At 58.6% G+C, this 456425-nt stretch carries 417 protein-coding genes, 6 tRNA genes, 1 pseudogene and 1 riboswitch (2 of these 425 running past the window's edge); of the genes and pseudogenes, 175 read left to right on the forward strand and 249 right to left on the reverse strand.

The genetic code is table 11. The annotated features are described in order from the left end of the window. The 3 genes from AC07U5_RS11405 to ribB form a co-directional block, all read left to right on the forward strand. A protein-coding gene (locus AC07U5_RS11405) for an EAL domain-containing protein (RefSeq protein WP_494723046.1) crosses the window boundary here: on the forward strand, positions 1–1286 show its 3' portion. The gene continues 1078 nt to the left of window position 1, outside the view; the window shows 1286 of its 2364 coding nt (coding positions 1079–2364); the start codon falls outside the window, past its left edge; it ends in the stop codon at positions 1284–1286. Between the two features lie 131 nt (positions 1287–1417). Further along, positions 1418–2515, forward strand: a complete 1098-nt coding sequence (aroC, locus tag AC07U5_RS11410; RefSeq protein WP_494723047.1) for a chorismate synthase — start codon at positions 1418–1420, stop codon at positions 2513–2515. 14 nt (positions 2516–2529) lie between these two features. Further along, positions 2530–3630 carry a 3,4-dihydroxy-2-butanone-4-phosphate synthase gene (ribB, locus tag AC07U5_RS11415; RefSeq protein ID WP_062425907.1) on the forward strand — a complete coding sequence of 367 codons (1101 nt, stop codon included), beginning with the start codon at positions 2530–2532 and terminating at the stop codon, positions 3628–3630. Here the strand turns inward: ribB and AC07U5_RS11420 are convergent. Continuing rightward, complete coding sequence (locus tag AC07U5_RS11420; protein ID WP_494723048.1) at positions 3602–4858, reverse strand: winged helix-turn-helix domain-containing protein; 1257 nt, start codon at positions 4856–4858, stop codon at positions 3602–3604. The two genes, ribB and AC07U5_RS11420, sit on opposite strands and share 29 nt — an antisense overlap. A gap of 112 nt (positions 4859–4970) precedes the next feature. Between AC07U5_RS11420 and AC07U5_RS11425 the strand changes: the two genes are divergently transcribed. From AC07U5_RS11425 to dxs, 7 genes are all read left to right on the forward strand, one after another. Continuing rightward, entirely contained in the window at positions 4971–5651 is a 681-nt protein-coding gene (locus AC07U5_RS11425; RefSeq protein WP_494723049.1) for an energy-coupling factor ABC transporter ATP-binding protein, read from the forward strand. After that, entirely contained in the window at positions 5648–6280 is a 633-nt protein-coding gene (locus AC07U5_RS11430; protein WP_494723050.1) for an energy-coupling factor transporter transmembrane component T family protein, read from the forward strand. The genes AC07U5_RS11425 and AC07U5_RS11430 overlap by 4 nt, the downstream gene beginning before the upstream one ends. After that, on the forward strand, positions 6277–6840 hold the full coding sequence (locus AC07U5_RS11435; protein WP_113271976.1) for a biotin transporter BioY: 564 nt from the start codon (positions 6277–6279) through the stop codon (positions 6838–6840). Before AC07U5_RS11430 ends, AC07U5_RS11435 begins: the two co-directional genes overlap by 4 nt. Before the next feature lie 35 nt (positions 6841–6875). Continuing rightward, complete coding sequence (locus AC07U5_RS11440; RefSeq protein ID WP_440598438.1) at positions 6876–7811, forward strand: histone deacetylase family protein; 936 nt, start codon at positions 6876–6878, stop codon at positions 7809–7811. 2 nt (positions 7812–7813) lie between these two features. Beyond that, the gene (locus AC07U5_RS11445) at positions 7814–8068 is read left to right on the forward strand and encodes an exodeoxyribonuclease VII small subunit (protein ID WP_037171757.1); all 255 of its coding nucleotides are present in this window, start codon (positions 7814–7816) and stop codon (positions 8066–8068) included. Positions 8069–8245: 177 nt separating this feature from the next. Further along, complete coding sequence (locus AC07U5_RS11450) at positions 8246–9169, forward strand: pirin family protein (RefSeq protein WP_494723051.1); 924 nt, start codon at positions 8246–8248, stop codon at positions 9167–9169. 192 nt (positions 9170–9361) lie between these two features. Then, positions 9362–11281, forward strand: coding sequence for a 1-deoxy-D-xylulose-5-phosphate synthase (gene dxs / locus AC07U5_RS11455; protein ID WP_494723052.1), 1920 nt, complete (start codon positions 9362–9364; stop codon positions 11279–11281). A gap of 73 nt (positions 11282–11354) precedes the next feature. On the opposite strand, the gene AC07U5_RS11460 is transcribed toward dxs, so the two are convergent. The 3 genes from AC07U5_RS11460 to AC07U5_RS11470 form a co-directional block, all read right to left on the reverse strand. Beyond that, on the reverse strand, positions 11355–13397 hold the full coding sequence (locus AC07U5_RS11460) for an O-linked N-acetylglucosamine transferase, SPINDLY family protein (protein ID WP_494723053.1): 2043 nt from the start codon (positions 13395–13397) through the stop codon (positions 11355–11357). 524 nt (positions 13398–13921) lie between these two features. Next, positions 13922–16891: a beta strand repeat-containing protein gene (locus AC07U5_RS11465; RefSeq protein WP_494723054.1), complete on the reverse strand. Its 2970-nt coding sequence runs from the start codon at positions 16889–16891 to the stop codon at positions 13922–13924. Positions 16892–18221: 1330 nt separating this feature from the next. Next, positions 18222–20255 (reverse strand): methyl-accepting chemotaxis protein, encoded by a 2034-nt coding sequence (locus tag AC07U5_RS11470; RefSeq protein ID WP_494723055.1) that lies wholly within the window; start codon positions 20253–20255, stop codon positions 18222–18224. Positions 20256–20509: 254 nt separating this feature from the next. Here AC07U5_RS11470 and AC07U5_RS11475 point away from each other — a divergent pair, with 254 nt between their 5' ends. Next, the gene (locus tag AC07U5_RS11475; RefSeq protein WP_494723056.1) at positions 20510–21262 is read left to right on the forward strand and encodes a TlyA family RNA methyltransferase; all 753 of its coding nucleotides are present in this window, start codon (positions 20510–20512) and stop codon (positions 21260–21262) included. Next, complete coding sequence (locus AC07U5_RS11480; protein ID WP_494723057.1) at positions 21259–22509, forward strand: class I SAM-dependent RNA methyltransferase; 1251 nt, start codon at positions 21259–21261, stop codon at positions 22507–22509. Before AC07U5_RS11475 ends, AC07U5_RS11480 begins: the two co-directional genes overlap by 4 nt. A 6-nt stretch (positions 22510–22515) precedes the next feature. Here AC07U5_RS11480 and AC07U5_RS11485 read toward each other — a convergent pair whose 3' ends face one another. From AC07U5_RS11485 to AC07U5_RS11495, 3 genes are all read right to left on the reverse strand, one after another. Then, positions 22516–22845 (reverse strand): hypothetical protein, encoded by a 330-nt coding sequence (locus AC07U5_RS11485; protein WP_246666406.1) that lies wholly within the window; start codon positions 22843–22845, stop codon positions 22516–22518. Positions 22846–22932: 87 nt separating this feature from the next. Then, complete coding sequence (locus AC07U5_RS11490) at positions 22933–23691, reverse strand: crotonase/enoyl-CoA hydratase family protein (RefSeq protein ID WP_494723058.1); 759 nt, start codon at positions 23689–23691, stop codon at positions 22933–22935. An 11-nt stretch (positions 23692–23702) separates the two neighbouring features. Next, positions 23703–25487, reverse strand: a complete 1785-nt coding sequence (locus tag AC07U5_RS11495) for an acyl-CoA dehydrogenase (protein WP_494723059.1) — start codon at positions 25485–25487, stop codon at positions 23703–23705. 395 nt (positions 25488–25882) lie between these two features. On the opposite strand from AC07U5_RS11495, the gene AC07U5_RS11500 reads away from it, so the two are divergent. Further along, complete coding sequence (locus tag AC07U5_RS11500; protein WP_112358885.1) at positions 25883–26878, forward strand: transporter; 996 nt, start codon at positions 25883–25885, stop codon at positions 26876–26878. A gap of 194 nt (positions 26879–27072) precedes the next feature. Here AC07U5_RS11500 and AC07U5_RS11505 read toward each other — a convergent pair whose 3' ends face one another. The 4 genes from AC07U5_RS11505 to AC07U5_RS11520 form a co-directional block, all read right to left on the reverse strand. Then, a complete protein-coding gene (locus AC07U5_RS11505) occupies positions 27073–27576 on the reverse strand; it encodes a BA14K family protein (protein WP_062425922.1) in 504 nt (167 codons plus the stop codon). Positions 27577–27797: 221 nt separating this feature from the next. Next, positions 27798–28268: a BA14K family protein gene (locus AC07U5_RS11510; protein WP_062425923.1), complete on the reverse strand. Its 471-nt coding sequence runs from the start codon at positions 28266–28268 to the stop codon at positions 27798–27800. A gap of 183 nt (positions 28269–28451) precedes the next feature. Then, positions 28452–29528 carry an FAD-binding oxidoreductase gene (locus AC07U5_RS11515; protein ID WP_494723060.1) on the reverse strand — a complete coding sequence of 359 codons (1077 nt, stop codon included), beginning with the start codon at positions 29526–29528 and terminating at the stop codon, positions 28452–28454. Positions 29529–29539: 11 nt separating this feature from the next. Then, positions 29540–30784 carry an aromatic ring-hydroxylating oxygenase subunit alpha gene (locus AC07U5_RS11520; RefSeq protein ID WP_494723061.1) on the reverse strand — a complete coding sequence of 415 codons (1245 nt, stop codon included), beginning with the start codon at positions 30782–30784 and terminating at the stop codon, positions 29540–29542. Between the two features lie 323 nt (positions 30785–31107). Here AC07U5_RS11520 and AC07U5_RS11525 point away from each other — a divergent pair, with 323 nt between their 5' ends. The 4 genes from AC07U5_RS11525 (at position 31108) to AC07U5_RS11540 (ending at position 35287) form a co-directional block, all read left to right on the forward strand. After that, a complete protein-coding gene (locus AC07U5_RS11525; protein WP_062426178.1) occupies positions 31108–31722 on the forward strand; it encodes a DUF6656 family protein in 615 nt (204 codons plus the stop codon). 135 nt (positions 31723–31857) lie between these two features. Further along, positions 31858–32835 carry an L-threonylcarbamoyladenylate synthase gene (locus AC07U5_RS11530; protein ID WP_494723062.1) on the forward strand — a complete coding sequence of 326 codons (978 nt, stop codon included), beginning with the start codon at positions 31858–31860 and terminating at the stop codon, positions 32833–32835. A gap of 31 nt (positions 32836–32866) precedes the next feature. Beyond that, complete coding sequence (locus AC07U5_RS11535) at positions 32867–34297, forward strand: FAD-binding oxidoreductase (RefSeq protein ID WP_494723063.1); 1431 nt, start codon at positions 32867–32869, stop codon at positions 34295–34297. A gap of 423 nt (positions 34298–34720) precedes the next feature. Further along, positions 34721–35287, forward strand: a complete 567-nt coding sequence (locus tag AC07U5_RS11540) for a DUF6101 family protein (protein ID WP_062425928.1) — start codon at positions 34721–34723, stop codon at positions 35285–35287. Between the two features lie 82 nt (positions 35288–35369). Here the strand turns inward: AC07U5_RS11540 and ubiA are convergent, their stop codons facing one another. From ubiA to AC07U5_RS11555, 3 genes are all read right to left on the reverse strand, one after another. Further along, complete coding sequence (ubiA, locus tag AC07U5_RS11545) at positions 35370–36323, reverse strand: 4-hydroxybenzoate octaprenyltransferase (RefSeq protein WP_494723064.1); 954 nt, start codon at positions 36321–36323, stop codon at positions 35370–35372. 95 nt (positions 36324–36418) lie between these two features. Next, positions 36419–37675, reverse strand: a complete 1257-nt coding sequence (locus AC07U5_RS11550; RefSeq protein ID WP_494723065.1) for a cyclopropane fatty acid synthase — start codon at positions 37673–37675, stop codon at positions 36419–36421. A 152-nt stretch (positions 37676–37827) separates the two neighbouring features. Further along, positions 37828–40140, reverse strand: a complete 2313-nt coding sequence (locus tag AC07U5_RS11555) for a Tex family protein (protein ID WP_494723066.1) — start codon at positions 40138–40140, stop codon at positions 37828–37830. A gap of 174 nt (positions 40141–40314) precedes the next feature. Here AC07U5_RS11555 and purD point away from each other — a divergent pair, with 174 nt between their 5' ends. From purD to AC07U5_RS11570, 3 genes are all read left to right on the forward strand, one after another. Then, positions 40315–41586 (forward strand): phosphoribosylamine--glycine ligase, encoded by a 1272-nt coding sequence (purD, locus tag AC07U5_RS11560; RefSeq protein ID WP_494723067.1) that lies wholly within the window; start codon positions 40315–40317, stop codon positions 41584–41586. 113 nt (positions 41587–41699) lie between these two features. Then, positions 41700–42161, forward strand: coding sequence for a plant virulence effector HPE1-like domain-containing protein (locus AC07U5_RS11565; protein ID WP_494723068.1), 462 nt, complete (start codon positions 41700–41702; stop codon positions 42159–42161). Between the two features lie 241 nt (positions 42162–42402). Beyond that, positions 42403–44232, forward strand: coding sequence for a methyl-accepting chemotaxis protein (locus tag AC07U5_RS11570; RefSeq protein WP_494723069.1), 1830 nt, complete (start codon positions 42403–42405; stop codon positions 44230–44232). Positions 44233–44286: 54 nt separating this feature from the next. On the opposite strand, the gene AC07U5_RS11575 is transcribed toward AC07U5_RS11570, so the two are convergent. Together AC07U5_RS11575 and glyS are read right to left on the reverse strand one after the other, a co-directional pair. Continuing rightward, complete coding sequence (locus AC07U5_RS11575; RefSeq protein WP_494723070.1) at positions 44287–44772, reverse strand: 2-thiouracil desulfurase family protein; 486 nt, start codon at positions 44770–44772, stop codon at positions 44287–44289. 15 nt (positions 44773–44787) lie between these two features. Beyond that, entirely contained in the window at positions 44788–46941 is a 2154-nt protein-coding gene (glyS, locus tag AC07U5_RS11580) for a glycine--tRNA ligase subunit beta (protein ID WP_494723071.1), read from the reverse strand. A 220-nt stretch (positions 46942–47161) separates the two neighbouring features. Between glyS and AC07U5_RS11585 the strand changes: the two genes are divergently transcribed. The 5 genes from AC07U5_RS11585 (at position 47162) to AC07U5_RS11605 (ending at position 54134) form a co-directional block, all read left to right on the forward strand. Next, complete coding sequence (locus tag AC07U5_RS11585; protein WP_494723072.1) at positions 47162–48124, forward strand: glycine--tRNA ligase subunit alpha; 963 nt, start codon at positions 47162–47164, stop codon at positions 48122–48124. Between the two features lie 126 nt (positions 48125–48250). Beyond that, on the forward strand, positions 48251–48802 hold the full coding sequence (locus AC07U5_RS11590; RefSeq protein ID WP_494723073.1) for a LemA family protein: 552 nt from the start codon (positions 48251–48253) through the stop codon (positions 48800–48802). A 40-nt stretch (positions 48803–48842) separates the two neighbouring features. Beyond that, a complete protein-coding gene (locus tag AC07U5_RS11595; RefSeq protein WP_494723074.1) occupies positions 48843–50108 on the forward strand; it encodes a 3-phosphoshikimate 1-carboxyvinyltransferase in 1266 nt (421 codons plus the stop codon). A 58-nt stretch (positions 50109–50166) separates the two neighbouring features. Next, entirely contained in the window at positions 50167–52089 is a 1923-nt protein-coding gene (locus AC07U5_RS11600) for a DUF2207 domain-containing protein (RefSeq protein WP_494723075.1), read from the forward strand. A gap of 137 nt (positions 52090–52226) precedes the next feature. Continuing rightward, positions 52227–54134: a DUF2207 domain-containing protein gene (locus AC07U5_RS11605; RefSeq protein ID WP_494723076.1), complete on the forward strand. Its 1908-nt coding sequence runs from the start codon at positions 52227–52229 to the stop codon at positions 54132–54134. A 96-nt stretch (positions 54135–54230) separates the two neighbouring features. Here the strand turns inward: AC07U5_RS11605 and AC07U5_RS11610 are convergent, their stop codons facing one another. The 4 genes from AC07U5_RS11610 to AC07U5_RS11625 all read right to left on the reverse strand — a co-directional run bounded on the left by AC07U5_RS11610 (position 54231) and on the right by AC07U5_RS11625 (position 56433). Beyond that, a complete protein-coding gene (locus AC07U5_RS11610) occupies positions 54231–54425 on the reverse strand; it encodes an NfeD family protein (RefSeq protein ID WP_062425942.1) in 195 nt (64 codons plus the stop codon). A 14-nt stretch (positions 54426–54439) separates the two neighbouring features. After that, positions 54440–55297, reverse strand: coding sequence for a S49 family peptidase (locus AC07U5_RS11615; protein ID WP_494723077.1), 858 nt, complete (start codon positions 55295–55297; stop codon positions 54440–54442). Positions 55298–55407: 110 nt separating this feature from the next. After that, positions 55408–56199, reverse strand: coding sequence for a tRNA1(Val) (adenine(37)-N6)-methyltransferase (locus AC07U5_RS11620; RefSeq protein WP_494723078.1), 792 nt, complete (start codon positions 56197–56199; stop codon positions 55408–55410). Positions 56200–56205: 6 nt separating this feature from the next. Then, a complete protein-coding gene (locus AC07U5_RS11625) occupies positions 56206–56433 on the reverse strand; it encodes a putative signal transducing protein (RefSeq protein ID WP_062425944.1) in 228 nt (75 codons plus the stop codon). Positions 56434–56544: 111 nt separating this feature from the next. Between AC07U5_RS11625 and AC07U5_RS11630 the strand changes: the two genes are divergently transcribed. From AC07U5_RS11630 to moaB, 4 genes are all read left to right on the forward strand, one after another. Next, positions 56545–57561 (forward strand): polyprenyl synthetase family protein, encoded by a 1017-nt coding sequence (locus AC07U5_RS11630; RefSeq protein WP_494723079.1) that lies wholly within the window; start codon positions 56545–56547, stop codon positions 57559–57561. Positions 57562–57810: 249 nt separating this feature from the next. Continuing rightward, complete coding sequence (locus tag AC07U5_RS11635; protein ID WP_494723080.1) at positions 57811–59646, forward strand: tetratricopeptide repeat protein; 1836 nt, start codon at positions 57811–57813, stop codon at positions 59644–59646. Between the two features lie 6 nt (positions 59647–59652). Further along, a complete protein-coding gene (locus AC07U5_RS11640) occupies positions 59653–60564 on the forward strand; it encodes a 4-(cytidine 5'-diphospho)-2-C-methyl-D-erythritol kinase (protein WP_494723081.1) in 912 nt (303 codons plus the stop codon). Then, positions 60557–61111: a molybdenum cofactor biosynthesis protein B gene (gene moaB / locus AC07U5_RS11645; protein ID WP_062599408.1), complete on the forward strand. Its 555-nt coding sequence runs from the start codon at positions 60557–60559 to the stop codon at positions 61109–61111. The genes AC07U5_RS11640 and moaB overlap by 8 nt, the downstream gene beginning before the upstream one ends. A gap of 3 nt (positions 61112–61114) precedes the next feature. Here the strand turns inward: moaB and AC07U5_RS11650 are convergent, their stop codons facing one another. Next, positions 61115–61633 (reverse strand): glycosyltransferase family A protein, encoded by a 519-nt coding sequence (locus AC07U5_RS11650; RefSeq protein ID WP_116493237.1) that lies wholly within the window; start codon positions 61631–61633, stop codon positions 61115–61117. 266 nt (positions 61634–61899) lie between these two features. Between AC07U5_RS11650 and AC07U5_RS11655 the strand changes: the two genes are divergently transcribed. Continuing rightward, the gene (locus tag AC07U5_RS11655; RefSeq protein ID WP_062425949.1) at positions 61900–63057 is read left to right on the forward strand and encodes a PA0069 family radical SAM protein; all 1158 of its coding nucleotides are present in this window, start codon (positions 61900–61902) and stop codon (positions 63055–63057) included. Between the two features lie 299 nt (positions 63058–63356). Continuing rightward, positions 63357–64031 carry a ribonuclease HII gene (rnhB, locus tag AC07U5_RS11660; protein WP_062425950.1) on the forward strand — a complete coding sequence of 225 codons (675 nt, stop codon included), beginning with the start codon at positions 63357–63359 and terminating at the stop codon, positions 64029–64031. Between the two features lie 46 nt (positions 64032–64077). Here rnhB and AC07U5_RS11665 read toward each other — a convergent pair whose 3' ends face one another. From AC07U5_RS11665 to AC07U5_RS11725, 13 genes are all read right to left on the reverse strand, one after another. Continuing rightward, positions 64078–65907 (reverse strand): methyl-accepting chemotaxis protein, encoded by a 1830-nt coding sequence (locus AC07U5_RS11665; protein WP_494723082.1) that lies wholly within the window; start codon positions 65905–65907, stop codon positions 64078–64080. Between the two features lie 508 nt (positions 65908–66415). Further along, positions 66416–66901 carry a F0F1 ATP synthase subunit B gene (locus AC07U5_RS11670; protein WP_062425952.1) on the reverse strand — a complete coding sequence of 162 codons (486 nt, stop codon included), beginning with the start codon at positions 66899–66901 and terminating at the stop codon, positions 66416–66418. Between the two features lies 1 nt (position 66902). Continuing rightward, positions 66903–67541, reverse strand: coding sequence for a F0F1 ATP synthase subunit B (locus AC07U5_RS11675; RefSeq protein ID WP_112358859.1), 639 nt, complete (start codon positions 67539–67541; stop codon positions 66903–66905). Between the two features lie 79 nt (positions 67542–67620). Further along, positions 67621–67848, reverse strand: coding sequence for a F0F1 ATP synthase subunit C (locus AC07U5_RS11680; RefSeq protein ID WP_027673924.1), 228 nt, complete (start codon positions 67846–67848; stop codon positions 67621–67623). A 70-nt stretch (positions 67849–67918) separates the two neighbouring features. Further along, positions 67919–68668 carry a F0F1 ATP synthase subunit A gene (locus AC07U5_RS11685; RefSeq protein ID WP_062438540.1) on the reverse strand — a complete coding sequence of 250 codons (750 nt, stop codon included), beginning with the start codon at positions 68666–68668 and terminating at the stop codon, positions 67919–67921. A 70-nt stretch (positions 68669–68738) separates the two neighbouring features. Beyond that, positions 68739–69104 (reverse strand): AtpZ/AtpI family protein, encoded by a 366-nt coding sequence (locus tag AC07U5_RS11690; protein ID WP_062425955.1) that lies wholly within the window; start codon positions 69102–69104, stop codon positions 68739–68741. Between the two features lie 302 nt (positions 69105–69406). Beyond that, positions 69407–70582 (reverse strand): cell wall hydrolase, encoded by a 1176-nt coding sequence (locus AC07U5_RS11695; RefSeq protein ID WP_062599404.1) that lies wholly within the window; start codon positions 70580–70582, stop codon positions 69407–69409. A 173-nt stretch (positions 70583–70755) separates the two neighbouring features. Next, entirely contained in the window at positions 70756–72648 is a 1893-nt protein-coding gene (locus AC07U5_RS11700; RefSeq protein WP_165807420.1) for a potassium transporter Kup, read from the reverse strand. 39 nt (positions 72649–72687) lie between these two features. Then, positions 72688–73665 carry a magnesium/cobalt transporter CorA gene (gene corA / locus AC07U5_RS11705; protein ID WP_062425958.1) on the reverse strand — a complete coding sequence of 326 codons (978 nt, stop codon included), beginning with the start codon at positions 73663–73665 and terminating at the stop codon, positions 72688–72690. A gap of 327 nt (positions 73666–73992) precedes the next feature. After that, the gene (apbC, locus tag AC07U5_RS11710; protein ID WP_494723083.1) at positions 73993–75123 is read right to left on the reverse strand and encodes an iron-sulfur cluster carrier protein ApbC; all 1131 of its coding nucleotides are present in this window, start codon (positions 75121–75123) and stop codon (positions 73993–73995) included. Between the two features lie 166 nt (positions 75124–75289). After that, a complete protein-coding gene (locus tag AC07U5_RS11715; RefSeq protein ID WP_494723084.1) occupies positions 75290–76513 on the reverse strand; it encodes an ABC transporter substrate-binding protein in 1224 nt (407 codons plus the stop codon). Positions 76514–76588: 75 nt separating this feature from the next. Continuing rightward, positions 76589–77329, reverse strand: a complete 741-nt coding sequence (locus AC07U5_RS11720; RefSeq protein ID WP_494723085.1) for a helix-turn-helix transcriptional regulator — start codon at positions 77327–77329, stop codon at positions 76589–76591. 162 nt (positions 77330–77491) lie between these two features. Beyond that, entirely contained in the window at positions 77492–78289 is a 798-nt protein-coding gene (locus AC07U5_RS11725; RefSeq protein WP_494723086.1) for an IclR family transcriptional regulator, read from the reverse strand. Between the two features lie 122 nt (positions 78290–78411). Here AC07U5_RS11725 and AC07U5_RS11730 point away from each other — a divergent pair, with 122 nt between their 5' ends. Genes AC07U5_RS11730 through AC07U5_RS11745 form a run of 4 tightly spaced genes read left to right on the forward strand, consistent with a single transcriptional unit; the run spans position 78412 to position 81636 of the window. After that, positions 78412–79182: an SDR family NAD(P)-dependent oxidoreductase gene (locus AC07U5_RS11730; RefSeq protein ID WP_494723087.1), complete on the forward strand. Its 771-nt coding sequence runs from the start codon at positions 78412–78414 to the stop codon at positions 79180–79182. Beyond that, complete coding sequence (locus AC07U5_RS11735) at positions 79182–80099, forward strand: 2-dehydro-3-deoxygalactonokinase (protein ID WP_494723088.1); 918 nt, start codon at positions 79182–79184, stop codon at positions 80097–80099. Before AC07U5_RS11730 ends, AC07U5_RS11735 begins: the two co-directional genes overlap by 1 nt. A gap of 35 nt (positions 80100–80134) precedes the next feature. Further along, positions 80135–80743, forward strand: a complete 609-nt coding sequence (locus tag AC07U5_RS11740; protein WP_494723294.1) for a 2-dehydro-3-deoxy-6-phosphogalactonate aldolase — start codon at positions 80135–80137, stop codon at positions 80741–80743. Between the two features lie 5 nt (positions 80744–80748). After that, positions 80749–81636: an SMP-30/gluconolactonase/LRE family protein gene (locus tag AC07U5_RS11745; RefSeq protein ID WP_494723089.1), complete on the forward strand. Its 888-nt coding sequence runs from the start codon at positions 80749–80751 to the stop codon at positions 81634–81636. A gap of 252 nt (positions 81637–81888) precedes the next feature. On the opposite strand, the gene AC07U5_RS11750 is transcribed toward AC07U5_RS11745, so the two are convergent. Together AC07U5_RS11750 and AC07U5_RS11755 are read right to left on the reverse strand one after the other, a co-directional pair. Next, the gene (locus tag AC07U5_RS11750; protein WP_062438565.1) at positions 81889–83241 is read right to left on the reverse strand and encodes a putative bifunctional diguanylate cyclase/phosphodiesterase; all 1353 of its coding nucleotides are present in this window, start codon (positions 83239–83241) and stop codon (positions 81889–81891) included. A 105-nt stretch (positions 83242–83346) separates the two neighbouring features. Beyond that, the gene (locus tag AC07U5_RS11755; protein WP_494723090.1) at positions 83347–85008 is read right to left on the reverse strand and encodes a response regulator; all 1662 of its coding nucleotides are present in this window, start codon (positions 85006–85008) and stop codon (positions 83347–83349) included. A gap of 339 nt (positions 85009–85347) precedes the next feature. On the opposite strand from AC07U5_RS11755, the gene mutL reads away from it, so the two are divergent. From mutL to AC07U5_RS11785, 6 genes are all read left to right on the forward strand, one after another. Then, positions 85348–87168: a DNA mismatch repair endonuclease MutL gene (mutL, locus tag AC07U5_RS11760; protein WP_130977866.1), complete on the forward strand. Its 1821-nt coding sequence runs from the start codon at positions 85348–85350 to the stop codon at positions 87166–87168. A 74-nt stretch (positions 87169–87242) separates the two neighbouring features. Next, a complete protein-coding gene (locus AC07U5_RS11765; protein ID WP_062425969.1) occupies positions 87243–87473 on the forward strand; it encodes a DUF2093 domain-containing protein in 231 nt (76 codons plus the stop codon). A gap of 52 nt (positions 87474–87525) precedes the next feature. Beyond that, entirely contained in the window at positions 87526–87927 is a 402-nt protein-coding gene (locus AC07U5_RS11770; RefSeq protein ID WP_113266183.1) for a DUF350 domain-containing protein, read from the forward strand. A gap of 11 nt (positions 87928–87938) precedes the next feature. Then, complete coding sequence (locus AC07U5_RS11775; RefSeq protein ID WP_494723091.1) at positions 87939–88568, forward strand: DUF1190 domain-containing protein; 630 nt, start codon at positions 87939–87941, stop codon at positions 88566–88568. Next, entirely contained in the window at positions 88569–89726 is a 1158-nt protein-coding gene (locus AC07U5_RS11780) for a glutathionylspermidine synthase family protein (RefSeq protein ID WP_494723092.1), read from the forward strand. It begins immediately after the preceding gene. 111 nt (positions 89727–89837) lie between these two features. Continuing rightward, positions 89838–90335 (forward strand): YciE/YciF ferroxidase family protein, encoded by a 498-nt coding sequence (locus AC07U5_RS11785; protein WP_062425973.1) that lies wholly within the window; start codon positions 89838–89840, stop codon positions 90333–90335. 114 nt (positions 90336–90449) lie between these two features. On the opposite strand, the gene AC07U5_RS11790 is transcribed toward AC07U5_RS11785, so the two are convergent. The 10 genes from AC07U5_RS11790 to AC07U5_RS11835 all read right to left on the reverse strand — a co-directional run bounded on the left by AC07U5_RS11790 (position 90450) and on the right by AC07U5_RS11835 (position 100576). Continuing rightward, entirely contained in the window at positions 90450–90764 is a 315-nt protein-coding gene (locus tag AC07U5_RS11790) for a hypothetical protein (RefSeq protein ID WP_062438581.1), read from the reverse strand. A 111-nt stretch (positions 90765–90875) separates the two neighbouring features. Then, positions 90876–91907 carry a tetraacyldisaccharide 4'-kinase gene (lpxK, locus tag AC07U5_RS11795; protein ID WP_494723093.1) on the reverse strand — a complete coding sequence of 344 codons (1032 nt, stop codon included), beginning with the start codon at positions 91905–91907 and terminating at the stop codon, positions 90876–90878. A 123-nt stretch (positions 91908–92030) separates the two neighbouring features. After that, the gene (locus tag AC07U5_RS11800; RefSeq protein ID WP_494723094.1) at positions 92031–92753 is read right to left on the reverse strand and encodes an HAD family hydrolase; all 723 of its coding nucleotides are present in this window, start codon (positions 92751–92753) and stop codon (positions 92031–92033) included. 22 nt (positions 92754–92775) lie between these two features. After that, a complete protein-coding gene (gene waaA / locus AC07U5_RS11805) occupies positions 92776–94092 on the reverse strand; it encodes a lipid IV(A) 3-deoxy-D-manno-octulosonic acid transferase (protein WP_062425977.1) in 1317 nt (438 codons plus the stop codon). A 209-nt stretch (positions 94093–94301) separates the two neighbouring features. After that, positions 94302–94538 carry a DUF4170 domain-containing protein gene (locus AC07U5_RS11810; RefSeq protein ID WP_340194387.1) on the reverse strand — a complete coding sequence of 79 codons (237 nt, stop codon included), beginning with the start codon at positions 94536–94538 and terminating at the stop codon, positions 94302–94304. A gap of 71 nt (positions 94539–94609) precedes the next feature. After that, on the reverse strand, positions 94610–95416 hold the full coding sequence (locus AC07U5_RS11815; RefSeq protein ID WP_494723295.1) for a 3'(2'),5'-bisphosphate nucleotidase CysQ: 807 nt from the start codon (positions 95414–95416) through the stop codon (positions 94610–94612). 90 nt (positions 95417–95506) lie between these two features. Further along, positions 95507–96853: a TldD/PmbA family protein gene (locus AC07U5_RS11820; protein WP_062438587.1), complete on the reverse strand. Its 1347-nt coding sequence runs from the start codon at positions 96851–96853 to the stop codon at positions 95507–95509. Positions 96854–96944: 91 nt separating this feature from the next. Beyond that, positions 96945–97883 carry a patatin-like phospholipase family protein gene (locus AC07U5_RS11825; protein WP_494723095.1) on the reverse strand — a complete coding sequence of 313 codons (939 nt, stop codon included), beginning with the start codon at positions 97881–97883 and terminating at the stop codon, positions 96945–96947. Between the two features lie 123 nt (positions 97884–98006). Further along, positions 98007–98564 carry a 16S rRNA (guanine(966)-N(2))-methyltransferase RsmD gene (rsmD, locus tag AC07U5_RS11830; protein ID WP_111848168.1) on the reverse strand — a complete coding sequence of 186 codons (558 nt, stop codon included), beginning with the start codon at positions 98562–98564 and terminating at the stop codon, positions 98007–98009. Then, positions 98564–100576 (reverse strand): pseudouridine synthase, encoded by a 2013-nt coding sequence (locus AC07U5_RS11835; protein WP_494723096.1) that lies wholly within the window; start codon positions 100574–100576, stop codon positions 98564–98566. Before AC07U5_RS11835 ends, rsmD begins: the two co-directional genes overlap by 1 nt. Positions 100577–100648: 72 nt before the next feature. Here AC07U5_RS11835 and AC07U5_RS11840 point away from each other — a divergent pair, with 72 nt between their 5' ends. After that, positions 100649–101101, forward strand: coding sequence for a nucleoside deaminase (locus AC07U5_RS11840; protein ID WP_062425982.1), 453 nt, complete (start codon positions 100649–100651; stop codon positions 101099–101101). Between the two features lie 12 nt (positions 101102–101113). On the opposite strand, the gene AC07U5_RS11845 is transcribed toward AC07U5_RS11840, so the two are convergent. From AC07U5_RS11845 to chrA, 6 genes are all read right to left on the reverse strand, one after another. Next, positions 101114–101596, reverse strand: a complete 483-nt coding sequence (locus tag AC07U5_RS11845; RefSeq protein WP_494723097.1) for a GNAT family N-acetyltransferase — start codon at positions 101594–101596, stop codon at positions 101114–101116. An 81-nt stretch (positions 101597–101677) separates the two neighbouring features. Further along, positions 101678–102310: a hypothetical protein gene (locus tag AC07U5_RS11850; RefSeq protein ID WP_062425984.1), complete on the reverse strand. Its 633-nt coding sequence runs from the start codon at positions 102308–102310 to the stop codon at positions 101678–101680. A 235-nt stretch (positions 102311–102545) separates the two neighbouring features. Further along, positions 102546–105449: an isoleucine--tRNA ligase gene (ileS, locus tag AC07U5_RS11855; RefSeq protein WP_112955955.1), complete on the reverse strand. Its 2904-nt coding sequence runs from the start codon at positions 105447–105449 to the stop codon at positions 102546–102548. A gap of 271 nt (positions 105450–105720) precedes the next feature. Continuing rightward, positions 105721–106701 (reverse strand): bifunctional riboflavin kinase/FAD synthetase, encoded by a 981-nt coding sequence (locus AC07U5_RS11860; RefSeq protein ID WP_112955953.1) that lies wholly within the window; start codon positions 106699–106701, stop codon positions 105721–105723. Between the two features lie 112 nt (positions 106702–106813). Next, on the reverse strand, positions 106814–107662 hold the full coding sequence (locus AC07U5_RS11865) for a TIGR01459 family HAD-type hydrolase (RefSeq protein ID WP_112955951.1): 849 nt from the start codon (positions 107660–107662) through the stop codon (positions 106814–106816). A gap of 103 nt (positions 107663–107765) precedes the next feature. After that, positions 107766–109085 carry a chromate efflux transporter gene (chrA, locus tag AC07U5_RS11870; RefSeq protein WP_112955949.1) on the reverse strand — a complete coding sequence of 440 codons (1320 nt, stop codon included), beginning with the start codon at positions 109083–109085 and terminating at the stop codon, positions 107766–107768. Positions 109086–109254: 169 nt separating this feature from the next. On the opposite strand from chrA, the gene groES reads away from it, so the two are divergent. The 3 genes from groES to AC07U5_RS11885 all read left to right on the forward strand — a co-directional run bounded on the left by groES (position 109255) and on the right by AC07U5_RS11885 (position 111842). Continuing rightward, a complete protein-coding gene (gene groES / locus AC07U5_RS11875; protein WP_062425989.1) occupies positions 109255–109551 on the forward strand; it encodes a co-chaperone GroES in 297 nt (98 codons plus the stop codon). Between the two features lie 75 nt (positions 109552–109626). Beyond that, positions 109627–111261, forward strand: coding sequence for a chaperonin GroEL (groL, locus tag AC07U5_RS11880; protein ID WP_494723098.1), 1635 nt, complete (start codon positions 109627–109629; stop codon positions 111259–111261). Between the two features lie 221 nt (positions 111262–111482). After that, complete coding sequence (locus AC07U5_RS11885; protein ID WP_494723099.1) at positions 111483–111842, forward strand: nuclear transport factor 2 family protein; 360 nt, start codon at positions 111483–111485, stop codon at positions 111840–111842. Positions 111843–111899: 57 nt separating this feature from the next. Here AC07U5_RS11885 and aac(6') read toward each other — a convergent pair whose 3' ends face one another. Next, positions 111900–112352 (reverse strand): aminoglycoside 6'-N-acetyltransferase, encoded by a 453-nt coding sequence (aac(6'), locus tag AC07U5_RS11890; RefSeq protein ID WP_494723100.1) that lies wholly within the window; start codon positions 112350–112352, stop codon positions 111900–111902. A gap of 210 nt (positions 112353–112562) precedes the next feature. On the opposite strand from aac(6'), the gene AC07U5_RS11895 reads away from it, so the two are divergent. Beyond that, the gene (locus AC07U5_RS11895) at positions 112563–113009 is read left to right on the forward strand and encodes a DoxX family protein (protein WP_111848183.1); all 447 of its coding nucleotides are present in this window, start codon (positions 112563–112565) and stop codon (positions 113007–113009) included. Positions 113010–113059: 50 nt separating this feature from the next. On the opposite strand, the gene AC07U5_RS11900 is transcribed toward AC07U5_RS11895, so the two are convergent. Genes AC07U5_RS11900 through hisS form a run of 5 tightly spaced genes read right to left on the reverse strand, consistent with a single transcriptional unit; the run spans position 113060 to position 117237 of the window. Next, positions 113060–113467: a GFA family protein gene (locus tag AC07U5_RS11900; RefSeq protein WP_112955942.1), complete on the reverse strand. Its 408-nt coding sequence runs from the start codon at positions 113465–113467 to the stop codon at positions 113060–113062. Positions 113468–113511: 44 nt separating this feature from the next. Then, positions 113512–114210: an ATP phosphoribosyltransferase gene (gene hisG, locus AC07U5_RS11905; RefSeq protein ID WP_062425995.1), complete on the reverse strand. Its 699-nt coding sequence runs from the start codon at positions 114208–114210 to the stop codon at positions 113512–113514. After that, a complete protein-coding gene (locus tag AC07U5_RS11910) occupies positions 114207–115328 on the reverse strand; it encodes an ATP phosphoribosyltransferase regulatory subunit (RefSeq protein WP_494723101.1) in 1122 nt (373 codons plus the stop codon). Before AC07U5_RS11910 ends, hisG begins: the two co-directional genes overlap by 4 nt. A gap of 16 nt (positions 115329–115344) precedes the next feature. Further along, positions 115345–115713, reverse strand: coding sequence for a VOC family protein (locus AC07U5_RS11915; protein WP_494723102.1), 369 nt, complete (start codon positions 115711–115713; stop codon positions 115345–115347). A 6-nt stretch (positions 115714–115719) separates the two neighbouring features. Then, positions 115720–117237 carry a histidine--tRNA ligase gene (gene hisS, locus AC07U5_RS11920; protein ID WP_494723103.1) on the reverse strand — a complete coding sequence of 506 codons (1518 nt, stop codon included), beginning with the start codon at positions 117235–117237 and terminating at the stop codon, positions 115720–115722. A 279-nt stretch (positions 117238–117516) separates the two neighbouring features. On the opposite strand from hisS, the gene AC07U5_RS11925 reads away from it, so the two are divergent. The 4 genes from AC07U5_RS11925 to copM all read left to right on the forward strand — a co-directional run bounded on the left by AC07U5_RS11925 (position 117517) and on the right by copM (position 119426). Beyond that, positions 117517–117762 carry a DUF2798 domain-containing protein gene (locus AC07U5_RS11925; protein WP_062438634.1) on the forward strand — a complete coding sequence of 82 codons (246 nt, stop codon included), beginning with the start codon at positions 117517–117519 and terminating at the stop codon, positions 117760–117762. 67 nt (positions 117763–117829) lie between these two features. Continuing rightward, the gene (locus AC07U5_RS11930) at positions 117830–118594 is read left to right on the forward strand and encodes a hypothetical protein (RefSeq protein WP_494723104.1); all 765 of its coding nucleotides are present in this window, start codon (positions 117830–117832) and stop codon (positions 118592–118594) included. Between the two features lie 39 nt (positions 118595–118633). Continuing rightward, entirely contained in the window at positions 118634–118996 is a 363-nt protein-coding gene (locus AC07U5_RS11935) for a hypothetical protein (protein ID WP_494723105.1), read from the forward strand. 55 nt (positions 118997–119051) lie between these two features. Next, a complete protein-coding gene (copM, locus tag AC07U5_RS11940; RefSeq protein ID WP_111848195.1) occupies positions 119052–119426 on the forward strand; it encodes a CopM family metallochaperone in 375 nt (124 codons plus the stop codon). Between the two features lie 52 nt (positions 119427–119478). Here the strand turns inward: copM and AC07U5_RS11945 are convergent, their stop codons facing one another. Continuing rightward, on the reverse strand, positions 119479–120393 hold the full coding sequence (locus AC07U5_RS11945; RefSeq protein ID WP_062426003.1) for a LysR family transcriptional regulator: 915 nt from the start codon (positions 120391–120393) through the stop codon (positions 119479–119481). 82 nt (positions 120394–120475) lie between these two features. Between AC07U5_RS11945 and AC07U5_RS11950 the strand changes: the two genes are divergently transcribed. Next, positions 120476–121513 (forward strand): YeiH family protein, encoded by a 1038-nt coding sequence (locus tag AC07U5_RS11950; protein ID WP_494723106.1) that lies wholly within the window; start codon positions 120476–120478, stop codon positions 121511–121513. Positions 121514–121518: 5 nt separating this feature from the next. Here AC07U5_RS11950 and AC07U5_RS11955 read toward each other — a convergent pair whose 3' ends face one another. Together AC07U5_RS11955 and AC07U5_RS11960 are read right to left on the reverse strand one after the other, a co-directional pair. Further along, positions 121519–121962: a hypothetical protein gene (locus AC07U5_RS11955; protein WP_062426004.1), complete on the reverse strand. Its 444-nt coding sequence runs from the start codon at positions 121960–121962 to the stop codon at positions 121519–121521. Further along, the gene (locus tag AC07U5_RS11960; RefSeq protein WP_116493200.1) at positions 121959–122588 is read right to left on the reverse strand and encodes a DNA-3-methyladenine glycosylase I; all 630 of its coding nucleotides are present in this window, start codon (positions 122586–122588) and stop codon (positions 121959–121961) included. The genes AC07U5_RS11955 and AC07U5_RS11960 overlap by 4 nt, the downstream gene beginning before the upstream one ends. A 182-nt stretch (positions 122589–122770) precedes the next feature. Here AC07U5_RS11960 and AC07U5_RS11965 point away from each other — a divergent pair, with 182 nt between their 5' ends. Further along, a complete protein-coding gene (locus AC07U5_RS11965; RefSeq protein ID WP_130977333.1) occupies positions 122771–123493 on the forward strand; it encodes a L,D-transpeptidase in 723 nt (240 codons plus the stop codon). Positions 123494–123762: 269 nt separating this feature from the next. Here AC07U5_RS11965 and glcF read toward each other — a convergent pair whose 3' ends face one another. The 3 genes from glcF to AC07U5_RS11980 are packed head-to-tail and all read right to left on the reverse strand — an operon-like array spanning position 123763 to position 127720. Continuing rightward, on the reverse strand, positions 123763–125070 hold the full coding sequence (gene glcF, locus AC07U5_RS11970; RefSeq protein WP_494723107.1) for a glycolate oxidase subunit GlcF: 1308 nt from the start codon (positions 125068–125070) through the stop codon (positions 123763–123765). Positions 125071–125072: 2 nt separating this feature from the next. Continuing rightward, entirely contained in the window at positions 125073–126287 is a 1215-nt protein-coding gene (gene glcE / locus AC07U5_RS11975; protein ID WP_494723108.1) for a glycolate oxidase subunit GlcE, read from the reverse strand. Beyond that, positions 126287–127720, reverse strand: a complete 1434-nt coding sequence (locus tag AC07U5_RS11980; protein ID WP_494723296.1) for an FAD-binding oxidoreductase — start codon at positions 127718–127720, stop codon at positions 126287–126289. The genes glcE and AC07U5_RS11980 overlap by 1 nt, the downstream gene beginning before the upstream one ends. A 111-nt stretch (positions 127721–127831) precedes the next feature. Here AC07U5_RS11980 and AC07U5_RS11985 point away from each other — a divergent pair, with 111 nt between their 5' ends. Continuing rightward, positions 127832–128737: a LysR family transcriptional regulator gene (locus tag AC07U5_RS11985; RefSeq protein ID WP_494723109.1), complete on the forward strand. Its 906-nt coding sequence runs from the start codon at positions 127832–127834 to the stop codon at positions 128735–128737. A gap of 4 nt (positions 128738–128741) precedes the next feature. On the opposite strand, the gene AC07U5_RS11990 is transcribed toward AC07U5_RS11985, so the two are convergent. Next, the gene (locus tag AC07U5_RS11990) at positions 128742–130016 is read right to left on the reverse strand and encodes a DUF3422 family protein (RefSeq protein ID WP_494723110.1); all 1275 of its coding nucleotides are present in this window, start codon (positions 130014–130016) and stop codon (positions 128742–128744) included. Positions 130017–130238: 222 nt separating this feature from the next. Here AC07U5_RS11990 and AC07U5_RS11995 point away from each other — a divergent pair, with 222 nt between their 5' ends. The 6 genes from AC07U5_RS11995 (at position 130239) to AC07U5_RS12020 (ending at position 136854) form a co-directional block, all read left to right on the forward strand. Continuing rightward, positions 130239–131576: a glycosyltransferase family 4 protein gene (locus AC07U5_RS11995; protein WP_494723111.1), complete on the forward strand. Its 1338-nt coding sequence runs from the start codon at positions 130239–130241 to the stop codon at positions 131574–131576. Further along, positions 131573–132328, forward strand: a complete 756-nt coding sequence (locus AC07U5_RS12000) for an HAD-IIB family hydrolase (RefSeq protein ID WP_494723112.1) — start codon at positions 131573–131575, stop codon at positions 132326–132328. The genes AC07U5_RS11995 and AC07U5_RS12000 overlap by 4 nt, the downstream gene beginning before the upstream one ends. A 168-nt stretch (positions 132329–132496) precedes the next feature. Next, a complete protein-coding gene (locus AC07U5_RS12005; RefSeq protein ID WP_113226103.1) occupies positions 132497–132967 on the forward strand; it encodes an NUDIX hydrolase in 471 nt (156 codons plus the stop codon). Positions 132968–133060: 93 nt separating this feature from the next. After that, positions 133061–134569 (forward strand): inorganic phosphate transporter, encoded by a 1509-nt coding sequence (locus AC07U5_RS12010; protein ID WP_494723113.1) that lies wholly within the window; start codon positions 133061–133063, stop codon positions 134567–134569. A gap of 33 nt (positions 134570–134602) precedes the next feature. Next, positions 134603–135340, forward strand: a complete 738-nt coding sequence (locus tag AC07U5_RS12015; RefSeq protein ID WP_494723114.1) for a 16S rRNA (uracil(1498)-N(3))-methyltransferase — start codon at positions 134603–134605, stop codon at positions 135338–135340. Between the two features lie 140 nt (positions 135341–135480). Further along, positions 135481–136854, forward strand: a complete 1374-nt coding sequence (locus AC07U5_RS12020; RefSeq protein ID WP_494723115.1) for a glutamate--cysteine ligase — start codon at positions 135481–135483, stop codon at positions 136852–136854. Between the two features lie 156 nt (positions 136855–137010). Here AC07U5_RS12020 and AC07U5_RS12025 read toward each other — a convergent pair whose 3' ends face one another. Continuing rightward, positions 137011–137286, reverse strand: coding sequence for a YjiS-like domain-containing protein (locus AC07U5_RS12025; RefSeq protein ID WP_494723116.1), 276 nt, complete (start codon positions 137284–137286; stop codon positions 137011–137013). A gap of 217 nt (positions 137287–137503) precedes the next feature. Here AC07U5_RS12025 and AC07U5_RS12030 point away from each other — a divergent pair, with 217 nt between their 5' ends. Together AC07U5_RS12030 and AC07U5_RS12035 are read left to right on the forward strand one after the other, a co-directional pair. Beyond that, positions 137504–138454, forward strand: a complete 951-nt coding sequence (locus AC07U5_RS12030) for a LysR substrate-binding domain-containing protein (protein ID WP_062426017.1) — start codon at positions 137504–137506, stop codon at positions 138452–138454. 73 nt (positions 138455–138527) lie between these two features. After that, the gene (locus AC07U5_RS12035) at positions 138528–139415 is read left to right on the forward strand and encodes a hydrogen peroxide-inducible genes activator (protein WP_113178504.1); all 888 of its coding nucleotides are present in this window, start codon (positions 138528–138530) and stop codon (positions 139413–139415) included. Between the two features lie 10 nt (positions 139416–139425). On the opposite strand, the gene AC07U5_RS12040 is transcribed toward AC07U5_RS12035, so the two are convergent. From AC07U5_RS12040 to AC07U5_RS12050, 3 genes are all read right to left on the reverse strand, one after another. Continuing rightward, positions 139426–139827, reverse strand: coding sequence for an MAPEG family protein (locus tag AC07U5_RS12040; protein WP_494723297.1), 402 nt, complete (start codon positions 139825–139827; stop codon positions 139426–139428). A gap of 111 nt (positions 139828–139938) precedes the next feature. After that, a complete protein-coding gene (gene guaB / locus AC07U5_RS12045) occupies positions 139939–141444 on the reverse strand; it encodes an IMP dehydrogenase (RefSeq protein ID WP_062426019.1) in 1506 nt (501 codons plus the stop codon). 217 nt (positions 141445–141661) lie between these two features. Next, on the reverse strand, positions 141662–142660 hold the full coding sequence (locus tag AC07U5_RS12050; protein WP_494723117.1) for an MBL fold metallo-hydrolase: 999 nt from the start codon (positions 142658–142660) through the stop codon (positions 141662–141664). A gap of 192 nt (positions 142661–142852) precedes the next feature. Between AC07U5_RS12050 and AC07U5_RS12055 the strand changes: the two genes are divergently transcribed. Continuing rightward, a complete protein-coding gene (locus AC07U5_RS12055; RefSeq protein ID WP_112955910.1) occupies positions 142853–144250 on the forward strand; it encodes an MDR family MFS transporter in 1398 nt (465 codons plus the stop codon). A 15-nt stretch (positions 144251–144265) separates the two neighbouring features. Here the strand turns inward: AC07U5_RS12055 and AC07U5_RS12060 are convergent, their stop codons facing one another. From AC07U5_RS12060 to AC07U5_RS12070, 3 genes are all read right to left on the reverse strand, one after another. Continuing rightward, positions 144266–144988, reverse strand: coding sequence for an RlmE family RNA methyltransferase (locus AC07U5_RS12060; protein ID WP_494723118.1), 723 nt, complete (start codon positions 144986–144988; stop codon positions 144266–144268). Between the two features lies 1 nt (position 144989). After that, positions 144990–146537 carry a Ppx/GppA phosphatase family protein gene (locus AC07U5_RS12065; RefSeq protein ID WP_494723119.1) on the reverse strand — a complete coding sequence of 516 codons (1548 nt, stop codon included), beginning with the start codon at positions 146535–146537 and terminating at the stop codon, positions 144990–144992. A 224-nt stretch (positions 146538–146761) separates the two neighbouring features. After that, positions 146762–146838, reverse strand: a tRNA-His gene (locus tag AC07U5_RS12070). A 313-nt stretch (positions 146839–147151) separates the two neighbouring features. Between AC07U5_RS12070 and AC07U5_RS12075 the strand changes: the two genes are divergently transcribed. Together AC07U5_RS12075 and AC07U5_RS12080 are read left to right on the forward strand one after the other, a co-directional pair. Continuing rightward, positions 147152–151009, forward strand: a complete 3858-nt coding sequence (locus AC07U5_RS12075; protein ID WP_494723120.1) for an ATP-binding protein — start codon at positions 147152–147154, stop codon at positions 151007–151009. A 94-nt stretch (positions 151010–151103) separates the two neighbouring features. After that, entirely contained in the window at positions 151104–152744 is a 1641-nt protein-coding gene (locus tag AC07U5_RS12080) for an ABC transporter permease (RefSeq protein ID WP_494723298.1), read from the forward strand. Between the two features lie 320 nt (positions 152745–153064). On the opposite strand, the gene AC07U5_RS12085 is transcribed toward AC07U5_RS12080, so the two are convergent. The 6 genes from AC07U5_RS12085 to AC07U5_RS12110 all read right to left on the reverse strand — a co-directional run bounded on the left by AC07U5_RS12085 (position 153065) and on the right by AC07U5_RS12110 (position 160720). Then, the gene (locus AC07U5_RS12085) at positions 153065–155017 is read right to left on the reverse strand and encodes an acetoacetate--CoA ligase (protein ID WP_494723121.1); all 1953 of its coding nucleotides are present in this window, start codon (positions 155015–155017) and stop codon (positions 153065–153067) included. A 28-nt stretch (positions 155018–155045) separates the two neighbouring features. After that, entirely contained in the window at positions 155046–155858 is an 813-nt protein-coding gene (locus tag AC07U5_RS12090) for an ABC transporter permease (protein ID WP_112955902.1), read from the reverse strand. A gap of 3 nt (positions 155859–155861) precedes the next feature. After that, positions 155862–156770: an ABC transporter permease gene (locus tag AC07U5_RS12095; RefSeq protein WP_494723122.1), complete on the reverse strand. Its 909-nt coding sequence runs from the start codon at positions 156768–156770 to the stop codon at positions 155862–155864. 11 nt (positions 156771–156781) lie between these two features. Then, the gene (locus tag AC07U5_RS12100) at positions 156782–157939 is read right to left on the reverse strand and encodes an ABC transporter ATP-binding protein (RefSeq protein ID WP_494723123.1); all 1158 of its coding nucleotides are present in this window, start codon (positions 157937–157939) and stop codon (positions 156782–156784) included. Positions 157940–158018: 79 nt separating this feature from the next. After that, entirely contained in the window at positions 158019–159116 is a 1098-nt protein-coding gene (locus AC07U5_RS12105; RefSeq protein ID WP_494723124.1) for a polyamine ABC transporter substrate-binding protein, read from the reverse strand. A gap of 185 nt (positions 159117–159301) precedes the next feature. Further along, complete coding sequence (locus tag AC07U5_RS12110) at positions 159302–160720, reverse strand: helix-turn-helix domain-containing protein (protein WP_494723125.1); 1419 nt, start codon at positions 160718–160720, stop codon at positions 159302–159304. A 239-nt stretch (positions 160721–160959) separates the two neighbouring features. Here AC07U5_RS12110 and aceA point away from each other — a divergent pair, with 239 nt between their 5' ends. Together aceA and AC07U5_RS12120 are read left to right on the forward strand one after the other, a co-directional pair. Continuing rightward, positions 160960–162249 carry an isocitrate lyase gene (gene aceA, locus AC07U5_RS12115; RefSeq protein WP_494723126.1) on the forward strand — a complete coding sequence of 430 codons (1290 nt, stop codon included), beginning with the start codon at positions 160960–160962 and terminating at the stop codon, positions 162247–162249. A gap of 99 nt (positions 162250–162348) precedes the next feature. Continuing rightward, positions 162349–162594 carry an SMc00767 family acetate metabolism repressor gene (locus tag AC07U5_RS12120; RefSeq protein ID WP_062426031.1) on the forward strand — a complete coding sequence of 82 codons (246 nt, stop codon included), beginning with the start codon at positions 162349–162351 and terminating at the stop codon, positions 162592–162594. Here the strand turns inward: AC07U5_RS12120 and AC07U5_RS12125 are convergent. Beyond that, on the reverse strand, positions 162591–163460 hold the full coding sequence (locus AC07U5_RS12125) for a LysR family transcriptional regulator (RefSeq protein ID WP_494723127.1): 870 nt from the start codon (positions 163458–163460) through the stop codon (positions 162591–162593). The two genes, AC07U5_RS12120 and AC07U5_RS12125, sit on opposite strands and share 4 nt — an antisense overlap. Between AC07U5_RS12125 and AC07U5_RS12130 the strand changes: the two genes are divergently transcribed. Then, a complete protein-coding gene (locus tag AC07U5_RS12130; RefSeq protein ID WP_494723128.1) occupies positions 163450–163947 on the forward strand; it encodes a hypothetical protein in 498 nt (165 codons plus the stop codon). The genes AC07U5_RS12125 and AC07U5_RS12130 overlap by 11 nt on opposite strands. Positions 163948–164071: 124 nt before the next feature. Here the strand turns inward: AC07U5_RS12130 and AC07U5_RS12135 are convergent, their stop codons facing one another. Next, entirely contained in the window at positions 164072–165256 is a 1185-nt protein-coding gene (locus tag AC07U5_RS12135) for a BaiN/RdsA family NAD(P)/FAD-dependent oxidoreductase (RefSeq protein WP_494723129.1), read from the reverse strand. Between the two features lie 127 nt (positions 165257–165383). Between AC07U5_RS12135 and AC07U5_RS12140 the strand changes: the two genes are divergently transcribed. The 6 genes from AC07U5_RS12140 (at position 165384) to AC07U5_RS12165 (ending at position 174043) form a co-directional block, all read left to right on the forward strand. Beyond that, positions 165384–166820 (forward strand): glutamine synthetase family protein, encoded by a 1437-nt coding sequence (locus tag AC07U5_RS12140; RefSeq protein WP_062426035.1) that lies wholly within the window; start codon positions 165384–165386, stop codon positions 166818–166820. 10 nt (positions 166821–166830) lie between these two features. Further along, positions 166831–168117, forward strand: coding sequence for an NAD(P)/FAD-dependent oxidoreductase (locus tag AC07U5_RS12145; protein WP_494723130.1), 1287 nt, complete (start codon positions 166831–166833; stop codon positions 168115–168117). Positions 168118–168273: 156 nt separating this feature from the next. Then, on the forward strand, positions 168274–169749 hold the full coding sequence (gene zwf / locus AC07U5_RS12150; protein WP_062438714.1) for a glucose-6-phosphate dehydrogenase: 1476 nt from the start codon (positions 168274–168276) through the stop codon (positions 169747–169749). A 12-nt stretch (positions 169750–169761) separates the two neighbouring features. Beyond that, complete coding sequence (gene pgl, locus AC07U5_RS12155) at positions 169762–170460, forward strand: 6-phosphogluconolactonase (RefSeq protein WP_494723131.1); 699 nt, start codon at positions 169762–169764, stop codon at positions 170458–170460. A gap of 109 nt (positions 170461–170569) precedes the next feature. Further along, entirely contained in the window at positions 170570–172387 is a 1818-nt protein-coding gene (gene edd, locus AC07U5_RS12160; RefSeq protein WP_494723132.1) for a phosphogluconate dehydratase, read from the forward strand. Positions 172388–172681: 294 nt separating this feature from the next. Next, complete coding sequence (locus AC07U5_RS12165) at positions 172682–174043, forward strand: metallophosphoesterase (RefSeq protein WP_494723133.1); 1362 nt, start codon at positions 172682–172684, stop codon at positions 174041–174043. Between the two features lie 216 nt (positions 174044–174259). Here the strand turns inward: AC07U5_RS12165 and AC07U5_RS12170 are convergent, their stop codons facing one another. From AC07U5_RS12170 to AC07U5_RS12190, 5 genes are all read right to left on the reverse strand, one after another. Further along, positions 174260–175348, reverse strand: a complete 1089-nt coding sequence (locus tag AC07U5_RS12170; protein ID WP_062599340.1) for an ABC transporter ATP-binding protein — start codon at positions 175346–175348, stop codon at positions 174260–174262. 21 nt (positions 175349–175369) lie between these two features. Next, complete coding sequence (gene bglA, locus AC07U5_RS12175) at positions 175370–177025, reverse strand: beta-galactosidase BglA (protein ID WP_443275416.1); 1656 nt, start codon at positions 177023–177025, stop codon at positions 175370–175372. 37 nt (positions 177026–177062) lie between these two features. Continuing rightward, the gene (locus AC07U5_RS12180) at positions 177063–178223 is read right to left on the reverse strand and encodes a carbohydrate ABC transporter permease (protein WP_111848263.1); all 1161 of its coding nucleotides are present in this window, start codon (positions 178221–178223) and stop codon (positions 177063–177065) included. A gap of 1 nt (position 178224) precedes the next feature. Then, positions 178225–179238, reverse strand: coding sequence for a carbohydrate ABC transporter permease (locus AC07U5_RS12185; RefSeq protein WP_494723134.1), 1014 nt, complete (start codon positions 179236–179238; stop codon positions 178225–178227). 96 nt (positions 179239–179334) lie between these two features. Then, complete coding sequence (locus tag AC07U5_RS12190; protein ID WP_062599338.1) at positions 179335–180696, reverse strand: ABC transporter substrate-binding protein; 1362 nt, start codon at positions 180694–180696, stop codon at positions 179335–179337. A 274-nt stretch (positions 180697–180970) separates the two neighbouring features. On the opposite strand from AC07U5_RS12190, the gene AC07U5_RS12195 reads away from it, so the two are divergent. Continuing rightward, the gene (locus tag AC07U5_RS12195) at positions 180971–181999 is read left to right on the forward strand and encodes a LacI family DNA-binding transcriptional regulator (RefSeq protein WP_494723299.1); all 1029 of its coding nucleotides are present in this window, start codon (positions 180971–180973) and stop codon (positions 181997–181999) included. Positions 182000–182004: 5 nt separating this feature from the next. Here AC07U5_RS12195 and folD read toward each other — a convergent pair whose 3' ends face one another. Next, positions 182005–182904: a bifunctional methylenetetrahydrofolate dehydrogenase/methenyltetrahydrofolate cyclohydrolase FolD gene (gene folD, locus AC07U5_RS12200; RefSeq protein ID WP_494723135.1), complete on the reverse strand. Its 900-nt coding sequence runs from the start codon at positions 182902–182904 to the stop codon at positions 182005–182007. A 92-nt stretch (positions 182905–182996) separates the two neighbouring features. Further along, positions 182997–184769: a GumC domain-containing protein gene (locus tag AC07U5_RS12205; protein ID WP_494723136.1), complete on the reverse strand. Its 1773-nt coding sequence runs from the start codon at positions 184767–184769 to the stop codon at positions 182997–182999. Between the two features lie 196 nt (positions 184770–184965). Between AC07U5_RS12205 and flgB the strand changes: the two genes are divergently transcribed. The 10 genes from flgB to fliP all read left to right on the forward strand — a co-directional run bounded on the left by flgB (position 184966) and on the right by fliP (position 191197). Continuing rightward, positions 184966–185355 (forward strand): flagellar basal body rod protein FlgB, encoded by a 390-nt coding sequence (gene flgB, locus AC07U5_RS12210; RefSeq protein WP_062426046.1) that lies wholly within the window; start codon positions 184966–184968, stop codon positions 185353–185355. A gap of 1 nt (position 185356) precedes the next feature. Further along, on the forward strand, positions 185357–185773 hold the full coding sequence (gene flgC, locus AC07U5_RS12215) for a flagellar basal body rod protein FlgC (RefSeq protein WP_062426047.1): 417 nt from the start codon (positions 185357–185359) through the stop codon (positions 185771–185773). Beyond that, positions 185773–186120 carry a flagellar hook-basal body complex protein FliE gene (gene fliE / locus AC07U5_RS12220; protein WP_062426048.1) on the forward strand — a complete coding sequence of 116 codons (348 nt, stop codon included), beginning with the start codon at positions 185773–185775 and terminating at the stop codon, positions 186118–186120. The genes flgC and fliE overlap by 1 nt, the downstream gene beginning before the upstream one ends. Positions 186121–186138: 18 nt before the next feature. After that, positions 186139–186927, forward strand: coding sequence for a flagellar basal-body rod protein FlgG (gene flgG / locus AC07U5_RS12225; protein ID WP_062426049.1), 789 nt, complete (start codon positions 186139–186141; stop codon positions 186925–186927). 17 nt (positions 186928–186944) lie between these two features. Beyond that, positions 186945–187433: a flagellar basal body P-ring formation chaperone FlgA gene (flgA, locus tag AC07U5_RS12230; RefSeq protein ID WP_082479160.1), complete on the forward strand. Its 489-nt coding sequence runs from the start codon at positions 186945–186947 to the stop codon at positions 187431–187433. Beyond that, on the forward strand, positions 187430–188554 hold the full coding sequence (locus AC07U5_RS12235) for a flagellar basal body P-ring protein FlgI (RefSeq protein ID WP_062599334.1): 1125 nt from the start codon (positions 187430–187432) through the stop codon (positions 188552–188554). Before flgA ends, AC07U5_RS12235 begins: the two co-directional genes overlap by 4 nt. Further along, positions 188551–189081 (forward strand): MotE family protein, encoded by a 531-nt coding sequence (locus AC07U5_RS12240; RefSeq protein ID WP_062426052.1) that lies wholly within the window; start codon positions 188551–188553, stop codon positions 189079–189081. Before AC07U5_RS12235 ends, AC07U5_RS12240 begins: the two co-directional genes overlap by 4 nt. Continuing rightward, positions 189078–189803, forward strand: coding sequence for a flagellar basal body L-ring protein FlgH (gene flgH, locus AC07U5_RS12245; RefSeq protein ID WP_062426053.1), 726 nt, complete (start codon positions 189078–189080; stop codon positions 189801–189803). Before AC07U5_RS12240 ends, flgH begins: the two co-directional genes overlap by 4 nt. Before the next feature lie 114 nt (positions 189804–189917). After that, entirely contained in the window at positions 189918–190463 is a 546-nt protein-coding gene (locus AC07U5_RS12250) for a flagellar basal body-associated FliL family protein (protein ID WP_062426054.1), read from the forward strand. Continuing rightward, positions 190460–191197, forward strand: coding sequence for a flagellar type III secretion system pore protein FliP (gene fliP, locus AC07U5_RS12255; protein WP_062426055.1), 738 nt, complete (start codon positions 190460–190462; stop codon positions 191195–191197). The genes AC07U5_RS12250 and fliP overlap by 4 nt, the downstream gene beginning before the upstream one ends. 283 nt (positions 191198–191480) lie before the next feature. On the opposite strand, the gene AC07U5_RS12260 is transcribed toward fliP, so the two are convergent. From AC07U5_RS12260 to flhA, 6 genes are all read right to left on the reverse strand, one after another. Continuing rightward, positions 191481–192014 (reverse strand): hypothetical protein, encoded by a 534-nt coding sequence (locus AC07U5_RS12260; RefSeq protein ID WP_112358806.1) that lies wholly within the window; start codon positions 192012–192014, stop codon positions 191481–191483. Next, entirely contained in the window at positions 192011–192376 is a 366-nt protein-coding gene (locus AC07U5_RS12265; RefSeq protein ID WP_062426057.1) for a hypothetical protein, read from the reverse strand. Before AC07U5_RS12265 ends, AC07U5_RS12260 begins: the two co-directional genes overlap by 4 nt. A gap of 23 nt (positions 192377–192399) precedes the next feature. After that, complete coding sequence (locus tag AC07U5_RS12270) at positions 192400–192927, reverse strand: rod-binding protein (protein ID WP_494723137.1); 528 nt, start codon at positions 192925–192927, stop codon at positions 192400–192402. 67 nt (positions 192928–192994) lie between these two features. Then, entirely contained in the window at positions 192995–193405 is a 411-nt protein-coding gene (locus AC07U5_RS12275) for a hypothetical protein (protein ID WP_082447257.1), read from the reverse strand. 5 nt (positions 193406–193410) lie between these two features. Continuing rightward, positions 193411–194163, reverse strand: a complete 753-nt coding sequence (fliR, locus tag AC07U5_RS12280) for a flagellar biosynthetic protein FliR (protein WP_062599331.1) — start codon at positions 194161–194163, stop codon at positions 193411–193413. Next, a complete protein-coding gene (flhA, locus tag AC07U5_RS12285) occupies positions 194160–196250 on the reverse strand; it encodes a flagellar biosynthesis protein FlhA (protein WP_062426061.1) in 2091 nt (696 codons plus the stop codon). Before flhA ends, fliR begins: the two co-directional genes overlap by 4 nt. A 315-nt stretch (positions 196251–196565) precedes the next feature. On the opposite strand from flhA, the gene AC07U5_RS12290 reads away from it, so the two are divergent. After that, complete coding sequence (locus AC07U5_RS12290) at positions 196566–198746, forward strand: DUF1217 domain-containing protein (RefSeq protein ID WP_494723138.1); 2181 nt, start codon at positions 196566–196568, stop codon at positions 198744–198746. A gap of 75 nt (positions 198747–198821) precedes the next feature. On the opposite strand, the gene yacG is transcribed toward AC07U5_RS12290, so the two are convergent. The 9 genes from yacG to AC07U5_RS12335 all read right to left on the reverse strand — a co-directional run bounded on the left by yacG (position 198822) and on the right by AC07U5_RS12335 (position 204730). Beyond that, positions 198822–199037, reverse strand: coding sequence for a DNA gyrase inhibitor YacG (gene yacG / locus AC07U5_RS12295; RefSeq protein ID WP_062426063.1), 216 nt, complete (start codon positions 199035–199037; stop codon positions 198822–198824). Between the two features lie 5 nt (positions 199038–199042). Next, the gene (locus AC07U5_RS12300) at positions 199043–199666 is read right to left on the reverse strand and encodes a Maf-like protein (RefSeq protein ID WP_062426064.1); all 624 of its coding nucleotides are present in this window, start codon (positions 199664–199666) and stop codon (positions 199043–199045) included. Between the two features lie 30 nt (positions 199667–199696). Then, complete coding sequence (gene infA, locus AC07U5_RS12305; protein ID WP_027673809.1) at positions 199697–199915, reverse strand: translation initiation factor IF-1; 219 nt, start codon at positions 199913–199915, stop codon at positions 199697–199699. Between the two features lie 107 nt (positions 199916–200022). Next, entirely contained in the window at positions 200023–200502 is a 480-nt protein-coding gene (locus AC07U5_RS12310; protein WP_062426065.1) for an arsenate-mycothiol transferase ArsC, read from the reverse strand. Positions 200503–200504: 2 nt separating this feature from the next. Next, positions 200505–200978 (reverse strand): UPF0262 family protein, encoded by a 474-nt coding sequence (locus AC07U5_RS12315; protein WP_062599327.1) that lies wholly within the window; start codon positions 200976–200978, stop codon positions 200505–200507. Positions 200979–200981: 3 nt separating this feature from the next. After that, positions 200982–202280 (reverse strand): histidinol dehydrogenase, encoded by a 1299-nt coding sequence (gene hisD / locus AC07U5_RS12320; RefSeq protein ID WP_494723139.1) that lies wholly within the window; start codon positions 202278–202280, stop codon positions 200982–200984. A gap of 144 nt (positions 202281–202424) precedes the next feature. Continuing rightward, positions 202425–202862 (reverse strand): DUF2948 family protein, encoded by a 438-nt coding sequence (locus tag AC07U5_RS12325; protein ID WP_494723140.1) that lies wholly within the window; start codon positions 202860–202862, stop codon positions 202425–202427. Between the two features lie 178 nt (positions 202863–203040). Further along, the gene (murA, locus tag AC07U5_RS12330; RefSeq protein ID WP_494723141.1) at positions 203041–204333 is read right to left on the reverse strand and encodes a UDP-N-acetylglucosamine 1-carboxyvinyltransferase; all 1293 of its coding nucleotides are present in this window, start codon (positions 204331–204333) and stop codon (positions 203041–203043) included. Between the two features lie 175 nt (positions 204334–204508). Next, entirely contained in the window at positions 204509–204730 is a 222-nt protein-coding gene (locus AC07U5_RS12335; protein ID WP_274100885.1) for a hypothetical protein, read from the reverse strand. Between the two features lie 153 nt (positions 204731–204883). On the opposite strand from AC07U5_RS12335, the gene AC07U5_RS12340 reads away from it, so the two are divergent. Next, positions 204884–204958, forward strand: a tRNA-Thr gene (locus AC07U5_RS12340). A gap of 61 nt (positions 204959–205019) precedes the next feature. On the opposite strand, the gene AC07U5_RS12345 is transcribed toward AC07U5_RS12340, so the two are convergent. Beyond that, entirely contained in the window at positions 205020–205280 is a 261-nt protein-coding gene (locus AC07U5_RS12345; protein ID WP_343106752.1) for a hypothetical protein, read from the reverse strand. A gap of 318 nt (positions 205281–205598) precedes the next feature. Here AC07U5_RS12345 and AC07U5_RS12350 point away from each other — a divergent pair, with 318 nt between their 5' ends. Continuing rightward, the gene (locus AC07U5_RS12350; protein WP_144621708.1) at positions 205599–205838 is read left to right on the forward strand and encodes a hypothetical protein; all 240 of its coding nucleotides are present in this window, start codon (positions 205599–205601) and stop codon (positions 205836–205838) included. Between the two features lie 142 nt (positions 205839–205980). Then, positions 205981–207144 carry an SH3 domain-containing protein gene (locus AC07U5_RS12355; protein WP_494723142.1) on the forward strand — a complete coding sequence of 388 codons (1164 nt, stop codon included), beginning with the start codon at positions 205981–205983 and terminating at the stop codon, positions 207142–207144. Between the two features lie 253 nt (positions 207145–207397). Here AC07U5_RS12355 and fliQ read toward each other — a convergent pair whose 3' ends face one another. The 18 genes from fliQ to AC07U5_RS12445 form a co-directional block, all read right to left on the reverse strand. Further along, positions 207398–207664 (reverse strand): flagellar biosynthesis protein FliQ, encoded by a 267-nt coding sequence (fliQ, locus tag AC07U5_RS12360; RefSeq protein ID WP_062426073.1) that lies wholly within the window; start codon positions 207662–207664, stop codon positions 207398–207400. A 104-nt stretch (positions 207665–207768) separates the two neighbouring features. Then, positions 207769–208182, reverse strand: coding sequence for a flagellar hook assembly protein FlgD (flgD, locus tag AC07U5_RS12365; RefSeq protein WP_062426074.1), 414 nt, complete (start codon positions 208180–208182; stop codon positions 207769–207771). After that, complete coding sequence (gene flbT / locus AC07U5_RS12370) at positions 208176–208622, reverse strand: flagellar biosynthesis repressor FlbT (RefSeq protein WP_062426075.1); 447 nt, start codon at positions 208620–208622, stop codon at positions 208176–208178. Before flbT ends, flgD begins: the two co-directional genes overlap by 7 nt. Next, positions 208619–208966 carry a flagellar biosynthesis regulator FlaF gene (gene flaF / locus AC07U5_RS12375; RefSeq protein ID WP_062426076.1) on the reverse strand — a complete coding sequence of 116 codons (348 nt, stop codon included), beginning with the start codon at positions 208964–208966 and terminating at the stop codon, positions 208619–208621. The genes flbT and flaF overlap by 4 nt, the downstream gene beginning before the upstream one ends. A 54-nt stretch (positions 208967–209020) precedes the next feature. After that, complete coding sequence (locus tag AC07U5_RS12380) at positions 209021–210034, reverse strand: flagellar hook-associated family protein (protein WP_111848296.1); 1014 nt, start codon at positions 210032–210034, stop codon at positions 209021–209023. Position 210035: 1 nt separating this feature from the next. After that, positions 210036–211478 carry a flagellar hook-associated protein FlgK gene (gene flgK / locus AC07U5_RS12385; RefSeq protein ID WP_494723143.1) on the reverse strand — a complete coding sequence of 481 codons (1443 nt, stop codon included), beginning with the start codon at positions 211476–211478 and terminating at the stop codon, positions 210036–210038. Between the two features lie 20 nt (positions 211479–211498). Then, entirely contained in the window at positions 211499–212776 is a 1278-nt protein-coding gene (locus AC07U5_RS12390) for a flagellar hook protein FlgE (RefSeq protein WP_335322892.1), read from the reverse strand. A 214-nt stretch (positions 212777–212990) separates the two neighbouring features. Continuing rightward, positions 212991–213662, reverse strand: a complete 672-nt coding sequence (locus tag AC07U5_RS12395) for a response regulator transcription factor (RefSeq protein ID WP_062426080.1) — start codon at positions 213660–213662, stop codon at positions 212991–212993. Positions 213663–213943: 281 nt separating this feature from the next. Continuing rightward, positions 213944–214531: a transglycosylase SLT domain-containing protein gene (locus AC07U5_RS12400; protein ID WP_494723144.1), complete on the reverse strand. Its 588-nt coding sequence runs from the start codon at positions 214529–214531 to the stop codon at positions 213944–213946. After that, entirely contained in the window at positions 214455–215924 is a 1470-nt protein-coding gene (locus AC07U5_RS12405; RefSeq protein ID WP_494723145.1) for a flagellar hook-length control protein FliK, read from the reverse strand. Before AC07U5_RS12405 ends, AC07U5_RS12400 begins: the two co-directional genes overlap by 77 nt. A gap of 1 nt (position 215925) precedes the next feature. Next, positions 215926–217161: a chemotaxis protein gene (locus tag AC07U5_RS12410; protein WP_494723146.1), complete on the reverse strand. Its 1236-nt coding sequence runs from the start codon at positions 217159–217161 to the stop codon at positions 215926–215928. Between the two features lie 9 nt (positions 217162–217170). After that, a complete protein-coding gene (locus AC07U5_RS12415) occupies positions 217171–218553 on the reverse strand; it encodes a MotB family protein (RefSeq protein WP_494723147.1) in 1383 nt (460 codons plus the stop codon). Further along, positions 218546–219190, reverse strand: a complete 645-nt coding sequence (locus AC07U5_RS12420; RefSeq protein ID WP_494723148.1) for a hypothetical protein — start codon at positions 219188–219190, stop codon at positions 218546–218548. Before AC07U5_RS12420 ends, AC07U5_RS12415 begins: the two co-directional genes overlap by 8 nt. A gap of 172 nt (positions 219191–219362) precedes the next feature. Next, positions 219363–219611 (reverse strand): hypothetical protein, encoded by a 249-nt coding sequence (locus tag AC07U5_RS12425; RefSeq protein WP_494723149.1) that lies wholly within the window; start codon positions 219609–219611, stop codon positions 219363–219365. A 22-nt stretch (positions 219612–219633) separates the two neighbouring features. Then, positions 219634–220590, reverse strand: a complete 957-nt coding sequence (locus AC07U5_RS12430; RefSeq protein ID WP_494723150.1) for a flagellin N-terminal helical domain-containing protein — start codon at positions 220588–220590, stop codon at positions 219634–219636. Positions 220591–220827: 237 nt separating this feature from the next. Beyond that, entirely contained in the window at positions 220828–221706 is an 879-nt protein-coding gene (locus tag AC07U5_RS12435) for a flagellin N-terminal helical domain-containing protein (RefSeq protein ID WP_111848304.1), read from the reverse strand. Between the two features lie 327 nt (positions 221707–222033). Continuing rightward, positions 222034–222906, reverse strand: a complete 873-nt coding sequence (locus tag AC07U5_RS12440; RefSeq protein WP_111848305.1) for a flagellin N-terminal helical domain-containing protein — start codon at positions 222904–222906, stop codon at positions 222034–222036. A 273-nt stretch (positions 222907–223179) separates the two neighbouring features. Beyond that, a complete protein-coding gene (locus AC07U5_RS12445) occupies positions 223180–224049 on the reverse strand; it encodes a flagellin N-terminal helical domain-containing protein (RefSeq protein ID WP_062438792.1) in 870 nt (289 codons plus the stop codon). Positions 224050–224396: 347 nt separating this feature from the next. On the opposite strand from AC07U5_RS12445, the gene AC07U5_RS12450 reads away from it, so the two are divergent. Continuing rightward, positions 224397–226319: an O-linked N-acetylglucosamine transferase, SPINDLY family protein gene (locus AC07U5_RS12450; RefSeq protein WP_494723151.1), complete on the forward strand. Its 1923-nt coding sequence runs from the start codon at positions 224397–224399 to the stop codon at positions 226317–226319. 201 nt (positions 226320–226520) lie between these two features. Here the strand turns inward: AC07U5_RS12450 and AC07U5_RS12455 are convergent, their stop codons facing one another. The 3 genes from AC07U5_RS12455 to flgF are packed head-to-tail and all read right to left on the reverse strand — an operon-like array spanning position 226521 to position 229195. Next, the gene (locus tag AC07U5_RS12455) at positions 226521–227051 is read right to left on the reverse strand and encodes a flagellar protein (protein ID WP_113178558.1); all 531 of its coding nucleotides are present in this window, start codon (positions 227049–227051) and stop codon (positions 226521–226523) included. Positions 227052–227053: 2 nt separating this feature from the next. Further along, positions 227054–228445, reverse strand: a complete 1392-nt coding sequence (fliI, locus tag AC07U5_RS12460) for a flagellar protein export ATPase FliI (RefSeq protein ID WP_082447260.1) — start codon at positions 228443–228445, stop codon at positions 227054–227056. A gap of 15 nt (positions 228446–228460) precedes the next feature. After that, positions 228461–229195: a flagellar basal-body rod protein FlgF gene (flgF, locus tag AC07U5_RS12465; RefSeq protein ID WP_113227163.1), complete on the reverse strand. Its 735-nt coding sequence runs from the start codon at positions 229193–229195 to the stop codon at positions 228461–228463. Between the two features lie 281 nt (positions 229196–229476). Here flgF and motA point away from each other — a divergent pair, with 281 nt between their 5' ends. The 6 genes from motA (at position 229477) to AC07U5_RS12495 (ending at position 234709) form a co-directional block, all read left to right on the forward strand. After that, the gene (gene motA / locus AC07U5_RS12470; RefSeq protein ID WP_062425113.1) at positions 229477–230349 is read left to right on the forward strand and encodes a flagellar motor stator protein MotA; all 873 of its coding nucleotides are present in this window, start codon (positions 229477–229479) and stop codon (positions 230347–230349) included. 1 nt (position 230350) lies between these two features. Further along, positions 230351–231307 (forward strand): FliM/FliN family flagellar motor switch protein, encoded by a 957-nt coding sequence (locus AC07U5_RS12475; protein WP_062425112.1) that lies wholly within the window; start codon positions 230351–230353, stop codon positions 231305–231307. 65 nt (positions 231308–231372) lie between these two features. Further along, positions 231373–231876: a flagellar motor switch protein FliN gene (fliN, locus tag AC07U5_RS12480; RefSeq protein ID WP_062438808.1), complete on the forward strand. Its 504-nt coding sequence runs from the start codon at positions 231373–231375 to the stop codon at positions 231874–231876. A gap of 27 nt (positions 231877–231903) precedes the next feature. Further along, positions 231904–232950, forward strand: coding sequence for a flagellar motor switch protein FliG (gene fliG, locus AC07U5_RS12485; protein ID WP_062425110.1), 1047 nt, complete (start codon positions 231904–231906; stop codon positions 232948–232950). A 224-nt stretch (positions 232951–233174) separates the two neighbouring features. After that, positions 233175–234254 (forward strand): flagellar biosynthesis protein FlhB, encoded by a 1080-nt coding sequence (gene flhB, locus AC07U5_RS12490; RefSeq protein WP_062425109.1) that lies wholly within the window; start codon positions 233175–233177, stop codon positions 234252–234254. Positions 234255–234259: 5 nt separating this feature from the next. Further along, on the forward strand, positions 234260–234709 hold the full coding sequence (locus AC07U5_RS12495) for a BspJ family T4SS effector nucleomodulin (RefSeq protein ID WP_062425108.1): 450 nt from the start codon (positions 234260–234262) through the stop codon (positions 234707–234709). 226 nt (positions 234710–234935) lie between these two features. Here the strand turns inward: AC07U5_RS12495 and AC07U5_RS12500 are convergent, their stop codons facing one another. Beyond that, positions 234936–236108 carry a pyridoxal phosphate-dependent aminotransferase gene (locus AC07U5_RS12500; RefSeq protein ID WP_494723152.1) on the reverse strand — a complete coding sequence of 391 codons (1173 nt, stop codon included), beginning with the start codon at positions 236106–236108 and terminating at the stop codon, positions 234936–234938. Between the two features lie 105 nt (positions 236109–236213). Then, positions 236214–236648: a large conductance mechanosensitive channel protein MscL gene (gene mscL / locus AC07U5_RS12505; RefSeq protein ID WP_062425106.1), complete on the reverse strand. Its 435-nt coding sequence runs from the start codon at positions 236646–236648 to the stop codon at positions 236214–236216. Positions 236649–236892: 244 nt separating this feature from the next. On the opposite strand from mscL, the gene AC07U5_RS12510 reads away from it, so the two are divergent. Further along, entirely contained in the window at positions 236893–240399 is a 3507-nt protein-coding gene (locus tag AC07U5_RS12510; protein WP_494723153.1) for a PAS domain-containing hybrid sensor histidine kinase/response regulator, read from the forward strand. A 101-nt stretch (positions 240400–240500) separates the two neighbouring features. Here AC07U5_RS12510 and AC07U5_RS12515 read toward each other — a convergent pair whose 3' ends face one another. The 23 genes from AC07U5_RS12515 to AC07U5_RS12625 form a co-directional block, all read right to left on the reverse strand. Then, entirely contained in the window at positions 240501–242354 is a 1854-nt protein-coding gene (locus AC07U5_RS12515) for a methyl-accepting chemotaxis protein (RefSeq protein ID WP_111848311.1), read from the reverse strand. Between the two features lie 327 nt (positions 242355–242681). After that, positions 242682–243428, reverse strand: a complete 747-nt coding sequence (gene visR, locus AC07U5_RS12520) for a transcriptional regulator VisR (protein WP_494723154.1) — start codon at positions 243426–243428, stop codon at positions 242682–242684. A gap of 10 nt (positions 243429–243438) precedes the next feature. After that, entirely contained in the window at positions 243439–244170 is a 732-nt protein-coding gene (visN, locus tag AC07U5_RS12525; protein ID WP_062425103.1) for a transcriptional regulator VisN, read from the reverse strand. A 345-nt stretch (positions 244171–244515) separates the two neighbouring features. Beyond that, a complete protein-coding gene (gene fliF / locus AC07U5_RS12530; RefSeq protein ID WP_062425102.1) occupies positions 244516–246204 on the reverse strand; it encodes a flagellar basal-body MS-ring/collar protein FliF in 1689 nt (562 codons plus the stop codon). A 243-nt stretch (positions 246205–246447) separates the two neighbouring features. Continuing rightward, a complete protein-coding gene (locus AC07U5_RS12535) occupies positions 246448–253578 on the reverse strand; it encodes a hypothetical protein (RefSeq protein WP_494723155.1) in 7131 nt (2376 codons plus the stop codon). Between the two features lie 145 nt (positions 253579–253723). Next, positions 253724–254878, reverse strand: coding sequence for a UDP-galactopyranose mutase (glf, locus tag AC07U5_RS12540; protein ID WP_494723156.1), 1155 nt, complete (start codon positions 254876–254878; stop codon positions 253724–253726). 17 nt (positions 254879–254895) lie between these two features. Beyond that, a complete protein-coding gene (locus AC07U5_RS12545) occupies positions 254896–256947 on the reverse strand; it encodes an O-linked N-acetylglucosamine transferase, SPINDLY family protein (protein WP_443269103.1) in 2052 nt (683 codons plus the stop codon). 146 nt (positions 256948–257093) lie between these two features. Next, on the reverse strand, positions 257094–257933 hold the full coding sequence (locus tag AC07U5_RS12550) for a MurR/RpiR family transcriptional regulator (protein WP_443269094.1): 840 nt from the start codon (positions 257931–257933) through the stop codon (positions 257094–257096). Between the two features lie 122 nt (positions 257934–258055). Next, a complete protein-coding gene (locus AC07U5_RS12555) occupies positions 258056–258700 on the reverse strand; it encodes an aspartate/glutamate racemase family protein (RefSeq protein ID WP_443269092.1) in 645 nt (214 codons plus the stop codon). 82 nt (positions 258701–258782) lie between these two features. Next, the gene (locus AC07U5_RS12560; RefSeq protein WP_443269090.1) at positions 258783–259748 is read right to left on the reverse strand and encodes an ABC transporter ATP-binding protein; all 966 of its coding nucleotides are present in this window, start codon (positions 259746–259748) and stop codon (positions 258783–258785) included. A gap of 2 nt (positions 259749–259750) precedes the next feature. After that, complete coding sequence (locus AC07U5_RS12565) at positions 259751–260812, reverse strand: ABC transporter ATP-binding protein (protein WP_130977259.1); 1062 nt, start codon at positions 260810–260812, stop codon at positions 259751–259753. Continuing rightward, positions 260809–261699 carry an ABC transporter permease gene (locus AC07U5_RS12570; protein ID WP_443269088.1) on the reverse strand — a complete coding sequence of 297 codons (891 nt, stop codon included), beginning with the start codon at positions 261697–261699 and terminating at the stop codon, positions 260809–260811. Before AC07U5_RS12570 ends, AC07U5_RS12565 begins: the two co-directional genes overlap by 4 nt. Before the next feature lie 2 nt (positions 261700–261701). Next, positions 261702–262655, reverse strand: coding sequence for an ABC transporter permease (locus AC07U5_RS12575; RefSeq protein WP_062425095.1), 954 nt, complete (start codon positions 262653–262655; stop codon positions 261702–261704). Positions 262656–262737: 82 nt separating this feature from the next. Beyond that, complete coding sequence (locus tag AC07U5_RS12580; RefSeq protein WP_274101078.1) at positions 262738–264324, reverse strand: ABC transporter substrate-binding protein; 1587 nt, start codon at positions 264322–264324, stop codon at positions 262738–262740. A gap of 530 nt (positions 264325–264854) precedes the next feature. Continuing rightward, on the reverse strand, positions 264855–265238 hold the full coding sequence (cheT, locus tag AC07U5_RS12585) for a chemotaxis protein CheT (protein ID WP_062425093.1): 384 nt from the start codon (positions 265236–265238) through the stop codon (positions 264855–264857). A 14-nt stretch (positions 265239–265252) separates the two neighbouring features. Beyond that, positions 265253–265798 carry a chemoreceptor glutamine deamidase CheD gene (gene cheD / locus AC07U5_RS12590; protein WP_062425092.1) on the reverse strand — a complete coding sequence of 182 codons (546 nt, stop codon included), beginning with the start codon at positions 265796–265798 and terminating at the stop codon, positions 265253–265255. Continuing rightward, positions 265795–266184, reverse strand: a complete 390-nt coding sequence (gene cheY2, locus AC07U5_RS12595) for a chemotaxis response regulator CheY2 (protein WP_062425091.1) — start codon at positions 266182–266184, stop codon at positions 265795–265797. The genes cheD and cheY2 overlap by 4 nt, the downstream gene beginning before the upstream one ends. Further along, positions 266185–267240, reverse strand: a complete 1056-nt coding sequence (gene cheB, locus AC07U5_RS12600) for a protein-glutamate O-methylesterase CheB (RefSeq protein ID WP_443269084.1) — start codon at positions 267238–267240, stop codon at positions 266185–266187. Then, positions 267237–268145, reverse strand: coding sequence for a protein-glutamate O-methyltransferase CheR (gene cheR, locus AC07U5_RS12605; protein ID WP_113178580.1), 909 nt, complete (start codon positions 268143–268145; stop codon positions 267237–267239). Before cheR ends, cheB begins: the two co-directional genes overlap by 4 nt. A gap of 14 nt (positions 268146–268159) precedes the next feature. Next, positions 268160–270436: a chemotaxis protein CheA gene (locus tag AC07U5_RS12610; RefSeq protein ID WP_113226547.1), complete on the reverse strand. Its 2277-nt coding sequence runs from the start codon at positions 270434–270436 to the stop codon at positions 268160–268162. A 16-nt stretch (positions 270437–270452) separates the two neighbouring features. Then, positions 270453–270818 carry a chemotaxis response regulator CheY1 gene (gene cheY1 / locus AC07U5_RS12615; protein WP_062425087.1) on the reverse strand — a complete coding sequence of 122 codons (366 nt, stop codon included), beginning with the start codon at positions 270816–270818 and terminating at the stop codon, positions 270453–270455. A 2-nt stretch (positions 270819–270820) separates the two neighbouring features. Beyond that, a complete protein-coding gene (locus AC07U5_RS12620) occupies positions 270821–271114 on the reverse strand; it encodes an STAS domain-containing protein (protein WP_062425086.1) in 294 nt (97 codons plus the stop codon). Next, positions 271114–272721 (reverse strand): globin-coupled sensor protein, encoded by a 1608-nt coding sequence (locus tag AC07U5_RS12625; protein ID WP_274100907.1) that lies wholly within the window; start codon positions 272719–272721, stop codon positions 271114–271116. The genes AC07U5_RS12620 and AC07U5_RS12625 overlap by 1 nt, the downstream gene beginning before the upstream one ends. A 1066-nt stretch (positions 272722–273787) precedes the next feature. Between AC07U5_RS12625 and AC07U5_RS12630 the strand changes: the two genes are divergently transcribed. The 6 genes from AC07U5_RS12630 to mnhG are packed head-to-tail and all read left to right on the forward strand — an operon-like array spanning position 273788 to position 279788. Then, positions 273788–276706 (forward strand): monovalent cation/H+ antiporter subunit A, encoded by a 2919-nt coding sequence (locus AC07U5_RS12630; protein ID WP_062445468.1) that lies wholly within the window; start codon positions 273788–273790, stop codon positions 276704–276706. Further along, entirely contained in the window at positions 276706–277041 is a 336-nt protein-coding gene (locus AC07U5_RS12635) for a Na+/H+ antiporter subunit C (protein ID WP_062425083.1), read from the forward strand. Before AC07U5_RS12630 ends, AC07U5_RS12635 begins: the two co-directional genes overlap by 1 nt. After that, a complete protein-coding gene (locus tag AC07U5_RS12640) occupies positions 277038–278684 on the forward strand; it encodes a monovalent cation/H+ antiporter subunit D (protein ID WP_494723157.1) in 1647 nt (548 codons plus the stop codon). Before AC07U5_RS12635 ends, AC07U5_RS12640 begins: the two co-directional genes overlap by 4 nt. Further along, a complete protein-coding gene (locus AC07U5_RS12645) occupies positions 278681–279169 on the forward strand; it encodes a Na+/H+ antiporter subunit E (RefSeq protein ID WP_062445473.1) in 489 nt (162 codons plus the stop codon). Before AC07U5_RS12640 ends, AC07U5_RS12645 begins: the two co-directional genes overlap by 4 nt. Beyond that, positions 279166–279447 (forward strand): K+/H+ antiporter subunit F, encoded by a 282-nt coding sequence (locus tag AC07U5_RS12650; RefSeq protein ID WP_062425080.1) that lies wholly within the window; start codon positions 279166–279168, stop codon positions 279445–279447. Before AC07U5_RS12645 ends, AC07U5_RS12650 begins: the two co-directional genes overlap by 4 nt. After that, a complete protein-coding gene (gene mnhG, locus AC07U5_RS12655; RefSeq protein WP_062425079.1) occupies positions 279444–279788 on the forward strand; it encodes a monovalent cation/H(+) antiporter subunit G in 345 nt (114 codons plus the stop codon). The genes AC07U5_RS12650 and mnhG overlap by 4 nt, the downstream gene beginning before the upstream one ends. Positions 279789–279839: 51 nt before the next feature. Here the strand turns inward: mnhG and hydA are convergent, their stop codons facing one another. The 3 genes from hydA to AC07U5_RS12670 all read right to left on the reverse strand — a co-directional run bounded on the left by hydA (position 279840) and on the right by AC07U5_RS12670 (position 283856). Continuing rightward, on the reverse strand, positions 279840–281297 hold the full coding sequence (hydA, locus tag AC07U5_RS12660; protein WP_494723158.1) for a dihydropyrimidinase: 1458 nt from the start codon (positions 281295–281297) through the stop codon (positions 279840–279842). A 125-nt stretch (positions 281298–281422) separates the two neighbouring features. Next, a complete protein-coding gene (locus AC07U5_RS12665) occupies positions 281423–282673 on the reverse strand; it encodes a Zn-dependent hydrolase (RefSeq protein ID WP_494723159.1) in 1251 nt (416 codons plus the stop codon). A 241-nt stretch (positions 282674–282914) separates the two neighbouring features. Continuing rightward, positions 282915–283856: an ornithine cyclodeaminase family protein gene (locus AC07U5_RS12670; protein WP_494723160.1), complete on the reverse strand. Its 942-nt coding sequence runs from the start codon at positions 283854–283856 to the stop codon at positions 282915–282917. 294 nt (positions 283857–284150) lie between these two features. Here AC07U5_RS12670 and kdpF point away from each other — a divergent pair, with 294 nt between their 5' ends. The 6 genes from kdpF to AC07U5_RS12700 are packed head-to-tail and all read left to right on the forward strand — an operon-like array spanning position 284151 to position 292067. Continuing rightward, positions 284151–284252: a K(+)-transporting ATPase subunit F gene (gene kdpF, locus AC07U5_RS12675; RefSeq protein WP_194286758.1), complete on the forward strand. Its 102-nt coding sequence runs from the start codon at positions 284151–284153 to the stop codon at positions 284250–284252. A gap of 18 nt (positions 284253–284270) precedes the next feature. Continuing rightward, entirely contained in the window at positions 284271–285980 is a 1710-nt protein-coding gene (kdpA, locus tag AC07U5_RS12680; RefSeq protein ID WP_494723161.1) for a potassium-transporting ATPase subunit KdpA, read from the forward strand. Between the two features lie 11 nt (positions 285981–285991). Then, complete coding sequence (kdpB, locus tag AC07U5_RS12685) at positions 285992–288043, forward strand: potassium-transporting ATPase subunit KdpB (protein WP_494723162.1); 2052 nt, start codon at positions 285992–285994, stop codon at positions 288041–288043. 2 nt (positions 288044–288045) lie between these two features. Beyond that, positions 288046–288615 carry a potassium-transporting ATPase subunit KdpC gene (kdpC, locus tag AC07U5_RS12690; protein ID WP_113259900.1) on the forward strand — a complete coding sequence of 190 codons (570 nt, stop codon included), beginning with the start codon at positions 288046–288048 and terminating at the stop codon, positions 288613–288615. 5 nt (positions 288616–288620) lie between these two features. After that, positions 288621–291335, forward strand: a complete 2715-nt coding sequence (locus AC07U5_RS12695; protein WP_494723163.1) for an ATP-binding protein — start codon at positions 288621–288623, stop codon at positions 291333–291335. Positions 291336–291380: 45 nt separating this feature from the next. After that, positions 291381–292067, forward strand: coding sequence for a response regulator (locus AC07U5_RS12700; protein ID WP_494723164.1), 687 nt, complete (start codon positions 291381–291383; stop codon positions 292065–292067). A 252-nt stretch (positions 292068–292319) separates the two neighbouring features. Here the strand turns inward: AC07U5_RS12700 and AC07U5_RS12705 are convergent, their stop codons facing one another. Both AC07U5_RS12705 and AC07U5_RS12710 read right to left on the reverse strand, forming a co-directional pair. Next, positions 292320–293468 carry a porin gene (locus tag AC07U5_RS12705; RefSeq protein ID WP_494723165.1) on the reverse strand — a complete coding sequence of 383 codons (1149 nt, stop codon included), beginning with the start codon at positions 293466–293468 and terminating at the stop codon, positions 292320–292322. Positions 293469–293955: 487 nt separating this feature from the next. Next, complete coding sequence (locus AC07U5_RS12710; RefSeq protein WP_494723166.1) at positions 293956–294852, reverse strand: LysR family transcriptional regulator; 897 nt, start codon at positions 294850–294852, stop codon at positions 293956–293958. A gap of 104 nt (positions 294853–294956) precedes the next feature. Between AC07U5_RS12710 and AC07U5_RS12715 the strand changes: the two genes are divergently transcribed. Genes AC07U5_RS12715 through AC07U5_RS12730 form a run of 4 tightly spaced genes read left to right on the forward strand, consistent with a single transcriptional unit; the run spans position 294957 to position 298683 of the window. Beyond that, positions 294957–296039 carry a 4-oxalomesaconate tautomerase gene (locus AC07U5_RS12715; protein ID WP_494723167.1) on the forward strand — a complete coding sequence of 361 codons (1083 nt, stop codon included), beginning with the start codon at positions 294957–294959 and terminating at the stop codon, positions 296037–296039. 47 nt (positions 296040–296086) lie between these two features. Then, on the forward strand, positions 296087–297088 hold the full coding sequence (locus AC07U5_RS12720) for an ABC transporter substrate-binding protein (RefSeq protein ID WP_494723168.1): 1002 nt from the start codon (positions 296087–296089) through the stop codon (positions 297086–297088). Between the two features lie 10 nt (positions 297089–297098). After that, positions 297099–297920: an ABC transporter ATP-binding protein gene (locus tag AC07U5_RS12725; protein WP_112358767.1), complete on the forward strand. Its 822-nt coding sequence runs from the start codon at positions 297099–297101 to the stop codon at positions 297918–297920. Then, positions 297907–298683: an ABC transporter permease gene (locus tag AC07U5_RS12730; protein ID WP_062445496.1), complete on the forward strand. Its 777-nt coding sequence runs from the start codon at positions 297907–297909 to the stop codon at positions 298681–298683. Before AC07U5_RS12725 ends, AC07U5_RS12730 begins: the two co-directional genes overlap by 14 nt. Positions 298684–298838: 155 nt before the next feature. Here AC07U5_RS12730 and AC07U5_RS12735 read toward each other — a convergent pair whose 3' ends face one another. After that, positions 298839–299939, reverse strand: a complete 1101-nt coding sequence (locus tag AC07U5_RS12735) for a diguanylate cyclase domain-containing protein (protein ID WP_494723169.1) — start codon at positions 299937–299939, stop codon at positions 298839–298841. A gap of 286 nt (positions 299940–300225) precedes the next feature. Here AC07U5_RS12735 and AC07U5_RS12740 point away from each other — a divergent pair, with 286 nt between their 5' ends. After that, positions 300226–300699, forward strand: a complete 474-nt coding sequence (locus AC07U5_RS12740) for a DUF3597 family protein (RefSeq protein ID WP_112358765.1) — start codon at positions 300226–300228, stop codon at positions 300697–300699. Positions 300700–301204: 505 nt separating this feature from the next. Here AC07U5_RS12740 and AC07U5_RS12745 read toward each other — a convergent pair. Then, entirely contained in the window at positions 301205–301399 is a 195-nt protein-coding gene (locus AC07U5_RS12745; RefSeq protein ID WP_494723170.1) for a hypothetical protein, read from the reverse strand. A 177-nt stretch (positions 301400–301576) separates the two neighbouring features. Between AC07U5_RS12745 and AC07U5_RS12750 the strand changes: the two genes are divergently transcribed. After that, positions 301577–302353 (forward strand): sce7726 family protein, encoded by a 777-nt coding sequence (locus tag AC07U5_RS12750; protein WP_494723171.1) that lies wholly within the window; start codon positions 301577–301579, stop codon positions 302351–302353. Here AC07U5_RS12750 and AC07U5_RS12755 read toward each other — a convergent pair. From AC07U5_RS12755 to AC07U5_RS12795, 9 genes are all read right to left on the reverse strand, one after another. Continuing rightward, entirely contained in the window at positions 302350–303408 is a 1059-nt protein-coding gene (locus AC07U5_RS12755) for a beta family protein (protein ID WP_062426998.1), read from the reverse strand. The two genes, AC07U5_RS12750 and AC07U5_RS12755, sit on opposite strands and share 4 nt — an antisense overlap. Continuing rightward, on the reverse strand, positions 303405–303815 hold the full coding sequence (locus AC07U5_RS12760; protein WP_156380079.1) for a hypothetical protein: 411 nt from the start codon (positions 303813–303815) through the stop codon (positions 303405–303407). The genes AC07U5_RS12755 and AC07U5_RS12760 overlap by 4 nt, the downstream gene beginning before the upstream one ends. Before the next feature lie 139 nt (positions 303816–303954). Continuing rightward, positions 303955–304419: a pyocin activator PrtN family protein gene (locus AC07U5_RS12765; protein ID WP_494723172.1), complete on the reverse strand. Its 465-nt coding sequence runs from the start codon at positions 304417–304419 to the stop codon at positions 303955–303957. 313 nt (positions 304420–304732) lie between these two features. Further along, positions 304733–304808, reverse strand: a tRNA-Phe gene (locus tag AC07U5_RS12770). Positions 304809–305045: 237 nt separating this feature from the next. Continuing rightward, positions 305046–305453, reverse strand: coding sequence for a hypothetical protein (locus tag AC07U5_RS12775; protein ID WP_494723173.1), 408 nt, complete (start codon positions 305451–305453; stop codon positions 305046–305048). A 173-nt stretch (positions 305454–305626) separates the two neighbouring features. Beyond that, complete coding sequence (locus AC07U5_RS12780) at positions 305627–307843, reverse strand: FAD-dependent oxidoreductase (protein WP_494723174.1); 2217 nt, start codon at positions 307841–307843, stop codon at positions 305627–305629. 34 nt (positions 307844–307877) lie between these two features. Then, complete coding sequence (locus tag AC07U5_RS12785) at positions 307878–308090, reverse strand: hypothetical protein (protein ID WP_494723175.1); 213 nt, start codon at positions 308088–308090, stop codon at positions 307878–307880. Positions 308091–308100: 10 nt separating this feature from the next. Further along, on the reverse strand, positions 308101–309309 hold the full coding sequence (locus AC07U5_RS12790) for an acetyl-CoA C-acetyltransferase (RefSeq protein WP_062427012.1): 1209 nt from the start codon (positions 309307–309309) through the stop codon (positions 308101–308103). A gap of 69 nt (positions 309310–309378) precedes the next feature. Beyond that, positions 309379–311172 carry an acyl-CoA dehydrogenase C-terminal domain-containing protein gene (locus AC07U5_RS12795; protein ID WP_494723176.1) on the reverse strand — a complete coding sequence of 598 codons (1794 nt, stop codon included), beginning with the start codon at positions 311170–311172 and terminating at the stop codon, positions 309379–309381. A 340-nt stretch (positions 311173–311512) separates the two neighbouring features. Here AC07U5_RS12795 and AC07U5_RS12800 point away from each other — a divergent pair, with 340 nt between their 5' ends. The 3 genes from AC07U5_RS12800 (at position 311513) to AC07U5_RS12810 (ending at position 317298) form a co-directional block, all read left to right on the forward strand. Then, positions 311513–315325 carry a peptidoglycan-binding protein gene (locus AC07U5_RS12800; RefSeq protein ID WP_494723177.1) on the forward strand — a complete coding sequence of 1271 codons (3813 nt, stop codon included), beginning with the start codon at positions 311513–311515 and terminating at the stop codon, positions 315323–315325. 228 nt (positions 315326–315553) lie between these two features. Next, the gene (locus tag AC07U5_RS12805) at positions 315554–316480 is read left to right on the forward strand and encodes a sulfite exporter TauE/SafE family protein (protein ID WP_438371155.1); all 927 of its coding nucleotides are present in this window, start codon (positions 315554–315556) and stop codon (positions 316478–316480) included. Beyond that, on the forward strand, positions 316480–317298 hold the full coding sequence (locus AC07U5_RS12810) for a TIGR02186 family protein (RefSeq protein WP_438371124.1): 819 nt from the start codon (positions 316480–316482) through the stop codon (positions 317296–317298). The genes AC07U5_RS12805 and AC07U5_RS12810 overlap by 1 nt, the downstream gene beginning before the upstream one ends. A 7-nt stretch (positions 317299–317305) precedes the next feature. Here AC07U5_RS12810 and pdeM read toward each other — a convergent pair whose 3' ends face one another. Both pdeM and AC07U5_RS12820 read right to left on the reverse strand, forming a co-directional pair. After that, complete coding sequence (gene pdeM, locus AC07U5_RS12815) at positions 317306–318040, reverse strand: ligase-associated DNA damage response endonuclease PdeM (protein ID WP_438371123.1); 735 nt, start codon at positions 318038–318040, stop codon at positions 317306–317308. 82 nt (positions 318041–318122) lie between these two features. After that, positions 318123–320714 (reverse strand): ligase-associated DNA damage response DEXH box helicase, encoded by a 2592-nt coding sequence (locus AC07U5_RS12820; RefSeq protein WP_494723178.1) that lies wholly within the window; start codon positions 320712–320714, stop codon positions 318123–318125. Between the two features lie 35 nt (positions 320715–320749). Between AC07U5_RS12820 and AC07U5_RS12825 the strand changes: the two genes are divergently transcribed. Both AC07U5_RS12825 and AC07U5_RS12830 read left to right on the forward strand, forming a co-directional pair. Next, on the forward strand, positions 320750–321250 hold the full coding sequence (locus AC07U5_RS12825) for an RrF2 family transcriptional regulator (protein ID WP_062427017.1): 501 nt from the start codon (positions 320750–320752) through the stop codon (positions 321248–321250). An 89-nt stretch (positions 321251–321339) separates the two neighbouring features. After that, positions 321340–321801 carry a carboxymuconolactone decarboxylase family protein gene (locus tag AC07U5_RS12830; RefSeq protein ID WP_062427018.1) on the forward strand — a complete coding sequence of 154 codons (462 nt, stop codon included), beginning with the start codon at positions 321340–321342 and terminating at the stop codon, positions 321799–321801. A 21-nt stretch (positions 321802–321822) separates the two neighbouring features. On the opposite strand, the gene AC07U5_RS12835 is transcribed toward AC07U5_RS12830, so the two are convergent. The 3 genes from AC07U5_RS12835 to AC07U5_RS12845 all read right to left on the reverse strand — a co-directional run bounded on the left by AC07U5_RS12835 (position 321823) and on the right by AC07U5_RS12845 (position 324270). Further along, positions 321823–322464 (reverse strand): YitT family protein, encoded by a 642-nt coding sequence (locus AC07U5_RS12835; protein WP_062427293.1) that lies wholly within the window; start codon positions 322462–322464, stop codon positions 321823–321825. A gap of 58 nt (positions 322465–322522) precedes the next feature. After that, positions 322523–323134, reverse strand: coding sequence for a YitT family protein (locus tag AC07U5_RS12840; protein ID WP_062427294.1), 612 nt, complete (start codon positions 323132–323134; stop codon positions 322523–322525). A gap of 191 nt (positions 323135–323325) precedes the next feature. Next, positions 323326–324270: a class I SAM-dependent methyltransferase gene (locus tag AC07U5_RS12845; RefSeq protein WP_494723179.1), complete on the reverse strand. Its 945-nt coding sequence runs from the start codon at positions 324268–324270 to the stop codon at positions 323326–323328. A gap of 214 nt (positions 324271–324484) precedes the next feature. Here AC07U5_RS12845 and AC07U5_RS12850 point away from each other — a divergent pair, with 214 nt between their 5' ends. Both AC07U5_RS12850 and AC07U5_RS12855 read left to right on the forward strand, forming a co-directional pair. Further along, the gene (locus AC07U5_RS12850) at positions 324485–324748 is read left to right on the forward strand and encodes a DUF6460 domain-containing protein (protein WP_062427020.1); all 264 of its coding nucleotides are present in this window, start codon (positions 324485–324487) and stop codon (positions 324746–324748) included. Between the two features lies 1 nt (position 324749). Continuing rightward, positions 324750–325247 (forward strand): CAP domain-containing protein, encoded by a 498-nt coding sequence (locus AC07U5_RS12855; RefSeq protein ID WP_062445520.1) that lies wholly within the window; start codon positions 324750–324752, stop codon positions 325245–325247. Between the two features lie 103 nt (positions 325248–325350). On the opposite strand, the gene AC07U5_RS12860 is transcribed toward AC07U5_RS12855, so the two are convergent. Both AC07U5_RS12860 and AC07U5_RS12865 read right to left on the reverse strand, forming a co-directional pair. Beyond that, positions 325351–326439 (reverse strand): quinone-dependent dihydroorotate dehydrogenase, encoded by a 1089-nt coding sequence (locus AC07U5_RS12860; protein ID WP_443277387.1) that lies wholly within the window; start codon positions 326437–326439, stop codon positions 325351–325353. A gap of 2 nt (positions 326440–326441) precedes the next feature. Then, positions 326442–326792 (reverse strand): DUF952 domain-containing protein, encoded by a 351-nt coding sequence (locus tag AC07U5_RS12865; RefSeq protein WP_062445524.1) that lies wholly within the window; start codon positions 326790–326792, stop codon positions 326442–326444. Positions 326793–327005: 213 nt separating this feature from the next. Between AC07U5_RS12865 and AC07U5_RS12870 the strand changes: the two genes are divergently transcribed. Next, the gene (locus tag AC07U5_RS12870; RefSeq protein WP_438371119.1) at positions 327006–327656 is read left to right on the forward strand and encodes a response regulator transcription factor; all 651 of its coding nucleotides are present in this window, start codon (positions 327006–327008) and stop codon (positions 327654–327656) included. Between the two features lie 32 nt (positions 327657–327688). Here AC07U5_RS12870 and AC07U5_RS12875 read toward each other — a convergent pair whose 3' ends face one another. Next, complete coding sequence (locus AC07U5_RS12875) at positions 327689–328453, reverse strand: transporter substrate-binding domain-containing protein (protein WP_494723300.1); 765 nt, start codon at positions 328451–328453, stop codon at positions 327689–327691. Positions 328454–328893: 440 nt separating this feature from the next. On the opposite strand from AC07U5_RS12875, the gene AC07U5_RS12880 reads away from it, so the two are divergent. The 9 genes from AC07U5_RS12880 to AC07U5_RS12920 all read left to right on the forward strand — a co-directional run bounded on the left by AC07U5_RS12880 (position 328894) and on the right by AC07U5_RS12920 (position 336482). Next, positions 328894–330237: an extracellular solute-binding protein gene (locus tag AC07U5_RS12880; RefSeq protein ID WP_343106710.1), complete on the forward strand. Its 1344-nt coding sequence runs from the start codon at positions 328894–328896 to the stop codon at positions 330235–330237. Positions 330238–330306: 69 nt separating this feature from the next. Further along, on the forward strand, positions 330307–331197 hold the full coding sequence (locus AC07U5_RS12885) for a carbohydrate ABC transporter permease (protein WP_062599265.1): 891 nt from the start codon (positions 330307–330309) through the stop codon (positions 331195–331197). A gap of 7 nt (positions 331198–331204) precedes the next feature. Further along, positions 331205–332092: an ABC transporter permease subunit gene (locus AC07U5_RS12890; RefSeq protein WP_494723180.1), complete on the forward strand. Its 888-nt coding sequence runs from the start codon at positions 331205–331207 to the stop codon at positions 332090–332092. 26 nt (positions 332093–332118) lie between these two features. Further along, entirely contained in the window at positions 332119–333249 is a 1131-nt protein-coding gene (gene ugpC / locus AC07U5_RS12895) for a sn-glycerol-3-phosphate ABC transporter ATP-binding protein UgpC (protein ID WP_494723181.1), read from the forward strand. A 39-nt stretch (positions 333250–333288) separates the two neighbouring features. Continuing rightward, on the forward strand, positions 333289–334194 hold the full coding sequence (locus AC07U5_RS12900) for a sugar phosphate isomerase/epimerase family protein (protein ID WP_494723182.1): 906 nt from the start codon (positions 333289–333291) through the stop codon (positions 334192–334194). A gap of 201 nt (positions 334195–334395) precedes the next feature. Further along, the gene (locus tag AC07U5_RS12905) at positions 334396–334959 is read left to right on the forward strand and encodes an NAD(P)H oxidoreductase (protein WP_494723183.1); all 564 of its coding nucleotides are present in this window, start codon (positions 334396–334398) and stop codon (positions 334957–334959) included. Positions 334960–335386: 427 nt separating this feature from the next. Beyond that, entirely contained in the window at positions 335387–335596 is a 210-nt protein-coding gene (locus tag AC07U5_RS12910) for a cold-shock protein (protein WP_034806062.1), read from the forward strand. A 121-nt stretch (positions 335597–335717) separates the two neighbouring features. Continuing rightward, positions 335718–335963, forward strand: a complete 246-nt coding sequence (locus AC07U5_RS12915) for a hypothetical protein (RefSeq protein ID WP_062445542.1) — start codon at positions 335718–335720, stop codon at positions 335961–335963. Between the two features lie 243 nt (positions 335964–336206). Next, a complete protein-coding gene (locus AC07U5_RS12920) occupies positions 336207–336482 on the forward strand; it encodes a hypothetical protein (RefSeq protein ID WP_062427033.1) in 276 nt (91 codons plus the stop codon). 90 nt (positions 336483–336572) lie between these two features. Here the strand turns inward: AC07U5_RS12920 and AC07U5_RS12925 are convergent. Together AC07U5_RS12925 and AC07U5_RS12930 are read right to left on the reverse strand one after the other, a co-directional pair. Further along, positions 336573–336646, reverse strand: a tRNA-Gly gene (locus tag AC07U5_RS12925). Between the two features lie 84 nt (positions 336647–336730). Continuing rightward, the gene (locus AC07U5_RS12930) at positions 336731–337828 is read right to left on the reverse strand and encodes a 2'-deoxycytidine 5'-triphosphate deaminase (protein WP_494723184.1); all 1098 of its coding nucleotides are present in this window, start codon (positions 337826–337828) and stop codon (positions 336731–336733) included. A 74-nt stretch (positions 337829–337902) separates the two neighbouring features. Then, positions 337903–337981: riboswitch (SAM riboswitch) on the forward strand. A gap of 42 nt (positions 337982–338023) precedes the next feature. On the opposite strand from AC07U5_RS12930, the gene AC07U5_RS12935 reads away from it, so the two are divergent. Together AC07U5_RS12935 and apaG are read left to right on the forward strand one after the other, a co-directional pair. Next, the gene (locus AC07U5_RS12935) at positions 338024–339208 is read left to right on the forward strand and encodes an O-succinylhomoserine sulfhydrylase (protein WP_494723185.1); all 1185 of its coding nucleotides are present in this window, start codon (positions 338024–338026) and stop codon (positions 339206–339208) included. Between the two features lie 287 nt (positions 339209–339495). Continuing rightward, a complete protein-coding gene (gene apaG / locus AC07U5_RS12940) occupies positions 339496–339888 on the forward strand; it encodes a Co2+/Mg2+ efflux facilitator ApaG/CorD (RefSeq protein WP_062427036.1) in 393 nt (130 codons plus the stop codon). 27 nt (positions 339889–339915) lie between these two features. Here apaG and AC07U5_RS12945 read toward each other — a convergent pair whose 3' ends face one another. From AC07U5_RS12945 to AC07U5_RS12955, 3 genes are all read right to left on the reverse strand, one after another. After that, the gene (locus AC07U5_RS12945; RefSeq protein WP_111849994.1) at positions 339916–340902 is read right to left on the reverse strand and encodes an Hsp33 family molecular chaperone; all 987 of its coding nucleotides are present in this window, start codon (positions 340900–340902) and stop codon (positions 339916–339918) included. A gap of 260 nt (positions 340903–341162) precedes the next feature. Further along, positions 341163–342074, reverse strand: a complete 912-nt coding sequence (gene argF, locus AC07U5_RS12950) for an ornithine carbamoyltransferase (protein ID WP_062427038.1) — start codon at positions 342072–342074, stop codon at positions 341163–341165. A gap of 56 nt (positions 342075–342130) precedes the next feature. Continuing rightward, on the reverse strand, positions 342131–343339 hold the full coding sequence (locus AC07U5_RS12955; RefSeq protein WP_153312162.1) for an aspartate aminotransferase family protein: 1209 nt from the start codon (positions 343337–343339) through the stop codon (positions 342131–342133). A gap of 452 nt (positions 343340–343791) precedes the next feature. Between AC07U5_RS12955 and AC07U5_RS12960 the strand changes: the two genes are divergently transcribed. Further along, entirely contained in the window at positions 343792–344328 is a 537-nt protein-coding gene (locus tag AC07U5_RS12960; RefSeq protein ID WP_062427040.1) for a GcrA family cell cycle regulator, read from the forward strand. A 119-nt stretch (positions 344329–344447) separates the two neighbouring features. After that, positions 344448–344915: an Imm63 family immunity protein gene (locus AC07U5_RS12965; RefSeq protein WP_113259877.1), complete on the forward strand. Its 468-nt coding sequence runs from the start codon at positions 344448–344450 to the stop codon at positions 344913–344915. 83 nt (positions 344916–344998) lie between these two features. On the opposite strand, the gene phoB is transcribed toward AC07U5_RS12965, so the two are convergent. From phoB to phoR, 7 genes are all read right to left on the reverse strand, one after another. Then, positions 344999–345682 carry a phosphate regulon transcriptional regulator PhoB gene (gene phoB / locus AC07U5_RS12970; RefSeq protein ID WP_027676016.1) on the reverse strand — a complete coding sequence of 228 codons (684 nt, stop codon included), beginning with the start codon at positions 345680–345682 and terminating at the stop codon, positions 344999–345001. Positions 345683–345704: 22 nt separating this feature from the next. Further along, positions 345705–346421, reverse strand: a complete 717-nt coding sequence (gene phoU / locus AC07U5_RS12975; RefSeq protein ID WP_062427042.1) for a phosphate signaling complex protein PhoU — start codon at positions 346419–346421, stop codon at positions 345705–345707. A 91-nt stretch (positions 346422–346512) separates the two neighbouring features. Beyond that, positions 346513–347328, reverse strand: a complete 816-nt coding sequence (gene pstB, locus AC07U5_RS12980) for a phosphate ABC transporter ATP-binding protein PstB (RefSeq protein WP_062427043.1) — start codon at positions 347326–347328, stop codon at positions 346513–346515. A gap of 71 nt (positions 347329–347399) precedes the next feature. Next, positions 347400–348722: a phosphate ABC transporter permease PstA gene (pstA, locus tag AC07U5_RS12985; RefSeq protein ID WP_062445555.1), complete on the reverse strand. Its 1323-nt coding sequence runs from the start codon at positions 348720–348722 to the stop codon at positions 347400–347402. After that, positions 348719–350203 (reverse strand): phosphate ABC transporter permease subunit PstC, encoded by a 1485-nt coding sequence (gene pstC / locus AC07U5_RS12990; RefSeq protein ID WP_113225626.1) that lies wholly within the window; start codon positions 350201–350203, stop codon positions 348719–348721. The genes pstA and pstC overlap by 4 nt, the downstream gene beginning before the upstream one ends. A gap of 265 nt (positions 350204–350468) precedes the next feature. Further along, entirely contained in the window at positions 350469–351503 is a 1035-nt protein-coding gene (locus tag AC07U5_RS12995) for a substrate-binding domain-containing protein (RefSeq protein WP_062445559.1), read from the reverse strand. Between the two features lie 216 nt (positions 351504–351719). Continuing rightward, on the reverse strand, positions 351720–352988 hold the full coding sequence (gene phoR, locus AC07U5_RS13000; protein ID WP_494723301.1) for a phosphate regulon sensor histidine kinase PhoR: 1269 nt from the start codon (positions 352986–352988) through the stop codon (positions 351720–351722). A 216-nt stretch (positions 352989–353204) separates the two neighbouring features. On the opposite strand from phoR, the gene ppk2 reads away from it, so the two are divergent. Next, entirely contained in the window at positions 353205–354086 is an 882-nt protein-coding gene (gene ppk2, locus AC07U5_RS13005; protein WP_111850006.1) for a polyphosphate kinase 2, read from the forward strand. Positions 354087–354189: 103 nt separating this feature from the next. Here ppk2 and AC07U5_RS13010 read toward each other — a convergent pair whose 3' ends face one another. Further along, positions 354190–355404 carry a hypothetical protein gene (locus AC07U5_RS13010; RefSeq protein ID WP_113266287.1) on the reverse strand — a complete coding sequence of 405 codons (1215 nt, stop codon included), beginning with the start codon at positions 355402–355404 and terminating at the stop codon, positions 354190–354192. 308 nt (positions 355405–355712) lie between these two features. Here AC07U5_RS13010 and AC07U5_RS13015 point away from each other — a divergent pair, with 308 nt between their 5' ends. From AC07U5_RS13015 to AC07U5_RS13035, 5 genes are all read left to right on the forward strand, one after another. Further along, a complete protein-coding gene (locus tag AC07U5_RS13015; protein ID WP_112955657.1) occupies positions 355713–356672 on the forward strand; it encodes an NAD(P)H-dependent flavin oxidoreductase in 960 nt (319 codons plus the stop codon). Positions 356673–356794: 122 nt separating this feature from the next. Next, positions 356795–356870, forward strand: a tRNA-Thr gene (locus AC07U5_RS13020). Between the two features lie 220 nt (positions 356871–357090). Then, positions 357091–357816, forward strand: a complete 726-nt coding sequence (locus AC07U5_RS13025; RefSeq protein ID WP_113266288.1) for a DUF433 domain-containing protein — start codon at positions 357091–357093, stop codon at positions 357814–357816. Beyond that, a complete protein-coding gene (locus tag AC07U5_RS13030) occupies positions 357813–358205 on the forward strand; it encodes a DUF5615 family PIN-like protein (protein WP_113266289.1) in 393 nt (130 codons plus the stop codon). Before AC07U5_RS13025 ends, AC07U5_RS13030 begins: the two co-directional genes overlap by 4 nt. A 292-nt stretch (positions 358206–358497) precedes the next feature. Continuing rightward, positions 358498–358806 carry a hypothetical protein gene (locus tag AC07U5_RS13035; RefSeq protein WP_062445647.1) on the forward strand — a complete coding sequence of 103 codons (309 nt, stop codon included), beginning with the start codon at positions 358498–358500 and terminating at the stop codon, positions 358804–358806. A 93-nt stretch (positions 358807–358899) separates the two neighbouring features. Here AC07U5_RS13035 and AC07U5_RS13040 read toward each other — a convergent pair whose 3' ends face one another. Next, the gene (locus AC07U5_RS13040; protein ID WP_062427051.1) at positions 358900–359082 is read right to left on the reverse strand and encodes a hypothetical protein; all 183 of its coding nucleotides are present in this window, start codon (positions 359080–359082) and stop codon (positions 358900–358902) included. A 275-nt stretch (positions 359083–359357) separates the two neighbouring features. Between AC07U5_RS13040 and AC07U5_RS13045 the strand changes: the two genes are divergently transcribed. Then, complete coding sequence (locus AC07U5_RS13045) at positions 359358–359516, forward strand: YqaE/Pmp3 family membrane protein (protein WP_082447281.1); 159 nt, start codon at positions 359358–359360, stop codon at positions 359514–359516. A 50-nt stretch (positions 359517–359566) separates the two neighbouring features. On the opposite strand, the gene AC07U5_RS13050 is transcribed toward AC07U5_RS13045, so the two are convergent. From AC07U5_RS13050 to AC07U5_RS13060, 3 genes are read right to left on the reverse strand one after another with little or no spacing between them, the layout of a single operon-like run. Then, positions 359567–359965, reverse strand: a complete 399-nt coding sequence (locus AC07U5_RS13050; protein ID WP_062427052.1) for a DUF2177 family protein — start codon at positions 359963–359965, stop codon at positions 359567–359569. Positions 359966–359992: 27 nt separating this feature from the next. Then, positions 359993–360655: a ChrR family anti-sigma-E factor gene (locus tag AC07U5_RS13055; protein ID WP_494723186.1), complete on the reverse strand. Its 663-nt coding sequence runs from the start codon at positions 360653–360655 to the stop codon at positions 359993–359995. Next, the gene (locus AC07U5_RS13060; RefSeq protein ID WP_494723187.1) at positions 360652–361221 is read right to left on the reverse strand and encodes a sigma-70 family RNA polymerase sigma factor; all 570 of its coding nucleotides are present in this window, start codon (positions 361219–361221) and stop codon (positions 360652–360654) included. The genes AC07U5_RS13055 and AC07U5_RS13060 overlap by 4 nt, the downstream gene beginning before the upstream one ends. Before the next feature lie 224 nt (positions 361222–361445). Between AC07U5_RS13060 and AC07U5_RS13065 the strand changes: the two genes are divergently transcribed. The 4 genes from AC07U5_RS13065 to AC07U5_RS13080 all read left to right on the forward strand — a co-directional run bounded on the left by AC07U5_RS13065 (position 361446) and on the right by AC07U5_RS13080 (position 365396). Continuing rightward, positions 361446–362819: an NAD(P)/FAD-dependent oxidoreductase gene (locus AC07U5_RS13065; RefSeq protein WP_494723302.1), complete on the forward strand. Its 1374-nt coding sequence runs from the start codon at positions 361446–361448 to the stop codon at positions 362817–362819. Beyond that, complete coding sequence (locus tag AC07U5_RS13070) at positions 362819–363628, forward strand: DUF1365 domain-containing protein (protein ID WP_494723188.1); 810 nt, start codon at positions 362819–362821, stop codon at positions 363626–363628. Before AC07U5_RS13065 ends, AC07U5_RS13070 begins: the two co-directional genes overlap by 1 nt. 3 nt (positions 363629–363631) lie before the next feature. Next, positions 363632–364846 carry a class I SAM-dependent methyltransferase gene (locus AC07U5_RS13075; protein ID WP_494723189.1) on the forward strand — a complete coding sequence of 405 codons (1215 nt, stop codon included), beginning with the start codon at positions 363632–363634 and terminating at the stop codon, positions 364844–364846. Positions 364847–365150: 304 nt separating this feature from the next. Beyond that, a complete protein-coding gene (locus tag AC07U5_RS13080; RefSeq protein ID WP_062427057.1) occupies positions 365151–365396 on the forward strand; it encodes a DUF982 domain-containing protein in 246 nt (81 codons plus the stop codon). A gap of 223 nt (positions 365397–365619) precedes the next feature. On the opposite strand, the gene AC07U5_RS13085 is transcribed toward AC07U5_RS13080, so the two are convergent. From AC07U5_RS13085 to AC07U5_RS13100, 4 genes are all read right to left on the reverse strand, one after another. Beyond that, entirely contained in the window at positions 365620–366012 is a 393-nt protein-coding gene (locus tag AC07U5_RS13085; protein WP_062445660.1) for a PRC-barrel domain-containing protein, read from the reverse strand. A gap of 109 nt (positions 366013–366121) precedes the next feature. After that, the gene (locus AC07U5_RS13090; protein ID WP_494723190.1) at positions 366122–367813 is read right to left on the reverse strand and encodes an ABC transporter permease; all 1692 of its coding nucleotides are present in this window, start codon (positions 367811–367813) and stop codon (positions 366122–366124) included. Positions 367814–367931: 118 nt separating this feature from the next. Beyond that, complete coding sequence (locus tag AC07U5_RS13095; RefSeq protein WP_113259868.1) at positions 367932–368957, reverse strand: Fe(3+) ABC transporter substrate-binding protein; 1026 nt, start codon at positions 368955–368957, stop codon at positions 367932–367934. A gap of 143 nt (positions 368958–369100) precedes the next feature. Beyond that, complete coding sequence (locus AC07U5_RS13100; protein ID WP_112956043.1) at positions 369101–370162, reverse strand: ABC transporter ATP-binding protein; 1062 nt, start codon at positions 370160–370162, stop codon at positions 369101–369103. A gap of 262 nt (positions 370163–370424) precedes the next feature. On the opposite strand from AC07U5_RS13100, the gene AC07U5_RS13105 reads away from it, so the two are divergent. Continuing rightward, the gene (locus AC07U5_RS13105; RefSeq protein WP_494723191.1) at positions 370425–372137 is read left to right on the forward strand and encodes a long-chain fatty acid--CoA ligase; all 1713 of its coding nucleotides are present in this window, start codon (positions 370425–370427) and stop codon (positions 372135–372137) included. 98 nt (positions 372138–372235) lie between these two features. Beyond that, the gene (gene pgi, locus AC07U5_RS13110; RefSeq protein WP_494723192.1) at positions 372236–373864 is read left to right on the forward strand and encodes a glucose-6-phosphate isomerase; all 1629 of its coding nucleotides are present in this window, start codon (positions 372236–372238) and stop codon (positions 373862–373864) included. A 73-nt stretch (positions 373865–373937) separates the two neighbouring features. On the opposite strand, the gene AC07U5_RS13115 is transcribed toward pgi, so the two are convergent. Beyond that, complete coding sequence (locus AC07U5_RS13115; RefSeq protein ID WP_494723193.1) at positions 373938–375323, reverse strand: MFS transporter; 1386 nt, start codon at positions 375321–375323, stop codon at positions 373938–373940. A gap of 170 nt (positions 375324–375493) precedes the next feature. Beyond that, a complete protein-coding gene (locus tag AC07U5_RS13120; RefSeq protein WP_494723194.1) occupies positions 375494–376441 on the reverse strand; it encodes a dihydrodipicolinate synthase family protein in 948 nt (315 codons plus the stop codon). 164 nt (positions 376442–376605) lie between these two features. On the opposite strand from AC07U5_RS13120, the gene AC07U5_RS13125 reads away from it, so the two are divergent. After that, positions 376606–377649: a LacI family DNA-binding transcriptional regulator gene (locus AC07U5_RS13125; protein ID WP_494723195.1), complete on the forward strand. Its 1044-nt coding sequence runs from the start codon at positions 376606–376608 to the stop codon at positions 377647–377649. 133 nt (positions 377650–377782) lie between these two features. Here AC07U5_RS13125 and AC07U5_RS13130 read toward each other — a convergent pair whose 3' ends face one another. Continuing rightward, complete coding sequence (locus AC07U5_RS13130; RefSeq protein WP_494723196.1) at positions 377783–378985, reverse strand: MFS transporter; 1203 nt, start codon at positions 378983–378985, stop codon at positions 377783–377785. Between the two features lie 77 nt (positions 378986–379062). Between AC07U5_RS13130 and AC07U5_RS13135 the strand changes: the two genes are divergently transcribed. After that, entirely contained in the window at positions 379063–380037 is a 975-nt protein-coding gene (locus AC07U5_RS13135; RefSeq protein ID WP_494723197.1) for a cupin domain-containing protein, read from the forward strand. Positions 380038–380103: 66 nt separating this feature from the next. Here the strand turns inward: AC07U5_RS13135 and AC07U5_RS13140 are convergent, their stop codons facing one another. Continuing rightward, positions 380104–381459 (reverse strand): dicarboxylate/amino acid:cation symporter, encoded by a 1356-nt coding sequence (locus AC07U5_RS13140; RefSeq protein ID WP_062427067.1) that lies wholly within the window; start codon positions 381457–381459, stop codon positions 380104–380106. 140 nt (positions 381460–381599) lie between these two features. Continuing rightward, a complete protein-coding gene (locus AC07U5_RS13145) occupies positions 381600–382568 on the reverse strand; it encodes a nucleoside recognition domain-containing protein (protein ID WP_494723198.1) in 969 nt (322 codons plus the stop codon). A gap of 116 nt (positions 382569–382684) precedes the next feature. On the opposite strand from AC07U5_RS13145, the gene AC07U5_RS13150 reads away from it, so the two are divergent. After that, a complete protein-coding gene (locus AC07U5_RS13150; RefSeq protein ID WP_343106590.1) occupies positions 382685–383137 on the forward strand; it encodes an Lrp/AsnC family transcriptional regulator in 453 nt (150 codons plus the stop codon). A 119-nt stretch (positions 383138–383256) separates the two neighbouring features. Next, positions 383257–383895: a CatB-related O-acetyltransferase gene (locus AC07U5_RS13155; protein ID WP_494723199.1), complete on the forward strand. Its 639-nt coding sequence runs from the start codon at positions 383257–383259 to the stop codon at positions 383893–383895. A 15-nt stretch (positions 383896–383910) separates the two neighbouring features. Here the strand turns inward: AC07U5_RS13155 and AC07U5_RS13160 are convergent, their stop codons facing one another. The 13 genes from AC07U5_RS13160 to AC07U5_RS13220 all read right to left on the reverse strand — a co-directional run bounded on the left by AC07U5_RS13160 (position 383911) and on the right by AC07U5_RS13220 (position 399825). Then, positions 383911–384837 (reverse strand): carbohydrate kinase family protein, encoded by a 927-nt coding sequence (locus AC07U5_RS13160; protein ID WP_112358731.1) that lies wholly within the window; start codon positions 384835–384837, stop codon positions 383911–383913. Between the two features lie 85 nt (positions 384838–384922). After that, positions 384923–385621, reverse strand: a complete 699-nt coding sequence (locus tag AC07U5_RS13165; protein WP_113178691.1) for an orotate phosphoribosyltransferase — start codon at positions 385619–385621, stop codon at positions 384923–384925. A 65-nt stretch (positions 385622–385686) separates the two neighbouring features. After that, positions 385687–386727: a dihydroorotase gene (gene pyrC / locus AC07U5_RS13170; RefSeq protein ID WP_440598397.1), complete on the reverse strand. Its 1041-nt coding sequence runs from the start codon at positions 386725–386727 to the stop codon at positions 385687–385689. Positions 386728–386862: 135 nt separating this feature from the next. After that, entirely contained in the window at positions 386863–387915 is a 1053-nt protein-coding gene (locus AC07U5_RS13175; RefSeq protein ID WP_494723200.1) for a 4-hydroxyproline epimerase, read from the reverse strand. A 67-nt stretch (positions 387916–387982) separates the two neighbouring features. After that, on the reverse strand, positions 387983–389314 hold the full coding sequence (locus AC07U5_RS13180; RefSeq protein WP_494723201.1) for an alpha/beta hydrolase: 1332 nt from the start codon (positions 389312–389314) through the stop codon (positions 387983–387985). Between the two features lie 255 nt (positions 389315–389569). Further along, positions 389570–390349: a class I SAM-dependent methyltransferase gene (locus tag AC07U5_RS13185; protein WP_062599229.1), complete on the reverse strand. Its 780-nt coding sequence runs from the start codon at positions 390347–390349 to the stop codon at positions 389570–389572. Positions 390350–390390: 41 nt separating this feature from the next. Next, positions 390391–391932, reverse strand: a complete 1542-nt coding sequence (locus AC07U5_RS13190) for a hypothetical protein (RefSeq protein ID WP_162686413.1) — start codon at positions 391930–391932, stop codon at positions 390391–390393. Positions 391933–392557: 625 nt separating this feature from the next. Next, positions 392558–393316: a hypothetical protein gene (locus AC07U5_RS13195; RefSeq protein ID WP_494723202.1), complete on the reverse strand. Its 759-nt coding sequence runs from the start codon at positions 393314–393316 to the stop codon at positions 392558–392560. 281 nt (positions 393317–393597) lie between these two features. Then, positions 393598–394347, reverse strand: a complete 750-nt coding sequence (locus AC07U5_RS13200; protein WP_494723203.1) for a hypothetical protein — start codon at positions 394345–394347, stop codon at positions 393598–393600. Continuing rightward, the gene (locus tag AC07U5_RS13205; RefSeq protein ID WP_113225651.1) at positions 394344–394958 is read right to left on the reverse strand and encodes a hypothetical protein; all 615 of its coding nucleotides are present in this window, start codon (positions 394956–394958) and stop codon (positions 394344–394346) included. The genes AC07U5_RS13200 and AC07U5_RS13205 overlap by 4 nt, the downstream gene beginning before the upstream one ends. A gap of 868 nt (positions 394959–395826) precedes the next feature. After that, positions 395827–395903: transfer RNA gene (locus tag AC07U5_RS13210), tRNA-Arg, on the reverse strand. 217 nt (positions 395904–396120) lie between these two features. Beyond that, positions 396121–397542, reverse strand: coding sequence for an ATP-binding protein (locus AC07U5_RS13215; protein ID WP_494723303.1), 1422 nt, complete (start codon positions 397540–397542; stop codon positions 396121–396123). Between the two features lie 273 nt (positions 397543–397815). Further along, complete coding sequence (locus AC07U5_RS13220) at positions 397816–399825, reverse strand: methyl-accepting chemotaxis protein (protein ID WP_494723204.1); 2010 nt, start codon at positions 399823–399825, stop codon at positions 397816–397818. Positions 399826–400190: 365 nt separating this feature from the next. Between AC07U5_RS13220 and rpmH the strand changes: the two genes are divergently transcribed. The 4 genes from rpmH to yihA are packed head-to-tail and all read left to right on the forward strand — an operon-like array spanning position 400191 to position 403201. After that, complete coding sequence (rpmH, locus tag AC07U5_RS13225) at positions 400191–400328, forward strand: 50S ribosomal protein L34 (RefSeq protein ID WP_010972613.1); 138 nt, start codon at positions 400191–400193, stop codon at positions 400326–400328. Between the two features lie 31 nt (positions 400329–400359). Further along, positions 400360–400743: a ribonuclease P protein component gene (rnpA, locus tag AC07U5_RS13230; protein WP_062427079.1), complete on the forward strand. Its 384-nt coding sequence runs from the start codon at positions 400360–400362 to the stop codon at positions 400741–400743. After that, positions 400743–402557, forward strand: a complete 1815-nt coding sequence (gene yidC, locus AC07U5_RS13235) for a membrane protein insertase YidC (RefSeq protein WP_443267331.1) — start codon at positions 400743–400745, stop codon at positions 402555–402557. Before rnpA ends, yidC begins: the two co-directional genes overlap by 1 nt. Further along, a complete protein-coding gene (yihA, locus tag AC07U5_RS13240) occupies positions 402554–403201 on the forward strand; it encodes a ribosome biogenesis GTP-binding protein YihA/YsxC (RefSeq protein WP_062427081.1) in 648 nt (215 codons plus the stop codon). The genes yidC and yihA overlap by 4 nt, the downstream gene beginning before the upstream one ends. A gap of 19 nt (positions 403202–403220) precedes the next feature. On the opposite strand, the gene AC07U5_RS13245 is transcribed toward yihA, so the two are convergent. After that, positions 403221–403598, reverse strand: a complete 378-nt coding sequence (locus AC07U5_RS13245; RefSeq protein WP_113178703.1) for a hypothetical protein — start codon at positions 403596–403598, stop codon at positions 403221–403223. Positions 403599–403838: 240 nt separating this feature from the next. Here AC07U5_RS13245 and argB point away from each other — a divergent pair, with 240 nt between their 5' ends. Next, a complete protein-coding gene (gene argB / locus AC07U5_RS13250) occupies positions 403839–404723 on the forward strand; it encodes an acetylglutamate kinase (RefSeq protein ID WP_062427083.1) in 885 nt (294 codons plus the stop codon). A gap of 21 nt (positions 404724–404744) precedes the next feature. On the opposite strand, the gene AC07U5_RS13255 is transcribed toward argB, so the two are convergent. Further along, positions 404745–405662: an EamA family transporter gene (locus tag AC07U5_RS13255; protein ID WP_494723304.1), complete on the reverse strand. Its 918-nt coding sequence runs from the start codon at positions 405660–405662 to the stop codon at positions 404745–404747. A 103-nt stretch (positions 405663–405765) separates the two neighbouring features. On the opposite strand from AC07U5_RS13255, the gene AC07U5_RS13260 reads away from it, so the two are divergent. Together AC07U5_RS13260 and AC07U5_RS13265 are read left to right on the forward strand one after the other, a co-directional pair. Then, positions 405766–406485, forward strand: coding sequence for a pyrimidine 5'-nucleotidase (locus AC07U5_RS13260; RefSeq protein WP_494723205.1), 720 nt, complete (start codon positions 405766–405768; stop codon positions 406483–406485). A 109-nt stretch (positions 406486–406594) separates the two neighbouring features. Then, positions 406595–407188: an EF-hand domain-containing protein gene (locus AC07U5_RS13265; protein ID WP_494723206.1), complete on the forward strand. Its 594-nt coding sequence runs from the start codon at positions 406595–406597 to the stop codon at positions 407186–407188. 198 nt (positions 407189–407386) lie between these two features. On the opposite strand, the gene AC07U5_RS13270 is transcribed toward AC07U5_RS13265, so the two are convergent. Together AC07U5_RS13270 and AC07U5_RS13275 are read right to left on the reverse strand one after the other, a co-directional pair. Continuing rightward, positions 407387–407644 carry a BQ00720 family protein gene (locus tag AC07U5_RS13270; RefSeq protein WP_062445714.1) on the reverse strand — a complete coding sequence of 86 codons (258 nt, stop codon included), beginning with the start codon at positions 407642–407644 and terminating at the stop codon, positions 407387–407389. Between the two features lie 167 nt (positions 407645–407811). Continuing rightward, complete coding sequence (locus AC07U5_RS13275; RefSeq protein WP_062427087.1) at positions 407812–408237, reverse strand: Hsp20 family protein; 426 nt, start codon at positions 408235–408237, stop codon at positions 407812–407814. A gap of 311 nt (positions 408238–408548) precedes the next feature. Here AC07U5_RS13275 and AC07U5_RS13280 point away from each other — a divergent pair, with 311 nt between their 5' ends. After that, complete coding sequence (locus AC07U5_RS13280) at positions 408549–409493, forward strand: nucleoside hydrolase (protein WP_112358712.1); 945 nt, start codon at positions 408549–408551, stop codon at positions 409491–409493. Between the two features lie 89 nt (positions 409494–409582). Here AC07U5_RS13280 and AC07U5_RS13285 read toward each other — a convergent pair whose 3' ends face one another. After that, a complete protein-coding gene (locus tag AC07U5_RS13285) occupies positions 409583–410443 on the reverse strand; it encodes an LOG family protein (RefSeq protein ID WP_494723207.1) in 861 nt (286 codons plus the stop codon). A 146-nt stretch (positions 410444–410589) separates the two neighbouring features. Between AC07U5_RS13285 and dapD the strand changes: the two genes are divergently transcribed. From dapD to AC07U5_RS13300, 3 genes are all read left to right on the forward strand, one after another. Further along, positions 410590–411444: a 2,3,4,5-tetrahydropyridine-2,6-dicarboxylate N-succinyltransferase gene (gene dapD / locus AC07U5_RS13290; protein ID WP_494723208.1), complete on the forward strand. Its 855-nt coding sequence runs from the start codon at positions 410590–410592 to the stop codon at positions 411442–411444. Positions 411445–411595: 151 nt separating this feature from the next. Beyond that, positions 411596–412792: a succinyl-diaminopimelate desuccinylase gene (gene dapE / locus AC07U5_RS13295; protein WP_494723209.1), complete on the forward strand. Its 1197-nt coding sequence runs from the start codon at positions 411596–411598 to the stop codon at positions 412790–412792. Next, the gene (locus AC07U5_RS13300) at positions 412776–413372 is read left to right on the forward strand and encodes a hypothetical protein (protein ID WP_062427091.1); all 597 of its coding nucleotides are present in this window, start codon (positions 412776–412778) and stop codon (positions 413370–413372) included. The genes dapE and AC07U5_RS13300 overlap by 17 nt, the downstream gene beginning before the upstream one ends. Before the next feature lie 17 nt (positions 413373–413389). Here AC07U5_RS13300 and truA read toward each other — a convergent pair whose 3' ends face one another. The 3 genes from truA to def are packed head-to-tail and all read right to left on the reverse strand — an operon-like array spanning position 413390 to position 415690. Beyond that, positions 413390–414190 (reverse strand): tRNA pseudouridine(38-40) synthase TruA, encoded by an 801-nt coding sequence (gene truA / locus AC07U5_RS13305; protein ID WP_113327495.1) that lies wholly within the window; start codon positions 414188–414190, stop codon positions 413390–413392. A gap of 3 nt (positions 414191–414193) precedes the next feature. Then, positions 414194–415126, reverse strand: coding sequence for a methionyl-tRNA formyltransferase (gene fmt, locus AC07U5_RS13310; RefSeq protein WP_062599215.1), 933 nt, complete (start codon positions 415124–415126; stop codon positions 414194–414196). A 51-nt stretch (positions 415127–415177) separates the two neighbouring features. Further along, positions 415178–415690 (reverse strand): peptide deformylase, encoded by a 513-nt coding sequence (def, locus tag AC07U5_RS13315; RefSeq protein ID WP_062427094.1) that lies wholly within the window; start codon positions 415688–415690, stop codon positions 415178–415180. Positions 415691–415830: 140 nt separating this feature from the next. Here def and AC07U5_RS13320 point away from each other — a divergent pair, with 140 nt between their 5' ends. Both AC07U5_RS13320 and AC07U5_RS13325 read left to right on the forward strand, forming a co-directional pair. Then, the gene (locus AC07U5_RS13320; protein ID WP_494723210.1) at positions 415831–417027 is read left to right on the forward strand and encodes a DNA recombination protein RmuC; all 1197 of its coding nucleotides are present in this window, start codon (positions 415831–415833) and stop codon (positions 417025–417027) included. A 220-nt stretch (positions 417028–417247) separates the two neighbouring features. Continuing rightward, positions 417248–418147 carry a ribokinase gene (locus AC07U5_RS13325; protein WP_494723211.1) on the forward strand — a complete coding sequence of 300 codons (900 nt, stop codon included), beginning with the start codon at positions 417248–417250 and terminating at the stop codon, positions 418145–418147. 33 nt (positions 418148–418180) lie between these two features. Here AC07U5_RS13325 and AC07U5_RS13330 read toward each other — a convergent pair whose 3' ends face one another. Further along, positions 418181–418768 (reverse strand): NUDIX domain-containing protein, encoded by a 588-nt coding sequence (locus AC07U5_RS13330; protein WP_494723212.1) that lies wholly within the window; start codon positions 418766–418768, stop codon positions 418181–418183. A 99-nt stretch (positions 418769–418867) separates the two neighbouring features. Between AC07U5_RS13330 and AC07U5_RS13335 the strand changes: the two genes are divergently transcribed. After that, positions 418868–419623 carry a DeoR/GlpR family DNA-binding transcription regulator gene (locus tag AC07U5_RS13335; RefSeq protein WP_494723213.1) on the forward strand — a complete coding sequence of 252 codons (756 nt, stop codon included), beginning with the start codon at positions 418868–418870 and terminating at the stop codon, positions 419621–419623. Positions 419624–419625: 2 nt separating this feature from the next. Here AC07U5_RS13335 and trmB read toward each other — a convergent pair whose 3' ends face one another. The 26 genes and pseudogenes from trmB to sppA form a co-directional block, all read right to left on the reverse strand. Then, entirely contained in the window at positions 419626–420324 is a 699-nt protein-coding gene (gene trmB / locus AC07U5_RS13340) for a tRNA (guanosine(46)-N7)-methyltransferase TrmB (RefSeq protein ID WP_494723214.1), read from the reverse strand. A 149-nt stretch (positions 420325–420473) separates the two neighbouring features. Beyond that, complete coding sequence (gene metK, locus AC07U5_RS13345) at positions 420474–421739, reverse strand: methionine adenosyltransferase (RefSeq protein WP_062427099.1); 1266 nt, start codon at positions 421737–421739, stop codon at positions 420474–420476. A gap of 173 nt (positions 421740–421912) precedes the next feature. Continuing rightward, positions 421913–422332, reverse strand: a complete 420-nt coding sequence (locus AC07U5_RS13350; RefSeq protein ID WP_062427100.1) for a helix-turn-helix domain-containing protein — start codon at positions 422330–422332, stop codon at positions 421913–421915. 140 nt (positions 422333–422472) lie between these two features. Continuing rightward, a complete protein-coding gene (lnt, locus tag AC07U5_RS13355) occupies positions 422473–424065 on the reverse strand; it encodes an apolipoprotein N-acyltransferase (RefSeq protein WP_494723215.1) in 1593 nt (530 codons plus the stop codon). Positions 424066–424354: 289 nt separating this feature from the next. After that, positions 424355–425491 (reverse strand): hemolysin family protein, encoded by a 1137-nt coding sequence (locus tag AC07U5_RS13360; protein ID WP_313057118.1) that lies wholly within the window; start codon positions 425489–425491, stop codon positions 424355–424357. Between the two features lie 17 nt (positions 425492–425508). After that, a complete protein-coding gene (ybeY, locus tag AC07U5_RS13365; RefSeq protein ID WP_062442992.1) occupies positions 425509–426015 on the reverse strand; it encodes an rRNA maturation RNase YbeY in 507 nt (168 codons plus the stop codon). Between the two features lie 10 nt (positions 426016–426025). After that, entirely contained in the window at positions 426026–427084 is a 1059-nt protein-coding gene (locus AC07U5_RS13370) for a PhoH family protein (protein ID WP_062427103.1), read from the reverse strand. Positions 427085–427131: 47 nt separating this feature from the next. Continuing rightward, positions 427132–428529, reverse strand: coding sequence for a tRNA (N6-isopentenyl adenosine(37)-C2)-methylthiotransferase MiaB (gene miaB, locus AC07U5_RS13375; protein ID WP_112955519.1), 1398 nt, complete (start codon positions 428527–428529; stop codon positions 427132–427134). Between the two features lie 57 nt (positions 428530–428586). Continuing rightward, positions 428587–429387, reverse strand: a complete 801-nt coding sequence (olsA, locus tag AC07U5_RS13380) for a lyso-ornithine lipid O-acyltransferase (RefSeq protein WP_112955517.1) — start codon at positions 429385–429387, stop codon at positions 428587–428589. 34 nt (positions 429388–429421) lie between these two features. Next, entirely contained in the window at positions 429422–429850 is a 429-nt protein-coding gene (locus AC07U5_RS13385; RefSeq protein WP_062443002.1) for a Fur family transcriptional regulator, read from the reverse strand. 68 nt (positions 429851–429918) lie between these two features. Beyond that, complete coding sequence (locus AC07U5_RS13390) at positions 429919–430413, reverse strand: GNAT family N-acetyltransferase (protein ID WP_113272889.1); 495 nt, start codon at positions 430411–430413, stop codon at positions 429919–429921. A gap of 89 nt (positions 430414–430502) precedes the next feature. Beyond that, the gene (gene tsaB / locus AC07U5_RS13395; protein WP_494723216.1) at positions 430503–431171 is read right to left on the reverse strand and encodes a tRNA (adenosine(37)-N6)-threonylcarbamoyltransferase complex dimerization subunit type 1 TsaB; all 669 of its coding nucleotides are present in this window, start codon (positions 431169–431171) and stop codon (positions 430503–430505) included. Positions 431172–431307: 136 nt separating this feature from the next. Next, positions 431308–431871, reverse strand: a complete 564-nt coding sequence (locus tag AC07U5_RS13400; RefSeq protein ID WP_113178731.1) for a NifU family protein — start codon at positions 431869–431871, stop codon at positions 431308–431310. A 200-nt stretch (positions 431872–432071) separates the two neighbouring features. Next, the gene (locus AC07U5_RS13405; RefSeq protein WP_062427110.1) at positions 432072–432563 is read right to left on the reverse strand and encodes a universal stress protein; all 492 of its coding nucleotides are present in this window, start codon (positions 432561–432563) and stop codon (positions 432072–432074) included. 179 nt (positions 432564–432742) lie between these two features. After that, on the reverse strand, positions 432743–433807 hold the full coding sequence (gene trpS / locus AC07U5_RS13410; protein ID WP_062427111.1) for a tryptophan--tRNA ligase: 1065 nt from the start codon (positions 433805–433807) through the stop codon (positions 432743–432745). Between the two features lie 80 nt (positions 433808–433887). Continuing rightward, the gene (locus tag AC07U5_RS13415) at positions 433888–434307 is read right to left on the reverse strand and encodes a VOC family protein (RefSeq protein WP_494723217.1); all 420 of its coding nucleotides are present in this window, start codon (positions 434305–434307) and stop codon (positions 433888–433890) included. Continuing rightward, positions 434304–435896, reverse strand: a complete 1593-nt coding sequence (murJ, locus tag AC07U5_RS13420) for a murein biosynthesis integral membrane protein MurJ (protein ID WP_113266330.1) — start codon at positions 435894–435896, stop codon at positions 434304–434306. The genes AC07U5_RS13415 and murJ overlap by 4 nt, the downstream gene beginning before the upstream one ends. A gap of 7 nt (positions 435897–435903) precedes the next feature. Further along, positions 435904–438732 carry a [protein-PII] uridylyltransferase gene (locus tag AC07U5_RS13425; RefSeq protein ID WP_494723218.1) on the reverse strand — a complete coding sequence of 943 codons (2829 nt, stop codon included), beginning with the start codon at positions 438730–438732 and terminating at the stop codon, positions 435904–435906. Positions 438733–438817: 85 nt separating this feature from the next. Next, entirely contained in the window at positions 438818–441469 is a 2652-nt protein-coding gene (gene mutS / locus AC07U5_RS13430; RefSeq protein WP_494723305.1) for a DNA mismatch repair protein MutS, read from the reverse strand. Between the two features lie 181 nt (positions 441470–441650). Next, positions 441651–442457 (reverse strand): annotated as a pseudogene (gene olsB / locus AC07U5_RS13435) (l-ornithine N(alpha)-acyltransferase); the annotation flags it as partial. Positions 442458–442662: 205 nt separating this feature from the next. Continuing rightward, a complete protein-coding gene (lspA, locus tag AC07U5_RS13440) occupies positions 442663–443157 on the reverse strand; it encodes a signal peptidase II (protein WP_062427114.1) in 495 nt (164 codons plus the stop codon). After that, positions 443157–444014, reverse strand: coding sequence for a TrmH family RNA methyltransferase (locus AC07U5_RS13445; protein ID WP_494723219.1), 858 nt, complete (start codon positions 444012–444014; stop codon positions 443157–443159). The genes lspA and AC07U5_RS13445 overlap by 1 nt, the downstream gene beginning before the upstream one ends. Then, a complete protein-coding gene (locus AC07U5_RS13450; RefSeq protein WP_494723220.1) occupies positions 444011–445144 on the reverse strand; it encodes an RsmD family RNA methyltransferase in 1134 nt (377 codons plus the stop codon). Before AC07U5_RS13450 ends, AC07U5_RS13445 begins: the two co-directional genes overlap by 4 nt. 192 nt (positions 445145–445336) lie before the next feature. After that, entirely contained in the window at positions 445337–445678 is a 342-nt protein-coding gene (locus AC07U5_RS13455) for a LapA family protein (protein WP_062443025.1), read from the reverse strand. Between the two features lie 84 nt (positions 445679–445762). Next, entirely contained in the window at positions 445763–446068 is a 306-nt protein-coding gene (locus AC07U5_RS13460) for an integration host factor subunit beta (protein WP_062427118.1), read from the reverse strand. A gap of 26 nt (positions 446069–446094) precedes the next feature. Beyond that, positions 446095–447051 (reverse strand): signal peptide peptidase SppA, encoded by a 957-nt coding sequence (gene sppA / locus AC07U5_RS13465; RefSeq protein WP_494723221.1) that lies wholly within the window; start codon positions 447049–447051, stop codon positions 446095–446097. A gap of 245 nt (positions 447052–447296) precedes the next feature. Here sppA and lptC point away from each other — a divergent pair, with 245 nt between their 5' ends. The 6 genes from lptC to ptsN all read left to right on the forward strand — a co-directional run bounded on the left by lptC (position 447297) and on the right by ptsN (position 452453). Next, a complete protein-coding gene (gene lptC / locus AC07U5_RS13470; protein ID WP_062599197.1) occupies positions 447297–447962 on the forward strand; it encodes an LPS export ABC transporter periplasmic protein LptC in 666 nt (221 codons plus the stop codon). A 12-nt stretch (positions 447963–447974) separates the two neighbouring features. Beyond that, positions 447975–448547 (forward strand): LptA/OstA family protein, encoded by a 573-nt coding sequence (locus AC07U5_RS13475; protein ID WP_062599196.1) that lies wholly within the window; start codon positions 447975–447977, stop codon positions 448545–448547. 16 nt (positions 448548–448563) lie between these two features. After that, a complete protein-coding gene (gene lptB, locus AC07U5_RS13480) occupies positions 448564–449370 on the forward strand; it encodes an LPS export ABC transporter ATP-binding protein (RefSeq protein WP_376782202.1) in 807 nt (268 codons plus the stop codon). A 211-nt stretch (positions 449371–449581) separates the two neighbouring features. After that, positions 449582–451123: an RNA polymerase factor sigma-54 gene (rpoN, locus tag AC07U5_RS13485; RefSeq protein WP_494723222.1), complete on the forward strand. Its 1542-nt coding sequence runs from the start codon at positions 449582–449584 to the stop codon at positions 451121–451123. 224 nt (positions 451124–451347) lie between these two features. Beyond that, entirely contained in the window at positions 451348–451923 is a 576-nt protein-coding gene (hpf, locus tag AC07U5_RS13490) for a ribosome hibernation-promoting factor, HPF/YfiA family (RefSeq protein WP_062427124.1), read from the forward strand. Positions 451924–451991: 68 nt separating this feature from the next. Next, positions 451992–452453: a PTS IIA-like nitrogen regulatory protein PtsN gene (ptsN, locus tag AC07U5_RS13495; protein ID WP_062427309.1), complete on the forward strand. Its 462-nt coding sequence runs from the start codon at positions 451992–451994 to the stop codon at positions 452451–452453. A gap of 211 nt (positions 452454–452664) precedes the next feature. Here the strand turns inward: ptsN and grpE are convergent, their stop codons facing one another. Together grpE and hrcA are read right to left on the reverse strand one after the other, a co-directional pair. Further along, complete coding sequence (gene grpE, locus AC07U5_RS13500) at positions 452665–453297, reverse strand: nucleotide exchange factor GrpE (protein ID WP_062599194.1); 633 nt, start codon at positions 453295–453297, stop codon at positions 452665–452667. 166 nt (positions 453298–453463) lie between these two features. Beyond that, complete coding sequence (gene hrcA, locus AC07U5_RS13505) at positions 453464–454555, reverse strand: heat-inducible transcriptional repressor HrcA (protein WP_062443036.1); 1092 nt, start codon at positions 454553–454555, stop codon at positions 453464–453466. Between the two features lie 166 nt (positions 454556–454721). Between hrcA and rph the strand changes: the two genes are divergently transcribed. The 3 genes in view from rph to hemW are tightly spaced (at most 13 nt apart) and all read left to right on the forward strand, a layout consistent with a single transcriptional unit that may run on beyond the window. Beyond that, on the forward strand, positions 454722–455438 hold the full coding sequence (rph, locus tag AC07U5_RS13510; protein ID WP_062427127.1) for a ribonuclease PH: 717 nt from the start codon (positions 454722–454724) through the stop codon (positions 455436–455438). A gap of 13 nt (positions 455439–455451) precedes the next feature. After that, a complete protein-coding gene (rdgB, locus tag AC07U5_RS13515; protein WP_494723223.1) occupies positions 455452–456096 on the forward strand; it encodes an RdgB/HAM1 family non-canonical purine NTP pyrophosphatase in 645 nt (214 codons plus the stop codon). 8 nt (positions 456097–456104) lie between these two features. Then, positions 456105–456425, forward strand: partial view of a radical SAM family heme chaperone HemW gene (gene hemW, locus AC07U5_RS13520; protein WP_112358717.1) — the 5' end (the start) only. The gene runs 894 nt beyond the window's last position; 321 of the gene's 1215 nt are visible here — the first part of the coding sequence; it begins with the start codon at positions 456105–456107; the stop codon falls past the right edge of the window.

Raw genomic sequence — 456425 nt, forward strand, 5'->3', positions numbered from 1 at the left:
ACGATCCACTGACCGGGCTCGCAAACCGGCGAAAGCTGGATCTGGAGTTGGACTATCTGACGTCTTCACCTGTCGCGGCTGGCCGGGCACGTTTTGCCATCCTCCACCTCGATCTCGACCGCTTCAAACAGATCAATGACACGCTGGGGCACGCTGCAGGCGACGCAACACTTGCCAGGGCAGCAGAACTCCTTCGCCTCAATGTCGGCGATGCCGGCGTCATCGCCCGTATTGGCGGGGACGAGTTCGTCATCCTCGTCTCCCAGGTGACGGACAAGTACATCGTCACGTCCATAGCGTCGAATATCATCGCGGCTTTCCAGCATCCCTTCGATTTTCAGGGGTTTACTTGCCGATGCGGCGTCTCGATCGGCATCGCCTTTGGCGACGCCCAGGACAATGATGCGCGCAAGATCCTCATCAACGCCGACCTTGCACTCTACCGTGCCAAAGCCATGGGCCGGAACCGCTACGAGTTCTTCACGCAAAATCTTCAAGCCGAGATCGTCAATCACAAGCGCACCGCCGATGAGATCCTGGCGGGGTTGGAAAAGGGTGAATTCGAAACCTGGTACCAACCGCAACTCTGCGCCAAAACCGGCGAGATCGCCGGCATGGAAGCGCTGGTCCGCTGGCGTCACCCGACACGCGGACTGCTGACGCCGGACAAGTTCCTGGGTATCGCAGAAGAGCTGGATGTCGTTCAGGCGCTCGACCGTCTGACGTTGCAGAGCGCCCTTCAAGACAGACGGCTATGGAGCCTGAAGGGGCTGGAAATCCCGCGCGTGTCTGTCAACGTTTCAATCCGTCGCCTGCACGACGCGCAGTTGCTCGAAAGCCTCCACCAGCTTTACATCATGCCTGGCGAAGTCGTCTTCGAACTGGTCGAATCCATCTTTCTCGACGATAGCGACGAGCAGGTGGTTCAAAATCTCGACCAGGTCAAAGAGCTCGGCATCGACATCGAGATCGATGATTTCGGCACCGGACATACCTCGCTCATCAGCCTGTTGCGCCTCAAGCCGAAGCGCCTCAAGATCGACCGTCAGCTCGTCATGCCAATCCTCGGTTCGCCGCAGGAACGGGCGCTGGTCCGCTCCATCATAGACATTGCCCGCTCGCTTGGTGTCGAGACCGTGGCTGAAGGCGTGGAAACGATGGAACATGCCGCTATGCTGAAAGACATGGGTTGCGATATCCTGCAAGGCTATGCCTTCGCCGCACCTCTACCGGCTCAAGAATTTTCAGCCTATGCCATGCAACAGGAACTGCGTCGCGTGTCCTGATGCAGGCGGCCCTATTCCGATCAAAGAAAGGCTTTTGCCTTCCAGGTATTTTCCACTAAGGAGATGACCGCGCATTTTTGTAAATTTCGCGTCTCTCTATAGGAAACGCTGCCTGGTCTGGTTTTATTGTCATGTCGCATAACACGTTCGGTCACCTCTTCCGCGTTTCAACCTGGGGCGAAAGCCACGGTCCGGCGCTGGGCTGCGTGGTGGATGGCTGCCCTCCCGGCATTCGCTTCACGCTAGCCGAAGTGCAAGCCTGGATGGACAAGCGCAAGCCTGGCCAGAGCCGCTTCGTCACGCAAAGACGCGAAGATGACATCGTCAAGGTCCTTTCCGGCGTGATGCTGGATGAGGATGGCCAGACCATGATCACCACCGGCACGCCGGTTTCCATGCTGATCGAAAACACCGACCAGCGTTCCAAGGATTACGGCGAGATCGCCAAGCGCTACCGTCCAGGCCACGCAGATTTCACCTATGATCTCAAATACGGCATTCGCGACTATCGCGGCGGCGGGCGCTCCTCTGCGCGCGAGACCGCGGCACGTGTCGCGGCCGGCGCCCTTGCCCGCAAAGTGGTGCCTGGAATGACCGTTCGTGCAGCACTCGTGCAAATCGGCAAGCACAAGATCAACCGCGACAACTGGGATTGGGCACAGGTTAACGAGAACCCGTTCTTCTGCCCGGACCCTGACATGGTGCCGATCTGGGAAGACTATCTCGATACAATCCGCAAAGCGGGCTCTTCCATCGGTGCTGTGGTGGAAGTGGTTGCCGAGGGCGTTCCGGCAGGCATCGGTGCGCCGATCTATGCCAAGCTCGATCAGGATATCGCCTCCAATCTGATGTCGATCAACGCCGTCAAGGGTGTCGAGATCGGCGAAGGTTTTGCGTCTGCGGAACTCAGCGGCGAGGAAAATGCCGACGAGATGCGCATGGGCAATGACGGCCAGCCGTTCTTCCTGTCGAACCACGCGGGCGGCATTCTGGGCGGCATTGCGACAGGTCAGCCGATCGTTGCACGCTTTGCCATCAAGCCCACCTCTTCGATCCTCACCGAACGCCAGTCCATCGATGCCGATGGCAATAATGTCGATGTCCGCACCAAGGGCCGTCACGATCCCTGCGTCGGCATTCGCGCCGTTCCGATCGGGGAAGCGATGGTTGCCTGCACTGTGGCCGACCATTACCTGCGCGACCGCGGCCAGACCGGCAGACTGAAATAAACAGGAGAAACAGCATGGCATACGATCAGAAACGCGTCGTTGAAGCGATCCGCGCCTTCGAGGCAGGCGAGATCGTTGTGGTCATGGATGATGACGGGCGCGAGAACGAAGGCGATCTCATCGTTGCCGCGGTGCATTGCACCGGTGAAAAGATGGCCTTCATCGTACGCCACACCTCCGGCATCGTCTGCGCCCCCATGCCGCGCGAGGAAGCCAAGAGGCTAAACCTCAACGCCATGGTTTCCGAAAACGACAGCGCCCATACGACTGCCTTTACGGTCTCGGTCGATTTCAAGCACGGGACCACGACAGGCATTTCGGCGGATGATCGCACCCTGACGGTGCGCAATCTTGCCAACCCCAATGTCGGCCCCGCGGACTTCACCCGTCCCGGCCACATCTTCCCGCTGGTGTCACGCGAAGGCGGGGTGCTGATGCGCTCCGGTCACACGGAAGCAGCTGTCGATCTCTGCAAGCTTGCCGGACTGCCGCCAATCGGCGTCATCTGCGAACTCGTCAATGACGATGGCAGCGTCATGCGCGGTCCGCAGGTTTCGAGCTTTGCCGAAACCCACGGTCTCAAGCAGGTCTCGGTTGCCGACCTGATCGCCTATCGCCAGCGCAAGGAAACGTTGGTGGAGATGGAAAGTCAGGTCACCATCGACACGCCTTTCGGTCCGGCCAAGGCGCAGACCTATTCTCTGCCCTGGGATCCGATGCAGCATATGGCGGTGATCTTCGGCGATATTCGCGATGGCGTCGATATTCCGGTCCGCCTGCATCCGGAGAATGTGGCCGACGATATTTTCGGCAGCAAGCAGCCGGTGCGCCATTACATGCAGAAGATTGCCGAAGAAGGCCGCGGCGTCATCGTTTACCTTCGCGAGGGCTCGGTCGGAGTTGGCAAGGTCGAGGGTCGGCGCAAGTCGCGTGATGCGGACGAATCGCACGAACAGGCCCGTTCTCGCGAAGAAGAATGGCTGGAAATCGGGCTTGGCGCGCAGATCCTGAAAGACCTCGGCATCAGCTCCATCAAGCTCTTGACCACGCGCGAACGCCACTATGTCGGCCTGGAAGGTTTCGGCATCAAGATTGCTTCGACGGAGCTTTGCTAATTGCAAAACCGGCAGGCGCGGTATCGTCCGGGCCTGCCAGCCAGCCATCGAGATACCGAACACTCTCCACGCCGGTGAATTTTGCCAGCCGATTCAACTCGGCATCCAGCTTTTCCAACCGACCGGATGACGGTCGCACGCCCTTTTCGAGCCAGAGCCGTCTGACGTCGAGCGAACCGTTCTTGCGCTCGGCCTTCATGTCGATGCGTCCGATCATGCGATCGCCTTCGAGAAGCGGGAAGACATAGTAGCCATATTGGCGCTTCGGCTCCGGCACGAAGACTTCGATACGATAGAAGAAGCCGAAAAGGCGTTCGGTACGGGCGCGGTTGCGCAACAGCGGATCGAAGGGGCTGAGAACCCGGACCCGCTGCGGCGGCTCGAGTGACGCCTCCGCCTCCATCTCGTCTGCGAAACTCGAAAAGGCATAGGACGCGCGCTCCTTCGCGCCATTGGCAGAGATCAGCGAAACCTCGACCAATTCGTCCCGGTGAGACATCACCCAGCCCTTCGCCTCATTCGGCGTTACCAGATCGAAGAAAGCGGAAATCTCTCCCGATGTCGCAAAGCCCAGACGGGATAGCGCCTCACGGCAGGCCCAATCGATGAACCCTTCATGACTGACGTCCCGATCGTAATGCTCCTTCAGAATGACGCGTTCTGAGAGATCGTAGACCTTCTGAAAGTTCACACGGCGGGCAATCGAAAGCCTGCCAGTGTGCCACATATATTCAAGCGCCGTCTTGGACGGATGCCAGTTCCACCAGCCACCGGATTGATGATCCTCTGCCTTCATGTCGCGCGACATGACGGCACCGTTTTCGGCAATGTGCCGGTAGGTTTCCTCGAAGGCGGAATCGAACCCCTCCCCGTGCCATTTGCGCCAGCGCTCCTGCATGATCGGCTCGCGGCGACGGAATCGGTGTTTCCAATAGGGATAAAAGGCTGTCGGAACGATCGACGCGTCATGCGTCCAGTGCTCGAAAAGCGTTCGGTCTTTTTCCAGGAGCGCGGTCAGATGCTCCCGCTTGTAGGTCTGGTTTCTGGAGAAGATGATCTGGTGATGGGCTCGCTCTACCGTGGCGATGCTATCCACCTGCACGAAGCCCAGCGTCGTAATAAGTTGGAGCAATCCATCCTTCGACAGCGCCCTGTTCGGTGGTGCCGAAAGCCCCTGTCTCGCCAGGAAAATACGCCGTGCTGCTTCGTTGGAAACCAGAATCGCCATGCCCTGAACTCTAGGAGTCTCCCGCCACGAAATCAATGTTCTTTTTTTGTTCTTGATTTCGCCGGGGCGTCTTTATGTTTATAGAAGCGCAACGGACGATAAGGGAAACGGCGTGGACATTCAGTTCCAGAATGCAGGTGTGACCTTCGAGGGGCGAACAGCGCTTGCGCCACTCGATCTTTCGCTATCGGAGCGACGCATTGGCGTGATCGGCCTGAATGGCTCGGGCAAGACCACCTTCGCCCGATTGATCAACGGCCTTACCAAGCCCAGCACCGGCAGGGTCATCGTCAATGGGCTTGATACGATCAAGGATGCCGATGCTGTCTTGAAACAGGTGGGCTTTGTCTTCCAGAACCCGCAAAACCAGATCATCCTGCCGATCATCCGCGACGATATTGCCTTCGGGCTGAAGAACCGCGGCGTCGGCAAAATCGCTGTCGATGCGGCTGTGGCGGCAACCTTGCAACGCTTCGGCATCGCCCATCTTTCAGATCGCCGTGCCCATGAATTATCGGGTGGCGAGTTGCAGCTTGCGGCGCTTGCGGCGCTGTCCATCACCGGCCCAAACATCCTGATCCTGGACGAGCCGACGAACCAGCTTGATCTGAAGAACCGCGCGGTGGTGGAGCGGACCATCCTCGACCTGGAGCAGGATGTGCTTGTTATTACCCATGACCTGCCCCTGCTTGAGACGTTCGACCGCGTTCTGCTCTTTCATCAGGCTACGCTTGTTCTGGATGGCGAACCGGAAGAGGTGATTGCCCGGTACCGGGAGATCGCGCTCTCATGAGAAGCCTTTACGCCGAGGGAACGGGCTGGCTCTACAGGCTTTCGCCCCGCGTGAAGCTGTTGACGCTCGCAGCCTTCAGCGCTGGCCTGTTCCTCACGCGTGATCCGTTGATCCTTTGCATAGCGGTCATTCTGGCAGGCTTCATTCTCTGGCAGGCGCAACTGGGGTTGCGCGAAACGCTCTCCCGCCTTCGCCCGGTCTTTCTGACGATCGCGATCATCGCCACGTTCAGCTTTCTGCTGATCCCTGCGATGGATGCCGCCGTCACGCTTTTGAGGTTGAGCGCTCTGACATTGCTGGCGACCGCCGTAACCGCAAGTGTGAGCATCTCGCAATTCATGGACGAGATCACACATGCCCTTCGCCCACTTGAGAAGCTCGGCCTGGCAAAGGCAGCCGATGTGGGCCTCGCGGTTGGCCTTGTGGTTCGCTTCGTCCCCGAGATCGTCAGCCGATATCACACGTTAAGCGATGCACACCGCGCACGCGGCAGCCGTGTGAAGCTCAAAAGCATACTCGTCCCACTCATCATAATGACGTTGAAGGATGCCGACGCGATTGCGGATGCCATTGACGCGCGCGGCTTCAGAGGTCAAACCTCACTCAGACAAAAGGGAGACGCCCAATGACCACCCGTGACCTGGTTTTGATATCGCTGTTTTCAGCCATCATCATTGCGCTTGGCCTGTTGCCGCCCATTACACTCGGCATCATTCCGGTTCCCATCACGGCCCAGTCGCTGGGCGTCATGCTGGCCGGCGTCGTCCTTGGCGCAAAGCGAGGCACGCTTGCCGTGCTGCTGACAATCCTGATTGCGGCGATCGGCCTTCCGGTGCTGTCCGGCGGCAGAGGTGGCCTTTCGATCTTCACCACCCCGACCACGGGCTATCTGATTGGTTGGATCGCCGCCGCTTTCGTGACCGGCACCCTTTCCGAGCGCTTCGTCAAAGCGGGCCAGCCCGCACTAACGCAAGGCATTGGCTTTTTCCTCGCCAGTGTCGCTGGTGGCGTCGTCGTTCTTTATGCCTTCGGCATCACTTATCTCGCTTTCGCAACCGGTATCGGTTTCAGCAAAGCGTTCATCGGCTCCATGGCCTTCATTCCGGGTGACCTGATCAAGGCCGTCTTGGCAGCCCTTGCCGGGCGCGCGGTCATGGCTGGCTATCCGTTGCTGCCGCAGCGGACATAATCCAAACCTTCACGCGTTTCAGGAGTAAGCGACCAATGGCCACACGGCTTTACGAGCATCCGATCTTCCTGGAACACATTACCCCGGAGGGGCATCCCGAGCGACCGGACCGGCTGCGCTCGCTGAACATCGCGCTTGAACATCCGAATTTCGAGCGACTGGTTCGGAAGCAAGCCCCGCAGGCCAACGAAGATGCGGTGCTTCTCGCCCATCCGGAAAGCCATCTTCTCTCCGTGATGCGCCAAATTCCGGAAGAGGAAGGTGAGATTAACCGCATCGAGGCGGATACCTATGCCTCGCCGAAAAGCCTGCAAGCGGCGCTGACCGGGATTGGTGCCGCAATGGCCGCCGTGGATGACGTGTTCAAGGGCGAGGCTGACAATGTCTTCGTTGCGAGCCGCCCACCCGGCCACCACGCGGAAACCGAAAAGGCGATGGGCTTTTGTCTTTTCAACAACGCGGCGATTGCGGCCCGTCACGCGCAAAAGGTTCATGGTGCGGAGCGCGTGGCCATCGTGGATTGGGACGTTCACCACGGCAACGGCACGCAGGATATCTTCTGGAACGACGCGTCGGTGCTCTTCTGTTCCACCCACCAGATGCCGCTTTATCCCTGGAGCGGCGACAAAAACGAAACCGGCGTGAAGAACAACGTGGTCAATGCGCCGCTCTCGCCCAACACGGGAAGCGACCATTTCCGCGAGGCGTTCAAATCCAGGGTTCTGCCTGCCATTGCCGATTTCTCGCCTGACCTCATTATTATCTCCGCCGGTTTCGATGCCCATCACCGCGATCCACTCGCCCAGATCAATCTGGTGGGCGAGGATTTCGATTGGGCAACGGGGCGAATTCTGGAGATGGCGGATAAATATGCCGGCAACCGGGTCGTCAGTCTGCTGGAAGGCGGTTATGATCTGGAAGGGCTGGCGGAATCGGCAGCCATGCATGTCTTGAGAATGATGAAGGGTTGAAGATGACGGAAAATGCCAACACAGCCGATGTCAGCGGTTATTCTTTCGAAAAGGCCGTCGCCGAGCTGGAAAGCATTGTTGCCCGCCTGGAACGCGGCGATGTCGCCCTGGACGAATCCATTGCCATTTACGAGCGCGGCGAAGCCCTGAAAAAGCACTGCGAAGCACTTCTGACAACCGCCGAAAAGCGCATCGAAAAGATCCGTCTGGATCGTGCGGGCAAACCCCAGGGCGTCGAGCCGCTGGACGGCGAATGATGCCCACGGTTTGAGGACCTCGCTGAAAACCTTCGCCATACGCTTTTAAGGCCGACTGACGGCTGTTGACGATAGCGGGTAAACACACACCACCACACGCAGCATTTATCAGACAACACTCACACACGGTACCAAATCGTGTTAGTCTGCGGATCGATCACCGTGGAGGAGCAATCCATGTCGTTTTTCCCAGGCAATGATCCCGCCGCCGGCGATGCCTTCGCGTGTGATGCCATCGAGAACCTGATCGTTCCCCGCGCAAGCGACATTGGCGGCTTTTCCGTGCGGCGCGCCTTGCCGACGCGCGACCGCCGTTTGGTAGGCCCCTTCATCTTCTTCGACAGGATGGGACCGGCGATCCTGAAGGCTGGAGAAGCACTCGACGTCAAGCCGCATCCGCATATCGGGCTTTCTACCGTCACGTATCTCTTTGATGGCGAAATCAAGCATCGCGATAGTCTGGGGACGGAAGTCGTCGTTCGACCAGGCGATATCAACCTGATGACGGCCGGTCGCGGCATCGTGCATTCGGAGCGCACACCGGAAAACCTGCGCGGGCATCCCCTGTCCATGTCGGGTTTGCAGACGTGGCTCGCGCTGCCGGACGACAAGGAGGAGATCGCTCCTGACTTCTCTCACACCGAACGCGAGGCCATGCCGCTGATCGACATTGCTGGTGCAACCGGACGTGTTGTCATTGGGGATTTTGCGGGCCTTCGCTCGCCGGTGAAAACATTCACCGACACGCTCTACGCCGATCTTTTGCTTACGCCTGGCGCAAAATTCCCATTCCCTGCCGATCACGAGGAACGGGCAATCTATATTCTCTCTGGTTCTCTTGAGGTTGCCGGCGATGTGTTTGCCGCGGATCAGTTGCTGGCTTTTCGCGCCGGCGACGACATCACGCTGAAGGGTGGCGTCGATGGTTGTCACATCATGCTCTTCGGAGGTGCCGCGTTGAATTCACGGCGTTATATCTGGTGGAATTTCGTTTCGTCATCAAAAGAACGCATAGAGCAGGCCAAGGAAGAGTGGAGAACAGGGCGTTTCGACATCGTCCCGGGGGACGAAGAGGAGTTTGTGCCTTTGCCCAAAGGTTGAAATCCGTTAGAGCGCCGTGTGTTCTTTCTGACGCACAAAGGATGCTCTAATCTTTTGAACCTACGCATCTTGCTTTTCCGAAAATCGATTTCGATTTTTGGGCCGATGCTGTAGAACGGGAACATGCTTGCCGAAGGCTGCGCCCTCCCCATTTTGAGGGTGCGTTTTAAAGAAAACACGAAGGCCGAACGATTGACCGGAATGCCAGACACACCATTGCTTGACCGGGTGAAATTCCCATCCGATCTGAAAGCAGTCGAGGACCGCGACCTGCCGCAACTGGCGAGGGAATTGCGCGACGAGATGATCGATGCGGTCTCCAAGACTGGTGGCCATCTTGGTGCTGGCCTTGGTGTCGTGGAACTGACGATCGCCATTCACAAGGTATTCAACACCCCGGACGACCGCTTGATCTTCGACGTCGGCCATCAGTGTTATCCGCACAAGATCCTGACCGGCCGTCGCGATCGCATTCGCACGCTGCGCCAGGAAGGCGGCCTTTCCGGCTTCACCCGCCGTGCCGAAAGCGAGTATGACGATTTTGGCGCTGGCCATTCCTCCACCTCGATTTCTGCCGGCCTTGGCATGGCGGTTGCGGCAGAACTTGACGGCAGCGACCGCAAGGTGATTGCGATTATCGGCGATGGCTCCATGTCAGCCGGCATGGCTTTCGAAGCCCTCAACAATGCCGGCGCGCTGGATGCACGGCTGATCGTGATCCTCAACGACAACGACATGTCGATCGCGCCGCCGACGGGGGCCATGAGTGCGTATCTGGCGCGCCTTGCATCCGGCCGCACCTATATGGGCTTCCGCGACTTCGGCAAGAAGCTGACGGCCTATCTCGGCAAGACCATCGATCGCGCCATCACCCGCGCCGTGACCCATGCGCGCGGCTACGTGACGGGCGGTACGCTCTTCGAGGAGCTGGGTTTCTACCATATCGGTCCGATCGACGGCCATTCCTTCGACCATCTTCTGCCTGTGCTGCGCAATGTCCGCGACAACCAGAAGGGTCCAGTGCTGATCCATGTCGTGACGCAGAAGGGCAAGGGCTATGCCCCGGCTGAAGCTGCTGCCGACAAGTATCATGGCGTCAACAAGTTCGATGTCATCACCGGCACGCAGGCCAAAGCAAAGCCGAACGCGCCAAGCTATACCAGCGTCTTCGCCGAAGCGCTGGTGCAGGAAGCAAAGCTCGACGACAAGATCGTCGGCGTGACAGCTGCCATGCCAAGCGGCACAGGGCTCGATAAGCTCGCAGAGCTGTTCCCAAAGCGCACCTTCGATGTCGGCATTGCCGAGCAACATGCCGTAACCTTTGCCGCAGGACTTGCCGCGGAAGGCTACAAGCCTTTCTGCGCGCTCTACTCCACCTTCCTGCAACGCGGTTACGACCAGTTGGTGCATGACGTGGCGTTGCAGGGTCTGCCGGTACGCTTTCCGATTGATCGCGCCGGCTTCGTAGGTGCCGATGGCCCAACCCATGCGGGTTCTTTCGATACCACGTTCCTTGCCACCCTCCCCGGCATGGTGGTCATGGCTGCTTCCGACGAAGCGGAGTTGAAGCACATGGTGCGCACCGCCGCCGCCTATGACGAGGGCCCAATCTCCTTCCGCTATCCGCGCGGAGAAGGTGTGGGCATCGACATGCCGGCCCGTGGCGAAATCCTCGAAATCGGCAAAGGCCGCGTCGTCAAGGAAGGCTCGAAGATCGCGCTGCTCTCCTTCGGCACGCGTCTCGCCGAATGCCTGGCGGCCGCCGAAGATCTGGATGCGGCAGGGCTTTCCACCACCGTGGCCGATGCACGCTTTGCCAAACCGCTCGATCTCGACCTCATCCGCCAGCTGACGAGCCACCATGAGGTTCTCGTGACCATCGAAGAAGGTTCTTCCGGTGGCTTCGGCGCGCAGGTGCTCCAGTTCATGGCAGGATCCGGTCTTCTGGATACTGGCATCAAGGTTCGCACGCTGACCCTGCCCGACCAGTGGGTCGAACAGGCAAAGCCTGAAACCATGTATGCGGAAGCTGGCCTCGACCGTGCCGGCATCATCAAGACTGTTTTTCAGGCTCTCGGCCAGAAACAGGTCGGCGTCGGTGTCGCAGGATAAGCTTCTGCTTCGAAAATGGAAAAGCCGCGGGAGCGATCCTGCGGCTTTTGTTTGTCTGGTTGGCTGATCGAGCTCAGTTCCCTGGCTTCTGCCACAGACGGCGATCATAGGGGATAGGCGCGTAGTCGTGGAGTTGGGCGAGCTTCTTGAGGTAGCGGTTACGATAGCTCTGCTCATCCTCGAACTCGATATTCTCGAGCACGGCTTCCGCACCCACTTCGTAGTAGAGATCGAGATTGGTGAGATCTGGAACCGGCGTCTCGCCGCGCTCGCACTCGCCCTGCATCTGCCAGAAGAGCTCCTCAAGACGCCGCGCCAAGGCGGGGATGTCGCGCAGGACACATGTGTCGCGCTGTCGCGCGATCGACTCTCGAACTGCCAAAAGGCTCTTGCGGTCTCGCTCGAAGGCTACAGCGCGCGCGACATAATCCTCCGGGGAAGAACAAATCATTTCCGGCACGCCGGCTGCTTTAACGATGCTAGCGCAGAAACGCGCAGCAAAGGTTTTGCCCGGCATGGTGAGGACCGGAAGACCGGATGTGATCGCGTCGGAAGCCGTGGAATGCGCACCGTAAGGGAACGTGTCGAGAAAGAGATCTGCCACGCCGATGCGAGCGATATGATGCGGGTTCGGAACCTTGGGGGCAAAGATGAGCCGATCAGCCGAGATCCCTCTTTGTTCAGCAAGCTCGCGCAGACGCTGGTTGGCCGTCTCATCCCCCGCCAGAAGCCACAGCAGGCTGCCGGGCGTCTCGGACAGGATCGTCATCCAACGCGCAAAGCAGGTCTCCGTGATCTTCTGCATTCCGTTGAAGCTCGCATAGACAAAGGCGTCCTCCGGCAAGCCGACGTCAGCACGGCTTGGCCGCGCGGCGATGGGACGTTTACGGTCGAGCGGCTGGTCGCAGGCGATGCGAAGCACCTTTTCCGAATAGTATATCTCGTTCTCCGGTGGGATCATGTAACCGTCGGAAATCAAATACTGGTGGAATGGGCTTCCCATCGATCCGGGATAGCCGCAGAAACTGACGATGACTGGCGCAGGGCGGTAGGAAAAGATCTTCGCGCGCGCGTCTTTGGTGTAGCCATTGACGTCGATCAGAATGTCAATCTCGTCGGAAATGATCAGCGACGCTGCCCCTGCATCGTCAAGATCTTGAATATCCCGCCACGTGTCAACCACAGCCTTCATCCGCGCTTGTGTGCTGTCGGTGGTACGGATTTGACCGCAGTAATAGGCAAAGACTTCGACGCTGCCCTTGTCGTGCAGTTCCAGAACCTCGCAGAGCGCGAAGCCAACGGCATGATCGCGCAGATCAGACGACAGGTAACCGATGCGCAACCGCTGACCGGTGCCGGATTTTTGTTTCGGTTTTCTGCGCGGGAAGCGCGTGAGGTCGGGGCGGCCGACCAATGTCTTGCTGTACCGATAGGCCTTCGCGAGCTGGAACATCGGATCGTCGGCATAACAGCTGAGTGTCAGCGAGGACATGGCGTCGAGCATCTTGCGGGCGGGCACGTATGTCGAGGGCTCGAGGACGGGCCATTTACACTGGCGCTGACGCAAGGATATCCAGTGCTGCCCTGATTCGAGCGCGTCCGGCCGAAGCTCAAATGCTTGACGCAATGTGCTTTCCGCCTCGTCCAGCCTGTCTGTGCCTTCCAGAACACGACCAATGTTCTGCAAGGCCATATGCCGATTGCCAACCGCTTCAGCATCGACGTTTTTTGCTGCCTGAGCGTAGCGCGACCACTGCTCTACCGCGTGGCCGATCATCCCTGCATCCTCCAGCACACGCCCGAGATTGATGTAGGCTGGAGCAAAGTCCGGATCGGCCTTGATGGACGCGCGGAAAGCCTGAACGGCACCTGCACGATCGCCGAGTTTGTTCAGCGTGACCGCGTAATTGAAATAGGCCATGTGAATGACAGGATTACCGTCGTTGAAGGCGACCCAGGTCTTATAGAGCTCTGCCGCCGCAGCCTGCTGGCCGGCCGCATTCAGGGCTTCCGCTATGCTCATCAAATCGAGCAGGCTCAAACGTTGATGCCGTGCCAGATCAAGAGCGGACGGGGCGACGAGATCGTTCGAAGATGTGACGGGACTGACGGTCATGGCATCCTGCGACAGAGCGGAAAGGGCTAGGAATAGCTGATCTTCAGCTACTCTAGATAACTTGCCTGTGGCTGGATGTATTTTTACCGCCTGTGTTGCTTGGGTTGCTTGCGACCAATGCTTCTAGTGGCACGGTTACTTGGTGTTTGTCCCCCATCGCAGCGACGGAGATATTCTTACACGTGCGGTCGGTATTGTCGGCTGTGAAGATCGTGGTGATTGGGAACTGATACGGACGTACTGACGTCGCGGGGTTGGTCTGCACGCGACGGACGAACATCTCTTGCCTTGTAAAGCAGGTCGTCCGAGAGCTCCTCTGCCTGCTGCAGAATCGCAAAATGCCGACGTCACGGCGGCGGCTCGTAGCATATGTTCATTCTGAGCTGGAGATCGACGACGCGGCTCTTGGCCGCGTCGTAAGCTATTGGGTCAGGGCGTCATCTGCACTTGCCGACGCCCCATATCGTCACGTCCTGGTTTCGAGATATCAAAGATTGATCTCGATTTGGGACAAGTGCCAGGTCTTAGACCCCGTTATAGGCCTTGATGACTGCTTCGACCTGAGCGTCGCTCATTGCCTGCAGTTGCTGTGCCGTGATGCCACGAGCCGTCGACGTGCTCAAGCCAGAGATGGCTGCCGTGGACAGACCGGAAACAGCCTTGGCACTGAGTGCGGTGATCTCACCCGTGGTGAACAGGCCGAGCTCCGTGCTATTCAGCGTACCAACCTGAGCGGCGGTGAGGCCAGCAACCTGCGTGGAGGTCAGCGCCTGGATCTGGTCGGTCGACATCGCTGCGAACTGCGTCGTGGTCAGGGCTGCTGCCTGTGTCGCGCTCAGGTTTGCGATGTTGCCCGTGGTCAACTTGCTGGCAGAGATACCGGCGAGTGCGTTAGCAGTAATTGCCTTGACCTCATCACTGGAGAACGTGTTGAGAGCATCGGACGTCAGGGCGTTCAGCTGCGTCGAAGACATTACTGCGATCTGCGCCTTTATCAGTGCCGCTGCATTCGTGCTGCTAAAGTTTGTCAGAGCTGCGGCGGTGAGGCCAGAGAGTGCCTGAGTGCTGATGGAAGCGATCTCACCGGTTGTGAAAAGACCCAGTTCTGCACTGTTGAGCGTGGCGACCTGCCCCGAGGTAAGACCTGCAATCTGATCAGACGTCAATGCTTGGATCTGATCAGTCGATAGAGCTGCAAACTGCGTGGTGGAAAGCGATCCAACCTGAGCCTTGGTGAGAGCCGCGACGTTGCCGGTGCTGAGCTTGGTGACATCAAGACCGGAAAGCCCCTTAGCGCTGATTGCCTTGATCTCATCGGAAGAGAAAGTGGCGAGAGCGCCGGACGACAGAGCGTTCAGCTGCGTCGAAGACAGGACTGCGACCTGCGCCTTGGTCAGTGCCGCAGCACTTCCTGTGCTAAGATTGGTCAGAGCTGCAGCGGAGAGGCCAGCAAGCCCCTGAGTGCCGATGGAAGCGATCTCACCGGTGCTGAAAAGAGCCAGTTCCGCGCTGTTCAGTGTCCCGACCTGTGCAGAGCTGAGACCCGCAATCTGATCGGAGGTCAGCGCCTGGATTTGATCGGTGGACAGAGCTGCAAACTGCGTGGTGGAAAGCGATCCAACCTGGGCTTTCGTCAGCGCCGCGACGTTGCCGGTGCTCAGCTTTGTGACATCAAGACCGGAAAGTCCCTTGGCGCTGATTGCCTTGACCTCATCGGAAGAGAAGGTAGCGAGGGCACCGGACGACAGAGCGTTCAGCTGCGTCGAAGACAGGACTGCCACCTGCGCCTTGGCCAACGCTGCGGCGCTTGCAGTTGTGAGATTGTCTAGAGCCGCCGAAGAAAGGCCGGAAAGTGCTTGCGTGGTAAGCGCTGCGATCTCACCGGTGGTGAAGAGGGCCAACTCTGCGCTGTTGAGCGTGGCGACCTGACCTGAGCTTAGACCAGTAATCTGATCGGAGGTTAGCGCCTGGATCTGGTTGGTCGACAGAGCAGCGAATTGTGTTGTGGAGAGCGATCCAACCTGAGCTTTGGTCAGAGCAGCAACGTTGCCGGTGCTCAGCTTGGTGGCATCGAGGCCGGACAATGCTTTAGCGCTGATTGCCTTGATTTCATCGGAGGAGAAGGTCGCGAGAGCGTCAGACGACAGAGCGTTCAGCTGCGTCGAGGAGAGTGTTGCAACCTGCGCCTTGGTTAGCGCTGCTGCGTTTGTGCTGCTGAAGTTTGTCAGAGCCGCAGCAGTGAGGCCGGACAGTGCCTGAGTGCTGATGGAAGCGATCTCACCGGTGGTGAAAAGACCCAGTTCCGCACTGTTGAGCGTCGCGACCTGGCCCGAGGTGAGACCTGCAATCTGATCGGACGTCAGCGCCTGGACCTGGTCGGTGGACAGAGCTGCAAACTGTGTGGTGGAAAGCGATCCAACCTGGGCTTTCGTCAGCGCCGCGACGTTGCCGGTGCTGAGCTTGGTGACATCAAGACCGGAAAGCCCATTAGCGCTGATTGCCTTGATCTCATCGGAAGAGAAAGTGGCGAGAGCGCCGGACGACAGAGCGTTCAGCTGCGTCGAAGACAGGACTGCGACCTGCGCCTTGGTCAGTGCCGCAGCACTTCCTGTGCTGAGGTTGGTCAGAGCTGTAGTGGAGAGGCCAGCAAGCCCCTGAGTGCCGATGGAAGAAATCTCACCGGTGGTGAAAAGAGCCAGTTCCGCGCTGTTGAGCGTCGCGACCTGTGCCGAGCTGAGGCCAGCAATCTGATCGGAGGTCAGCGCCTGGATCTGATCGGTGGACAGAGCTGCGAACTGTGTTGTGGAAAGCGATCCAACCTGAGCCTTGGTGAGAGCCGCGACGTTGCCGGTGCTGAGCTTGGTGGCATCAAGACCGGACAGTGCCTTAGCGTTGATTGCCTTGATCTCGTCGGAAGAGAAGGTCGCAAGAGCACCGGACGACAGAGCGTTCAGCTGCGTCGAAGACAGGACTGCCACCTGCGCCTTGGTCAGTGCAGCGGCGCTTGCTGTGCCGAGGTTGGTCAGAGCCGCTGCAGAAAGTCCTGCAATAGCCTGAGTGCTGATGGCCGCGATCTCATCGGTGCTGAAGAGAGCCAATTCTGCGCTGTTGAGTGTCGCGACCTGAGCCGAGCTCATGCTCGCGATCTGGGTGGCGTTCAGCGCCTGGATCTGGCTGGTCGACAATCCTTCGATCTGACTTGTGTTAAGTGCAACAACCTGGGCTGCGCTAAAGCCAGTGACTTGGGCGGTGCTCAGCGCTCCTAGCTGGCTCAGCGTAAGCCCCTTGACGGCGGGCGCAGAAATGGCGCGGACGTCATCGGAGCTGAGAAGGGCAACATTGGCAGTCGTGAGCGATCCGACTTGAGCGGAGCTCAGCGCCTTGATCTTGGTGGCGTCGAGCGCATTCACGTCTTCCGAGGTCAAGCTCGCGATCGTCGATGTGGAAAGCTTTGAGATCTGCGTAGCAGACAAGGATGAGATAATGGAGGTCATGAACGTGTCCCTTACCGAATGGCGACTGGTCGCGCCTATCTGCCGCCTGACACTGTCCCCACCGACAGCAATCCGACACGCGCAAATAAAGCGAAATTGTTGAGAACATGGCTCATGTGAACCTGCGTAGGAACCGCATCATGCAATTCGAGCTGGAGAAGCTCGGATTTTCCACGCTAGCTATTGCGAATGCCGCGAATAAATATTGCCGCTTGAATAACTGACTATAGATATTTCGTAGCAGGCAAATCTTTAAAACCGGGTTAACGCTCCGTGCCATCGTGGACACTTATTCTTCAATTTCATGTATTTTTTAGAGAAATTAGAGGGATATAATGTACCAAATTTTTTGAAGATTCGAATCAACTACAGGTTAAAAACATAGATTATGCGCTTTATCTAAAAAGTATTGGTCGCTTTCACCCACTATATTTCAGATCAAGAAGCGCAAAAATCCAGTAATATTCGCGTCACAAGAAAAGAAAGGCAATTTTTAATCTGATGTTTTTGATCAGGGCAGCGCCGACGTCTTGGCTGAATGGGATAGTGAATAGTGACAGAAACTGGTCATTTTTTTCTTCTTCCTCGAAGATAGCGAATGAATAGGTCCCGCCAGCGCGGCAAGTTGCAAGTTTAACCATGTGACAAAGCGCAAATTACGGGCCATCTTTATAGCGCTACTCTGCGTTTTCGGCGTGAAAGCATCATGCAGCCCGCGTTTCGAGCGTCGTGGAGAGTATCGTTTTTACCTGGCGGTCTAGTAATTGTTCGCGCATCGGCTCCATAGAGCAATTGCGCCACGGCAATGATGATACTCTTCACTCGGCAAGAGAGTACGGACACGCGCAGCGACCATTCGCTGTCACCGAGTGCGCAATTCTCCGACGTGCAAGCACTGCCAAGTGCAAGACGACGTCTGAAGGCTCGGACGCTATTTGCCTAAGAGGCGGAGGCACCCTTGCTCCGTCACAAAGACGCAAACAGGAGAGGCTTGGAAAGACATGCCGCAGAGACTGCGGATAGTATCGTCTTGAGCAGCATGGAAGACGGCTTTTGGGGAAACTGTTCTTTGAGACCTTGATCGGTCATTTCAGCAGGGCTTAGACGGACTTGTACCATTAAGCCTTGCGACAAGTGAGGGGGCGGAACCGTGTCCGCCCCGCAATAAGAGATGTGGACAGCCGGTTTCGGGTGCAAGAACCACCCGCCCTCACATCCAAGGGAGCCTACAGCATCGCCCCGAAAATCGATTCCGATTTTCGAAAAGCACGATGCATCGATCAAAGAAGACAGAGCGCCACTCATGACTTAGAAGCGGCGCGCCCTATTCTTAAAACTCTTCCCAGTTCTGTTCGCTTGCCTTCAAGACAGGTGTCTCAGCTGGCGCCCCGAATGCTTTTGCAAGCGTGTTACCAAGTGCGCGCGCGGGGGATGCGACCGGGCGGGCCGTTGTCTTGACTGCGGCCGGTGTAAAGCTTGGCTTCGTCGAATAGACGGGCTTTGCTGCAGCCGCAGGCGTTGCGCGTGGCGCAGTCGGAGCCGGACTTGATGTAAAGGACGCAACGCGTGTGGTCGCACCTGCGCCCAGATTGAACTGGCCGATCAGGCTTGTGAGCGCTTCGGCCTCGCGGGCGAGCGAGTGGCTTGCGGCCGTCTGCTGTTCGACCATGGCTGCGTTTTGCTGTGTCCCCTGATCCATCGTGTTGACGGCGGTGTTGATTTCCTGCAGGCCGGTCGACTGTTCGCGCGAGGCAGTGACGATCGCGCTCACATGGGTGTTGATCTCTTCCACCTCGGCGACAATCATCTGCAGCGCCTTGCCAGTTTCGCCAACAAGTCCAACGCCATTTTCGACATGCTTGCTGGAGTTGCTGATCAGCGACTTGATTTCCTTCGCCGCATTGGCGGAGCGCTGGGCCAATTCACGCACTTCCTGGGCGACGACGGCAAAGCCCTTGCCAGCTTCGCCCGCACGCGCCGCTTCCACACCCGCATTCAGTGCGAGCAGGTTTGTCTGAAAGGCGATGTCGTCGATGACGCCGATGATGTTGGTGATTTCGCCGGATGATTTTTCGATTTCCTGCATGGCGGCCACGGCGCGGCGCACGACTGCACCGGATTGTTCGGCACCGGAACGGGCGCGCTGCACGAGAGCACCTGCCTCCTCGGCACCCTTGGCGCTGTCGCGAACCGTCGTGGTCACTTCTTCCAGCGCCGCAGCGGTTTCTTCGACGGAAGCAGCCTGCTGTTCGGTGCGGCGCGACAGGTCGTCGGCTGCAGACAGCATTTCAGCGGCACCGGCATGGATCGCGGCAGCATTTTCACCGACCTTGCGCAACGTCTGCTGCAGGCTGTCGAGCGACGTGTTGAAGTTCAAACGAAGCGGCTCGATAAACGGTGTGAATGGCTTTTCGATACGATAGTCGAGATCACCGTCGGCCAGTGCCTGGAGACCCTTGGCAAGTTCCTCTCGAGCAAAAACCTGTTCCGCTTCGGTCCGCTCTTTTTCAGCCTCGTTGCGCAGACGATCGGCTTCTGTCGCGGAGCGCATGCGGTCGGTTTCACCCGCTAGGCGCTGCTTTTCGATAGCGGCATCCTTGAAGACCAGAACAGCCTTTGCCATTTTCCCGACTTCGTCACCGCGATCCAGGGCGGGAACATCGACATTGTTATCGCCATTGGCCAGACGGCCCATGGCATCCGTCATGCCGACGATGGGCGTGACGATGGCGCGTGATAGCGCCCAGATCAGCAGCACTGAAACGAGGGCCGCCCCAGCGCCACCGCCGAGCAGTGCATATTGCAGGTTGGCCTGGGCGCTCTGCTGAGCCGCGATCTCCGACTTGGTCAGCGCGTTGAGCTGTTCCTTGATCTTTTCGGCTGCAGCGCGGAAGCCATCGACCTGGCCCTTGGCCTGGTTGCGGCCGATCTCGATGATTTCAGAAACCGGTGCTTCCGTCGTCTTGCGGGCTGCCATCTGCGGCTCTGCCAGTTGCTTGTAAAAGACGGTGGCGGTCGCTTCCATCTCATCGATGGATTTCAGAATCTCGGGTTGGTCGGCCGCGTATCCGCGTGCCTCCTTCAATTTCGCGAGCATCACGTCGCGCTGGGCAAACACATCCTTGTATGTGCTGTCGCTACGGAACAGAAGAAAGCCGCGCTGATTGACGACCTGCTCCAGCATGGCTGCCTTCGCTTCGTCCACCGTCTGCATGAGTTGCGCCGTGCGGGTTTGCGTTTCGGACAGGCGCTGTGCGTCCAGCGTCTGAAGAAAAACAACTGCCGAGGCCACGAGGCACACACCCATCAAGGCGACGAAGGTCATGATCAGCTTGATATTGATAGGCAAATTTTTGAGAGACATCGACAACTCTTTTTCGACACGGGACCGCGCATCAGTCATCAGAGCGCGAACCAGAAATTTTCCGGCCTAACCTTCATGTCAGCGACGGGATTTTCAGCTTCGCAAATTGCTGTAAAGCGGTTGATTTTTACTTAAATACGATGGTTCTAAAAAAACAAAGGCAGGCAGTATTGCATAGGGTAAACGAAGTCTTCCTCAGAAGCGGGCCACAAACCGCTTGCGCTGCGCCCGATTGGCCGTCATTGACACTCTCCATGACCAAAACATCCGAAAATCAACGCCTGGACCAGCTTCTGGTCGCCAAGGGACTGTTTGCCAGTCGCTCCCGCGCGCGCGATGCCGTATCGCGCGGCACCGTCAGCGTGAATGGCAAGATCGTCACCAAGCCGAGCCTCTGCTTTGCCGAGAGCGCGGTTATCGCGATTGACGATCCGGCGCAGGATTATGTATCGCGCGCCGCCCTAAAGCTCGTCGCAGCACTCGATCACTTCACGTTGGATCCGAAAGGCCATGAGTGCCTGGATGTGGGCGCCTCTACCGGCGGCTTCACGGAGGTGCTACTGGAGCGCGGTGCGGACCATGTGACCGCAATCGATGTGGGTCATGGACAGATCCATCCGCGGGTGGAGAACAATCCGCGCGTGACCAGCATCGAAGGGCTGAATGCGCGGTTTTTGACACAAGACGATATAGACGGTCGCGAGATCAGCTTCATCGTTTCGGATGTCTCCTTCATTTCATTGAAACTTGCCCTTGCGCCGGCGCTCTATCTGGCGACGAGCGGCGCGTTCGCCGTCCTTCTCGTCAAGCCGCAGTTCGAAGCCGGCCGGGATGCGATCAGCAAGGCAGGCCTGTTGAAAGAGCCGGACACTGCTCCACAGGTTGCCGCGGAACTCGAGCGATGGCTCACCGAAGACATGGGCTGGGAAAGCCTTGGCCTCATCCCCTCCCCTATTGCAGGTGGAGATGGCAATGTAGAATTCCTTCTCGGAGGCAGAAAGCCATGAGCACGCAGACCGTCAATATCCAGAGCCTCGGCGCGCAGGGCGATGGCATCGCGCACTGTCCCGACGGCACGGTCTACGTGCCTTTTACGCTTCCAGGAGAAACGGTCGCGATTGCTAGGGTTAAGGACCAGGGCACCATCATGTCGATTACGGAAACATCGCCGGATCGGCGCGAGCCTGCCTGTCGCCATTTCGGACCGGATGGCAAGAACGGCACGTGCGGCGGCTGTTCGTTGCAGCATGTTCAAGACGAGCCTTACCACGACTTCAAACGGAATCTCGTCGTCGCTGCCCTCCGATCGAAGGGTCTGGATGTGGAGGTGGATCCGCTGGTGATCTGCCAGCCAGGTGAGCGACGTCGCGTTGTCTTCACCGCGCGCAAAACCGAAAAGGGACTTCTTCTCGGCTTCAGCCAGGCCAACAGTCACCATATCGTTGCGATTGAGGAATGTCCCATCGCCGCCCCGGCCATCGTGTCGAGGCTCGACGCGATCCGTGCGATCGGTTTGCCCCTGGCATCCAACGCGGAGCCTTTCCGCATCACAGTGATGGAGACGCTTTCAGGGCTCGATATAGCGGTGGACGGCATCAAGTCCGTCAATGACAAACAGCGCCGTGCGCTGACGGAAACGGTTCTTTCCATGCGCGGCATCGCCCGTGTATCGCTCTCCGGCGAAATTCTGATCGAACCGCAAAAGCCGGTGATCGAATTCGGCAGCGTCAAGGTCGCCCCTCCCGCCGGCAGCTTCGTCCAGGCCACGAAGGTGGCGGAAGAGGCCATGGCCGAGCGCGTCGTGGCGCATGTGGGCAAATCGAAGCGGATCGCCGATCTGTTCTGCGGGACCGGCACCTTCACGTTGAGACTGGCGCGTGTCGGCAAGGTGCATGGCGTGGAAGCGGAAGACAAGCCGTTGAAGTCGCTCGATTTTGCCGCGCGCAACACACCCGGCTTGAAGCCGGTCACCATCGAGCGGCGCGACCTGTTCCGTCATCCCCTGATCGCCAAGGAACTGAAGCTTTACGACGCCGTCGTCTTCGATCCGCCACGAGCGGGTGCGGAAGCGCAATGCAAGGAACTTGCCCGCAGCACGGTCAAGAAGATCGTTGCCGTCAGCTGCAATCCGCTGTCCTTCGCGCGCGATCTCTCCATCCTGGTCGAAGGCGGCTATCGCATCACAAGCGTGACGCCGATCGACCAGTTCCTATGGTCGCCGCATGTCGAGGCGGTCGCGACGCTGGAGAAGTAAGGCGCTTTACCACGCCGTATCGATACTGCCGCTGCCGACGACGCCGGAGCAGCGGCAACGGCCACCGACGCGGCCCTGCTGAACCGGGCAGACATAGGGGCGTGAACGCTCGGCGCTGTCCGGCGGCGTGATGACGCAGACGAAACGCGGCTGGCGGCGATCCCACCCGTTATTCTGGTTCTGATTGCTACGCGGCGAACTGCTATTGAAATCCTGCACCTGCACGACATTGCTCTCTCTTGGGGACGACATCATCGGCGAGGACAGCATCCCGGCATCCGCGACGCCGGACAGCGACAGTATAGCAATCATTGCAAGAGCGGTTTTGCGCATCATGGCGGCCTTCTCCCAAGTAAAGATGTCGATCGAATAACGGGAAACACTTCCCGTTCCGTAAAGACCGACACCTTCTTCTCGAGAGACTTAACGGCGCATGAATGCCTCAAAGGCAGCGCGTGCCTCACTACTCTGAAGCTGAGCGGCGAAGTGAACGATCTCCTGGTCGATCCGGGCTCGGATCGCATCGACATCGCCACGCACCAGATCACGCGCAATCTTCAGGGCCTGCGGTGGCTTCGACGCAAGGTTGGCGGCAATTTTCAAGGTTTCCGCCTCGACATCCGCCTCGGGAACGACCTTCCAGATCAGGCCCGCCGCCATAGCCTGCTCGGCAGAGAAGCCTTCACCTGCCGCCAAAAGCGCGAATGCCCGCTGGTGGCCGGCAATGCGCGGCACGAGAAGGCTGGAGGCGGCTTCCGGCACAAGTGCCAGATCGACGAAGGGCGTCTTGAACAGGCTCCGGCTGGAGGCGACCGTCAGATCGCAATGCAGGTTCAGCGTCGTGCCGATACCGATCGCCAGGCCATCGACGCCAGAGACGATGGGCTTTTCCACACTGACCAGCGTGTGCAGGAAGTCTGCAGCGGTCAGCCGCCCCTTGCCGCCCGACATGGCAAATCCAAGGAAATCAGCCATATCGTTACCGGCAGAAAAGCATCCCGGCGTGCCAAGAAAGACGATTGCGCGAATGTCCTCATCCGCATCGGCGGCTTTCAACGCCTCGATCATGCTGCGATACATCGCATCGGTGATGGCGTTCTTCTTGTCCGGCCGATTGAAGCGGATGACCTGTACGCCGGCTGCCACCTGAGGCCGCTCGAGAAGGATATGATCTTCGGACATCGATACTTCCTTCATCCAAGAACGACGCGTGCAGCTTCGAGGCTTGCGGCACCCGAGACGACGCGATCCTTTAAAGCAGCCGTTTCTGCCAAAAGATTTTCCGCAGCGAAACGGCAAAGCGAGGCACGCTTGGTACCCTGCCCGTCTTCAACGGCTGCAAGCGCGCCCTTGGCCAGATAGACGCCCGTCAATGCAAGGCCGAACAGCCTTTGGTAGGGTGTCGCACCTGCCAGCACGGCGGCTGCCCCTCCCTTGGCCTGGGCGTCCAGCAGCCAGTCGGTGGCAGCCTCGAGATCGGCGATGCTCTGGTCGAGGTAGCGCGCAGTTTCGCCCAGCTCCGGCTTGTTCGATGCACGTACGTCTTCGGCAATGGCCTTCAACTCTTCGATAAAGCCGCGAACGTGGTGGCCTTCGGAGAGTGGAAGCTTGCGCATGACGAGGTCGATGGCCTGAATGCCGTTGGTGCCCTCATAGATCGGAGCAATGCGGGCGTCACGCAGATAGCGGGCCGCGCCCGTTTCCTCAATGAAGCCCATGCCGCCATGGACCTGGATGCCGAGCGAGGCAACGTCCACACCGGCGTCGGTGGAGAAGGACTTTGCAATTGGCGTCAAAAGCGCCGCACGCTCCTGCCAGAACTTCTGCGTGCCCGCATCGCTTTCCGCATGGCTCATGTCGATCGCGTGGGCGCAGGCGAAGCTGATGGCGCGCGAGCCTTGCGTCAGTGCCTTCATGGTCAGCAGCGTTCTGGCAATATCCGGATGCTCGATAATCGGGCTCATACCCGTTGCCGTCGTTCCGGGCGCCTTACCCTGCGTCCGCTCTTTGGCGTATTGGATCGCCTTCTGGGTTGCGGCTTCGCAAATCGCCACGCCCTGCATGCCGACGGCCAGGCGGGCATTGTTCATCATGGTGAACATACAGGCGAGACCCTTGTTCTCTTCACCCACGAGCCAGCCGATCGCCCCTTTCTTCTGGCCGTAGCGGCCATCGCCAAAGATCATCGTGCAGGTCGGCGAGCCATGAATGCCAAGCTTATGCTCCAGCGCATGGCAGAACAAATCGTTGCGCTCACCCGGATTGCCGGCAGCGTCAGGCATGAACTTCGGCACGAGGAAGAGCGAAATGCCCCGCGTTCCAGCTGGTGCATCGGGTAGACGAGCCAACACAAGGTGAATGATGTTTTCGGCGGCGTCGTGTTCACCCCAGGTGATGTAAATCTTCTGGCCGAAAATGCGGTAGGTGCCGTCATCGACCCGTTCGGCCCTGGTCTTGAGTGCGGCGAGATCGGAGCCCGCCTGCGGCTCGGTCAGGTTCATGGTACCTGTCCATTTGCCGCTGACGAGATTTTCGAGATAGACGGCCTTCAGCGCGTCGCTGCCATGGGCGGTGATGGCTTCGATCGCACCCATCGTCAGCGTCGGGCAGAGCGCAAACGCCATGGAGCCGGAGTTCCACATTTCGAGCGCCGCAACGTTCAGCATATGCGGCAGACCTTGCCCGCCAAATTCCTCTGGCGCCGTCAGGCCGTTCCAGCCGCCTTCGGCCCAGCGATGATAGAGACCGGCCCATCCATCGGGTGTGCGAACCTCACCGTCCACCATACGCGAGCCCTGGCGGTCACCGATTTCGGCAAGCGGGGCAACCTCTTCAGTGGCGAAACGTCCTGCCTCATGGAGAATGGCATCGACGAGATCTTCATCGAGATCACCGAGCGCACCGCTCTGAAGAGCATCACCCAGCCCTGCAACGTGTTTCAACGTAAAAGCGATATCGTCTACCGGCGCGGTATACATCCTGCCTCCTCCCGAAGCGTCTGCCTACAATGCAATGTCCTTACGGGCTAATTGATTTTTACGTAAACGTCAATTTGAAATTTCCCTGGAACGGCGTGTCCTTTGGGCCGTGCGAAGGACGTTCCATCTTTTCGAGTGACAGCTATAGCACCTCGCGATCTTTCAGATTCGCTCACAAACTTCAGGTCCTTGTTATCGCATCTCGTCATCGCAAAACCGCTGCACACTTGTGCTTGAACCATGCCGTAGGTCGAAGAATCGATTGCGATTTTCAGGCCTATCGGTCGGCAAGATCACCCTTGTTATGAAACTGTCATAAAACTCTGTTCTGCATGTCCAACCCTTCGAGCAGCATGGCCTCTGGCGTAGACAGGCCCGCCTTTCAGGAACGAGACATGGATATACAGTACCCAGCCATTCCCGGCCTCGTCTGGGCCTATCGCTTCGAGCCGGGGAGCCAGCTCTGTACACGCCTCGCTCCAACCGCCCAGTGGAGCGACATGGAAAGCAGCGAAGGCTTCTTCTGGCTGCATCTCAACCTGGCGGACACGCGGGTCGTTGCGTTCTTGGACTCTATTCCCGGTTTCGACGAGAACATTCGCGCGATCCTGACGACACATGAGACGCACCCCTCCATCACCGTCGATGAAGGCGCGCTTTACGGTACGCTGGTGGATTTTCAGCGCGAGTTCGATCAGGAAACCCGCGACCTTGGCTGGCTGCATTTTGCCCTGACGGATCGCTTCGTCATCACCACACGGCTTCAGCCGCTACGGTCGGTGGATCGGCTGCGGGCTGCCATCGACAAGAACCCGAAGCGCTTCAGCACGCCGTCGCACATCTTCGAGGGACTGGTGGCGGAGTTTCAGCGCAGCCTGATCAACCTGGTGATGGAGACGACGGAAGAACTCAACGCCATCGAGGATTACGTCTACGCCGCTGCCCCGCGCGACGAGCGGAGAAGGCTGGCACCCGTCCGTCGCACCGTCGTGCGACTGCATCGTCATCTTCGAACCGTGCTGACATTGATGCGGCGCGCTTCAGCCGCGGATGAGGATGAAATGCCGGCTGGCTTCGAGGAGATTGCCGGGCGGCTGACGAGCCGACTGGAGTCCGTCGACTACGATGTCTATGCGCTTCAGGAGCGGGCCCGTCTGCTGCATGAAGAAATCGACTCCAAGCTTTCGTCGGAGACGAACCGGCATCTCTACATCCTGTCGATCATGACGGCGTTTCTGTTGCCGCCAACGCTCGTCACAGGCTTTTTCGGCATGAACACCAGCGCCCTCCCCTTCATCGATGGCGGAAACGGAACGCTCTATGCAGCGGGTTTTATCGTCGCCTCCAGTCTTCTTGCCTGGTTCCTGCTGCGACGGGTCGGCATCATCTAAAGCAGGGCTCAAGCAAAACTGTGCAGGGGTTTTGCGATGACGACGCGCGATAGAACAAAGAGCCGAAGCGCAGGGAGCAAATCCGAGAAAATCACGATGCGCTTTCGGCGTGGGCGCCTTGTGTCTCTTCGCACGTGTAAAGGGCCGCCCAGCAAGTGCGGGACGGCCCTCATAAATTATATATTTTCGTTCAATCAGCGGTACGGCGAGTAGCAGGTCTGACGTGGGCCATGATAGGGCTGGAACGTGTTGCTATACGCATCATAAGAGCGATAGCGGCCATAGCACCAGTTCACATGCGCCTGACTCATGCCACCGCGAACGACTGGACGATATTCACGATAGACCGGGCGCGGACGATACTCCGGAACGGGGCGGTAGACTTCGCGCGGCTGAGATAGCGCACCGCCGATGATGGCGCCCGTGGCGAAGGCCGCAAGCGGGAACCAGTAGCCATTGTGGCGACGATAACCAGGACGGTAATCGCGGTAGCCGCGATGGCCACGATAGTAGCCCGGGCCGTAGTCGCGATAATAGCCGCGGTCGCGCCAATACTGAACGTTGACGATATTGTTGTCCGCCTGTGGTGCAACCGGCGCAGCAGGCACGATGGGCATAGCCTGAGCTGGAACAATAGATCCAACAGCAACAATAGCAGAGAGGCCAGCGGCCAAAGCAGCTTTCATGTAAGTCTTCATCTTACCTTCTCCATTCACATCCGGATACACAAACGGACGGGGTGAACTACGACGATTATTCTCCTGTTTATCCAGTTTTTTACGGCGTGGACTCGCCTTATATTCAAATTAAGAAATTCAGCCTGAATGCAGCATTAACGAAACGATCACAGATACTTGAACGGGTAGCTGCCCCAAGCGACGGAAGGCCCGGCTTAGCCGGGCCATCCAAATCATGCATATTAGCTATAGGGCGACACGCACTGTCTGCGCGGGCCGTTATTCGGCTGATAGCTGTTGTCGTAGGCACGATAGGAACGCCAGCGGTTGGCGCACCACTGCTGGTGGTTGCTACCGTAGGACGGACGGGCCTGGTTGGTGGCACCACCGATGATCGCGCCAGCCGCGAAGGCTGCAAGCGGGAACCAGTAGCCATTGTGATAACGGTAACCCGGACGACGGTCGCGATAGCCGCGGTGGCCGTTATAGAAGCCCTGGCGGCGGTATTCGCGATGGTTGCGCCAGTCACGACCGTGACGCTGACGCCATTCACGACGGTCGCGCCAGTCGCGATACTGGATGTCTACGACCTGATTCTGAGCGGCAACGGGTGCCGGAATGGGTGTGGGAACTTGAAAGGCCTGCGATGGCGTAAAGCTCGTCAGGACCATGACAAAAGCGGTGGCGAGGCTCGTCTTCCGCAAATTCAGCATGAATTTCCTCCGTTTCTCTGCACATTTATGTTGTGCTGTTTTTATATCTTTCGGCAGAAATGCGGAAACGGCCCGCAGTGACACAGCCTCAGACATTTTAGAAACGGGAAAACTACAAACTCGTTCCATGGATCATGGCAATGACTGCCAACTGCAGGAACGAAAAGGTAGGAGGAGGAGGCTTTACGCCTCCACCTTGACGTCAGTCAGCGGCCTGGAGCAGCAGGCTAGAATATAGCCCTCCGCAATATCTTCATCGAGAATACCGCCATTGTGGTTCATCTCGACTTCGCCGGACAGTTTCAGCACGCGGCAGGTGCCGCAGATGCCTGATTCACAGGCCGCACCGATGCGAACACCGGCCGCTCTTGCAGTCATCAGAACGGTCTGTCCCGGCTGGCATGGCACATCCTTGCCGGACAGCGTGAATCCGACCGTCGTCAACGCCTCGCCATCAGCTTCGATCGCCGTTTCACCAACGGCCACTGGCGGCGCGGCAGGCGCGAAGCTTTCCTGGTGATAGCGTGTCATGTCGAAACCGGAGGCTTCGAGCATGGAACTGACCGCCGCCATGAACGGCTCAGGGCCACAGCAGAAAACCGTGCGATCCATGAAGTCGTGAGACAAAAGCGCAATTTTGGCTTTGTCGACGAAGCCCTTCAGGCCCGACCAAAGATCGGTGCGACCACACGACTCCACGATGAACCCTAGAGACAGGTTCGGCATGTAGCGTGCGAGATATTCGAGTTCATGGCGGAACACGATATCGGCGGGTGTGCGCGAGCAGTTAATGAACGAGACATCGCTGTGCGGCGCGCGATCGCACATGTCGCGCACCATCGACATCATCGGTGTGACGCCGGAGCCTGCGGAGATGAACAGATACTTATCGCCCGGATGCTTCACATAGGAAAAGTCACCCAGTGGACCAAGCGCGCGGATCTTCATCCCCGGCTTGAGGTTGTCGAACATCCAGCGGGTGCCGATCGAGTTCTTCTGTGCCTTGACCGTGACGGCCACCGCATAGGGACGAGACGGCGTGGAAGACAGCGTGTAGGTCCGAAACAGCGGCTCCGGCCCCACTGGCAGTTCCAGCGTCACAAACTGGCCCGGAATATAGCGAAACCAGTTGGTGTCAGTGGAGCGGAACAGGAACGTCATCACATCCGGTGTTTCGGGGGTTACCGAAATGCATTCCAGCATGTGAAGCTTGTCGCTCCAGGGCTTCATCTCATCGATATGCTTATAGGTCACGGCCATGGTCATCTGCATCAAGCCACTGCGGAAAGCTTCTTCTTGTCGCCGGACAGCCGGTCGATCATGAAGTCGGCATACCAGTTGACGAACTGCATGACGCCGCCTTCGTCCTCCATGGAGTAAGGACCTGGCTCATAGGCGGGCGAGCGAATGCCGAAGGCGTTTTCCTCGACGATCTGGCGATCCTGATCGTTGGTCTCGTTCCAGACATGCGTCAGGTCTTCGAGATTGTAGTCCACGCCTTCCACGGCATCCTTGTGAACGAGCCATTTGGTCGTGACCATGGTTTCCTGTGGGCCAAGCGGCAGTACGCGGAAGGAAATCATGTGGTCGCCGAGGAAGTGGTTCCAGGTCGTCGGGTAATGGAAGAGCAGCAGCGCGCCGATATGACTGATGGTCACATCGTCAGACAGCGGGCGACGGACTGCAGGCTTGCCGGACATGGTGTAGCTTTCCGCTTCACCGATCAGCGGCATGCGCGCCACGCGGAACTGGCCCTTGGGGTCGATCTTGAAACGGCTTGGCAGGCCTGCCGCTTCGCAGCGCGCCCAGTGGCCGCCGATTTCAGGGTCGCTCGCGCCGCCATCGGTGCCGGTGACGCTCGGGTTTTCCGGATAGGTGCGGCAAAGCTCGGGGTGGTTGGCCGCGCAGTGGTAGCATTCGCGGTTGTTTTCCCAGACGAGCTTCCAGTTGCCCTTTTCGATGATGGTGCTTTCATGCGCCACCTTGGCTTCCCAAGCCCGGTGCGGCTTCATATAGGCTTCGACTTCCGCACGAACCGGCGCGAAATCCATGGGCTGCTCTGCAAGGCAGATGAAGACATAACCAGCAACCGTTTCGCAGGCGACCGGCTTCAGTCCGAAGTTTTCCTTGTTGAAGTCTTCGCCCATGTGGCGGGCAAAAAGGAGCTTGCCATCCAGATCGTAGGTCCACTGGTGGTAAGGACAGACGAGACGGGCCGACTGGCCTTTCTGGCTGGTGCAGACGCGCGAACCGCGGTGGCGGCAGGAATTGTGGAATGCGCGGATCGTGCCATCCTTGCCGCGAACGATCACGACAGCATAATTGCCGACCTGAACGGTAAAATACATGCCGGACTTCGGCACTTCACAGTCGTGACCGATGAACAGCCAATCGCGATACCAGATGGTTTCCATGTCGAGCTGGAAGTAATCCTGATCGGTATAAAATGGCTGCTCAAGGCTGAAGCCTTCGCGGCGATTCTTCAATTGGCGCAATACGGTTTCACGCAGTTCCATGGCCATGTCCTCGAGTAATACTGCAGCCGCCCAACAATCCCGGCCGCATGGTGTGATTTGATCTAATCATTGACGCCTTTTTCCAGCACCACATTGCGCGACATTCTGTCCCGCATTGGCGACAAATTGCGACATCGTCCGCAAAAGTACTGCTTTATTTTTTTTGAATTTAAAACAGTGGCTTAGAGGGTAATTCAAACGATTGGTCGTCGCAATAAGACTTCGGCTTCCAGCGCGCTGCAACACACGCCACGGACAGACCGGAAACGCGATATTAACTCTAGTCGGCTAAAAAGCGTATATCTTTCAAAGAGGATATGGCTGTGGAGAAGGAAACTCGTATCCGCTACGTAGACACAAAGTCCGGCAAGGTCGCCCCCCCGACAAGGTCGAAAACCGCGCATTCCGATTTTTTGCGCACCGGGCGCATCGGTCGCTTTGAAGAGACGTTGCCGCAAGGCGGCAAGCGATATCTTAGCCACGAACAGGTCGCGGAGATCACCGCGCGCCGTTTGCAGGATGCCGGCTCCAAGACGCATTCACGGCTGAACGGCTTCCACCCCAGCATCCGTTTCCCCAATATGGTCTCTCACAAGCTGATCGAGAGCACTCCCCATCTCGGCTACTGCCATGTGACGGCCTCCACCACCCGTTTCGACAAAAGCAGACCGGTTCTTTGGTCTTTTTACCTCGCCAATTTCTTTGCGGAACTGTGCGGCGACGAGCATTTCTTCGAAAAGATCGACCAGACCCGGTCGAGGATGTATTTCGCCGTCGCGATGCAGCCGCAAAGCGGCGGCAAGTCCGTGGCGATCGACACATCCATTCATCGCGGCGGCCTGCTGTTCCAGACACAGGACCCGAAGGAAGCCTTGAAGAACGTGCTGATGTTGGGCACCCGTTCCGAGGAGCTGCGCAAAATCATCCGTGCGCTGTGAGGCTCCGGTCCGATCGTTCGAATTCGCCATTTGCGCTATAATCTTTATCGTTTTCGCCTGTCATTATCGCAAAACCGCTTCACACACTCGCGCGACATGCTTTAAGAGCCTTTCCCAAGGAAAGGGCCTTCAGAGATGGCGCGACAAATCCATATCGAGCAGCAGCCGGAAGAGGCATTGGATGAAGCGGTCCGTGTCATCGAGGCAGGCTTCCCCGTCGCCATACCGACGGAAACCGTCTATGGCCTTGCAGCAGACGCGACCAATCCCGCAGCCATCACCCGAATCTACGAGACCAAGGGGCGTCCGCAGTTCAACCCGCTGATCTGCCATATGGCGAACATGGCGATGGCGGAGCAACACGCGATCTTCGATCCGATCTCACGCAAGCTCGCAGACGCTTTCTGGCCGGGACCCCTCACGCTGATATTGACCCTGAGACAAGAGAGCCCGATCCATTCCCTGGCGACAGCCGGTCTCGACACCGTCGGCATTCGTATTCCCAAAGGCTTTGCCGGTGCGCTGATCGAGAGGCTCGGTCGGCCGCTTGCCGCCCCCAGCGCCAACAGCTCCGGCAAGATCAGCTCGACAAGTGCGGCCCATGTCGAAGCGGACCTGGGTCAAAAGATAGAGCTTATTCTGGATGGCGGCCCAGCACCCGTCGGCGTCGAATCCACCATCATCAAGGTCGAGAGCGATGGTTCCGTCCGCCTCCTGAGGCCCGGCGGATTGGTGGCGGACGAGATTGAACGCGTGGCGGGCGTTGAGATCGTCAGACCGGCAACCGCATCTGCGGCGATAGAAGCGCCTGGGATGCTGGCCTCACATTATGCCCCGGGTGCAGCGGTGCGCCTGAATGCGACTTCGGTCCAGAAGGGCGAAGCTCTGATCCGCTTCGGGAGCAATCCGCAAGAGGGAGAAGCCGATGCGGTTGCCGTGCTCGATCTCAGCCCAAGCGGTGATCTTGCGGAAGCCGCGGCCAATCTTTTCGACCATCTGAAACGTGCCGATGCGAGCGCTGCCACCACCATAGCGGTGGCGTCTATTCCCAATAGGGGCCTTGGCGAAGCCATCAATGACAGGTTGGAGCGCGCGGCTGCGCCGCGATCCTGACCTCGCCTGACACGATACCGGAGGAATTCTCATGACGCCAACTGCCCTGTCCGACGAACTGCTCTCGCGCTTTGCCGCCATCGTCGGCGAGAAAAACGCGCTACGTGACGCTTCCGATTTGGCACCGCATCTCGTCGAGAACCGCGGTCTTTACCATGGGAATTCGCCGCTTCTGTTACGTCCATCGACGACTGAGGAGGTTGCCGCGATCATGAAACTCGCAAGCGAAACGGGCACCGCGATTGTGCCGCAGACTGGTAACACCGGCCTTGTTGGCGGGCAGACGCCGCGCAGTGGCGGAAGTGACGTGATCCTGTCGCTGGAACGCATGAACAAGGTTCGCGATATCGACCCCATCGCCAATGTGATTGTCGTCGATGGAGGCTGCATTCTGGACGAGGTCCACAAGGCGGCAGAGAAGGTCGAGCGGATGTTCCCGCTTTCGCTCGGCTCGCAAGGTTCGTGCCGCATCGGCGGCAATCTCGCCACCAATGCCGGCGGTACGGCGGTGCTCGCCTATGGCAATATACGCCAGCTTTGCCTCGGCTTGGAAGTCGTTCTGCCCACCGGCGAGATCTGGAACGGCCTGCGCCGGTTGAAGAAGGACAATACGGGTTACGATCTGCGTGATCTCTTCATCGGCTCAGAGGGGACGCTCGGCATCATCACCGGCGCGGTCCTGAAGCTCTTCCCAAAACCGCTTGGCCATCAGGTGGCGTTCGCCGGTCTCAATTCTCCGGCGGATGCGCTGAAACTCTTCGAGCGCGCATCCACTCTTTGTGGCTCGGCGCTGACCGGCTTCGAACTCATGCCGCGGATCGGCGTCGAGTTTACCGCAAAACATATACCCGGCGTGCGCGACCCTCTCGAAACGCCGCATGCGTGGTATGCGCTGATCGATATCTCCAGCTCCGACTCGGCAGACACGGCGCAGACCATGGTGGAAACGCTGCTGGAACAGGGTTTTGAAGCGGGGATCGTCCAGGATGCCGTGATCGCGTCCTCAGAGGCCCAGCGTCAGGCGCTGTGGCACATGCGCGAAAGCATGTCGGATGCGCAGAAGCCGGAAGGAGGCTCCATCAAGCATGATGTGTCCGTTCCGGTTTCCCATGTTCCGGCCTTCATGGATGAAGCGGAAAGAGCCGTCATGAGTGTCATTCCCGGCGCCCGCATTTGCGCCTTCGGGCACCTGGGCGATGGCAACATCCATTACAATATCTCCCAGCCGGTCGGTACCGACAAGAACGCCTTTATTGCCCAGTGGAAAGAGATCAACGAGATCGTCCACGGTATCGTGCTGTCCTTCGGTGGCTCCATCTCCGCGGAACACGGCATTGGGCAGTTGAAGCGGGACGAGCTGGCAGCCATCCGCCCGGCAATCGAGATGGACCTGATGCGTCGTATCAAGACAGCCTTCGATCCGGCAGGCATCATGAACCCTGGCAAGGTCGTGGTCTCTTAAATCACAAAGCGTCTTTCCAGGCGCACGAGCACTCTACCCGGCTCCATCTCAGCATCGTGCTTCGATGCTGTAGAGCGGTCGTCCACGCTCATTTTTGGCTCTCGCCGCGTTGGCTATTGCCGCTTTCCCTCACACCTGTTGAAGTGCTTGTCAGGACATGCGCTCAGGCCGATCCCTGGCGTTTTTCTCCAGACTTCGTCGAGCCGTGCCACCTGTGGGCCGAACGACGCGCCACCGTCCCAATTCAGGAATCTGAAACCTTAAGCGGCTGGGTTTTGCTAACCATTTGGGAATGCAAAGTTTTCTTAACCTCGATTTTTAAGCTGTTTCGAAGATGCGCTGGCTATCTTCCACCTATCAGAGGACGAAAAGTCCCGGACGAGGCCATGAAACGGCTCTCAGGTAAAACAAGGATAGCATGATATGAACAACACCGTTCTGAAGCCCGAATGGGCAGGCGCAACTCTCCGGCTCGATCCGACGCGGTTCCCGCAGCAGCTGACCTATGGTAACAGCAATGGTTCGTCAGATGTCGATATCACGCTTGACGAGCGCGGTGCCGTTCTGCGCAAGGTTCTTCATTCCAGCGGTCTGCCGCTGTCCTTCGCCCTGCCTGCACGGGCATTCAAGGGTGTTGCAGCCCGCGCCATCGACCACGGCGATGGCGGCGTGACCGTGACGCTTGAACTTCATCACGACGATCCGGATCTTTGCATCCCGCTCTTGGTGGCGCATGACCTGTGCGACATCGCAGCCGATTGGCGCAGCTGGTCGGAAAAGTACAACATTCCCATGCTGATGGTGGAAGCTGACGGTGTCGCCCGCCCTCTCGAAGAGCATATCGGCCACGTGCGGACGAAGTCGACGCGCCCGCGTCGCCGCCATTCCTACTTCGCCGATCGCCGTCCGCGCTTCCTCGTGCGCCGCAGCACCGGTTCGCTCGGTCTGACAATGCGGATCGAAGGCAAGGAAATCATCGCCCGCAACTGATCAACGCAGCGCCGTCGTTCAGCGGCGTTTCGAATGCGGACGAAGTGAGCCCGGCACGCTTGCCCCGCGTCCGGGCTTTTCGTTATCCAAAAATGAGCGGCAACATCAAGCCTGCGAAAATCAACAGGCCGACGCGGTTGTTGGATTTGAAGAGTGCAAGGCACTTCTCAACATTGCCGATGTCCAGAGCCTTTATCTGATAAAAAAGCATCGCAGTGGCGACGATCAGACCTGCATATCCGAGCGGGTTAATATTCGCGATTGCGAATGCAAGGAAGAGAAACACCGCGGCTGTGCCATAAAGGGCCACCAGCCAGCCATGTGTCCTATCTCCGAACAAAAGGGCTGTGGAGCCGATGCCGACGGCCACGTCGTCATCCTTGTCCATGTGCGCATAAATCGTGTCATATCCGATCGTCCAGACAATGGCCGCACCATAAATCAGCACGGGAGCGACACTCAGAGATCCGAACTGAGCAGCCCAGCCCATCAATGCGCCCCAGGAAAAGGCAAGCCCCAAGAAAAACTGCGGCCAGTTGGTAAAGCGCTTGGCGAAGGGATAGATCGCCACGAAAACGAGTGACGACAGGCCGAGCAGGATGGCAAAACTGTTGAAGCACAGCAGCACCACCAAGCCCGCAAGCGCCTGCACCACGATGAAGATTTTCGCCTGCATGCGGGTGACACGGCCGGAGGGCAGCGGCCTCGACCGGGTGCGTGCCACCGCCATATCGATCTTGTGATCGACCAGATCGTTATAGGTGCAGCCGGCACCGCGCATGGCGACCGAGCCTGCAAAAAACAGGAAGAGGTGGAAGAGCAAGGTGGACCAGGAAAAGGTACCGATCTGCTGCGCCGCATTGGCGGCAACCGCCGCCGACCAGAAACACGGCCACATCAGAAGCTGCCAGCCGATGGGCCGATCCCACCGGGCAAGCTGCGCATAGGGCCAAAGGCCTCTCGGCAAGATCCGATAGACCCAATTGTTGGATGGCGCGTCCGAAACGCGGCCGGAAAGATCGCTGTTATGAACCATGCTGGACTTCTACCGCATCGGCTGGCGCGGCGGTAGCTGGATTCAGCTTTTGTTAGGGTCTGTCCTTATGTTCGTTGAGGCAGCAAAAGCGCCGCTCAAAAAACCACCTTTTCCAGGGATTCCCGCGTCTTCTCGAACTCCATCAACCTTGCCTCGTTGCTGGCGATGTAATCACGATTATCGGGCACCACCCCACCGCGCTTGGCAAGCTGAATCTGGAAGATGTGGAAGTTCTCATGGGTGAAGGCCATTTCGGAGCCAGCCAGATAGAATTCCCACATGCGGAAGAAGCGATCATCGTAAAGCGCCACGGCTTCCGCCTTCCTTGCCACGAAACGCTCGCGCCAGTGGCGCAGCGTATGCGCGTAATGCATGGGGAGGATTTCGATGTCCTTTACAAGCAGCCCCGTCTTTTCGATGGCTGGCAGAACCTCGGCCAATGAGGGAATATAACCGCCGGGGAAAATATATTTTTCGATGAACGGGTTCGTGGCAAGTGCCGGATAGGGTTGGCCAATAGAGTGCAACAGCATGACGCCGTCATCCTCCAACACCTCCGCTGCCTTCTGGAAGTACTCCCTGTAATGCGTCGGGCCGACATGTTCGAACATGCCTACGGAGACGATGCGATCATACTTCTTGTCCGGCGGTAGGTAGCGGTAATCCTGCAGCTCGAAGCGAACGATATCCGTCAGGCCCCGCTTCTGCGCCCGATCCCGCGAGACGCGGAGTTGCTCCTCGCTGAGCGTAACACCGGTGACATCCACGCCGGAACTTTCAGCCAGATACATGGCCATGCCGCCCCAGCCGGAGCCGATCTCAAGCACGCGATGCCCCGGCTCGGGCATCAGCTTGGCGACGATATGGCGCTTCTTCGCCACCTGCGCCTCATCCAGCGAAATGCCGGGAGGATTGAAATAGGCGCAGGAATATTGCCAGTCCTGATCGAGAAAAAGATCAAAGAGCTTGGCGCTCAAATCATAATGGTGCGCAACGTTCTGCTTGTTGTGATTGAAGGGCAGATGCATCTTGATGCGTGAGGCGATGATGCGCGCCATGCCGCGCCAGACCATGCCGAAGGTCAGTGCTTCAGAGAGCGTATTGCTTTTGACCAAGGCCAGGAAGTCGTAGATGTCGCCTTCGACGACCGACATTCGGCCCTCCATGTACATTTCGGCAAGCTTCAGTGCCGGGTCGGCGGCGATTTCGTCCATCGCCTGCTCATCACTGAAGCTCAGTGCGACGCGCTTGCCGCGTCCGTCTCCGAAGGACTGAAGACCGCTTGGACCCGTGACGATCAGGTTTCCGGTCTTGACGATTTTATCAAGCAGGGCATGCAGAGACGAGGCCATATTACCCCCAATAAGCTAAGTCTCACTTATCAAGTGCCTGTTACCGTATCTCTTTCCGCCAGAGTTGCAAGACGGGGTAGTTTCAAAAATACTGATTGATTTCGTGGAACAAAACGGCCCTTACTCAGTAGGTAAGAGCCATTTTATGTAAATCAGCGGCGCTTCATGGCCTCCGCCAAAGCCGCTGCCAGCGCGCCTCCGGATTGCGCAGGCTCCGCACGGTCTTTCGGCTTTGCGCTGGCGTGGCGCATGGCATTGGCATTGCCCTTTTCGCGCATCGGCTGAGGCGCTGCCTCGCCACCGTCCTTTCGCATCGTGAGACCGATCCGCTTGCGCTTCACATCGACTTCAACCACGCGAACTTTGACGACGTCTCCGGCCTTCACCACCTCATGCGGATCCTTGATGAAACGATCCGCCAACTGGCTGACATGCACCAGGCCATCCTGGTGAACGCCGATATCCACGAAGGCGCCAAAGGCAGCCACGTTGGTGACAGTGCCTTCCAGCAGCATGCCGGGCTTAAGGTCGGTGATTTTATCCACACCGTCCGCGAAGGTCGCGGTCTTGAAGCTCGGGCGTGGGTCGCGGCCAGGTTTTTCCAGCTCCGCGATGATGTCCTTGACGGTCGGCAGGCCGAAACGGTCATCGATAAAGAGCTTGGGGTCGAGCGCCTTCAAAGTGGCGCTGTCACCCATGACGGTTCTGAGATCGCGCCCACAGGCGGCGACGATCTTCTTTGCCACATCATAGGCTTCCGGGTGGACGGAGGATGAGTCGAGCGGCTCCTTGCCATTTGGGATCCGCAGGAAGCCGGCGCATTGCTCGAAGGTGCGCTGGCCAAGACGCGGCACCTTCAACAACTCCTTGCGGCTGGCGAATGGCCCGACCTGATCCCGATGCAGCACGATAGCATCGGCAATCGAGGTTCCAAGACCAGATACCCGCGCCAGAAGCGGCGCGGACGCCGTATTGAGATCAACACCGACGGCGTTCACCGCATCTTCTACCACCGCATCGAGAGAGCGGGACAGCTTGCCCTGATCGACGTCGTGCTGATACTGCCCGACGCCGATGGACTTCGGCTCGATCTTCACGAGTTCGGCGAGTGGATCCTGCAGACGACGGGCAATCGAAACGGCACCGCGTAGCGAAACATCGAGATTAGGAAATTCGGCCGCAGCGCGCTCAGACGCGGAGTAAACCGAAGCTCCAGCTTCCGAGACGATGACCTTCGTAGGCTTTGGCCCATTGATTTGGGTCAGCATGTCGGTGACCAGCTTTTCGGTCTCGCGGCTACCGGTACCGTTGCCGATGGCGATCAGTTCGACGCCGTACTTGCGGATGAGTGAGGCCAGCTCGGCCTGCGTGCCGCGGATATCGTTCTTCGGCGGGAACGGATAGACCGTCGTGGTTTCCAGCAGCTTGCCGGTGCCATCCACGATGGCAACCTTGACGCCGGTGCGAATGCCCGGATCGAGACCCATGGTCGGGCGCGAGCCAGCGGGTGCCGCGAGCAGCAGGTCTTTCAGATTGCGGGCAAAGACATGGATCGCCTCTTCTTCCGCCCGCTCGCGCAACTCGCGCATCAGGTCGAGCGACAGCGACATGGAGAGCTTGACGCGCCAGGTCCAGCCCGCCACCTCCATCAGCCACTGGTCGGAGGGACCGGCATTGCGGATGTCGAAAGCAGCGGCGATGGTGCGTTGTGCAGGCTTTACTGGCGACGGGTCGTCGGCATCCACATCGATCGTCAGGGTCAGAACTTCCTCGTTCCAGCCGCGCAACATGGCAAGCGCCCGGTGGCCCGGTACCGTTGCCCATTTTTCCGTGTGGTCGAAATAGTCGGAAAATTTCTCGCCTGCTGCCTGCTTGCCATCCACCACCTTGGCGCGAAGCATGGCGTTCTGGCGCATATAGTCGCGCAGACGCTTCAGGAGGTCGGCATTTTCCGTCATGGTTTCGGCGACGATATCGCGCGCACCCTCAAGTGCTGCCTTAACATCGGGGATTTCGCCCTTCACATAGGCTTCCGCAAGCTTTGACGGATCGGCTGCACGGTTGTCCCAGATCGCTTCTGCCAGAGGACCGAGGCCACGTTCTCGAGCGATTTCCGCTCTCGTGCGGCGCTTCGGCTTATAGGGGAGGTAAAGATCTTCCAGTTCCGCCTTGGTCACCGCCTGCATGATCTTCAGCATCAACTCGTCGGTCATCTTGCCTTGACCATTGATGGATTCGACAATCGATGTGCGGCGGGCATTCAGTTCCCGCAGATAGGACAGTCGCTCGGCGAGAGTACGCAGCTGCGTATCGTCCAGACCGCCGGTCACCTCCTTACGATAGCGCGCAATGAACGGAACGGTTGCCCCCTCATCCAGAAGCTGGATCGCCGCCTTCACCTGCTCGGCGCGGGCGTTGATTTCGGAGGCGATAAGGGACGGGAGGCGGGCATTGTCTGCGGACATAAGGGTGTCTGACCTGTTCTTGAAAACTGCCCGAACATAGAGGCTGATTGTGGCATGACAACACAGAGACAAAGCGATTCCACAGAAAAGCGGCGGCCTTCGACTGCCTTTTGCCTTGACCTTTCGCCCCCCTGCCCTTAACGCCGCAAGAAATTGGAAACAGGGGTGTCGAGCATGAAAGTTCTGTTGATCGGTTCCGGCGGACGCGAGCATGCGCTGGCATGGAAAATTGCCCAGTCCCCTCAACTGACCAAGCTCTTTGCCGCCCCCGGCAATCCAGGCATTGCCGAACATGCGGAACTGGTGTCGCTGAACGTCGAAGACCACGCTGCGGTCGTGGCGTTCTGCCGTGAACAGTCCATCGACTTCGTGGTCGTCGGCCCGGAAGCACCGCTGGTTGCCGGTCTGGCGGACGATCTTCGCGCTGCAGGTTTTGCCACCTTCGGTCCTTCCAAAGATGCGGCACAGTTGGAGGGCTCCAAGGGCTTCACCAAGGATCTCTGTGCCCGCTACGACATCCCGACCGGCGCCTATCAGCGCTTCAAATCCGCCGAGCCAGCAAAGGCCTATATTCGCGAGCAGGGCGCGCCGATCGTCATCAAGGCCGATGGGCTCGCTGCAGGCAAGGGCGTGACCGTCGCAATGACCGAAGCGGAAGCGCTCGCCGCCGTCGACGATTGCTTCGACGGTGCCTTCGGCGCTGCCGGTGCGGAAGTGGTGGTCGAAGCCTTCCTGGATGGCGAGGAGGCAAGCTTCTTCTGCCTGTCCGACGGCAAGACGGCGCTGGCACTCGCGACCGCACAGGACCACAAGCGCGTCGGAGACGGCGACACCGGACCCAACACGGGTGGAATGGGCGCTTACTCCCCCGCCCCGGTGATGACCGACAAGATGGTTCAGCGGACGATGCGCGAGATCATCCAGCCGACGATCGAGGGCATGGCAAAGGACGGCAACCCGTTCTCAGGCGTTTTCTTCGCAGGCTTGATGATCACCAAGAAGGGCCCGGAGCTCATCGAATACAATGTGCGCTTCGGCGACCCGGAATGCCAGGTGCTGATGATGCGCCTCAAGAGCGACCTTCTCCCAATCCTCTACGCCACCGCCACTGGTACACTTGATCAGGTCACGGCCGAATGGCGCGACGACCCCGCTTTGACCGTGGTTCTCGCCTCCAAAGGCTATCCTGCAGCATATGACAAGAACACGCCCATCGCCTTCATTCCTCAGGAGAGCGAGGACGCCAAGGTGTTTCATGCCGGCACCGCCCTCAAGGACGGACAACTCGTGGCCACAGGCGGGCGCGTGCTCAACGTCACGGCGTTTGGCAGCACGGTCAGCGAAGCACAGGCCCGCGCCTACGAGCTGGTCGATGCGGTCAAATGGGAAAACGGCTTCTGCCGCCGCGATATCGGTTGGCAGGCTGTGGCGCGTGAGAACGGGTAGAAATCGGCCTTTCGCTCAATTTTTACCAAATATCCTGACCGGATGGAAAGGAAGACTCCGTAGGATCGTGGTTGTTTAAAGCGGCGATCAGACCGCGGGCTACGGGGTTGCGTATGTTTAGAATTGTTTTGACGGCGGGTATGTTGTTCATCGGCGGCACGGCGATGGCATCCTCGATCGAGGTTCTGCATGGCGGCAAGACATCGAATGGAAGCGTGCTGATCATTACCTGCGACGCATGCTCTTCCGCCCCCGTGGCGGGCAAGGCGCTGACGAAGGCTGTTCTGAAGCGCGGAACGCAAAATATATCGACGCGTGACGTTGATGGCCGCAAGGAGACGGTTCGGACCGAAGCGTGGCTCGGCGGCTCGCCCGTGACCTTCGTCAGCAGCAATCCTCTATGGCTGCCTCAAGACCGTTCCCAACCAGTTGTTGCCGAGCACACGCCTGCCGTGGTGGAACACCAGATCACGCTTGAAGGCAATCCAGTGCTCACCCAGCACGACCAGCCTGTCTTGGCGGGTGCCGATGGACTGGACAACATCACTTTGATGTCGATACGTCCCTCTCACTGATCGTCCCAGGGCTTACCCTTGTGATCTTGGCTCACGGTTGCGGCGTCAAAAGATATAATTGACGCTTGAACTCCCGAGAACCTGTTTTTCCGACGCATATATTTGAACATTTATCAATTCTAAAGCTGTTTGTGAGACTTCTTTAATAGGCGAAGTCGCAACACGGATGGTGTGCTTCCCTGATGACAACCATTCAGTTTTAGGGCGCCTCGAAGGGCCGCCCGTCATTTCGAGAGCGCCGATGAAGAACCTCCCAATCTCACGCCAGTTGATCCTGCTTGTCATCGCACTCATGGCGGCGTTTACACTGGCGACCTATTTCCAGATCAAGTCCTCGGTCAACGCTATCTATGAAGAGCGTTACAATATGCTGAGGACCCAGGTTCAGTCCTCGATTTCGATCCTGCAATCCTACTATGACAAGGAAAAAGCAGGGACGCTAAGCCGAGAAGAAGCACAACGCCAGGCTTTCGCCATCGTGACATCGATGAAGTTTGTGCCGGACGGCTACATGTTCGGCTACGACTACGATGTGAAGATGCTTTTCCATCCGGATGCGAAGCGTGTCGGTCAAAGCTTCAAGGGCAAGCCGGATTCTCAAGGCTTCAACTATCGCGACGAACTGGTGCGACTTGGCCGTGCAGGTGGCGGTGAGACGAGCTTCTACGGTCCAAAACCCGGCCAGGAAGGCGATACCTTCCTGAAGAGTTCCTATGCCATGGCCTTCGAACCCTGGCAGGTTGTCGTGGTCACTGGCGTTTACGTCGACGATCTTCAGGCGCAGGTTCGTTCGACGGTCATCAAAGCTGTTTCGCTTGGGCTCGTCGTGTTCCTGCTTGGTATTGCTCTCGCCTTCTACGTCATCAAAGGCATTACCGGTCCGCTCGCGAAGATCCATCGCGCACTGGGAGACGTTGCCAATGAGAACGTGTCGATCGCCATTCCTCACACTGAAATGAAGAACGAAGTCGGCATGATGGCGAAGGCGATCGAGTCTCTTCAGCAGAAGATCCGCGAACGTCACGCGATGCAAAGGCGCCAGGACGAGCAGCAGTCGCAGCTCGATGCCGAACGCCAGACCAATATCGACATGCAGCGCGACGAAGCGGAGCTTCAGGCCCGCGTGGTCTCCACCATCGGCGAGGCCCTGGAAAAGCTGGCTGCGGGTGACTTGACGGTTCGCTGTGGCGATCTCGGCGCACGCTATGCCGATCTGCGTGCCAACTTCAACGAGGCGATCTCGCATCTCGACGCGGCAATGGCGAAGGTCAATGCCAAGAGCATCGATATTGGCGGCTCGAAGGAAGAAATTCGCAAGGCCTCCAACGAACTGTCGCAACGCACCGAACGCCAGGCCGCAAATCTCGAGGAAACATCCGCGGCTCTGGACGAATTGACGGTGGCCGTGCGCCAGACCTCCGATGGTGCCAGCGAGGCGGCAAAACGCGTCACCTCCATCAGCAGTGATGCAAGCCATAGCGACACCATTGTCGAGCAGGCGATCGGCGCGATGAGCGGCATCGAGCAGTCGGCGAACGAGATATCCAAGATCATCGGCGTGATTGACGATATCGCCTTCCAGACGAACCTCCTCGCGCTGAACGCAGGTGTGGAAGCGGCGCGTGCTGGCGAGGCAGGCAAGGGCTTTGCTGTGGTTGCGCAGGAGGTGCGCGAGCTGGCACAGAAATCCGCCGCCGCTGCCAAGGAGATCAAGGATCAGATCGCCCGTTCTTCAAACCAGGTGAAGAACGGCGTTCATCTGGTCGGCGAAGCTGGCAATGCGTTGAAGCGTATCTCCGATCAGATCAAGTCGGCGAGCGACATCGTCAGCAAGATTGCGCATTCTGCTGCCGAACAGGATACGACGCTACGCTCCATCTCCTCTTCGCTCAACCAGTTGGACGCTGCAACGCAGCACAACGCCGCCATGGCCGAAGAGACGACGGCGTCTGCCGAGGCACTGGCGCATGATACCGAGGAATTGCTGACACTGATCCGTACTTTCCGCGTATCCCAGCATCAGTCCGGTTCGCTCCACGGCTTGGCGCACCAGATGCGCATGGCAAGCTGATCGCGATAAACACGGTTGATTTGATTGACGCCGGGGAGACTTCTCCGGCGTTTTTTATTGGGTGATGCTGTCGAGACGGTCGATGTCCGTATGCGAGAATACCTTGATCCCCGCTCGTGACAGCAGGGCCGCCGTCACGCCATGTCCCGCATGTTTGACGCCTGAAAACGTCCCGTCATAGATGGCGATCGAGCCGCAGGACGGGCTTCCATCGATCAGCAGGGCATAGGCGCAGCCGTGCTGTTTCGCGAAGGCGAGAGCCTTGTTTGCCCCAGCAATAAACTCGTCCGTTACATCCGCACCGGTGATCTCCAGCACGCGCGCCCTGCCCTCCAGAACATCCAATCCGGACGCGCCGTTTTCGATTTCCGCAGGAGGGCGTGGAACAGGCATGCCGCCTGCCATTTCCGGACAGATCGTCACGAGACGGCCCTCACCCTGCCATCGCTCGATGGCGGGATGATGGAGCGGGTTGCCCTTGCCGTCATATCGGACGGCGTGGCCGAGAAGACAGGCGCTGATGAGGATGTTGGACGTCATCAGCGCTGAACCTTCTTATCCCGTGATCTTGGAGAAATCCGCGACTGTACCGGTGGCTTCGCGGATCGCTTTGAGCAGTGCCAGACGGTTGGCGCGGATGGCAGCGTCTTCGTCATTGACGAGAACATCGTTGAAGAAGGTGTCGACGGGCGCACGCAGCGTCGACAACGCCTGCATGGCAGAGCGGAAGTCTTCCGCCGCGACGGCCTTGGCCGCATCGGCAGAAGCCGTCTTGATCGCCGCATGAAGCGCCTTCTCGGCATCGAGCTTGAGGAGTTCGTCCGCTACGCCATCGGCAACAACGGTGCCCTTCTTTTCTTCGGCGGCCAGAAGTTGCGTCGCGCGCTTGGTCCCGGCCAGCAGGTTCTTGCCATCCTCACCGGTGATGAAGGCGGTCAGCGCCTCCACACGGCGGGCGACCATCAGCAGGTCATCGGAGTCCGGCGTCAGCACCGCTTCGATCAGATCGTAGCGGGCGCCAAGATCACGCAGATAGACCTTCAGACGATCATGGAAGAAGGAAAGCAAATCGGTGTCCTTGACGACCGTCAATAGCGGCAATCGAACGCTGCGCTCCAGTATAATGCGCACGACGCCGAGAGCGGCGCGACGTAGCGCAAACGGGTCCTTGGAGCCGGTTGGCTTTTCATCGATCGCCCAGAAGCCGGTCAGCGTATCCAGCTTGTCAGCGAGCGCCACGGTGATTGCCACCTTGTCGGACGGCACGCGATCGGACGGGCCTTGCGGCTTGTAATGGTCCTCGATCGCCGCAGCGACGCTTTCGTTTTCGCCCTGCAGGAGCGCATATTTGCGTCCCATCAGACCCTGCAGTTCCGGGAATTCGCCGACGGCTTCCGTGCGCAGATCGGCCTTCGCCAAAACCACGGCACGATCAACGAGAGCAGCATCGGCGCCGATGACGGGCGCGAGTTGCTTTGCCAGTTCGCGGATACGCGTGACGCGCTCGCCCTGCGTGCCGATCTTGGCATGGAAGGTGACATTCAGCGCGTCGAGCTTCGCGATGCGCTGGTCGAGCGGCTTGCTGAGATCGAGGTCGAATTTCTTCGCGGAGTCCGTCAAGGTTTCGAGGTCCGGTAGATCGCCCTGATCGCGCGTCCAGAAGTGCTTGGCGTCCGACAGGCGTGCACGCACGACCTTGCCGTTGCCGTGAACGATTTCCTTGCCGCCATCGCTCGCCTGGATGTTGGACACCAGAATGAAGCGGTTCGACAGACCTTCTTCGGCGCCTTGCGGACGGGTGACGAAGCATTTCTGGTTGGTCTTGATCGTCAGCCGGATGATCTCCGCCGGAATCTGCAGATAGTCTTCTTCGAAGCTACCGATCAATACCTGCGGCCATTCGACCAGACCGGAGACCTCTTCCAGCAGGCCTTCGTCTTCCACGAGGTCGAGACCATTGGCGAAAGCCAGGTCCTTTGCATCATGCAGGATGATATCCTTGCGGCGTTCCGCATCGAGAATGACCTTCGCCTTTTCAAGGCTCGCGACATAGTCATCGAAGCGGCGCACGGTGATGGCGTCTGGCGCGTGGAAGCGATGGCCATAGGTGACATTACCGGCGACGATGCCATCGATCTCGAAGGCAATGACCTGCGTCTCATCATGTTCGGGTCCGAACAGGCAGACGATGGATTGCAGCGGGCGCACCCAGCGAAGGCTTTCCGAACCCTTGCCCTCAATACCGCCATAGCGCGAACCCTTAGGCATGGACGCAGCACCGGAGCGCATGGATTTCGGCCAGGGGAAGGTGCGGATGATGCCGGGCATCACATCGGCGATGATCTCTTCGGCGGCGCGACCCGGCTTGTTGATGATGGCGACATAGAAGTCGCCCTTCTTCGGATCGGAGACGACCTGCGCCTCAGAAATATCGCTCAGGCCCGCGCCGCGCAGAAAGCCTTCGATGGCCTTTTCATTGGCATCGGTGCGCGGTCCCTTCTTCTCCTCGCGCACATCGGCAGAGCGTGCGGTCAGACCACGGATATCCAGCGTCAGGCGGCGCGGCGTCCAGTATTCGCGTGCACCCTCATAGCTCAGGCCCGCTTCCACCAGCGCATCGGTGACGAGCTTCTTCAGATCGCCAGCCGCTTTCCGCTGCATACGGGCAGGGATTTCCTCGGAGCGGAGTTCAAGCAGAAGATCGGGCATATTGGTTTTCCGGTGTCAGAGATATTCGGGTTCGGATTTTTCGGTTGGCCTCTGCTAGCAAAATTTGCCACAGATGCACAATGTAAATATCGGAACGAGCGTCGCGAGACGGTACTCTGCTCTCCCGCTACAGCGTGACGGAAGTTCTTGACCCGCAACCCTTGCCATGGCACCTGTCCGCAATCGAAGTAAGTCCTTACTTATCCTCTCTTAACCCAAGATGACCGCAATGACCCACGTTCCAGACCATATGAACCCCAAGCGTTCCTTTCAGGCGCTGATCCTGACGCTGCATAATTACTGGGCGGACAAGGGCTGCGCCGTGTTGCAGCCATATGATATGGAAGTGGGTGCGGGTACGTTTCATCCGGCAACGACATTGCGTGCGCTTGGTCCGAAGCCATGGAAAGCGGCTTATGTGCAGCCATCCCGCCGTCCGTCTGATGGACGCTATGGCGAGAACCCCAACCGCTTGCAGCATTACTATCAGTATCAGGTCATTCTGAAGCCGAACCCTTCCAACCTCCAGGAGCTTTACCTCGGCTCGCTGAAGGCGATCGGTCTCGATCCGCTGCTGCATGACGTGCGCTTCGTCGAGGACGACTGGGAAAGCCCGACACTGGGTGCCTGGGGTCTTGGCTGGGAATGCTGGTGCGACGGCATGGAAGTGTCGCAGTTCACTTACTTCCAGCAGGTCTGCGGCATTGAATGCTCGCCGGTTGCGGGTGAGTTGACCTATGGCCTCGAGCGCCTCGCCATGTATGTCCAGGGCGTCGACAATGTCTACGACCTGAACTTCAATGGCCGCGACGGCGAGGAAAAGATTTCCTACGGCGACGTCTTCCTGCAGGCTGAGCAGGAATATTCCCGCCACAATTTCGAATATGCCGACACCGCCATGCTGCATCGCCATTTCATCGATGCCGAGAAGGAGTGCCAGGCGCTTCTGGCTGCCGGTGCACCCGGCGACAACGCCAACCAGATGCTGCACAAATGTGTGTTTCCCGCCTATGATCAGTGCATCAAGGCATCGCACGTCTTCAACCTTTTGGATGCGCGCGGCGTAATCTCGGTGACCGAGCGTCAGAGCTATATTCTGAGGGTACGCACCTTGGCAAAGGCCTGCGGTGAAGCGTTTTTGATGACGGATGCTGGTGGCTTGAGCTGGAACAAGGCGGCCTGACGCCTTTAAGCGCGACGTGACGAAGATCGATCCAGGTCTTCTTGTTCTTGCGCTCAACAGTCAGGTGGTGAAGCGGGGCGCGTCTGATGGGTGCGGCTCGCCGGATTTCGTGAGGGGGAAGCTTGCATGTTCACCGCATTGGCCATCGTTGCGCTTGTCGCGCTCTATATCGTCTTTACCTATAACGGCCTCGTCAAAGCGCGGCAGATGAAGGAAGAGGCATGGTCGGGCATCGACGTGCAGTTGAAGCGCCGTGCCGACCTTATCCCCAATCTCATCGAAACGGTGAAGGGCTACGCGGCCCACGAGAAAAGCACCTTCGAAGAGGTCGTCTCCCTGCGCAACCAGGCGCAGGCGGTGCCCGCCGGGGATGTCGAGGGGCGCGCCAAAGCGGAAGGCCTGCTCGGTCAGGCTCTCGGAAAGCTCTTTGCTCTGGCAGAAGCCTATCCCGACCTCAAGGCTAACCAGAATTTCGTCGAATTGCAGCGCTCGCTCGAAACGCTGGAAAGCGAAATCCAGATGTCTCGCCGCTACTACAACGGTGCTGCGCGTGACCTGAACGTCAAGGTGGAAAGCTTTCCCTCCAACCTGATCGCCGGCCAATTCGGCTTTGCGAAAGCGCCCTATTTCGAAATCACCAACGAGGCGGATCGCGCCGTTCCCGCCGTGAAATTCTGAGACTTGAAAGCCAGTCTACTGGCGAGAAGACGATAAAGACATGATCGAACTGACCATCACCCCGCCCGGCCAACCGCTTTCCGGTAAGGTTGAGCCGCCCGGCTCCAAATCCATCACCAATCGTGTGCTGCTTCTGGCGGGCCTTGCTAAAGGCACGAGCCGACTGACGGGCGCGCTGAAGAGCGACGACACGCTCTATATGGCGGAAGCCTTGCGGGCGATGGGTGTGACGGTCACGGAGCCGGACGCGACCACCTTCGTCGTCGAGAGCTCGGGCATTCTCACCGCACCCGAAAAGCCGCTCTTCTTGGGCAATGCCGGCACGGCGACGCGCTTCCTGACAGCGGCGGTCGCATCGGTAAACGGCACGGTCGTCGTCGATGGCGACGAGCATATGCGCAAGCGTCCGATCAAGCCGCTGGTGGACGCACTGACAGCCTTGGGGATCGAGGCGGAAGCGCAGACCGGCTGCCCGCCTGTCACGGTCAAGGGCAATGGCCGAGGCTTCACCAGGGACAGCGTTACGATCGACGGCAATCTTTCCAGCCAATATGTTTCGGCGCTTCTGATGGCCGCTCCTTGCGGCACGCAGACGCTCGACATCATTCTGGCGGGAGAAGATATCGGCGCGAAAGGCTATATCGATCTGACGGTTGCCGCCATGGAAGCCTTCGGCGCCAAGGTTGAGCGCGTCAGCAATGCCATATGGCGCGTATACCCGACGGGCTACAAGGCGACGGATTTTCACATCGAGCCCGACGCATCCGCTGCGACCTATCTCTGGGGGGCGGAGTTGCTGACCGGCGGCAAGATCGATATCGGAACGCCAGCCGAAGCTTTCACCCAGCCGGATGCCAAGGCGCATGCGGTCATGGCGCAATTCCCCAACCTGCCCGCCGAAATCGACGGCAGCCAGATGCAGGACGCCATTCCCACCATTGCCGTGCTGGCCGCCTATAACAACACGCCGGTGCGCTTCGTCGGCATTGCCAATCTGCGCGTCAAGGAATGCGATCGCATTCGGGCGCTCTCTCTTGGTCTTAATCAGATCAGGGACGGCCTTGCGCATGAAGAGGGCGACGACTTGATCGTCCATGCCGATCCGGCGCTGGCGGGACAGGTGGTTCACGCTTCCATCGACACATTCCATGACCACCGCATCGCCATGAGCTTTGCGCTGGCGGGGTTGAAGACGGGCGGCATCGCCATTCAGAATCCCGCCTGCGTGGGCAAGACCTATCCGGGATATTGGAAGGCGCTGGCCGCCCTCGGCGTCACCTATCAGGAAGTGGAAAAGCCGGTTTAAAACGCGCTTGGCGCAACGGATCGGCTCGAGAAGCACACACCATCTGGAGAGATCGCACGTGAAGACCATGTTCGCCAGACTTCTCGGGCTTTGCCTCTTGCTCGCATGGGTGCTGCCCGCCTCCGCAGAAGAATTCATCAGCTCCTATCATTCCATCGTCGATGTCGCCAAAGACGGGACACTGACGGTGACGGAAGCCATCACGGCACGGGCTGAAGGTGACCGCATCAAGCGTGGCATTTTTCGCGACTTCCCGCTTTATGCGCTCGACAAGGACGGCAATCGGACGAAGGTCGGCTTCAAGGTGCTCTCGGTGGAGCGCGACGGCGCGCCGGAAGACTGGCACACGGAGAACATCGACGGCGGCATTCGCATCTACACAGGAAATGCCGACCGCATTCTTCCCACGGGCGAGCATATCTTCCAGATCACTTACACCACCGATCGACAAATCCGCTATTTCGATAGCTACGACGAACTGACCTGGAACGTCACCGGCAATGGCTGGCAGTTTCCGATGCGTGAAATCTCCGCCACAATCTCTTTGCCGGAGGGCGCGAGACCGAGCGATACGGCAGTCTTCACCGGCGAGTTGGGTGCAACGGGCATGGACGCGCGCATCCTGACCGAAGGCAATGATGTTTTCTTCGCCTCGACCCGCCCCTTCTATCCGGGCGAAGGCATGACGGTGGCCGTGAAGCTGCCGAAGGGTGTGCTGGATGCACCCTCCGCCTCGCAGCAGCGGGAATGGTGGCTGCGCGATCGCCTCGCCCTTATCATCGCCGGTCTCGGCCTGCTGATCGTGCTTGCTTATTACTACAGGGCTTGGTCAGCGGTTGGACGGGACCCGGCGGAAGGATTGATCGTGCCGCGCTGGCATCCGCCAGAGGGCCTGTCGCCTGCGCTTGTCAATTATGTCGATGGCCGCGGCTTTGCAGACGGTGGCTGGACTGCGCTGTCTGCGACGGCACTCGATCTGGCGGTCAAGGGCTTCGTCACGATCGAAGATCTCAAGAACGGCCTGATCATTCGCCGCACGGAGAAGAAGATCGAGGACAGTTTGCCGGTCGGTCAACGAACACTGCTGTCCTCCATCGGTGCTCCCGGCAATAGCCTGACGATCGACAAGGCGAATGGCGAGACGGTGCAGAAAGTCGGGTCGGATTTCCGCTCGTCCATCGAGAAAGAGCATCGCGGGAAATATTATAGGAGCAATAGCGGCTATATCGTCGGCGGACTTGTCCTCAGCTTCGGGGTCATCGTCGCCGCCTTGATCTTCGGCAGTTTCGATGAAGGCGATATCGGCACCATTATTTCGCTGTCCATGGCCGCGGTGTTCTTTGCCGTCAGCGCCACCATCTACGGCAAACAGCGCCGTCGTGGACGCGGCGTCCTCTCACGCCTTGGCGGCATCGTCTTCATGGCCATCTCCGGCTTTCTGACCTTTTCGCTGATCGCCGGCGTCGTTGGCCGCATCTTTTTCGATCACGTCCATGATGCCAACACATTGGCGGTCGTTGCGCTGGCGCTCATCGTACTTTTGAATGTGCTCTTCGTTCTCGTGATGGGCGCGCCGACACCGCTTGGTCGGCAGTTGATGGATGCGATCGAGGGCTTGCGGCTTTACCTCACCGTGGCTGAGAAAGACCGCATGAACATGCAAGGCGCGCCGCAGATGTCGCCGCAGCATTTCGAGACTTTGTTGCCCTATGCAGTGGCGCTTGGTGTGGAGAAGCCCTGGAGCAAAGCGTTCGAGACGTGGCTTGCCGCCGCTTCTGCCGGTGCTGCGGCCTATGCGCCGACCTGGTATAACGGCAACTACAACAGCTTTGGCGACCGGATCGGCGGATTTTCCTCCTCCATGGCCTCCACGATTGCCTCGACCATTCCGGCACCGCCCAGTTCCTCGTCATCGAGCTTTTCAGGCGGCGGCGGGTCTTCCGGCTCTGGCGGTGGCGGCGGCGGTGGCGGCGGCTGGTAAGACGCCAAGGCCTCGACGTGCGGCATCCGCAGCAGCATTCTCATGGGCGCGAACTGCCTTGGACGCTGAGAAAGCCTGGCGCCATCCACCTTTTCTATACGACTTGACGACAGCCAGACATCTGGAGACGACTTTACGTGACGACCACTTTTGCCAGATTTCTTGCGCTGTTTTTCTTTCTGGTCACAGTGCTGCCGGCCTCCGCCGAAGAGTTCATCGTCTCCTACGATTCGACGATCACCATCGCCAAAAATGGCGAACTGACCGTGACCGAAACCATCAAGGCTCGGGCGGAAGGGGATCGCATCAAGCATGGTATTTATCGGGATTTTCCGCTCTACACCTTGGATGCTGACGGCAAGCTCACCAAAGTCGGCTTCAATATCGTCTCGGTAAAGCGTGACGGTGCGGTGGAATACTGGGATACGAAATGGATTGATGGCGGTATTCGCATCTATGTCGGGGACGCCGATCGCCTGCTGACGAAGGGCGATCATGTCTTTCAAATCACCTACACGACGGACAGACAGATCCGCCACTTCGACACCTATGACGAGTTGACCTGGAACGTGACAGGCACTGGCTGGGAATTCCCGATGCGGGATGTTTCTGCCACCATCTTGTTGCCGGAAGGAGCAAGCCCGAGCGAGACCGCATTTTTCACCGGCCCACTCGGCGCGGTGGGCAAGGATGCAAACGTCCGCGTAGAGGGCAATAAAACGATCCTCACTTCAACCCGCCCGCTCAGCAAGGGCGAAGGGATGACGGTGGCGGTGAAGCTACCGAAGGGTGTGCTTGTTACGCCCTCGACTGCTCTACAAAGTCAATGGTGGATACGCGATCATAACACGGTGATCATAGGGTGCGTCGGTCTGCTGGTCGTACTGGCCTATTACTTCAAGGCGTGGCACGCGGTTGGCCGAGACCCTGCCGCGGGGATCGTCGTGCCGCGCTGGGACCCGCCTGAGGGTATCTCACCCGGGCTGATGAATTATATCGACCATCAGGGTTTTGAAGAAGATGGCTGGACGGCCGTTTCCGCCAGCGCGCTCGATCTTGCCGTCAAAGGCTATGTCGAGATCGAGAATCTGGACGACGCCATCATTATGCATCGCACGCACAAGCAAATGGACGACAGCCTGCCTGTCGGACAAAAAACACTGCTCACGACCATCGGGCCACCCGGACATGGCTTCACCATTAACGAGGACAATGGCGAGGCCGTTCAAAAAATTGGAGAGCGGTTTTTCACTGCTGTTGAAAAGGAACACCGCGACAGGTATTTCAGAAGCAACGACATCTATGTCCTAGTGGGGTTTCTTCTCAGCGCCGTCTTCGTGATCGGAACGATCTATTTTTCCAAACATCCAGACGATATTGGGGCGTTCCTAATCGTCGCATACGGATGTGTGAAGATCACATCATTGGTGATTTGGGTCCGGAAGCTCCTGCATACGAGAGCATCGCTTAAAAACAAGCTTGGCGGGATCGTGTTGTTATCTCTGCTCGCATACGGAATTATCGCATACGGCGGGTACATCATCGGCGCCGTCTGGTTCGAGATCACTCACGATCCAAACTCGATTGGCCTTGGCGCCGCCGGCCTTATCGTCCTGATCAACCTACTCTTCTTCTCATTGATGGGTGCTCCGACACCGCTCGGGCGCAAAATCATGGATGAGATTGAAGGCTTGCGTCTTTATCTGCGTGTCGCGGAGAAAGACCGGATGAACATGCAAGGGGCGCCGACAATGTCGCCGCAGCATTTTGAAACGCTGCTGCCCTATGCGGTGGCGCTTAATGTCGAGGAACCTTGGACCGAGGCATTCGAGAGGTGGTTTTCAAAAGCGACAGAGGATTCCGAAAACTATGTGCCGGGCTGGTACTACGGTCGCGTGAAAGGCCCCAGCGACTGGATCGGTGCGTTCTCGTCCTCCGTGGCGTCAACCATTTCGGCGACGATTCCACAGTCGTCATCATCGAGTTTCTCAGGAGGCGGCTTTTCCGGCTCTGGTGGCGGCGGCGGTGGTGGTGGCGGCTGGTAGCCGCCGTTGCGCCCTCACGCTCGTCGGTTCGTCGCGGAGTACTTCGGACGATGAGCAAGTATAGCAATCATCGCGGCCAGCGAACGACGCCTCCTCTTATACCTCGTCTTCTCTCTTGACGCGATATTCGCCCGTCGTCGGGTCCTTGACCAATGTGCCGGTTGCGCCCGTCTGGCGCTCCTTCTCCTGCCGCTTCGATTTGGCGGACAGCTTCTCGGCATCCGTCACAAATCGCCGGTAGAGGATGATCGCCCCGATCACGAGCAGGGCGAGCGTTATCAATTGGGCCATTTAAATCGCGTCCATCACAATCCGAATCTGGCCCACATTGCCTTTTCTTCGGCAACTTCTGCAAGTCCCGAAGCGGCGGAGGCAGCGATTGCCTGTGCGCAAAGATCAACACCCGGCATCTTTTTGCCAAACAGGTTTCTCGCGCCACTGATCAGTTGCAGTTTCACCTTCTCGCCATAGCGTCGGCGCAGCACGTCCTTCATGTCGCCGAGCCCATCGACGAGGCCGAGATCGACGCCGCGCATGCCCGTCCAGAACAGGCCCGAGAACAGAGCCGGATCGTCTTTCAATTTCGCGCCACGGCGAAGCTTGACCATGTCGATGAAGACGTTGTGGATTTCAGACTGGAGCGACTTCAGATACTCGATGTCGCCTTCCTTCTCCGGCTGGAAGGGATCGAGGATCGCCTTGTTCTCACCTGACGTATAGACGCGGCGTTCCACGCCGATCTTGCGCAGCATCTCGGGAAAGCCAAAGCCGCCGGAGACGACGCCGATGGAGCCGACGATGGATGTGGGATCGGCAATGATCTCGTCACCGGCGAGCGCGATCATGTAACCGCCGGAGGCTGCGACATCCTCGACGAAGATCAGAACCTTCTTGTCCTTCTCTTCGGCCAGCTGGCGAATGCGGTTGTAGATCATCCGCGACTGGACCGGCGAGCCGCCGGGAGAATTCAGCGAGATGGCGACGACCGGCGCATCCTTCATGCTGAAGGCTTTGTCGAGAAGCGGCGCATAGCCTGCAAGGTTGAGAGCCGGGCGAAGCTGGCTGCCACCTGCCATGATCGCGCCATGCATGCGCACCACCGGGACCACCAATTCCTGCTTGCGAAATCGCTTCGGAACAATGCGCTTCAAAAACCCGGCCATCTTCATCCTCTTCGTCGTTTATCTCGAAAAGGGATGTATGTATCGCGCTCGCAAACGCAATGGTGGCCCTGGAAATTCGTTTTGCCGGATAGCGTTTTTCGCCACCGGCTTCAGCCAGAAGAGCGCACAGTTTTGTGATTGCGGCGATAGACGGCTCGTCCGTTGTTCAGATCATCGACAACGGCTGAAAAGGCGTGGCCGTCCTCTTCATGCATGATCAACGGCGCGCGGAAGGTCAGCCGCGCGCGGGAGCCCTTGATCGCCGTCACGAGCATTCGCACGGCGTCTTCTCCTTGTCTTGGACAGATAAGGGTGATCTCCATCCCACCAAAGCGGCGCCCGCATGCGGAGATGATATCGGCCACCGATTGGGGGCGGGCGATCAGGGAGAGCTGCCCACCCGGCGTCAAGATGGCACCTGCCGTTCTGATCCAATGCTCGAAAAGATCATCCGTCATGGCATGGGCCTGCGCCTTCAAGGCATCGGGTGTCTTGCGATCTCCCGCATCATTGTAAGGCGGGTTCATGATGACGTGATCGAAATGATCATCGATAAGGCCGGCTTCGGCACGGGCACTGGCGCGCAGCGTCACATCCGCCTGACGGACGGTCAGGCGGTCTGCAAGGTGTGTGTTTTCGGGAAGCGCGATGCTGCGTCTGGCAAAATCGACCATCTCCGAGGCATATTCGAAAAGCGTGACTTCCGCCTTCTCCAGACGGGCTGCAACGGCAAATCCGGCTGCACCGGCGCCAGCACCAAGGTCGGCCACGCGGCACGGCTGGTCATCTGCCACCAGCGAGGCGAGCAGCATGGCATCCATGCCTGCCCTGTGTCCCCTGCCCTTCGGCTGGACCAGATGAAACCGACCCCGGTGGAATGCGTCGACAGTCTCCGACGTCATCGTTGATCAGGCCTCGTCTCGCAGTTCGTCGGCAAGGCCCGCATCGATGAGGATGCGGCGCGCCTGCTCGGACCTGTCATCCTCGACGAGGAAACGGCGGGGCAGAAGCCCAAGCGAACCTTCCAGAATGCTCATGCCCTGGTCGGCAATCATGCAATGAATGCCGGCATCCTTCATCAGGCTTTCTGCGAAAGAAAGCAGGACAGCATCGTTTGTTCTGATCAATTCACGCATCAATGAGTTTCCACATTCCCATATTTTTGAAGGTCATGAGGCGATTCCACACTTGCCGCCACCATCGTCGCTTTCTATTGTCAAACCGAAATCGAATAGGAGTCCGTTCCGTTGGGCGTCGTCATACCGCTTGAAGAAAGCAAAAACAAACTCGCATCCGTCAAGCCGCTTGTCGATCTGACCCGTCCGGACATGGAACGCGTCAACCAACTGATCCTCTCAAAGGCCGGATCGGATGTGCAGATGATCCCGGAAGTGGCGAACCACCTGATCTCTTCCGGTGGCAAGCGGCTGCGCCCGATGCTGACTCTCGCCTCCGCCTCGATGTTCGGTTACGATGGCGACCACCATATCAAGCTCGCCACCAGCGTCGAGTTCATGCACACCGCAACGCTGCTGCATGACGACGTGGTGGATGAAAGCGATCTGCGCCGCGGCAAGTCCACCGCGCGCACCATCTGGGGCAACCAGGCGAGCGTCCTGGTCGGCGACTTCCTGCTCGGCCAGGCCTTCCGCATGATGGTGGATGTCGGCTCGCTGGACGCGCTTGACGTGCTTTCCACCGCCGCTTCCGTGATTGCCGAAGGCGAAGTGCTGCAGCTTTCCGTCGCCAAGAACATGGAAACGACGGAAGACGACTATCTCCAGGTTATCCGCGCCAAGACCGCGGCGCTGTTCGCGGCCGCTGCCGAAGTCGGCCCGATCGTTGCCAAGACCGACAAGGCAACGCGCGGCGCACTGAAATCCTACGGCATGAATCTCGGCCTTGCGTTTCAGCTTGTCGACGACGTTCTGGACTATGGCGGTAAATCCGCCGATCTCGGCAAGAACACGGGTGATGATTTCCGCGAGGGCAAGATTACCCTCCCGGTCATCCTGTCGTATCGTCGTGGCACCACCGACGAGCGGTCCTTCTGGAAGCGCGCGATCGAAAACGGCGAAAGTACGGATGAAAATCTTGAGGTCGCGCTCGGTCTCATCAAGAAATATAACGGTCTGACGGACACGATCTCTCGCGCCAACCATTACGGCACGATCGCACGCGATGCGCTGGCACCGTTGCCAAAGAGCCCGTGGAAGGATGCGTTGATGGAAGTGATCGACTTCTGCATCGAGCGCGTCAACTGACGGCGCGGCAGAGTTTTCCTCGAAAGGGAAGCGGTCGGCGAAATGGAGAGCGGCAGCAGAATTTGTTGCAGGCCTGCTTCAAAAAAGCCATTCTATCGTGACGTGATGCACCGCTTTGTGAACCGATTCCGGTTTCCGATGGCGTGTCTATCTCAACCTTAACAGTCATCAAGGGCAGATGTGGTGCCCGGCGCTGTCAAGTTTGAAGCTGATTTTTCAGTGCGGAAGCACACAAGCAAGGGTTCCTTCATGCGGCGCAATCCAGCATTTCGTCTTTTCTGCAGCGCGGCCTTCATTGCCGCACTCACGCTTGGCGTAGGCTCTGCCGCGCTGGCAGAGACGAAGCCCGCCGATAAGGCGGAAGAGGCCGTCAAGTTCGATCCAAATCGGGTCACCACCTTTTCAGGCGCATTTCTGGCTGCCCGCACCGCGGATGTCGACCAGGATTATGCGACCGCCATCACCCTTTACCAGAAGGCTTTGGATTTCGATCCGGCCAATACCGAAATTCGCCAGCGCCTGATGATCGCGCAGCTGTTGAGCGGCGACTTCGAGGCCGGCGCAAAGATTGCCGACAGCCTGAAGGACGACAGCTCGGTGGAGCGCGTGACGACGATCGTGCGTGCACTTGCCGCCATCAAGCACAAGGAGTTCTCCTCCGCCGAGAAAATCCTGAAATATAGCGGCCCGAACGATCTGGACCGCATGGTGAATACGCTTCTTGCTGCTTGGGCGCGCGCTGGCGCCGGAAAGAGCAAGGAAGCGCTCGCCATGGTCAATGGCATGAAGGGGCCGGGCTGGTTCTCGATCTTCCAGAAATACAATGCGGGCGCCATAGCGCTTGTGACCGGCAACACGGAAGCGGCTCGCAAGAGCCTGAGCGAAGCGGTGGCCGACCGTGAAGGCGGCGCGACCGCAACCGACACCTATATGCGCGCCGTCATGGCACTGGCGCGGCTGGAGGCGAAAGCCGGTAACAAGCAAAAGGCGCTGGACACGATTGCCGTCGGCGACGGTTTTGCTCCGAATTACGCACCCTTGAAGGCGCTGCGACAGAGCATCGAAAAGGGTGAAAAGCCGGACCAGCAGGTTCAGACAGCCGTTGAAGGCGCTGCCTCCGTCATGTTTTCGATTGCCGGTGCACTGAACCGCGATGGCGCGGAAGAGATCGTGACGCTTTATCTCCAGGCGTCGCGCGCACTCGACCCGAAGAGCGCCGATACGCTCATCCTTCTTGGCGGCTTGGCCGAGGCGCAGAAGCAGGCCGAGCGCGCCATCGAATTCTATCGTGAGGTGCCGGCCGATTCGCCGATGCACCGCATTTCCGAATTGCAGCTTGGCCTGACACTGGCACAGACCGGCAAGGTCGATGAGGCGCGCCAGCATCTGAAAGCGCTGCTCGAATCCGATCCTGACGATATTCGCTCCTACCTCGCCTATGGCGCCGTCCTGTCGGACGCCAAGGATTATGCCGCGATGGCTGCCAATTACGACAAAGCCGTCGAGGTGATCGGCGCGGTTCCGAAGAAGTCCGACTGGACGATCTTCTTCCAGCGCGGCATTGCCTATGAGCGTCTGAAGCAGTGGGACAAGGCAGAGCCGAACTTCAAGCGTGCGCTTGAGCTCAACCCGGAACAGCCGCAGGTTCTGAACTATCTCGGCTATTCCTGGGTCGACAAGAACATGAACCTCGACCAAGGCATCGACATGATCCGCCGCGCGGTGGAGCTTCGCCCCAATGACGGATACATCGTCGATTCGCTCGGTTGGGCGCATTATCGTCTTGGCGCTTTCGATGAAGCCGTGACCGAACTGGAACGTGCGATCGAGCTTCGCGCCGGGGACCCCACCATCAACGACCACCTGGGTGACGCCTATTGGCGTGTCGGCCGCAAGCTGGAGGCCGTCTACCAGTGGAACCGTGCGCTGATCGGCGATAGCGACGATGTGGACAAGGCGAAGGTGAAGGAAAAGATCGCCAACGGCCTGCCACCATTGGAAAAGGACGCGGAGAACACCGCGAAGAAGGATCAGGCTCCACCGCCACCTGCACCTCCGGCCCCTGCCCCGGACAAAAAATCCTGACATCGGATGGGTCCGACTGATGGGAAGGGAGTGGTCGAGACTGTTGAGGCCGCTCCGGCAAAGATCAACCTTGCCCTGCATGTGACGGGGCAAAGGGAGGACGGCTACCACCTCCTCGACATGCTGGTGACCTTTACCGAAGCAGGCGATGTCGTCCGCATTCGCGGTGCCGACGAAGACAGCTTTTCGATCTCCGGGCGATTTGCCTCGGACCTTCTTCAGTCGGAAACGATCAACAATCTTGTGCTGAAGGCGCGCGATCTCCTTCGCGGCCATGCGCGGAAACGCGGGCTCACACCAACGCCTGTTGCCATTCACCTGGAGAAAAACCTGCCGGTCGCCTCGGGGATTGGCGGCGGTTCAGCCGATGCCGCGGCAGCCTTGCGTGGATTGATCCGCCACTGGCAACTGCATATTGACGACAAGACCTTGAACGACATGGCGTTGATACTCGGTGCGGACGTACCGATGTGTCTTGCCAGCCAGCCGTTGATCGCACAGGGGATTGGAGAAGAGATTACCCTTCTTCCGCAGTTTCCTCAATTGTCGCTGGTGCTGGTCAACCCGCTCAAGGGGGTTTCGACACCGCACATCTTCCGGCTACTGGAGGACAAGCAGAATGCACCCCTTCCCGCACCGCTTCTGGATCAAGGCCAGTCCTGGCTTTCGATGATGGACGCGCTTAGAAACGATCTGCAGCCTCCAGCCGTGAAGCTACTGCCGGAGATCGGCGATATGCTGGCAATGCTTCATTCACAGGGCGCGGATGTTGCGCGCATGTCCGGTTCGGGCGCCACATGCTTCGGCATTTTTTCCGACTGGGAGAAAGCGAAGGCTGCAGCAGCATCGCTTCGGGAACAGAAGCCCGGGTGGTATGTTCAAGAGACCAGAACGATTGCAGGAGAGCGTCATGAGTGAGAAGAACACGGGTGGAGAACGGCAATTCATTCCGGTCGGTATCGCCGTTCTGACCATCTCCGACACGCGCACCTTGGCGGACGACAAATCCGGCAACACGCTGGCGGCACGGATCGAGGAGGCAGGCCACCGTCTTGTGGATCGTGCCATCGTGCCCGATGACGTAGGGGCCATTCGCGAAAAGGTGCAAGGCTGGACGCTGTCGGACGAGATCGATGTGGTCATTACCACGGGTGGCACGGGCTTTACCGGGCGCGACGTGACGCCGGAAGCCCTGGAGCCTCTGTTCGACAAGCGCATGGACGGCTTCTCAGAGGTGTTCCACCGCATCTCCTATGACAAGATCGGCACATCCACCATCCAGTCACGCGCCACCGCCGGGCTTGCGAACACAACCTTCGTCTTCGTTCTGCCGGGTTCACCAGGCGCCTGCAAGGACGCGTGGGACGGTATTTTGAAAGCGCAGCTGGATTATCGCCACATGCCGTGCAACTTCGTGGAAATCATGCCACGGCTGGACGAGCATCTGCGCCGCACGAAGGGCTGATCCCTATCGCGTTGGACGAAGCGCCCAAGCTGGCACCAACTCCGCCGTCAGTCTGCGCGGCTTCTGGGATTTTGAAAATTCGGTCGGTGGGAGGCCGGATTTCGCGAGTTGGAGAGCGTCCTGCTTGCGCAGCAACAGGCCGAATTCCAATGGCGGACCGCGGCGGAGCAGTCGCTTCAGAAACGGCTTTTTATAATAGCGCGAGGGGGAGAATTGCGCGGGCCGCTCGTCCAGCGCCATATATTCGAGAATATCCTCGATCCAGCCACCTTGCGGACGGCTGCCCGGCTCGATCAGCAACACCCACTCGCCGCGGATCGATTGAATGACATCGCCGATCTCCCAGCGCTGATGGAAGCGGCAACCGGCAGCTTCGGCGACCCGCGCCGAGCCATCGTGTGAGGCGTGGTCGAGAATAATGACGTCACTGATCAAACCCTTCACGGCGCCCGTCACCAGCGCCGAAAGCGTATGCGCAAGCTCTGGCTCTTGGTTGCGGCATTCCATGATGACTGTCAGCATGTTCTCGTCACTTGTGGTGCGTTCCAGACGATAAAGTTCCTACAGCATCGCCATGGAAACCCAAATGGATTTTCTGTCGCGGCAGATGGCAAAATAATGCAATGCAGCGGGACAGTTCCATTGTTTCCTTACCCGCAGTCCTTCTTTTCGCGCCGCCCACCGAATGGTAAAGCGCCACCGGATTCTTTTGTTCTTGTATTGTTCTCATATTTGGCGTAGGAATCGTTTCATCCAATTCGCTGGCTGAGGCCGGTCAGGAGCATCAGATGAGACACCAAGTGCTTTCGGGGCAGGCTGCCTATCAGCCGGGCCATACGCCGGATATTGCCAACGCTCTGGCAGATGACTCTGGCCTGAGGATCGAGATCGATCGTCGTCGCGGCAGAGGTGCGGGCATCAATCCTGGCGGTCGTTTCGAGACGTTGCAGCATGAAGCCTTTAACGATGGCTGGGACATCATCGAAGAATTGCCGGAGTTCAAGACGGATGTGCAGGTGGAAAAGCCGCGCACCATCATTACCCGCAACGAATCGCCCGACATCCCATTTGACCGGTCGATCAATCCCTATCGCGGCTGCGAGCATGGCTGCATCTATTGCTTCGCCCGGCCGACACACAGCTATATGGGACTTTCGGCTGGCCTCGACTTTGAAGCGAAGCTTTTTGCCAAGCCGGACGCTGCCAAACTTCTGGAACGCGAGCTTTCCAAGCCCGGCTACAAGGCGCGGGTGATTGCGATCGGCACCAATACCGATCCTTACCAGCCGATCGAAAAGGAATGGCGGATCATGCGCCAGATCCTCGAGGTGCTAGCCAAGGCGGAACATCCGGTCGCCATCGTGACGAAATCGGCGCTGATCACGCGCGACATCGATATTCTGGCGCCCATGGCGAAGAAGGGTCTCGTCAAGGTCGGCATCTCAGTGACGACGCTCGATCGCAAACTTGCCCGCAGCATGGAGCCACGCGCCTCGACGCCATCGAAAAGGTTGGAGGCAGTCAAGACGCTCACGGAAGCTGGCATACCTGTGGCCGTGATGATGGCCCCGGTCATCCCAGCGCTGAACGATCATGAAATCGAGCGGGTGCTGGAAGCTGGTAAAGCCGCCGGTGCGACAGAGGCCTCGTACGTCCTGCTGCGTCTACCCCTTGAGGTCAGCCCGCTGTTTCGTGACTGGTTGCTGCGCAACTACCCGGATCGCTACCGCCATGTCATGTCGCTGGTGCGCTCCATGCGCGACGGTAAGGAATATGACTCGGAGTTTGGCAAGCGTATGAAGGGTGCTGGACCCTATGCGTGGCAGATCAGCCGCCGCTTCGAAATGGCAACTAAAAGGCTCGGTCTCATTCGCAGGGGCATCCAGCTGCGTGACGATCTCTTTGCCCCACCCAGCGGTGCCGGCGTGCAGCTCTCCTTGCTTTGAATGAAGGAGACGCTCGGTCCAGCTACCGCTTACGACATTGGTTCTTGGCGCGTCTCCACAGAGCTGCGCCGAAACCACGGCTGTGAAGCCCCTCTTCGAAGAAATGTTCGGTGCGCGTCCCTGACGTACCGGCATTGCCCCCGGTTCCGCCGCCTCGCGTGCGATTTCTCGTTTTCCGCCGCCCTATAGGAGAACGACCCTGGCCTCTTGAGCCATGGATGACAACCACGCCCTACGGGTTGTCTATCGCCGCACCGGGGGCTTGCGGGAGATCGGGTGTCTGTGCAAGTTTCCGCCGCATGAAGCGACGCACAGCATCCGATTCTCCTGCCCTGTTCGATCTTGCTCCGGCGAGCCCCGACTTCAGCATGGAGCTAGAAGCACGCCAGCGCGGCCTGTGGCCCGTGGCCGGGACCGATGAGGCTGGTCGAGGCCCTCTTGCCGGCCCCGTCGTTGCCGCAGCCGTCATTCTTGATCCCGACAATATTCCTGACGGCCTCGATGATTCCAAGAAGCTCACCAAGGCAAAACGGGAAGTGCTGTTTACGAAGATCGTGGAAACCTCGATCGTCTCCGTTGCGTCATCCGGTCCGGTGCTGATCGACCGGATCAATATACTGCGCGCGAGCCTCGATGCCATGCGCCGCGCCGTCCTTGGGCTTGAGCTTGCGCCTCGACTGGTGTTGGCCGATGGGCGCGACCAGCCGCCTGGCATGTCCTGCGAAGCAAAGGCCGTGATCAAGGGGGATGCGCGATCCCTGTCGATTGCGGCCGCGTCGATCATCGCCAAGGTTACACGAGACCGGATGATGGAGCGGGCCGGGACTGTGCACACCGCCTATGGCTTCGAGCTTCATGCGGGTTACGGAACGCCCGTGCACCTTCGCGCCATCGAAGCCCATGGGGCCTGCTCACTTCATCGAATGAGCTTTCGGCCGCTTCGACAGGATGCTGCCGAAGCCGACGTCGCCTGATAGGCTGGCACTCTCCCCGGTGGTTGGAGAGCACCGTTCCCGTTCTTCAACCGGCCATACGCATATAGCCGTCTCGGTTGCCACCTTGCTGCGCGTGATCGGCCAGCTTGAACTGCTCCAATAGCGCACGCAGCCTCTCGCTTTCTGTTGCCAGTGCAGAGGTTGCGGTGGTGGTTTCCTGCACGAGGGCCGCATTCTGCTGCGTCGTCTGGTCCATCTGGTTGACGGCTGTGTTCACTTCCGAAAGACCCGTCGCCTGTTCCTGGGATGACGTGGCAATCGCGCCCATGTGCTCATTGACGGCTTCGACGTGGTGGCTGATCGTCTTGAGCGCATCGCCGGTCTGCTGAACCAGCTTCACGCCGCTCTCCACCTCATGCGAAGACTTGCCGATCAGCTCCTTGATTTCCTTGGCGGCCTGGGCAGAACGCTGCGCCAGTTCGCGCACCTCCTGAGCAACGACTGCGAAGCCCTTGCCAGCTTCGCCAGCGCGTGCCGCCTCTACGCCTGCGTTCAGCGCCAGCAGGTTGGTCTGGAAGGCGATCTCGTCAATGACCACAATGATATTGGAAATCTGGCCAGAGGAATGTTCAATACGCTGCATCGCGTCGACTGCCGCTGCGACGACATTACCGGAGACCTTCGCCGCCTGATTGGCTTCGCTTGCAGCACCTGTCGCCTCCCGGGCGCGCTTGGTGGAGTTCGCCACGTTGACGGTGATCTCATCCAGTGCCGCAGCGGTTTGTTCGAGGGTCGCAGCCTGCTGCTCCGTACGCCGGGAGAGATCTGCCGAGCCTTCGGCAATCTCCCGAGTTCCGCTGTTCATCGTTTCGATCGCGCGCGAAATTTCCGTCAGCGTATTGCCGAGCTGCTGAATGGAGTGGTTGAAGTCGGTTCTGAGTGGCTCGAAATCAGGCGCAAAGGTCTCGTTCAGACGGAATGCCAGATCCCCGGAGGCAAGCCGGCGAAGCCCCGCGGCCAGACCCGATGTCGCCACGCGCAGTCGTTCCTCTGCATCAGCTTCAGCCTTTCGCTGCGCCTCCACCCGTTCTGCTTCGGCGCGTTTGCGGTTTTGCTCCGACTCGGCCTCAAGCCGCTTGTTTTCGATAGCGCCCTGACGGAAAACCTCGACGGCATCCGCCATCGAGCCGATTTCGTCCTTGCGGTGACGGCCCGGGATATCGATCCGTGTATCGCCGGATGACAGCCTGCGCATGACTGCCGTCATCTGCACGAGCGGCCTTGCGATGTAACGATTGCCAAAGATCGCGGCAGCGAGACCGATGGTCATCGCGACGGCAAGCGCGATGTAGTTGAGTGTGATCGCCGTACCGGCGGTGGCGACGGTCACATCACCCTCAGCGCGCACATCCATCTCGATGTCGTCAACTGCCTCCTGAAGGCTGGTCTTGGCTTGGTCGTAAGCATTCAACGCGCCACCGGAAAACAGCCATCTGGCCTCGTCCATCTTGTTGGCCTCGACAAGGGCCAGCACTTGCGCCCATTTGCTCTGGGCCGCGGCCCAGCGCGCGTTGAAGCTTTCGAAATGCTGCTTATCCGCATCGTCGACGAGATATTCCCGGTATTCCTTCAGCTTCGCAATGAGTGCACTATCTGCCTTTGATAATTCAGCCTGAAAATCGGCCCGTGCGTCCGGATCTGCAATAACGATGGCGCCCTGCGCGTTTCTAATGCTGCCAATATCGGCATTGATAGCGCCAATAACGATGAAACCTGGAACGCGTTGACGGACGATAACGTCGATCCCGTCCTCGATCTGCACCATGGATCTGATTGAGGAGACGCCCTGCACACCCGCCACAAGAATCATGACCCCGGACAGCGCCGCAAGAACCTTGCCAAGCGATAATTTCATAGTGTCTTCCTCAAATAACTATACGGTCATGATCTTGGACGCGTGTCCGGCTTAACGCCTCGCTACAAATCATTTGCAGTGAAGGGCGCGAGACTGGTCCAACTGGACTGCCCGCGACGCTTAAGACTAAATATTATCAAATAAGGTTTATATTTAATTAAGTTATATCTTATGTTAGTCTTATCTTAAACATTTCAAAATGTGAGCGATCGTTGCCTCCGACACTGACTATCAAGAGCAACAGTGCCTTGAGCAAAGGAATTTTCTACTATGCCACTCTGTTTCGCGTGACGTAGCAGAGACCAATACTTGGCGGCCGGGCGATATCTGGACGGTCCTGTTGGCGCGGATACTTTGCCGCGCGAAACCGCCGCACACTCTGTGCGACATTCTGTGAAAGGCGATGCTGCCTTCGGTTTTGGATCTTAGGAACAGAACAACAAAAAACCCCTTCGGGGGTGACCCGAAGGGGTTTTGAATATTCAATGCGTGCAGATCGCGCCTGGGCTTAGTTCAGCCGAGACTTCACTTCGCCGACGGCAGACTTGAACAGCTTGCCCTTGGCAGCAGCCGTCGTCTTTTCGGCGATCAGCTTTTCCGAGGCTGCGATTGCAATGTCGACTGCGGCGGAGCGAACAGCGCCGATCGCATCGGTTTCAGCCTGCTTGATCTTCTGCTCGGAAAGCGCGGTACGGCGAGCGACGAACTCTTCCGTCTTCGCCTTGGCTTCGGCGGTCAGAGCGGCGGCTTCGCGTTCGGCAGCGGCAACGATGGCTGCTGCATCCGCTTCCGCTTCCTTGCGCTTGCGCTGATATTCCGCCAGCAGGTGCTGGGCTTCTTCGCGCAGGCGCTTGGCTTCCGCCAGTTCCTCGGTGATGTTCTTTGCGCGCTCGTCGAGCGAGCTTGCCAACATGCCTGGAACCTTGAGGTAGGCAATCAGGACGAAGAAGAGAATAAGGCCTACGAGTGCGTAGAATGATGCATCAAACGCCATCTCAAGCTCCCTTCACATCGGATACCGCGGCAACAGCTGCCTTGGCATCGGTGTCCTTGACCTTCGTGCCGATCAGTTGATCGACAACAGCGGTCGCGGTTTCTTCAGCAATTGTGCCGACATCGGCCAATGCCTGCTGCTTGATGGACGCGATACGCGCTTCGGCAGCGGAAAGCTTCTCAGCCAGTTCCGCTTCGACTGCGGCGCGGTCCGCATCGGCCTTTGCCTTTGCAGCGTCGCGGGCAGCGGACGCGATGGATCCAGCCTTGGCGCGTGCTGCGGCAAGTTCTTTTTCATAGGTTTCGATCGCGGCATCAGCCTCGGACTTCAGCCGGGAGGCTTCATCGAGATCCTGTGCGATACGGCCATGACGATCCTCAAGGATGCCACCGACGCGCGGCACGATGAATTTCTTCATGAGCACGTAGAAAAGGCCGAACGAAATCGCCAGCCACAGAAGCTGGGATGCGTAGGTCGACGAATCGAATGGCGGAAATACGCCGGACCCGTGACCGGCGTCATGCGCCACTCCGGTTTCCGTATGCGTTGCTTCCGGGGCCGTCTGGCCGACAGCGGGTGTTTCCGTCGTCGTTCCGGTTGACGGCGCTGCTGACTGGGCAAGAGCCTCGGTCACGAACATGCTCACCTCCAGGGGTACTGCAAATGCGAAGGATCACGGCACGCCGTTTGCGAGCCGTGATCCAAACCTGATGCTGTTATTAGACAGCGAACAGGAGAAGGAGAGCAACGAGCAGCGAGAAGATGCCCAGAGCTTCCGTAACGGCGAAGCCGAATACCAGACGGCCGAACTGGCTGTCAGCGGCAGACGGGTTGCGCAGTGCGCCGGAGAGGAAATCGCCGAAGATACGGCCGAGAGCGAGGGACGTACCAGCCATGCCGAGGCATGCGAGACCTGCGCCGATGTACTTTGCTGCTTCCGCTTCCATATTAAGCTCCTTGAAATGGTTGTTGCGGCTGTTTTTTGACACCCGGTTCCGGGGCCAGCGACTTTACTTCTCAGTGACCACCATGCACGGCGTCGTTCAGGTACATGCACGTCAGTACCGCGAAGACATATGCCTGCAAGAAGGCGACGAGAAATTCGAGAGCGGTCATGGCGACCGTCATGAGGAGAGGCAGGATCGCTCCGCCGACACCGATCGCGCCAAGCGCGCTCATGGAAGCGACGAAACCTGCGAACACCTTCAGCGTGATGTGACCTGCCAGCATGTTCGCGAAAAGACGAACGGAAAGGCTGATCGGACGCGAAAGGAAGGAAATGACCTCAATGGAAGACACCAGAGGCAAAAGGACTGCCGGAACACCGGACGGTGCAAAGATACCGAGGAAGTGCAGACCGTGCTTATAGAAACCGTAAACGACAACCGTTCCGATGACGAGGCAGGACAGCGCGAAGGTGACAATGATCTGGCTGGTGACCGTGAAGAAGTACGGGAACATGCCGAGAAGATTGGCGGTCAGCACGAACATGAAGAGCGAGAAGACGAAGGGGAAGAAGACCATTCCCTTCTTGCCTGCACCTTCACGCAGCATCGATGCGATGAACTCGTAAGACATTTCAGCAACGGACTGCATGCGACCTGGGATCAGACCGCGGTTCGACGTTGCGAAATAAAGGAAGCCCGACGCCGCAGCGACCGTTGCGACCATGAAAAGCGACGCATTGGTGAACGAAAAATCGACACCACCGATGTTGATCGGGATAATCGGCTGCACCAAGAACTGATGAGTCGGATCGTTTGCCACCGGCTGCCCTCTTTACCTGTTGCCGCAAAACCGCGGCACCTCGCATCTATATTCCATGGAAAGAACGACTTTAGCCGTTTTTCTCCCCACCCTGATCTTTCCCCAGCCCGTCCTTGAGAAGCGGCGACTTGGCCACCACCCCTGCGGACCGCAGGACATTCAATACGCCCGCACAGAAACCGAGAAGAAGAAGAACGATCATCCCCCACGGCGACGTGCCGGCAAAATAGTCCAGAAGATAACCCAGCATCGCGCCGACAATAATTGCGGAAATGAACTCCGAAGAGAGCTTGATCGCCATCGCAAAGCCTTTCCGGCTTTCCTCCGCGCTCTGCTCCGTCCGCCTCTCCGCTTCGTCCTCCGCATGAACCTTGGCCAATCCCTCGGCAAGGCGCTTGCGGCGCTCGTCCAGACTATCGTTACGGTTGCCGGTCATTTTCAAATCCTGCCCTTTATCTCCGTTCCAGCGATGCCAGAAGCCTTTGGAGTTGTAAACGGCAGGGCTTTTAGCCTGTTCCAGCCCGCTCTGAAGTCGCGCGCAACATAGTTTTAGGGACTTCGCTAGTCAAGGCACCGTCGGCGCTTGTTTCAGCACAAATTTTCCAAGCAAAATCAGTCGCTTGAACGACAAGCACGGATTCTTGGCAAGGTTTGCCGATGGAATCGGCATTTTTGACACGAGTTTTGCAGGCAAATCCGCGTGATCGCGACAGCGCGCCCTCGTGAAATGGAAATGTTCTAGCTCCAGCCACCGCCATAGGTACGGTAGAAGACATGCAATCCGATCCTGCCGACCTTCTTCATGGATTTGCCCCAGGCGGGTCGGACATAAATGGCGTGATAATGGGTTGCAGAGCCCACTTCGCTCAGCCAGATCTTGCCGGCTGTCGTCGCCATGGCAACTTCACGCGCCATCTTCCAGTGCCGCTCGGAATTGACGCGGTCCTTGATGTTGTCGCAGGCGAAGGAGAACTGGCAGCGGTTACGCCAGTCCTTGTTCTGATACACTACGCCGCAGATGGTTTTCGGATAGGCGGGGTTGCGCACACGGTTGAGAATGACCTGGGCGACGGCCGCCTGACCTTTGATCGACTCGCCTCGAGCCTCGAAATAGATGCCGGAAGCCAGGCACTGCTGCTCTGCCGCGGAGAAGGCTTCCGCTGGCAGCGGTGTCGCAGCCCAGGCGTGATCGTCCGGCGTGATCGGCGGGATGAAGCGGCCGGTATCCGGCTTTTTCAGGATGGCGTCGAAGGGCGACTCGCGGGCGAAGTCTGGCTCCGGCGGCGCATAGGCTGTCGCCAATATATCCGGGGTGCGGTTGGTGACCAGATCCGCCAGCATAGGTGAGACCGTCCTGTCGGCCTTCTTCTCGTCGCGACGGAAATAGAAGGAGGCCAGCTCGATCTCCTTGCTCTTCTTCGGCTTGACGAAGGCGGTGCGATCCTTGCGCTTCAGCGGCTCTATGTCGATCATGCTGGTGCGTTGGAGAACGGAGCCGGCTGTAAAGGCTTTCGGCGGCTGCATGACTTCGGTGGCTATCACCCTGCCCTTCTTGGCGGCGCGATTGACGCGCTCGCTATCGGGCGTCGTCTCATGGCCACCCTTTTTGGTGACGAAGGCAACTTTGCGGCCATCGGGAAGCGTCATGCCTGCACCGGTGATGGCAGCGGTATCGCTCGCATCATTGAAAGCCAGTGAAGCATTGTGGACGGAACCCGCTGGGGAGTTGGTCAGCACCATGCGCCACTGTTCGCCGCCAGCATCAAGACCGGCAAGAAGCGAAGCCAGATCGGCGCGCGCTGCAAGGGAGGGAAAGGCAAGCCAGGCCACAAGGCCAAAGACAACAGGCGAGGTCCACTTCTCATAGGCAATGAGGGGCCCGCGACGCGATACTTTTCTTGAACGCAAAACCATGACTCCGGACACACGCAAACGACTTGCTACACAACCGGACAATCTCTCATTAACCTTGATGCTTGGTTAACGAGGCGCCTCTGAAAGTCCCCTCACATTAATGTGTGACCAGATACTAAAACGCGCCGCTCTCCATCGGAAAGCGACGCGTTGAATGCTTTTACAACGAGAGCTCAGATGACCACGTGGGAGCCCAGTTCGACGACGCGGTTTGTCGGCAGGCGGAAGTAATCGGACGGGTCAGCCGCATTCTCAGCCAAAGCGATGAACAATCGGTTCTGCCAGCCAGGCATGGCAGACTTCGAATCCGGCACCAGTTTTCGGCGTCCTAGATAGAAGGAGGTCGACATGATGTCGAACTTGTAGCCGGTGCGGCGTAGATAACCGAGTGCCTGGGTGACGTTCTGGGTTTCCATGAAGCCGAAATGCAATTCCACCACGACGAAGCGCTCGCTGACCTTGGTCATGGTGTAGCGTTTGTCCGGGTGAACGCGCGGCGTATCTTCCGTTCGGATCGTCAGGATGACGTTCTTGTCGTGCAGAACGTGGTTGTGCTTCAGGTTATGCAGCAAGGCGGCGGGTGCCGTCTCGGGATCGCCCGTCAGGAAGATTGCCGTGCCGGGGATGCGCACCGGCGCATGCGCACTTTCCTTCTCTACGGAGGCGACGAAGGCCTTCAGCGGCACGTCGGTTCTGCGGGTCTTGGCAAAGAGAATTTTGGAGCCGCGCTGCCACGTCATCATGATGACGGTAAAGGCGATCGCCAGCAGGACCGGCACGTAGCCACCGTCGTGGATCTTCAAGAGGTTCGCACCGAGGAAGATCAGTTCAAGCGTGATAAAGGGCAGAACCACCAGAAGCGTGAGCGGCAGCGACCATTTCCAGTGGCTGCGGGCAAACTGGAAGAACAACAGGCTGGTCACGACCATCGCGCCGGTAACCGAGATGCCATAGGCGGTAGCCAGCGCATCGGAACTCTTGAACGTGAGCACCAGGGCGACGACGCCAAAGAGCAGCACCGTGTTGACGGACGGCAGATAGATTTGCCCCGTGTTGGTCTCGGAGGTGAAGAGGATTTCCATGCGCGGCAGGTAGCCAAGGTTGATCGCTTGGCGCACCATCGAAAAGGCACCCGTGATGACCGCCTGGCTGGCGATGATCGTGGCAGCCGTCGCAAGGATAACCGCCGGCAGCAGCGCCCACTGCGGAAACATCAGATAGAAGGGGTTGGACATGGTCGACTGGTCCTTCAGAACCAGTGCGCCTTGGCCGAGATAATTCAGCGTGAGTGCGGGAAATACCAGCGCGAACCAGGCCCATTGAATGGGCTTGCGTCCAAAATGACCCAGATCGGCATAAAGCGCTTCCGCACCCGTAATCGTCAGGAAGACTGCGCCCAGCACGACGAGGCCGTAGAAGCCCTCATTCATCAAAAATTCGACAGCATGGACCGGATTGAACGAATAGAGGATCCTGTAGTCATCGGAGATATGCAGGAGCCCGACGAGGCCCATCACGATGAACCAGACGGCCGTGATCGGGCCGAAGAACTTGGCGACGATTTCTGTTCCATGGGACTGGATGGCAAAGAGACCGACCAGAATGACAAGCGAAATGGGAATGATGAATTCATCCATCTGCGGCGTCACGAGCTTCAAGCCTTCCACGGCGGAAAGGACCGAAAGCGCTGGCGTGATCATCGCGTCGCCCAAGAAGAGGGCCGCACCAATCAGGCCGAGCATGATGAGAAAATTGCGGCGCGCGCCCGCTCTCTTCATCAGCAGAGCCAGAAGCGAGAGCGTGCCGCCTTCGCCGTCGTTGTCCGCGCGCAGCAGAAAACAGATGTATTTGATCGTGACGATGATTGTCAGAGACCAGATCATCAGCGAGATAAGGCCGATGACTTCGGCCTCTGTTAGCCCGTCCTGGGAGATCGGCTTCAGCGCTTCTCTGAACGCATAGAGAGGGCTCGTGCCGATATCGCCATACACGACGCCGATGGAGCCGAGCATGGCCGCAAACAGGCCTTGCTGGTGGCGGTCCTCGACGTCAGGCTTATCGAGCATGTCTTTTTCAAACGCATTAGGCATATGAATCCTGGCCCTTTAAAGCCAGCCCTTCCAGCGAAAAACGATAAACGGGATGATCGCCGATATCAGCATAACGAAGATTGCAAGCGGATAGCCATAGGCCCACTGCAATTCCGGCATGCGCGCGAAGTTCATTCCGTAAATGGAGGCCACCAGCGTCGGCGGCAGAAAGACCACCGACGCGATGGAGAAAATCTTGATGATGGCGTTTTGCTCGACATTGATAATGCCAAGCGATGCATCCAGCAGAAAGGTCAGATTGCCGGAAATGTAGGACACGTGCTCGGACAGCGAATGGATGTCGCGTGCGATCGACGCTCCCATTTCCTTGGCATCCTTGTCCTCCTGAACGAGGGTCGTCGCGTGCAGAAAAGACTGGACGCGCGCAAGTGACGTCAGGCTGTCGCGCACTTTCGAGACCAGGCGATGGAAGGAAGCGATTTCAGCAATCTTGTCTTCCAGATAGCGAGGTTCCTTGCGCTTGCTGCGCGCCTCGCCGCCGAAAATCCCCTTCGCAACGTGATCGATACCGACCACAGTGTTCTCGATGATTTCGGCCGTCCGGTCGACGATCGTTTCGAGCAGCTTCAAAAGCAGAACCGCACCGCTGCGGATTTCATGCGGCGTGCGGGTGATGGCGGCGATGAAGAGATTGAACGACTTCGGCTCCGCATAGCGGATCGTCACCAGCCGGTTGCCGACGAGAATGAAAGCAACGTCGGTCAATTGAGGATCGGACGAATCTGCCTTCCAGACGAGCGATGCCGTCATGAAGACATTATTGTCTTCCGTATAGAGGCGGCTGGAGGGCTCGATGTCCTTCAAATCCTCACGCGTCGGAAGCTCGGCGCCGAGCAGGGCTTCGACACGCTTTTCTTCGTCACGGTGAGGGTTTATGAGATCGATCCAGACGATGTCGTCGGATAAATGCGCAAGATCCCCGTCAGCAGACAGGCTGATCGCCTCGCAATTCGAGCGATAGGCTTTTATCAATCAGTTTCTCCGGTCCGCGGCGCCGATTGTCATCGGCTGGTCGATCTAACACATCATCCGTAGCGTCCGCAAACGCATGAGCAAGACTGCGGTTCAAACGGCGCCGGGCTATGCTCCCAACAGGGTAAAGAATCAAGCGGTATTTTCGTCTAAGGCTTTAAGCTGCGCTGCGTCTGCACTCACAACGCATAAGAAAAAATCATTAAATACAAGCTACTAATAGGCTTTTTACTCAGCCTAAATCTTGCGGGCCTGCTTGTCGTGCTCGATAGATATGCAGTCAGTGCATCGATATCGGCCCATTTTCCGTAAGAGTTTCAAGGTGTTCTATTCAAATATGATCTTCGGCGCCGTGCGGGCGGAGCCTCTTCCGATCTCTGTCCACACCTTTTGTGCAATCTCCCTGTAGGATTGCGCCTGCGGGCCATCCGGTTCGGAGACGACGACCGGCGTCCCGGCATCCGACGTTTCGCGGATCGACATGGTCAGAGGCACAGCACCCAGGAATGGCACGCCGATACGCTTCGCCTCGGCCTGCGCACCGCCATGGCCAAAAATGTCGTAGCGCTTGCCGGTATCCGGCGCGATGAAGTAGCTCATATTCTCGATCACGCCGAGGAGCGGCACCTCGACCTTGCGGAACATGGTGATGCCTTTGCGCGCGTCGATGAGTGCCAGATCCTGAGGCGTTGAGACAATGACAGCACCTGCCAGAGGCACCTGCTGGGCGATCGTCAACTGCACGTCACCGGTTCCGGGCGGCATATCGAGAACCAAGACGTCCAGGTCTCCCCAGACGACTTCGCGCAGCATCTGCATCAGGGCTGATTGCACCATAGGCCCGCGCCAGATCATGGCCGCTTCCTCATCCACGAGGAAACCCATGGACATGACTTTCAGGCCGTAATTTTCCATCGGCATGATGGTGCGGCCTTCGCCCTGCTTTGGTCGGCCTGATATGCCAAGCAGCCGCGGGACGGAAGGGCCGTAAATATCGGCGTCGAGAACGCCGACGCGCAAACCCAGCGCCTGCAAACCCAAAGCGAGATTGACGGCAGAGGTGGATTTTCCAACCCCACCCTTACCGGAGGCCACCGCGATGATCGAGCCGATGCCCGGAACGCCAGCCTTTGCCTGCTGCTGTGGCGCAGGTCTCGGTGCGGCCGGTGGGGCCTTTGGCGCCGGGGTATGGGAGGCGTTGCTCGGCCTGCTATTGGCGGTCAAAGCCACCACCGCTGCCTTGACGCCTGGAACGCCAAGTGTCGCCTTTTCCGCCGCAAGCCGGAGAGGCTCCAGCTCCTTGGCGCGGTCCGCGGGCACGGTAAGGGAGAAGTAGGCTTTCGAATCGCTCAGGAAGATTTCCGAGACCATGCCGAGTGCGACGATGCTTTTGTCGCTCCCTGGATAGATGACCTGCTCCAGAGCCTGCTCGATCTGTTTTTTATCCGCCTGTGCCATGCCCAACCCCCATCCGCTTCAGCAAGGGTTAGATAAGGGAGCCCACGCTATTCGCCAATATCAGCGCATCGGGTTTAACAGAGAAACGCATCGCCGTGCAAATCGGCATGCGTCATGAGGCGCCGGGGGCCGGTCGCTACCAAGACGATCTCAAGCGAAAGCGCCATCAGCTTTCGTGATGGGTGGCAAAGCTCTCCGGATCGAAGATCTCGCCGTCGAAGAAGGTATCCGGCCCGAGAAGAAGCGGTGCGCGATCGGCGCCAACATAGACCCGCGTGTTGAGCGTTCCTTCCAGCTTCATATTCGCCGCCGGCACCGGCGCAAAGATCGGTCGCACGGCCCTGCGGAATATGTCCGGCCGGAAGACTTCGGCAGCGGCGTCTCGAACGCTCTCAGCGGCGGCGACTTGTGGCGGGCATTCGTTCCAGCGGATCATCTGGTTGAAGAACCAGAGAGCCTGGCTTTGCCATGGGAAATTCGCAGCATTCCCACTCACGCAGAAGAAGTCGTGGCATTCCAGCAATCGGGCGGGCGAGTGCGGGATGAAACCGGATAGCGAGGCAAGAACGTGCTCGATCTCGCAGGCAAGATAGGTGGGCGACGCTAAAAGATCGGCGAGTTCTTCCCTGTTTGCGGCGGAGGCACACCATTCGCCTGCGCGATAGAAGGCGCGAATGATCGCGTGCATCGTCTGCTCATTCGTGTCTGCCCACCGCCTCGAAACGGCGAGCCCCTTTTCGGGCCCATTTTGCCAGATATGCGATTTGGTGGTGACGATCCGCCCCTCCCCTTCCATCGTGACCGCGCTTCCATAGGGCTCACCCACGTAGAAGCCGTCGATGCTGCCGTCTCGCAGCAGGCTTGGCATGTTGGCGGGCGCCGCTTCCATGATCGTCACATCGTCTTTGCCGATCAGGCGGGTGCTGGCGATGAGATAAAGAAGCTCATAGGTCGATGTCGAGGAGAAGTGTTCCGTGGCAAAGATCAGGGGTGGCAGCTCGGCTTTTTGACGCGCCATGGCAACGCGAGAAAGCGCACGGGCAACCGATCCTGGGTCCGGGATCTTCATACCCTGCTCGACCAGATCATCGTATAGTAGAGAGCTGACCACGAGCGTAGAGCCGCCGGTCGCGAGAATGAAGGGAACGATGAGATCGGCTTCAACGTCAGCCGATGGTAGAGCGAGAGCAACCGGCAACGAGACGGATAGATGTGAGCCATCGAGTTCGGCTGAAGACCACGCGCCCAGAATACCGCGCGGTCCGTTCATTCTGATCAGTTCAAGGGCGACGCCTTCGTCGGCGGCAAAACCTTTTTCAAACGCTGCGACGAGAATAGCGCAGTCTACGGTAGGAGAAAACGCTGCCCTGAAGCGCCGTGTTCCTGCCAAATCAGTCTCCTCTTTGCCGAGAGATGCAGGATCACCCACACCGCCCCGGATAACAACAGGAAAAAGAAAAAATCCCTATTTTATCAAGCCTACACGCAGTGCCTTGGCGACAGCCTGGGTCCGATTGACGGTATCGAGCTTTTTTGTCGCGCGATTGAGGTAATGATTAACGGTATGCTCGGAAAGCGTGAGAATATCGGCGATCTCGGCACTTGTTTTTCCCGCCGCAGTCCAGTTGAGGCAATCGATTTCGCGGTCGGTTAATGTGTCGCTGATTCGTGAGTCCAGGCTTCGGACATGGGCGAGATGGCCATACACGTGTGCCGCCAGATAGAAGATTTCCGCCACCTCTGAGCGAGAGAAGGATGACTTGGCTCCCGAGAGCGACACCGCACCGCGCATGCCTGTCATATCCTGGACCGGGCACCAGACCGAATTCACCATATCGAAGCGGGCAAACAGGTCCTTGAACTTGTCTGCTATGACCGGGCGCACTCCATGCCCCCTGAAGTCCTGATTGACCACGAAAGGCGCGCTCGCCTTCTTCAGAGCACTGTAGACGTTACTGTCGACGAGAAGCCCGTCATTGTCATACTGCTGCAGCAGGTCCGCCGGCCAACTGGTGATGACGGTGCACTGTGACAGGGTCAGCGACATCTGCATGGGCAGGTTCATCACCATGAAGGCCTTCATGCCCCAGCTTTCCGTCACGCGCTTCATGAAACGGAACACATCGTACTGACTTTCCAGGCACGTCAGTTCGGAGACGCTGTCTGCCCCCATAGGAGAAAATTTTTCTGGTTCGGCGACCGGCATTCGCAAGTTCTTTATAATGGGCTACATTAAGAAAGGGCCAAGAAGAAAAAGATGACTGCTATCGTTAGCAAAATACAAGTCTAACGCAAATGAAAGTTGGTACAGGTTCGTACATCGCCCTTTCCTGGTTGTAAGCCGTGGCGGAGATGAGCAAATTCTACCTCAGGGGGTGGGTGCAAGCCGAAGTGCCGCGTCAGCGGAAATACGTCTCGCAATCTCTTTCACGAGCGGAGCCCAGCTTTCCAGTCGCTCCCTCGTCAACCGGTATGCCGGGCCGGTCACGGAGATCGCGGCATAGAGCCCCGGCCTGTTCGTCTCGATCGGGACCGCGATGCACTGGATGCCTTGCTCATGCTCTTCAAGATCGAAGCCATAGCCGTGCTCGCGTATCGTCTGGATCTCCTCCAGCAGGGTCGGTACGCTGATGATCGTGTTTGGCGTGAAAGACTTTAGCGACAGTGCCTCGACGGTTTTGAGCAACTCGTCCTGCGCAAAGAGTGACAGGGCCGCCTTGCCGACGCCGGTGCAATAGAGCGGAGAGGTGCGGCCGATCTGCGAGTACATCCGCACCGCGTGCTTGCCGTCGATCTTGTCGAGATAGATGATTTCGGAGCCGCGAATGACGCCAAGATGGACGGATTCGCCGGTCTCTTCATGCAGGGCACGCAAGTGAGGCGCTGCAACCGAGCGCAGATCGCTCCCGCTCCATGCTTTGGCCGCGAATTTCAGCAGCCTAAGACCTGCGCTATAGGATTGATCGCCGTTTTGCTCGAGAAGCCCCTCTTCCACCAGATGGGACAGTTGCCTGTGCAGTGTCCCGCGGGGCTGGCCGGTTTTTTTCAGGATCTCGGTAAAACGCGGCGGCTCTGGCGCCATCACCACCATCTCGAGAACGGAGATCACTTTGCCGAGCGTACCGGTCGAACTGTCTTTGTTTCCTTCGTCACGAGAGGTGGGCACCGAGATTTTCTCCGAAGACCGCACGCCTGCGCTTGACATAGCCAGCAACAGAGGGCGATTATTCCATTTAATAAAACTTAGTTCCGAATATTGGAACTTTCAACCTCTATGTTGATGTCGTCATGAACAGTCATTTCAACCCGTCGCCAGAATTTTCCAACAGAGGTGTTCTGATCACCGGAGGCGGATCCGGTATCGGTGCGTGCCTGGTGGAGGCATTTGTCCGCATTGGCGCCAAGGTCGCTTTCATCGATATCGATGTGCGCGCAAGTGAAGCGCTTGTCGACAAGCTTTCGCCGGGAGCCAGCACTGCACCACTCTTCCTCAAGGCAGATTTGAGGAACCAGGCTGAACTTTCAGAGGCCGTGAAAGCGGCAGGGGAAGCGCTCGGTGGGATCAGAGCTCTGATCAACAACGCCGCCTGGGACGACCGACACGATATCGACACCGTCACTAGCGACTACTGGGACGCGAACCAGGCCGTCAATCTGAAGCAGGTCTTCTTCGTCACGCAAGCCGCACTCCCCTATCTGAGAAAAGAACCGGGCGCCTCGATCATCAATTTCTCGTCGATTTCCTATCTGCTCAATATGGGCGAGCTACCTGCCTATACGTCGGCCAAGGCGGGCATTATCGGATTGACGAAGAGCCTTGCGGGCCGGCTTGGGCGTGAAAACATCCGCGTCAACGCCATCCTGCCCGGCATGATCGTGACCGAGCGGCAGAAGGATCTCTGGCTGACCGACGAGGCCATCACCCACACCGTCAACCGACAGTGCCTCAAGCGGACCTTGACCGGTGAGGACCTCGTCGGTCCCTGCCTCTTTCTGGCTTCGGATGCCTCCGCCGCCATGACCGCACAAACAATGATTATCGATGGAGGTCTTCTATAATGTCAGATGCTGCATTCGTTGCCGTAGACTGGGGTACGACGAGCTTTCGGCTGTGGCTTTTGAGCCGGTCGGGCGATGTTCTTGCCGAGCGCCGCAGTTCCGAAGGGATGACGACGGCGATGCACACGGGCTTTGCCGAGGTTCTGGCATCGCATCTTGCAGCCATCTCCGCCCCAGAAGGCCTGCCCGTGATTGTTTGCGGCATGGCAGGCGCACGGCAGGGCTGGATCGAGGCAGGCTATGTGGACGTTCCCGCCAATCTTTCCGAAGTCATGGATCGTGCGACCCGCGTTCCGGAGCAGAAGAGCGACATCCGCATTCTTCCCGGCCTCGCGCAAAGGGCAGAAGGTATGCCAGATGTGATGCGCGGCGAGGAAACGCAGCTTCTCGGAGCGCTATCGACCGATCATCGCACTGGCGCGCAACTCGTCTGCATGCCCGGCACCCATTCCAAGTGGGTTCGCGTCAGGGATCTCAACGTCACGCAATTTTCGACCTTCATGACCGGCGAGATTTTCGATGTCGTCTCGAAGCACACGATCCTGTCCCACGCCATGGCGGACGCAGAGCCCTTCAGCGGCGATCTTCCCGCGTTCAGCAATGCGGTGATCGACATTTATAACAATCCGCACATGGCGACGAACCGCTTCTTCACCTTGCGTTCCGGGCAATTGCTGCATGGTCTTTCTGCGACGGATGCGAAAGCCAAACTCTCCGGAACGCTGATCGGCCTGGAAATTGCCGGTGCGCATGCCAGTGCACCGCGTGATTCCTCCGTCATCCTAATCGCCTCAGGCGGCCTGGGTGAACTTTACAAGGCCGCGTTCCACGCTCTTTCCATCGACTTTATCACCATTGACGCCGATGATGCGGTTCGCCGGGGGCTGATTGCCGCTGCGACATCCATCTGGCACTGAGGAGTTTCAAACCCGTGTACGTTCCCTTTCCCGAAATGAAATACCCGCTCGTTGCCATTTTGCGCGGCATTCGTCCTGAAGAGACCGAGGGCGTCGTTGTCGCCCTGCTGGAAAGCGGCCTTCGCGCCATCGAAATTCCGTTGAACTCGCCGGATGCTTTCCGCTCCATTGAAATCGCAGCCAAGCTTGCGCCCGCCGATGCACTGATCGGTGCCGGGACTGTTCTGACCGTCGATGACGTAGCACGGCTGGATAGCGCCGGTGGAAAACTGATGGTCAGCCCGAATGTCGATACCGCCGTGATCACGGCGGCGCGCGACAAAGGCATGGTGACGATGCCGGGTGTTCTCACGCCGACCGAGGCCTTGCTCGCATTGAAAGCCGGTGCGACCGGCCTCAAATTCTTCCCCGCAAGTGTGCTAGGGCCGTCGGGCATCAATGCCATTCGCGCTATTTTGCCGAAGGATACGCTGGTCGCAGCGGTCGGCGGCGTATCGGACAAGAACTTCTCCGATTATACGAGTGTCGGTATCAAGGCGTTTGGCCTGGGAACAAGTCTCTACAAGCCTGGTATGAGTGCAAGCGAGGCCCGCGAGCGGGCAGAGATCACCATCAAGGCCTATGACGTGGCAGTGGGAGGATAAGATATATGGCGACCAATCATCCGTTTCAGGGGAAGGTTCTCGACAGCACGCAATTGATGCTGGGTGAAGGGCCAAGCTTTGATCCGATCTCCAAGCGGATCGGCTGGCTGAACATTATCGGCAAGGAGTTGCATGAACTCGACCCGGCATCGGGCGAGAAGACCGTTACGTCCCTGCCCTTCATGGCAAGCGTGGTCGCCGCCATCGATGCGGAGCAGCAGTTGCTGGGAACGGAAGATGGCCTCTTCATCCGCAACCGCTCCACGGGCGAACTTTCGCTGCATGTCGATTTCGAGCCCAACAAGCCCGGCAACCGGTCGAATGATGGCAGAGTGCATCAAAGCGGCGCGCTCTGGATCGGCACCATGGGCAAAAAGGCCGAGGATGGCGCAGGGGCGATCTATCACGTCGCCAAGGGCGTCGTAACGACGCTTTTCGACGCGATCAGCATTCCGAACGCCATCTGCTTTTCGCCGGATGGCGCGACGGCCTACTTTGTCGACACCAATGTGAACCGGTTGATGAAAGTGGCGCTCGACCCCGCAACCGGACTTCCGACCGGCACTCCGAGCATCTTCCTCGATCGATCCGAGGATGAAGGCGGCATCGACGGTGCGGTCTGCGATGCCGAGGGCAACATCTGGAACGCACGCTGGGGCGAAGGTGCTGTCGATCGCCATGATCCAACCGGCCGGCACACCGACCATTACGAGCTTCCGGCATCTAAAACGACCTGCCCGGCCTTCTTCGCCGCTTCGGCGGACCGCCTGCTGGTGACGTCCGCATGCGAAGGACTGGAAGACGACGAGATCAAGGCCAACCCAATGCACGGCGCCACCTTCGATCTCGGCATTACCGTCAAGGGCAGGCTCGACGGTATTTACAAGCTGTAAGGTTTGCGAGTTAAAGCATGTCGCGCAAAAGCGTGTCGCGGTTTTGCGGTGCCGACATGCGGCAAAACAGAAACTTAAAGTGTCTGGAGCGATCTGAAAGATTGCGACGCACTTTAAGAGGGCGCCAGGTGCATCAATGGCGTCCTCAGATTATAAGAAAGATGCCTTTAGAAATCGGCTTCGCGCGATAGGACAAAGACGAATTGGGTGCGAAGACGGTCGTCAAAGACCCCTCGCCCCTAGAACATCAGATCAGTTCAGATCTGCGCTGGCGACGCGGTAGCTGTCGTGCAGGTAGCGGCGGGTAGAGGCGGCATCTGCCGGGCGTCCATAGAAATAGCCCTGCCCCATGGCGCAACCAAGGCCGCGCAACTTTTCGGCCTCGCTGCCATCTTCGATCCCCTCGGCGACGACCTCGAGGTCGAGACCATCGCACATGGCGACGATCGCCTTGATGATGTGCTCCGAGGGGCGGTCGGTGCTGATACGGGAAACGAAGGCGCGGTCGATCTTGACCTTGTCGAAGGTGAAGTCGCGCAGGCGACCCAGGCTGGATTGTCCGGTTCCGAAATCATCCAGAGAGATGCGCACGCCCGCATGCTGAAGCTCCGAGATGATGCGTTGCGCGGTGTCCGCCGAACTCATGACCGCGGTCTCTGTTATTTCGAGTTCCAGGCGGCGGGGGTCGAGGCCGACGCGACGCAGACTGGAAAGAATATTGGCCGCTGTCGATGGGTCCATCAATTGAGCGGAGGAGAGATTGAAGGAGAGAAAGAGTTCGCGCGGCCAAGACAACGCGGTTTCGGCGGCCTTTCGCAGCAGGGTCTCAGACAGCGCGTCGATAAACCCACGCTCCTCCGCCAAAGGCACGAATACATCCGGCGGCACGAAACCGAGATCCGGATCATGCCATCGCGCCAAAGCTTCGAAGCCGATCACCGTGCTATCGGCTAATCTGACAATCGGCTGGAAGTGCACGTCGATGGTGTCGCTGATGATCGCGTTTCGAAGTGCCTGCTCCAGTTGCGTGGCGCGCTTCATCTCCTGAGCGATCTCGCGGGAGTAGACGGTGATCTGCCCGCGTCCGCGACGCTTCGAGCGATAGAGCGCGGTCTCCGCACTCTTCATCAAGTCCTCGAACTCCTCGCCCGCGAAGGGATGGATGGCAAAGCCGAAAGAGGAGGACAGGCGCACGTTGCGATCGCCAAGATCGTAGGGTGCCGACAACACATCCTTGATCATCTGCCCGATGCGCTCTGCACCGCTGCGCTCAAAAATAAGCGGTAGGATGAAGGCGAACTCGTCGCCATCGTGGCGCGTGACGATCGAGCCATCCATCATGCAAGCCTTCAAGCGATGCGCCACCTGGCAGAGAATTTCGTCTCCGGCATGCGCGCCGAACAGGTCGTTGATGGGCTTGAATCCGTCAATATTGACAATGCCGACAGCAAACGGTGCGGGATCGGCGGCCCGTTCAGCCGCCAGCAGCTTTATCTTGTCACGCAGGCGATACTTGTTGCCGAGCCCCGTGAGCGGATCGCTATACGCCATCGCCTGCAATTCATGCTGGCTGATGAGCGGAAGAGTCGGCGCGGGCGGGTTCATTCACATATCCTGTGGGCCTGTGGTGGTCGCTATTATCGGTGGCCCGCAATTAACAAAGAATATCGCCGCGAATACGAGATCCCACCACCACGAACATGTGTGCGGTCATCCATGAAGGCTGTGAGAGAAACGCGGCAGAAAACGCTTCAGCAACATATCGATTATATCCGGACTAATTGGTTTGAGCAACATTTCATCCATGCCGGCATTGAGGCAGGCACGCTGATCTCCCTCGAAAGCCAAAGGAACGACGCCGATCAAAGGTGTTCTTTCGCCCGTCGAGGATTCCAGCCTACGGATTTGTCGAGCAACCTCAAAGCCATCGATATCCGGTAGCGTGGTATCCAGGAGCACGACCGACGGCTTTTCCGACTGGAAGAGCGCCAGCGCTTCATTACCGGATTCCGCCAGCCTGTATTCGATCTGAAGACCTTCCAGTATTTGCGAAAAAACGATCTGGTTGATCTTGTTGTCCTCGACGACGAGAACATCGAGCCTTGGTCGGTTGAGCGATTCGTCGTCGCTGTTGATCACGACCCAATCGTCGTCCTTGCCCCTGCCCTGTTGCGTGTTTTCAAGCGAGCGAAAATGATGTGTCAGCATATTGACCAGCGAACTGCCGATCTCGAACTCATCCGCCATCATCACGCCGATGCCGAATGTCGTCGGCAGGTCCAGACATTCAAGCGGCAATTGCACGTCAACCACAACGAGGTCGATCTTGACACCCATGGATGCGGAGAGGCTCAAAAAGGCTTCCTGCTCCTGGAGGCCGACGGCAACCGCGCAATCCACGCCGATCGTCGACAATCGCTTGCAGGCCGCTTGGCCCGCCTCGGCATTCGGCATGACGAGAAGGACGCGACGGCCCTTCATCACCAGTGAAGCCTGATGGTTTTCGTCATCCATGTAGGAACTGCGCAGGAAGGACAGATGCTCCAGCCCCGGGATGATACGCCTGCCATCCGGCTGGGTCACGGCAAAGGCTGTGACGTCATCCATCGTCGTCACGAGAAAATATTGACCGGGCTTGCCGACCCTGTGCTTTCTGGTGATGACGAGGATCTCGTCACCCGTCAACAGCGTGACCATTTCCGGCAGGATGGCCGGCACGCCGGTCTCAAGCACTTGCCTGTCCATCGCGTCGATCCGTGTCGCAAGCTCATCCGAATGAATATCGAAGACATTGCGACCGAGGATCAGGTCCGGGGACGTTTCAATCAGAGAACAGCCAGCCTTGTTGACGGCCGAGTAGATGCGGTTTTTGTCCTTCACGAAGATGGACAGCGGCAGATTGTCGAGGATTTCCTCGGTGATTTGGACGCGTTCGATATCGGCGCGCCAATGTTCCTCGCGTCTTTTCTGCTCGGTGATATCGGCGATGGCGCAAATACAGAAACCGGAAGGAACGCGCCGCTTGGTAAAACGCAGCCATCTGTCGCCAGGGCGCTGCTCCACCGTTTCGGACCGTTCTGACCAATGGGCGGCAAGGCTCTTGGCGATCCACTCTTCGCGATCAACACGGTTGCCACGCGAAGACGCCTCGCCGAAGCCGGCGCGATCGTAGATTGCGCCTAAAACATCCTTCAGTCTCGCGCCTGGTGCCACCTCTGCCTTCTCGAGCGGCAGAAGCGTGAAAAGACGGTGGCTGGCAAACACAAGGTTGTCGTCACGATCATAGATGAGAATCGCTGCAGACATTGCATCGCTAATAGCGTCTAGCATCGCTGCTTGAATGGCCACGCCGTCTGGCGCTAAATCATTCATGACAATTCCCTACACACGTTTCGAGAACGCGCTCAATTCATCTTGAAAACCTGCAATAGCAATAGGCTTTGGATATAACGGGAACATGCGGGCAAAATGCTCGACAGTCCTTCGGGATCAAACAAGACGGCCCCTGCGCTTCCGTCCTGTCCTTATCAAGCATCCTGAAAAGACAAATAAATCACTCATTCAAGCAGGATCAGTGATATCGTTTCGGGATTAAAGACCTCTTAAATTTGAAAAAAGAACAATCCTAGATTGGCGAGACAGCGAGCGTGCTTTCCGTGGAGAGGTGCGATTTCTCTTTCGTTACGCCCTCGAATCCGCGAGAATGGCAGCATGTCCATCAAGCAGCTTTCAGAAACCCTAATCAACCAGATCGCCGCGGGTGAAGTGATCGAGCGCCCGTCGAGCGCCGCGAAAGAACTCATCGAAAACGCCATCGATGCCGGAGCGACCCGGATCGAGATCGCCACGGCGGGCGGTGGAAAAGGCCTGGTTCGCATCACGGACAATGGCTGCGGCATGTCCACGCCCGACCTCGAACTCGCGATCCGCAGGCATTGTACCTCGAAGATTTCTTCGACACTCGACGATATCCGCACACTTGGTTTTCGAGGCGAAGCCCTCCCCTCGATCGGTTCGGTCGCCAAGCTGACGATCACCAGTCGCGCGCAAGGCGCGACCGAAGGCGCGATCATATCCGTTACAGGCGGCAAGGTCTCGACGGTGCGACCGGCGGCAGCCAATACCGGTACCATCGTCGAAGTGCGCGACCTGTTCTTCGCCACCCCGGCCCGGTTGAAATTTCTCAAGACCGAGAAGGCGGAGGCTGCCGCCATCACAGAAATCGTCAAGCGCATGGCGATTGCCTTCCCGCATATCCGTTTTGTGCTTTCGGGCACGGATCGCTCGACGCTGGAATTGCCATCGACCGGGGACGACCATCTCGCCCGCATGGCGCAGATCCTTGGAGCCGAGTTCAAAGACAATGCCATTGAGATCGATGCCGTGCGCGAAGATGTCGAGCTTACCGGCTTTGCCGGCGTTCCCACCTTCAACCGGGGTAACTCCGCGCATCAATATATGTTCGTCAATGGTCGCCCGGTGCAGGACAAGCTGCTGCTCTCTGCCATCAGGGGCGCCTATGCCGAGACGGTGCCGCATGGTCGATACCCGGTTGCGGTGTTGTCGCTCCGGCTCGACCCGGCGCTGGTGGATGTCAACGTGCATCCGGCGAAGTCGGATGTGCGCTTTCGCGACCCCGGCCTCGTCCGAGGATTGATCGTCGGCGCAATCCGCCAGGCCCTTTCCCGCGAGGGCGACCGCGCCGCGACCACGGGTGCTTCGCAGATGATGAGCGCATTTCGGCCTGGCTACAGTCCATCGACAGTCAGACCCTATGCTTCACAGGCCTGGACACCCGCCAACTCCCCGTCCCGGCCGCTGGAAATGTCGGATGGGCTCGCTCTGCGCGAACCGGCGCAGTCGCAATTTATCGACATCACCATGCCGACGGCCCGGTCGGACGTCTTTCACACGGATGAAAAGCCGGTCGCTACTACCCTTGAGCCGTCGCGCTATCCCTTGGGGGCAGCGCGCGCACAAGTGCATGCCAATTACATCGTTGCTCAAACCGAGGACGGGTTGGTGATCGTCGATCAGCATGCCGCGCATGAGCGGCTCGTCTTCGAGGAGATGCGCAAGGCGCTGCACGCCAAACGGCCCGCTTCGCAGGTGCTGCTTATCCCTGAAATTGTCGATCTTCCCGAAGAGGATTGCGACCGGTTGATGGAGCATGCGGAGGGCTTCGACAAGATGGGGTTTGCCATCGAGCGTTTCGGACCGGGCGCGGTCGCGGTTCGCGAAACGCCAGCCATGCTGGGCGAGGTCAATGTTCAGGGGCTCGTTCGGCAACTGGCCGATGAGATCGCCGAATGGGATACGGCAAGCAGTCTGTCCGGCAAGTTGGAATATGTTGCCGCCACCATGGCCTGCCATGGCTCTGTCCGCTCCGGCCGGCGGATGCGGCCGGAGGAGATGAATGCGCTTTTGCGGCAGATGGAAAATACGCCAGGCTCCGGCCAATGTAACCATGGCCGTCCGACCTATATCGAACTGAAGCTTGCCGACATCGAAAAGCTCTTCGGCAGAAGCTGAGACTACTAGAATTACAGGCTGCGTAGGAATAGAGATCGCATCCAGACATGAGAAGACCGAGGAGACGCACGCGCATGAACAGATTTGACGGCGGACAGAGGGAAGCGAAGATCGAATATCTCGATGGCGACCTGCGTATCGTCCAGACCGGCTCCTATGTGGTTTGCGCCATGACGGGCGTTCAAATTCCCGTTGATGAATTGCGCTACTGGAGCGTTGTCCGCCAGGAGCCTTACGCGGATGCTGCGGCCTCCGTCGAGGCGGAAAAACGGGCGGGCGCTCTACCGAACCAGAAGCGCGCTTGAAGAAAAAAAACACAAGCCTTGATGTCCAACTCGTCATTGTGAGAGAGCCGATATGTTCGGATATGTTGCGGGGCTGCCTGCATTTCTTAGCTACTTCGTATTCGGACTGCTTGCCTATGCGGTGTTTGCCGGCATCTACACGCGGCTGACGCCGCATGACGAAATGAGGCTGATCCGCTCCGGCAATCTCTCCGCCACGATTGCATTTCTGGGCGCGCTTGCAGGCTTTGGCCTGCCGATGGCATCGGCTGCTGCCAACTCCGTCAACATTATCGACTTCATCATCTGGTCGATCATCGGCATCGTCGTGCAGATCCTGGCCTTCTATGTGGCGCGCGCCAGCCTGCCCGGCATTCATGAGAAGATCGGCAGAGGAGAGGTTTCCGCGGGCGTGTGGGGCGGCGGCATCGCGCTTATCATCGGCATCCTCAACGCTGCCTGCATGACCTACTGAGGAGACTTCGCATGAAAAGACGGATGCGAAGTCATGCAAGGCCTGTTCTTGCACTCGGAACGATCACGGTATCGGGGCTGGCGCTCGCAGGCTGCGGCGAGCAACCGCCCGATGCCTTCGTCTTCAAGTCGACGCAGCAATGCGTGATGAGCGGGATCGGTGCGGATGTCTGCGATGTGGCCTTTCGCGATGCGACGACCGACTACAAAGCGAACGCGCCGCGCTTTGCCGACCAGGCGAGTTGCGAAGACAGCTTCGGCAGCGGACTGTGTACTCGATCTCCACGGACAGCGCAGGATATCGCGCCCTTCATTCCGGCACTGACCGGATTTTATTTGGCGCGCAACGTTCGCTCGGTTTCAGATTACTATGCGGATCGCAAGCGACAGGAAGAAGAAGAGGAAGCCGCAGCCAGCTCCGGCGGTGGCAGCGGCGGTGGCGGCGGCGGTTCCTTTCGCTCCGGCAGCGGCTCGGCCGTTTATAAAGATCGGCAGGGCACCGCCATGGTCGCGCGAAGCCAAGGCGACCAGGCTGGTAGCAACTCCTATCGCTTCCTGAAAAATGTCAGCTACGGCGTCCCGGAAACAACCGCACGGAGCGGTTTCGGCCATTGGAGCTCGTCCAGCCATCATGGCAGTTAAATGAAACGCATTTCCCTTCCTGAAAGACCCGACTGGCGCGAACAGGCAAAGTCCGTCGGTTTCGGGTTTCATGAAATGTATGGAGAGCCCTACTGGGTCGACAATGCAGCTTACCTTTTCAATTACGAGCAGATCGAAGAGGACATCGAGGCGCCCTCGCAAGAACTCCATGAGATGTGCATGGACCTTGTGGCGGATGTCGTTACCAGCGAAGAGTCGCTTGAGAAACTTCAAATTCCAGACGAGATGCGAGACGCGGTAAGGCAGTCCTGGCTTCGGGGCGACCGGCATCTCTATGGCCGGTTCGATCTCGCCTATATAGGCAAGGGTCCGGCAAAGCTTCTCGAATATAATGCCGACACGCCGACCTCGATCTTCGAGAGCGCCTATTTCCAATATGACTGGCTGACCGACCAGATTGCTGCAGGCACGCTCCCCGAGGACGCCGATCAGTTCAATTCTCTTCAGGAATGCCTCGTGGAGGCTTTTCGCCAATTCCCGTCTGAGGGCGTCTTCCACTTTTCGACGCTCCTGGACAATGAAGAGGATCGCGGCACCACGACCTATCTGATGGACTGCGCTATACAGGCAGGTCATCAGGTGGAACTCATCGATATTCGCGATATCGGTGTGGATCGAACCGGACGCTTTACCGACCTTCAAGACCGTCTGATCGAACGCTGCTTCAAGCTCTATCCGTGGGAAGTGATGTTCAAGGAGCCTTTTTCGGTTCACCTTCCAACGGCAGGCGGCGTGTTCATCGAACCTTTATGGAAGTCCATTCTCTCCAACAAAGGCATCCTTCCGCTTCTGTGGGAGCGTCATCCAGGACATCCCAATCTTCTGCCGAGCTATTTTGCCGACGATCCCCAGGCACAAAACCTTGCAGATTACGTCAGGAAACCGCTTTTCTCGCGGGAGGGCGAGAGCGTCTCCCTGTTTGAAGACCAGCAGCTGGTTGTTGAAAACCCGGGTATCTATGGCGCTGAAGGTTACGTCGTGCAGGCGCTTGCGCCGCTTTTCGATGTCGACGATGTCCATGCCATTCTCGGAAGCTGGATCGTTGGGGACGTGGCATGCGGCCTGAGCATCCGCGAGGATGAAAGCCGCATTACCACCAACCTCTCGCGCTTCGTACCTCACCTTGTCGTCGATTGACGCAGAAGGTGTCACTCACCTTTAACTCTTCTGGCTATCTCCGGAACCATCAAGGGGCGCTGATGTTCGGTGTGCCGTGCGATCATCAGCACCAACCCTTGGGAGATACACATGGCAGAGAAACAGCTCGACGATCTTTTTTATGACACGCTGAAGGATATCTATTTTGCAGAACGCCAGATCTTGAAGGCGCTGCCCAAGATGGCGCGGGCGGCCAGTAGCGACAAGCTGAAGGCAGCATTCGAGAAGCACAAGGAAGAAACCCAGGGCCAGATCGAGCGGCTGCAGGAAATCTTCGAACTTCTCGGCAAGCGCGCTCAGGGAAAGACCTGCGAAGCAATCCAGGGCATTATCGCCGAAGGCGAAGAGATCATGGAAGACTTCAAGGGCAGCCCGGCTCTCGATGCCGGCCTCATCTCCTCGGCACAGGCTGTCGAACATTATGAGATGGCCCGCTATGGCACGCTGAAGGCATGGGCGGAGCAGCTTGGTCACAAGCAGGCAGTCCAGTTGCTGGACGCGACGTTGAAGGAAGAGACAAAGACCGACGCAGACCTGTCGTCGCTTGCAACAGCGTCTCTCAACGCATCTGGCAAGAAAGCCGCCTGACCACTGGTGCAGCCATGGAAAAAGCCGGGGCATCTGCTCCGGCTTTTTTGTTTGTTGAAGGATGTCCCTCAATCATTTACCGACCTCGACTCTCGTCAAGATTGGCTAGTAGCCTTAGGGAGCCTGTGTCGAAGGGTTACGATCAACACCTTCCGTCGGCGGCGTTGCGCCTGACGGCGGGTTGTTATCGAAGGTCTGGCTGCCTTGCGCGCCCGGATTGACCGTCTGGCTCGACGTTGCAGGACCCGGAGGCGGTGGCGTCTCCGTTGTCGCAGGGGCAGTGCTTTCACCCCAGATTTCTGCGGCCAGCCATACTGCCATTGCTAGAAACAGGCTGACGACAAGAATAACCAGGACCGGTTTGCCCTTGAAGCCCTGACGGGTTTCGCGCGGGGTGAATGTCTTCTTCTCCACATTCGTATGCTGCATAATCTCTCTCCTCCTCGGATCAGAGCCCAAATCGTTCTTCACTGAGGAGTAAAAGAGTTGCAACGGTCGATTGTTCCTTGCACTCGCTGATACGCGTGACAGGGAAGCGCTTTATTTCTGCAAAAGACGCCGCGTCCTGCAGTTTTCGACCGCCGCATCGATCATTGTCGACGCTGCCATTGGATCATCGAAGACCATATCGATCTCGACCACCTGGCCGCTCCAAAGAAGCTCTGCTGCTTGTCCGGGAAGGCCCGCAAGGCGCACGGCATCTTTCGCTGTCGTTACCGGCAGCAGATCAAGATCCGTCGCCTCCTTCACCATATCGGCAAGCTCGTCCTCGCTGAACTGATGATGATCGGGAAACGACCGTTCAATGACGATCTCGCCCCCCAAGGTTTCGACGGTCCGATAGAACTTTCTGGGATCGGCGATACCGGCGAAGGCCAGAACGCGTTTTCCGGCAAAACCTGGCAGCGGTCGAGGCTCGGTCGATGCGACGAAAACCGGCTTTGCCGCGCGGGCTGCCGTTCGGATAATCGCATCCGCGGCACTTCCATCCCCGACTTTCAAAATGGCGTTGGCCTGGCGCATCTGTTCGGCCAAAGGTGCTCGCACCGGCCCACCCGGCACGAGATGGCCGTTGCCGATTCCCCGTCGTGTGTCGATGACAAGCAAGGCGTAGTCGAGCGTCAACCTCGCGCTTTGAAAGCCGTCATCCATGATGATCAGATCGACGCCCTCCTTGACCAGACGCTCGGCGCCCTCGACGCGTTTGCGCGAAATCACCGTCGTCGCCTCGCGCGCAAGCAGGAGTGGTTCATCGCCCACGGCAGCAGAGCGATGATGATCCGGATCGACCAGCGTCGTTACGTCCAGCGTGCCGCCATAGCCTCGGCTGAGGAAGCCGGGCTTCAGTCCCTTGTCGAGCGCTGCGCGTGCAATGGCAATCGCCGTTGGCGTCTTGCCCGCACCGCCCACGGTGAAGTTGCCAATGCAGATGACCGGAACAGGAACCGAGGCTCGTTTTGCCGTCTTCATGCGATGGCCCGCCACCCGGCCATAGAGATAGGAAAAGGGGCTGAGAGCCCAGGCTTCCCAGCCAGCTTTTCTCCACCAGAAGGGCGGCGCTTCCGAAACCATTGGCCTATGAATCCCAGTTACATTTTATGGTAGCAAGAGCTAAAGCATGTCGCGTAAAAGTGTCCAGCCCTTTTGTGACAAAGACATGCGACACGGTGAGGATACCGGCACGGCCGTCCGAAATCAGACGAAAGCGCGGTTCGGCAGCAGGGCTTCGAGCCCCGTAATATCATCGAAACAATAATCGCCATCGGCAGCCAGGCTTTCGCGCGATCCGGTGCCCGTCAGCACACCGATGCGCAACCCCGCCCCCGCATTACGGCCCATATGCAGATCGTGATTATTGTCGCCGACGACCGCCACCTGCTCAGGCTTCAGGCCGGTCGCCTCACAGAAGCCCAGCACCATGCCCGGCTGCGGCTTGACGCCATGGCCGCTATCATAGCCCGCAACGAAATCGAGATAGACATCGAAGCCGAAACGTTTTGCCAGTTCCCGAATGGAGGCCTCGTTGTCGCTGGACGCGACACCAAGCTTGTAACCCCTGTCCTTCAGCCGTCCAAAGAAGGCTTGCAGATCCGTCACGGCAACGGACTTGCCCGCCGCATCGGTAAATAGCCGATCCAGCCGCTCTGTCAGAGGCTGCAGGGCGCAAGGCGATCCGGCTGCAATCAGGCCCGCTGCAATTTCCGCCGTATTGCCTGCTGCCAGCAAGCTGTCCGGTTTCACATGGCCGGAGACCGGGTCCATGCCGCAGGCGAGAAGAAGACGGTCCGCAAGCTCTGCGTCGCCTTCAGCGGCGATCGCTGCCAGCTCGCGATTGACCGGACCCCAACTGGCGTCATAGCCGATCAGGGTGCCGTCCTTATCGAAGAGAACGGCGGCAATGTCGGCGGCGGACTTCATCGAATTGTTCTGGTCCAAGGCGTCAGCCCACCGCACTGCGTGGCTGGAGCTTGGCAGACACCGTCAGTGGATTGATGTAGGGCTCGAGCGCCTTCAGCGTCAGCGATAGCGCACCGCGCATGTCCTGAATGACCCGGCCGCCGGCATCGATCATCTTGTAGCGCTCATTATCATTGGCCAACAGGTAGTGCACCGCCTTAGCCAACATCTCCACATCGCGGATGATACGGCCAGCGCCGGAGCGCAGAAGTTTCTGATAGGCTTCGCGGAAATTCTGAACATGGGCGCCGGACAGAACCGCACAGCCAAGCATGGCCGGCTCCAGTGGGTTCTGTCCGCCTTCCGCCATCAGCGATCGTCCAACAAATGCCAGCTCCGTCAAACGAAGATAGAGCCCCATTTCTCCGATGCTGTCCCCGAGGAAGATATCGGTTTCCGGCGTGATCACATCGTTGCGGCTTCTGCGCGCCACCTTGAGGTTCATACCCTTGAGCATGGCCTCGATCTCATCCGCCCGTTCCGGATGGCGGGGAACGATGATCGTCAACTGACCATTGCGGGATTTGATCGCGGCATGAACGGTGGCTGCCGCTTTCTCCTCACCGTCGAAGGTGGAGATCGCTGCCCAGGTCTTCCGGTTGCCGATCTGGCGCTTGTAGATGTCCAACTGCGCCTGATCGCAGGGGGGCGGATCGGTATCGCCCTTGAGATTGCCCGACGTGATCACCGGCCAGGATCCGAGGTCTCTGAAACGTTCCGCATCCACATCCGACTGCACGACGACCAGCGCCAGTTTGCTGAACAACGCTTCGGCAAAATCGGAATAGCGCTTCCACCGGTCGAAGGACCGGTCGGAAATTCGGGCATTGACGCGGATTTGCGGAATGTGCCGACGCTCCAGTTCCATCATCGTGACCGGCCAAATCTCAGATTCAGCGGTGATGGCGGCGTCGGGAGCCCAATAGGTGAGAAAGCGATTGATGCAGATCTTGATGTCGAGCGGCACATATTGGTGGATGACATCGTTGCCAAGCCGTGTGCGGCTGATATCGGCCGAGGTTACCGTGCCGGTCGTCAACAGCACATGGATGTCACGCTTGCGGATTTCGCGAATGAGCGGGATCAGCGCCAGGGTTTCGCCGACACTTGCCGCATGAAACCAGACCAGCGGACCGCGCGGGCGTTCGGCACTCGAATAGCCGAACCGCTCAAGACGCCGCTGCTTATCCTCTTTGCCTTTCGCTGCCCGATAGGACAGGTAAGGCCGGGCGAAAGGATAGGCGGCCATTCCCGCCATTCTGTAACCCGACAGGGCAAAACGTGCGATCCGGCTGTTCATACGATGCTGCCCTCGATCACTCTGCGCAATGCTTTTCCCCCGATTAACGTGGCCGGCTACTTCTGATGAAAATGCGTCTTTTTTGTTATGATTGGGTCCCGGCAAAAAAATTGTCGCTCAATACCCAATATATTGTGCATCCCCGACTGGGGGATGCACTACCAATATGCATGCCGGATTATAGTGGAGAACAAGTGGGTGGAAAGCCGTTATTTGCTCTCGGGGTCGAGAAGGCGGTGCATATGCACTATAAAATAGCGCATGTGGGCGTTATCGACAGTCTGCTGTGCCTTTGACTTCCAGGCGCCGAGTGCCGTCGCGTAGTCTGGGAAAATGCCGACGATATCGAGTGCGTTCAGATCGCGAAACTGCACTTCCTGGAGATTGTCGAGTTCGCCGCCAAATACGAGGTGAAGGAGCTGTTTCTTGTTATTCGCTTCGGTCATGTCCTGTCGTCTCTTCTTTCTTCTCATAGGCGTTCAAGGAAGCCTTCATCTGCTGGATTTTGACGTAAAAATCAACCTCTGGCCGATCGCCCAAGCTGCATCAACAGGGTCGGCAGGATGTGGTTCGCCGCGGCGCAAAGAGCGCCGTGTTTGACCTGCGCGCGATTGTAGATCAACGGCTTGCCCTCCAGATCGACGAGCTGGCCACCCGCCTGCTGCAGGATCAAATCGGCGGCGGCGAGATCCCAGTCATGCGAATTCGGCAGGACAAGCGTCCCATCGATCCGCCCATCGGCTACCATAGCGAGGCGATAAGCCAGTGAGGGTACGTGCGGGATGCGCCGAACCGAGGGTTTAAAGTCTGACGGAAGGCGCGCAATCACTTCCTCGGGAGCGGCAAGCTGGATCGGTCCACTGGCGGCTTGAGTGATCCGAAGCACCCCACCATTTTTTTCAGCACTCGCATCATGAAACGCCGTGAATTCCTCACCCAAGGCGGGCGCCACGAGGGCCGCGACCACAGGTCTGCCCTTGTGAACCACAGCGACACTGACGCACCATGTGTCCTTGCCGTTGATGAAGGCGCGGGTGCCGTCGATCGGATCGACCACGAAGAGGGTATCGCGCGACAGGCGCTTGTCATCATCGGTGGTTTCTTCCGACAGCCAGCCGTAATCCGGGCGAGCCGAGCGAAGCAGTCTTTCAAGGATGTCATTGGCGGCATAGTCGGCGGCACTCACCGGCGAGCGACCGCCATCTTTCCACCAGACCTTGGGGTCCTTACGGAAATGCCGTAGGGCCTCCTGTCCAGCCTCGCGGGAGGCGTTCAAAACAAGATTCAGATCGGAGCGCCAATCGGCTCCAGAAGTCTCAACTATCATACCGTCGTTCTGCGCGTGTCGCACATTTCCATTTGTGCTTTCACATGCGCATGAGCAAGACGCGAAAGCAACCGCCGAATGGCGATGTCAGCGTCCCGCAATCGTCATGCCTTCGATGGCAAGCGTGGGTGCTGCCACACCATATTTGCGGTCCACGTCGTTAGCGGGCGTGACGCGCATGAACATGTCCTTGAGGTTGGACGCGATCGTCACCTCGGAGACGGCGAAAGAGGTTTCCCCGTTTTCGATCCAGAAACCGCTTGCGCCGCAGCTATATTCACCGGTGATCATATTGGCGCCGTGGCCGATCAGTTCGGTGACGTAAAAACCCGTGCCGACCTGACGGATCAGATCTTGCGGCGAGATGTCGCCAGGTTCCAAGGCCAGATTGGTGGATGCGGGCGATACGGAGGTCCCGCCCCGCACGCCACGACCATTGGTTTCAAAGCCGATTTCCCGCGCGGTCGAGGTGGAGAGGAACCAGTGGTTCAAGACACCATCCTCGATCATCACCAGCTTTTCACCCCGCACGCCCTCGCCATCGAACGGACGCGAGGACGGGCCACGGATGATCTGCGGATCGTCAGTGATGGACAGGCCCTTTTTCAGGATCTGCTGGCCCATCTTGTCGCGCAGGAAACTGGTTTTACGCGCCACCGATGCGCCATTGATCGCGCCCGCAATCGAGCCGACAAAGCCGCGCGCAATGCGGGGATCGAACACGACCGTGATGTTGCTGCCGGTATCGACCTGTCTTGGATTAACACGCCTGACAACCCTTTCACCCGCCCGGCGTCCGATGTCTTCCGGCGCATCGAGATCGGCGAAATAAAGACGGCTGTCGTAATCGTAGTCGCGCTCCATCTTCGTGCCTTCACCAGCAATGACGCTGACGGAGCGGCCGAAACGGCTACCCATATAGCTGCCGGAAAAGCCGTGAGAGGTGACAAGCACAAGGCCACCCATGCCGCTCGAGGCACCGGCTCCGGAGGAGTTCGACACGCCCTTCACCGCAAGCGCTGCCTCTTCTGCTGCCAGCGCCGCATCGCGAAGCTGGTCGGTGGAGACCTCCGTCGGATCGAACAATTGAAGGTCGTCATAGGAGGTCGCAAGCCGCTCCTTGTCGGCAAGACACGCAAATGGATCTTCAGGCGAAACCTTGGCCATCGCAACGGCGCGCTCCGCAAGCGTCTTCAGGTCGAAGCCGGGATTGGCCGAAACGCTCGCAACCCGCTTGCCGACGAAGACGCGCAAGGAGAAATCGTCGCTCTCCGAGGATTCCGTGCTTTCGACCTTTCCGAGCCTGACGCCCACCGACTGCGAACGGGAGCGCACGATGACCGCATCCGCCTCATCGGCACCGGCGCGCTTGGCCAGAGTGACAAGTTCGCTTGCGCGGTCGAGAAGCTTGGAAGAATCGATTTCTGAGGACATGAGGCGGGCCTTTCGTTGACCTTCATTTATGGCCGAGCTTTTGCCGCATCAAGGTCAAAGCGCCATTTCACCTGCATTTGAGCAGAAGCGCTCAGATATCCAGGCCACGCCCCCGGTGAAACAGCTCGATCTGCATGTCGATCTGCCGCTTCAGGTCGTCCTTGATGCCATCCGATTCGGCCAGCACCTCATGGGCCTTGAGGAAATCCAGCACACGAAAACGGTTGACCGGCGGGCGCAGGAAGATATGCGGCGGGCGCATACGCAGCTTCAGGCCGATGGCCGATTGCATCATCAACTGGCTGGCGCCGAAAAGGCTTTCGATCCGGTTCGGCATGGTGGTGCCGTCCCCCTCCGGTCCGCCTACGACATCGACAGCGATGACGATGTCGGCATCGTCGAGGAGATGCTCGTAGGGAACGGGGTTGAATATCCCGCCATCGATCATGATGCGGTCATTCATGCGGATCGGCATGAAGAGAGCTGGAATGGCGGCGGAGGCCGCAAGCGCCTGGCGCAGATCGCCGTCCTGGCAGATGACTTCCATCTGTGCGTAGTAGTCGGTCGCGATCACCTTCAGCGGAACACCGAGTTCGGCAAAATCGCGCGGCAGTGCAGAGGGTAAAAGTGCATCGAGAATGAGTTCAAGATTGAACTGGCCTAAACGAAAGCCGAAGGCGGCATGGCGCATGGAAGCAGGGCCAAGGCTCCAGAGCTTGTTGGCCACGCTGCCCTTTTTACCCATCAGCGCCAGCGTGTAATCGCGGATGTCCTTGCCGCTCATCCCGGCGGCCATACCGGCGCCCATGATGCCGCCGATGGAGGCTCCAGCAATGGCGCTTGGGCGAATGCCGAGTTCATCCATCGCTTCGATAACATTGATGTGGCAGATGCCACGTGCACCGCCGCCACCGAAAGCCACCGCAAAGGTGGGATCGCTTCTTTCCGTTGACGTTTCTTTGCGCTTACGCTTTTTGTCGGAGAGTTTCTTTTTCTTCGCAGCCACGAGAACAGCCTCATTTCCTGTCATGCGGTCGCGCCTCAGCAATGCATCTGGGCAAAGCGACGCGACGGTCATCCTGAGACTGGCTCTATGACATAAAGACGACAGGACAGTGACGCGGAGGACTCCTCTCGCGTCCACTGAGGTGCTTCAGGGCTCGTAGCGGTAGAAATGCATTTTGGTATCGCCGAAGGTGCGGCTTTCCAGCGGCTTGAAGGCGGGATCGACCATCACGGCCACATCGCCTTGTTCTTCCAGAATCGCCAGCGCACCAGGTACGAGCCAACCGCCGAGATGGGCGGCCTGGAAGGCCTTCTCACCTAACGCCTGACCATAGGGCGGATCGGCGAAGAGAAGGTCGAAGGGCTCGATATTGTTGACCCCACCAAGCTTCGTCGCATCGCGGCGCAGGATCCGGGCGCGGCCGTGCAGCCCGAGCGCATCGATGTTCTCCCACAAAAGGCCCCTGCCCTCGACGCCATTTTCGACGAAAAGGGCAACACGACAGCCGCGCGAGAGCGCTTCCAGACCAACGGCACCGGTGCCTGCGAAAACATCGAGAATGCGGGTGCCGTCCAGGCTTTCGGGGTAAGCATGGCTCAGAATATTGAACAGGCTTTCCCGCGTCCGGTCGATCGTGGGTCTGATGGCATTCGACTTGGGCGCGGCCAGACTGCGGCCGCGAAACTCACCGCCAACGATCCGCATTACGCGCCGTTCCCTCGCGAGCCGCCTCTTGGGCCGGACGGTCTACCGCCCGATGGCTTGCCACCGGGACCACGACCGACGCCGCCCGACGGCTTGCCACCTGGACCTTTGCCGCCGGAACCTCTGCTGCCACCCTTACCGCCAAAGCCCTTCGGGCCGCTGCCACCTTCGGAACGTTCACCGCGCGGCTTGCCGAAGCCAGGTTTGCCGCCAGAGGGTCTTCCACCGGAGGGCTTGCCGCCGAAAGGCTTTGCGCCACGGGGCTTGTCACCAAAGGGACGTTCGCTGCGTGCTGGACGATCGCCGTCCTCACGCGGCTTGCGATCACCGAAAGAGCGGTCACTACGTGCAGGACGATCGTCGAACGAACGGGCTGGCCGATCCGGACGCTCGGTTCTGTCGCCAGAGGACTTTTCGCCGAAGGATCTTTCGCCACGGGGGCGGTCATTACGGGGGCGTTCGCTGCGCTCGCCATCTTCGCGCGGCTTGCGGTCGCCGAAGGGACGATCACCAAACTTGCGCTCGCCACGAGGCTTATCCCCGAACGAACCGCGTGCGGGACGATCGCCCGCTTCACGTGGCTTGCGGTCGCCGAAGGAGCGGTCACCACGGCCACGACCGCGACCTTCATCGCGCCCTGCCTCGTTGCTCGAATCGGAACGAATCCACTCGCCTTCATCATCGGCGTGGCGCACGACTGCGCGGCGGGCCTCGGCCTGTGCCGATGGCTGCTTGAAAGCGCTTTCGGCTTCGGCACGCGCGGAGAGCTTACGGGCCTTGCCATCACGGGTCGGCTTGGCGCCAGGCGCCATCCAGACATTGGCGGTGCGGTTGCTGCCAAGCGGCGGGCGTTTCGGACCGCGATCATCGGTCTCGGCTTCGTCCCTGCCCTTCCCAGCAAACTTGCCGCCGGGCTTGCCGCCTGCCTTGGGCGCGAACTTGCCAGCAGGCTTGTCGGAGCGCTTTCCATCAAACCGACCGGAAGAACGCTCGTCGCCATCGCGCGGGTTGCGGTCGCCGGCAGCCTGCTTGCCCCACTCGGCTTTGGCCGACTTGGCGGGCGCCTCTTCCTCGTCCTCTTCGGACTTGTGATCATAGATCGGCGCATCGAAATTGGCGCCGGCAGCCTCGATCAGCCGCGGTCCGAGCTGGTCGCGCAGCATGCGACCGCGAACCTCGATAACATGACCTTCCGGCAGATCGCCCAGCTGGAACGGACCGTAGGACACGCGGATCAGGCGGTTGACCTCAAGACCAAGGGCGCCGAGCACGTTCTTGATTTCGCGGTTCTTGCCTTCACGAAGGCCCATGCTGATCCAGACATTGTGACCTTGCGTGCGGTCGAGCGTCGCGTCGATCGCGCCATAGAGCACGCCGTCCACGGCAATGCCGTCCTTCAGCTTGTCGAGTGCTGCCTGATCGACCTCGCCATGGGCGCGCACGCGGTAGCGGCGCAGCCAGCCAGTGGTGGGCAGTTCAAGCACACGGGACAGGCCGCCATCATTGGTGAGCAGCAGCAGGCCTTCGGTGTTGATGTCGAGACGACCGATCGAGAGAACGCGCGGCAGTTCCTTCGGCAGGTTGTCGAATACGGTCGGACGGCCTTCCGGATCGGAGTTGGTGGTCACGAGACCAGCAGGCTTGTGATAGAGCCAGAGGCGCGTTCGCTCAGCGCCACGGATCGGAACGCCGTCGACTTCGATCTTGTCATCCAGCGTCGCATTGACGACCGGGCTATCCAGCTTGACGCCGTTCAAAGACACGCGGCCTTCCATGATCATGCGCTCGACATCGCGGCGCGAGGCCACGCCTGCGCGCGCCATGATCTTGGAAATGCGTTCCGGCTTGGAGGCGACCGTCTCTACCACGGCTGCGGCTTCCGGCTTTTCTTTAAAAGTCTTCTTGTCACGTCCCGCCGACGCGTCAGATGACGGCTTTGCCGATGATTTCGGCTTCCTGTCACGGTCGAACGTCTTGCCACCGGCGCGCTTCGGCTTGTCTTTGAATGTCATTTGTTGTTTGCCTGTTGTTTGCCGTGTCCTATCAGGTCACGCGGCGACGGTTAAGAGGAAATTGCAAGAAGCATGGCGGAAACGACGCATTTCATGGACATTGCGCTGGAAGAAGCGCAGGCAGCGGGTGCGCGTGGCGAAGTGCCGATCGGTGCCGTCCTCGTTTATGAAGGCCGCGTGCTTGCCCGTTCCGGCAATCGCACGCGTGAATTGAACGACGTTACCGCCCATGCCGAAATTGCCGTGATGCGAATGGCCTGCGAAGAGCTTGGCCAGGAGCGGCTGCCCGGTGCCGATCTTTACGTCACGCTGGAGCCCTGCACCATGTGCGCAGCGGCAATCTCGTTTGCCCGCATCCGCCGTCTCTATTACGGCGCGAACGACCCGAAGGGCGGCGGCGTTGAGAGCGGCGTTCGCTTCTACAATCAGTCGACCTGCCATCATGCACCGGAGGTCTATTCCGGCTTTGCCGAGGTGGAGAGTGCCGAAATTCTGCGGGCCTTCTTTCAAAACAAGCGCGACTGAAGGCGCTGAACATCAATCGCCTGAGGCAAAAGCCTTGAGCGCGTCACCGGAAAGACGGTACCGCACCCATTCGCCCTGCGCTTCGGCGCCAATAGCCTGATAGACGCGGATGGCCGGCTCGTTCCAATCCAGAACGCTCCACTCGAAGCGACCACAGCCTTTTTCCACTGCAATGGCAGCCAAACGCTTCAACAGCGCCTTTCCGGCGCCGGAGCCACGCGCATCCGGAGTGACATAGAGGTCTTCCAGATAAAGACCGTTCCTTGAAAGCCATGTGGAGTAGCTGAGAAACCAGACGGCGAAGCCGATCGGCTGGCCCTCGCGTTCGCAGATCAGCGCAGAGGTGACGGAGCCCTCACCGAAAATGGAGGCCGTGATGCTTTCGACAGTGGCTTTCACCTCGTGCTCAGCCTTCTCGTAGATCGCCAACTCACGGATGAAGCGCAAAATGGTGGGCGCATCGGCGGCAACCGCGTCCCTGATCAGCAGCGTCACGACAAACTCCGTAGACAAAGATACCGAAAACAAAAACGCGACGTCAGAGGCGTCGCGTTTGTAAGATGAACCTTGGGAGAATTACTGGAAGGGGTTCCACCAGCTTTTGCCGGTTCCGGCCAGAGCAGCGTTCTTCTTGCGCTCTTTTTCCTTCTTCAGCTCAGGCTCGCCGAGATCGGCCAGTTGATCCTGGGAAACATTGCGGTACTCGACCGGAGGATCGGTCAGGTACTTGCGCGTGTTGGTGTTGACCACCGTACCGCCTTGCGCATCGGCCTTGGCCTTGCGGAAAGCTTCCCACTTCTGAGTTTCCGTCATCTGGCCGTTGGTGCCATTGCCAGCCAAAAGCGGCGAACGATAGTTTGGGTTGTCCTTGTTGGCCTCGGCTTCCGCACGAAGACGCTCACGTGCCTCTTCCGGAGTTTCCGGCCACTGCGGATTGGTCTCGCGGTTGGCAAGGCTCTGTTGTGGCTGGGCCAATTGCTCGGCACGGGCCTGGGCCGGGACGACAAGACCCGGGCGCGGATTGTATTTCACATTCCGCTTGGTCTGATCACCGGTGATCGAGGTGGCGTTACCAAGATCGTCCAGGAGCTGTTCGCTTGCAGACTTGCCCGTACCATAGGTCGGGCTGGTGCACGCGCTCAGCGCCAGGCAGGCAAAGGAAATGCCTGCCACGGTGCGATACATGCGAAAACTCTGCGTCATGCTCATGAAACCCTTCCGCCCAAGAACGCCGCGCGACAAGAATGACGCAAAACAGACGCTCTACATATTAAAACCACGCGATATGCCTGAGGAAAATCACACTGATCTTCTTATGCGCGCGCGGCTGTCCCGACGACCGGATGCACCCCTTGATGCGTAATTCCGACCATTTTCAGGCAGGTTTACCGGATGAAGGGCAAAAGCGCAATTCATCCGGCAATTTTCTTGAGCAAACGACGTCTCAGACGCCGACGCCCAGTTCGCGCAGCGCTGCCGCGTCCCGGGCCGAAACGTCCGGGTATTGCGGGTCGGAACCAACATCGGTCGTGATCCGCCAGGAGCGAGCGCATTTCTGCCCTTCCGCCAGCTTCTGCTCAACCGCGACCTTCTGCACCTCGCCCAGACGGAATGCATCCGCCGGACCTTCGCCCGCAACCACGGAGATTGCCGAGGTGATGCAGATCTCTGCGAAGTCCTGGCCCTCCAGTGCCGCCATCAGCTCCGGATCGGCAATATGGACCACCGGTGCCGCTTCCAGCGAGGAACCAATGCGCTTTTCCCGTCGCTCGACTTCCAGCGCGCCGGTGACCACCGTGCGAACCTTGCGGATCTTCTCCCACTTGGTATCGACTGCCGGGCTGTGCCATTCCGCCGGTATGGTCGGGAACTGTTCAAGATGAACAGACTCGGCACCCGGATGGCGCGAAAGCCAGGCTTCTTCCGTGGTAAATGGAAGCATCGGTGCCAGCCATGTCACGAGGCAATCGAAAAGCTTGGCGATCACGTAAAGGGCCGAGCGGCGCTTCAATGAAGACGGCGCATCGCAGTAGAGCGCATCCTTGCGGATATCGAAGTAAAAGGCCGAGAGCTCGACGTTGGAGAAATCCACCAGCGCGCGGGCGATCTTCTTGAACTCGAAACTGTCGTAGCCTTCGCGTACCACCTTATCGAGTTCGCTCAAGCGGTGCAGAACGAGCTTTTCCAGTTCCGGCAGATCGGCATAGGCGATCTCCTCGCCCTTATCGTGCGCGAGCGTGCCGAGCATCCAGCGGATGGTGTTGCGCAGTTTGCGATAGGCATCGACATTGGTCTGGATGATCGCCTTGCCGAGACGCTGATCGTCCCAGTAATCGGTGGTCATGACCCACAGGCGCAAGATATCGGCGCCTGCATCCTTCATCACATCCTGGGGTGCCACGACGTTGCCCTTGGACTTCGACATCTTCTCGCCCTTCTCATCCATGGTGAAGCCATGGGTGACGACGGCGTTGTAGGGCGCGCGGCCACGCGTCGCGCAGCTTTCCAGCAGCGACGAATGGAACCAGCCGCGATGCTGGTCTGAGCCTTCCAGATAGACGTCCGCCGGCCATTTCAGGTCCGGGCGGTCTTCCAGCGTGAATGTATGGGTGGAGCCCGAGTCGAACCAGACATCGAGAATGTCCATGACCTGGTGCCACTTGGCGTGGTCATGGTCGTTGCCGAGAAACCGCTCCTTGGCGCCTTCGGCGAACCAGGCATCGGCACCTTCGGCTTCGAAAGCATCAAGGATGCGGGCGTTGACGGCTTCGTCCAAAAGCACCTCGCCCTTGTCATCGGCAAAGACGGCGATCGGAACGCCCCAGGCGCGCTGACGCGACAGGACCCAGTCCGGGCGGTTCTCGATCATGGCACGCAGGCGGTTCTGACCACCGGCTGGAACGAAGCGTGTGTCGTCGATTGCAGACAGGGCTCTCGAGCGCAGCGTGGTGCCATCGCCCAGTTCCTTGTCCATATAGACGAACCATTGCGGCGTGTTGCGGAAGATGACCGGCTTCTTGGAGCGCCAGCTATGCGGATAGCTGTGCTTCAGGCGTCCACGGGCAAACAGGTTGTTGGCAGCGATCAACGCCTTGATGACGCGCTCATTGGCATCGCCCTTCTTGCCGTTATCGTCCATCACCCGGGCAGCGCCGCCCTCTGCCGAGGGGCCGAAGCCTGGGGCATCTTCCGTGTAGAAGCCATCATCACCGACGGTGAAGGGGATCTTTGCCGAGATGCCACGGGCTTCCAGCTGGCGCGCCTGCGCCATCCAGGCGTCAAAGTCTTCGCGACCGTGACCGGGAGCGGTGTGCACGAAGCCCGTACCGGCATCGTCAGTGACGTGATCGCCATCGAGCAGCGGCACCTTGAAATCGTAGCCGAGACCAGCAAGCGGATGGGCGCTGACGAGATTGCCTAGCTCGTCGGAAGAAACGTCCCGGACGCGCTTGAATTCCAGCTTCGCCTTAGCAAAGCATTCGGCTGCCAGCTTGTCGGCAAAGACGAGCTTCTCGCCCGGCTGCGGACCAAAATCGTTGGCAGCAGCCGTAACTTCATAAAGGCCATACTGGATGCGCGACGAGAAGGAGATCGCGCGGTTGCCCGGGATCGTCCATGGCGTCGTGGTCCAGATGACGATCGAGGCGCCTTCAAGCTCAGCCGAACCCTCGACGACCGGGAATTTCACCCAGATCGTGTCGCTTTCGACATCGTGATACTCGACTTCCGCTTCTGCCAGCGCCGTGCGCTCGACGACCGACCACATGACAGGCTTGGAGCCGCGATAGAGCTGGCCGCTCTTGGCGATCTTCAAGAGCTCGCCGGCGATGCGCGCTTCAGCGTGGAAGTTCATCGTCGTATAGGGATTGTCGAAATCGCCTTCGATACCGAGACGCTTGAACTCTTCCGACTGAACCTTGATCCAGCCAGCGGCAAAGTCACGGCATTCCTTGCGGAATTCGTTGATCGGAACTTCGTCCTTGTTCTTGCCCTTGGCGCGGTAGGCTTCCTCGATCTTCCATTCGATCGGCAGGCCGTGGCAATCCCAACCGGGGACGTAGTTGGAGTCGTAACCACGCATCTGGAAGGAGCGGGTGATGACGTCCTTCAGGATCTTGTTCAGCGCGTGGCCGATGTGGATGTTGCCGTTTGCGTAAGGAGGGCCATCATGCAGCACGAACTTCTCGCGGCCGGCGGCGGAGGCGCGCAGCTTCTTGTAGAGGTCCATTTGCTGCCAGCGCTTGACCAGCTCCGGCTCTTTTTGCGGCAGACCGGCGCGCATCGGGAAGTCCGTCTGCGGCAGGTAAAGCGTTGCGGAGTAATCGATTTTTTCTGCGGTGTCGTTCATGATCGTACCATTATCGCGGCGCCGAATGAGGCTCGCGCCGTCTCATCAAAAAAAGAGGGCTTAGCGAAGGCGCCTGGATCGTCTGACGCATGCCTGGACGACATGCTTGAGACAAGCGCCAAAATCCCGGACCTTCCGGCTCTCAGAGCGGGCGGAAGGCCGGGCCAATAATTCGGGATATGAACGTCGACCGATATTGGTTCATGGCCGGTTGTTTAGGACGTTTCAGCCTGTTTGAAAAGGGAATTGATCGCAGGAGTGGCCCGCTTCGTCAAAAAGCGATCTTAGCATCCACTTCGCTGAGCGGCGTGACACCTGAAAGAAGCGCTCTTGCCTCCTCCTCGTCCTTCTTCATCTGAACGACGAGCGGCTCCAGCCCATCAAATTTCAGCTCATCGCGCAGGTGGCCGAAGAAGGAAACCGAGCAGACCTGGCCGTAAAGATCGCCGCTGAAATCGAAGACGAAGGTTTCAAGAAGTGCTGCGCCATTTTCCGTCACCGTCGGGCGATAGCCGAAACTTGCCACACCGTCATGCAGCGTTCCGTTGGCCTCTCTGAAGCGCACCGCATAAATCCCAGGCTTCAACTCCGTTTCGGGTGGCAGCGCCATGTTGGCTGTCGGGTAACCGAGCGTGCGGCCAAGCTGCTGTCCGCGAATAACCTCTGCCTCCACCGTGAAGCGATAGCCAAGCAAACCTGCGGCACCGACCACATCGCCCTTGGCCAGACAGTCCCGAATACGGCTTGATGAAATCACGTCCGAACCCTCATCACGAAACGAATCTACCAGCGTCACATCGAAGCCATGGCGCTTGCCAGCCTGCATCAGAAAGGCCGGACCGCCCTCGCGGCCCTTGCCGAAATGGAAGTCGACCCCGGTGACGACGCCACCAGCACCCAGCCAGTCGACTAGAATGGATTTGACGAAATCTTCTGCCGAACGCTGCGAGAATGTCTTGTCGAAGGGATATTCGATGACGGATTGAAAGCCCTCCGCCTCCAGAAGGCGCGCTTTCAGCGGCGCCGGCGTCAGACGAAAGACCGGCGTCTCCGGCCGGAAAACAGTGCGGGGATGCGGCTCGAATGTCAGGACAAGGGCTGCAACGCCGCGCGATCTTGCAAGCTCCAGGGCCTGATCCAGAACGGCGCGATGGCCGCGATGCACACCATCGAAATTACCGATCGCGACAACGCCACCCTTCAATGCGTCCGGAAGCGGCTCTTTCTTCTCATTGCGATGGAACACGGTCATCGGAAACTTTCTAAAGCGTGTCGCGCAAAAGTGGTCACCGGTTTTGCGATAACGACATGCGACAAACAAGAACTAAAGCGTAAAGCGCGGATCTGAAAGATCGCGACTCGCTTTAGGCCAGACGCGGCATCCACCAGCCGGGCGCCGCATTCTGGCTTTTCAGATAGCTATTAAGAAGCGCCTCATCGATCTCGCCATTCAACGTGTATTCCGCCGCATGAATGCCGCCGCTGATGTAGAGGAGATCGAGACCGGCGGAGATGGCGCCCTTGACGTCGGTCGGCATGCCATCGCCGATTGCCAGAACGCGGTCCTTGCTGAACGCGCCGCGCACTTCCTTTGCCGCGGCAAAGCAGGCCTCGTAGATCGGCGCATGCGGCTTGCCGGCAATGCGCACTTCGCCGCCCAGCTGCTCGAAGTAGGCCGCCATGGCGCCTGCGCAGGGGATGATGCGCTCGCCACGCTCGACCACCAGATCAGGGTTGGCGCAGATCATCGGCGCGGAGCGGGCGACGAAACCCTTTAGCATCTCGGTATAATCTTCAGGCGTTTCGGTTTCGTCGTCGAAGAAACCAGTGCAGACAACGGCTTCCGCATCGCTTTCACCCACCACCGTAACGTCGAGACCATCAAACAGCGGCATATCGCGCTCGGGACCCAGCAGGAAGACCTTCTTCGGTCCCTCGGCAATCAGCTCGCGGGTCACGTCACCAGAGGTTACGATGCGGTCATAGGCCTCATCGGGCACGCCAAGCGCACGCAGCTGCGGAATGACGCCGACTGCCGGACGCGGGGAATTGGTGATGAGGACGACAGTCTTGCCGTTCTTGCGCGCTTCGGCCAATGCGACACCGGCCGCGGGAAAAGCGGTCACGCCATTGTGCAGCACACCCCACACATCGGAGAGGATGACATCGAATTGGGAGGTGATGTCGCCAAGGGTGGCAATGCGGTGGGCCATGAATCTTCCAACTCTTTCCATCATTTTCGAGCTCGTGACATCGCAAAGGCTGGTTGCGATGGCAAGCGAAAAAGACAGCGGGTACCTGTGCGCAACTAAGACCTCAGCCGAGCCAAAGCCTGATGAAACCTGCCCCGATACACAGGCCGAGCACCGGCAGCATCCCGAATTTCAGGCGAAACAGCATGATGGCCGAGACGACGAAGAGCGCAAGCGATGCAAGGTCGAGCGAATGCCAGTCCGGCAAGGACATGCCGAAATTGATCTGAGGCAGAAGTTCAACCCTGTCGACTTTGCCAAAAAGCACATGCAGGCCAAACCAGACCGAAAGATTGAGAATGACGCCCACCACCGCACCGGTAATGGCGGACAAGGCGCCGGATAAAGCCGCATTGTCTCTCAGCCTTTCCACGTAAGGCGCACCGAGAAATATGAAGATGAAGCTTGGGACGAAAGTCGCCCAGGCGGCAACACTTGCCCCAGCAACACCCGCCAGCATCGGATCGAGCATGCCTGGATGCCGAAACGCTGCGAGAAAGCCGATATAGGAGAGAACCAGAACGAGCGGTCCGGGTGTAGCCTCGGCAAGCGCCAGGCCGTCCAGCATCTCGCTTGCCGTCATCCAGTGATGCGTCTCCACCGCAACCTGCGCCACATAGGCAAGAACCGCATAGGCGCCACCAAAGGTGACGACTGCAAGCCTTGAGAAAAACTCTTGCAGTTCGATGAGCGAGTTCGGCGCGGCCAGAAGCCAGAACAGCAGAAGCGGCATTTGCCAGATGAAAATGCCGACGAGAACCCCTCGGATCTGCCGCAGCAGGGGTGGTGCCTTGCTTTCGACATCAGGCTTTGTCGAGCGCCCTCCTCGGGCTTTCAGGAAACCCGAAATACCGGCAGCGAGAATGACAAGCGGAAAGGGAACGCCGAAAAAGAACAGAGCTATGAAGGCTGCGGCCGCAACGCCGATCAGGAAGCGGCTCTTCAGCGCGCGTTTTGCCACGCGCAGCAAGGCTTCGATGACGATGGCGAGCACGCCTGCCTTCAGACCGAAGAGAAGGGCGGGCAGCCAATGCGTATCCTGATAGAGCGCATAGGCTGCCGCAAGTGCGACGATGACGAGGAAGCCCGGCAGAACGAAGAGCATGCCGGCGATGATGCCGCCGCGTCTGCCATGCAGAAGCCATCCGGCATAGGTTGCCAGTTGCTGGGCCTCCGGTCCTGGGAGAAGCATGCAGTAATTCAGCGCGTGCAGGAATCGCTCTTCGGAAAGCCAGCGTTTCTCATCGACCAGCACGCGGTGCATCATGCCGATCTGGCCCGCTGGACCGCCGAAGCTCAACAGGCCAACACGGCCGAAGACAAAAAAGAGTTCCGACAGAGTCGGGTGGGTAGCGGAAGTTTCAGAGCGCAAAAAATCTGTCATGCAATCGCAGTAACCATTTTACATGAAATTTTTCCGACGGGCCGTTCTTGACAGCACCCGACACCCTGCTTATCTCCGTCTCGCTAGCACTCGGCAAATGAGAGTGCTAACATCAATCCAGGCGGGTCGTTTCCGATCCGCGAATGTCATTTGATCGAGGGAATAGACAATGGCAAGCACCAATTTCCGCCCGCTGCACGACCGCGTTGTGGTTCGTCGCGTTGAGTCTGAAGCTAAGACCAAGGGTGGCATCATCATTCCTGATACCGCCAAGGAAAAGCCGCAGGAAGGCGAAATCGTCGCAGTTGGCTCCGGCGCACGCGATGAGTCCGGCAAGATCGTCGCTCTCGACGTCAAGGTCGGCGACCGCATCCTGTTCGGCAAGTGGTCCGGCACGGAAGTAAAGCTCGACGGCGAAGACCTTCTCATCATGAAGGAAGCCGACATCATGGGCATCATCGGCTGATTTAGCCGCCTTCCCCATTTCCGTAATCTGAAGCCGGACACTGTTCCGGCCATTCGAAACCAGGAGTTTTGAAACATGGCAGCCAAAGAAGTAAAATTCGGCCGCTCGGCGCGCGAAAAGATGCTCAAGGGCGTCGACATTCTCGCTGACGCAGTGAAGGTCACGCTCGGCCCGAAGGGTCGTAACGTTGTTATCGACAAGTCCTTCGGCGCACCGCGCATCACCAAGGACGGCGTTTCCGTCGCCAAGGAAATCGAACTGGAAGACAAGTTCGAGAACATGGGCGCACAGATGGTCCGCGAAGTTGCTTCGAAGACCAACGACATCGCCGGTGACGGCACCACGACTGCAACCGTTCTTGCCCAGGCGATCGTTCGCGAAGGCCAGAAGGCTGTTGCAGCCGGCATGAACCCGATGGACCTGAAGCGCGGTATCGACCTCGCTGTTTCAGAAGTCGTCAAGGACCTGCAGGCGAAGGCAAAGAAGATCAACACCTCTGAGGAAGTTGCTCAGGTCGGTACGATCTCCGCTAACGGCGACACGCAGGTTGGCCGCGACATCGCGGAAGCCATGCAGAAGGTTGGCAACGAAGGCGTTATCACCGTCGAAGAAGCCAAGACCGCTGAGACCGAACTCGAAGTCGTCGAAGGCATGCAGTTCGACCGCGGCTACCTGTCGCCCTACTTCGTGACCAACCCTGAGAAGATGATTGCCGACCTGGAAGACGCTTACATTCTCCTTCACGAGAAGAAGCTGTCCAACCTTCAGGCCATGCTTCCAGTTCTCGAAGCCGTTGTTCAGACCGGCAAGCCGCTCGTCATCATCGCTGAAGACGTCGAAGGCGAAGCTCTTGCAACGCTCGTCGTCAACAAGCTGCGTGGCGGCCTCAAGATCGCTGCCGTCAAGGCTCCTGGCTTCGGCGACCGCCGCAAGGCCATGCTTGAAGACATCGCGATCCTGACCGGTGGTACCGTGATCTCCGAAGACCTCGGCATCAAGCTCGAAAATGTCACTCTCGACATGCTCGGCAAGGCCAAGAAGGTTTCCATCTCCAAGGAAAACACCACGATCGTTGACGGCTCCGGCCAGAAGACCGACATCGAAGGCCGCGTTGCCCAGATCAAGGCTCAGGTCGAAGAAACCTCTTCCGATTACGACCGCGAAAAGCTGCAGGAACGCCTTGCCAAGCTCGCTGGTGGCGTTGCCGTCATCCGCGTCGGCGGTGCAACGGAAGTTGAAGTGAAGGAGCGCAAGGACCGTATCGACGACGCTCTGAACGCAACCCGCGCTGCTGTTCAGGAAGGCATCGTTGCCGGCGGTGGTACCGCTCTGCTTCGTTCCGCTCAGAAGATCACCGTCAAGGGTGTGAACGACGACCAGGAAGCTGGTATCAACATCGTTCGCCGCGCTCTGCAGTCGCTGGTTCGCCAGATCGCAGACAACGCAGGTGACGAAGCTTCGATCGTTGTTGGCAAGCTTCTCGACAAGGATGACGATAACTTCGGTTACAACGCTCAGACCGGCGAATATGGCGACATGATTGCCATGGGTATCGTCGACCCGGTCAAGGTTGTCCGTACGGCTCTGCAGAACGCAGCTTCGGTTGCTTCGCTGCTGATCACCACGGAAGCCATGATTGCCGAGCTGCCGAAGAAGGACTCCGCAATGCCTGCAATGCCGGGCGGCGGCATGGGCGGCATGGACTTCTAATCAGTCCATTCCCTCTGGAATACGAAAGGGCGGTCTTCGGATCGCCCTTTTTGTTTGGCGCGTTCCGCCGTCGCGATCAAATTCCCCTCAGCTCAGTCCAGCATTGCGAGCCATCCATCAGCAGCAACACTCTAAGCCTGCTTGATCTTGGAACGTGCTTACCGCTACACAAACGTCGAATAATGCATCGCCCCGATGCAAGCATGTGGAACAGGTGTCTCTTGAACAGTGCCGTCGAACTTCCGGTGCAGAAACAGCTCGAGGCCTATAATGCCCGTGACATCGATGAATTCATGCGGTGGTGGGCTGACGACTGTCAGTACTTTGCTTTTCCCTCGACGCTCTTGGCGCGCAACGCTCTCGAAATTCGCGAGCGCCACATCGCGCGCTTCAAAGAACCAGACCTTTATGGGCGACTGCTATCGCGCATAATTCTCGAAGACATGGTCATCGACCACGAGACCGTGACGCGAAATTTTCCCGAAGGACGTGGCGAAGTCGATGTTGTCTGTATCTACGAGGTCGCTCGCGGCAAGATCGCAAAGGCGTGGTTCAAGATCGGAAAACCGAGAATCTTGTAGTCCTACCCATACGTCCAGCAATAAATGGCTATGATTGCTCGTTTAACTTCGGCTGCATCAGGCCTCGATATCCTTGCGGAAGAAGACGACGCGTTGTGTTTCCGTAAAACCGAGAGCGGCGTGAAACTTCCGGCTCACCTCATTCTCAAGCGGGGCGTCGGAGGCAAACTCCAGGCATCCTTGAGACTTACCCCAGTCCCCAACTGCATCACAAAGCAGCCGCGCGATTCCTTGCTTCCGATGCGACGGCAGAACATAGATACCTTCCAGGAAGGCCACGGGCGACGTCTTGCAGCCGTTGACATAATCGTTGCGCAAACTGCCTTCGGCAAAACCGACGATCTCACCCTCCTCGCTTTCGCTGAGAAAAGCGACGGCCCTATCGGCTCCCTGTAAAAAGGTCTCGATGACATCCTCGCGGTGTTGCTCGACGGAGCCGTCCGGCCAGAGCGCCGCGCGTAAACGCGACCATGAATCAACATTGTCGAAGGTGCCTCTAACGATTTTCATCCTCTCTCCCCTTGTCATCTGTCTCGCAGCGTCTCCATAAGCAGAGGTCTATCACCATGCTCGATCGGCACAACGCGTCCGGCTGATTGTTCACTTTTTGAAGACGAAGAGTCTCCGTGCGTTTATCTTTCGTCAATTCGAAAAATCCGTCAGAACTGTCTCCAGAGTTCACGCAACGGCTTGAACGAAAGCTCACAACGGAGACATCAAATGTCCAGCAGTCAGAACGCTCTCGTGCTCGTCGCACGCATCCTTCTTTCCTTCATTTTCGTCTATTCCGGCTTCGGCAAGCTGATGGACCCTGCCGGCACGGCCGGTATGATAACCGGCGCTGGCTTGCCTGCGGCAACCGCTCTTGCTTACCTTGCCGGTTTGTTTGAGCTCGTCACCGGCCTTGCCGTTCTGGTTGGCTTCCAGACCAAGATTGCCGCCTTCGCACTGGCTGCATTCTGCGTCTTCACCGGTCTTGTCTTCCACAGCGGCACCGTTGCCGTTCCCGGCTGGCCGGATGCGGCTCTCGGCTGGATCAACACGCTGAACGGCATCATGCTGATGAAAAACATCACGCTGGCTGGCGCCTATATCCTTCTCGGAGCCTTCGGTGCCGGTGCCTATTCGGTCGACGCGATGCGCGGCCCGAAGCTTGCCCACGCCTGAATTCCAAAGCGGATAAAATGAGCCGTCGGAGCAATCCGGCGGTTTTTTCTTTATGTTCGTTCCTTGGGAAAAGCGGGGATCGCGTCGAGATGGTCCACCCAAGCGGCCTTGGAGCGCGCCCAGATCTGCACACGCGGTTCCAACTCGGCCCGTTCATTGATCGAGCCCCACCGTATGCCCCAGGTGCCGTTGTCCTGTTCGGCGCTGCTGAACAGCGGCGCGCCGCAGTCGCCACAGAAATGCATCAGCCGGACATTGCCGTTTTCCGCCTTCTTCCTGTAGAGCTTCGGCTCCGCGCCGGTCAGGCTGATATCCTGGCGCTTCGCTCGCAAGGTCACGCGATAGGGCGAACCCGTCAGACGCTGGCAATCCGTGCAGTGACAGATGACCACATGCTCCGGATCGGCTTCCGCTTCATATTGAACGCTGCCGCAGTGGCACTGGCCTGTGATGCGCATGACATTCTCCTTCATAAGGAGAACAGCATAAACAAAATATGCCCTCAGCCAAGCGCCGTCTTGACGCGCGAGACGATCTCCTGAACGACAGCATCGCCTTCGTGCTCCGCCTTGCGGGCACGAACGAAGCAGGCTTCCGACCTCAAGATGATGCCGTCGGTCAGGATCTTCAGGTGGTTCGCCTTCAGCGTCGACCCGGTGGAGGTGATATCGACGATGATATCCGCCTGACCGGCTGCGGGCGCGCCTTCTGTGGCGCCTAAGCTTTCGACGATACGATAGAGTTGAATGCCGTGCTGGCGAGAGAAGAACTGCTGCGTCAGGCGCCAATATTTGGTGGCGATCGCCAGGCGGCGACCGTGACGGGCACGAAACTCCGAGGCGACGTCGCCGAGATCGGCCATGCTATCCACGTCGAGCCAGATTTCCGGAACCGCAACCACCACATCCGCATGGCCGAAACCGAGCCGGGCGCAGAACTCGACGCGTGTGTCCACGTTGCTCAAGTCTTCGCGCACGAGATCTTCACCCGTCACGCCGAAATCGACAGTGCCGTTGCCGATCTCACGGGCGATCTCGGATGCCGAAAGATAGGCGATCTCGATATCGTCTCGTCCTTCGACACGGCCGCGATAGGAGCGGTCACTGCCGATTGCGGTGATCTTCAGCCCTGCGCGTTCGAGAATGGCCGAGGAGTCGTCCTTCATGCGTCCCTTGGAGGGCAGCGCTATGGTGATGGTCATGCGGAAGTCCTCGCAGCTTCGATGCGGTCCAGCCAGAGCGAGAAACCAACGGCGGGAATCGTGTCCTTGGCGCCAAGCAGCGTCATCAGCCGGTCGAAACGTCCGCCCCCTGCGAGCACGGCCGTTTGACCCTCTTGCGTGATTTCGAAGACGAGGCCGGTATAGTAATCCAGTGGACGACCGAAGGCTGCGCCATAGGTGACTGAACCAAGATCGACGCCGCCATTGGCAAGGGCCGCCACGCGGGCATCGAAATCGGCAAGGGCCGCCCCGAGCTTCAGTTTCGCCTTCTCAGCAAAGTCCGAGAGCGTTTTCGACGCCTCAGACAGAGGTGCCTGGAGGCTGAGGAACTGCTTCAGCAACTGGAAGCTGTCATCCGGCAGACGGGTGGCGGCAAGCGCCAGCTTCTCGCGAAGGCGTCTCGCAATCTCCTGCGGTGCGCGACTTGCATTGGTGGAGTAGCCAGTCTCCTGCATGACGCTGTCGATATACTCGACAAGAACCTTTTCCTCGCCAGTCGCGAGCAGCCCCGCCACGCGGGCATCGAGCCCGGTCATCGGCTTGGGGCTGACAAGGCTTTCGAGCAGCGCATCGAGTTGGGCGGTGTCGCCAAAGGCTTGCACCAGACGCTTCTGCCAGCCAAGCGGCAGACCGAGTGCGGCAATCACGGCTTCGAAGACCTTCTGATCCCCCAAACGAGCAGAAAGCGTCTGCCCTGGAAGAAGCCGGTTCAGAATGCCGAAAGCGTCGCCAATGGCGCGCGCATCGGCGGCGGCGACATCGCCATCGCCCAGATCTTCGATCCCGGCCTGATAGAACTCGTTTCCACCTTCGCGGCGCTGACGAAACACTTGGCCCAGATAGGCGTAACGCTTCGGCGTGCCGGTTGCCGTTTCGATATGGCGAAGGCAGACGGGGATCGTAAACTCCGGCCGCAGACACAGGCTTTCGCCGGTCTCGCTTTCGGTCAGGAAAATACGACGGCGCAAATCCTCGCCAGCCATATCTAGGAACGGCGCAGCAGGCTGAATCACGGGTGTATTGACCCGCATCGTCTTGCGCGCCGCAAACTCGTCCAGCAGCTCTCCGGAAAATTCCGGCATGTCGATCAGGGGCATGAAGCAGTACTTTTCGTCACGGTTCGAGCGGTTGCATCATTTCGATGCGGTTTCCGAAGGGATCATACACATAGAAGCGGTCATACCCTTCCAGTGGCTCATCCTCAACCACAGGGCAGCCTGCGGTTTCAAGTCTTTTTCGAAGCTCTGACAGATCATCGACCACAAAGGCAGGATGCGCTTTGCTGGCCGCGACGAAGTCTCCGGCGACGCCGAGATGCACCCGAACATCGCCAGCCACAAACCAGCATCCTCCGCGCCCTGCCAGGTTGGCAGGCTTCTCGACCTCTTCGAGACCGAGAAGGCCAGCATAAAACGCCCGCCCCTTGTCTTCACCCCCTGTCGGGATCGCCAGTTGGATGTGATCCAGACGGAGAATGGTCACGGCTGATCAGCCTTCTGCCCGGCGTCGATCTTCCGCCTGCGCTTCGAGGATTTCCTTCACCTTCGCGACGAGATCAGCCTCGGCTACGACGTCCTGCGCCACACGCGCTTCGCGCCATGTCGCATTGTCTTCGATCTCGTCGGACAGGCGCTTGCCCTCGATCAGGTCCTTGATCTGCACCACGCCTTCAGCCCGCTCATCACCGCCCTGGATGATGGCAATCGGGGCGCCCATGCGATCGGCATATTTCAGCTGATTGCCGAACTTCTTCCAGTTGCCCTGATACATTTCGGCACGAATGCCTTCGGTCCGCAGCGCCTGAGTGAAGCGTTGGTAGCGGCCCATGCTTTCCACATCGCCATCCATGACGGTGATGAGAACAGGCGCGAGTGGCTTTGCCTGACCAAGCTTGCCGAGGTTCTTCAACGCCGTCATCAGGCGCGAGACACCGATGGAGAAACCGGTTGCGGGAACAGGCTGGCCCATGAAGCGCGACACGAGACCATCGTAACGGCCACCGCCACCGACCGAGCCGAAGACAACCTTCTCGCCCTTTTCGTTGGTGACATCGAAACTCAATTCGGCTTCGTAAACGGGACCGGTGTAATATTCGAGGCCGCGCACGACCGATGGATCGATCTTGATGCGATCCGCCTCGTAACCGGCACTCGCGACGAGCGCACCGATGACATTGAGTTCCTCGACGCCTTCCTCGCCCTTCGAGGTGCCGGCGACGAGCTTTGCAAGATCGGCAGCACTTGCAGCATAATCTTTGATGCCAACGAAAAAGAGAACCTTTTCGATCTGCGCCTCGTCAAGCCCTGCACCCTTGGTAAAGTCGCCGGATTCATCCTTGCGACCGGGGCCGAGCAGGAGCTTCACGCCTTCGGGGCCGAACTTGTCGAGCTTGTCGATGGCGCGCAGAACGTTCAAACGCCGACCGGCATTGTCTTCGCCGCCGAGACCGATGGCTTCCATCACGCCATCCAGAACCTTTCGGTTGTTGACGCGAATGACATAGTCGCCACGCTTGATGCCGAGTGCTTCCAGCGTGTCGGCCATCATCATGCACATTTCGGCATCCGCCTGGACGCCAGCGGCACCGACGGTATCGGCGTCGAACTGCATGAATTGACGGAAGCGGCCGGGGCCGGGCTTCTCATTGCGGAAGACATAGCCCGCGCGATAGGTGCGGTACGGAAGCTGGATCTCGTTAAAGTTTTCCGCGACGTGACGGGCAAGCGGCGCTGTGAGATCGTAGCGCAGGCTCATCCACTGTTCGTCATCGTCTTGAAGCGAAAACACGCCCTCATTCGGCCGGTCGCTGTCGGGCAGGAACTTGCCCAGCGCATCGGTATATTCAAACAATGGCGTTTCGACGGGATCGAAACCGTAAAGCTCGTAGACCTTGCGGATCTTATCGATCATCTCATTGGTGGCATGGATATCGGCAGCCGAACGGTCCACGAAGCCGCGCGGCAGGCGGGCTTTCAGTTTCTGAGGCTTTTTTGCTTTTTCGCTCATGATGCCAGTCCAATTGTCTCTTGAAATCAAGTGGGTGTCTTAGTGTATGAGCCCCTATGCGGCAAGGGCGGGCGCTTGCGGATTTGCCACAACTCTCTCACTTGAAGCGGCGACCAAGCCTGTCGAGTGCTTGCAAGGCAAGAGCGGCAATGTTAGCGTTGGGTCGTCGTCGATTTCGACCGTAAGCGTCTAACGTCAAGCAACGCGCCTTAACCCCCTCGTTCTTTGGGGGCGCGAACAAGGTGCGCTTTTGAAGACGACGTTTAGAAAGACATGTTCATGACATTCTCACGCTTACCCGCGCGCTACGGCGCCATTCTCATGCCTATGGTGCTCTCCATCCTTATGACGTTCGTCGTGTCTCTCATCGCGACGATCCGCGCCATCGGCCTTACCGAGGATTTCCTGGCGCGCTGGCTGCCAGCCTGGGGTCTTTCCTGGCTCGTGGCCTTCCCGACGCTGCTTCTGGTGCTACCCCTGGTACGCCGCATCGTCAACGCTCTGGTCGAACCGCAGCGCAGTTGATACTGCGATAGGCTGTGCAGGCGCATTGAGCCTGCACAGAGACCGTGCACTCCAGAGTGAAGCCTACATGATCCTCGAAGCCTTGAACTACGCCGGGACCTACTGGAAGACCGAGCCGGCATTTCGTCCGCATATTCGCTACTCGGTCAATCTATGGGCGCGCGCCAATCGATGCGCGACGGCTTGGAGAGAGCACGAAGAAAATAGCAAGCGCTTCATTCTTTCGACAGCCTCGAGATTGAAGCAGCGACGCACGGCGGTCATCCTTGGCTCTGGCCTTTTGCGGGATGTGCCCTGGCGGCAGCTTTCTGCAGCGTTCGACACAGTCGTCCTCGTCGATCTGGTGCATCTTTCCAGTGTACGAGCGACACTCTATCGGCGGAAGTATCGCAATGTCGTGCTGAATAGCCGCGATCTCTCCGGCTATGACATGTTGAAGGCGGGCATAGACATCGAACCGTTGAGCTTTCTCCGCCAGGTGCCTTATCTGGACCTCGTCGTGTCAGCCAATCTGCTGTCTCAGATCGGCACCGGCGCGCGCCATCGGATGGAACAGGATGGGACGAATGGCATGCCAAAGGATACGCTCCATCGGCTCATCCAGGCCCATGTCGATGGTCTTTCCGGTCTACCTTGCAAAGTCTGCCTCCTAACCGATACCGGCTTCGACATCGTCGACAAGACCGGCAAGTTGCATCAACACGAGGACCTGCTGCATGGCGTGCAGGTTCCGACCATCGCGCAACAATGGGATTGGCCGGTGGCCCCGTTCGGCGAAGAGAGTAAGGACTACCAGATCATTCACAGAGTCGTTGCCAGCAACCTCCGATAACCCATTTCCTGGCGTGGCTTGATAGGCTAGAGTGTGAGCATGCGCCTTGTCGTTCGCACATTGATGTTTCTCGCCTGCCTGCTTTATGGCGCCATGCCCGGCACGGCTGCGATGGATATGTCCATGCCGGCGGCCAAGGCGCTTGCTTCCGGCCTTGCTTTGGACGAGCACGCCGGTCACGGCATAGTCAAAACCGCTGGCCATCCGGAAAACCAAGGCAGCCCTTGTCCTCACGAAAAGAGCATGACGCACGCGCCATTCTGCGCGGCCTGTCTTGTTCTACTTCCAGACCTCGTCTTTGCCGAAAAAGGGCGATCGCCTCACGCAGCACCCTTGCCAGCATTGCAGGCAAGCTTGCTCGGCAACATGCCCGCACCCCCTCTGCCGCCTCCCCGTTCCTGACCGGATTTCGACATTCAGATGCAATCGAAATTTTCCGACAGAGGAAGGATATCCCATGTCTATCAAGACCATTTCCATCGCCGCTGCCATCAGCGTCCTTTTTGCCGTACCGACGCTGGCACAGGACGCTTCCGGCCATTCGGGGCACAGCATGCCCAAACAGGCGGCCGCGGAGAACGCCTCGACGCAGGCCTTCATGGATGTTTCCAAGAAGATGCATGCTGCGATGGAGCAGGACTATACCGGCAACGCCGATGTCGATTTCGTCCGCGGCATGATCCCGCACCATGAGGGCGCGATCGATATGGCGAAGGTCCAGTTGCAATATGGCAAGGATCCGGAAATCCGCAAACTGGCCGAAGAGGTGATCAAGGCTCAGGAAGCGGAAATCGCCATGATGAAAGAGTGGCTGAAGTCAAAGGGCTACTAAACAGACTATGGGGAAGTGCCTTCGGGCGCTTCCTCTTCACTTCAACAAGCGATCAAAGCCCGGTCAGGCCCGCCTTGTAGCTACCGGCGAATTCACGGCTCAAGCGTTCCAGCTCCATCGATGCGCGGCTCGGATGCCGTTCCTTGTGCATCAGGAGCGCAAACTGACGCGCGGGCAAATCGATGCCGACGCGGGTGAGCAGTCCTTGACGAAGCATCAAGGCTGCGACGGAGGCCGACACCACCGCTGCGGCCCCTCCTGCGCGCGCAGCTGCGACGACCGCCTCGTTGGATGGCAATTCCAGCGTGACCTTTAAATCAGCCAGAGACATGCCCATGGCTTTCAGAGCGGCTTCGAAAGCAGACCGCGTGCCCGAGCCCTGCTCGCGCAGAACCCAAGTCGTCGAGCGAATATCCTCTGCTTTCAGCTGCCGACCATCCGAGAATGGATGAAGCGGACCGACAACGACGAGCAACTTATCCGATACGACGGGACGAACCGAGAGCGCCGGCTCATCGATATCGCCTTCGATGAAGCCGATTTCCGCCACGCCCTTGAGCACCGCTTCGGTGACCGTGCGTGTGTTGCCGACGTCGAGTGTCACCGTCACGCCGGGGTAAAGCTGTTTGAACTGCATGAGAATAGACGGGAGCCAGTAGCTGGCGATCGTCTGGCTGGCAAAGACACGGATCTCACCACGGGTCAGGCCGCCCATCTCCGAGAGAATAAGTTCAGCGCTGCGCACCCGGTTCAAGGTCGAGCGTGCCTCGTCCAGAAACACCCGACCGCTTTCCGTCAGCTCGATACCCCGGCCGACGCGGTGAAACAGCTCGACATTGTAATAGGCCTCAAGTGTCTTGATCGACGAACTGACGGCGGAAGGTGTCAGGCCAAGCGCCTCCGCTGCCCGTGTCAAATGCTGCCGCTCCGCTACCGCGACGAAGATCTTTAATTGTTCAAAGGTCATCTTATATTATTCGATTTTTCCGAATGAAACATGCCATATTATTTCATGGAATGAAATGGATGTCTGTAAGATGATGGCAGTCATGGCACATCACCGTTCACTCACCTCATCGCTTTCTTTCTTTCGCGTTCCCGCATGGCGCTTCGTGCCGGGGATTGCGCTCTGTGGCGCCATCAGCCTTGCCGCCATTTTTGCAGAGAGTGCTCAAGTGCGACTGGCCGGACATGCCTGGCTTGGTGATCTGGTGATCGCGATCGTGTTCGGCGTGCTTCTCAGAAGCTTCGCACGTCTGCCAGAAGCAACTGGAGCTGGGATCAAGTTCAGCGCCAAGACGCTGCTGGAGGTCGCCGTCGTTCTTCTCGGCGCTTCGCTCAGCCTGTCGATTCTGAAAGGGGCCGGCGGATTGCTGATCTTCGGCATCGCCATCATCGTTGGTCTGTCGCTCATCGGCAGCTACGCGATCAGCCGGGCGATCGGTCTTGAGCCGAAGCTTGCCATTCTCGTTGCCTGTGGCAATTCGATCTGCGGAAATTCCGCCATTGCCGCGGCGGCACCCGCCATCGGCGCGAAGGCGCAGGATGTCGCGTCTGCCATTGCCTTTACCGCCGTCCTCGGCGTTGCCGCCGTCATCATCATGCCGGCAATCCCGGGCGTTTTCTCCATGGACGCCGTGCATTACGGCCTGTTTGCCGGCATGACCGTTTATGCCGTGCCGCAGGTTCTGGCCGCGACCGCGCCCATGGGAGCCGTCGCGGTTCAGACAGGCACCGTCGTCAAGCTCATCCGGGTGTTGATGCTGGGTCCCGTCGTCACCACGCTTTCGATCATCCACGGCCGGGGTACGAGCGGTCGGCTCGATCTTCAGCGGATGGTGCCCTGGTTTATCATCGGCTTCGTGCTGATGATCATGGCCCGCTCCTTCGGCCTAATCCCGAACATTGCACTGGCACCCATCAGCGGCCTTGCCAATGTGCTCACCATTATGTCGATGGCAGCACTCGGTCTTTCGGTGGATATCCGCTCTCTGCGCCATGCAGGCGGCAAGGTCATCGTCGCCGCCACCGCGTCGCTTCTGCTTCTCTGCGCTCTTTCCGTCGGGCTGATCGCGATCGCCGGTTGATTGGCTTACGGTTGGCGCTCGACCGTGATCGTATAATTGGCCCCAAGTCCGCGGCGTGACGAACTCAGCACCAGGATCGGCCGGATCAGCCACTCGGTGTCTGCCGCAGGCGTCAGCACCGTGGTGTTGTTTCCGGTATCGCTGAAGAAGATCGCATCGTCGTCCGGCTTGCCGAAATCGAAAATCGCCATGACGACGAATTCGCTGCGGCTCGCGAGCGAAACTTTCAACGTTTCGCCAGCCTTCACCTTCAGCCGATAAACCTCACCCCTGCCCTGGCGTGTCCAGCCGTTCAGCTTGAGATTGCCAGAGGCTGGCATTTCCACGGCCTTCAACTGTTCCCCATCGTCGAGCCACATGCCGTCCACATTGCGCTGTTCGGCAACGGCTGGCACGCAAACGGACGCGATCAGCAAGCAGGCAAGAGCACATCTCAAAAATGTCTTCACGGCCTTACAAACTCCTGCCGCATCGCTTCTATTCGCGGGCGGCAATGGCAGCCCTCGATATGGTCGTTGACCATGCCCATCGCCTGCATGAAAGCATAGACGGTCGTCGGCCCGACGAAACTCCAGCCGCGCTTCTTCAAATCTTTGGAAAGCCGCGTGGACGCAGGTGTCGTTGGGTTGGCACGCAAAGTCGCATAATCGAAGACCTCAGGTCGTTCGTCCTGTTTCGGCTCGAAGCTCCAGAAATAGCGCGCCAGCGAACCGAACTCGTCGCGAAGGGCAACTGCACGCCTGGCATTGTTGATGGTGGAAACGATCTTGCCGCGATGACGCACGATACCCTTGTCGGCCAGGCAACGTTCTATATCGGTGTCATCGAAGCTGGCGACCTTGTCGAAATCGAAGCCGGCAAAGGCGGCGCGAAAGCTCTCGCGCTTGCGCAGGATCGTCAGCCACGAAAGACCGGACTGGAAGCCTTCGAGACAGATCTTTTCGAACAGCCGCTTGTCGTCGGTGACGGGATAACCCCACTCGTCATCGTGATAGCGGCGGTAATCCTCCAGCCCCTGCTGCCAGAAGCAGCGGACCTTGCCATCCTCGCCCGTCAACAACCCATCTTCACTCATGCGGCACCGTCTCTTTCCGCCCGGTTCTTACCATTGATTCACCCTGTTTTAAAACTGCCTGCTAACCTTATTGAAAAGTTTCAGCAAAATAGCGGAATTGACCGACGTCTCTTTACCATTCGCTGGTCTGCCCATGCGAACGTGGCAATCATTTTCCGGTGTCATGTAAAAGAGTCCACCCGATGTCGATCAGAACCGTCTTTCTAGCGTTGAGCGCCGTGTGTGCCGCTCTCAATCCGGCAATGGCCAATGACCGTTATCGCGAGCGTCCGCCGATCGTCGTCAGCCCCGATCTGACGGCGCCATGGGTTACGCAGTTGGGGCGTGGCAATGTGCGCCCGGTCGTCTATCCTCAGCCGCCACAGCGCCAGCCACTGTTCCAACGTCGTGACGTGCAGCAGCGTCCCCAGGTCGTGGCCGCCCGACCGAATGCGCCTCGGTTGAGGATCGATCCGCAATTCCTGCCGCAAATCGTCAATTACGACACGAGCGAAGCACCGGGCACGATCGTCATCGATACGCCGAACCGGCTGCTCTATCTTGTCCTCGACGGCGGCAAGGCGCGACGTTATGGCGTTGGCGTCGGCAAGCCGGGCTTCGAATGGGCAGGCACCCATTCCATCACCCGCAAGACGGAATGGCCGACCTGGACGCCGCCAAAGGAAATGATCACACGCGAAGCCGCGAAGGGTCATTATCTTCCGGCCTTCATGGAAGGCGGACCGGAAAACCCCATGGGTGCGCGCGCCATGTATCTGGGTTCGACGCTCTACCGCATCCACGGCACCAACCAGCCATGGACCATCGGCAGTAACAATTCCTCCGGCTGCATTCGGATGCGCAACGAGGACGTGACCGATCTTTATGAGCGCGTGAAAGTCGGAACGAGGGTTATTGTGATCTGATAGCAACGCCGAAGTATAAGTTTGAGGTCGGGAGCCCCCCGATTTTACACTTATACTTGCGGCCTCCAGCGGAAACGCTAGATTGCGTTCCACAAGCTTGGCGGGGGATGCCAGGGGGAACGGTAGCGCTTTTAGCAGCCACCGATGAGAAACGAGCGGCTCGACCGCTCGTTTTTTATTTCAGGCTACAGCATCGGCCCGAAAATCGGAATCGATTTTCGGAAAGCACGATGCGTTGATTCAAAAAGTTAGAGCGTCCTTTGTGCGTCCTAAAGGACGCACGGCGCTCTAAGCTTTCTTGGCTTTTCACCGCCATAGGCCCAATCCAGCAACTCGACGGTGTGCAGGATCGGCATCTGCGTGCCCGTGGCAATCTGCGTCATGCAGCCGATATTGCCGGTTGCGATGATATCGGCCTTGGTCGCCTCGATGTTCTTGATCTTTCGCGCCTTCAGCTGGCCGGAGATCTCCGGCTGCAGGATGTTATAGGTCCCGGCCGAGCCACAGCAGAGATGGCCTTCCGCCGGATCGCGCACGACAAAGCCGGCTGCCTTCAACAGGACTTTCGGCGCCATGGTAATCTTCTGGCCGTGCTGCATGGAACAGGCGGAGTGATAGGCGACCGATAGCCCGTTGCGTTCCAGAGCGGGTAGCTCCAGCGTGGCGAGATATTCGGTGATGTCTTTCGCCAGCGCCGAGACCCGTTCCGCCTTTTCCGCGTAGGCGGGATCGAGCCGCAGCATGTGGCCGTAATCCTTGATCGTCGTTCCGCAGCCGGAGGCGGTGATGATGATGGCATCCAGCCCGCCATCTTCCACCTCGCGCATCCACGCATCGACGTTGCGGCGGGCAAAGGCGAGAGCCTGTTCTTCCCGGCCCATGTGATGGACCAGCGCCCCACAACATCCCTCGCCCTTTGGAGCGACAACCTCGACACCGAGACGGGTGAGAAGCCGGATGGTCGCCTCGTTGATGGCGGGATCGAGAACCGGCTGCGCACAGCCGGTGAGGATCGCAACACGGCCTTGCTTCGCAGCAGCAGATGCGTGAACCGCAGGTCGGTCTGCCTGCGGCGGAGCGGCGTTCGGTGCGAGATCGAGCATGGCCGCAAGCGGTTTTAAGGCAGAGACCTTGCGCAACAGCGGGGCGAGTGGTTGGCCGATTTTTGCGAGCTTCAATGCGAGCCTGAACCTGCCGGGATACGGCAGGACGGCGGCGAGAAGACTGCGGATCAGCCGGTCCATCAAAGGACGGCGATAGGTCTTCTCTATATGCACCCGCGCGTGATCCACCAGGTGCATGTAATCCACGCCCGAGGGACAGGTCGTGGTGCAGGCCAGACAGGAGAGACAGCGATCGATATGGGTGACCACCTCGCGGTCGGCGGGACGGTCGTTTTCCAGCATATCCTTGATGAGATAGATGCGGCCGCGCGGACTATCGAGCTCATTGCCGAGCGTTACATAGGTGGGACAGGTGGCGGTGCAGAAACCGCAATGGACGCATTTGCGCAGAATCTTTTCGGATTCGGCAACCTGCGGGTCGGCCAACTGCTCGGGCGTGAAGGAGGTTTGCATGGTCAGATCCCCATTCTGCCCGGATTGAAGATTCCCGCCGGATCGAGCTTTTGCTTGATGCGCAATGAGAGCGCGACTTCAACGGCATTCAGCGGTTCGAAAGCCGGAATTGATCGGCGGACTTCGTCACTCGCGCGCAGAAGTGTGGCGTGGCCGCCTCCGAGCGAACGGATGTAACCTCTGAGCAATTGCGCTTCCGGATCGGCCTCCATCTGCATCCAGACAAGGCCGCCCTGCCAATCGTAAAAGGCATCGATACCAGCTTCCAGCCGCAGCGCCGCAACAAGCTTGTGGCCTTGTGATGGCGCAATGGACATGCGCCAGAGCGGTTTGGCGGTGTTGCCCGCATAGGGCGTGACGTCGCGGATCTCCCGCCAGAGTGAACGGCTCTCGTCGCGCTCAAGAGAGACGACTGGGCCGAAAGCGGCGAGAAGCGTCTTCAGCTTATGCAACCGGGCCTCGACCGAGGCCGCAAGACCTTCCAGGCGCAGCACGGTGGCGGCACCTTCCGGCAGTGATCCATTCAGAAAGCGCGACTTCACAGTTTCCGGCAGATGTGCCGCGCCTGAGACTTCGAGGCTGGTTGCCATCGCCGCGGCCATGGCGTTGGTCGCGGCCTCATCCTCCAAGCCCGAAATGACCATCGTTGCTTCAGCAGGCGGAACCGGCAGCACGCGGAAGGTGACTTCCGTCAGAAACCCCAGCGTGCCATAGGAGCCCGCCAGAAGCTTGACGAGATCGAGTCCGGTAACGTTCTTCATCACCCGCCCGCCGGCCTTGATCGCCTCACCCCTGCCGTTGATGAAGCGGATGCCGAGCAGGCTGTCTCGCGCAGCACCGGCCACGAAGCGGCGCGGACCCGATACGTTGGCGGCAAAGACGCCGCCGATTGTGGGCTCTCCCACCGTTCCCATGATCGCACGGTGATCCATCGGCTCGAAGGCCATCATCTGCCGGGCGTCGGACAAGGCGGCGTTCACCTCGTCCACTGGCGTTCCGGCCTGGACCGTCATCACCATCTCGGCAGGATTGTAAGAAACGATACCGCTCAAACCTCGCGAAGAGAGTGTCGCATCCGCGTCAACGGCATTGCCGAAGCCAGAGCGCGTGTTGCCGCCGATGATGGCGAGCGGACGACCCGCTTCTTGACGGTCGCGAATGAGGTCTGCCGCCTCCGTTTCCGATTGCGGGGTGAGGACGGGGAATGTGTCGTCCATCAACCTCTGCCCTCCAGCGGAAAGACCTTGGACGGGTTCATGATCCAACCCTCATCGAAAGCCGCGCGGACCGCCATTTGCTGCGCCAGATCGGCATCGGAATACTGATGACGCATCAGGTCGCGCTTCTCGATTCCCACACCATGCTCGCCGGTCAGGCAGCCACCAGCGTCGACGCAGAGTTTCAAAATCTGGTTGCCTGCCTCTCCGGCGCGCGCCGCATCATCCGGATCATTGGCATTGAAGAGGATCAGAGGATGCATGTTGCCGTCGCCCGCGTGGAACACGTTGGCGACGCGAAGGCCGAGAGCGTCGGTGATCTCGCTGGTTTTCTTCAGCACATAAGAGAGCTGGCTGAGCGGCACCGTGCCATCCATGCAGATGTAATCGGCGATCCGACCCGTGGCACCGAAGGCGGACTTGCGTCCTTTCCAGATCGCCGCCGCTTCCATCGCCGACTGGCACTCGCGCACCGTCTTTACCGCATGTTTGCGGGCGATCGCGACGATGTCCGCCAGCATGGCATCCATCTCGTCTTCCGAGCCTTCGACTTCGACGATCAGCAGTGCACCGACATTGAGCGGGTAACCCGCCTTGGCAAATGCCTCGCAAATCTCGATCGCCGGCTTGTCCATGAATTCGATGGCAACGGGAATGATGCCGGAGCCGATAATATCGGCCACACAGGAGCCCGCTTGCTCTGAGCTTTCGAAACCGAAGAGCACCGGGCGGGCGCCTTCCGGCTTGGCGATCAGCCGCACCGTCGCTTCCGTGACGATGCCGAGTTGGCCCTCCGAGCCGCAGACGAGACCAAGAAGATCATAGCCTGTCGCATCCAGATGCTTGCCACCAAGCTCCAGTACCGTGCCATCCACCAGCACCATCTTCACCCCGAGAAGGTTGTTGGTGGTCACGCCATACTTCAGACAGTGCGCCCCACCCGAATTCATCCCGATATTGCCACCAATCGTGCAGGCAAGCTGCGAACTCGGATCGGGCGCGTAGAAGAAGCCTTGAGGACCTGCTGCGTCGGAAATCGAGAGATTGGTAACACCCGCCTGCACAGTTGCGGTGCGGTTGAAGAAGTCCAGTTCAAGAATGGAGGACATTTTTGAAAGGCCGATCACCACGGCATCTTCTTGCGGGATCGCGCCGCCGGATAGCGACGTGCCGGCCCCTCTCGGCACCACCGGGATGCCATAGCGATGACAGTATTTCAGGACCGCCGCAACCTGGGCTGTCGTCTTCGGTAACGCGACGGCCAGCGGCATGCGGCGATAGGAAACGAAGGCGTCGGTTTCAAAGGGCATGAGCTCTCGCGGCTCATGCACAAGACAGTCGGGCGGAAGCAGGTCTGCAAGATCGGAGACGATCCTGTCCCGAGCGGAAAGCACCGCGGCGCGCGGCTGCAAAAATTGAATGGATTGCGACATGGTCTGCAGATGCTCCCTCATCTACACAATCCTATGCGGCGTTTGCGCCTTGGTTGCAAGCCTCACAAATGCTAGACATTGTTTCCAATCCGGAAAGAATGGTGGGAACCGATGACGAATCTCGGCGATCTTGAAGTCTTTGCCAGCGTCGCTGCCTCCGGCAGCATGTCGGTTGCTGCGAAGGCATTGGGCTATTCTCCAGCCGTCATCTCCAAGCGGATCAAAAGGCTGGAGGAAAAGCTTGGCGCGCGGCTTTTCCAGCGCACAACAAGGCAAATCTCCCTGACCGAAGCTGGCCAGGGATTTCACCAAAGAATTCTCGCCGTGCTGGAAGGTCTGGAAGAAGCGGAAGACTTCGTTTCCGGCCGATCCAATATGTTGACCGGCACATTGAAGGTCTCGGCCTCCACCTCTTTCGGACGCATGCATGTCGCACCGCATCTCAAAGGTTTCATGGACCAGCACCCATCGCTCTCCATCAACCTGACGCTCAGCGACGACTTTATCGATATTGTTGCGGGTGGCTATGACCTCGCCATCCGCATTGCCGACCTGTCGGACTCGAGCCTTGTTGCGCGACGGCTGGCACCGGTGCGCCGGGTGCTTTGCGCCTCCCGTACCTATGTCGAGGAACATGGGCTGTCGCAAACGATCGAGGACCTAAAAAATCACCGCTGCCTGCCCGCACATAATAACGATCTCTGGCGGCTAGAGGGAGCGGACGGTGCGTTCAACCTTCGGCCTGAGGGCCTGTTGGTAACCAACTCGTCGGAAGTCATTCGCGAGGCAGTGATCTCGGGTCTCGGCATCGCGCTCCGTTCGACCTGGGATATAGGGCCAGAACTGAAATCCGGCGCGCTGGTTCAGGTTTTGCCCGCCTATGAAGGATCACGGAACGTCGCGCTTTCGGCGGTCTATTCCAGCCGCCGGTTCCTGCCCGCCAAGGTTCGACTGTTCATCGATTACCTGGCGGGGCTGTACGGCCCCGTGCCTTATTGGGATAAGGACGCACTGTAGAGGATCAATGCGCCCCGTCGGCATGGCTCTTGCGGATATTGCGCACGACCCACCAGACACCAAGAACGGCCACCGGAACGGAGGCGCCCGTGACCACCGCCGGATCGACCGGCAAGAGATCATGGGTCACAGCCTTTATCAGATACCCGATCAGCCCAACGACATAATAGGAAATGGCCGCGACCGAGAGGCCTTCGACCGTCTGCTGCAAGCGCAGTTGCATGGCAGCGCGCTTGTTCATGTTGTTTAGAAGCACCGTGTTCTGACGTTCCAGTTCGACATCGATCCAGCTGCGCACCAGCGCTGTGGCGCGGTAGAGCTTGCGCGACAGGTTCGCCTGACGCTCCTCCACCGACTGGCATGTGCGCATGGCGGGTGCCAGGCGCCGCTCCAGAAATGTCGCCATGGTCTCATGCCCATGGATCGGCGTTTCGGCCAGTGTGCGAATGCGCTCGCGAACAATAACGTCATAGGCGCGGCTGGCGCCGAAACGGTAGAGGCTGAGCGCCGCATTGGCTTCCAGTTCCGCGGCAAGACGCGTCATTTCGGCAAGAAGCGCATCGGCTTCCTCCCGCGCTCCGTTCTTCATCCGCTGGGTGATTGCGGTCAAACCGTCTTCGATCCGGCGGATTTCCGGCGAAAGCGTCTGCGCCAGCGGCAGGCCAAGCATGGCGAGGGTGCGATAGGTTTCGATGTCGAGTAGGCGCTGCACGATACCGCCACGCGCGGAATCGGTCAGCCCGCGGTCGAGCAGAAGAAATTGCGTCAGCCCGTCGCGATCCTGGCGGAAGTCGGTCAGAATGGAGGCCTGCCCTTCGCGGACGGTCGAGTGACAGATGCTGATCGGATCGAAATGGCTCTCGGCGTCGACAGTCTCCGGACCCTCGGAGCGGATTTCCAATCTCACCGCGGAAATCAGCGAGCCCGGCGGCGAGAACCCGTCACCGAAGGGATCGCCGATGATATCCCCGCCGATCTTGTCCGGTGCCGGGCCATCCCAGAACCATGTGGAGAATTCGGTGTGCCGCTCCCATCGAAGCGTTCCCAGGCCGCAGGGCATGGCGTGGTGGCGCGCGTCACGCTCCGGCGGCGCAACGCCGCGGCTGCGCGACATTTCCGCGATCGCCGAGTGATGGACCGACGCACCGCCATCCATCATGAAGGCCAGTTGGACGATGATGCGTGAAGGACCGAGCAACACGGTCGGTCTGGCATGAATTTCCCCTAGCGCCAGCGCCCTTTCCGGTGCGCTGGCAAATGCAAATCGTCCCCTGGCCATTCGGCATTCTCCGTCTCGATCAACCTGATTTATCAAATGAAAAGATGCATTGGCAGGTGCCGAGTTGACGCAGGGCAACTGCTAAAATACGGCGTGTTCAGAGGAGCCATCTTTCTGCTTCCGAAGAACGAATAATCCTGGTTCAGCAATTTTTCCGGGAACTTTATCAACTTCAAGACGTTCTTGACGGGTTATTGGAAATTTCTACCAAGATGGGACGCGATGACTACCACGAGCGAAACTGAACGCTATCCACGGATAGCACTCATATCGACGCATGGCTATGTAGCCGCACACCCGCCGCTTGGCGCAGCCGACACCGGAGGACAGGTTGTCTATGTCCTCGAACTTGCAAAGAAACTCGGCCAGCTCGGCTATACCGTCGATCTTTACACTCGCCGCTTTGAGGACCAACCGGAAATCGATGAGGTGGACGATCGCGTCCGCGTCGTCCGCATTCCCTGCGGCGGGAAAGAGTTTATTCCGAAGGAATATCTCCACCGCCATCTGCTGGAATGGTGCGAAAACGCGCTGCGCTTCATCAAGAAAAACGACCTCTCCTATTCCTTCATCAACAGCCACTACTGGGACGCGGGTGTTGCGGGACAGCGGCTTTCCGAAGCGCTGAAGATTCCCCACCTTCATACGCCCCATTCGCTCGGCATCTGGAAAAAGCGCCAGATGGAAACCGACTATCCGGAAAAGGCCGATACGTTCGAACTGGAATTCAACTTCAAGGAACGCATCCAGCACGAGCTGATCATCTATCGCAGCTGCGACATGGTGATTGCGACGACGCCGGTGCAGCTCGATGTACTGCTCGAAGATTATGGACTGAAGCGCAAGCAGGTCCATATGATCCCACCAGGATATGACGACAATCGCTTTTTCCCCGTGTCGGAAGCCTCGCGGCAAATGCTGCGCCAGCGCTTCGGCTTCGAAGGCAAGACCGTTCTGGCGCTTGGTCGTCTGGCCACCAATAAGGGCTATGACCTTCTGATCGATGGCTTCTCGGTGCTGGCCGAGCGCGAGCCGGAATCACGTCTGCATCTCGCCGTCGGCGGCGAGAATATGGACCAGCAGGAGACCACGATCCTCAACCAGCTGAAAGAGCGGGTGAGCGAGTTGGGTCTGGAAGACAAGGTGGTCTTCTCCGGTTACGTCTCGGATGAGGATTTGCCAGACATCTACCGCGCCGCCGACCTTTTCGTCCTGTCCAGCCGTTACGAGCCCTTCGGCATGACGGCGATCGAGGCGATGGCAAGCGGTACGCCGACCGTGGTGACGATCCATGGCGGTCTCTTCCGAGCCGTCAGCTATGGGCGCCATGCGTTGTTTGCCGATCCTTTCGACAAGGAAGATCTCGGCATCACCATGATGAAGCCTTTCAAGCACGAGCGTCTCTATGGTCGGCTGTCGCGTATGGGAGCCCACAAGGCCCGCAGCCTGTTTACCTGGACGGGTATCGCGCAGCAGGTTCTGTCCGTGGTCGAAGGCCGCACGATGATGCCTGTTCTGGAGGAATCCGATTGGGCCGAACCATGGAATGACGGCGATTGAAACCTGTTCGCCTTTTTTCCACTGATCTTGATGGCACCGTCGTCGGCAATCATGAGGCGACGGCGCGCTTTCGCGATTTCTGGCACGCGCTTCCGAAAGAGACACGCCCGCTCTTGGTCTTCAACAGCGGGCGACTGATCGATGATCAGCTCGAACTCCTGGACTCTGTGCCTCTGCCTCGACCGGATTATATCATCGGCGGAGTGGGCACCATGTTGTCTCGCCAGGACGAGCCAACGCTTTCGCAAGCCTATACCTCGCAGCTTGGCGCGGCGTTCGACGCCGATAAGATCGCGTCGGTGATGAAAGATGTTCCAGGCATCAGTCTACAGCCCGACCGATACCAGCATGGGCTGAAATCCAGCTGGTACCTGCATGATGCCGATGACGACATGCTGGCAGACATCGAGCGTCGGCTCAACGACAATGGTGTTGCCGCGCGGATTGTCTATTCCAGTGCGCGGGATCTCGATGTCCTTCCTCGCGCTGCGGACAAGGGGGCGGCGATTCGCTGGCTCTCCGATCACCTTGGCATCGGGCTCGATGAAACCGTGGTAGCCGGCGATACCGGCAATGATCGGGCCATGTTCGAGCTGCCAGACGTGCGCGGCGTGGTCGTCGCCAATGCGCTTGAAGAGCTTAAATCTTTTGCCACCGGTAAACATAATATGATCATCGCGCTCAAAGAAGAAGCAGATGGGGTTATTATGGGACTGGAGCATTGGATTTCTTCGGTCGAGACCCCAAAATAGCCTATAAATACTGGTGTAAGAGCGGGATATCTGCATTGACCCGCTCTTTTCACAGGCAGACAATGAAACTTGCCGAACGCTTCGTGGTTCGGCCCTTACACACCTTCACTTTGAAAGGAATACCCCGCGTTGAACCTTCTGAGCCGTCTGGCCCAAGACGTCGGCCTGATGCTGCGCCGTCCCCCTCGACAGCAATATGGTGCCATATGCCACCGCCGTAACAAGAAGCACGGCGATGTTGAGGTATTGCTGCTCACCAGCCGGGACACCGGACGGTGGGTCATCCCCAAGGGGTGGCCAATGGAAGGCAAGAAGGCCCATGCGGTTGCTGAACGCGAGGCTTTCGAAGAGGCGGGCGTGCGGGGAACCGTGCAGAAGGAGCCCTTCGGCTTCTTCCATTATGAGAAAAAGCTGAAGAACGGGGTGAAGGTCACCTGCCTGGTGCAGGTTCACCTTCTGGAGGTCGCAGACCTCACCAAGAATTTTCCCGAACGGGAAAGCCGTAAGCTGGAATGGGTTTCGCCCGAGGAAGCGGAAAAGCGCGTCAACGAAATCGAGTTGAAGCAGCTTTTCGTCGCTTTCGGCAAGCATATGGCGAGGACCGCACCACCACTGCCGCAAAAGGCTGCCAATTCTTAGATCGTTTCCTTGTTTAATGGAAACGCTCTAATGACGACTTCGTGTCGCGAATACGCCAGCCAAGCGCTTTCAATGTCGCTATAAAGCGTTTCCATGACGCAATCTCCCGAAAACCGCAAAAAGCCGACACTCGACAAGGATCTCGACAAGATGACCCGCGTCGAGGAAGCAGTGAACCATCTCGGCCAGCGGTTCGTGGCGCCGGGTGCTGCACTCCTGTTCCTCGTGGTAACGGCCCTGGTCGCCAGTTCCTACGCCGGCGGGACGCCGGGCGCGGTGATCACGCTCGCCGCGGCCATCATCGGCGCCTATATGGCGATGAATATCGGTGCCAAGGACGTCGCCAATAATGTCGGACCGGCCGTGGGCTCGAAGGCTCTGCCGCTCACCGCAGCACTCATCATCGCTGCGATCTGCGAGGTGTTCGGCGCTCTCATTACCGGCGGTAATGTTGTCGAGACAATTGCAAGCGGCATCGTTGACGTCAGGACGGTGCCTGATCCTCATGTCTTTGCCTGGGCCATGCTCGGCGCCATTCTGGCGGCCGCTCTTCTGGTCAATCTTTCCAATCTGCTCAAGGCGCCGATTTCCACCACGCACAGCATCGTCGGTGCGGTGGCAGGGGCAGGCACAGCCGCCTTCGGCGTCGGTGCGGTGGACTGGGCCTCACTCATGGGCATTGCGTTGACATGGGTACTAACGCCGTTCATCAGCGCCTTCTTCGCGGTCGCCCTGCTCGCCTTCATCAACCAAGTCATCATCGACCGCGACGACAAGATCGACGCCGCCCGCAAGTGGGTGCCGGTGCTGCTTGGCGTGATGGCCGGTGTCATGACCGCCTATCTCATGCGTTTTGGCCTGCATCGGGTGATCGATGTGCCGAGCGGCGTTTCCCTGGCAACCGGCCTGGCCGTCGGCCTCATCAGCTGGCGGCTCTGTATCCCGCTGATCCGCAATCAGTCCGAGGGTCTGGAAAATCGCAACCAGTCGCTTCGCACGCTGTTCCAGTGGCCCCTGATTTTTGCAGCAGCACTCATGTCTTTCGGCCACGGCGCCAATGACGTGTCCAATGCAATCGGCCCGGTCGTTGCCATCGTAAGGGCCGATTACGGCAACCTCAACGATGTGTTCGCGCCGGCACCGCAATGGGTGATGCTGATCGGGGCGTTCGGCTTGTCTTGCGGCATCCTGCTGTTCGGGCCGCGCCTGATCCGGCTCGTCGGCGAACAGATCACCAAGCTCAACCCGATGCGCGGCTTTTGCGTTTCAACCTCAACGGCACTCACCGTCCTCACCGCCTCGCATTTCGGCATGCCGGTCAGCACCACCCATACGGCGATCGGGGCTGTCTTCGGTGTCGGCTTCTTCCGCGAATGGTATACGGCACAGGGCCGAAAGCAGCAGGAGGCTCTGCGTAAGAGCCTTGCGCCAGTCGATCCTTCAACTGACGAGCCGGACGAAAATGCTTCGGAGACGCGGCGGCGCTATCTCGTGCGCCGGTCGCACTTTATGACGATCATCGCGGCCTGGATCATCACGCTTCCGGCAAGTGCTGCACTTGCCGCTGCGCTCTACGCAATTATCCATCTTCTGTTTATATGAGCGGACAGATCATCAACGTATCGAAGTACTGACATGCGTGCCAATTTCAGAATGCAGCGGCTTTACGTCAGCCAGTCCTTGCGGGCGGGAGAGAGTATCGAGGCCGATAGCGACCAGTTCAACTATCTTGCCAATGTGCTGCGCATGAGCGACGGCGCGGAAATCCTGCTTTTCAACGGGCGCGACGGCGAATGGAAGGCGAAGCTCTCTTTCCCAACGCGCAAGAAGATCATGCTTGTTCCGCTGGAAGAGACGCGGCCCCAACCGGAAAAGCCGGATCTGCACTATATATTCGCGCCGCTGAAGACCGGGCGCCTGGATTATCTGGTGCAGAAGGCGGTGGAAATGGGCGCCGGCGTTCTTCGCCCTGTTCTGACCCAGCATGTTCAGGGCAAGATCACCAATCTCGACAAGTTACGGGCCAATGTCATCGAGGCTGCGGAACAATGCGGTATTCTCGCCGTTCCGCATGTCGAAGAACCCGTGCGGCTGAAGGATCTGATGCAAGACTGGTCGCCTGCACGCCGTATCATCTACTGCGACGAAGGCGATGCCGGGCAAAATCCCTTGCCTGCCCTTCGCGAGATCAAGGAAAAGCAACTGGCCCTTCTCGTCGGACCAGAGGGCGGCTTTTCGGAGGAGGAACGACAGTTGCTGCGCAGCAAGGCCTTTGTCACGCCGATCCCGTTGGGACCGCGCATCCTGCGAGCCGATACCGCAGCGGTCGCAGCACTTGCGGTCATTCAGGCAAGCATCGGTGACTGGAAATAATTGCGCGGCTGATGTCGCGCTCGCGCAAATTCGCAGCATGAGTTCATGCTTAAAAGAAATTCATTTGCTTGCGCAGGCACGGCACCCTATCAGCGATGGCAATATCGCTGCGCAGGCAGCAAAGACAACAAGGTAATTTCATGGCCCGCGACACGACCGACCAGACGCCAATTTCCTCCGTGCAGGAACTGACAGATTATCTGGCCGGAGGCTGCAAGCCTAAAGACAAGTTCAGGATCGGCACGGAGCACGAAAAATTCGCCTTCTTCCGCGAGGGCAATAAGCCGGTTCCCTATTTTGGTGATGCCAGCATTTCGGCGCTGCTGAAAGGCATGCAGGAAAAGCTCGGCTGGGAGCCGATCATGGACGGCGACAATATCATCGGCCTTGGCGAGCCGAGCGGTATGGGCGCGATTTCCATCGAGCCCGGCGGCCAGTTCGAGCTTTCCGGCGCGCCTTTGGAAAACCTGCATGAAACCTGCCGGGAATCCAACCAGCATCTGGCGACGCTGCGCGACATTGCCGAGCCGATGGGCATTCGTTTTCTCGGCATTGGCGGAAGCCCGCTCTGGACGCTTGAAGAAACGCCGCGAATGCCGAAGTCGCGCTATGCGATCATGAGCAACTACATGCCCAAGGTCGGCACCAAGGGCTTGGACATGATGTACCGGACCTGCACCATTCAGGTTAATCTGGACTTTTCTTCCGAAGAAGACATGCAACGCAAGATGCGCGTTTCTATGAAACTGCAGCCGCTTGCGACCGCTCTTTTTGCGTCCTCACCCTTTACCGAAGGCAAACCGAACGGGCTTCTCTCCTGGCGCGGCGATATCTGGCGCGATACCGACAATCAGCGCTCCGGCGTTCTTCCCTTCACGTTCCAGCCGGATTTCGGCTTTAAGGATTACGTCGAGTGGGCGCTCGACGTGCCGATGTATTTTATCGTGCGCGACGGCAAGTATCGCGACTGTACCAACATCACCTTCCGCCAGTTCATGGACGGCGCCTTGAAGGGCGAGATCGCCGAGTGGGAACCCAATCTCGGTGACTGGACCAACCACCTGTCGACGCTCTTCCCCGATGTGCGCCTCAAGCGTTTTCTGGAAATGCGCGGTGCCGATGGCGGCCCATGGCGGCGCATCTGTGCGCTGCCGGCCTTCTGGGTCGGTCTGCTCTATGACGACGAGGCGCTGGCCGCAGCCGACCAGTTCACCGCAGACTGGCAGGTGGACGATGTGATCGGACTTCGCAATGCCGTGCCGGTGGAAGGTCTCAAGGCGACGATTGCCGGGCGTGATCTCCTGGGCGTTGCGCGCGATGTAGTGGCGATTTCGCGCAAGGGCCTGCAAAACCGCGCACGATTGAACCGTGAAGGACAGGACGAGAGCGTATTCCTCTCGCCCTTGGAAGAGGTTCTTGCCAAGAAGTCGACGCTCGCTGACGATCTTCTGGCGCTCTATCATGGCCGCTGGCAGCAATCGGTTCTGCCCGTATTCGAAGAGTATCAGTACTGATAGCGCTGCCCCCGCCCGTCAGAGGCAGCAGCCCAGCTTTATAGTGAACGCAAAAAAGCCCGGTGCGGCTCGAGCCTGACACCGGGCAAAGGCAGGGCTATTGGCAATCACCCTGCGGGGAAACTTGATGCTGGGTCGAAACCCGGCGTTTGGAAATCAGCGGCTGCGAATGCGCGTGAAGCGGGAGCTCGCACGCATCTTGGCGGCGCGCGCCAACTGCAGGGTTGGATCGTCGAGCAGGCCGATCTCAAGCGCTTTCGTCACATCGCTGCGCACCAGTCCGATATCGGCCAGCTGTTGATCGGTCATCTCCGTCAGCTTGTTCACGGCCAGACGGTTCATGATGGAACGCGCGAGTTTCGCCACACGATTGATAGCCGTGGTCCAGCGCGTCTCGAGCGAGATGGCGGGGGCTATAATCTGCAATTCCATTTTCCGTCCTGCCGTGCGCATGACACTGTCCTTCCTTGGAGGCACGTGAAGATATCGCTCCGCGCTTTCGCACAAAGAGTGGTGAGGTTGAGGCCGCAGCGGGTTAGCGTCGGCGGGTTGATCGGATGTCTTGAGCGTCAAAATGTCGCAAGACTATTGATCAGTCCAACGAATGTTTCTAATGTCAGATATCAATTGCTCTTATGGATGATCCATCATGTCCGCTCCGCTCGATATCGATCAGCTCCACACTTTCATCGCCATTGTCGATACGGGCAGCTTTACCAAGGCGGCCGACCGGGTGTTCAAGACGCAGTCGGCGGTCTCCATGCAGATGCGCAGACTGGAAGAGCGGCTCGGCAAGCAGCTTTTCGCCAAGGACGGACGAGGCAACAGGCTGACCGCTGAAGGCGAGAAGCTGATGCATTATGCCCGCCGGATCATTCGCCTCAACAACGAGGCGGTCGCAGCCTTCGACGACAACCGGCTGGAAGGCACGCTTCGCATCGGCACGCCGGACGATTATGCCGACCGCTACATGCCAGAGATCATCGGGCGCTTTGCCAAGACCCATCCCAATGTCGAGCTCTATATCGTCTGCGAGCCGTCGATCAGCCTTGCCGAAAAGATGGCACGCGGCGAACTCGACATCGCGCTCGTGACGCATAACCCACGGACGCGCGTGTCGGATATCGTCCGCACAGAGCCACTCTGCTGGGTGACATCCGCAAACCATCCACTGCGTGACGATGCGCCCGTGCCGCTTGCCGTTGGGCGACGCGACTGCCACTGGCGGCAGCTTGCCTGCTCGGCTCTCGATGCCGACGGGCGCGACTATCAGGTCCTCTTTACCAGTTGGTCTTCGACCGTGATCGCTGCTGCAGTTCTTGCCGGCATGGCCGTCTCGGTTCTCCCGGAATCGACGCTTCGGACCGGCATGCGGGTGCTGACCTCCGCTGACGGCTTCCCACCTCTACCGCCGGTACAGATCGGCCTGATGAAGCGTCCGGGCCTGTCGCCCTCGCTGGTCAATGCCATCACCGATCATATTACCGCCTGCCTCGACAACATCACACTGGGCCCTGTCCCGGAGGATATGGACTCGCGGGTGAAGATGCTGCCTGGCATGCAGAAGCTCAAAGCCAACTATATCGCGCCGGGCTGGTAATTTCGCTCCGCCCGTCCTCGTTCAATAGTTTCATCTTTCCGTAGGAAGCGGAGGGTGATAGGAAAAACCTATCATGCTCACACTTCGACAAATGCGATATTTCGACGCCTTGGCGCGCACCCTGCACTTCGGCAAGGCTGCGGCCGAAGCACATATCAGCCAGCCGGCGCTTTCCGTGCAAATCATGGATATGGAAGAGCATCTCGGCGTCAAGCTGGTGGAACGCAGCCGCGGTGACATCACCATCACGCCGAAGGGCGAGGAGGTGCTGCAGCATGTGCGGGCCATTCTTCTGGAGGTGGAGCGGCTGGAAGACGCCGCGCGCAAGACCTCAGGCGCGCTGGAAGGGCTGGTGCGGATCGGGATCATTCCGACCATCGCGCCCTATCTCGTTCCCAAGCTCGTGCCGCATCTGCGCGCCCACCACGCTCTGGTCGAGATCGAACTGAAGGAGACCGTCACCGACCGTCTTCTCTCGGATCTCGCGGCACGCAAGCTGGATGCGGTAATTGCTGCCATCCCAGTGGTCGGCGAAGGATTGGAGACGTGCCACCTTTTCACCGATCGCTTCTTCATGGCGACCGCAAAGAGCGACGACAAGGTGCTGGTCTCTCCCGTCAATGAAGGCCAGGTTGACATGGACCGGCTGCTCCTTCTTGAGGAAGGCCACTGCCTTCGCGATCAGGCCCTGGCGGTCTGCGATGCGGCGGGAAAGCGCAGCCTTGTCAATTACGGCGCAACCTCGATGGCGACGCTGCTGCAGATGGTGTCCCATGACATGGGAATGACGCTGATCCCGGAGATTGCCATTCCGACCGAGACGATGCGCAATAATCTTCGCATCGTTCCTTTTGCCGATCCGGCCCCTGCACGAGAGATCGGTCTCGTTTGGCGCATGGCCAGCGGCCGTAAAGGCGACATCGCCGCCCTTGCGGATGCCATCAGGCAATGTATCCGTTAGATCTGACGTCCTATTCCAGCGCGAGCCAGATTAAGAGCCAGCCCCACATCAAGACGAGCGCGACGAAGCCGGTAATGAAAGCCGGGCCACGGTAGCGCAGACGGTTACTGGTGACGTGAATGTAGGAATGGAAGACCCGCGACAGAACGAAAATCCAGCCGAGCACGACGGTGACAATATTGTCCGCATCGGTGATGTAGAGCAGCAAACATGCCGCGTGGAAGAGCATCGGCAGTTCGAACTGGTTGGCGATGTTCTTGTTGACCAGCTTGCTCTCGGGCGCTTCTTCGCCAGCATCGCGGAAGCGGCGTACCGCATCGCCATCGACAAAGGTGAATTTCTTTCGGCGATACGCCAGCAGACCATATAGCCAGAAGACGAGAAAGGCATGAGCAATCATTGGCCAGAACATTGCGCTCGTCGTGGACATGCGGCGTTTCTCCTTCTTACAAAAAGACGCTCCCCGAACCGGGTTCGGAGAGCGTGACATCATCTTTATCGTCTATTCGCAGGAAACGGAATATCAAACAGCGCCGGGATAGTTCGGGCTCTCGCGGGTAATCGTGACGTCGTGGGCGTGGCTTTCACGCAGGCCTGCACCGGAGATGCGCACGAACGTCGCGCGTTCCTGGAAGTCCTTGATCGTTCCACCGCCGACGTAACCCATGGCCGCCTTCAGACCGCCGGCAAGCTGGTGCAACACGCCGGAGACCGGACCCTTGTAAGGAACCTGACCTTCGATGCCTTCCGGAACAAGCTTCAGCGTATCGCGCACTTCCGCCTGGAAGTAACGGTCTGCCGAGCCGCGGGCCATGGCGCCAACCGAGCCCATGCCACGATAGGCCTTGAAGGAGCGACCCTGATAGAGGAACACTTCGCCTGGGCTTTCATCCGTACCGGCCAGCAGCGAGCCGATCATCACGGCGGATGCGCCAGCTGCGATTGCCTTGGCAAGATCGCCGGAGAACTTGATCCCGCCATCGGCAATGACGGGGATATCTGCCGCCTGCGCCGCTTCGACAGCGGACATGATGGCCGCAAGCTGCGGAACGCCGACACCGGCGACGATGCGCGTGGTGCAGATCGAGCCCGGGCCGATACCGACCTTGACGGCATCCGCACCGGCGTCGATCAGTGCCTTTGTGCCCGCCGACGTCGCGACGTTACCAGCTATGACGCGAACCGAGTTCGACATCTTCTTGACGTGGCTCACCGCATCGAGAACACGCTGCGAATGCCCGTGCGCGGTATCGACGACCAGAACGTCAACACCCACCGCAATCAGACGCTCGGCGCGCTCGATGGCATCGTCGCCCACGCTGATGGCGGCAGCGGCACGCAGGCGACCCTGCGCATCCTTGGTGGCGTTCGGGTTCAGCTGCGACTTCTCGATATCCTTCACGGTGATGAGGCCGACGCAGTTGCCCTTGCCATCAACGACCAGCAGCTTTTCGATGCGGTGCTTATGCAGAAGATGGCGGGCTTCCTGCTGATCGACGCTGCTTTCCTTGACGGTGACGAGATTTTCACGCGTCATCAACTCATAGATTTTCTGGCCCGGATCGGAGGCAAAACGCACGTCGCGGTTGGTCAGAATGCCGACGAGGCGGCCAACCTTATGCCCGCCGCTGCCACCATTTTCGACAACCGGAATACCGGAAATGCCATGCGCCTTCATCAGTGACTGGGCTTCGGCCAGTGTCGCATCCGGGCCAATCGTGACGGGGTTGACGACCATGCCGCTTTCGAACTTCTTGACCTGGCGGACCTCTTCGGCCTGCTCGACCGGCGTCAGGTTGCGGTGAATGACGCCGATGCCGCCGGCCTGCGCCATGGCAATTGCCAGACGGCTTTCGGTAACGGTGTCCATTGCCGAAGAGAGAATGGGAAGGTTGAGCTCGATATCATGCGCGATACGTGTCGCGATGTTCGTCTGGCCGGGCATGACTTCAGAATGCCCCGGCTGGAGGAGCACGTCGTCGAACGTCAGCGCGTCGAGACCAGTGGGAGTTTCAATGATGCGTGCCATGGCCAAATTCCTTCATTATGAAATGCATGGCCGATCCGGAACGAATGTTCACCCCGGCGGTCCTGCAAAGGATTGCTTGGAAGTTGGCGAGGGCTGGTAACACGGTTATGACGGGAAGGGAATAGAAAAAACCCTGAAAGCTGTGCAATGCACCATAGAGCGACGAGCCGCGATGGTGTCGCCGCGGCTCGAAATGCTTGTGATCATAGATTACGGGTCAGATATCGAACTGGTAGGACTTCGGCACGAACCTATATCCGGTATCGAGTTTTTCCGCGTAACCGACAGATGGGAACGGCATGTGGTAGCCGAGGAAGGCGACGCGGTCTGTCGCGACCATGTCGAAAACCTTTTTGCGCGTCGCGGCAGCCGCCGCCTTGTCCATATCGAAGCGCACCTCCCACTCCGGACGCTGCAGCGACAGCACGAAGTGGTTTGCGGTGTCGGCCGTCAGGATCAACCGCTTGCCGCCGGACTCGACATTGAAGATCATATGGCCCGGAGAGTGACCGAAGGCGGCAATCGCATTGATGCCAGGCACGACGTCAGCACCATCCCCAATGAAGGTCGCCTTTTCCGCCAGTGGCTTCACATTGGCAAGCACCGCCTTATGACCATTTTCGGCAGGCGTGCCGACACGCTTTTCGTCGGTCCAGAAGTCGTATTCTTTCTGGCCGAAGACGTAGCGTGCCTTCGGGAAGGCCGGCTTGCCCTTCTCCATCAGGCCGCCAATATGGTCGCCGTGCATATGGGTCAGAACCACAACGGTCACGTCATCCGGCGTATAACCGGCCGCGGCCAGTCCTTCGAGAAGCCGCCCATTGCCGGATTCACGACCCTGCTCGCCAAAGCCGGTGTCGAACAACACGAGGTCGGAGCCTGTGTTGATCAAGGCGGGCGAGAAGCTGTTGACGAATTGATCCGTCGGCAAAAAGTTCTTCTGCAGCAGCTCGCCGACGGCTTCGGGGCTCTGGTTCGTACCAAAAGTTTCACCGGGCTTGCCGGAAGGACGCGCACCGTCCTTGACGACCAGAACTTCAAAGTCTCCAAGCTTGAAACGGTTGGTTTCGGGCGGCATTGCGTGGTTGATCTCCATGGACGTCTGGGGCTGTGTTGTCTGGGCACTTGCTGCGCCGCTGAGCACGAAGGGGGCCACGGCTCCGGCGCCTGCCGTACCGAGCAGCACGCGCCGGCTGATGTTCATCCTGTCCGTCATGACTATCTCCACTTGTTGGGGTACCAAGGGGCTTAACGAGCATCTGCGGCATTCGGTTCATTAGCAGTTCCTCACAGCGTCGTGAGGAGGACAACGGCCCTTTTCTTGCCAAATGTTTAGTTGGCAAGTGATCGATGCGGGAGTAGTAAGTGCTCCGAACTTTGTCGATGCGGGGTGGGCCGCAGTCAAGCCATGAACAGAATCATTCCGCTTATCCTCGCCGTCGCCCTTTTCATGGAGCAGATGGACTCGACCGTAATCGCCACGGCTTTGCCGGCGATTGCGAGGGATCTGAATGTCGGCCCGATCACGCTGAAGCTCGCGCTGACCGCCTATATGGTGTCGCTTGCCATCTTCATTCCGATCAGCGGCTGGATGGCGGACAAGTTCGGCGCGAAGAAGATTTTCCGCTTTGCCATCGCGGTCTTCGTCATCGGCTCCATCTGCTGTGCGGTGTCCGGTTCGGTCGTGGAATTCGTCGTCTCACGCTTCCTGCAGGGTATCGGCGGCGCGATGATGACACCTGTCGGTCGCCTCGTTTTGTTGCGCACCACCAAGCGCACCGATCTCGTTTCGGCCATGGCGTTGCTGACCATTCCGGCGCTCGTCGGACCGCTGACCGGTCCACCCATCGGCGGCTTCATCACCACCTATTTTTCCTGGCACTGGATTTTCCTGATCAACGTCCCGATCGGCGTGATCGGCATCTGGCTTTCGACGATCTATCTTCCGGAGATCGAGACCACCAATCCACCGCCCATGGACTTTCTCGGCTTCATCCTGTCCGGCCTTGCCGCATCCGGCGTGGTGTTCGGCTTTTCGGTGGTCAGTCTACCCGCTCTACCCCCCTTCGTCGGCATTGCAGCGATTATCATCGGCTTCATCTGCGGCGCGCTTTACGTGCGTCACGCCAAAATCCACCCGGCGCCGATCCTGGATTTCAAGATTTTCCGCAATGCCACATTCCGCACAGCCTCCATCAGCGGAACGGTCTTTCGCATCTCGACAGGCGCCATTCCCTTCCTGATGCCATTGATGTTGCAGATCGGTTTTGGCCTCAACCCGTTTCAGTCGGGCATGATTACCTTTGCCGGGGCGATCGGCGCCATCACCACCAAGTTCATGGCGCGCCGTGTCTTTGCCGCGACCGGCTTCAAAGCGACTTTGATCAGTGCTGGCGTGGTCGGTGCCTGCACGACGGTCGTGAATAGTTTCTTCACGCCGCAGACGCCCTATTCGCTGATCATGATCTGCCTGGTTGTCGCCGGCTTTGCCCGCTCGTTCTTCTTCACCGGCACGAATGCGCTGAGCTACTCCGATATCGATGACCATCAGGCGAGCCAAGCCACATCCATGGCCTCCGTGTTGCAGCAGATCAGCCTGGCGCTTGGTGTCGCTTTCGCCGCGACGATTCTGGAAGTCAGCAGCTACTTTTCCGGCGGCCATCTCCAGCTTGCCGATTTCCATCTCGCCTTCGTGGTGGTGGCGCTGGTCTCGCTGTTTGCCACCCTGCCGCTGATTGCGATGGATAGGGGTGCCGGCGCTGAGGTTTCCGGCCATAGAGGCAAGGCCACACAGCCGGCTGAGTAATCTTATTCGGGGGTTCTATTCGTCGGGCGCTTCAGCCGGGACTGCCTTGCGGCCCTTGAAGTGCTTGGCAAGCAGGAACATTTCCACCGATTCAGAGCGCGACGAGGCGGGCTTGATGTGAAGGACCTGCTTGAAGTTCTGCTTGAGCATGTCCAGCAACTGCTTCTCCGTGCCGCCCTGGAAGGTCTTGGCGAGGAAATGCCCGCCTTCTGCCAGAACCTGAACGGCGAAATCGGCCGCGACTTCGCACAGATGCATCGTGCGAATATGGTCGGTCTTCTGGTGGCCGGTTGTAGGTGCCGCCATATCGGACAGAACGAGATCGGGCGTACCGCCAACAGCTTCCATCAGAAGATCAGGCGCATTTGGATCGAGGAAGTCGAGCTGCAGGATTTTTACACCGGGAATCGGATCGAGTTCGAGGAAGTCGATCGCCGCAACGCGGATATCGTCTTCGGTTGAATCCGTCACCTTGGCGGCAATCTGGGACCAGCTGCCGGGAGCGGCACCCAGGTCGATGATGCGGTGCGCATCTTTGAGGATCTGATGCTTGTCGTTGATTTCCAGAAGCTTGAAGGCCGCGCGGGCGCGGTAGCCTTCCAGCTTGGCGCGCTGCACATAGGGGTCGTTGATATGCCGCTCCAGCCAACGGCGGGACGATGCCTTCAGCTTCGTCTTCTTCACCTTCTGGCCGATCTTGCGTCCGGTACGGTTGGTGCTCGTGGGCGCCTTGCTCATATCAACCCTTCCGCTCTGTTTTGCCCTGCGTCTGGGCACGGCGTATCTTGTTGCGGCGCCATGCGCCATCATCTGCCATCATATCGGTCAACAGGCCTTCACGCAGCCCACGATCTGCCACCCGCATGCGCCGCGCAGGCCAGCGCCTGCGGATCGCTTCCAGAATGGCGCAACCGGCAAGAACGAGGTCCGCACGATCCGGCCCAATACAGGCATTGGCGGCGCGTCCGGCAAAATCCCAGGCGAGCAACTTGGTCTGCATGGCCGTGACCTCGGCATCCGACAGCCATAGCCCATCGACCTTGCGGCGATCGTAGCGCGGCAGATCAAGGTGGACACCGGCAAGCGTCGTCACCGTGCCGGAGGTGCCGATCAGATGAAAATCATCGAGTGTGGACTGGTCAGACAGTGGCGGGCAGTGGAACGCATCGAGCAGGCCTTCGACTTCCGTCACCATGGCCTCGAAAATCGCTGGTGTCACATCGCGACCGCCGTGGCGCTCCGAGAGCGTCACCACGCCAACAGGAAGCGAGGTCCAATGGGTGATGTGGTTGGCAAGCCGGTTTGAGCGGTTTTCATTCAGCCGAATGACCGCGATTTCCGATGAGCCGCCGCCGATATCGAAGAGGACGACGGAGCGAGCTTCGCGTCCGACAAGCGATGAACAACCGGAGACAGCAAGGCGCGCTTCCGTCTCACGGCTGATGATTTCAAGATCAAGGCCGGTCTCACGCGTCACACGGGCAAGAAATTCTTCGCCGTTGGCAGCCGCGCGGCAGGCCTCGGTCGCAATCAGCCGCATGCGGCGAATGGGCCGTCCCGCAAGCTTTGCCGCGCAGACCTTCAGCGCTTCGACAGCACGATCCATCGCATCATCCGATAGTCGTCCGGTCGACACCAAGCCCTCGCCAAGGCGCACGATCCGCGAGAAGGCATCCACCACGCGGAATTGGCCCGGTCGCGTCGGCTGCGCTATCAGAAGGCGGCAATTGTTTGTACCAAGGTCGAGCGCCGCATACATATCGGAACTGGGCTCGAAGGCCTCCCGACCGGCGCCGTGCCGCGAATGTGCAAAGCCTGCGGGCTCCACGACGACCGCTGCGCCATTGGCTCCCTGGCCATTTTGCTTGGCCGCAGGCCGCGGCGCATGGCTTGGGACCAGTGGCCTGCCCTGCGGATCACGGTGCGGGCGCTTGCGATTGCGCGTTTTTCTTTTGCTGGATGGTTGCTGCTCAGGGCGCGTCGATAGGTCCGGCTTCTGACCTTCTGCCACAATGCCTGGAGGTGTTTTCTGAGCGCCCTGCCCGCCGGAACGCCTGCGGCGCTTGCGCTTGCGCGGCTCTGCTCCAGGCTCGATACTGCCTGGGGGTGGAGGCTCCTGACGGGAGTCGGCAACAAGCAGTTGCGGCAAAGCAGAAGCGGAACGGTTCTTGCCGCCTCGCTTGCCCTTGCCACGACGGGAACGCTTCGCCTTCCCTTTTTCTGCCACCGACGCCCCTGGTTCCGACGGCTTTACGCCGTTGCCGGGGTCAATCACTGTTTTTTCCATTCCGCCGCGCAAAGGCCTAAAGGCATGCCGCTGGCGTCTATAAGGTTACGTTGGCGTGACCTTACCAGTATGTGACATTCTAGCCAACCGATTTTTGGCCGCGCGAGAGATCGCACACGCCATTGCAGATAGGGGTAGCCAGTTTTTAATGGGGAGATCGAAAAGAGAAAGTTCTCTTCTCCCCGCAAGTCGGTGTGACGAAATGACTGACGGGGAGAAGAGAATGGTACGGTTGAGTGGGGTCGAACCACCGACCTCAGGTGCCACAAACCTGCGCTCTAACCAACTGAGCTACAACCGCACAAGAGACGCTTGCGCGTCACGGGGCTCACATACGGGGAGTTTTTCCCTTTTGCAAGTCCTTCTCTAATTTTTGCGAAAAAACATATAGAAAGCAAGCGCGTTTTCCCATGGTCATCCAGCACCCGGATCGGCGGCGTTCCGGTCCACGTGATATTAACTCTATTTCCCAATTCCCTCAGGCGATTATGGACCCGGCGGCCCTGTGAAGTTATTTAAGATTCTGTTAACGTCACGCCGATGCAGGCTGTGTGGTGCCTCATGAGGAGGCCGTGCGGCAGCGAAGGTCACGTAGTGCCAAAGTAGGTTCCGACATGCCCGCCGTTCAATACCCGTTTATCGACATAGCCGTGCATGAGCGCGTTCGGGAGAAATTCGCCAAGGGTGAAGCGCTTGCGCTGTTCTCGATGGACCTCAAAAGCGCGCTCTGGGCAAATGGACGGGGTGCCGCTCTTTTCGGCACGCCGATGATCTACGATTTCATCGAGCATGGGCCGAAAGCGCAGGATGTGACCTTCCGTCAGGTGGCTGGTGCTGCGAGCCGGCTGCAGAAGATTGGCGATCGCCAACAATTCATGATCCGCGTTCCGTCTGGCTTTCGCAGCGTTGCCGTCTCTGCCGCCCTCGAAGTGATCGAAGTCGAGCGGCAGCAGCCGGTGCTTCTCTTCTCCGCTATGTTGGATCAATCCGGCCTGTCATTGGAAGAACGCGCCTGGAGGATGATCGAAGGATTCGATGATCCCGATATTCATATGGCCGTGATGGATGAGAGCGGCGCGATTATTGCTGCCTCTGGCAAATTCGCTAATCTTGAAATTGCACCGCAGACCGCCAGGACTTTAATATCGATGGCGGCGCGCCATGCCAGCAAGCTGGTGAAGCGCCCTGTTCCAACAGGCAAGGGCTACCTCCCTGCCGCGACCGCGCAACTGACGCAGGAGCCCGTTCTCAATCTCGTTTTCGTCGTTGAGACCGCGCTCGGCAGACTCGATCCCTCCTCCGAGTTCATCGAGGAGCGCCCTGAAACAAAGGCTGTCCCTGTCGAAGAACAGGCTGAGTTGGCGCACAAGCCATCGCAGCAACTGGCGTTCGAAAGCGTTCTCGACGCGGTCGCTCAGATCGAAGAGACGGATGAGGAGCAGCAAGAGGCGGACGAGCACGGCGTTGCAGAGGCTATCTCGAACGAGGACCAGTCTGTTTTCCTAGCCTATAAGCAGGATACGGACGAGGAGCTCGAAACAGTTGAGGCGCTTTCGCCTGCAGACGATTTTCTTTTGGTAGACGAAAAAAAGCCGGCAGCGGTTTCGACACCAGACGAAGAGCCCAGCTATAGCGCCACGGCCGATAACACCGAGGACGCACAAAGCCTGGAAGACGGTACGTCCGAGGCACAGGAAGCGCATTTCCCGGAGGCCGCCGAGCCCCAGGCCCTGACGATTGACACGCACGAGCCAGCCGACGAACCGGCATCCCCGTCGCCTTTCGTGTTCAATCCGAATGGCCGGGCAAGCCGTTTCGTCTGGAAGATCGATGCTGCTGGTTGCTTCAGTTCCATTTCGCATGAGTTTGCCGAAGCCGTGGGGCCCAAGGCTGCGGCGGTCGAAGGGATGAGCTTTTCCGACCTTGCTGCCCTCTTCAACCTCGATCCGGAAGGCAAGATCGCCGAACTCTTGAAGCGCCGCGACACATGGTCGGGCAAGACGATCTACTGGCCTGTGGAGGGCACGTCCCTCGCCGTGCCGATCGATCTTGCCGCCCTTCCAACCTATACCCGGGCGCGTGAATTCGACGGTTTCCGTGGTTTTGGCATCGTGCGGATCGCCGATGCGGTGGAAGACCCACATGCGGCAGGCCTCGTGCTGGCGGGAGAGAGCCATCCCGACGACGAGCTAACGATTGCCGAGGACCAGCAGGATGACGCGGCGGCGGTAGAGCCCGATGTTTCCGATGACGCCACCCCGGCCAATGTCGAAGAACCAGTTCCGTTCTCCTTCGTGGATGAGGATGAGGCAAAGGCAGAGGCCGACGCGGTTGAGACGGACGTGCTCGAAACGGATTCCGTGCCGGAAGAGACGCAGCCGCAGCGCTTCCACCAGCCGCCGGAACATGAGGTTCCGGTGTTGAAGATTGCCGAGAAGCCGGCTCAATCCTATTCCGACAAGGTCGTGCATATCGATGAACATCGCAATCGTCGCGACGGCCTGACGGCCAGCGAACAGGCGGCGTTTCGCGAAATCGGCCGGACCCTAAAGCCTGTCGAAGACGAGGAAGCGACGCCGGTTGTTTCTGAAGACTCGCCGTCGGACGATAGAGCCGAAGAGATTTCTGTCGAGGCGGAAGCAGAAGACGCTGTTGCGGCTGCCGTTGAGACAGAAGACGCCAAGGGTGAAGCCGACGAACCGGTTGTCGCCGCCGATGCCGTCGACGCCGATCAACCAGCCGCGCCGACCGAGGACGATGCATTTCACGCCTACACGCGTGGTGACGAGCCTGTGGCCTTTACCCATCCGCCCATCGGCACCCGCATGGAAGGCGGCCATGATGAGGACGAGGATGAGCACGACACCGCTGCTGCCGAGGAACCGGCCACGCAGGATGAGGACGTCGATCCCGCCATTGATGAGGAGGAGGTCGCGCTCGGACCTTCCACCCGTGTTTCAACTGGACTGACGCCGGAGACTGTCGACCAGATGCCGGTGGCGCTTCTCATCCACAGCGGCGATCGTCTGATCCATGCCAACCCCGAGTTCCTGCGCCTGACCGGCTATACGGATCTCGACGAATTGACAGCAGTAGGCGGTCTGGATGCGCTGCTGCAGCGGGAAGAATTGGACAATGTTTCCGAGCGCAGCGGCGGCATGGTCGCGGTGAGCGCCGAAAACGAACTCATTCCTGTGCGGGCAAAGCTGCAGTCGGTTCGTTGGGAGGAGGCAAGCGCCTTGATGCTATCGCTTATCCCGACCGAAACGGTACGAGATGCTGCGCCTGTTCACGCGGCTGATGTGACGGGCGAAGAGCCGACAACTGACAACGTAGAAGACTCCGACCGGATGAAGGGCGAGATCGAGGAGTTGCACTCCATTCTGGAGACGGCGACCGATGGCGTGGTCCTGCTGGACGAGGATGGCAGTATCCGTTCGCTCAACCGCTCGGCCAGCGCGCTCTTCAATTACGACAGTGCCGAAATCTCCAACAAGCCCTTCGTGACGCTGTTTGCGCATGAGAGCCAGCGGGCCGTGCTGGATTATCTTTCGGGCCTCGCCAATAATGGCGTGGCAAGCGTGCTGAACGACGGTCGCGAAGTGATCGGTCGTGAAGCCTCCGGCGGTTTCCTACCACTCTTCATGACGATCGGCCGGCTGAAATCCACCAATGGTTATTGCGTGGTGATCCGCGACATCACCCAGTGGAAGCGCACTGAGGAAGATTTGCGCAACGCCAAGCGCGCGGCAGAGACCGCGAATGCGCACAAGACCGACTTCCTGGCGCGTGTCAGCCATGAAATCCGCACGCCGCTCAACGCGATCATCGGCTTTGCCGATATGATGGCGACGGAGCGTTTCGGGCCGATCGGTCATCCGCGTTACATCGAATACTCCAACGACATCGTCCGCTCCGGTCGCCATGTCCTCGATATCGTCAACGATCTTCTGGATATCTCCAAAATCGAAGCCGGCCAGATGGATGTGGATTTCAAGGCGGTGGCGCTGAACGAAACCATCGCGGAAGCGGTCTCGCTGGTGCAGCCACAGGCGAACAACCAGCGCGTCATTATCCGGACTGCCTTGTCGCAATCGGTACCGCCGGTCGTTGCGGATCTGCGCTCGATCAAGCAGATCCTGCTCAACATTCTGTCGAATGCCATCAAGTTTACGCCGTCGGGCGGCCAGATCGTCGTGTCGACGGCCTATGAGCCGAATGGCAGCGTCGTGCTGCGGGTGCGCGATACCGGCATCGGCATGACGCGCTCGGAACTGGAGCAGGCAATGAAGCCATTCCGCCAGGTCTCGGCCTCCAGCAGCCGGGTTCGTGGCGATGGAACGGGTCTCGGCCTGCCATTGACGAAGGCGATGGTGGATGCCAACCGCGCCAACTTCTCCATCACCTCCACGCCGAATGAAGGAACGCTGGTGGAAATCAGCTTTCCATCGCAGCGGGTTCTTGCGAACTGATCGGCACAGCTGTTAGCAACATCCGTGGCCGCCACATACCGGTCACGGAAGGATAAACGCCTTGCATCCAGCTGAACATCCAACCGCCGCGTCGATGCGGGCAGGATCGCGCGTCAGCCTGCTGACGATTGCGGCCATGCTGCTTTCCGCGCTGGTCGCGATGCCGCTGATTGCCATTTTCGTCATCGCTCTGACGGGTGGCACCAACGGCTGGCAGCATCTTCTGGTCAACGTGCTGCCGCGGTCCGGCGCGCAGACGTTGCTTCTGCTCCTCATGACCGGCGCCTTTGCCACGATCACCGGTGTCTCGACGGCTTGGCTCGTGACCATGTTCGACTTTCCCTTCCGCCGGCTCCTTTCCTTTGCTCTGGTCCTGCCGCTGGCGATCCCATCCTATCTCGCAGCCTATGCCTTTGGTGAGTTTCTGGATTTTGCTGGCCCGGTGCAGAGCGGACTACGCGCGCTCTTCGGCTACCAGACCATTCGCGATTACTGGTTTCCCGATATTCGCTCGCTTGGCGGCGCCGTGCTCGTTCTGGGTTCGGTTCTTTATCCTTACATCTATCTCTCCACCCGCGCGGCCTTCGGGTTGCAGGGGCGGTTTGCGGCTGATGCTGCGAGGACGCTTGGTGTCGGCCCTTTGCGCCTGTTTCTCTCCGTCCAACTGCCGATGGCGCGCCCTGCAATCATTATTGGCCTCGCATTGGTGATGATGGAGACGCTGAACGATATCGGCGCGGTGGAGTATCTCGGCGTGCATACGCTGACCTTCACCATTTACGAGACGTGGCTCAATCGCGGCAATCTCGCTGGCGCGACACAGATCGCCGCCTGCCTCGTGGTGATCGTTGCGGCTTTGATCGTGATCGAGCGGAGAGCCCGCAGGCGACAGCGTTTTGCAGCCGGTAAAGCGACAGCGATGCATCAGCGCTCCGCGAGAGTGCCCCTTTCACCAGCCCGTGGGTGGCTCTCGACGCTTGTCTGCGCCCTGCCCTTCTTGTCCGGCTTTGCGATCCCCGTCCTCGTGCTCGGTAGCTACGCTCTCAAACGGCTGAACGGGCTTGCCGATCCCAAACTCCTCAAGGCGCTGCTTCACAGTCTGGAAGTCTCGCTACCAGTGGCGGTGATCACTTTATTCGGCGGTTTTCTCCTGGCATATGCCCAGCGGGAGCGCCCCTCATGGCCGACGCGCTTTGCCGTGCGCGTGGGCTCGCTTGGTTACGGTATACCGGGCACCGTGCTTGCCATCGGGGTTTTGCTTCCGCTTGCCGGTCTCGACAATGCGGTGGATGGGATAATGCGGAGCCATCTTGGCATCTCCACCGGGCTTCTTTTGTCCGGCACCGCCTTTGCGATCATCTATGCGCATAGCGTGCGCTTCATGACGCTTGCGGAAGGCACGGTCGACGCGGGATTCCAAAAACTGTCGCCCCATCTCGACATGGCATCACGCACACTTGGCCGGACCCGGCTCCAGACGCTGGTCGGCGTGTTGCTGCCCAATATCCGACCCGCCGCGATTACGGCATCGCTGCTGGTGTTCATCGAGTCGCTGAAGGAACTTCCGGCCACCATCATGCTGCGGCCATTCAATTTCAACACGCTGTCGACGATGGTCTATGAAAGTGCGTCGCGCTCCCGCGTGCAGGATGCAGCGCTTCCCGCGCTCGTCATCATTGTGGCCGGGCTGGTGCCTGTCATCCTCGTCTCACATTCGCTGGACGGTGACGCTTAAAGTGTTCTTGCTTTTCCGCATCGTGCATTCCGAAAAGTCGCGTTCGATTTCCGGGCTGATGCTCAAAAAAAAGAGGCAGCTGACGCTGCCACTAAATTTGTGCTTTCAACGAGAGTAGGATCGAAAATACATCATGTCTTTTTGGAGCCACCGGCTCTCCATCCCGTCATCGAATGGACCCGCGTTGGATTCATTTTTGGACAATTCACTTTAAGAGAAGGTTAAAACCGCATCCCACCTTTGACGGGCGACAATTCCTATCGGTCGTCAAGCGATGGCTAAATCCGGGGCGCGATTTCCCGCATCATCCGCCCCAACACTCAGTTCTGAAGCGCTGCGATACCTTCGAAAAGGGCAAGCGCCTCTGGATTGGCAAGCGCTTCCTTGTTCTTGACTGGCCGTCCATGGACCACATCGCGAACCGCCAGTTCAACGATCTTGCCGGATTTCGTTCGGGGGATATCGGCCACCGCGATGATCTTCGCCGGAACGTGACGAGGCGATGCTCCCGTTCTGATGCGGTTCTTAATGCGTGAGATCAGCGCATCATCCAGGCTTGCACCCTCCTTGAGGCGAACGAACAGCACGACGCGCACATCGCCATCCCAATCCTGCCCGATGCAGAGCGCTTCCAGCACCTCGTCGATCGTCTCCACCTGATTGTAGATCTCCGCCGTACCGATGCGCACGCCGCCGGGGTTCAGCGTGGCATCCGAGCGCCCGTGAATGATCAGCCCGCCATGCACCGTCCATTCAGCGAAGTCGCCGTGGCACCAGACATTGTCGAAGCGGCCGAAATAGGCCGCACGATACTTTTCACCATCCGGATCGTTCCAGAACATGATGGGCTGGCAGGGAAAGGGTGCGGTGCAGACGAGCTCGCCCTTCTCGCCACGAACCGGCTTGCCCTCATCATCCCAGACATCCACCGCAAGACCGAGGCCCGGCCCCTGGATCTCGCCTTTCCAAACCGGCTTCACCGGATTGCCGAGCACGAAGCAGGAGACGATATCGGTCCCGCCCGAGATTGAGGCAAGCTGGACGTCGCTCTTGATGCCGTCATAGACGAAGGAGAAGCCTTCCGGCGATAGCGGCGACCCGGTGGAGGTCACGAGCCTCAGCGCCGAAAGATCATGGGTCTTACCCGGTTCCAGACCGGCCTTGCGCACCGCATCGATATATTTGGCCGATGTGCCGAAGACGGCAAAGCCCTCTTGTTCTGCATAGTCGAGGAGAACAGTGCCATCCGGCGCGAATGGCGAACCGTCGTAAAGGCAGAGCGTCGCGCCCGAAGCAAGGCCCGTCACCAGCCAGTTCCACATCATCCAGCCGCAGGTGGTGAAATAGAAGAAGCGCTCGCCCTCTATCAACTCGCAGTGAAAGCGATGCTCTTTCAGGTGCTGGAGCAGCGTTCCGCCAGCCGAATGGACGATGCATTTGGGAACGCCGGTGGTGCCTGAGGAGAAGAGGATATAGAGCGGATGGCTGAACGGATGGCGGACGTAAGTCAACGGTCTGGCCTGGAATGGCTGAATGACATCATCATAGTGGAGAATGCCGGCTTCATTCTCCTGGTCGGTCTGCGTGGTTCCCGCATAGGGCACCAGCAGTAGCGGAACGCCGAGTTTTTCGGCAGCCGCCTTGGCCTTGTCCGCCACCGCCTGCCGCTTGCCATTATACCAATAGCCATCGCAGGCGATGAAGAGTTTCGGTCCGATCTGCCCAAAACGATCCAAGACGCCCTGTTCGCCAAAATCGGGCGAGCAGGAGGACCAGACGGCGCCGAGCGATGTGGCAGCCAGCATCAGCGCCACGGTCTGCGGCATGTTCGGCATCATCGCGGCAATGCGATCGCCAGCTTCTATGCCCCTCTCGACGAAAGCCTGCTGCAAGCGTGAGACCTCTTCGCGAAGTCGATCCCAGGACCAGCGCGCCTCGACCTTATCTTCACCGCGGAAGATAAGCGCATCCTCCGATCCGCTGCGGCTCAGCAGATTTTCAGCGAAGTTCAGCTCCGCATCCGGGAAGAACCGCGCGTGGAGCATGTCATCACGGTCGATGAGAACGCGTTCCCCCGCCTCTCCGATCACGCCGCAATAGGTCCACACCGCACTCCAGAAATCTTCGCGCGCTTCTACAGACCAGCGGTGGAAGGCGTCATAATCGGCAAAGTGTACGCCATAGCGGCTGGCGCACCAGTCGATGAAGTGCGTCATGGGCGAGTGCGCGATACGCTCAGCCGACGGTGTCCAAAGTGGGTTGGTGTCAGTCACGGTGGCCTCCTCCTGCCCCCAAATCTACTCAGCCTTTTGCAGCGGCGTGCTCATCCCTCATGCGCTGGAGTTCGCTCCGCTTGGAGGTGATGGACGCGCAGATCACCCCGATCGTGACGAGGCCAATCAGGATCGTGCAGACGGCGTTGATCTCCGGCGTAACCCCAAGACGAACCTGGGAGTAAATCTTGATCGGCAATGTGGTGGCGCCCGGTCCCGTGGTGAAACTTGCGATGACCAGATCGTCGAGCGACAGGGTAAAGGCCAGCATCCAGCCAGCGACGACAGCTGGCATGATCAAGGGCAGAGTGATGCGGAAGAAGGTCTTGACCGGGGGGCAGCCGAGATCGAGCGCCGCTTCCTCAAGGCTGCGATCGAAGGTCAGAAGCCTGGACTGCACGACGATCGCGACATAGCACATGGTGAAGGTCGTGTGGGCGATGACGACCGTCCAGAAGCCGCGATCCACCCCGATGGAAACAAAGAGCAGCAGCAGCGACAGGCCGGTAATGACCTCCGGCATGACGAGCGGCGCATAGATCATGCCGGAGAAGAGGACCCGTCCCGGGAAGCGGGCAAAGCGTGTCAGCGAAAGTGCGGCTAACGTTCCAAGAATGGTGCCGATGGTAGCGCTCAGCACACCGACGCGCAGCGTGATCCATGCGGCGTCCATCAGGCCCTCATTCGACCACATGGACTGATACCAGTGCAGCGAAAATCCGCCCCAGACCGTCACCAGCTTGGAGGCATTGAAGGAATAGATCACCAGAATGAGGATCGGGATATAGAGGAAGGAGAAGCAGATGGTCAGGATCGTGGTGTCGAACTTGCCGCGTTTCATGGCTCAACCCACCTTTTTCTGCTGGTTCTGGAAGATGGCGATCGGCACCACCAGCAGGAGGAGCAGGATGACGGCCACCGCCGAGGCGAGCGGCCAGTCGCGGTTGCCGAAAAACTCCGTCCACAGCGTCTTGCCGATCATGAGTGTCTGAGCGCCGCCGAGAAGATCGGGAATGACAAACTCGCCGGTGATCGGAATAAAGCAGATCATCGAGCCCGCCACGACACCCGGAAGCGACAGGGGGAAGGTGATCTTCCAGAAGGCCTTCCAAGGCGGGCAGCCAAGATCGGCAGCGGCTTCCAACAATGTGTTGTCGAGCTTTTCCAGCGCCGAATAGAGCGGCAGCACCATGAAGGGAAGATAGGAATAGACGATACCGATGAAGACGGAGGTCTCGGTGCGGAAAATGTTGACCTGCTCGTCAGGGCCGAGAAGGCCGAGCGACTGAAACAGCACCGTCAGCAGCCCCTCCGGCTTCAAAATGCCGATCCAAGCGTAGACGCGGATGAGAAATGACGTCCAGAACGGAAGGATGACGAGCATGACCAGCGTTGGGCGGACGTGGCTCGGGGCGCGCGCCATAGCAAGCGCCATGGGATATCCGACAAGAAGGAGCAGCACCGTTGAAATGACGGCGATCCGCAGCGACGACAGATAGGCTTCGATGTAAAGGGGGTCTTCAGTCAGGAAGATATAGTTGTCGAAATCGAGCTGAGAGAAGAACTCGCCGATCCGGCTGAAACCCTCGAAGACCGGCACGTAGGGCGGCATGGCGATCGCGGTATCGGAGAGCGAGATCTTCACAATGATGAAGAAAGGCGCTGCGAAGAACAAGAACAGCCAAAAATAAGGAACGGCCACCACCAGCCATTGCAGTGGGTTCCGGCGGTTTTCAGGAGAAGGGATCGCCATTTGTCGCTCTCCTATCGCGTCAGAACCAGGCCGGAATCGGATTTCCAGGTGAGCCAGACCTTGTCATCGAAGGTAATGGGGCGATCGACCAGGCGCGAGACATTGGCCTGGGCGGCACGCATGACGCGGCCATCATCGAGCTTGACGATGAAGATGGAGAAATCTCCCAAATAGCCGATATCCCAAACCTCGCCATGTGCGACATTTACCGTTTCATCGGCCGGCGCGTCGAGCGAGATGCGGACCTTCTCCGGTCGAACGGCAAAGGCCACCTGGCTGCCGACAGCGGCCTGGCATTCCTGCTCCACCGTCACCTTCAGACCTTCGCAATCCAGCACGACCTGAGCGGGCTTGCCGTTTGCAGGCGTCTTGCTCTCGACCTTTGCCTCGAAAATATTGATATCGCCGATGAAGTCGGCCACGTAGCGACTGTTCGGCGCCTCGTAGATTTCGGCAGGCGTTGCGACCTGCACGACGATGCCCTTGTCCATCACCGCAATACGGTCCGAGACGGTCATCGCCTCCTCCTGGTCGTGGGTGACGATCAGGAAGGTGAGGCCGAGCGTCTGCTGCAGATCCATGATTTCGAACTGGGTTTCTTCGCGCAGCTTCTTGTCGAGAGCGCCGAGCGGCTCATCGAGGAGCAATACCTTGGGGCGCTTGGCGAGCGATCGGGCAAGTGCCACGCGCTGACGCTGACCGCCGGAAAGCTGGCTTGGTTTGCGTTTGGCAAACTCGGTAAGCTTGACGAGGCGCAGCATCTCCGCGACGCGGTTTGCGATATCAGCTTTCGGCAGACCGTCCTGCTCCAGACCAAAGGCGATGTTCTTTTCCACCGACATGTGGGGGAACAGCGCATAGGACTGGAACATCATATTGGTCGGACGCTTATAGGGAGGCACGCCGGAAATGTCTTTTCCCTGCAGCAGAATACGCCCCGAGGTCGGCTCCTCGAAGCCCGCCAGCATGCGCATCAGCGTGGTCTTGCCGCATCCCGATGGCCCGAGCAGAGAAAAGAATTCGCGCTCGTAAATATCCAGCGTCAGATTGTCGACGGCGGTGAAATCACCAAATCGCTTGGTCACGTTTTCGAACCGGATGAAAGGGACCGAGGATGGATCTGTCCAGGGAGAGAATTTGCGTTTTACCGGGCCGAGTGATTTCGCCATGACCTGCTCTGTTTGATTGCGAGAGTGCCGAACGTGAAAGGGGCAGACTGTCACCGCCTGCCCCTTTGTTCAAATCCGATCAGGTGCCGGTCTTTATCTGTGTCCAGACTCGGTTCAAAACGCGCTGTTCACGCGGCCCATAGGGCGAGATGGTGAAGAGCTTCTTCATCGTCGCCTCGTCTGGATAAACGGAAGGATTCTTCGCAACCGCCGGGTTCATCAGCGCCTGGGACGCAAGATTACCGTTGGCATATTGAACAAAGTCAGAAGCCTTCGCAGCCACGTCCGGCTTCATCATATAGTTGATGAAGGCATGCGCCTCTTCAACATTCTTGGCATCGGCCGGAATGGCGAAGGAGTCCATCCAGATATAGGTGCCTTCCTTCGGGATGACGTAGTTGACCTCCACGCCGTTCTTGGCTTCCCCGGCACGGGTCTTGGCCTGCAGCACGTCACCGGACCAGCCGATGGTGATGCAGCTATCGCCATTGGCAAGCTCATCGATATAGGCGGAGGAATTGAACGTCTTCACATAGGGACGGATCGCCTTGTAGACATCGCCGCCAGCTTCCAGATCGGCGGTCTCCTTGCTGTCCGGGTTCTTGCCCAAATAGTTCATGGCAATTGCAAAGGTCTCGTCCGATGCGTCGAGAATGTTGATGCCGCAGGACTGCAGCTTCTTTGCGTTTTCCGGCTTGAACAGAATGTCCCAGCTATCCACCTTCACGTCACCGAGAGCCGCCTTCACCTTGGCGACATTGTAGCCGATGCCGGTCGTGCCCCACATGTAGTTGACGGCGTATTCGTTGCCGGGGTCGTATTGCGCCAGACGCGTGGTAATTTCCGGCCACATGTTCTTCAGGTTCGGAAGCTTGGACTTGTCGAGCTTCTGATACACGCCCGCCTTGATCTGGCGTGCGAGGAAAGGCGATGTGGGGGCCACGACATCATAGCCGGAATTTCCCGCCAAGAGCTTCGTTTCCAGAACTTCATTGCCGTCATAAACGTCGTAGACGACCTTGATGCCAGTCTCCTTGGTAAAGTCCTCAAGGATCGAAGGGTCGATATAGTCGGACCAGTTATAGACGTGCACGACCTTTTCCTGGGCAAAGGCAGCGCCGGCAGAGAGAACGGCCGTGGCAAAAGCCAGGGTGAAACGAAGCGATCGATAACTCATGATTTCTCCTGATGTGGCGCATGACGAGAAACTGCGCAAACCCCTTTGTTTTGGCAGAGACTAAGAAGGAAAATCAGCCTCCGCAAGCAGAAATGTGCAGTGCGAAAATTTCAGGCAGATGACATCTCGACGCGGCGGTCGTAGGCCTGCGCAAAAGCCCAGCATCGCGCGTCTTTCGTGCCAAGTTATTGAAAATCGAAGACGCTGAGGCCCGTCACCATTTCATCGAGACCGAGCGGGCGTGTCAGCGGCGCCTCCGCTCGCGACAGGCAGCCCTGTCTTTCGCACGACCTGCAAGACGGTCCGATGGCAACTCCACTGGCCGAAGCTGAGAGCGCTTCGCCATAGACGATATCCTTCGCGTGCGCCGTTTCTGTCACGATCATCAAAGCCGTACGGCGCACCCGTTCCCCGAAACCGGCCTGAGGTCCTTCGAGCGTGCGTGAGATGGTGATGTAGGAAGCGCCGTCCGGCATTTGTGCGCTCTCCACCAGTATCTGCCCGGGCTGGGCGAAGGCCGCATGAATATTGAGCCTAGGACAGAGACCACCAAATTTCGCCTGCGGAAAGCCCTGCGCGCCGGCCTTTCGAAAGCGGTTCCCGGCACTGTCGGTTTCCATCATGAAGAAGGGAACTGCCGACGATCCAGGCTTTGCCAATGAGACAAGACGATTGGCTGCCTGTTCGAAAGAGACGTTGAAGCGCGCGCGCAGCACATCGATATCGTAGCGCGCCCGCTGGGCCGCAGCCAGATAGGCAGCATAGGGCATCATCAAAGCGTGGGCGGCATAGCGCGCGAGTTCAAAACGAGCGATGCGCTTTGCCTCTTCATTTGAAAGCGCGAGCGCCTCCAGCTCCTGCGAGATTTCATCCGTCAGCGCGAGCAAAGACACTTCCATCGCCAGTTCCCGAAGCTGGTCATGCATCGACAGCCGTTCGGACAGAAACAGGCGCATGGAGTGCCGGTCATACCGACGGCGCAGATTCGGCATGACATGGACCGGGAGGCTGCGCACGATGATGCCGTGGTTCTTCTGCAACCAGGATTTCAAAGCCGATGTCAGATCGTCGCTCGCTCCGAGTGCCGCATGGAAGCTCTCCGCCGCGCCATCCAGAAGAGCGAAATGGGCAGGCCTGCTTTCGAATATCTGTCGGACCTCGTCGATCGGCAGGCGTGTGGCCGAGAGGGTGGTCTGATGACCCTCGCGCGCCAGCAGGTCGGAGAGATCGCTAAGGCGCTTGGCCTGTTCGCTATAGGCCCGGTAGAGCTTGACCACGCCCATGGCGGCGTTGGGTGCGGCTTCGGCCACTTCGACAAGTTCCTGTGGCGAGGGAATTTCCCCTGCCAGCAGCGGATCGGCGAAGATCTCCCGCAACTGGCTGGCGGTGCCGCCGCTTTCCCCCTGCAGATCGTCGAGATCGACCTTGTAGACGGAGGCGAGTTTCAGAAGCAGCTGCACCGTCAAGGGACGCTGGTTGCGCTCGATCAGATTGAGATAGGAGGGGGAGATTGACAGCGCTTCCGCCATGGCGGTCTGGGTTAGGCCCAAGCCGTTTCGCACCCGGCGCACGCGCGGCCCTGCAAAGATCTTGGTTTCCGCCATCATCACTCCCCTTTGACAAAAGCTCACAAAAGATGAGAGCTCTTCCCTTTTACAAATTTACATTTTTACAAAGACATTCTGTCAAAGACGATACAGCATAACCCGTTTCAAGTCACTGTTTTTCCTTTTTATCTAGCCACGGAAAACCAATAAATGTAAATTCAGTCACATCAGATCGCTGTTATCGATCCAAAGCAGAAGCAGCGGGAAGTGACAGCACACAGACATGGGAGAGAGATGTGACTGATTTTTACAAGCTTGTTCCAAATGCTCCGAAGGGACGCTTCGACGGCATCGAGCGCACCTACACGGCGGACGATGTTTTAAAGCTGCGCGGCTCGGTCGATATCCGCTATTCGCTGGCCGAAATGGGCGCCGACCGCCTTTGGAAGTTGATCAACGAAGAAAGCTTCGTCAATGCACTCGGTGCGCTTTCCGGCAACCAGGCCATGCAGATGGTTCGCGCCGGTCTGAAAGCCATCTATCTTTCGGGTTGGCAGGTTGCGGCAGACGCAAACACCGCATCCGCCATGTATCCTGACCAGTCGCTCTATCCGGCGAATGCCGCACCCGAACTTGCCAAGCGCATCAACCGCACGCTTCAGCGCGCCGACCAGATCGAAACTGCCGAAGGCAAAGGGCTTTCGGTCGACACATGGTTCGCGCCGATCGTTGCCGATGCCGAAGCCGGCTTCGGGGGTCCGCTCAACGCCTTCGAAATCATGAAGGCCTTCATCGAGGCGGGCGCGGCGGGCGTTCACTATGAGGACCAGCTAGCATCGGAAAAGAAGTGCGGCCATCTGGGCGGCAAGGTTCTGATCCCGACGGCGGCGCATATCCGTAACCTGACGGCAGCGCGTCTTGCGGCAGACGTCATGGGGGTTGCGACCCTTGTCATCGCCAGAACCGACGCTGAAGCGGCAAAGCTTCTGACATCCGATATCGACGAGCGGGATCGCCCCTTTGTCGATTACGATGCCGGTCGCACGGTTGAAGGTTTCTATCAGGTGAAGAACGGGCTGGAGCCCTGCATCGCCCGCGCCAATGCCTACGCGCCCTATTGCGATCTGATCTGGTGCGAAACATCCAAGCCGGATCTCGAGCAGGCCCGCAAGTTCGCCGAAGGTGTTCACAAGGTTCATCCAGGCAAGAAGCTTGCCTATAATTGCTCGCCATCCTTCAACTGGAAGAAGCACCTGGACGATGCGACGATTGCGAAGTTCCAGCATGAGTTGGGAGCGATGGGCTACAAGTTCCAGTTCATCACGCTTGCCGGTTTCCACCAGTTGAACTACGGCATGTTCGAACTGGCACGCGGCTACAAGGATCGCCAGATGGCAGCCTATTCGGAGCTTCAGGAAGCGGAATTTGCAGCCGAAATCAACGGCTACACCGCAACCAAGCACCAGCGCGAAGTCGGCACCGGCTATTTCGACGCCGTCTCCGTCGCGATTTCCGGCGGCACCTCATCCACCACCGCCATGAAGGAATCGACCGAGCACGACCAGTTCCGCCCGGCCGCAGAATAACATCCGAAGTATAAGACGCTTCAGGTACTTGTTTTAACGCATGTCGTTATCCGCAAACCGCTCAAAAGCTTTGCGCGGCATGCTCTTTGAGGAAAGACAATGGCTTCGATTTCGAGAGTTAGAGAACGGGCAGAAGAACAGTCCTCTGCCATGACGCAGGACCAACAGGCTGCCATTCGTATGCTGGCAAACGACCTGCACCGCCTCAACCAGGCGGTCATGAATGCGGTCGAGGCGGGAATCTCCGTCGAACTCGTCCGCTCCGCCCGCCACCATGGCGGCGACGGAAACTGGGGCGATCTGCTGATCCCGGTCATCGTCGCGCAAAGCAAGGCCGCGGCCTAGTCCGGCACGCCGCGTCCGGCATAAAGGTCGGAATGCTGCTTGATGAGCCTCACCATTCGGTCCGCCACCGTCCGTATATCGCGGCGGTGGCGGTCTTCATTGTTCATGACCAGCCACTGTGGATGGCGGAGCTCTTCGATCTCTCCTCCCTCTCGCACCAGCCGCGCATCCGCATCGCCGATGAAGCATGGTAGCACTGCCGTGCCGGCACCGGACAGAACCAGTTCGCGCAGACCTGAAGGCCTGTTCACGGTGACGACGATGTGCTCCGCCCTCGCCTCATATGGCCAGCGCAAATAGGCGGAAATCGCATTTTCTTTGTCCACGACAATCCAGCGATCCGCCAAAGATTGCGGCGCATTGCGAAGTCTGTAGGCGGCGTAGGCGACATTGCCAGTCTTGATCGCAGCGAGATTGCGCTCCTCCGGCTCGAAAGCGCGGATACCGATATCGTTCTCGCGATGGGTCAGCGCTGCTCTCTGTTCGGCGATAAAAAGATCGATGCGAAAGCGATCTCGCTCGCTGCAAATGGCGGAGAAATTGCTCATGATCAGTTGAGCATTCCATGTGCCGAGCGCAACGCGCACCAGCGAAGAGCTCGCACTGGATTTTCGCCAGCCTTCGATCGAACCCGCGGCGTCTTCCATGACATGAAGGTTGTCGAGAAGCATGCGACCATCTGCCGTCAATGCGTAGCCCGTCTGGCTTCTAACGAAGAGAACCTTACCGATCCGCTGCTCGAGTTCCAGCATCCTGCGACCGATCGTTGCCGGGCTGAGGCCCGATGTGGGCGCCGCACCCGTTAGGCCGCCGCCACGCGCAACGTCGAGGAAAAGCTGGTAGGCATCCCATCCGATGTTTTTCATAAATGAAAAACGTAAGCCAATGCTGGCGGCAGATAAAGCAGAAATTAGGGTGCAGAGTCAGATCGACCGATCAACGGAGATCACTATGCACGGACTCTACCTCGCCTATGGCATGATCAAGAAACCCGAACCTGAAGGTCCAAAGGCGCGCCGCGAAGCGGAGGAAAAATTCTATGCTGAATTTCGCATGCCGGGCATCTTAACCCGCATGGGCTCAGCCTTAAACGTCAGGCGCAGTTCAGAACGCGATTGCGATCAGGGCGGCCAGAGCGCCAGCCGCAATCAGGCTGAGGCGAAAGGTAACGAGGAGGTTTTCATTACGCGTGCGGGCAATAGCGACGGCGCGGGCGCGATTTCTGGACATCATCATGAGCGGCTTCCAACGAAAAACTTGACCGATCAATGCCGGGTTCCGGCGTCCAGCGAGACCTCATGTTCCAACTCGCGTTGTGCTGGCATAGGGGTCAGCATGACTCGCGCCTCTTAACAAGATGTTAAAGCATCGCCGCGTTGCAGCGTTTCTGGCGAGCGTCGTTGCCGCTTTGCACTCAGAATGCGTCAGGGGAAGCCGTTCGAGCAAATTCGGCGGACACAGGCTGACGGGATTTGCCCTAAACGGACTGACCTGCGGCGTAACCGGATGCCCAGGCCCACTGGAAGTTATAGCCGCCGAGCCACCCCGTGACATCCACACCTTCGCCGATGAAATAGAGCCCCGGAACAGCTTTTGTCTGCATGGTTCTGGAATCGAGGTGGGCGGTATCGACGCCGCCGAGCGTGACTTCGGCGGTGCGGTATCCTTCCGAGCCAGAGGGCCTGATCTGCCAGTCCTGCGCGCTTGCTGCGAGTGCCATCAGCGTCTTGTCGGAGAGGTCGGCAAGATGGCTGGTGAGGCCCGATTGCTCCACCAGATATTGCGCAAGCCGCTTCGGCAAAATCTCGCTAAGCGCCGTCTGAGCGGACTGACGACCATTGGCTTTCTTGGCGGCCTTCAGTTTTTCGGCAATGTCCTGCTCGGGTTCGAGCTTGAGGCGAATGGCATCGCCTTCCCGCCAATAGGATGAGATCTGCAAAATGGAAGGACCACTCAAGCCGCGATGGGTGAAGAGCAGCGCTTCGCGAAACGTCGTTTTCCCGTGTGAGATATCGGCTGGGACCGCAACGCCGGAGAGGGGCGACAGCCGCTCCAACTGCAACGGATCGAGTGTTAGCGGCACCAGCCCGGGACGCGGCTCGACCAAAGGGAGCCCGAACTGCTCGGCGAGTTTGTAAGCAAAGCCAGTGGAGCCCATCTTGGGGATCGACTTACCGCCGGTGGCAACGACCAGGCTCTTTGCCTCGATCACTCCTTGCGAAGTCGCCACGCGAAAGCCACCTGTCGCCATGCCCTCGACCGATGTGATCTCAGTCTGTAGTCGCAGCTTGGCACCAACAGCCTGCATCTCCGTCAGCAGCATGCGAATGATGTCTTTGGCGCTGTCGTCACAGAAGAGCTGGCCGAGCGTCTTCTCGTGCCAGGCGATCTTGTGCTTCTCCACCAGATCGAGAAAATCGCGCGGCGTGTAGCGGGCGAGCGCCGATTTGGCGAAATGCGGGTTTTGCGATAGATAGTTCTTCGGCCCGGCGTGGATGTTGGTAAAGTTGCAGCGCCCGCCGCCGGAGATGCGGATTTTCTCTCCCGGCGCCTTGGCATGGTCGAGGATGATAACGGAGCGGCCGCGCTGACCGGCACGGATGGCGCACATCATGCCTGCGGCGCCCGCGCCCAAAATCAGCACATCACATTTTTCCGTCATGGATTTTCCTTATCCTTGTTGCACTCCCTCTTTTCGAAGTCAGGCTTCTTGTCAATGCGCATTCCCCTCTCGCCAATTGTCAAAGTCTGACTATTATGCCCCCAGTCGAAACAGACACCGGTGATTTATGCCCCCCAAGAAAACCATGCTCCGCCCGAAGAAGCCGGCAACCATGGCGAAGAAACCACCCGTTGAACTCTCCTCTACCCGCGGCGTCTCCACATGGCGTGAAGCGGCGCAATGGCTGAAGGTACGCGGGATCGAAGACATCGAATGCATCACTCCCGATCTGGCAGGCGTTGCACGCGGCAAGATGATGCCGACGGCAAAGTTCACGGGCGACACGTCGCTAGCGCTGCCCTCCGCGCTTTATCGTCATACGATTTCCGGCGATTATCCGGATGAGACCGCAAATTTCCGCTATGAGCCGCGTGACAGCGATCTGAAGCTGGTGCCCGATCTTTCCACCCTCTCCGTCGTCCCGTGGGAAAGCGATCCGACCGCGCAGGTCATCTGTGATGTCGTGGATCAGGAAGGCAAACCCGTTTCCTACACGCCACGCAACGTTTTGAAGAATGTGCTGTCTCTTTATCAGGACAAGGGCTGGAAGCCGGTGGTCGCGCCGGAGATCGAGTTCTATCTCGTGGCGATGAATGACGACCCGGATTATCCGCTGCATCCGCCAAAGGGCCGTTCCGGTCGCTCCATCGTCGGTGGCCAGAGCTATTCGATTGCCGGCATCAACGAATTCGACGAGTTGATCGACGACATTTACCACTTCTCGGAAAAGCAGGGTCTGGAAATCGACACCCTCATCCATGAAGAGGGGCCGGCGCAGCTGGAAATCAACCTGCGCCATGGCGATCCGGTGGAGCTTGCCGATCAGGTGTTTCTCTTCAAGCGGACCATTCGCGAAGCCGCGCTGAAACATGGCATCTATGCTACCTTCATGGCGAAGCCCATGCAGGCTCAGCCCGGTTCGGCCATGCACATCCACCAGTCCGTCATCGATATCGAGACCGGCCAGAACGTGTTTTCCAACAAGGATGGCACCCCGTCGAAGGAGTTCTTCTCCTTCGTCGGCGGCATGCAGCGCTATGTGCCGAACGCGTTGGTGATGCTGGCGCCTTACGTGAACTCCTATCGTCGCCTGACGCCGGATATGGCCTGCCCGGTGAACAATGCCTGGGGTTACGATAACCGCACCACGGCGTTTCGCGTGCCGATCTCCGGCCCGCAGGCACGGCGCGTGGAAAATCGGCTGCCGAGCTCTGATGCCAATCCGTATCTCGCGCTTGCCGCATCGCTCGGCTGCGGCTGGCTTGGCATCATGAACAATATCGAACCGACGGAGCCGACCTACGAGACCGCCAATGAAGGCTCCATCGAGCTTCCACGCGGTCTGCTCGAAGCTGTCGCACTTCTGGAACAGGAGCAGCAGTTCGAACGCATCTTCGGCAACGAGTTCGTCGGTCTTTATGCCGGCCTGAAACGCGGCGAGTTCGAAACCTTCATGCAGGTGATCAGCCCGTGGGAGCGCGAGTTCCTGCTGCTGAACGTGTGAGGTGAACGATATGGCATGGCAGAGCCCGATAGCGCCGGGCGTTTCATGGTATCAGGAGACTGTTGCGGAGCGTCCGGACTATCCGACGATGGATGGCTCGCGCACGGTCGATGTCGCCATTATCGGCGGCGGCTTCACCGGCCTTCAGGCGGCCTATAATCTGGCGCGCGCCGGCATTTCCGTTACCCTGATCGAGGCCCACCGCTTCGGTGATGGCGCGTCGGGGCGCAATGGCGGACAGTTCGGCACAGGCCAGCGCGCTTGGCCGGACGAGCTTGAAGAAAAGATCGGTTTTGAGCGCTCCAAGGCGCTGTTCGATCTCGCGGAAAATGCCAAGCACTATGTGCTCGACTTTGCCCGCGACAACCAGATCGACATGGAGTTCCAGCCGGGGCAGTTGAACGTCTCGCACAAGCGCGCCTATGAAAAGAGCTATCGTGATAGCGTCGAGGCCATGGTGGGCCGCTATGGCTATGAGCAGATTGCCTTCATGGAGAAGGCAGAAACCGCAGATCGGCTGGGATCGTCGCATTATCATTGCGGCGTGCGCGACACCGGCACCGGCCATATTCACCCACTGAAACTGCTGGTGGGACTGGCGAAGGCTACGAAAGCGGCGGGTGCCGATATTTTCGAAATGACACCGGCCAAGTCTATCCGCCAGTCCGGCGGCAAGACGCTTATCGAAACGCCGTCTGGCACGATCACCGCAACCCGAGTTCTGATTGCGACCAACGCCTATATCGGCAATCTGGAGCCGGTCACTGCGGCGCATGTGATGCCGATCCGCTCTTTTATCGGGGCGACAGCACCGCTCGATCAGTTTCCATCGATCATTCCAGAGAAGGAAGCGGTGGCGGATTCACGCTTCGTGGTGCGTTACTTCCGCAAGACGCCGGACAACCGCCTGTTGTTCGGCGGGCGAGAAGCTTATACGGCCGACTCGCCGCGTGACATTTCCAAGCATATCCGCAAGCAGATTTCGGAAATCTACCCCGCGCTTGCGAATATCGAGATGACACATGCCTGGGGCGGGTCCGTCGGCATTACGCTGACACGCCAGCCCTTCGTGCGCGAGGTCATGCCGGGTGTGCTTTCCATCGGCGGCTATTCCGGACATGGTGTGATGCTCTCCAACTACTGCGGCAAGCTTTACGCCGATATGGTGATCAGTAAGGACAAGGCACTCGATCAGTTCGCTGCGCTCGATGTTCCATCCTTCCCGGGTGGTGCATCGCTGCGGGCGCCACTCCTGTTCCTGGCGCTGACGTGGTATGCATTACGGGACAGGTTTTGAACGCGTCTGCCTTCGCATTGTGCAAAAGCAACGATTGGACACCTGCCGGCATGACGGGCCAGCAGCAAAATTCATTATTTTCGTACATCAACTCTGGCATTTTTAAATCGATTAGATTATGGATGCCCCTAACGTGTAGAGATCGAGAGAATCGACATGAGCAGTCAAATTATTCCCGTTGACCCCTTTGATTGCGTCGTCTTTGGCGGCACCGGCGATCTGGCAGAACGCAAGCTTCTGCCCGCCCTTTACCACCGCCAGGTGGAAGGCCAGTTGACCGAACCGACCCGCATCATCGGCGCTTCCCGCTCTGTCATGACGCATGAGGAATACCGGAAGTTTGCGCAGGATGCCCTGAAGGAGCATCTGAAGTCTGGCGAATATGACGAGGAGCAGGTCGCCAAGTTTTGCGCGCGCCTCTTCTACATTCCCGTCGATGCCAAGTCCGACGATGGCTGGGACAAGCTGAAGAAGCTTCTCGACGAAGGCAAGGATCGCATCCGCGCTTTCTATCTTGCCGTCGCACCGGGAATTTTCGGCGACATCGCCTCCAAGATCCGCGATCACAAGCTGATCACTAAATCCACCCGCATCGTGGTGGAAAAGCCGATCGGACGTGACCTGGCTTCCGCCTTGGAGCTGAACGACACGCTTGGTAACGTCTTCAAGGAAGAGCAGATCTTCCGTATCGACCATTATCTCGGCAAGGAAACCGTTCAGAACCTCATGGTTCTGCGCTTTGCCAACGCGCTCTTTGAACCGCTGTGGAATTCCACCCATATCGACCACGTGCAGATCACCGTGGCGGAATCCGTCGGGCTCGAAGGTCGTGCAGGTTACTACGACAAGGCGGGCGCGCTTCGTGATATGGTGCAGAACCATATTCTTCAGCTGCTTTGCCTCGTTGCAATGGAGCCCCCCTCCTCGATGAACGCCGAAGCGGTGCGTGACGAGAAGCTCAAGGTTCTGCGCTCGCTGAAACCCATCACGCAAGCCAATGTCGAGAAGAACACCGTGCGTGGACAATACCGCGCCGGCGCCTCGGCAGGCGGAGCGGTCAAGGGTTATCTGGAAGAGCTGGAAGGCGGCGTTTCCAACACGGAAACCTTCGTCGCCCTCAAGGCTGAAATCGGCAACTGGCGCTGGGCGGGCGTGCCCTTCTACATCCGCACCGGCAAGCGCCTTGCAACCCGCGTTTCGGAAATCGTCGTCACCTTCAAGCAGATCCCGCATTCGATTTTCGACGATACGGCCGGCAAGATCGAGGCCAACAAGCTGGTAATCCGTCTGCAGCCGGACGAAGGCGTCAAGCAGTCGCTGCTCATCAAGGATCCGGGTCCAGGCGGCATGCGCCTGCGTCAAGTGTCGCTTGATATGAGCTTTGCGCAAGCCTTCAACGTGCGCAATCCAGATGCCTATGAGCGTCTGTTGATGGATACGATCCGCTCGAACCAGACGCTCTTCATGCGTCGTGACGAAGTGGAAGCGGCATGGAACTGGGTCGATCCGATCCTGAAAAGCTGGGAAGCCGTCGGCCAAGGCGTACAGGGTTACACCTCCGGCACCTGGGGACCGAGCGGCGCAATTGCGCTGATCGAGCGTGACGGTCGTACCTGGCATGAAGCCGACTAAAGGAAGATGCGGATGGAACCCAACATGCACATCTTCAAGGACGGTCCGGAACTGGCCGAAAAGCTCGCAGGCGATGTTGCTGCGCATCTGAAAGCGGCCATCGAAGAACGCGGGGCGGCCAGCATGGCCGTCTCCGGTGGCTCTACGCCAAAACTGTTCTTCCAGACGCTTTCCAAGCATCAGCTGGAATGGCCGCGCATCAGAATCACGCTGGTCGATGAACGTTTCGTGCCGCCGGATAATGACCGCTCCAACCACAAGCTGGTCGCCGAGAACCTTTTGCAGAACGAAGCGAAGGCGGCCTATTTCGTGCCGCTTTATCAGTCTGCCGCCTCACCTGAAGATGCGGCAACGCTGGCAACCGCGAGGACCGCCGATATCTGCGACCCGTTCGACATCGTCATTCTGGGCATGGGGACCGACGGACATACCGCCTCCTTCTTCCCCGGCGGCGACAACCTCGAGGAAGCGCTCGATCTCGACGAGCCGCGCACCGTGCTGACCATGGCTGCGGAAAATGCCGGTGAGGAACGGCTGACCTTCAACCTTGCGGCGCTTCACGACGCCCGTTTCCTGGTGCTGCACATCGAAGGTGCGGCGAAGAAGGAGACGCTGGAGAAGGCGCAGTCCGATCTCGATGAGGACGAAATGCCGATCCGCTCCGTGCTGAACCGTGCGGATTCGACGGTGAATATCTACTGGGCGCCATAACGGCCCGCATTCATGCGGCGGCGGTGCCCGGCATTTGAATGAAACATGATCGTCGGCCCGGTCTCCCAAGCCTGTGGCCGACGCTCAACACAAGGACAGGATGAAGCCCATGGCTGCCGACTCACGCGTTCAGGACATTACCGCCCGCATCGTTGAACGTTCGAAACCCCATCGCGAAATCTATCTCGAGCGGCTGCGGCTGCAGATCTCCAAGGGCGTTCATCGCTCCACCCTGTCCTGTGGCAACCTCGCCCACGGCTTTGCCGTCTGTTCCCCCGCCGACAAGGACATCCTTGCCGGCGATCGAATTCCCAATCTCGGCATTATCACTGCCTATAACGACATGCTTTCCGCCCACCAGCCTTACGAGGTCTTTCCGCAGATCATTCGCGATGCGGCGAAAGAGGCAGGCGGCATTGCGCAGGTGGCAGGTGCAGTGCCTGCCATGTGCGACGGCGTCACGCAGGGCCAGCCCGGCATGGAGCTTTCGCTGTTTTCGCGCGATGCCATCGCCATGGCTGCCGGTATCGGCCTGTCGCACAACATGTTCGATGCTGCCGTCTATCTCGGTGTCTGCGACAAGATCGTGCCCGGTCTGGTGATCGCAGCACTGACCTTCGGCCATCTGCCAGCCGTCTTCATTCCGGCCGGACCGATGACGACCGGCCTTCCGAATGACGAGAAGTCGCGCATTCGCCAGCTTTATGCGGAAGGCAAGGTCGGCCGTGCGGAACTGCTGGAGGCCGAGTCCAAGTCCTATCACGGTCCTGGGACCTGCACCTTCTACGGCACCGCCAATTCCAACCAGATGCTGATGGAGATCATGGGCTTCCATATGCCTGGCTCCTCCTTCATCAATCCCAACACGCCGCTACGCGATGCGCTGACCAAGGAAGCTGTGAGGCGGGCGCTGGCGATCACCGCGCAGGGCAATGAGTTTACCCCTGCCGGCGAGATGATCGACGAGCGCTCCGTGGTCAACGGCGTGGTCGGACTGCATGCGACAGGCGGCTCCACCAACCATACCATGCACCTGATTGCCATGGCACGCGCCGCCGGGATCATTCTGACCTGGCAGGATATCTCCGACCTTTCCGACATCGTGCCACTTCTCGCACGTGTCTATCCGAACGGTCTCGCCGATGTGAACCATTTCCATGCCGCCGGCGGCATGGGCTTCCTCATCAAGCAGCTCCTGAAACAGGGCTTCGTGCATGATGATGTGCGCACGGTCTTCGGCCACGGGCTTGAGGCCTATACGATCGATGCCAAGCTTGGCGAAAACGGCGCCATCCAGCGTGAAGCAGCACCCGAAGAGAGCCACGATCCGAAGGTTCTCTCCCGCATCGAAACACCGTTCCAGCCAACAGGCGGATTGAAGATGCTGACCGGCAATCTCGGCAAGTCGGTCATCAAGATTTCCGCGGTGAAGCCAGAGCGTCACATCATCGAAGCTCCTGCCATCGTCTTCCACGACCAGCAGGAACTGCAAGATGCCTTCAAGGATGGCAAGCTGAACCGCGACTTCATCGCTGTGGTCCGCTTCCAGGGACCCAAGGCCAATGGCATGCCGGAGCTGCACCGGCTCACCCCGCCGCTTGGCGTGCTGCAGGATCGCGGTTTCAAGGTGGCGCTCGTCACCGATGGCCGTATGTCCGGCGCTTCGGGCAAGGTCCCAGCCGCCATTCACGTCACGCCGGAAGCCTCCGATTGCGGGCCGATCTCGCTCATTCGCGATGGCGACATCATCCGTCTCGATGCGGTCTCAGGCACGCTCGAGGTTCTGGTGTCGGCAGCGGAGTTGTCCAAGCGCGAACCTGCGCGGGCCGATCTCTCCGGCAATGAGTGGGGCATGGGCCGCGAGCTTTTCGCGCCGTTCCGTCGCAATGCCGGAACCGCAGACCAGGGCGCCAGCGTCTTCCACTGATCTGCCCAATGGCGGTCCGTTTGGGGCATCCGCGATGCCCGACAAAAGCGGCGCGGAACTCGAGGCCGAGTTTCGCAAAAGCACTCTGCGTGGCTTGAAAGAAGAAGCGTCCTTCGCGCGTCCGAAAGGACGAAGGGCGCTCCAGCACCATGTCTTGACATCCCCTCCCCATTTCTCCCCTATTGACGTGAAGGCTAGCGCCTCTGCTGTCATGTGGCTGTGATGATCGCCCTATAGGGGCCTGTGCAGCCAGCCGCGGGGGCGGTGGCGCAGTCTGACATGACGGGGCCAAGTATGACAATTTTCTCACGCACACGCCGTAATTTGCTGAAGCTCATGGCCGGAACTGCCATGCTGCCGCTGTTGCGTTTTCCGGCAGCCGCCGACCAGCAGGCTCCGCTGCACGCGATCATCATCTCCGACCTGCACTCCGCCTATGAGCGCATGGGCCAGCTTCTGGCAGCGATCGAGACGCGCATTTCCGCAGACAAAAGCCCGCGCATCATTCTCCTGAATGGCGATCTGTTCGAAAGCGGCAATACGGTCGCGATGCGGTCTCAAGGCGAGATCGAGTGGAGCTTCCTCGCAGCCCTTGCGAAACTCGCCCCGACCGTAGTCAATATCGGCAACCACGAGCCGGATATCGATACCGACCTTGCCCATTTCGTCAGCCGCGCTGAAGGGCTGGGAGTGACCGTCCTTTCCAACATCATCGACAAGCGGAGCGGTGCTCCTTACGCGCCGGCGAGCAAGACATTCGAGATTGGTGGACAAAAGGTCATCGTGGCCGGGCTCGCCACCAACGCCATCAACACCTATCCGAAGGCGACGCGCGAGGCGCTGACCATTCCCCAGCCCGTGGACTGGGCAAAGGTCAATCTTCCCGAGATCGTTAAGCCGGATGCGATCAATATCGTGATGAGCCATGCCGGTGTGGTGGCGGACCGCGACATCCTTCCTCTGCTACCAGACGGAACGCTGGTCGTGGGCGGTCACGACCACCTGAACTTCGTGCATGAAGCTGGCGCCACACGCTATGTCCATACCGGCTCTTGGGGCACGTCGATGGCGGTTGCAAGCATTGCAGGCCCCGGCCAGGCCGCATCCATAGAAACGGTGGCGATCGATCGCAGTGCGAAGCCCTCCCCTGCTCTCGGCGCGCTAATCGAAAAGACGCTCGCTCAGCATCTGACACCAGAGGAACGGGAAACCGTTGCCAAAACGGCGAGGGCCATGACGGTCGATGAGGCGGGTCGTCACGTGGCCGAGCTTATTGCCGCAAAGGCCGGTGCGGATGTGGGCTTCATCGGCCACACCTCTTTTGGTGCTGGGTTACCGAAGGGGGAAATCCGCCGCTACGATTTCAACGCATGCCTGCGCTTCGAGGGCAAGTTGATGGTCACCGAGGTCGATGGTGAGGTGCTGAAGCAGATTTTGAGCCGCTGCAATCAGGATGGCGATATTCCACTGGCCAAACGCACCGGTGACTATCTCTATGCGATGCCTGAAAATCCCGCGGCGAAAGACCGTTACAAGCTTGTCTGTAACGACTGGTCGGCGACCAACCAAAAATCGTACTTCGGCCGTGACGATCTCGCCTTCAGCGAAGTGCCCGATGTGAAGTTGAAACAGACGGTTCTTACGGGGCTCAGCTGATCACCGGCGAGCGTTACAAGATCGGCCCGAAAGTCGGATCGATTTTCGCAAAGCACGATGCGTCTATCAAAGAAGATAGAGCGTTTTTTGTGCGTCCAAAGGATGCTCTAAGAGACACGTAGAGAGTGAGCGCAATTCAAGCGGCCCCGCGGCAACTGATTTGCTCTCACTTTTTTTTATGTCCTGACGGCCCGAGCTGCAACCACTCCAGCTCAGTTAGCGGCGGTAGGTTTTGCCAAGCGCATCGAAAAGATGAAGCTTTTCCGGTGGCGCGGAGAAGCGCAGCGTCTGGCCCTTCTTCACCGGTGCAATGCCTGGGATCTTGACGATGACCGGCTCCTCACCCGCGGGTGCCTCCAGATAGAGCAGCGTCACTTCACCCAGCGCCTCGACGATCGACACCTTGCCCTCGAACAGATAATCGTCGCCGTCGGCGATGAACAAGTCTTCTGGACGCACGCCAAAGGATGCTGCCTTGCCTTCTTCGCCCGATGGCGTCGGAATATGCACGGCGAGTGTCTTGCCGCCCGCAAGGTCAAGCGTGGTAATTTCGCCGGTCGCCTTCACCGTGCCCGCGATGATGTTCATGGCCGGGGAGCCGATGAAGCGGGCAACGAAGAGGTTGGCGGGGTTTTCGTAAAGCTCCAGCGGTTCGCCCACCTGCTCGACGCGGCCGCCATTCAATACCACGATGCGGTCAGCCAATGTCATAGCCTCCACCTGATCGTGCGTGACGTAGATCATGGTGGTATCGGCCATCTTCTCGCTGAGCTTGGCGATCTCGATACGGGTCGCGACGCGCAAGGCCGCGTCGAGGTTCGAGAGTGGCTCGTCGAAGAGGAAGACCTTGGGGTTACGGCAGATGGCGCGGCCAATCGCGACGCGCTGGCGCTGACCGCCGGAGAGCGCCTTCGGCAGGCGCTCCAGATATTGGGTGAGCTGCAGGATTTCGGCAGCGGCGCGAACGCGGCGGTCGATTTCCTGCTTGCTTTCCTTGGCGATCTTCATGCCAAAGGCCATGTTGTCGTAGACCGTCATATGCGGGTAGAGCGCGTAGGACTGGAAGACCATGGCGATGCCGCGCCGTGATGGCGGTATTTCGTTCACCAACTGGCCGTCGATATACATTTCACCGCCGGTGATCTCTTCCAGACCGGCAATCATACGCAGCAGTGTGGACTTGCCGCAGCCGGACGGGCCGACGAAGACGATAAACTCGCCCTGCTTGATATCGAGGTCGATCCCGTGCAGGACCTTCACCTCGCCGTAGGATTTACGGATGCCCTTGAGAATAAGGCCAGTCATGCGGTGCTCCTCCCTATGGTGTTACGCGTGGCGGGCGAAAAACGCGCCCCATGCCGGAAGTTCTACGGTTGTGCCATTCCGTTCGGCCGAAAAGCCATGGCCTTCCAGCTCGTTCCACTCGCCATCCGGCAGCTTTGCCGGTGCTGGCACGGCCGAGAGATTGAAGAGGCAAAGCACTGTTTCGTTGCCAAGTGTGCGGGTGTAGCTCAAGACGGTCGCATCCGCGTCCTGGAACTCGATCTTGCCCTTGGCGAAAGCCGGGTGCTGCTTGCGGAACGCCAGGAAGCGACGGTAGTGCTCGAGAACGGACGCTTCATTGCCCTGCTGGGCGCTGACCGCGCGCTTCTTATGTTCGGCAGGAATGGGGAGCCAGGTCTTATCCGAGGTGGAAAAGCCCGCCTGCGCGTGGCCGGCATCCCAAACCATCGGCGTGCGGCAGCCATCACGGCCCTTGAATTCCGGCCAGAACTGAATGCCATAGGGGTCCTGCAAATCTTCAAAGGCGATGTCGGCTTCCGTCAAGCCAAGCTCTTCGCCCTCATAGATGCAGACAGAGCCACGCTGCGTCATCAACAGAGCCGAAAGCACCTTGGCAAAGGCATCCTTGTCCTCGACCGTCTCACCCCAGCGCGTCACGTGGCGCACGACATCGTGGTTGGAGAAAGCCCAGCAGGCCCAGCCTTCAGGTGCGGCTTGAGCGAAGGCCGCCTGAACTTCTGCAACACGGGCGGGGGTCAGCGCATCGGGTGCCAGGAACTCGAAGGCGTAGCACATCTGCATCTTGTCATCGCCGGATGTATATTCGCCGACGATCTCAAGACCGCGCTGGCTGTCACCGACTTCGCCGACGGCGGCGATATCGGGGAACTCATCCAGTACGGCACGGAAGCGCTTGAGGAATTCCAGGTTCTCCGGACGGTTCTTGTCGTAGATATGTTCCTGGAAGTTGTAGGGGTTTACGGCAGGCGCGGTGGAGGCGTTGCGGCGTTCCGGCGCAAGTGCCGGGTTGTCGCGCAGTTCCTTGTCATGAAAGTAGAAGTTGATCGTATCAAGACGGAAGCCATCGACGCCGCGCTTCAGCCAGAAGCGGGTGATGTTCAGCAACTCTTCCTGGACCTCTGGATTATGCAGATTGAGATCCGGCTGCGAGGTCAGGAAGTTGTGCATGTAATATTGCATCCGGGTCGGGTCCCACTGCCAACCGGAGCCGCCGAAGATCGACAACCAGTTGTTGGGCGGCGTGCCATCCGGCTTGCCATCGCTCCACACATACCAATCGGCACGCGGGTTGCTGCGGCTGGAGCGGCTTTCAACGAACCACGGGTGCTGGTCGGATGTGTGCGACAGAACCAGATCGATCATCACCCGGATGCCCAGGCGATGGGCCTCTGTAATCAGACCATCGAAATCGGCGAGCGTTCCGAACATGGGATCGACATCGACGTAGTTCGACACGTCGTAGCCGAAGTCCCTCATGGGCGAGGTGAAGAAGGGCGAAATCCAGATCGCATCCGCGCCGAGATTGGCAATGTGCTCAAGCCTGGAAGTGATACCCTTCAGATCGCCGATGCCATCGCCGTTGGAGTCCTGATAGGAGCGCGGATAGATCTGATAGATCACGGCACCGCGCCACCAATCCTTGTCCGGAGTAAGGGCGGAAGAAACGGTCGCGGTCATGGTAGTGTCCTGTTGATTGAAAGCATTCATGGGTTGATCAGCCTCCCTTGACGGAGCCGGCCAAGAGGCCGCGCACAAGGTAGCGTTGGAGCGCAAAGAAGACGCAGAGCGGCACGATGATGGTGACGAAGGCCGACGCGGTGAGAATTTCCCAGTTGCCGCCGCGCGAACCGAGCAGCGCGTTCAATGCGCCGGTCAGCACCAGTTCATCCTTCTGCGTGCCGAGGAAGACCATGGCGACGAGCAGGTCGTTCCATGTCCAGAGGAACTGGAAGATGGCGAAGGAGGCAAGCGCCGGGAAGGAGAGCGGCAGCACAATCTTGACGAAAATCTCGAAATCGCTGGCGCCATCGACACGGGCACTCTCGATGATTTCTTTCGGCAGGCCGGAAATATAGTTGCGCAGCAGATAGATGGCGAGCGGCAGACCGAAGGCCGTGTGCGCCAGCCAGATCCCGGCATAGGTCTTGGACGGTATGCCGAAGATATTGCCGATGGAGTTATAGAGCTGCAGCAACGGAATGAGCGACATCTGCAACGGCACGACGATCAGACCGACGACCAATGCAATCATCAAGGATCGACCGCTGAAGCGCATCCATGACAGCGCATAGGCAGCGAAAGCGGCAATCAGGATCGGGATGATCGTTGCAGGAATGGCGACCGTCAGCGAATTGACGAAGGATTGCCCGATGCCTTCGGAGAGGAGAACGGTGCGGTAATTGTCGAGCGTGAAGATCGGCGGCGTGGAAACCACGACATAGACGCGTTTTGCGCGCGACCCTTCGAAGCTGGCATTCTTGCTATATTGATAGCTGCCGTCCTCGTTGAGCTGAAGCGTTTCGCCATCACCGAGATCGGCGGACGTCCCGGCCTTGAAGGCTGCCGGTTCCTGAACGCGCACGCCATAGGCCGAGACATGGCCGCTCTTGCCTTCCCCGAAGACGTTGCCGGCAATGACGAAGCGATCGCCCTGCTGGGTCTGTGTCGATGGATCGCCAAGGCGCAGCGCCTGCGTCTGGTTGGAGCTTGAGAAGGCCGTCCACCAACCGGAAACGACGATCTGGTCCTTGTCTCGCAGCGAACTGACGAGGATGCCGAGCGTCGGCAAAAGCCAGAGCAGAACGATGAAAAGGACGCTGGCGTGAACGATAAGGCGGGGCAGGCCGATACGGCGCAGACGGGTTGCGATGTTCATATCAACGGCCCTCCATCTCGCGATTCGCCTGGCGGATGTTCCAGATCATGATCGGTGTGACGGCTGCCATGATGACGAGCGCAATGACAGCACTTCGCCCGCTATCGCCACCACCGCGGAACATCCAGTCAAACATGAGGTTGGCGAGAACCATGGTGTTCCACTGGCCATTGGTCATGGTCAGCACGATATCGAAGACCTTGAGGACGAGAATGGTGATGGTGGTCCAGACGACCGCGATGGTTCCCCAGATCTGCGGCACCATGATCTTCCAGAAAATCTGCCAGCCATTGGCGCCATCGATGACCGCCGCCTCGATTGTCTCTTCCGGAATGCCACGAAGCGCGGCCGACAGAATGACCATGGCAAAGCCGGTCTGGATCCAGATCAGGATGACCATCAGGAAGAAGTTGTTCCAGAAGGGCATGGAAATCCACACCTGCGGATTGCCGCCGAAGAACTCCACCAGCGCATTGAGAAGGCCGATCTGCGTCTGGCCCTCACCGCGATACTCATAGATGAATTTCCAGATGACGGAGGCGCCGACGAAGGAGATCGCCATTGGCATGAAGACGATGGACTTGGCGATATTTCCCCACCAGATGCGGTCGGTCATGACCGCGATGACGAGGCCGAGAAAGGTGCAAGCCGCGGGCACGACGGCGAGCCAGAGAATGTTGTTGAAGATCGACTGGCGGAAACCGGCGTCGTAGAAGGCCCAGACGTAATTGGCGAAACCGACGTAATTGGCTCCTGTCCGATCGTAGAAAGACAGGATGAAGGTCGCAACGACCGGGTAGACAAGATAGACGGCAAGCAGCAGCAGGGCCGGTCCGACGAAGAGCCAGGGACGAATGGCCGCGCGCCGGTTGAGATTGCGCGACGCCTGAATGACATCGCCGTCCCGCACCGGAAAAATAAACTGCAACGCCTTGTCCGACAGCCAGTAATAGGCGGCGCAGGCAAAGACGCCGACGATAACGACACCCAGCGCGGATACGATTTGCGTGATCATCATTCCCTCCCCGATCTTACTTATATTCGGCGCGTTTCCCGCGCCGTTCTATCGATGACAGCCCGGCAGCGATAACTACCGGGCTGCATCTGAGGATTACTTCAAGCCGTCCCAGGCCTTCTGAATATCGTTGGCAACCTGCTCGGCAGATTTGCCGCCGACATAATCGACCATACCGGTCCAGAACGCACCAGCGCCGATCTTGCCAGGCATGAGGTCAGAACCGTCGAAGCCGAAGGTGGTAGCCGTCGTCAGAATCTCGCCCTGACGCTTCACCTGATCATTGGCGTAGGCGTCCTTGTTGACGCCCTTGAACGGTGTCAGGAAGCCGGACTGCGCCATCCACACTTCGTGGGCGATCGGCGTCTTCAGGAATTCGACGAGCGCGCGCGCAGCCTTGGAATCCTTGGTGATGGTGAAGAGCGTTCCAGCACCCAGAACCGGCTTGCCGAGATCGGCCTTGGAGGCGAAGGTCGGCATGTAGAAGAAGTCGACGTCCGTTCCGACTTTCGTTCCCTCGGGGAAGAAGGATGGGATGAAGGAAGCCTGACGGTGCAGGTAGCACTTCGGTGGAATGTCGAAGAGACCCTTCGGGCTGTCACGGAAGTCGGTAGAGGCAACAGCGGCAACACCGCCCGAAACATACTTGTCGTTCTTGGCGAACTTGCCGAATTCCTCGATTGCGGCGACGACGCGCGGATCGTTGAACTTCACCTCATTCGTCGTCCACTTCTGGTAGACATCGAGCGGCTGCGTGCGCAGCATGAAGTCTTCCACCCAGTCGGTTGCCGGCCAGCCGGTCGCGCCACCAGAGCCGAGACCGATGCACCATGGCGTGCCGCCATCGGCAACGATCTGGTCGCTGAGCTTGACGAGATCTTCCATGGTTTCCGGCACTTTGTAACCGGCTTCCTCGAAGTTCTCAGGAACGTACCAGACCAGCGACTTCACGTCGGCCTTGAACGGGAAGGCGAAATAGGCCTTGTTGCCGTCCTTGTTCTTGTACATGCCAAGATCGACCCAGGACTGGCCCGCGCCGTAATTTTCCTTCACCCAATTTGCCGTCTCGTCACCGAGCGGAGTAAGAAGTCCCTTGGCCGCAAGGTCAGCGAGAAGGCCCGGCTGCGGCAGGATCGCGACGTTTGGCGGCGAGCCAGCCTGCGTATCGATGACGATCTGCTGTTCGTAATTTTCCGAAGACGAGTAACGGACATTGACGCCGGTCGCATCGGCAAAATAGGCGAGCACGGACTGGAACAGCGCTTCGTCTTCGCCGCGCCACGGTCCGAAGATCGTCAGCGTCTCGCCCTTCAGGCTGGAATTTGCGGTCTTGAAGGCCTCGTAGCTCTTCCAGTTGAACTTGCTGTCTTCACCCGGCTTGAATTTGAGTTCGGCGGCAAAGGATGCGCCCGACAGAAGCGTGGCTACGGCAACAGTCGTTAAAAATAATTTTTTCATGTGATCTACCTCCCATCACATTAATCGGCTTCGGCGTGTCTTTTCAAAGCGCTTTGGCTGCCTATTCATCTCATTGAGAATTGCTCAGAGTCAAGAGGGTTGATGATCATCCCAAATTTGGTCCTCTTTTGCCGTGCGGGAGACTGTATTTGCGCTGCAGCAGAGTTTTTTGAATTGTCTAGCGCTCCAACACTTGCTAGCCTTCAAAGCGGTTTGGAGACGGTGGAGGAGCCGTCCCTTTCCAGAGTCCACGGGCTTGAGCAGCAGAGGGAGGCTGGGCATGAATCTGAAACAACTATCGCAGTTGCTTGGCATCTCTCAAACGACGATCAGCCGCGCCCTGAACGGCTATCCCGAAGTCAACGCCGAGACGCGCCGGAAGATCATCGAGGCGGCGCGCCAGAACGGTTATCGACCCAACGCGGCAGCGCAGCGGCTGGCGACCGGCAAGGTCGGCTCCATCGGTCTCGTGATGCCGACGGGTGCAGCACATCAATCCGACGTTCACTTCGGGGAGTTCCTCAATGGGCTTGGGGAAGTCTCCGCAAAAAATGGTTTTCACCTCGTCATCATGCCGACCGATCCGCGTGACGAGGACGAAGCGTTGCAGGATCTCGCCGCCAATGGCACAGTCGACGGCATCTATCTCGCCTATATGAAAAAGAACGATCGTCGCATTGCGATGATGAAGAGTCTGTCGATCCCTTTCATGGTGCATGGCCGCTCCTGGGGGATCGAGCCGGACTATCCCTATCTCGATGTCGACAATGAGGGCGCCTTTCATGACGCCGCATCGCTGCTGCTCCAACTCGGCCATGAAAATATCGCGCTGATCAATGGGCCGGAGGGTTATGACTTTACATTCCGTCGCTACCGCGGTGTGGAAGCGGCATTGGCCGCTCAGGGCCATTCACTTGATCCTGACAAGGTCAGCCACAGCGTGATGACCGACGAAGCCGGGTTCTTGATGATGGAGCGGCTGCTTGACCAGCCGCAACAGCCGACCGCCGTTCTCTGTGCCTCCACCGCACTTGCGCTCGGCGCCATCCGCTCGCTCAACCAGCGGGGCCTGCGACCCGGGCGGGATATTTCCCTGATCGCCCATGACGACGTCCTGCCACTCTTGAAACCGGTCAACTTTTCCGTGCCGCTCACCACAACACGGTCCTCTCTTAGAGCAGCAGGGATGCGCGTTGCCGAACGGCTGATTGCCCAGATCAAGACCGGGCAAAACGAGCCGTTTCACGAGTTGTGGAAAGCGGAACTGGTGGTGCGCGCCTCCACCGGCCCCGCTCCTCGGTAACTGGATTAGAACGTCGGCGCGTCTTTGCCGAGCGCTCTATGCGCAGCAATCACCGTGTTGGCCATCAGCATGGCAATCGTCATCGGGCCGACGCCGCCCGGGACAGGCGTGATGGCCGCTGCGACCGCACTTGCCTCTTCGAACGCCACATCGCCAACGAGCCTCGACTTGCCCTCGCCCTTCTCGGGTGCGGGAATGCGGTTGATCCCGACATCGATGACGGTCGCGCCGGGCTTAACCCAATCGGCCTTCACCATTTGCGCGCGCCCGACGGCGGCAACCAGAATGTCGGCGGACTTGCAGACGGAGGCCAGATCCTTGGTGCGCGAATGCGCCATCGTCACCGTTGCGTTGGCGTTGAGCAGCAATTGGCCCATCGGCTTGCCGAACAGGTTGGAACGACCGATTACCACGGCGTTCAGGCCAGACAGATCATCGCCATGGATGCTGCGAACCAGAAGCATGGCACCAGCCGGGGTGCAGGAGAGCAGGCCTGTCTTCAGATCGCCGACAGCGAGCTTTCCGGCATTCAAGACGCTCAGACCATCGACATCCTTTTCCGGCAGAATCGACTGGATGATCGGATCGGAATCGAGATGCTTGGGAAGCGGCAACTGAACGAGAATGCCGTGGATCGATGCGTCCGCATTCAGGGTCGCGACCAAGGCTGCGAGCTCCTGCTGTGTCGTTTCTTCCGGCAGCGTATGCTGGACCGAGTTGAAACCGCATTGCTTGGCCATCTTGCTCTTGGAGTTCACATAGGCATGGCTTGCAGGATCATCGCCGACGATGACGACAGCGAGACCAGGCCTCTTGCCGGTCTCATTCTCCAGACGCTCAGCCGCGTCTCGCACAGCATCCGTCACGGATGCCGCCTTGGCCTTGCCGTCGATCACAACCACCATATGCCTGCCTCCTGAGAACCCGCAAACCAGCCTTGAGGGGTAAAACCCCTAATGCTGCGCGAAGCTACAGATTGCAAGGGAAAATCAGTGGATCAGCCGCGACGCCGCATGTCGTCTTCGACAAAGCCGTTCAATCTTTGCTTGAGCGAAGCGAGTTCCTGTCGAAGCGTTCGTAGCTCGTCCGTTTCGGCCTGCGCATGATCTGCCTTGCCTTCCAGTGCGGCGGCCAGCAAAGGCGGCAGACGGAAGCCATCCTCCTTTTGTGCCGTCTCCGCATACCGGACGCGGTTGGCGAGCAGGACCTGACGGACACGTTCATCGAGCGGGATATCGTTGGCAGGCTCATCGTGGAGATCGTCTTCCCACGTATCGTCCTCGGTCACATCGTAGCGCTCGCTGGCGTAGACGGGCTCGACATCGTCCTCGACTAGATCATGGAAGATATCCGGCTCGATCTCGAACCGTTCATCATGCGCTTCAGCCTTTGCAGGGGCGGCCTCAAAAGCCGTCTCCGCCTCTATTGCCATTTGAATGGCGGCCCCGACCCGGTCCTGCGTCTCCGTGCGGCGGAAGCTGATGAGGAAGAGCGCGAGCAGTACTCCCACCAAAGCGCCCCCCGCCGCCATTGCGCCAGGTATCATCTGCGGCAGAATACCCTCTTCCTGCAGAACCGCGGGTGATGCGGGCTTGGCGATCGCCGCCGTCACGGTCGGTGCTGCGAAGGGACCGGCCTTTTCGCTTGCCGCCAGATATTCGCGCCGGGCTTTTTCGAGAGCTGTTTCCAGCTTGGCAAGCTCTTCCGGTGCGTTACCCATAGCGCGCAACTGTTCTTCAACGGCGGCCTTCTGGCGGTTCTCAGCGTCAAGCGTGGCGGCAACGTCCTTCAACTCCGCCTTGGCACCGTCCAGTGCGCGACGCAGAGCTGGCATGGCGGCAGATCTTGCGGCGTCGACAGCGCCTTGGGCCGCAATGGTGCGCGGGTGTTTTGGCCCGTGATCGACATTGACGTCGTCAAGCGCAAGCTTTGCCGTGGTGTAGTTGTCTCTGACGGGCGCAAGAGCTTCGAAAACGGGAAGCGGCGGCAATGCTTTCGTCAGCACGTCGTCCGTCTTCATCGCCGAGACTTTGGTCACAGCCTGGGCGAGGTCGTGCTCCTTCTCGCCCAAAGCCGCAATCGTTGCGTCCGCCTCGTGAAGCGACTGCTGCAGGCCCTGGATACGCGAGACGATATCGTTGCCGTGGCGCATCTGAAATCCGGTCAGTGCGCCTTCCGCCGCGTCGAGCGCGGTGCGTGCTTTCTCTACCGCCTGCAAGGCGGGTTCGGCATGATCGCCGCCCACGCCTTTGACGACCTGGCGAGCAATATAATCGACGATCCGCTCAGCGGCCTTCGGCGTTGCTGCGGTAACACCGACATCGATGTCCGTCTTCGATGCCGAGGTGATCTTGACGGACTGACGAAGCGCGTCTTCGATGGCGTTGACAGGGGTTGCTGGCTGCACGTCGCCCGAAAGCAGGTTCGCCAGCATGGCGAGGCGTCCCTCTTCAACAATGCCCGTAACATCGCCAGCCTTGAGCTTCAGCTCTGAAATGGCAAGCGTGAGGGACACCGGGGACAGCAGGCTCTGCTGCATGGACGCAGCTACCCGGCCGGTATCGACTGGGTTTCCGCCTGGGGCTGAAACTCTGACGACGGCGTGCGAGACATATCCTGCAGACGGCGATGGAAGGAATGCGGACGGCAGGATAGCACCGGCTGTCGCGAACATCAGAACGAGAGCCGCGGGAACGACGACACGCCGCCATCTGCCTGCCGCAGCCTGCTCCGTAACCGAACCGACATATGTTTGCGTATGAAGAGCCATTGCGAACCCGCAGGGATGTAAGAGCCGTCCGTCTGGCGGAAATATCAATGAAATCTAAAGCGCCATGGCAAACAAATGGTTAATGCCACGGCGAATTATAGCCGTGACTCCTGCGAAATCAGTGCCCGACCCTCGGGTAAGTCCCGCGCAAGATTGTGGGTCTAGACCGGAGGCAGATTAAACACGGAGAATTGTCATGCAGCCCATTCAGCTGTTTGCGCTGGCCTCCCGGCAGGCCGAGTGGCTTTCAATCCGTCAGGAAGTTGTCGCCACGAACATCGCCAATGCGAGCACGCCGCAGTATCGCGCCAAGGAAGTCGTTCCGTTCGAAACCGAACTGAAGACGGCTGGCATGCAGATGGCGCGCACAAACCCGGCGCATATGGAAATGAGCGTGACCGGCGCTGGCAAGATCGGCCTGAGGGACGCTCCACTGAACAATGAAATCGGTGTTCAGGCATCCGGCAACACCGTTTCGCTTTCAACGGAAATGGCCAAGACGGGCGAAATCAAGCGTCAGTTCGAACTGAACACGCAGCTCGTTCGCACCTTCCACTCCATGATGATGACCGCGGTGGGCAAGTAAGATGGACTCATTATCAACCTCGCTGAAGATCGCAGGCAGCGGAATGGAAGCACAGGCAACGCGCCTGCGCATCGTTTCGGAAAACATCGCCAACTCCCGCACGACAGGCGACGGACCAGGGGCCGACCCCTATCGCCGCAAGACGATTACGTTTGCCAATGAGCTGGATCGCGCGTCGGGGACCAACCTCGTCGAGGTGAAGAAGCTTGGCTACGACCGCTCCAACTTCATCGAGGAATACGATCCGGACAGCCCGGCGGCCGATGAAAAAGGCGTGGTGAAGCTGCCAAACGTCAACATGCTGATCGAGATGGCCGACCTTCGCGAAGCCAACCGCAGTTACGAAGCCAATCTCCAGGTCATCAAGCAGACGCGTGATCTGATTTCCTCAACCATCGACCTATTGAAGGCTCAGTGATGATCGAATCTATCAGCAACATCAAATCGCTGACCAACAACTCCGCGACAGACAGCATCAAGGGCATTGCCAGTGGCCTGACCTCACTTGCGGGTGCCGCCGTCACCACGGCCACAACCGCGACGGTTGGCCCGACATTCGCCAGCGTTCTTGGCGGCGTTGCGCAGGATGCCGTCGACTCGCTCAAGAACAGCGAAGCCATGTCCTTCGCCGGCATGCAGGGCAAGGCCAATACCCGCGAAGTGGTCGATGCCGTCATGCAGGCCGACCAGACCCTGAGGACCGCTGTTGCGCTCAGAGACAGGCTCGTTTCTGCCTATCTCGATGTCGTTAAAATGCAGATTTGACCCGTGAGGACCTAAGAAATGAGAGCTCTAGCAATCGCAGCAACGGGCATGGATGCCCAGCAGACAAACCTTGAGGTCATCGCGAACAACATCGCGAACATCAACACCACCGGCTTCAAGCGTGGCCGCGCCGAATTTACCGACTTGCTCTACCAGACCGAGCGTGCACAGGGCGTGATGAACCGCGCCAACCAGGCCATGGTGCCGGAAGGCGCCAATATCGGTCTCGGCGTGCAGACGTCTGCCGTGCGCAAGCTGCACATTCAGGGACCTGTGTCCCAGACGGGCAACACGCTCGATCTTGCCATCGTCGGCAAAGGCTGGTTCCGCGTGCAAGGTCCGGACGGCGCGCCGCTCTACACCCGCGCAGGCGCGTTCAACATGGATTCGACCGGCCGTCTGGTGACAACAGATGGCTACCCGGTTCTGCCGGCCATCACCATCCCGACCGACTCGACCGAAACCAAGATCACCGACGACGGCATCGTTTCGGTGCGTATCGGCCAGTCGAACCAGATGACCGAAGTCGGTCAGCTGACGATGAGCAACTTCGCCAACGAAGCGGGTCTGCGTCCGCTCGGTGACAACCTCTTCGCCCAGACGGATGCCTCGGGTGCCGCTGTCGACGGAACGCCTCAGTCGGTTGGCTTCGGCTATCTGAAGCAGAGCTATCTGGAAGGGTCCAACGTCGATTCGGTCAAGGAAATCACCGACATGATTTCCGCCCAGCGTGCGTATGAGATGAACTCCAAGGTCATCACCACCGCCGACCAGATGGCTCAGATCGTCAGTCAGAACCTAAAATAAGTGGAAGGTAGGGTAACATGAAGTTCCGCCCGAAAATCATGCCTGTTCAAGGTTACAAGGTGACGTTCGCGTTGGCACTCGCTTTTGCGATGTGCGCTCCGCACGGTGCCATGTCGCAGCAGAAGTTCGCTGTCGTCCCCACGGTCACGATTCTTTCGGGCGAGATCATCACCCAAGGCCGGGTGACGGAAGTTCCTGTCACCAACCCCAACATCGCTCCCGGCTATTCCCAGTCGATCGAGGAAGTGGTGGGCAAGGTCTCCAAAAGGACACTGGTTGCCGGGCGGACCATTCCGATCGGCGACCTGCGCGATCCTTATGCGGTGGAACGCGGCGCTGCAGTGCGCATCACCTACAACAATAACGGCATGAACCTTTCGGCCTCCGGCGTTGCCATCGAAGACGGCATGGCCGGCGATATCGTTCGCGTGCGCAACAAGGACACCGGCGTGACGGTGAGCGGAACGGCGAAGCTCGACGGGACCGTGGAGGTTTTCCAAAAATGAGTTTTCGTCAGCGTTTTTTCGCCGCGGCAGTTGCGGCAATGGCTTTTCTCGCAGCCGCTCCGGAAGGCTTCGCCCAGACGATGGCGCGCGTGAAAGATATTGCGTCACTCCAGTCAGGGCGTGAAAACCAGTTGATCGGCTATGGTCTTGTCGTCGGCCTGCAGGGGTCCGGCGACAATATGCGTGCCTCGCCCTTTACCGAGCAGTCGATGCGCGCGATGCTGCAAAATCTCGGCATCTCGATGCAGGGCAACCAGACCTCCTCCAAGAATGTCGCGGCCGTCATGGTGACTGCCAATCTGCCGCCTTTCGCAAGCCCCGGCAGCAGGCTGGACGTCAATATCAGCTCGCTTGGCGACGCCTCTTCGCTTCGCGGCGGCACGTTGATCATGACCTCGATGTCCGGCGCAGACGGCCAGATCTACGCTGTTGCTCAAGGCTCCGTCATCGTCTCCGGCTTCAACGCCGGCGGTCAGGCGGCACAGGTGACGGAAGGTGTAACGACGGCCGGTCGCGTCCCAGGCGGCGCGATCATCGAGCGCGAGCTTCCCTCGCAGTTCAAGGATTCCGTCAATCTCGTCCTGCAACTGAGAAACCCGGACTTCTCCACCGCCATTCGCATTGCCGATACGATCAACAGCTACGCCCGCACCTCCTACAACGAGCCGATCGCCGAGGCGCGAGATTCTCAGGTCGTCTACATCCAGAAGCCCCGCACAGCCGATCTTACCCGCCTGATGGCGAGCATCGAGAACCTTGCGGTGGAAACCGATACGCCGGCGAAGGTCGTCATCAACGAACGGACCGGCACGATCATCATCGGTGCAGACGTGCGTGTCTCGAGGGTTGCCGTCAGCTACGGTACGCTGACGGTACAGGTCACCGAAATGCCGCAGGTCGTGCAGCCAGCGCCCTTCTCACGCGGACAAACCGCGGTGCAGGAGCAGACCGACATCCAGGCTATGAAGAGCGGTGGCCCGGTTGCTATCCTCGAAGGTCCAAGCCTCCGGTCGCTGGTGGCGGGTCTCAACAATATCGGCGTCAAACCGGACGGCATCATCGCCATCCTCCAAGGCATCAAGTCCGCAGGTGCGCTCCAGGCAGAATTGGTACTACAATGACGATCGCCATCTCCAAGATCTTTACGCCTCAACGCGTTCTTCTGGCACTCTTCGTGGTCGCTGGTTCGCTTCCTTCGGCGCGCGCGCAGGAGCAGGTGCGCGTCACCACCGGCGAGACCAGCGGACAGGAAATCCAGCAGTATTGCACCAACATCGTCGATCAGGCGCGTGACCAGCGCTATCTGATGCAGAAGCAGGATCTCGAGAAGCTTCAGGAAGACATCAACGAACGTGTGGCCATTCTGGAAGCCCGCAAGGCCGAGTATGAAGACTGGCTGCAACGGCGTAACGATTTCCTCAAGCAGGCAGAAACCAACCTTGTCGAAGTCTACAAGACGATGAAGGCGGATGCGGCTGCTCCCCAGCTTCAGGAACTCGATCCGGGAATGGCTGCGGCCATCATCATGAAACTGCCACCGCGCCAATCCGGGCTGATCCTCAGCGAAATGAACGCGAAGAAAGCGGCGACCGTCGCTTCGATCATGGCCAGCGCGACCGATAAAACCACATCAAGAGATCCGTCATGAACAAAGCGCTCATTCTCGCCCTTTCAGCCGCGAGCATCCTCACGGGGTGCCAGAGCGTCACGGAAAACCAGACCCTCAAGGAAATCGGCAACGCGCCGGCAATGAGCCCGATCGGCAGCGGCCTGCAATTCAACCAGGCACCGCAGCTCGCGTCCTATCCGAAGCAGCCGCTTCATACGGCAAGCGGCTATTCGCTCTGGAGCGACAGCAAGGCGGCGCTCTTCAAGGATTCGCGCGCCCTCAATATCGGCGACATTCTGACGGTGAACATCCAGATCAACGACAAGGCGTCGTTCGACAACCAGACCGACCGCAGCCGCAAGAACAACCGAAAGACCGGCTGGAAAGCAGATGCGGAAATCCTTGGCTGGAAGCCGAAGGCGGACTCGTCTCTCAGCTTCGACAATGACAGCGAAGCCAATGGCAAGGGCTCCATCAACCGCGCGGAAAAGCTCACGCTCCTCGTCGCAGCGGTTGTGACCGGCATTCTGGAAAACGGCAACCTGCTGATCAGCGGTTCGCAGGAAGTGCGCGTCAACCACGAGATCCGCATTCTCAATGTCGCGGGTATCGTCCGGCCGCAGGACGTCAATTCGGAAAACACCGTATCCTACGAAAAGATCGCGGAAGCCCGCATTTCCTACGGCGGTCGCGGACGCATCATGGAAGTGCAGCAGCCGCCGGTGGGGCAGCAGGTCGTCGACCTCTTCTCGCCGATCTAAAACGCTCGAAATGCGATGCTGATAGATCGCGGCACGATCTTGCGAGGCGTTCGACATGGCAGATGAGGTTGTCTCGTCCAGCCGGGTACAAATTGAGAAACGGGCAACAGACCTATGACCGACCAGTTGGCACTTGAAGGACCGGCACCGAAGAAGAGCTCGCCTATCCCGGCCATCGGCGCGATCGCGGTGCTGTGTCTTCTGGGTCTTGGCGGCGGCTGGTTCGTCGGCAAGATGCTCTTTGTGCCCGCCCCGCCGGCTGCGGCCGCACCGGCTCATGAGGCTCCGGCGGAAGTTGCAGCGGGAGAGCATGGCGAAGCACCAAAAGCAGAGGCTCATGGCGAGCCCGCCAAGGATGGCCATGGCGCGCCCGTAGGTCCGAGCCTGGTATCGCTCGATCCGATCATCACCAATCTCGGTTATCCTGCCGAAAATTGGGTAAGGCTTGAACTTGCACTGCAATTTAATGGTCCTTCAGACCCGGCCGTGGTTCAGGAGCTCCATCAGGAGCTCATGGCCTACATCAGAACCGTTCCTCTCCAGCAAATTCAGGGCCCGCGTGGCTTTCAATATCTTAGGGATGACCTGAGAGAGATCGTTGACCTCAGGACGAAAGGGCGCGTATCCAAGGTTTTATTCAAAACCTTCGTGATAGAATGATTCGCACCCTTATCTGCCTGATTGCTTTCGCCCTGATCCCAGGGATTGCTTTTGCGCAGCAGTCACCGGCAGATTTGTTAAATCTGCCTGTCGACGGCTCCGCCGCGGCATGGATCATTCGTACCTTCGGATTGCTGACGATCCTTTCGATCGCGCCCGGCATCCTGATCATGGTCACGAGCTTTCCCCGCTTCATCATCGCCTTTTCCATTCTTCGGTCCGGTATGGGGCTTGGCACAACGCCATCCAACATGATCCTGACGAGCATGGCGATGTTCATGACGTTCTACGTGATGGCGCCAACCTTCGAGCGCTCGTGGAACGATGGCATCCAGCCGATGATGCAGAACCAGATTACCGAGGCGCAGGCAATCGAGAGGGCGGCCGAACCCTTCCGTACCTTCATGCTTGCCAATACGCGGCCAAAAGATCTTGCCCTTTTCGTCGATCTGGCGAGTGAGCGCGGCCAGGAAACGATGAATGGCACGCAGCCGCAATACCGCATCCTCGTGCCGGCCTTCATGCTGTCTGAAATCCGCCGCGGCTTCGAAATCGGCTTTCTCGTCATCCTGCCCTTCCTTGTCATCGACATGGTGGTGGCAACAATCACGATGGCCATGGGCATGATGATGCTGCCCCCGACCTCGATCTCACTGCCCTTCAAGATATTGTTCTTCGTGCTGATCGATGGCTGGAACCTGCTGGTCGGCTCGCTGGTGCGGTCCTTTTATTGACGCATGTCGCGCGAGGTCGTAGCCGCAGCAGCAGCTTGGCCGACGCCCGCCACTTCCACTTTTTCATCTGCCGCGGCTGGCTGAGCTAGAGTCAGACAGCCCCTACCATTGATGCGCGATTGCGGCCTCTGCCAACGCGCGCCAGGAAGATGGATTCAGCTCTTTCGGACAGGCGGTCTTAATAAGCTTCGCCCGGGAACGGAGCTTCCGTTACCGGGCGAACTTGAGAAGACGAGGAGCGTTTGCGGAGGGAACCGTGACACGCCCCACCGCTCCATGGCCGTCAATGGGATGGGGTGGCTGCTGCCGCCTTTGGCGGCTCTGGATCGGTGTTGATCACGATCTTCTGCGGCTTACGGGTGGAGTCCCTGGCGTCCAGGATCTCCTTGGTGATGTAATCCATCTGCTGGATCATCACGTCGCGGACAAGCGGCTTTTCCATACGGGCGTTGATGCCGTCTTTGATCTTGGTCTTGAAGGCTGCAACATCGAACTTGCCGACCTCCTTGACGTCGAGGATCTTGTCGCCGACCAGCAGGCCGAAAAGCTCGTCCGTCATGTAAGCCGTCATCGGTGCCTTGACGTCCTTCATGATGACGGAGTCGACCAGAAGCGTAGAGCGTATCAGGAAGTAGCCGGCCACCGCGCCATTGGAAAGGACAGGCAGCGTCATGAGATCGCCCTGCACATATTGCGGAGGCGGCGGCGCATCGACCTTGTGATCATCCGCGGGGGGCTGGCCAAACTTGACGGCGGCGAAGACCCCGCCAAGGGTCATGACGAGCACCAGGACCCCTGTGGCAATCAGCTTGATCATTGCGCCTCACGAGCGAACTGTTGCAGCGAATAGGTCCCATCGTCCTCGGCATTCTTCTGCGCGTCCTTCAGCAGCTCAACAACCGCCTTGACGGCCTTCATGCTCGCTTCGACGCGGCGGGTATTGATGGCGAGCTTTTCCTTGATGTCGAGGATCTGCTGACGATGCACTTCGGCGATCTTCGGGCTTTCGACGTCGCGGATCAGCATGGTGAGTTCGTAGAGGCAACGGCTCTTATGGGCGTTCGACAGTTTGAAGTCGAAGTCAGGTTCTTTGCCGATCCTAGCGTTCTCGTTGTCGATGACCGCTTCGAGACGACCAAGCACAGCCTGAATTCTGTAGTCGTTGTTGACAATTTCCATGTTACTTCAGCGCTCCGCCTGACTCAGCTATTGGTTTTTTTGGTTTCGGTGTCGGAGAAGATGCGTCGCTGGAAGTCAGTGACCATGCTCATGGCAATCTTCTTGTCGTCTTCATTAACGGCAGAGACGGGGGCGGCATTGCGCTGGCGCTGCAGCGCCTGCGAATAGACCTGCTCGGCGATGCCGATGCCGCCCTTCTTGGACATCTCGTCGGCCATCTGCTCGGACATCATGCCTTTCCAGAACTCGCCTGCTGAGCCTTTGCCATAAACCTCTTCGGTATCGGATGGCATCATGTTCTGGATAAACGTGTTGAGAACGCTCGCCTCGAACTTGCGGTAGGTTTCAGGGATCTTTTCGTGATGCTCCGGCCTGTGGATGTTTCCGAGGCCCGCCTTGCTTGCTGGTGTCTCGATACTGTTGATCGCGGACTCAAAGCCGGCATTGCTGGCAGTCAGGACCGAAGCTTCCCGCGTCGCGCTCACCGCGCGCAGCTTTTCACGGGCCGCGGAGACCTGCATCGGGTCGGCCGCATTGACCACATCAAGCACAAGATCGCTTGGAGGAGAAATCGCCACGTCGTCATCCTTTCCGTTTTGATCGGATGACGATAGGCGCCTAACCTTGCTGGAGGCTGGAGGCCTTCATGCTGATCTGCAGATCGATCAGCTCATAGATGCTGTTGTCGTCACGCACCCTCGCCTCGTCCTCGCGGGCGCTGTCGCGCTTGTCTTCCAGCTTCTCGCCCTTCTTGGTTTCCTTCAGAAGCTGCGTTTCCTGCGCTTCCTGGATGGATTCAAGACGGACATCGCGGGCCATCAGACGGCTGTGTCGCATGACGTAGTGCTTCAGCATGTCCTGATGCAGCGGATCATAGGAGGTCAGATAGCCGGACAGTGTCTCGATCTTCTCGGCAAGCTCGGCGCGCTCACGCGTGGTGATGGCAAGTTCATTCTCGACCATCTTCGTCAGATGCCCCTGCACCTTCACCAGCCTGTCGAGTTTCTTGGATTTGGAAAGATCCGCCATCTCACTCACATGTTCGAGAAAACTAGGAAGAAGCCATTGACGAACTGGTTTATCACCGCGGCAATGCCGAAATAGAGCAGCAGCAGACCGCCGGCCAAAGCATAGGGGGTAGAGATGAAGTAAACCGGAATCTGCGGTGCGAGCTTGTTGATCAGGCCGATCGCCACGTTGAACAGAAAGCCGAAGAGGATGAAGGGGCTTGCCACCCGGATCGCCACATTCATCGAGGCCACGAGCGTATCGGTCAGCGTGATCAGCATGCGCTGGGCTGAGATCGGTCCGCCGAGCGGGATCGACGAGTAGGATTCCACCAGCGCTTTGAAGATGACGTGGTGAAAATCCAGAATGAACAGCACGAGCAACACGCCGAATGTCAGCATGGCCGCAAGCTGGCTTTCGGAGGTATCTTCCAGCACATCCTGCGCGGGCGGGCCGGTGAAGGAAATGGCCGTGCCCATAACGGTTGCGGCAAACTGCATTCCCAAGAGATAGAGATGGGCGATCAGGCCGAACATCGTGCCGATGAAAGTCTCATAGAGCATGGCCCGGAAGAACGTCACCGTGTTGCCCTGCGTGACGGGATAGATGACATCCCAGAGCAGCGGCAGTAGGGCAATGGAAAGCGTCAGCGCAAGGAAGAGCCTGATCTGGACAGGAAGCCTGGCAGAGGAAAAGCCAGGCATCGCCATGAGGCAGGAACCGATCCGGCAGAAAGCCAGGAACAGCGCCATGATGGTTCCTTGCGGGTCAGAGATCATGAAATGGAGCCGAGGATCTTGATTTCCGTACCCTTTGCCAGTTCGACATGTGACAGCACCGGCAAGGTGCTGAAGAGTCGTTCCGTAATCATTCTTACATATGCGCGCGTTTCCGGCAGCGTGACAAGCACGAATGGCAGGCCGACATCCATGTATTCACGGATTACTTGGGTCGCCTCGTTGGAGAACTCTTCCACCTGGCGCGGATCGATATCGAATTCGATGACATCGCCCTTCGGATCGCGCTTCAGCGCCTGCTGGAAGATGACGTCCCACTTGGTGCCGAGGCGCAGGACGCGCAGAACGCCATTGTCGGAGAGGTCGCCGCAAATCTGCTGCGCCATACGGATACGGACATGCTCGACGATCTGTTCGGTCTTGCGCAGATGCGGCGCGAGTTCCGCCACGGCTTCGAGGATCAAGTGCAGGTTTCGGATGGAAACGCGCTCTGCCAGGAGAAGCTTCAAGATTGCCTGAAGGCCGGAATAGGACATGTGCGACGAGCAGATCTCGTCGGCGAGCTTCTTGTATTCCGGATCGAGCCTGTCGATCAGGACCTTGACGTCCTTGTAGGAGAGAAGCATCGGCAGGTTGTTGCGGATGACTTCGCTGACATGTGTGAGAAGTGCCGAAATGTTGTCGATCGGGTGGAAGCCTTCGCGACGGAGATCTTCGACGAAATGCTCCAGCACCGAAACCGCCGGCATGCCGAAAGCGGGTTCTCTGACATCGTCACCTGGAACCGATGGACGTCTGCCCTTGCCGGTGATGACCAGCACTTCCCCGACGCGCAGCGTATTGGCCGCAACCGTCGTTCCGTGAATGCGGATCTGGTAGGATTTGTCGGGAATGGCGATATCGTCGGTGACCTTGATTTCCGGCACGACGAAGCCGTATTGCGCGGCAAACTTCTTGCGCATCTTGCCCACCCGGAAGCCCAGTTCCTGGTGCGCGCCCAGAAGGCGTGGCGAAACCTGTTTGCCAAGTGCCAGCTCGATTTCGGTGGTGCGTAGAACACTCTTCACCGTCTCGCTTTCGGCCTGCGTGGCGTCAGCTGCCTTCTGGTCTTCTTCCGCACGAGCAACATCCTGTTCGCGCTGCAACTGGCGAGGAATGAACCACGCACCCAGCGCCAGGAGGCCGCTGAGGAACATGAAGGGAATGAAGGGCAGACCCGGAACGAGGGCAAGAATGAACATCAAGCCGGCAGCGACGGAAAGTGCCTTTGGATAGCCGCTCAACTGGTTGATGACGGCAGTATCGGTGGAGCCGAGCGTGCCGCCGCGCGTGACGATAAGACCGGCCGCGAGCGAAACGATCAGCGCCGGAACCTGCGAGACGATACCGTCACCGACGGAGAGCTTGACAAAAACGTCCGCCGCTTCGCTGACCGGCATGCCGTGACGGAAAACACCGATGATGATGCCGCCGCAAATGTTGATCATGGTGATGAGCAGGCCGGCGACGGCGTCGCCACGCACGAATTTCGACGCACCGTCCATCGCACCGTAGAAGGAACTTTCTTCTTCCAGTTCGCGACGGCGAAGCTGCGCTTCCTTCTCATTGATGATGCCGGCGGACAAATCCGCATCGATCGACATCTGCTTGCCGGGGATGGCGTCAAGGGTGAAGCGGGCGCCGACTTCGGCGATACGCGTGGCACCCTTGGTGATGACGATGAAGTTCACCACGATGAGGATGAGGAAGACGATCAGACCGATGACGAAGTCGCCGGACATGACGAGGCTCGAGAAGCCGGCGATCACACCGCCGGCGGCATCGTGGCCCTGGTGACCATGGGACAGAATCACGCGCGTCGTCGCGATGTTGAGCGCGAGACGGATCATGGTGGAGATCAGCAGGATCGTCGGGAAGGAGGAGAAGTCCAGCGGACGGTGAATCCAGAGCGACACCATCAGGATCAGCACGGAGAAGGCGATCGAGAATGCCAGTCCCATATCGATGATAAAGGGCGGGATCGGCAGGAACAGGATGCACAAAATGGCAACGATGCCCGCTGCAAACCCAATGTCGCGCCCTCTGGGGGCGACTTTCGGAAGTGGCATTACGCTGGGCGGGGTAGCCATTCTAACTCCATCTCATCATGAGAACCGGCAGGACGTCCGGACCCTTTCCATCATGAAAAGGCCTTGCCGACCCGCTGGACGCAGATCAACGACCGAGGCTTAACGGGTCAAGCTTGCGCGAGAATGGAGACGGGGCGAGCAATGTGCGCGAGACCCGGCAAGGTGCAAAAAGCCCGCAATTTCCGCATTTCAATGGGCTGAAATGGATTTTTAGCTTTGGTCAACCGTCATCTTGTAATATGATCGAGTTTAACATTTGCGCCATGACCGCGTATCCGTCGACCATGAAGGGTCTTCAACGAACTAGGGCTCGTCATGGTTCTGTCGACATACAGCAGTTATCTCACCGTCAATCGAGATATGAAGGCCTCTCTTGCCAAGGTCGAGAGCCAGGCTCCGGTCAAGCGCGATACCGAATATTACGAAGCCAATATCGGCAAGGTGAAGACCGTCGACGACCTGCTCGGCGATTACCGTCTCTATTCCTATGCGATGCAGGCCTATGGTCTTGGGGAAATGACCTACGGCAAGGCCTTCATGCGCAAGGTGCTGGACAGCGATCTCAGCGACAGCAAGAGCTTTGCCAATACGCTGACCGACAAGCGTTACCTCCAAATGGCCCAGGCCTTCAACTTCAAGGGCGATGCCAAGGTGGCGCAGAGCACGGCGCAGGCCGAGAGCACGACCGATGCCTACAAGGCCTCCTTCCAGACCGAAGAGACTAATATTAAGACCGAGGCTGCCTATTTCGCCTCCAAGATCGGCGCGATCACCAATGTCGACGATCTGGTCAACAACACGCGGCTTCGCACCTATGTTCTGGATTCGGCCGGTCTCGATACGACCTTCACCTCCAAGGCCTATCTGAAACAGGTTCTGACAAGCGATCTCGCCGATCCCGACAGCGTTGCCAACCAGGCGAAAAATCCTGCCTGGAAAAAGCTCACGGGGTTCTTCAATTTTAATACGGACGGCACGGTCAACGGCCAGGCGCAGACCGCCGACCAGACGGAAGATCTGAAGCTCGATTACGTTGCCAGCATGTCGACCTATCCGTCAGCCACATTGCTGGATGCCAATCAGCGCTACTGGGACAAGCATGTTCCCCAGGTCCAGAGTGCGCAGGATCTCGTCAAGGACAGCCGTCTCGTCGCCTATGTCAAAACGGCTTTCGGCCTTAACCCCACCATGCTTGCAAGCAGCGTGGCGAGCCTGATGTATAGCCAAAACTTCGCTCAGACATACGGCAACACCAAGCTGCTCGACGCCTTCGAGTTTTCCAGCGACGGGACTCTTCCTGCCGGCACGAGCGCGCAGACGCCCGCACAGATGTCAGCGGTAGCAAAGCAGTACACAGCTGAATTCAGGAAGGATGCGGACAAGAAGATCGCGGATGCGGTCACCAATTACGAGACCCGTATCGCCAAGATGACGAAGCTGGACGACTTCTTCGTCTCCAACAAGAAAGACGACGACAAGAAGAACGACGAAGTCAGCGAAGTCTGGGACGTGGCTTTACGCGCCTTCGGCATCAATCCGGATGAGGTCTCCAAGTCCGAACTCAAGAAAATCCTCTCAAGCGACGTGGCCGACAAGAAAAGCTACGTCAACAGGCTGGACGACGACCGCTATGTCAACCTCGTCAAGGCCTTCAATTTCACCGCCGATGGCGGAACGGAAGCACCATTGACCGCGCAGTCGCAGCGCATGGTGGCCCAGGTGACTGCAGATTACAAAGCCGTAAAGCTCAGAGCTTTGACCGGTACCGCCAAGGAGAATGCGTCCAAGGCCGCGGACAAGGAAATCGCCTACTACACCTCGACGATCGCAGGGATCAAAACCGCCGATCAATTCCTGGCGGATAGCCGGCTGACCAAATTCGTGCTGGAAGCCAATGGTCTCGACCCGAAAGAGGTCACAACCACCGATCTGCGCAGGATGTTCAAGTCGGACCTTTCCGATCCGAAAAGCTTCGTCAACACACAGAGCAACGGCAAGTTTGCAGAAATCGTCGCGTCCTTCAATTTCAGCGCCAAGGGACAGCTGGATGCAACGGCGGCCGAAGGCGTTCAGCAGCGCGGCGCGATTTTGGAGACGACCAACCAGTATCTGCAGCAGACACTGGAAGTGCAGCAGGGCGAGCAGAATGACGGCGTCCGCCTGGCGCTGTACTTCAAGCGCAAGGCACCGGAAATTACGAGCCCCTACTCCATCATCAGCGACAAGGCGCTCTTCACCTTTTTCAAGACCGCCTACAATCTGCCGACTGCTATTGGCAATATCGACGTGGCCAAGCAAGCCGATCTGGTGAAGAAATACATCGATGTTGGGAAGCTCGGCGATCCGGACTATGTCGACAAGATCGTCAAACGATTTACCGCGCTTTACGATACGCAGAAGAACGGTCCGACCTCAACGTCGCTCAGCCTCCTGGGACGGTCGGCCTCCATCAGTGCGGATACGCTTCTGGCGGTCGCTCAGCTCAGAGCGGGTTGATAGGGTCCGGCTGAACCCGTTTGCGTCAGCGCCCTCGCAAAGCGAAAGCGGCTGCGGTAGCAGCCGAAGCCGCGCTCAATAATCGCTGTCGTTATCCGTGCGGCGCTGGTTGTCCGCAAGCTCTTCGTCATCAGCGACGGGAATGGCATAGGAGCCGTTCAGCCAACGGGACAGATCAAGCGACCGGCAGCGATCGGAACAGAAGGGATAATCTTCGCGGGTCGAGGGCCTGCCGCATTCGGGGCATGGCTGTGCCTTGCGAAGAGGCGTAACTTTGGGATCGGACGTCATGCTTCTCAGCCTTCCTGCCAGCCCGACGTGACTTCGAAGCCTTCGCCCGCCAGGAGTGCGGCCGTTTCGTAAAGCGGCAGTCCCACCACATTGGTGTAGGAGCCCGTCAGTTTCTGGACGAAGCAGCCGGCGATACCCTGGATAGCGTAGGCGCCAGCCTTGCCGCGCCATTGGCCGGACGCGATGTAGTTTTCAATTTCGAACTGCGACAGACGCTTGAAGCGGACCTTGGTTTCGGCCACCTTCTGACGCACCTTGCCGTTCGGGGTGATCAGGCAGATGCCCGTATAGACCCAGTGGCTTCTGCCGGAGAGGAGATGGAGCGCCGCCGAAGCGTCCTCGATATATTCGGCCTTGCCAACGATCCTGCGACCAACGGCGACCACCGTATCGGAACCGAGAATATAGGCATCCCGCCAGGCCAGTTCGCCCTTGACCGCTTTGTGAGCGGCCTGTGCCTTCTGCAAAGACAGGCGGCGGCAGAGTGTGCGGGGATGTTCAAGGCGTGCGGGTGTTTCGTCGATGTCCATCGGCATCAGGCGCGTGGGTTCGATACCCACCTGATGCAGGAGCTCTAGACGGCGTGGCGATCCGGAAGCCAGAATCAGCTTTTGTTTTGGGTCTGTCATGCTCTGCCAGCCGTCCGATCTATCGGGCGATTACTTGAAACGGTAGGTGATGCGGCCTTTGGTGAGGTCGTAAGGGGTCATTTCGACCAGGACCTTGTCGCCAGCGAGAACGCGGATACGGTTCTTGCGCATGCGTCCTGCCGTGTGAGCAATGATCTCATGCTCGTTTTCCAGCTTCACACGGAACGTCGCATTGGGCAGGAGTTCGGTCACGACGCCCGGGAATTCAAGGACTTCTTCTTTTGTCATATAGGTTTGTTTCTTCCTGTTGATGATGCCAGGCGTAAAGTGCCCGGGAAAATTGCGCGGAAACTACACAATCGCCGCACATTTGTGAACCTAAATTGTCGTCCGCTTTAAAGCGTTTCCGAAAATGGCTGCGCGCGTTGCGGCAGGCGCTCGGAAATGAGCTTTTTCAGGTGATCGCGAACCTCGCGATAGGCTTCCAGCCTCTGTTCTCTGGAGCCAGTTTCCACCGTCGGATCCATGGTCGGCCAATAGACGACGTCAAGCGCGTTATACCGCGTCAACTCGAGTGCGGCGTGATGGGCCTCTGGCGTCAAGGTAATGATCAGATCGAAGAAGTCGTCCTCGATCTCATCCATGGTGCGCGGTTTGTGCTTGCCAAGCGTCAGGCCGGCTTCGTCCAGAACAGCATCGACGAAGGGGTCGCGATCGCCTGCCCTGACGCCTGCGGACTGGATATAGATCCCGGGAGCGACGATCTGCTTGGCGATGACCTCTGCCATGGGAGAACGGATGGAGTTCATGCCGCACATGAATAATATGGCGCGCGGGGCCTTGTCTTTCAAGTCTGGAGCGGCCGGACCTTCCATGCCTAGCCTCGCCAATAAAGGACACAGACGAGGGTAAAGAGGCGGCGTGCGGTATCGAAGTCCATCTTGATCTTGCCCGAAAGACGATCCATCAGCGTCTGCGATCCATCATTGTGGATACCGCGCCTACCCATATCGATCGCCTCGATCTGGCTGGGCGTCGAAGACCGGATCGCTTCGTAGTAGCTCTCGCAGATCAGAAAATAATCCTTGATGATGCGGCGGAAGGGCGTCAGCGACAGAATGTGCGTGGCCACATCTGTCCCCTCCTCCGTGGTGATGGAGAAGACGAGCTTTGCATCCACCAGCGAGATATTCAGCCGGTACGGCCCGCCCACATGCCCAATCGGCTCAAAGATGTTTTCCTCGATCAGGTCGAAGATCGCGACGGCGCGCTCATGCTCCACATCAGGCGTGGACCGGCCGATACTCTCATCCAGCACCACGTCGCAGAGTCTGAAGTCGCCTGCCGCCATCTGCTACCCTTCCGGATTGAGGCGAATGCCGACGGATCGTGCATGCGCATCGAGCCCTTCGGAATTGGCAAGCGTGATGGCAGCGGGTGCAAGCTGACGCAGCTGATCGGGGCCTAGCCTCAGGATCGACGTGCGCTTGACGAAATCGAGGACCGACAGACCCGACGAGAAGCGCGCCGAGCGGGCGGTGGGCAAGACGTGGTTCGATCCGCCGACATAGTCACCGATCACTTCAGGCGTATGGCGACCGACGAAGATGGCGCCCGCATTGCGAATACCCGCCATCAGCACATCGGGGTCGTCGATCGCAAGTTCCAGGTGTTCAGCGGCGATGCGGTTGGCAAGCGGGATCGAGGCGGCAAGATCATCCACCAGGATAATCGCGCCGAAATCGCGCCAGCTGGCGGTGGCGGTCTGCGAACGGGAAAGCTGCTTCAATTGGCGCTCGACAGCCTTTTCGACAGCCCGGCCCAGTTCCGCATCATCGGTGATCAGAATGGATTGCGCGCCCGGATCATGTTCGGCCTGGGCCAGAAGATCGGCCGCGAGCCAATCCGGATCGTTATGTTTGTCAGCGATCACCAAGACTTCGGACGGCCCAGCAATCATGTCGATGCCAACCGTGCCGAACACATGGCGCTTGGCCGCAGCCACATAGGCGTTGCCCGGTCCGACGATCTTGGCGACGGGTGCAATGGTCTGAGTGCCGTAGGCAAGCGCTGCGACAGCCTGCGCGCCACCGATGCGGTATATTTCCTCAACGCCTGCGACGCGCGCTGCCGCCAGCACCGCCGGATTGATCTTGCCGGCATTGGCGGGAACGACCATGACGATGCGTTCGACGCCTGCGACCTTGGCTGGAACGGCGTTCATCAAAACCGAGCTTGGATAGCTTGCCGTGCCGCCCGGAACGTAAAGGCCGACAGCCTCGATCGCTGTCCATCTGGAACCGAGGCCGACGCCGATATCGTCTTCGTAGATATCGTCTTTCGGCATCTGCCGTGCATGGTGCTTTTCGATGCGCTGGGCTGCAAACTTCAAAGCATCGAGGACGGCAGGATCAACTTCGGCAAGGGCGGCGTCGATTTCCGCTTCCGTGACACGCATCGAGATTTTCGAGAAATCCAGCCCGTCGAACTTCAGCGAGTAATGGGCCAACGCCTCATCGCCACGCTTTCGAACATCTTCGATGATATCACGAACGACGGCGTTCACATCTTCCGAAACCTCGCGCTTCGTCGTCAGGAACGCGGCGAAAGCCTGTTCGAAATCAGAAGAGGATTGCTCCAGCCAGATTGCCACTTCACGTCACCCTTTTCGAGAGCCTCGCGATGCGTGCGAGGCAAAATTCTCTGCAGCCTCAACGATGAGACGGCACATGGGTATGTGGCATAAATCGAAACATGCGGGCAAGGCAATTCCCTGCCCGCTTCGTCAGCTCAAGATTTAGTCTGCCGGATGGAAGGGGCGGGATTTGGTTTCCCATGCACCGCTGAGATCCGTCAGTTGGGCCTCGATGCATTCCACATCGAGCGCGATCGCGCCGCCGCCGGAAAGCGTCAGCTCAATCGTTCCATCGGGACCCTCTCCCTTCTGGATGAAGCGGATGGCGAGGAGGGAATGAACCTGCTCCTTGTCGGTGCGGTTTATGCCGCTGGAGCGTACCGCCGACACCCGTTTGAGAACCAGGGCAGAGCGGCAGCGTTCTGGCGGATGGTTCTTCTTGGCGCCGTGTTCCCAGACAAACCGGTTGGCAGAGAGAACGAATTGGCCGGGCCGAGGTTCGAAGGACACATCTTTCAACTTGAAGACACTGTCCTGCATGTGGGTAGAAATGATGGCAAGGTCTTCGCCATCCAGCGCCATGAGTTTAAGGCCGCTCATCGTCTCTTGGTCCTCATCTCGCGGACAGGTCCGCTATCTCGCGTTCAACATGTGTGAAACACAACGCGTGCCGCGCGCGGCATTTGCGTCGTCGTTCAAGTGGTTGATCTGGAGATAGGCAGTCGGGGCCGGTTCTTCAACGGACACGGCCCCCTCATCAAGAATCGGCGATGAAGGATCAATCGCTGACGCGCTCGACTTTCGCGCCGCAGCGGTTCAGTTTCTCTTCGAGACGCTCAAAGCCGCGATCCAGGTGATAGACGCGCGACACCATGGTTTCGCCCTCAGCCACCAATCCGGCAATGACCAGCGAGACGGAGGCGCGAAGGTCGGTCGCCATCACAGGCGCACCGCGCAAGCGGGAGACGCCTTCGATACGCGCCATCTGGCCTGACAGAGAAATCTTGGCGCCAAGGCGGGCAAGTTCCTGAACGTGCATGAAGCGGTTTTCAAAGATGGTTTCGGTGATGTGCGAAACGCCATCGGCGCGCGTCATCAGCGCCATGAACTGCGCCTGTAAGTCCGTCGGGAAACCGGGGAAGGGTTCGGTAACGACATCGACCGGGCGGATGCCATTGCCGTTGCGCACAACGCGCAGGCCGCTCGCCGTTTCGGTGATGGTTGCGCCGGCAAGGCGCAACGTATCGATAGCGTTGTCCAGCAGCGAGGCGCGCGTGCCTTCCAGAAGAACGTCGCCGCCCGTCATGGCAACCGCCATGGCATAGGTGCCCGTTTCGATACGATCGGGAAGGACCCGGTGACGGGCGCCGGAGAGCGACGTCACACCTTCAATGGTAATGGTCGAGGTGCCTGCACCTTCGATCTTCGCGCCCATGGCACTCAGGCACTGGGCAAGGTCAACAACTTCGGGCTCACGAGCCGCGTTGTGAATGATCGTCGTGCCGCGGGCGAGCGTTGCCGCCATCAACATCACATGCGTTGCGCCAACGGAGACTTTCGGGAAGGTGTAGGTGGCGCCGATCAGACCGCCGGCTGGCGCTGTCGCGTTGATGTATCCGCCATCGATTTCCATGGTGGCGCCAAGCGCCTCCAGTCCTTCGATGAAGAGGTCGACGGGACGTGTGCCGATGGCGCAGCCACCGGGCAGCGAAACGCGCGCCCTGCCCTCACGAGCAAGAAGCGGGCCGATGACCCAGAAGCTTGCACGCATCTTGGAGACCAGCTCGTATGGAGCGGTCGTATCGACGATCGTCCGGCAGGTGAAATGCACGGTGCGGGAATAGCTTTCGCCCTGGCTTTCACGACGGCCATTGACCGAGATGTCGACGCCGTGGTTGCCGAGAATACGGATCAACTGTTCCACGTCTGCCAGATGCGGCACGTTTTCCAGCGTCAGCGTGTCGCTGGTCATCAGCGATGCGATCATCAGCGGCAGAGCTGCATTCTTGGCGCCGGAAATCGGGATGATGCCGTTCAGCTCGTTCCCACCTGTGATTCTGATGCGATCCATTCGTCCCTTACGAGCTTTGCGCTCGCCTTTCCTTGGTGCCGTCGAGGCATGTGTTGGTGCCGGCCTGCCGACAAACGGCAGCACAGCTGAAAAAGAGTTGATGCCGCCCACTCAGACAAGAGTCGACGCGAAAGATGAAACCCCTGTCCGTTTCAATTTCCCCGGTCTGTTCTTGTCAGCACGATTCGTTCGTTTTTGCGGCAGGAAGTCCGATTGTATCGTCTTCGTTACCTGCACGGCGGGCGCGCAACTGCTGTTTGCGGCGAGCAAGGTTTTCACGCAGCTTCTTTGCGGCCCGCGCCTTGCGCTCGGCCTCTCGCTGCTTTGCCTTTTCGCCGGGTCCAGTTTGCCCGGATGCCAGCGGCTTTTGCAGGGTTTCATCGTGATCATCGTCCATAGGCGGTGTCATAAACGAATTTCGCGCGGTTCAACAGTGTCCGTCGCTTTTTTCAGAAAGGTATGGTGAAGTCGCACTTTGACGCTTGCGCTCATCAAAAACCTATGGCAATAGGCGCCCACTTGATGTCGAGGCAGCGCTTCGGCGACAGATGCTGCGGTAGCTCAGTGGTAGAGCACTCCCTTGGTAAGGGAGAGGTCGAGAGTTCAATCCTCTTTCGCAGCACCATTCAATTCTCCCAGACTGTACAGAGTTTTTTCGCTCAATTGCTGGTGACGCCCGACCGTCGTTATGCTTTGGGCTTAACTGGATTTCCGAAAAGATCGACGGGTTCAGGCTCTGGAGAAACGCCACTCTTGTGGGCCGAGAGGCGACCGCTAAATGATCGCAGGCTGTTCGGGCGTCCTGCCCAGAGCGCGAGTTCGACTTTCTCTCCTGCCTTGATATCGCGGTCTGCGATGAAATAGCCGCGATGGTCAGGAGCGGTTTCGTGCCCAGCTTTTTCGTTTTCAAACAAACAAACATCTCCAGGCTTTGCGTTGTAAGCCATTCAGCGTCTTCCCTTTCAATTTGAGCCACGGCTTCCGGTGATGGATGTATATGGTGGATGGGGAATGCTGAGGCTAGGCTAAGCTGGTGTGAGGCGGGCTCAATACCCGCGCGGGAACCCCGGTGGCCAAAGTCTCGTCGCCGCGTGCTTTGGCGGCTCGATCCAAGTCTCACTCGCCCATCCACGCGCAGACGAGCGCAGCCAAGGAATCCCCGAAAGCCTTCCTTCCAAAATCTGGACATGACAGGACGCGCACTTGAAAGCTCATACAGCCATCATCACATGAACGTAGAGAGAACATTCATAGGAGCAGTCATAATGACATCTGGTGAAAAACAGCTTTCACGAAGTGCAATCCGCTCGTTGTCGGCGATCCACCAGTATCGTTATCAACGGCGTTCGGGTCGGGTGTGGCTGGTTGGCGACAAGCGCATCTCGACCTCAACCGTTGCTAGCCTTGAAAGAGAAGCCTTCGTACGAGAAATCGCTTCGAATGGCGCGCCTCGCCTTGTTCTGACTGACGAAGGCAAGCGCTTTATCGCTCATGGCGGCGGCTGAAGAGTACAAGTGTCGACGAGACAAACGGCGCGGCTCCCATAGTGCAGTTCAGGTTTCAGTCAGTTCACAAATATAAGACCTCTAGTAATGTGAGCGTTCTGGGATATAAAATTGGCGCAAAATTGCGTTGGGGATCGCATCAATGTTTGTTAAGCGTTTTTTGGTGGGTGCAGCCATTGCCGCTTTGTTGTTTCCCGCCGGGGCCACGGCGCTGACGTTTTCTACCGAGCCCATTGATGCAACGAAGTCTGTAATCCTCGTTTCGGGCGTGTTTGAGCCAAGCGAAAGTCTGTCGCCGTTCGTATCGCTTGCGAAAGGGCTCGGCACACGTTCTGGAATCGTCGTCTTCAACTCCATAGGAGGCAACCCCTCCAAAGCTATAGAGCTTGGCAGACTTATACGTGCTCTTGGCCTTCCGACGTTTCAGATGCGAGGAATGGAATGTTCTTCCGCCTGCGCTCTAGCTTTCATGGGTGGAACTGTCCGTTTTGCCGAGACGGGTTCCATAGGCGTTCATAAGACTTCTTTCGCCGAAACTTCAGCAATCTCCGTGGATGACGCGGTATCCTACATCCAGCATCAGACTGCAGAGACAATCGGCTACATGACAGAAATGGGGATCGACCCATCTCTGCTGCAGTTATCGCTGCGGTACGAGAAGGACGATATGCGTTACCTATCTAAAAGCGAGATGCAGCAGTACCGCGTCACAACTCTTGGAAACGTACCGCCTCCTCCTGAAACGGAAGTCTCAGCGAACACGCAGCCTTCAGCGTCCGAAACTGCAGCGCTGCCGGCATACCGTATCGCTGAAGACGATCCTCGCTTCCAAATACCGCTCGCGAAAACTGGAAAAATTCGTGTCCCCAAAGGTAAGGAATTTTTACGAGCTGGCGAAGATCAAAAGTCGGAGAAGCTGATCTCGTTACGTAACGGCGACAAGGTAGACATACTGGCTGTTGGAGATAGATGGTACTTAGTACGAACAAAGGGGAAAGAGGGTTACGTGCACCATAATTGGGTAAAAGTAGACCAATTTCTCAGTCAGCCCTTCGACAACAGGTTCATCCAGATCAAAAGCTTCGATAATTTCGCAGAAGCGGCCGCTTATGTTCGGGATTCCTCGCTGCCGGTGACAGCGTATCTTGCGACCAACAAGTGGTTTGCGGTTGCGCTGATGCGTTCGCTTCCCCCGGATGAGGCCGCCGGACTTCTCAAAGATTTAAAGGACAAAGGCTCTGTGCCGGACGACGCGTTCATGACCGTCGGCAACACTTATGTGAAGAGCGTTTGCTGCTCCAACTGATTGGAGAACGTCCTTGCGGCGGGTGTTAGTATCGCCCCTAGGGCTTCTTTTTCGATGCTAAACCGCAACGGCTGATCGCCATTCTCGCTGCTTCGCCTGCGCGTTCTACAGCATCAGCCCGTCCTTTATGCGTCCATTAGGACGCACGGCGTTTAGGACTCGTGTAACTTTCGCTGCATGCCCTTCGATGACTGAACAGCAGACGATAGAAACGCCAATCGGGGGGCCAACGAACGCGGTCGCTTGGTCCAGATCAGAATCCCGACTGAATGCGGGAGAACACCAGATTGGTGAAGAGGGAGATCTGCGCACCGACAAAGGGCGCTGAAAAGGCGATGGCCACCATGACGGCGATGATCTTCGGCACGAAGGTGAGAGTCATTTCCTGAATCTGGGTCAGGGCCTGCACGAATGCGATGATAATGCCGACTGTCATTGCGGCAAGAACCGCAGGACCCGATGCGATGAGCACGGTCCATATCGCATTTTGCATGATATCGAGAGCGTCTGCCTCGTTCATCTCGGTCCGCTCGTCTCATTCGGCTAAAGGATGCCGAACCTGAAACGGTGGGCATGGCCGCATGATGCGACCATCAAAGATGCTATATGATTCGACAGAAGGCGTTAAGACGCCGTCTGCGAGATTTTGATGCCCTGGCCGATTGCAATCGTCGAGCCGGCAACGGTGGTGGCGGAGAGGCCCTCGGCGGTGACTTCCACCGACTTCACGACACCGCTGGTCTGGCCGTCGGCGCTGGTAATCGTCTTGCCGATATAGGAAGACGCGTTCGACAGCGAGGATGCCGAGATCAGGCTTTCTAGATTGGTATTCATCTTGATCGACTGCTCGACCTGCGAGAAGGTTGCCAACTGGGCGACCTGCGCACTCGGATCCATTGGATTCGTTGGATCCTGGTTCTTCATCTGCGTGATCAAGAGCTTGAGAAAGTTGTCGTAATCCAGCGACGCCTTTTTGGAGTCGGTTTTCGATGCAGAGGTCGTCTGTGTCGATGTGGCACTCGCTACAGCGTCTACCATGGTGCGATTTCCCTTCGCAATTCGTTGACAACGGCCGGCGTGATTTCATGGCTGTTGAGAATGGTCTCTTCCTTGGCATAGAGACCACGGATGGTCTTCAGCGCGTCGAAGGGACGGCCCGACGAGACGGTGGCGTCGATGCGCTTCAGCTCAGAACGGATTTCTTCGTTCTTGAAGGTCGCAAGCAGCATGGTGATCGACTTGCGGAAGAGTGTCAGGGACTGCTCCTTGCCTTCCGGATTGATCAACATCATCTGTACGATGAAGTACAGTTGCCGCAGAGGTGTCGTCGTATCCTCAAGCTGCAACACATGGTTCTCAAGGAGAAATGTCACATCATTGAGGAATTCCAGGGAAACCTTCCTGTCGACGCGAAGAACGGCGCCGTTGATGAAGATCTTTTCCCCAGACTTCAAGGAAATCCGCAGTGTACTTTTCATTTAAGTCCATCCTTGATGATGGTTGTCACGTCAATAATGCCTTGGTAGTTCGTCGAATTACGCTTGCGTATCTGCTCGCATTCTTTGAGAATCCAGATGGCGATGGAAATCAGGTTGGCTTTGAGTTCAACCGGCAGTTCATTTTCTGGCTGCTGGAGATCATCTACGAAGCGCGTCCAGACCCGCCTGGTGTAGAAAATCGCCTCGATCCCGTCCTTGCCATATTTTTCCTGTCGCTTGGCGACCTCCAGGAGTTCGATAGATCGCTCAAGGACCTGTCTTTCCCTGTTGCGGGCAATATGGGGGTCATCCTCCATGATCTCCGCATATGAAAACTGGAACATTTATCTTTCCTTCATGGCCCGATGTGCCGCCCGTCATCGGCGGAATTATTCCTGCTAGATGAAATTGACGAGGCTAAGCCCCTGGATCTTCGATGTAATTGTATATGACGTCTCGACCTGGTTCAGAAGGGTCGTAAGGCGGGTCGACGCCTCGTAGGTGTCGATGCCAACAAGATCGGTCAGCTGGGTATCGATGATCGTCTTCTGCGCGCTCATATAGGTATTCGCCTTTTCCACTCGCTCCTGGGACAAGCCGATTTTGGCGCGCTGGGTATCGATGTTGGAGATGGCGGAACCTGCGAGCTTCGTCGTGGCGTCATTGACCACGGAAAGCGCGTCGGGGCCGAGACCGGCATCGACCAGCTGCGAGGAGATGACCGTCGCCAGGACAAGGTTCTTGAACCCGGATTCATTGGCGCTGGCGGATGTCGATACGGTCTCCGAGGTGCTGATCCGGCTGCTCATGGCCGTATCGGACGCGTTCGTCCAGGACGGCCAGTCGAAATTGTCCTGGTAGTCCTGAAGGAAGGCTGCAACGTCGCTGGCAGAGGCCGTCGATGGGTCGGGAAAAGCAGTGTCGAAAGCCGACTTGAAGTTGCTCGTGATGTTGCCGATGAACCCATCATCCAGCGTCTGTGCGTCGGTGTTGATGCCCGAAAACAGGAACTCGCCGTTGACTGCGGTGTTCGCGTAGCTCGTGAAATTTTCCAGCACCGACATCGCGGTCGTCTTCGCCACACCAAGGCTGCTTGCGTCGGTATTGCCGCTGAGCGCGATGACCGAGTTCAGCAAGGTCTGCGCGGAATCCGACATGTTCTTCATGGCCAGCTGCGAAGCATCCATGCGCTGCTCGGCCACGGAGTTGGAGTCGACGATGGCCTGAAGGCGTTTGCTTTCACGCGTATAGTCGAGGCTCGTGGAGGTCCGCGTTCCAAGTTCCACACCGACGTCGGAATAGGTACCGGTGACGGCTTCCTTTTGCAGCTTACTGATTTCAGCCTGCGCATTGGACACCGTCAAATGCATGGCCGTGCTAACGCTTTGGGATGAGATCGAGGTGGTTTTCATATCAGTTCGCCGCCGCCAACAGTGTCTTCAGAAGTTCATCGACCGTCGTCATCAGCTTCGCCGCAGCCTTGTAGGACTGCTCGATGTCAAGAAGCTGGATCAGTTCCTCATCGAGGTTGACGCCGGTCGCGTTCGAGTAGGCCTCTTTCGATTTTGTCAGCATCGCAGAGGTACTATCCGCCGCCGACGTGGCGTTGCTCCGATACTCCTCGGCAAAGCCGACCGAATCCGTCGCAAAGCTGAGCAACGTCGTATTTCTCGAAATGCCTGCCGCCGGATCGAATTCGATCGGCGTGTTCATCGCGGTCGCATATTTGTACAGGACGTTGGAATAGCCGCTCGATCCGTCCACATTCGGGCTGACGCCTGCAATGTCGCCATCGCGCAGCTTCGTCGGGGTCGCGACCGCATCGGCCGAAACAGAGATCAGGCCGGCAAGACCCGGAATTTTCTGTGGTGTTTCGAAATCGACGGTCGAGCTATCACGGGTGGTGAACAGGCCGGCAACCGGATTTCCCCCTCCATCCTGTTCGGCAAACGTCCCCATAAGGCCGCGGGCGATTTCGTCAAGCTGTGCCTGATAGGTTGGATAGACTTCGTCACGCAGCTGCAGAAGTGCCGGAAGGCTACCCTTCGCCGTGGTATTGCTGCCAGAGCCGGTCTTGACCATCACGCCGTCGATGAAAATCCCGGAACCCGTCGTATCCGCATCATAAGCGGCGCGGGACTCGAAGGAGATCTTTCTTGGCGTCGTTTCGAAAAGGGTGGTGCCGTCCGTCGTATAGATGGCCACATCATTGCCGGGACGGGTCGCAGTGGAAACGCCGATTATCCCGGATATTTCCTTGAGCAGGCCTTCACGCTTATCGAGCGCGTTGTTCGGGTCGCGTCCGACCTGGGTCGCATATTTGACCTGATCGTTGGCGTCGCCGAAGTCCTTCAGCAACTGGTTCAGCCGTGTGATTGCCGTGTTGATTTCGCTGTCGGCATCCACCCGCAACTGCTGAACAGCCTTTGTGGAGGTATTCAACGCATTGGTCGTATCGGTGGCGGCACTGACGACAGCAGAGGCCAGCGTGATGTCCGTTGGCGACGCGGCGTAGGTGTTCAGGGCATTCTGCAGGGACGCGAGATAGGTGGACGGGGCAGCGGTGTATTCCTCACCGCCCATCACCACGCTCAGCGACTTCATACCCGCCAGGAACTTCTGCTTGCCCGCATCATCGGAAGCGGCAGAAAGATACTGCTTCAAAAGAGCGCTATCTTCGGCACGCTCGATCTTGACGGTAATTGCTCCCGTCAGCGTATTGACCGTGGTGACAGCGGCGCGGCGGTTATAGTCGCTTGAGCTTGCGTTCGAAATGTTATTCGAAACGACGGCACTTGAGAGTGACGTGTTACCCAGAGTGGCCTTGGCCGTATTAAGTGTCGTACTGAGCGCCATTCACCCGTCTCCAGAAACCGTTATCGTGCCAGATTGATGAGGACGTCCATCATATCGGAGCCTGTTTGGAAGACTTTCGAGTTGGCGGTGTAGCTGCGCTGCGCCTGGATCATTTCCGTCAGTTCGTTGGCGATATCGACGTTCGACTGTTCCAACTGCTTGGACGCAATGGAGCCGTAGCCTGTCTGACCGGCGAAGCCCAATGTGACCACGCCCGATTCGGCGGTCGTCTGGAACGCGTTACCGGAGAGAACCTTCAGATTGTCCGGGCTTGCCACATCGGCCAGCGGCACACGATAAAGCGGACGCGGCGAGGACTTGGCATAGGTCGCGTATACCGTGCCGTCAGCCGTGATGGAGATCGACTGAACCGCTTCGGCCGCATTACCATTGACGCCACCCTTTGAGATCGTCGACTTGTCGGCGCCCAGCTGAGACATTCCCGAAAGATCGAACGTCACTTCCATGTCGTTGGTGGTATCGTCGAGGGTGATCGTCGGAGGATCGTTTTCCAGCTTCCCGGCATCATACGTCAATGTCTCGGTTAGCAGGGCTGGTTGAGTGTACGGGAAACCACCTGGATCTGTCGCGAACTTGGAGTCGAAAACGGCGACTTCCCACTGGTTGTCTGCGGTCTTCGTGAAATAGAAATCATATTTGACTGAGTTACCCAGCGGATCATAACCGGTGACGGATGTTTTCAGCGTGCTAACCTGGTCGACATTCACCGAGGATGCGGTTGCACCGGGCGCTGACGGGCGATTGGCGGCAGCCACAATGGGTGCCGACGAGGCCAGATTGCCTGTTAGCGAACCAAGCGTCGATGCCGTTGCCTGCATGCCGTCGGCAGACGCATTGACAGGCACGAGCCCGTCATAGCTGTTGACGACGGTGGTTGGCGTGGTGCCGTCATACTTGTAGCCCAGGAGCTTGAAGCCGGAGGCATTGACGAGGAAGCCGTCTTCGTCGGGAACGAACTGGCCTGCGCGGGTCAGGAAGACGTTTCCGCTCGGGTCCTCGACCACGAAGAAGCCATCGCCCTGAATGGCGATATCGGTCGGCGATTGTGTCGACTGCAACGGTCCGTTCTGCGTGATGGAGTAATTGACCTTCGTCATTACGCCGCCGGAATTATAGGTGCCGCCGTTCGCGCCCAGAACGAGCGTCGAAAAGGAGGTCGATGCGCTCTTGTAGCCAGTGGTGCTGGCGTTGGCGATGTTATCACCGACGGTCCCGAGCTTGTTTGCCTGAGCGCCCATGCCGGATACAGCAGTTTTCATCGTTCCAAAAAGGCTCATGTCGAATCCTCTATTCCTGTTCCTGATGACGTTAGGATGCGGGCCTTGCGTGAGGCTGTCTGTTTTCTCCACCACGGAAAATTTCAGCGCGGTTGGGACACAGAGGAGTGGCGAACGCCAGAAACGAAAAAGACCGGCGCGGGCCGGTCTTAGAGAATGATGTTGCTGAAATGAATAAACAAAAATCGCGGGCGTTTTGAACCCGCGATGACGTTCAGGACCAGTCGATGCAGTATCCGAGGAACCGCTTGGAGTCGATTGGATCGAAGCCGAGCTTCTTGCGCAGCTTCTTGCGAAGCTTGCTGATGTGGCTTTCCACCACGTTTTCTTCGACTTCCTCGTCGAAGATGCCGTAGATCGCGTTGAAGATCTGCGCCTTGGAAACGCGACGACCGCGGTTCGCGATTAAATATTCCAGGATACGTCGTTCACGACGCGGGAGTGGGAAGACCTCGCCCGTCACTTCCGGATCGCGACCATCGGAGAAAACCCTGATGGGACCGACATCGGTAAATTGCGTGATGACGTTGAGCCTGCGGCGAATTGCTGCTGCCCGTGCCAGGATCTCACGTGGATGTACTGGCTTACGGACGACATCGTCGACGCCGCAATCGAACAAGGCCAGTGTTGCATCGAGAGAATGCTGATCGCTGACCGCAATGACAGGTGCCTGGGAACGATCACGGATCGTTCTTGGCAGTTCATACGTTGTATCCGCCTGACCAATCAAAAATGCTTCAATCGCAGCGATGTCCGAATCCGCTGCGGTGTTCACCCATTCTCCAAATTCTGCTGGATCAAATCCAGTCGAGGGTATCCCCTCTCGTCCAAACAGGGCTGTATACCCTTCCTTAACGAGCTTGCGCTCATCAACTACCACGATCATTCGTCCGCCTCCGAATCAGTGTAGCTCACCTACGTCCTAGGGTGTACGAATCGGGCGAATCTCTCACAATTACAGGAAAACACAGGTAATTATTAATAGTTGATTAACCATACTGTGCCGATTTGGACTATATCTAGTATGCGTTAACCAAAAATGGGATATTTTTTCATGGGATAAACCTGTGGAAGATAATAGGGGGATTGACTCACCTAATTTGGCCCATTCTTGCCGCAATTCAAAAAAGGGCAAAAATGAAACTCAGTGATGCAACTTAGGATTGGTTAAGCCTGGCAAAATTTGCGAGCGTTGGCGGTCCATTGACCGTAGCCCGTTGCGACCAGATTGCTGATGACCCGGCAGACATAGCGCTGTTGCGCGGGGTCGTTATTGGGGCCGGCATGGTATCTTGCGACCGCCATCGTCCAGGTCTCATGCCGATCGTGGAGCTGCTTTAGGAAGCGCGCAGCATAGGCGACGTTCTTCGCAGGCTCGAACATCTCGCCAATCGACCTGAACTCCGCCCCATGAAAATAGACGTTGATCTGCATGCATCCGACATCGATCAACTTCGCGCCACGTGCCCGTGCCTCCTCCACCAGACGATAGGCTTCCGCCCTGCTTTCCGGAAAAAAAGCCTTGCCTTCAATGTTGATCGCATAGGGGCTGAGCGAGCCTTTGCGTCCCGTTTCCGTCAGCCCCACCGAATATAATATTCCTTCGGGAATACTATACTGGCCTGCGGCATCATGGATCTGCCGCTCGCATTCGACCGCTGCGGCTAGCTGGGAAGCCTCACAGGTAAACGTGGTCAGGACGAGCGCTGGTATCGCGAGGAAGTGTTTCAGGCTGAGCCGAAATATCATTGCCATTGACCTCTTCGGGCGCGCTCTGACGCGTCTGCCGATAGAATTGCTCCTGCGATCGATCGTCGTTGCCACGCTGGCCCTGCTGTGCGCCTTGCTGGTTCAGATCGTTCGGCTGGCGATTGGTGTTGCTGTTGGTGTTATCCTGACGGTCGGATGTGGAGGAAAGCGACACGGTCACCTGGTCAACGCTGAAGCCCTGGGACTTCAGGGCATCCAGAATGGCAGAGCTGTCTTTCTGCAGCTCGGCATAGCCCTTCAGCGTATGGGCTGTCAGGTGAACACTCAACTCATCGCCAACCAGCTTCATGGCGGCCGTCACATGACCGAGTTCGACCGGGCTCATCTGAATCTTGAGCGTGTGAACGACCTGCCCGGTGGACGTCACCAGAGGCGCTCCGCTGGTCTTGGCCGCCATTGCGGTTGCCCAATCCGGGTCGGTTGCCATCGACGCCGTCACGTTGGCGGCATTCGAGGTGGGCGAGAGAGCAAGATAGCGCCTGCTGTCAAGGACCTGCACCACGTCGACGTTCGGAGCAGAGGATAGGGATGCATCCACCTTCAGCGATCCATCCTCATGCGATGCGATGTGGAGATCGATCGCCGGGGTATCCCCCTTGGAAAGCCTTACCACGGTCGTGGGCATGGCCAGATCGTCTTCGGATGGTGGAGCCACGGGAAGCAAGGCTGCGCCATCAGCAGGCTTGGCCTTTGCCTCGGCATGCACCGGCACCAAAGGCTGGTCCTTTGGCGCGGTTGTGGCTGCGAGAAGCGACATCAGGTCGGCACTCGTGCTGGCAACGTTGGTCAGATCTGCATCTTCTGCAGGTTTGTCGCTGTCCGTATCGTCCTTGTCGCCTTCAACCGGCACTTCGCTCGTGTTCGTGGCCTTCGTCAGCGTCTCGATGAATTTGACCAGATCTGCAAGTGATGTAGCGGGCTCCTCAGTCTCGGTCGGGGCTTCAGCGACGACAGGCGCAGCAGGCGCAGTTTGAACGCTCACGCTCGTATCGACGAGCTTCAGCAGGAGAGCAGGTTTGCTCTGCGCCGCCTCATCGACAACCTCGCCTTCAGCGGGTGGCTGCTTGTCGTCGGCGCTTGTAGAACGGGCTGGCGCAGCATCCTGAGATTTATCAGCAGGGCGATCGCTGACCGTTTGCTTCGTATCGGTCGGCGCGGCGCTGGACGGAGTGCTCTGGGCCTTATCGCTATCTTGCGCCTTGGAATCGGCGTTGGCGTTGTTCGCCGGTGCAGGTTGCCGCGCAGTGCGGTCACCCGCAGCGCCAAGCGCATCCGAGAAGCCCGATCCGCCTTGTTTGGACGATCCGCCACGGTCCCGACCATTTGTGACCTTTACGGGATCGGCGTGGCTCGGCACCAAGTTGCTCAGGACGTTCATGTTATCCCCCTTCCTGCTTCAGCATGGAGTCGATCTCGTTCAATCGAGCGCGGTTCTTGTCGAAAAATGTCTTTAGCGGCGCCGCATCGGCTGCCTGAGACGCAGCCTCCTCGGTCTTTCCGGCCGGTACAGGAGCCCTGCTACCCTCGGTCGCAGGCCCGCTACTGCTCGAAACAGTCGTCGCTGCCGCAAGAGACGGCGGCTGCATAATCTGTTCGGCAATGGTTTTTGCCGCGTTGCGTAGCGCGAGATCACGCGGCGAAAGTTCCGCTTCCGGGATGCTCGCCAACTTTTCCTGTGCGGCCAGAACATCCTGTCCTGATATGTCGGACAGCCCCGAATAGAGCTTGGAGAGAGGCTCACGGGTGGTGTCACCCGTGTCCTCAGCAATTCCATTGGCTTTCTCTGCCGCAAACTGGGCAAGCTCCATCTTGCCTTGCAAGGATGCTTGCCGCGCGATGCGCAGATAGATTTCCTGCGCTCTCTCCGCATCCATCAATTCGGCGATCTCACCAATGTCCTTCGTCGTCACAGGGCCAAAGCTATCGATGGCGAGGCTGACAAAGAGATCGGCAAACTGCGACGCATAAGGGGAATGCAGAAATCGGACGGCGTATTTGCGCGCGTAAACCATCCCCTTCTCGGGCTGCTTCAACTGCATCGTCGCCATGATGGAGCGGCGCAGCGCGGCTTCCTCGATGATCGTGCCTGGCGCGCTCAACCGGGCATCGTCGAAGAATGGCAGGGCTGCAGCCGGGTCTTTGGTATAGGCGATATTGCCCGCAATCAGCATGAGGTAAGGCCCCAGGCGGTTGTTGCGATATTCCGGAATGAGGTCGGAGACGACCTTGTCCACCAGGCCGCCACGACCGCTCAGATATTTTTGCAGGACGTTGACCACGCGCGAATCGAAGTATCCCTGCACGTCCTTGGCGACGAGATAGTTCAGCGTCGCGGGATTTCCGCCGCTCATGATGTAGATCAGCGCCGCGTCGGCATTCTTCGTGTCGGAAAAGACCGACATGTCCGAGGTGCGCAACGTGGTGTCGAAAGCGCTCAGCAGAAATTTCTGCATGTCGCGCGCGGAATGATCGCCCATGACGACCGAATCCTGCACGAACTGCAGAGACCGCAAGATCTTGGCGGGCGGCAGGTCGCTCTGGGCCTCGGCATGGCCAGCCGCCAGAAGCCAGGACACCCCCATCAACAATCCAGCAATATGAGTGGCTCTCATCATCCGCTGGCCTCAACCGTCCTCAAGCAATATCTCGATGCGACGGTTCGCGCCGTTCATCGGGTCGTCGGTGCTTTGCAGGCGACGGTCGGCAAAACCGGATAGCTGCTTGATCCGTCCTTCATCCAGTCCGCCGCGCACCAGCATGTAATAGGCCGCATGGGCGCGATCCATCGACAGCGTCCAGTTATCCTTGCCACCGCTACTATAGGCTCTGCCATCGGTATGGCCGCGAATGACGACGGCGCCCTTCTGCTTGCTGAGAACCTCGCCGATCTTGCCCATTGCCAGGACGAGGTCGCGCTGGGGTATGGCAGAACCGACACTGAACATCGCAGTGCTTGCCTTTTCCGAAATGGTGATCAGCGTGCCGCCTTCGGCAGGGGTCACGACAATGCCCTCGGCTAGCTTGCCGGCCACGCCGGAAACCTGTTGCGAAATCTCCGCGCGCAACGCGTCGGCGGCCTTCTCGCTCTTCTGCGATACCTTGACGGGCGTGGCAGGCTCACTTTCAGAGTCCTGCTTCACCTCAGCATCCTGTTTGTTTGGTTGCTTACCGGATGCCTGATCGGGCTTGGGACTGGGCACGGGAATGGCCATGGCCACTTCCGTTGGCTTTTGAGCCTCCGGATCCAGATCGTCTGCCGCAACCTGCTCGGCTTTCGCCGTCTTAGCATCAGGCGGTGCTCCAAGCTCGTTGGGATCGCCGATAATGCCTGCGACATCTTCCTTCGGTGGCGTTTGCTTCACGCTTTCAGACGTCTGTTCCTTTTCCGGGAGCTTGGTGTCCTGGACCACCATAGAGGGGTTCTGCTGAGCGGTATCGATTTGCTTGCTCCAGAAATCCGGATCGAAGGGATCGCGGTAAGCTTCACCGCCGGAGGCGCCGGTCGAAGGGCCGGATTCGCTTGCACCGCCCTCACCCTTGGCGCTGACATTGGCTTGCTGGCCGACCTCCTGGGCAATCTCCGCAAGAACCGCATAGGGGTTTTCGAAGAACGCCGCTTCGGAGAAATTGACGTTCTGGCCCGACGTCGTGGTCGAATCCTCACCGCTTGCAGCCGCACTGCCTTCCGTCGATTTGGTCGACTTGGTGTCGGACTTTGCGCTATTCTCCTCGCCTTGCTCCTTCTTGGCGGGCTGCTTCAACCCACGTTCGGCCGGCTGTTCGTCCGTCAGCTTTATGGGATTGAAATAGCTGGCGACCGAGGCGGTCGTCTTCTCATTGGAAGCGTTGACGAGCCACATGACGAGAAAGAAGGCCATCATCGCCGTCATGAAGTCAGCAAAGGCGATCTTCCAGGCACCACCATGCGCACCGTCATGCCCACCCTTGTGACGCTTGACGATGATGATTTCATTCTTGCCGTGATGGTGATTTTCGCTCTCACTCATCCGACAAGCCCCTCAAGCCTTGGAAAAACTCCGACAGTCTCGTCATTAGAACTGAATTATCCATTTGTACCTGAATATCGATGTCGTCCGACACCTCGTAATCGACAGGATGGTCAATTTCTTCCAGGCCTTTGCGCATCTTGGAAAGCAGTTGCTCCGGCCCGCTGATCTTGACCGTGCCAGCATAGCCGTCGCGGATTTCGCGAAGAACTTGCGCTGCCATTTCGGCTGCCGTCTTCTGTGCAAGCTCCTGCTCGACAAACTGGCTGAGAACCTTGAGACAGGCGGCCTCGACGTGCTCGTTCATGACCTGCTTCATGGTGATGACCGAGGTCGCAAGGTGACCGGCAATCTCTTCCTCGAACCGGACACGTTGGGCCTCGAGCTCTTCCTCATGGCGCAGCTTCAACGCGTCGAGTTCGGCCTGATGGCTTTCTTCGAGAGTCTGTCTTGCGGATTGCTCGCCATCCTCGAAAGCCTTGCGCTTCTCTTCCTCAAGATCGACCAAAGGCTCGGGAGCCGCCGCCCAGTCATTTTCAAAGGTCACCGCCGGCAACTCGATATCGATTACCACGGGTTCTTCAGCCGGCACGAACTGGCTGAAATCCTTCAAATATTTTGTCAGCGCTGCACTCATCGACGCACCTGATGACAGACATTACATCTGTCTTTTTCAATCCGGGAAGCCTTACGGAAAAACCGCAAGGTATTCGCAACTGCCTCAGCGAAGCAGGAAGAGTCCTGCCATGACAGCTTTTCATCCGGCAGGGTAAAGAGCCAAACTTGTGCGAGGGTGAACCTCTCCACCATTAGCGCGACCGACCGACGATATTGCGGGAGAGGATAAGTCTACTGCGGCAGACGAATGGGGTAATGACCACGATATGCTGCGGCATTTCAGGCAGAACGACGTGGCTCTTCTTGTGACAACGACATGCGTCAGGCGCAAAATTCGAGCGGACGTTCGCCTGCAAGATCAACACCGTCAAGGCAAGCACGCCGCTGAGCTGCGCGGTCTTTGGACTGCCGTCACGCCACTCGTGGGATCGAACCCCCAAGTGCCTTCTCGTGGTCCAAACCTTAGCCTTGGAACAGACTTGCAAGGCTCTTTCGGAAGCTATTGGCCATCGAGACGACCTCGACCGCCAAATCACGCTGCGATTTATAGGCGGCAAGCTTGGTCGATTCTTCTTCCATATCCGCGTCAACAAGACGGCTGACGCTTTTGTTCAAGGAGTCGCCAAGCGCACCCACAAAGGATTGCTGCTGATCGATGCGGTTCGACATGGTCCCGAGAGAGCTGCCGAGCCCCTTCAACTTGGCGGAAAGCTGGCCAACGACGGCCACCATGTCGTCAAGTTCTTCCTTCGTCGTGCTCGACGAAATGGCGATTTCCTGACCGCCCGGGGGCGTCGCCCCGTCGGGGCTCATCAAGTAGTACTCGCGGGGCGTGCCGGAACCATTGGGGTTTAGCGTGTCAGCATCAGTCGCCTTGGTGAAGAGACCACGGCTCGGGTCGCTTGAATCGATGAGGACGGTGTCGGAGGTCTTGATGCTCAGATATTGCAGGCTGACCGCACCGTCTGCTCCCTTTTTGTAAGAGAAAGGGATGGACTTGCTGTCTGGCAGTTGCGGGGTGGTATTCAGGAGCCAGTTATCGCCGGAAAAGGATGCCGCCTGGGCGACCGACGCCAGATTTTTCTTCAGTGCTGCGATCGACCCATTGATGGTGTTGCGGTCCGTGCTTTCCTCGTAACCGGTGATCAGCTCAGTGGTAATCTTGTCCAGAATGTCGATCGCGGAGGCGACGCCTTCGTAGGTCGTGTCGACCTTTGAGGCGCCGAGGCTCAGTGCATCGCCAACGCTGCTCAGAACGTTGCCTTCAGATGTCAGGTTCTTGGCGGTGGACCAGTATCCGGCATTGTCCGCAGCCTTGCCAATCTTCAAGCCGCTACTTGTGATCTGCTGGGTCTTATCCAGATTTTCATTGCTGAACAGCAGCGTTTGAAGGGCGCTCTGCACGTAGCTAGAGGTCATGATTTTTGTCATGTCAGCAATCTCAAGGCGAGGGAAGAACATGCCATTTTTGGCGGTCGCAGCCTCATCGTCATGAAGAGGCGAAGGTCATGGGAATCAAAGCAGCCAGACAGGCGATCAAACCATGGGCAAGCTTGCGCGAAACTGGAGAAAAACCTCTTTGATCGTGACATGCCCTTAATGACGAAGGCCGCGCTTCCAGAAAACGCGGCCTTTGCCATAGATTGAAGCGAAACCTTACTGACGGAAGAGCGAGAGAAGGTTCTGCGAGCTGGAATTCGCAATCGATAGCGACTGGATGGCAAGCTGCTGTTGCGTCTGGACCGCGGAAAGTCTGGCCGATTCTTCTTCCATGTCCGCGTCGATCAGACGGCTGACGCCGGCCTCGATCGCATCTGAAAGCTTGCTGGAATACTTGTCCTGAAGTTCGACGCGGATCTGAAGAGCACCGATCGCTGCCGCGGAATCGGTCATCTTGCTCAATGCCGATTCGACAATGTTCATGAAGCCATCGATATCGCCCTGGGTCGAGACGCTGGTCAGCGCAACCGACATGATCGAGCCCAGAACACCGCCGCTTCCGAGGCCGTTGGCGCCGATCGTCGAGAACAAGGCGTAGGTCCCGACATTGAAAGTTGCAACGGTAACCTTGACCGTGCCGTCCGCCTCGCGAACAAATCCGTCCACGACATTGGCTTGCGTGTTTTGGGTCACCAGCCAGTTTTCGCCCGAGAAGGAGGCACCTTGAGCGATCGCCGAAAGCTGTTCCTGCAACTTGCTGATTTCGAGCTGAATCTGGCTCTTGTCAGTGGATTGTTCGCTTGCCGTTACCAGCTTCGCCTTGATCTCGTTGACAGCACCGATCGCGCTTTCCATCGCCGCATAAGCGGTGTCAACCTTGGCTGCACCAACGCCAAGTGCGTCAGCAGCGGCGTTCAAGGCCTTTTTGTCAGAATTCATCGTTGTGGAGATTGACCAATATGCAACGTTGTCACTGGCCTGAGCGACCTTGTAGCCGGAAGAAACCCGGTCCTGGGTATTGGACAGGCTGGTATTGATAGAACGCAATGTCTGCAGTGCGGACATAGCGGATGTATTGGTCAAAATACTGGTCATTTGAATTGGCCCCTTTGGCAATCTCTGGAAGAAGGGACATTCCGGTCGTACCGGGAAACGCGGCAGGTAGCTTCATGCTTACCGAATGGTTGGTCCGGTGCGCTGTTTCGATGGCCGCAGAAAACCGCTTTATGGTTAACAAAGCCTTAAATTTAGGGAAGTTTTTACTTGAATGAACGCCGTGTTAACGGAGATGCCGCCTGTTAACATTGACTAACAATCTGATAATAAATGATATTTTTGGTTTTGGTCGCGGCGAAATTTTGTTGTCAAAACAAACAAAAAAGCCGCGCTGGAGCGCGGCTTTTATCGTTGAAGCGGAAGCGATTAGCCTCTGAAGAGCGAAAGCAGCTGCTGAGAACCGGAGTTCGCGATCGACAGCGACTGGACGGCCAGCTGCTGCTGGGTCTGAAGTGCCGAGAGACGCGCAGATTCTTCTTCCATGTCTGCATCGACCAGACGGCTGACGCCGGACTTGATGGCGTCAGAGAGCTTGCTGGAGAAGCTGTCCTGCATGTCGATGCGGGTCTTCAGTGCACCAAGTGCTGCAGCGCCGTCCGTAAGGCTATCAAGAGAGGTCTGAACCGTGTTCAGGAAGGTGTCGATCTGGCCCTGCGTGGTTACGCTGGTCAGTTCGATGGTCATGATGGCGCCCAGAATACCGCCGCTACCAACACCGCTCGCGATGGTGGAGAACATGGCGTAGCTGCCAGCCTGGAACTCGGCCGTGTTGACCTTGACCGTGCCATCCTCTTTACGGATGAAGCCATCGACAACCGTCGTCTTGGTGTCGTTGACCATCCAGTTTTCGCCGTTGAAGGATGCAGCCTGGCCGATCGCCGTCAGCTGTTCCTGAAGCTTGTCGATTTCAAGCTGGACCTGCTTCTTGTCGACGGAGCTTTCGCTTGCGGTCGTGAGCTTTGCCTTGATTTCGTTGACGACGTCGATCGCGCTATCCATTGCAGCATAGGCGGTATCGACCTTTGCAGCGCCGACGCCGAGAGCGTCCGTCGCAGCGCCAAGCGCCTTGTTGTCGGACTTCATGGTCGTGGAAATGGACCAGTAGGCGACGTTGTCAGATGCCTGTCCTACGCGAAGGCCAGAGGAAACGCTGCTTTGGGTATCCTTCATATCCGAGTTGATCGAACGCAGAGTCTGCAATGCGGACATCGCGGAGATATTGGTCAGAATGCTGGTCATAAACTGCCCCTTTGGCAAGTATAGGGAAGGGACATTCCGGTTTCACCGGTTAAACGACGTATAGCTTCATGCTCGCTGAGCCAATCCATTAACGCTCCAGCCGTCGTTTTGATGGATTCATCTAAAGCTATTAAGGTTAACACCGATATAATATTGAATTAACAGATAGTAAAATTTGAAATTAATTGGTTAATACTTCTTAACGGAGGTTAATAAAAAGAAAAGGCCAGGTCTTTCGACCTGGCCTCTTTAACATTTTCTTTACCGATTGGCTTAACGGAAGAGCGACAGAATGCTCTGCGAGCTGTTGTTGGCAATCGAGAGCGACTGCACTGCGAGCTGCTGCTGTGTCTGCAAGGACGCCAAACGAGCGGACTCTTCTTCCATGTCGGCGTCTACCAGCTTGCTGACGCCAGCCTTCATGGCATCGCTGATCTTGCTGGCGAACTTGTCCTGAAGATCGATACGCGTGGACATGGCGCCAAGGGCCGCCGCACCCTTCGTCAGTTCCTTCAGAGCGGTTTCGACGGTAGAAAGGTAGGTGTCGATCTTGCCCTGTGTCGCTGCGCTGGTGAGTTCGATGGTCATGACGGCGCTGAGAATGCCGCCGCTACCAACGCCGCTCGCGATGGTCGAGAACATGGCATAGCTGCCAGCCTGGAACTCGGCGGTGTTGATCTTGACGGTGCCGTCTTCCTTGCGGGTAAAGCCATCGACCACGGTCGTCTTGGTGGAGGTGACCATCCAGTTTTCGCCGTTGAAGGATGCAGCCTGGCCAATCGCTGTCAGCTGTTCCTGCAGCTTTTCGATTTCGAGGTTGACCTGATCCTTATCGACAGAGCTTTCGCTCGCTGTGACCAGCTTGGACTTGATCTCGTTGACGACGTCGATCGCGCTATCCATTGCGGCGTAAGCCGTGTCGACCTTTGCAGCGCCGACGCCGAGAGCGTCCGTCGCAGCGCCGAGCGCCTTGTTGTCGGACTTCATGGTGGTGGAGATCGACCAGTAGGCAACGTTATCCTTGGCGGACGAAACTTTCAGACCGGTAGAAACGGTGTTCTGTGTGTTCTGCAGCTTGCTGTTGACGTCGCGCAGAGTCTGGAGAGCGTTCGTCGCGCTGGAGTTGAAGTTAATGCTAGACATGATTGCCCCTTTTAACGAGATACATGAGAGGGACATGCCGGATTCCACCGGCGTAAACGGTTCGGCCTCATGCCACTCGGGTCCATTTTCTGAAGGACACCAAACCCGTCACGTGAGGATGAAAATGACCCTCAACGATTGCCAACTTCTTAATTTGAACGATCGAATCCCCCCTTCCCGGACCTATGGTTAACCCCGTGTGAAAGCCTTTCCTCAGACTGGGAAAGCCATGTGAAGGTGTCCCGTTTCGAGCAAGGTTCATCCTGTAGCGTTTGGTGAATTTTTCTATCGCCGCAGATCGGCCGCGCCCCAAAAAGACCTGCCGAGCAAGAGGACGCAACGTATCCATGTTAAACGAAATCAGCTATTCAGCCGCCTCCAAGCACTTCAAGACAGGGCGCTACACAGACGCGCTGAGGACGTTGAACCGGCTGATCGACATCAACCGTGATGCGCGCACCTATGCCCTGCTTGCCAAAACGCTGCTGCAACTCGGACTGAAAGAACAGGCCGCCACGTCCTACGAACTTGCCTATCAGCAAAACGGGCTGGATGCAGAGACCTATCTGGTTGAAAGCATCAAGCTCTTCTACGAGTGCGACCAGAAGGACAGGGCACTCGCCCTTTCCAACAAGCTCATTCACCGTTTTCACAAACATCCCGATATTGCCTATATCGTCGGTTCGCTGTTGATCGAACGTGGCGAAAATCGTATCGCCCGCACGCTGAAAAGCATCCTGATGAAAAGCGAGGATATCGAGCACATCAAACTCGGTGCGCGTATCGCCATCACGACATGGGATCTTTTCGATCCAAGCGACATCGAAACGGCGCGCGTTCTGTTGTCAAAACTGCCGCGCAACAACCCGGTTCGTCTCATGTATCTGGTGTTCAGTCGTGAACACAGCAAGTTCGACAATATCGAGAAACATCAGCCGATCATCGATGCCGCTGTTGCTGCAGGCGATACGTCCTTCGTTTCGCTCGACGGCACCTTCTTCAATCTTCACTGGAGCGGCGACGAGTACATCAATCAACTGGCGCGCTCGAACACGCCGGTCTTCACCCCCGACATAAAAGAGCGCCGTCGCGCGATGCCGCATGAATGGGGCAAGAAGATCCGCATCGGTTATCTTTCCTCGGACTTCTTCGACAAGCACGCGACGATGAAGCTGATCCGCCGGGTCCTGGAATTGCATGACCGCGATCGTTTCGAAGTCACGCTCTTCTGCCACTCCGATCCTAAGCTTCTTGGTACGAACGAGGCCGATCGCAGCCTCTGGGGCGATGTCGTCACCATCCGCGACATGACGGATGAACAGGCGCATGCGGAGATGCGGTCACGCAACATAGACATCATGGTGGACCTGAAGGGTCACACTGCCGGCAACCGCACTGCAATCCTGAACATGGGCGCCGCCCCCCTTCAGGTGGCATGGATCGGCTTCCCGGGCTCGGTCGTCAATATCGATCTGGATTATGCCGTCGGCGACCACTATGTGCTGCCGGACAGCTCGAAGCCCTTCTATCACGAGAAGTTCGTGCGCTTACCCGAGACCTATCAGCCGAACGATCCGGTCAATCGCCCCCTGGCAAAACAGGTGACGCGCGCAGAAGTCGGGCTGCCTGAAGACGCCTTTGTCTTTGCCTCTTTCAACGCCAACCGCAAGATCACGCCGCGCGTGATGGATTTGTGGTGCGATATCCTGAAAAAGGTGCCAGACAGCGTCATCTGGGTGCTGCATAACAGCCAGGTCAGCGCCGTGAACATCATGAAGAAGTTCAATGAGAACGGTATCCCCGCCAAGCGCGTCTTCCTGATGGGCAAGTTGGACTTCGAGCTTCACCTCAATCGTATCACAGCCGCCGATCTCGGTCTCGATACCTTCCCGGTGAATGGCCATACGACGACTTCGGAACAGCTCTGGTCAGGCCTGCCTGTGCTCACCGTCAAGGGAACGAACTTCGCTTCGCGCGTCAGCGAAAGTCTGTTGAATGCCATCGGCACTCCAGAACTCGTGGCTGAGGACGAAGAGGACTATGTGAACCAGGCAGTCTTCTATGCCCAGAATCCCGATCGCCTCAAAGAGGTCCGCGAGCGGGTCGCGTCAAATCGCTTCGTCACGCCGCTCTTCGATGCGGAGCGCTTCTGCCGTCACCTCGAGAGTGCTTATGAGATGATGGTCGAGCGCGCCAAGCAGGGGGCTGAACCGGATCATTTCGATGTTCCCGCGCTTCCAAAGCGCGACGGCCCCTTCCTCGAACGATAATGCCGAACACGAAAAAGGCCGCCTCGAAAGAAGCGGCCTTCTTTTATGTGATCTTAAAAGATCCGTCTTCTCTCATGCGAGTAGGCTGCCGGTGTCAACGGCGCTCCATCTTCTGTAGATTGACGAACTGTACTTTCCGGCGATCGGTCGATCTGCGTTCCGATGTTGTCAGACGATCTTTGTCGTCCGTCGCCTCCGACGTTATTCGGAGTAAAGCTCGCCGGCAGACGTCACGATCTTCCATCGTCCATCCACTTTGGTCATTGAGAGAAGCTTGCTCTCATCTGGCAGGACCGAGCCAATCTGCACCAGGAACATGCCTGACTTGTCCTCGATCAGCGCCCGTCCGTTCGAGACATGCAAGAGCTTGAAGTTCACGCCACCCGGGAAGGGCTGCTGCACCGCTGAACTGTCTGAAATGATATCCTTGTCGATAGCGGGAACCGTCGCGGTAATGACGTTATCAACGACCGCATCCTTCGGCTCGATGGCGGCGGAGTCATCGCCATGGGGAATGACCGCCTCCCCACCGCCGCCGCCGCGTTGTGGGACGTTCATCAACGCTTCCCAACCCCGGCCGCTCATGCCGAATTTCTCCGGGTTGAGGAACACGTACCAGGGGAGCGCCGCTGCCGCTGCTGCAACGGCAATAAGCCCGCCCGTCAGAACCCGATCGAATTGTCTGGCGGCATCGGCCGCGGTGGTGGTCTTGTCGCGCTTTTTGAACTTCATGATCAGGGTCCTCGCCGCTGTGCAGCCGCCTGGTTGTTAACGGGCGCATTTCTCAGCGCGTTTGCCAGTTCTGCGTAGGCGTCGATCACCGTCGGATCGCCTGGAGACTGCTTGAGAACTTCATAGACAAAGGGCACCTGCTTGACCGCCATATCGAGTTCGGCATCGACGCCCGGCCGATACCCGCCGATGAGGCGCAGATCCTTTGTTTCCTCGAAATTGTGAATGAGCGATTTCAGCCGCGAGACCAGCTTCTGCTGATCGGGCGTCCAGGCCTTGTGGGAAAGACGCGAGATGGATGCCAGCGGATTGATCGGCGGATAACGCCCCTCATCGGCGAGCGAGCGATCAAGCACGATGTGACCGTCGAGAATGCCGCGGGTGGAGTCCGCAATCGGATCGTTGTGATTGTCGCCATCGACCAGGATCGAGATGATGGCGGTGACCGTTCCTGTCCCCTCCTCGCCTGGCCCTGCCCGTTCCAGAAGCTTTGGAAGTTCGGTGAAGACAGAAGCCGGATATCCACGCGCGATCGGCGGCTCGCCGGCAGCGATCGCCACCTCGCGGATGGCATGGGCAAAACGGGTGATGCTGTCGGCAATGAAGAGGACATTCTCGCCCTTGTCACGAAAATGCTCGGCAATGGTCATCGCCACGAGCGGCGCCATCTTTCGCAGCATCGGGCTTTCATCGCTGGTGGCGACGACGGCTATGGACTTCCTCATATTGTCGCCGAGCGTGTCTTCGATGAATTCGCGAACTTCACGACCGCGTTCGCCGACCAGCGCGATGACCACCTTGTCGAAGGCATCCGCCTTGGCAAGCATGGAGAGCAAGGTGGATTTACCCACGCCCGATCCGGCAAAGACACCGAGACGCTGACCCAGACACAGCGGAGTGAAAATATCGATAGCCTTCACCCCGGTCCGGAAGCCGGAAATGACGCGGCTTCGGCTCATGGACGGTGGGGGCAAGGCCATGACGGAGCGCTTGCGCGCACCTTTCATCAGGGGGCCCTTACCATCGATCGGTTTGCACAGCGAATTGATGGTGCGACCGCACCAGCTATCGTCGGGTTGAACACGAAATTCGCCCTCTCGCAGCACGACGTCGTTGACGCCGATCGGCTCGCCAGGTTCGATGGGGCAGACATAGATGAGGTCCGGTTCGACGCGCACCACCTCGCCCAGATGCAGGCCCGTCGCGCTTTTGTGTACGACAAACTCGCCAAGCCGCACATGTTCCGAAAGCCCATTGACCGTGTAGTGCCCGGCAGCGATGGTGCGCACACGCCCACCATGCGAAACGGGCGCGCCAGAGGCCAGTTGAGCGGCCGCGATCTGCGCGAGGGCATCCAGTTTGTGAAACGGCGAAGGCTGCGGTTGGCTATCCATTGGGGTTCATGCCGATTACTGACCGCCGCCCAGCGTCCGCAGCGCCTGGGACAGGTTTTCCTCGGTCGATTTCATCATCGACGAAATGCCTTCAAAGGCCCGATTGACCTGAATAAGCTGCGTCATCTGCGAGACGCCGTTGATGTTGGAGGATTCCAGAAAGCCCTGCACGACACCGGCGCGATCTGCATCCACGACTGGCTGTGGCGCCTGAGAGAAGATCACGCCGCTGTTTTCATAGCGAACGAAACCCTTTCTAGCGTCGGCGGTGAACAAGCCGATCTGGCCCATCGTCCTGCCATTCTGGGTAATACGACCGTCCGAGCCGACCGTTGGCTCACCTGCAGCGAGATTGAGCTGGATCGGCGCACCGCCCGGATCGAGAACCGGATATCCCTTGGTCGAAATCAGTTCGCCCGTCGTCGACATGGAGAAGCGGCCATCGCGTGTGAGGACCTGACCCGACGGCGTATTGATGGCGAACCATGCATCGCCCTTGACGGCAAAATCGAAGGGGTTTCCTGTCCGCTCGACTTCGCCATTGACGGTCGACAGATAGTCGTTGCCCTGCGTCACGAAGGCGATATTGGCACGCAAATCGTTCTTCGTCTCCGCCATAACCTGGTTGAACTTCACCTCGGTGCCACGAAAGCCGACCGTATTCATATTGGCGATGTTATCCGCGATGGTCGTCAGGCGGCGTTCCAAGGCGATCTGGGACGAAATACCAACATAGATACCAGATTGCATGTCGTTCTCCTGTTCGGACTTCCAGCCAAGGACGTGCGGCGAAACTCGGCGCATCATGGCTTCAAGACCTAGAGGGGTTTGCTTGCGCGAAACTTTTGGGTGCGGCTCTGCGACCGGCCTGCAAAGAATGAGCAGCGCTAAAGATGCCAGAGCGCCACACCATGACGCGATGACGTTTCAGACAATGTGGTCCATGTGGCGAAACACCTCAAAGCCAGCCTCGCGCAAGGCATGATGCCTAACCATTCAGGAGGAAAATTGGCTGCAGGTGTGAGCGTCAGATGAATATCGTTATTGGACTGGTTATTACTTTCGGCTGTATTCTCGGCGGCTTCATGGCCATGGGCGGCCATCTGGACGTCCTTGTTCAGCCGTTCGAGCTCGTGATCATCGGCGGTGCGGGTCTCGGCGGCTTCATCATGTCCAACCCGATGAAGGTGGTGAAGGATTCGGGCAAGGCACTTGGCGAAGCCTTTAAATTTGCGGTGCCGAAGGAACGTCACTATCTCGACGTGCTCGGCGTTCTCTACGGGTTGATGCGCGATCTGCGCACGAAGTCGCGCAACGAGATCGAAGCCCACATCGACAATCCGGAAGAATCCTCCATTTTCCAGACGGCGCCGTCGGTTCTCAAGAACAAGGAACTGACAGCCTTCATCTGCGACTATGTCCGCCTGATCATCATCGGCAACGCCCGCAGCCATGAGATCGAAGCGCTGATGGACGAGGAAATCGAAACGATCCTTTACGATAAGCTGAAGCCGTACAACGCGATCACCGCGATGGGCGACTCCTTTCCGGCCATCGGTATCGTCGCGGCCGTTCTCGGTGTTATCAAGGCGATGGGTAAGATCAACGAGCCGCCTGCGGTTCTCGGTGGCCTGATCGGTGCCGCACTCGTGGGTACCATGCTCGGGATTCTGCTTTCCTATTCGATCTGTAACCCTCTTGCCTCTCAGGTGAAAATCGTCCGCTCGAAGCAGCACAGACTGTATGTCATCGTGAAGCAGACCCTGATCGCCTATATGAACGGCTCGGTTCCGCAGGTCGCGCTGGAATACGGACGAAAGACGATTTCCGGTTACGAGCGTCCGTCCATCGACGCGGTCGAGCAGGAAATGATGAACCCTGGCGGCGACCAGAAGGCGGCTTGATATGGCGATTGCTGCGGACCACAGCTCTTCCTTGGGAATGGAACCCTCCTTGCTCGCCAAGCTCACCGGTGGGCTTGGTGACAGCAAGACGGTCACCAAGATCGGCAACGAGATTGGCCAGGTCTATGGCACATTCCTTCCCGATGTTTTTCACAGCCAGACCGGCATCACCATCGAGGTGGATTATGAGGCTTGCGAATCCGGCCTCATGACCGATCTCATTGCGAAGCTCGGCAAGGATTATGCTGTCGCGGATTGTTCGCTTCGCAACTGGTGCAACAACTTCATGCTGGGTGTCGGCAACGCTTTCGTCATGGCTTTGATGGAGCGCATGCTGGGGGCTGCTCCCGATACGATCATGGAACCGGAAGTCCGCGCTCTGTCGGCGATCGAGCTCGATCTTGCAGCTCTGATCCTCGACCGAATCGCTGGCGTGCTGCGCTCTGCGGTCAACGCGCCCGGTGGCTTCGAAGTGACGATCGAGCCACCCTTCAATGCAACCGGAAAGAGCACCTATGAGGAGGCCATGTTCGGCCAATTCGGCATGCTGATCCGGTCGACGATCACAATCGGCAAGGTGACCTCAGAATTTGCGCTGATTATTCCTCAGCGCACCCTTCTCAAGACGAAGATCGTCACGCCGAAGCCTTCGGCTGGAGCCTTGAAGAAGCAAGAAGAGTGGATGGAGATGATTTCCGAGCAGGTCAAGCGTTCCCAGGTGACGCTTGAGGCGAAAATCAGACTGCAGACACTGACACTGAAGACGATATCACGACTCGTGGAAGGAGACGTCATTCCTTTCCGGGACGCGAAGCAGGATGATATCTGCGTCGAAGTAAGCGCAAACGGAGCAAAAATGTACAATTGCGAGTTTGGGCGAGCCGGGGACCGCTACACGGTTCGGGTCAAGAACAACGTCTCTACGGATGACGAAATCCTAAGACACCTGATGGGTTGAGATCGCTCAATACTACCTTAGGTTTTAGGCAGGCTGACGCAAGTTTCAAAAGGAATAATTATCGCATGGCTACGAAAAAGACCCCTGTAACCGACGACGACCTGATGCCTTCGCTCGATGACACGGGCGAACTGGATCAGGCTATCGGTGGGCTGCGCGACGTCTTGAAAAGCGACGCGGATGGTTCGCTCTCCAGCTTCGGCGATTTCGGCGACTTTGATGGCGCCGCTGCAAGCCCGCTGGGCGATGACCTCGACGCGTTTGGCTTTGACGCGGGCGCAACCGCTTCCGCAGCGCCGCTTGGCAGCGGACTGGCGGATAATCTGGACCTGATCATGGACATCCCGATCGATGTCCAGATCGTTTTGGGAACCAGCCGCATGCTGGTATCAGGCCTGATGGGCCTGGAAGAGGGAGCAACAATTGCGCTCGATCGACGAATCGGCGAACCTGTTGAGATCATGGTGAACGGTCGTTGCATTGCACGCGGCGAGATTACCGTTCTGGAAGACGACGATACACGTTTCGGTGTGAAGCTGATCGAAGTGCTGAGTACTAAGAAGACCTGATCCCTGTGGGGACGGAGAGGAAAGACCATGATGGACTTTGAGGATTTCGGTAACCCGGTCTTAGGGAAACCGTTGTCTCAGGCTGAAAAGGCTGCCGCCGTGCTCCTGGCAATGGGCAAGGGCGTGGCTGGAAAACTGTTGAAGTTTTTCACCCAGGCCGAGCTTCAGACCATCATCAATTCCGCTCAGACTCTCCGTGTCATCCCTCCGGACGAACTTGCCCAGATCGTTGCCGAGTTCGAGGACCTCTTCACCGAGGGAACCGGTCTCATGGACAATGCCAAGGCGATCGAAGCCATCCTCGAAGAAGGACTCACGCCAGACGAAGTGGACGGCCTTCTTGGCCGTCGTGCGGCGTTCCAGGCATTCGAGACATCTATCTGGGATCAGCTGCAGGATTCCGATCCGCAGTTCATCGGCAAGTATGTGATGCGCGAGCATCCGCAGACGATCGCCTATATCCTTTCGATGCTGCCCTCCTCCTTCGGTGCCAAGGTTCTGCTGACCATTCCCGACGAACAGCGTGCGGACATCATGAACCGTACGGTGAACATGAAGGAAGTCAGCCCGACTGCCGCGCAGATCATCGAAAAGCGCGTTTTGGCGCTCATCGCCGAAGTCGAGGCAGAACGCAACGCGACCGGCTCCATCAAGGTCGCAGACCTGATGAACGAACTGGAGAAGCCCCAGGTCGATACCCTTCTCAGCTCGCTCGAAACCCTCAGCCGGGAATCGGCGAACAAGGTCAAGCCGAAGATCTTCCTCTTCGAAGACCTCATGTACATGCCGCAGCGCAGCCGTGTTACGCTCCTCAGCGATATTACCAGCGATGTACTCACCATGGCGCTGCGCGGCGCCACGACGGAAATCAAGGAATGCGTGCTGTCGAGCATCAGCCCACGCCAGCGCCGCATGATCGAGTCCGACCTTTCTGCCGGCGGTCCGAACATCAACACCCGCGAAGTTGCAGTGGCACGCCGCACCGTGGCGCAGGAAGCCATTCGCATGGCCAATTCCGGTCAGATCGTCCTCAAGGAAGCTGCTCCAGCCGAGGGTGAGCCAGCGGCGGCATAAGCTTCGCAGTTGATAACACTTGCTGCAGGACGCTGCCGTCTTGCAGGTCGCCTCCCAAAACTGTACCTTCTTTCGTAGACCTGCCAGGACAAGGCGGGTTTTTTCAGTTTGGGCGTCCCGCGATCTTTATGTTCGCGTCTGACGTTCAAGTCTTTGTCTTAACGCATTCCGTTATCGCAAAACCGCTGAAGATTTTGCGCGATATGCCTTAGGGAGGTCTTGCCTTGGCAGACGACGACAAAGACAGCAAAACAGAAGAACCATCAGAGAAAAAACTTCGCGACGCGGTCGAGAAGGGTAATGTCCCCGCGTCAACGGAAGCGTCTCTGTTTGCGTCTTCGCTCGCTTTCTACGTTTATCTCGTTTTCTTTGCGCCGGATGGCGCAAGGCGCCTCGGCGAATCCCTGAAGGACGTGATCGAGCGGCCCGAACAGTGGCGCCTGAATACGGCAGGCGATCTCGTGTCCCTCGGCCTCCACCTCGCAAAAGAAGCTGGCTCGCTGCTTCTGCCAGCGGCGATCATGTTCATCATTTTCGGCCTCGGCCAGTCTTTCGCTCAGAACCTTCCGCAATTCGTTCTCGATCGAATCACCCCGAAGGCCGAGCGGATCTCGCCCGTAAAAGGCTTTAAGCGAATCTACAGCGTCGACGGTCTGGTGATGTTCGGCAAATCGCTGTTCAAGGTCGCCATCGTCGCCATCATCATGACAATGGTGTTGAAGGGAGATTACTTCAGGCTTCTCAACGCGCTCAACACCGACCCGCAAATGATCGTTCCGACAGGCTACGAAGCGTTGAAGAAGATGATGATCGTCATTCTCTTTTCGACGGGCATCCTCGCGGTCGCCGACTATTTCTGGACCAATCATCGCTGGTACAGCAACCTCAGAATGACCAAGCAGGAAGTCAAGGACGAACACAAGCAGTCCCAGGGCGACCCTGTCGTCAAGGCCCGCCAGCGCTCGATTGCGCGCGATCGCGCCCGCCGCCGCATGATCGACAGCGTTCCAAGAGCCACCCTCATCATCACCAACCCGACCCACTATGCCGTCGCGTTACGCTATGTGAAGGAAGAGAGCGATGCGCCGATCGTCGTCGCAAAGGGTCAGGATCTGATTGCTCTGCGCATCAGAGAGATCGCCACGGAACACAATATACCAATTTTTGAGGACCCACCGCTCGCTCGCTCCATGTTTGCGCAAGTCTCGGTCGATAGCGTCATTCCGTCAGTATTTTATAAGGCTGTGGCGGAACTCATTCACAAGGTTTACGCCGCACGTCAGAACAAAAGACGGGTAAACTGATCGATATGAAAAAATGCCCATATTCGGCTCAACGAGAAGAGATAGTTGCACGCGCAATCGGTCCCGTAGCGGCCGAGCTTCGTCTGATTGACGCTGCTGATCTGATATCTCTTTTAAAGTTTGAATATTACAACAGCTTGTCGGATCTCGTGGATTCGGCGGCCGAACTCTACTTCCACCCGGGTACTGTTCACTTCGGCATCGGGGGCGACTACACGCTTGACTGGGACACCTATCCTGAGATCACGCTCGATCTCGAGATCAAGCCGAAAGGTGTCACGATCTATGCGCAGTTGATGCTCGGCAAGGACCATGCCGGCGTCAATATCAACTACATCAACTTCCAGAATCCCTCCACCGATCCGAACGAGAATACCGCTTTCCTGGCCGATAGCCTGCGCTACGCCACCTTCTACAAGAATGCGGACTCCGCTGCGATGAATGCAGCGCACTAAAATCCTGACCGTTACACCCGTATAGTATTTTCATCCTCAGACGACAGAAGAGGTGCATGGGACAATGCGCCTCTTTTGTCCTGTGTAATAGAGCGTTGTGCGTCGTTGGACCGCACAAAGGATGAATCTTGCTTTTTGATTCTAAACATCGTCCCAAACATCGATTTCGATGTCCGGGACGATGCTGTAATCGAGGTTGCGGGTCGTTAACTCAGGCGTGAAAACCTCACGCTGACTTCTTCAAGATGTAGTCCGACAGTCTCTCTGCGGCATCGGCAATCTGCGCTGGATCGCGCAGGAAGCAGGCGCGCAGGAAGAGTTCTCCGCCCGCGCCAAATGCGTTGCCCGGCGCCAGTCCAACGCCGACCTTGTCGACGATGTCAAAGGCCGCCGCGCGCGTATCCGTCACGCCATCGATCTTCAGGAATGCGTAAAGCGCGCCATCCGGCTTGAGGGTTTCAACCCGATTGGTGGCAATCAGCGCATCGCAGAGAATGTCGCGAGACTGTGCGGCGCGGGCAAAATTCTTCGCCAGGAAATCATCGCCATGGTCAAGTGCTGCAATTGCGCCGCGCTGCATGAACTGCGCAACACCCGACGTGGAATACTGGATCAGGTTTTCGATCACCTGCCCGATTTCCGGTGGGGCCACCAGCCACCCGACGCGCCAACCGGTCATCGACCAATTCTTGGAAAAGGAATTAGCGAAGATGATTCGGTCGCCCTCTTCCATGATGTCGAGGAAGGATGGCGCGCGGCCACCTGCATAGTGATAGAGCGCATAGATCTCGTCGGCCACGATCCACAGACCATGCTTTCTCGCCAGTGCCAGAATATCGCGCAGATTGTTCTCGGTCGCCGTCCAGCCGGTCGGATTGGATGGCGTATTGATGAACAGCACCTTGGTCTTCGGGGTGATGGCGCTTTCGAGTTTGCCGAGATCGATGTCCCATTTGCCCTGGGTGAAGTCGATCCCGACCGGCACGGCCTTGGCACCGGCGATCCCGATCGCGGATACGATGTTCGGCCATGTCGGCGTCAGGTAGATCATTTCATCGCCGGGCGAGGTCAGGGCCTGAACCGCCAGCACGATGGCCTGCATCCCAGATCCGGTGACATAGAAGTGCTCAGGCGACAGCAAAGCGGCGAAATGCCGCTGATAATAGCGGCCAAGTGCGTCGCGAACCTCCGGAATACCGCGCTGCCAGGTGTAAAATGTCTCGCCGGCATTCAGCGCGTCGACGGCGGCCTTCGAGATGAAGTCCGGCGTGGGAAGATCGCCCTCACCCACCCACAGGGGCAGAAGATTTTCGCGGGCGTGGGCGTATTTCTTGACCTCGACGATACCACTTTCCGGCGCTGCCAGAGAGCGGATACTGAGACTGTTCAAAACCGACATAGAAGGCACTCCGTTCGAGTGCCTTCTTAACGCATCGCTTGCACCCTTTGCATGATATTCCGTGAAGAAACCACGGATTTTGCTGATGGGTGGGGACTAACTGGCCTAGACTCGCTGCGTCTTCAACAGATCGCGGATCTCGCTCAGCAGCTTGATATCCTCCGGCGGCGGGGCCGGCGCCTTCTTCTCTTCCAGCTTGTCACGCTCGACGGAGGCGCGGATCTTGTTCACGCCCTTGACCATAAGGAAGATAATCCAGGCCAGGATGAGGAAGTTGATGACGATGGTGATGAAGTTGCCGTAAGCGATAACCGCGCCCTGCTCACGCGCGGCGGCCAGCGATGTGGCGGTTACGGAAGAACTCAGCGGAATGAAGTAGTTCGAGAAATCGAAACCGCCGAAAATCGCGCCGACGAGCGGCATGATCAGGTCGTTGACGACGGAATCGACGATCTTGCTGAACGCCGCACCGATGATGACGCCGACGGCGAGGTCCATGACGTTGCCGCGCGCGATGAATGTCTTGAATTCGTTGAGCATAAAGATGTCCCTCTTGAAGCCCTCTTGCCTGCCGGGACGAGACGCCACCGACGCTCTGACAATAGCAGTCCGGTTGCCATTGTGCAGGTATTATGACGCGCGATCCGTGTATTTCGTTCCATGCATCTGCCGGTTGATTTCCTACCCTGTGCCTGTCTGTTGAACTTTATGCCAATGCGGTGCCAATTCTCATTTCACTGGAAGTGTCATAAGCTTCTTGGGATTGTGTGGAGGGGACACTGCATTGCTGCCTGGGTGGATCATATTCGTCTCGGCTTTCGCCTATATTCTGCTGCTCTTTGCAGTAGCGAGTTACGGCGACCGCAAGGGACGACGCAAGACCGCTCCCAACACGGGGCGGCCTATCGTCTATGCGCTCAGCCTTGCGATCTATTGCACATCCTGGACCTATTTTGGTGGCGTGGGTCTTGCCTCCGAACGCGGGCTTGAATTTCTCGGCATCTATACCGGCCCGATCCTCGCCTTCACGCTGGGAATGCCCATCATCCGGCGTATCGTGGAACTGGCAAAGGCCGAGAAATTGACCTCGGTCGCGGACTTCATCGCGGCGCGCTATGGCAAGAACCCGACTGTTGCCATGATCGTGTCGATCATCGCGCTGGTCGGTGCCGTCCCTTATATCGCGCTTCAGCTGAAGGCGGTCTCGAGTTCGGTCGCGACCATGGTGGACCCGCGCGATTATGGCATCGGCAGCGGCAATCTCCATTTCCTCGACCTTCCCCTCATCGTGACGGTGGTGATGGCAGGCTTCGCCATCATGTTCGGCACGCGCCATACCGATGCGACGGAACATCAGGACGGGTTGATCCTGGCGATCTCGATGGAGTCGGTCGTCAAGCTGTTGGCAATCTGCACCGCGGGCGTCTACGTCGTCTTCTTTCTCTTCGACGGGCCAGCGGAGCTCTGGCGGCTTGCTTCCGAAAATACCCAAGTGATGGAGGCGGTCTCCTACCAGACGCCCATCAGCCGCTGGATTGTTCTGACGCTTCTTTCTGGCTTTGCCATCATCCTTCTGCCGCGGCAATTCCATGTCACGGTGGTGGAAAACCGCACACCGAAGGAACTGCGCACCGCAGGTCTTCTGCTGCCACTCTATTTGATTGCCATCAACATTTTCGTCCTGCCGATTGCGGTCGCTGGCCTCCTGACGATCGGAAATAATGGCAATGCCGACCTCTATGTCCTGCAGTTACCGCTGTTTAATGGCATGCCGGTCGTTTCGCTGATCACCTTTATCGGCGGTTTCTCTGCGGCAACGGCAATGGTGATCGTCGCTTCGGTGGCGCTGTCGATCATGGTCTCCAACGATATTCTGATGCCGATCTTCCTGCGACAAAAGCTGCTGACCCGTTCGCCCCACAGCGACGACTTCGCCAAGACGCTCCTCAATATCCGCCGCACGGCAATCTTCATCGTCCTGCTGCTTGGCTATTTCTACTACCGGGCAGCAGACAGCACTTCGGGTCTCGCCTCCATCGGATTGCTGGCCTTCGCGGCTATCGCGCAGATGGCGCCATCGCTTTTCGGCGGATTGTTATGGCGGCGGGCCAATGCGCGCGGCGCGATCGCCGGCCTCAGCTCCGGCTTCCTCGTCTGGGCCTATCTTCTCTTTCTGCCGAGCCTTGGTGGCCCCGATTACTCCTATGTCGCGGCAGGCGTTTTGAGCTTCATTTTTCCCGGAACCGAGATGTTCAGCGGGCCGGGCGCCGATCCGCTCGTCAATGCCGTGACACTCAGCCTGCTTATCAATACGCTCGCATTCGTGCTCGGCTCGCTTTCGCGAAACCCTCGTCCCGTCGAGCGCATCCAGTCCGGCATCTTCGTCAAGCGCCACTCAAAATCGCAATTTGCCACACGCGGGTGGAAGACGCGCGTCAGCGTCGGGGACTTGAAAAGCGCGGTCGCGCGTTATCTTGGCGAAGAGCGGATGCTCCGGTCGCTCTCCGCCTACGAGAAGACTGCCGGTCGAAAGCTGGAGGATGAGCAGCCGGCCGATATGGCGCTGATCCATTTTTCCGAGCAACTGCTGGGAAGCGCCATCGGCTCCTCCTCAGCGCGTCTGGTGCTGTCCCTCATCCTGCAAAAGGCAGAGGACACCAGCGCCGACACGGCTTGGCTGCTGGACCAGGCGAGCGAGGCCCTGCAATATAATCAGGACATGCTGCAGACCGCCCTGGCGCAGATGGATCAGGGGATCGCAGTCTTCGATGCCTCGCAGCAGTTGACGATCTGGAACAGACGTTTTCGCACCCTTCTCGACCTGCCGGAGCATTTCGGCCGCGTTGGTCTGCCGCTTGGGGAGATTGTCGCGCTTTTGGAAGAGCGCGGCGATATAGAGCCTGGCGATCATGGCGAGCGCATCAATCAGTTCCTCACGATGGATCGCCCCTTCTCTCTGGTGCTGAGTGGCGGCGCGCGCATTATCGAGGTGCGCTCCAATGCCATGCCGGACAAGGGCGTGGTCGCGACCTTTACAGACATCACGCAGCGGGTTGCAAGCGACCAGGCGCTCAAACAGGCCAACGAGACGCTGGAGCAACGCGTCGCGGAGCGCACCGGCGAACTCACACGGGTCAATCGCGAACTGGCGGAGGCGCGCGCGGCTGCCGATGAGGCCAATATCGGCAAAACGCGGTTCTTCGCCGCAGCCGGGCACGATATCCTGCAGCCGCTTAACGCCGCGCGGCTTTATTCCTCGGCGCTCGTGGAGCGTATTGGCCAGTCGGAAAATACCAATCTGGTACAGAACATCGACTCCGCGCTGGAATCGGTCGAGACGATCCTGGGCGCAGTACTGGATATTTCTCGCCTCGATACCGGCTCGATGAAACCGCGCATGGCAAGCGTGCCGCTGAACGACCTGTTGAAGCGGATCGAAACCGATTTTGCGCCCATGGCGCGCGAGAAGAACCTCGAATTCGTGGTGATGCCAACATCCTTGATGGTGCGCTCAGACATCAATCTGCTGCGCCGCCTCATCCAGAACCTGGTTTCCAATGCCATCAAATACACGATGTCAGGCAAGGTGCTGGTCGGCGCGCGCCGTCGCGGCGGCGATGTGGTGATCCAGGTGATGGATTCGGGCATGGGCATTCCCGCCTCGAAGTTCCGGACGATCTTCAAGGAGTTCACTCGTCTCGATGGAGGCATGAAGGCGGCGGCGGGTCTCGGTCTCGGCCTTTCGATCGTCGATCGACTTTCGCGTGTGCTGAACCACCCCGTCCAGCTGTCCTCAGTCGTCGGCAGAGGCACCTCGTTCCAGGTGCAGTTGCCGCGTGAAGCGCAGAGCACCAAACGGGCCAAGGAAGCGGCCGGCGCTACGGTGTCCCCTCAACAGACGCAACTATCCGGCTTTCATATTCTCTGCATCGATAATGAGCCAAAGATCCTCGAAGGCATGTCGGTGCTGCTGGGCGGCTGGGGCTGCGAAGTCTCGCAAGCGGCCTCAGAGGGAGATCTCGACGCCGTTCTCGGCAAGGTGGGCATTCCTGATCTGGTCGTCGCAGACTATCACCTGGCTGAAGGCACCGGTATCGATCTCATCCTGCATCTGCGCGAAAGGCTGAAGGCGCAGATCCCTGCCCTGCTGATAACGGCCGACCGTACCCCTGAAGTCCGCGCGGAGGCTGAGAAGCACGGTATCGGCGTTCAGCACAAGCCAGTGCGCCCCGCAGCGCTACGCGCTTATGTCACCCAAGTGTTCAACACCCGGCGAGCTGCTGCGGAGTAGAATATCCCGGCGCGCAAATGATGGCTGTGCCGGCACGCGCTGACAAGAAAAGCCGCCCCACAGATGAAGGGCGGCTCCTATCGTCAAGGTCTCATGTTTGTTCAGGCTGCCCGGCCGTACTGGCTATGTCGCGCAGCGCCGGCATGAGACTGCTCCATGCGGAACCGCTGGAGGAGACCAAGCAGTGCTTCGACTTCATCGGCGAGCATCTGACTTGCTGCGCTCGACTCTTCCGCCATGGCAGCGTTTTGCTGGGTCATCTGATCCATCTGGTTGACGGAGCTGTTGACCTCCTGCAGCGCAGACGCCTGGTCATTTGTGGCCGTGGCAATTGTTTCGACATGCTTGCTGACGGTCACGATCTGCTGGCTGATCGAGGAGAGAACCTGACCTGCTTCCTGCACCAGCAGCGAACCGGAGTTGACCTCCTGCGTCGACTGGTTGATCAGTGCCTTGATTTCGTGAGCGGCGTCTGCAGAACGCTGGGCGAGTTCACGCACTTCCTGCGCCACGACGGCGAAGCCCTTGCCCGCTTCACCTGCACGCGCGGCTTCGATGCCAGCATTCAGCGCGAGAAGATTGGTCTGGAAGGCAATGTCGTCGATGACTTCGATGATCTGTTCGATCTTCTGCGACGCTTCCTCGATGCGACCCATGGCATCGACAGCGTTCTTGACGACCGAGCCGGAGTTGTCGGCGCTTTCCTGCGTGATGCGAACGGCCTTGTTGGCTTCGCGGGCACGCTCGGCGGAGGATTTCACGGTGACCGTGATTTCCTCGACGGCTGCGGCTGTCTGTTCCAGCGACGCGGCTTGCGATTCGGTGCGGCGCGACAGATCATCGGATGATTTGCGCATCTCGGCGCCATTGTTCTGAATGATGAAGGTGCGCTCACGCACCTGCTGAAGCACATCCTTCAGGTTGGCGAGCGAAGTGTTGAAGTCCACCCGAAGCTGTTCGAGACGACCGGAGAAAGGAACGTCGAGCGTCTGGGTGAGATCGCCATCGGAGAGGCGCGCGAGACCGGCTGCCAACTGGCCGACAGCAAATTCGATCTGCCGATCGGTGTCTAGCTTCTCGGCATCGTTGCGAGACCGTTCGGCTTCCGCCTGAGCACGCTCTTCCACGCTCTGGCCTTCGATTCGAAGCTTCTCGCGTGCATTGTCGCGGAAGACTTCCAGGGCCCGGGCAATATCGCCGAATTCGTTCTTCCGCTCCATGTAAGGAATGTCGGTATCGAGCTTGCCCTGAGACAGGGATCTGATCGCATCCGTCAGGTTACCGAGAGGGCGCATGCTGCGCTTGATCACGAAGTAACCGAGAATGCTGAAAGCAAGCATGACAGCCGCGCCGACGACAAGGATCATGTTGCGCAAACCGTCAATATGGCCTTGGTAGAACTCCAAGGGCACGCCGACGAAAAGAATACCCACCGGTGCTCCCTTTTTGGACAGAACCGGCATGTAGCCCGACATGTAGTCGCGGCCGAACAGAGTTGCGGGACCGAAATAAGACTCGCCCTTGGTGATCTTCGCATAAGCAGCACCGTCGACGGCAAGCTTGGTGCCAACGGCGCGCTCGCCCTTCTCATTCTTCAGGCTGGTCGAGATGCGAAGGAAATCGGTGCCCTGCGCCTGGAAAACGGTTGCCACGCCACCATTTGCCATACCGACACGATCCACCAGGTCAAAGTCGAGCAAGGTGCCGATGCTGGGACGGCTGACCGATTTCAACTCACCGTTTTCGATCGCGAGCGTGGTTCCGCCGACCTTCATCTCATAAAGAATGGCCATGCTGCGGACGGCACGTTCCGTATCCATCAAAGCCGTCTGCATGACGTCTTCTTTCAACCGCACATAGGTCGAAGCACCGACGGCAACGATACCAAGGAAGATGAGACCGATGGCCAGACATACAATCTGCACCACGATGGATCTCGAAACGAAACGCCCCATTGCTAAACCCCAATCTTAACGAGTTTAGGCAATTTGAAGCAAAAGGATTAATTTTCAGGGAATTCTACAACAGCCTAGGCTAAGCTAACGCGATTTTGGATCAACTCTAAGGCGCTGATTTCACGTCAAAATGTCTTCGAACGCACCAACGCGTGATGCGAAAAAGAATGACTATTGTCAAAAAATTATGATCCCGCGCGGTGCGCGTGTTTCACGCAAAGCACAGCACCAACGGGCTTTTCAAGCCATGTCCGCAGACGTGTCGGGCGCTCAGTTGACTGTACAAACGGCACGAGACTCAGGCTCGACTGAACACTGCGACGCGTATCAGTGAATAAAACCAAGCCGGATAGCCTTGGCGATCGCTTGGATGCGATTGACGGAATCCAGCTTGATGGTGGCGGAGCCGAGGTAGGCATTGACCGTGTGAACGGACAGACCAAGCTTGGTTGCTATTTCTTCACTGATCCTGCCATCGCCTGCCAGTTGCAGGCATGCGACTTCGCGCTCGCTGAGTGCTTCTGACGGCGAGACGCGACGCTCATCCATGGCCAGGAGATCAATCATGATCTGCGTGGATTTGACGTGCTGCTCCAGCATCAGTTCATTGTCGAGCAACAGGTTGCCACCGCAAAAAATCACGAAGCCGTTGCCCATCGTACCAAGCCGCACGGGAAAGCCGACACCGGAATATCCGAGATTCTCGTTGTCGAGGCGAATGAGAAGGGCGGGAACGTCCGGCAGATCGGCGAAGCCCGATTCTTGCTCGCTCGTCCAGGCGACGGGGAGCAGGGACGATTCAAGGTGATCGAGTAGGCGTTCGCCGAGGACCCTGACCAGCTGAGCGCTTTGTTCACCGGCAGCCAGACCAAGATTTTCAAGCTCGCAGGAGAGCTTCCTTTTGTTGGGAAATCCGGCTGCAACGGCACGCAGAACGATGAAGTTTTTGGCGCCAAGGCTTCTCTGCATGGCAACCAGCTTGGGGAAGAGGTCGGACCGCGTCACGGAGGGAATGGTCTTCGACGCTATCGGCTGACCCGATCCCTCATTGCTCAAATCCTTGACGAAACCCATGATGCGCCCTTTAGACAAGGTTGTTACGGACCGCGTAGGCAATGGCCTCCGAACGGGTCTTGGTTGCTGTCTTGCGCATGACGCTGGTGATGTAGTTGTTGATGGTGTTGCGCGAGATGCCAAGGATCATGGCCATTTCATCGCTGGTCTTGCCTTCGGCAATCCAGAAGAGGCATTCAAGCTCTCTTTCGGTCAGATCGATATCGCGCTCGGTCTTCGTGCCTTCGACGATGCCAAAGCTTGCAAAGTAACCGGCCAGCATTCCAGCTTCACGAAGACGATCTTCCGCCGGCAGAACACCTTCGGCAAACATCAAAAGCAGCGAGAAGCGGATGCGTCCAACGCAAAAGGTAATCGTCCAGTACTGGCGATCGATCCCTGCTGGCGCGACCGCATCGTCGGGAAGAGACAGCACGCGTGGCTTGAGCAGGGAAAGGCATTTCTCCATTTCACTGGATCGGCTCTGTGTCCCGGTCAATTCATTGGCCAGCTTGCGCACCAGATCGAAGGGCCAGTCGGAGGTGACGATGAAGCTGAGGCTTGCCTCCTGCAGGAGGTCTTCACGCGACAGCAGATAGTGCGAAGCGCCGACATAGGATGTCAGATGCTCCATCGCACCAATGATGTCACTTTCCGCCGCTGCGGCTGCAATCTTGCGAATGAGCTGGTTGCGTGGCAAGGGCCTCGCAATCGTTTCAGCTGGCGCGGCAGACAGCCTGCGAATATCGACATCCACTTTCAATAGCCTACGCCCTCTCGTTCCCCGGACGGGGATGCCTAAACGGGATGGAACTCATTTCCATTCAGAAGCGCCGCTTTTGACGAACACCCCTGGCGACCGAATCGTTGTAGTCTAGGAGACGCTTGAAGAAATGTACCCGTCTGTAACGACCTATCCACTCTTTTTCGCGTGCACTACAACCCTGAACATATACCTGTTCGAATTTGCGCACATCCGCCTTTTCAACATACCCCACCTGAAATCGGCGATTTGATGAACAAATACTAAATCACATCCGCCATACGCCTACAGCAAGAATTTTCGAATAAACGAAAAAGGCCGGAGTTGATCCAGCCTTTATTCTTATCATGCTGCTTTTTCCACTGCCCATTTGCGGAGGATCTTGGCAGCGCGTTCTTCGCTGATTTCCACCATGCGCGAAAGTCTGCGTTCCGGCCCTTCGCGGACCCTGCGGTTGAAGTCGCCCTCGCCCGTGTCCCCACCAAGAAGATCGTCGGTACTGTCGAAGCCGAAGTCCGCTCCGAAGCCTTCCATGAGGCCCCCGGCAGCGCCACCACCCATGGCAGGAGAGAAGTCCGGCAGTTCGAGCCCGGCCGAATCCTGGGCCAGTTCCGCCGAGGCAGGAGCCCCACCGGCCGACATGGAGCGGACGACCGGACGGACACCAAGCCAGACGACCAGGAAGGCGACCGCGACGAAGGCGAGCGAGTTGATGATGCCAGCGGAGTTGCGGCTCAACACTTCGGTGAAGCCTGGGCCGGCAACAGCCTCGTCCAGAAGCTGCGTCTCAAGGAAGTCCATGGCGGTGATCGTCACCACGTCACCACGCTCGGTCGAGGTACCGGCAGCAGAGGTAACGATCTTCTGCATCTCCGCGAGATAGGCGTCGATCTTGGCCTGGTCGGCCGGATCGCCGATCATCTTCGCAAGGCGGCCCTTGTTGACCACGACCGCAACGGAGATCTTGTCGATCGAATAGCCGTTGCGAACGGTCGCCACGGTCTTCGAATTGATTTCGTAGTTGGTCTGCTCTTCCTTCTTGGCCGTCTCATCGGACGACTTCGGACCGGCGCCACCGCTCTGGGGAGCCGCCTGCGGTACGTTCTGCTCGACAGTGGCTGCGGAATCCTGCTGGGTTTCCTGGGATTTCTGATCTTCCTTCGTGGAGCGAACGGAACGCTCGACACGCGAGTTCGGATCGTAGACGGTTTCCTGGATCTGCTGGCTGTCGGTGTTAAGCGACGCGGTCACGCTCGAGCGGAAATTGTCCATGCCGAGGAAGGGCGCGAGCGCCTTGTCGATCTTCGTCTCAAGCTCCTGCTGCACGTTCTGCGCCAGCGTCAGCGACCGGCTCATCGCGCCGTTGCTGACATCGTCGCCCGACGCCAGAAGCTGGCCAGTGGAGTCGAGAAGGGTCACGTCATCGACTTCAAGACCCGGCACTGCGGATGCAACAAGGTGACGAATGGAAGCGGAGGCCTTTCGGCCCGCGGACGCGCTCGCCCGGATCATGACGGAGGCAGTGGGCTTCTGTTCCCCCCGCCGGAAGTTGCCGACCTCGGGCATGACGATGTGAACTCGGGCTGCCGCAATCCCGTCAATCTGCTGGATCGAGCGACCGATCTCGCCTTCGAGAGCGCGCACCCGCGTCACTTCCTGCATGAAGGATGTGAGACCCAGAGAGCCGACATGGTCGAACAGTTCGTAACCGGCATTGGCGCTGTCGGGCAGGCCGCGTTCGGCCAAAAGCAGACGAGCCTTGCTCGTCATGCCGACTGGAACCTGGATGCTCGTTCCATCCGAGCCAACCTGAAAATCGACATTGGACTCGGCAAGCGCAATGCTGATCTTGTTCAGATCCATGGTTTCCAGGCCGACATAAAGCGTCTCATAGGCCGGCTTGTTCACGTAAAGAGCTGCAGCGAGAATGATTGCCATGGACAGAACGCCCACACCACCCAGCACCAAAAGCCGCGTCTGGCCTAAGGCCGCGAAGTTTTTAAAAACCTGAGGGAGTTGATTTAACAGATTCATTCTGTTCCGCACCGTCATTCATGGGTTCGAGACCTTCTGGTCCCGATGCCACCCTAGAGGACGAAGCTTGCGCGAGGATTTCTCATAGAACGCCCTGCGTCCTGATGGACGCGCAAAGGACGCTCTATCTCCTTAAGTCTGCGCATCGTGCTTTCCGAAAATCGCGTCCGATTTCCGGGCCGATGCTGTAACTGATGCCGCCCTCCGGGTGGAGGGCGGGAATAAGGCCGCTGAACGTGCCGTTTAGGCGGCCAAATAGGTGGAGATGACCGCTGCGACCTGATCGGATGTCAGCGCACGCATGTGGGTGTTGAGAAGTGCCGTGACCTGGGCACTGGAAAGGCTGACCAGTGTCTGGGTGGAAAGCCCAGCGACGCCGCTGGAACTGAAAGCGGCGATGTCCTCGGTCGAAAACTTGGCAATATTCTCCTTGGAAAGCGACGCAACCTGTGCGGCGGTCAGAGCCCCGACCTGCGCGGGCGTCAAAGCCTCGCTCTGGCTGGTGGTCAGCGATGAGATTGCGCCTGTCGTCAGGCCAGACACCGCGCCGCTGCTCAAGGCGACGATCTCCTCGGTCGAGAGAAGTGCGATGTCGTCGGTGCCAAGCGCTGCGGCCTGAACTGCATTCAGACCGCCAATCTGCGCGGTGGTCAGCGTGGCAATCTGGCCCGTGCTCATCGCCACGATCTGGTTATAGCCGAGATTGCCGATCTGGCTTGGGCTGAGAACCGCAATGTCGGCGCTGGTCAGGGAGGCGATAAGCGCCGTGGAAAGACCGCGGATCGCACCTGTGCTGATCGCCGCAATGTCAGCCGTGGAGAATGTCGCCATCCCGGCGGACGAGATGCCGGCAAGACCATCGGCGCTCAGTGCCGCGATCTGACCCGTCGAGAGCGCGCCGATCTGATCGGGCGCCATGGCAGCGATCTGCTTGCTGGTCAGCCCGGCGATCGCCGCCGTTGCGAGGCCCGCGACTTCACCGGTCGACAGCGCAGCGATAAAGCCGGTCGACAGGCCCGCAATGGCGGACGCGTTGATCGCTGACAGTCTTTCAGGGGTAAAGGTATCGAGCATCTGGGATGTCAATCCGGCAATGGCGCCAGATGTCAGGGCGTTGATCTGTGTTGTCGATAGCGCATGCACCTGTTCGAGGCTGAGCGCCCCGACCTGCTCGCTGGTGAGCCCCGGGATGCTCCCGGTGCTAAGTGCCACAATCTGGGCAGTGGAAAGCGCTGACAGATCCGCCGTCTTCAGGCTGGCGATCTGCTTGGACGACAAAGCGCCGATCTGGCCGGTGGAAAGACTGACGAAATGATCGTGGGAGAACGCCGAAAGCTGCGTGGTAGACAGGCCGGAAACGCCGAGCGTGCTCAAGGCAGCAATGGTCTCAGCCGAGAGCCCGGCTATCGTGTCCGTCGACAGACCGGCAATACCTGCAGCACTGATCGCGCCGACGTCCGCCGTCGAGAAGGCGCGCAACTGGGCTGCGCTCAGAGCACCAATCTGTCGCGATCCGAGAGCGGTCACCTGGGTTGGGGTGAAAGCCTCGACCTGATCGACACTCATGGCTTTGATCTGAAGCGTCGTCAGTCCGGCAATTCCGCCAGCACTCAGAGCGCCGACCCTGTCTGGCGAGAGAAGAGAAATCGCATCCGTCGACAAGCCCGCTATGGCACTGGATGTCAGCGCCGCAAGGTCTTCGGTCGAGAAGCGCGCGATGTCGTCCGTCCCCATGGCGGCAATCTGCGTGGAGGTCAATGCACCGACCTGTGCAGGATTAAGCGCTTCTACCTGATCGGCCGACAGTGCCGCGATGGCTGCCGAAGAAAGACCCGAGATGGCTGCGGTACTCAATGCGCCTATCTGCTCGCGAGAAAGGGAGCCGATGCCTGCGGTGCCGAGAACGGCGATTTGCCGTGAGCCGAGAGCGCCGACCTGAGCCGTGGTGAGAGCTTCGAGTTGCTCTTTGCTCAAGACTGCTATTTGAGCGGTCGAGAGGCCGGCAACGCTGGCCGTTCCGAGTGTCGCAATGCGATCTGCGGAAAGGCTGGCAAGGGTGCCGGTGGAGAGGCCGGCAACAGCCGACGATGTCAGCGCCGCCAGTTCCGCGGTCGAGAAGACGCCGAGATCGTCTGTTCCAAGAGCGCCGACCTGAAGGGAGGTAAAGGCGCCGACCTGCGCGGTGTTGAATGCCTCGACCTGACTCGTGCTCAGGGCGGCAATCTGGTCGGAAGACAGGCCTGTGATGCCGGTCGTGCTCAGAGCCGCGATTTGCGCAGTCGTCAGCGCTGCCATGTTGGCCGTGGAGATGGCCGCGACCTGTCTAGAGCCGAGCGACGCGATCTGCGCCGTCGTCAAGCCGGCGAGCTGGGCGGAGGTCAGTGAAGCCATCTGACCTGTGGAGAGGCCCTGGATGCCCCCGGTCGTTCCCAAAACGGCAATACGGTCAGCGGACAGGCTGGCGAGTGCCGTGGTCGAGAGGCCCAGGATTGCACTCGAACTCAGTGCCGCAAGCTCTGCGGTTGAGAGAACGGCCAAGTCATCCGTTCCGAGAGCCGCGACCTGCGTCGAGCTAAACTGTGCCACCTGTGATGTTTTGAGCGCTTCGACTTGCTCCGTGGTGAAGCTTGAAATCTGCGCTCCGGTCAAACCCGAGACGCTGGCGTCGTTCAATGCGGCGATCTGCGATGTGCTGAGCGCTGCAATGCTGGCCGTGCCAAGAACGCCGATTTGGCGCGATCCGAGAGCGCCGACCTGCGACGCCGTCAGGCTACCAACTTGGGCCACGCTGAGTGCCGCAACCTGGGCTGTGGTCAAACCTGAGACGCTAGCAGTGGACAAAGCAGCGATGGTTCCAGCTGGCAACGCGGCAAGGGTTGCCGGTGGCAGGCCCACAATGGCGGCTGCAGAGAAAGCCGCGATGTCTCTCAACGAAAACGCCTTGATATTATCGACCGACAACGCCGCAACTTGCGAGGAATTGAGCGCACTCACCTGCAGGCTCGTCAGCGCTTCGGCCTGGACGGCAGTCAGCTTTTCGACCTGAGCGGAGGAAAGGCCAGGCACCGCATCCTTGTTGATGGAGGCGATCTGGTAAGCATCGAGGAGCGCAATGCCGGTTGTTCCCAGCGCCGCAACCTGGCGGGAGGACAAGGCTGCCACCTGCCGGGTGGTCAGCGACTTCAGCTGGTCGGAGGACAACGCAGCGATCTGGCCCGTCGTCAATCCTGAGATCCCGGCAGGGCTGATCGCCGCCAAATCTTCGGTTGGCAGTTTCGACATCGCATCGGTGGAGAGACCAGCAACTGCCGACCCATTGATTGCCCCAAGGGCGGCGGCGGACAGCGCACTGATATCGTCCGATCCGAGTGCTGCGATCTGCTGTGACGTTAATGCCGCGACCTGCCTCGTGGACAGGGCGGCAACCTGGCCGGTCGTCAGCGCGCCGATCTGGCCAGTGGTGAGAGACGACACCGCCGCGGTTCCCAGCGCTGCGATCTGACCAGTCGTCAGTTCGGCGATAATGGCGGTCGATAGGCCGCCGATCGTGCCGGGTGCGATGGCACCGATATCGGCCGTCGAGAACTTGGCCATGGCGTCCTTGCCGAGAACGGCCAGTTGCGCCGACGTCAACGCGCCGACCTGAACAGCGGTCAGCGCTTCCGCCTGAAGTGTGGTCAGTTTAGCCATTTGCGTGGCCGTGAGCCCCGATACACCATTGGTGCTCAAAGCCGTCACCTGCGCTGCCGACAGCGACGCGATGTGGTCGGTGCTCAGAACTTTAATCTGGTCAGCCGAAAGCGATGCGATTTGCTTTGTCGTCAACGCGCCGGTCTGGGCTGTCGTCAGCACCGAAACCTGCTTCGTCGTCAGATTGCCGAAAGCGCTGGCGTTCAATGCCGTCACCTGGGCCGTGGTCAGCGCTGCGACGACAGCTGTAGAGAGACCGCCGATCGCGCTTGATCCGATGGCTGCAATATCGCCTGTCGAAAACTTGGCAATGTCATCTGCGCCGAATGCTTCAAGCTGATCGGCAGAAAGGGCTGCGACCTGACGGGTTGTCAGCGCTTCTGCCTGATTCGGCGTGAGAGCGGCGACCTGCCTCGCGGAAAGCGCGGCGATGGCAGCCGTATTGATCGCCGCGATTTGGGCTTCCGAGAGAGATGCGACCTGGGCCGTCCCCAAAGCCGCAATATGCGACGACGTGAAGGCAGATATCTGGGATGTCGTGAGAACCGCAAGCTGCGCGGTTGTCAGCGCAGATATATGATCACCGGGGAGATTGGTAACGGCGCTCGTTTTCAACGCTGCAATCTGATCGGTGGAAAGTGCCGCAAGGCCTGCAGAACTCAACGCAGCAGTTTGAACGGAACTTAAGGCGGAAACCTGGTTGATGGTCAGCGCTGCCAGCTGGCTCGTTTTAAGTGCTTCGACTTGGCCAGCGGTCAGTGCCGCGATAGCGCCTGTGGAGAGGGCGGCGATCTTGTCGCTTGTCAGTGAGGCGATCAGAGCGCTCGACAGCCCGGAAAGGCCAGACGCCGACAAGGCGGCCATGTCGCCGGTGGAAAATGTGGCAATGTCATCAAGTCCCAAAGCCGCAGTCTGCTCTGAACCAAGTGCGGAGATTTGCCGCGTCGTCAAGGCGTCTAACTGCGCGGTCGAGAGCGTGGCGACCTGCTCTGCCGTCAATGTCGCGATAGCCCCGGTGCTCAGCAATGCCAGCTTCTCTGTGGACAGAGCGGCAATCACCTCTTTCGAAAGACCGGCGACCGCCCCTGCCCCGAAAGCCTGTATGCCAGCGGTCGAGATGGCGGCGATATCTTCCGTACCAAGACCTGCCAGTTGGGTGGATGTCAGTGCCGCAATCTGCCCCGATGACAGCGCAGACACCTGAGCCGGCGACCACGCGACGATCTGCTCGGAGCTCAATCCCTTCAGCGCCGTGCCGGTCAATGATGTGATCTGGTCGGTGGTCAGCTTGGCGATGAACGCAGGCGTCAAAGCTCCGAGCTGGCCCGATCCCAGGGCGCTCATCTGCTCTTTCGAAAGGGCGGCGATTTGGGCGCTCGACAGGCTGGTCATTTGCTCGGGCGTCAGTTTTGCAACCGCGCTCGGGTTCAGGCCCGCTATCTGGTTTGTCGTCAGCGCCGCAATCAAGTCGGTAGACAGGCCCGGCACTGCCTTGGTGCTCAAGGCGGCGAGGGCTGCGGTGGAGAGGCCGGCGATCTGAACCGGCTTTCCTGCGCCTTCGGCGGGCAACCAGACATCTTTGACCTGGTCCGGTTTCAATGCCTCGACTTGTGCAGAGCTCAGGACGGCGACTTGAGATGACGAGAGTTTGAAGAGTTGCGTGGCTGACAGTGCTTCGACCTGTTCCGTCGTTAGCGCCGCCACGGCGGCGGTTGCCAGAGCGGCCACGCGGTCCGGCGTCAACAGGGCGATGGCGTCAGGGCGCAACCCTAGAATGGTCCGGGCACTGATCGCGTTGATATCCGCCGTGGAGAAGGCATTGATACTCGCTCCATCCAGAACCGAAAGCTGGGCAGAGGTCATAGCCCTAACCTGAACGGACGTAAGCGCCTCAAGCTGCGCCGTCTCCAGGTTGGCAACCTGATCGGTGGTCAAATTTGCAACGGCTTCTGTGCTGAGCGCGGCGACCTGCGCGGTGGTAAGAGCCGCGATGTCTTCAGCCGCAAGCGACTTGATCTGAGCCGCCTTCAGAGCATTGAGCTGGACGGCAGTGAGTGCTTGGAGCTGCGTCGATGTCAACGCCTTCAGCTGGTCGGTCGATAAGGCTGAAAAGGCTGAGCTTGACAGCTTCGCGACCTGTTCTGGAGTCAAAGCTCCAATGGCTGCGGTGCTGACGCCGAGTATCCCTCTTGAGGAAATTGCAGCGATCTCATCGGGGGTGAATGTCTGAATATCATCGGCGTGAAGCGCCGTCATCTGGCTGGAGCTGAGGACCTTGATCTGCAGCGCGGTCAAGGCTTCGACCTGGTCGGTCGAAAGCGCGCCAATCTGGTCGGAGGACAGGCGCGATATAACCGTCGTGCTCAAACCTCCGATTTGTGCCGTCGTCAAAGCCTTGATGACTTCAATGCTCAGTCCTGGCATGGCCTTGGCGGAAAGCGAACCGATGGCAGTCGCTTGGAGCGACTGGATCTTGGCCGATCCGAGCACGGCAACCTGAGCGGAGGACATCGCCCCAAGCTGGCTGCTGGTGATAGCGCCCAGTTGCGCTGACGTCAGTGCATCGATCTGATCGGTGCTGAGCTTGGAAAATGCCGCGCTACTCAACGCGGCAATATTCTCTTTCGTGAGATTTTCAAGAATGACCGGGCTGAGGCCGGCAACTGCGGCACCGTTGATGGCGGCCATGTCGGCAGCCGAGAAAGTGTTGATCTGCGCCGATGTGAGCGCCGCAATCTGATCGGAATTTAATGCCTTGACCTGCAGCGACGCGAAGGCCTCGACCTGCGCCGTTGAAAGTTTTTCAAGCTGTTCGGCAGTCAGTCCAGTCATCGCGCGGGAGGATAGCGCTGGAATCTGTCCAGTGGTGAAGGCGGCGACAGAGTTCGCGCTTAAAGCGGCCACCTGAGTAGAGGTCAGAGCCTTGACTTGCGAGGAGGTTAGAGCCGCCAGCTGAGCGGTTGAGAGGGCGCCGATCTGCTCCGTCGAAAAGGACGCTATGGCGGTCGTAGATAGACCCTGGATGGCACCGGACGTCAGATTGACGATATCATCGGTATCGAATGCCGCAAGCTGCGTGGGCCTCAGTGCCCCCAGCTGTAGCGATGTAAGAGCCTTCACCTGAGACTCGCTCAGGGCTTCGAGTTGTTCGATCCCCAGACGCGGAATAGCCTTCTGACTGATTGCCGCGATCTTCTCTGGAGTTAGAACTTTCAGCAATTCAGGCGTCAGCCCCGGAATCGCACGACTGGAGATTGCCGCAATATCCTCGATGGAGAATGTCTTGATGTCGTCCGGGCTCATCGCCGCCAGTTGATCGGACGTCATCGATGCGACTTGAGATGCGGTCAAAGCTTCGGCCTGCGCGCTCGTCAGCCCTTCCACTTGCTCGGTCGTCAAGGCGCCGACCTGCCGTCCGGTAAGGCTTGCAATCGAGATGCTATCGAGGACCGCAAGTTGCGTAAGCGTCAGACCGATAATGGCGTTGGTCGAGACAGCGGCAAGCTGGTCAGGCTTGAAGGCCTTTAGATCCCCCGTCTCCAGTGCTGCAACCTGCTCGGACGACAGCGCTCGTATCTGCTGGGATGTAAGAAAGGAGATGTCTTCGGTGTTCCAGTCCTCGATTGCTTTTGTCGTGAGACTTCTGATCTGGTTGACGCTCAGCGAAGATACGATCGATGTCATTGATAAACCTGACCAAAGTTCAAAACGGGCAGCATGCCCTCTTTTCTACCTCGGATACATCCCATCGACGGAATACGTCCGGCTATAACAATCCTAGGTGTAGTTCCTTGTGCGAAACTGTCAGCTTTCCGAAGCACGACCTCGATTACAGCGGTGGGTTCAGGAAGGCCGGCATCCTCTCTTGCTTGTCGTGGAGGTCGAGGAAAAGCCTTGCAGTATCCAGCGCTTCACGGATCGTCACGTCCATGTCGAGATATCGATAGGTACCCAGACGTCCGACGAAGCTGATGCCCTCTTCCGCGTTTGCGAGAGCGACGTAGTCGGCCAGCTGTTCTTTTTCCTTCACCAGCCTGATGGGGTAATATGGTGTGTCGTCCGGTCCGCATTCGCGGGCATATTCACGGTAGCACACCGATCCGTCATGCTTTTCCCATGGCGAGAAATGCTTGTGTTCGGTGATGCGGGTGTAGGGGACGGAGGTTTCCCCGTAATTCATCACCGCGCAGCCCTGATAGTCGCCCTCATAGGTGAAACGTTCGAAGTCCAGCGTTCGATAGCCGAGGCGGCCTTTCGCATAGTCGAAGTAGCCGTCCAGCGCACCCGAATAGAAGGTGTGGTCATAGTCGCCCGTGTCCGCCCGATCGAAGCCGGTCTTCAGCCTGACGGTGATGTCCGGATGATCGAGGATGCCGTCGACCATTTCGGTGTAGCCGTTTTCCGGCATGCCTTGGAATTTGTGGAAGAAATAGTCGTCGTCATAGTTGAAGCGGACCGGCAGCCGCTTGAGAATGGAGGCTGGCAAATCCCTCGGCGAGCAACCCCACTGCTTTTGCGTGTAGCCTTCGAAGAATGCCTCATAGAGGTCGCGGCCCACAAAGCGCAGCGCCTGCTCCTCGAAGGTCTGCGGATCGGTAATCGACGTATCGGCTTGCTCCTCGATGAAGGCTTTCGCCTCATCCGGGCGCAGGGTCTTGCCGAAGAACTGGTTGATCGTGTGCAGGTTGACCGGCAGGGAAAAAACCTGGTCGCGGCTCGTGGTCTTCACCCGGTTCTTGTAGGGCTTGAAGGTCTGGAAGCGATTGACGTAATCCCAGACTTCGGCATCATCGGTGTGGAAAATATGCGGGCCATAAACGTGGACCATCACGCCGGTCTCTGCATCGCGCTCGGTATGGCAGTTGCCCGCAATGTGATCCCGCCGGTCGAAAATTACGACCTCGTGCCCTGCTTCCGCCAATTCGCGGCCGATGACCGCACCGGAGAGCCCGGCGCCTACGATTGCAATCTTCTGTCGGGACACGGCGGCTCTGCCTCTGTTCAATCGGTGGCGGATGCTTGCGTGGTCCACAAGCGGTTGTCATGCTGGATGGGCGAGAAAGCGTCCCACTCCCGCAGCTTTTGAAGATAGCGATCGCGGTACGAAGCCTCATCGACGAAGTCGAGATTTTCCGACACAAGCTCGCTGCCGATCTCGTAATAGACATCGAGATTGCGAAGATCGGGGACAGGTGTTTCGCCCCGTTCCGCTTCGTCCTGCATCTGCCAGTAAAGGTCTTCGAGCCTTCGCGCGGTGCCGGGAATATCGCGCAGAACACTCTTTTCCCGTTCCGCTTCCAGCTTCTTCCTCACGGCCTTCAAGCTTGCCGGCTTCTTGGCGAACGCGATGGCCTTGGCAACGTAATCCTCGGGGTCAGTGCAGATAAGCTCGGAACATCCCGTCGCGGCGACGACACTGCTGCAGAAGCGCGCCGGGAAAGACTTGCCGGGGAATGTCAGAACCGGAAGACCGACGGTCAACGCATCCGCTGCGGTCGAGTGAGCACCATAGGGGAACGTATCGAGGAAGAGGTCTGCCACCGCGATGCGGGCGAGGTGCACGGCGTTCGGGGCTTTCGGCGCGAAGAGCAGACGCTCCGGCGCAATGCCGGCAGCCTCTGCCAGATCGCGCAGGCGCTGATCGGTCTTATCGCCACCGGTCAAAAGCCACAGGATGCTACCCGGCGTCTCGTTCAAAATACGCATCCACTGCGCGAAGGTGGATGGCGTGATCTTCTGCATGCCGTTGAAGCAGGCAAACACGAAGGTGTTGTCTGGCAAGCCAGCTTCCTGGCGCGACGGGCGCGCCGCGATAACGCGCTTGCGGTCGAGGGGCTGATTGCAGGCAATCCGCAACACCTTTTCCGAATAGTAGATCTCGCTTTCCTCAGGCACGATCACCTCGTCGGCAATCATGTACTGGTGGAAAGGTGTGGCCATGGAGCCCGGGTAGCCGCAAAAATTGACGATGACGGGCGCGGGGCGATAGGCGAAAATCTTGGTACGGGCGTGCTTGGTGTAACCATTCACGTCGATCAGAATATCGATCTCGTCGCTTGCGATCTGCCGCGCGGCTGCTTCGTCGGAGAGCGCGGCGACATCGCGCCAGCAATCCACGACCGCCTTCATCCGTGTCTGTGTCGGATCGTTGGCAACGGCTTCTCCGCAATAATAGGCGTAGATTTCGACGCGTGCCTTGTCATGCAACTCCAGCACTTCCCTCAGCGCAAAGCCAACGGCGTGATCGCGCAGGTCTGATGACACGTAACCGACACGCAGCCTCTGGCCCGTGCCCGTTTTCTGCCGGACGGTGGCGCGGGGGAAGTTGCGGATATCCGGTCGCCCAATGAGCGTCTTGCCGTATTGATGGGCGTTGGCCAGCTGAAAGATCGGATCGTCGGCATAGCAGCCAAGCGTCAGCGGCGGCATGGCGTCGATCATCTGGCGCTGGGTGACGTGATTGGAGGGCACCAGGATCGGCCATTTGCATTGGCGCTGGCGCAAAGCGCTCCAATGCTGTCCGGATTCCAGCTTATGCGGGCGAAGCTCCATGGCCTGCCAAAGGGCAGCCTCCGCCTCCTCCATCAGTCCGGCATTTTCCATGACACGACCGATATGCTGGAGCGCCAGGTGACGATAGAGCAGCTGATCCGGCGTCGTCTCGGAAGTCTTTTCTGCGAAGCCCTGCCACTGCTGAATGGCAAGCGTCGCCATTCCGGCATCCTCATAGGCAAGGCCGAGATTGATGTGAGCGGGGCCGAACATCGGATCATGCTTCAACGCCGCCTGCATGGCGGTTACGGCGCCGGCAAGATCGTTCATCTGCCGCAACAGAACGGAGAAGTTGAAGCAGACCATGTGCTGGCCAGGATGGGGATCGTTGAAGGCAAGCCAGCTCTTGTAGAGCTCTGCCGCCTCCTGGCGATTGCCTTGCGCCGTCAACGTTTCTGCGAATTTCAGCAGGTCCACCAGCGAAAGACGCTGGGTTTTTGCAAGCTCCAACAAAGTGGGGAGGAGCGAATTCTGGGCCGTGCCGCCAATCGATGCATTCATTGCATTCAGAACCTTCAAGCCGGCCGCCCCGCCGGAGGCGGAATCATGGCCGTGATAGACTAACAATCGATTATACAATGAAGCTTGTGCGGCGCTTTACGCAACGAGAGGGGGATGCGGCCAAATCCATCTACCGGCCATGGCTCTCACAACTCATTAAAACTGTCGTTCAACATCTCGATCTTGCGCAAGCGTTTGCGACCGGATGGGCCGGCTTTTTCGAGGCAACGCGTAATCAGCAAATGGCAAAGCGCCATGATAGCCGTGTGGTTGAACAGCGGACCCGGCGCGAGCGTCTGGCATCGGAAATGCCAAGTGGCGCCGCTATGACCGGGTGCCCCCTCATCGGTGACGTAAATGAGCTTGGCCTCCGACGCCTTGACATGGTCGAGGATGGCATCGATCTGGGCAACGCGACGTCGCATGGCAAATACAACGACGATATCGGCGTCCTGCAGACTGGCGAAATGTTCCCCCAGTGTCTGGCCGGGGCCAGGGATGGCGACGATGTTTTCGATGACCTGCGTCAGTTGCCATTGAAAATAGGCTGCGAATGGCTGGCTGCTGCGAAATCCGATCACCCAGACTTTCCGTGCCTGAAGCAGACAATCCGCGGCACTTTCGATCTGCCTGTCCGAGATGGCGAGGAATGTCGCCTCGATATTCGCAATATCCTGTGCGGCATGGGCTTTGACGGACTGCATTGTTTCGCTCTCGTCGGAGCGTTCCAGAAAGAGGCGCGAGCCGGTCTGTTTCTCCGCGCGCGCATGGCGCCGCGCCTCCTCGTAGCTGTCATAACCCAGCCGCTGGATAAAGCGCGTGACGGTTGCCTTCGACACATGAGCCAAGGCGGCAAGTTCCTGGGCGGAATAGCTCGCGAGCTCGCCCGGAAAATCGCAGACGAATTCGCCGACGCGTTTTTCCGCGGGATGAAGGTCCGGAAGGGCCTGCCTCACTCGAAACAGAAACGATTTTTCCTTTACCACAGCGCGCTCCGGCAAACGGTCGATGGGCGACTTTCTGCCGCCCGAATGACGCTTGCAACAAAAAACAGCGCGTCGATGAAAGGACAGGCAGCCTCAACCGTGGACGGTCGAGGACTGGCCTCTTAAAGCGCTCGGACCATCCACTCCACGGCCGACCTGATCGGCGCGATGACCGGAGCGGGAAACATGCCCTGCAACTGTTCCGCTGCCTGCCCGAGAGGTCCTCCGCCAATAATCACAGCCTCAGCCCCATCCTCTTCGAAACATTGACGCGTCGCGATCGCCAGCGCTGCAAGCAGTGCATCGGGTGCCGAGGCGAGTTGCTGCGGATCGCCTGTCGTCAGCCGCGTTCCGGTAAAAAGAGATGCGACGCCAAGAGCTTTCGCCTTGGCAAAGAAACTCCCCACGAGGTCCGGCGTGACTGTGGCGATGCCGAAGCGCCGTCCGCCCGCAGACGCCTCCATCATGCTTGCCTGACATATGCCAATACAGGGGATGCCGGACGTCTCTGCAAGCCGCTCCAGCCCGGGATCGCCGAATGCACAGATGATGAGGCCGTCGCTGCGTTCGGCAAGCTCCATTCCCATGAAAACAACGCCCTCTTCGGCAGCGGCAAGGGCTTTTTCATCGAGGATCATCGGCACGCCTTGCTTTGCCGTCATGCCTTCAATGGCAAAGGCCCGCGGCAGGTAGAGGCGCGCAATATCCGTCATCATCGCAGTCGTTGCCTGCGATGTGTTGGGGTTGATCAATCCTATGCGTTTCATGACTTTCAAGGTGCCGCCAAGACACACTCGCCCCCTATGTTCCTGTCATTTTTCTCAACAAGCGCCCAGCATTCCAAGGCCTTCAGTGCGCGAGAATACAGGCGACCTGTGAATCGGCAGACAGCCGCGTGAGCGCAGGAACATCCGCACGACACTCCTCACGCGCCAGCTCGCAACGCGGCGCGAAGGCGCAGCCCGGCGGCATGGCTGCAAGATCCGGCGGTGCGCCGGGAATGGTAATCAGCCTGTCGCGGCCCTCGGCCAGTTCCACACGCGCGCCCAGCAGGCCCTTGGTATAGGGATGGCGCGGGCTCTGGATGAGATCGCCGACACGTCCTTCCTCGACGATGCGTCCGGCATACATCACAGCAATCCGGTCTGCGACTTCCGCCGCAACGCCAATATCATGCGTCACGAAGATGACCGACAGGCCATATTCCTTCTGCAATTCGCGGATCAGCAGCAAGATCTGGATTTGTACTGTTGCATCGAGCGCCGTTGTCGGCTCATCTGCCAGCAGCACCTTCGGATTGCAGGCAAGCGCCATGGCGATCATCGCACGCTGCAGCATGCCGCCCGACATTTCATGCGGATAATTGCCAAGGCGCCGCTCCGGCGAGGGAATGCGAACTTTCTGGAACAGTGCAAGCGCGCGTTGAGCGGCGACGGTGCGCGAGACGTTTTCGTGGCGCATGATGGTCTCTTCGATCTGGCTACCGACCGTATAGACCGGGTCCAGCGCCAGACGCGGTTCCTGGAACACCATGGAGACCACAGCTCCCCTCAGATCGGACAGAGCGCGGCTGGAAAGCCCCGTGATGTCGCGCCCGTCGACGGACATGGCGCCCTCAACAAGTGTTCCCTTGGGATGAAGCCGCAAGAGCGAGCGCATGGTCACGCTTTTGCCCGAGCCGGATTCCCCCAGCAGGGCCACCACCTCGCCCGGCTTGACGACCAAGTTTACGCCATTGACGGCCTTGACGGATTTGCCGCCGCGCCGAAACGTAACCGACAGGTTGCGGATATTGATCATATCGTCGTTCTGCATCGTCATGCCTCCGTCAGTGCTGGCGCACGGCTATGGCCGGAACCGGGCTTTGCCATCAGGCAGGCGGCTGCTTGGCTAGGAGACATCTCGGTGAGCGGCGGCAGCACCCGTTGACAGACATCCTCGGCAAAGCTGCAGCGGGTGTGGAAGCGACAGCCGGGGGGCGGATCGATGGGGTTAGGCGGATCACCGGTGAGCGGCGGCGCTTCGGTGCGTTCTGCGGGATCGATTTTCGGCATAGAGGCCAGAAGTGCTGCCGAATAGGGATGACCGGTATTGCCGTAGATGGCATCGCGACTCCCGATCTCCGCCACCTTGCCGAGATACATGACCATGACCCTGTCGCACATGAAGCGAACGACGTTGAGATCGTGGGAGATGAATAGATAGGTCAGGCCGAAATCGCGTTTGAGGTCGAGCAACAGGTTCAGCACCTGCGCCTCCACCGATTTGTCGAGAGCCGAGACCGCTTCATCCAGAATGACGAGGCGTGGCTTGAGCGCCAATGCCCTTGCGATGTTGACACGCTGGCGCTGACCGCCGGAAAGCTCATGCGGATAGCGACCGGCAAAACGCGATGGCTCGAGGCCGACGCGGTGCAGCAGATCATGTGCCGTTGCAATCGCCTTTGCCGCTGGCGTGCCGTGGACCTGCGGTGCGAAGGCAATGGATTCCTCGATCGTCAATCGCGGATTGAGCGAGGCGTAACTGTCCTGAAATACCATCTGCACCTGACGGCGATAGGCAGAAAGCGGCAGGACGCCACCAACCGTTTCTCCATCGAAGAGGATTTCGCCCTGATCGGGTGCAATCAGTTGCATGAGAAGCCGCGCCGTCGTCGATTTGCCGCAACCGCTTTCACCGACAACGCCGAGTGTCTCTCCTTTCAGGATATCGAAATCGACGCCATCGACGGCGCGCACGACTTTTTTCGGTTTCAGGAAGCCGCTTCCTTTGACGGGAAAGTGTTTCAGAAGCCCGCGGGCGGAAATCAGTGGCTGGACCGGGCCACCCCTTTCTCCGATAGGCAGTTCAAGGCTTGGTGCTCCAACGACTTTCATCATGACTTCACGTCCATGGCTGTGCGCAGCCCATCTGAGAACAGGTTGAAGCAGATCGACGTGATGAAGATCATCACGCCGGGCAACGCCGCAACGAAGGGGTTGGTATAGATGGCGGTGCGCAGCGTGTTCAGCATCAGACCCCATTCGGCATCCGGCGGACGCACGCCGAGCCCGAGGAAGGAGAGACCTGAGGCAAGGATCATCGATACGGAAATCAGGCTCGTGGCGAAGACGAAGATCGGTCCGAGCACATTGCCGAGAATATGGACCCTGACGATGGTAAATGCGGGAGCCCCGGAGGCGCGGGCGGCATCCACATAATCGAGCTTGCGGACCTGGGTGGTGACGCTTTCGGCGACACGGGCGATTTGCGGGATGAAGACGACCGTGAGGGAAACGAGCGCATTTGTGAGGCCAGAGCCAAGCGCGCCGGACAGCGCCACGGCCAGCAGCACCGAAGGGAAAGCGTAGAACACGTCAACGGTGCGCATGATCAGCGTGTTGGTCAAACCGCCCGCGTAACCGGCGATGATGCCGATTGCCGAACCGATGACGAAGGCGATGGGGACCGGGATGACGCCCATGAGGAGCGACAGACGCGCGCCGTAGATCAGGCGTGAAAGCATGTCGCGTCCAAGCTCGTCGGTGCCGAGGATATAGCCGGGTGTTCCGATGGGTTTGAGCCTGCGGATGACGCTGCCCTTCGCCGGATCGTAGGGCGCCAGATAAGGCGCGAAAACGGCCATGAGGACGAGAAGGACGAGGATCCCAAGCGCCACCATGGCAACAGGATCACGACGCAGCCGCGTCAGAACGCCGCTCCAGAAGCCAGGAGACTTGGCGATTTTCTCGACGGGGATTGCGGATGCTTCGGCTATTGCGGCCATTGTCAGCTCCTCTGGATGCGCGGATCGATGGCGCTTTGCAACACGTCGACAATGAGGTTGAGAACGACGAAGAACATGGCGAGCACGAGGATGGTGCCCTGCAGGATGGGCAGGTCACGGGTGAAGATCGCGCCGTTGAGCAGGAAACCGGTACCCGGCCACGAAAAGACCGTTTCGATCAGGATCGAACCGCCGAGAAGATAGCCGAGTTGCAGACCCATGACGGAGAGAGCGGTCGGGGCGGCGTTGCGCACCACATGGCGCAGGATACGCCCGCTCATCAGGCCCTTGGCAGCCAGCGCCAGCGTGAAGTCCTGCGCGTATATATCTGCCACCAGCGAGCGGATGGTGCGGGCGATGATGCCCATGGGAATGACGGACATGGTGACCGCCGGCAGCACGAGATATTGAATATAATCCCAGCTGAAGCTGCGGCCGGCAGAGCCACCTGGTCCTCCACCCATTGCCGGAAGCCATCCGAGTGTCACGGAAAAGGTGATGACCAGCACCATGCCGAGCCAGTAATGCGGGACGCTGACGCCAAGCATCGAGATGCCGGACGCGATGCGGTCGACCCATCCACCGCGAAACACACCGGCCAGAAAGCCAAGTGTCGCACCGCCGACAAATCCAATGACCGCCGCAGACACGGCGAGAATGATCGAATTGATGGATGCATCAATGATCTCGCCGAGAACAGGCCGTCCGGTAGCGATCGAAGTACCGAGATCGCCATGCAGTGCATGCCACATCCAGATTGCGTATTGGACAGCCAGAGGACGGTCCAGACCGTAGAAAGCGCGCATTTGCGTCTGCATCTCAGCCGAAGCATCCGAAGGAAGAATGGCCGCCAGCGGATCTCCCGGAGCGATATGGATGAGCATGAAACAAACCATGCTCACGCCAATTGCCACCGGGATGACGTGCAGCAGTCGCTTGAGCGCGTAGAGAAGCATGAAACCCTCTTGATGTTCGTGGCAAGGATCGGAAACGGCAGGCCGGGCGAGAACCCGGCCCGCTATCGCTTGGGATCAGCGATCAGGGATCGACGGTGACCGGCGAGAAGTCCTGGAACCAGTTCTGTGCCTGCACGAAACCCTTGACCTTTTTCGACATGGCGCGGGGGTTGACGTCATGCGTGACCATCAGGAACAGCGCCTCATTGACGTATTTTTCGTGGATCTTTCTCAGAACCTTATCCTGTTCCGCCGCATCGAAGGTATTGCGCACTTCGGCAAACAGCGCATCCATTTCGGGATCGCAGTAATAGCCCCAGTTGGTGCCATTCGGCGGAGCAAGGTTGCACTGCGATTGACGGATCAGTGCCGTGAAGGGATCCTGAATGAAGTAGCTGTAGTTGACGGCGGTGGCGCCCTTCGCGCTTGGATCCTTGGCGCCGGCGCGCCAGATGTTGATGACCGTATTCCAGTCCGCAACCTCGTATTCGACATTGATGCCGATTTCTGCCAGCGTCTGCTGGATATATTCGTTCATCGCCAGAGGCAGCATCTGGCCCGATCCGGATGAGGAGATGACGACCTTGGTGTTGATCGGCTTGTCGGGACCGTAACCGGCCTCGGCCATCAACTTCTTGGCCTCCTCGATATTGTATTCCAGCTTGAATGTCGGATTGCCGAACCACTGGTGGCCGGGTGGCAGGTATCCTTGGGCCGGGACGGAAAGACCGCCGAGCAACTCGTTGATCCCTTCACGGTCAACGGCAAGATTGGCGGCCTTTCGCACGCGCACATCGTTCCAGGGTGAACCTTCGACGCGCGACAGATGCCAGGTCCAGTTGTGCGGGTAGGAATTGGTGACGATGTCGAAACCCGCATCCTTGAGCGATTTGACGGAATCGGGCGCGGGCGCCTCGATCCAGTCGACCTGACCGGAGCGCAGGGCGGCCACGCGGGTATTGGGTTCGGGAAGCGGCACCAGAACCAGCTTGTCCAGCTTCGGCACGCGCGCCTTGTCCCAGTAGTCCTTGTTCGGCGTCAGTTCGGCGCGCTCACGCGGCGTGAATCCATTTTCCAGCTTCCAAGGTCCCGTACCGGACGGCTTCTGAGCCACGGCATCCCAGCTTTTGCCCTGTGCCTCCCAATTCGCAGGCGAGGACATGAGGATCCAGCTCAACTGGTAGGGGAGCGTCGCATCGGGCGTTTTGGTCACGATTTCGACCGTCAGCGGATCGATGACCTTGTAGGAGGCCACGGCTGGAATACGCGATTTTCCCTGTGCCGACTGGCGCTTGTCGAATTGCGGTGAATCCGGCACGAGGATCTTGTCGAGGTTCCAGACGACAGACGCCGCGTCGAAAGCACTTCCATCGTGAAACTTCACGCCGTCGCGCAGTTTGAATGTCCACTTGGTCTTGTCAACGGGATCCACGGACCAGGATGTCGCGAGGGATGGAATGAGGGTCGAGGGTTTGTCGGCGCTCGAAAGGTCCCACTCGATCAGAGCGTTATAGAGCGTATAACCCATGAAGCGCTGACCCTCGCCGCCCTGATCGGTCTGGCCGGTGGTCAGGGGTATATCGGAGGCCGTCATGCCAATGCGGAGCGTACCTTCGGCCAGGGTTTCGCTTGCCGTGATGGCCAGAAACGCCAATGCAGCAGAGCCCATCAACCGGGCGCGGCGCAATTTCTCGATGATGCCCGCAGCTGCCGGTGTTTTTCTGAAATCGTGTGTCATGCGTTCCCTCTCGTTCGATAGGCTGAGTATGTCTCAGTCGGGATACGCAATGCAGGTTTCGTGCCAGATGATATGAAACCACAGTTTCATATCTTTTTCAGTGAGTTACGCTTTCGTTGAAGTCTTGCGAATGCTCTCCTTCCCGCGAAACCTGCTGTAATCGCATGCGGTAACAGGCGTCAGTGCCTAAAAATGGCTTGTTAGACGAAGGAGCGCGTATGTCTGCTAAAGAGGCGGGTTTACGGGCTCACGGTCGTGGAAGCTAGCTCCGGCAGAGCGGCGTAGAATGCATCGTGCAGTATGCGCGGCGGCTTATACCAGTGACGGGTTAAGAGCGAGGGAAGACACTCTACGCTTACACTACAGCATCCCCCAAAATCGGAATCGATTTCGGAAAAGCACGATGCGTGGTTGAAAGGATGAGAAGTGTCGTTAATGCGTCCAGAAGGACGCAAGGCCCTCTAAAACAGATCGAAGTCGCCAGATGCCTTGTCGATCGGCTGGGAGTGCCCGTGGCGCAAACCAGCGCCAAGTGCCTTCTGCATTTCGGCGAGCTTGACGAGGCTGAGAGCCGTTGTCACGTCCACGGCCCATTCCACAGGTATGGAGCCAGTGATGGTGTCGATGAACTCGGCAAGTCCGCGGGCCTTCTGGACCGCAAGATCGATACCCTGCAAGAGTTTCAACCCGTCATCGGTGACTGCACCATTGGTGGCCTCCAGAAGCTGGGGCTCGATGCGTTCGATCAGATAGGCAACGTCATGCAGTTCTGAGACGACCCGCATGAGGATCGTGGGCAAAGCCTCTTCAAACATTTCAGGTCCAGCACGCTCAGCGATATGCATAGGCAACTCCGTTGTCAAAAAAATTCGATATCGCTTGCCGCCGGCTTTGCAGCCGGAACCGGACGGGTTTCCAGCGCGACGGTCTTCTGGGTTTCGGCACCGCTCAATGGGTGCTGGCGCGCCCTGCCCGACACCGGCCAGAACTCCACCTTTCGGCCATGCTCTCCGCCCGTGGAGCTGCCGACCACCCGAATGCCTTCATCCTTCAAGAACTGCATCGCGAAGATTGCGTTCTGCTCCCCCACATTGGAGAAGCTGGCAATGGTCTTTGCGCCACCAAAGACCTTTGCCTCCAGACGATCACGGCGCGCTCCCTGCTTGAGCAAGCCGTTGATCAGAAGTTCCATGAGATGCACCCCATACCGGGTCGCATCTCCGCCCCCCATACCCCCTGTACCCGGCAGCAGAAAGTGATTCATGCCGCCGACGCCCGCAACAGGGTCTCTGAGACACGCAGCCACGCACGAGCCGAGGATGGTCGACAAGACCACGTCGGGATCATTGGCGATCTTATACTCGCCCTGAATTATGTGTACGCGCTTGGCTGCGGTTTCGATCATTTCAGCGATCCAAATACGGCTTCAATAGCCGCCCTCATCTTGTCGATAGAAAACGGCTTGGCCAGCACGTTGTTGGCGCCGAGTTGGGCTGCTTTCTGCACCAGAGCGCGGTCTCCCTGCGCGGTCAGAATGATGAAGGCGGCCTTCTTCGTCGACGGGTTCGTGCGAACCGCCTGAAGGAAGCCGAGGCCATCCATCTTCGGCATGTTGAAGTCGGAGATCACCAGATGGTGGGGCTGTTGCTCCATGATCTTCATGCCCTGCTCACCGTCGCCGGCGGCAGTGATTTGCTTGAAGCCAAGCTGCGTGAGCGCATCACTTAGCAGCAGGCGGCTGGTGACCTGATCGTCGACGATCAACACTTTTATCTTTTCTGCGAGAGACATTTAATCAGAACCTTCTTTTCGGGCGGCAGTTAGTTTCAGAATTTCTTCGCCGATGGCGTTCAGCGGAAGTTGATGTTCGACCGCGCCAAGCTCGTAAGCCACACGCGGCATTCCATAGACCACACAGGTTTTCTCGTTCTGTCCGACAGTGCGGGCACCGGCATGGCGCATCTTCAAGAGGCCTGCCGCACCGTCACGTCCCATCCCGGTCAGAATGGCGCCGACGGCGTTGCGACCGGCAAGTTCGGCCACTGAATCGAACAGAACGTCTACCGATGGCCGATGACCATTAACAGGCTCGCGTTCGATCAGCCTGCAGCATGGCGCGGCATGATTAACAACCTGCAAATGCCGGTCGCCACCAGGTGCGAGATAGACCTTGCCGGTCTGAAGCCGCGCGCCATCCGTCGCCTCTTCCACTACGGGCGCGCAGAGCCGGTTCAGGCGCTCGGCAAAGCTCTTGGTGAAGGTTGGCGGCATATGCTGGGTAATCACCGTAGGTGGGCAATTGATCGGAAACTTCTGCAAGACGGCGATCAGTGCTTCCACGCCACCGGTAGACGACCCAATGGCAACGATCTTGCGACCGACGCTGTAATTGGTGACCGCAACCGGCTGCGGCGCGGCCGGTCGTTCGGTCACGGCACTGCGATAGGTGCGGTGCTGCGAGCGGGCCGCTGCCTTCACCTTCTCTGCCAGATCGGGAAAGGGCTGCGCGTCGCCCGGCACCGGCTTGCCAACGCAATCGAAGGCGCCGATTTCGAGCGCGGCGAGGGAGGCATCCGCGCCGCGATGGGTCAGCGTCGAAACCATGATGACCGGCATGGGGCGCAGGCGCATGATCTTGTCGAGAAACTCAAGCCCGTTCATCTCGGGCATCTCGATATCCAGCGTCACGACGTCGGGATTGAGTTCCTTGATCGCGGCGCGCGCTTCCATGGCATTGCTTGCCTGACCGATGACCTCGACATCCGGGTCGGATTGGAGGACGGCGGAGATCAGGCCACGCATGGTGGGCGAGTCATCGACGACGAGAACGCGGGCGGGCATGCTCATGCTCTCCTCCCGGCGGACTTGCCGATGTATTTGTAGGTGGTGATGCCGGTATTGTCGAACTGCTCCTTGGCTTCGCCGGAAACGCGTTCGGAATGACCGATATAGAGGTGACCGCCCTGCGGCAGCAGGCCGGCAAAGCGCGACCAAATCTTCACCTGCGTCGGCTCGTCGAAATAGATGACGACGTTGCGGCAGAAGATCACGTCGAAGCCGCCCTTGAACGGCCACTGCGCCATCAGGTTCAGCTCGTTGAAGGTGATCAGACGCTTGACCTTGTCGCTGATCTGGTGCTTGCGGCGTCCGCCGGCATCCACTTCCTGGAACCATTGCTTGCGCATGGCGGGCGATACGGTTTCCAGCGCGCCGTCGTCGTAAAGACCGGCCCTCGCCTGAGCGAGAATCTTCGGGTCGATATCGGTTGCCAGGATCTTGAAGTCGTAGTCGGTAGCGTTCGGGAAGAGACCGAGCACGGTCAGTGCGATCGAATAGGGCTCCTGGCCATCCGAGCAGGCTGCGGACCAGATGCGAACGCGTCCGCCACTCTTTGCCCGTGCGATGAGGCCCGGCAGAACCTCGTCGCGCAGGTGATCGAAATGGTGGTTCTCGCGGAAGAAGCGGGTGAAGTTTGTGGTGAGATGCGACAGCATTTCCCGGCGGGCGGCAGCACCCTGCTCCGAGGAGACCAGGGCGCAATATTCCTTGAAGCCGGAAAGGCCGAGATTGCGGATGTGCTTGGACAGGCGCGAATAGACGAGCGACGCCTTGGTATCGTTGAGATAGATACCGGCATCCGCGTAGATCATTGCGGCGATATCCGCCAGGTCGCGACGCGTCAGCGGGTATTCGCCGCTGACGAGCACTTCATCCTGGGGTCCACGCTGTTCGTTGAACTTAAGCGCTGTCATTCATCACCAACTTTTCAGCCTGTTGCCGCGAGCGACATTTCTTGTTTCAGGGACTGGCCGCGCGAGGCGCCGACCACGGCATCCACGTCAAGGATCAGCGCTACGCGGCCATCACCAAGGATGGTTGCGGCAGCGATGCCCGGAACATGGGTGTAGTTGGCTTCAAGGGACTTGATGACCACCTGACGCTGTCCCTGGATGGCATCGACCATCAGGGCGCGCTGGCCGCCGCCTTCGGATTCCACGAGAAGCGCCACGCCATCGACCGGGTTGGCCTGTGTGGCACGGAAGTTGAGAATGCGACCGACATCCACCAGCGGGCAGAAGGAGTTGCGGATCGAGATCAGCCGCTGGTTGGAGCCGAAGGAGTGAATATTCTGCGCTTCCGGCTGCAGTGTCTCGACGATTGCCGTCAACGGCACCACAAGCGTCTGGCCCGCAACCGTGACCACCATGCCGTCGAGAACGGCCAGCGTCAGCGGAAGGCTCATGGTGAAGGTCGAGCCGAGGCCAGGGCGGGACGAAATGCTGATGCGGCCACCGAGTGCCTGGATCGAGCGCTTGACCACGTCCATGCCGACGCCGCGACCGGAGATGTCCGAAATCTTGTCGGCGGTGGAGAAGCCTGGTGCGAAGATCAGGTTGTCGATTTCCTCATCCGTCAGATTGGCATCTGCCGAGATCAGATCATTGTCGATCGCCTTCTGGCGGACGCGCTCGCGGTTGATGCCGGCGCCATCGTCCTGAAGTTCGATCAGGATACGGCCCGAACGATGCTTGGCCGTCAGCTTGACGGTACCTTCCGGGTTCTTGCCGGCGGCTTCGCGCTTTTCAGGCGTTTCAATGCCGTGGTCGACGGCATTGCGGATCATGTGGGTCAGAGGCTCGGCCAGCTTATCGATGACCGTCTTATCCACTTCGGTGTTTTCACCTTCGGTGATGAGGCGAATCTGCTTGCCGATCATGTCGGCCACTTCACGGACGATACGCGACATGCGCTGGAAGACCGGCTTTACCGGTTGCGCGCGGATCGCCATGACGCTGTCCTGAATTTCGCGCGTCAACTGCTGAAGCTCTTCCAGACCCATATTGACGGCAGAGGTGCCGGTCGTATCGTTTTCAATGACGCTCTGCGACAGCATCGCCTGGTTGATGACAAGCTCGCCCACCAGGTTGATGAGGCGGTCGACGCGGTCGAGATCGACGCGGATCGTCTGACCGGCGCTGGCGTTGTTGGCGGCATTGGCAGCGTTTGCCGCAGCGGCGGGCGAAGCTGCCTCGCGCTTTTCGACGGCAGCAGCCACGGCCTGGGTGACTTCCGTTGCAGCCGATGCGGTGGCGACAGCCTTTGCAACGACCGGCTCGTCGATGGTGGCCGGCTGAACCGCTGGCTCATGCACATCGTCTTCCAGCGCGGAAAGATCGAAGGGCACCGGAATCATCGGCAGTTCTTCATCGGCCGGTGTTTCGTCTTCGGCCATCACGATGTCGAGTTCGCAATCCCATTCGGCAAATTCGAAGACAGAGCGGATGCCCTCTTCGCCCTTGTCGGTCTTGATCGCGATCTTCCAGAAGAAATAGGCACCTTCCGGGTTCATCTCGTCAAGAGATGGCAGCGTGCTCATATCGCAATTGACGCTCATCTCGCCAATGCGGGCGAGATCGCGCAACAGCAGAGCCGATTCATTGCCCTTGGAATAGAGAGCTGCCGACGGCTTGAAGGTGATGTTGAAGGTCGGCGTCTCCATCAACGGAATGGCCGCATCCTCGAAATCGCCGAAGGAGAAGGCGATCGGCTGGAAGCCACTGTCATCTGTCGGCGCTGGCGCCGGTGCCGGCGGGGGCACGACGGCTGCCTTGGCTGCCGGCTTGGGAGCTGCCGGTTCGGCTGCGGACGGCGTGATCGTCTCACCGTTGGCCAGAGCCTCCAGTTCCTTGACGAGACCGCGGGTCCGGCTTTCATCGACGCTGCCGCCATCGCGGGAAGCATTCGTCAAATCGGCGAGAACATCCGCCGATTTCAGCATCACTTTCAGGACATCCTGATTAGGATCGAGCTTGTTGGATCGAACGCAATCGAGCGTGGTTTCGAAGACGTGCGCGAAAGCCACCAGTTCATCGAGACCGAACGCACCGGCTCCACCCTTGATGGAATGAACGGCACGAAAGACGGCATTTACGGTTTCCGGGTCGCGGTCGCCGTCATTCAGTTTAAGAAGTCCCGATTCCAGTTCGGCGAGCTGTTCCTCGCACTCCTGGAAAAAGATTTCTTTGATTTCGTTCATATCCATCGTGAATGATCCCGTATCAGGCAGTTACACGTTCAATGGCATCGATCAGTTTTACGGGGTCGAACGGCTTGACGATCCAACCGGTCGCGCCAGCCTGGCGGGCACGGTTCTTCTTCTCGGCGTCGCTTTCGGTGGTCAGAACGAGGATTGGAACGGCACGGTACTTCTCGTTGCGACGAACGCCCTCGATGAAACCGAAACCATCAAGGCGCGGCATGTTGATATCCGTGACGATGACGTCGGGATTGCAACCTTCCAGGACTTCCAGACCTTCGACGCCGTCTTCGGCCTGAATGGTTTCGAAACCGGCATTGTTGAGCGTGACCAGCAACATGTTGCGGATCGTGCGGGAGTCGTCGACTGTGAGAACTTTTTTCTTCATTCCTATATCTCCTTCGGGAGCATATGACCGATATCAACGCCGATCAGTTTAAGGGTTTTATCAAAGGCTTCAGAAGCCTTTGAAAATGTGAATTGCTTGCCATCGGCCTCCCAGGCCTTGATGCCAGCCATCAATATCTGGACGCATTGTGCGCCGACACGCTCGACCTCGGAGGCATCGACCGTAACCGGCTTGCCTCTGAGTTCTTTCAATTTTCCGTGCAAGACGGATGCTTGATTGAGGTCCAGCACAGGTGACAATTTCAGTGTCGAATGCGCTGCTGTCCTGCCTGCCATCAAATGACTCCTTGGCGTTTGTATTGTTGCTGCGCATGGCCGTAATCCATGCGCTCGGGACGCATGACGGTCGCATTGGCTCTTCTCGGCTCCGGCGCGATCGCCTCTTCGGCATAAGCCTGGCGGGCGATGCGGAACTCGCGCACCGTGCGGCCGAGTTCGAGAATGACGGTGTGAAGATCGTCGGCCTCATTCGCCGATGAGGACAGGCGCTCGGCGGCGCGATGCGCGTCGGTTCCGATGGCCTCCAGTTCGACGGAGACGTGGTTGAGGTGACCCGAATGCTCGCCCGTGCGGCGGGCGACATCGCCGATCATGTCGCTGATGCCAGAGACCTGACGCACGACACCTTCGATGGCTTCCTGGGTGCGATGGACCATGCGCACGCCTTCATCGACTTGCGTCTTGGTGCCGTTGACGAGGTTCTTGATCTCACGCGCGGCTTCGGCGGAGCGTTGCGCCAGCGCCCGGACTTCCTGCGCGACGACGGCAAAGCCGCGTCCGCTTTCCCCCGCACGTGCGGCTTCGATGCCGGCATTCAGCGCCAGAAGATTGGTCTGGAAGGCAATTTCGTCGATGGAGCCGATGATGCGGCCGATCTGTTCTGCCGATTGTTCGATATCGGACATGGCGCTGATCGCTTCGCCGACCGCCATGCCGCTTTCGGTGGCGGCATTGCGTGCCTGCGACACTGCGGATTCGGCCGCCGAAATACGGTCACTGCTATCACGGACATCGTGGATGACCGCACCGAGGCGCTGCGACGCATCGCCGAGGCGACGGGCCTGTTCCGTCGAGCCCGTGGCAAGGCCAGAATTTTCGCGCGACATGCGCTCGGCGACGGTTTGCGTCTTGTGAACGCTTTCTTGCGTGGCGGCCATCGAATGACCGATCCGCGTCATGGCAGAGTTGAACGCTTCGGCGATCTCGCGGTAGGCTTCCGGCAGTTCGCCGGCGATGCGGGCTGTTAGATCGCCGGCGGCGAAGGCGTTGAGGGCGTCGCCAAAGAGCGTTACGACCTCTGCCTGATCGCTCTCGCGCTGACGGGCAAGCTCTTGTGTGTGGCGAATGCGCAGTTCGTTGAAGCGCAGGGAGACGGCAATCTCGGTATCGACCATCACCAGCCGAACGACGGATTTGACCGCCTCGGCCAATTCCTGATGGCGCTTGCGCGCACCCGGCAGCAGTGAGCGAGGCGGATGCTGCGCAATCAGGCCTGCGAGGAGATTTTCCAGCACGACCGCACGACCAGCCACACTCCAGCGCGGATCAAGGCCCATGCGGCTTTCGGTGTCGGACAGAACCTTGACGCGTTCGGCGTAGAGCGCATCGAACCGCGCATCGGTCAGCACCGACCAGTGCGCCGTCTGCATGTCGTGCAGACGTTCGATCTGATGATCGCTCTCGAAGGATGGCGAACAGTCCGGCATGGACTGGAAGCGCACCATCAGGTCGCGAAGTCCTGCCTTCAGATGAGGCTCGAGCATGGTGCGGTAACGGCGCAGCAGATCACACTGGTCCTGATCAAGACCAGCAAAACGCAACCGGCCAGCCAGGCTGCCGCCCGTTGCCCTTCGCGAGTGATCTGTTGGCAGGTCCTGCCCCAAGTGACGTCCCCAATGTTTTACCGGCCAGACCGGCAGATGACGGTTAAGAGAACGCCAGTATCCTTGAGGGATGTCACGACATGGGCATCCGTAACGGACGCCTCACAAGCGTTAGCTGAGCCTTCTGCAACCAAACGGAATACCGGATCGACCCGGTACGGCAGCGCGGCATCATGCCTGGAAGGAGAGTCGCTCTCCATTTCGCCGTGAAATACGACTAATCTTTATGGTTAATTCCTTGCCTGAAAGTTAAGAATCTTCATTTCAGGGCATGATTATTAAAATTTGTCATTGATTTGCATTAGAGCGTGCCCTGTAGCAGGTCCTGCCTCCGGCGTTTTGGATATGTTGCCGGTTTTTCATCTTTTTCGGCCTCGCGCGCTGGACAAGCGTTGCGCCATTACCCTAAGATAATCAATATGATATTTGCTTCACGATGGCGCTGTAAAGCGTGCCGCTCACGAATGTCGAGCGGTTTGCGATGACATCGCGCGTTGAAACAAAATGCGGGAGCATATCTGAAAGATCGCGACACGGTTTAGCTGAGGCGCACATACGTAGGAGGTGACGATTTTGCCATGGATGGGACGACATCGCGGTCTTCCGCACCATCCTGTCAGGTTGATCAACCTTCTTGTTGCCGGCATGCTGGTTTTCTTCGGCACGCCTGCCTTGGCAAATTCAAGTCCCGCCCTCAAGCCGCAACGACTGGAACGATCCTGCCTCTCCAGCGAAGAGCGGGCTTTCTCAACTCTGGAACGCTCTTTCGATCAGCCCGGCCTCAATCCTTGCCGCTACGCCCACACACTGCCCGTTCACGATTTTGTTGACGCATTTTTATCCGCTCCGGGGGTGGTAACGGCATACATCAGAGCCCAGATTGGGTTCGACCCGGCGCGATCGATTTTGCATCGGGTTCAGCCCGTCCGCGTGGCTTCGCCGCGTGGACCTCCCCAAAAAGACTTCTCCTAGTCCGCCGGACTGCCGTTTCTTTGTTGGAAGGATTGGCATCTCTGGTGGAAACAGCCACGGAATATTTTAACGCCAGAGAAAATTGCCATCCTTTATGAGACTTGACGTTATCCTCCCCATTTTGATCGCTCTTCCCTTTATTGGCAGCCTTTGCACTGCCATGATGCCGCGCAATGGCGCAGCCCGGGGGCCGGCAGCCGTCGCGGGCGGCATTGCGCTTTTCGGTCTCATCTCGACGATTTTCCTCTACACCAGCGTCACCAATGGCCAGGTGCTCAAATATCACGTGGAATGGCTGCCGCAGCTTGGCCTGAACTTCACGCTCCGACTGGATGGCTTTGCGTGGATGTTCATGGTGCTGATTACCGGCATCGGTTTTCTCGTGGTGCTCTATGCCCGCTATTACATGTCGGCAGACGATCCGATCCCGCGCTTCTTCGCTTTTCTTCTGGCCTTCATGGGGTCGATGCTCGGCATCGTGCTGTCGGGCAACGTCATTCTGCTGTCGATCTTCTGGGAGATGACCAGCATTTTCTCCTTCCTGCTGATTGGCTACTGGCACAACAATGCCGCGGCCCGCGATGGTGCGCGCATGGCCTTGACCGTGACGGGCATCGGGGGCTTTTGCCTTCTCGCTGGCCTTCTGGTCTTGGGACACATCGCCGGAAGCTACGATCTCGATGCCATCATTGCCGAGGCGTCCAATGTCAAAGCACACCCGCTTTACCTCACGGCCCTCGTCCTGATCCTGATCGGTGCACTGACCAAGAGCGCGCAGTTCCCCTTCCATTTCTGGCTGCCCAATGCGATGGCGGCGCCAACGCCGGTTTCGGCCTATCTGCATTCCGCCACCATGGTGAAAGCAGGCGTCTTCCTGCTGGCCAGGTTCTGGCCGGTGCTTGCGGGCACGCAGGAGTGGTTCCTGCTCGTCGGCTTTGCCGGCATGACCACACTTCTGCTTGGCGCCTATTTCGCCATGTTCCAGCAGGACCTGAAGGGGCTTCTGGCCTATTCCACCATCAGCCATCTCGGTCTGATCACCACGCTGCTCAGCCTCGGAAGTCCGCTGGCGGCCGTGGCGGCGATCTTCCATATGGCAAACCACGCCACCTTCAAGGCATCGCTTTTCATGGCGGCCGGGATCATCGACCATGAGACCGGCACACGCGATATGCGCCGATTGAGCGGGCTTTACCGCTATCTGCCGGCGACTGCGACCCTTGCCATGGCCGCAAGCGCTGCCATGGCAGGCGTGCCGCTCTTCAACGGCTTTCTCTCCAAGGAAATGTTCTTCGCCGAGGCGATCGAGACCCATGCGGATTCGTTCCTCGACAAGGCGCTTCCCTATGTGGCAACCCTTTCCGGTGCCTTTGCGGTGGCCTATTCGCTGCGCTTCATCCATACGGTGTTCTTCGGGCCTCCGCCGCATGACCTTCCAAACCCGAAACCGCACGAGCCGCCGCGCTGGATGCGCTTTCCGATCGAGTTTCTCGTGCTCGCATGCCTGATTGTCGGTATCGTGCCGAGCCTTTCGGTCGGCCCCTTCCTGCACACCGCCGTGGTATCGGTTCTTGGTCCAGAAACGCCCTATTACAGCCTGGCGATCTGGCATGGTTTCAACCTGCCGCTCACCATGAGTATCGTTGCGCTGATCGGCGGTGTCGCGATCTATGCGCTTCTTGGAGATTACTTCTCCAAATGCGATGACGGTCCGCCGATCTTCAGGCACTTGAAAGGCCAGCGCATCTTCGAGCGCATCATCGTCACCGTCTCTTGGAAATGGGCGCGCTGGCTGGAGAGCACGCTTGGCACGAGGCGGTTGCAGCCACAGTTGCGCATCCTTATCTTCGTCGCGCTCGTTGCCGGATTCTCGCCGCTGGTATCATCGCAGTTCTCGCTCACCCTTCCAAGAGTTACCTCATTCGATCCGATCTTTGCGGTTCTCTGGGGCATCGGCATGATTGCGGCCATGGGTGCTGCCTGGCAGGCAAAGTATCATCGGCTGGCCGCGCTGGTCATGCTCGGTGTTTCCGGTCTCGTCACCTGCCTGACCTTCGTATGGTTGTCCGCGCCGGATCTTGCCATCACGCAGTTGCTCGTCGAGATCGTCACGCTGGTGCTGATCCTGCTTGGCCTGCGCTGGCTGCCGAAGCGCGTGGTAAAGGTCGATAACAACAACGAACTGCCCGCGCAGCTTCGTCGTGGCCGCGACTTTCTGCTCGCCGTCTTCTGCGGCATCGGCATGACGGTGATTGCCTATGCGGTGATGACGCTGCCGGTGCCCAACACCATTGCCAACTACTTCCTTGAGCGGGCCTATAGTGAAGGCGGCGGCACCAATGTCGTCAACGTCATCCTCGTCGATTTCCGCGGTTTCGATACGATGGGCGAGATCGCGGTTCTGGCGATTGTCGGTCTGACCGTCTTTGCCCTGCTGCGTCGTTTCCGCCCAGCGCAGGACAGTGTCGGCCTGCCTGAGCAGCAGTTGATCCAGAATGCCTTCGATGCCGAGAGCCCCGAGCGCAGCAAGGGCGATACGGTGCGCGACTATCTGCTGGTGCCGTCGGTCATCATGCAGTGGATGTTCCCGGTCGTCATCACCTTCTCGATCTTCCTCTTCATGCGCGGTCATGATCTTCCAGGCGGTGGATTTGCCGCAGGCATCACCATGGCGATTGCCTTCCTGATGCAATATCTGGCAGGCGGTACCCGCTGGGCGGAAGATCGTATCCGCATCCTGCCGTTGCGCTGGATGGGCTTCGGACTGTTGATGGCAGCCTCTACCGGGATGGGCTCGTGGTATTTCGGCTATCCGTTCCTGACCTCCTACTTCCAGTATACGGAGATCCCCTACATCGCGAAGATGCCGACAGCGTCTGCCCTGCTCTTCGATCTTGGGGTCTTCTCGCTCGTGGTCGGCTCCACGGTTCTGATTTTGATAGCACTGGCGCACCAATCACTGCGTAACTACAAGGTACGCACACCCGACGCCGCCAAAGCGGAGGATGTGTAATGGAACTCATTCTAGCCATCGGCATCGGTGTGATGACAGGATCGGGCGTCTGGCTCATTCTGCGTCCACGAACCTATCAGGTCATTGTCGGCCTCTCGCTGCTGTCCTATGCCGTCAACCTCTTCATCTTCGGGGTGGGTGGCATCAAGACAAACGCGCCGCCGGTTTTGCTGGACGGCGTTTCCGTGTCGCAGCTGGCCGACCCTGTGCCTCAGGCGCTTGTTTTGACGGCCATCGTCATCGGCTTTGCCACCACCGCACTCTTCCTCGTGGTGCTCCTCGCCGCGCGCGGTCTGACGGGTACCGACCATGTGGACGGGAGGGAGAGCAAGTGAACTCATTCCCATCCCACATCGTGATCGCACCCATTCTGGTGCCGTTGATCACCGGCGCGATCCTGCTCTTCATCGACGAGCGCAAGCGCAAGACGAAGGCAGCGATCAGCTTCATTTCCACGCTGGTTCTGCTTGCGGTCTCCATTGGCCTCTTCATCGAAGTCAATTCGACGGTAAACACTGAAATCGCCGCGATCATCTCCACAGGCGTCTATCTTCTCGGCAACTGGCCTGCCCCTTTCGGCATCGTGCTGGTGGCGGATCGGCTCTCAGGGTTGATGGTGCTTCTTGTGTCGCTGCTGGCGATCCCGTCGCTCGTCTATTCGCTGGCGAAGTGGCACAAGTCGGGTGCCCATTTCCATTCGCTCTTCCATCTGATGCTGATGGGCGTGAATGGCGCGTTTCTGACCGGCGACCTCTTCAACCTCTTCGTTTTCTTCGAAGTCATGCTTGCGGCATCCTACGGTCTGCAGCTGCATGGCTCGGGTCAGTTGAGAGTGAAGGCCGGCCTGCATTACGTCGCGATCAACCTCGTTGCCGCGCTGTTCTTCCTGATCGGCGTCAGCCTGATCTATGGCGTGACCGGCACACTCAATATGGGTGACCTGGCACAGCGCATTGCGGGCCTTAATCCGGACCAACGCATGCTGCTGCAAACGGGTGCGGCCGTGCTCGGCATCGCCTTCCTCGTCAAGGCCGGCATGTGGCCGTTAAATTTCTGGCTGCCTGCCGCCTATGGCGCAGCCTCTGCTCCTGTCGGCGGTATTTTCGCGATCATGAGCAAGGTCGGCATCTATGTCATTGCGCGGCTTTCCTTCCTCCTCTTCGGCCAGACGGCGGGGGATTCTGCCGGTTTCGGCCATGATGCACTGCTGATCGGCGGTATTGCCACCATCGTCTTCGGCACGATCGGCGTGCTGGCCTCCCAGGCGCTTGGACGTCTTGCGGGCTTTTCGGTGCTCGTCTCTTCGGGAACGCTGCTTGCCGCCATGGGCACGGGTAATCCGATGGTGGCGGCAGGTGCGCTCTACTACCTCGTCAGCTCCACGCTGACCATCAGCGCTTTCTTCATGCTGATCGAACTGGTGGAACGCGGCCAGGATGCCGGTGCGAACGTTCTTGCCGTGACCATGGAAGCCTATGGCGATGGTGAGGAGGAAGAGGAGCAAGAGGAGGTCGGGGTGACGATGCCCGGCACGATGGCGGTGCTTGGTACCTGCTTTGCCGCCTGCGGCATTCTGCTTGCCGGATTGCCGCCACTCTCGGGCTTCATCGCCAAATTCTCAATGCTCTCCGCCATCCTCAATCCGCAAGGGATGGGTGCTGACACCGAAATCTCGACCCTCTCCTGGTGGCTTGTGTTCCTCATCGTTTTCTCCGGCCTTGCGGCTTTGATCTCGATGACGCGTGCCGGCATTCGCACCTTCTGGAGCTCTCTCGAAGGCACGGTTCCGCGCGTCTTCGTCATCGAAATCGCGCCTATCATGCTGCTGATCGGTCTGACACTTGCGATGACCGTGCAGGCTGGGCCTATCATGCGATACATGCAGGAGACCGCACGCATTCTCGACCTGCCGGAAAGCTACATCCAAGGCGTGATGACGGCGCCGCGAGCCGGCAATCCTGGGGAGGCAGCGCAATGATCCGCCGCATTCTCCCCTACCCGCTGTTGACGCTGTCGCTGATCATCTTCTGGATGACGATCAACAGCTTCTCGCCTGGGCATCTCGTGCTCGGAACAGCCGTGGCGCTCATCGCCTCCTGGTCGATGGCCTCACTTCGACCAGCAAAGCCTCGCATCCGGAGTTGGAGCGCGGTGGTGAAGCTGACTTTCATCGTGCTTTACGACATCATCCGGTCGAATATCGCAGTCGCCACGCTCATCCTGTTCGGGCGCAAGAGAAGCAGCAAGTCCGGCTTCCTCACCATCCCGCTCGACATTCGCGATCCGCTTGGACTTGCAGTTCTGTCCATCATTTTGACAGCCACGCCGGGCAGTGCATGGCTGGAATACAATTCCTCCCAGGGTACATTGCTGATCCACGTGTTGGACAATGTCAGCGAGACGACCTGGATCAACCTCATCAAGAACCGATATGAAAAAATGCTGATGGAGATATTCGAATGAGTTCGATTATCCTTTTCTGGTCATTCTCTCTGGCCCAAATCTTCCTGGCAATTGCCATGTCGATATCCGTCTATCGCATCGCGATCGGCCCCCGTGCGCAGGATCGCGTGCTTGGCGTCGATACGCTCTATGTCAGCTCCATGCTGCTTTTGATGACCTTCGGCCTACGGACCGGCAACGATATCTATTTCGAGGCCGCACTTCTGATGTCGATCCTGGGCTTCGTCTCGACAGTGGCCCTTTCCAAATTCCTGATGCGTGGTGAGGTGATCGAATGATCAATGCTGGCGAATTTCCGCTCTGGGCGGCCATTCTCGTTGCCTTCTTCGTCCTGCTCGGCTCGTCGCTGACGCTGATCGGCACGATAGGCTTTGCCAAGCTGCAGAGCTTCTATGAAAGGCTGCATGCGCCGACACTGGGCACAAGCTGGGGCACGGGCGGCATTGCCATGGCGTCCATCATCTACTTCTCGGTGTCCGGCGGCCGCTTCGTCTTCCACGAAATCTTCATCGGTATCTTCATGACCATCACGACGCCGGTCTCGCTGATGCTCCTCGGCCGCGCCGCCCTTTATCGCGACCGCGCCGAACAGAACCCGAGCAAGCCGGACAGGCTGTAACAGCTAGAAGGACGGCGGACGCGGCAGTTTGGCCGCGCCCGTACTGTTCGATCAGACGCCGCTTGCCGGAATTCCCGAGCGCTGCACCTTGCGCGGCGCGGTCAGTTCCTTCCAGGTGGAGAGAGCTTTTGCCGGTGCCGTGAGCGGCGGACGGGAAACGAAGCGGCCGTGGCCTTCCTGGCTCTTCATCGCGCCTTCCTCCACGGCCACCTGACCGCGCGTCAAGGTAAAGCGCGGCAGGCCCATGACCTCCTTGCCCTCGAAGACATTGTAATCGATCGCCGATTGCTGGTTCGTAGCCGTGATCGTCTTGGCCAACGCCGGATCCCACACGACGAGGTCGGCATCCGCACCCACTAGGATCGCACCCTTCTTGGGATAGATGTTCAGGATCTTCGCGATATTGGTGGAGGTAACGGCAACGAATTCGTTCATGGTCAGGCGCCCGGTGCTGACGCCGTAAGTCCAGAGCATCGGCAGCCTATCTTCCAGTCCGCCGGTGCCATTCGGAATTTTGCGAAAATCTCCAAGACCTGTGCGCTTCTGCTGCGTGGTGAAGGCGCAATGGTCTGTCGCCACGCATTGAAGCGAGCCCGCGGCAAGGCCAGCCCAGAGGCTGTCCTGATGCGCCTTGCTGCGGAAGGGCGGAGACATGACACGGCGTGCGGAATGATCCCAGTCTTTGTTGAAATACTCGCTCTCATCAAGCGTCAGATGTTGGATCAGCGGCTCGCCATAGACGCGCATGCCTTTCTGCCGGGCGCGGCGGATGGCTTCGTGGCTCTCCTCGCAGGAGGTGTGGACGATATAGACGGGGCAGCCCGCCATATCGGCAATCATGATCGCACGGTTGGTGGCCTCGCCTTCCACCTCCGGCGGGCGGGAATAGGCATGCGCCTCCGGGCCGTCATTGCCTTCCGCCATCAACTTCGCCTGCATCTGCGCCACCACATCGCCGTTTTCGGCATGGACGAGCGGAAGCGCACCGAGTTCGGCACAGCGCTGGAAGGACGAGAACATCTCGTCGTCATCCACCATCAAGGCGCCCTTATAGGCCATGAAATGCTTGAAGGTGTTGATGCCCTTGTCGCGAACGATCGTCTCCATCTCGTTGAAGACCTGCTCGCCCCACCAGGTAATCGCCATGTGAAAGGAATAGTCGCAGGCCGCACGTGAGGTCTTGTTGTCCCACATGGTCAGTGCTTCGAGCATCGACTGGCCGGGGTTTGGCAGCGCGAAGTCCACCACCATGGTCGTGCCGCCGGCGAGTGCGGCGCGCGTGCCGCTATCGAAATCATCGGCCGAATACGTGCCCATGAAGGGCATTTCCAGATGCGTATGCGGATCGATGCCGCCCGGCATGACGTAGCATCCCGTCGCATCCAGTTCGCTACCGCCCCTGAGGTCTGGTCCGATCTCGACGATGACGCCGCCCTCGATGCGGATATCGGCCTTATAGGTCAGGTCGGCGGTGACGATCGTCCCGTTCTTGATGATGCTGCTGCTCATGGCTGTTCCCTTATCATTGCGTTCATGACCGGCACCGCCTCCCGATCGGTTCCGGCTTCATCTTGCGTCTGTTTCGCCGCCACACCCCCCCGTGTCTTTCCGCACGGCGTGGGCGCGCGACCGAGCTACTGCACCACGCCTGCCGTTTCGACGACCGCATGGAACAGCACGTCGCAGCCGGCAGCAGCCCATTCCTTGGAAATCTCTTCAGCTTCATTATGGGAAAGACCGCCGACGCAGGGGCACATGATCATGGTCGCGGGCGCGACTTTCGCCGCCCAACAGGCATCATGCCCGGCACCTGAGATGATATCGCGATGCGAATATCCGAGCTTCTCCGCCGAACGGCGGACTGCGTCGACCAGAGTGGTGTCGAAGGTGACCGGATCGAAATGGCCGACCGCTTCAACCGAATAACCGACGCCGATGGCGGCGCAAATCTCAGCCGCCTCTGCCTCGATCCGCTCTCGCATGTGGTTCAACTTGGCAAGATCAGGAGTACGAATGTCGACGGTGAAGACGACTTTACCGGGTAAGACGTTGCGGGAATTGGGCGAGAAGATCACCTGGCCGACGCCACCGACCGCGTCGGGCTGGTTCTCCATCGCCACGGTCTGCACCATCTCGATTATCCGCGACATCGCCAGTCCCGCATTGATGCGCATGGCCATCGGCGTGGAGCCGGTATGAGCCTCCTTGCCGGTCAAAGTGAATTCAAGCCACCACAGCCCCTGGCAGTGGGTCACGACACCGATCGTCTTGTTCTCGGCTTCGAGGATCGGTCCCTGTTCGATGTGATATTCGAGATAGGCGTGCATCTTGCGCGTACCGACCTCTTCCTCGCCCAGCCAGCCGATGCGCTGCAACTCCTCGCCATAGGTCTTGCCTTCCGTATCCTTGCGCGAATAGGCTTGCTCAAGCGTATGGACGCCGGCAAAGACGCCGGAGGCGAGCATGGCCGGCGCAAAGCGCGCGCCTTCCTCATTCGCCCAATTGGTGACGACGACGGGATGCTTGGTGCGGATGCCGAGATCGTTCATGGTGCGTATGACCTCAAGGCCTGCGAGAACGCCCAACACACCATCGAACTTGCCGCCTGTCGGCTGGGTGTCGAGGTGCGATCCGACATAGACCGGCAGAGCATCAGGGTCTTCGCCGGCGCGGGTGGCAAACATCGTGCCCATCTTGTCCACGCCCATCGTCATGCCCGCCGCCTCGCACCAGGACTGGAACAGGGCGCGGCCTTCGGCATCCGCGTCGGTCAGGGTTTGGCGATTGTTGCCGCCGGCGATGCCGGGGCCGATCTTCGCCATGTCCATCAGCGCATCCCAAAGCCGGTCGGCATCGACTCGCATATTTTCACCGGGCGCAGCCATAGCGTTTTCCTTCCATTGCTTTTGCCAGCATTCAGCCTGCTCGGCCAATACTGTACGTCGTTCCCATCTTTGGCCTCTTCGGCCTTTCTTGTTTCGTGCCGTGTTTGCCACGGTTCCGGCGCGCATACAGTGGACGACTGGAATTGTCCCGACGTTCTTGTTTTACGATTCGCCAGCTCCGAAGATACATGATGTCGTCACGCTGAAAAGCTTTGGCCTGAGCAGGCATTGTGAAGATTATTCAGTTCACGCGTCTTTTCCCGGACAGTGTGTCGAGGATCGCGGCAGCCACCGCAACCTCCGTTCCCGCAAGACCAACCGAGCAAAAAAGAGTGGTCTGGTCCGATGACGTCCGGTGCGCGGTGCGCCCTGCAACAATATCCGAGAGCTCCACCATGCGTTGCTCATGACTGGAACCCTGAAGGAAAAAGGGGGAAGCGAAGGAGCGGGCTTGTTCTGTGGAATCGGTCGCGATGATGCTGGCTGCAGCGGCGACATCCAATCCCAACTCATGCGCATCGATTGTTTTAGGCCCGAGTGTGTTGATGTGCGCCCCTGGCTTGAGATCGGACATATCCAACACAGGCCGGATGCTCGATGTAGCGCAGATCACGATATCCGCCTCCATTGCCGCATCTTTTGCGCGAGCAACCGGTGTCACCTCGAAGCCAAGCTGCGCCTGCATGTCCTCGGCAAAGGCTGCACGATGCCTCGCATCGCGACTATAGATATAGGCCTTTCTGATTGGCCGTACGGACGCTGCGGCGGCTAACTGCATGCGGGCCTGAAGTCCGCTTCCTATCAAACCAACGATTTTGGCGTCCGGCGGACTGAGGTGCCGGATGGCCACGCCACCGATAGCCCCTGTTCTGATGGCTCCGAGACGCTCGCCTAGGACGACCCCCTTGAGCCGGGCATCGTCGGCCGACCAAACCGCGACGATCTGGGTCTGCTCGTTCCCGGTGAAGGTGTCGTAGACACGGAAGCCAGCGAGTGGCCTGTCACCGGATACACCGCCTATCGTGAAGACCAAATCTCCGTGGCCATCGAATGGGACATGATGTCGAGGTGGAGACACCGTCTTGCCGTCAGCGCGCGCTAACATAAACGCTTCAACAGCCTCAATCGCCGTCTGCATGAAGCTGTAACCACTCAGTTTTTGGTCGTCCACGATTGTCGTCATGATAGCCACTCCATCGGTTTGGGTGACCTTGCGACCTCAACCACGGTTGAGGTCAATATGTTTTTGGCAAAGCTTCTCGGATCAATCGTGCTCTCGACCTAACCGCTTGCGCCCCTGATCTTTATCTTTTCCTTATGCGCGCCTGGCATCTTCCCAATCGAAATATGACGGCGATCAGCAGCATCATGCTCTCCTGACATAACAGGAGAACACCATGCCCGATGTCCTTTTTCTGGCGCTCGGCTTCGGCACGCTGATCGTGCTGGCGCTTTATGCGCGCGCCCTCAACCGGTTTTGAGAGGTGCTGCCATGCTGGAACCCATCTTCGGCCTCGTCGTGGCGATTGCGCTCGGCGTCTATCTCATCATCACCCTGCTGCGTCCGGAACGCTTCTGATTTTCCTGGAGAATCCCCATGACCATTCTCGGGTGGCTGCAAATCAGCCTCCTTTTCATCGCCGTGCTTCTGGTTATCAAACCGCTCGGCCTCTACATGGCGCACGTGTTTAACGGTGAGCGGACCTGGCTGACGCCGGTCCTCGCTCCCGTCGAACGCGGGCTTTATGCCGTGGCGGGTGTCGATATCAAGAAGGAGCAGAGCTGGCTTGGCTACACGCTCTCCATGCTCGCCTTCTCGATTGCCAGCTTTGCGGCACTCTATGCCATCCTGCGCCTTCAGGCGTTCCTGCCCTTCAATCCACAGGGCTTCGGCAATGTGGAACCGGGCCTCGCCTTCAACACTGCCGTCAGCTTCGTGACCAACACCAACTGGCAGAACTATGCCGGCGAGGCGACAATGAGCAATTTCAGCCAGATGGCTGGATTGACGGTGCAGAACTTCCTTTCCGCCGCAGTCGGCATGGCACTCGCAATTGCCTTTACCCGCGCCTTCGTCCGCTCGCAGGCAAGCACGCTCGGCAATTTCTGGGTGGATATGACCCGCGCCACGCTCTATGTACTGCTGCCGATCGCGGTCATCGTGGCACTCGCCTTCGTCGCCATGGGCCTGCCGCAGACGATGGATGCCAGTGTAACCGCAACCACCCTTGAAGGAAGCCAGCAGGTCATCTCGCTCGGGCCCGTTGCCAGCCAGGAAGCGATCAAGCAGCTCGGCACCAATGGTGGCGGCTTCTTCAACGCCAATGCCGCCCATCCCTTCGAGAACCCGACAGCACTTTCGAACTATCTCAACATCTTCTCGATGCTCGCCATCTCGGCGGCCTTTATCTACACCTTCGGCCAGATGGTCGGAAGCCGCCGCCAAGGCTGGGTGCTGCTTTCCGCCATGGCCGTTCTGCTGATTGCCGGTGTTGCCACCGTCTACTGGGCCGAAAGTGCCGGCAACCCGATCCTCACATCGATCGGTGTCGATGCCGCGCAGGGCAATATGGAAGGCAAGGAAGTTCGCTTCGGTCAGGCCATGACCGCGCTCTATGCAGCTGTCACCACCGGTCTTTCGGATGGCGGCGTCAACGGCATGCACGGCTCCTTCACCGGCCTTGGTGGACTTGCTCCCATGTTCCTGATCCAGCTTGGCGAGGTTCTGCCGGGCGGCGTCGGTTCCGGTCTCTACGGCATGATCGTCTTCGCGCTCCTTTCCGTCTTCGTCGCCGGCCTGATGGTTGGTCGCACGCCGGAGTTTCTCGGCAAGAAGATCGAAGGTCGCGAAATGAAATTCGCCATGCTGGCGGTTCTGATCCTGCCCACCGTCATTCTCGGCTTTACCGCCGTCTCCGCCATGCTGCCCTTTGCGGTTGCCAGCATCGGCACGGCCGGTCCTCATGGACTTTCGGAAATCCTTTATGCCTTCACCTCCGCGGCCGGCAATAACGGCTCGGCCTTCGGCGGCCTTTCCGGCAATACCGACTGGTACAACACCACGCTTGGAATCTCGATGCTGCTTGGTCGTTTCGCCTATGTGGTGCCAGTGATGGCGATTGCCGGATCGCTTGCGGCGAAGGTCCGCGTCCCGGCCTCAAGTGGTACCTTTCCAACGGATGGCCCGCTCTTTGTCGGCCTTCTCGTCGGCATCATCCTCATTCTCGGCGGGCTGCAATTCTTCCCCGCGCTCGCACTCGGTCCCATCGTCGAGCATCTCGCCATGCTTGCCGGCCAGACTTTCTAGAAAGCAAAAAGATGTCCACACATCCAAACTCATCGGCTCCAGCGAGACCGGGCCTCTTCGACCCCGCTATCATCGGCCCAGCCATCAAGAACGCTTTCATCAAGCTTGATCCCAGGCAGTTGATGCGCAACCCGGTGATCTTCGTTACCGAGATCGTCGCGGCTGTCGTCACCATCTTCTTCATCCGCGACCTTCTCGCTCACAACGGCACGGCCGTCTTTTCAGGCCAGATCGCGGCATGGCTTTGGTTCACGGTGCTATTCGCCACCTTCGCCGAAGCGGTGGCCGAAGGGCGCGGTCGCGCCCAGGCCGACAGCCTGAAGCGCACGCGCTCGGACCTTTCCGCGCGCCGGCTCACGGCGGACGGCAAAGAGGAGAGCATCGCGGCCACCATGCTCAAAGTCGGTGACATCGTCATCGTCGATGCGGGCGAACTCATCCCCGGGGATGGTGAAGTCATTGAAGGCGTGGCCTCGGTCAATGAAAGCGCGATCACCGGCGAATCTGCGCCCGTCATCCGCGAATCCGGCGGCGACCGTTCGGCCGTCACCGGCGGCACGCAGGTTCTGTCCGATCAACTCAAGATTCGCATCACGACGCCGCCCGGCGCAAGCTTCGTCGATCGGATGATCGCGCTGATCGAAGGCGCGGAGCGCCAGAAGACGCCGAATGAGATCGCGCTTTCGATCCTGTTGTCCGGCCTCACCCTCGTCTTCCTGATCGTCGTCGTCACCGTCTGGGGTCTGGCGGGCTACTCCGGCACGCTGGTCTCCATCACCGTGCTGGCAGCCCTTCTTGTTACCCTCATCCCCACCACTATCGGTGGCCTTCTCTCGGCCATCGGCATTGCCGGCATGGATCGTCTCGTGCGCTTCAACGTCATCGCCACGTCCGGCCGCGCGGTGGAAGCCGCAGGCGATGTCGACACCCTCCTGCTCGACAAGACCGGCACCATTACCTTCGGCAACCGCATGGCGGCAGATTTCATTCCGGTGCCAGGCGTCACGGCTGAACAGGTGGCGGAAGCCGCACTGCTCGCCAGCCTTTCGGACGAAACACCAGAGGGTCGGTCAATTGTGGCACTTGCGACTGGCGATTTTGGAATCGCCTCGCCCAAGGTGACCGTCGATGCTGTTGTCCCCTTCTCGGCACAGACGCGTCTGTCGGGCGTCGATACGAACGGTAAATCCTTCCGCAAGGGCGCTATCGACGCCATCCTGAAGTTTGCCAATGCCAACGATGGCAAGGCCCCGGCAGAGTTTCATCAGGCCGTAGACCGCATTGCTCGCACCGGTGGCACGCCGCTTGGCGTGGCCGAAGGCAACCGCCTGCTTGGCGTCATCCACCTGAAGGACGTGGTCAAGCCCGGCATCAAGGAACGCTTTGCAGCACTTCGTGCCATGGGCATTCGCACCGTGATGGTCACGGGTGACAATCCCGTCACCGCAGCGGCGATTGCCTCAGAAGCGGGCGTGGACGACTTTCTGGCGGAAGCGACGCCTGAGGACAAGCTCGACTATATTCGCCGCGAACAGAAGGGCGGCCGGTTGATCGCCATGTGCGGTGACGGCACCAACGATGCGCCGGCGCTTGCGCAAGCCGATGTGGGCGTTGCCATGCAGACCGGGACGCAGGCTGCACGCGAAGCCGCCAATATGGTGGATCTCGACTCCAGCCCGACCAAGCTCATCGAGATCGTCGAAATCGGCAAACAACTTCTGATGACACGCGGTTCGCTGACGACGTTTTCGATTGCGAACGATGTGGCGAAGTATTTCGCCATCATCCCGGCTCTCTTCGTCACGACCTATCCGGCTCTCGGCACCCTCAACATCATGGCGCTGTCATCACCGCAATCGGCCATCCTATCCGCCGTCATCTTCAATGCGCTGATCATCATCGCTCTCATCCCGCTGGCGCTGAAGGGCGTGGCCTATCGCCCTGCAGCGGCGGCATCGCTTCTCAGACGAAACCTGCTTGTCTACGGCCTCGGCGGTCTGCTTCTGCCTTTTGCCGGGATCAAGGTCATCGATATCGCGGTCTCCGCACTTCATCTGGTGTAATCATGCTGAACCAAATTCGTCCCGCCATCGTCATCCTGGCCTTCTTCATCGCGCTGACCGGTCTCGGCTATCCACTGGCGATCACCGGTATTGCGCAATCGCTGATGCCTGCACAGGCCAATGGATCACTGATCCGCAACGGCGACGCGGTCATCGGCTCCAGCCTGATTGGACAGAACTTCACCTCCGATCGCTACTTCTGGCCGCGCCCCTCCGCGACCAGCCCAGATGCCTACAACGCCGCCGCTTCCTCGGGCTCCAATCTTGGTACCACATCTGCCAAGCTCAAAGACCGGGTTGCTGGCGACGTTGTACGGCTGAACGGCGCAGGGATCGCTTCGCCGGTTCCAGCCGACGCGGTGACCACCTCTGCCTCGGGTCTCGACCCGCATATCACACCGGATTTCGCTGCCGCGCAGGTCCAGCGGATTGCCAATGCACGCAGCCTTTCACCTGAGGTCGTAAAAGCGCTCGTCGACCAAAAAACCGAGGGACGGCTCCTCGGGATTATCGGCGAGCCGCGCGTGAATGTGCTAGAGTTGAACCTTGCGCTCGATGCGCTGAAGAGCTGAGACGAATGGCGTCACATGACCGTGAGGGCTTGAACAGGCCCGATCCCGATGCATTGCTTGCCCTGGCGGAGAAAGACCGCCGGGGCAAGCTCACTATATTTTTAGGCGCAGCGCCAGGTGTCGGCAAGACCTACGCCATGCTGGCGCGCGCACGCCGACTGAAGACCGATGGCGTGGAGGTGGTGGTCGGTCTTGTCGAAACCCACGCACGGGCGGAAACTTCGGCGCTTCTTGAGGGCCTCGACGTGCTGCCGCGCCTCGAAGTCGATTATCGCGGCAAGATGCTCAAGGAATTTGATCTCGATGCAGCGCTTGCCCGCAAGCCGCGCGTCATCATCGTCGATGAGCTTGCGCATTCCAACCCGGAGGGGTTTCGCCATCCCAAGCGCTACCAGGATATCGAAGAACTGATATCTGCCGGGATCGATGTCTGGACGGCGCTCAACATCCAGCATCTCGAGAGCCTCTCCGATCTCGTTTCGCAGATTACCGGTGTCACCATCCGTGAACGAGTGCCGGACACGGTGCTGAAGCGTGCCGACGATGTGGTGCTGGTTGACCTTCCGCCCGGCGAACTGATCGAGCGGCTAAAGGAAGGTAAAGTCTATCTGCCGGATAGCGCCAGGCGCGCCACCGACCGCTTTTTCCGGCTCGGCAATCTGACAGCGCTTCGCGAACTTGCTCTTCGCCGCACCGCAGACCGGGTGGACGATCAGATGGTCGACTATCTGCGTCAAAACGCCATCGAAGGCCCTTGGGCGACTGGCGAGAGGCTGCTGGTTTGTATCGGTGCTGACGCGCTGTCCGACAAGGTGGTGCGGGTGGCAAGCCGTCTCGCCTCCGGTCTCAACGCTCCCTGGACCGTCGTCAGCATGGCGCGAGACGACCAGGAGACCATGGATGAGGATAGTCTGCGGCGGATCGATGAGGCCTTTCGCTTTGCCGAGAAGCTCGGAGCTGAGACGCGTCACGTTACGGGGAATGACTTCGTCACAGAAATTCTGAAACTCGCACGGCGCGAGCACGCCACGCAGATCGTTATCGGCTCTCAGCGCCGCAGGTGGTTTTCCAATCCATTTCGACCGAGCCTTGCCGACGCTCTGGCGAAAGAGGCAAGCGGCATTGGGCTTCATCTCGTCACTGCGGATGAGGCCAAGGTTCCGGGTGTGTCCACCCGAAAGAAGCGAGGCTTTCAACTATCCGCCTTCTCCCGGTCCCTTCTCTGCGCTATCGGCACGGTCGCAGGCGCAACGCTCGCCGGACTTGCGCTGGACCAGTTCACGCATCTGCCGAATATCTCGCTGCTGTTTCTGCTGGCCGTTCTGGCGGCTGCTTCCGCCGCTGGTTTCATGGCGGCCCTGATGGCCGCGATTGTATCCGCGCTTGCCTATAACTTCTTCTTCATTGCTCCGGTCGAGACCTTCACCATCGCCTCGCCGCATGAAGTCTTTGCGCTTGCGGTCTTCATCGTGGCGGCCCTGATCGCTGGCAGCCTTGCATCACGCATTCGCGAGCAGGCGCAGGCCGCCCGCCAACGCGCCGCCGACATGCAGGCGCTCTATGATTTTTCCCGAAAGCTTGCCGGGACGGCAAAACCGGAGGAAGTGCTGTGGGCGTCGGTCACCCAGTTGCAGGGCAGCCTGGGCCGCCATGTGGTCATGCTTCTGCCAAAGGGCGACGATCTGGACGTCGTCGCGGCATGGCCCCCGGACACCGAACTTGGCGTTTCAGAACTGACAGCGGCGCGCTGGGCAGGCAGCCGTTCGGAACCGTCAGGATCTGGCACTGGGACGCTTCCCAACGGACGCTTCCAGTTCCGTCCGCTGACCAGCCCGCATGGCGTTGTCGGTGTCTGCGGTTTTGAACCCGGAACGAGCGGGCTTGATTCCAATGCCGAGCGGAAGCTCGCCGCCATTCTCGATCAGGCGGCAACCGCCATCGACCGTGCGCGCTTGTCGTCCGAAAGCGCGGAGCAAGCGGCAAGGCTGGAAGGCGAGCGCTATCGCGAGGCACTGTTGTCCTCCATTTCGCACGACCTGCGCACACCGCTCGCCACGATCACCGGATCGGTCACCAGCCTGCGGGAATTGGGCGATCGCATGTCGCCGGAGAGCCGCGACGATCTTCTGCAATCCATCGAAGAAGAAAGTGCGAGGCTCAGCCGCTTCGTTGCCAATCTTTTGGACATGACCCGCATCACCGCCGGCACCTTGCAGGCCAAGCGGGACTGGGTGGATGTCGCCGACGTGATCCGCTCTGCGGTCGAGCGGGCGCGCAAATACTTCCCCTCGCAGAGCTTCGAGACCGGCATCGCCAAGGATTTGCCGGTCATTCGCGCCGATTCGGTTCTGCTCGGCCAGGTGCTGTTCAACCTTCTCGACAACGCCGCCAAATATGGTGGCGGCGACCCGGTCAATGTCTATGCGAGGCGCGATGGGGAGGAAATCGTCGTTTCCGTCACCGACAATGGTAAAGGCATTCCCGGCGAGGATCTCGACCGCATCTTCGAAAAATTCTATCGTCGCTCCCGCTCGGATGGGCGATCTCCGGGAACGGGACTTGGTCTTTCCATTGCTCGAGGTTTTATCGAAGCCATGGGCGGGCGCATTCATGCGGAAAGCCCGGCGGTGAAGAAGCGCGGCACGCGTATCGTCATGCGCTTTCCGGTGACGGCATCGGCGCAAAAACCGGAATCGATTTTCGGAAAGCACGACATGTAAAGTCGAAGAGTACTCTCTCGAACATATAGGAAGCAGGCAGAATCTATGACCTTGGGACGCATTCTGGTGGTGGATGACGAGCCGCAGATCCGGCGCTTCCTGCGCCCGGCACTGGCGGCCGCCGGCTACGACGTGATCGAGGCCGAAAACGGCGCTGACGCCATCAAAGCTGCCGCCACTTCCGCTCCCGATGTGATCATTCTCGATCTCGGCCTGCCGGATATGGACGGCAAGGATGTCATCGCCAACCTTCGCGGCTGGTCGACCCTCCCGATTATCATTCTCTCCGCTCGCGACCGCGAGACCGAGAAGATCGCGGCACTGGATCTCGGTGCCGACGACTATATCGAAAAGCCCTTCGGCATCGGCGAGTTGACCGCCCGCATCCGCACAGCCATGCGCCATGTCGGCAAGTCAGAGAGCCTGCCTTCCTTGATCGAGGCTGATGGCCTGTCGATCGATACCCAACGCCGCATCGTTGCCCGCGACGGTGCCAGCATCAAGCTGACGCCGAAGGAATATGATCTCCTGACGCTCCTGGCACACCATGCGGGTCGCGTGGTCACACATCGTACGCTTCTGACGTCGGTCTGGGGCCCGGCGCATGGGGAGGACCTGCACTACCTTCGAGTCTTCATCGGCCAGTTGCGACAGAAGGTCGAACGGGATGCCACGCAGCCGAAAATCATCCAGACGGAATCTGGTGTCGGTTATCGTTTCGTGGCTGAATGAGCGGGAAAATTTGCGAGCGCTAGACGGTCTTCTTGGAAGAAGCTTGGCAGTGCCTGCCCATCAGCCTAGGGGGGCTGATGGGCCTTGACTGGAGTCAACAGACGAAGCTTTTGGCTGTGGATCACGCCTTTTGACTGAGGTCATGATGCATAGAAAATTCTGGCTTGTCTAGCATTTTTTAGATTTTTCTAAAATAAAAAAAGCCCGACGAGATGCCGGGCTTTCTTAGTTAATGCAGTCGGTTAGACTATATTAGAACGAACGCTGGAGGCGAACGAAACCGTTCCAAGAAGAAGAGCGATCGTCTTCGTCGTAGTAGTTAACTGCAACCTTGGTGGAGAGACCTTCAGTGATTTTGTAATCAACGGTCAGGCCAGCCTGCCAAGCGTCACGGTTCGAGAAGTCGTTCGTGAGAATTGCAGTACCGGTTGGAACCACGCCTACCACGCCGCCGACGATGCCTGCGCCGGTCGTTACAACGCGGTCAGCAACATTGCCGAACCACTGTGCGCCAGGAGTGATGGTCAGGCGATCCGTTGCCTTGACAGCGTATTCGGCTGCTACTGCCCACTCAGATTCGGCGTAGTAAGCGTTTGCACCAGAAGCCCAAACACCAGCCAGGCCGAGTGTGCCAGGACCGATTTCAGCAGTTGCGATCAGGCGAACTGCGCCTTCTTCCTGGTCAACATCGTAGGAGCCGATGAGCTGCAGAGCTGCGCCACCGACCTTACCACCAATGCCGCCAGTTACGCCGACGTTGTTGTTAACTTCGCCCTGAACAACAGGGATTACGCCACCTACGGCAGGACCAACCTGAGTGCGGAACTGGCCGTTTGTGTCCTGAAGTTCGTCAACCGAAACGCCAGCCCAGAAAGAGCCTGCATCGTAGGTGTAACGAATGGAGTTGAACAGAGCGTTCGTGGAGAGAACGTCAGCTTCGCCAGAGAGGCCATCGTCCCACCAGCTGTAGAACTTACCGACCTTCAGGCCGCCGAGTTCAATGAATGCCTGGTCAACGAATACAGACGAAGAAGCTGCGGAACCGCTGTCTGCGTTACCACGGAAGCCGATGAAGCCGCGAAGAGCACCTAGCTCGGTGTCTGTGCGTGTGTCAACTTCGAACTGGGCGCGTGTGAACGAGTTCCAGTCAGATGTACGGTTGTTGGTGTTGACGCCGAAGCCTGTGCCGCGGTTAATGTCAGTCTGGAAACGAACATAGCCGCCGAACTTCAAGCAGGTTTCAGTGCCAGGGATGTAGAAAAAGCCCGTGCCGAATGCATCGCAGACGCGTACATATTCCAGGGGCTCTGGCTCAGCAGCGACGATAGCGTCAGCAGCCTTTGCGCCAGATACTGCTGCAAGAGCTGCAGCGGAGCCGATGAGAAGGCTCTTGATGTTCATAATGACCTCCAGTCATGTTTCGTTACAAAAGCGGCGACCAGGAACATGCCCTTGAGGTGCCCCCCGCTTCACGAACCAATAGACAGAAAGCCCCCCTCTCTCGCAATCGTATATCACTAAATTAGCACGTTTTCAGATTGTCCGAATTTTAGCGTGTTGTATTTTAGGCACAACTTACGTTAGGTCGGACGAATATGGCGGCGGAAATTTAAGACCCTGTTAAGGTTTGGCAGGTCGTCGTCACCAAAGGCCTCGCTTGTGAGAGCACGACGGCGCGAGTAGCGATTCGTGAAAAGCGCGTGGCGCGATCGTTGGAAACGACGATTCGCGAGCGCCAAAGTCTTCTCCGCTCACGTGACGGAGACTTTGCGCAGGACCAGCGCTGCTTACGAGCGCCGTCTTACGGAAGAGGTCAAATCAGACGGTAAGACGTCTTTATATAATGAACGGATCGCTTGAGCCCTTAAAGTTCAGTCGCGCACGAGCCTCATGGTGTTTTCCAGGTCTTGAGGAGCATCGCGACAAATTTCTCCGCCGCGGGTGAAAGCGCACTGCTTCTTCTTTGCACGATCCCGATGGTCCGCGAGACCACCGGATCGACAATAGCGCGGGAGACGAGATAGGGATGATCTTCCTGTGGGGTCGCCAAGCGCGGCAGAACAGAGATGCCGAGCCCTGCCTCGACCAGTCCCAATGACGTATTGAGGTGTGTGACCTCATAGAACCAGTTAAGCTTGAGATTATGGCGTGCTAGCGCCCCATCCAACAGTGTTCTATTGCCACTGGAGCGATCAACCACCACCAGTGGATAGGGCTCCAACTGATTCCAATGGATCGTGTCATACTTTGCCAGCGGGTGATCCTTCCGCATGGCGAGAACAAAAGGGTCATCGATGAGCGGCTCGAATGACAGATCGGGATCAGAATTTCCCATCAGGTTGATACCGAACTCCACCTCACCGCGCGCCACGGCCTGCAAGCCTTCATTGGCCGTCAGATCTCGGATGCGCAGTCTTATATGCGGATACTGCTCGCTGAAGGTCTTGATGACGGTGGGCAGGAAATAGAAGGCAGCCGTCGGAACACAGGCCATGGTGATCAGGCCACGACGAAGCGCGCCATCCCTCATGGCAAAAAGAGAGCCATCAAATTCTTCCAGCATGCGTCTGACCAAGGGCATCACCTCTTGTCCCATGGCCGTTGGCGCGACATGGCGTGTGGTGCGCTCCAGCAAGGGGGCGCCGATCGCCTGCTCTAGCTTCTGGATGCGCCTGGTCAGCGCCGGTTGCGATATGTGCAGAGCTTCTGCTGCCCGATGAAAACTCTCCAGTTCCACCACCGCCTGAAACGCCCGAAGATCAAGAATTTCGCAATTGATGCTCATATCGCAATAAACCTCTCGAAACTTGCATTTAACAAATAAGCCTTTCTTCCTCATGTTGCAACAACTGGACAGATTGATCCATGAAATGCAAGATTGAGGCGAAGATGAACGATCTCCTTAGGATACCTTGTGTGCTGATGCGCGGCGGAACCTCTCGTGGGCCGTTTTTCCTGGCATCGGATTTGCCACGCGATCGAGCCCAGCGAGATGCCGCTCTCCTCTCTATCATGGGGTCAGGCCATCCGCTTCAGATCGACGGTATTGGCGGCGGCAATCCGGTCACCTCGAAGGTCGCGATCATCGGACCGTCGAAAGTGAAGGGCGCGGATATCGACTATCTCTTCGCTCAGGTTCGGACCGACCGGCAGTTCGTGGATTACTCTCCCAATTGCGGTAACATGCTCGCAGCCGTCGGCCCATTTGCCATCGAAGCGGGGCTCGTCGCGGCCAAGGAACATGACACGCTGGTGCGCATTCACAATGTGAATACCAGCAAGTTGATCGAGGCCAAGGTGCCCACCCGCGGTAGTGAAGTGATCTACCTGGGAGACGCATCGATCGACGGCGTACCCGGGCTTGCAGCACCGATTGCCTTGACCTTCGTCGACTCGGCTGGCGCCAAAACCGGCAAGCTTTTGCCGACCGGCAAGCCGGTCGATGTCATTGATGGCGTCGATGTGACGGCAATCGACTGCGCCATGCCGATGGTTTTGATGCGTGCTGCCGATCTCGGCGTTACGGGATATGAGGATCCTCAGGCGCTGACGGCCAATCGCGCGCTGATCGATCGCATGACACGGATCCGCCTCGAAGCGGGCAAGTTGATGGGCATGGGCGATGTGTCCGACATGGTGATCCCCAAGCCTGTACTGATCTCGCCCGCGCGAAAAGACGGAACGATGTCGGTACGCTACTTTATGCCGAATGAATGCCACCCGGCATTGGCGACAACCGGTGCCGTCGGCATTGCGACCGCTGCCGTCACCCCCGGCACGGTGGCATTCGAGGAAGCTGGAGAGCCCAGCGTCCCGACACTCATCCGGATCGAGCATCCGGCAGGACGTCTCGACGTCCAACTTGAACTGCGAAACGGCGCCATTGCGGCCGGTCTTGTGAGAACCGCGCGCCGTCTCTTCGAAGGCTTCGCCTTCGCAAAACCAGCAGCCGCGATTGAACACGCAGCATAGACAACGCCATTATGGCAACAGCATAGAGAAACCGGGAGGAGACCCACATGCGTAAATTCCTGCTAGCCACTGCAGCGCTCTGCGCCTTCGCAGCCACCGCCAATGCCGAATCCGTCAGAATGAGCGTTGGTTCCTATAACCTCAACAACCTGCCTTTCCCCGTTGCCGCGAGCCTCGGCTATTACAAGGATGAAGGTCTGGATGTGACCACCGAGAACTTCGCTCAGGGCGGTTCCAAGGTGCTTCAGGCGCTGGTCGCCGGCTCCACGGATGTCGCGGTCGGCTTTTACGACCACACTATCCAGATGCAGTCGCAGAACAAGCACGTCGTCGGCTTCGTGATGCTGGCCCGCAATTCCGGCCTGGTTCTCGCCGGCAAAAACGACACCGACTTCGATCCGGCCAAGCCTGAGACGATCAAGGGCAAGAAGGTTGGCATCACCTCGCCGGGCTCGTCCTCAGACTTCTTCATCCGTTACTACATGAAGGAACATAATCTCAGCGACAACGATATCTCGATCATCGGCGTCGGTTCCGGTGCTGCAGCCGTCGCCGCTCTTCAGCAGGGCAAGATCGACCTGCTCGTCAATTACGACCCGGCTGCAACTATCGTCGTTGAACGCGGTCTCGGCAAGATCCTGATCGATGCGCGCAGCGACCAGGGTGCCAAGGATGTCTATGGCGGCATCTATCCCACCTCTGTCCTTTACGCGACCCAGGACTATATCGATGCCAATCCGGAAGTGATCCAGAAGGTGACCAACGCCACGGTGCGGGCGCTGCACTGGATGAAGGCGCATTCGGCTGAAGAGATCGTCGAAAAGCTGCCGGACGATTTCGTCTCTGGCGACAAGGCGACCTACATCAAGGCTGTCGAAGCGGCGAAGGCCATCTTCTCCGAAGACGGCAAGTTCGAGCCGAAAGATCTCGAGACGCCGCTCGCCGTGCTGAATAGCTTCAACGAGGCTGTGGCCAAGGCGACGATCGACCTCAACACCACTTACACCAACAAGTTCGTCGAAGCCGCCGCTTCTAAACCCGCAAACTGAGGGTCCGTCCATGTCTTCACCAGTCAGAAAGCTCACGCCGGTGGCACAGTCAGAACCAAAATCGATGGTCGCCATCGATAATGTGACGATGGCATTTGGTTCTTTCACCGCCGTTCAGGATGTCAACCTCGCGGTTGGCGATGGAGAATTCCTCTCCATCGTCGGCCCGACAGGCTGTGGCAAATCCACCATCCTCAACGCAATCGCCGGCCTGTTGAAACCCGCCAAGGGCTCCGTCAGCATTGATGGTGCGCCCGTCAACGGCGTACAGAACAATATCGGCTATCTCTTCCAGCAGGATGCTTTGCTTCCCTGGAAGACAGCATATCAGAATGTCGAGCTGGGCCTGATGTTCCGTGGCGTGCCGGAAGCGGAACGCCGGGTGAAGGTCATGGCCTGGCTTGAAAAAGTCGGCCTCAAGGGCTTCGAGAGCCGCTTCCCGCACATGCTGTCCGGCGGCCAGCGCAAGCGCGTGCAGATGGCCCAGGCTCTGATCACCGAACCGAAGGTCATCTTGATGGACGAGCCCTTCTCGGCGCTCGATATCCACACCCGGCATCTGATGCAGAACGAGCTTCTGCGCCTATGGCAGGAAGATCGCCGCGCGGTCGTGATGATCACCCACGATCTGGAAGAGGCCATTGCGCTTGGCGACCGCGTCGTCGTTCTGGCCGCTGGCCCGAAAAGCCGCGTGATCGAAAGCTTCCCTGTCGATCTCGAGCGTCCGCGCAATGTCGCCGAAATCAAGCTCGACCCGAAATTCATGACTCTGTACCGCGACATCTGGGCATCCCTGCGCGGCGAAGTGGAGAAAAGCTATGCACGCCATTAACATTCGCCTCATCCAGGTCGTACTTCTGGTCGTCATTCTCGGTGGATGGCAGCTTGGCGTATCGACCGGCGCCATCGACCGCTTCTTCTTCCCCGCCCCATTCGATATCGTCAAACAGGTGATCGACTGGGTGGGCGACGCCGGCTTCTACAAGCATGTCGGCATCACGCTCAGTGAAACGGTTCTCGGCTATCTGATCGGTACGGGTCTCGGCGTCGGCGCTGGCGTCTGGCTCGGTCTCAGCCCCTTCGTTGCCCGTGTGCTCGACCCGTTCATCAAGGCCGTCAACGCCATCCCGCGCGTCGTCCTGGCACCGATCTTCGTTCTGTGGCTCGGTCTCGGCCTGTGGTCCAAGGTTGCGCTGGCCGTAACGCTGGTGTTCTTCGTGACCTTCTTCAACGCCATGCAGGGCGTTCGCGAAGTCAACCCGGTCGTTCTGTCGAACACCCGCATCCTCGGCGCCAAGCGCTCCGATCTTCTGCGCCATGTCTACTTCCCGGCCGCAGCAAGCTGGATCCTGTCGTCGCTGCGCACCTCCGTCGGCTTCGCGGTCGTCGGTGCCATCATCGGTGAATATCTCGGCGCATCCGCTGGCCTTGGCTACTTGATTGCCCGCTCGGAAGGCAACTTCGATGCTGTCGGCGTATTCGCTGGTATCATCATCCTGGCCATCTTCGTCCTCATCATCGACCTCATTCTCGATGTTGCCGAGAAGAAGCTGATTACCTGGCGTCCAAATGCCGGTGAAGAGCGGCCTGCCTGAGACGGCACATGCTGCGACAGAATTGGAAGGGGCGGTCGATTGGCCGCCCCTTTTTGCATTATCAGGGAGAGCACATCGACCGAGTGTGGCGAAGGTTCTGATCCGCTCCACAGGCCGAAGTTCCTCAGCAGTACTTCGCCCGCGCGTATAGAAATTCACGTCGCCACCACGCACTGGCCCTTGCCATTCCCCTTTGCGCCATAGAGTGCCTTATCGGCGAGCACCATCATTTCGGTCAGATCTGTATCTTTGCCGCCAAGCGCTGCGCCAATGCTCGCGCCCACATGGGCCGTTCCCATCGAGCCGATGTCGTAGGGAGCAGAAAGCGACGCAATCAGCCTAGTGCCGAGATTCTCGATGCCCTGAACGGTCCTCTCCTTGCAGAGAATAAGAAATTCGTCTCCACCCAGACGACAGGCCACCGCGTCAGGACCGATCGTCGATGTCAGGCGCCTTCCAACCTCTTCCAACAGCAGATCTCCAACACGATGTCCGTGCCCATCATTCACCTGCTTGAAGTTGTCGAGATCGAGAAAAAGAAGCGAGGGTAGAGCACCATCCACGGTCATGCTTTCAAATGCGCGTTCCATGCCACGGCGATTGAGGAGCCCCGTGAGAGGATCGCGAAAGGATTGCGTCCGGCTTTCGATTTCTGCGATGATCGCACGCACGGTGACGCTCTGCTGCTGCTCAATCATCGTCAGGTTCATCAGAAAGAACAGCACGGTCTGACAGAGGATGAGCGGCAGAAACTCGGGATAAAGAAAGCTGAAACTCGCCTTGAAGCTCAAGTCGAGGAGCAGGACCTGCGTCATGGCGTAGCGCGGTGCGGCGAAGTTGCGCCCGATGATGCTGCCGATTGCAGCGAGACTTGAGGCCAGCACGATGATTGTCATTGGAATGTCGCGCGACAGCACAACGAGCGAGATCGTGAAAGCCTGTGTCAAAGCCCATGTCAGCCCGACCACAAAGAAGGGAGCCTTGCTCCGCTCCGCCGTTCGAATAGCCGCCAGTCTGGCGACGAGGAGCATCACTTCCAACGCGATGATGACCAGAAAGACAGGATCACCGATCCTGTAGAAGGCGACACTGAGAACCGCGGTGGAGTTGGCTGCTCCAAGAAAAAACGGCTTGGTGGAGCTGAAGAACATGTCCCCAAGACGCTTTCGCACCTCATGGGGCAATGTCGGATCAATAGATGCAATCCAGCGTAATGGCGCAAAGTTTAAAATCGCGCCCGACGACAACCGCCGCATCAATACCTCCATGTGTGGGAAGCGATGATGCCCGACATCAATTGAAAAGCCATTAATATTCGTCTTCGCTACACTTTCAGAAGCGCCGACATGTCCCGCATTCCTTCAGATCTTCTGCAATGCCGGCTTCTGTTACCGCAGTGTCTACCTCGGTTTTCAAAGCGGATAATCGTCCCGATGGTGATGGCTACCCTGGGTAGGGCTGGCTTTTTCACATCCAATCGGAACGCGATCCGCCTTCGATCCGTTGGACCGACATCGATAATCAGACCAAGGAGGAAACATCATGAGCATCTTCGGCAAAATCAAAGACGCGATCTTCGGTTCGGCCCATGCCGAGCAGACATCCCCGTCCGCCACAGAACCGACACCAGCGCCTTCATCCATCCCTGAGCCCGCCGCAACCACCGCACCGCCCGTCGGCGGCACGGGCCAAGCCGTTCCCTCCACCTCCGGCAGCTCGGCACCTGTCCCGTCGGCGCCAACCTCTGCATCCACCCAGCAGGTCGATGTCGCTTCGCAGCTCGACGCCGCAGTCAAGCGCAGCGGACATCGCCTCGACTGGAAACATTCGATCGTCGATCTGATGAAGGCGCTCGGCATGGATGCGAGCCTCGCAGAACGCAAGGAACTGGCTCAGGAACTCGGCTATACCGGCGAACTCAATGGCTCGGCCGAGATGAACAACTGGCTCCACAAGGCTTTGCTTAAAAAACTGTCAGAAAATGGCGGCACGGTACCCGCAGAATTACTCGATTAAAATTTGGAACCAAACGCGCCGCCCCGCATTCTCTTCACCGAGTGGCGTGGCGGCGCCACCGCTTGCACGTTGACCACGGATGTACTGGCGGCAGATTACAAGCGACAAGAGGTCGGTGCGAATTCGCCCCGGCCTTTTTTGTTGCCTTTATCTTGCCTGCAGTCTCCGGCGCGTTAGTCAGTCTCTCAGCCCACGTACCTCTGAGATTCTTCCTATTCTCGGAGGACGAGGGCGCCTACGAGGACTATTACCGTGAGCTTGTCAGCGAGGTTCGTGTTCTCGGGGAGAAATTTAAGCCGGAGTGGGTTAAGCGCCACCGAGATAACCACTTCCTCGACGCCGCGGCCGCGTACATGCTCAATGTGCAAGCCATTCCTGAGGGTATTGAGAGGCTACCTGAGGCGGCCATGCCTAATAGCAAGGAGCAAGTGTCTGAGGTCGAAAGAGCGGGGAAAGCGCAAATGGCTTCAATTCGAGATCGGTTCCGCAATATGGGGAAGCGCCGTTAACCGGCGTCTCCCGCTGCCATCTCTGCTTTCCGGCGATCGTATGTTTCAACATCGCGCTGATACTCTAAGGCGTCCAAAGCCGCGAGCATTGCATCGAAGTCGGCTTTGGATATGACAACCAGTTCCTCGCGAGACGGCGAGTAGATGATCTGGACGTTCGGCAAATATGGATCGTAGCTTTCGCTAGGCATCGCAGCCTCCTAGAGTGCCCATGATACACAGCGGGATGGCCTTGTATCAAGCTTGGCGAAAGTTGACGATGTTAAGTTGGGAGCGCTGCAATTTCTCCCATTTGCAGCGCTATTCCTTAAGAAATACGGATGAGAATTGCTCTCCTCTCTCGAGCGAAAAAGGTGTAATGCACGGCTATGTCAACTATCTTGTCGTCATCATTGACCACAAAAGAACTCCGGGAGCCGCAAATAAAAGCCGCGGTTATCGACGAGCTTTTTTGCGCCGGTGGAATTGATGAAGACACCGTGATCATAAGCGAAATGCCGGTCGCCTCGCTACCGAGGAGAGCCGATCTAGTTGTCGCCAACGGTAGCTTGCTCGGTTTCGAGATCAAGTCGGACGGCGACAAAACAGCACGGCTCGCCGGTCAAATTGAAGCCTATCAAAAGTCCTTCGAAGGTGTGGTTGTTGTTGCTGCTGCCAAGCATTTAGATGTAATTCTAGCGTCTGTCCCGGATACGGTGGGTGTGTTCGTAATTGACGACGGAGAAGACGGGGCGACAACTGCCCGGATGATCCGCAAGCCCCATATCCGCAAACTCGACATGGATGCCTCTATAAGGCAAATGAGCGCGCGCGATTTGCACCGCCTAGCAAGACAACATGGTGTAGCCAGTTCGAGCGAAACTGATCGCTTTACCCTGGAACAACGTGTTCGGCTGCTACCAATATCGACGGTGCGAAAAGCATCACTTACTGCGATAAAGCAGAGATATCGTAAGAATTTTATAGAATTTAGACAAGCAAAAGCCTCAGAGATTTCCACGGTTGAGGCACTACAATTCCTTCGCCGGCCTTCATGGAAAGACATGGTGTCAACGAAATTGGCGGTGGAGTTCAGCGAGAACGTTAGCGACACCCAAGATGTCGCTAACCTCCAACTACGCGTTACGAAACGCCGGGTTTCCTAGCCAAAAATATCAAAGTCGTCATCATCGACAGTCATGCCATCTCGGTAGTGAAGTTGTTGCCATAAGTGAAGATTGACGCGAGCGGCGATCCAAGGTCCCGGCGCACTTCGTTTTGTCAGGTCTCCCTTGGCTGCGAGGTCGATTTGTTCTGCACCCCAAACCCGAGGCACAAGAGCCGGGTCCCAATCGACTAGCTGAGTAATTTGTTCAGCGCAGCGTTGGTACCCGCCTTGATCTGCTCGTAGCCGACGAAAAAGCCAAGCGTCTGCTAGTGGATAATCAACACGCGGTACGAAGCGAGCTTGCATCGGTTGTATAGGCTCTGGATGAATTGACCCGAAATCTCCGTAGATCGCGACCGCGTCGCCTCCGAGCGCCGCATGCATTCCCCTTTCTTCAATCTCCAACCGCGTTGCACCATCATCGTACGCCGCAACAGATTTGGGGAAGCTTGATGCCATGACAACTATGCGAGCCGCGTCATCGACATCTCTGAGAGCATTTATAACATTGGCCGCCTCGACTGCGCGGGCTTTAACTCGGGTTCTCACATAGCCGAAATCGAGAACGATCAAAAGATTGTTCACGCTGTCCACGGCGCTCATGATGGCGGACAAAATCGGCAAATCTGTCTCGGGAGACCTGCTTCGAACGACAACCTCGCCTGAGGTCTGTTCTAGCAACATCACCTGTCGAACTATATCTCGCAGCGGTCCTCCGGGAGGAAGTAAGGCTGTTGGTATCGCGTTCTCCTGATCGCGAACGAAGTTTCTCCATGCCTCAAATCCCTTAGAAGGATCAACCAATTCTTCGCATTCCTCGCACGCGTAGAATGGGCTCTGTTCCAAGTCGATGATGCATTTTCTACCGCTCAAGGCCTCATCGATCTTCGCATGGACATCCGAGATTGCTTTCGTCTGTCCATGCGAAGACAAGACGAAGATAGGCAGAAGGGCGTCTTTATCTTCATCCCTGAGTTCTCTGTATCCGCGCATCTCCCAGAGGCGCGTGCGCAGAGATGGATAATATCGGTACTGATCGAAGTTCACGGTCATTCTTCAGTCTCCCCTAAATCTTGCGTAGCGGTTGAGTGAACCGTGGTTCGGCGTGGCTGCACGACTGGCATTTCCACCGCTCTAGATACGAAACGATTAAGGCTATCGCTGTCTTGAGTAGCAATCGTTCGCCACTCCGAAATTGTGCGCCGAAGTTCGGCAGCCTCGGCATCTTTCTCGCTTCTAAGGGAACTTATTTCGAGCTTCAAACCCTCTGAGACCTGTGTCGCTCTTCGGATCATAACGAGCAGAGGTATAGATAGGACCCATCCCGTGCCGGCGATGAAAGAGAGAAGTATCACTAAGTCTTTGGTGAATATCGTCGCGATACCGACAAGTGAGCCGAGCCCGCCTACTGCTGCCAATCCGTAAGTAATCCAGCCTTCACCTGACGGTTTTTCCATCAAATCCTACCCCTCAACCCTAGCTAGAGGAGCGGTAAAGCACATCCAAAGTCAATCCATTTCCGTCGCTGCCCACAGATGTAGATTAGAGCATCCGAAATCAGGCTCTCAAGAAAGCCTCCATCTCTCCTTTAGCAACCTTTCAGCGTGCGTCGATGTATTCGGCCAAATCCTGAACATGGATGCCCTTCGCTGCCTTCTGACTGGGCTCGATATAAATCACTGGCAGCTTGATCTCTCCGCGCGTGGCCTTTTTGAGGAAGTGAGCAACGGTGAGGTGTGAGAAGAAATCTCGGCATACCCACTCGACCGGGATAATGGCGCGGCCGTCGTATTGGGCCATCAGGAGGAAAAGAGTTTTCATTATCCTGCCTTCAACGTCGCCTCCGGCGTTTCCATCGACAATCTCGATAAGATCGGGCGCGATGCCCGGTAATCTCGCCTTGAGATCACATAACGCGTCCCATGTCATAGCCTCGGTTGACCAAATGCGGTCAACAGATTTTTCGATCGACAGGATTTGTTTGTGCTTCTTCCCATCGATAACAGCAAGGGTCGCTATGGCACCACCTGAGCTTTTCCGCTCGATAGAATAATCGGGCGCCATGGTGCTGCCATCGACTGCCAACCTCAGTTGACTGTGTTTCCCATAGACCGACATGGCCTCGACTATGTCAGATAGCAAGATGTCTGGCCGTCGTAGACGGTAGACAACATCGATGATCGTGCTTCGAGGTAAGAGACGAGGGGCCAATCCATTTCCTGTCGTTCCATGTTGCATCTCATGTTGCGTCGAGTAGCCGCAAATCCATGAAAATTGCTAAAAACCGATAAAAATCAATGCAACACGCGCGCAACAAGAACTAGCGCAAACGGAGAAGCAATTTAGCTGCAAGGGTTTGATTTTGTTTGAGAAGTAATGGTGCCCGGAGGCGGATTTGAACCACCGACACGCGGATTTTCAATCCGCTGCTCTACCAACTGAGCTATCCGGGCACTACAGGCTCTTGAAGAACCTTCGCTTTTTTGAAGCGCCGGGGAGTGTTCCGCCCCGGAAGTGAGCGGGGTTATAGCATCTTGTTCGGACATGGCAAGCGCCCGGACGAACTTTTTTGACAGTTTTTCTTCAGCCCATTTCGAACCTTCTGACGCTATGAAAAAGAGGGGGGCGAGGAACCAGATGTTCCTCGCCCCCGCCCCGTAAATGCGGCGCTCCGCACGCTGATCAGAGGCTTATTGTTTCGATCCCGCGGTGAGGCCAAGTGCGAACGGAACGGCCGCCACGAGAAGTGCGATCATCGGCGACGAAGCAAAGATCCGGCTCGCGAGCGAGGTGATGGCGACGGATCGGACGACGGGGAGCCAGTTCGGGGTTTCATATGAACTCGAGCGAGATGGCGCATTTCGCGATGCGCTGAGCTTCTCCACCTCACGACGGACCTCGTCGAGATCACGGCGCAGGTCTGCGACCTGCGCGTGCAGCGACGCTTCTTCCGCAGGTTTTCTTCCAGGCTTTGGAGGGGCTGGACGACGATCGAGCGCTTTCGGCTTTTCGTCTGCCCGCTCTTCGTCCAGCTGAGCCAGTTCGTCTTCCAGGTCGGCCGGCTTGTCGAAACCGTGGGATCGTGCGGGCGCTCTCATTCACATCTCCTTTTGGAATATCCTTGGGCTCCCGATCATGCTCAGGAGAACTCCTTCTCCAAACGCCGGAGGGGGCAAAAGGATGCAGTACCGCCTAGAGGAAGCGCGCCGCGCTCGCACAAAAGAAAAAGGCGACCGGATGGCCGCCTTTTCGTTGTTGTGACCTGTTTCGCTCAAGCGGCCTTGGCAGCCTTGGCGTAGGGGTCGAAGCGACCGTAGAAGGTCTCGCCCTTGGCAGCCAGATCCTTCAACAGTGGCGTCGGGGCAAAGCGCGGGCCGTATTCAGCTTCGAGCTTTGCTGCCAGTGCCACGAAGTTCGCAACACCCATGCCGTCGATGTAGGACAGCGCGCCGCCGGTATAGGGCGCGAAGCCGAAGCCGAGGATGGAGCCGACATCGGCCTCACGCGGGTCGGTCACGATGCCCTCTTCCACCGTGCGGGCCGCTTCCAGTGCTACGGTGACGAGGAAGCGCTGCTTCAGCACGTCCATGTCAACGTCCTCTGGCTTCTTCTGCGCGTAGAGGTCCTTCAGGCCGGGCCAGAGGGACTTCTTGGCGGGCTTCGGCGGGTAGTCGTAGAAACCCTTGGAGTTCTTGCGGCCGAAACGGCCTTCGTCTTCCACCAGCTTCTTGACCAACTCCATGTGGCGTGGATCGACGGCCTTGTCTCCGAGATCCGCAGCCGTGGCTTTCAGGATCTTGTAGGACAGATCGATCGCCACCTCATCGTTCAGCGCCAGCGGGCCGACCGGCATGCCGGCGAACTTCGCGGCGTTTTCGATCATCGTCGGCGGCACGCCTTCGATCAGCATTTCATAGCTTTCCGCCATGTAGCGCAGCACGCAGCGGTTGACGAAGAAGCCGCGCGTGTCGTTGACGACAATCGGGGTCTTCTTGATTTTGGCGACATAGTCCAGCGCGACGGCGAGCGCCTTGTCGCCGGTTTCCTTGCCGAGGATCACTTCGGTCAGCATCATCTTCTCGACGGGCGAGAAGAAGTGAATGCCGATGAAATCCACCGGGCGCTTGGAGTTCTTTGCAAGGCCGGTGATCGGCAGCGTCGAGGTATTGGAGGCAAAGATCGCGCCTTCCGGCAGAACTGCTTCCACCTGTTCGATGACGGCCTTCTTCACATCGCGGTCTTCGAAGACGGCCTCGATGACCAGGTTTGCGGTCTTCAGGGCGTTGTAATCCGACGTCGGGGTGATGCGCGCGAGGATGGCGGCACCCTCCTCCGGCGTCATCCGGCCCTTGTCGACCGAACCCTTGACCAGACCTTCACAGGTGGTCTTGCCCTTGGCTGCGGCCTCCTCATCGCGGTCGATCAGCGTCACGTCGAGGCCTGCGACAGCCGTGACATAGGCGATAGAGGCGCCCATGAAGCCAGCGCCGACAACGCCGACATGCTTCAAGTCGCTCTTCGGCTGACCGGCAGGGCGGCGTGCGCCCTTGCCCAGTTCCTGCATGGAGATGAACAGCGAGCGGATCATCGCGAAGGCTTCCTTCGAGCGAAGGATCTCGGTGAAGTAGCGCTGCTCGACCTTCAGTGCGGTATCGAAGGGCAACTGCAGGCCCTCGTAGACGCATTTCAGGATGGCGAGCGCGGCCGGATAGTTGCCGGCGCTTTCACGGCGCAGGATCGCCGGTGCGGCCGGCCAGAGCTGTGCGGCCGCTGGCGTCCAGATACCTCCGCCGGGCGCCTTGAAGCCTCTTTCGTCCCATGGGGCGACCGGCTTCAGACCATCCTTGATCATCTGCTTGGCAGCGGCAATCAACTGATCCGGCTCCACCACCTGGTGCACGAGGTTCATCGCCTTGGCGCGCTGGGCAGTCAGAGACTGGCCGGTCGTCATCATCTGCAACGCCGACTGCGCATCGGTCAGACGCGAAACACGCTGCGTGCCACCGGCGCCGGGGAAGATGCCGACCTTGACTTCCGGAAGCGCGATCTTGACGCTTTTCGCGCTCGACGCCACGCGGCCATGGCAGGCGAGCGACAGTTCGAAGGCGCCGCCCATGCAGGTGCCGTTGATGGCGGACACCCACGGCTTGCCATTGGTTTCGATCTTGCGGAAGAGACCATTCATCTTGCCGACCAGATCGAAAAGCTTCTGGGCTGCTTCATCCGGGTTCTTCGTCTTCTCTTCATGATAGAAGGAGAACATCGACTTGATCATCGAAAGATCGGCGCCGCCAGAGAAGGTGTTCTTGCCGGAGGTGAAGACCACGCCCTTGACAGCTGCGTCCGCAACCGTTGCATCGACGATGGCGTTCAGCTCTTCCATCACCTCGGCGGTAAAGACGTTCATGGATTTTTCCGGCATGTCCCAGGTCACGAGGGCAATACCGTCTGCATCGGTTTCGATTTTGAAATTGGTGTAAGTGCTCATTGTGGGATTCCTCTTCCCTGAATTCTCTTTTTGGTCAGTACAGCCAGACGGCGAGGCCGAAACAGACAAACACAAGAACGAGAAAGACGATCAGACCTCTGCCTTCGGCACGACTGGTCTTCATGTCTTCCTTGGTCAGGACGCGGGTCGATCGCTCGTAATCCTGCGCCATGTCCTTATCGAGATTGTGCAGAAGCTGTTGCTGCTCAACCTCGGTCTTGGGTCGTTCGTAAACCTCCCGCCGCATGGCCAGTCACTCAAACCCGCTCGATCACCGTCGCGGTGCCCATGCCTGCACCGATGCAGAGCGTGACCAGCGCAGTGTTGAGATCGCGGCGTTCCAGCTCGTCGAGAACCGTGCCGAGGATCATGGCGCCCGTGGCACCGAGCGGATGACCCATGGCGATGGCGCCGCCATTGACGTTCATCTTGTCGTGGCTGATGTCGAAGGCCTGCATGTAGCGAAGAACGACGGCGGCAAAGGCTTCGTTGAGTTCGAAGAGGTCGATGTCGGCAATCGACATGCCCGTCTTCTTCAGAAGCTTTTCCGTCACGTCCACGGGACCGGTCAGCATCAGGGCCGGATCGGACCCGATATTGGCGAAGTGCCGGATGCGCGCGCGGGGCTTCAGACCCATGCTTTCCCCACCCGCCTTCGAACCGACCAGAACAGCGGCCGCACCATCGACGATGCCTGACGAGTTGCCGGCGTGGTGGACGTAGGTGATCCGCTCCACTTCCGGATGCGCCATGATGCCGACGGCTTCGAAGCCGCCCATTTCACCCGGCATCTGGAAGGAGGCGTTGAGCGAGGCGAGCGCCTGCATATCTGTGCCGGGGCGCATATGTTCGTCACGGTCGAGAATGGTAATGCCGTTCTGATCTTTGACCGGAATGACGGAATTCTTGAAGTAGCCGTTTTCCCAGGCGTGCGCGGCACGCTTCTGACTTTCCACCGCATAGGCATCGACGTCGTCACGAGAGAAGCCGTATTTCGTGGCAATCAGATCGGCCGAGACACCCTGCGGCATGAAATAGGCCGGGAAGTTGACCGACGGGTCCATGTACCAGGCACCGCCCGACATGCCCATGCCGACGCGCGACATGCTTTCCACGCCGCCTGCGATGACGATTTCATCCGATCCTGCGGCAACCTTGCCAGCGGCGAAGTTGACGGCATCGAGTCCCGACGCACAGAAGCGCGAGATTTGCATGCCCGGCGCCTTGGTGGAGTATCCCGCCTCGAAGGCAGCTGCCTTCGGGATCACCGCACCGGCATCCATGACCGGATCGACACAACCCATGATGATGTCATCAACGGTCGCCGTATCGAGTCCATTACGGTCGCGGATCGCTTCAAGCGTCTTGGCGGCAAGACGAACAGACGGCACCTCGTGCAGGCTGCCGTCCTTCTTGCCGCGTCCGCGCGGGGTGCGGACGTGGTCATAAATAAAAACGTCGGTCATGTCTCATCTCCCTGTGGCAGGTGACTGCCTGAAAATTGTTGGAGGCCGCATGCGGCCTCCTCATCCGTGTCAGAACGCTTCGGCAGCGAGCTCCATCATCGTATCGCTGCCAGCTTCGATGCGGGTCTTGCGCAGCGCCGTTTCCGGCATCAGGCGTTCCATGAAGAAGCGGGCCGTGACGAGCTTGGCCTTCAGGAATTCCTCGTCGGAAGAACCGGAGGCCAGCGAAGCCTGGGCCGCCTTGGCCATACGCGCATGCATGTAACCGAGGACCACCAGACCGAAGAGATGCATATAATCGGTGGAGCCGGCACCGGCATTGTCCGGCTTTGCCATGGCATTCTGCATAAACCACATGGTTGCAGCCTGCAGATCGTTCAAGCCCTTCTTCAGGCCCTTGGTGTAGACGACCAGATTTTCGTCCGCGCGGTTTTCTTCGCAGAAATCGCCGATCTCCTTGAACAGCGCCATAACGGCCCGGCCGCCATTGAGACCAAGCTTGCGACCAACAAGATCGAGCGCCTGGATGCCGTTGGCACCCTCGTAAATCATGGTGATGCGGGCGTCGCGCACGTACTGGCTCATGCCCCATTCTTCAATATAGCCGTGACCGCCATAGACCTGTTGCGCAGCAACTGCGTGGTCGAAGCCCTTGTCGGTCAACACACCCTTGACGATCGGGGTAACGAGGCCGAGCAGGTCGTCTGCCGCCTGGCCTGCCGCCTCGTCGGTCGAGCGATGTGCAATGTCCGATTGCAGCGCGGTCCACAGCAGGAAGGCGCGGCCGGCTTCGTTATAGGCGCGGATCGTCAACAGCGAACGACGGATATCGGGGTGAACGATGATCGGGTCCGCCTTCTTGTCCGGATGCTTGGCACCGGAGAGCGAACGGCCCTGGATACGATCGCGGGCGTAGTTTGCAGCGTTCTGGTAGGCAATCTCGCCAATCGAAAGACCCTGCAGACCGACGCCGAGGCGCGCCTCGTTCATCATCACGAACATGGCCGAAAGGCCCTTGTTCTCCGCGCCGATCAGGTAGCCGGTCGCGTCGTCATAGTTCATGACGCAGGTGGCGTTGCCGTGGATGCCCATCTTGTGTTCGATCGCGCCACAGACTGCGCCATTGCGTTCGCCAAGCGAGCCATCGGCATTGACCAGGAACTTCGGCACGATGAAGAGCGAGATGCCCTTGGTGCCTTCCGGTGCGCCCTCGATACGGGCAAGCACGAGATGGACGATATTGTCCGTCATCGAATGTTCGCCGGCGGAGATGAAAATCTTCTGGCCGGAGATCTTGTAGGTGCCGTCACCCTGCGGCACGGCCTTGGTGCGCAGTAGGCCGAGATCGGTGCCGCAATGCGGCTCGGTCAGGTTCATGGTGCCGGACCATGTGCCGGCCACCATGTTGGGCAGATAGGTCTGCTTCTGCTCATCCGTGCCGTGAACGAGGATCGCGGCGATCGCGCCCTGCGTCAGGCCGGGATACATCATCAGCGACAGGTTGGCAGACGACATGAATTCGCCGACGGCGGCGTGCAGCGTGTAGGGAAGCCCCTGCCCGCCATACTCGGCAGGCACGGCCAGACCGCTCCAGCCGCCTTCACAGTAAGCGTCATAGGCCTGCTTGAAACCGTCCGGCACGGAGACCGTGCCATCTTCGGCGCGCTTGCAGCCTTGCTGGTCGCCGGAAAGATTGAGCGGGAAGAGTTGCTCTTCGGCAAGCTTTGCAGCCTCGCCGGTAATCGCCTCGATCATATCGGGCGTTGCGTCTTCGAAACCGGGCAGGTTGTTGTAGCGCTCCAGACCCAGAACGTCGTTGAGAATGAAAAGAGTGTCCTTAACAGGGGCCTTGTACACAGGCATTACCGATGTTCCTCCGCATCGTTCGCCGGACCTTATCCGGCCTCAAGATGATCTCACAATATTTGACGTGCGCGTAAACGTCAAATGTCTTTGGCGAGAATTTTCCCCTCATCACCATTTGCAACAATATCGTGTATCCTGCATCAAGTTTCGCGCAAGGATAAACATGAAGAAAGTATTAAGGCAGTAAATTCTAATTAACTCTTAATTAACCATAGATAGGCAATTGTCCTGGTTTAAGGAGGTGCTTCGGAAACGACGCAGTTCCAGAGGAGAAGAACGGCATACCCCTTTCCAGTCGGTGGACGGGTCAAACGGCAAAGACGAAGCGAGCAGCAAGATGAGCGGATTGCGATCGAATTCCCGAGGACAGAGTGACAGATCGTCGCTGGACGCGCTCAATCGCACCATCGAAGGTCTGGAAGCACGGCTTGAAGACCTGCTGGGCGGCCCGATGGAAAGAAGCCGTCGCGAACCACCTGCCGAGCGCCCGCCGGAGCGCGCGCCCGCACCGCCTCGTCCCCAGCGCGAACCAAGCTCTCGCCGATTCGATCCCGTGGATGAAATTCGCCGCCGTCAGCAAGCGCTCGATGACCGCTGGAGCCGCGACGCTTACGAAGCGCCGCAGCCTGCCCGCAGCGCGATGCAGCAGGAACAGCGCCGTTATGACGATCAGGATTACCGTGCCTCAACCGCCATTCCGGCCTATCGCACGCGACCGGCAGCCCCAGTAGAAGCACCGCGTGTCGAGCGCAGCCGCCCTTCACGCGCACCAGCCGCCCCAGCACAGGCCTCGCAGGGCGATGCAGCGTTGCGCGAAGTGGCCGAAGCACTCGTCAACCTGCGACAGGAATTGAAGAACGAACTCTCCGAAGGCGTTGCGCGCGAGATGCAGGGTGTGCGCAGCGAGTTGCGCAACATCCGCTCCTTTGCCGAAAACCAGGATTTCGCCGAGGATATTCGCGAAGACGTTGCCCGTCTTGCCGCAAGCATCGACCGCCTCAGCACGACATCTGGACCAGATTCCCAGGCGCTGCGCTCCGAGGTCGAGGAACTGCGCTCGCTGGTCGAGCAGATGGCGCGCCAGGACAGCATGCACAAGATGGAGCGTCGTTGGGACGAGGTCGAGGATACGTTGCGCGGTTTCGACCAGACTGCGCTGAAGGAAGAGATCGTCGCGCTCGCCTATCGTCTTGACGACATCAAGAGCGACCTTGGCAATGCCAATAACAGCCCGGCCATCCGCGCGCTGGAAGACAAGCTCATCACCATGGCGGGCTTCGTCGAGCAGCTGGGCCGTCGCATCCAGCCGAACGAGAATGTTCTCACCGAGCATTTTTCCGGTGTCGATGAGCGTCTGGACGAAATCAGCCGCGCGATCGCCGCGACCTCCAATCGTGCTCACCATTCGCCAGATGCCGCGTTGCTGGAACGGCTTGAGAACCGCCTCAACGGCCTTTCGGGCCAGCTTGACCAGTTGAAGGACATGAGCGCCGAGAAGGACAAGCCGTCCGACGCACTGACGGGGCGTCTCGACGCGCTGGCTAACCGCATCGAGGAGCTGTCATCAGATCGCCACATCTCGAAGCTCACCGAGCAACTCGACCAACTCTCTGCCTATCTGGAGCAATCCAAGCGCACGCCGGCGCAGCCTGAACTGACGTCGTTCCTCACCGATATTTCCAAGAAGATCGATCTGCTCGGCAATGGTGCGGTGAATGACAAGCTGGCCGAAAGGCTGGACAAGATTGCTCGGCGTATCGACGATATCGATACGCGTCCGGCATCCGGCAAAAACGCGGCCTATGATTCTGCCTTCCTTCGCCTTGAAGACCGCCTCGGCAAGATTGCCGCCAAGCTCGACGAAACAACCCGCTCCAGCAAAACCGATCCCGGCGCGCTTGCAAGCCTCGAGAGCCACATCGCCAATCTGTCCTCGATGCTGAACGAGCAGAGCCACGCTCAACCCATGGGCATGCCGCCTGAGCTTGATGCGCGGATGAGCGCAATCGAAGACTATATGGCGTCCAATGACGAATATATCATCGAGGCGGCACGACAGGCAGCCGAAGCGGTGATGGAAGCGCACACGCGCAACAACCTGGCGCAGACCGCGAGCCCCGCGGACATGGTGGTGCTTTCGGAACTGGCGAACGACCTTCGCAAACTCGAGGGCCTGAGCCGCAATACCGATGAACGCACCCACCGCACCTTCGAGGCTCTACACGAAACCCTGTTGCAGATCGCAAGCCGTCTGGATGCGCTGGATGATCGCCGCGCGCCTGAGCCTGCCTATGAGCAAGAGCATTCGGCCTCCAATTCTCCAATGCCCTTCGCCAGCTTCTCGGAGGAGAGTCTCTCCTCGCTGGCAGCTGCGACCGCGACATCTTCCTTCGATACGGATACGGCTACCGCCTTTGCGCCTCCCGCAGCGGCCAAACCTGTCGCCGAAGAAAAGCAGGGCCTCCTTGCCAGCCTGACCCGCCGTTTCAAATCGGGCGCAGCCAGATCCGAGGGTGACGCGTCTGCCCCTGCAAACGGGCGCACCAACGTCAACCCGGCACCGGCTCTCGATCCGATCGATTTTCTCTCGTCCGACGATGAGAATGAGCTTCTGGAGCCCGGCACCGGTGCCCCGGACGTGAAGAAGATTCTGGAGCGGGTTCGCGCCAGCCAGAACGCTCAGCGTGCCGGCGACAAGGACGGCGACAACCGCGCCGATTTCATCGCAGCTGCACGTCGTGCGGCCCAGGCCGCCGCACTTGAAACCATGCCAGAAAGGGCGACAAACTCCGGGTCGGCAAAAAGTGGCCGCAGCCCCAAAGGCGCGTCCATGCTGGCGCGCTATCGTCGCCCACTTCTGCTTGGGATTGGCGCCATTCTTCTGGCGATGATGGCCATGCCCATGGTCAAATCGCTTGTCGGTTCCGACACACCGCCCGCTCAACGGGTGACGACGAGCACGATCGACGCTGAGCCCGGCGTTGTATCGTCCGCAATTCCGGATGTTACCAATCATGCCGTTACAGAGCCCTCCACTGCTCCGGTTGACGAAACCGCTCAGGCGGCAGCCGACCGGATGCAGAGCGACGCCGACAGACAGGGTCATTTGATCGACACGCGGCCGATTGGCGGCGCACCCCTGCCGCAAGAGGCGCCTGCCATCAATGTGGCAGCACCCCGCACCGAAATGGCCGCGGCCGAGCAGCTTCAGCCGAGCGGCACACCGCAGACCGATACCGCCAGTGCCAACACCAGCGAGCCCGCTACCGTCGCACCACAGGCTGAAACCGCGATTGCCGTCCCGGCCGCCATCACGCCGGCTTCTCTGGCAGAGGCGGCTGGCAGAGGCGATGCGCTGGCGCTCTTCGAAATCGCTGTACGTTATACTGATGGCGTCGGCGTTCAGGCGGATCGCGCAGAGGCAGCCAAGTGGTACAAGCTTGCCGCGGACCGTGGCTTCGCACCGGCGCAATATCGTCTCGGCAACATGTATGAGAGGGCAAACGGCGTCGAACGCAATCTGCCGGAAGCCAAGCGCTATTATGAGATGGCCGCCAGCCAGGGCAATGCCGGCGCGATGCACAATCTCGCCGTCCTGCTGACATCCGACGCGGCTGGCCAGCCAGACTACAAAGCCGCTGCAGACTGGTTCATCAAAGCGTCCGATCTTGGCGTTCGCGACAGCCAATTCAACCTCGCCATCCTTTACGCGCGCGGCAGCGGCGTTCAGCAGAGCCTGGAGGAGTCCTACAAGTGGTTCGCCATCGCTGCCCGCGATGGTGATGCCGATGCAGCCCAGAAGCGCGACGATGTGGCCAAGGCGATGAAGCCGGAGCAGCTTGCCGCCGCCAAGGCCAAGGTCGACGCCTGGAAAGTGACGCCGCTCAATGAAGACGCCAATTCGGTGAACCTTCCCGATGAGTGGACCAATGCCGGCGGCGTGAAGACCTCTTCGGTGGACATGCAGAAGGCGATCCGCAACATTCAGGCCATCCTCAACAATAACGGCTTCAAGGCCGGTGTGCCGGACGGAAAGCTTGGCAAGACCACGGTCGCGGCCATTCGGGAATTCCAGAAATCCGTCGGCCAGACTCCGGACGGTCGCATTACCGACGAACTGGTGACGGCGCTGCTCGCTCGTAACAAGTAATCGGACGAAAAACTGACCTGTAGGAGGGGCCGGGACGACAATGTCGCTCCGGCCCTTCTTCTTTTCAAATTATCAACGTATTTGCCGTTGAATGATTGACAGGTCGTGGCCTGCCGGGCATGACCAACGAAGGCCCCTAAAGCCTTCTTTCAGGACAGAGATTTGAATTGGCGGACAGGTGGCTTTGAGCAGACCGGGACGCCCGGAACCATTGCCAGAGGTCCGATTGTGACTGTCTATCTGCCCATCGCGGAATTGTCGGTGAATGTCTTCATCATCCTCGGCATGGGCGCGGCTGTGGGGTTTCTCTCCGGCATGTTCGGGGTGGGCGGTGGGTTTCTCATCACCCCGCTTCTGATTTTCTACAATATTCCTCCGGTTGTGGCGGTTGCCACGGGTGCAAACCAGGTCGTCGCTTCCTCGGTCTCCGGCTCCATTACCCATTTTCGCCGCGGCACGCTGGATGTGAAGCTCGGCTCCATGTTGCTGATCGGCGGCCTTTGCGGGGCGACCGTGGGCGTGTGGCTGTTCACCCTGTTGCGCAGCATCGGTCAGCTCGATCTGATCATTTCGCTTCTCTACGTCATTCTGCTGTCGACCGTCGGCGGGCTGATGCTGAAGGAAAGCGTCTCTGCCATCCGCCGCACGGCGCGCAATGAAACCATTCCGCTGCGCCGTCCCGGCCACCATAACTGGGTGCATCGCCTGCCCTTGAAGATGCGCTTCAAGAAGTCGAAGCTCTATCTCAGCGTCATCCCGATCATCGCGCTTGGCTTTGCCATCGGTATCCTGACATCGGTAATGGGTGTCGGCGGCGGCTTCATCATGGTGCCGGCAATGATCTATCTTCTGCGTATTCCGACCAACGTCGTTGTCGGCACATCGCTCTTCCAGATCATTTTCGTCACCGCCTATACGACGATCGTGCAGGCGGCGACGAACTATTCCGTCGATATCGTGCTGGCCTTCATTCTCATGCTGGCCGGTGTCATCGGCGCCCAATATGGCGTGCGTGTCGGGCAGAAGCTGCGCGGCGAGCAGCTGCGCGCGCTTTTGGCGCTTCTTGTTCTGGCCGTCGGTATCCGCCTTGCCATTGGGCTTGTGGTGCGACCGGAAGATCTCTTTTCCGTTGCGGTCGGAGGGCTTGGCTATTGATGCGCGCTGCCCTCTTTGCATCATTGGTGGTTTTCTGCGCCGGTGCAGCTCTGGCGCAAACGCCCCCGCTCGCGGTCTCTCCAGACGCTCAGGGCAAGCCGCGGACGCTTCAAGAGAACATCGAGATCGGTGCATCGACGAATGAAATCTCGATCGCGTCGGATTTTCGCGGTGCGGATTTCACCATGTTCGGCGCCCTCAATAATGCCGACCAGTTGCTGCTTGCCATCGGGCAATACGACATCGTGGTCACACTGGAGGGCCCGAACGAATATACGACTGTGCGTAAAAAGAGCCGGGTGGCGGGCATCTGGATCAATACCAGCGCCATCACCTTCGCGCCGCTACCTGAATCCTACTCCATGGCCAGCACCCGCAACATCAACGATATCGCCTCACCTGGCACGTTGAAGGCGATGGGCCTTGGCGTCGAGCATCTGCCGTTGAACAGCGCGGTGTTTTCCGGCGTGCCGGACAATGTCTACGATTTTCAGGAGGCCTATCGCCGCCTGAAGCTTGCCAGCGGCATCTATCGCAACGACACGACCGGGGTGCGGCTGGAGCGAACCGGCCTCTTCTGGGCAACGCTTCGCCTGCCTGCCAACGTGCCGAATGGCGTTCACACAGCCAGAGCCTACCTCTTCAAGAGCGGCATGCCTGTTGCCCAGCGAGAACTCAAGTTGCGCGTGGTAAAAACCGGCATGGAGCAGGCGATCACGAATGCTGCTCATCAGACGCCGGTCGTCTACGGTATTCTCTGTGTGCTGACGGCTGTGATCACCGGCTGGGGCGCAAGCCTGTTGTTCCGCAGGGACTGATTGCCACCTATCCCAGCAGGCTTCCAAACCGAACCGAATAGATCCGGTCGCGTCCCATCAGATGCGCAATCAGGTCCGCGTGATCGAACAGGCCGCGCATGGCCTTGTGGCGCAGGTCAAGCCCGCCGCTCATGACGCCGAAGGCGGGCATCAGCAGGCGCGCGCCATCGGTGGCGAAGCATGGGCGGCGTACCGTCTTGTCGCGGCGGCGCACGGTGGCCGAGGGATGAAGGTGGCCGGCGATTTCGCCTTTCGTGTCTACACCCTTCAGCTTCGGTTCATGGCGGAAGACGAGATTGGCGTAGAACATCTCATCGACCGAAGAGCCCGGCAGATCCACCGTTCCATCCGGATCATGGTTGCCGTTGATCCAGATCCATTCGCGGCCTCTTGCCATCTCCTTGATAATCTCGCGCAGCGGCAGCGGCAGATGTTCCGATCCCTTGCGGTCATGGAAATTGTCGCCGAGGCTGACGACAATCTTCGGATTGTATCGGGCAATCAGCGAGGCGAGGATCTTCAATGTCGCGATCGTATCATAGGGCGGCAGCATCATGCCGCGCCGGGCGAAAGCCGCACCTTTTTCCAGATGGAGGTCGGAAACGACGAGCAGCGACAGATCCGGGATGTAAAGTCCGCCCAGCGGATCGCAAAGGGCCGCAACGCCATTGATGGCGGTTTCGGCTCCGAAGCATTCAAAGCCGGTGGACAATCTTTCACTCAAGGCAAGGCGGCTCAGCACGGCGTCTCGAATTCCCTGAGAGCAATCTTACTGCTCTCTCTTTTGTTTCCACGTATCTTCCGGCGCGGCCTTCGAAAGAAACCTACGCCATCGCCTCGGCAATCAGCTCGTCGGCGGCTTCGGCCAGCACATCGTCCTGCGCTTGTCCCACCACCGTTTCGCGGCCGATTTCCAGCATAACGGGAACGGCGAGCGGGGAGACATGGTCCAGCGCACGGTGATGCGTGTGGCCCTTGATTCGCCTTAGCATATCGCCAAGTCGGGCAATGTCCAAAAGTCCGGCCGAAGCATCGCGTCGCGTGGCTTCCAACAGGATATGGTCCGGCTCATGGCTGCGAAGAACGTCATAAATAAGATCGGCCGAGACCGTGACCTGCCGCCCAGTCTTTTCCTTGCCGGGATGACGGCGCTCGATCAGCCCTGCGATGACCGCACAATTACGAAAGGTGCGTTTCAAAAGATAGGATTCGTCCAGCCAGGCTTCGAGGTCGTCGCCCAGCATGTCCTCATCCAGAAGGTCGGCAAGGGAGAGCTTGCGCGATTGCAGGCGTTTGCCCATATCCTCCATTGCCCAGACGGCGAGCGAATAGTCGGTCGCCACAAATCCCATGGGTTTGGCACCTGCCCGCTCCAGCCGGCGGGTCAGAAGCATGCCAAGCGTTTGATGCGCAAGCCGCCCCTCGAACGGATACATGACCATGAAGAAGCGCTTGCGAAACGGAAATGTCTCGACCAGCAACTCGTCTCGCTTCGGGATGATCGACTTCTCTTTCTGGATCGCCAGCCAGTCGCGCACCTGATCGGGCAGCGTCTGCCAACGCGTGGGATCGGCGAGCATGGAGCGCACCTGATCTGCCAGATAGGTGGAGAGCGGAAACTTACCCCCGGCATAGGAGGGGATCTTCGGGTCCGTGGAGAAGGCCTGGCTGACAAGGCACTCATTCTCCCGGATGCCTTCGAAGCGCAGCACCTTGCCGGCGAACAGGAACGTATCACCTTGGACCAGTTGTTCGAGGAAATGCTCTTCCACCTTGCCCAGCGACATGCCGCCACGGCCGACCGTGCCCTTGGCATTGCGCTTGACCATGCGGACATTCAGCTCCGCCGCCTCGACGATGGTGCCGAGGTTCAGGCGATATTGTTGCGCGACCTGAGGATTGGAAACGCGCCAGCGCCCGTCCTTCATCTGGCGGATGCGGGCGTAGCGTTCATAGGTGCGCAGCGCATAGCCGCCGGTTGCGGTGAAGTCGACCACGCGGTCGAACATCTCGCGCGAAAGATCGGCATAGGGCGAGGCGCTTGTGACTTCGCGATAAAGCTCGTCCGCATCGAAGGGCTCGGCGCAGGCCATGCCGAGCACATGCTGTGCCAGCACATCCAGCGCGCCTTCGGCAATCGGGGGCGTATCCTGCGCGCCGATGTAATTCGCATCGAGCGCCGCACGGCATTCCATCACCTCGAAGCGGTTGGCGGGAACGAGGATCGCCTTGGAGGGCTCATCCATGCGGTGGTTGGCGCGGCCGATACGTTGCGCAAGGCGGCTTGCGCCCTTCGGGGCGCCGACATGCACGACGAGATCGACATCGCCCCAGTCGATGCCGAGATCGAGCGTGGAGGTGGCGACGACGGCGCGCAGCTTGTTTTCGGCCATCGCCTGTTCCACCTTGCGCCGCTGCCCGGCATCCAGTGAGCCGTGATGGAGCGCAATCGGCAGGTTGTCGTCATTGATCGTCCAGAGTTCCTGGAAGATCCGCTCGGCCTGCGATCGGGTATTGACGAAGATCAGCGTCGTCTGATGGTCTTTGATTTCAGGATACAAATCCTGCATGGCGTAGCGGGCCGAATGGCCAGACCACGGAATACGCTCCTCCGTCTGCAAAATCGCAATATTTGGCTTGGCGCCGCCCTCGACGGTGATCAGCCCTGCCGGTGGTTCACCTTCCACCTGTGGTGCGAGATAACGCTGAAGATCCATCGGATCTGCAACCGTCGCCGAAAGACCGATGGTGCGCATGGCAGGCGCGTGGCGGCGGATGCGGGCGAGCGCCAGCGACAAGAGATGGCCGCGCTTGGAGGTGACGAGCGAGTGCAACTCGTCCAGCACCACATATTTCAGATCCTTGAAGAAGCGCTCTGCCTCTTTGTTGGCGAGCAGCAGCGAGACCTGTTCGGGCGTGGTCAGAAGAATATCCGGGGGCTTAAGCTTCTGTCGCTGGCGCTTGCCCTGAGGGGTATCACCGGTGCGGGTTTCCACCGTAATCGGCAGGCCCATTTCCGAGACCGGCTTCATCAGGTTGCGCTCGATATCGACGGCGAGCGCTTTCAGTGGCGAGATATAGAGCGTGTGGACCCCGACAAAGGCAGAGCCGGGTGGCACCCTGCCGCGCTCGGCAAGATCGGTCAGCGATGCCATGAAACCGCCAAGCGTCTTGCCGGCACCGGTTGGCGCAATCAACAGCATGTTTTCCCCGCCCCGTGCCCGGGCAGACAGTTCCAGCTGATGCGCACGCGGGCTCCAGCCCTTTTCCGCAAACCATTTCTGGAAGGGCAAAGGCAGTGTTCCGGCACTTTTCGCTAAGATGGGCGGATCGATGTGTTTCACCCCTCTAAAGTAGTGAAACTCTTCCAAAAAAGAAGAGCCTTTAGACGCCGCTTGACAGAGCCACATAATCACGGATAAATAATATCTATGATTATGGAGGTGACCCGATGAAGATGAGCGATGGCGTCGAACAGGCCATCCACAGCGTTGCAATGCTTGCCTCGCTTTCGCCCGACGGCGTACTGTCAGCGGCGGCATTGGGAGAGTTTCATGGCGTTTCGACCAGCTATCTGCTGAAGCACCTTCAGTCGCTTTCAGGCGCTGGCATTCTTTCGACAGTGCCCGGGCCGAAAGGCGGCTACAGGCTGGCGAAAGAGCCCGAGGCGATCACGCTTCTCGATATCGTGCTTGCGGTGGAAGGCCCTGCACCGGCTTTTCGCTGCGCCGAAATCCGGCAACGAGGGCCGAACCCGTTGCCTGACCGCTATTTCAGCAAGCCCTGCGGTATCAATGCCGCCATGCTGCAAGCGGAGAGAGCCTACCGGGCAGAGCTTGCCAAGACCACCGTCGCGGACATTCGTACTGACCTCGCCCGCGCAGACGATGGCGGCATTGCCGCACGCGGCTGCGCCTTTCTGGAGCTGAACGAGCGCAAGACGACGCGCTGAGACAAGCACTTCTTTCAATTCCATGACGGACAGGCCACCGCCTGTCCGAACGATGACGCATGACCAAAAGCAACCAAGGAGAAACGACTATGGAAATGAGACTGAATCACACCAAGGCATCGCCCGAATCCTACAAGGCCCTTCTGGCGCTCGAAACATTCGTGCAAAATTCCGGGCTGGAGCGCCGCTTCATTCACCTCATCAAACTGCGCGCCTCCATCATCAATGGCTGCGCCTATTGCGTGGACATGCATGTGAAGGAAAGCCGCCGCGACGGGCTTTCGGAGCAGTGGATCAACCTGATGAGCGTGTGGCGGGAATCGACCGTCTACACCGCGCAGGAAAGAGCCCTGCTCGGCTGGGTGGATGCGGTGACGAAGATTGCCGAGACCGGCGCGCCGGATGGTGATTTCGACGCGTTGAAAGCGCATTTCAGCGAAGAGGAGATCGTCAAGATCACGCTTGCCATCGGTACGATCAACACCTGGAACCGCATTGCCGTCGGCTTCAGGATGCAGCATCCGGTTGATGCCGCCGCCAAGGCCGCCTGACGCTCTCGAACGAAGCGACTGCTACATGGCGATGTAGCGGTCGTTTCTGTGGTTGATGGCGATGACCAGGTTCATCACCAACGCGCCAAGAATCGAGCAAAGAATGACGAAAGGCGTGGCGATGAAGAAGGATGCCAGCAGCACCATTCCATCGAACGCCAATTGGATGAAGCCTGCCCGCCAACCGAAACGATCCTGCAGATAGAGCGCCAGAATACCGAAACCGCCGAGGCTAGCGCGGTGGCGGAAAAGCGCCAGCATTCCTGCTGCGACCGTCAATCCGCCAAATAGCGCAGCCGCGATGGGATTGATCGATTGGAAGGCGAAGAGTCGCGGCATCATGTCGGACAGCACCGCCGTCAAGGCGATGGCGCTAAAGGTCTTGACCGTGAATGCAGGTCCAAGGCGACGAAAGGCAAGATAGTAGAAGGGCAGGTTGACCAGGAAGAAGACAAGACCGAAACGGATGTCCGTCGCATAGTGGACGAGGAACGCGAGGCCGACGGTTCCGCCTGTCAACAGACCGGCGGCGGAAAACAGGGTGACGCCGAGAGACGCCAACATGGCTCCGGCAAGAACACCCTGAACATCTTCCAGCAGAGAATGCCGATCGGGCGTCGTGGCCCACAGCCTTGCACGGTTTTTCCAGATGATATCGCGCATTGCCATCCCCACGATTTCGACAGCTTTCCTTGCGCCACGCCGGGCCAGATTTCAAGCGTCAGCGCACCACGATGTAGCGGTCGGAGCGGTGATTGATGGCCAGGAACATGTTGAGGAAGAAGGCACCGACGATGGAGTAGAGCACCGTCTTCGGTTCGATGACGGCAAAGGCGGCGATCATCACGCAGGTGTCGAAGGCAAGCTGGATCAGACCGGCACGGATGCCAAAACGATCCTGGATGTAGATGGCAAGAATGCCGATGCCGCCCAGGCTGGCACGATGGCGGTAAAGCGCAAGCAGACCGTAACCGAGGAGAAGCCCGCCGAGAATGGCAGCCCAAAGCGGATTGACGCTGTCGATCACCATCCAGCGCGATTCTAGTTCCGTCAGGACCGATACCAGTCCGATCGAGATGAACGTTTTCACCGAGAAAGCAAGGCCGAGGCGACGGAACGAGAGGTAGTAGAACGGCAGGTTGACGAGGAAAAACAACAGGCCAAAGCTGATGCCGAAGGCGTAATGGATAAGAAACGCGACGCCTGCTGTGCCACCGGTCAGGAGGCCGACCTTGTTCAGGATGTAAAAGCCAAGCGCCGAGACAATGCTCCCGGTGACGATACCCTGCACGTCCTCGATCGGTGAATGCTTGGCCGGGTCCACACTCCACATGCCATAGACGCTTCTGGTGAATGCCATGCGAAATCCCCTCGACAGGACCTGATTTTGTTGATGGTCTCCGCGTCGTCATCACAAGCTACCAGCGGCGGAGATGCGGTTATTTTGCACTGCAAAATGGCGCTCGACAACCGCTATATGTCAGCCTTCCTGACCAATCGATAAAATGGCAAGAAACGAAAAGATCAGGCGGGTTTTGCGGCAAGAAACAGAATGCCGGAAAGTGGTTTTCCGGCATCCTTGCGAATGGTTGTTTTTCGGATGTGTAGAATCTCCATGCCGAAGGCGGCAAGGAGATTGCTCACATAGGTTTGCGAGTGCGCGTAGCGGAGCGAGGGCTGAAGGACGAAACCCTCCTCCTCGCCCGCATCCTCCACCGAAAAGGCGAAGAGGCCTCCCTGCCCGAGCAGCACCAGAACCAATGGCATGACGGTCTCAAGGCTGCCGAGATACATCATCACGTCGGCAGCGGCGACGAGATCGGCTCGGCCTTTTTGAAGGCCATCGGCAAAGAGGCCGGATGTCTCCTCATCAAGAGAAAGATCGGCCTGCGAGAGATGGTGGTAGATGCCCTTCTCTTCCGCCTTTGCCAACATGTTGGTGGAAATGTCGAAGCCTTCCAGGCGTTCGGTCCAGTCGCGGATTTCGACACCCAGCAATCCCGTGCCACAGCCGATATCGACCGCGCAGCGAAAGCGCTTGCCACTGGGGCGCGCCGTTTCGATGAGAGCCGCCAACTTCTCCGGCACGCTGTAATCGAGCTTCTTCACCAGCGAGGTTTCGAACCGATCAGCATAGTCGTCGAAAAGGCCTTCGACATAGCGGCTCGGTGGCTGCTCCGGCGTTTCGGCTGCGCCCAGCACGGCAAGCTTGAGGGGTGCGGCGAATATCCCCTCCTCGTCAAGCTCGGCGACCTTTTCATAGGCCTTCACCGCATTGTCCTCCTGACCCGCCTTTTCGCTGTACTCGCCCAGGCGAAACCAGCCTGCTGCCCAAAGGGGGGCGAGTTCCAGCGCCTGTTCGATCAATTCCGCGGCAGCCTGGTGGTCGCCGCTTTCTGCCAGCATGCGGGCGTAATCGGCACGACGATCAGCAATGACGTCGCCGGAGGAATGCTGGTTCTGGGCCATTCACGAATTTTTCCTGAAAGAGGTGGGCTCTCTTTCATCAAGCCATAAAAAAACTCAAGTCCTATTTCATCGCAAAGCCCGGATCGACGGTGTAAACACCGCGATGCTTGCATCGAAGCGCCGCGCTTCATATGTCTTGATCAAGGTTTGAAGGTGTTTGTCATCATCCCGTGGATGCGGGTCTGTTCGATGACAGGCTTTAGGAGATTTGCTGATGGCCGGTGAGGTCAACAAGGTGCTGGGTGACAGCGTTGGGCGCACGATCGTCAAGCTGCTGGTGATATCGCTGATCGTCGGATTTCTGATGGCCGTCTTCGGGCTGACGCCGTGGAGCATCATCTATGGTGTGCGCGACTTCGTTCTGAACATTTGGTATTCCGGCTTCCATGCGCTTGGCAGCATCGGCGACTATCTTCTGGCGGGCGCTGTCATCGTCATCCCCGTCTTCATCGTCCTCCGACTTCTAAGCTTGCGTTGATATGACCGACCATTCCCTGACGAATTTTTCCCGGCGCGGCTTCGTGCTGCTGTCCGCTGGCTCCGTTCTATCGGCCTGCGTTTCCGTTCCCACCAATAAGGGCCTGCCATCCGGCACCCGCGACGAGACGGCGGCGGCGTTGCCCATGGTCAACGAACTTCGCCGCTCGAAAGGTCTCTCGACGCTTTCTGCCAACCCGGCAGCACAGCAAGCGGCCATTTATCAGGCCAACCGCATGGTGAAGGCGCAGAAGATGGCGCATCTCATCGGCATCACCGACAGCTTTCTGATCCGCATGAAGAACGGCAACGTGCCCTTGCCTGCTGCAGAAAACGTTGCCGCAGGTCAAGACACGGTCGAGCGGGTGGTCAAAGCCTGGATCGGCTCACCGCATCACCTGGAAAACATGCTCGGCAATTATGGCGGGCTTGGCGTTGCTGTCGCCTATGACAGCGCGGCGAAGAACCGGCCCTATTGGGCGATGGTGCTTTGCGCCTGATAAAGGCGTGCTCGCGCCCTATGTGAGCTGACGTTCATCACACTCTGTGCCGTCATCCTCGCCCTTGATGCGAGGACGGCCACAGCAAAAGGGAGCGGGCGGTTTAAATCGACCGCGCCGCCCAGCTTTCCACTGAACTGTCGCGTAGGTCCCGGATATTCCTGATCCCGTCCCGCTGCAGTCTCTCCGACAGGCCGCGAATGATATTGCCCGGCAGGCCCGGTCCTTCGTAGACCATGCAGGAATAGAGTTGGACCAGGTCGGCCCCTGCCCTGATTTTTTCCAAAGCAGTCTCTGCCGACGACACACCGCCCACGCCGATGATCGGCAGATCCGGTCCGACGCGTTTGCGCATTTTTGCGAGTACCGTGGTGGAGCGTTCGAAGAGCGGCCTGCCGGAAAGGCCACCGGTCTCCTGGTTGTTGCTGCCCGGCGCCAGTCCGTCGCGGGAAAGCGTGGTGTTGGAGACGATCAGGCCGTCCAGCCGGTGCGACAGGACCTCGGCGGCAATGTCGTCGAGCCCTTCCTCGGTCAGATCAGGGGCAATCTTGAGGAAGACGGGGACGTGGCGCGACAGCTTTTCCGCCTCGCGATCGCGTTGCGCCAGCACCGCGGAAAGAAGTGCCGAAAGGCTTTCGCGTGCCTGAAGATCGCGAAGGCCTGGCGTGTTGGGAGAAGAGATGTTGGCCGTGAAATAGGAGGCAACGGTGGAGAAGGTTTCGATGCCCTTCACGTAATCGGCGATGCGGTCGTCGCTATCCTTGTTGGCGCCAATGTTCACACCGACGATGCCGCGCAGGCCAGCGGCAATCAGGCGCGAAAGTGCCGCCGCATGCCCTTCATTGTTGAAGCCAAGGCGGTTGATGACGGCCTCGTTTTCCACCAGTCGGAAGATGCGCGGCTTTGGGTTGCCCGCCTGCGCGCGCGGCGTCACAGTGCCGATCTCGGTAAATCCGAAGCCGAGCTTGAGAAGTGGGCCTGGAACTTCCGCATTCTTGTCGTAGCCCGCGGCCATGCCGAGCGGATTAGGGAAGACCAGTCCCGCCACCGTCTGCTGCAGCCGCGGATCATGCGGTACGTGGCAGGTGGGGATGAAGCCGCTGCGCAAAGCTGCAATCGACATGCCATGCGCGACTTCGGGATCCAGCAGGAAGAGGCCCTTGCGTCCAAGAGAAGAGAACAATCCGCTCATGCTCAAACCTCCGGAAACTGGTGGGCGCCATCGTCGCCCAGCGTCAAGGGCGTTTCCCATAGCACGGCATTGAGCGGAAGCTCGCCATAGAGATGCGGAAAGAGATCGCCGCCACGGGAGGGCTCGAAGACCAGCTTGTCGCCGAGAGCGCCACCATCAACTGCGATGAGAAGCAAGTCCTGCTGATCGGCGAAGTGACGGGCTGCCGTTTCCTTCACCTGTTCGGCCGTAGAGAAATGGATGTAGCCATCGGTCAGATCGATTGCCGCCCCTTTGAAAACACCCTCGTGCTTTGCTGTCTGCCACAGGGCATCCGGCACGATCTTGTAGATGACAGGCGGTGTCTGGCTCATCGGGCATCTCCTTCATGTCAGGGCGGTTTGCCGCAAATGGTATCTGTTGTCCATCGCTTCACACAGATTTTTATCCTCGACCGGAAGGTAGTGAGGCTTGGCTGCAATTGAAGACTTGTGTTGCTCACGATTTGGCGCAATCTTATTTGCGCAGTCGCCTGTCGGCCTGCGGGAGGAAGAGTCGCATGAAATGCTCTTGGGAGGGGGCGCGGCATGGCAGAACTCACGATTATCATTGCGGATGACCATCCGCTGTTTCGCGGCGCTCTGCGTCAGGCGGTGAGTGGTCTCGAAGGCAACAATAGCTTCATCGAAGCGGGCGATTTCGACGCCGCCAGACGCTGCGCGGAAGAGCAGCCGGATGCCGATCTCATGCTGCTCGATCTCGCCATGCCGGGTGTCAGCGGCTTTTCCGGCCTGATGGCACTGCGGGCAGAATTTTCCAGCCTGCCGATCATCATCGTATCGGCAACCGACGACCCGGCCACCATGCGCCGTGCCATCGAGCTTGGCGCGTCCGGCTTCATTTCCAAGTCCTCCGGCATCGACGATATCCGCACCGCTATTCGCACCGTGCTGGAAGGCGACGTCTGGATCCCAGCCTCCTGTCAGTCCAGCCGCGATCAGGATGCCGATATGGCGGACCTGATCAACAGACTGAGGACGCTGACGCCGCAGCAAAGCCGCGTGCTCGGCATGCTTGGGGAAGGCTTGCTGAACAAGCAGATCGCTTATGAGCTGAACGTCTCCGAAGCGACGATCAAGGCACATGTCTCAGCCATTCTGCTGAAGCTCAATGTCGATAGTCGGACGCAGGCAGTGATTCAGCTATCCAAGCTGAACCAACCTGCTCTTGTGGCGTAAGAGGCTGACACGGCCTTGATGGCTGCGTGACGTCAAAAAAGCCCGTAAGGGAAATAGCGTCGGTAGATTTCCTCGAGGCGCCCGTTGCGCGAAAGGGCTGCTAGCGCCTGATCGAAGGCGGGTACGAGCTTGTTTTCGGGATCGACCGTCATGATCGAGAGCCCTTCGCCCAGGAATTTGTCCGACATATAGGGGCCATCGAACATGGCGCAGCAATTTTCCGACGCGGTGCCGGCGACCCAGAAGGGCAGCCGCAAGCTATCGGCAAAGACCGCATCGACCTTGCCGGTTTTCAGCGCCTCGTACATCGGCTCATAGCCGGCAAAACCGGTAGGAACGACGTTCGGGAAGAACGAGTTCAGCATTGCTTCATGGCGCGAATTGCTGACGACGCCGACCTTCTTGCCGGTCAGAGCCGTCGCCGCCGATTGTCCTTCCAGCTTGGCAGCTTTCGACACAGCGAAACGCGCTGGCAGCAGCAGATAAGGCCGCGTGAAGCTGAAGCTCTTGCGCAGATCAGACGTCGAGGCCACGCCCGACATCACGGCCTCTCCCTCGCCGAGTTCCAGGGCCGCCTCCAACTCATCGAAAGGGAGCGCCTGGACCTGGCATTTGCTTTCGATCTTCAGCTGCGCGCAAATCTCGCGGGCGAGATCGACATGGAAACCCACCAGCCTGCCGTCCTGATCGGTGAAATTGAAGGGCGGGAAATCGACCGACATCAGGAACCGGACGCGGGGAATGGACGAGAGATCGGCACCCGGAAGACGTTCCTGCTTGTCGAAGAGCACCGGCAAGTTCCCGCTTTCGGCACGCGCAACGCCACTTAACGCAAGTGCTGTCATGCACAAAACGGAAATGCGGAGACCGAGATTTTTCAATCGTGCCATCAAAGAGCGCATTCAGATGATCCGGCCCGGTATGAAGTGAAAGCGCCATCGCTCAAGGGCTGGCACGATGGTGCAGGTCAGTGCTTACCCGTGTGATTATACATAAGATTCGCGCAAAGCCATGCCGTTGGGGCAAGAAATTGCAGAGCATCGATGCGCCTCTCGTAACAGCTCGGTGATGATCCCTTCGATGGGCGATAACGGTCCGACCACAAAGACCCGTCATCCAATATTCAAGAAAACGTCCGCGACCTGTCATACAGCATTGTTAGGACGGCGCCGGTTTTGCTCGCCGGGCCGAAAATTCCGCGACCAGGCCATCGTTTCTTTCCAACGAGGCTCCCCTCATGAAAACGTTGACCCTTTCTTCCTTTGTGGCATCGCTTGCTGTCGTCGCCGCGCTCGGCACAACGGCCGCTCATGCTGAAAAGACAAAATTCGAGTTCTGGTACGGCCTCTCCGGCGATCTCGGCGAGCGTGTGCAGGACGCCTGCAAGAAGTTCAATGCGTCGCAGCCGGATTATGAAATCGTCTGCACCTCGCAAAACAGCTATGACGCGACGCTGCAGAACACGATTGCCGCGTACCGCGCCAAGAAGCACCCGGCGATCGCGCAGATTTATGACGCAGGCACGCTGGACATGATGTTGTCCAAGGCCTTCGTTCCGGCCAAGCAGCTGATGGCCGACAATGGCTACAAGATCGACTGGAGCAACTATTTCCCCGGCATTGCCAACTACTACGCAACGGCCGCTGGTGAGCTGAACTCCTTCCCGTTCAACTCCTCCACCGCCGTTTTCTATTACAATGTCAGCGCCTTCGAAAAGGCTGGCGTGACCGGCAAGCCGGAAACCTGGGAAGATGTGGCCGAGGCCGCCAAGAAGCTGAAGGCTGCCGGTTACGAATGCCCGCTGGCATTCAACTTCGATACCTGGCCGCTGATCGAACAGTTTTCCGCCATCCACGACCAGCCAATTGCCACGGAAGGCAATGGCTATAAGGGTCTGAATGCGGAACTCGTCGTCAACAAGACCAAGGTCGTCGACGAATTGAAGTTCTTCAAGAAGATGCAGGACGAGAAGCTCTTCGTGGTCAAGACCAAGACGCTCGGCATGGACACGGTTCCCTCCTTCACCTCGCAGACCTGCCAGATGGCAATGAGCTCGATTGCCGACCACGGCACCGTCGGCAAGACGCTGCCTGAGGGCGTGAAGTGGGATGTCGCCATGCTGCCAGTCTTCAAGGGCACCGAGCGCAAGAAGTCGCTGGTTGGCGGCGCTTCGCTGTGGGTCATGGCTGGCCGTCCGGACGCTGAATATAAGGGCGCTGCGGCGTTCCTCAACTTCATCGCCCAGCCAGACATGGTCGAATGGTGGTCCACCGTAACCGGCTACATCCCCGTCACCAAGACCGGCTTCGAGAGCATGAAGAAGAACGGCTTCTACGACAAAGCACCGTACAAGGGCCGTGAAGTCGCCATCGAAAGCCTGACGCTGACCGAGCCGACCGATACCACACGCGGCATACGCCTCGGCAACTTCACGCAGATCCGCAAGGAACTCTCCACGGCACTTGAGGCGATCTACATGCAGAATGGCGACGTTCAGCAGGAACTCGACAAGGCCGTCGAGCGCTCCAATGTCGGCCTGCGCCGCTTCGAAAAGACCTTCTCGGGCGTTTCCATCAACTAAGCGCTCGTACCCCAGTGCCACCCGTGAATGCGGGTGGCACGATTATCCAGACTGTCTATTGGAATTTCCATGGAAAAGCGCTCCGTCTTCAAGAGCACCTGGCTACCTCTGCTTTTTGCCCTGCCGCAACTCGCTCTGATTGCCCTGTTCTTCTATTGGCCTGCCGTGGCAGTGGTGAACTGGGCCTTCACGCTGGAGCCGCCTTTCGGCGGAGCTGCGGAGTTTGTCGGACTTGCCAATTTCTACGAGACCTTCGCCGATCCGCTTTATTGGAACTCGGTCACTGTCAGCCTGATCTTTGCAATCGTCGGCCCGTTCTTCGCCATTCTCATCGGCCTCACGCTCGCGCTGGCGGTCGATCGGCAACTGCCAGGCTCCGGTTTCTTCCGCGTCCTTTACATCCTGCCCTTCGCCATTGCCGGTCCGGCAGCGGGCATGGCGTTTCGCTTCATCCTGTCGCCCGAACGCGGCCTTGCCGCCTCGCTGAATGCGATCTATCCCGATATCTGGAATCCGGCCAAATTCGGCAGCCATGCGCTGGCGCTGGTCATCATCATCTTCATCTGGAAATGGGCGGGCTACACCTTCATCTTCCTGCTGGCCGGACTGCAATCGGTACCGCGCAGCCTGACGGAAGCGGCTGCGATGGACGGCTCCGGGCCGATCCGCCGCGCAATCGATATTCAGGTGCCGCTGCTTGCGCCCACGCTGTTCTTCCTGACCGTGACGATGATGACGGAAGGCTTTGTCGGCTCAGACACTTTCGGCATTGTCCACCACACGACCGGCGGCGGCCCGAACCATGCGACCGAGGTCATGGTGTTCCGCATCGTGCAGGAGGCGTTCCAGGGGCTCAACTATTCGGGTGCTTCGGCCCAGAGCATCATTCTGATCGGCCTGATCATGGTCTTCACCTTCATCCAGTTCCGCTTCATCGAGCGGCGCGTGCATTACAAGTGAGACGGCGATGATCCAGCGCACCCCTTACGCAGACGCCTTTACCTACAGCTTGCTGATCATCGGCTTCCTGCTGCTGATCGGCCCCTTCATCGTCATCATTTCCGGTGCCAGCCAGTCGCTGCAGCAGATCAACAGCGTGCCCTTCAGCTTCATGCCAAGCGATCGCCTGTTCGAGAACATGCATGCGGCCTGGAACCGTGCCAATCTCGGCAATGCCATGCTCAACAGCTTCATCATGGCCTCGCTTGTCACGGTCGGGAAGGTGGCGCTGTCGGCCTGTACGGCCTTTGCCATCGTCTTCTTCCGCTCGCCGCTGCGGCACCTGTTCTTCTGGACGGTGTTCATTACGCTGATGCTGCCGCTGGAAGTGCGCGTGGTGCCGACTTACGCCGTGGCCGCCGACATGTTCCATCCCTTCGCGCTCCTGATCAACGCCGTCTCCGGCATCGACATCAAGATCGAATGGAACCTGTTGAACTCCTATGCCGGCCTGACCTTGCCGCTGATTGCCACGGCCACCGGCACATTCCTCTACCGGCAGTTCTTCATGACGTTGCCGGACGAGCTGGCCGAGGCGGCGCGCATGGATGGCTCCGGACCGATGCGCTTCTTCGTCGATATGATCCTGCCGCTGTCTCGCACCAACATGCTGGCGCTGACGACAATCATGTTCGTCTATGGCTGGAACCAGTATCTGTGGCCGCTCCTGATGGTGACTGACCCGTCCTACAAGACGGTGATGATGTCGCTCTCCAGCCTCCTCCCTTCCGAAAACGGCACGCCTGACTGGAATGTCACGCTCGCCGGTTCCCTTATCATCATGTTGCCGCCGCTTCTCGTCGTCGGGCTTTTGCAGCGCTGGTTCGTGCGTGGCCTCGTCTCCACCGAGAAATGACAGTTATAGAATAGGAGTGCCAAACCATGGCGCAGATCGACATTCGTCAGGTGCATAAATCCTACGGCAAGACCAAGACGCTGCATGGTGTCGACCTCATCTTTCCGTCCGGAGAATTCGTCGTTATCCTCGGCCCTTCCGGCTGCGGCAAGTCCACCCTGCTGCGCATGATTGCCGGACTGGAAGACATCACCGCCGGTGAAATCGCCATTGCCGGCAAGGTGGTGAACCGGCTGGAGCCGCGTGAACGCGGTTGCGCCATGGTGTTCCAGAATTACGCGCTCTATCCGCATATGACGGTTGCCGACAATATCGGCTATGCGCTGAAGGTCGCCGGCGTAGCCAAGGCCGAGCGCCGCCGCAGGATCGAGGAAACGGCGAAGATCGTCGGTCTCTCGGACTATCTGGAGCGCAAGCCTGCGGCGCTGTCCGGCGGCCAGCGCCAACGCGTTGCCATGGCGCGCGCCATCATTCGCGAGCCGGATGTCTTTCTCTTCGACGAGCCGCTGTCGAACCTCGATGCCAAACTGCGCGTCACCATGCGCGCTGAAATCCGCAGGCTGCATCAACGCCTGTCCGCGACATCGGTCTTCGTCACCCATGATCAGGTAGAGGCCATGACGCTGGCGGATCGGCTGGTGATCATGAACAAGGGCAATGTCGAACAGGTAGGGCAGCCGCTCGACATCTATAACCGACCGGCCAGCACTTTTGTCGCATCCTTCATCGGCTCTCCCGCGATGAACCTCTTCAATGCCAGGGTGGATCGCGAGAGCATTGCCGTCAGCTTCGGCAACTGGTCCAGTCCAATGCCGGCGGAGATCGCGCGTGCCCTATCGGGTGAAGACGTGATTGCCGGCATCCGGCCAGAGCAGTGCGTCGTCTCCCGTCAGGGCGACGGTGTTTCCGCCGTGGTGGATTTTGTCGAGGAACTCGGCTCCGGTCGCATCGTCTATGCGGACATTCGCGGCCAGATCTTTGCTGCCGCGATTGGTGAGGATCTCACCGTCCGCCCAGGTGACAGGGTCATTCTGCAGTTCCCCGCAGCGCACCTGCACTTTTTCGATCCCATAACGGAACGGCGGATCGACTCAAGCCTCGCATCAGCCGATCAAGCCGGCTTCACCAACCTGGATGTTCTGGCCCATAGTGCCTGAACATCTCCCGCCTTCATTGACTGCATCAAGGAAACGCACATGACCTCCATCATTTCCGCCGTCGGCTTTTGCAATGCCACCGGGCGCGGCGATCTCTCCAGCCTGGACTCGTCCCTGAAGATCATCGCCGATACCGGCGCGAGTGCCTGCGAAATCGGCATCTATGGCGAGGAGATCATCTCCGGCGGTCGCATCATCAAGGACCGCGCACAGCGCGTCCGCGATATCGTCAGGCAGTATGCGTTCAAGAAACTCTCCCTGCATGGCCAGATTGTCTCCAACTTCATGGACCGCGAGCACCTGCATCTGCAGAAGAAGGTCGTGCGTGCCATGCTCGAACTCTGTGACCGGCTGGGCGCTGGCGTGCTCGTCCACCATAGCGGCAATGCGATCCTCTCCGATGGCATGAGTGGCAGCGATCTCGACCAGATGGAGCGTGAGGCTCTTTTCGAAATGGCCGAGATTGCCAAGACCTATGGCGTGCGCATCGTGTTGGAAAACATCTTCACCACGGAAGACGGCCAGTACCGCCAGACGCCATCGCAAGTGGCAGAAACCGTGAAGGCCGTAGGCCACGACAATCTCGCCGCTCTGATCGACTTCAGCCACGCCTATATCGAATCCACCTTCAAGGGTCTGGATTTCCGCGAAGAACTGCGCGCCATGGCGCCCGTCACCGGCCATCTGCATGTGCATGACAGCTTCGGCCTGCCCTACACGATGAAGAAGTTCTACCACCCCGCAGAAGCCACCGCACTCGGCATTGGCGACCTTCACCTGCCGATCGGCTGGGGCGATATCGACTGGGAGGACATTTTCTCCGAGCTCACCTTCCTACCCGACACCACCCTCATCATGGAAATCGGCGCAGAACGCTTTGCCGACCAGCAGCCCGCTTCCCTGGAGCGGGCCTTGAAGCTGGCCGATGCGGTGAACAAGCGGTAACGGCCAACCAACAGAGCGAGGGGCCGCATGCGCTGGCCCCCTGCTCCAACGATCTCTGCTGAGGCACGATGTCGTGACAGGATTGAAGTGCCGGCCCCCCCTTCATACCTAGACCGCCTGGACAGCGCCTTAACCGGTTACGGTCCTTGAACGCTACCGCGCCGCCTGCGGCCGTCTGGTCACTATGAAGGACATCGCCTCATGAAGATTTTGGTGGTCATCGCCCATCCGCGTCAGAACTCACTGACACATCAAGCGGCGCGCGCTTTTGCCGATGAGGTCCAAGCGAACGGCCACGAGGTCGAGTTTGCCGATCTGGTGGCTAAGAATTTCGACCTGGTGCTCAAAGCCGAGGACGAGCCGGATTGGAGCGGCCGGGACATAGACTTCGCCGCAGATGTTCGACGAGAGATGGAGCGCGTGGAACGCAACGATGCCACTGTGCTCTTCTTTCCCGTGTGGTGGTGGTCCATGCCGGCGATCCTGAAAGGCTGGATCGACCGCGTGTGGGCGCAGAACTGGGCTTTCGGGAGCCAGACCTATCCGCATGCTAAGGTGTTGATGGTCGGCATCGCCGGTGCGACGGAGAATGACTACCGCAAGCGCGGATATGGTATCGCCATGCGCACACAGCTGAAAGTGGGGATCCGCGATTATTGCAGTGTGAAAGAAGGCAAGGTCGAGATTTTATATGGGTCGCTCGAAGGCGAGGCCCAGGCGGCTGCGATTATATCAAACGCGAAAGACCTGGGAGCTACGTTCTAGCGATCCATAAGCGTTCATCGCCAATATTCCAGTCGAAACGTTTGCTGGTTTCGCGTCATGAGGCACATGGTTGGTGAAGAGCTACAAGCACATGAACGCGACAACTCCCCTCCCATCAATGAAGGTGAAAGCGCTGCGTATCGGAAAAGGGTCCCGCGCCAAGACCGCTCGATCCGTGCGAAAGAAAAGTGACGCAACCCCCCGAAAGCACAACCAAAAGACGAACATCGATAAAATTGAAAACTTTTCGTTGACTACGGTGATGAACTCCCCTATAGATAGGTCATCGATCTTTTGCTTGCCGAGCTTTGTCTACCGCGCGATTGGCACCGCGCTCTAAGCGAACTTCTCTTTCAAAAATAGTCGGTTTTTATCCGCGTGGCATCCGTTACGCGGTCCTTCACTCTATGCTTTGAAAGGGTTTATTATGACCACTGGCACAGTTAAATGGTTTAATTCCACAAAAGGCTTCGGCTTCATTCAGCCTGACAATGGCGGCGCTGACGCGTTCGTTCACATTTCGGCTGTCGAGCGTGCAGGAATGCGCGAACTCGTCGAAGGCCAGAAGATTGGCTTCGAGCTCGAGCGCGACAACAAGTCGGGCAAGATGTCTGCGACCAATCTGCAGTCCGCATAATTGAGATCCGCTTCCCTTTGACCACGGATGTACTGGCACTGCCGGGAGCAATTTCATTCGAGGCCAGGCATCGCGCCTGGCCTTTTTCGTTTCGGCATTTGGCCGGAGAGGCAAATACCCCATGACACAAACACACAGCAAATCCCGCCAGCAGGCGGAGCTTGCCTTCGGCAAGCTTCAGACGCCATTCTTCGCAAAAAATCACGCTGTCGATGAACTGCAAGCAGCCGTCGATGCGCGGGATGCGAAAACAGCCAGACTAAAGGCAGCCCGCCTTGCAAAAGAACTGGCCGATCGCAAATCCGCGGTGGCCGCTCTGGTGACCAAACGCACCAAGAAGACGCCGTCGGCTTGTCCCACGTCTTAAAGCGTGTCGCGATCTTTTAGATTCGCTCACCCGCTTTAGGTCCTTGTTCTCGCGTGTCGTTATCGCAGAACCGCTGCACAGTTTTGCGCGGATCATGCTTTAAAATCGCGTCGCGGTCGTTCAGACTCGCTCCTTGCGCTTCACGCCTTCGTTTTATCGCATGTCGCTTTCGCAAAGCCGCATCGCGCTTTTGCGCGATATCACCGGTGAGAGCCAAGAAATCCAGCAACACAGGTGGGATGCATGTCAACGACAACCAACGAACTCAATGCGACCAACACTGCCTGGCAGATCGCGATGCAGGAAATCCTCCGGGTGGTCATCCGCGATCTTTACCAGGCCAAGGGCGAAGCGCATTTCAAACAACATATCGAGCGCATCGAAATGGCAGCGGTCGATAGTATCCAGACGGATCTCAGGTTTCGCGGAACGGACGAATGGACGGAAGTCCTCGTCAAGGAAAAAGCCAGCAACTTCGTCACGTCCTTGCTGACATCTTTCACCTACGATCGCGCCTGAATAACGGCTCGCTCAGCGCATTACATCCGTACGCTGATCCCAGGTGCGATAAAAAATACGCAATAAAAACAATAGCCTTTGCAAGATAGCTGGAGCGGGTGAAGGGAATCGAACCCTCGTATTCAGCTTGGGAAGCTGCTGCTCTACCATTGAGCTACACCCGCGCGCTTAAAAACTTCCGATAGAACGATGCGGCTGTCAAGCCGCGCCGCAAGGCATTCCACTATCGCACCGCGGCGTCTGGCCGATCACTCTGCGCGGAAATGCTTGGAGAGCTTTAGGCCCTGGGCCTGATAGTTGGAGCCGAGGCCCGTGCCGTAGAGACCTTCGGGTTTGGCCAGCATATGTTCATAGACAAGGCGGCCGACGATCTGGCCGTGCTCCAGGATGAAGGGCACCTCGTGGCTTCTGACTTCAAGGACGGCACGACTGCCGGTGCCGCCGGCGCTGGCGTGGCCGAAGCCGGGGTCGAAGAAGCCGGCATAGTGGACGCGGAACTCGCCGACCAGGGGATCGAACGGTGTCATCTCGGCGGCGTAGAGCGGTGGCACATGCACGGCTTCGCGCGAGACAAGAATGTAGAATTCATCCGGATCGAGGATCAGTTCGGCGCGGCCGCGCGCGTAGAGCGGCTCCCAGAAATCCAGAACGTCGTGGGCTGCCTTCTGGTCCACATCGACAACTGCGGTGTGGTGCTTGCCGCGATAACCGATGAGGCCGCTGTCACCAAAGCCTCTCAGGTCGATGGAGAGCGCAATACCGCCGCCGGATACGTTGGGCGTGTCGCTGGCGACGAGGATTTCACTCTCGTGAAGCGCCTGCAACTCACCTTCGTTCAAAAGCGAATGACCGATTCGGAAGCGGATCTGCGACAGGCGCGAACCCTGGCGCACGACGATCGGGAAGGTACGCGGGCTGACTTCCAGATAAAGCGGTCCCTGATAACCTGCGGGGATCTTGTCGAACTCCTGCGCGTGGTCGGTGATGACGCGGGTGAAGATATCGAGACGGCCGGTGGAGCTCTTCGGGTTGGCCGAGGCGGACATGTCGGCGGGCAGCGCCAGCGTTTCCATCAGCGGTACGATATAGACGCAGCCGGTTTCCAGCACGGCGCCTTCGCTGAGATCGATTTCATGCAGACGCAGGCGGTCCAGCTTTTCGATGACCTTGGTGCCCGGGCCAGGCATGAAGCTTGCGCGCACACGATAGGCCTTGGCACCGAGACGCAGGTCAAGGCTTGCCGGCTGCACCTGGTCTCCATCCAGCGCCCGCTCGCTCTTCAGGTGGCCGGAAGAAAACAGCGCCCGTATCGCGCCATCGGCCAGAATACCCGTGGTTCTCATCATCGTCAGTGCCCCTGTTCCGCGCCGACAAAATCAAAAGCAGGCCATTGACGCAAGTTGTTAACGGCAGTAAGGCAATCTTATCCCGTGGTGATTTGGCCGGTCGGCTTGCAGCCACGTTAAACAAGTGGCTAAAAAGACCGGGTGCTTGGAACCGGTCTGCTTTTGCGACCGGTTTTTTTGTTTGAAGGTGATCAAATGAGCAAGAAATGGCGCCCGGCAACTCAACTCGTACATGGCGGCACACTGCGCTCCCCCTACGGTGAAACGTCCGAAGCACTCTACCTGACCCAGGGCTTTGTCTATGAAAGCTCGGAAGCGGCAGAAGCGCGCTTCAAGGGAGAGACCGACGGTTTCATCTATGCGCGCTATGCGAGCCCCACCAATGACATGTTCGAAAAGCGCATGTGCCTGCTGGAAGGTGCCGAGGATGCGCGCGCCACGGCATCCGGCATGGCCGCTGTCAGCGCTGCCATTCTCTGCCAGCTGAAAGCCGGCGATCATATCGTTGCGGCCCGCGCGCTTTTCGGTTCCTGCCGCTGGGTGGTTGAGACGCTGGCGCCGAAATACGGCATCCAATGCACGCTGGTCGATGGCCGCGATCTCGCCAATTGGGAAACGGCGATCAAGCCGAACACCAAGCTGTTCTTCCTGGAAAGCCCGACCAATCCGACACTGGAAGTGGTTGATATTGCAGGCGTTGCCAAGCTTGCCAACCAGATTAGCGCCAAGGTCGTCGTCGACAACGTGTTTGCGACGCCGCTCTTCCAGAAGCCTCTGGAGCTAGGCGCACATATCGTCGTCTATTCCGCCACCAAGCATATCGATGGTCAGGGCCGCTGCCTTGGCGGCGTGGTGCTGTCGGACAAGAAGTGGATCGAGGAAGAACTTCAGGATTACTTCCGCCACACCGGCCCCGCGCTGTCTCCCTTCAACGCGTGGACATTGCTGAAGGGCATCGAGACCATGCCGCTGCGCGTCAAGCAACAGACGGCGAACGCCGGCAAGATTGCGGATTTCCTGGCGGACCAAAGCAAGGTCGCGAAGGTCATCTATCCGGGCCGCGCCGACCATCCGCAGGCCGACATCATTGCGCGGCAGATGTCGGGCGGTTCGACGCTCGTCTGCTTCGAGTTGAAGGGCGGCAAGGAAGCGGCGTTCAAGCTGCAGAATGCGCTGGAGGTCGTCAAGATTTCCAACAATCTTGGTGATGCTAAGAGCCTGATCACCCATCCCGCTACCACGACCCATAAGAACCTGACCGATGAGGCGCGCGCCGAACTCGGCATCTCCGGCGGCACGCTTCGTCTGTCCTGCGGGATCGAAGACACCGACGACCTGCTGGAAGATTTCGCCGCAGCGCTTTCGAAGGTTTCTGCCTGATATCAAATGCCCGGTGAGCGATCACCGGGCAATTTCTTTCTCGATTTCCAGATCTTCTGCTCGCGACACGCGTAGATCGCCCGTTCTACATTATTTTAGACAAACAGCGATTTATCTACTGTCTCTTCACGATTTTGTGCGTATTGAATGGAGAAACAAACCTGATACGCAACGCTTTAGCCTCGTAACGCATTCAAACAACTCAGCTCCAATCAACGGACATTCTCGTCCTTCATTCGGTGTAGTAGAATAAAATGCTAGAGGCAGAGACAGCCAAGGTCGCGAACATGTATCGTGCATCGACAAAAGAGATAGAGGTCACCGTCGACCCGTATTATCTCGATGAGCAATCGGACCCGGACGATAGCCGTTACGTCTGGGGCTATACGGTCGTGATCACGAACAACTCCAAGCAGGCCGTGACGCTGGTCAATCGCTACTGGCACATCACCGATCAGAATGGCGTGGTGGACGAGGTCTCAGGCCCGGGTGTCGTTGGTGAGCAACCGCATCTGCGACCAGGCGACAGCTACGAATATTCTTCCGGATGCCCCCTGGACACGCCGTCAGGCATGATGTTCGGCCATTACGAAATGGAAACGGACACGGGCGAGGTCTTTACGGTAGACATCCCCGCCTTCTCGCTGGACAGCCCAGGGCTTGCCCGCGTGCTGAACTGAGCGGGGCTCTCACCCCGCTCCTGATCTTTATGCCGACAGTTCTTCGACCGGGTAACGGTAGGTCGTCGAGCAGAACTCGCAGCTCACCGACACCACGCCATCTTCCTGGCTGTCCTCGATCTCCTCTGCCGAAAACCCGGACAGCACGCCCTTGATCTTCTCCCGCGAGCAGCTGCATTTGTCGATGATCGACTGAGGCTCGTAGACGCGCACGCCCTGCTCATGGAAGAGGCGGAACAGCAAACGCTCCACCGGAACCTGCGGATCGGTCAGTTCATCCGTATCCACCGTGTCGATCAACGCCACCGCTTCCGTCCAGGCATCGTCTTCGGCTTCCCCGAACGAGCTTTCATCGCCATCGCCGCCATGAAGGTCACGGGTGCGCAGACGCTCGGGCGCCTGCGGCAGAAACTGCGCAATAATGCCGCCCGCACGCCAGCCACGACGTGGCTTGCCTTCGCTGTCGCGGTCGAAGAATTCCGCCACGCCAAGGCGCACCCGCGTCGGCAACTGCTCAGACTGGCGGAAATACACGCTGGCGATTTCCTCCAGCGAAGAGCCATCCAACGGCACGATGCCCTGATAGGGCTGCATGCCCACACCCTGATCGATGGTGAAGGCGAGGATGCCGGTGCCGAGAAGCTCTTCGGGCGAGGTCTGCCCAGCAGCAATCGCCTGTGCCAGACGCTCATCGTCGAAGCGGGCATATGCGCGCATGTTCTCAGGTGCCGTAAAATCGGCCACCAGGAGATCCACCGGGCCATCGCCCTTGGTTTGCACCGTGAGCTTGCCGGAGAATTTGAGTGACGTGCCGATCAGTGCCGTCAGCACCAAAGCTTCCGCCAGAAGCCGGGCGACAACAGGCGGATAATCATGGCGTTGCAAAATGGCATTCAGCAACGGACCGACCTGCACGGCGCGGCCGCGAACGTCGAGCCCTTCCACCTGAAAGGGGACGACCTTGTCGTCGCCGGCAAAGTTCATATCGTCCAGTTCTACGGTTACGTCCGCCATGGTTCTGCTCCTTCGAACCCGCCTTCCGGAATTAGGAAATGATCGCCACGCTTTCAGCCGCGACCAGCAGGTCTCTTGTCCGGTTTTCGCAAAGATAGAGCGGAGAATGGCAAAACGAAACCATCCCCGGCCCAAATGTCGCGATAAACGATTGATGAAACGCCGCCGTGAACCGGCAGCACTGGTTGGCGTAAAGATGGGGCGCCGCGCTTGAAATTCAAGCTCCCGGCATAGCCCCCATCCTCAGCTCGGCCCTGCTCTCAGATAACGCCCATGCACCAGGCGATCACGGCCTTTTGCGCGTGCAGGCGGTTCTCCGCCTCATCGAACACAACCGACTGCGGACCGTCGATCACCGCATCGGTCACTTCCTCGCCGCGGTGCGCGGGCAGGCAGTGCATGAAGAGCGCTTCGTTGTTGGCTTTCTTCATCAGCGCTTCATTCACCTGATAGGGCTGGAAGATGTTGTGGCCGCGCGCCTTGTGCTCCTGGTTCATGGAAACCCAGGTGTCGGTGACGATGCAGTCCGAACCAGCGACAGCGCGTTCGGCGTCATGGCAGAGCATGATCTCGCCGCCATTGTTGCGGGCCCAGTTGAGGTACTTGTCGAGCGGCTCCGAACCCATGGGTACAGCCATGTTCATCTTGTAGCCGAAGCGGGCGGAGCCCTCGACCAGCGAATGCAGCACGTTGTTGCCATCGCCCGTCCAGGCGATGGTCTTTCCCTTCACCGGGCCGCGATGCTCTTCGAAGGTCATGATATCGGCCATGATCTGGCACGGGTGCGTCTCGTCCGTCAGGCCGTTGATGACCGGAACGGTGGCGTGCTCGGCAAGCTCCAGCAGGCGGGAATGATCGGTGGTGCGGATCATGATGGCGTCAACGTAGCGCGACAGGACCTTGGCGGTATCGCCAATGGTTTCGGCGCGGCCGAGCTGCATTTCGGTGCCGGAGAGAAACAGCGTTTCACCGCCAAGCTGGCGCATGCCGACATCGAAGGACACGCGTGTGCGTGTCGACGGCTTTTCGAAGATCATCGCCAGCATCTTGCCAGCAAGCGGCTTTTCCGCCGTTCCGTTCTTCGTTGCGATCTTTCGGCTCTTGGCGTCTTCCAGAATGAGCCGCAGGTCTTCCGAGCCGACGGCCGAAAGATCGAGGAAATGCTTTGCCATTTTAATTCAGTCCCATCAATGCGGGCCACCCTTTACGCCGGCCCTGATACGCCTCGTCAGGCGCTCTTTGCCAGTTTGGTGGTGAGTGCTTCGGCAGCCTTCTCGATGCGCGCAAGCCCATCACGCGCTTCTTCTGCCGTAACCACGAGCGGCGGCAGCAGGCGGATCACGTTATCGCCTGCCGGAACGCCAAGAAGATGCTCCGCGCGCATGGCCTGGAGCAGATCGCCGGATGGAACCCGCGCCTTGATGCCGAGCAGCAAACCTTCGCCACGGATTTCCTCGATCACATCCGGATAACGGTCCTTCAGCGACGCCAGTCCCTGGCGGAAGATCAGCGCGACATCGCGCACATGCTCGATGAAGCCGTCGGCCAGAACGATATCCAGCACGGCGTTGCCGGCTGCCATGGCCAGCGGATTGCCGCCATAGGTCGTGCCGTGCGAGCCTGCTGTCATGCCGGACGCGGCTTCTGCCGTTGCGAGGCATGCACCGAAGGGGAAGCCACCGCCAATGCCCTTGGCAACTGCCATGATATCGGGCGTGACGCCCGAGCGCTCATGGGCAAAGAACTTGCCGGTACGGCCAACGCCGGTCTGCACTTCGTCGAAGATCAAAAGCAGGCCGTGCTCTTCGCAGAGCGCCCGCAGCGTGCGCAGGAACTCGGGCTGAACGACACGGATACCGCCTTCGCCCTGGATCGGCTCGATCAGAAGGGCAGCCGTTTCCGGAACGATCGCCGCCTTCAGCGCTTCGAGATCGCCGAATGGCACCTGGTCGAAGCCTTCCACCTTGGGGCCGAAGCCCTCGAGATATTTGGCCTGGCCGCCAGCTGCGATGGTGGCGAGTGTGCGGCCATGGAATGCACCTTCGAAGGTGATGATGCGGAATTTTTCCGGATGGCCGTGCGTGTACTGATAACGGCGTGCCGTCTTGATGGCGCATTCCAGCGCCTCCGCACCGGAGTTGGTGAAGAACACCTTGTCGGCGAATGTCGCATCCGTCAGCCGCTTTGCCAGCACTTCCTGGCCTGCAACCTCATAAAGGTTGGACAAATGCCAGACCTTCTCGACCTGTGCCTTGAGGGATTCAACCATATGGGGATGGCTATGGCCGACCGAGGTAACCGCAACGCCCGCACCGAAATCGAGATATCGCTCGCCGCTTTCCGTGATCAGCCAAACGCCCTCGCCTCGTTCGAAGCGCAGGGGGGCTCTGGAAAACGTATCGAACAACGGCCCGGATTTGGGGGCAGTTTCGGCCATGGCGACATCACTCCTTACGTCAAGTCGGGACAGACGACTGTCAATAGGGCTCGCGGGTTATCCCTGCCCTGAAAATCAAAAATGCCGCCTCGCGGCGGCCTGCATGCTGTCTTCATTGCGAGAGCACTATTGTCACTTCCCCGCCTAATGTCAACAAATCTCGGCACTTCCGGGCAGTTACAAGCCTTGGTAGGTGCTTGCCGCGCAGGCCCGAGGTGTTGCCTTTCTGACTCACAGGGGAAGCAAGTTGGGGAAAACCGGAAAATCGATTCCAGATGATTCCTGCGACTCTTGTCACGGAGTCAACCGACGATTAGGTTAACCGTCAATTACTAGACTGCAATGCGGCGGAACTAGTCACCTACAATCTGGCGAATGGCCTGCGCGTGGTTCACTCCATGGCATAGTAGGTGGATTCTGCCCGAAAACAACGCGACGAGCGGAGAAGCGGCATGAACTGGACGGACGAACGAGTAGAAAAGCTCAAGAGATTATGGTCCGAAGGGCTTAGCGCAAGCCAGATCGCAGCACAACTAGGCGGTGTGAGCCGCAATGCCGTCATCGGCAAGGTTCACCGCCTCAACCTGCCAGGTCGCGCCAAGGCCGGCGGCACGGTCGCCACGTCGCGTCCTGCGCCCAAGCGTCCCGCAGCAGCGCCGCGTCCGGCAAGCTATGCGGCTCCGGCCCGCGCTGCGACCAGCCGTCCAGCACCGGCCCGTAGCTCTGGTGCCCTCGCTTTCAAGGAAGACATGGACATCGACACCGTCGAGCCCATGGAATATGTTCGTTCTTCCAACAATGTCGTTATCCCGATCTCGCGTCGCCTGACGCTGACGGAACTGACCGAGCGCACCTGCAAGTGGCCGGTGGGCGACCCGCTCAAGGACGACTTCCATTTCTGCGGCTGCGAGGCGTCTGAAGCCTCGCCCTACTGCAAGTTCCACGCGAAGATGGCCTACCAGCCGGTCAGCGAACGCCGCAAGGCGTAAGGTCTGTCTCAGAACCAATTCAGAAAGCGGGCTTCGGTCCGCTTTTTTATTGGGCGGTCTCCAGCTTTGCCAAATAATCCAAGCTTGCCTGCAGCAATAATCGCGCCCAGACTATCATCATGGACGCGATCGACACACTGCACGACTATATCTCGGCGCTATGGGCCGGGGCCGTCGACACGCCCTTCCCGCCAATCCCGCGCCGCGCACGTGGCGACGGAACCGTTTACGTCGAATGGCGACGCGGCAGCTACTGGCTGATCTGCGAGGAGCGCGGAGAGGAATATTGGCGTCGGGAAGCCAAGGACATGGACGATGCCGCCTTCCAGTTGATGTCGATCGTGGCGGGAGAAGTGGTGCGCGATCGCGAGCTTGCGGTTCGGGAAAAGGCAGACCGCCAGTCGACCGGCCCGGACGACTATTCGCGCTGGAACTGGATGTACCAGGAGATCGAACTGATGGGCGCGATCAAGGAGAGCTATGGCGCTCGAACTCGAGCCAATTATGCTGAGGTGCTGACCCGCAGCCCGTTGTCTAAGGACGAGATAGACGCCGCGCGATATCCCGTTCCGTCCACATTGATCTGACGCCGGGAAGCCAAGGGCTACCCTCTCTGACACGGCGAGAATAGGAGCGCTTGTACCTTCAAGCAAAGCGCTCCCGAGGCCGATCAGGCTTCCATGGAATAGCCGGCGCCCCGAACGGTGCGAATGACATCCTGCATGCTGGAGAAATTCAGCGCCTTACGCAGGCGACCGACATGGACGTCCACCGTGCGCTCATCCACATAGATATCATGTCCCCAGACACCGTCGAGAAGCTGGGAACGGGAAAACACACGACCTGGCGAGGTCATGAGAAATTCCAGCAGGCGGAATTCGGTCGGCCCGAGACGGACTTCGCGGCTCTTGCGATGGACACGGTGCGTCTCACGATCGAGCTCGATATCGCCGCATTTCAGCACCGAGGACAGGACCTCCGGCTTGGCGCGGCGCAGCATCGCTTTAACGCGCGCCATCAGTTCCGGCGTGGAGAAGGGCTTCACGACATAGTCGTCCGCGCCCGTCGCCAGACCACGAACCCTTTCGCTTTCCTCACCGCGCGCCGTCAGCATGATGATCGGCAGACGTTCGGTTTCCGGCCGCATGCGCAGGCGACGGCAAAGCTCGATGCCGGAGACGCCCGGCAACATCCAGTCGAGGATCAAAAGATCCGGCGTGCGCTCCTGAAGGCGAATCTCCGCCTCGTCGCCACGCGGAATGGTGTCCACGTCATAGCCTTCGGATTCGAGATTGTAACGGAGGAGGACGCTCAGCGCCTCCTCATCTTCGACAACGGCGATTTTTGGCACCATGGCTCCAGATCCTATCTGTCGCTTACTCGGTCACAGCGCCGAGCGTGTTGGAACTATCGTCCTTCGGACGCTCACCTTCCGGCTGGCTGCCAGTGGTCATGTAGTAGATGGTCTCGGCGATGTTGGTGGCGTGGTCGCCAACGCGCTCGATGTTCTTGGCACAGAACAGAAGATGCGTGCAGGTGGTGATGTTGCGCGGATCTTCCATCATGTAGGTCAAAAGCTCGCGGAAGAGCGAGGTGTACATCGCGTCGATTTCCTCGTCGCGCTCGCGGATGGCCTGGGCCTTTTCCGCTGACCGCGTGGAGTAGACGTCCAACACTTCCTTCAACTGCACAAGCGCCAGTTCCGAAAGATGCTCAAGGCCACGCGCCAGTTTGCGCGGAACGCCGGTGCCGGCAACAGCGATGACGCGCTTGGCGGTGTTCTTGCCCAGATCGCCGACGCGCTCCAGGTCTGCGGCAATGCGCAGCGAACCGATGATTTCGCGAAGGTCTGCTGCCATCGGCTGGCGCTTGGCAATGGTGACGATCGCCTTGTCGCCGATTTCGCGCTCGGCGTGATCGAGGATCGTATCGTCCGAGATGACCTTTTGTGCCAGGGCCGCATCGGAATTGACGAGTGCGCGCACGGCATCGGCGCACATCTGCTCGGCCAAGCCGCCCATTTCGGCGATCCGGCGGCTGAGGAACTTCAGCTCCTCATCATAGGCGGACATGATGTGGGAATGTGTCGACATGTTCGTAGTCTCCAGTTTCGAAACGCCCTGTCGCAAGCCTTTTTAGTGGCTCAAGCGACAGGCGCGGTGGGATGCGCAAGCAAGAGCAGGATCAGCCGAAACGACCCATGATATAGTCCTGGGTGCGCTGGTCATCCGGGTTGGTGAACATCTTGTCCGTATCGTTCTCCTCAACCAGGTGGCCGAGGTGGAACATGGCGGTACGCTGCGAAACGCGAGCGGCCTGCTGCATCGAGTGTGTCACGATGACGATGGTGTAGTTGGCACGAAGCTCGTGGATCAACTCTTCCACCTTGGCGGTCGCGATCGGGTCAAGCGCCGAGCATGGCTCATCCATGAGGATGACTTCCGGTGAAACGGCGATGGCACGTGCGATGCACAGGCGCTGCTGCTGGCCGCCGGACAGCCCCGTGCCGGATTCTTGCAGGCGGTCCTTCGCTTCGTTCCAGAGGCCTGCCTTCTGCAGGGCGGACTCGACGATCTGGTCCATATCCGCCTTGTTGCGGGCAAGACCGTGGATGCGCGGGCCGTAGGCAATGTTTTCGTAGATCGACTTCGGGAATGGGTTCGGCTTCTGAAACACCATGCCGACGCGAGCGCGAAGCTCGACGACATCGATGGCAGAATCGTAGATATCCTCACCATCGAGCGTAATCTCGCCGGTGACGCGGCAACCATCGATCGTATCGTTCATGCGGTTCAGCGTGCGCAGAAAGGTGGATTTGCCACAGCCTGAGGGGCCGATGAGAGCCGTCACCGTGTTTTCGCGAACGTTGAGCTTCACATCGTAAAGGGCGCGCTTCTCACCGTAATATACGGAGACGTCCTTGCCGATCATCTTATAGGAAACTTCATTCATTTTCTTGTCCAGCGCCTTTTCAACTGCTGCTTCCGACAACATGTTCATTGTTCCGTTCTCCCTTGCTTCTTATCGCATTTCCGAGCAGAAAACCGGTATCCACATTTCCTCGAAATGCTTTACCAGCGCCGTTCGAAGCGGCGACGCAGCAGGATTGCGCCCACATTCATCACCAGGAGGAACATAAGCAGGATGATGATAGCGCCAGATGTTCTTTCGACAAAGGCGCGTTCGGCTTCATTGGCCCACATGTAGATCTGAACCGGCAGGGCCGTTGCAGGATCAAGCGGGGTCGTCGGGTAATTCGCCACGAAGGCCACCATGCCGATGAGAAGGAGCGGCGCGGTTTCGCCAAGCGCGTGTGCAAGGCCGATGATGGTGCCGGTCAGGATGCCCGGCATGGCAAGCGGCAGCACGTGATGGAAGATGGTCTGCATCTTCGAGGCACCGAGACCGAGCGCTGCGGCGCGGATCGAAGGTGGCACAGCTTTCAAGGCAGCGCGCGTGGCGATGATGATGGTCGGCAGCGTCATCAGCGTCAGCACCAGACCACCGACCAGCGAGGCCGAGCGCGGAAGGCCCATGAAGTTGATGAAGACCGAGAGACCAAGCAGACCGTAAACGATGGATGGCACCGCTGCCAGGTTGTTGATGTTGACCTCGATAAGGTCCGTCAGGCGGTTTTTCGGCGCGAACTCTTCCAGGTAGATGGAAGCGGCAACTCCGATCGGCAGCGACAGCACCAGCACGATCAGCATCATGTAGAAGGAACCGATGAGCGCGACGCCGACACCGGAGGCTTCAGGACGGCTGGATGCACCATTGAAGAAGATGCCGGTGTTGAACTTCTTTTCCAGCGCACCCTTGCCAACCAGTTCGTTCATCCAACCGACCTGCTGGTCGGAGATGCGGCGGTTCTGCTCCTCGCCCGACATATCCACCTGGCCCTTGAAGGCGCTGTCGACATCGCCGGATGCCAGGAGCGACACGGTGCGCGTTGTGCCGATGACGTTCGGATCGGATGTGACGATGTCGCGAAGCTGGGTGCGGACGCTATCGGAAATCAGTGCGTTGACGGCGCGCAGCGCCGTGCGATCCTCCAGCGAAACGCCGAGCACCTTGGCAAGCGAGTTGCGGGCGACGACCGGGTAATTCGCCGTCATCAGCTTAGACGGGTTCTGTGCGCGCACATTGTCCGGATCGATGATCTGCTGCGAAAACTCGACCGGGATCGTGATCATCGTCTGCTGAAAGGCCGTGTAGCCTTTGCCGATGACGGACCAGAGAAGCAGGAAGAGAAACAGCAGGCCGAAGGAGATCGCGGCGACACCATAGGCGCGGAAGCGGCGCTCTGCAGCGTAACGGCGCTTGATGCCGATATCGCGACGGACCTTCTTCGTTGCGGCAGGGGCGGAGATGCCCGGAGTAACGACGTCGGTCATTCATACTGCTCCCGGTATTTGCGCACGATGTAGAGCGCGTAGATATTGAGGCAAAGCGTGATGGCAAAGAGCGTGATGCCAAGCGCAAAGGCAACAAGCGTCTGCGGCGAGGTAAACTCAAGGTCACCGGTCAGCTGGCTGACGATCTTGACGGTCACCGTCGTCATCGGCTCGAAGGGGTTGAGCTGCAGGCGTGCGGCAACACCGGCGGCCAGAACCACGATCATGGTCTCACCGATGGCGCGGGAAGCGGTCATCAGGATCGCCCCGACGATGCCCGGAAGAGCGGCCGGAAGGATGACCTTCTTGACCGTCTCGGAGCGCGTCGCGCCAAGCCCGAGCGATCCGTCGCGAAGCGAGCGCGGCACGGCGGTGATAATATCATCCGACAGCGAGGAGACGTATGGGATCAGCATGATGCCCATGACGAAGCCGGCGGTGATGACGCTCTGCGCCTGGATGAAGCTGGCATAGTCTCCGGTTGCCAGACCATTGATCTGGGCAGAGATGTCACGCAGGAACGGGCCCACAGTCGTCAGCGCAAAGAAGCCGTAGACGATGGTCGGAATACCGGCGAGCACTTCCAGCAGCGGCTTGGCAATCGAGCGCAAACGGGGGCTTGCATATTCGGCCATGTAGATCGCCGAGAACAGACCGACCGGTACCGCGACCAGCATGGCGACGAAGCCGATGTAGAGCGTACCCGCCAAGAGCGGAATGAGGCCGAACTGACCGGAGCTGTCTGTCGAACCAGCCGCGGCAAAACGCGGATCCCACACCGTGCCGAAGAAGAACTGATGCGCCGGAACCATCCGGAAAAACTGCGTGGCTTCCGTCAGCATCGACATAACGATGCCGATCGTGGTCAAGATCGCGATCGAGGATGCAAGAACGAGCGCTCCGAGAATGACCTTCTCCACCTTATTACGGGCACGAAAGCGCGGTGCCAGGCCGCGGAGCGCCCGGAAGGCCCCAGCGATGGCCGTGGCAAGCACTACGAACACCATGGCGATACGGCTGACCGCAGACATGTTATTGAGCTTTTCTGCGGACTCGATCATGAAGGGCTGCGGATCGCCGGCGATGGCCACACCTTTAGAGGCAAGGACCGCGCGTGCCGTCGCGGGATCGGCTTTCAGCGCGTCATATTCCTGCGGCGAAACCTGGGTGAGGCCGCGGGCAATGGAAACGACCATGCCATAGGTGAGGCTCTGCTGGGCTTCCGGCTGGGCCTTGATGTCATCCGGGAAGCTTTCATGCACCGCGGAGTTGACGATGATCGGGCTGATGATCAGCCACGCCGCCAGGATCAGCGCGGAAGGAATAAGCGCCCAGATGAGGACGTAGGAACCGTGATAGCCAGAACGGGAGTGCATGCTGGAGGGGCGTCCGCCGGCAAGCGCCATGGCCCGACGTTTGCCAAGCACGTAGCTGGAGACGCCGATCAGCGCCAATATCAGCAGAAGGATGGATATGTTCATGGAGAGTTTCCTCGGCGCGCCACGCGGCACGATGCGGCATCATTTCACCAAGAGCGCAGCACCGACGGCTGATCACCGCACGATACCGGATCTGTATTCAGTTCACGCATTCCGGGTTGATACATCATATTTATCGGCGGGGTCGTCTTACGATAAATAGGAACTGTCAACCCTTCGAGATGTCGCAAGGCCCGACAAACCGACTTTGCCAACAGGAAGAGGTGAGAAAGCGCAGCGTTTCAGCGCTGCGCTTTCTCAAGCTATATTACATGGTCTTGCCGGATTCGAACTGAGCGCGGATTTCCTTGCGCTCTGCTTCTGGGGCAGCAACCAGACCGTAGTTGGCGAGCGGGGAGTCAGGGCCGATCATCTCGTCAGAGGTGAAGAACTCGACATATTCCTTCAGGCCAGGGATGACGCCGAGGTGAGCCTTCTTGACGTAGAAGAACAGCGGACGCGAGACAGGGTACTTGCCGGAAGCAACGGTTTCAGTGGACGGAACAACGCCACCGACGGTCGCGACCTTCAGCTTGTCCTTGTTGTTGTCGTAGAAAGCGAGGCCGAAAACGCCGACGCCGGACTTGTTGGCATCGATACGAGCGAGCGTCTCGGTGTAGTCGCCATCGATATCGACAGCCTTGCCGTCCTTACGGATGGCAACACACTTGGCAGCAGCCTGCTTGGCGTCGGAAACCAGACCCTTGATCACGTCCGTCGCGCCAGCTTCCTTGCAGCCGTCAGCCATGATCTTCTCTTCGAAGACTTCGCGCGTGCCGTGCTTGGAGCCAGGGATGTAGGCAGCGATCTCTACGTCAGGCAGTTCTTTGTTGATTTCGGACCACTTGGTGTAGGGGTTGGCAACCAGCTTGCCGTCCTTGACGACTTCAGCGGCGAGAGCGAGGTAAAGATCCTTCGGCTCGAACTTAACGTCCTTGTTGGACTTGTCCATGGCGAAGACGATACCGTCGTAACCGATCTTCACTTCCTGAACGTCAGCAACGCCAGCGGACTTGCAGGCTGCCAGTTCGTCAGCCTTGATCTTGCGCGATGCATTGGCAATGTCGATCGTGCCTTCGCCCACGCCGGAGCAGAATGCCTTCAGACCACCGCCCGTGCCGCCGGACTCAACAACCGGCGCCTTGAAGTTCGGGAAAGCTTCGGCGAAGCTTTCAGCAACGATCTTTGCGTAAGGCAGAACCGTGGAGGAACCAGCAACCTGGATCTGGTCGCGAGCAGAAGCGGCACCCGCGAAGGCAACGGACGCCACCAGAGCTGCTGCAGACAATTTAAAGAAGTTCATTATGACTCTCCCGTCGTGGGGCCCTTTTTCGGGCTTTCGTGAACTGTGCCGGCAAGAGGCTTGATCCTTAAGCCCGTCTGGGCTGTCCCGGCGGCCTCTTCATAACCAGTCTTGCCACACCCTTTTATGTCACTTCGGTGAAAGATTTGTGACACGTTAAATTATTGATTTAATATGATATTTTAAAAAATAGATGAAAGCGACCCGGCTTTCATGTCAAAACCTCACAGTAAAGTCCGTCCCGACGCCAATTTCAGAGCGGATAATGAGCCGGGCGCGGTGGCGGGTCAGAATATGCTTGACGATGGCAAGGCCGAGACCGGTGCCTTTTTTTGAGCGACTGTCTGCGACACTGACGCGGTAAAACCGCTCGGTGAGGCGTGGAACATGCTCGGCGGGAATACCCGGACCCTTGTCCACGACACTGACTTCGACGGGCTTGCCCGCATCCGCACGCAAAAACACATCGACGGCCCTGCCATCCTGGCCATATTTGCAGGCGTTTTCGACAAGGTTCTGGAACACCTGCACCAACTCGTCCCGGTCACCATTCACCTCTACGGGTCTTTCCGGCATGTGCAGCTTGATCTCGACATCCAGATCGCCGGCTAGCGGCAGCAGTGAGTCCCTCACATGGCCAAGCAGCGGCACGAGATCGACTGTCTGATCCGGCGCGATATTGGCGCGAAGCTCAAGCCTCGATAGCGACATCAGGTCATCGACCAGGCGGCTCATGCGAGTTGCCTGATCGAGCATGATGCCGAGAAAGCGCTCTTGCGCCTTCGGGTCGTTGCGTGCCGGTCCCTGCATCGTTTCGATGAAGCCGCGCAGGGAGGCGAGCGGCGTTCTCAGCTCGTGGCTGGCATTGGCGACGAAATCGCTGCGCATACGGTCGATCCGACGCAGATCGGAGATGTCTCTAAAGGAGAGGATATAGAAGGGCGCACCCGACGTCCGTGGCATGTCTGCAGGCGCGATGCGGACAATGAAGACGCGTTCGGATGGCAATCGCTCGGAATGCTCCACCTGATTCGGCTGACCGGTGGCGATGGTTTCGCGAATAACGTCGAGCAGGCCCGGCGAGCGCAGCCTTCCGGAAATATGCGAACCAACCGGGAGAGTACCGAAGGCGCGTTCGGCGGCGGCGTTTTCGAAGAGCACGCCGGCGTCCTGGTCGAGGATGAAAACGGGCGTATCGAGAGCGGCAATGCCGGCCCGCACGCCTGCGATCAACCCTTGATCAACCGCGCCCTGAGGCTGCGCTTCCACCTTGGGTTTCTTCTCGTCCTTCTTGATGACATTGGATGGCGCGACGAAGAGGATGGCAAGGACGGCGGCAAGCCACAATGCGACGACGACGTAAGGTGAACGCCATTCGACAAGCGCCAAGCCTGCCAGCATCGTGACGACGAAAAGCGCAAGCCAGTTTCTCCGCATGCGGCGCATCTGTTTAAACAACGCACCCTCCCCGTCCATCGCTGCCATTGCCATCGCGAATCTTATCCATTCGTATCGCTCCCGATCCGACCGTCATAATCGCCTTTCATGACAGAGATTCTTCGCCCTGTCCTTTTGCAAGCCTTAGCCGGCAAAATTTATGTGGATGGGGCTTCGATGCCGGAATCTCTTTGCTCTTGAATTCGTTGAGTGTCAGGCTGACCTTAAGAAGACAAAATGCCATAGGCTGAAAAGGGAGTGAGCATGAGCGAAACCGTCAAGGACAGATCCGTGACATTGACGATTGATGGCAAGGAGCGGGTCTTCAATATCGACGCTCCGGTGCTGCCCGACTGGGTCGAGGACAAGAAGCTGGCATCCGGGGATTTTCCCTATGACAAGAAGCTCGGCCGGGAAGAATACGAGGCGGAGATCGAAGCGCTGCAGATCGAACTGGTGAAGGTGCAGTTCTGGCAGCAGGCCACGGGGCAACGCATCATGGCGCTGTTCGAGGGCCGTGACGCTGCCGGAAAGGGTGGCTCGATTGCCGCCGTTCGTGAATATCTCAACCCGCGCTATGCACGCGTGGTGGCGCTGACGAAGCCGACAGAAACCGAACGCGGCCAATGGTATTTCCAGCGCTACATCGCCCATTTCCCGACAGCCGGAGAGTTCGTGCTGTTCGACCGCTCATGGTACAACCGCGCAGGTGTCGAACCGGTCATGGGCTTCTGCACGCCAGAAGAGCACAAACGCTTCCTGAAAGAAGTACCGCGTTTGGAAAAAATGCTGGTGCACGAGGGCGTGAACCTTTTCAAGTTCTATCTGGATATCGGACGCGAGACCCAGCTCGAGCGCTTCCACGACCGGCGCCACAGCCCACTGAAATCCTGGAAGCTTTCCGACATGGATATCGCCGCCCTGACCAAATGGGACGACTATACCGCAGCGCGCAACGAGATGCTGGACAAGACCCACATAGACGACGCGCCATGGACGGTGATCCGCGCCAATGACAAGCGCAGGCTGAGGCTCAACCTCATCCGTCATATTCTCACGTCTCTCAATTATGACGGCAAGGATGAGAAGGCGATCGGCAAGATCGATGAGAAGATTTTGGGAAGCGGACCGAAGTTTTTAAAATAGCTTGAGCGACGATCGTCGTCGCTCCGCTTTCAGGTCTTGGTGATTAGCACATCCAAGAAGAAGAGGCAGGCTCACAGCGGTCTGCCTCTTTTCACTTCTGGTTTCACTGACCTGGCAGGATACGAACCGAATAGAGGTTGATGGGGCGGGCGGTGCCATCGATATCGCTGTTGATGAAGATACGGCCAGGCGCATTCGGCGCCATGGTTCGATCGAAACTCACATTGATCAGCATATCCGCCCTCTCCTGCGTGGCAGTGAAGCGGTGGCGTGAGCAATCTCCAAGTGTGCCAAAGTCGCAGGATACCGACACCTGACTCTGACCATTGCTGCCAGATTGCAGCGTGATGGAAATCGTCGAGGACTTGCCTGCCATTTCCCGCAGCACTTCGGCCGGAACGGTGATGGCAATGTTGCCTGCGGCATCCGCCGACTGAGATGTGACGCGAACGGCCTTCCCGCCGCCGGTTGCCACGTTTTCCACCTTCGAAAGCGAACCGGGCTGGAGCCCCGCATTTCCGCGATCCGCGTTGAAAACCTCCTGCCAGGCGTCGGAGAAACCGCGGCCGGCGGCAAGGGTCGGTTCCTGGGTGCTCTGCTGACCGTTGAAATCTTCCGATTCCACCGAAGGCGGCGGGTTTGGAACGCTGGTGTCCCGCTGGGCCGGGCTCAGCAGCAAGCCGGAACTGTAGACCCACCAGCCACCAAGGCCGATGAAGGTTAAAAACGTAAACCAGATGAAAAGGCGTGTGATGATGCCCTTCTTGCGACGGCCCTTGGCCGCACGCTCCGGCCTGAAGGCAAGCGAAGAGGCTTCGAAGGACGGACCGGCCGCAGAGGTCATACGGCTCAAGGCCTCGTCGGAGCGCTCGGCGCGAAAATCGCTCATCTCCGACGGCTCAGCTGCGGGCTCGCTGCGCGGTTCAGCGCGCACCGGCGCCTCGACAGGCATTGTGGCACCCTCATCCTCATCTTCATGCCGCCGCGCAGGCGCGACGGACGGTGCCGCGACAGCGGGAGCAGACTGCGCGACGGCAGGAGGCTCGACAACAGGCGGCGCCGCACGTTGCGTTTCCCGACGCACATGATCCTCGACCACATCCAGCAGGCGGTTGCGCTCTTCCGTCTCGATGGCGTGAATGAGATTTTCCAGACGCTGACGCTGCTGCGTGACAACAGTCTGGTCATCTATGCCCTGCTTGCGCAGACCGGCTTCCAAGGCCTGGCGCGACGATTGGTAGATGCGCGCACGCACTTCGGCATTCGACCGATCCGATTTTTCCAGGGCATTTCTGATTGCCGTTTCCAGTCCGCTCACTCTCGGTCCTTCTTCCTCGCCATACGCGAAAGATCAACGCTTCGGCACCACGTTTACGATTCGGTAACGACTCGCGTCCCCAACCGCAAGCCACCTCACCCGCAAAGCGGAGATTGGCTTGGGGAAAACGTCGCCACTATGGCAGTTGGGCCATAAGGTTACCGGCAAGCGCCGATCACAATCCTCACGGCACATCCTAAACGCCTTACTGCCTGCCTGCGCTTTTCGCTTTTCAACGGTGCTCACCTCGGCTAAATCTTACGTGCGCGTAAACGTAAATCGCCAAGTATCATTCCGTGGGAGGAACCATGCTACCGTCCATTCTCAAGGACAATCTCCGACTGCCGGTGATTGCCTCGCCGCTCTTCATCATTTCGCATCCGGAATTGACGCTGGCACAATGCAAGGCAGGCGTGGTGGGGGCATTTCCCGCTTTGAACGCCCGCCCGGAGAGCCAGTTGGATGAGTGGCTGGCGATGATGACGGAAGAGCTTGCCGCGCACAATGCCGCAAATCCTGACCGCCCGGCCGCGCCTTTTGCCGTCAACCAGATCGTGCATATGTCCAACAAACGGCTGGAACATGATCTTGGGCTTTGCGTGAAATACAAGGTGCCGATCGTGATCTCGTCCTTGGGCGCTGTCCCGGAGGTCAACGCCGCGATCCACTCCTATGGCGGGATCGTGCTGCATGACGTGATCAACAACCGCCACGCCAACTCGGCGATCCGAAAGGGTGCGGATGGTCTGATTGCGGTTGCCACTGGTGCCGGTGGCCATGCGGGTACGCTCTCGCCCTTCGCGCTGGTTCAGGAAATCCGCGAATGGTTCGATGGCCCTCTGTTGCTCGCCGGCGCCATCGCCAATGGCGGCTCCATTCTGGCGGCCCAGGCCATGGGGGCGGATATGGCCTATATCGGCTCACCCTTCATCGCCACCCGCGAAGCGCGCGCGACGGAAGCCTACAAGCAGGCGATCGTCGAGGCGCATGCCAATGACATTGTCTATTCCAACTACTTTACCGGCGTCCATGGCAACTATCTGAAAGCCTCGATCATCGCCTCTGGTCTCGATCCCGACAATCTGCCCGTCGCCGATCCCTCGAAAATGGATTTCGCCGCCGCCTCCACAGGCGCCAAAGCCTGGAAGGACATCTGGGGCGCGGGGCAAGGTGTGGGTGCGGTGAAGGCCATCGAACCCGTCTCCGCACTCGTCGACCGGCTCGCCCAGGAGTACGCTGCGGCGAAGCAGCGCGTCTGCGCGTCATAGGCGAGCAAGCTCGTCGCGGCGGGAAATTTTCAACAAGCTGACATTCAGCGCTTGAAATCCTGCCCCAATGGCTGTATCAGCCCGCCATACGCCGCGCCGAGAGATTTTCGGCGCTTGCGCAGGCCGCTTTAGCTCAGTCGGTAGAGCACGTCATTCGTAATGACGGGGTCACGTGTTCGAGTCACGTAAGCGGCACCATTTTCCATCAAGATTTATTTTTACAGCTGCAATCGATGTGCGGCAATTCTGCCAGTTTCCTTCGTTTGAGGGAAAGTTCCGCTCGTGTGACTTACCCTAGATGTCCTCTCTGTCGCCGATGGCGGGCTAAATTGGACCTGTCCTCACAATTCAAAAATAATCTGATTACATGATGTGAAATCAATCTTGCAGGCGTCGAAGATATAGATAGGGTGCCATAATGGCATTGATACAGCACTCCGCACAAACTTCAGACTTGATTGGCGTAGGTTCGTATACTGCGACGGAGGCTGCCCGTCTGCTTCGAACCAACCCGCTAAATGTTAACCGCTGGCTACGCGGATATAAATACAAGCGCAACGGCGAAGCCAGAGATATCGCACCTCTTTGGACCACGCAACATAAGGCCGTTGATGATCATCTTGAGATGGGCTTCCGCGATCTAATAGAGCTTCGCTTTGTTAAAGCGTTCCTCGATGCGGGTGTCGGATTACTCGCTATCCGAAACTGCATTGAGTACGCGCGTGAGTGTGCAAAAGACGAGCGTCCATTTTCGACTCGCCGATTTCAGACTGACGGCAGGACAATCTTTTTGGAGAGCATTGAACGCTCAGGAGAGCAAGTCGCCGAACCTAGAATGCTTGACCTAAAGAAGAAACAATACGTTTTTAAACAGGTCATCGAGCGAACCTTCAAAGATTTGGACATTGAAAACGATGCGGTCGCACGTTGGCGTCCATTTCATGGAAAGAAATCCATTGTAATTGATCCTGATCGGGCATTCGGACAGCCCATTGCCTCTGAATTCGGGGTACCAACTATCGCTCTAGCGGATGCGTTAGACGCGGAGGGCTCCGTCGACGAGGTTGCTAGAATATTTGACGTCACGCCATCTGTTGTCCGCGATGCGGTCCAATTTGAAAATAATTTAAAGAGAGCAGCTTGAGGGTTCTGATAGATGAAAATCTTCCCCCTGCTCTCGCACGATCATTGAGCGCGCTTTTTGCCGGAAAGCACGAAATAGTTCACGTTCGCGAACGGTATGGTCCCGGGGTAACTGACCTACAATGGATAAGCGAACTGAGCGCGGAAGGGAAATGGATCATCATTTCGGGTGACCGGCGCATTACACGCAATAAAGCAGAATACAACGCTTTCCGCGCCTCAAATCTGGTAGGATTTTTTCTTTCAAAGGGCCTGTATAAATCGCCGTTGATCAAACAGATGGAGCGGTTACTTGCATTATGGCACACGATAGAAGCGCAAACAGCTCTCGTTCAGGGTGGTGCAATGTTCGAGTTGCCGATGACTAGTACGCGCTTGAAGCAGATGTAGGAAACAGGAGAGTTTGCGTTCTCCACGGCGGCTAATTTCCCAAACCCGTTGCACCTCTGACGTCCCGGCCTCTTTTGACGCTCGACAGATTGAATGTTGAAACGCGACATCCTTTCCGGCGCTTGGACATCTCGACGGTAGCTCAGATTCCGTAGGAGGTTGAGTGGAGACCGGCCGGATTGCTACCGCATCCCTTTCAACACAATCTCACGTTTTCGCGATGTGGATTTTCTGCCCCTCGTGCTTCTTCATCGCCTCGCCTATCTTAATCTCTCAAACAAGAGGAGATTGAATGATCGACGAATTTGGCCCTTACGCGCAAATGGCGACGCTTGGGGAGCAGATGGCCAATCGGTACCAGATGGATGAGAACCTGGAGTTGGAGCCTCACCTCGCCCATTACATGGAGGAGGTTGAGGTCAATATCGCAGCCGATAGCTTCAACCATGTGGGGTTCATGAACAAAATTCTCGTGCGATTGAAGTCCTCACCGGCAGCAGACGACGAGCCGCGGCGCCAGGAATTTCTACAGGCCGTCACCGTGGCGCTGCAGGAGCGCATTGATCACGCCTCTCGCGACGTTGCGCTCAGCGGAATTTGATCTTCGTCGATGCAGACCCATGGCCACAAGGAGGCTTTGCGTCCAGTCACGCTCTCACGCGAGCCAAGCGGTCAGATTGGCTTCTGACCGGGTTCAATTGGTCTGTTGATGTGGTGCTGTGCGGGGAATTAGAGACCCATCCTGGCCCTGTGGAGCGATACCCTGCGGGGCAATGTGGACGTTGCCGCGAAAAAGGGCGATGCTGAGGACAAGACCGATCAGGACGCAGAGGAGAGCGACGAAGATCAGTCCGGCTTTGTCTATCGGCTTTTTCATGGATCCTACCATAGGCGCTAATGTGGATATGGTGAGGCGATGAACACCCTTTCTTACCGTCAGACATATTTGGTTATCAAACCGTAAAGAGACAACAGCATAGCCGTTTTATTGCAAAACTATTTTAGGGCGCGACCCTGCGGAAGTGGCCTGTGACGGCAAGCGCGTCCGCAACGAATGGACGGTATGCATCTGCACGGTCGAAAGTGACGTTGAACCAATTGGTGTCAAATCACGTTACTGGCCCGATAACAATGGACATGGGATTTTAGATCGTGGACGTCATTCGCATATTGCTCGCCATCATTCTGCCGCCCGTCGGCGTTTTCCTGCAGGTGGGTCTCGGCCTTCAGTTCTGGCTGAATATCCTGCTCACGCTCTGCGGCTACCTACCCGGCATCATCCATGCGATCTGGGTCATCCTGCGTAAGTGATCAGCATCCACTTGCGGAAAGCGGCGCAGGCGCTCTTCGTATAGACGAGCTCACGCAAAAGCCTGCGTTGCCCAAGCTCCTGCTGCGGCGGCGAGGCCGGTGAGCAGTGTTCCCCAGATGATGTCCACTACACATAGACGCCATGTCCAACCCTTGAGGGTGGATAGGTTCGTCATGTCATAGGTGCCATAGGCCAGGAAGCCGAAGATCGCACCGGAGAGCAGCGCTTCACCGATAGAGCCGCCTGTAAAGGACGGCGCGACAGCGAAGTAGACAATGCCTGCAATGTAGAAGAGATAGAAGACGCCTGCGGCTACGAAATTGGGCTTGGGCAGCATCAGTTGCCCGATTTCCCGCTTATAAAAGCCGACGGCGAGCTTTGAGAGCCAGACGAAATCCAGCCCGAAGAAGACGATGGCCGTTGCGACATAGGCGATGATCAGTTGCATACGGCAAGCTTCCTTTAAGAGCGGGCGTCAAATTCCCAAAACCGGCTGAACCAGCCTGACGATCCAGCTTTTGAACTTCAGCGGTGCATCGGTGACGGCGAGGCAAATACAATCCTCCCCCTCGCCGGCTATCGGCTGGTGGGTAAGATCCTCGTCCGCCTCTTCGAAATCGCCGCGATGGAAAACGTCGTCGCCATCGCGAAAGCATCCGGCGAGAACCACGGTCAACTCACGCCCGCCATGGGTGTGTTCGGGAACAGGCTTTCCAGCCGGAATCCTCAGCAAGCGAACCTGGGCTTCACCATCACGCGTAGGAATAGGAAAATGATAGGCGCCAGGGCCAAGCGGCTTCCACTTCAGCCTGTCGATATCTCCACCGGCGTAAGAGCGCAGAGGTTCTGGCAAGACCGACGCCTTGGTCGCGGCTGACGCTGTTGCAGAAGGTCGCTTTGCAGGCGCTTCAGCGCGCAGGCGGGCCTTCATGGCACTCCACTGACCCTCGGAAATTCCCTGGGCAGGTTCAACGTCACGCAGAAGGGCACCCGCCGTCATTTCCATGGCGTGCAACCGCTTGCGGCATTCGGGACACAGCGCAAGATGAGTGGCGACCGCAAGGCTCCAGCTTTCCGCCAGACTGCCCGACGCGTAATCCAGAAGCAATTCGTCGCTGATGTGGTGCCGAACACTCATGTGCGCGACTCCAGTGCTGTTCTCAGTTTGGCAAAGGCGAGCCGGATGCGCGACTTGACGGTTCCGATCGGCAGGCCAAGCTGTTGGGCGATGACGCTATGCGACATTTCCTCGAAGAAGGAACGCTTCAGAAGATCACGCTGCTCCTGCGGCAGGTCGGCCAGCGCCCGATGCAGACGCTCTGCATCCTGCAACTCTTCCATCTGGGTATCGGCGGCCGGCGCATCATCGGCGGCGAAGGCCGGATCGTTCAAATCGAATTCGGGACGGCGATCGCGGCGGTGCGCATCGATTCTGAGATTTCGGGCAATTCTGAATATCCAGGCGGAGACATTGCCTCTTGCCGGATCGAAGAGGGCGGCCTTGTTCCAGACCGTCATCATTGTTTCCTGCATCAGTTCCTCGGCGGCCTGCGCGTCACGCACCTGCCGTAACATATAGATCCGCACGCGTGGCCCGAAATACCGGAATACGGCTTCGAAGGCTTCCACACTGCGTTCCGATGCAATCGCTCTCAGCAGTCCGGGAAGCTCGTCCTCGATATTGTTGTGGACCGTTTCACCCATGCGAATAGGCTTTACCTCGCTCCCACGCGTTTTCTGAGCAACAGGCCTCTTCCTATTGTTGCTCATATAGTGGCACGGCGCCGACGCTATGGAAACATTTATCGTCATGATGGCGACTACGGCACGTCTATTTCAGTGGATCACTCAAGGTAGGGCTGAAGACAAAATTTAACGTTTCGGAAATCCATTGCGCATCGGCATGCGTAACGTTCGACATGAAGAAGATGGACCTGGAAGTCATGAACATATCGTCGCGGTCAAGAGACGGACGGGCACAGCGTAAGGTTGCCGTTATCGGTTCCGGTATCTCTGGCCTCTCGGCTGCGTGGCTCCTCGACAAGTCCTGCGACGTCACGCTCTATGAGAGCAGCCACCGACCAGGCGGCCATGCCAATACGGTCGATGTCGAACCTGCGGGCAAGGCTCCCATTGCCGTCGATACGGGATTTATCGTCTACAACGAGAAGAACTACCCCAATCTTGTGGCTCTGTTTGCGCATCTCGGCGTGCAGACGGCTGCCTCCGACATGTCCTTTGCAGCATCGCTTGGCGGTGGAGCGCTTGAATATTCAGGCTCCGACTTTGCCGGGCTGATTGGCCAGAAATCCAATCTCTTTCGCCCGCGCTTCTGGAAAATGGTGCGTGACATCATGCGCTTCTACAAGGTCGCGCCGGATCTTCTGAAGGACGAGAGCCTGCGCGGCGTCAGCCTTGGCGCGTACCTCGATCGAAACAACTATTCGGCAGGCTTCATCGACGATCATCTGCTGCCGATGGGTGCTGCGATCTGGTCGATGACCGCCAACGACATGCGCGATTATCCGCTGCACGCCTTCATTCGCTTTTTCGTCAATCATGGCCTCGTCCAGCTTTCCGGTCGCCCGCAATGGCGGACGGTCAAAGGCGGGAGCCGGGAATATGTGTCGCGCGTGCTTGCCGAGTTTCGCGGGACTGTGCGCCTTTCAAGCCCGGTGGCCGCCATCCGTCGCACGCCCGAGGGCGTGACCGTCGTCGACCGCGCAGGCGATGTCTCGGTTTTCGATGATGTGGTGATCGCCACGCATGCGGATGATGCCTTGTCGCTTCTTGCCGACGCTGACGATCATGAGCAGGCCCTGCTCGGCGCGTTCGAATATACGAACAACACGGCCGTGCTTCACAGCGATGAGCGCCTGATGCCGAAGCGCAAAGCCGTCTGGTCCAGCTGGAACTATCTGAGCGAGCCGGGATCGCGCGGTACGGAGGCGCTTTGCGTCACCTACTGGATGAACAAGCTCCAGCCTATCGATCCTGCAACACCGCTCTTCGTCACGCTCAACCCCTCCCGCGCCGTCGATCCGGCCAAGGTGATCCAGAGCTTCGATTATACCCACCCACTTTTTGATACCAAGGCGATGGCAGCACAGAAGAGCCTGTGGTCGCTGCAGGGCCGCCGCAACACCTGGTTCTGCGGCGCGCATTTCGGCAGCGGCTTCCATGAGGATGGCATTCAATCCGGCCTTGCGGTCGCAGAAGCGTTGGGTGGCATCAAACGCCCTTGGACGGTCGAAAACGAATCCGGTCGAATCTTCATGTCGCCCGTCGAGGAGCGCGTCTGATGACGTTGCGCTCCGCGATCTACGCCGGCGATGTTGTGCATGCGCGCCATCGTCCGCGCCCGCACAAGCTGCGTTACCGCGTTTTTTCGCTGCTTCTCGACCTGGATGAATTTCCGCTGGTCGATCAGACGATGCGGCTCTTTGCCCATAATCGCTTTTCAATTTTCAGCTTTCACGACAAGGACCACGGCATCGGTGAAAAGGGCGCGCTGAAGGACTGGTGCCGGACGAGGCTTGGCGAGGCTGATATCGATGTGCCGCTTGAAGAGCTGCGTGTCGAAATGCTCTGCTACCCGCGCATCTTCGGCTATGTCTTCAATCCGCTGACAGTCTATTTCTGCCGTGACCGGCGTGAGAACGACCGGCTGGTCGCCATTCTCTATGAGGTCTGCAACACCTTTCACGAGCGCCACACCTATATCATTCCCACTCCGCAAGGCGCTGAAGGCACCGTCCGGCACGCCTGCGATAAGGAAATGTACGTGTCGCCCTTCGTGCCGATGGAGTGCACCTATGAGTTCCGCATCGATCCGCCGGAGGAGATGGTGCGCGTTGCCATCAACGAGCGCGATGCCGAGGGCGAGTTGCTGTTCGCCTCATTTACTGGCAAGCGCCGTCCTTTGACGGATGGCGCGCTTGCCAGATGTTTTCTGTCCCATCCGCTGATGACGCTCAAGATCATGGGCGCCATCCACTGGGAAGCCCTTCTCCTTTGGGCCAAGGGCAATCCACTTTATCGTCACAAGGCCGCTGAGCGCCGCATTGCGAGCTCCGTCCCCGCCAAAACGCCGCAATCATGGGAGGCATGAAAAATGAGCCACGCTGAACAGGAAACGCGCCCGTTTCTCCTTCACGCAGCCCCTTTCTGGCAAAGGATGATCTGCCGGAGACTGAGCGGATTGACGCATGGACGTCTGACGCTGGTTTTTCCCGGCGGGCAGGAATATGTGTTGCAAGGCAAGGAGTCCGGACCGCATGGGGTCATTTGCCTGAACCGAGGTCGGTTGGTTCGTCGCCTGGTAACTGGTGGCGATATGGGTTTTGCACGCGCCTACATGGATGGTGACTGGGACAGCCCGGATATCTCCTCACTGCTGGAACTCGCTGTTGCCAACGAAAAAAGCTGGCTATCGCTTTCGCAGCCGTCGCGGCTGACGGCAACCATAGACTACCTGCGCCATCGTCTGCGCCGCAACTCCAAGTCTGGAAGCCGCCGCAACATCGCGTTCCACTATGATCTTGGCAATCGCTTCTACGGCGCATGGCTCGATGAGACCATGACCTATTCTTCCGCGCTCTTTACACAACCCGGCCAGACGCTGGCTGAAGCGCAGAACGCCAAATACGACCGGATCGTTGAAGAGTTGCAGATCGGGCCCGACGACCACGTGCTGGAGATCGGCTGCGGTTGGGGCGGCTTTGCCGAATATGCCATGGCAAAGACCGGCTGCCGTGTCACCGGACTGACGCTCTCTCAGGAGCAGGCCGCCTATGCGCGTAACCGGCTTGCCAAGGCAGGCTTGTCAGAGCGCAGCGACATCCGGCTGGAGGATTACCGCGATTGCCAAGGCACCTACTCCAAGATCGTCTCCATCGAGATGTTCGAAGCCGTCGGCGAGGAGAACTGGCCGGTGTACTTCAAGCGGGTGCGGGAACTGCTGGCGCCTGGTGGCAAGGCCGTCGTACAGGTCATCACCATCGACGAGCCGTTCTTCGACCAGTACCGCCGCAACGCCGATTTCATCCAGACCTACATCTTCCCCGGTGGTATGCTCCCCTCCATCACCGCATTCCGCCAGGCGGCAGCACGCGAAGGCGTTTCAGTCACCGATGAGCTGCGCTTCGGCCAGGACTACGACCGGACGCTGATGCTTTGGGATCGTGCCTTCACCGCCAATTGGGAACGAATCCAGCCAATGGGCTTTGACGAGCGCTTCCGTCGCATGTGGCAATATTATCTTCATTATTGCGCGGCGGGCTTCAGAGGCGGCCGGATCGACGTCGTTCAGTTCACGCTGGAGACGTAAAACAACGCACGCGATTTGCTCGCCCACAACCGAAAATACGCCTTCCTCGGGAACTTGCGGCCTCTCTTCACGTTATGGTGACAGATTTGAAGCGCCGGCACAGCCGGCTCCCAGCGGAGGCAACCCATGAATCAGATCATCTATATCGTCGGCCTGGTCGTTATCGTTCTTGCGATCCTGTCTTTCTTCGGCTTTCGTTGATGCTAAGCTCCCGGTTGTAAAATCGGGCGCATCGGAATACTCTCCCTAACGGGAACCGAGCCAATGCATGACGCGTTAACTTGGGTTGTTAGGGAGGTGTTCAATGAAGCAGACCATATGGACAGAACCTGTCGAAGTCATCTTTGACAAGAATAGCCGGAACGTGATCTCCGGCCCCTTCGATGCGCTGACGCTACTTACCGAAAACTGGCCGCACGCACGTGGGCTGAATTTTGTCCGAGCGCGCAGCGCATGCCGCGCAGCACTGGACGGACGCAAGACGCCTGAAGAGGCACGCCGCTGCTTTGAAGATGCAGTGTCGGAAGCAACCACACGAAGGCCGCACTAAGCGGCCTTTATGCTGTCGGAGATCCCGTCATCCCCCTTCTGCGGTCCCCGGGCTCAGCCCGAGGACAAGGCGTATTACGGCTAAGACTCAGGGCTCAGGGGCGTCCCTTTCTGGAAACGGGGGCTTTGGTGATCCATCAAAGCCATTCGACAGCAGCTGCCTCTTTACGCTTAGCCCGCACAGAAAAACGGCCCCTTTCGGAGCCGTTTAGCGTGTGGTGTTTTTACATCCAATATGGCGGAACGCCGTAGTAATCGTAGACCTTGCGGTCCTCGCGGCCATACCAGCTGTCGTCTTCGCGTTCGGCGAAGCGTGGCGCATTTTCGATCTGTTCCTTGGTCAGGTCAACGCGGTAGCCATCAAGCTCTTCATCATAGTGGAGCTTTTCCCAAGGCAGCGGATAGTACTCGTCGCCGATCCCGAGGAAACCACCGAAGCTCAAGACCGCGTAGGCAACGCGACCGCCGCGCTTTTCGAGAATGATACGTTCGATCGAGCCGATCTTCTTGCCGTCGGCGCCATATACGTTTGTCCCTTCAACCTTATCGCTGGCGATGAAGCTTGGGGTATCCTTGACATATGGATCCTGACCGGCACGGGGTTCATGGTGAAGCATGGTTGCATCTCCTCTTTTCAGTGCATTGATGGAGAATTAACCCAATCACGGAAAAATCGTTCCCAGATCGCGCGGGGATGCGTGCTCGCATTTGCGTGAGTTGGTGATGTCAGATCACGCCTGAGGCCGTCTTCGGCTTGCCGACGCGCGCGAGCAATATAACCGGCAGGATACCGATCAGCACGATGGCAAGAGCCGCAATCGAGGCTTCCTCATAGGTCCCCCTCGCCGCCTCGCCATAAAGCTGCGTCGAGAAGGTCTCGAAGTTCAAGGGTCGTAGAAGCAGCGTTGCCGGCAATTCCTTGACGCAATCGACGAAGACCAGCAGGCCTGCGGCCGCCATGGCAGCCTTGGATAGCGGCAGATGCACATGGCGGAAGGTTGCGCCGGGCGCACGCCCCAAAGTGCGCGATGCGTGATCGAAGGAGAGAGGAATGCGGCTCAAGCCAGCGTCGATCCCGCCTGCGGCGATCGTCAGGAACCGCGCTGTATAGGCAAAGATCAAGGCGGCCCCGCTGCCGATCAGCAAAAGCCCGGTGGAGATGCCGAACCAGCTCTGCATGGTTTGATCGACAAACCTGTCGAAGCCGCCAAGAGCGATCAGCACGCCGATGGCGATCACGGTTCCGGGCGCAGCATAGCCGACCGTCGCCAGCCGGAAAGACCATAGGGACGCCCTGCCCGGCACGATGCGCATGGCATAAGCAACCACGAGTCCAAGAAACAATGTGACGAGGGTGGCAAGTCCGGCAAAGACGATCGTGTTCACGGCCTCGGATTGGAAGCGCGCGGAAACACCGCTGAACTGATAGCGCGTCCAGGCCTGCGTCATGAGATAGAGTGCGGGTCCGGCAAAGCCGATCAGGATCGGCAGGCTGCCGAGCGCAAAAGCAAGCCAACCCCAGGCGCCTTCGATTCTGAGCGGTTCGAGCGTTCTGCTTTTCTGGGCGGAGAGCGCGTAGCGCTGCCTGCGCCGCGCCCAGCGCTCCAGCGCCACAAGGCCCACGACCAGCACCAGCATGCAAAGGGCAATCTGCGCTGCTCCCGGCAGATCCGACTTCGTCACCCAAGTGGTGTAGATCGACACCGTCAGGGTGCGAACGCCAAGAAATTCCGATGCGCCGATATCGTTCAGCGCTTCCATCAAGGTCAGGCTGATGCCCACAGCGATGGCCGGACGCGCCAAGGGGACGGCCACTCGCAGGAAGAGCGATCTGCGAGACGTGCCCAGAAGCCTCGCAGCCTCGAGCAGATTGCCGGCCTGGGTCAGGAACATGGCGCGCACGGGAATATAGACATACGGATAGAGCACAAAGCCGAGCAGCAGGATGCATCCGGTCATCGAACGGATATCGGGAAGGCGAAACTCGCGCGGGCTGGAATAGCCAAGCAGCCAGCGCACTGCCCCCTGGACGGGACCGAGCGGGTGGAGAATATCGAGATAGGCGTAGGCCATGATATAGGTGGGCATGGCGAGCGGCAGGAGCAGCGCCCATTCGAGAATGCCGCGCCCTGGAAAATCATGCGCTGCGACGAGCCAGGCGGACGCCGTACCCAGAATACCTGCAAGAATCCCGACGCCGAGAAGCAGAATCAGCGTGTCCGGCAGGGCAGTTGCCAGCACCGTATCGCGAAGGTGTGCCCACAGCCCCGTCGAGCCCTGCATGGCTTCCGTCACCAATGCCGCCACGGGTAGAAGGGCAAGCCCCGCAATCACCGCCGATGCTACCAGCCACCAGACATTCGCATGGAATCTCGGTCTGGCCTTCATCGTTGTGGGACTGGCGGTGTCTGAAACCATGCGGGTACTCAAGCCTTATCGTGCATGAAATATCGATATACTGAAAAAGGTGAAGGCGCCCGCGTGAAGCGGGCGCCTTGTCATGCATATGCCGGACCGCTGGTCCGAGGCTCAAGCCTTAGTTGTCGAAGCCAACCTTGTCAGCGAGTTCGCTCGCCTGCTTGCGGTGGGAGACGATTTCCGTCAACGGCTTCGGATCGATCTTCAGCGTGCCGAAGGATGCAACAACCTCATTCAGTGCGGCGCCTGGCTTCACCGGATATTCGAAGTTGGCTTCAGCATAGATCTTCTGCGCTTCGTCGGAGACGAGGTACTCGAGAAGCTTCACGGCGTCGGCCTTGTTCGGCGCGTTCTTGGCAACTGCCGCACCGGAGATGTTCACCTGGGTGCCACCGTCCTTGAAGGTCGGGAGAATGACCTTGATCGCTTCGCCCCACTTGACCTGCTCTTCGCCGCCCTTGCCGGAGCGCATCAGGCCGACATAGTAGGAGTTTGCCAGACCGATATCGCAAATGCCGCCGAGGATGTCCTTGGCAACGTCTCGGTCGCCACCACCAGCCTTGCGGGCGAGGTTGTCCTTGACGCCTTTCAGCCAGGCTTCGGTCTTTTCAGCGCCGTAATGGGCGATGTAATCGGCAAAGAGTGCGGTGTTGTAGGGGTGCTGGCCCGAGCGAATGCAAACCTTGCCCTTCCACTTCGGATCGGCCAGATCTTCATAGTTGAAGGCCGTCAGGTCGAGATCCTTGGCGGCATAAAGAACGCGGGCACGCATGGAGAGCGCGAACCAGTTGCCCTTTGCGTCACGCAGTTCTGCGGGAACGGACTCGGTCAGAACCTTGGACTCGACCGGCTGGGTAACACCCTTTTCAACGAGGTCGACGAGATTGCCAGCATCCACCGTCATCAGAATATCGGCTGGGGAGCTAGCGCCTTCGCTCAGCACGCGCTCGGCGAGACCATCCTTCATAAAGACGGTGTTGACCTTGACGCCGCTTTCCTTGCTGAAGGCATCCAGCAATGGCTGAACGAGAGCCGGTTCACGCGTGGTGTAGATGTTGACTTCCGCAGCATTCGCCGCGCCTGCAAAAACCGCTCCGGTGACGCCTGCTAGAAGTGCAATATTTTTGGTATTGAAAAAACCCATCTCTCTCCCCTTCGGACTTGAATGATGTCGAAGGCACTGACCATACATGATAATGTAAATCAAGTTTAATCTAGTGGGCGATCAGCCGAAGTGTTCACTTTGAGTTGAAAATGATCGGATTTTCCGAAGCGATTTTTCGGATTTCAATCCTGGGTAAATATCAACACCTGCCGAGGATCGACCGCAAGACGAACGTCCGTAACATCGATCGGTGTGCGCTTCATGCTGCGCACGCGCAGGTCCCGCTGCAAACCCGGAACGCTGATCGACAGTTGCTCGATCTCGCCCATGAACATGCGGCCCGACACCTGGCCTAAGAGAAGATTGGCATGAGACGTGCTGTCGGCGCCCTGCACCTTGATCTCAGCGGGACGGATATAGACGAGAGCAGGCGCCCCTTCCTTCAAGTCGCCGCGATGGGAGAACCGGCCGATGGGCGTTTCCACATGTCCGTTTCTCACCGTCCCTTCCACCTTGTTGAAGGCGCAGAAGAAATCGGCTGCATAGCGGCTGACGGGGCGGTCGTGCAGGTCATAGCCTGTCCCCGACTGGACGATATGGCCAGACTGCATGAGAACGACGCGGTCGCCAGCTGAAAGCGCTTCTTCCGGATCGTGCGTCACCATGATCGCGGTCGTCTGAAGCGCGCGCAGCAGGCCTATCGTTTCTTCCCGCACGCTGTCACGCAGGCCGCGATCAAGGTTGGAGAATGGCTCATCCATCAGCAGAATTTCCGGCTTCGGGGCCAAGGCGCGGGCAAGCGCCACGCGCTGCTGCTCGCCGCCGGAAAGCGTGTGCGGATATCGTTTGGCAAGGTCCGACAGGCGAACATGCTCCAGCATCTCTGCGGTGCGCGCGCGCGCCTCTCTTCGTGGCATTCCCTTCAGCCCGAAGGCAACATTCTGCTCGACGGTCAGATGGGGAAACAGCGCATAATCCTGAAAGACGAAGCCGATGCGGCGCTTTTCCGGTTCGACGAACCGAGAAGGGCCAGCAATCTCGATGCCATTCATACGCACGCTGCCCGCGTCCGGCGTCTCGACACCGGCAATGATGCGCAGCAGCGTGGACTTGCCGCAGCCTGAGCGGCCGACCAGGCAAATGATCTCACCCTTCGATACTGAAAGATCGATATCTTTCAAAACGGGCAAGCCGGCAAAGACCTTGCCGATTCCATTCAGTTGTAGCGCTGCAACCTCTGTCATCAAAAACATCCATCATCGACGTCAGTTTGTTGATTGCGCAATTCAGGATTAAAGTCAAAACGCAAATTTCCGAGAGCACGCGGCTGGTGACGCGGAAGAGTTGACGTTTACGTTAGAGTTAATTACGCTGAAGTGAGTGGATGACTTCGGGAGCATCATCTACCCTCGTGGCCGAGGACGGCAGACAATCTGATGGATGAGGACCCTTCAGATGGATAAGGATGCCGAGGACGGTTGCGAGGAGCAGCGTGGGAGGAAAGCAATGAGCGATACAAGTGCGATTCGTCAGGAGCCTCGTGCCGTGCAGCGGCCATGGCTTGCATCTTATCCGCAAGGCATACCGGTGGAATTGCCCGATCTCGGCTACACATCGCTTGCCGAACTCCTGGAACGAAGCTGCAAGCAGTTTGCCGATCGCAAGGCTTTTTCCAGCATGGGAAAGTCCATCACCTACCGCGAACTTGAAGAACAGACGCGCGCCATTGGCGGCTGGCTGCAGAGCATCGGTCTGCAGAAGGGTGACCGCGTCGCGGTGATGATGCCGAATATTCTGCAGAACCCGGTTGCGACCTACGCGATCCTGCGCGCTGGCCTGACGGTCGTGAATGTCAATCCGCTCTACACCCCGCGTGAACTCGAACACCAGCTGAAGGATTCCGGTGCGAAAGCGCTGTTCGTTCTGGAGAACTTCGCCCATGTGGTGCAACAGGCGCTGCCGAAAACCGATGTGAAGCACGTGATCGTCGCGACCATGGGCGATCTCCTGGGCTTCAAGGGTCACATCGTCAATCTTGTGGTGCGCAAGGTCAAGAAGCTCGTTCCTCCTTATGCGCTTCCGCAGGCGATCAGCTACAAGAGCGTGCTGAAGCAGGCGCGCAATACGAGGCTGAAACCCGTCAATCTGACCCGCAACGATGTCGCCTTTCTGCAATATACCGGCGGTACGACGGGCATTTCCAAGGGCGCGGTTCTCACCCATGCCAATCTTCTGGCCAACAAGGCGCAGATCGCGCTGTGGATGGAGCCGGTCTTTGCCCGAAAGAACCGGCCCGAGGTGCTGAATTTCGTCTGCGCCCTGCCGCTCTATCATATCTTCGCGCTGACGGTGAATTCGCTGATGGGCATTGCGCTTGGCGGACACAACCTGCTGATTGCCAATCCGCGCGATATTCCAGGCTTCGTCAAGGAGTTGTCAGGCTACAAGGCGCATGTTTTCCCCGGTATCAACACGCTGTTCAACGCGCTGATGAACAATGAGGATTTCCGCAAGCTGGACTTTTCCTCACTGGTGCTGGTTCTAGGCGGCGGCATGGCCGTGCAGCGCCCGGTGGCCGAACGCTGGTTCTCGATCACCGGCACGGCGATCAGCGAAGGTTATGGCCTTTCGGAGACCTCACCGGTCGCAACTGTGAACTGCCTCGATCAAAACGGCTTTAGCGGCACGATTGGTCTTCCCGTTCCGTCCACCGATATCGACATTCGCGACGATGACGGCAACAGTCTGCCGATTGGCGAAGTCGGCGAAATCTGCATTCGCGGCCCGCAGGTGATGGCCGGTTACTGGCAGCGTCCGGACGAAACCGCCAAGGTCATGACGCCGGACGGTTTCTTCCGCTCCGGCGACATGGGTGTGATGGATGAGCGCGGCTTCACCAAGATCGTCGATCGCAAGAAGGACATGATCCTCGTCTCCGGCTTCAACGTCTACCCGAATGAGATCGAAGAAGTGGCGGCGGCCCATCCGGGTGTGCAGGAATGTGCCGCTGTCGGCGTGCCGGACGAGCATTCCGGGGAAGCGGTGAAGCTCTATGTGGTCAAGAAAGACCAGTCTTTGACCGCGGCGGAATTGAAAGCTTTCTGCGCCGAGGGCCTGACCAACTACAAGCGACCCAAGCATATCGAGTTCATCGCCGAAATGCCGAAGACCAATGTCGGCAAGATCCTGCGCCGTGAACTGAGAAAGCTGGCTAACTGATTGGCGTCGTTTGGAATAATTCAGCCGAACACGCCTTGATTTGGCCCGATGAAAGAGAATAGTTTCCTCATCCTTCCACGGAGCATGAGGAGCTTTCCATGCAGGCCATCGTCGAGACCCTGAAATCCACAGCCGCCAGCACCAACGCGACGGACATTCGAGCCGCTTTCGCTGCAGACGGTCAGCGCTTCGAACGCTTCAGCGCGCGCTTCGACGACCTTTTGATGGATTACTCCAAATGCGCCGTGAATGACGACATTCTGGCGCTGCTCGAAAAGCTCGCAGCCGAAGGCGGCGTGGCGCAAAAGCGCGAAGAGATGTTCTCCGGCAAGGAGATCAATTTTACCGAAGGGCGCGCTGTTCTCCATACCGCTCTTCGCAACCGTTCGAACATGCCCGTGCTCGTCGACGGCAAGGACGTGATGCCGGATGTGAACGACGTTCTTTCCGCCATGGGCAAGTTTGCCGATGCGATCCGCTCCGGCTCCCTCAAGGGGGCCACCGGCAAGAAGATCACCGACGTCATCAATATTGGCATTGGTGGCTCGGATCTTGGCCCGGTCATGGCGACGCTTGCTCTTGCGCCTTTCCATGACGGTCCCCGCTCGCATTTCGTCTCCAACATCGATGGCGCTCACATTGCCGACACGCTGAAGCTGATCAGCCCGGAAACGTCGCTCTTCATCGTCGCCTCCAAGACCTTCACCACCATCGAAACGATGACGAACGCGGCGACTGCCCGCAAGTTCATCGCCGATGCGCTGGGTGAAGAGGCCGTCAAGCATCACTTCTGCGCGGTGTCCACCGCACTCGACAAGGTCGCCGCCTTCGGGATCGACAGCGACCGCATTTTCGGTTTCTGGGACTGGGTTGGCGGACGTTACTCCATCTGGTCCGCCATCGGCCTGCCGCTGATGATCGCTATCGGTCCGGAAAAGTTCGGCGAGTTCCTCGACGGCGCGCATGCGATGGACAAGCATTTCCGCGAGGCGCCGTTCCGCCAGAACCTGCCGATGCTGCTTGGCCTGATCGGCTTTTATCATCGCAACGTGTTGAACTATCCGACGCGCGCCATCCTGCCCTATGACCAGCGGCTGTCGCGCTTCCCTGCCTATCTGCAGCAACTCGACATGGAATCGAACGGCAAGGGTGTGACCATCGACGGCACACCGGTAGACGGCCAATCCGGCCCGGTGGTCTGGGGCGAACCCGGCACCAATGGCCAGCACGCCTTCTATCAGCTGATCCACCAGGGCACGAGCATCATTCCCGCCGAGTTCATGATCGCTGCCAAGGGCTTCGAGAAGGAACTGCGCCATCAGCATCAACTGCTGATCGCCAATTGCCTTGCCCAGTCCGAAGCCCTGATGAAGGGCCGCACGCTGGCGGAAGCCAAGGCACAGCTGACATCCAAGGGCATGGACGACAAGAAGGCCGACTTCATCGCGCCGCACCGCGTCTTCACCGGCAACCGCCCATCGATCACCTTCGTTTACGACAAGCTGACACCCTTCGCACTCGGACGCCTGATTGCGCTCTACGAGCACCGCGTCTTCGTCGAAGGCGTGCTCTTCCGCATCAACTCCTTCGACCAGTGGGGCGTGGAGCTCGGCAAGGAACTGGCAACCGGCCTGCTGCCCGTGGTGGAAGGCAAGGAAAGTGCGGCCGATCACGACAGCTCAACCCAAGGGTTGGTCAAGGCGCTGGCGGGGCTGGCTTCCGCTTAACAAACCTGATCGCTCACGAAAAAGCCGGGACGTCGATCCCGGCTTTTTTGCGTCGTCAGGCTGAGGAACCGTTTTACGGCGACAGTTCCTCAAGAACCTTGCCCTTGGTTTCCACCGCAAACAGCATCGTCACGATGGCACCGATAACCAGGATGACGGCGAAGGTGGCGAACACATATTGGATACCAAAGGACGACATGACGAAGCCGACAAGCATCGGGCCAGCGGAAGAGCCGAGACGCAGCCAGGCGCTACCCGTGCCGGTACCGATTGCACGCATACGGGTCGGGTAGATTTCCGCCGAATAGAGGTAGAGCGAGAAAGTGACCGTCTGCACGATGGCGTAGGCGAGACCCGCCAGGATCAGCACCTGCACTGGCGAGGTCGCGCCAAGCCATGCGAGAATGACGAGCGGTACCGGAGCAAGAAGCAAGGCGCCAGCATACCAGCGTTTCCGGCCGACCTTATCGATCAGCAGGGCGCATATGACAGCTGCGACGACGCCAGCAGCAGAGGTCATAAAGCCATAGAGGATGCTGGTTTCGAGAGGCAGGTTGAAGGTCTGGCGATAGAGCGTCGGCAACCAGGTGATTGTTCCATTTGCCACCATGTAGGCGCAGAACCACATCGCCCAGATCGAGAGCGTCCGCTTCAGATAGATGCCCTGGAACAGTTCCTTCCAGTCGGATTTGCGTCTCACAGGCGTTGCCACGATGCGGGGCTCTGGAAGCTCTTTGCCGGATGCGCGTGCACTTTCCTCCATGCGAGAGACGATAGCGTCGGCCTCACCATAGCGGCCATTCGCGGCAAGCCAGCGGGGCGATTCCTTCAAGAACCAACGCAGCGGGATCGTCAGGATGGCAGGAACCAGACCGACGACGAACATCGCTTTCCAACCATAGACCGGCACCATGAAGTAACCGATCAGACCGGCGCCCACGAGGCCGAGCAGGAACATCACTTCGTAGAGCAGGAAGAAACGGCCACGTCCTTTCGAGCCAATCAACTCGTTGATGTAGGCGCTGGCAACCGGCACTTCGCCGCCGGTTCCAATCCCCTGCACGAAGCGGAAGGCCATCATCATTCCGGCACCAGCTGCAAAGAGGCAGGCCACATCCATGCTGACAAAGAGAAGGATGGTGAAGAGCAGCACTTTCAGGCGCCCGACCTTTTCAGCAAGCCAGCCAAACAAGATCGCGCCGATAAGCTGGCCTAGATATCCCATCGACAGGATCATCCCCGTCTGGGCCGGGGTAAGCCCCCATTCGCGCACGAGAACGGGCATAGCATAGGCAATCGCAATCACCGTGTAGCCGTCGAAAAACGTTGCCGCTCCGACGATGTTGCGCGCCCAGAAGACTTCTCTGGTAATCGGAAGACGTTCCAACCTAGCGCTGATATTGGCCTGCGGATCCGCAAGAGCCTTCGTGTTGCCCTTTACGGGCTGCATGATGTTCATGAGTTCCTCCTCACCCTCGCCGCTCTCTCCCGACGACGACCTTGTTCCTGCTCTTCTGCTTCTTTCTAAGACGTTGCTGTCAGACATCAATCAGGGGAGCCGAATCGGCTGGACTGCCGATCCGTCTCCAAGTGTTTGCCGTCCCGACCAACGCCGAGACGGCGTGACAATCATTCGGCAGCAAGAAGCTGCTCGACGCGACCGATGCCAGCGGCTTCGAAAGCGGCAAAAATCTCCTGCTCGGCCTTCTCACCAAGGTTCTTCAGCGGCTCGCGGATCGTCGCGTGATCGAGAATGCCGCGATGCACGAGACCGAGCTTCAAGGCGACCGTACCTTCCATATGAGAACCGCGATGGTAGACGGCGCGCGTCACGGGAAGCAGCCGCTCGAAAATCTGGCGGGCCTTCGGATAATCCTGCGCCTTACCAGCCTCGATCAGATCGACCAGGAGTTCCGGCGCGATGTTGCCATAACCGACGAGAAGACCGTCGACATCGAACATGGTCGGAAGCAGCCATTCGTCATGGCAGCTCAAAACCTGCAGGTTCGGATTGGCCTTCTTGAGTTCAGGAATTTCGACATACCAGCGCTTCATATTGCGCACGCCGTTCTTGGTGGCGACGACGCCCGGCTGAGTGGCGATCGCCAGCTGCGTATCGAGATCGTAAGAGGCCTTCGTCACATCCGGATATTGGAAGAGGATTTCCTGAAGACCGGATTCTTCCCAGATCGCCTTGTAGCGATCCTGCGGAGCGCCCTTCTGGAAACCAAAACGCAGCCAACCGTGGTTCGGATAGACGAGTGCGCCGGTAGCACCGGCAGCCTTGCACTTCTTGGCTTCTGCGGCGGCGACACGTGTGCCCTCACCGGTGATACCGGCGATGATCGGGATTTCCCCACCAACAGCGTCGACATAAACACGGATGAGTTCGAGACGTTCGTCTTCCGTCAGAAAAGTGCCCTCTCCGGCATGACCGAGAATGACGAGGCTCTTTACGCCCTCCATCGAGGCCAACCACTTGGCGATTTTTGCATTGGCTGCGTAGTCCACTTCACCATTACGGGTGAAAGCGGTGACGGGTGCCGGGCTCAGGCCACGAAGATCCATGGGTTGCATCTGATTTCTCCTCCTTATCAGCTGCTGTCCTCTGTCGAGCAGCAGTTGGGATCGTTAATGGGAACGTTCCCGTTATCGATCTTTATTGTTCTGGAGTCAACGGCGTTTTTCGTGCAATGTGATGGTCGAGTGCTCAGCACCAGAGCTGGAATGGAAAAACACACATGGAATCAAGAGAGCGTTCGCGTCAGCCGCGAGTCACGGTTCACAGCGTGGCGGCTGCTGCAGGCGTATCGAAATCGACCGTATCGCGCATTCTGGACGAACGGCTTCCGCGGTCCGACAGCGAGACGGCACGGCGCGTACGGAAAATTGCCGCGGAACTGGGCTATGTGAGGGATGTCTCCGCGGCCAGTCTGCGGCGCGGCAATACGATGACGATCGGCGTCATCGTACCTCGGCTCACGGATACAGTGATGGCGATGCTTTATGAGGCAATCGTCAAAGCCTGTGCCCGCACCGGTCGTTTTGCCATCGTGGCGACGACGGAAGATAATCCGGAGGCGGATCGCGTGGCCGCGGAATCGCTGCTCAACCGCGGTGTCGACGGGCTCATTCTTTCAACAGCACGTGACGACGACGCCTTCCCGGATGAACTGAACGAGCGTGGCGTACCCTATGTGCTGGCGCTGCGAACGGATCATCATAGCCTCTCCGCCGTTGGCGATGATCGACTGGGTGGATATCTGGCGACACGCCATTTGCTTGATCTCGGACATCAACGGATCGGCGTGATTGCCGGACCGGATTATGCCTCCAGCGCCACTGGACGTGTCGAAGGATATAAACAGGCGCTTGCCGAGGCATCGATTTCGGTCGATCCCGGACTCATCGTCCCATCGACATTCGGCATCCAGTCAGGCGCCGAAGCGGTGCAGACGCTGATGGCGCTCGAATGTCGGCCTACGGCGATTTTTGCCGTCAATGACAATACGGCGATTGGAGCACTGTCTGCGCTGAACAAGATGGGTCTATCCGTCCCCGACGACATTTCGCTCATCGGCTACAACGACATCCCTATCGTTAGCCATCTGTCGACGCCTTTGACGACATTGCGCGTTCCCTTCGACCAGATTGCGTCGCACGCTTTGGAATTGCTCACTCAAGCCACCGCCCCGCGCGAACACCGCATTTTGGTATCCGCCCCAACCCTTATCCCGCGAAAATCGACTGCGAGATTTGTGGGAGCATCCGACATAAAGCGATGATCCCGGTTCTCCAGTGAGCTTCAAGCGCCGTCGAGTTCGGGCGGTAGTCCGGCATGACTATAGTGGACATGCTAGCCCATGGCACAGGCCGGGGAAGATTCCCCCCGGCTTGCGATCTCAGTTGTGGCTTTCCTCACGCCATGCTGGCTTCAGGCCGTGACCTCACGCCCACCATGATGCCGATGGCGGCGAGTGCGAGGATGAGTCCGCTGGTGCCGAAGACGCTGATTGCGCCGCTCAGATCGAAGATAATGCCGCCAACTGCCGCACCCATGGCAATGGCGAATTGGATGGAGGCGACGAGGAGGCCGCCGGCGCTTTCCGCTTCATCCGGAATGGTGCGCGCGAGCCAGGTGGACCAGGCGACCGGTACGGCACCGAAGAGGAAGCCCCAGAAGGCGACGAGGACTGCGGCAAGCGGCAGAGGCGGCGCCGTCGTTACCAGGAGCACCGCAATCAACGCCATGAAAAGGGGAAGTGCTGCCAGCGACATTTTCAGGCTGCGGCTGATCAGCGATCCGGCAACGAGGGTGCCGACGAAGTTGGCCAATCCGAAACCGAGCAGCAGAGCGGAAACCATGCCGATGCCCGCGCCGATATCCGCTTCCAGATAGGGGCGCAGATAGGTGAAGAAGGCAAAATGGCCGCCAAAGACAAGTGTTGCCGCAACAAGACCGAGCGCAATACCAGGTCTCCTCAGCACAGTGCCAAGCGTCTTGATGCTGCTGGTACCTGTCGGCGCAAGCTTCGGCAGGGTGAAGAACTGCGCGAACAAAGCGGCCACACCGAGCAGTGCCGTCAGGACGAAGACGAAGCGCCAGCCCGCGAGTTCACCGACATAGCTGCCAACGGGTGCCGCAACGATGGTTGCGCCGGACACACCGCTGAAGATCATCGAAAGCGCGCGTGGCACGCTGGCCGCAGGGACCAGCCGGATGACGATTGCGGTGGACATGGCCCAGAAACCACCGAGCGCCACGCCAAGCAGCAAGCGTCCGATCAGGAGTACGCTCAGGCCGGGAGCCGCGGCGACCATCAGGTTCGAGATAACGAGGAGACCTGAGAAGATCATCATCAGGTGGCGGCGATCGATGTTGCGCGCGAGCGAGGTAATCAACAGGCTTGCCACCATGCCGACAACGGCGGTGACAGTGACCGCCTGACCGGCAGCACCCTCGGTGATGCCGAGGTCTGCGGCAATGGGCGTGAGGAGGCTTGCTGGCAGAAACTCTGCGGTGACCAGCCCGAAGACGCCAAGCGCCATGGATATGACGGCGCCCCATGCGGGCGCCTCTGGGCCATCCGCGCCGGGAAGGGAGTTAGGTGTCGGGTTCATCTGTATGTCCTTTGGGAGGAGAGGATGGCAGAAGCATAGACTCGACTTTCCGGACGATCCATGCCACAAAATCCGCCATGCTTGATCATACGTCCGGAAATCAACCCTTACCCGATCTCATCAGCGAGTTGTTGATGGGCATGCGGCTTGTGGGCCTCGATTATCGCCGCATCGAAGCCTCCGCTCCCTTCGGGTTTTCCTTTGGAGAGGTGGAAGGTCGCGCGCAGTTTCATTTCGTGGCTTGCGGCCCGATCTATCTTCGTACCTCGTCCGGTACGCTTCACAAGATGAATGCGGGCGATGCGGTTTTGTTGCCGCGGGGTGGGCCCCATGCGCTGCTTTCCGATCTTGACATTGCCTGCAAGAACATCCGCTCGCTGGATGCTGCGCCACTTTGCAACTCCGTCAGCGCCATCAAGACCTGTGAACCCGATGTACCCAGCGAAGAGCGCGTGCTGGTATTCAGCGGCTGCATGGAGTTCGATCTTGGGGCCATGCACCCGATCACCGGACTGATGCCCGAAGTGATGTTCGTCAACACGCTTACCGCGCGCTATCCGGAACTCCTTCCCATGCTGGAAGCGATGGAGCGGGAAACGCGCCAAGCCCGTGCTGGCTTCGCCGGCATTCTCGCCCGGCTTGCCGATGTGGTCGCCGCCTTCATCGTGCGCGCCTGGGTGGAATGCGGCTGTGGCGATTCCTCCGGCTGGGTCGCTGCGCTTCGCGACCCTCGTTTGGGGCGCGTGATCCTCGCCATTCACAACAATCCCGGTCACGACTGGACGCTTGCCGAACTGGCCGGCGTGATGGGCGCATCTCGCTCCGTCTTTGCCGAGCGTTTTCTGGAGGTGACCGGCATGACGCCGGTGCGCTACCTCACCGAGTTGCGTATGCGCCTTGCCATGCAGTGGATCGGCAAGGAGAGGATGCCGATCGAAACGGCGGCGGTGAAGCTCGGCTATGGTTCCCAGGCTGCCTTCAGCCGCGCCTTCAAACGCATCGTCGGCCATCCGCCGAGTGCTCTTTCATCGTCGATCAGTCACCACGCGTAAGCGTCCAGAACGAAAGCCCGCCGACTGCGTTGCAGGGCGGGCTTTTTCTCAAGCTTACGAGCGGAACTATTCCGCGGGCGTCGCTGCCGGATCGAGCGCGTCGATGCCTTCATGGCGATCATAGGCCGCCTGATCGAGGATGCCTTGACGCTTGGCAACAATCGTCGGGATGAGCGCCTGACCGGCAACATTGACCGCAGTACGGCCCATATCGAGGATCGGATCGACCGCCAGCAGCAGGCCAACACCCTGCAACGGCAGGCCGAGCGTGGAAAGGGTGAGCGTCAACATGACAGTCGCCCCCGTCAGACCCGCCGTTGCGGCCGAGCCGAGCACGGAAACGAAGACGATCAGCACATATTCCTGAATGCCAAGCGGCAGGCCATAGAACTGCGCGACGAAAATGGCGGAGATCGCCGGATAGATCGCAGCACAGCCATCCATCTTGGTTGTCGCGCCAAGCGGCACGGCAAAGGCGGAGTACTCACGCGGCACACCGAGATTGCGCTCCGTGACCTGTTCCGTCACCGGCAACGTGCCGATAGACGAGCGGGAGACGAAGGCAAGCTGGATCGCTGGCCATGCGCCTGCGAAGAAGCGCACCGGGTTCAGACCGTTTGCTGCCAGGATCACCGGGTAGACGACGAAGAGAACAATCGCGAGGCCGATATAGATTGCGGCGGAGAACCAGCCGAGTGAAGCCAGGGCTTCCCAGCCGTAAACTGCGACCGCATTGCCGAGAAGACCGATCGTCCCGATCGGCGTCAGGCGAATGACCCACCAGAGCATCTTGCGAGTAATGGCGAGCAGCGACCGATTGAAGGAAAGAAAGGCTTCTGCCTTCTCACCCACCTGAAGTGCGGCAATGCCAACCGCAATCGAAACGACCAGGATCTGCAGAACGTTGAAGTTCAGCGCCGTGGTGGCCCCCGTCTGGGTAACCTTGGTCGAGGCCTGCAGGCCGAGAACGTTGGAAGGGATGAGACCTTTGAGGAAATCAAGCCAGGAGCCGGTGGTGGACGGTGCTGCAGCCGCGGCAGCCTCCACACCGGTGTTGAGACCGGGCTGGATGAGAAGGCCAAGCGTGATGCCGATCAGCACCGCGATCAGCGCAGTGATGGCGAACCACAGCAGCGTCTGCCAGACCAGTCGCGCTGCATTGTTCAACTCTCGCAGATTGGCGATGCTGGCCACGATGGCGGTGAAGATCAGCAGGGGAACAAGCGCGCGCAGAAGCTGCACGAAGATGGAGCCGACCGTGGAAAGCGCCTGGACCAGCCAGTTCGGGCCGGCCTCCGTCGGACCCATTTCCCGGGCGATGTAGCCGAGGACGAGACCCACCACCATGGCGGCGAAAACCTGGAAACCGAAGGACGCATAGAACGGCTTCTGCGCCCGTGGTGAGGAAGATGAAGCAGACATGTTTTTGAATTCCGTGAAAGCGAGAATGCTAGAGCATCTAACGCGCGAAGGAAAGGATTGCTCCTATATTCAGCACGATGCACAGAATTTCAACGAATTGGATTTTCCGTAATCGATAATGTGGAGAATTTTGTTTCGCCTTAGGTTCCCTGAGGCTGGCTTTTGAAGAGCCGGGCGAAGAAGGCTCGATCCGATATGGATGCCAGCACAAGTGCCAGCGCTGCTGTCGCGCCAATCGCGAAAACGACACGCCCAATCAAGGTGCTGTAGATATCGGCCCCGAGCGATACCATCAAAAGCGTGTCCTCGATGATGCTGTGAGCAAAGCCCATGAAAACGCAGGAGAGAAAGATCTGACGTGGATTGATGAGGCCTGATCGTGCTTCTCGGATCAAAAGCCCGGCGCCGTAGGAAATGCCCAAGAAAAGGCCGATGGCTGTCAAATGACCTGCCTCGCCTTTGATGCCCGCCAGTCGCAGCACAGGTTCTATGCCCTTCATCATGAGGCCAAGGATCCCCGTGATCTTCAACACCTCAAGGCTCCATGACAGGAGAAGCAGGACGACCAGCATCATCAGCATGGTTTCGGCCAGTCCCCAGGCGTAAACCGACCAGTCTGGTGTGACCGCGTCCGGCACCCATGCCGGAGCGACGGGCGCCGAAAGCCAACCGGTGGCCTGCAAGAGGTGATGAAGAATAAGCGCGTAAACGAAACCACCCAAGATGCGAAGGGTCGTGGTTGCCACCATGCCGGGACCGGCCTTCTGGATGATCTTCTGTTCCAGAGGCAGGCCATGGGCGAAGAGAACGAGAGCGGAGAATACCGTGACATCCGCCGTGGTGAGTTCCGAAAGAGGAACGAGCGTGAAGATCAAGGGCACCGCACCCCATATGCCGACGAGCATAGCCGTCAGCCACGCAAGACCCAGTTCTGGAGGGAGGCCAACCGCGTGCATGGCTGGCGCAAAGGCGGGAGCGATGCCTTCGACAAGGCCCAAGCGCGAAAGGACCTCGGTCAGCACCGAGATCGGGACCGTGATCTTGACCAGCAGCCAATAGATCTCAAGCGTCTCGCGGGATTTTAGCAGTAGGGATTGAAAGAGCGGCATTGGTGTCTCCTTAGGCACCACCATCCTATAGCCCGCGGCCCGCGGCGTTTTTGGTCAAAGATTGCACCTTTCTGCAATTTTATTGCATACCGCCTCCGCATGCTTATGATCGTCTCATGGACAAGATCGACCGCACTATCCTCAACCTCATGCAACGCGACGCGTCGCTCACCAATGTGGAGATGGCGGAGAAGGTCGGCCTGTCTCCATCAAGTTGCCTGCGCCGGGTTCAGCGTCTTACCAAATCCGGGATCATCGACCGCATCGTTGCCATTCTCAATCCGGCAAAGGCCGGGCGCGGCATCAAGGCGCTGGTGTCTGTGGAACTGAAGCTGCATGGCGAACAGCACATGCGTCGCTTTCTTGACCTCGTCAAAGCGGAGGAAGCGATAACGCATGCCTATGCCATTACCGGCGATATGGATGTGATGCTGATGCTGCGCCTCACCGACATGGAGGAGTTCGATGCGCTGTGCGACAGGCTGTTTCGTGACCAGACGAATGTCGCGCGCTTCGTGACGATGGTGGTGATCAAGACAGCGAAAGAGGAAACGGCGATCCGGGTTTAACCCCTCATCTCATCAAAAACATTCATTCGGGCGATACATGTTGGGCAATGGATTCAGCAGCGGCCGTTTCGTAGCTTGCCACCAACCGTAAATCTTAGATTTTGACAGGACAAGAATTGATGGCATTGCTTGATCCGAAGGTGATCCATCCGATCACATTGCCTGACGGAACGGTCTACAGGGACACTGTCTATTTAAAGAACGTCATCGACCATCCGCGGATGGAGATTGGCGACTACAGCTACTACACCCACTCTGGAAAACCGGAAGACACGGCTTCGACCCTCGCGCCTTTTCTTGGGCACGGGGTTCGCGAGCGGCTCGTCATCGGGAAGTTTGTTCAGATCGCGCGTGGAAGTTACTTCATAACCAGCTCTGCCAACCATCCGATGGAAGGGTTCACAACCTACCCCTTCCGCATCTTCAAACCAGAAACATTTGGTTATAAAGACCTGCCGGTCAAGGACACAGTCGTTGGACACGATGTCTGGATCGGCCAGAATGCCGCCATCATGCCAGGCGTTCACATCGGCTCAGGCGCTATCGTCGCTGCCGCATCCGTCGTCACTCGCGAGGTGCCGCCCTATGCAGTCGTCGGCGGAAACCCTGCAGGGATCATTCGAATGCGATATGGCGACGACGTCATCGCCCGGTTGCTTCAACTCGCCTGGTGGGATTGGTCGCTGGAGAAGATTGAAGCCAATCTGGAGGCGCTGACCACTGGTGACATGGGTCGCCTCCGAGACGCAGCGGATTAATTCTGGCTCGTTGAATTACAGCCCGATCTCATTCGCCCAAGGCGGATTCGCGCCCGCGCGCGATACCGTCACGGCAGCGGCTTTGGCGCCGAGTGCAAGGGCCTTGGCGATCTGGTCTTCGGTGAGCGAGGCGACTTGGGGTTTAGTGAGGAGACCCTGGAGCTTCAGGGACGCCAGAATGCCGGCATCGAAGGTGTCGCCGGCGCCGACCGTATCGACCACCTCGACGCGCTCGCTCGGCACTTCGACGCGAAGCTGCTTGGTGTAGCCGACAGCGCCTTCGGCGCCGCGGGTGACGACGACCAGCTTTGCGCCGTGGTGCAGCCAGTGGCGGGCGAGCGTATCTTCATCGCCTTTCAGGCCGAACCAGGCCAGATCCTCATCCGAGAATTTGACGATATCCGACATCGCCGCCATGCGGTTGATGCGGTCCATGTGCTTCTGCTTGTCCTGGATGAAGCCCGGACGGATATTGGGATCGAGCGAGATGACACGCTTTTCATGCTCGCGCACCAGGAGCGCTTCATAGGTGCTGCCGCATGGTTCGGGGATTAGGCTGATCGCACCGAAATGCATGGCTTCGCACTCGCCACCAATATGCGGCAAATCCTTTTCCGACAGCATGCGCCCTGCCGTACCTTCATCATAGAAGGCGTAGGTCGCGTGGCCATCGACGAGCTTGACGAAGGCAATGGTGGACGGTCGATTGGAGAAGGCGCAGAGGCTGTAATCCACGTTGCTGGCGCGCAGCGTCTCTTTCAGGATTTCGCCCATCATGTCGTCGGCGATACCGGAGAAGAAGGCGGATGGGACGCCAAGACGCCCGAGCGCGATGGCGGTGTTGAAGACCGCGCCGCCTGCATAAGGGGCGAAAGCCGCCTCGCCTTTGGTCGATTCACGCGGCAGCATGTCGATCAGGGCTTCGCCACAACACAGGATCATCCGATTTCCTCCAAATCTAAATCGATTAGATGCTTAACGGCAGCACCTTGCCCCGGTCAATATGCCGGGCAAGGTTCAGCCAAAATTACGATTGCGGCAATTCGCTGACACCGCCGTGACGGGCCGACCACGGCAGCGGGTTGTCGAGGAAAGCTTCCACTTCCGACAGCGTCTTGTCATCGAACAGCTTTTCGGCGCGGGCCGCTTCAAGCACGTTGCGCCATGTGCTGAGATAATGCAGCTTTACATTGCCATTGGCGAAGCGCGCCTCGGCTTCGGAAAAGATGCCGTAATAGAAAAGCGCAATACCGTGATCGACGATACCGCCAGCGGCCCGGATCGCATCGATGAAGGTGAACATGGAGCCGCCCGCGGTGGTCAGGTCCTCGATAACCAGAACGCGCGCACCCTCCGGCATATGGCCCTCGATCTGCGCATTGCGACCGTGACCCTTCGGCTTCTTGCGGCAGTAGATCATCGGCAGGCCAAGGCGTTCGGCCAGGAAAGCGGCAAAAGGAATGCCTGCGGTTTCGCCACCGGCCACGCAGTCGAACTTCTCGAAACCAGCATCGGCGACGATCTTGGCGGCGGCAAAATCCATGACGGCCGAACGGATGCGCGGATAGGAGATCAGCTTGCGCATATCGATATAGACGGGGCTCTTCATGCCCGATGCGAAAGTGTAAGGCGCTTCAGAGTTGAAATGGACGGCCTTGATTTCCCACAGCATCTTCGCGACGAGTTCGGCGACCACCGTGCGATCGGTGAAATTGAATTGGGCCATCGGCATCTTCCTCTTTTTGTCAGCTATCGATAAAAAAACTGCCGGATAAACCGGCAGCTTGAACGTTAGTTTTCAACATCCCAATGGAGCGGGAACATCGGATCAAAGACGGTGACGGGTCCAGCACCCGTCTCGATCTTCGCCGGAAATGCCACTGGCTCGTCGCGCTTTACCAGGGTGATCGTCTCTTCATTGGGGGCAAGACCATACCAGGCCGGGCCATTCAGCGAGGCGAAGGCTTCGAGCTTGGCGAGCGCGTTGTCCTGTTCGAACACGTGGGCAAGGCAGCTCATGGTGTTGATCGAGGTATAGACACCAGCGCAGCCACAGGCGCATTCCTTCAGCGGATCGACATGCGGAGCGGAATCCGTGCCGAGGAAGAAACGGGCATCGCCGGAGGTCGCCGCCGCGCGCAGGGCCAGACGATGTTCCTCGCGCTTTGCCACCGGCAGGCAGTAATAATGGGGCTTGATGCCGCCGACCAGAATGGCATTGCGGTTGATGATGAGGTGATGGGTGGTGATGGAGCCGGCGAGGTTTTTCTCCGACTCGCGGATATAGTCCACGCCGTCCCGCGTCGTCACATGCTCCATCGTGACCTTCAGTTCCGGTAAGCGCTTGCGCAGCGGTGCAAGAACCGTATCGATGAAGACCTTCTCGCGGTCGAAGATATCGACGTCCGGCGTCGTTACTTCGCCATGGACGCAAAGCGGCAGGCCGATCTTTGCCATGCGCTCCAGCACCGGCATGGCCTTGTCCATATCGCGCACGCCACCGTGCGAATTGGTGGTGGCACCGGCCGGATAGAGCTTCACGGCAGTTATGAGGCCGCTCTTCTTACCCTCTTCCACATCGTCAGGGCTGGTATGCTCGGTGAGATAGAGCGTCATCAGCGGCTCGAAGCGATCACCGGCGGGAATGGCCTTGACGATGCGCTCACGATAAGCGCGCGCATCCGCCGTGGTGACGACGGGCGGCACCAGATTGGGCATGATGATGGCGCGGGCGAAATGGCGGCTGGTATCGCCGATCACGCCTTCCAACATTGCGCCATCGCGCAGGTGCAGGTGCCAGTCATCCGGGCGGCGAAGGGTGATCGTCTGCATTGTCAGCCTCTCAAGCAGGTCCGTGCAAGGTGGCTCGCAGTTTGCGCGTGAAGACCTTGCGAAGAACAATGTGTGGGGTGCGGCCCGCTTAGCACCTTTCCACTGAAGAAAACAGCGCCTTGGCGTGACTTTGGGCTACTTTTTCGCCTCACCGATCGAGCCCGCCTGCGGCCCCCAGACATCGGTCATGGCAAAGCCATCCGCCAGCGGATCGAACGGATCGAGCGCGATCTGGTGCAGACCGAAGGTGAAACCGCGACCGGTAATGGTGGGAATGACCGCTTCCTTTCCCGCTACTTGGGAGAGCGCAGAAAGACCGACCTCAAACTCCGTGCCGATGATGGAGCGAGACTTATAGGTGTCACCCACCTTCACCTTGCCGCGCGCATGGAGCGTCGCCAGATTGGCAGAGTTGCCGGTGCCACAGGGCGAGCGATCGGCCCGGCCCGGCCACATGGTGGTGCAGGTGCGGATGGTGCCATCCTCTTCGGTATCGCGGAACATGACATAGGCCACGCCAGAGATCGCTGGGATTTCCGGATGCACGACTGGGATATCGCGGTTGACGATATCCTTCAGCACCATGCCGGCAGCCACGAGCTTGGCGGCGTTGGCCTTGTCGATGGTGAGCCCGATCTGGCGCACATCCACCAACGCATAAAAAATACCGCCATAGGAGATATCCATGCGGATGTGGCCCCAGTCGGGCGTGTCGACCTCGACATCCAGCTCATGCACGAAGGACGGCACCATGGTGAGCTTGACCTTTTCGCAGCGGCCGTCCTTGCAGGTGGCGGTGGCCTTGACGAGGCCGGCTGCGGTTTCCAGCATCACGATCGTCTCGGGCTCCTTCATCTCCACCATGCCGCTTTCCAGGAGAGCAGTCGTGGCGCAGATGGAATTGGAGCCGGAGCTTGCATGCGCCTGGTCCGGCTGGAGAATGACGAAGGCAGCATCCGCGTCCGGGTGCTTGGGTGGCAGCAGCAGATTGACAGAACCGATCGGCGTTCCGCGCGGCTCAAGCGTCAGGAAGCGGCGAAGCTCCTCACCCTTCGGATCGGTGTTCAGCCAGTTCAGTTGCTCGGCAACCGTGGCGCCCGGAATTTTCGGCACGCCACCGGTGGCGACACGACCAATCTCGCCTTCGCAATGGACATCGAGAAGCTGAAGGGTGCGTTTCCAGCGCATGGCGCGTTACTCCGGTGGGGGATTTTCCCCGTCATAGCCGATTAAATACTGTTTGTATATTGGCAGATCAGCGACTGCGGCAGGCCGCGTTGTTGCGATTGGCGCGCAGCGAGCAAGCCGTCTGGCTGCGATTTCCGCTATCGAGCAGTTGCGGATCGACAACGCTGGTTGCCGTATCGCCCACCGAGCCAACGGTGTTTTCGACCGAACGACCAAGACGCTCCACCTGCCGCCCGTAATTCTCGCGGGTGCGCGGATCGAAGACGGCAATTGGCGCACTGATCGCAACGCTTGCCGCCGTGCCTACCGTCTGTGCCGCACCGATGCCGACTGCGCCGATCGCTTCGCCAAGACCGACATCGGAGTCGGTCACCGTCTGGCCGGCAATCAACCGGTCGCCGATCAGCTTCACGACCTCGGGGCTTTCGGCAAACTTGCCGTGGTTGAGGCGATCGCCCGATTGCAGCTTGGTCAGATCGAGGACAGTGATGCCAGCCTTTTCCAACTCGCTGCGATAGGGTTCTGCCGCGGGATCGATCTGACCGAGGCGGTCGACATTGCCGGAAATGCGCCGCGATAGGCTGAGTGCCCGGTCGTCCTGCGAAACGAAGAGCGTGAATTTCGGCTTGTCTTTGCCAAGGCTCGCATATTGACGGCCAAAGACATCCACGTCGAGATCGGGTGCCGCCAGGATCACATTGTTGATCTTCGGCAGAACATGGCCGTTGCGAATTGCCATCTGGCGCAGTGCCTCCACCGCAAGCCATGTGCCCATGGAGTGGGCCATGACGGTGATGTCACTGACCGAGCTATCCTTAGCAAGGCGCGTCAACATCTCCTCCAGCGCATCGCGCGAGTAGTTGGTGCTTTCCTTGTCGTAATTGTAATCGAAGATGCTGGCGCGCGAGGGCCAGGTGAAGACGACCGGAACGACGTCCGTTCCGGAGTCATGGACGATCTGGGCGAAACGATAGACCGATTCTTCGTAGCGATTGTTGAAGCCATGGACGAAGACCAGGACACGCCGGTCCTTCGGGCTGTGGCGCTTGATCCAGCTGCGGGTATCCGCCGCCGAGGTGACGGGCTCCACCGAAATCGTGGTGAAGTCCTTCAACGGATCCGGCGGAAGCTTTTTCGGCCATTGCACCTGGCCGACCTTGCGATTGGCAGCCGGAGGAATGGAAACCGTCACGGCATCCACCTTCAGACCCGTGCCGCGCTCGCCACCGAACAGCACCGCCTTGTCCTCAGCCGGCGCACGTGTCGTCGCCACCAGCAGGCTGACCGGCGTCGTGCCCTGCACCACCTGCCCTGTTGGCGTCATCACCCCGACCGGACGCCCGCCACAGCCGGCGAGGAAGGCCAACAAGGTGACCAAAGCAACAAGCCTTGCGGCCATTCCGATACTCCAGGACAGGGCCGCGGCTATTTTCCCAACAGATATGAGACGCGCCCGGCGATCAACCCCAGCGGTTATTACAGAAGGACCGTCGATAGACCAGTCATACTGATGTTATCAGAGCTTGCTTTTAGGAGTTGGTGTGGCCCTCACGCCTCTAACGATAGAGCACGTCAAAAGCCGTCGAGACCTAACGCCTCCACGGCTCTTGTCGCAAGCGCCTGCATTTCATCTGGAGCGCTTGCGCGGCGGAACTTAAAGATGCAGCGTCAATGGCGGAATTTGTGGCGCTTTCTCGACCAGAAGCAATCCACGCCCGAATTTGATCGACGCAATCGACTTTGCCAGCGCGATGACCTCATATTGAGTTCTGGACCCAGGAATTTGGACCGAAAAGTCGTTGTAGGTGTAGTCTTCGAAAATGCTGTTCTGGATATCGATCAACATCTTGAAGAATTCCACAGTCGTGACGGACGCATCCCTGAAGGCATCTGTGTGCCCCCAATACATGCACTCCAGATCTTCAACGAAATAAATGCCTGTCTCCTTCAGACCCTTGTCAAACAGACCATTAAACGAGGCGATCTGGTGAGATGCAACATGGCTGCCATCATCGATGATGATGTCGAATGGGCCATATTTATCAACAACGGATTGCAGGAAGGCCGGGTCGCTCTGATCGCCGATTTCCACGTGGATATCGTGTTCAGGAGCATTAAAAGCAGTGCAGCTTTCATCGATGTCGATACCGACGATGGTTGCTCCGTCGCCAAAGAAGCGGCGCCAGAGTTGAAGCGAGGCTCCGCGATAGACGCCGATTTCCAGAACGCGCGGGCTCTTGCCGTGATAGCGTCCGAACTCGCGGTCATAAACCTGAAAGTAACCCAGCCATTTGTGCCCACCGGGAATGGTTGCCCAAACCTGACCTGAGACAGTGTTATCGATGCTGGGAAATGGCGGTACCTTGTTGCTCTCCCACGACACCTTCTCGCGCATCGCTTCCGGCAAAAGATTGTAGATCGTCTTGAATGGCATGTATGATCCTACATGTTCGAACAGTGAACGGAAAACGGGCGTTAACGCGCGGCGTAAGCTGCTTTAAAGGCGTTGCCCTGCATCAGATTGGTCTTCTGCTCCGCAGCCAGAGCAGCAAGTTTCGGACTCCAGCCGGGTAGAAGGTCAACGATCGCCGCGCCGGCTTGCCGCAAGACCTCGAGCGACGGCACATTCTGAGGCGGATTGATCCGATCAAGATTGTGCATGAAATGCTGGAAGGTGTTCCTCATCTCGACGATCATCGTTTTGACGACGTCGCTGAACTCGTTTTCCTGCAACAGGATCGTCAGACGATAATTGTCTGAGATCGTGAAAACGGTGGATCCATCGAGCGATGCATTCAACGCCTCGAAGAACACACGATGGCTGCCGAAGTCCCGAAGGATGAACGTCTCAGGCAGGGTCTCGACGATTTCGGCGCTGCGCGGTTCGCCCAGAAGGATGCAAGGCGTTATGGTGGCCCTGCGATCCATCCGGTCGATGATCGTACCCAGCGATCGTCCCGTGCCGACGAAATCGACGAGAAGGTTGCGAAGACCCAGCTTGTTTTGCAGATAGGCCTCGTATTCGGGAGATTCCGTGTAACACACCGCTCGCGAGATGCGGATGTATTCAGAGGGCGGCATATTCGCGCGGGCAAAATGGCGAGACGCGAGCATTTCCTGCCACAGATTACAATCGCGCGCCGCCATCAATATCTTGTCGACACCCCGCTCTTCGGCGCATGCCTTGATCCAGAAGGAGGCGAGGATCATCAACGGGATGTTGATCGAGGCCTGAGCCCGTTGTGCATGGCGGATATTGATGTTTCTGTGGAACGAGCGAAGACGCGTCTCACGGACCGCATGCGCATAGTCGCCGAGGCCAATGGCATGCAGAATTTGCTCGCTCGGGTCCCACTTGGAAATGTTGACGAGCATCACGTCTATGCCGAAGGACGATGGGCTGATGATATCGGCCTGGATATTGTCCCCGAAATGGGTGCGCAGATTGTGCTCTCCGAGGATTTCCGGCCAGATCAGGCGATGATGCTTGCCGTAGTTGCTCAGATAGAGCTTGTTCTCCAACCCGCATTTTTCACGCAGCACACGCTCGATAAAGGGTCGTGGCAGGTACATGTCGGAGATGACGATGTCGTTCTCAGCGACGCGGGCAACGACGTCGCCGATGGGGAAGAGATGCTCCCACTCCTCTTCCAGCTCCATCCACTTCAGGACGGCCGCCTGCTTCTCGCTGATGAACCCTTCAGAGATCATGATCAGGTAGATATCGTCGATGCCATAGGTCCGACGCCCGAAGATGCTCATCTCCGTCCTGTGGCGCATGTCGGCAAAGCCGGCAACGGCAGACTTTCGCTCGACGATGCGGAAAATCTCGAGCGGATCGGAACAGCGCCTGGCGACAAGCGTGTCGAAAAGATCGAAGCTCTGAATCTTGGTATGACTATCGGAAGAGTTCTCTTCCAGGACGTGGAAATTGGCCGTCTCTACATATCCCAGCGCCGGGTTATGGAAGTACCCGCCAAGACGTATCGCTTCACCCGGCCCCGACAAAAGAGACATCTGGCAGGTGATCCTGCCGTCCTGATCGAACAGGTTGAGGAAACTTCCCTCTATCTCCCAATGCGCCTCATTGGCGTGACTGTAACCAATCAGAAATCCGTTTTTATGAAATACAAAATTGTCACTGATGATGCCATTTTGAGGCTCGACTTTGAACGTGAACGTTCGCGATAGCAATTGATCAGCATCAATGGAAATGGGAGCTATTTTCTCTGATACGTTAAGCATTCGATGTCCCATCATTAGACTATCGAATGGTCGTAGTGCCAAAAGCTTGCCTCAGACTAACCATGTTGATGCTGGGAAGAGAGACGATGTCTTTCTAAGGAATGAGGAAGTGCTGCAGTCTACCGTGGTTTGAACCGAGCGGCGAAGACAGAGACGCGTTGGGCTGTCGCCAGCGTTCGTTACCGTCGAGACGAAATGCCAAAGAAGCGCCCAGAAACTCAAATCGGGCGCGCTGGCTTCAACTTCTGAGAATTATATTTTTAGGAAGAAGAAATGGCGCACCCGAAGAGAAACGCGTAAAGTTCCTAAAAGCTCAACCAAAACAATACGTTGCAAGCCATCCAGTTGGGATGTGTGTAGCAGTGACATAGAGATAAAACAAATGTTCTTCTTTGCTTCAATCCAGTTTTTTAGGTAGCCGCTCGTCGCCATCTGTCGTAGGGGTCTGGATAGTAAACCTAAATCCCAGCATCGGGACTATCCACACGAAGAGAGCCATCAGGTGCGCGACGATCACCCATCCAAAGAAAACTAAGTGAACCGCACCAATATCTGAAGTGGCTATTACGCGAATGACCGCCTGTGAGACTAACATGCAGTGAAGTATGGGGAGCATCAGGAAGAACAGAGAGTTTCCAATTTCATACAGCCTAGCCGCACCTACAAAGCGGCGCGTCGGGATATGCCAATCTGGACCCCAGATATTTAGTTTTGCGCTAAGCATCTTGAGTGTTGGCTCAGAAGTAATATCTGCAAGTTCAAGGAAGTCCGGATCGATTCCGTAGCGCTTCGCCGTGCGGTTACTAAATACATGGTGAAGCTGTGCGTAACACAAGCTATTCATAAACGACTGTGAGCATATGTAGAGCGCGATAGATGCCAGCCCAATCAACACCTCCACAAGTGCTGGAATGTCCGCCATACTAATCCCGAGGCCGGGGATGCTCACAGTTTTTCCGGCTGTTGCGATAGCAAGTAAAGCGTCGATACCAAGTATACCCTTAAGGGTATTGTCTCTTCGAACGATAGCCTCTTGCAACCTAGCGAGATACTTTGCTTCCAGAGCCGCCTCCCTCTCCCGGTCTGCCATCAGATTTAGCTCAGCGTCGAATGCCTCTGTTAACCGCGTTAAGGGTGTAAGCTCTAAGTTCAACATTCGAGGAGCCTCTAGATCACGCACCCGTAGGGGCGAGGGGAAATTTGATGTGCTATGCTATATTGCAGTTTTCTGCCAGTGGCGGACTAGGTGTCTAGTCCCGACTTACACAGGGGTCACATATCTCAGAGGTGATCACGTAGCAGCTGCCGCGAGGGTTTCCCCCCGGTGCCCCTAGGCCACTCCCGATGCGCAGCAAAGAGCCTCCCCAGGTACCTTCATGCTCGCTTTAGGCTGAGCGGGATGCTTGAAGCACGCAGGAAGTTAACCAGGTGGCTCAGTCAGAACTTCTTGACCACGTTGAGGATTAGATCCTCTATCACGGCGATGGCCTTACTTCGTGTGACCTCCACCGAAGAGGGGTGCGCGGCTGTGTTCCTGACGCCAAGCGCGTCTTCAAGTATCTTCCGGACATCATTAGAAATGATGTTTGCTGAGCGGCAAAGCTCGATGAACTTGCTTTCCTTGAGTTCTGAAAGGTCTTCCTTGGTGGAGGCCTTTTTGATCCTCTTGTCTGGACTTGCCGCCAGCGACGAGTTGAAATCATTAAGCTTGGAAGTGAGGACGTACTCAAAGAGATGATCTATTGCTAGTATCCACACCATCACGATGGCGGCTCGGTTAGCGTTGGCTTCGAAGCAGTCAACAGCCTCCGCCAAGAAACGCTTTTTGGGTCCGTCATCAAAGTTCTTCTCAAGAGATCGTAGCTCTGCACTGGTCTGAAGCACAACGCGGTTGGACCCAAACTGACCTGAGAGTGTGTCGCTGAAAACGCGGTGCAAACGGTAACCAGAGGGTGTCTTTACATATCGCTGTGGCTTGGCCTTCAGCCCCTCCGACAGGTAGGCCGAGAGTCTAGTAGGAACCGCGAGGTCACAGGTTGAGAAGCACTGGGCAACGCTTTTAGCCGTTACGGCCTCCTCACCTTGCTCCACCGTAAGGAAATACACAAAGAACGACGTTAGGTCTCTATCGGCTACTGAAGCTCGGTCGGTAATGCTCTCATAGAATCGGGTTACGGCAGGCCTCATGCATCAACCGTCTTTTTGATATCGCCGTGATCTACACGATTGCGTCCCCGTATCGTAAGCTCAATGTCGTCAACGGTTGTAAACGTAATATAGCCTTTTGTGTTTCCACGCGCCGTCACAAATGCTTGCCCGAACGCCTCAGGTGGCTTGATAGACGCGTCGTGATAGCAGGTGAAATATGCGTCGACGCTGGCCGTTGGTCGTCCCTTGGTTTCCAGAAATTTGCCTATTGCAGCAATAATGTCGGAGTTGTTCGTCAGCTTGAACTGGGCCAGGAACTCTTTGATCCCCCCAGTATCCATATCGTGAAGAAGTCTCGGTTTATGGCTGGTGATACCCGGAGCGGACTTTTCTTTACCACCCGTAGACACTGCCGCAGGGGACGCACGCCTCTTTGTTTTTTTACGTTGCTTGTCCGGTTGGGTTGTTTGGATGGCTGACGGCGTCACCTCTGAAGCGTCTTGATTGTCAACGATAGGAGCGGTGGCACTGGGATTTATGCTAACAATCCTGTCCTTGAAATCTTCATAGACACGCCAAACGAAATCCTGATCTCCCTCAGCGTCAATGATACCCTGAGTAATATTAATATGCAGCTTTACGTTGGTCATGAAGCCCCCTTTCCCGCAGCTACGATGCCTCAATACCGCGCGATTCGGTAGTATGTTTTGCAATTTCCTGGATCGCGAGAAGGGTGCTTCACACGGATACATAGCACCCCTCCTCCGAAGCCATTCCCTGAGGCGTGCCCTAAGCCTCCAAAGGCCACTTCGAAAAGTTATGCTCTTGCCAATCTGCCTAAGCTTAGTCGCTTCATAGCGTTCGACATACCCCCGCAGGGCCGCGCCTCTTGGTAATCATCAACCCGGATGCGGAGCCCGTCCTCATGGACTAAGAGGTGGCTTGCCTCCATGCCCATGCCCCAAAGCGGATACGCTCAAGGGCCGGCCATCGGCACCGCTCGTCCGGGGTCTGTAACTGCTTACGAAAATCTCCCTGCTTCCGCGTCTTCTCATGCTCTATCAAGACAGAACGAAAAGCCCACGCCTGAACGGTAGCAGCATCGGACAAGGCCGAAGGCGGGTGCGAGGAGCGCGCCTCTATCTCTTTGCAGCAACAGCCGCCGCGCTCTTTCGAAGAGGGCAGCCGCCTTCCGAGCTTCAGCCAAATCTTTCCGGTGTCTGCTCGTAGATCATTGGTGCCCGGAGAAACCACGAGCTCTCGCTTGAAGCATCCGGTGTCGGTGTTAATTAGCTCAGGGAGATGGCGCTTGATGTGATCTAGGGCAACCTGACCACCTAACTCTCTGGGGAGCCTCTTTCAGGAATTGATAAATGCCTGATCCGGGACACCTCCGGCATGTAGGCGATTCCTGCCATGAGTTCGAAACCCTTGTGCCTAACCGAAGTGTAGCAGAGGGCTTGCGCTAAGGTCCTGAAACCGTAGATTTTTTGGCAGTACAATGCATTAGGAAAAAAATGGCGCACCCGAAGAGATTCGAACTCCTGACCCCCAGATTCGTAGTCTGGTGCTCTATCCAGCTGAGCTACGGGTGCGTGCCGCAGAAGCTGTTCTGCTGGCGTGGCGATCCTCTAAAACGTCCTACCTTCGAATGCAAGCGATTTTGTTTTTAAATCGTCATTTTCCTGCAATGAATTTTACAGTTCTTTGAAAATAAAGGGTTTTTCGGCGATTCTGATTTCTGCGTCAAATTCGCGATGAAAAAGGGATAGCGTGTTGGCGCCTTCGAGAGGAACCACGAACGGCAAAAAACTAGGTCGTGGCGGCCGTCGATCCGGGCTGTGGGCGGTCGGGGATTTCGATGCGGAATTGCGTGCCGCGATCGGCCTTTTCGACAAGGGCAATCGTTCCGCGGTGGGACAGCACAAGCTCGCGGGCGATGGCGAGGCCGAGGCCGGTTCCGCCGGAGCGTGCGGAGCCACGGAAGGCAGAGAACAGGTTTTCGCGCGCCTTCTGCGGCATACCGGGGCCGTTATCGTCGATGACGATGCTGACGATATCTTCGTTGCGCTGGGCGGCGATCGTGAGGCGCTTGGTCGGATAATCGGACCCGCTTGCCTGCTGCAGCGCCTGCACGCTGTTTTTACAGAGATTGTAGAGAACCCGGAACAGTTGCTCGCTGTCGGCATCGATCGTCAGGCTATCCGGGATGCTATCGACGAATTCGATCCCGCTTTCCGGTTCGATGGCGAGGATGTCCTTGACATCCTGAACCACTTCGCCAAGCTCGATCATGCGGCGTCTTGGCGCGCCTTCGGTTGCCTGGCCATAGGCGAGCACTTCGCTCGTGTAACCGACGGCGCGATCGATGGTTCTCAGAAGCTTTGGCGCGAAGCTGCGGACCATGGGATCTTCGACATCGACCAGCCTGTCCGACATGAGCTGGGCGGACGCCAGAATATTGCGCATGTCATGGTTGATCTTGGAGACGGCCAGACCCAGATCGGCGAGGTTCTTCTGCTGTCGCAGCGTCTTTTGCAATTGCACCTGCATATCGGCAAGATGGCGTCCGGCAACCGCCAGCTCATCGGTCCCCTCTTCCGGCTTGAACAGGCTCGCAGGATCGTCCGGTCGCTCCGAGAAGGTCTGCATGCCGACAGTCAGGCGCCGGATCGGGCGGATCAGGATGCGGTTGATGGAGACGAAGATCAGGCTTGCGGTGATCAACGACAGCGCCACCGAAATCATCAACACGTTGCCGGCATAGGCGATCATCGCGGCGCGCAGCTTGTTCTCGCTCATCACGATTTCGATGATCATGTTGCTGTCGCCGATCACATCGAAGACACGGATGACGCGGTTCTGGCCGAAGAGCAGGACCGAGAAGGCATCGCGCACCGCTTGCAGTTGCGAGACGTCCGACAGGTCGTATTGATCGTCGACGCTCGGCGGCACCTCGGTGGCGGCGAGAAGCGTGGACGTGCCATCCTTCTTGAGTGCAATGAGCTTTGCGCCGGTGGCGAGCAGCGTGTCGTTCTGCACGCTTCGGGGAAGTTCCGTCTGAAGACCGTCAATCACCACGCCCGCAGCAGCGGCGGTGTTCAATCTGTCGCGCAGCCAGGCAAGGCGCATATTGGCGACGGAGGGCACGAAGATCAGAATTTCGGCGATCATGACGAAAATGATCGTCAACAGAAGCAGGCGTCCGGACAGCCCTTGGGTCAGGCCAGGCATCTCGCGCAGGGGGCGGCTCGTGGCCTCATCCTCCCGCTCGCCATTCATCCGGTTTCTGAGTGCTGAAAACACCAGGGCTTTTCCTGTTGGTCTGCCGGCCAGCGGTCAGAAGCCTTGGCGGCGTCCAATTCGGCAAACAGCGTCATTTCGAGATATCATAAGGATTCGAAGCGAAATTTCAAACGGATGCAAGTCGGATACACAATTCGATGGGCAAAACAGAAAACGCCGCCCTGAAGGCGGCGCTCGGCTTAGGCATAAACGAAGCGGTGATCAGAACTCCTGCCACTCATCCCTGTTTTGCGCAATCGCAGCGGAGCCACTGAAGGCGCGGGCCACAGTACCCATCATTTTACGTGCTGGAGACGCCACTGGTACGGAAGACGGTCGGGCTGGGGCCGCAAATCTTTGGGTCTGCAACGCTTCGTTTCCAAGGCGGAAGCGACCGACCAGTGAGACCAGGGTTGCCGCCTCGCCGCTCAGCTTATGGGTCGCAGCGGAGGTTTCCTCGACCATTGCGGCATTTCGCTGGGTCACCTGATCCATCTGGTTGATGGCGGTGTTGACCTCCTGCAGACCAGTTGCCTGCTCCTGCGCCGCTGTGGCGATGGAATGGATGTGGTCGTTGATGCTCAAGATGCGCGTCTCGATGTCTTCGAGTGCTGCACCCGTCTGGCGAACGAGCGTCACGCCACTGCCGACCTCCTCTCCAGATTTGGTGATGAGCGCCTTGATATCCTTTGCGGCGTTGGCGGAGCGCTGCGCGAGTTCGCGCACTTCCTGTGCAACGACCGCGAAGCCCTTGCCTGCTTCACCTGCACGCGCGGCTTCAACACCCGCGTTCAGAGCCAGGAGGTTTGTCTGGAATGCGATCTCATCGATGACGTTGATGATCTGGCTGATTTCGCGCGATGCCTGCTCGATCCGGCCCATCGCGGTGACCGCGTCGCGAACGACTTTCGCGGAATGGGTCGTCTTTTCCTTGGTCTCCGACACCATGGCGCTTGCTTCCTGAGCGCGCGCGGTGGAGTTCTTCACAACGGCGGTAATCTCATCAAGGGCCGCTGAGGTTTCTTCCAAGGCTGCCGCCTGCTGCTCGGTGCGCTTGGACAGATCGTCAGCCGCGGAGCGCAACTCATTGGCATTGCCATTGATGCCTTCTGTGCTTTCTTGCACTTCCGCCATTGTCACTTTCAGCTTGGCCATCGTGTCGTTGATATTGGCCTGAAGCTCGGCGAAGACGCCTTGGAAGTTGCCGTTCATGGCGCGCGTCAGATCACCCTGCGCGAGGTCGGCCATGACGCGACCCGCCTCGGAGACACCGCTATCGACGCTGCCGAGAAGATCGTTGATGGTCTTTGCAAAACGGTTGAGGTTGTCGTCACCATAATCCTTGGTGATGCGGCGGCTGAAGTCACCTTGTGCGGCTGCACCCACCACATCCGCCATACCCGCCTGTAGATCGTCGCTTTTGGTACGCATTGCGGCTTCCTGCGCATTCATACGCCGCACCTCCAGGCCATTACGCTTGAAGATTTCGACTGCGGCCGCCATCTCGCCGATCTCATCCTTACGGTCGAGATAGGGGATTGTGGCCTCAAGGTTGCCTTCGGCGACGGACTTCATTACTGCTGAGACGTTTAGGATCGGCGCACTCAATTGCTTGGAGCCGACATAAAGGCCGATGATGGCTCCGGCTCCGACACCGGTGACAGTGACAAGCGCGACGACCAGGAAGATAAACTGGCCGAAGGCGTCGATCTCCGACTTGATCGCATCGAGATCTTTAAGATCGCCCTTCACAACTGCGTCGATTTCGCCTTGATAGGCCTTGCGGTTTTCTCGGTTGGCTTCGTTGTTGCCCTGGACGCTTGCTTCCTGAGGGCCAACTTCGCGGCCAAGGCGGGCGGTCTCGGTGCGGAAGGCGCGAAACTCAGCAAAGCGCTTTTCGATGTTATCGAAGGCAGCGGCCTGATGGGCCGGAACCCGCGGCTTCCATTCCTTAAGAAGTGCGGACATGGCATCGAGGTTGGTGATGATGCCCTCGGCGAACTTTCCCGCCGCCGCCATGTCCTTTGCCGCGTACACGCCACGGGCTTCCATAACGACAGCGGTCACCAGCCTGTTGAGAGTTTCGCCGTAACGAGCACGATCTGCAACGGCATCGAGAGCGACGGTGTGTGCCTGATATTTGTTGATGGCGTAGATTGAAAGGCCACCAATACTACAGGCCACAAGGCTCAAAAAGCCAACGAGTAGATTGATCTTGCTTCGAATTTTCACTGCGAACTCCCCCGTATTCCAGATCCCCCACGACCGGAGAGCGAGGCTCCCAGCCGTCTGGTCACGACAACGTTATTGAAGGTCAATTAAGAAACAATTTCAGATTTTACTTATATTCCAAAATCTTTGGAAAAAGCCGTCATGGAAACCTGATAGAGATAGCGTCAGGAAAAGCTGGGCTTCGAGGGGTTCGCGCGCGTCGAGTGCGTGATGCGGTTCTGCAATTGACTTTGCGGGCCATAAGCCCTTATAAGCCCGCACGTCCGGGCATTTTGCAGTCTATGATGGCTTTCCGGGCATTAGTCGAAACGCTCTTGCCCTTAAGGGCAAAGTCAAGAAGGGCCGCACCCCGCGGTATTAAATAAATGTCGAAGCGTACTTTCCAACCGTCCAAGCTTGTTCGCAAGCGCCGTCATGGTTTCCGTGCCCGCATGGCTACAGCTGGCGGCCGCAAGGTTCTTGCAGCTCGCCGCGCTCGCGGTCGCGCACGTCTGTCCGCTTAATCAAGTGGTTGCCCGATGAAAGTCGCGGCAGATGACAGATAAGAAGAAAATGCCCGGTCGGTTGAAAAACCGGCCGGATTTCCTTGCCGTTCAGGCGGGCGAGAAAAGGCGCGGAAGCACTTTTCTTCTGGAGGTCCTGGATCGACAGGCTCCTGAAACCGAACCCAGGGTCGGTTTTACCGTCACGAAACGCCAGGGAAACGCGGTGGAGCGCAACCGTATGCGTCGCCGCCTCAGGGAAGCCGTCAGGCTTTCTGCCGGGTTTGCAATGAAACCCGGGCATGACTATGTGATTGTCGCCCGAAGGGACGCATTGAATACCGACTTCGCCGTACTGGAAAACTTGCTCATAGAGCGGATCGAGGGACGCGCGAAAAACGGACGCTCCCGGGAGACCCGCTCCAGGAAAGAATGATGGAAAAAAACCGCAATTACTTTATCGCGATCGCCCTTTCGGTTGTCATCGTACTTGCCTGGCAGTTTCTCTACATGAACCCGCGTATCGAGCAGCAGCGCCGCGCCGAAGAGGCACGCCAGGCGCAGCAGGCGACGCAACAGACGCAGACCACGACGGCGCCTGCCGACGGCACTGCTGCACCGGCAACGACGCCGAGTGGCACGACGCCCGCCACCGGCGGCCAGCAGGCAGGGACCCTGTCTCGCGCCGAGGCGCTGGCGAAGACCCAGCGCGTCGAAATCGACACGAATGCCATTGCCGGCTCCATCAACCTGACGGGCGCGCGTCTCGATGACGTTCGTCTGAAGGACTATCACGAGACGGTGGATGACTCGAGCCCGATCATCACGCTCCTCTCGCCTGCCGAGACGCATGACGGCTACTTCACCGAACTCGGCTATATCGGCAATGAGGGCGTTGGCTCCGTGCCTGGCCCGACCACGGTCTGGACCGCACCGGCCGGCGCGAAGCTGACAGAGACGACGCCGGTCACGCTTTCCTACACCAACGACAAGGGCGTGGTCTTCAACCGCACCATCTCGATCGACGATCACTATATGGTCACCGTCACCGACAAGATCGAGAACCCCGGTCAGGACGCGATCACGCTTTCGGCCTATGGCCGCATCACGCGTAACAATAAGCCTATCACCCCGCCCGTCTTCGTTATCCACGAAGGCTTCCTGGGCGTTGCCGGTGCTGATGGCAGCCTGACGGAAGAGACCTACAAGAAGGTCGAGGAACAGCCCTATATCCTGCCGAAGGCAACCGGCGGCTGGCTCGGCATCACCGACAAGTACTGGGCAGCAGCGATCGTTCCGCCACAGGACAAGGCCGTCGAAACCCGCTACTCGCACTTCACCGATGGTCAGCCGCGTTATCAGGCCGATTATCGCAGCGATGCCGTGACCATTGCGCCCGGCGCGTCCACCGAACTGAAGAACATGATCTTTGCCGGTGCGAAAGAAGTGCCGCTGGTCGATCGGTACGAGAAGCAGTATTCCATTCCAAAGTTCGATCTCTTGATCGACTGGGGTTGGTTCTACTTCATCACCAAGCCGATGTTCAAACTGATGGATTTCTTCTTCCGTTACTTTGGTAATTTCGGCGTGGCGATCCTGCTCACCACCATCGTCGTCAAGCTCCTGTTCTTCCCGCTTGCCAGCAAGCAATACGCCTCCATGGCGAATATGAAGCGCATGCAGCCCAAGATCGAGGAGCTGAAGGCCAAGTTCGGCGATGACCGCATGGGCATGCAGCAGGCGATGATGCAGCTCTACAAGGAAGAGAAGATCAATCCGATTGCCGGCTGCTGGCCGATGCTTCTGCAGATCCCGGTCTTCTTCGCGCTCTACAAAGTTATCTACGTCACCATCGAAATGCGTCACGCGCCTTTCTTCGGCTGGATTCACGACCTATCTGCGCCAGATCCGACATCGCTCTTCAACCTGTTCGGTCTTCTGCCCTATGACGTGCCGCACTTCCTGATGATCGGCGTCTGGCCTATCATCATGGGCATCACCATGTTCCTGCAGATGCGCATGAACCCGACGCCGCCCGATCCGACCCAGGCGATGATCTTCACCTGGATGCCGCTGATCTTCACCTTCATGCTGGCGTCCTTCCCGGCGGGTCTCGTGATCTACTGGGCATGGAACAACACCCTGTCTATCTCGCAGCAGGCTGTGATCATGAAGCGCCACGGCGCCAAGATCGAGCTCTTCGACAACCTCAAAGGGGTGTTCAAGCGAAAGCCGGTGCAATCCAAATGACGGCTGACAAGCCCCTCTTCGGAAGGCCGTGGATTTTCATCCGCGGCGTTCCGGCCATGAAGTTCCTTCCTCCCGAAGGCCCGGCAGAAATCGCTTTCGCCGGGCGTTCGAATGTCGGCAAGTCTTCGTTGATCAATGCACTCGTCGGCCACAAGGGATTGGCGCGCACCTCGAATACCCCGGGCCGCACGCAGGAACTCAACTATTTCGTACCGGAAGGCTATTCCGGCGCCGGAGACGATCTGCCGCCGATGGCGCTGGTCGATATGCCGGGCTATGGCTACGCACAGGCGCCCAAGGATCAGGTCGATAATTGGACAAAGCTCGTCTTCGATTACCTGCGTGGCCGGGCAACGTTGAAGCGCGTCTATGTGCTGATCGATTCCCGTCACGGCATCAAAAAGAATGACGAAGACGTCTTGAGCCTTCTCGACAAGGCGGCCGTCTCCTATCAGATCGTTTTGACGAAGACGGACAAGATCAAGGAACCTGCCGTTCCGCGCCTCATCAGCGAGACGCTGGAGAAGATCAAAAAGCGCCCTGCGGCCTATCCGGAAGTTCTGGCAACGTCATCGGAAAAATCGGCTGGGCTCGATGAATTGCGCGCCGAGATCCTGAAAACGGTCGGTTATCCGCAGCCCTGACGGTTGACGGTCGAAATGCTCAAACGGCGGTGAAGAGCAGCACCGCGGCCCACAGAAAGGCCGCAAGTGTCGTCATCCGCCAGAAGCGCGTGGAGTTCCACAGAGCTGTGAGGATGGCGAAGCGGCCATAGATGCTGCGATGAAGCTTGTCGTCCGAACGGCGAAGCGCGTGATCCATAGAGGCATCCACATAGGACGCGAAGGTGCGCTGTTCGCGCACTTCCGTTTCGGCAAGATTGTCTTCCCAGCGCCGCACGATGGTGGCGAATTGCTGGTCTTTGCGAACCCTTTCGGCAAGCTCGGCTTTCACGTCTTCCGGCAGCGCGCCGAGCACATATTTGCCCGCAAGCACCTGATCCTTCAAACCGCCGCGCATATCCTTATCCGGCAAGGCCATTCTTCTTCAAACTCCGCTGCTTCGCGCCACTGTCATCATGACAGCCTGCCGATTCGAACCTCGAACGGCCGGACGCAGACTCCCTGAACAAGGCTGGTCCGAATGCGCCCGCGTGTCAATCCGATTAGGCGGCGCATGGGCCATCCTCTGCGAATTAATGTTTCTCGCCGACCCCATCCCGTGTTTCATCCGTCAAAAACTTGCGTTACAAGCGGCGCGTTCCAGCAAGAGGTTTTTCTCATGGCGAGTATCGAAAGCGAAATGCAGGCCCGGCTTCTGGCTCAGGCCCTTCCCTTCATGCAGAAGTATGAAAACAAGACAATCGTCGTAAAATATGGCGGTCACGCCATGGGCGACATGGCTCTTGGAAAAGCTTTCGCCGAAGACATCGCGCTTCTCAAGCAATCCGGCATCAACCCCATCGTCGTTCATGGCGGCGGCCCGCAGATCGGCGCGATGCTGACAAAGATGGGAATCGAATCGAAGTTCGAAGGCGGTCTGCGCGTCACAGACGCAAAGACGGTCGAGATCGTTGAAATGGTTCTGGCGGGCTCGATCAACAAGGAGATCGTCGCCCTCATCAACCAGACGGGTGAATGGGCCATCGGCCTTTGCGGCAAGGATGGCAACATGGTCTTTGCCGAAAAGGCGCGCAAGACCGTGACCGACCCGGACAGCCATATCGAGCGGGTCCTCGATCTCGGCTTCGTCGGCGAGGTCGTCGAAGTCGACCGCACGCTGCTCGATCTATTGGCAAAGTCCGAGATGATCCCCGTCATCGCCCCTGTGGCACCCGGTCGTGATGGCGCGACCTACAACATCAATGCCGATACCTTCGCTGGCGCAATTGCCGGCGCGCTACACGCCACCCGCCTGCTGTTCCTCACCGATGTCGAGGGCGTTCTCGACAAGAACAAGGAACTGATCAAGGAACTGACCGTCTCACAGGCCAAGGCGCTGATCAAGGACGGCACCATCTCCGGCGGGATGATCCCGAAGGTGGAAACCTGCATCGAGGCGATCAAGGCTGGTGTGCAGGGCGTGGTGATCCTGAACGGCAAGACCGCCCATTCGGTCCTTCTGGAAATCTTCACGGAAGGTGCCGGCACGCTGATCGTGCCCTGAGTCATCGGATTTTGGCTTGGGTCAGCCCCTGGCCAAAAGCGACAGCACGCCGAGGACGATCAACAGGCAGCCGATCAGTTCGAGCTTGTTGATCTTTTCCTTGAAGAAAAAGACGGTCGAGGCGAAGGCAAAGAGCATTTCTACCTGCGCCAGTGCCTTGACGACTGCGGCTTGCTGCAGAGTCATCGCCGTGAACCAGCCGAATGAGGCCGTAGCACCGACGAAGCCAACAGCGATGGCCGGTTTCCATGCCCTGGCGATACGCGCCAGTTCTTCCCGCTCCCGCAGAATAATCCAGATGAGCATCATTACCGTTTGCGTCACGATGACCACCACCAGCGTGAAGCTCGCCTGCATGATGGCGTCGGGCGCCGGCAGGCTTGCGGCAATCGAGAGCGATGCGGAACGATAAGCGACGGAGGAGAGACCAAAGAGTGCGCCAGATGCCAGGCCGATCCCCGCCGTCTTGCTGAAGATGGAGGTGATGATGGAGACGGGAGAGAGCGCCGTTCTCGCCACCGAAATCAGCATGACACCGGAGACCGAGATGGCAATGGCCAGCAGCGTTCCGGCGCTGACGCTTTCGCCGACGAAAATGAGCGCAAAGAGCGCCGCCTGAGCAGGCTCCGTGCGCGAGTAAGCCGTGCCGACAGCGAAATTACGGAACGAGAACAGATGCACAAGCAGGAAGGTGGCACCGATCTGCGCCATCGATCCAACCGCAGCCCATAGCGCGAAAGTGCCGTTGATCGATGGCAATGGCCTTGCCAGTCCAAAATGCAGGATGGCGAGATAGGTCAACGCAAAGGGCATGCCGAAACCGAAGCGCACGAAGGTGGCGCCCGTGGTCCCCATGCTCTTCTTCAGATGCTTTTGAAAGGTCGAGCGCAGATTCTGCAAGAAGGCGCTGACCAGAGTGATACCGATCCACAATTCCATGCCTTGGATTAGCATTGGCGCAGGTTTGCCGCCAAGGACGGTTTTCGTCACAGGCGGCGCGTTTTCGATTTTATTTGACCAGCGAAACGGGCATAAGCGTTGCATGAACACAAAGCCCAAGAACACCGCAGAGCCAGCCGATTTCGCCCATGTGACGGAGTGGGTCTTCGATCTCGACAACACGCTCTACCCGCATCACATCAATCTCTTCTCACAGATTGACCGCAACATGACCGCCTATGTGGCGGAGCTGTTGCAGCTCGATCCGGAAGAGGCGCGCGCTCTTCAGAAGCGCTATTACCACGAGCATGGAACGACGCTTCAAGGACTGATGATCCACTACGGTATCGATCCTAACGACTTCCTGGAGAAGGCGCATGCAATCGACTACTCCGCCCTGCTTCCAGATCCGGAGTTGGGAGAGGCCATCAAGGCGCTGCCTGGCCGCAAATTCATTCTGACCAATGGCAGCGTCAAGCACGCTCAGGCCGCCGCCGGTGCGCTGGGAATCCTCGATCACTTCGAAGATATCTTCGACATCGTCGCTGCGGGCTACCTGCCGAAGCCCGCGGGCCAGACCTACGAAAAATTTGCCGCGCTGAAACAGCTCGATACCAAAAGGGCTGCGATGTTCGAGGACCTGCCGCGCAATCTCGTGGCACCCCGAGCGATGGGCATGAAGACGGTGCTTCTCGTTCCGCGCAATCTCGAAGGTATCGTGATGGAGCGCTGGGAAATTCCGGCCGAGACGGATGATCACATCGATTACATTACCGATAACCTATCGGAATTTTTGGTAGGACTCCAAGACAGCCGAGCTTAGAGCGATCCATATATTACCGATGTTTCATATGCATTACGGATGTTTAACTGGTGGGAACGAAGCGTCGCCTATAGCGTCTTACGAGGGACACCAACGGAAAGGTTTTGATATGCTAAAACGGAAGATCGCCATCACCGCGCTTGGCGCTGCCCTGATGCTCAGCACCACTGCGTCCATGACGATGGCGGCTCCACGTGGCGGCGCCGACCGTGAAGGTCCGCGCATGCGCCCTGAGCCGATGTTCGTTCACCTCTTGAAGGTGGCCGATACCAACAAGGACGGCAAGATCACCAAGGAAGAGTTCAACGCCCGCCAGGAGGCACTCTTCACCGAGATCGACGCCGACAAGGACGGCTCCATCACGCCGAAGGAAATGCGAGACTATCGCCGGGCGAAAATGGAAGCCTGGCGGGAAGCCAATCCGCGTCCGGAAAAAGCCGCAGCCGAGGGTGACCAGAAAAAGGCTGAGGGCGACAAGAAGGATGGTGACCGCGAAAAGCGCCGTGAAGCTCGCGAAGAGCGCAAGGGCAAGGATCGTAAAGGCAAGATGGGTGGCATGTTCGCCTCCGCCGATACGGACGGCAACGGTCAACTCAGCAAGCCTGAGTTCATGGCCGCTGGCGAAAAGATCTTCACGCGCCTAGACCGGAACAATGACGGCGTAATCAGCGTGGACGACATGCCGGATCGCCCCTGGCTCTAAGGCCATCTCGATGACTGGAGGCCCGCTCTGTTTCAGGGTGGGCCTTTTTTGTCGGCCAATCGCTTCAGGACCGGACCGGTCCCTCACGAGCAAGTGCTAATCATGCCGCGCAAAGGTGGTCACCGGTTTTGCGATAACGACATGCGACAAAACCAAGACCTAAGCGCCGGACGCGAATCTGAAAGATCGCGACGCGCTTTAGTGCAGGCTGATGGTCCGCAACTCGTCTTCGGCAGCCTTGAAGAAGGTGCTGGATCGGTTGTCGGTCAGAAGGATGGGCGTGCCGTCGGCGCCGAAAAGAGCCCAAAGATCAAGACCGGGATCGATCTCGGGCGCCTCGGGAAAGCACTTCATCACCTGTTCGGCTCGCATCTTGCGGATGTAGCCCACTTCGCCGGCACCAAGATGGGCCAGCTGGGATTTGGTCAGGCGCGCATGCGCTTCTTTTAAAAGCATGTTTCAGCCTCCATCGAGCGCCGTTGTTGCGTCCTTCGAAGACGTATCCGGTCGCTCAGAATTTCAAGTCGACGCGCAGTCCGTTGCGAAGATCCTCCGGATCCTTGCGCCGATGCGTTGGTCTTTGACCAGGAGACTGAACGGAATCAGTCTACGGGGCCAGAGTCTTACTGTGAGACGGAAATGTTAATTTTCTTCACCACGTTGGAGATTTCCGGACGGGTGAGTTCGATGGAGAGCAGACCGTTCTTCAGGCGCGCATTGTGCACCTGCATACCGTCAGCCAGCACGAAAACGCGCTGGAACTGCCGCGCGGCGATACCGCGATAGAGGTAGTCGCGCTTTTCCTGATCCTGCTGGCGGCCACGGATCACCAGCTGATTATCCGCCGTCGTGACATCGAGATCGTCTTCGGAAAATCCGGCAACCGCAATGGTGATGCGCAGCCGCTCAGGGCTTGAGTCTTCCGCCGCAAGCCGCTCGATATTGTAGGGCGGATAGCCGTCATTCGATTTTGCCATACGCTCCAGCGTTTTTTCCATGGCATCGAATCCCAGCATCAAGGGGTTCGTGAAAGGTGTCATGCGGCTCATAGTCCCGTGTCCTTGCATCCAAGCGACGATCTTGTGGCGCACGTGGTGATGCGGCGCCCAGCCCCGTTTCGGCAGCTCATTGCCATATGGTAATATGGTGCCCGAAACGCAAGAACGCCGCATCGGCAAAACCACCGGTCTTCGGCAGCCCATTGACAAGCCGGTCAAAGCAGCTTGAAAAGACATGACTTACAGCATCGGCCGAAAATCGGACTCGATTTTTGGAAAAGCACGATGCGTGGATTGAAAGAGTAAGAGCGTCCTTTGTGCGTCCAAAAGAACGCAGGGCGCTCTGGACAGACAGGATGACCATGGCCGAGCGCAGAAAAATCATTATCGACACCGATCCCGGGCAGGATGACGCAGCCGCGATCATGCTCGCTCTTGCAAGCCCCGACGAGATCGAGATTCTCGGGCTGTGCGCCGTGGCAGGCAATGTGCCGCTGAAGCTGACCAGCCGCAACATCCGCATCATTCTGGAGCTGTGCAATCGCCCGGAAGTGCCGGTCTATGAAGGCTGCGAACGCCCGCTGGTGCGCGCACCGATCACGGCCGAGCATGTGCATGGCAGCACTGGTCTCGACGGCCCGACGCTACCGGAACCCACACTGGCCGCACAATCCCAGCATGCGGTGGATTTCATCATTGACACGCTTCGTCGCGAGCCGGAAGGCACGGTGACGCTCTGCACGCTCGGCGCGCTCACCAATGTCGCGACCGCTCTGCAAAAAGCACCGGATATCGCACCGCGGGTGAAAGAACTGGTGCTGATGGGCGGTGGCTTCTTCGAGGGTGGCAACATCACGCCAGCGGCCGAGTTCAACATCTATGTCGATCCGCATGCGGCCGAGATCGTCTTCCGCTCCGGCATTCCTCTCGTCATGATGCCGCTGGATGTGACGCACAAGCTGTTGACGACCAAGGCGCGCGTTGCCCGCATCCGTGACATCGGCACGCATCCGGCGATTGCCATGGCGGAAATGCTGGAGTTCTTCGAGCGATTCGACGTGGAGAAATACGGCTCCGATGGCGGGCCGCTGCATGATCCGACCGTGATTGCCTACCTGATCAAGCCTGAGCTTTTCGCTGGACGCGATTGCAACGTGGAAATCGAGACGTCGTCTGACCTGACGATGGGCATGACCGTGGTCGATTGGTGGAAGGTGACGGAGCGTCCCGTCAATGCCAAGGTTTTCCGCGATGTGGACGCCGATGGCTTCTTCGCGCTGCTCACCGAGCGCTTCGCAAGGCTCTGATCACTGCTTCTCACAATCACGCCCGGGCTTAGAGACGATCGAGCCCGGGCATTTTTGTGCGATGTTATCCCGCCGAGAAACGGCAGCCCTTATAGCTCATAGAAATCGGCGACGATCTTCCAGGCTTCTTCGGCTGTCTCGGCGAAGTGAAACAGGTCGATATCGTCCGGCGCGATGGTGCCGAAATCCGCCAATGCCTTGAAATTGATGATCGAGTGCCAGAAATCCCTGCCAAAGAGAATGAGCGGGATTGGTGCCATGCGCTTGGTCTGGATCAGCGTCACCGTTTCGAACAGTTCGTCCATGGTGCCGAAACCGCCGGGGAAGACGACGACGGCCTTTGCCCGCATGAGGAAGTGCATCTTGCGGATAGCGAAATAGTGGAAGTTGAAGCTGAGCTCCGGCGTCACATAGGGGTTCGGCGCCTGCTCGTGCGGCAGAAGGATGTTGAGGCCGATCGAGGGAGCGCCTGCTTCTGATGCTCCCCTGTTGCCCGCTTCCATCACGCCAGGGCCGCCGCCGGTCATGACGACATATTCGCGGTGATCGAATTTCTCCGCTTCGACTGCACAGAGCTGCGCGAATTTGCGTGCCTCGTCATAATAGGCGGAGGCTGCTTCGAGGTTCTTCTTCTGGATATCGTTGCGCGCCGCCCAGGCGGCGGCACCGGGCTCAGGAATACGCGCACCGCCGAACATCACCACCGTCGATTTGATGCCGCGTTCGGAGAGGATCATCTCCGGTTTCAACAGTTCGAGTTGCAGACGGATCGGGCGCAATTCTTCCCGGCATAGGAAGTCGGTATCGGTATAGGCAAGGCGATAGGAGGGCGAGGCGCTTTGCGGTGTCTTAGGGATGACTTCGGCCTGGTGCTTATCGTCAGAACTGTTTTTCAGCGGGTCCCAAACCCCGTCTTTGCGCCGCAGCTTGCCGTTTTTCAGTTTCGCCATTTCCATGCCTTTCCGATGCTTGCGTCAAATCGCCCAAATCGCATTGACGCACTTGAAACACTCGCTTAGAGCAATTGACCGTGTCCGGCCAGCGGTGCGGATGTTTCCCTGAAATGACGATAGTCAGCGAAGTTTAAGGAATTCTCATGAGCAGCTCGGATCTCGGCACCCTCGAAAGCATCATCGAAACCGCATTCGAAAACCGCGACAGCGTGAACACCTCCACGAAGGGTGAAATTCGCGATGCCGTCGAGACCTCGCTCAATCTTCTTGACGCCGGCGAGGCCCGCGTGGCCGAGCGCGAGACCAATGGCAACTGGAAGGTGAACCAGTGGCTGAAGAAAGCCGTCCTGCTCTCCTTCCGCCTCAACGACATGGAAATCGTAACCGGTGGCCCAGGCGAATCCACCTGGTGGGACAAGGTGCCCTCCAAGTTCGAAAACTGGGGTGAAAACCAGTTTCGCGCTGCCGGCTTCCGCGCCGTGCCGAATGCCGTGGTTCGTCGTTCCGCCTATGTGGCGAAGAACGTCGTGCTGATGCCGTCCTTCGTCAATCTCGGCGCCTATGTCGATGAAGGTACCATGGTCGATACCTGGGCAACCGTCGGCTCCTGCGCGCAGATCGGCAAGCACGTCCATCTTTCCGGCGGCGTCGGCATTGGCGGCGTGCTCGAGCCGCTGCAGGCTGGCCCCACCATCATCGAAGACAATTGCTTCATCGGCGCCCGTTCGGAAGTCGTCGAAGGCTGCATCATCCGTGAGGGCTCGGTGCTTGGCATGGGCGTCTATATCGGCAAGTCCACCAAGATCGTGAACCGCGCGACCGGCGAAATCTTCTACGGCGAAGTCCCGCCCTACTCCGTCGTGGTGGCCGGCACCATGCCTGGCAAGCCCTTCCCGAATGGCGAGCCAGGCCCCGGCCTCTACTGCGCCGTCATCGTCAAGACCGTCGATGAGAAGACGCGCTCCAAGACCGGTATCAACGAACTGCTGCGCGATTGAAGTAAGAAGACCGGCTAAAGCATGTCGCGCAAAAGTGTGCAGCGGTTTTGCGGTAACGACATGCGACAAAACAAGGACTTAAAGCGTAGGGAGCGAATCTGAAAGATCGCGATACGCTTTAAGAGTAGAAGCGGCAGAGAGTAGACAGCCCATGAACGCCACCGATCCCGTCTCCAATCTTGCCGCACTCATTCGCTGCCCGTCGGTCACGCCTGCAGAAGGCGGGGCGCTCAGCCTGCTCGATAACCTGCTCTCGCCGCTCGGCTTTGCGGTGGACCGGATGGTCGCGACCGAAGATGGCACACCGGACGTTGAAAATCTTTACGCGCGCCTTGGCACCGATGGACCGCATCTGATGTTTGCCGGTCATACCGATGTCGTACCGGTGGGCGATGAAGCTTCCTGGAGCCATCCGCCCTTTGCCGCGGAAATTGCCGGCGGCGAGATGTATGGTCGCGGCGCTGTCGATATGAAGGGCGGTATCGCCTGCTTCGTCGCAGCGATTGCCCGTCATATCGAAAAGCATGGCAAGCCGCAGGGCTCGGTATCCTTCCTGATTACCGGCGATGAGGAAGGTCCGTCGATCAACGGCACCTCGAAGCTTCTGGAATGGGCCGCCGCCAAGGGCGAAAGCTGGGATGCCTGCGTTGTCGGCGAGCCGACCAATCCGAACCAGCTGGGCGACATGATCAAGATCGGCCGCCGGGGTTCGCTCTCCGGTCGCATCACCGTGCAGGGCGTCCAAGGCCATGCTGCCTATCCGCATCTTGCCGACAATCCCATTCGCGGCATGCTGCAATTGACGCAAGCGCTGATGGACCCGCCTTTCGACCACGGCACCGAGAATTTCCAGCCATCCAACCTGGAAGTAACGACCATTGATACGGGTAACGCCGCAACCAACGTCATTCCGGCCAGAGCGACGGCGTCCTTCAATATCCGTTTCAACGACACCTGGACGGCGGAGACGCTGCGGGCCGAGATCATCCGTCGTCTGGATGCGGCTGCCGCTGACGGCGCGCTTCGTCCGGATCGGACACCCGTCAATTACGAGATCGTCTGGGCCGATCGCCCGAGCCATGTCTTCCTGACGCGCAACAATGCGCTGATCTCCTCGCTTTCGGGCGCGGTGGCCGAGGTCACGGGTCTGGAGCCGAAGCTTTCGACCACCGGCGGCACCTCCGATGCGCGCTTCATCAAGGATTACTGCCCCGTGGTGGAGTTCGGTCTCGTCGGGCAAACGATGCATATGGTCGATGAGCGTGTCGCCGTAGCGGACCTCGAAACGCTGACACGCATCTACGAAACCTTCATTAAACGCTGGTTCGGCCATGCCGCCACTGAGTGAAGTCGCCATTTATCTGCGCGGATTGTGGTTGCTGTTTCTCGGCAACAAGGATGGCTTGCGGCTTCTCGATATCAGCGATCGCGGCTTGCTTCGCTCCTTCTACGCGGCGCTCTGGTGCCTGCCCTCCATGGCGCTTTCATGGTACTGGTGGCATGAAGCCTATCTATCCGGACTGCCGGAAGGCGTTCATACGGGCGCGATCTTCTTCATCCGTCTCGCTATCGTCGAAGCGATCTGCTGGATGGTGCCGCTGATCCTGATCGGGGTGCTGCTCTATGCCTTTGGAGCGAGAGGCAAGTTTCAAGCGATTATCGTGGTAGCAAACTGGTTGTCGGTGCCATTCTCCTACGCCTATTCGTTGCTGATCCTGATTGCGCTGCTCCTGCCCGCCCTGCACGGGCTTGTCGCAATCCTCTGGTTTGCGCTGCTGCTGACGCTCGTCTTCACCTTCTCGAGGATCGTGCGGTTTTTCGTGCGCGACCAACCGCTTCTGGTAACGGCATTGGTTATGACCCTGCTTGTACCCGGGATGATCCTGTCGGAACTACTGCAGCGCTTTCTCGGCGTTTACCCGACCTGATCATCGGAGGCTGAAAGTCAGACTTCGCTGCCCTCTGCCGCACCTGTCCGCGGCTGTCGCGGCGGTATGACGTCGGGATAATCCACCTGCATGAAGTAAAGGCCCTCCGGCGGCGCGACCGGGCCGCAGGCCTTGCGGTCCCGCGCCTCGAGTGCAGCGCGGACATCATCGGGCGTCATCGCGCCCTCGCCTGCCATCTTCAGCGTACCGGCGAAGGAGCGGATCTGGTTGTGCAGGAAGCTCTGCGCCGTTGCGCGGATCTCAATCAGGTCGCCAGTGCGTGTCACATCGAGCCTGTCCAGCGTGCGCACCGGGCTGTTGGCCTGGCAATGCACTGAGCGGAAAGTGGTGAAGTCATGCCGCCCCACCAGCATCTGCGCGGCTGCATGCATTCTCTCGTGGTCCAGGTCTTTCGACACCCACCAGGCGCGCTTGTGCTCCAGCGCCAGGCGCGATTTGCGCGAGATGATGCGATAGAGATAGTGGCGACGGATCGCGGAAAAGCGGGCGTCGAAATCCTCCGTCACGGCTGCTACGTCGAGCACCGAGACGGCGTCGCCTGCCATTGCCAGATGGGCGTTCAGCGCGTTGCGAAGCTTGTAGGGCTGCCAATCGCGCGCAAGATCCACATGGGTGACCTGACCGACCGCATGCACGCCGGAGTCGGTTCTGCCCGCGCCGCGAATGCCGACCTTCTCGCCCGTCAGCGACAGGACGGCCGCTTCGAGTGCGCCCTGAACCGACCTGCCATTGTCCTGCCTCTGCCAGCCAACATAGGGTGTGCCGTCATATTCGACGCTCATGCGAAAACGCGGCATCGGCTACAGCCTCGTTCCGATGGCAACGGGCGTTCCGCGCAGGAAGTCCGCAGCCAGCATCGGCTTGCCGCCTGCCTTCTGCAACTTTAGGAGACGCACTGCACCGCTGGCGCAAGCAATCGTCAATTGGTCGTCCAGAACGGAGCCTGCCTCGCCCATTCCTTCGGCCCGCTCGCTTGCCAAGACCTTGACGCGTTCCGGCTTGCCGCCGATCTCCAGTTCGAACCAGGCGCCGGGAAAGGGTGCCAGCCCACGAATGTGGTTATGGACATCCTGCGATGGGCGGGAGAAATCGATCCGTGTTTCCGCCTTGTCGATCTTGGCGGCGTAGAGAACGCCCTCCTCGGCCTGCACCGTCAGCGGCAGATCGTCGTTCTCGAGCTTTGCCATGGCGTCACGCATCAACCGGGCGCCTTTCAGCATCAGCGCATCATGCAACTCGCCGGCCGTCATGTTCTCATCGATGGGAACACGGGCGGTCAGCGCCACAGGGCCGGTGTCCAGCCCCTTTTCCATCTTCATCACCATCATGCCGGTTTCGGCATCGCCTGCCATGATGGCGCGCTGGATGGGGGCCGCACCGCGCCAGCGGGGTAGAAGCGAGGCATGGCCGTTGTAGCAGCCAAGGCGTGTGCCATTCAAAATGGCCTCAGGCAGTAGAAGGCCATAGGCAACGACCACTGCGACATCGGCATCGAACGCGGCAAATTGCTGTCGATCTTCGTCCGCCTTGAAATTCAACGGGGTCAGAACCGGAATGCCCAAAAGCTCTGCGGCCTGATGCACGGGGGATTTTTGCAGGTCCAGTCCACGGCGACCGCCTGGGCGCGGCGGCTGCGTATAGACCGCCACCACATGATGCCCCGCCTCTTTCAGCGCGCGCAGCGTGGGGACGGAAAACTCCGGCGTTCCCATGAATATGATGCGAAGAGCCATTGTTGCCCCCTGCCCTGCTGCTGGTACCGGGCGGCCTATCGGCCAGCCGGATCAGACCTTGGCGCGGGCCAGCTTGGTGAATTTCTTGATGACCATGTCACGCTTCAGTCGCGAGATGTGGTCGATGAAGAGCACGCCGTTCAGATGGTCGATTTCATGCTGCAGGCAGGTGGCAAGAAGTCCATCGGCCTCGATCGTCTGCTGCTTGCCGTCGCGGTCCACATATCCAACCGTCAAAGAGGCCGGGCGTTCGACTTCGGCGTAGTAATCAGGGATGGAGAGGCAGCCCTCTTCATAGGTCGAGACATCGTCCGATACTTTGAGGATCTCCGGATTGATGAAAACCTGCGGCTTGTTTTCCTCATCGTCGCGCGAGAGGTCGATCACCAGCATGCGGCGCGGAACGCCAATCTGGATCGCGGCCAGACCGATGCCCGGCGCATCATACATGGTCTCCAGCATGTCGTCTGCCAGGCGCTGGATTTCCGAATCCACCGTCTCGACAGGCTTGGATTGCTGGCGCAGCAGCGGATCGGGCAAAATGATAAGAGGCTTGATCGTCATGGCTTCCCATAACCCATCTCATCAGCCGAGGAAATGAAAAAATACGGTCGATTCAACGCCGATACTGGATAGCCGACTCATTTTTGCCGCGGACATGTTCTTGTTTTGTACGAATCAGAATAACTCTGTTAGATTGCGTCATGAACATCGATCTCAATGGCCTCGGTCAAACGGCTTTCAGCGTCGGGACGCTCAACATTTCTGTCGGCGCGCTCCTCTTCTTTCTGGTCTTTGCCGGGCTGCTGGCCGTCCTCTTTCTTTTGCGCAAACCGGCAGTACCGGATCAGCCACGGGAAGAACTGACCGAACTTCTGAAGACCCAGACCGAGCTGCAAGGCCGTATCGCCGCCATGGCAGATGCCTTTTCCGCGCGCCAGAACGAGATGAGCCAGACGCTGAACGAGCGATTGGACGGCATGTCGCAGCGGCTCGGCACGACGCTGACGGAACAGACCCGGTCGACCCATGAGAACCTCAGCAAGCTGCAGGAGCGGCTTGCCGTCATCGATGCTGCGCAAGGCAATATTCAGGATCTTGCCAAGGATGTGATCGGACTGCAGGCGATCCTTTCCAACAAGCAGACCCGTGGCGCCTTCGGCCAGGCCCGCATGGAAGCGCTGATTGCCGATGCGCTGCCCTCCGGCACCTACCAGCTTCAACCCACACTTTCGAACGGCTTTCGGCCGGACTGCACGATCAAGATGCCGAACAATGCGCCGGTGCTGGTGATCGACGCCAAGTTTCCGCTGGAAGCCTGGAATGCCCTGAAGGCGGATGAATCTCCGGAAGCCAAGCGCGCTGCGACCCAGCAGTTCCGCCGGGACATGGAAGTTCATATTCGCGATGTATCGGAGAAATATCTCATTCCTGGCGAGACGCAGGACACCGCCTTCATCTTCGTGCCGTCGGAATCGATCTTCGCTGATATTCACCAGCATTTCGAATTTCTGGTGCAGCGTGCTCACCGCTCCCGGGTGGTGATTGTTTCACCATCGCTGTTGATGCTGTCGATCCAGGTTATCCAGTCGGTGCTGAAAGATCAACGGATGCGGGAGCAGGCCCACCTGATCCAGGGTGAAGTGGCGCTGTTGATGGACGATGTGCGGCGTCTGGATGAGCGCACCCGCAAGCTGCAGACGCATTTCGGCCAGGCGCAGCGCGATGTCGAGATGATGCTGACGTCGTCGGAAAAGGTTCTGGCGCGTGGCGACAAGATCGAGAGCCTCGATTTTTCCACTACCACCAAGGAAATCCCGCATTCGGAGGTGGAGCATATGCGCCGCATTGCCGATGCGCGCGCAGGTGCTGCCAAGCTGCGCGTGGTGGATGACGAGTAGGCGGCGCTGAAATCAAACGAACGTCGTCGCCATTGCAAAATCGATTTCCGATTTCGATCCCGATGCGCTAGAGCGCCGTGCGTCTTTCTAGACGCACAAAGGACGCTCTATCTTCTTTCAATCTACGCATCGTGCTTTCCAAAAATCGATTCCGATTTTCGGGCGGATGCTGTAGCACTATCGGCATTGTTAACGTCTTTGCCTTTTGGATCAGCCTCGCATGATTACTGTTTTCGGCTCCATCAACATGGATCTCGTCGCCACCTCCGACCGTCTTCCGAAGCCAGGCGAGACGGTGACCGGCAAAAGCTTTTCCACGGCGGCTGGTGGCAAGGGCGCCAATCAGGCGCTGGCCGCACGTCGCGCCGGAGCGGACGTCAAGATGGCGGGCGCGATTGGTGACGACACCTTTGCCGCCCCCGCACTCACGCTGCTGCGTGACGCCCGGACCGATCTGTCGCTGCTGAAGACCGTGGCCGAACCGACTGGAACGGCTGTGATCCTGATTGGCGAGGGTGGCGAGAACATGATCTCGGTTATCCCCGCCGCCAATGGTACGGTCTCGCCACAGGATGCCGAGCGCGCCGTCTCGGAGATGGCCGAGGGCGATACGCTGATGCTGCAATTTGAAATTCCAGCCGATGCGATCGAGGCCTCGCTGAAGGCCGCCAAAGCCAAGCGTGTGACGACGATCATCAACACGGCTCCTCTGACCGCGGATGCCGCCCGCCTTTCCAAGCTTGCCAATATCGTTATCGCCAATGAGACCGAGTTCGAGTTGTTGATCGGCAAGAACGGGCTGTCCTCTTCCGATCGGGAGAAGGAGTTGAGCGCGCTTCACGAGGAAACGGGCCAGACGCTGATCGTCACGCTCGGTGCGGACGGCGTGATCGCTATTCGCAATGGCAAGCTCTTCAAGGCCATGGGCCTGAAGATCGAGCCGGTCGATACGGTGGGCGCTGGCGACACCTTCTGCGGCTATCTCGCCGCAAGCCTCGATGCCGGAATGGACTTCGAAAAGGCGCTGCGCCGCGCCGCTGTTGCCGGTTCGCTGGCCTGCACCCGTGAGGGCGCCCAGCCGTCTATCCCCACCGCCGCTGATGTGGATGCAAAGCTCTGAGACTGTAAAAGTCTTTTCCCATCCTCAACCCGATCAAGCATCCTTGAACAGGTTGAGGGCGGCATATTGCAAAAGCATGATCGTCTTGCCGTCGCGAATGACCCCTGAGGCGATCATGCTCATCGCCTCATCGATCCCAATTTCCATGACGGCAATATCCTCGCCCTCGTCTTCATTTCCGCCACCGGCCGAGGTTCTGTCGCCGGGCTGATATTCGCCGACGAAGAAGTGTAGCCTCTCGGTGACGGAACCAGGGCTCATGAACGCATCGAAAACCTGGCGCACATCGCGGACCTTGAAGCCGGTTTCCTCCTCCGTCTCCGCCCGGATGCGCGCTTCCGGTTCGGCATTGTCCAGAAGACCCGCTGGCGTTTCGATCAGAAGGTCGTCATGGCCGTTGACGAAGGCGGGATAGCGGAACTGTCTCGTCAGGATCACCGTTCGGCGGTCCTTGTCGTAAAGCAGGATCGTCGCGCCATTGCCGCGATCATAGGTTTCGCGCGATTGCTTTTGCCAGGTGCCATCCTCCCGGAGAAAGGAAAAGGTGGTCTTCTTCAGAAGGTACCAGTCGTTTGAGAGAACCTTGACGTCCTCGATGTTGATGCGATGCGCGATACTCATGAAATTTCCCTGTGGCTGGAGCTGACCGGTCGTGGACATACGCGCAATTTCGTGCAATTTCATGCAGAGTCAAGAAAATTCGTGCAGAGGGTTGAGTGGATGCTGACATCGGAACGAAAGACGCTCATTCAGCAGGTCCTGCAAAGGGACGGACGAATTGTTGCGAAGAGCTTCGCCGAAGAACTCGGCGTCTCCGAAGACACGATACGCCGCGATCTGCGTGAACTTGCCAAGGACGGTCTGTTGCAGAGGGTTCATGGTGGCGCGCTGCCATCCTCACCTGCGGTTGCCGATTATCGTATGCGCGAACAGATGGCGTCCTCGGCAAAGGAAAAGCTTGCCCGGGCCGCAGCCACGTTGATCAAGCCGGGACAGACTGTCTTTCTTGACGGCGGCACCACCAATCTCCAGCTTGCCCGCCATCTGCCGCAGACCCTACAGGCGACCATCATCACCCATAGTCCAAGCATCGCCGTGGAACTCGCGCATCATCCGTCCGTCGAGGTGGAGTTGATCGGCGGGCGGCTCTTCAAGCACTCGATCGTTTCGATGGGTGCTGTGAGCGCCGAGGCCATTTCGGGCATCAACGCAGACCTGTTCTTCCTTGGCGCAACGGGCGTCCATCCAGAGACCGGCGCGACCACTGGAAACCGCGAAGAAGCAGCAATCAAAAGGCTGATCGCCCGCCAGTGCGCCGAGACGATCCTGGTTGCGACCGAGGACAAGATCGGCGCTGCTTCGCCCTATCTCATCCTGCCCCTGGACAAGCTTGCCACTCTGGTCGTGGATGCCGACCTGCCGGACACGCTGTTGAAGCCCTACGGGGCAGCAGGACCGGCGATCGTGAAGGTCTGACGTCAGACTTTGAGGAAGGTGAGATAGGCGGAGCTCCGCCCCTCACGCTTGGCCTTGTTCTCGTAGCGGGTACCCGGCCAGTTGTCATAAGGCGTCAGCCAGTCTGCCGACGTCTTGGCTGTCCACTCGAAGCCACCATGGCGAGCGCAGTGCTGCAGCGTCCAGTTGATGTAGGTATCAATGTCGGAAGCAAAGCAGAACTTGCCGCCCGGCTTCAGCACGCGGTGGAAACGGGCAAGATTGACGTCCGACACAAAGCGGCGCTTCCAGTGCTTCTTCTTCGGCCAAGGGTCCGGGTAAAGCAGATCGATGTGATCGATGCATTCATCGGTAAGCCAGTCCAGCAATTGCGTCGCGTCGTCGTCATAGAGGCGGATGTTCATCAACTCGCGCTCTTTGACGGCACCAAGGAGCTTCGCCATGGAATTGACGAAGGGCTCGACGCCGATGAAGCCCGTCGATGGATTTTCGGCTGCACGATGAACCAGATGTTCGCCACCGCCAAAACCGATTTCCAGGCGGATGGATTTGACGTCGGCGGGGAAGAGTGCGGCCAGTGGCTTCGGCGCCGGTGTTTCAAGATCGACTTTCAACAGCGGCAAAAGGCTCTCGATGCTTTCCACCTGCTGGTTGCGCAACGGCTTGCCCTTGCGCCTGCCATAGAACGCTTCCGTCGATCGTGAACGCCGCTCTTCCGTCATCGTGAACTCTCTCAAGCAAAATAGATGAACCCGCACCTTACCGTTTCATCGGTATTGCGCGGGTTTCATGTTTTCAGACCCTATCCCCTAAACGGTCGCCCATGGCAAGACCGGAGTGGAGGAGAGGGCTATGTTTCGAGCCGATGACCTCAAGCGGCCTTCAGCGCATCCTTGAGCGGCTTGACCAAATCGATCTTCTCCCAGGAGAAGGAACCGTCACGGCCGGCCTTACGGCCGAAATGGCCGTAGGATGCGGTCTTGGCATAGATCGGCTTGTTGAGGTCGAGGTGACGGCGGATGCCCGATGGCGACAGGTCCATGACCTTGCGGATCGCTGCTTCCACTTCGTCTTCGCTGACCTTGCCCGTCTGATGCAGATCGACATAGACCGACAGCGGCTGTGCAACGCCGATGGCGTAGGACAGCTGGATGGTGCAACGGTCGGCAAGACCTGCGGCAACCACGTTCTTTGCCAGATAGCGAGCGGCATAAGCTGCGGAACGGTCCACTTTCGTGGTGTCCTTACCGGAGAACGCGCCACCGCCGTGCGGAGCTGCACCACCATATGTGTCGACGATGATCTTGCGGCCGGTCAGGCCAGCATCGCCATCAGGACCGCCGATCACGAACTTGCCTGTTGGGTTGATGTACCACTTGCAATCATCGGCAATCTTCAGGTCGCCAAGCGCTTCTCGGATGTAAGGTTCGACGACTGCGCGAACCTTCTTGGAATCCCAGCTTGCGTCCAGATGCTGTGTGGACAGAACGATGGAAACGGCCTCGGACGCCTTTCCGTCGACATAGCGAACGGTCACCTGGCTCTTGGCATCGGGGCCGAGCTTGGCGGCTTCGCCTTCGCCGCTCTTGCGAGCATTGGCAAGCAGCTGAAGAATGCGGTGAGAATAATAGATCGGCGCCGGCATCAGGTCCGGCGTTTCCTTGCAGGCGTAACCGAACATGATGCCCTGGTCGCCAGCCCCTTCGTCGCCCTGCTTGTCGGAGGCGTTATCGACGCCCTGTGCGATATCGGCAGACTGCGGGTGCAAGAGCACGTCGATCTTTGCGGTCTTCCAGTGGAAGCCGTCCTGCTCGTAGCCGATGTCGCGGATGGCCTTGCGCGCCGCCGACTTGAACTTGGATGGGTTGATCACCGGATGGCCTGCGGCATCCTTCAGGACATTGCCGTCCTTGTCCTTCTTCAGCAGCGTATCGGGAACGCGCACTTCTCCAGCGATGATCACGCGGTTGGTGGTGGCGAGCGTTTCGCAAGCGATGCGAACGGTCCATGGGTCAACACCGGTCTTGGACGCTTCACGATAAATCAGATCGACGATTTCATCGGAAATTCGGTCGCAAACCTTGTCAGGATGACCTTCAGCAACGGATTCGCTGGTGAACAGGTAGTTGGCGCGCATGCGGGATTCCCCTCAAAGAACAGGTCTGTGCGTTTGTTATTCATTTCATCGGAAAAAACAAGGACAGAACGACATAAATATATCTTTATATCGGAATTTCATTTCCGCAAGCGCGCAACAAAAAACGGCCCCGAAAGGCCGTTCAAGTGGGTATTCGATCGATTTTCGGTCGCTTACTCGGCGTCGCCTTCCGCAGCCAGCGCCTTTACTAGGTCAACGATACGGCGGCGGACCTTCGGATCGTTGATCTTGACGAAGGCGCGATTGAGCTGCAGTCCCTCGGACGAGGAGAGAAAATCCACGACGTAATTGGAGCTCGACGCTTCGGCAGAGCCGGAAGCGGAGGCTGGCTCGGCGCCCGGCGCATCTTCGAAGAAGAAGGAGACCGGAACGTTCAGAATGGCGGAGATGTTCTGAAGACGGCTGGCGCCAACGCGGTTGGTGCCCTTTTCATATTTCTGGATCTGCTGGAAGGTAATTCCAAGGCTCTCACCCAGCTTTTCCTGGCTCATGCCCAGCATGGTGCGGCGCAGCCGGATGCGGCTTCCGACATGAATGTCGATTGGGTTCGGCTTCTTCTTATTTTCGGTCATATGTTAGTCCTGACATCCTGTTGTCGGTGATTGTTACACATTAACGCAAAACCGTAGAGGTCGGATCAGTGCAACAGTCCTTCATATCACTTGCGTTGTACAACCCTACAATCTCACTATGCAATTTCAGGGGTTTTCGGTCAATTCTTGCGGCTGACTAAACCATACCTAGAAAACAGCGCCACGATCAACATTGTTATAAACAACAACCAAAAGTTCGTTTTACGGGCATCGCTGCTCAGGACGTCGCCTGCCTTACTACTTAGAGTAGCGTCGATTATACCCTTTTGACCATAGTCAAGACCAGCCTCAATGCCACCTAACGGATCAATGATGGCGGAAATGCCAGTGTTGGCTGCTCGAATCACTGGCAAGCCAGTTTCCACAGCGCGCACGCGTGCCTGCTGGAAGTGCTGATAGGGGCCGGGTGTGTCGCCGAACCAGCCATCATTGGTGACATTCAGGATCGCCTCCGAGGAGGCGATATCGGCCGGCACTTCATCGGGGAAGATGATCTCATAGCAGATGAAGGAGTAGAGCTTCTTGCCGGATGGAAGAATGATGGGTGTACGGCTTGCTGCCGGTGAGAAGCCGCCCGGCAGGTTGACGATATTCTCGATGTCGAAACGCCGCAGCACGTCTTCGAAAGGCACATACTCGCCGAAGGGCACGAGATGCACCTTGTCGGTCGCACCAATAATCTGGCCCTGGCCATCCACGGCATAGACGGAGTTGTAGTAGCGCGGCGGATGCCCTGCCCCCGCATCCTCCATGCGCACAGCCCCCGTCAGCAAGATCTGACCATCCTCCAGCGTCTTGGCGATTTCTTCCAGCGCATCCGGGTTCTGGGTCAAAATGAAGGGAACGGATGTTTCCGGCCAGACGATGATATCGGGCCGCTTCTTGCTTGGCGTCGGCGGAAGGGCCGATAGGCGAAGATGCTCCTGGAATATTTCGGCACGATCGGCATTCAGCATCTTGCGCGACTGATCGATGCCGGGCTGCACGATGCGCACCGTGATTGCATCCGCCGCTGGCTCCGGTAATGGCCGATGCTGACGATAAAACCCGTATCCCACATGGCCTGTCAGCAGCAGAACAGCAAGCGTCAGGCCCGGCACCATGCCACGGCGGGTTCCAAAAAGCGCGGGGCTGGAGAAAACGAAGACCGCCAGCATCGACATGCCGAAGATGCCGATCAGGTTGGAACTCTGCATCATCAACGGAACCGGCATCATCCCGTAACCGATCGCGTTCCAGGGAAAGCCTGTGGCGACGAAGCTGCGCAACCATTCCACCAGTCCAAAGGCTGCGGAGAGGGCTGCAAGCCTGCCCCAGCCATCCGACCAGAGGCTGTTTGCCAGCATCACAGCAAGACCGTAGAAAAGCGCGAGAAAAGCGGGCAGGCCCAGAATTGCCAGCGGCAGAGCCCAGGCAAACTCATCTGCCTCCAGCAGCAAAGCATTTCCGAGCCACCACAGGCTCGCGACGAAATAGCCAAAGCCGAAAATCCAGCCGAGCAGAAACGCTCTGAAGGCGCGAGACACGACGCCACCATCGGGGCTTCCCGTGGTGCCATCGATCAACCAGACCAGAAGGGTGAAGGAGACGAAGAGGCTGGCGAAGAACCCGATCGGCGGCAGCGCGAGCGCACCGATAGCGCCGGCCAGAAATGCGATGAGAACGCGGCTGAAGCCACCGCTCAACATGATCGTGCCCGCGAGCCGCTCCATACAGTATCAATCTCCTTGAGGGGCACCGTTCAGCAACGCAAAACCGGAAAGCGGATACCAGAACCTACTTGCCATCGAAACGCGCGCAGTCGGAGAGACCACCGATCGTGTTTCGGCTGCCGAACGCCGAATAGTTATGCGGCATGCCCTTCCGACTTACTGTAAAAAAAATCGAACGTCCACAGGACAGCGATGGCGTGTCTGTGCAATCCGCCAATTGCAGCGGCCTCATCTATCGGTTGTTGGAAAAGAAGAAATCCCGGACCCTTTTGCCCGGGACTTAAACCCATCAAACGGCAGCCTTGTCCGTGCTGTCGGATGGGGCGGGAAGCGCGATCATCTCACTGGTCACGACGGGTGCTGGCGCCTGGTCATCCTCGCCCGTGGAGGACTCGTCGCGAAGGATGCGGACGCGCTTGATGCGGCGATTGTCGGCATCGAGAATCTGGAACTCAAATCCTGGTACCGCGCGGACCACCTCACCCTTCGACGGAATGCGGCCAAGCGCAAAGAAGACGAGACCACCCAGCGTATCGATCTCCTCGGCATGCTCTCGAACATCGAAATCCGGACCGATCGCCTGGGCAAGTTCCGCCAGTTCGATGCGCGCATCCGCGATCAGGACGTCGGACGACACGCGCACGAACATCGCCTCGTCCTTGTCATGCTCATCGTCGATGTCGCCAATGACCATCTCCACGATGTCCTCGTGGGACACAAGCCCGTCGGTGCCACCATATTCGTCGATGATCACCGCAAGCTGGGTCCGCTGCGCCTGCATGGTCTTCAAGAGATCGGATGCGAGCATAGAGGGTGGCGCAAACAGGATCTTGCGGATGATTCCGGCTTCGGCCAGCGTCGTTTCGAGATCGACACGGGCGAGATCGAAATTCGAGCGCGGTGTGCGCGGCGCTTTTACCTCGCCATTGGCCGGCGCGCGTGTACCGCTTCTGCGCTTGTTGCGCGCCTGCTTGCCCACATAGGATAGGAGATCGCGAATATGGATCATCCCCTTGGGATCGTCGAGCGTCTCGTCATAGACCGGCATGCGCGAGCGTCCGGTCGCCTCGAAGCGGATCATCGCTTCACCGATCGTCGTCTCCTGATCGAGCCCGTCAATATCGACGCGCGGGATCATGATGTCCTCGACCGTGACTTCTCTGAAACGGAGAATATTGTTGAGCATCGCCCGCTCGTCGGGCGTGAAGGCAGCGCCGATATCCGTATCGGTCATCAGCGCGTCGGTCAGATCTTCACGAAGGCGCTCGCCCTGCGATGGCTTCAAGATCCGGGAAATTCTCGACCAGATGGTCGAGCGGGGCTTTGCTTGATAGTCCTGTCGTAACGGACTACTGCCCTCCTCCGATGAGGATTGTTCCCCGGCGTCTTTGCCCTCTTGGGGCGGTCTTGCAGAATGTTCGTTCATTGTCCCAAACAGTTCGATCAAAGCGGGTCCTGACCCGCATAGGGATCAGATAGGCCAAGAGTCGCCAAAATGCGAGTCTCGAGCCCCTCCATTTCTTCCGCCTCTTCGGTTTCCATGTGGTCATAACCGAAAAGATGCAGACATCCATGCACCAGCAGATGGGTCAAATGATCCTCGAAACTCTTCTCGAGATCAAGAGCTTCGCGCATGACAGTTTCATGCGCGATGACAATATCGCCGAGCATGGGCCCCGGCATGCCGCCAGGCTCCAGCGGAAAGGCCGGAAAAGACAGGACATTCGTCGCCTTGTCCTTATTGCGCCATTCCGCATTTATTTCCTTGATGGCAGCGTCATCGGTGAAAACCAGCGACAGTTCCACCGGCATGGCGGGGAACGGCTGCTGCTCTTCGTCTTTCAGATAGGAAACAGTGGCCTCCAGCACTTTCGTGCTGAAGGCCAAAAGCTCTTCCTCCGAGGACCAGTCATCGGCCTCGACAGAGATTTGAATATCCAGAACCGTCATCGTCTCGGCTTCAGTAACCTTGTCTTGGAAGGCTCTCATCCGGCACGGCCGTGTGGGATTCGTAGGCCTTGACGATACGCGCCACCATCGGGTGACGCACGACGTCGACGTCCTTGAAGCGAACCACGGAAACGCCTTCAACATCGCCGAGGATCTGCAAGGCCTCGACCAGACCGGATTTCACCCCACGCGGAAGGTCGACCTGACTGGGGTCGCCCGTCACAATCATGCGACCGTTCTCACCCAGACGGGTCAGGAACATCTTCATCTGCATGGTCGTGGTGTTCTGCGCCTCGTCGAGAATGACGGCAGCGTTTGCGAGCGTGCGGCCACGCATGAAGGCGAGCGGCGCAATCTCGATAACGCCTGCCTGAATGGCACGCTCCACCTTGTCGCCGGGCATCATGTCGTAAAGCGCATCATAGAGTGGACGAAGATACGGATCGACCTTTTCCTTCATGTCGCCCGGAAGGAAGCCCAGACGCTCGCCCGCTTCGACGGCAGGCCGAGAAAGAACGATGCGATCCACCGCACCGCGCTCCAGAAGCTGGGCGGCATGGGCGACGGCCAGATAGGTCTTGCCGGTGCCAGCTGGCCCGACACCGAAGACGAGTTCCGACTGTTCCAGCGCCCGCATATAGACATCCTGTGTCGGCGTGCGGGCGGCAATGGTCTTCTTGCGGGTAGAAATCTGGGCCATCGACACCTTGGCTTTGCGCTCCATTGTCGGCAGGGTCAGTTGGTCGTCTGCCGCGACCGCCATGCGGATTGCGCCTTCGACGTCGGAAAGTTCGGCCGTGCCACCCTTCAGCAGGCGCTGATAGAGGAAATCCAGCGCGCGGCGGGCCTGGTTGGTCGCAACCATGTCGCCGGTGATCGCCACCGAATTGCCGCGTGGGCGGGCATCGATGTTGAGCTTCTGCTCCAGCAGTTTCAGGTTTTGATCGAACTGACCGAATAGCTCTCCGGCTATTCTGTTATTCTCGAACGTGAGGACGAAGTGATTGGCGTCGGTCGCGGGTGAACGTGGCTGGCGCGATGATGGTGAGACCAATTCGTGTGCGTTCAAGCGGTCAGGCTCCTGTCCGAGGTCAGTTCCGGTTCCCAACTCTAACTCTATGCCACCTCGGCAAACAAGCTGTTTGGACCGGTCGCGGTGATTCGTACATGAATAATGTCACCGATTTTCATGTTCTTTGCATCAAGATTCACAGACTGAAGCCAGGGAGAACGACCGATCAGCTGTCCGGGCATGCGACCGGGCTTTTCCAGCAACACATCCATGGTCTTTCCAACGAGCGACTGGGCAAAGTCGTTCTGCTGTTTCAACAGCAGCGCCTGCAATCTCTCCAGCCGTTCGGCCTTGACATCTTCCGGCACCTGATCGGTCAAATCGGCGCCGGGCGTCCCTGGACGTGTCGAATATTTGAACGAAAAGGCCTGTGCGTATTTCACCGCTTCCACGATTGCGAGCGTGTCTTCGAAGTCCTGATCCGTCTCGCCGGGGAAGCCCACAATAAAATCCCCGGACATGGCAATATCAGGGCGAGCGTCACGGATTCGTTCGACCAGCCTCAAATATTCCTCGCCCGTATGGCGGCGGTTCATGGCTTTCAAAATGCGGTCGGAGCCAGCCTGAACCGGCAGATGCAGATAGGGCATCAGCGCGCGCAACTCGCGATGCGCCTCGATCAGACGATCGTCCATGTCGCGCGGGTGGCTTGTCGTATAGCGTAGACGTGCGAGGCCCGGAATTTCGGACAGACGATAGAGAAGCTCCGCGAGCCCCCATTCTTCACCCTTCGGACCCGTCGAACGCCAGGCATTGACATTCTGACCAAGGAGCGTGATCTCGCGCACGCCGGCATCGACAAGCTTCATCGCCTCGTCGAGGATCTGGCTGACGGGCCGGGAAACTTCCGAACCGCGCGTGTAGGGCACGACGCAGAAGGTACAGAACTTGTCGCAACCTTCCTGAACGGTAAGAAAGGCTGTCACGCCACGCGAGCGCAGCTTTGCCTTTTCGGCGACCGGCAGATGCTCGAACTTGTCTTCGACCGCGTAATCGGTCTCGATCACCCGCTCGCCATCGCGAACGCGGGCAAGCGCCTGCGGCAGGCGATGATAGGTCTGCGGGCCGATGACGACATCGACGGCGGGCGCACGGCGCAGTATCTCTTCGCCTTCGGCCTGGGCCACACAACCGGCGACGCCAATGACGAATTCACGGCCCTCTTCCTCGCGCAACTTCTTCATGTCGCGCAAACGACCGAGAGCGGAATAGACCTTTTCCGCCGCCTTTTCACGGATGTGACAGGTGTTGAGCAGAACGAGATCCGCCTCGCCCATATCCTCCGTCTGAACATAACCATCCTTTGCCAGAGCATCGCTCATGCGCAAGGAATCGTAGACATTCATCTGACAGCCGTAGGTCTTGATGAAGACCTTGCGGCTGTTGGCTCCATGAGCCATAGCGGTCTGGGTGGCGTCGAGGCCAAGCGTGTCCTGGGTCATGGCGCGTATCTAATGATTTTCGGCCACCAGTTAAATAGAAAAATACGGAAATAGAGGCTATCGCGACTTTCGCCAGCCTCCACGCAGGCTGAAATTCAACATGGTGCGAAGTGCAGTGGTCGCTTCGATGCTGAGCGCCTTGCGATTATCACCCTTGCGGAAGGGGATCGCTTCCCCAAAGGTGACGTCAACCTCGATTGCGCCGGCCTTCACCAGCCCCACCAATGACGGCAGCAAACCGATGCTTCCAGGCCAGGCGGCAACCGGTCGATGGTAACGACCCATCGCCATGCCCTGAATGCCGGTATAGGCGATCGCAACGGGCTGGACATGGACGAGCTGGCTCGGAACCTGATCGGCAGCGCTCGATGCTGCGCCGAACAGCGAGGACTTGATTGGCAAAAGCCGATTGCCATCGGACGTCGTGCCCTCTGGGAAGAGCACGATGATCTCGCCGCCTGCCAGCCTTTCGGCAATCTCGTTGACCTGCACACCTGTCGTGCGTTTCTGTTCACGGGTGACGAAGACGGTTTTCTGCAAACGCGCCAGTTTGCCGAAGATCGGCCAGTCGCGCACTTCGGTCTTGGCAATGAAGGCGACATCCGCAACGCTGCCCAGCACCAATATGTCCTTCCAGGAGACGTGATTGGCAATCAGCAGCAGAGGCCGTTCGGTCTCCAGCCCGCCATGGACATGAACCCTAATCCCGATCGATCGACAGGCCACCCGGTGCCACAGGCGCGGCACCCTGCGGCGGATCGGCAAATCCAGCCAGAGGCCGATAAGCTGCACGGGCAACAGCACAAGGGTCACGATGGAGAGAATGAAAACCGCGTAGGCAATCCGAAGCCACGTCATCGCCGCACTTGCTCCGTGGCCATGGAAAATCGCCTCAACGCTCTTCTGGTTTCAGCGGAACGCCGTAGAGTTCAAGCCGATGATCAACGAGCCTGAAGCCGTGCTCGCGGGCAATCTTTTCCTGCAGCGCTTCGATCTCAGCGGAACGAAATTCGATGACGACACCAGTCTTCAGGTCGATCAGATGATCGTGGTGCTCTTCCGGTACGGTCTCATAGCGCGAGCGGCCATCGCGAAAATCATGGCGCTCGATAATGCCCGCGTCTTCAAACAGCTTAACGGTGCGATAGACGGTGGAGATCGAAATCTTTGGATCGACCGCCGATGAGCGACGATAGAGCTCCTCCACGTCTGGATGGTCTTCCGATTCCTGAAGAACGCGGGCGATGACACGCCGCTGGTCGGTCATGCGCATGCCGCGCTCCGCACATATTTCTTCAAGGGTTTTCGAAAGGTCTACCACGATAATCAGGCCTTCAGATTCTGCGTTGGTCCACCATATTGGTGGCAGAGTGTCTCACCGTCACGGAACTATCGAAGATCGCGGCGCATGACAAGCGCTGTGGATTTCGTCCCATCCTTGGCCGTGTAATAGGCCTTGCGCTCTGCGACCGTCTTGAAGCCGAGCTTGCGGTAGAGATGCACGGCCGGACCGTTCGACCCATCCACCTCCAGAAACATGGTTTCGGCACCGCGCATCAGCGCTTCGCGCATGGCAGCCTGCATCAGGCGCCAGCCAAGCCCGGCACCGGCAAATTTGTCGCTGACGGCAACTGTCAGAATTTCAGCTTCTCCGCCCGCCTCACGCGACAACACGAAGCCGCCGAGCGGCTGGCTGAAGAAGGCGTTGGTTTGACGCGCGACGGCGCCGAAGACAGTGTTCTGTGACAGAAGGCTCGAAAACTCGCCCTCACTCCACGCCTGAGTAAAGCGGGAGGTGTGAAGCTCGGCGACATCGGCGCAGTCAGCATGCGCCATCGGCACGATTTCGAAAAAGGGTTTCCAGCTCAGATAGTCGTCGAACATTGCAGGGAATCATCCACCTTGAATGCAAGAGGGCTACAGCATTGTCCGGCAAATCGAAATCGATTTCGACCGGGCGAAAGGGCGCGCTTTCAGGCGGGCGACAGGCGCTCCAATGCGAAGCCAGATTGCGGGCGGGCGTCCGGGCCACGCAGATAAAGTGGCGCGGGCTTTGGCTGATGCGCGGGTTTCGTTGCCGCGACACGCGCGACGGTGGCAATCGGAAAATGATCCGGCCCCGAACCCGTCTCCTCGCCAGTAAAGAGAGGTGCGGCGGAGCCTATGATCGCGCCGTCGAAGCCGACAAGCGATTGTCTTGCGTCATCGAGAGACACCAGCGCGGCCTCGGTCAGAGGCACGCGATCGGCTGCGAAGATCTGCAGATAGCATTCGCCGCGCTTGGCATCGAGACCGACCGCAACAGGCTGGCCGGGCTGCTGCCGCTGGTGATGAGCGGCAAGCGTCTCAAGGGTCGTGATGCCGACCGCCTCCACATCAAGCGAGAGGGCGAAGCCGCGTGCGGCGGCCACACCCACGCGAATGCCGGTGAAAGAACCAGGACCGACCGTGACGGCGAGACGCTCGACGGCATTGAGCGTCAGACCAGCTTTGGAAAACGCACCATCGATAATGCCCATCAACAATTCGGCATGGCCCTTGCCGATGTTTTCCGTCACTTCGCCGAGAACAGTATCGTTTTCACTGTCATAAACACAGGCAGAGCAATCCACGCCGGATGTATCGATGGAGAGAATGATCATCTGAAAAGCTGAACCTTATGCCTGTCCAAAGCGCAAGCCACGAGCGAGACGAACGGGGCTCGTGGCAACGCCGCTTATGAGTAGAGGCGCAGTCACGCGCCTCGCCTCAGTACCGATCGATTGGCTCAGCCGTTTATCAAACAGCCTCGACCTCTTGCACTTCCGGCACGAAGTGACGGAGCAGGTTCTGCACGCCGTGCTTCAGGGTTGCCGTGGAAGATGGGCAGCCGGAGCATGCGCCCTTCATGTTGAGGAACACGGTGCCGTCGCGAAAACCACGGAAGGTGATGTCGCCGCCATCTTGCGCCACAGCCGGACGGACGCGGGTTTCGAGAAGTTCCTTGATGGTCGCAACGATCGTTTCGTCACCCTCTTCGAAGAACTCTTCCTCCTCGTCGGAAATCTCGGCATGGATCGCTGTGCCCATCAGCGGGCGGCCCGACATGAAGTGCTCCATGATCGAACCGAGGATCGCGGGCTTAAGGTGCTGCCATTCGGCGCCGTCCTTGGTGACCGTGATGAAATCGAAGCCGTAATAGACGCCGGTGACGCCCGGAATTTCAAACAGCGTTGCTGCAAGCGGCGAAGATTGCGCCTGCGCAGCGCTCAGGAATTCCGCCGTGCCGCTTTCCAGAACCACCCTGCCCGGCAGGAACTTCAGCGTCGTCGGGTTTGGCGTGGATTCCGTTTGAATGAACATTTCGATCTCCTTCGAGGCAGCGCACCGGTCAGGGCATGCTTGCCCCGTAATTTAGAATGCTTCCAAAATATGCCGGACGAAGAGCGACTTCAAGCCCTGACATGACAATCCCGTTCAAGAAATCTTCCACCCTGTTCTACACCCGTTTTCGTCAAAGCCGAACAGGATTCTTCGGGAAGAAAGCGCTTGATGGACAGCGGTCAGCAGAGGGCGTCGATTTCCTCGTCCGTCAGGGTATCCGGCAGGACCGTGACGGGAATGGGGAAGGCAGCGCCGCGTCCGGCAATGGAGGAAACGAGCGGACCTGGACCATCCTTGGTAGAGCCTGCGGCCAATACGAGGATGGCGATGTCGCGATCTTCTTCGATCAGCCCGTGGATCTGCTCGGCGGCATTGCCTTCGCGGATCACCGCCTCGGGCTCGATGCCGACCGTCTCACGCACGCGTTGTGCGACCTTCGCCAGCGAGGCTTCAGCCTCTTCGCGGGCTTCGGCCCGCATGATCTGCTCGACGCCCAGCCACTGCTGGAAATCCCCTTCTGGGATGACGAAGAGCAGAACGAGGGCGCCATTGGAGTTCTTGGCGCGGCGACCGGCATAATGCACGGCTCTTTCGCATTCCGGTGTGCCATCGATGACCACCAGAAATTTTCGCCGGTGTCCTTCCAGGCGCGACAGCCGTTTTGAAACCATTCAGCACTCCCTGTTTCCGCCGTGGCATGAAGCGCCGCCCGCCGGTTTGGGCGGAGCTTATCGTATCACAATGGAAAGCGGAATCGATTTTCCTAAAAGGCGAATGTGCAGATACGACGCCTCCGCACCCAGAAAAACGCCTCTCGCCGAAAGGCGGGAGCCGGGAGGCGCAGACAAAATCACCTCAGGAAACCGATGATGTCGCGAACTTCGTCCATCGTCTTTTGTGCGATGGCACCAGCACGCTCGCCGCCATCCTTCAGGATCGCGTCGATATGGCTGACATCATCCAGAAGGCGGCGCATCTCGTTGTTGATCGGTGCAAGCACGTTGACCGCCAGATCGACAAGCGCCGGCTTGAAGGCCGAAAACTGCTGCCCACCGAATTCGGCAAGCACATCCGCCTTGGTCTTGTCGGAGAGGGCTGCATAGATTCCGACGAGGTTTTCCGCCTCGGCGCGACCCTTCAGGCCTTCGACTTCGCTCGGCAACGCGTCCGGGTCGGTCTTGGCCTTCTTGATCTTCTTGGAGATCGCGTCGACATCATCCATCAGGTTGATGCGCGACAGATCCGACGGATCGGATTTCGACATCTTCTTGGTGCCGTCCTTCAAGGACATGACGCGCGGTGCCGGACCGCCGATCAGCGGTTCGACCATCGGGAAATAGGCGTGAACCGGTTCGTCGCCGACGGTGATATCGAGGCCGAGGCCAGCCTTACGGATATGATCGCCGAAATCGATGTTGAACTTCTGGGCGATGTCGCGGGCGAGTTCCAGATGCTGCTTCTGGTCGTCGCCGACCGGAACATGGGTTGCGCGATACACCAGAATGTCAGCCGCCATCAGGCTCGGATAGGCCAGCAGTCCAAGCGAAACCTGTTCGGCATTCTTGCCGGACTTGTCCTTGAACTGGGTCATGCGCTCCATCCAGCCGATGCGCGCGACGCAGTTGAACACCCAGGCAAGCTCGGCATGCTGCGGCACGGCCGACTGGTTGAAGACGATATGCTTCACCGGATCGATGCCAGACGCAATGAAGGCGGCGGCAATCGAACGCGTCTGCGCTTTCAGGTCCGAATGGACCAACTGCGCGGTGATGGCGTGCATGTCGACGACGCAATAGATGCAGTCATTGTCTTCCTGCAATGCGACGAACTTGCGGATGGCGCCGAGATAGTTGCCAAGGTGGAGATTGCCGGTGGGCTGAACCCCGGAGAAAACCAGCGGCTTGAATGCGTTCATGATCGTCCTCGAAAGGCTTGTGGAGGGCCTTGCCCCGCGCATTGATGTGGCCGCGCTTATGCACCCGGAACCCGTTGCAATCAAGGGGTTTCAGCGGCTGGCTGGAGCAGGTCCCATTTGTTGCCGTAGAGGTCTTCGAAAACGGCAACCGTGCCGTAAACCTCGCGACGCGGCTCCTCCAGAAAGCGAATCCCGTTGGCTTTCATGCGATGAAAATCTGCGTCAAAATCATCCGTATACAGGAAGAAACCAACCCGACCGCCGGTCTGGTTGCCGATCGCGGCAGCCTGCGCTTCTCCATCGGCTTGCGCCAAAAGAAGCCCGCTCGCCCCCTCACCTTTCGGTTTGACGACAAGCCAGCGCTTGCCGTCCGGCATCGGCTGGTCCGAAAGGCATTCGAAGCCAAGGCTGTCGCAGTAGAACACCTTGGCGCGATCGTAATCGTCCACCACCAGAGAGACGAGTGCGATGTGGCGTATGGACGTATAGCCAGAACTCATGGCTCGATCTCGCTTTGGACATCCGTCTTGCGCTTGCGCTTCATGCCGCGTCTGACCATCCCAAGGTTTGCCCCACCGGAGGCGAATGCTACCCCGAAATAGATGACCATGGCGCCGACGACCAGCGCAAGCAATGTGCCTGCCCGGACAGCAAGGTTTGAGGCCGATGACAGTTCGTAGGAAAAATAGGACAGCGCGTAATGAATGGCGAACGCCATGAGACCTGCCGCGATCAGCAGCCGTGGGATGCGCAGGAGAAGCGGCAGATCGAGCTTCCAGTGGCCACGCCACATCAGCATGCCGAAGAGCAGTGCGGCGTTCACCCAACCGGCGGTGATTTCCGCCGTCGCAATTCCCGGACCGCCGTAAGAGGGGAAAAGCGTCAGGGCCAGCGAGACGTTCACCACCACGGAAATCGCCGCAAAGATCATCGGAGTGCGTGTATCCTCACGGGCGAAGAAGCCGGGAATGAAGGCCTTGATCAGAACGAAGGCCGGCAGGCCGAGGCCGTAGATGCCGAGGATTTCCGCAACAGTGACCGTGGCGGACGGCGAGAAATTGCCGCGCTCATAGAGGAAACGAACGATTGGCTCCGCCATGACCAGCAGCGCTGCAGCGGCCGGCAGCGTGAGGAAGAGCACGAACTCGACGGAGCGGTTCTGCAGATTGGCCGCCTCCACCGCATGGCCGCCTCGAAGCGCACGCGCCAGTTCCGGCAGAAGAACCGTCGCCACCGCAATGCCGACGACGCCGAGCGGCAGCTGATAGATGCGGTCGGCATAGGCGAGCGAGGAGATCACGCCGTCTCCGCCGGAAGCGATATTGGTGTTGATCAGCAAATTGATCTGGGTGATGCCGCCGGTGATTGCGGCCGGCAGTGCTAGAACCAGCAGGCGCTTGACGTTGCCCGTCAGCTTCGGGCGGCGAAAGCCGATCTTGATACCGGCATGACGCACAGCAACCCAGACGATGGCAAGCTGGACGAAACCTGCGGCCATGACACCCCAGGACAGCGCGTAGCCGACCTGCAGCGCATCATAGTGCTTCCACCAGGCGAGCGCCAAGACGCCAATGAGGATGACATTGAGAAAGACCGGCGCGATGGCCGCAGCGAAATAGCGATGCAGCGAATTCAGCATCCCGCCCATCATGGCCGCCAGCGACATGCAGGCGAGATAGGGAAACATGATGGTGGCGAGGCGCACCGTGTTTTCAAATTTCGTCGGGTCATCGACAAAGCCCGGTGCAATCACCGTTCTGACGAGAAACGGCATGGACAGTTCCATGACGATCGTCAGCGCCATCAGCACAGTGAAGAGAACACCGAAGACCTCCTCGGAGAAGCGGCGCGCGCCCTCCATGCCATTGGCCTCGATTTCCTTGGCGAAAAGCGGCACGAAAGCGGAGTTGAACGCGCCCTCGGCAAACAGGCGGCGGAAGGTGTTGGGAAAGCGGAATGCCGCGTTGAAGGCATCCGCCACCGGTCCTGTACCCACGGCTGCCGCCATCAGCATTTCACGGATGAAGCCGAACAGGCGGCTTCCAAGCGTCGCGCCGCCGACGGTGGCGAATTTGCCGATCAAACTCATTTTTTATTCAAGCCTTTGCGGTGCGCGCAGCAGGAAGGGCTGCTACATCCGGATGCGCGATGATGCCGGAGGGCATGCGATCACGCAGTTCATCTTCCTGCTCCGCCATGACGGCCTTCAACCGCATTGCGATGTTGGATTGACGGTTTTCCGTCATCACCTTCTGGCCGAAGAGATCGGTGACGTAGAAGGTATCGATGACCTTTTCGCCGAAGGTGGTGATCCGCGCGGAGGTGATATCCAGCGATAGATCGGCCAGCACCGCCGTCATGTCCGCCAGGAGGCCGGGGCGGTCAAGGCATTCGACCTCGATGACGGTGAATTTGTTGGAAAGCCCGTTGGAAATCGTCACCGACGGTGGGATATTGAAGGTCTTGCTCTTTTTGCGGCTCTTGGTCCGCGTCGCAATGATCTCGGGAAGCCGCTTCTTGCCGGCCAGAACCTCTTCGATCAGTTTGCCGATATTGGTGGCGCGGCGGGTCTCATCCTCATCGATCGGGAATTCGCGGTTGATTAGGATCGTATCGAGGGCGCGGCCGTCCGATGTCGTGAAGATCTGAGCGTCGGCGATGTTGGCGCCGGCAGCGGAGCAGGCGCCGGTGATGATCGACAGCAGGCGCGGATGGTCAGGTGCGAGAACCGTGATTTCGGTGATGGCGTGGAAGGAATGGGTGCGGGCCATGGTTGCCAGCGCCTTCTCCTGCTTGTCCGCCTCACGCAGAAAGCGGGTGTGGCGGACCTGGTCTTCCAAGGCGACCGACAGAAGATAGGCATCATAGTGCAGCTTGCTGTATTTGCGGCGCGCCTTCTGGCCCCAGTCATCCAGCGCATCGTAAAGGCGCTGACGGGCGACCTTGGCGCGCTCCTTGCGCGAGCTTTCCGAAAAGCCGCCGGAGAGAAGAAGCTCGGTTTCGTAATAGAGCGTGCGCAGCAACTGCCCCTTCCAGCCGTTCCAGACATCCGGACCAACGGCGCGGATGTCGCAGACGGTGAGGATCAACAGCATCTTCAGCCGCTCCATCGACTGAACCTTGTCGGCAAAGTCGGTGATCGTCTTGCGGTCATGCAGATCGCGGGTCTGGGCCACCATCGACATCAGGAGATGCTGCTCGATCAGCCACATCACCGTCTCGGTCTGCTTGGTGGAGAGACGGAAGCGCTGGCAGAGCTTGCGGGCCACGCGTGCACCGGCAATGGAGTGATCCTCCTGCCTGCCCTTTGCCACATCGTGAAGGAGAACCGCGACATAGAGAGCGTCGCGGTCTTCAATGGCCGGCATCAACTGGTTGACCAGCGGATGGGTATCGACCGCCTGCCCCTTGTCGATCTCGGCGAGGATTGCGACCGAGCGGATCAAGTGCTCATCGACCGTATAGTGATGATACATGTTGAACTGCATCATCGCGACGATCTTGCCGAATTCGGGGATGAATTTGCCGAGAACACCGGCCTCGTTCATGCGCCGTAGCGTCAGTGCCGGATCGCGCCTCGAGGTCAGGATGGCGAGGAACAGCCGGTTGGCTTCCTCATTCTCGCGAAGCTCATGATTGATGAGACCGAGCGAGCGGGTCACGACGCGAAGGGCATCCGGGTGGAGTTCGAGATTGTTGATATCGGCCACATGGAAAAGCCGGATCAGGCTGACCGGATCGTTGCGGAAGACATCGGCATTGGCGAGCGCGATACGACCGCGGTCTTCGACGAATTCGCTGGAGCCTGGAATCTTGCGAAGCCGATGGGCAAAGCGGCTGAGAACGCCGGAAAGCCCCGGCACGTCCTTCGCCTGGCGGTCCTCAAGAGCGGCGCAAAGAATGCGCGTCAGATCGCCCACATCCTTGGCCACGAGGAAATAGTGCTTCATGAAGCGCTCGACAGCCGAAAGGCCGGGGCGAGGCTGGTAATGAAGGGCGGCGGCAATCTCGCGCTGGATATCGAAGGAAAGCCGCTCCTCGGCCTTGCCGGTAATGAAGTGCATCTGGCAGCGCACCGCCCAGAGAAAGTCATCGGCCTTTTCGAAGAGCTTCAGTTCGCTTCTGGAAAGAACCCCGAGCTTCACCAGCTCTGCCGTGTCGCGCACGTGGTAATAATATTTGGCGATCCAGAAGAGCGTGTGGAGATCACGCAGACCGCCCTTGCCTTCCTTCACATTCGGCTCGACCAGATAACGGGTGTCGCCTGCCTTGCGATGGCGCTGATCGCGCTCGGCCAACTTGGCGGCGATGAATTCCGGGCCGCTATTGGTGACGACTTCGGTTTCGAATCGGCGCTCCAACTCGTCGGCGAGCGACTTCTTTCCGCAGATCGGGCGCATTTCGAGAATGGCGGTGCGGATCGTCATATCCGCCTTGGACAGCTTGATGCACTCATCCACGGTGCGGGTGGCGTGGCCGACCTTGAAGCCGACATCCCAAAGAATGTAGAGAATGAACTCGATCGCCTTGTGCATGTCCGGCGTGTTCTTGAGCGGCAGCAGGAACAGAAGATCGATGTCCGATCCGGGTGCCAGCGTGCCTCGCCCATAGCCGCCGACAGCGGTGATGGCGATGCCTGGCGCATCCTTCGGATAGACATATTGGCAGGCGAGATCGTAAAGCACCTCGATCAGACGGTCCTGCAGCCAGGAAATGCGCCTAGCGCAGTCAATGCCGCCGCCTTCGGAATCGAGAAGATCGCGCGCCATTTGCCGTCCGTCGCTGCTTGCCCTCTTGAAGATGGGCAAAAGGTCGGAGCGCACATCCGAAACGCGCTTTCCATCGCCTTGAAAGACGAGATCGCATTGATGCTTCAGTGCTGCGACATCCAGTATCGCGGAGAAATCCAGGTCCTTAGAGGCCATTGAGCCGATATCCATTCCATGCGTCTTGCGCTGATGGCACAGCGCTATAGCGATTTTGAGGCCGAATGGACAGGCACTCTACGCATCAAGCGTTGCCAAGTTGTTTCTTGAGCGCATAGAGCGCGTCCAGTGCCTCGCGCGGCGTCATCTCGTCCGGGTTCAGCACCTTCAACGCCTCATCCACCTTCGAGTTGCCCTTGGCGTTAGCCGCTTCGCGCCGGACCGCGACCTGAAACAGCGGCAGATCATCGATCAACTGGCTTGCCGGGTTTTTGCGATCGGCATCTTCGAGTTGGTTGAGAACCTCTCGCGCACGCTCCACCACGGCGGCGGGAAGGCCGGCAAGGCGGGCCACCTGAATGCCGTAGGAACGATCCGCAGCACCGGGACCAACCTCATGCAGGAAGATCACGTCGCCTTCCCATTCCCGGACCTTCATGGTGACGTTGGAGAGGCGGCCAAGCTTTTCAGACAGCACCGTCAACTCGTGGAAATGGGTGGCGAAAAGACCGCGGCAGCGGTTCACCTCATGTAAGTGTTCCACCGTCGCCCAGGCAATTGACAGACCGTCGAAGGTCGCCGTGCCGCGCCCGATCTCGTCGAGGATGACGAGCGAACGTTCGGTCGCCTGATTGAGAATTGCCGCCGTCTCGACCATTTCGACCATGAAGGTGGAGCGGCCACGGGCGAGATCGTCCGAAGCACCGACGCGCGAGAAAAGCCGGTCGACAATGCCGATATGGGCTGCCTCTGCCGGAACGAAGGACCCGATCTGGGCAAGGATAGCGATCAACGCATTCTGACGCAGGAAGGTCGATTTACCGCCCATGTTCGGACCGGTCAGCATCCAGATCGCGCCGTTGCGATTGCCATCGACGGCTGAGAGATCGCAATTATTGGCAATGAAGGGTCCGCTCGACTGACGGCGCAAGGCCTGCTCCACGACCGGGTGACGCCCGCCGCGGATCGCAAACGTCATGGAGCCATCGACCACCGGCCGGCAATAGGCCTGTTCGGATGCCAGATGGGCGAGGCTCGTTGCCACGTCGATAGCAGCAAGTGCCAGAGAGCCCGCCTTGATGGCTTCGGCTTCGGCCACCACCGCCTGCACCATACCGTCGAAGGCCCGCAATTCCATGGTCAGCGCCTGGGCGGCGGCGTTGGCGATGCGGCTTTCCAGATCGGCAAGCTCGGTGGTGGTAAAGCGCATAGCGCCTGCCATCGTCTGGCGGTGAATGAAGCGCGCCTTGGCCTCGTCGCTTCCCGTCATCACATCGGCATTGCCAGCCGTCACCTCGATGAAGTAGCCGAGCACATTGTTGTGCTTGATCTTCAGCGACTTGATGCCGGTCTCTTCCGCATATTGCAATTGCAAGCCGGCAATCACCCGACGCGACTGGTCGCGCAGCGCCCGCACCTCATCGAGTTCCGGGTTCGAGCCTTCACGAATGAAGCCGCCATCGCGCTTCAGGAGCGGAAGGTCGTCCGACAGCATCTCCGACAGCATGGCTTCGAGCGAGGCTGGCAAGGCTTTGAGATCGGCGAGCGCTGCCGCCAGTTCGTCGGGCAACAGCCCCTGATCAAGCAACTGACCGACGATCGCGGCAGCGGAAAGTCCCTGGCGAATGGCACCGAGATCACGCGGACCGCCGCGATCAAGCGCCAGGCGCGACAGCGCGCGCGGCATGTCTGCCACCTGCTTCAGAGCCTCACGCAGACCATCGCTCAAGGACACATCGTCGAGCAGATAGGCCACCGCATCGAGCCGGGCGTTGATCCGTTCAGGATCGGTCAGCGGCGACATCAGCCGCTCCGCCAGAAGCCGCGCACCGCCGCCAGTCACCGTGCGGTTGATGGCCTGCAAGAGCGATCCGTCGCGTTCTCCGGCAAGCGTCTTGGTCAATTCCAGATTGGCGCGGGTCGCAGGATCGATGAACAGCGTCGAGGCAGAGCTTTCGCGTTCGGGTGCACCGAGAGGCGGGCGCTCAGCGATCTGAGTCTTCTCGACATAGGCGACGGCTGCAGCTGCGGCTGCCAGTTCCACACGGGAGAAAGCTCCGAAGCCATCCAGCGTCGAGACGTTGAAGTAGCGCGCGATGCGACCTTCGGCGGTCGCGCTATCAAACAGGACGGCAGGTTGAGGGACGGCCACGCGACCCAGCACATCGAAGGTCGGCCGCAGTTCTTCGTCGTGAAACAGGCTGTCGGCCACGATCAACTCGCGCGGATCAATGCGCCAAATGTCGGCCAGCAGCCGCGTCAATGTCGTTTCCGCCAGTCTGAAGACGCCGGTGGAGATATCGATCCAGGCCAGCGCAAACTGCGCCTCCGAACTGCCGCGGATGCGCGCAAGTGCCATCAGGTAGTTGGATTCGGTCGGCGAGAGCAGCTTTTCTTCGGTCAGCGTGCCGGGCGTGACAAGACGCACGACGTCACGTTTGACCACAGATTTCGAGCCACGCTTCTTTGCTTCCGCCGGGTCTTCCACCTGTTCGCACACGGCAACGCGATAGCCGCGCATGATCAGCTTTTGCAGATAGTCATCCGCCGCGTGGACCGGCACCCCGCACATGGGAATGTCCTGACCCAGATGCTGGCCGCGCTTGGTAAGGGTGATGCCGAGCGCGCGCGAGGCTTCCGCCGCATCGTCGAAGAACAGTTCGTAGAAATCGCCCATGCGATAGAAAAGCAGCGAACCGGGATTGTTCGCCTTGATCTCGATATACTGCTCCATCATCGGCGTTGCCGATGCGCGGCTCTCTTCGGAAATGAGCGAGGCGGTGGAATGAACGTCCGTCAATGGCGTGATCGTATCTGCTTGGGGCTTTGAGAAAACAAAGCCGGAGACTACCGGCGCGGCCCTCCAAGAACAACACGCAGAAAAATGAACCCACAGGAAGCTTGATGCCGGAACGGTATCAACCGTTGAAGCGCTCTGCGTCACCGCCATAGTAATTGATGTAGCGCCCGGCAATCGATGAGACCGGCAGGATGACCAGCACGTCGGTGGTGTTGAAGGCGTGGTCGACCACGGCACCGGCACCGAACATGGCGCCAAGACGCATATAGCCCTTGATCAGCGGCGGCATGGCGTTGAGCGCCCGACGCGGATTGATCGCTTCCAGCGGCATCATATCCATTTCGCGGTAAAGTTCTGGCAGTGCCTCGGTCCGCCATTCAGCCTTGGAGCCGCAGCTATGATGCAGGAAGGACAGCGCCAGCGCGTGAGCTTCCGGCTGAATGCCTGGGAAGGAGGCACAGCCGATCATCGCATCCATGCGGTGACGGACGGCATAGGCCCAGTTGCCTTGCCAGAGAAGTTCGAGGGTGCGCTTGGTGCGATACTCAGGCAGCACGCAGGAGCGTCCCAATTCCATGAAGCGCTTATCCGGGTGGCGCGCGATCAGGCTCTCGATTTCGAATTCGCTTGCCGAGTAAAAACCCTTATTCGCCAACGCCGTCTCCTGCCTGAGCAGGCGATAGGTGCCGACGATCTGATCTTCGGGATCGCCCTCTATGGCGTTGTCGAGAACCAGGAGATGGTCGCAGACGGCGTCGAAGGCATCAATGTCGCGACCGCGACGCATCGCGTCTGCTGGAAGCCGCGCACCCATCTCTTCGACGAAGACGCGGAAGCGGACCTGCTGGGCTGCATCGATCTCACGCTCATTTCTGGCGAGGCGTGTTTCGAGGGAGCCGATACGACCAAAGACGTCGGCTTCCCGCTTTTCGGCAGCTGGCAAAACAGCGCCGCCCAAGCCCGTGCCAACAATGCTGCGTTCCAGAACTTCCGAGACCATGGAGAATCGCCCCGCCACCGTTTGATCTTGGCGTCATAAATCACTTCTTGACGACAAAACAGTGACAGTTAGCCGCGTAAGTGACGTTGCGTAAACTAAATTTCGCGATCCGGTCTTGCGCAGCAGTCGTTCAGGTTTTCTTTCGTGCCGCCTTGGCCTGCAGCAACTCATCCAGAATGACGCAACCAGCACCGATCGTTATGAAAGAATCGGCAAGGTTGAAGACCGCGAAGGACCACGTTTCCGTGTGGAAGAGGATGTAGTCCACGACGTGCCCGTACAGAAACCGGTCGAAGATGTTTCCGGCAGCACCGGCGATGATCAGCGCAAAGCCGAGATGGGCAAAGGTGCGATCGGCATCCGTCTTTCGCCACAGCCAGATGACGAAGGCGACGATGAGAAGCCGCATGGTGACGATGGCCCAGCCTTCCATGCCCGACAGCATGGAGAAGGCCACGCCGAGATTGTAGGTGCGGTAGAGCGCCAGGAACGGAATGACAGGCACCATCTCCTGCAGAGGCAGATATTTTTCCACCAGCACCTTGATGATCTGATCGGCAAGCAACGCCAGAAGAATGAGGGCGATGGCGGGAGCGGGTCTGGAGAAGAGAGCGGGCTTGGCCATTACTTTACCATCGCGAGTTCGAGAAGATGTCGACGCGCTTCAAACAGCATGACTGCGCTTGCGATCGCCAGATTGAGGGAGTCGGCCCGACCCTGTTGCGGGATGCGGGCAAGCTGGTCCGCCTGCGAGGCAAGCTCCGGCGGAAGACCGGACTGCTCGTTGCCCATCAAAAGCACGACCGGCTTCTTCTTGTAGTCGATGGTGCGGTAATCCACCGAGCCAGCAAGATGGGTTGCGACGACGCTGACGCCGGCACTCTTTCTCCAGCTCAGGAACTCATCCACCGTTGCGCGTGCAACAGGCATCGCAAATACCGAGCCCATGGTGGCCCGCACCGTTTCGAGCGAGAAAGGATCGGTGCAATCGCCGACAAGAATGACTCCGGAGGCACCGGCGGCATCCGCCGTGCGGATGATCGTGCCGAGATTGCCAGGGTCGCGTACCCGGTCGAGCGCGACATAAGTCTCACCCGCAGCAGGCCGGATATCTCTGAGCGGCTTCCATTTCTGATCGAAGATGCCGACGACCATCTGTGGATTGTCGCGGCGGGTGATGGACGAGATCACTTTCTCGCTGACTTCCAGCACGAGACCGCCGAACGCCACCGTCTTGACTGCCGCCTGCTCGACCAGCGGCTTGCCCTTGGCGGCCTTGGCATAGACCAGTGTGCGGATTGTCCAGCCGAGTTCCAGCGCATCGATGACGAGCTTCAGCCCCTCCGCCATGAAGGTGCCGCTTTCTTCGCGGCCCTTCTTCTGTGTGAGGTTCTTGATGTCCTTGATGATCGGATTGGCGAGGCTGGTAACTTCCTTGACCTGCCCTACCCTGCGTGGGCCGTTTTCATGACGATCATTCATTTCGGCACCCAGCGGCTGAAGAGAGAGGTTGAAAGCACACGGCCCGGCGTCTTGCCATCAAGACCCGCTTCGCGGATGACGAGTTCGCCGGAGGTAACCTCGCCACCTGCACCGCGCATGGTTTCGCGCATCAACTCGTGCATCGAGTAGAAGCTGGCGCGGATGGAATAGGCGGTCAGCACGTATCCCAGCGCCTTAGGCGACAGGATTTCGCGGCAGACATCCAGCATCAGCGGCAGATGATCGTAGAGATCCCAGACCTCGCCATGGGTACCGCGGCCGAATTTCGGCGGATCGGTGAGGATGATGTCGTAGCTGTTGCCGCGACGTTCCTCGCGCAGGATGAACTTCATGGCGTCTTCGCAGATCCAGCGAATCGGCGCATTTTCAAGACCGGCAAGCGCCTGGTTTTCTCGCGCCCAGCCGATCGCCTTTTTCGAGGCGTCCACATGGGTGACTTCCGCACCGGCGGACGCCGCCACGAGCGACGCGACACCGGTGTAACCGAAGAGGTTCAACACTTTAAGCGGGCGATCAGCCTTTTCGATGGTTTGCTTCAACCATTCCCAATGAACGATCTGCTCGGGGAAAACACCCACATGGCGAAACGCGGTAAAGCGGCCGAGGAAATCGACGCCAAGCAGAGATAGCGGCCATGTCTCGCCAAGCGCCTGCTTTGGAAAACGCCAGCGTCCACTGCCTTCTTCGTCCGTATCCCCGGTAAAAATTGCATCGGCATTGTCCCAGACCCGTTCGGCGAGGCTCGGGCGCCACAGCGCCTGCGCCTCGGGACGAACGATGCGGTGCTCGCCATATTGCTCGAGCTTCAGGCCATTGCCGCTGTCGATCAGGTGAAAGTCACCAGCACCGAGCGACTCAAGAATGACCGGCACCTGCTCGGTCGGAAGGGCGCCGGAGCGCTCCTTCAACGGGCGCGGAGGTGCGGCTTCGACGGCGGGAGCCGAGGCCTGCACCTTTTCCTTGGGGGCGGTGGCAGCGGGGCGAACGTAATCTGGAGCGCGTGCGCGCGCAGGATCCTTTTGGCGAGGTGGCTTGCTGCCGGGCTTGCCTGAGCGATTGTCCTGTCCGGCGCGCGGTTTTGCGCCCTGGCGGTTGTCTTTCTTCTTCAACGACGGTCTTTCCACGTCTCGACGCGAGAGGCACGGAGATTGGCCGTACCACTTGCGCTTTCCAGTCTGCATCCCGGGCCAACGGCGGCCCGGATGCGGTTGGAAAGCGCATATCACTAGAATGGGGGATTATCAAAGGGCGTGGCAAAATGATGCGTCGTGGTGACGGATCAAAGAACCGAGAGCCGCCGCCTATTTTGCGGCAAGCTGTCTCGAGACGGGCGATGCCGTTTGCGTATTGGCCGCTGCCTTGGTGGCCTCATCGTGCCAGCGAATGGCTTCACGCGCCTCGAGGCGAGCGCGCTTGCGGTGCTTTCCCTGCGAAATCCAGGTCGCGGCAGAGCCCAGCAGAATGCCGAACAGAACCGACAGAAAAATGAAGACGAAGAAAGGTGCCGTGAAGGAGAGAACGCTGTCACTGGGTTGGAACGGATTGAGCGCCAGCGTCACACTCTCACGGTTTGCCACGCACAGGATGATCAGAATGATGGCCAGTGGCAGAAGGATCAACAGGTTGACGATCTTCTTCGACATTCAAGGTACTCCGTCTTTGGGGGCCTTCATGCAATCTGGACGAACGTCACGCGGCACTTAAGGATTGTCGAGCGTCGATTGCGCTCAATCCTCGTCTTCGACGTCGCCCATGCCCGGGTTGAGCCTTTCGCGAAGCTCTTTGCCGGTCTTGAAGAAGGGAACCCATTTTTCCTCGACAAAAACGGACTCACCCGTGCGCGGGTTCCGTCCAGAACGAGAGGGCCGGTTCTTTACCGAGAATGCGCCAAATCCACGAAGTTCGACACGATTGCCGGCAGCAAGCGCATCGGTGATTTCATCGAGAACCGCATTGACGATATTTTCGACATCGCGGTGATACAGGTGCGGGTTACGCGCAGCAACGATCTGCACCAGTTCAGACTTAATCACAGTTGCCCCCTGAAAGGATTAGGTTTTTATCGGCCATCAACCTGCCAAACCGAAACAAGACCGTCAAGAAACAACTTGTCGGTGCCGAGTTGGCGAGACGCTGCAATCGGGAAAAATTCATCCAAGCCCAGCATTTTTGCAAGACCTGCGACGCTGAAGATGGAAAAGGGCGAACGCTTCGATGGTGCCGTCCATTCGATGATGGGCAAATCCTTCTCCAGACCGCGGCTTTCGAAATAGGACTTGATCTCGGTTTCGCCGCCGAGCGTATCGATAAGCTTGACGGCAACGGCCTGACGCCCGGTGAAGATCGACCCATCGGCAAGCTTCAACACTTCGTCGCGCGGCAGCTTGCGCCGGTCGGCTACCAGATCGACAAACCAGTTGTAGCTGTCCATGACCATGTTGCGGATCATGACCTTCGATTCTTCCGGCGGCTCGTGGAAGGGCGAAGGCTCCGCCTTCATCGGCGAAGATTTGATTTCCTGCAACGACACACCAAGCTTGTCGAGGAGCGGTCCGACCTGCGGATACTGGAAGATCACACCGATGGAGCCGGTGATCGAGGTATCGCCTGCGACGATCGTGTCGCCAGCGGTCGCAATCATATAGCCGGCGGAAGCGGCGAGCGTGCGAACGTCGGACACGACCGGCTTCTTCTTGTCCGCTACAGCGCGGATCGCCTTGAAGATGCGCTCGCCGCCGTAAGTTGTGCCACCGGGCGAAGAGATGGAAACGATCAGGCCCTTGGCGCTGGTGCTGTCTGCAATTTTTTGAAGCCGCTCCAGGAGTTCGGTGTCGTCCTGAATCAGGCCGCTGATCTCGATCTTGGCGATATGCGGCCTTGCGCTCGATTCCGGCTCCGCGACAGCGAAGCGATAGACAACAAAGAGGGCCGCTATCAGCAAGAGAACTGCAGCAACCCGCCAGAATGTCAGCTTGCGGCGCAGTTGCCTGCGGTCTGCGATTGCCATCTGGTCCATCAAATCACCTTCGCTTCACGGCAGTTAAGCTTCAACTTCGCCTCGGGCATATGAACCTTGTAACGACCTCTTGCAAGCGCGTGAACTTGCAATGTGCGGTTTTTATAAAAAACACCCGGCTCTTGCGCTCTTTCTGATAAAAACCATATTGGCAGCGCAAGGCCATCGTGCCAAACACGTTAGATGAATATGTAAAGGTCTGTGTGCGACTTTAAGCTGTACTTGTAGACCTCCGGATTTGACGAATGCTCGAAAGACTTAATCAACCGGCACCGGGATTTTCGGTGGCTGACAATCTGCCCGATGCGTATGCTCTGGCGAAGCGTCACTCCGCGCGCGTAAAAAAGTTGAAGATCGGGCTTCCGATCGCAGCAGCGATCGTTTCGCTTGCTTTCATCGGTGTCTCGCTTGCCCGCACATGGCTTCCTGCCGAAGTGTCGCTGCAAAGCGCCTCGATCGAGGACGGCAAGATCGTCATGGAAAAGCCGGCTCTTGCTGGGCGCAACAACAAGGGTTTCGACTACTCTATGAATGCCGAGCGCGCGCTTCAGGACGTGACGACGCCGAACCTGATGACGCTTGAGAAAGTGCTGGCAGCCGTGCCGATGAATGACATCGTGGCACAGGTGGTGGCGCAGGAAGGCATCTTCGACCGCACGACAAATAAGTTGAAAATGACGGCGCCCTTTGACATCAATCTGAGCAATGGCCTAAAAGCCAAATTTCAGTCTGCCAATGTCGACCTGAAAGCGGGAACGATGGAGAGCGACCAGCCGGTCGACATCACCACGAAGGAAGGCTCGATTGTTGCGGAAAGCCTACGCATAGCCGATAATGGCAGAACGATTGTATTTTCGGGGCAGGTACGAGCTCGTATTGCTGCATCCACCATTCAGAACGCAGGCAAGTGAGAGCCCGACCAGATGATGCAGATTTCCCGCAACGCCCCCTTCAAGAGAACCGCCGGAATTTCGGCTGCCATTGTTCTGGCATGTCTTTCCACACCGGCCTTTGCTCAGAACACCACCAGCAAGATGGACGGCATGAAGCTTTCCAGCGACCAGCCGATTGCGATTGAAAGCGATCAGCTCGAAGTGCGCGATCAGGAGCACAAGGCGTACTTCACCGGCAACGTGAAGGTTGTTCAGGGAACGACCACGCTGCAGGCTGGCAAGATGACGGTTCTCTACAAGAACAAGGGCGACGGGCAAACGACATCGGTGACCGGCGGTGATGCCGATATCGACAAGATTTTCGTCGACAATTCCGTTTACCTGACATCCGGTACACAGAAGGCCACGGCCGATCACGGCGAGTTCGACATGGCCTCGCAGACCTTTACGCTTTCCGGCAAGCAGGTCGTCCTGTCGCAGGACACCAACGTCTTCACCGGCTGCAAGCTGACGGTGCTGATGAATACCGGTGAAGCCAAGCTAGAGAGCTGCGGCGGTCCCGTCCGCATCATGCTCGATCCCAAGTCGCAGAAAAAGCAGTAAGCCGCTCATCGTGAAAATGCCCTTGATTTCAAAGCTTCTTGGCAGAGATTCCGCACGTCCGTCGACAGCCGACGCGAATGCAGGCGATAAATCTCGCTATGAAGGCACCTTGATTGCCCATGGCCTGACCAAGACCTACAACACGCGTCGGGTCGTCAACGGCGTGTCGCTCGTCGTGCGTCGCGGAGAGGCTGTCGGACTTCTGGGGCCGAACGGTGCGGGCAAGACCACTTGCTTCTACATGATCACCGGCCTCGTTCCCGTGGATGATGGCAAGATCGCCATCAACGGCAATGACGTGACGGGCATGCCGATGTATCGCCGCGCGCGCCTTGGCGTCGGCTATCTTCCGCAGGAAGCGTCGATCTTTCGCGGCCTGACGGTCGAGGACAATATCCGCGCGGTTCTGGAAGTGCATGAGAAGGAAGAGAAGAAGAGAAACCGAAAGCTCGACGAGTTGCTGGAAGAGTTTCACATCTCGCAGCTGCGCAAGTCTCCAGCGGTCGCTCTTTCGGGTGGCGAACGCCGTCGTCTTGAAATCGCCCGTGCTCTCGCGACCGATCCGACCTTCATGCTGCTCGATGAACCCTTTGCGGGCGTCGATCCGATTTCCGTCAGCGACATTCAGAATCTCGTGCGGCACTTGACGGCACGCGGGATCGGCGTTTTGATCACCGACCATAATGTGCGCGAAACGCTGGGTCTCATCGACCGCGCCTACATTATTCATGCGGGCGAAGTGCTGACGCACGGTCGGGCCGACGAGATCGTCAACAATGCCGATGTTCGTCGCCTCTATCTCGGAAACAACTTCAGCCTCTGAGGGCCGCATTTTCCGGCCTGAAAGCGCGGAAGTCTTAACGGGAAGGTGATGATATCACAGCATTCCCGTCAAAGAATCTTGCTCTGCACCTCACTCTTGACCTTGACCAAACCCAAATAAAAAGCAATTTTTGGGCCAAGTTCTCCTTGTTTTGCCGAACAACAAAAATTTTCTGCAAAACGGGGGCGTGTTTGGGAGTCGAGTGTCCGCCATGGCCTTGTCAGCCAGCCTGTTGCTGCGTCAAAATCAGTCACTTGTGATGACTCCGCAGCTGATGCAGTCGATCCAGCTGCTTCAGATGACGCATATCGAGCTGGTGAGCTTCATCGCCCAGGAAGTCGAAAAGAACCCTCTGCTTGAAATTGCGGCAAATGACAGCGATCCTGGCGAAACATTCGGCAGCGACGAAGCTACGAGTTCGCAAGCCTCAGAGAGTATTGAATCGTCCCATACGAGCGAGACGGCGGAATGGTACGGCGATGACGCCCCTGTTCTCAACGAGGCGCTGGACACCAATTTCAGCAATGTGTTTCCGGATGATGAGAGCGGACGCAAGGCCGACGCGCCGGAGCTTCTCGGCCAATGGAAATCAATGCCCGGCGCCGAGGCTGGCGACGACTACGATCTCGATGATTTCGTTGCGCGCAAACCTAGCCTGCGCGACCACATCGCACAGCAGGTGCCCTTCTCGGTCACCGGTCTCACCGACAGCATGACAGCCGACGCTCTGCTCGATCATCTCGACGAGACCGGCTATATCTCCGCTGACGCCGTCAGCGATGTGTCAGAGCGGCTGGGACGGCCGGAAAAGGACGTCGAGGTAATCTTGCGCGTCCTGCAGAGCTTTGATCCGCCGGGTGTCTTCGCTCGCTCACTCAGCGAATGCCTGTCGATCCAGCTGCAACAGAGAGATCGGCTGGACCCAGCGATGCATGCTTTCGTCGGCAACCTCGATCTTTTGGCCAAGCGCGATTTTGCCACGCTCAAAAAGCTTTGCGGCGTCGATGAGGACGACCTTCTCGACATGCTGAGCGAGATCCGTGGTCTCAATCCGCGTCCCGGTGCTGGCTTCGAAACGGGTTCGTGCGAGACCATCATACCGGACATCATCGTCCATCCCTCCACCGATGGAAGCTGGTTGATCGACCTCAATCCGGAGACGCTGCCGCGCGTCTTGGTCAATCACAGCTATTTCACGGAAGTGTCCAAGGTGAAACCGCGCGCAGGGGAAGACGGCGAATTCCTCTCCACCTGCATGCAGACGGCCAACTGGCTGACGCGCAGCCTCGATCAGCGGGCAAGGACGATCATGAAGGTGGCGAGCGAAATCGTCCGGCAGCAGGATGCGTTTCTGCTGCATGGCGTGGATCACTTACGCCCCCTCAATCTGAAGCAGGTCGCCGATGCCATCAAGATGCATGAATCGACGGTCAGCCGCGTCACATCGCGCAAATACATGCTGACGCCGCGTGGCGTCTTCGAACTCAAATATTTCTTCAGCGTCTCCATCGGCTCGTCGGAGGGTGGCGACAATCACTCGGCAGAAGCGGTTCGTCATCGCATCCGCACGATGATCGCGCAGGAAGCGCCCAGCTCGGTTCTGTCCGATGACGATATCGTCGATCAGCTGAAAAAAAGTGGCATCGATCTGGCGCGACGGACTGTCGCAAAATATCGTGAAGCGATGAACATCCCCTCCTCCGTGCAGCGCCGTCGGGAGAAAAAGGCGATGGCCCGCATGGCCTCGGCTTGAGCCCTTTTATTATAGTTTACAAACACTTAAGATTGACAATTGACTTGCCTAGCCGACAAGGCTAGAAGCTCGCCGCAGACAAGGCGGGGGTCTGAAGAGGGAATTGCATTCAAGGGGCAGCGGCATTCGTCTGCAAAGGCACGAAAGAGGTCGCGAAACGCTTGGATGAGCGCTCAGCTTGACGTAAGCTGGTATACGCAAATCACTGAAAAAGGAAAAATTCCATGAGTGTGCGTGTATCTGGTAAACATATGGATGTGGGCGAGTCTTTCCGTCAAAAGATCGAGGACAATATAAGCCAAGCCGTTACCAAATACTTCGATGGGGGGTATTCCGGCCAGGTGACGGTCGCGAAGTCCGGCCAGCTTTTTGCTGCGGATTGCAAGATCCACCTCGATACTGGGGTCGTTCTGCACGCGGCAGGGCAGGCCAACGATCCGCAAGCCAGCTTCGACGCGGCGGCAGAGCGCATTGAAAAGCGCCTGCGTCGTTACAAGCGCAGGCTTAAGGATCACCATAACGGTTCAGCGTCCAAGGGGATCGATGAGGAAGTCGCCTACCGGGTGATGGATGCAGTCCCGGATGAGGATGAGGAAATCGCGGAAGATTTCGCGCCGACAATCGTGGCCGAGACTTCCAAACAGATCAAAACCATGACGGTTGCAAGCGCAGTCATGGCTCTCGATATGACCGATGAGCCAGTTCTGCTGTTCCGCAGCCCGTCGAAAGAACTCAACATCGTCTACCGTCGCAACGATGGAAACATCGGCTGGGTCGACGCGGCGATGATCAAGAGCTGAAGTCTAAGGACCCGGAAGGCGCCCTCAAGCGTCTTCCGGTTCGTCTCGATGGCATGAAGGAAAAAGAAATGGCATTGGCAGATTTGCTGCACCAAGATGCGATTATTCCCGCGCTAAAGGTCAATTCCAAGAAGCAACTCCTTCAGGAACTGGCAGCAAAGGCATCCCGTATCACCGGGGTTTCCGAGCGGGACGTATTCGACGTCATCTTGCAGCGTGAGCGGCTCGGCTCCACCGGCGTCGGTCATGGCATTGCCATTCCCCATGGAAAGCTCAGCAGCATTTCCTCCATTACCGGCGTTTTCGCGCGCCTGGAAACACCCGTCGACTTCGAAGCACTCGACGACCAGCCGGTCGATCTCGTGTTTCTTCTGCTCGCGCCGGAAGGTGCTGGCGCCGACCACCTGAAAGCCCTGTCGCGGATTGCCCGCGTTCTGCGCGACCCGGAACTGGTGGCGAAACTGCGCGCGACTGATTCCGATACCGCGATCTACACATTTCTTAACCAGGAGCAGGTGAACGCGGCCTGAACGCCAAGCCTGGGTTCACGCGAACATAGCCCTGACGTTTAAAGCGCCGTGCGTCCTATTGGACGCACGGCGCTTTACCTTTTTGAATCGACGCATCGTGCTTTCCGAAAATCGAGACCGCTTTTCGGGCCGATGTTGTAAAACAAAGGCCCGGATATCGATCAGATATCCGGGCCTTTTGCTATTGATCAGATGAAGACGAAGAAGGCGCTCAGGCGTCTTTCTCGTTGAGACCGCTCGTGCCGGGCTCAGCACCTGCCGGCGCTTCAACCTTCGGTCCACCCTTGGCGACGCCGACCATGGCGGGACGCAGAACGCGCTCGCCGATGGTAAAGCCAGCCTGCACCACTTGGACGACCGTGTTGTTCGGCACGGTGGTATTCGGGATTTCGAACATGGCCTGATGGAAGTTCGGATCAAACTTCTCACCCTCGGCATCGATCTTCTTCACGCCGTGACGCTCAAGTGCGGAGAGCATGGAACGTTCCGTCATATCGACGCCTTCGATCAGACCCTTGATATTGGCTTCGGCACTTTGCTTCAGTTCTTCGGGAATGGTGTCGAGCGCGCGGCGAAGATTGTCGGAGACGGCCAGCATGTCACGCGCGAAGCCGGCAACGGAATAGGCCTTTGCATCCTTGACCTCACGTTCGGTGCGACGGCGAAGATTGTCCATCTCAGCGGCCAGACGCAGGAATTTGTCGCGAAGATCGGCGTTTTCCGCCTTCAGCACATCGATCGGATCGGGTTCTGCCTGCTCCGGCACCGCATTCTCCGCCGTGGTCGCTTCCACTGCTTCGTCGGCAGCGCCTGCGTCAGGTCCGGTCTTGTTGGTGTCAGTCATGACGTTCTCCAAATTACATGTGTATTGTGGCTTGCAATGAGATTGAGCCCGATATCGAGCTTTGCCATGCAAAAATCAAGGCTTACGGGAAAAAGGAGCGGTTTTTCAAGCGACCTGCGCGGGTAGACCGTTTCCTTTTCAGATGGAAACGTCAAATGGAAACGCTCTAACGTCGCTTGGTGGAAAGCCGCGCCATGATCTGGGCGGTGTAATCCACCATCGGCACGATGCGGGAATAGTTCAGCCGTGTCGGGCCGATCACCCCGACAGCGCCTACGACCCGGTTCTCGTCGTCTTTGTAGGGTGCGACGATCAGCGATGAGCCCGACAGGGAAAACAACTTATTTTCCGAGCCGATGAAAATCCTGACCCCGGAGCCGGTCTCTGCCAGATTGAGGATCTCGATCAGGTTTTCCTTGCGCTCCAGATCGTCGAAAAGAAGACGAACGCGGTCGATATCTTCTTCGCCGGCAAGCCCCTCGAGAAGATTGGAGCGGCCGCGCACGATCAGGCGCCCGAGCTTGCCTTCCTCATTGTCACCGGACCAGACGGCAAGGCCCCGCTCGACCAGATCCTGAGCCAGCGTGCTCAGCGCGCTTTGAAGCTCGTTCTTCTGTCGGGCTATCTGGCTTCGCAGTTCCGGCAAGGTCTGGCCGCCGAGATGCGCGTTGATGAAGTTGGCGGCCTCGGTCAATTGCGACGAAGTGATGCCGGCCGGCAGCTCGATGATGCGGTTTTCGACCTGGTTATGGTCGCCGACCAGAACGGCGAGCGCCTTGGTTGGCTCCAGCCGGATGAACTCCACATGTTTGAGGACGGCATCGTTCTTGGCGGTCAGCACCAGCCCTGCCCCGCGCGACATGCCGGAGAGCATGCTGCTTGCCTCATACAGCAGGCCTTCGAGAGACTGTTCGCGCCCGGAGATCGGGCCGATATGCCGGTCGATATTGGCGCGCTCGGCCTCTGGCAGTTCGCCCACCTGCATGAAGGCATCGACGAAGAAGCGAAGCCCGGTCTGGGTCGGCAGGCGTCCGGCACTGACATGCGGCGAATAAATGAGACCGAGTTCCTCCAGATCGCTCATGACGTTACGCACAGACGCTGGCGACAGCGACATGGGAAGCAGGCGAGAGAGACTACGCGAACCGAGCGGTTCGCCCGTTTCCAGATAGCCTTCCACAATGCGCCTGAAGATTTCGCGTGAGCGATCGTCCAGAAGCGCACCTGGCTCTTTGCCGATGGGGGGTGTTATGCCCATGCCGCTCGTTTTTCCCCAAGCTGTTTTTGACTGTGTTGAATATAGTCACTCGGTCTTCCAAGTGAAAACGGAAATTCGGCTCTAAGCCCTGCTCGTCCGCTTTTCCTTTGCAAAAGCGTCGCCCTGACCGTAGAAGGCGGGAAGTTAAGAGACGGAGAGAAACGATATGCGGCCCTCAGGCAGAAAAACCGACCAGATGCGTAAGGTATCCTTCGAGCGTAACTTCTCCAAGCACGCCGAAGGCTCCTGTCTCGTCAAATTCGGCGATACGCATGTTCTGGTCACCGCCAGCCTCGAGGAAAAGACGCCGCCGTGGCTGCGCAACAGTGGCAAAGGCTGGGTTACAGCTGAATATGGCATGCTTCCCCGCTCCACCAACGAGCGCATGAAGCGCGAAGCATCGTCCGGCAAGCAAGGCGGTAGAACGCAGGAAATCCAGCGCCTGATCGGCCGTTCGCTGCGCGCAGTCGTTGATCTGCAAGCCCTTGGCGAACGCCAGATCAGCATCGACTGCGACGTCATCCAGGCCGATGGTGGTACGCGTACCGCCTCCATCACCGGTGCCTGGATTGCCCTTCACGACTGCCTGAAGTGGATGGAAAGCCGCAACATGCTGAAGGTCGAAAAGGTTCTGAAGGATCATATCGCCGCCATCTCCTGCGGCATCTTCGCCAATCAGCCGGTGATCGATCTCGATTACCTGGAAGACTCCTCTGCGGAAACAGACGCCAACTTCGTCATCACCGGCTCTGGCGGCATCGTCGAGATTCAGGGCACCGCCGAGGGTAAGCCATTCTCGGAAGAAGAATTCCTGACCCTGCTTGGCCTTGCCAAGGCTGGCTGTGCGGAACTCGTCGAGATGCAGAAGCAGGCAATCGCCTGAACGGGACAAGACCATGCGCAAGCTTGATACCAGAACCATCGTCGTTGCCAGCCACAACAAGGGCAAGATTGCCGAAATCGCCGACCTGATCGGCCCTCTCGGCTTTTCGGCAAAATCGGCCGCCGAGCTAAATTTCGAGGAGCCGGCCGAAACCGGGACGACCTTCGAAGAAAATGCGGCGATCAAGGCGCTCGCTTCGGCCAAGGCATCCGGCATGCCCGCACTCTCCGACGATTCGGGCCTGGTGATCGACGCGCTGGACGGCGCGCCGGGCGTCTACACTGCGGACTGGGCGGAGACCGGCAACGGCACACGCGATTTCGCCATGGCGATGCAAAAGGTCGAAGACGCGCTTCAGGAGCGTGGTGCGACGACACCGGAGCAGCGCACGGGTCGCTTCGTCAGCGTTCTTTGCCTGGCCTGGCCAGACGGCCATACCGAGTTTTTCCGCGGTGAAGCGGAAGGCACGATCGTCTGGCCGCCACGCGGCACGAGCGGTTTCGGCTACGATCCGATCTTCCAGCCAGAAGGCTACACAACCAGCTTTGGCGAAATGACATCCGACGAAAAGCATGGCTGGCGCCAGGGCGATGCGACAGCGCTGTCGCACCGCGCACGCGCTTTCAAAACATTCGTCGAAACCTGCCTGGAGGCATGAGCATTACGATGACCGGGAGCGGCCTTTCTTCTGCGCCCGGCGCACATCCGTCCGGATATGCGGACCTTCTGCCGGATACGGGTGAGCCCGGCTTCGGCATCTATGTTCACTGGCCCTTCTGCGCGGCCAAGTGTCCCTATTGCGATTTCAACAGCCATGTCCGCCATCAGCCGGTGGATCAGGAGCGGTTCGTTGCCGCCTTCCTGCGCGAAATGGAAACGATGCGGCAGTTGAGCGGCCCGAAGGTCGTCACCAGCATTTTCATGGGCGGCGGCACGCCGTCGCTGATGGACCCGCAGACGGTCGGCGCCATTCTGGATGGTATCGCC

The organism is Agrobacterium sp. GW821-FHT02D03 (genome assembly GCF_059421725.1).

What these genes read in the sequence shown, in the direction of transcription:
- AC07U5_RS11750 (WP_062438565.1), bottom strand. Translation starts at nt 83,241, where the DNA reads ATGAACCCGCCCGCGCCGACTCTTCCGCTCATCAGCCAGCATGAATTG.
- hydA (WP_494723158.1), bottom strand. Translation starts at nt 281,297, where the DNA reads ATGAGCAGCAGCATCATCAAGAACGGGACGATCGTCACCGCCGACCTG.
- AC07U5_RS12785 (WP_494723175.1), bottom strand. Translation starts at nt 308,090, where the DNA reads ATGCGGCGGGAGGTTTACGAACGACCCAAGACCGAGGTTGAGCAGCAA.
- AC07U5_RS11790 (WP_062438581.1), bottom strand. Translation starts at nt 90,764, where the DNA reads ATGCAGCATACGAATGTGGAGAAGAAGACATTCACCCCGCGCGAAACC.
- lspA (WP_062427114.1), bottom strand. Translation starts at nt 443,157, where the DNA reads ATGGCCAAGCCCGCTCTCTTCTCCAGACCCGCTCCCGCCATCGCCCTC.
- AC07U5_RS11860 (WP_112955953.1), bottom strand. Translation starts at nt 106,701, where the DNA reads ATGACCGTGTTCCATCGCAATGAGAAGAAAGAGCCGCTTCCGGACGCA.
- AC07U5_RS12300 (WP_062426064.1), bottom strand. Translation starts at nt 199,666, where the DNA reads ATGACAGACCCAAAACAAAAGCTGATTCTGGCTTCCGGATCGCCACGC.
- copM (WP_111848195.1), top strand. Translation starts at nt 119,052, where the DNA reads ATGTCTATCAAGACCATTTCCATCGCCGCTGCCATCAGCGTCCTTTTT.
- AC07U5_RS11775 (WP_494723091.1), top strand. Translation starts at nt 87,939, where the DNA reads ATGAAAAGACGGATGCGAAGTCATGCAAGGCCTGTTCTTGCACTCGGA.
- AC07U5_RS12735 (WP_494723169.1), bottom strand. Translation starts at nt 299,939, where the DNA reads ATGCGGCGGTTGTCGTCGGGCGCGATTTTAAACTTTGCGCCATTACGC.
- glcF (WP_494723107.1), bottom strand. Translation starts at nt 125,070, where the DNA reads ATGCAAACCTCCTTCACGCCCGAGCAGTTGGCCGACCCGCAGGTTGCC.
- AC07U5_RS12345 (WP_343106752.1), bottom strand. Translation starts at nt 205,280, where the DNA reads ATGGCTTACAACGCAAAGCCTGGAGATGTTTGTTTGTTTGAAAACGAA.
- AC07U5_RS11945 (WP_062426003.1), bottom strand. Translation starts at nt 120,393, where the DNA reads ATGACCTTTGAACAATTAAAGATCTTCGTCGCGGTAGCGGAGCGGCAG.
- AC07U5_RS12635 (WP_062425083.1), top strand. Translation starts at nt 276,706, where the DNA reads ATGGAACTCATTCTAGCCATCGGCATCGGTGTGATGACAGGATCGGGC.
- AC07U5_RS12650 (WP_062425080.1), top strand. Translation starts at nt 279,166, where the DNA reads ATGAGTTCGATTATCCTTTTCTGGTCATTCTCTCTGGCCCAAATCTTC.
- AC07U5_RS12060 (WP_494723118.1), bottom strand. Translation starts at nt 144,988, where the DNA reads ATGAGCAAGGCGCCCACGAGCACCAACCGTACCGGACGCAAGATCGGC.
- AC07U5_RS11550 (WP_494723065.1), bottom strand. Translation starts at nt 37,675, where the DNA reads ATGGCCTCGTCTCTGCATGCCCTGCTTGATAAAATCGTCAAGACCGGA.
- purD (WP_494723067.1), top strand. Translation starts at nt 40,315, where the DNA reads ATGAAAGTTCTGTTGATCGGTTCCGGCGGACGCGAGCATGCGCTGGCA.
- AC07U5_RS13050 (WP_062427052.1), bottom strand. Translation starts at nt 359,965, where the DNA reads ATGCAACTGATCATCGCCTATGTCGCAACGGCCATCGTCTTCTTCGGG.
- AC07U5_RS12780 (WP_494723174.1), bottom strand. Translation starts at nt 307,843, where the DNA reads ATGAGCACTTACACCAATTTCAAAATCGAAACCGATGCAGACGGTATT.
- guaB (WP_062426019.1), bottom strand. Translation starts at nt 141,444, where the DNA reads ATGGCACGCATCATTGAAACTCCCACTGGTCTCGACGCGCTGACGTTC.
- cheY1 (WP_062425087.1), bottom strand. Translation starts at nt 270,818, where the DNA reads ATGAAGAAAAAAGTTCTCACAGTCGACGACTCCCGCACGATCCGCAAC.
- AC07U5_RS11820 (WP_062438587.1), bottom strand. Translation starts at nt 96,853, where the DNA reads ATGTCCTCAGAAATCGATTCTTCCAAGCTTCTCGACCGCGCAAGCGAA.
- AC07U5_RS12825 (WP_062427017.1), top strand. Translation starts at nt 320,750, where the DNA reads ATGAAGATGAGCGATGGCGTCGAACAGGCCATCCACAGCGTTGCAATG.
- AC07U5_RS12830 (WP_062427018.1), top strand. Translation starts at nt 321,340, where the DNA reads ATGGAAATGAGACTGAATCACACCAAGGCATCGCCCGAATCCTACAAG.
- apbC (WP_494723083.1), bottom strand. Translation starts at nt 75,123, where the DNA reads ATGGCACAGGCGGATAAAAAACAGATCGAGCAGGCTCTGGAGCAGGTC.
- AC07U5_RS11825 (WP_494723095.1), bottom strand. Translation starts at nt 97,883, where the DNA reads ATGACAGGAAATGAGGCTGTTCTCGTGGCTGCGAAGAAAAAGAAACTC.
- mnhG (WP_062425079.1), top strand. Translation starts at nt 279,444, where the DNA reads ATGATCAATGCTGGCGAATTTCCGCTCTGGGCGGCCATTCTCGTTGCC.
- AC07U5_RS12535 (WP_494723155.1), bottom strand. Translation starts at nt 253,578, where the DNA reads ATGACATCGATCGTATCTTCGCTGAGCGTCAACCAGATCAGAAGTCTC.
- AC07U5_RS11520 (WP_494723061.1), bottom strand. Translation starts at nt 30,784, where the DNA reads ATGGAACTGCGTGAAACCGTATTGCGCCAATTGAAGAATCGCCGCGAA.
- AC07U5_RS13095 (WP_113259868.1), bottom strand. Translation starts at nt 368,957, where the DNA reads ATGGGTTTTTTCAATACCAAAAATATTGCACTTCTAGCAGGCGTCACC.
- hisG (WP_062425995.1), bottom strand. Translation starts at nt 114,210, where the DNA reads ATGACCATCACCATAGCGCTGCCCTCCAAGGGACGCATGAAGGACGAC.
- yihA (WP_062427081.1), top strand. Translation starts at nt 402,554, where the DNA reads ATGACGGCTGACAAGCCCCTCTTCGGAAGGCCGTGGATTTTCATCCGC.
- AC07U5_RS12110 (WP_494723125.1), bottom strand. Translation starts at nt 160,720, where the DNA reads ATGGCGGAAACCAAGATCTTTGCAGGGCCGCGCGTGCGCCGGGTGCGA.
- AC07U5_RS12910 (WP_034806062.1), top strand. Translation starts at nt 335,387, where the DNA reads ATGACCACTGGCACAGTTAAATGGTTTAATTCCACAAAAGGCTTCGGC.
- AC07U5_RS12855 (WP_062445520.1), top strand. Translation starts at nt 324,750, where the DNA reads ATGACCGACCATTCCCTGACGAATTTTTCCCGGCGCGGCTTCGTGCTG.
- AC07U5_RS11435 (WP_113271976.1), top strand. Translation starts at nt 6,277, where the DNA reads ATGACCACCCGTGACCTGGTTTTGATATCGCTGTTTTCAGCCATCATC.
- AC07U5_RS12420 (WP_494723148.1), bottom strand. Translation starts at nt 219,190, where the DNA reads ATGAGTGCAGCGCTGACAAAATATTTGAAGGATTTCAGCCAGTTCGTG.
- AC07U5_RS13145 (WP_494723198.1), bottom strand. Translation starts at nt 382,568, where the DNA reads ATGCCGCTCTTTCAATCCCTACTGCTAAAATCCCGCGAGACGCTTGAG.
- AC07U5_RS13280 (WP_112358712.1), top strand. Translation starts at nt 408,549, where the DNA reads ATGGCCGAGCGCAGAAAAATCATTATCGACACCGATCCCGGGCAGGAT.
- AC07U5_RS12570 (WP_443269088.1), bottom strand. Translation starts at nt 261,699, where the DNA reads ATGGCCGCAATAGCCGAAGCATCCGCAATCCCCGTCGAGAAAATCGCC.
- AC07U5_RS11585 (WP_494723072.1), top strand. Translation starts at nt 47,162, where the DNA reads ATGACCGCAATGACCCACGTTCCAGACCATATGAACCCCAAGCGTTCC.
- waaA (WP_062425977.1), bottom strand. Translation starts at nt 94,092, where the DNA reads ATGAACAGCCGGATCGCACGTTTTGCCCTGTCGGGTTACAGAATGGCG.
- AC07U5_RS12670 (WP_494723160.1), bottom strand. Translation starts at nt 283,856, where the DNA reads ATGACGACAATCGTGGACGACCAAAAACTGAGTGGTTACAGCTTCATG.
- AC07U5_RS11740 (WP_494723294.1), top strand. Translation starts at nt 80,135, where the DNA reads ATGAAATACCCGCTCGTTGCCATTTTGCGCGGCATTCGTCCTGAAGAG.
- kdpB (WP_494723162.1), top strand. Translation starts at nt 285,992, where the DNA reads ATGTCCACACATCCAAACTCATCGGCTCCAGCGAGACCGGGCCTCTTC.
- AC07U5_RS11505 (WP_062425922.1), bottom strand. Translation starts at nt 27,576, where the DNA reads ATGAAGACTTACATGAAAGCTGCTTTGGCCGCTGGCCTCTCTGCTATT.
- ybeY (WP_062442992.1), bottom strand. Translation starts at nt 426,015, where the DNA reads ATGACGGTTCTGGATATTCAAATCTCTGTCGAGGCCGATGACTGGTCC.
- AC07U5_RS11635 (WP_494723080.1), top strand. Translation starts at nt 57,811, where the DNA reads ATGCGGCGCAATCCAGCATTTCGTCTTTTCTGCAGCGCGGCCTTCATT.
- AC07U5_RS12435 (WP_111848304.1), bottom strand. Translation starts at nt 221,706, where the DNA reads ATGACCAGTATTTTGACCAATACATCCGCTATGTCCGCACTGCAGACA.
- AC07U5_RS11840 (WP_062425982.1), top strand. Translation starts at nt 100,649, where the DNA reads ATGGCGGAAACGACGCATTTCATGGACATTGCGCTGGAAGAAGCGCAG.
- AC07U5_RS12025 (WP_494723116.1), bottom strand. Translation starts at nt 137,286, where the DNA reads ATGGAATTGCAGATTATAGCCCCCGCCATCTCGCTCGAGACGCGCTGG.
- AC07U5_RS13175 (WP_494723200.1), bottom strand. Translation starts at nt 387,915, where the DNA reads ATGCGCTGGAAACGCACCCTTCAGCTTCTCGATGTCCATTGCGAAGGC.
- AC07U5_RS13335 (WP_494723213.1), top strand. Translation starts at nt 418,868, where the DNA reads ATGCTGACATCGGAACGAAAGACGCTCATTCAGCAGGTCCTGCAAAGG.
- ileS (WP_112955955.1), bottom strand. Translation starts at nt 105,449, where the DNA reads ATGAACGACACCGCAGAAAAAATCGATTACTCCGCAACGCTTTACCTG.
- AC07U5_RS13205 (WP_113225651.1), bottom strand. Translation starts at nt 394,958, where the DNA reads ATGACCAACGTAAAGCTGCATATTAATATTACTCAGGGTATCATTGAC.
- AC07U5_RS13425 (WP_494723218.1), bottom strand. Translation starts at nt 438,732, where the DNA reads ATGGCCTCTAAGGACCTGGATTTCTCCGCGATACTGGATGTCGCAGCA.
- AC07U5_RS13100 (WP_112956043.1), bottom strand. Translation starts at nt 370,162, where the DNA reads ATGACAGAGGTTGCAGCGCTACAACTGAATGGAATCGGCAAGGTCTTT.
- AC07U5_RS12030 (WP_062426017.1), top strand. Translation starts at nt 137,504, where the DNA reads ATGTCCGCTCCGCTCGATATCGATCAGCTCCACACTTTCATCGCCATT.
- fliQ (WP_062426073.1), bottom strand. Translation starts at nt 207,664, where the DNA reads ATGAACGAGGCAGACGCTCTCGATATCATGCAAAATGCGATATGGACC.
- AC07U5_RS12865 (WP_062445524.1), bottom strand. Translation starts at nt 326,792, where the DNA reads ATGAGCCAGACACCGCCTGTCATCTACAAGATCGTGCCGGATGCCCTG.
- AC07U5_RS12335 (WP_274100885.1), bottom strand. Translation starts at nt 204,730, where the DNA reads ATGGACGATGATCACGATGAAACCCTGCAAAAGCCGCTGGCATCCGGG.
- hrcA (WP_062443036.1), bottom strand. Translation starts at nt 454,555, where the DNA reads ATGGGCATAACACCCCCCATCGGCAAAGAGCCAGGTGCGCTTCTGGAC.
- AC07U5_RS12905 (WP_494723183.1), top strand. Translation starts at nt 334,396, where the DNA reads ATGAAGATTTTGGTGGTCATCGCCCATCCGCGTCAGAACTCACTGACA.
- AC07U5_RS11755 (WP_494723090.1), bottom strand. Translation starts at nt 85,008, where the DNA reads ATGAATGATTTAGCGCCAGACGGCGTGGCCATTCAAGCAGCGATGCTA.
- AC07U5_RS11900 (WP_112955942.1), bottom strand. Translation starts at nt 113,467, where the DNA reads ATGCGCATCACAGGCCAGTGCCACTGCGGCAGCGTTCAATATGAAGCG.
- miaB (WP_112955519.1), bottom strand. Translation starts at nt 428,529, where the DNA reads ATGACCCAGGACACGCTTGGCCTCGACGCCACCCAGACCGCTATGGCT.
- AC07U5_RS11865 (WP_112955951.1), bottom strand. Translation starts at nt 107,662, where the DNA reads ATGGCCCACCGCATTGCCACCCTTGGCGACATCACCTCCCAATTCGAT.
- AC07U5_RS13015 (WP_112955657.1), top strand. Translation starts at nt 355,713, where the DNA reads ATGCTACCGTCCATTCTCAAGGACAATCTCCGACTGCCGGTGATTGCC.
- chrA (WP_112955949.1), bottom strand. Translation starts at nt 109,085, where the DNA reads ATGACAGATTTTTTGCGCTCTGAAACTTCCGCTACCCACCCGACTCTG.
- AC07U5_RS13135 (WP_494723197.1), top strand. Translation starts at nt 379,063, where the DNA reads ATGCTTGATCATACGTCCGGAAATCAACCCTTACCCGATCTCATCAGC.
- AC07U5_RS12390 (WP_335322892.1), bottom strand. Translation starts at nt 212,776, where the DNA reads ATGAGCCTTTTTGGAACGATGAAAACTGCTGTATCCGGCATGGGCGCT.
- AC07U5_RS13115 (WP_494723193.1), bottom strand. Translation starts at nt 375,323, where the DNA reads ATGAACATCATGCAGCCCGTAAAGGGCAACACGAAGGCTCTTGCGGAT.
- AC07U5_RS12190 (WP_062599338.1), bottom strand. Translation starts at nt 180,696, where the DNA reads ATGAAAAAATTATTTTTAACGACTGTTGCCGTAGCCACGCTTCTGTCG.
- AC07U5_RS13125 (WP_494723195.1), top strand. Translation starts at nt 376,606, where the DNA reads ATGGAATCAAGAGAGCGTTCGCGTCAGCCGCGAGTCACGGTTCACAGC.
- lpxK (WP_494723093.1), bottom strand. Translation starts at nt 91,907, where the DNA reads ATGGTTTCGGAAGCGCCGCCCTTCTGGTGGAGAAAAGCTGGCTGGGAA.
- AC07U5_RS11665 (WP_494723082.1), bottom strand. Translation starts at nt 65,907, where the DNA reads ATGAAATTATCGCTTGGCAAGGTTCTTGCGGCGCTGTCCGGGGTCATG.
- AC07U5_RS12180 (WP_111848263.1), bottom strand. Translation starts at nt 178,223, where the DNA reads ATGAACATCGCAACCCGTCTGCGCCGTATCGGCCTGCCCCGCCTTATC.
- rsmD (WP_111848168.1), bottom strand. Translation starts at nt 98,564, where the DNA reads ATGCGGATCGTTGGCGGTGAGTTTCGCGGCCGCAGTCTGGCCGCGCCC.
- AC07U5_RS11515 (WP_494723060.1), bottom strand. Translation starts at nt 29,528, where the DNA reads ATGGCCGTGACCTATAAGCATATCGATGAGATGAAGCCCTGGAGCGAC.
- AC07U5_RS11810 (WP_340194387.1), bottom strand. Translation starts at nt 94,538, where the DNA reads ATGACCGAAGCGAATAACAAGAAACAGCTCCTTCACCTCGTATTTGGC.
- AC07U5_RS12050 (WP_494723117.1), bottom strand. Translation starts at nt 142,660, where the DNA reads ATGACGGACAGGATGAACATCAGCCGGCGCGTGCTGCTCGGTACGGCA.
- mutS (WP_494723305.1), bottom strand. Translation starts at nt 441,469, where the DNA reads ATGATGGAGCAGTATATCGAGATCAAGGCGAACAATCCCGGTTCGCTG.
- AC07U5_RS12145 (WP_494723130.1), top strand. Translation starts at nt 166,831, where the DNA reads ATGGCATGGCAGAGCCCGATAGCGCCGGGCGTTTCATGGTATCAGGAG.
- AC07U5_RS11575 (WP_494723070.1), bottom strand. Translation starts at nt 44,772, where the DNA reads ATGACGTCCAACATCCTCATCAGCGCCTGTCTTCTCGGCCACGCCGTC.
- AC07U5_RS11470 (WP_494723055.1), bottom strand. Translation starts at nt 20,255, where the DNA reads ATGTCTCTCAAAAATTTGCCTATCAATATCAAGCTGATCATGACCTTC.
- flgK (WP_494723143.1), bottom strand. Translation starts at nt 211,478, where the DNA reads ATGGCGCTCAGTACGACACTTAATACGGCCAAGGCCACTCTGGGTAAC.
- AC07U5_RS12105 (WP_494723124.1), bottom strand. Translation starts at nt 159,116, where the DNA reads ATGAGTTATCGATCGCTTCGTTTCACCCTGGCTTTTGCCACGGCCGTT.
- AC07U5_RS12915 (WP_062445542.1), top strand. Translation starts at nt 335,718, where the DNA reads ATGACACAAACACACAGCAAATCCCGCCAGCAGGCGGAGCTTGCCTTC.
- rnpA (WP_062427079.1), top strand. Translation starts at nt 400,360, where the DNA reads ATGACAGATAAGAAGAAAATGCCCGGTCGGTTGAAAAACCGGCCGGAT.
- ppk2 (WP_111850006.1), top strand. Translation starts at nt 353,205, where the DNA reads ATGAGCGAAACCGTCAAGGACAGATCCGTGACATTGACGATTGATGGC.
- AC07U5_RS12790 (WP_062427012.1), bottom strand. Translation starts at nt 309,309, where the DNA reads ATGACCGACGTTTTTATTTATGACCACGTCCGCACCCCGCGCGGACGC.
- rnhB (WP_062425950.1), top strand. Translation starts at nt 63,357, where the DNA reads ATGAAGCGACGCACAGCATCCGATTCTCCTGCCCTGTTCGATCTTGCT.
- AC07U5_RS13165 (WP_113178691.1), bottom strand. Translation starts at nt 385,621, where the DNA reads ATGGCCCAATTCAATTTCACCGATCGCACGGTGGTCGCCGAACTCGTC.
- AC07U5_RS13405 (WP_062427110.1), bottom strand. Translation starts at nt 432,563, where the DNA reads ATGGTTTCAAAACGGCTGTCGCGCCTGGAAGGACACCGGCGAAAATTT.
- AC07U5_RS12130 (WP_494723128.1), top strand. Translation starts at nt 163,450, where the DNA reads ATGTTTTTCATAAATGAAAAACGTAAGCCAATGCTGGCGGCAGATAAA.
- lptB (WP_376782202.1), top strand. Translation starts at nt 448,564, where the DNA reads ATGCCCTTGATTTCAAAGCTTCTTGGCAGAGATTCCGCACGTCCGTCG.
- AC07U5_RS13270 (WP_062445714.1), bottom strand. Translation starts at nt 407,644, where the DNA reads ATGCTTTTAAAAGAAGCGCATGCGCGCCTGACCAAATCCCAGCTGGCC.
- AC07U5_RS12610 (WP_113226547.1), bottom strand. Translation starts at nt 270,436, where the DNA reads ATGGATATGAACGAAATCAAAGAAATCTTTTTCCAGGAGTGCGAGGAA.
- cheR (WP_113178580.1), bottom strand. Translation starts at nt 268,145, where the DNA reads ATGACAGCGCTTAAGTTCAACGAACAGCGTGGACCCCAGGATGAAGTG.
- AC07U5_RS12575 (WP_062425095.1), bottom strand. Translation starts at nt 262,655, where the DNA reads ATGCTTCTCTACGCGCTCAAGCGACTGCTGCACGTCATCCCGGTGGCA.
- AC07U5_RS12185 (WP_494723134.1), bottom strand. Translation starts at nt 179,238, where the DNA reads ATGATCACGCAAATCGTATCCGCGCTGGGTGTCGTTATCGTCGGCGTC.
- AC07U5_RS12240 (WP_062426052.1), top strand. Translation starts at nt 188,551, where the DNA reads ATGACGATCGCCATCTCCAAGATCTTTACGCCTCAACGCGTTCTTCTG.
- AC07U5_RS12755 (WP_062426998.1), bottom strand. Translation starts at nt 303,408, where the DNA reads ATGACCGTGAACTTCGATCAGTACCGATATTATCCATCTCTGCGCACG.
- AC07U5_RS12730 (WP_062445496.1), top strand. Translation starts at nt 297,907, where the DNA reads ATGCACGCCATTAACATTCGCCTCATCCAGGTCGTACTTCTGGTCGTC.
- AC07U5_RS11835 (WP_494723096.1), bottom strand. Translation starts at nt 100,576, where the DNA reads ATGACATTCAAAGACAAGCCGAAGCGCGCCGGTGGCAAGACGTTCGAC.
- lnt (WP_494723215.1), bottom strand. Translation starts at nt 424,065, where the DNA reads ATGGAGCGGCTCGCGGGCACGATCATGTTGAGCGGTGGCTTCAGCCGC.
- edd (WP_494723132.1), top strand. Translation starts at nt 170,570, where the DNA reads ATGGCTGCCGACTCACGCGTTCAGGACATTACCGCCCGCATCGTTGAA.
- AC07U5_RS11895 (WP_111848183.1), top strand. Translation starts at nt 112,563, where the DNA reads ATGTCCAGCAGTCAGAACGCTCTCGTGCTCGTCGCACGCATCCTTCTT.
- AC07U5_RS13455 (WP_062443025.1), bottom strand. Translation starts at nt 445,678, where the DNA reads ATGTCGAAGAAGATCGTCAACCTGTTGATCCTTCTGCCACTGGCCATC.
- kdpA (WP_494723161.1), top strand. Translation starts at nt 284,271, where the DNA reads ATGACCATTCTCGGGTGGCTGCAAATCAGCCTCCTTTTCATCGCCGTG.
- AC07U5_RS12260 (WP_112358806.1), bottom strand. Translation starts at nt 192,014, where the DNA reads ATGATCAAGCTGATTGCCACAGGGGTCCTGGTGCTCGTCATGACCCTT.
- moaB (WP_062599408.1), top strand. Translation starts at nt 60,557, where the DNA reads ATGAGTGAGAAGAACACGGGTGGAGAACGGCAATTCATTCCGGTCGGT.
- dapD (WP_494723208.1), top strand. Translation starts at nt 410,590, where the DNA reads ATGAGCAGCTCGGATCTCGGCACCCTCGAAAGCATCATCGAAACCGCA.
- aroC (WP_494723047.1), top strand. Translation starts at nt 1,418, where the DNA reads ATGTCGCATAACACGTTCGGTCACCTCTTCCGCGTTTCAACCTGGGGC.
- AC07U5_RS11980 (WP_494723296.1), bottom strand. Translation starts at nt 127,720, where the DNA reads ATGTCGCAATCCATTCAATTTTTGCAGCCGCGCGCCGCGGTGCTTTCC.
- AC07U5_RS13325 (WP_494723211.1), top strand. Translation starts at nt 417,248, where the DNA reads ATGATTACTGTTTTCGGCTCCATCAACATGGATCTCGTCGCCACCTCC.
- bglA (WP_443275416.1), bottom strand. Translation starts at nt 177,025, where the DNA reads ATGACCGCGACCGTTTCTTCCGCCCTTACTCCGGACAAGGATTGGTGG.
- sppA (WP_494723221.1), bottom strand. Translation starts at nt 447,051, where the DNA reads ATGGACCAGATGGCAATCGCAGACCGCAGGCAACTGCGCCGCAAGCTG.
- AC07U5_RS13155 (WP_494723199.1), top strand. Translation starts at nt 383,257, where the DNA reads ATGGCATTGCTTGATCCGAAGGTGATCCATCCGATCACATTGCCTGAC.
- trmB (WP_494723214.1), bottom strand. Translation starts at nt 420,324, where the DNA reads ATGACGGAAGAGCGGCGTTCACGATCGACGGAAGCGTTCTATGGCAGG.
- AC07U5_RS11640 (WP_494723081.1), top strand. Translation starts at nt 59,653, where the DNA reads ATGGGTCCGACTGATGGGAAGGGAGTGGTCGAGACTGTTGAGGCCGCT.
- AC07U5_RS11570 (WP_494723069.1), top strand. Translation starts at nt 42,403, where the DNA reads ATGAAGAACCTCCCAATCTCACGCCAGTTGATCCTGCTTGTCATCGCA.
- cheB (WP_443269084.1), bottom strand. Translation starts at nt 267,240, where the DNA reads ATGAGCATGCCCGCCCGCGTTCTCGTCGTCGATGACTCGCCCACCATG.
- AC07U5_RS12700 (WP_494723164.1), top strand. Translation starts at nt 291,381, where the DNA reads ATGACCTTGGGACGCATTCTGGTGGTGGATGACGAGCCGCAGATCCGG.
- flgF (WP_113227163.1), bottom strand. Translation starts at nt 229,195, where the DNA reads ATGCAATCTGGTATCTATGTTGGTATTTCGTCCCAGATCGCCTTGGAA.
- AC07U5_RS11680 (WP_027673924.1), bottom strand. Translation starts at nt 67,848, where the DNA reads ATGGAAGCGGAAGCAGCAAAGTACATCGGCGCAGGTCTCGCATGCCTC.
- AC07U5_RS11465 (WP_494723054.1), bottom strand. Translation starts at nt 16,891, where the DNA reads ATGACCTCCATTATCTCATCCTTGTCTGCTACGCAGATCTCAAAGCTT.
- infA (WP_027673809.1), bottom strand. Translation starts at nt 199,915, where the DNA reads ATGACAAAAGAAGAAGTCCTTGAATTCCCGGGCGTCGTGACCGAACTC.
- AC07U5_RS12515 (WP_111848311.1), bottom strand. Translation starts at nt 242,354, where the DNA reads ATGGGGCGTTTCGTTTCGAGATCCATCGTGGTGCAGATTGTATGTCTG.
- mscL (WP_062425106.1), bottom strand. Translation starts at nt 236,648, where the DNA reads ATGCTCAACGAATTCAAGACATTCATCGCGCGCGGCAACGTCATGGAC.
- AC07U5_RS11445 (WP_037171757.1), top strand. Translation starts at nt 7,814, where the DNA reads ATGACGGAAAATGCCAACACAGCCGATGTCAGCGGTTATTCTTTCGAA.
- AC07U5_RS13390 (WP_113272889.1), bottom strand. Translation starts at nt 430,413, where the DNA reads ATGTTCGACGACTATCTGAGCTGGAAACCCTTTTTCGAAATCGTGCCG.
- AC07U5_RS13260 (WP_494723205.1), top strand. Translation starts at nt 405,766, where the DNA reads ATGAACACAAAGCCCAAGAACACCGCAGAGCCAGCCGATTTCGCCCAT.
- pgi (WP_494723192.1), top strand. Translation starts at nt 372,236, where the DNA reads ATGCAGGCCATCGTCGAGACCCTGAAATCCACAGCCGCCAGCACCAAC.
- AC07U5_RS13195 (WP_494723202.1), bottom strand. Translation starts at nt 393,316, where the DNA reads ATGTTGAACTTAGAGCTTACACCCTTAACGCGGTTAACAGAGGCATTC.
- flaF (WP_062426076.1), bottom strand. Translation starts at nt 208,966, where the DNA reads ATGTTCCAGTTTTCATATGCGGAGATCATGGAGGATGACCCCCATATT.
- hisS (WP_494723103.1), bottom strand. Translation starts at nt 117,237, where the DNA reads ATGAGCGAAAAAGCAAAAAAGCCTCAGAAACTGAAAGCCCGCCTGCCG.
- AC07U5_RS13185 (WP_062599229.1), bottom strand. Translation starts at nt 390,349, where the DNA reads ATGCCATTCAAGACGATCTACAATCTTTTGCCGGAAGCGATGCGCGAG.
- AC07U5_RS13070 (WP_494723188.1), top strand. Translation starts at nt 362,819, where the DNA reads ATGACGTTGCGCTCCGCGATCTACGCCGGCGATGTTGTGCATGCGCGC.
- AC07U5_RS11675 (WP_112358859.1), bottom strand. Translation starts at nt 67,541, where the DNA reads ATGTTCGTGACCGAGGCTCTTGCCCAGTCAGCAGCGCCGTCAACCGGA.
- AC07U5_RS12775 (WP_494723173.1), bottom strand. Translation starts at nt 305,453, where the DNA reads ATGAGAGCGCCCGCACGATCCCACGGTTTCGACAAGCCGGCCGACCTG.
- AC07U5_RS11690 (WP_062425955.1), bottom strand. Translation starts at nt 69,104, where the DNA reads ATGACCGGCAACCGTAACGATAGTCTGGACGAGCGCCGCAAGCGCCTT.
- AC07U5_RS12870 (WP_438371119.1), top strand. Translation starts at nt 327,006, where the DNA reads ATGGCAGAACTCACGATTATCATTGCGGATGACCATCCGCTGTTTCGC.
- AC07U5_RS12630 (WP_062445468.1), top strand. Translation starts at nt 273,788, where the DNA reads ATGAGACTTGACGTTATCCTCCCCATTTTGATCGCTCTTCCCTTTATT.
- AC07U5_RS11535 (WP_494723063.1), top strand. Translation starts at nt 32,867, where the DNA reads ATGACGCCAACTGCCCTGTCCGACGAACTGCTCTCGCGCTTTGCCGCC.
- AC07U5_RS13090 (WP_494723190.1), bottom strand. Translation starts at nt 367,813, where the DNA reads ATGGTTTCAGACACCGCCAGTCCCACAACGATGAAGGCCAGACCGAGA.
- AC07U5_RS12355 (WP_494723142.1), top strand. Translation starts at nt 205,981, where the DNA reads ATGTTTGTTAAGCGTTTTTTGGTGGGTGCAGCCATTGCCGCTTTGTTG.
- fmt (WP_062599215.1), bottom strand. Translation starts at nt 415,126, where the DNA reads ATGGCTCTTCGCATCATATTCATGGGAACGCCGGAGTTTTCCGTCCCC.
- AC07U5_RS12090 (WP_112955902.1), bottom strand. Translation starts at nt 155,858, where the DNA reads ATGAAACGCGGCAAGTTCGACACCACGATCCTGACCATCTGCTTCTCC.
- AC07U5_RS13025 (WP_113266288.1), top strand. Translation starts at nt 357,091, where the DNA reads ATGGCATTGATACAGCACTCCGCACAAACTTCAGACTTGATTGGCGTA.
- AC07U5_RS12035 (WP_113178504.1), top strand. Translation starts at nt 138,528, where the DNA reads ATGCTCACACTTCGACAAATGCGATATTTCGACGCCTTGGCGCGCACC.
- AC07U5_RS12880 (WP_343106710.1), top strand. Translation starts at nt 328,894, where the DNA reads ATGAAAACGTTGACCCTTTCTTCCTTTGTGGCATCGCTTGCTGTCGTC.
- fliR (WP_062599331.1), bottom strand. Translation starts at nt 194,163, where the DNA reads ATGATCTCTGACCCGCAAGGAACCATCATGGCGCTGTTCCTGGCTTTC.
- AC07U5_RS12265 (WP_062426057.1), bottom strand. Translation starts at nt 192,376, where the DNA reads ATGGAAATTGTCAACAACGACTACAGAATTCAGGCTGTGCTTGGTCGT.
- AC07U5_RS12965 (WP_113259877.1), top strand. Translation starts at nt 344,448, where the DNA reads ATGGACGCGATCGACACACTGCACGACTATATCTCGGCGCTATGGGCC.
- AC07U5_RS11615 (WP_494723077.1), bottom strand. Translation starts at nt 55,297, where the DNA reads ATGGCCGGGTTTTTGAAGCGCATTGTTCCGAAGCGATTTCGCAAGCAG.
- AC07U5_RS12315 (WP_062599327.1), bottom strand. Translation starts at nt 200,978, where the DNA reads ATGGCGGCAGGCGACTTCAGACTCTGCGACGTGGTGCTGGATGAGAGT.
- AC07U5_RS11930 (WP_494723104.1), top strand. Translation starts at nt 117,830, where the DNA reads ATGATCCTCGAAGCCTTGAACTACGCCGGGACCTACTGGAAGACCGAG.
- AC07U5_RS12885 (WP_062599265.1), top strand. Translation starts at nt 330,307, where the DNA reads ATGGAAAAGCGCTCCGTCTTCAAGAGCACCTGGCTACCTCTGCTTTTT.
- AC07U5_RS12080 (WP_494723298.1), top strand. Translation starts at nt 151,104, where the DNA reads ATGCGGGCAGGATCGCGCGTCAGCCTGCTGACGATTGCGGCCATGCTG.
- AC07U5_RS12935 (WP_494723185.1), top strand. Translation starts at nt 338,024, where the DNA reads ATGAGCAAGAAATGGCGCCCGGCAACTCAACTCGTACATGGCGGCACA.
- AC07U5_RS13400 (WP_113178731.1), bottom strand. Translation starts at nt 431,871, where the DNA reads ATGTTCATTCAAACGGAATCCACGCCAAACCCGACGACGCTGAAGTTC.
- visR (WP_494723154.1), bottom strand. Translation starts at nt 243,428, where the DNA reads ATGGGTTTCGTCAAGGATTTGAGCAATGAGGGATCGGGTCAGCCGATA.
- trpS (WP_062427111.1), bottom strand. Translation starts at nt 433,807, where the DNA reads ATGAACGCATTCAAGCCGCTGGTTTTCTCCGGGGTTCAGCCCACCGGC.
- AC07U5_RS12710 (WP_494723166.1), bottom strand. Translation starts at nt 294,852, where the DNA reads ATGAGCATCAATTGCGAAATTCTTGATCTTCGGGCGTTTCAGGCGGTG.
- AC07U5_RS11450 (WP_494723051.1), top strand. Translation starts at nt 8,246, where the DNA reads ATGTCGTTTTTCCCAGGCAATGATCCCGCCGCCGGCGATGCCTTCGCG.
- hpf (WP_062427124.1), top strand. Translation starts at nt 451,348, where the DNA reads ATGAGTGTGCGTGTATCTGGTAAACATATGGATGTGGGCGAGTCTTTC.
- AC07U5_RS11440 (WP_440598438.1), top strand. Translation starts at nt 6,876, where the DNA reads ATGGCCACACGGCTTTACGAGCATCCGATCTTCCTGGAACACATTACC.
- AC07U5_RS12400 (WP_494723144.1), bottom strand. Translation starts at nt 214,531, where the DNA reads ATGGCAATGATATTTCGGCTCAGCCTGAAACACTTCCTCGCGATACCA.
- AC07U5_RS12900 (WP_494723182.1), top strand. Translation starts at nt 333,289, where the DNA reads ATGACCTCCATCATTTCCGCCGTCGGCTTTTGCAATGCCACCGGGCGC.
- AC07U5_RS12560 (WP_443269090.1), bottom strand. Translation starts at nt 259,748, where the DNA reads ATGCAGAACGACGATATGATCAATATCCGCAACCTGTCGGTTACGTTT.
- AC07U5_RS11565 (WP_494723068.1), top strand. Translation starts at nt 41,700, where the DNA reads ATGTTTAGAATTGTTTTGACGGCGGGTATGTTGTTCATCGGCGGCACG.
- AC07U5_RS12665 (WP_494723159.1), bottom strand. Translation starts at nt 282,673, where the DNA reads ATGGCTGCGCCCGGTGAAAATATGCGAGTCGATGCCGACCGGCTTTGG.
- AC07U5_RS12800 (WP_494723177.1), top strand. Translation starts at nt 311,513, where the DNA reads ATGAGCGGATTGCGATCGAATTCCCGAGGACAGAGTGACAGATCGTCG.
- flgC (WP_062426047.1), top strand. Translation starts at nt 185,357, where the DNA reads ATGGACTCATTATCAACCTCGCTGAAGATCGCAGGCAGCGGAATGGAA.
- AC07U5_RS11480 (WP_494723057.1), top strand. Translation starts at nt 21,259, where the DNA reads ATGAGCACGCAGACCGTCAATATCCAGAGCCTCGGCGCGCAGGGCGAT.
- AC07U5_RS11500 (WP_112358885.1), top strand. Translation starts at nt 25,883, where the DNA reads ATGGATATACAGTACCCAGCCATTCCCGGCCTCGTCTGGGCCTATCGC.
- tsaB (WP_494723216.1), bottom strand. Translation starts at nt 431,171, where the DNA reads ATGATCATTCTCTCCATCGATACATCCGGCGTGGATTGCTCTGCCTGT.
- yidC (WP_443267331.1), top strand. Translation starts at nt 400,743, where the DNA reads ATGGAAAAAAACCGCAATTACTTTATCGCGATCGCCCTTTCGGTTGTC.
- AC07U5_RS12170 (WP_062599340.1), bottom strand. Translation starts at nt 175,348, where the DNA reads ATGACTGGCCTTATTCTCAAGGGCATCCGTAAATCCTACGGCGAGGTG.
- pstB (WP_062427043.1), bottom strand. Translation starts at nt 347,328, where the DNA reads ATGAACATGTTGTCGGAAGCAGCAGTTGAAAAGGCGCTGGACAAGAAA.
- AC07U5_RS13190 (WP_162686413.1), bottom strand. Translation starts at nt 391,932, where the DNA reads ATGTCTCTTTTGTCGGGGCCGGGTGAAGCGATACGTCTTGGCGGGTAC.
- AC07U5_RS12250 (WP_062426054.1), top strand. Translation starts at nt 189,918, where the DNA reads ATGACCGACCAGTTGGCACTTGAAGGACCGGCACCGAAGAAGAGCTCG.
- AC07U5_RS11720 (WP_494723085.1), bottom strand. Translation starts at nt 77,329, where the DNA reads ATGCCGGTCGCCGAACCAGAAAAATTTTCTCCTATGGGGGCAGACAGC.
- AC07U5_RS11460 (WP_494723053.1), bottom strand. Translation starts at nt 13,397, where the DNA reads ATGACCGTCAGTCCCGTCACATCTTCGAACGATCTCGTCGCCCCGTCC.
- AC07U5_RS11495 (WP_494723059.1), bottom strand. Translation starts at nt 25,487, where the DNA reads ATGTATACCGCGCCGGTAGACGATATCGCTTTTACGTTGAAACACGTT.
- phoU (WP_062427042.1), bottom strand. Translation starts at nt 346,421, where the DNA reads ATGTCGACACATTCCCACATCATGTCCGCCTATGATGAGGAGCTGAAG.
- AC07U5_RS12405 (WP_494723145.1), bottom strand. Translation starts at nt 215,924, where the DNA reads ATGAACGTCCTGAGCAACTTGGTGCCGAGCCACGCCGATCCCGTAAAG.
- AC07U5_RS12715 (WP_494723167.1), top strand. Translation starts at nt 294,957, where the DNA reads ATGAACGATCTCCTTAGGATACCTTGTGTGCTGATGCGCGGCGGAACC.
- AC07U5_RS12620 (WP_062425086.1), bottom strand. Translation starts at nt 271,114, where the DNA reads ATGGCAGGCAGGACAGCAGCGCATTCGACACTGAAATTGTCACCTGTG.
- flgD (WP_062426074.1), bottom strand. Translation starts at nt 208,182, where the DNA reads ATGGTAGACGCTGTAGCGAGTGCCACATCGACACAGACGACCTCTGCA.
- ubiA (WP_494723064.1), bottom strand. Translation starts at nt 36,323, where the DNA reads ATGGTTCATAACAGCGATCTTTCCGGCCGCGTTTCGGACGCGCCATCC.
- AC07U5_RS12020 (WP_494723115.1), top strand. Translation starts at nt 135,481, where the DNA reads ATGGCCCGCGACACGACCGACCAGACGCCAATTTCCTCCGTGCAGGAA.
- pgl (WP_494723131.1), top strand. Translation starts at nt 169,762, where the DNA reads ATGGAACCCAACATGCACATCTTCAAGGACGGTCCGGAACTGGCCGAA.
- AC07U5_RS12205 (WP_494723136.1), bottom strand. Translation starts at nt 184,769, where the DNA reads ATGGCTCTTCATACGCAAACATATGTCGGTTCGGTTACGGAGCAGGCT.
- ugpC (WP_494723181.1), top strand. Translation starts at nt 332,119, where the DNA reads ATGGCGCAGATCGACATTCGTCAGGTGCATAAATCCTACGGCAAGACC.
- AC07U5_RS11530 (WP_494723062.1), top strand. Translation starts at nt 31,858, where the DNA reads ATGGCGCGACAAATCCATATCGAGCAGCAGCCGGAAGAGGCATTGGAT.
- cheT (WP_062425093.1), bottom strand. Translation starts at nt 265,238, where the DNA reads ATGCATATCGCTGAGCGTGCTGGACCTGAAATGTTTGAAGAGGCTTTG.
- flbT (WP_062426075.1), bottom strand. Translation starts at nt 208,622, where the DNA reads ATGAAAAGTACACTGCGGATTTCCTTGAAGTCTGGGGAAAAGATCTTC.
- cheY2 (WP_062425091.1), bottom strand. Translation starts at nt 266,184, where the DNA reads ATGTCTCTCGCAGAAAAGATAAAAGTGTTGATCGTCGACGATCAGGTC.
- AC07U5_RS13060 (WP_494723187.1), bottom strand. Translation starts at nt 361,221, where the DNA reads ATGGGTGAAACGGTCCACAACAATATCGAGGACGAGCTTCCCGGACTG.
- AC07U5_RS11485 (WP_246666406.1), bottom strand. Translation starts at nt 22,845, where the DNA reads ATGATGCGCAAAACCGCTCTTGCAATGATTGCTATACTGTCGCTGTCC.
- AC07U5_RS13200 (WP_494723203.1), bottom strand. Translation starts at nt 394,347, where the DNA reads ATGAGGCCTGCCGTAACCCGATTCTATGAGAGCATTACCGACCGAGCT.
- AC07U5_RS12930 (WP_494723184.1), bottom strand. Translation starts at nt 337,828, where the DNA reads ATGATGAGAACCACGGGTATTCTGGCCGATGGCGCGATACGGGCGCTG.
- AC07U5_RS12845 (WP_494723179.1), bottom strand. Translation starts at nt 324,270, where the DNA reads ATGGCCCAGAACCAGCATTCCTCCGGCGACGTCATTGCTGATCGTCGT.
- AC07U5_RS11950 (WP_494723106.1), top strand. Translation starts at nt 120,476, where the DNA reads ATGGCACATCACCGTTCACTCACCTCATCGCTTTCTTTCTTTCGCGTT.
- AC07U5_RS13075 (WP_494723189.1), top strand. Translation starts at nt 363,632, where the DNA reads ATGAGCCACGCTGAACAGGAAACGCGCCCGTTTCTCCTTCACGCAGCC.
- pstC (WP_113225626.1), bottom strand. Translation starts at nt 350,203, where the DNA reads ATGAACATATCCATCCTTCTGCTGATATTGGCGCTGATCGGCGTCTCC.
- AC07U5_RS12410 (WP_494723146.1), bottom strand. Translation starts at nt 217,161, where the DNA reads ATGATGAGAGCCACTCATATTGCTGGATTGTTGATGGGGGTGTCCTGG.
- AC07U5_RS12055 (WP_112955910.1), top strand. Translation starts at nt 142,853, where the DNA reads ATGAACAGAATCATTCCGCTTATCCTCGCCGTCGCCCTTTTCATGGAG.
- AC07U5_RS12565 (WP_130977259.1), bottom strand. Translation starts at nt 260,812, where the DNA reads ATGATGAAAGTCGTTGGAGCACCAAGCCTTGAACTGCCTATCGGAGAA.
- AC07U5_RS12445 (WP_062438792.1), bottom strand. Translation starts at nt 224,049, where the DNA reads ATGTCTAGCATTAACTTCAACTCCAGCGCGACGAACGCTCTCCAGACT.
- AC07U5_RS11670 (WP_062425952.1), bottom strand. Translation starts at nt 66,901, where the DNA reads ATGGCGTTTGATGCATCATTCTACGCACTCGTAGGCCTTATTCTCTTC.
- AC07U5_RS12450 (WP_494723151.1), top strand. Translation starts at nt 224,397, where the DNA reads ATGTTAAACGAAATCAGCTATTCAGCCGCCTCCAAGCACTTCAAGACA.
- AC07U5_RS13105 (WP_494723191.1), top strand. Translation starts at nt 370,425, where the DNA reads ATGAGCGATACAAGTGCGATTCGTCAGGAGCCTCGTGCCGTGCAGCGG.
- AC07U5_RS12705 (WP_494723165.1), bottom strand. Translation starts at nt 293,468, where the DNA reads ATGAACATCAAGAGCCTTCTCATCGGCTCCGCTGCAGCTCTTGCAGCA.
- flgB (WP_062426046.1), top strand. Translation starts at nt 184,966, where the DNA reads ATGCAGCCCATTCAGCTGTTTGCGCTGGCCTCCCGGCAGGCCGAGTGG.
- AC07U5_RS11700 (WP_165807420.1), bottom strand. Translation starts at nt 72,648, where the DNA reads ATGCTCGATAAGCCTGACGTCGAGGACCGCCACCAGCAAGGCCTGTTT.
- AC07U5_RS12795 (WP_494723176.1), bottom strand. Translation starts at nt 311,172, where the DNA reads ATGCCTGTGTACAAGGCCCCTGTTAAGGACACTCTTTTCATTCTCAAC.
- kdpC (WP_113259900.1), top strand. Translation starts at nt 288,046, where the DNA reads ATGCTGAACCAAATTCGTCCCGCCATCGTCATCCTGGCCTTCTTCATC.
- flgA (WP_082479160.1), top strand. Translation starts at nt 186,945, where the DNA reads ATGAAGTTCCGCCCGAAAATCATGCCTGTTCAAGGTTACAAGGTGACG.
- lptC (WP_062599197.1), top strand. Translation starts at nt 447,297, where the DNA reads ATGCTCGAAAGACTTAATCAACCGGCACCGGGATTTTCGGTGGCTGAC.
- AC07U5_RS12720 (WP_494723168.1), top strand. Translation starts at nt 296,087, where the DNA reads ATGCGTAAATTCCTGCTAGCCACTGCAGCGCTCTGCGCCTTCGCAGCC.
- AC07U5_RS13160 (WP_112358731.1), bottom strand. Translation starts at nt 384,837, where the DNA reads ATGATCCTGTGTTGTGGCGAAGCCCTGATCGACATGCTGCCGCGTGAA.
- rpmH (WP_010972613.1), top strand. Translation starts at nt 400,191, where the DNA reads ATGTCGAAGCGTACTTTCCAACCGTCCAAGCTTGTTCGCAAGCGCCGT.
- AC07U5_RS11650 (WP_116493237.1), bottom strand. Translation starts at nt 61,633, where the DNA reads ATGCTGACAGTCATCATGGAATGCCGCAACCAAGAGCCAGAGCTTGCG.
- AC07U5_RS12065 (WP_494723119.1), bottom strand. Translation starts at nt 146,537, where the DNA reads ATGGAAAAAACAGTGATTGACCCCGGCAACGGCGTAAAGCCGTCGGAA.
- AC07U5_RS12740 (WP_112358765.1), top strand. Translation starts at nt 300,226, where the DNA reads ATGAGCATCTTCGGCAAAATCAAAGACGCGATCTTCGGTTCGGCCCAT.
- flgH (WP_062426053.1), top strand. Translation starts at nt 189,078, where the DNA reads ATGAACAAAGCGCTCATTCTCGCCCTTTCAGCCGCGAGCATCCTCACG.
- fliG (WP_062425110.1), top strand. Translation starts at nt 231,904, where the DNA reads ATGATGGACTTTGAGGATTTCGGTAACCCGGTCTTAGGGAAACCGTTG.
- AC07U5_RS11925 (WP_062438634.1), top strand. Translation starts at nt 117,517, where the DNA reads ATGACATTCTCACGCTTACCCGCGCGCTACGGCGCCATTCTCATGCCT.
- AC07U5_RS12010 (WP_494723113.1), top strand. Translation starts at nt 133,061, where the DNA reads ATGACGCAATCTCCCGAAAACCGCAAAAAGCCGACACTCGACAAGGAT.
- AC07U5_RS11555 (WP_494723066.1), bottom strand. Translation starts at nt 40,140, where the DNA reads ATGTCCGCAGACAATGCCCGCCTCCCGTCCCTTATCGCCTCCGAAATC.
- AC07U5_RS13140 (WP_062427067.1), bottom strand. Translation starts at nt 381,459, where the DNA reads ATGTCTGCTTCATCTTCCTCACCACGGGCGCAGAAGCCGTTCTATGCG.
- AC07U5_RS12960 (WP_062427040.1), top strand. Translation starts at nt 343,792, where the DNA reads ATGAACTGGACGGACGAACGAGTAGAAAAGCTCAAGAGATTATGGTCC.
- AC07U5_RS13040 (WP_062427051.1), bottom strand. Translation starts at nt 359,082, where the DNA reads ATGAAAAAGCCGATAGACAAAGCCGGACTGATCTTCGTCGCTCTCCTC.
- AC07U5_RS12475 (WP_062425112.1), top strand. Translation starts at nt 230,351, where the DNA reads ATGGCGATTGCTGCGGACCACAGCTCTTCCTTGGGAATGGAACCCTCC.
- AC07U5_RS11595 (WP_494723074.1), top strand. Translation starts at nt 48,843, where the DNA reads ATGATCGAACTGACCATCACCCCGCCCGGCCAACCGCTTTCCGGTAAG.
- AC07U5_RS12275 (WP_082447257.1), bottom strand. Translation starts at nt 193,405, where the DNA reads ATGGCGGATCTTTCCAAATCCAAGAAACTCGACAGGCTGGTGAAGGTG.
- AC07U5_RS12645 (WP_062445473.1), top strand. Translation starts at nt 278,681, where the DNA reads ATGATCCGCCGCATTCTCCCCTACCCGCTGTTGACGCTGTCGCTGATC.
- AC07U5_RS12810 (WP_438371124.1), top strand. Translation starts at nt 316,480, where the DNA reads ATGCGCGCTGCCCTCTTTGCATCATTGGTGGTTTTCTGCGCCGGTGCA.
- AC07U5_RS12140 (WP_062426035.1), top strand. Translation starts at nt 165,384, where the DNA reads ATGCCCCCCAAGAAAACCATGCTCCGCCCGAAGAAGCCGGCAACCATG.
- AC07U5_RS12860 (WP_443277387.1), bottom strand. Translation starts at nt 326,439, where the DNA reads ATGAGCGGATTGTTCTCTTCTCTTGGACGCAAGGGCCTCTTCCTGCTG.
- AC07U5_RS12455 (WP_113178558.1), bottom strand. Translation starts at nt 227,051, where the DNA reads ATGAAGTTCAAAAAGCGCGACAAGACCACCACCGCGGCCGATGCCGCC.
- AC07U5_RS13150 (WP_343106590.1), top strand. Translation starts at nt 382,685, where the DNA reads ATGGACAAGATCGACCGCACTATCCTCAACCTCATGCAACGCGACGCG.
- ribB (WP_062425907.1), top strand. Translation starts at nt 2,530, where the DNA reads ATGGCATACGATCAGAAACGCGTCGTTGAAGCGATCCGCGCCTTCGAG.
- AC07U5_RS13080 (WP_062427057.1), top strand. Translation starts at nt 365,151, where the DNA reads ATGAAGCAGACCATATGGACAGAACCTGTCGAAGTCATCTTTGACAAG.
- AC07U5_RS12750 (WP_494723171.1), top strand. Translation starts at nt 301,577, where the DNA reads ATGTCAACTATCTTGTCGTCATCATTGACCACAAAAGAACTCCGGGAG.
- AC07U5_RS12580 (WP_274101078.1), bottom strand. Translation starts at nt 264,324, where the DNA reads ATGGGCTCTGCTGCATTGGCGTTTCTGGCCATCACGGCAAGCGAAACC.
- AC07U5_RS11625 (WP_062425944.1), bottom strand. Translation starts at nt 56,433, where the DNA reads ATGCGTGAATTGATCAGAACAAACGATGCTGTCCTGCTTTCTTTCGCA.
- rpoN (WP_494723222.1), top strand. Translation starts at nt 449,582, where the DNA reads ATGGCCTTGTCAGCCAGCCTGTTGCTGCGTCAAAATCAGTCACTTGTG.
- cheD (WP_062425092.1), bottom strand. Translation starts at nt 265,798, where the DNA reads ATGATCGAAACCGCAGCCAAGCGCGTACACATAATTCAGGGCGAGTAT.
- AC07U5_RS13255 (WP_494723304.1), bottom strand. Translation starts at nt 405,662, where the DNA reads ATGGAATTGTGGATCGGTATCACTCTGGTCAGCGCCTTCTTGCAGAAT.
- AC07U5_RS11540 (WP_062425928.1), top strand. Translation starts at nt 34,721, where the DNA reads ATGAACAACACCGTTCTGAAGCCCGAATGGGCAGGCGCAACTCTCCGG.
- AC07U5_RS13120 (WP_494723194.1), bottom strand. Translation starts at nt 376,441, where the DNA reads ATGCAACCCATGGATCTTCGTGGCCTGAGCCCGGCACCCGTCACCGCT.
- AC07U5_RS12350 (WP_144621708.1), top strand. Translation starts at nt 205,599, where the DNA reads ATGACATCTGGTGAAAAACAGCTTTCACGAAGTGCAATCCGCTCGTTG.
- phoB (WP_027676016.1), bottom strand. Translation starts at nt 345,682, where the DNA reads ATGGTGCCAAAAATCGCCGTTGTCGAAGATGAGGAGGCGCTGAGCGTC.
- AC07U5_RS13300 (WP_062427091.1), top strand. Translation starts at nt 412,776, where the DNA reads ATGCCGCCACTGAGTGAAGTCGCCATTTATCTGCGCGGATTGTGGTTG.
- AC07U5_RS12075 (WP_494723120.1), top strand. Translation starts at nt 147,152, where the DNA reads ATGCCCGCCGTTCAATACCCGTTTATCGACATAGCCGTGCATGAGCGC.
- apaG (WP_062427036.1), top strand. Translation starts at nt 339,496, where the DNA reads ATGTATCGTGCATCGACAAAAGAGATAGAGGTCACCGTCGACCCGTAT.
- AC07U5_RS11960 (WP_116493200.1), bottom strand. Translation starts at nt 122,588, where the DNA reads ATGAGTGAAGATGGGTTGTTGACGGGCGAGGATGGCAAGGTCCGCTGC.
- AC07U5_RS12015 (WP_494723114.1), top strand. Translation starts at nt 134,603, where the DNA reads ATGCGTGCCAATTTCAGAATGCAGCGGCTTTACGTCAGCCAGTCCTTG.
- ptsN (WP_062427309.1), top strand. Translation starts at nt 451,992, where the DNA reads ATGGCATTGGCAGATTTGCTGCACCAAGATGCGATTATTCCCGCGCTA.
- AC07U5_RS11935 (WP_494723105.1), top strand. Translation starts at nt 118,634, where the DNA reads ATGCGCCTTGTCGTTCGCACATTGATGTTTCTCGCCTGCCTGCTTTAT.
- AC07U5_RS11730 (WP_494723087.1), top strand. Translation starts at nt 78,412, where the DNA reads ATGAACAGTCATTTCAACCCGTCGCCAGAATTTTCCAACAGAGGTGTT.
- AC07U5_RS11770 (WP_113266183.1), top strand. Translation starts at nt 87,526, where the DNA reads ATGTTCGGATATGTTGCGGGGCTGCCTGCATTTCTTAGCTACTTCGTA.
- zwf (WP_062438714.1), top strand. Translation starts at nt 168,274, where the DNA reads ATGAGCAGTCAAATTATTCCCGTTGACCCCTTTGATTGCGTCGTCTTT.
- AC07U5_RS12290 (WP_494723138.1), top strand. Translation starts at nt 196,566, where the DNA reads ATGGTTCTGTCGACATACAGCAGTTATCTCACCGTCAATCGAGATATG.
- rph (WP_062427127.1), top strand. Translation starts at nt 454,722, where the DNA reads ATGCGGCCCTCAGGCAGAAAAACCGACCAGATGCGTAAGGTATCCTTC.
- AC07U5_RS13085 (WP_062445660.1), bottom strand. Translation starts at nt 366,012, where the DNA reads ATGCTTCACCATGAACCCCGTGCCGGTCAGGATCCATATGTCAAGGAT.
- AC07U5_RS12440 (WP_111848305.1), bottom strand. Translation starts at nt 222,906, where the DNA reads ATGACCAGCATTCTGACCAATATCTCCGCGATGTCCGCATTGCAGACT.
- flgG (WP_062426049.1), top strand. Translation starts at nt 186,139, where the DNA reads ATGAGAGCTCTAGCAATCGCAGCAACGGGCATGGATGCCCAGCAGACA.
- AC07U5_RS13285 (WP_494723207.1), bottom strand. Translation starts at nt 410,443, where the DNA reads ATGGCGAAACTGAAAAACGGCAAGCTGCGGCGCAAAGACGGGGTTTGG.
- AC07U5_RS12725 (WP_112358767.1), top strand. Translation starts at nt 297,099, where the DNA reads ATGTCTTCACCAGTCAGAAAGCTCACGCCGGTGGCACAGTCAGAACCA.
- AC07U5_RS12850 (WP_062427020.1), top strand. Translation starts at nt 324,485, where the DNA reads ATGGCCGGTGAGGTCAACAAGGTGCTGGGTGACAGCGTTGGGCGCACG.
- pyrC (WP_440598397.1), bottom strand. Translation starts at nt 386,727, where the DNA reads ATGCAGACGATCACCCTTCGCCGCCCGGATGACTGGCACCTGCACCTG.
- AC07U5_RS11610 (WP_062425942.1), bottom strand. Translation starts at nt 54,425, where the DNA reads ATGGCCCAATTGATAACGCTCGCCCTGCTCGTGATCGGGGCGATCATC.
- AC07U5_RS12100 (WP_494723123.1), bottom strand. Translation starts at nt 157,939, where the DNA reads ATGGCGAAATCACTCGGCCCGGTAAAACGCAAATTCTCTCCCTGGACA.
- fliN (WP_062438808.1), top strand. Translation starts at nt 231,373, where the DNA reads ATGGCTACGAAAAAGACCCCTGTAACCGACGACGACCTGATGCCTTCG.
- AC07U5_RS11655 (WP_062425949.1), top strand. Translation starts at nt 61,900, where the DNA reads ATGAGACACCAAGTGCTTTCGGGGCAGGCTGCCTATCAGCCGGGCCAT.
- AC07U5_RS12380 (WP_111848296.1), bottom strand. Translation starts at nt 210,034, where the DNA reads ATGAAAACCACCTCGATCTCATCCCAAAGCGTTAGCACGGCCATGCAT.
- motA (WP_062425113.1), top strand. Translation starts at nt 229,477, where the DNA reads ATGAATATCGTTATTGGACTGGTTATTACTTTCGGCTGTATTCTCGGC.
- AC07U5_RS12920 (WP_062427033.1), top strand. Translation starts at nt 336,207, where the DNA reads ATGTCAACGACAACCAACGAACTCAATGCGACCAACACTGCCTGGCAG.
- rdgB (WP_494723223.1), top strand. Translation starts at nt 455,452, where the DNA reads ATGCGCAAGCTTGATACCAGAACCATCGTCGTTGCCAGCCACAACAAG.
- AC07U5_RS11430 (WP_494723050.1), top strand. Translation starts at nt 5,648, where the DNA reads ATGAGAAGCCTTTACGCCGAGGGAACGGGCTGGCTCTACAGGCTTTCG.
- AC07U5_RS11510 (WP_062425923.1), bottom strand. Translation starts at nt 28,268, where the DNA reads ATGCTGAATTTGCGGAAGACGAGCCTCGCCACCGCTTTTGTCATGGTC.
- AC07U5_RS12430 (WP_494723150.1), bottom strand. Translation starts at nt 220,590, where the DNA reads ATGACCTCTAGCTACGTGCAGAGCGCCCTTCAAACGCTGCTGTTCAGC.
- AC07U5_RS13245 (WP_113178703.1), bottom strand. Translation starts at nt 403,598, where the DNA reads ATGGCCTTGCCGGATAAGGATATGCGCGGCGGTTTGAAGGATCAGGTG.
- AC07U5_RS12995 (WP_062445559.1), bottom strand. Translation starts at nt 351,503, where the DNA reads ATGAACTTCTTTAAATTGTCTGCAGCAGCTCTGGTGGCGTCCGTTGCC.
- AC07U5_RS11490 (WP_494723058.1), bottom strand. Translation starts at nt 23,691, where the DNA reads ATGTCCGAAGATCATATCCTTCTCGAGCGGCCTCAGGTGGCAGCCGGC.
- AC07U5_RS12135 (WP_494723129.1), bottom strand. Translation starts at nt 165,256, where the DNA reads ATGACGGAAAAATGTGATGTGCTGATTTTGGGCGCGGGCGCCGCAGGC.
- olsA (WP_112955517.1), bottom strand. Translation starts at nt 429,387, where the DNA reads ATGACGTGGCTTCGGATTGCCTACGCGGTTTTCATTCTCTCCATCGTG.
- folD (WP_494723135.1), bottom strand. Translation starts at nt 182,904, where the DNA reads ATGGTGGTTGTGATCGACGGCAAGGCCAAGGCGGCATCCGTGACGGAT.
- fliE (WP_062426048.1), top strand. Translation starts at nt 185,773, where the DNA reads ATGATCGAATCTATCAGCAACATCAAATCGCTGACCAACAACTCCGCG.
- AC07U5_RS11695 (WP_062599404.1), bottom strand. Translation starts at nt 70,582, where the DNA reads ATGGTTTTGCGTTCAAGAAAAGTATCGCGTCGCGGGCCCCTCATTGCC.
- AC07U5_RS12325 (WP_494723140.1), bottom strand. Translation starts at nt 202,862, where the DNA reads ATGAGCGGCCTTAAACTCATGGCGCTGGATGGCGAAGACCTTGCCATC.
- AC07U5_RS12545 (WP_443269103.1), bottom strand. Translation starts at nt 256,947, where the DNA reads ATGAATGCATCGATTGGCGGCACGGCCCAGAATTCGCTCCTCCCCACT.
- AC07U5_RS12040 (WP_494723297.1), bottom strand. Translation starts at nt 139,827, where the DNA reads ATGTTCTGGCCAATGATTGCTCATGCCTTTCTCGTCTTCTGGCTATAT.
- metK (WP_062427099.1), bottom strand. Translation starts at nt 421,739, where the DNA reads ATGCGCGCCAACTACCTGTTCACCAGCGAATCCGTTGCTGAAGGTCAT.
- argB (WP_062427083.1), top strand. Translation starts at nt 403,839, where the DNA reads ATGGCGAGTATCGAAAGCGAAATGCAGGCCCGGCTTCTGGCTCAGGCC.
- AC07U5_RS11420 (WP_494723048.1), bottom strand. Translation starts at nt 4,858, where the DNA reads ATGGCGATTCTGGTTTCCAACGAAGCAGCACGGCGTATTTTCCTGGCG.
- AC07U5_RS12235 (WP_062599334.1), top strand. Translation starts at nt 187,430, where the DNA reads ATGAGTTTTCGTCAGCGTTTTTTCGCCGCGGCAGTTGCGGCAATGGCT.
- flhA (WP_062426061.1), bottom strand. Translation starts at nt 196,250, where the DNA reads ATGGCTACCCCGCCCAGCGTAATGCCACTTCCGAAAGTCGCCCCCAGA.
- AC07U5_RS11780 (WP_494723092.1), top strand. Translation starts at nt 88,569, where the DNA reads ATGAAACGCATTTCCCTTCCTGAAAGACCCGACTGGCGCGAACAGGCA.
- AC07U5_RS13360 (WP_313057118.1), bottom strand. Translation starts at nt 425,491, where the DNA reads ATGAACGAACATTCTGCAAGACCGCCCCAAGAGGGCAAAGACGCCGGG.
- AC07U5_RS12835 (WP_062427293.1), bottom strand. Translation starts at nt 322,464, where the DNA reads ATGCGCGATATCATCTGGAAAAACCGTGCAAGGCTGTGGGCCACGACG.
- AC07U5_RS13415 (WP_494723217.1), bottom strand. Translation starts at nt 434,307, where the DNA reads ATGAGTTCTGGCTATACGTCCATACGCCACATCGCACTCGTCTCTCTG.
- glyS (WP_494723071.1), bottom strand. Translation starts at nt 46,941, where the DNA reads ATGCCCGATCTTCTGCTTGAACTCCGCTCCGAGGAAATCCCTGCCCGT.
- AC07U5_RS13350 (WP_062427100.1), bottom strand. Translation starts at nt 422,332, where the DNA reads ATGACCGAAAATAAGAAGAAGCCGAACCCAATCGACATTCATGTCGGA.
- AC07U5_RS13180 (WP_494723201.1), bottom strand. Translation starts at nt 389,314, where the DNA reads ATGGCCGCAAGGCTTGTTGCTTTGGTCACCTTGTTGGCCTTCCTCGCC.
- AC07U5_RS11990 (WP_494723110.1), bottom strand. Translation starts at nt 130,016, where the DNA reads ATGGCCAGGGGACGATTTGCATTTGCCAGCGCACCGGAAAGGGCGCTG.
- AC07U5_RS12415 (WP_494723147.1), bottom strand. Translation starts at nt 218,553, where the DNA reads ATGAGTGAGAGCGAAAATCACCATCACGGCAAGAATGAAATCATCATC.
- AC07U5_RS11765 (WP_062425969.1), top strand. Translation starts at nt 87,243, where the DNA reads ATGAACAGATTTGACGGCGGACAGAGGGAAGCGAAGATCGAATATCTC.
- grpE (WP_062599194.1), bottom strand. Translation starts at nt 453,297, where the DNA reads ATGACTGACACCAACAAGACCGGACCTGACGCAGGCGCTGCCGACGAA.
- AC07U5_RS13445 (WP_494723219.1), bottom strand. Translation starts at nt 444,014, where the DNA reads ATGAATGATCGTCATGAAAACGGCCCACGCAGGGTAGGGCAGGTCAAG.
- AC07U5_RS13065 (WP_494723302.1), top strand. Translation starts at nt 361,446, where the DNA reads ATGGACCTGGAAGTCATGAACATATCGTCGCGGTCAAGAGACGGACGG.
- AC07U5_RS12120 (WP_062426031.1), top strand. Translation starts at nt 162,349, where the DNA reads ATGGCTTCGATTTCGAGAGTTAGAGAACGGGCAGAAGAACAGTCCTCT.
- AC07U5_RS11910 (WP_494723101.1), bottom strand. Translation starts at nt 115,328, where the DNA reads ATGCCCCTGATCGACATGCCGGAATTTTCCGGAGAGCTGCTGGACGAG.
- fliF (WP_062425102.1), bottom strand. Translation starts at nt 246,204, where the DNA reads ATGAATCTGTTAAATCAACTCCCTCAGGTTTTTAAAAACTTCGCGGCC.
- groES (WP_062425989.1), top strand. Translation starts at nt 109,255, where the DNA reads ATGGCAAGCACCAATTTCCGCCCGCTGCACGACCGCGTTGTGGTTCGT.
- AC07U5_RS13330 (WP_494723212.1), bottom strand. Translation starts at nt 418,768, where the DNA reads ATGAGTATCGCGCATCGCATCAACATCGAGGACGTCAAGGTTCTCTCA.
- fliI (WP_082447260.1), bottom strand. Translation starts at nt 228,445, where the DNA reads ATGGATAGCCAACCGCAGCCTTCGCCGTTTCACAAACTGGATGCCCTC.
- pstA (WP_062445555.1), bottom strand. Translation starts at nt 348,722, where the DNA reads ATGACCGACGTCGTTACTCCGGGCATCTCCGCCCCTGCCGCAACGAAG.
- AC07U5_RS12955 (WP_153312162.1), bottom strand. Translation starts at nt 343,339, where the DNA reads ATGGCCGAAACTGCCCCCAAATCCGGGCCGTTGTTCGATACGTTTTCC.
- AC07U5_RS12005 (WP_113226103.1), top strand. Translation starts at nt 132,497, where the DNA reads ATGCTGCGCCGTCCCCCTCGACAGCAATATGGTGCCATATGCCACCGC.
- AC07U5_RS11475 (WP_494723056.1), top strand. Translation starts at nt 20,510, where the DNA reads ATGACCAAAACATCCGAAAATCAACGCCTGGACCAGCTTCTGGTCGCC.
- AC07U5_RS12945 (WP_111849994.1), bottom strand. Translation starts at nt 340,902, where the DNA reads ATGGCGGACGTAACCGTAGAACTGGACGATATGAACTTTGCCGGCGAC.
- def (WP_062427094.1), bottom strand. Translation starts at nt 415,690, where the DNA reads ATGACGATCAAGCCTCTTATCATTTTGCCCGATCCGCTGCTGCGCCAG.
- argF (WP_062427038.1), bottom strand. Translation starts at nt 342,074, where the DNA reads ATGGCAAAGCATTTCCTCGATCTTTCGGCCGTCGGCTCGGAAGACCTG.
- groL (WP_494723098.1), top strand. Translation starts at nt 109,627, where the DNA reads ATGGCAGCCAAAGAAGTAAAATTCGGCCGCTCGGCGCGCGAAAAGATG.
- AC07U5_RS12165 (WP_494723133.1), top strand. Translation starts at nt 172,682, where the DNA reads ATGACAATTTTCTCACGCACACGCCGTAATTTGCTGAAGCTCATGGCC.
- phoR (WP_494723301.1), bottom strand. Translation starts at nt 352,988, where the DNA reads ATGGCAGCGATGGACGGGGAGGGTGCGTTGTTTAAACAGATGCGCCGC.
- AC07U5_RS11620 (WP_494723078.1), bottom strand. Translation starts at nt 56,199, where the DNA reads ATGACGTCGGAGACTGTCGACGCATTCCACCGGGGTCGGTTTCATCTG.
- AC07U5_RS13320 (WP_494723210.1), top strand. Translation starts at nt 415,831, where the DNA reads ATGAACATCGATCTCAATGGCCTCGGTCAAACGGCTTTCAGCGTCGGG.
- murA (WP_494723141.1), bottom strand. Translation starts at nt 204,333, where the DNA reads ATGGATCGCATCAGAATCACAGGTGGGAACGAGCTGAACGGCATCATC.
- AC07U5_RS13035 (WP_062445647.1), top strand. Translation starts at nt 358,498, where the DNA reads ATGATCGACGAATTTGGCCCTTACGCGCAAATGGCGACGCTTGGGGAG.
- AC07U5_RS12765 (WP_494723172.1), bottom strand. Translation starts at nt 304,419, where the DNA reads ATGGCGCCCGATTATTCTATCGAGCGGAAAAGCTCAGGTGGTGCCATA.
- AC07U5_RS12395 (WP_062426080.1), bottom strand. Translation starts at nt 213,662, where the DNA reads ATGATCGTGGTAGTTGATGAGCGCAAGCTCGTTAAGGAAGGGTATACA.
- AC07U5_RS11735 (WP_494723088.1), top strand. Translation starts at nt 79,182, where the DNA reads ATGTCAGATGCTGCATTCGTTGCCGTAGACTGGGGTACGACGAGCTTT.
- AC07U5_RS13055 (WP_494723186.1), bottom strand. Translation starts at nt 360,655, where the DNA reads ATGAGTGTTCGGCACCACATCAGCGACGAATTGCTTCTGGATTACGCG.
- AC07U5_RS13265 (WP_494723206.1), top strand. Translation starts at nt 406,595, where the DNA reads ATGCTAAAACGGAAGATCGCCATCACCGCGCTTGGCGCTGCCCTGATG.
- AC07U5_RS12555 (WP_443269092.1), bottom strand. Translation starts at nt 258,700, where the DNA reads ATGAAACGCATAGGATTGATCAACCCCAACACATCGCAGGCAACGACT.
- AC07U5_RS12695 (WP_494723163.1), top strand. Translation starts at nt 288,621, where the DNA reads ATGGCGTCACATGACCGTGAGGGCTTGAACAGGCCCGATCCCGATGCA.
- AC07U5_RS11800 (WP_494723094.1), bottom strand. Translation starts at nt 92,753, where the DNA reads ATGAAGTCCGCCGCCGACATTGCCGCCGTTCTCTTCGATAAGGACGGC.
- AC07U5_RS13475 (WP_062599196.1), top strand. Translation starts at nt 447,975, where the DNA reads ATGATGCAGATTTCCCGCAACGCCCCCTTCAAGAGAACCGCCGGAATT.
- AC07U5_RS11985 (WP_494723109.1), top strand. Translation starts at nt 127,832, where the DNA reads ATGACGAATCTCGGCGATCTTGAAGTCTTTGCCAGCGTCGCTGCCTCC.
- AC07U5_RS11850 (WP_062425984.1), bottom strand. Translation starts at nt 102,310, where the DNA reads ATGAGCATGACGCAGAGTTTTCGCATGTATCGCACCGTGGCAGGCATT.
- AC07U5_RS12310 (WP_062426065.1), bottom strand. Translation starts at nt 200,502, where the DNA reads ATGGAAGGTCCGGCCGCTCCAGACTTGAAAGACAAGGCCCCGCGCGCC.
- AC07U5_RS12890 (WP_494723180.1), top strand. Translation starts at nt 331,205, where the DNA reads ATGATCCAGCGCACCCCTTACGCAGACGCCTTTACCTACAGCTTGCTG.
- AC07U5_RS12125 (WP_494723127.1), bottom strand. Translation starts at nt 163,460, where the DNA reads ATGAAAAACATCGGATGGGATGCCTACCAGCTTTTCCTCGACGTTGCG.
- AC07U5_RS11965 (WP_130977333.1), top strand. Translation starts at nt 122,771, where the DNA reads ATGTCGATCAGAACCGTCTTTCTAGCGTTGAGCGCCGTGTGTGCCGCT.
- murJ (WP_113266330.1), bottom strand. Translation starts at nt 435,896, where the DNA reads ATGAGTTTGATCGGCAAATTCGCCACCGTCGGCGGCGCGACGCTTGGA.
- truA (WP_113327495.1), bottom strand. Translation starts at nt 414,190, where the DNA reads ATGCCGCGTTTTCGCATGAGCGTCGAATATGACGGCACACCCTATGTT.
- AC07U5_RS12495 (WP_062425108.1), top strand. Translation starts at nt 234,260, where the DNA reads ATGAAAAAATGCCCATATTCGGCTCAACGAGAAGAGATAGTTGCACGC.
- AC07U5_RS11590 (WP_494723073.1), top strand. Translation starts at nt 48,251, where the DNA reads ATGTTCACCGCATTGGCCATCGTTGCGCTTGTCGCGCTCTATATCGTC.
- AC07U5_RS13130 (WP_494723196.1), bottom strand. Translation starts at nt 378,985, where the DNA reads ATGAACCCGACACCTAACTCCCTTCCCGGCGCGGATGGCCCAGAGGCG.
- AC07U5_RS12745 (WP_494723170.1), bottom strand. Translation starts at nt 301,399, where the DNA reads ATGCCTAGCGAAAGCTACGATCCATATTTGCCGAACGTCCAGATCATC.
- dapE (WP_494723209.1), top strand. Translation starts at nt 411,596, where the DNA reads ATGAACGCCACCGATCCCGTCTCCAATCTTGCCGCACTCATTCGCTGC.
- fliP (WP_062426055.1), top strand. Translation starts at nt 190,460, where the DNA reads ATGATTCGCACCCTTATCTGCCTGATTGCTTTCGCCCTGATCCCAGGG.
- AC07U5_RS11745 (WP_494723089.1), top strand. Translation starts at nt 80,749, where the DNA reads ATGGCGACCAATCATCCGTTTCAGGGGAAGGTTCTCGACAGCACGCAA.
- AC07U5_RS12840 (WP_062427294.1), bottom strand. Translation starts at nt 323,134, where the DNA reads ATGTGGAGTGTGGACCCGGCCAAGCATTCACCGATCGAGGACGTGCAG.
- yacG (WP_062426063.1), bottom strand. Translation starts at nt 199,037, where the DNA reads ATGACGTCCGATCCCAAAGTTACGCCTCTTCGCAAGGCACAGCCATGC.
- glcE (WP_494723108.1), bottom strand. Translation starts at nt 126,287, where the DNA reads ATGGACGACACATTCCCCGTCCTCACCCCGCAATCGGAAACGGAGGCG.
- AC07U5_RS13215 (WP_494723303.1), bottom strand. Translation starts at nt 397,542, where the DNA reads ATGCCTGGCCTGACCCAAGGGCTGTCCGGACGCCTGCTTCTGTTGACG.
- AC07U5_RS12500 (WP_494723152.1), bottom strand. Translation starts at nt 236,108, where the DNA reads ATGTCGGTTTTGAACAGTCTCAGTATCCGCTCTCTGGCAGCGCCGGAA.
- AC07U5_RS12095 (WP_494723122.1), bottom strand. Translation starts at nt 156,770, where the DNA reads ATGGCGATCCCTTCTCCTGAAAACCGCCGGAACCCACTGCAATGGCTG.
- mutL (WP_130977866.1), top strand. Translation starts at nt 85,348, where the DNA reads ATGTCCATCAAGCAGCTTTCAGAAACCCTAATCAACCAGATCGCCGCG.
- AC07U5_RS11785 (WP_062425973.1), top strand. Translation starts at nt 89,838, where the DNA reads ATGGCAGAGAAACAGCTCGACGATCTTTTTTATGACACGCTGAAGGAT.
- AC07U5_RS13275 (WP_062427087.1), bottom strand. Translation starts at nt 408,237, where the DNA reads ATGAGCCGCATGACACCTTTCACGAACCCCTTGATGCTGGGATTCGAT.
- AC07U5_RS11995 (WP_494723111.1), top strand. Translation starts at nt 130,239, where the DNA reads ATGACTACCACGAGCGAAACTGAACGCTATCCACGGATAGCACTCATA.